This window comes from Lacibacter sediminis (genome assembly GCF_014168535.1).
Taxonomy (GTDB): Bacteria; Bacteroidota; Bacteroidia; order Chitinophagales; family Chitinophagaceae; genus Lacibacter; species Lacibacter sediminis.
Genome location: NZ_CP060007.1, coordinates 4,210,022 through 4,671,394 on the forward strand (window position 1 = coordinate 4,210,022; position 461,373 = coordinate 4,671,394).

The 461,373-nt window shown below is 40.5% G+C and carries 374 protein-coding genes, 3 tRNA genes, 3 pseudogenes and 1 riboswitch (2 of these 381 only partly in view); of the genes and pseudogenes, 180 read left to right on the forward strand and 200 right to left on the reverse strand.

The features are described 5' to 3' along the window. Window positions 1–714, reverse strand: the 5' portion of a protein-coding gene (locus H4075_RS17895) for a DUF1800 domain-containing protein (RefSeq protein ID WP_182802188.1). The gene continues 711 nt to the left of window position 1, outside the view; 714 of the gene's 1,425 nt are visible here — the first part of the coding sequence; its start codon is at window positions 712–714; the stop codon falls past the left edge of the window. 427 nt (window positions 715–1,141) lie between these two features. Here H4075_RS17895 and H4075_RS17900 point away from each other — a divergent pair, with 427 nt between their 5' ends. Beyond that, window positions 1,142–2,128, forward strand: a complete 987-nt coding sequence (locus H4075_RS17900; protein ID WP_182802189.1) for a zinc metalloprotease — start codon at window positions 1,142–1,144, stop codon at window positions 2,126–2,128. 147 nt (window positions 2,129–2,275) lie between these two features. Further along, entirely contained in the window at window positions 2,276–3,250 is a 975-nt protein-coding gene (locus tag H4075_RS17905; protein ID WP_182802190.1) for a zinc metalloprotease, read from the forward strand. Window positions 3,251–3,317: 67 nt separating this feature from the next. Here H4075_RS17905 and serS read toward each other — a convergent pair whose 3' ends face one another. The 3 genes from serS to H4075_RS17920 all read right to left on the reverse strand — a co-directional run bounded on the left by serS (window position 3,318) and on the right by H4075_RS17920 (window position 6,810). Further along, window positions 3,318–4,589 (reverse strand): serine--tRNA ligase, encoded by a 1,272-nt coding sequence (serS, locus tag H4075_RS17910; protein WP_182802191.1) that lies wholly within the window; start codon window positions 4,587–4,589, stop codon window positions 3,318–3,320. Between the two features lie 89 nt (window positions 4,590–4,678). After that, entirely contained in the window at window positions 4,679–5,116 is a 438-nt protein-coding gene (locus H4075_RS17915; RefSeq protein ID WP_182802192.1) for a GNAT family N-acetyltransferase, read from the reverse strand. Window positions 5,117–5,127: 11 nt separating this feature from the next. After that, on the reverse strand, window positions 5,128–6,810 hold the full coding sequence (locus H4075_RS17920; RefSeq protein WP_182802193.1) for an NAD+ synthase: 1,683 nt from the start codon (window positions 6,808–6,810) through the stop codon (window positions 5,128–5,130). A gap of 70 nt (window positions 6,811–6,880) precedes the next feature. On the opposite strand from H4075_RS17920, the gene gldB reads away from it, so the two are divergent. Continuing rightward, the gene (gene gldB, locus H4075_RS17925) at window positions 6,881–7,924 is read left to right on the forward strand and encodes a gliding motility lipoprotein GldB (protein WP_182802194.1); all 1,044 of its coding nucleotides are present in this window, start codon (window positions 6,881–6,883) and stop codon (window positions 7,922–7,924) included. Here the strand turns inward: gldB and H4075_RS17930 are convergent. Beyond that, window positions 7,921–9,003, reverse strand: coding sequence for a fatty acid desaturase family protein (locus tag H4075_RS17930; RefSeq protein WP_182802195.1), 1,083 nt, complete (start codon window positions 9,001–9,003; stop codon window positions 7,921–7,923). The two genes, gldB and H4075_RS17930, sit on opposite strands and share 4 nt — an antisense overlap. Before the next feature lie 113 nt (window positions 9,004–9,116). Then, window positions 9,117–9,503, reverse strand: coding sequence for a Co2+/Mg2+ efflux protein ApaG (gene apaG, locus H4075_RS17935; RefSeq protein WP_182802196.1), 387 nt, complete (start codon window positions 9,501–9,503; stop codon window positions 9,117–9,119). 87 nt (window positions 9,504–9,590) lie between these two features. Between apaG and H4075_RS17940 the strand changes: the two genes are divergently transcribed. Next, window positions 9,591–9,830: a (4Fe-4S)-binding protein gene (locus H4075_RS17940; RefSeq protein ID WP_182802197.1), complete on the forward strand. Its 240-nt coding sequence runs from the start codon at window positions 9,591–9,593 to the stop codon at window positions 9,828–9,830. Window positions 9,831–9,833: 3 nt separating this feature from the next. On the opposite strand, the gene H4075_RS17945 is transcribed toward H4075_RS17940, so the two are convergent. The 4 genes from H4075_RS17945 to H4075_RS17960 form a co-directional block, all read right to left on the reverse strand. Then, window positions 9,834–10,082: a hypothetical protein gene (locus tag H4075_RS17945; protein ID WP_182802198.1), complete on the reverse strand. Its 249-nt coding sequence runs from the start codon at window positions 10,080–10,082 to the stop codon at window positions 9,834–9,836. Window positions 10,083–10,156: 74 nt separating this feature from the next. After that, the gene (locus H4075_RS17950; RefSeq protein WP_182802199.1) at window positions 10,157–10,504 is read right to left on the reverse strand and encodes a translation initiation factor; all 348 of its coding nucleotides are present in this window, start codon (window positions 10,502–10,504) and stop codon (window positions 10,157–10,159) included. A 10-nt stretch (window positions 10,505–10,514) separates the two neighbouring features. Further along, window positions 10,515–11,390: a carboxylating nicotinate-nucleotide diphosphorylase gene (gene nadC, locus H4075_RS17955; RefSeq protein WP_255460227.1), complete on the reverse strand. Its 876-nt coding sequence runs from the start codon at window positions 11,388–11,390 to the stop codon at window positions 10,515–10,517. 78 nt (window positions 11,391–11,468) lie between these two features. Further along, window positions 11,469–11,858, reverse strand: a complete 390-nt coding sequence (locus H4075_RS17960; protein WP_182802200.1) for a DUF4783 domain-containing protein — start codon at window positions 11,856–11,858, stop codon at window positions 11,469–11,471. A 130-nt stretch (window positions 11,859–11,988) separates the two neighbouring features. Here H4075_RS17960 and gpmI point away from each other — a divergent pair, with 130 nt between their 5' ends. From gpmI to uvrC, 8 genes are all read left to right on the forward strand, one after another. Further along, window positions 11,989–13,509, forward strand: a complete 1,521-nt coding sequence (gene gpmI / locus H4075_RS17965; RefSeq protein WP_182802201.1) for a 2,3-bisphosphoglycerate-independent phosphoglycerate mutase — start codon at window positions 11,989–11,991, stop codon at window positions 13,507–13,509. Further along, window positions 13,509–14,006 (forward strand): hypothetical protein, encoded by a 498-nt coding sequence (locus tag H4075_RS17970; protein ID WP_182802202.1) that lies wholly within the window; start codon window positions 13,509–13,511, stop codon window positions 14,004–14,006. Before gpmI ends, H4075_RS17970 begins: the two co-directional genes overlap by 1 nt. Window positions 14,007–14,107: 101 nt before the next feature. Next, window positions 14,108–16,390 (forward strand): TonB-dependent receptor, encoded by a 2,283-nt coding sequence (locus H4075_RS17975; protein ID WP_182802203.1) that lies wholly within the window; start codon window positions 14,108–14,110, stop codon window positions 16,388–16,390. An 11-nt stretch (window positions 16,391–16,401) separates the two neighbouring features. Continuing rightward, window positions 16,402–16,959, forward strand: coding sequence for a PepSY-associated TM helix domain-containing protein (locus H4075_RS17980; RefSeq protein WP_182802204.1), 558 nt, complete (start codon window positions 16,402–16,404; stop codon window positions 16,957–16,959). 104 nt (window positions 16,960–17,063) lie between these two features. Next, complete coding sequence (locus tag H4075_RS17985) at window positions 17,064–17,648, forward strand: RNA polymerase sigma factor (RefSeq protein ID WP_182802205.1); 585 nt, start codon at window positions 17,064–17,066, stop codon at window positions 17,646–17,648. A gap of 30 nt (window positions 17,649–17,678) precedes the next feature. Next, window positions 17,679–19,025 (forward strand): porin family protein, encoded by a 1,347-nt coding sequence (locus H4075_RS17990; RefSeq protein WP_182802206.1) that lies wholly within the window; start codon window positions 17,679–17,681, stop codon window positions 19,023–19,025. Window positions 19,026–19,083: 58 nt separating this feature from the next. After that, complete coding sequence (locus tag H4075_RS17995) at window positions 19,084–19,656, forward strand: hypothetical protein (protein WP_182802207.1); 573 nt, start codon at window positions 19,084–19,086, stop codon at window positions 19,654–19,656. Window positions 19,657–19,658: 2 nt separating this feature from the next. Further along, the gene (gene uvrC / locus H4075_RS18000) at window positions 19,659–21,473 is read left to right on the forward strand and encodes an excinuclease ABC subunit UvrC (protein WP_182802208.1); all 1,815 of its coding nucleotides are present in this window, start codon (window positions 19,659–19,661) and stop codon (window positions 21,471–21,473) included. Window positions 21,474–21,734: 261 nt separating this feature from the next. Here the strand turns inward: uvrC and porN are convergent, their stop codons facing one another. The 8 genes from porN to H4075_RS18040 form a co-directional block, all read right to left on the reverse strand. Next, window positions 21,735–22,808, reverse strand: a complete 1,074-nt coding sequence (gene porN / locus H4075_RS18005; RefSeq protein WP_182802209.1) for a type IX secretion system ring subunit PorN/GldN — start codon at window positions 22,806–22,808, stop codon at window positions 21,735–21,737. A gap of 11 nt (window positions 22,809–22,819) precedes the next feature. Then, entirely contained in the window at window positions 22,820–24,349 is a 1,530-nt protein-coding gene (gene porM, locus H4075_RS18010; protein WP_182802210.1) for a type IX secretion system motor protein PorM/GldM, read from the reverse strand. 61 nt (window positions 24,350–24,410) lie between these two features. After that, window positions 24,411–25,157, reverse strand: a complete 747-nt coding sequence (gene porL, locus H4075_RS18015) for a type IX secretion system motor protein PorL/GldL (RefSeq protein ID WP_182802211.1) — start codon at window positions 25,155–25,157, stop codon at window positions 24,411–24,413. A gap of 111 nt (window positions 25,158–25,268) precedes the next feature. Next, window positions 25,269–26,537: a T9SS ring complex lipoprotein PorK/GldK gene (gene porK, locus H4075_RS18020; RefSeq protein WP_182802212.1), complete on the reverse strand. Its 1,269-nt coding sequence runs from the start codon at window positions 26,535–26,537 to the stop codon at window positions 25,269–25,271. Window positions 26,538–26,700: 163 nt separating this feature from the next. After that, window positions 26,701–28,764: a thioredoxin domain-containing protein gene (locus H4075_RS18025; protein ID WP_182802213.1), complete on the reverse strand. Its 2,064-nt coding sequence runs from the start codon at window positions 28,762–28,764 to the stop codon at window positions 26,701–26,703. A 239-nt stretch (window positions 28,765–29,003) separates the two neighbouring features. Beyond that, window positions 29,004–29,774: a uroporphyrinogen-III synthase gene (locus H4075_RS18030; protein WP_182802214.1), complete on the reverse strand. Its 771-nt coding sequence runs from the start codon at window positions 29,772–29,774 to the stop codon at window positions 29,004–29,006. 56 nt (window positions 29,775–29,830) lie between these two features. Then, window positions 29,831–30,727: a DUF4271 domain-containing protein gene (locus tag H4075_RS18035; protein ID WP_182802215.1), complete on the reverse strand. Its 897-nt coding sequence runs from the start codon at window positions 30,725–30,727 to the stop codon at window positions 29,831–29,833. Window positions 30,728–30,764: 37 nt separating this feature from the next. Next, window positions 30,765–32,570, reverse strand: coding sequence for a ShlB/FhaC/HecB family hemolysin secretion/activation protein (locus H4075_RS18040; protein WP_182802216.1), 1,806 nt, complete (start codon window positions 32,568–32,570; stop codon window positions 30,765–30,767). Between the two features lie 45 nt (window positions 32,571–32,615). Here H4075_RS18040 and hemW point away from each other — a divergent pair, with 45 nt between their 5' ends. After that, a complete protein-coding gene (gene hemW / locus H4075_RS18045) occupies window positions 32,616–33,746 on the forward strand; it encodes a radical SAM family heme chaperone HemW (RefSeq protein WP_182802217.1) in 1,131 nt (376 codons plus the stop codon). 82 nt (window positions 33,747–33,828) lie between these two features. After that, on the forward strand, window positions 33,829–34,551 hold the full coding sequence (locus tag H4075_RS18050) for a DUF6962 family protein (protein WP_182802218.1): 723 nt from the start codon (window positions 33,829–33,831) through the stop codon (window positions 34,549–34,551). A 200-nt stretch (window positions 34,552–34,751) separates the two neighbouring features. Here H4075_RS18050 and H4075_RS18055 read toward each other — a convergent pair whose 3' ends face one another. The 7 genes from H4075_RS18055 to H4075_RS18085 all read right to left on the reverse strand — a co-directional run bounded on the left by H4075_RS18055 (window position 34,752) and on the right by H4075_RS18085 (window position 44,317). Continuing rightward, complete coding sequence (locus H4075_RS18055; protein WP_182802219.1) at window positions 34,752–37,241, reverse strand: prolyl oligopeptidase family serine peptidase; 2,490 nt, start codon at window positions 37,239–37,241, stop codon at window positions 34,752–34,754. Window positions 37,242–37,349: 108 nt separating this feature from the next. After that, window positions 37,350–38,426, reverse strand: coding sequence for an NAD(P)H-dependent glycerol-3-phosphate dehydrogenase (locus tag H4075_RS18060; protein WP_182802220.1), 1,077 nt, complete (start codon window positions 38,424–38,426; stop codon window positions 37,350–37,352). A 75-nt stretch (window positions 38,427–38,501) separates the two neighbouring features. Next, window positions 38,502–39,884, reverse strand: coding sequence for an efflux RND transporter periplasmic adaptor subunit (locus H4075_RS18065; RefSeq protein ID WP_182802221.1), 1,383 nt, complete (start codon window positions 39,882–39,884; stop codon window positions 38,502–38,504). A gap of 39 nt (window positions 39,885–39,923) precedes the next feature. Continuing rightward, window positions 39,924–41,366, reverse strand: coding sequence for a TolC family protein (locus H4075_RS18070; protein WP_182802222.1), 1,443 nt, complete (start codon window positions 41,364–41,366; stop codon window positions 39,924–39,926). Window positions 41,367–41,467: 101 nt separating this feature from the next. After that, window positions 41,468–42,637: a trans-sulfuration enzyme family protein gene (locus H4075_RS18075; RefSeq protein ID WP_182802223.1), complete on the reverse strand. Its 1,170-nt coding sequence runs from the start codon at window positions 42,635–42,637 to the stop codon at window positions 41,468–41,470. Window positions 42,638–42,645: 8 nt separating this feature from the next. Then, window positions 42,646–42,993, reverse strand: coding sequence for a VOC family protein (locus H4075_RS18080; RefSeq protein ID WP_182802224.1), 348 nt, complete (start codon window positions 42,991–42,993; stop codon window positions 42,646–42,648). A gap of 4 nt (window positions 42,994–42,997) precedes the next feature. Beyond that, window positions 42,998–44,317 carry an APC family permease gene (locus H4075_RS18085; protein WP_182802225.1) on the reverse strand — a complete coding sequence of 440 codons (1,320 nt, stop codon included), beginning with the start codon at window positions 44,315–44,317 and terminating at the stop codon, window positions 42,998–43,000. Between the two features lie 96 nt (window positions 44,318–44,413). Between H4075_RS18085 and H4075_RS18090 the strand changes: the two genes are divergently transcribed. Then, window positions 44,414–46,483 (forward strand): TonB-dependent receptor family protein, encoded by a 2,070-nt coding sequence (locus H4075_RS18090; RefSeq protein WP_182802226.1) that lies wholly within the window; start codon window positions 44,414–44,416, stop codon window positions 46,481–46,483. 192 nt (window positions 46,484–46,675) lie between these two features. Here H4075_RS18090 and H4075_RS18095 read toward each other — a convergent pair whose 3' ends face one another. After that, a complete protein-coding gene (locus H4075_RS18095) occupies window positions 46,676–47,131 on the reverse strand; it encodes a 6-pyruvoyl trahydropterin synthase family protein (protein WP_182802227.1) in 456 nt (151 codons plus the stop codon). Window positions 47,132–47,405: 274 nt separating this feature from the next. Here H4075_RS18095 and H4075_RS18100 point away from each other — a divergent pair, with 274 nt between their 5' ends. Then, window positions 47,406–47,966 carry a helix-turn-helix domain-containing protein gene (locus tag H4075_RS18100; RefSeq protein ID WP_182802228.1) on the forward strand — a complete coding sequence of 187 codons (561 nt, stop codon included), beginning with the start codon at window positions 47,406–47,408 and terminating at the stop codon, window positions 47,964–47,966. Window positions 47,967–48,029: 63 nt separating this feature from the next. Here the strand turns inward: H4075_RS18100 and H4075_RS18105 are convergent, their stop codons facing one another. After that, window positions 48,030–48,770, reverse strand: a complete 741-nt coding sequence (locus tag H4075_RS18105; RefSeq protein ID WP_182802229.1) for a DUF6089 family protein — start codon at window positions 48,768–48,770, stop codon at window positions 48,030–48,032. 235 nt (window positions 48,771–49,005) lie between these two features. After that, window positions 49,006–49,279, forward strand: a riboswitch (cobalamin riboswitch). Between the two features lie 101 nt (window positions 49,280–49,380). Here H4075_RS18105 and H4075_RS18110 point away from each other — a divergent pair. The 12 genes from H4075_RS18110 to H4075_RS18165 all read left to right on the forward strand — a co-directional run bounded on the left by H4075_RS18110 (window position 49,381) and on the right by H4075_RS18165 (window position 58,175). Then, complete coding sequence (locus H4075_RS18110) at window positions 49,381–51,231, forward strand: TonB-dependent receptor plug domain-containing protein (protein ID WP_182802230.1); 1,851 nt, start codon at window positions 49,381–49,383, stop codon at window positions 51,229–51,231. Between the two features lie 66 nt (window positions 51,232–51,297). After that, on the forward strand, window positions 51,298–51,888 hold the full coding sequence (locus tag H4075_RS18115; protein ID WP_182802231.1) for a DUF6580 family putative transport protein: 591 nt from the start codon (window positions 51,298–51,300) through the stop codon (window positions 51,886–51,888). 60 nt (window positions 51,889–51,948) lie between these two features. Next, entirely contained in the window at window positions 51,949–52,890 is a 942-nt protein-coding gene (locus H4075_RS18120; protein WP_182802232.1) for an ABC transporter substrate-binding protein, read from the forward strand. Continuing rightward, entirely contained in the window at window positions 52,877–53,101 is a 225-nt protein-coding gene (locus tag H4075_RS18125) for a cysteine-rich CWC family protein (RefSeq protein WP_182802233.1), read from the forward strand. The genes H4075_RS18120 and H4075_RS18125 overlap by 14 nt, the downstream gene beginning before the upstream one ends. Before the next feature lie 127 nt (window positions 53,102–53,228). Next, window positions 53,229–53,483, forward strand: a complete 255-nt coding sequence (locus tag H4075_RS18130) for a DUF5522 domain-containing protein (protein ID WP_182802234.1) — start codon at window positions 53,229–53,231, stop codon at window positions 53,481–53,483. Beyond that, window positions 53,480–53,983, forward strand: a complete 504-nt coding sequence (locus tag H4075_RS18135) for a bifunctional adenosylcobinamide kinase/adenosylcobinamide-phosphate guanylyltransferase (RefSeq protein WP_182802235.1) — start codon at window positions 53,480–53,482, stop codon at window positions 53,981–53,983. The genes H4075_RS18130 and H4075_RS18135 overlap by 4 nt, the downstream gene beginning before the upstream one ends. A gap of 82 nt (window positions 53,984–54,065) precedes the next feature. Beyond that, window positions 54,066–54,791 carry a Dph6-related ATP pyrophosphatase gene (locus H4075_RS18140; RefSeq protein WP_182802236.1) on the forward strand — a complete coding sequence of 242 codons (726 nt, stop codon included), beginning with the start codon at window positions 54,066–54,068 and terminating at the stop codon, window positions 54,789–54,791. After that, the gene (gene cobT / locus H4075_RS18145; RefSeq protein WP_182802237.1) at window positions 54,788–55,807 is read left to right on the forward strand and encodes a nicotinate-nucleotide--dimethylbenzimidazole phosphoribosyltransferase; all 1,020 of its coding nucleotides are present in this window, start codon (window positions 54,788–54,790) and stop codon (window positions 55,805–55,807) included. Before H4075_RS18140 ends, cobT begins: the two co-directional genes overlap by 4 nt. A 111-nt stretch (window positions 55,808–55,918) precedes the next feature. After that, the gene (locus H4075_RS18150) at window positions 55,919–56,692 is read left to right on the forward strand and encodes an adenosylcobinamide-GDP ribazoletransferase (protein ID WP_182802238.1); all 774 of its coding nucleotides are present in this window, start codon (window positions 55,919–55,921) and stop codon (window positions 56,690–56,692) included. A 29-nt stretch (window positions 56,693–56,721) separates the two neighbouring features. Then, on the forward strand, window positions 56,722–57,330 hold the full coding sequence (gene cobC / locus H4075_RS18155; protein ID WP_182802239.1) for an alpha-ribazole phosphatase family protein: 609 nt from the start codon (window positions 56,722–56,724) through the stop codon (window positions 57,328–57,330). Window positions 57,331–57,424: 94 nt separating this feature from the next. Next, a complete protein-coding gene (locus H4075_RS18160; protein WP_182802240.1) occupies window positions 57,425–58,009 on the forward strand; it encodes a MarC family protein in 585 nt (194 codons plus the stop codon). Between the two features lie 94 nt (window positions 58,010–58,103). Continuing rightward, window positions 58,104–58,175: transfer RNA gene (locus H4075_RS18165), tRNA-Arg, on the forward strand. Between the two features lie 57 nt (window positions 58,176–58,232). On the opposite strand, the gene ygiD is transcribed toward H4075_RS18165, so the two are convergent. The 6 genes from ygiD to H4075_RS18195 form a co-directional block, all read right to left on the reverse strand. Beyond that, entirely contained in the window at window positions 58,233–59,114 is an 882-nt protein-coding gene (ygiD, locus tag H4075_RS18170; RefSeq protein ID WP_255460228.1) for a 4,5-DOPA-extradiol-dioxygenase, read from the reverse strand. A gap of 15 nt (window positions 59,115–59,129) precedes the next feature. Continuing rightward, window positions 59,130–59,780 carry an NAD(P)-dependent oxidoreductase gene (locus H4075_RS18175; RefSeq protein ID WP_182802241.1) on the reverse strand — a complete coding sequence of 217 codons (651 nt, stop codon included), beginning with the start codon at window positions 59,778–59,780 and terminating at the stop codon, window positions 59,130–59,132. Window positions 59,781–59,805: 25 nt separating this feature from the next. Further along, window positions 59,806–60,249 carry a DoxX family protein gene (locus H4075_RS18180; protein ID WP_182802242.1) on the reverse strand — a complete coding sequence of 148 codons (444 nt, stop codon included), beginning with the start codon at window positions 60,247–60,249 and terminating at the stop codon, window positions 59,806–59,808. A gap of 30 nt (window positions 60,250–60,279) precedes the next feature. After that, a complete protein-coding gene (locus tag H4075_RS18185; protein WP_182802243.1) occupies window positions 60,280–60,849 on the reverse strand; it encodes a YceI family protein in 570 nt (189 codons plus the stop codon). Between the two features lie 34 nt (window positions 60,850–60,883). Further along, window positions 60,884–61,549: an NADPH-dependent F420 reductase gene (locus H4075_RS18190; RefSeq protein WP_182802244.1), complete on the reverse strand. Its 666-nt coding sequence runs from the start codon at window positions 61,547–61,549 to the stop codon at window positions 60,884–60,886. Between the two features lie 115 nt (window positions 61,550–61,664). Then, window positions 61,665–62,243, reverse strand: coding sequence for a Crp/Fnr family transcriptional regulator (locus H4075_RS18195; protein WP_182802245.1), 579 nt, complete (start codon window positions 62,241–62,243; stop codon window positions 61,665–61,667). 125 nt (window positions 62,244–62,368) lie between these two features. On the opposite strand from H4075_RS18195, the gene H4075_RS18200 reads away from it, so the two are divergent. The 6 genes from H4075_RS18200 (at window position 62,369) to H4075_RS18225 (ending at window position 68,645) form a co-directional block, all read left to right on the forward strand. Further along, window positions 62,369–63,142, forward strand: a complete 774-nt coding sequence (locus H4075_RS18200) for a sulfite exporter TauE/SafE family protein (protein ID WP_182802246.1) — start codon at window positions 62,369–62,371, stop codon at window positions 63,140–63,142. Between the two features lie 311 nt (window positions 63,143–63,453). Beyond that, a complete protein-coding gene (cysC, locus tag H4075_RS18205) occupies window positions 63,454–64,125 on the forward strand; it encodes an adenylyl-sulfate kinase (protein WP_182802247.1) in 672 nt (223 codons plus the stop codon). Between the two features lie 73 nt (window positions 64,126–64,198). Continuing rightward, complete coding sequence (locus H4075_RS18210; protein ID WP_182802248.1) at window positions 64,199–65,047, forward strand: MBL fold metallo-hydrolase; 849 nt, start codon at window positions 64,199–64,201, stop codon at window positions 65,045–65,047. A 297-nt stretch (window positions 65,048–65,344) separates the two neighbouring features. Further along, window positions 65,345–66,340, forward strand: a complete 996-nt coding sequence (locus H4075_RS18215) for a 3-oxoacyl-[acyl-carrier-protein] synthase III C-terminal domain-containing protein (protein WP_182802249.1) — start codon at window positions 65,345–65,347, stop codon at window positions 66,338–66,340. Between the two features lie 61 nt (window positions 66,341–66,401). Next, window positions 66,402–67,481: a sulfotransferase gene (locus H4075_RS18220; protein WP_255460461.1), complete on the forward strand. Its 1,080-nt coding sequence runs from the start codon at window positions 66,402–66,404 to the stop codon at window positions 67,479–67,481. 90 nt (window positions 67,482–67,571) lie between these two features. Then, complete coding sequence (locus H4075_RS18225) at window positions 67,572–68,645, forward strand: sterol desaturase family protein (RefSeq protein WP_182802251.1); 1,074 nt, start codon at window positions 67,572–67,574, stop codon at window positions 68,643–68,645. A 51-nt stretch (window positions 68,646–68,696) separates the two neighbouring features. Here the strand turns inward: H4075_RS18225 and H4075_RS18230 are convergent, their stop codons facing one another. Continuing rightward, window positions 68,697–69,662: a zinc dependent phospholipase C family protein gene (locus H4075_RS18230; RefSeq protein ID WP_182802252.1), complete on the reverse strand. Its 966-nt coding sequence runs from the start codon at window positions 69,660–69,662 to the stop codon at window positions 68,697–68,699. An 8-nt stretch (window positions 69,663–69,670) separates the two neighbouring features. Continuing rightward, window positions 69,671–70,318: a DUF502 domain-containing protein gene (locus H4075_RS18235; protein WP_182802253.1), complete on the reverse strand. Its 648-nt coding sequence runs from the start codon at window positions 70,316–70,318 to the stop codon at window positions 69,671–69,673. A gap of 141 nt (window positions 70,319–70,459) precedes the next feature. Here H4075_RS18235 and H4075_RS18240 point away from each other — a divergent pair, with 141 nt between their 5' ends. From H4075_RS18240 to H4075_RS18270, 7 genes are all read left to right on the forward strand, one after another. Continuing rightward, window positions 70,460–71,089, forward strand: coding sequence for a TetR/AcrR family transcriptional regulator (locus tag H4075_RS18240; protein ID WP_182802254.1), 630 nt, complete (start codon window positions 70,460–70,462; stop codon window positions 71,087–71,089). Between the two features lie 81 nt (window positions 71,090–71,170). After that, window positions 71,171–72,586: a TolC family protein gene (locus H4075_RS18245; protein WP_182802255.1), complete on the forward strand. Its 1,416-nt coding sequence runs from the start codon at window positions 71,171–71,173 to the stop codon at window positions 72,584–72,586. Window positions 72,587–72,615: 29 nt separating this feature from the next. Continuing rightward, complete coding sequence (locus H4075_RS18250; RefSeq protein ID WP_182802256.1) at window positions 72,616–73,782, forward strand: efflux RND transporter periplasmic adaptor subunit; 1,167 nt, start codon at window positions 72,616–72,618, stop codon at window positions 73,780–73,782. Between the two features lie 104 nt (window positions 73,783–73,886). Continuing rightward, window positions 73,887–77,456, forward strand: coding sequence for an efflux RND transporter permease subunit (locus tag H4075_RS18255; protein ID WP_182802257.1), 3,570 nt, complete (start codon window positions 73,887–73,889; stop codon window positions 77,454–77,456). A 130-nt stretch (window positions 77,457–77,586) separates the two neighbouring features. After that, a complete protein-coding gene (locus H4075_RS18260) occupies window positions 77,587–78,381 on the forward strand; it encodes a TIGR00266 family protein (RefSeq protein ID WP_182802258.1) in 795 nt (264 codons plus the stop codon). Between the two features lie 237 nt (window positions 78,382–78,618). After that, window positions 78,619–78,951, forward strand: a complete 333-nt coding sequence (locus H4075_RS18265) for an ArsR/SmtB family transcription factor (RefSeq protein WP_182802259.1) — start codon at window positions 78,619–78,621, stop codon at window positions 78,949–78,951. A 37-nt stretch (window positions 78,952–78,988) separates the two neighbouring features. After that, window positions 78,989–79,825, forward strand: coding sequence for an arsenite methyltransferase (locus H4075_RS18270; RefSeq protein WP_182802260.1), 837 nt, complete (start codon window positions 78,989–78,991; stop codon window positions 79,823–79,825). A 161-nt stretch (window positions 79,826–79,986) separates the two neighbouring features. Here the strand turns inward: H4075_RS18270 and H4075_RS18275 are convergent, their stop codons facing one another. The 3 genes from H4075_RS18275 to H4075_RS18285 all read right to left on the reverse strand — a co-directional run bounded on the left by H4075_RS18275 (window position 79,987) and on the right by H4075_RS18285 (window position 81,945). After that, entirely contained in the window at window positions 79,987–80,757 is a 771-nt protein-coding gene (locus tag H4075_RS18275) for an SDR family oxidoreductase (RefSeq protein ID WP_182802261.1), read from the reverse strand. Window positions 80,758–80,800: 43 nt separating this feature from the next. After that, window positions 80,801–81,244 (reverse strand): nuclear transport factor 2 family protein, encoded by a 444-nt coding sequence (locus tag H4075_RS18280; protein WP_182802262.1) that lies wholly within the window; start codon window positions 81,242–81,244, stop codon window positions 80,801–80,803. Between the two features lie 119 nt (window positions 81,245–81,363). Further along, complete coding sequence (locus tag H4075_RS18285; protein ID WP_182802263.1) at window positions 81,364–81,945, reverse strand: adenylate kinase; 582 nt, start codon at window positions 81,943–81,945, stop codon at window positions 81,364–81,366. A gap of 183 nt (window positions 81,946–82,128) precedes the next feature. Between H4075_RS18285 and msrB the strand changes: the two genes are divergently transcribed. Next, complete coding sequence (msrB, locus tag H4075_RS18290; RefSeq protein WP_182802264.1) at window positions 82,129–82,692, forward strand: peptide-methionine (R)-S-oxide reductase MsrB; 564 nt, start codon at window positions 82,129–82,131, stop codon at window positions 82,690–82,692. 113 nt (window positions 82,693–82,805) lie between these two features. On the opposite strand, the gene H4075_RS18295 is transcribed toward msrB, so the two are convergent. The 5 genes from H4075_RS18295 to H4075_RS18315 form a co-directional block, all read right to left on the reverse strand. Continuing rightward, complete coding sequence (locus H4075_RS18295) at window positions 82,806–83,243, reverse strand: DUF2721 domain-containing protein (protein WP_182802265.1); 438 nt, start codon at window positions 83,241–83,243, stop codon at window positions 82,806–82,808. A gap of 53 nt (window positions 83,244–83,296) precedes the next feature. Further along, window positions 83,297–85,684 (reverse strand): TonB-dependent receptor, encoded by a 2,388-nt coding sequence (locus H4075_RS18300; RefSeq protein ID WP_182802266.1) that lies wholly within the window; start codon window positions 85,682–85,684, stop codon window positions 83,297–83,299. Between the two features lie 67 nt (window positions 85,685–85,751). Then, window positions 85,752–87,332: a DUF1501 domain-containing protein gene (locus H4075_RS18305; protein ID WP_182802267.1), complete on the reverse strand. Its 1,581-nt coding sequence runs from the start codon at window positions 87,330–87,332 to the stop codon at window positions 85,752–85,754. Window positions 87,333–87,349: 17 nt separating this feature from the next. Next, on the reverse strand, window positions 87,350–89,032 hold the full coding sequence (locus H4075_RS18310) for a DUF1800 domain-containing protein (protein WP_182802268.1): 1,683 nt from the start codon (window positions 89,030–89,032) through the stop codon (window positions 87,350–87,352). A gap of 140 nt (window positions 89,033–89,172) precedes the next feature. Further along, window positions 89,173–90,351, reverse strand: a complete 1,179-nt coding sequence (locus tag H4075_RS18315; protein ID WP_182802269.1) for a thiolase family protein — start codon at window positions 90,349–90,351, stop codon at window positions 89,173–89,175. A gap of 134 nt (window positions 90,352–90,485) precedes the next feature. Between H4075_RS18315 and H4075_RS18320 the strand changes: the two genes are divergently transcribed. Together H4075_RS18320 and H4075_RS18325 are read left to right on the forward strand one after the other, a co-directional pair. Beyond that, window positions 90,486–91,592 carry a quinone-dependent dihydroorotate dehydrogenase gene (locus tag H4075_RS18320; protein WP_182802270.1) on the forward strand — a complete coding sequence of 369 codons (1,107 nt, stop codon included), beginning with the start codon at window positions 90,486–90,488 and terminating at the stop codon, window positions 91,590–91,592. Window positions 91,593–91,662: 70 nt separating this feature from the next. Beyond that, window positions 91,663–92,463, forward strand: a complete 801-nt coding sequence (locus tag H4075_RS18325; RefSeq protein ID WP_182802271.1) for a TerC family protein — start codon at window positions 91,663–91,665, stop codon at window positions 92,461–92,463. Window positions 92,464–92,512: 49 nt separating this feature from the next. Here H4075_RS18325 and ruvB read toward each other — a convergent pair whose 3' ends face one another. Then, window positions 92,513–93,544 carry a Holliday junction branch migration DNA helicase RuvB gene (gene ruvB / locus H4075_RS18330; protein WP_182802272.1) on the reverse strand — a complete coding sequence of 344 codons (1,032 nt, stop codon included), beginning with the start codon at window positions 93,542–93,544 and terminating at the stop codon, window positions 92,513–92,515. A gap of 46 nt (window positions 93,545–93,590) precedes the next feature. Here ruvB and H4075_RS18335 point away from each other — a divergent pair, with 46 nt between their 5' ends. Further along, entirely contained in the window at window positions 93,591–94,253 is a 663-nt protein-coding gene (locus H4075_RS18335) for an NADPH-dependent F420 reductase (protein WP_182802273.1), read from the forward strand. A 91-nt stretch (window positions 94,254–94,344) separates the two neighbouring features. On the opposite strand, the gene H4075_RS18340 is transcribed toward H4075_RS18335, so the two are convergent. Next, the gene (locus tag H4075_RS18340) at window positions 94,345–95,040 is read right to left on the reverse strand and encodes a peptidoglycan DD-metalloendopeptidase family protein (protein WP_182802274.1); all 696 of its coding nucleotides are present in this window, start codon (window positions 95,038–95,040) and stop codon (window positions 94,345–94,347) included. 58 nt (window positions 95,041–95,098) lie between these two features. On the opposite strand from H4075_RS18340, the gene H4075_RS18345 reads away from it, so the two are divergent. Then, a complete protein-coding gene (locus H4075_RS18345) occupies window positions 95,099–98,326 on the forward strand; it encodes a S41 family peptidase (RefSeq protein ID WP_182802275.1) in 3,228 nt (1,075 codons plus the stop codon). Window positions 98,327–98,376: 50 nt separating this feature from the next. Here H4075_RS18345 and H4075_RS18350 read toward each other — a convergent pair whose 3' ends face one another. The 3 genes from H4075_RS18350 to H4075_RS18360 all read right to left on the reverse strand — a co-directional run bounded on the left by H4075_RS18350 (window position 98,377) and on the right by H4075_RS18360 (window position 101,449). Further along, the gene (locus H4075_RS18350) at window positions 98,377–99,645 is read right to left on the reverse strand and encodes a phosphatase PAP2 family protein (protein WP_182802276.1); all 1,269 of its coding nucleotides are present in this window, start codon (window positions 99,643–99,645) and stop codon (window positions 98,377–98,379) included. A gap of 180 nt (window positions 99,646–99,825) precedes the next feature. Then, the gene (locus H4075_RS18355; RefSeq protein ID WP_327059381.1) at window positions 99,826–100,659 is read right to left on the reverse strand and encodes a helix-turn-helix domain-containing protein; all 834 of its coding nucleotides are present in this window, start codon (window positions 100,657–100,659) and stop codon (window positions 99,826–99,828) included. Between the two features lie 310 nt (window positions 100,660–100,969). Next, a complete protein-coding gene (locus H4075_RS18360) occupies window positions 100,970–101,449 on the reverse strand; it encodes a hypothetical protein (RefSeq protein ID WP_182802278.1) in 480 nt (159 codons plus the stop codon). A 99-nt stretch (window positions 101,450–101,548) separates the two neighbouring features. Between H4075_RS18360 and H4075_RS18365 the strand changes: the two genes are divergently transcribed. Further along, the gene (locus H4075_RS18365; RefSeq protein WP_182802279.1) at window positions 101,549–102,640 is read left to right on the forward strand and encodes a hypothetical protein; all 1,092 of its coding nucleotides are present in this window, start codon (window positions 101,549–101,551) and stop codon (window positions 102,638–102,640) included. Between the two features lie 187 nt (window positions 102,641–102,827). Here H4075_RS18365 and H4075_RS18370 read toward each other — a convergent pair whose 3' ends face one another. From H4075_RS18370 to H4075_RS18390, 5 genes are all read right to left on the reverse strand, one after another. Then, a complete protein-coding gene (locus H4075_RS18370) occupies window positions 102,828–105,953 on the reverse strand; it encodes a S41 family peptidase (protein ID WP_182802280.1) in 3,126 nt (1,041 codons plus the stop codon). A 121-nt stretch (window positions 105,954–106,074) separates the two neighbouring features. Next, a complete protein-coding gene (locus H4075_RS18375) occupies window positions 106,075–106,497 on the reverse strand; it encodes a hypothetical protein (protein ID WP_182802281.1) in 423 nt (140 codons plus the stop codon). A 41-nt stretch (window positions 106,498–106,538) separates the two neighbouring features. Continuing rightward, window positions 106,539–109,439, reverse strand: a complete 2,901-nt coding sequence (locus tag H4075_RS18380; RefSeq protein WP_182802282.1) for a leucine--tRNA ligase — start codon at window positions 109,437–109,439, stop codon at window positions 106,539–106,541. A gap of 193 nt (window positions 109,440–109,632) precedes the next feature. Beyond that, window positions 109,633–110,310, reverse strand: a complete 678-nt coding sequence (locus H4075_RS18385) for a hypothetical protein (protein WP_182802283.1) — start codon at window positions 110,308–110,310, stop codon at window positions 109,633–109,635. A 48-nt stretch (window positions 110,311–110,358) separates the two neighbouring features. Next, entirely contained in the window at window positions 110,359–110,943 is a 585-nt protein-coding gene (locus tag H4075_RS18390) for a C39 family peptidase (RefSeq protein ID WP_182802284.1), read from the reverse strand. 128 nt (window positions 110,944–111,071) lie between these two features. Between H4075_RS18390 and H4075_RS18395 the strand changes: the two genes are divergently transcribed. The 5 genes from H4075_RS18395 (at window position 111,072) to H4075_RS18415 (ending at window position 115,502) form a co-directional block, all read left to right on the forward strand. Beyond that, window positions 111,072–112,010 carry a cell division protein FtsX gene (locus H4075_RS18395; RefSeq protein ID WP_182802285.1) on the forward strand — a complete coding sequence of 313 codons (939 nt, stop codon included), beginning with the start codon at window positions 111,072–111,074 and terminating at the stop codon, window positions 112,008–112,010. Window positions 112,011–112,114: 104 nt separating this feature from the next. Continuing rightward, window positions 112,115–112,351, forward strand: coding sequence for a DUF3098 domain-containing protein (locus H4075_RS18400; RefSeq protein ID WP_182802286.1), 237 nt, complete (start codon window positions 112,115–112,117; stop codon window positions 112,349–112,351). Window positions 112,352–112,464: 113 nt separating this feature from the next. Beyond that, window positions 112,465–113,286: an undecaprenyl-diphosphate phosphatase gene (locus H4075_RS18405; RefSeq protein ID WP_182802287.1), complete on the forward strand. Its 822-nt coding sequence runs from the start codon at window positions 112,465–112,467 to the stop codon at window positions 113,284–113,286. Between the two features lie 63 nt (window positions 113,287–113,349). After that, window positions 113,350–114,645 (forward strand): MFS transporter, encoded by a 1,296-nt coding sequence (locus H4075_RS18410; RefSeq protein WP_182802288.1) that lies wholly within the window; start codon window positions 113,350–113,352, stop codon window positions 114,643–114,645. Continuing rightward, window positions 114,642–115,502 (forward strand): MBL fold metallo-hydrolase, encoded by an 861-nt coding sequence (locus H4075_RS18415; protein ID WP_182802289.1) that lies wholly within the window; start codon window positions 114,642–114,644, stop codon window positions 115,500–115,502. The genes H4075_RS18410 and H4075_RS18415 overlap by 4 nt, the downstream gene beginning before the upstream one ends. Before the next feature lie 83 nt (window positions 115,503–115,585). On the opposite strand, the gene H4075_RS18420 is transcribed toward H4075_RS18415, so the two are convergent. Continuing rightward, the gene (locus H4075_RS18420) at window positions 115,586–116,395 is read right to left on the reverse strand and encodes a DUF3108 domain-containing protein (RefSeq protein ID WP_182802290.1); all 810 of its coding nucleotides are present in this window, start codon (window positions 116,393–116,395) and stop codon (window positions 115,586–115,588) included. Beyond that, entirely contained in the window at window positions 116,392–117,297 is a 906-nt protein-coding gene (locus H4075_RS18425) for a lysylphosphatidylglycerol synthase domain-containing protein (protein WP_182802291.1), read from the reverse strand. The genes H4075_RS18420 and H4075_RS18425 overlap by 4 nt, the downstream gene beginning before the upstream one ends. Window positions 117,298–117,415: 118 nt before the next feature. Here H4075_RS18425 and ruvC point away from each other — a divergent pair, with 118 nt between their 5' ends. After that, entirely contained in the window at window positions 117,416–117,982 is a 567-nt protein-coding gene (ruvC, locus tag H4075_RS18430; protein WP_182802292.1) for a crossover junction endodeoxyribonuclease RuvC, read from the forward strand. A 104-nt stretch (window positions 117,983–118,086) separates the two neighbouring features. Here ruvC and H4075_RS18435 read toward each other — a convergent pair whose 3' ends face one another. From H4075_RS18435 to greA, 3 genes are all read right to left on the reverse strand, one after another. Beyond that, on the reverse strand, window positions 118,087–118,479 hold the full coding sequence (locus H4075_RS18435; protein ID WP_182802293.1) for a hypothetical protein: 393 nt from the start codon (window positions 118,477–118,479) through the stop codon (window positions 118,087–118,089). Continuing rightward, window positions 118,476–118,880, reverse strand: a complete 405-nt coding sequence (locus tag H4075_RS18440; RefSeq protein ID WP_182802294.1) for an HIT family protein — start codon at window positions 118,878–118,880, stop codon at window positions 118,476–118,478. Before H4075_RS18440 ends, H4075_RS18435 begins: the two co-directional genes overlap by 4 nt. Before the next feature lie 199 nt (window positions 118,881–119,079). Next, window positions 119,080–119,550 carry a transcription elongation factor GreA gene (gene greA, locus H4075_RS18445; protein ID WP_182802295.1) on the reverse strand — a complete coding sequence of 157 codons (471 nt, stop codon included), beginning with the start codon at window positions 119,548–119,550 and terminating at the stop codon, window positions 119,080–119,082. 237 nt (window positions 119,551–119,787) lie between these two features. On the opposite strand from greA, the gene H4075_RS18450 reads away from it, so the two are divergent. After that, window positions 119,788–120,333, forward strand: a complete 546-nt coding sequence (locus H4075_RS18450; RefSeq protein WP_182802296.1) for a DUF2911 domain-containing protein — start codon at window positions 119,788–119,790, stop codon at window positions 120,331–120,333. On the opposite strand, the gene H4075_RS18455 is transcribed toward H4075_RS18450, so the two are convergent. The 4 genes from H4075_RS18455 to H4075_RS18470 form a co-directional block, all read right to left on the reverse strand. Next, window positions 120,334–121,257, reverse strand: a complete 924-nt coding sequence (locus H4075_RS18455; RefSeq protein ID WP_182802297.1) for an NAD(P)-dependent oxidoreductase — start codon at window positions 121,255–121,257, stop codon at window positions 120,334–120,336. It abuts the gene before it with no gap. A 52-nt stretch (window positions 121,258–121,309) separates the two neighbouring features. Next, the gene (gene rsmA / locus H4075_RS18460; RefSeq protein WP_182802298.1) at window positions 121,310–122,065 is read right to left on the reverse strand and encodes a 16S rRNA (adenine(1518)-N(6)/adenine(1519)-N(6))-dimethyltransferase RsmA; all 756 of its coding nucleotides are present in this window, start codon (window positions 122,063–122,065) and stop codon (window positions 121,310–121,312) included. A gap of 57 nt (window positions 122,066–122,122) precedes the next feature. Beyond that, complete coding sequence (locus H4075_RS18465) at window positions 122,123–124,087, reverse strand: T9SS type A sorting domain-containing protein (protein WP_182802299.1); 1,965 nt, start codon at window positions 124,085–124,087, stop codon at window positions 122,123–122,125. 63 nt (window positions 124,088–124,150) lie between these two features. Further along, window positions 124,151–124,561: a hypothetical protein gene (locus H4075_RS18470; RefSeq protein ID WP_182802300.1), complete on the reverse strand. Its 411-nt coding sequence runs from the start codon at window positions 124,559–124,561 to the stop codon at window positions 124,151–124,153. Window positions 124,562–124,791: 230 nt separating this feature from the next. Here H4075_RS18470 and pdxA point away from each other — a divergent pair, with 230 nt between their 5' ends. Continuing rightward, window positions 124,792–125,883 carry a 4-hydroxythreonine-4-phosphate dehydrogenase PdxA gene (pdxA, locus tag H4075_RS18475; protein WP_182802301.1) on the forward strand — a complete coding sequence of 364 codons (1,092 nt, stop codon included), beginning with the start codon at window positions 124,792–124,794 and terminating at the stop codon, window positions 125,881–125,883. Between the two features lie 67 nt (window positions 125,884–125,950). On the opposite strand, the gene H4075_RS18480 is transcribed toward pdxA, so the two are convergent. The 13 genes from H4075_RS18480 to H4075_RS18540 form a co-directional block, all read right to left on the reverse strand. Then, window positions 125,951–126,664: a LolA family protein gene (locus tag H4075_RS18480; RefSeq protein WP_255460229.1), complete on the reverse strand. Its 714-nt coding sequence runs from the start codon at window positions 126,662–126,664 to the stop codon at window positions 125,951–125,953. A 42-nt stretch (window positions 126,665–126,706) separates the two neighbouring features. Continuing rightward, entirely contained in the window at window positions 126,707–127,582 is an 876-nt protein-coding gene (locus H4075_RS18485; protein ID WP_182802302.1) for an ABC transporter permease, read from the reverse strand. Beyond that, window positions 127,560–128,495, reverse strand: a complete 936-nt coding sequence (locus H4075_RS18490; protein WP_182802303.1) for an ABC transporter ATP-binding protein — start codon at window positions 128,493–128,495, stop codon at window positions 127,560–127,562. The genes H4075_RS18485 and H4075_RS18490 overlap by 23 nt, the downstream gene beginning before the upstream one ends. A 56-nt stretch (window positions 128,496–128,551) precedes the next feature. Further along, on the reverse strand, window positions 128,552–128,836 hold the full coding sequence (locus H4075_RS18495) for a winged helix-turn-helix domain-containing protein (protein ID WP_182802304.1): 285 nt from the start codon (window positions 128,834–128,836) through the stop codon (window positions 128,552–128,554). Continuing rightward, window positions 128,829–129,485 carry a hypothetical protein gene (locus tag H4075_RS18500; RefSeq protein ID WP_182802305.1) on the reverse strand — a complete coding sequence of 219 codons (657 nt, stop codon included), beginning with the start codon at window positions 129,483–129,485 and terminating at the stop codon, window positions 128,829–128,831. Before H4075_RS18500 ends, H4075_RS18495 begins: the two co-directional genes overlap by 8 nt. 2 nt (window positions 129,486–129,487) lie before the next feature. After that, window positions 129,488–130,075, reverse strand: a complete 588-nt coding sequence (locus tag H4075_RS18505; protein WP_182802306.1) for a hypothetical protein — start codon at window positions 130,073–130,075, stop codon at window positions 129,488–129,490. 64 nt (window positions 130,076–130,139) lie between these two features. Beyond that, window positions 130,140–130,778, reverse strand: coding sequence for a hypothetical protein (locus H4075_RS18510; protein WP_182802307.1), 639 nt, complete (start codon window positions 130,776–130,778; stop codon window positions 130,140–130,142). A 28-nt stretch (window positions 130,779–130,806) separates the two neighbouring features. Continuing rightward, on the reverse strand, window positions 130,807–131,106 hold the full coding sequence (locus H4075_RS18515) for a 2TM domain-containing protein (RefSeq protein ID WP_182802308.1): 300 nt from the start codon (window positions 131,104–131,106) through the stop codon (window positions 130,807–130,809). Between the two features lie 28 nt (window positions 131,107–131,134). Then, window positions 131,135–133,384 (reverse strand): TonB-dependent receptor, encoded by a 2,250-nt coding sequence (locus H4075_RS18520; protein ID WP_182802309.1) that lies wholly within the window; start codon window positions 133,382–133,384, stop codon window positions 131,135–131,137. A gap of 130 nt (window positions 133,385–133,514) precedes the next feature. Next, window positions 133,515–136,649, reverse strand: a complete 3,135-nt coding sequence (locus H4075_RS18525; protein ID WP_182802310.1) for a T9SS type A sorting domain-containing protein — start codon at window positions 136,647–136,649, stop codon at window positions 133,515–133,517. Window positions 136,650–136,786: 137 nt separating this feature from the next. After that, window positions 136,787–137,266: a YcxB family protein gene (locus H4075_RS18530; protein WP_182802311.1), complete on the reverse strand. Its 480-nt coding sequence runs from the start codon at window positions 137,264–137,266 to the stop codon at window positions 136,787–136,789. A gap of 30 nt (window positions 137,267–137,296) precedes the next feature. Continuing rightward, a complete protein-coding gene (locus H4075_RS18535; protein WP_182802312.1) occupies window positions 137,297–138,655 on the reverse strand; it encodes an alkaline phosphatase D family protein in 1,359 nt (452 codons plus the stop codon). A gap of 576 nt (window positions 138,656–139,231) precedes the next feature. Continuing rightward, the gene (locus tag H4075_RS18540; protein WP_182802313.1) at window positions 139,232–142,603 is read right to left on the reverse strand and encodes a vitamin B12-dependent ribonucleotide reductase; all 3,372 of its coding nucleotides are present in this window, start codon (window positions 142,601–142,603) and stop codon (window positions 139,232–139,234) included. A gap of 421 nt (window positions 142,604–143,024) precedes the next feature. On the opposite strand from H4075_RS18540, the gene H4075_RS18545 reads away from it, so the two are divergent. From H4075_RS18545 to H4075_RS18555, 3 genes are all read left to right on the forward strand, one after another. Continuing rightward, complete coding sequence (locus tag H4075_RS18545; protein WP_182802314.1) at window positions 143,025–143,780, forward strand: phosphoglycerol geranylgeranyltransferase; 756 nt, start codon at window positions 143,025–143,027, stop codon at window positions 143,778–143,780. Window positions 143,781–144,001: 221 nt separating this feature from the next. After that, the gene (locus H4075_RS18550; RefSeq protein WP_182802315.1) at window positions 144,002–145,228 is read left to right on the forward strand and encodes a M48 family metalloprotease; all 1,227 of its coding nucleotides are present in this window, start codon (window positions 144,002–144,004) and stop codon (window positions 145,226–145,228) included. A 15-nt stretch (window positions 145,229–145,243) separates the two neighbouring features. Continuing rightward, window positions 145,244–146,788 carry a DUF6770 family protein gene (locus H4075_RS18555; RefSeq protein WP_182802316.1) on the forward strand — a complete coding sequence of 515 codons (1,545 nt, stop codon included), beginning with the start codon at window positions 145,244–145,246 and terminating at the stop codon, window positions 146,786–146,788. Window positions 146,789–146,860: 72 nt separating this feature from the next. On the opposite strand, the gene H4075_RS18560 is transcribed toward H4075_RS18555, so the two are convergent. From H4075_RS18560 to H4075_RS18570, 3 genes are read right to left on the reverse strand one after another with little or no spacing between them, the layout of a single operon-like run. Continuing rightward, the gene (locus tag H4075_RS18560) at window positions 146,861–148,147 is read right to left on the reverse strand and encodes a M28 family peptidase (RefSeq protein ID WP_182802317.1); all 1,287 of its coding nucleotides are present in this window, start codon (window positions 148,145–148,147) and stop codon (window positions 146,861–146,863) included. A gap of 32 nt (window positions 148,148–148,179) precedes the next feature. Further along, on the reverse strand, window positions 148,180–148,917 hold the full coding sequence (locus tag H4075_RS18565; RefSeq protein ID WP_182802318.1) for a LytR/AlgR family response regulator transcription factor: 738 nt from the start codon (window positions 148,915–148,917) through the stop codon (window positions 148,180–148,182). Window positions 148,918–148,960: 43 nt separating this feature from the next. Then, entirely contained in the window at window positions 148,961–150,016 is a 1,056-nt protein-coding gene (locus tag H4075_RS18570) for a sensor histidine kinase (RefSeq protein WP_182802319.1), read from the reverse strand. 199 nt (window positions 150,017–150,215) lie between these two features. Between H4075_RS18570 and dxs the strand changes: the two genes are divergently transcribed. Beyond that, the gene (dxs, locus tag H4075_RS18575) at window positions 150,216–152,138 is read left to right on the forward strand and encodes a 1-deoxy-D-xylulose-5-phosphate synthase (RefSeq protein ID WP_182802320.1); all 1,923 of its coding nucleotides are present in this window, start codon (window positions 150,216–150,218) and stop codon (window positions 152,136–152,138) included. A 251-nt stretch (window positions 152,139–152,389) separates the two neighbouring features. Continuing rightward, the gene (locus tag H4075_RS18580) at window positions 152,390–152,953 is read left to right on the forward strand and encodes a hypothetical protein (RefSeq protein ID WP_182802321.1); all 564 of its coding nucleotides are present in this window, start codon (window positions 152,390–152,392) and stop codon (window positions 152,951–152,953) included. 124 nt (window positions 152,954–153,077) lie between these two features. On the opposite strand, the gene H4075_RS18585 is transcribed toward H4075_RS18580, so the two are convergent. From H4075_RS18585 to H4075_RS18600, 4 genes are all read right to left on the reverse strand, one after another. Beyond that, the gene (locus H4075_RS18585; RefSeq protein ID WP_182802322.1) at window positions 153,078–153,881 is read right to left on the reverse strand and encodes a segregation and condensation protein A; all 804 of its coding nucleotides are present in this window, start codon (window positions 153,879–153,881) and stop codon (window positions 153,078–153,080) included. 72 nt (window positions 153,882–153,953) lie between these two features. Next, a complete protein-coding gene (locus tag H4075_RS18590; RefSeq protein WP_182802323.1) occupies window positions 153,954–154,889 on the reverse strand; it encodes a DUF3078 domain-containing protein in 936 nt (311 codons plus the stop codon). A 98-nt stretch (window positions 154,890–154,987) separates the two neighbouring features. Continuing rightward, window positions 154,988–155,359 (reverse strand): large-conductance mechanosensitive channel protein MscL, encoded by a 372-nt coding sequence (gene mscL, locus H4075_RS18595; RefSeq protein WP_220494785.1) that lies wholly within the window; start codon window positions 155,357–155,359, stop codon window positions 154,988–154,990. Between the two features lie 89 nt (window positions 155,360–155,448). Then, entirely contained in the window at window positions 155,449–156,195 is a 747-nt protein-coding gene (locus tag H4075_RS18600) for a PPK2 family polyphosphate kinase (RefSeq protein ID WP_182802324.1), read from the reverse strand. A gap of 164 nt (window positions 156,196–156,359) precedes the next feature. On the opposite strand from H4075_RS18600, the gene H4075_RS18605 reads away from it, so the two are divergent. Next, the gene (locus tag H4075_RS18605; protein ID WP_182802325.1) at window positions 156,360–157,226 is read left to right on the forward strand and encodes a DMT family transporter; all 867 of its coding nucleotides are present in this window, start codon (window positions 156,360–156,362) and stop codon (window positions 157,224–157,226) included. A 47-nt stretch (window positions 157,227–157,273) separates the two neighbouring features. Here the strand turns inward: H4075_RS18605 and frr are convergent, their stop codons facing one another. Both frr and H4075_RS18615 read right to left on the reverse strand, forming a co-directional pair. Beyond that, window positions 157,274–157,837, reverse strand: coding sequence for a ribosome recycling factor (gene frr / locus H4075_RS18610; protein ID WP_182802326.1), 564 nt, complete (start codon window positions 157,835–157,837; stop codon window positions 157,274–157,276). Window positions 157,838–157,898: 61 nt separating this feature from the next. Beyond that, window positions 157,899–159,068, reverse strand: coding sequence for an MraY family glycosyltransferase (locus H4075_RS18615; RefSeq protein ID WP_182802327.1), 1,170 nt, complete (start codon window positions 159,066–159,068; stop codon window positions 157,899–157,901). A 192-nt stretch (window positions 159,069–159,260) separates the two neighbouring features. On the opposite strand from H4075_RS18615, the gene H4075_RS18620 reads away from it, so the two are divergent. Then, window positions 159,261–160,100 carry a transketolase gene (locus H4075_RS18620; protein WP_182802328.1) on the forward strand — a complete coding sequence of 280 codons (840 nt, stop codon included), beginning with the start codon at window positions 159,261–159,263 and terminating at the stop codon, window positions 160,098–160,100. Window positions 160,101–160,165: 65 nt separating this feature from the next. Here the strand turns inward: H4075_RS18620 and H4075_RS18625 are convergent, their stop codons facing one another. Continuing rightward, a complete protein-coding gene (locus tag H4075_RS18625) occupies window positions 160,166–161,383 on the reverse strand; it encodes an FtsX-like permease family protein (protein WP_182802329.1) in 1,218 nt (405 codons plus the stop codon). 80 nt (window positions 161,384–161,463) lie between these two features. Continuing rightward, a complete protein-coding gene (gene rbfA / locus H4075_RS18630; RefSeq protein ID WP_182802330.1) occupies window positions 161,464–161,832 on the reverse strand; it encodes a 30S ribosome-binding factor RbfA in 369 nt (122 codons plus the stop codon). Between the two features lie 52 nt (window positions 161,833–161,884). Between rbfA and H4075_RS18635 the strand changes: the two genes are divergently transcribed. Together H4075_RS18635 and H4075_RS18640 are read left to right on the forward strand one after the other, a co-directional pair. Then, window positions 161,885–163,708, forward strand: a complete 1,824-nt coding sequence (locus tag H4075_RS18635) for an ABC transporter ATP-binding protein (RefSeq protein WP_182802331.1) — start codon at window positions 161,885–161,887, stop codon at window positions 163,706–163,708. Between the two features lie 168 nt (window positions 163,709–163,876). Further along, entirely contained in the window at window positions 163,877–164,287 is a 411-nt protein-coding gene (locus H4075_RS18640) for an RNA recognition motif domain-containing protein (protein WP_220494787.1), read from the forward strand. 130 nt (window positions 164,288–164,417) lie between these two features. Here the strand turns inward: H4075_RS18640 and H4075_RS21710 are convergent, their stop codons facing one another. After that, window positions 164,418–164,879, reverse strand: a complete 462-nt coding sequence (locus tag H4075_RS21710; RefSeq protein WP_255460230.1) for a TraR/DksA family transcriptional regulator — start codon at window positions 164,877–164,879, stop codon at window positions 164,418–164,420. Between the two features lie 4 nt (window positions 164,880–164,883). Between H4075_RS21710 and H4075_RS21715 the strand changes: the two genes are divergently transcribed. Next, window positions 164,884–165,345, forward strand: coding sequence for a hypothetical protein (locus H4075_RS21715; protein WP_255460231.1), 462 nt, complete (start codon window positions 164,884–164,886; stop codon window positions 165,343–165,345). Here H4075_RS21715 and ileS read toward each other — a convergent pair. Next, a complete protein-coding gene (gene ileS, locus H4075_RS18650; protein ID WP_182802333.1) occupies window positions 165,274–168,660 on the reverse strand; it encodes an isoleucine--tRNA ligase in 3,387 nt (1,128 codons plus the stop codon). The two genes, H4075_RS21715 and ileS, sit on opposite strands and share 72 nt — an antisense overlap. A 156-nt stretch (window positions 168,661–168,816) precedes the next feature. Here ileS and hemN point away from each other — a divergent pair, with 156 nt between their 5' ends. Further along, window positions 168,817–170,181: an oxygen-independent coproporphyrinogen III oxidase gene (gene hemN, locus H4075_RS18655; protein ID WP_182802334.1), complete on the forward strand. Its 1,365-nt coding sequence runs from the start codon at window positions 168,817–168,819 to the stop codon at window positions 170,179–170,181. A gap of 43 nt (window positions 170,182–170,224) precedes the next feature. On the opposite strand, the gene H4075_RS18660 is transcribed toward hemN, so the two are convergent. The 4 genes from H4075_RS18660 to hemH form a co-directional block, all read right to left on the reverse strand. Further along, window positions 170,225–170,584, reverse strand: a complete 360-nt coding sequence (locus H4075_RS18660; protein WP_182802335.1) for a cytochrome c — start codon at window positions 170,582–170,584, stop codon at window positions 170,225–170,227. A gap of 72 nt (window positions 170,585–170,656) precedes the next feature. Beyond that, window positions 170,657–171,199, reverse strand: coding sequence for a CopD family protein (locus tag H4075_RS18665; RefSeq protein ID WP_182802336.1), 543 nt, complete (start codon window positions 171,197–171,199; stop codon window positions 170,657–170,659). Between the two features lie 31 nt (window positions 171,200–171,230). After that, window positions 171,231–171,587 (reverse strand): four helix bundle protein, encoded by a 357-nt coding sequence (locus H4075_RS18670; protein ID WP_182802337.1) that lies wholly within the window; start codon window positions 171,585–171,587, stop codon window positions 171,231–171,233. A gap of 138 nt (window positions 171,588–171,725) precedes the next feature. Next, complete coding sequence (hemH, locus tag H4075_RS18675) at window positions 171,726–172,778, reverse strand: ferrochelatase (RefSeq protein WP_182802338.1); 1,053 nt, start codon at window positions 172,776–172,778, stop codon at window positions 171,726–171,728. Window positions 172,779–173,028: 250 nt separating this feature from the next. Here hemH and hemA point away from each other — a divergent pair, with 250 nt between their 5' ends. The 7 genes from hemA (at window position 173,029) to hemL (ending at window position 180,388) form a co-directional block, all read left to right on the forward strand. Next, on the forward strand, window positions 173,029–174,264 hold the full coding sequence (gene hemA / locus H4075_RS18680) for a glutamyl-tRNA reductase (protein WP_182802339.1): 1,236 nt from the start codon (window positions 173,029–173,031) through the stop codon (window positions 174,262–174,264). Further along, the gene (gene hemC, locus H4075_RS18685) at window positions 174,236–175,204 is read left to right on the forward strand and encodes a hydroxymethylbilane synthase (RefSeq protein ID WP_255460232.1); all 969 of its coding nucleotides are present in this window, start codon (window positions 174,236–174,238) and stop codon (window positions 175,202–175,204) included. Before hemA ends, hemC begins: the two co-directional genes overlap by 29 nt. After that, window positions 175,179–175,892 carry a uroporphyrinogen-III synthase gene (locus H4075_RS18690; protein WP_182802340.1) on the forward strand — a complete coding sequence of 238 codons (714 nt, stop codon included), beginning with the start codon at window positions 175,179–175,181 and terminating at the stop codon, window positions 175,890–175,892. Before hemC ends, H4075_RS18690 begins: the two co-directional genes overlap by 26 nt. A gap of 77 nt (window positions 175,893–175,969) precedes the next feature. Beyond that, entirely contained in the window at window positions 175,970–177,001 is a 1,032-nt protein-coding gene (gene hemE / locus H4075_RS18695) for a uroporphyrinogen decarboxylase (RefSeq protein WP_182802341.1), read from the forward strand. A 74-nt stretch (window positions 177,002–177,075) separates the two neighbouring features. Beyond that, window positions 177,076–178,041 (forward strand): oxygen-dependent coproporphyrinogen oxidase, encoded by a 966-nt coding sequence (gene hemF / locus H4075_RS18700; RefSeq protein ID WP_182802342.1) that lies wholly within the window; start codon window positions 177,076–177,078, stop codon window positions 178,039–178,041. A gap of 69 nt (window positions 178,042–178,110) precedes the next feature. Beyond that, window positions 178,111–179,088 carry a porphobilinogen synthase gene (gene hemB, locus H4075_RS18705; protein ID WP_182802343.1) on the forward strand — a complete coding sequence of 326 codons (978 nt, stop codon included), beginning with the start codon at window positions 178,111–178,113 and terminating at the stop codon, window positions 179,086–179,088. A 16-nt stretch (window positions 179,089–179,104) separates the two neighbouring features. Continuing rightward, window positions 179,105–180,388: a glutamate-1-semialdehyde 2,1-aminomutase gene (hemL, locus tag H4075_RS18710; protein ID WP_182802344.1), complete on the forward strand. Its 1,284-nt coding sequence runs from the start codon at window positions 179,105–179,107 to the stop codon at window positions 180,386–180,388. Between the two features lie 31 nt (window positions 180,389–180,419). On the opposite strand, the gene H4075_RS18715 is transcribed toward hemL, so the two are convergent. From H4075_RS18715 to H4075_RS18730, 4 genes are all read right to left on the reverse strand, one after another. After that, window positions 180,420–181,736, reverse strand: coding sequence for a PepSY-associated TM helix domain-containing protein (locus H4075_RS18715; RefSeq protein ID WP_182802345.1), 1,317 nt, complete (start codon window positions 181,734–181,736; stop codon window positions 180,420–180,422). 98 nt (window positions 181,737–181,834) lie between these two features. Further along, complete coding sequence (locus tag H4075_RS18720) at window positions 181,835–184,282, reverse strand: TonB-dependent receptor (RefSeq protein WP_182802346.1); 2,448 nt, start codon at window positions 184,280–184,282, stop codon at window positions 181,835–181,837. A 180-nt stretch (window positions 184,283–184,462) separates the two neighbouring features. After that, window positions 184,463–186,715, reverse strand: a complete 2,253-nt coding sequence (locus H4075_RS18725; RefSeq protein ID WP_182802347.1) for a TonB-dependent receptor family protein — start codon at window positions 186,713–186,715, stop codon at window positions 184,463–184,465. 114 nt (window positions 186,716–186,829) lie between these two features. Then, window positions 186,830–187,768, reverse strand: coding sequence for a helix-turn-helix domain-containing protein (locus tag H4075_RS18730; protein ID WP_182802348.1), 939 nt, complete (start codon window positions 187,766–187,768; stop codon window positions 186,830–186,832). A gap of 269 nt (window positions 187,769–188,037) precedes the next feature. On the opposite strand from H4075_RS18730, the gene gyrB reads away from it, so the two are divergent. Both gyrB and H4075_RS18740 read left to right on the forward strand, forming a co-directional pair. Beyond that, on the forward strand, window positions 188,038–190,035 hold the full coding sequence (gene gyrB / locus H4075_RS18735) for a DNA topoisomerase (ATP-hydrolyzing) subunit B (RefSeq protein ID WP_182802349.1): 1,998 nt from the start codon (window positions 188,038–188,040) through the stop codon (window positions 190,033–190,035). Window positions 190,036–190,212: 177 nt separating this feature from the next. Next, on the forward strand, window positions 190,213–190,410 hold the full coding sequence (locus H4075_RS18740) for a hypothetical protein (RefSeq protein WP_182802350.1): 198 nt from the start codon (window positions 190,213–190,215) through the stop codon (window positions 190,408–190,410). A 66-nt stretch (window positions 190,411–190,476) separates the two neighbouring features. Here the strand turns inward: H4075_RS18740 and H4075_RS18745 are convergent, their stop codons facing one another. The 3 genes from H4075_RS18745 to mfd all read right to left on the reverse strand — a co-directional run bounded on the left by H4075_RS18745 (window position 190,477) and on the right by mfd (window position 195,245). Then, window positions 190,477–191,133 (reverse strand): hypothetical protein, encoded by a 657-nt coding sequence (locus tag H4075_RS18745; protein ID WP_182802351.1) that lies wholly within the window; start codon window positions 191,131–191,133, stop codon window positions 190,477–190,479. Window positions 191,134–191,256: 123 nt separating this feature from the next. Beyond that, window positions 191,257–191,622 (reverse strand): DUF4870 domain-containing protein, encoded by a 366-nt coding sequence (locus H4075_RS18750; protein WP_182802352.1) that lies wholly within the window; start codon window positions 191,620–191,622, stop codon window positions 191,257–191,259. Between the two features lie 167 nt (window positions 191,623–191,789). After that, window positions 191,790–195,245 carry a transcription-repair coupling factor gene (mfd, locus tag H4075_RS18755; RefSeq protein ID WP_255460233.1) on the reverse strand — a complete coding sequence of 1,152 codons (3,456 nt, stop codon included), beginning with the start codon at window positions 195,243–195,245 and terminating at the stop codon, window positions 191,790–191,792. 84 nt (window positions 195,246–195,329) lie between these two features. On the opposite strand from mfd, the gene H4075_RS18760 reads away from it, so the two are divergent. Beyond that, window positions 195,330–200,441, forward strand: coding sequence for a S8 family serine peptidase (locus H4075_RS18760; RefSeq protein ID WP_182802353.1), 5,112 nt, complete (start codon window positions 195,330–195,332; stop codon window positions 200,439–200,441). A gap of 74 nt (window positions 200,442–200,515) precedes the next feature. On the opposite strand, the gene H4075_RS18765 is transcribed toward H4075_RS18760, so the two are convergent. The 4 genes from H4075_RS18765 to dtd all read right to left on the reverse strand — a co-directional run bounded on the left by H4075_RS18765 (window position 200,516) and on the right by dtd (window position 203,374). Further along, entirely contained in the window at window positions 200,516–200,866 is a 351-nt protein-coding gene (locus H4075_RS18765; protein ID WP_182802354.1) for a hypothetical protein, read from the reverse strand. A gap of 116 nt (window positions 200,867–200,982) precedes the next feature. Next, on the reverse strand, window positions 200,983–202,440 hold the full coding sequence (locus tag H4075_RS18770) for a glycine--tRNA ligase (protein WP_182802355.1): 1,458 nt from the start codon (window positions 202,438–202,440) through the stop codon (window positions 200,983–200,985). Between the two features lie 106 nt (window positions 202,441–202,546). Then, on the reverse strand, window positions 202,547–202,885 hold the full coding sequence (locus H4075_RS18775; RefSeq protein WP_182802356.1) for a nucleotide pyrophosphohydrolase: 339 nt from the start codon (window positions 202,883–202,885) through the stop codon (window positions 202,547–202,549). Window positions 202,886–202,921: 36 nt separating this feature from the next. Next, on the reverse strand, window positions 202,922–203,374 hold the full coding sequence (gene dtd, locus H4075_RS18780; RefSeq protein WP_182802357.1) for a D-aminoacyl-tRNA deacylase: 453 nt from the start codon (window positions 203,372–203,374) through the stop codon (window positions 202,922–202,924). 79 nt (window positions 203,375–203,453) lie between these two features. Between dtd and arfB the strand changes: the two are divergent. Next, window positions 203,454–203,840, forward strand: a pseudogene (gene arfB, locus H4075_RS18785) (alternative ribosome rescue aminoacyl-tRNA hydrolase ArfB); the annotation flags it as partial. A gap of 3 nt (window positions 203,841–203,843) precedes the next feature. Next, complete coding sequence (locus H4075_RS18790) at window positions 203,844–204,875, forward strand: cytochrome-c peroxidase (RefSeq protein ID WP_182802359.1); 1,032 nt, start codon at window positions 203,844–203,846, stop codon at window positions 204,873–204,875. A 31-nt stretch (window positions 204,876–204,906) separates the two neighbouring features. Here the strand turns inward: H4075_RS18790 and H4075_RS18795 are convergent, their stop codons facing one another. Continuing rightward, window positions 204,907–205,548 carry a hypothetical protein gene (locus H4075_RS18795; protein ID WP_182802360.1) on the reverse strand — a complete coding sequence of 214 codons (642 nt, stop codon included), beginning with the start codon at window positions 205,546–205,548 and terminating at the stop codon, window positions 204,907–204,909. Window positions 205,549–205,752: 204 nt separating this feature from the next. On the opposite strand from H4075_RS18795, the gene H4075_RS18800 reads away from it, so the two are divergent. Continuing rightward, window positions 205,753–207,252, forward strand: coding sequence for an oligosaccharide flippase family protein (locus tag H4075_RS18800; RefSeq protein WP_255460234.1), 1,500 nt, complete (start codon window positions 205,753–205,755; stop codon window positions 207,250–207,252). Between the two features lie 2 nt (window positions 207,253–207,254). Here the strand turns inward: H4075_RS18800 and H4075_RS18805 are convergent, their stop codons facing one another. Beyond that, entirely contained in the window at window positions 207,255–207,893 is a 639-nt protein-coding gene (locus H4075_RS18805) for an MBL fold metallo-hydrolase (protein WP_182802361.1), read from the reverse strand. A 70-nt stretch (window positions 207,894–207,963) separates the two neighbouring features. Between H4075_RS18805 and H4075_RS18810 the strand changes: the two genes are divergently transcribed. After that, window positions 207,964–211,401 carry a hypothetical protein gene (locus tag H4075_RS18810; protein ID WP_182802362.1) on the forward strand — a complete coding sequence of 1,146 codons (3,438 nt, stop codon included), beginning with the start codon at window positions 207,964–207,966 and terminating at the stop codon, window positions 211,399–211,401. 2 nt (window positions 211,402–211,403) lie between these two features. Here H4075_RS18810 and H4075_RS18815 read toward each other — a convergent pair whose 3' ends face one another. Genes H4075_RS18815 through H4075_RS18840 form a run of 6 tightly spaced genes read right to left on the reverse strand, consistent with a single transcriptional unit; the run spans window position 211,404 to window position 215,274 of the window. Further along, window positions 211,404–212,048, reverse strand: a complete 645-nt coding sequence (locus H4075_RS18815; RefSeq protein WP_182802363.1) for a DUF1361 domain-containing protein — start codon at window positions 212,046–212,048, stop codon at window positions 211,404–211,406. A gap of 2 nt (window positions 212,049–212,050) precedes the next feature. Further along, complete coding sequence (locus H4075_RS18820; protein WP_182802364.1) at window positions 212,051–212,395, reverse strand: diacylglycerol kinase family protein; 345 nt, start codon at window positions 212,393–212,395, stop codon at window positions 212,051–212,053. A gap of 8 nt (window positions 212,396–212,403) precedes the next feature. Next, the gene (locus tag H4075_RS18825; RefSeq protein ID WP_182802365.1) at window positions 212,404–212,883 is read right to left on the reverse strand and encodes a Coq4 family protein; all 480 of its coding nucleotides are present in this window, start codon (window positions 212,881–212,883) and stop codon (window positions 212,404–212,406) included. Next, window positions 212,880–214,241: a cell envelope integrity protein CreD gene (gene creD / locus H4075_RS18830; protein ID WP_182802366.1), complete on the reverse strand. Its 1,362-nt coding sequence runs from the start codon at window positions 214,239–214,241 to the stop codon at window positions 212,880–212,882. Before creD ends, H4075_RS18825 begins: the two co-directional genes overlap by 4 nt. A 50-nt stretch (window positions 214,242–214,291) precedes the next feature. Further along, the gene (locus H4075_RS18835) at window positions 214,292–214,594 is read right to left on the reverse strand and encodes a winged helix-turn-helix domain-containing protein (RefSeq protein WP_182802367.1); all 303 of its coding nucleotides are present in this window, start codon (window positions 214,592–214,594) and stop codon (window positions 214,292–214,294) included. Further along, window positions 214,591–215,274, reverse strand: coding sequence for a hypothetical protein (locus H4075_RS18840; RefSeq protein WP_182802368.1), 684 nt, complete (start codon window positions 215,272–215,274; stop codon window positions 214,591–214,593). Before H4075_RS18840 ends, H4075_RS18835 begins: the two co-directional genes overlap by 4 nt. A 168-nt stretch (window positions 215,275–215,442) precedes the next feature. On the opposite strand from H4075_RS18840, the gene H4075_RS18845 reads away from it, so the two are divergent. Continuing rightward, the gene (locus H4075_RS18845; RefSeq protein ID WP_182802369.1) at window positions 215,443–217,941 is read left to right on the forward strand and encodes a DUF5686 and carboxypeptidase-like regulatory domain-containing protein; all 2,499 of its coding nucleotides are present in this window, start codon (window positions 215,443–215,445) and stop codon (window positions 217,939–217,941) included. 34 nt (window positions 217,942–217,975) lie between these two features. Here H4075_RS18845 and H4075_RS18850 read toward each other — a convergent pair whose 3' ends face one another. After that, window positions 217,976–219,229 carry an aspartate aminotransferase family protein gene (locus tag H4075_RS18850; RefSeq protein ID WP_255460235.1) on the reverse strand — a complete coding sequence of 418 codons (1,254 nt, stop codon included), beginning with the start codon at window positions 219,227–219,229 and terminating at the stop codon, window positions 217,976–217,978. A 166-nt stretch (window positions 219,230–219,395) separates the two neighbouring features. Here H4075_RS18850 and H4075_RS18855 point away from each other — a divergent pair, with 166 nt between their 5' ends. Genes H4075_RS18855 through H4075_RS18865 form a run of 3 tightly spaced genes read left to right on the forward strand, consistent with a single transcriptional unit; the run spans window position 219,396 to window position 220,517 of the window. Beyond that, window positions 219,396–219,929, forward strand: a complete 534-nt coding sequence (locus H4075_RS18855; protein WP_182802370.1) for a gamma carbonic anhydrase family protein — start codon at window positions 219,396–219,398, stop codon at window positions 219,927–219,929. A gap of 49 nt (window positions 219,930–219,978) precedes the next feature. Beyond that, complete coding sequence (locus H4075_RS18860; protein ID WP_182802371.1) at window positions 219,979–220,152, forward strand: hypothetical protein; 174 nt, start codon at window positions 219,979–219,981, stop codon at window positions 220,150–220,152. A gap of 50 nt (window positions 220,153–220,202) precedes the next feature. Then, on the forward strand, window positions 220,203–220,517 hold the full coding sequence (locus H4075_RS18865) for a hypothetical protein (protein WP_182802372.1): 315 nt from the start codon (window positions 220,203–220,205) through the stop codon (window positions 220,515–220,517). Window positions 220,518–220,575: 58 nt separating this feature from the next. On the opposite strand, the gene rsgA is transcribed toward H4075_RS18865, so the two are convergent. From rsgA to H4075_RS18890, 5 genes are all read right to left on the reverse strand, one after another. Beyond that, the gene (gene rsgA / locus H4075_RS18870; RefSeq protein ID WP_182802373.1) at window positions 220,576–221,505 is read right to left on the reverse strand and encodes a ribosome small subunit-dependent GTPase A; all 930 of its coding nucleotides are present in this window, start codon (window positions 221,503–221,505) and stop codon (window positions 220,576–220,578) included. A gap of 130 nt (window positions 221,506–221,635) precedes the next feature. Further along, window positions 221,636–222,640: a vWA domain-containing protein gene (locus H4075_RS18875; RefSeq protein WP_182802374.1), complete on the reverse strand. Its 1,005-nt coding sequence runs from the start codon at window positions 222,638–222,640 to the stop codon at window positions 221,636–221,638. Beyond that, window positions 222,633–223,526 carry a hypothetical protein gene (locus H4075_RS18880; RefSeq protein ID WP_182802375.1) on the reverse strand — a complete coding sequence of 298 codons (894 nt, stop codon included), beginning with the start codon at window positions 223,524–223,526 and terminating at the stop codon, window positions 222,633–222,635. Before H4075_RS18880 ends, H4075_RS18875 begins: the two co-directional genes overlap by 8 nt. After that, window positions 223,523–224,395, reverse strand: a complete 873-nt coding sequence (locus H4075_RS18885; RefSeq protein ID WP_255460236.1) for a DUF58 domain-containing protein — start codon at window positions 224,393–224,395, stop codon at window positions 223,523–223,525. The genes H4075_RS18880 and H4075_RS18885 overlap by 4 nt, the downstream gene beginning before the upstream one ends. A 26-nt stretch (window positions 224,396–224,421) precedes the next feature. Continuing rightward, window positions 224,422–225,423 (reverse strand): AAA family ATPase, encoded by a 1,002-nt coding sequence (locus H4075_RS18890; protein WP_182802376.1) that lies wholly within the window; start codon window positions 225,421–225,423, stop codon window positions 224,422–224,424. A 183-nt stretch (window positions 225,424–225,606) separates the two neighbouring features. On the opposite strand from H4075_RS18890, the gene H4075_RS18895 reads away from it, so the two are divergent. The 4 genes from H4075_RS18895 to H4075_RS18910 are packed head-to-tail and all read left to right on the forward strand — an operon-like array spanning window position 225,607 to window position 227,481. Continuing rightward, on the forward strand, window positions 225,607–225,978 hold the full coding sequence (locus tag H4075_RS18895; protein WP_255460237.1) for a hypothetical protein: 372 nt from the start codon (window positions 225,607–225,609) through the stop codon (window positions 225,976–225,978). Beyond that, window positions 225,979–226,641 (forward strand): peptidylprolyl isomerase, encoded by a 663-nt coding sequence (locus tag H4075_RS18900; RefSeq protein WP_182802377.1) that lies wholly within the window; start codon window positions 225,979–225,981, stop codon window positions 226,639–226,641. 46 nt (window positions 226,642–226,687) lie between these two features. Then, a complete protein-coding gene (gene gcvH / locus H4075_RS18905) occupies window positions 226,688–227,065 on the forward strand; it encodes a glycine cleavage system protein GcvH (RefSeq protein WP_182802378.1) in 378 nt (125 codons plus the stop codon). Further along, window positions 227,065–227,481 carry a VanZ family protein gene (locus H4075_RS18910; protein ID WP_182802379.1) on the forward strand — a complete coding sequence of 139 codons (417 nt, stop codon included), beginning with the start codon at window positions 227,065–227,067 and terminating at the stop codon, window positions 227,479–227,481. The genes gcvH and H4075_RS18910 overlap by 1 nt, the downstream gene beginning before the upstream one ends. 382 nt (window positions 227,482–227,863) lie before the next feature. On the opposite strand, the gene H4075_RS18915 is transcribed toward H4075_RS18910, so the two are convergent. The 3 genes and pseudogenes from H4075_RS18915 to prfA form a co-directional block, all read right to left on the reverse strand. Continuing rightward, window positions 227,864–228,451 carry a DUF937 domain-containing protein gene (locus H4075_RS18915; RefSeq protein WP_182802380.1) on the reverse strand — a complete coding sequence of 196 codons (588 nt, stop codon included), beginning with the start codon at window positions 228,449–228,451 and terminating at the stop codon, window positions 227,864–227,866. Between the two features lie 780 nt (window positions 228,452–229,231). Then, a pseudogene (locus H4075_RS21765) lies at window positions 229,232–229,336 on the reverse strand (thrombospondin type 3 repeat-containing protein); the annotation flags it as partial. A gap of 530 nt (window positions 229,337–229,866) precedes the next feature. Next, the gene (gene prfA / locus H4075_RS18925; RefSeq protein ID WP_182802382.1) at window positions 229,867–230,928 is read right to left on the reverse strand and encodes a peptide chain release factor 1; all 1,062 of its coding nucleotides are present in this window, start codon (window positions 230,926–230,928) and stop codon (window positions 229,867–229,869) included. Window positions 230,929–230,998: 70 nt separating this feature from the next. Here prfA and H4075_RS18930 point away from each other — a divergent pair, with 70 nt between their 5' ends. Next, window positions 230,999–232,174, forward strand: coding sequence for an amidohydrolase family protein (locus tag H4075_RS18930; RefSeq protein ID WP_182802383.1), 1,176 nt, complete (start codon window positions 230,999–231,001; stop codon window positions 232,172–232,174). A gap of 93 nt (window positions 232,175–232,267) precedes the next feature. Here the strand turns inward: H4075_RS18930 and recO are convergent, their stop codons facing one another. Beyond that, window positions 232,268–233,017, reverse strand: a complete 750-nt coding sequence (gene recO / locus H4075_RS18935) for a DNA repair protein RecO (RefSeq protein WP_182802384.1) — start codon at window positions 233,015–233,017, stop codon at window positions 232,268–232,270. An 8-nt stretch (window positions 233,018–233,025) separates the two neighbouring features. Further along, window positions 233,026–235,326, reverse strand: a complete 2,301-nt coding sequence (porZ, locus tag H4075_RS18940) for a type IX secretion system anionic LPS delivery protein PorZ (RefSeq protein WP_182802385.1) — start codon at window positions 235,324–235,326, stop codon at window positions 233,026–233,028. Between the two features lie 198 nt (window positions 235,327–235,524). On the opposite strand from porZ, the gene H4075_RS18945 reads away from it, so the two are divergent. From H4075_RS18945 to H4075_RS18965, 5 genes are all read left to right on the forward strand, one after another. Beyond that, window positions 235,525–237,930, forward strand: coding sequence for an efflux RND transporter permease subunit (locus H4075_RS18945; RefSeq protein ID WP_182802386.1), 2,406 nt, complete (start codon window positions 235,525–235,527; stop codon window positions 237,928–237,930). Window positions 237,931–238,117: 187 nt separating this feature from the next. After that, a complete protein-coding gene (locus H4075_RS18950) occupies window positions 238,118–241,114 on the forward strand; it encodes a SusC/RagA family TonB-linked outer membrane protein (RefSeq protein ID WP_182802387.1) in 2,997 nt (998 codons plus the stop codon). A gap of 20 nt (window positions 241,115–241,134) precedes the next feature. Next, window positions 241,135–242,541 carry a RagB/SusD family nutrient uptake outer membrane protein gene (locus tag H4075_RS18955; protein WP_182802388.1) on the forward strand — a complete coding sequence of 469 codons (1,407 nt, stop codon included), beginning with the start codon at window positions 241,135–241,137 and terminating at the stop codon, window positions 242,539–242,541. Between the two features lie 803 nt (window positions 242,542–243,344). Beyond that, on the forward strand, window positions 243,345–246,488 hold the full coding sequence (locus H4075_RS18960; protein ID WP_182802389.1) for a SusC/RagA family TonB-linked outer membrane protein: 3,144 nt from the start codon (window positions 243,345–243,347) through the stop codon (window positions 246,486–246,488). Between the two features lie 20 nt (window positions 246,489–246,508). Next, entirely contained in the window at window positions 246,509–247,960 is a 1,452-nt protein-coding gene (locus H4075_RS18965; protein WP_182802390.1) for a RagB/SusD family nutrient uptake outer membrane protein, read from the forward strand. Between the two features lie 73 nt (window positions 247,961–248,033). Here H4075_RS18965 and H4075_RS18970 read toward each other — a convergent pair whose 3' ends face one another. From H4075_RS18970 to alaS, 4 genes are all read right to left on the reverse strand, one after another. Continuing rightward, on the reverse strand, window positions 248,034–249,164 hold the full coding sequence (locus H4075_RS18970) for a TlpA disulfide reductase family protein (protein ID WP_182802391.1): 1,131 nt from the start codon (window positions 249,162–249,164) through the stop codon (window positions 248,034–248,036). 9 nt (window positions 249,165–249,173) lie between these two features. Next, window positions 249,174–250,625: an Asp-tRNA(Asn)/Glu-tRNA(Gln) amidotransferase subunit GatB gene (gene gatB / locus H4075_RS18975; protein ID WP_182802392.1), complete on the reverse strand. Its 1,452-nt coding sequence runs from the start codon at window positions 250,623–250,625 to the stop codon at window positions 249,174–249,176. 197 nt (window positions 250,626–250,822) lie between these two features. After that, on the reverse strand, window positions 250,823–251,878 hold the full coding sequence (locus tag H4075_RS18980; protein WP_182802393.1) for a PDZ domain-containing protein: 1,056 nt from the start codon (window positions 251,876–251,878) through the stop codon (window positions 250,823–250,825). 174 nt (window positions 251,879–252,052) lie between these two features. Then, window positions 252,053–254,671, reverse strand: a complete 2,619-nt coding sequence (gene alaS, locus H4075_RS18985) for an alanine--tRNA ligase (protein WP_220494789.1) — start codon at window positions 254,669–254,671, stop codon at window positions 252,053–252,055. A 111-nt stretch (window positions 254,672–254,782) separates the two neighbouring features. Between alaS and H4075_RS18990 the strand changes: the two genes are divergently transcribed. The 3 genes from H4075_RS18990 (at window position 254,783) to H4075_RS19000 (ending at window position 256,919) form a co-directional block, all read left to right on the forward strand. Continuing rightward, a complete protein-coding gene (locus tag H4075_RS18990) occupies window positions 254,783–255,754 on the forward strand; it encodes a M23 family metallopeptidase (RefSeq protein WP_182802394.1) in 972 nt (323 codons plus the stop codon). Window positions 255,755–255,953: 199 nt separating this feature from the next. Next, the gene (locus H4075_RS18995; protein WP_182802395.1) at window positions 255,954–256,370 is read left to right on the forward strand and encodes a MerR family transcriptional regulator; all 417 of its coding nucleotides are present in this window, start codon (window positions 255,954–255,956) and stop codon (window positions 256,368–256,370) included. 33 nt (window positions 256,371–256,403) lie between these two features. Then, on the forward strand, window positions 256,404–256,919 hold the full coding sequence (locus H4075_RS19000) for a thioredoxin family protein (RefSeq protein ID WP_182802396.1): 516 nt from the start codon (window positions 256,404–256,406) through the stop codon (window positions 256,917–256,919). A gap of 26 nt (window positions 256,920–256,945) precedes the next feature. On the opposite strand, the gene H4075_RS19005 is transcribed toward H4075_RS19000, so the two are convergent. From H4075_RS19005 to rsfS, 20 genes are all read right to left on the reverse strand, one after another. Then, window positions 256,946–257,506: a GNAT family N-acetyltransferase gene (locus tag H4075_RS19005; protein WP_182802397.1), complete on the reverse strand. Its 561-nt coding sequence runs from the start codon at window positions 257,504–257,506 to the stop codon at window positions 256,946–256,948. Window positions 257,507–257,624: 118 nt separating this feature from the next. Then, on the reverse strand, window positions 257,625–257,795 hold the full coding sequence (locus H4075_RS19010; protein ID WP_182802398.1) for a hypothetical protein: 171 nt from the start codon (window positions 257,793–257,795) through the stop codon (window positions 257,625–257,627). Window positions 257,796–257,989: 194 nt separating this feature from the next. After that, window positions 257,990–258,409, reverse strand: a complete 420-nt coding sequence (locus tag H4075_RS19015; protein ID WP_182802399.1) for a lipocalin family protein — start codon at window positions 258,407–258,409, stop codon at window positions 257,990–257,992. Between the two features lie 19 nt (window positions 258,410–258,428). Then, window positions 258,429–259,340, reverse strand: coding sequence for an alpha/beta fold hydrolase (locus tag H4075_RS19020; protein ID WP_182802400.1), 912 nt, complete (start codon window positions 259,338–259,340; stop codon window positions 258,429–258,431). A gap of 33 nt (window positions 259,341–259,373) precedes the next feature. Next, on the reverse strand, window positions 259,374–259,865 hold the full coding sequence (locus tag H4075_RS19025) for a hypothetical protein (protein WP_182802401.1): 492 nt from the start codon (window positions 259,863–259,865) through the stop codon (window positions 259,374–259,376). A 100-nt stretch (window positions 259,866–259,965) separates the two neighbouring features. Further along, window positions 259,966–261,237 (reverse strand): vanadium-dependent haloperoxidase, encoded by a 1,272-nt coding sequence (locus H4075_RS19030; protein ID WP_182802402.1) that lies wholly within the window; start codon window positions 261,235–261,237, stop codon window positions 259,966–259,968. Window positions 261,238–261,366: 129 nt separating this feature from the next. Next, window positions 261,367–262,167 (reverse strand): PhzF family phenazine biosynthesis protein, encoded by an 801-nt coding sequence (locus H4075_RS19035; RefSeq protein ID WP_182802403.1) that lies wholly within the window; start codon window positions 262,165–262,167, stop codon window positions 261,367–261,369. A 26-nt stretch (window positions 262,168–262,193) separates the two neighbouring features. Then, complete coding sequence (locus H4075_RS19040; protein WP_182802404.1) at window positions 262,194–262,523, reverse strand: DHCW motif cupin fold protein; 330 nt, start codon at window positions 262,521–262,523, stop codon at window positions 262,194–262,196. Window positions 262,524–262,565: 42 nt separating this feature from the next. Continuing rightward, on the reverse strand, window positions 262,566–263,213 hold the full coding sequence (locus tag H4075_RS19045) for a response regulator (RefSeq protein ID WP_182802405.1): 648 nt from the start codon (window positions 263,211–263,213) through the stop codon (window positions 262,566–262,568). Window positions 263,214–263,261: 48 nt separating this feature from the next. Further along, the gene (locus H4075_RS19050; protein WP_182802406.1) at window positions 263,262–266,324 is read right to left on the reverse strand and encodes a sensor histidine kinase; all 3,063 of its coding nucleotides are present in this window, start codon (window positions 266,322–266,324) and stop codon (window positions 263,262–263,264) included. A 107-nt stretch (window positions 266,325–266,431) separates the two neighbouring features. Then, window positions 266,432–267,193, reverse strand: a complete 762-nt coding sequence (locus H4075_RS19055; RefSeq protein ID WP_182802407.1) for a hypothetical protein — start codon at window positions 267,191–267,193, stop codon at window positions 266,432–266,434. A gap of 132 nt (window positions 267,194–267,325) precedes the next feature. Beyond that, entirely contained in the window at window positions 267,326–268,147 is an 822-nt protein-coding gene (locus H4075_RS19060; RefSeq protein ID WP_182802408.1) for a hypothetical protein, read from the reverse strand. Between the two features lie 67 nt (window positions 268,148–268,214). Beyond that, the gene (locus H4075_RS19065) at window positions 268,215–268,658 is read right to left on the reverse strand and encodes a hypothetical protein (protein WP_182802409.1); all 444 of its coding nucleotides are present in this window, start codon (window positions 268,656–268,658) and stop codon (window positions 268,215–268,217) included. A 115-nt stretch (window positions 268,659–268,773) separates the two neighbouring features. Beyond that, window positions 268,774–269,841 (reverse strand): mechanosensitive ion channel family protein, encoded by a 1,068-nt coding sequence (locus tag H4075_RS19070; RefSeq protein ID WP_182802410.1) that lies wholly within the window; start codon window positions 269,839–269,841, stop codon window positions 268,774–268,776. Window positions 269,842–269,875: 34 nt separating this feature from the next. Continuing rightward, on the reverse strand, window positions 269,876–270,676 hold the full coding sequence (locus tag H4075_RS19075) for a hypothetical protein (protein WP_182802411.1): 801 nt from the start codon (window positions 270,674–270,676) through the stop codon (window positions 269,876–269,878). Then, window positions 270,673–271,428 (reverse strand): UDP-2,3-diacylglucosamine diphosphatase, encoded by a 756-nt coding sequence (locus tag H4075_RS19080; protein ID WP_182802412.1) that lies wholly within the window; start codon window positions 271,426–271,428, stop codon window positions 270,673–270,675. The genes H4075_RS19075 and H4075_RS19080 overlap by 4 nt, the downstream gene beginning before the upstream one ends. A 34-nt stretch (window positions 271,429–271,462) precedes the next feature. Beyond that, entirely contained in the window at window positions 271,463–271,888 is a 426-nt protein-coding gene (locus H4075_RS19085; protein ID WP_182802413.1) for a gamma-glutamylcyclotransferase family protein, read from the reverse strand. Between the two features lie 134 nt (window positions 271,889–272,022). Then, window positions 272,023–272,658, reverse strand: coding sequence for a LutC/YkgG family protein (locus tag H4075_RS19090; RefSeq protein WP_182802414.1), 636 nt, complete (start codon window positions 272,656–272,658; stop codon window positions 272,023–272,025). A 5-nt stretch (window positions 272,659–272,663) separates the two neighbouring features. Continuing rightward, complete coding sequence (gene ftsH / locus H4075_RS19095; protein WP_182802415.1) at window positions 272,664–274,712, reverse strand: ATP-dependent zinc metalloprotease FtsH; 2,049 nt, start codon at window positions 274,710–274,712, stop codon at window positions 272,664–272,666. 99 nt (window positions 274,713–274,811) lie between these two features. Then, a complete protein-coding gene (gene rsfS, locus H4075_RS19100) occupies window positions 274,812–275,222 on the reverse strand; it encodes a ribosome silencing factor (protein WP_182802416.1) in 411 nt (136 codons plus the stop codon). A 101-nt stretch (window positions 275,223–275,323) separates the two neighbouring features. On the opposite strand from rsfS, the gene H4075_RS19105 reads away from it, so the two are divergent. Beyond that, window positions 275,324–276,064, forward strand: coding sequence for a biotin--[acetyl-CoA-carboxylase] ligase (locus tag H4075_RS19105; protein ID WP_182802417.1), 741 nt, complete (start codon window positions 275,324–275,326; stop codon window positions 276,062–276,064). Window positions 276,065–276,188: 124 nt separating this feature from the next. Then, window positions 276,189–277,640: an NADP-dependent isocitrate dehydrogenase gene (locus tag H4075_RS19110; protein ID WP_182802418.1), complete on the forward strand. Its 1,452-nt coding sequence runs from the start codon at window positions 276,189–276,191 to the stop codon at window positions 277,638–277,640. A 69-nt stretch (window positions 277,641–277,709) separates the two neighbouring features. Here the strand turns inward: H4075_RS19110 and H4075_RS19115 are convergent, their stop codons facing one another. Beyond that, window positions 277,710–278,090, reverse strand: coding sequence for a hypothetical protein (locus H4075_RS19115; RefSeq protein ID WP_182802419.1), 381 nt, complete (start codon window positions 278,088–278,090; stop codon window positions 277,710–277,712). A 167-nt stretch (window positions 278,091–278,257) separates the two neighbouring features. On the opposite strand from H4075_RS19115, the gene H4075_RS19120 reads away from it, so the two are divergent. Further along, a complete protein-coding gene (locus tag H4075_RS19120) occupies window positions 278,258–279,340 on the forward strand; it encodes an acyltransferase family protein (protein WP_182802420.1) in 1,083 nt (360 codons plus the stop codon). 9 nt (window positions 279,341–279,349) lie between these two features. Here H4075_RS19120 and bcp read toward each other — a convergent pair whose 3' ends face one another. Together bcp and H4075_RS19130 are read right to left on the reverse strand one after the other, a co-directional pair. Continuing rightward, a complete protein-coding gene (gene bcp / locus H4075_RS19125; protein WP_182802421.1) occupies window positions 279,350–279,910 on the reverse strand; it encodes a thioredoxin-dependent thiol peroxidase in 561 nt (186 codons plus the stop codon). 63 nt (window positions 279,911–279,973) lie between these two features. Then, the gene (locus H4075_RS19130) at window positions 279,974–281,680 is read right to left on the reverse strand and encodes a M23 family metallopeptidase (protein ID WP_182802422.1); all 1,707 of its coding nucleotides are present in this window, start codon (window positions 281,678–281,680) and stop codon (window positions 279,974–279,976) included. A gap of 283 nt (window positions 281,681–281,963) precedes the next feature. Here H4075_RS19130 and H4075_RS19135 point away from each other — a divergent pair, with 283 nt between their 5' ends. The 4 genes from H4075_RS19135 to H4075_RS19150 all read left to right on the forward strand — a co-directional run bounded on the left by H4075_RS19135 (window position 281,964) and on the right by H4075_RS19150 (window position 289,667). Next, window positions 281,964–285,164 carry a S41 family peptidase gene (locus H4075_RS19135; protein ID WP_182802423.1) on the forward strand — a complete coding sequence of 1,067 codons (3,201 nt, stop codon included), beginning with the start codon at window positions 281,964–281,966 and terminating at the stop codon, window positions 285,162–285,164. Between the two features lie 118 nt (window positions 285,165–285,282). Beyond that, window positions 285,283–286,683: a hypothetical protein gene (locus H4075_RS19140; RefSeq protein WP_182802424.1), complete on the forward strand. Its 1,401-nt coding sequence runs from the start codon at window positions 285,283–285,285 to the stop codon at window positions 286,681–286,683. 275 nt (window positions 286,684–286,958) lie between these two features. Then, the gene (locus H4075_RS19145) at window positions 286,959–287,879 is read left to right on the forward strand and encodes a phosphate/phosphite/phosphonate ABC transporter substrate-binding protein (RefSeq protein WP_182802425.1); all 921 of its coding nucleotides are present in this window, start codon (window positions 286,959–286,961) and stop codon (window positions 287,877–287,879) included. A 279-nt stretch (window positions 287,880–288,158) separates the two neighbouring features. Continuing rightward, window positions 288,159–289,667 (forward strand): pyridoxal phosphate-dependent decarboxylase family protein, encoded by a 1,509-nt coding sequence (locus H4075_RS19150; protein ID WP_182802426.1) that lies wholly within the window; start codon window positions 288,159–288,161, stop codon window positions 289,665–289,667. A 33-nt stretch (window positions 289,668–289,700) separates the two neighbouring features. Here H4075_RS19150 and H4075_RS19155 read toward each other — a convergent pair whose 3' ends face one another. The 4 genes from H4075_RS19155 to H4075_RS19170 all read right to left on the reverse strand — a co-directional run bounded on the left by H4075_RS19155 (window position 289,701) and on the right by H4075_RS19170 (window position 300,365). Next, complete coding sequence (locus H4075_RS19155) at window positions 289,701–290,957, reverse strand: vWA domain-containing protein (RefSeq protein WP_182802427.1); 1,257 nt, start codon at window positions 290,955–290,957, stop codon at window positions 289,701–289,703. A 154-nt stretch (window positions 290,958–291,111) separates the two neighbouring features. Continuing rightward, window positions 291,112–295,920 carry an Ig-like domain-containing protein gene (locus H4075_RS19160; protein ID WP_182802428.1) on the reverse strand — a complete coding sequence of 1,603 codons (4,809 nt, stop codon included), beginning with the start codon at window positions 295,918–295,920 and terminating at the stop codon, window positions 291,112–291,114. Window positions 295,921–296,629: 709 nt separating this feature from the next. Next, window positions 296,630–298,411: a tetratricopeptide repeat protein gene (locus tag H4075_RS19165; RefSeq protein ID WP_182802429.1), complete on the reverse strand. Its 1,782-nt coding sequence runs from the start codon at window positions 298,409–298,411 to the stop codon at window positions 296,630–296,632. A gap of 169 nt (window positions 298,412–298,580) precedes the next feature. Then, complete coding sequence (locus H4075_RS19170; RefSeq protein ID WP_182802430.1) at window positions 298,581–300,365, reverse strand: hypothetical protein; 1,785 nt, start codon at window positions 300,363–300,365, stop codon at window positions 298,581–298,583. 130 nt (window positions 300,366–300,495) lie between these two features. On the opposite strand from H4075_RS19170, the gene H4075_RS19175 reads away from it, so the two are divergent. Then, window positions 300,496–300,813, forward strand: a complete 318-nt coding sequence (locus tag H4075_RS19175; protein WP_182802431.1) for a heavy metal-binding domain-containing protein — start codon at window positions 300,496–300,498, stop codon at window positions 300,811–300,813. 51 nt (window positions 300,814–300,864) lie between these two features. Here H4075_RS19175 and H4075_RS19180 read toward each other — a convergent pair whose 3' ends face one another. Next, entirely contained in the window at window positions 300,865–302,724 is a 1,860-nt protein-coding gene (locus H4075_RS19180; RefSeq protein ID WP_182802432.1) for a phosphoenolpyruvate carboxykinase (GTP), read from the reverse strand. A 290-nt stretch (window positions 302,725–303,014) separates the two neighbouring features. On the opposite strand from H4075_RS19180, the gene H4075_RS19185 reads away from it, so the two are divergent. From H4075_RS19185 to H4075_RS19205, 5 genes are all read left to right on the forward strand, one after another. After that, entirely contained in the window at window positions 303,015–303,371 is a 357-nt protein-coding gene (locus tag H4075_RS19185) for a hypothetical protein (RefSeq protein ID WP_182802433.1), read from the forward strand. A 133-nt stretch (window positions 303,372–303,504) separates the two neighbouring features. Next, a complete protein-coding gene (locus tag H4075_RS19190; protein WP_220494791.1) occupies window positions 303,505–304,668 on the forward strand; it encodes a sensor histidine kinase in 1,164 nt (387 codons plus the stop codon). Then, window positions 304,661–305,380, forward strand: a complete 720-nt coding sequence (locus H4075_RS19195) for a LytR/AlgR family response regulator transcription factor (RefSeq protein ID WP_182802434.1) — start codon at window positions 304,661–304,663, stop codon at window positions 305,378–305,380. The genes H4075_RS19190 and H4075_RS19195 overlap by 8 nt, the downstream gene beginning before the upstream one ends. A 63-nt stretch (window positions 305,381–305,443) precedes the next feature. Further along, window positions 305,444–306,001: a 1-acyl-sn-glycerol-3-phosphate acyltransferase gene (locus H4075_RS19200; RefSeq protein WP_182802435.1), complete on the forward strand. Its 558-nt coding sequence runs from the start codon at window positions 305,444–305,446 to the stop codon at window positions 305,999–306,001. Between the two features lie 39 nt (window positions 306,002–306,040). Beyond that, window positions 306,041–307,651, forward strand: coding sequence for an amidohydrolase (locus H4075_RS19205; RefSeq protein ID WP_182802436.1), 1,611 nt, complete (start codon window positions 306,041–306,043; stop codon window positions 307,649–307,651). Window positions 307,652–307,684: 33 nt separating this feature from the next. Here the strand turns inward: H4075_RS19205 and H4075_RS19210 are convergent, their stop codons facing one another. The 3 genes from H4075_RS19210 to H4075_RS19220 all read right to left on the reverse strand — a co-directional run bounded on the left by H4075_RS19210 (window position 307,685) and on the right by H4075_RS19220 (window position 312,352). Then, a complete protein-coding gene (locus H4075_RS19210; protein ID WP_182802437.1) occupies window positions 307,685–308,173 on the reverse strand; it encodes an asparaginase domain-containing protein in 489 nt (162 codons plus the stop codon). 110 nt (window positions 308,174–308,283) lie between these two features. Then, window positions 308,284–308,919 (reverse strand): response regulator transcription factor, encoded by a 636-nt coding sequence (locus H4075_RS19215; RefSeq protein WP_182802438.1) that lies wholly within the window; start codon window positions 308,917–308,919, stop codon window positions 308,284–308,286. Window position 308,920: 1 nt separating this feature from the next. Further along, window positions 308,921–312,352: a PAS domain S-box protein gene (locus H4075_RS19220; protein ID WP_182802439.1), complete on the reverse strand. Its 3,432-nt coding sequence runs from the start codon at window positions 312,350–312,352 to the stop codon at window positions 308,921–308,923. Window positions 312,353–312,646: 294 nt separating this feature from the next. On the opposite strand from H4075_RS19220, the gene H4075_RS19225 reads away from it, so the two are divergent. The 3 genes from H4075_RS19225 to H4075_RS19235 all read left to right on the forward strand — a co-directional run bounded on the left by H4075_RS19225 (window position 312,647) and on the right by H4075_RS19235 (window position 317,530). Beyond that, the gene (locus H4075_RS19225) at window positions 312,647–315,691 is read left to right on the forward strand and encodes an amidohydrolase family protein (RefSeq protein WP_182802440.1); all 3,045 of its coding nucleotides are present in this window, start codon (window positions 312,647–312,649) and stop codon (window positions 315,689–315,691) included. 11 nt (window positions 315,692–315,702) lie between these two features. Then, window positions 315,703–317,007: an amidohydrolase family protein gene (locus H4075_RS19230; protein ID WP_182802441.1), complete on the forward strand. Its 1,305-nt coding sequence runs from the start codon at window positions 315,703–315,705 to the stop codon at window positions 317,005–317,007. A gap of 124 nt (window positions 317,008–317,131) precedes the next feature. Next, entirely contained in the window at window positions 317,132–317,530 is a 399-nt protein-coding gene (locus tag H4075_RS19235; protein ID WP_182802442.1) for a hypothetical protein, read from the forward strand. Between the two features lie 3 nt (window positions 317,531–317,533). Here H4075_RS19235 and H4075_RS19240 read toward each other — a convergent pair whose 3' ends face one another. The 13 genes and pseudogenes from H4075_RS19240 to H4075_RS19300 all read right to left on the reverse strand — a co-directional run bounded on the left by H4075_RS19240 (window position 317,534) and on the right by H4075_RS19300 (window position 330,841). Next, window positions 317,534–318,028 carry a SixA phosphatase family protein gene (locus H4075_RS19240; protein WP_182802443.1) on the reverse strand — a complete coding sequence of 165 codons (495 nt, stop codon included), beginning with the start codon at window positions 318,026–318,028 and terminating at the stop codon, window positions 317,534–317,536. 255 nt (window positions 318,029–318,283) lie between these two features. Further along, window positions 318,284–320,131, reverse strand: coding sequence for an amidophosphoribosyltransferase (locus tag H4075_RS19245; RefSeq protein WP_182802444.1), 1,848 nt, complete (start codon window positions 320,129–320,131; stop codon window positions 318,284–318,286). A gap of 284 nt (window positions 320,132–320,415) precedes the next feature. After that, a pseudogene (locus tag H4075_RS21835) lies at window positions 320,416–320,769 on the reverse strand (NADPH-dependent FMN reductase); the annotation flags it as partial. A 3-nt stretch (window positions 320,770–320,772) separates the two neighbouring features. After that, window positions 320,773–321,483, reverse strand: a complete 711-nt coding sequence (locus tag H4075_RS19255; protein WP_182802446.1) for a pirin family protein — start codon at window positions 321,481–321,483, stop codon at window positions 320,773–320,775. Between the two features lie 5 nt (window positions 321,484–321,488). Continuing rightward, window positions 321,489–321,869: an OsmC family protein gene (locus H4075_RS19260; RefSeq protein ID WP_182802447.1), complete on the reverse strand. Its 381-nt coding sequence runs from the start codon at window positions 321,867–321,869 to the stop codon at window positions 321,489–321,491. 5 nt (window positions 321,870–321,874) lie between these two features. Then, the gene (locus H4075_RS19265; RefSeq protein ID WP_182802448.1) at window positions 321,875–322,735 is read right to left on the reverse strand and encodes a pirin family protein; all 861 of its coding nucleotides are present in this window, start codon (window positions 322,733–322,735) and stop codon (window positions 321,875–321,877) included. A 43-nt stretch (window positions 322,736–322,778) separates the two neighbouring features. Beyond that, entirely contained in the window at window positions 322,779–323,300 is a 522-nt protein-coding gene (locus H4075_RS19270; protein WP_182802449.1) for a YceI family protein, read from the reverse strand. Between the two features lie 48 nt (window positions 323,301–323,348). After that, complete coding sequence (locus H4075_RS19275) at window positions 323,349–324,062, reverse strand: pirin family protein (protein ID WP_182802450.1); 714 nt, start codon at window positions 324,060–324,062, stop codon at window positions 323,349–323,351. Between the two features lie 47 nt (window positions 324,063–324,109). Beyond that, a complete protein-coding gene (locus H4075_RS19280; protein WP_182802451.1) occupies window positions 324,110–324,568 on the reverse strand; it encodes a MarR family winged helix-turn-helix transcriptional regulator in 459 nt (152 codons plus the stop codon). 82 nt (window positions 324,569–324,650) lie between these two features. Beyond that, entirely contained in the window at window positions 324,651–326,006 is a 1,356-nt protein-coding gene (locus H4075_RS19285) for a peptidylprolyl isomerase (protein WP_182802452.1), read from the reverse strand. Between the two features lie 87 nt (window positions 326,007–326,093). Next, window positions 326,094–328,985, reverse strand: a complete 2,892-nt coding sequence (gene infB / locus H4075_RS19290) for a translation initiation factor IF-2 (protein WP_182802453.1) — start codon at window positions 328,983–328,985, stop codon at window positions 326,094–326,096. Between the two features lie 85 nt (window positions 328,986–329,070). Continuing rightward, window positions 329,071–330,318: a transcription termination factor NusA gene (gene nusA, locus H4075_RS19295; protein WP_182802454.1), complete on the reverse strand. Its 1,248-nt coding sequence runs from the start codon at window positions 330,316–330,318 to the stop codon at window positions 329,071–329,073. Window positions 330,319–330,367: 49 nt separating this feature from the next. Further along, the gene (locus tag H4075_RS19300) at window positions 330,368–330,841 is read right to left on the reverse strand and encodes an LSm family protein (RefSeq protein WP_182802455.1); all 474 of its coding nucleotides are present in this window, start codon (window positions 330,839–330,841) and stop codon (window positions 330,368–330,370) included. Window positions 330,842–331,016: 175 nt separating this feature from the next. Here H4075_RS19300 and H4075_RS19305 point away from each other — a divergent pair, with 175 nt between their 5' ends. After that, window positions 331,017–331,253, forward strand: a complete 237-nt coding sequence (locus H4075_RS19305) for a hypothetical protein (protein ID WP_182802456.1) — start codon at window positions 331,017–331,019, stop codon at window positions 331,251–331,253. Window positions 331,254–331,341: 88 nt separating this feature from the next. On the opposite strand, the gene H4075_RS19310 is transcribed toward H4075_RS19305, so the two are convergent. Then, complete coding sequence (locus tag H4075_RS19310) at window positions 331,342–331,965, reverse strand: HAD family hydrolase (protein WP_182802457.1); 624 nt, start codon at window positions 331,963–331,965, stop codon at window positions 331,342–331,344. Between the two features lie 136 nt (window positions 331,966–332,101). Here H4075_RS19310 and H4075_RS19315 point away from each other — a divergent pair. The 7 genes from H4075_RS19315 to H4075_RS19345 all read left to right on the forward strand — a co-directional run bounded on the left by H4075_RS19315 (window position 332,102) and on the right by H4075_RS19345 (window position 338,421). Next, window positions 332,102–332,175, forward strand: a tRNA-Ile gene (locus H4075_RS19315). A 149-nt stretch (window positions 332,176–332,324) separates the two neighbouring features. After that, window positions 332,325–333,068, forward strand: a complete 744-nt coding sequence (locus H4075_RS19320) for an outer membrane beta-barrel protein (RefSeq protein ID WP_182802458.1) — start codon at window positions 332,325–332,327, stop codon at window positions 333,066–333,068. 101 nt (window positions 333,069–333,169) lie between these two features. After that, window positions 333,170–334,360, forward strand: coding sequence for a GTPase HflX (hflX, locus tag H4075_RS19325; protein ID WP_182802459.1), 1,191 nt, complete (start codon window positions 333,170–333,172; stop codon window positions 334,358–334,360). Next, a complete protein-coding gene (locus H4075_RS19330; protein ID WP_182802460.1) occupies window positions 334,360–334,722 on the forward strand; it encodes a Rieske (2Fe-2S) protein in 363 nt (120 codons plus the stop codon). Before hflX ends, H4075_RS19330 begins: the two co-directional genes overlap by 1 nt. A gap of 144 nt (window positions 334,723–334,866) precedes the next feature. Continuing rightward, a tRNA-Asn gene (locus tag H4075_RS19335) sits at window positions 334,867–334,940 on the forward strand. A gap of 266 nt (window positions 334,941–335,206) precedes the next feature. Next, complete coding sequence (locus tag H4075_RS19340; RefSeq protein WP_182802461.1) at window positions 335,207–335,698, forward strand: RbsD/FucU domain-containing protein; 492 nt, start codon at window positions 335,207–335,209, stop codon at window positions 335,696–335,698. Window positions 335,699–335,778: 80 nt separating this feature from the next. Then, complete coding sequence (locus H4075_RS19345; RefSeq protein WP_182802462.1) at window positions 335,779–338,421, forward strand: GH116 family glycosyl-hydrolase; 2,643 nt, start codon at window positions 335,779–335,781, stop codon at window positions 338,419–338,421. Window positions 338,422–338,601: 180 nt separating this feature from the next. Here the strand turns inward: H4075_RS19345 and H4075_RS19350 are convergent, their stop codons facing one another. Both H4075_RS19350 and H4075_RS19355 read right to left on the reverse strand, forming a co-directional pair. Next, window positions 338,602–338,808 (reverse strand): helix-turn-helix domain-containing protein, encoded by a 207-nt coding sequence (locus H4075_RS19350; protein WP_182802463.1) that lies wholly within the window; start codon window positions 338,806–338,808, stop codon window positions 338,602–338,604. A 2-nt stretch (window positions 338,809–338,810) separates the two neighbouring features. Continuing rightward, window positions 338,811–339,365, reverse strand: coding sequence for a DUF2975 domain-containing protein (locus tag H4075_RS19355; protein WP_182802464.1), 555 nt, complete (start codon window positions 339,363–339,365; stop codon window positions 338,811–338,813). A gap of 146 nt (window positions 339,366–339,511) precedes the next feature. Between H4075_RS19355 and H4075_RS19360 the strand changes: the two genes are divergently transcribed. Then, window positions 339,512–339,985 (forward strand): DUF192 domain-containing protein, encoded by a 474-nt coding sequence (locus H4075_RS19360; RefSeq protein WP_182802465.1) that lies wholly within the window; start codon window positions 339,512–339,514, stop codon window positions 339,983–339,985. A gap of 28 nt (window positions 339,986–340,013) precedes the next feature. After that, window positions 340,014–340,487: a thermonuclease family protein gene (locus tag H4075_RS19365; protein WP_182802466.1), complete on the forward strand. Its 474-nt coding sequence runs from the start codon at window positions 340,014–340,016 to the stop codon at window positions 340,485–340,487. Window positions 340,488–340,569: 82 nt separating this feature from the next. Here H4075_RS19365 and H4075_RS19370 read toward each other — a convergent pair whose 3' ends face one another. The 8 genes from H4075_RS19370 to H4075_RS19405 all read right to left on the reverse strand — a co-directional run bounded on the left by H4075_RS19370 (window position 340,570) and on the right by H4075_RS19405 (window position 354,847). Beyond that, on the reverse strand, window positions 340,570–341,586 hold the full coding sequence (locus H4075_RS19370; RefSeq protein WP_182802467.1) for a helix-turn-helix transcriptional regulator: 1,017 nt from the start codon (window positions 341,584–341,586) through the stop codon (window positions 340,570–340,572). Window positions 341,587–341,710: 124 nt separating this feature from the next. Then, window positions 341,711–342,874 carry a mannonate dehydratase gene (gene uxuA / locus H4075_RS19375; RefSeq protein WP_327059382.1) on the reverse strand — a complete coding sequence of 388 codons (1,164 nt, stop codon included), beginning with the start codon at window positions 342,872–342,874 and terminating at the stop codon, window positions 341,711–341,713. Window positions 342,875–342,970: 96 nt separating this feature from the next. Beyond that, entirely contained in the window at window positions 342,971–344,386 is a 1,416-nt protein-coding gene (gene xylA / locus H4075_RS19380) for a xylose isomerase (protein WP_255460238.1), read from the reverse strand. Further along, on the reverse strand, window positions 344,353–345,831 hold the full coding sequence (locus tag H4075_RS19385) for a xylulokinase (RefSeq protein ID WP_182802468.1): 1,479 nt from the start codon (window positions 345,829–345,831) through the stop codon (window positions 344,353–344,355). The genes xylA and H4075_RS19385 overlap by 34 nt, the downstream gene beginning before the upstream one ends. Window positions 345,832–345,944: 113 nt before the next feature. Further along, complete coding sequence (locus H4075_RS19390; RefSeq protein ID WP_182802469.1) at window positions 345,945–347,144, reverse strand: glycoside hydrolase; 1,200 nt, start codon at window positions 347,142–347,144, stop codon at window positions 345,945–345,947. A 58-nt stretch (window positions 347,145–347,202) separates the two neighbouring features. Next, window positions 347,203–349,935: a beta-galactosidase GalB gene (gene galB, locus H4075_RS19395; RefSeq protein ID WP_182802470.1), complete on the reverse strand. Its 2,733-nt coding sequence runs from the start codon at window positions 349,933–349,935 to the stop codon at window positions 347,203–347,205. Window positions 349,936–350,065: 130 nt separating this feature from the next. Then, window positions 350,066–351,754 carry a RagB/SusD family nutrient uptake outer membrane protein gene (locus H4075_RS19400; protein ID WP_182802471.1) on the reverse strand — a complete coding sequence of 563 codons (1,689 nt, stop codon included), beginning with the start codon at window positions 351,752–351,754 and terminating at the stop codon, window positions 350,066–350,068. A gap of 18 nt (window positions 351,755–351,772) precedes the next feature. Then, complete coding sequence (locus H4075_RS19405) at window positions 351,773–354,847, reverse strand: SusC/RagA family TonB-linked outer membrane protein (RefSeq protein WP_182802472.1); 3,075 nt, start codon at window positions 354,845–354,847, stop codon at window positions 351,773–351,775. Window positions 354,848–355,497: 650 nt separating this feature from the next. Between H4075_RS19405 and H4075_RS19410 the strand changes: the two genes are divergently transcribed. The 15 genes from H4075_RS19410 to H4075_RS19480 all read left to right on the forward strand — a co-directional run bounded on the left by H4075_RS19410 (window position 355,498) and on the right by H4075_RS19480 (window position 378,143). Continuing rightward, window positions 355,498–356,529, forward strand: coding sequence for a LacI family DNA-binding transcriptional regulator (locus H4075_RS19410; RefSeq protein ID WP_182802473.1), 1,032 nt, complete (start codon window positions 355,498–355,500; stop codon window positions 356,527–356,529). Window positions 356,530–356,557: 28 nt separating this feature from the next. Beyond that, window positions 356,558–357,586 (forward strand): LacI family DNA-binding transcriptional regulator, encoded by a 1,029-nt coding sequence (locus tag H4075_RS19415; protein WP_182802474.1) that lies wholly within the window; start codon window positions 356,558–356,560, stop codon window positions 357,584–357,586. Window positions 357,587–357,605: 19 nt separating this feature from the next. Continuing rightward, window positions 357,606–359,744: an alpha-glucuronidase family glycosyl hydrolase gene (locus H4075_RS19420; protein WP_182802475.1), complete on the forward strand. Its 2,139-nt coding sequence runs from the start codon at window positions 357,606–357,608 to the stop codon at window positions 359,742–359,744. A 27-nt stretch (window positions 359,745–359,771) separates the two neighbouring features. Then, on the forward strand, window positions 359,772–360,518 hold the full coding sequence (locus tag H4075_RS19425) for an SDR family NAD(P)-dependent oxidoreductase (protein ID WP_182802476.1): 747 nt from the start codon (window positions 359,772–359,774) through the stop codon (window positions 360,516–360,518). A 74-nt stretch (window positions 360,519–360,592) separates the two neighbouring features. Further along, window positions 360,593–363,151, forward strand: coding sequence for a glycosyl hydrolase 115 family protein (locus H4075_RS19430; protein WP_182802477.1), 2,559 nt, complete (start codon window positions 360,593–360,595; stop codon window positions 363,149–363,151). A 30-nt stretch (window positions 363,152–363,181) separates the two neighbouring features. Beyond that, on the forward strand, window positions 363,182–364,294 hold the full coding sequence (locus tag H4075_RS19435; protein ID WP_182802478.1) for an endo-1,4-beta-xylanase: 1,113 nt from the start codon (window positions 363,182–363,184) through the stop codon (window positions 364,292–364,294). A gap of 28 nt (window positions 364,295–364,322) precedes the next feature. Next, window positions 364,323–365,759: an MFS transporter gene (locus H4075_RS19440; RefSeq protein ID WP_182802479.1), complete on the forward strand. Its 1,437-nt coding sequence runs from the start codon at window positions 364,323–364,325 to the stop codon at window positions 365,757–365,759. Between the two features lie 53 nt (window positions 365,760–365,812). Continuing rightward, window positions 365,813–366,850: a glycoside hydrolase family 43 protein gene (locus tag H4075_RS19445; protein WP_182802480.1), complete on the forward strand. Its 1,038-nt coding sequence runs from the start codon at window positions 365,813–365,815 to the stop codon at window positions 366,848–366,850. Window positions 366,851–366,863: 13 nt separating this feature from the next. Next, window positions 366,864–368,546, forward strand: coding sequence for a glycoside hydrolase family 43 protein (locus tag H4075_RS19450; protein ID WP_182802481.1), 1,683 nt, complete (start codon window positions 366,864–366,866; stop codon window positions 368,544–368,546). A 56-nt stretch (window positions 368,547–368,602) separates the two neighbouring features. Continuing rightward, window positions 368,603–371,221 (forward strand): glycoside hydrolase family 3 C-terminal domain-containing protein, encoded by a 2,619-nt coding sequence (locus tag H4075_RS19455; RefSeq protein WP_182802482.1) that lies wholly within the window; start codon window positions 368,603–368,605, stop codon window positions 371,219–371,221. An 18-nt stretch (window positions 371,222–371,239) separates the two neighbouring features. Beyond that, window positions 371,240–372,418, forward strand: a complete 1,179-nt coding sequence (locus H4075_RS19460) for a Gfo/Idh/MocA family protein (protein WP_182802483.1) — start codon at window positions 371,240–371,242, stop codon at window positions 372,416–372,418. Between the two features lie 44 nt (window positions 372,419–372,462). Next, window positions 372,463–373,860, forward strand: coding sequence for a Gfo/Idh/MocA family protein (locus tag H4075_RS19465; RefSeq protein WP_182802484.1), 1,398 nt, complete (start codon window positions 372,463–372,465; stop codon window positions 373,858–373,860). A gap of 20 nt (window positions 373,861–373,880) precedes the next feature. After that, window positions 373,881–374,636 (forward strand): cupin domain-containing protein, encoded by a 756-nt coding sequence (locus H4075_RS19470; protein WP_182802485.1) that lies wholly within the window; start codon window positions 373,881–373,883, stop codon window positions 374,634–374,636. A gap of 4 nt (window positions 374,637–374,640) precedes the next feature. Then, complete coding sequence (locus H4075_RS19475) at window positions 374,641–376,578, forward strand: sialate O-acetylesterase (protein ID WP_182802486.1); 1,938 nt, start codon at window positions 374,641–374,643, stop codon at window positions 376,576–376,578. Window positions 376,579–376,592: 14 nt separating this feature from the next. After that, window positions 376,593–378,143, forward strand: a complete 1,551-nt coding sequence (locus H4075_RS19480; RefSeq protein ID WP_182802487.1) for a glucuronyl esterase domain-containing protein — start codon at window positions 376,593–376,595, stop codon at window positions 378,141–378,143. Window positions 378,144–378,169: 26 nt separating this feature from the next. Here the strand turns inward: H4075_RS19480 and H4075_RS19485 are convergent, their stop codons facing one another. The 7 genes from H4075_RS19485 to H4075_RS19515 all read right to left on the reverse strand — a co-directional run bounded on the left by H4075_RS19485 (window position 378,170) and on the right by H4075_RS19515 (window position 386,076). After that, the gene (locus H4075_RS19485) at window positions 378,170–379,297 is read right to left on the reverse strand and encodes a Gfo/Idh/MocA family protein (protein ID WP_182802488.1); all 1,128 of its coding nucleotides are present in this window, start codon (window positions 379,295–379,297) and stop codon (window positions 378,170–378,172) included. Window positions 379,298–379,342: 45 nt separating this feature from the next. Then, entirely contained in the window at window positions 379,343–380,146 is an 804-nt protein-coding gene (locus tag H4075_RS19490; protein ID WP_182802489.1) for a polysaccharide deacetylase family protein, read from the reverse strand. 20 nt (window positions 380,147–380,166) lie between these two features. Next, window positions 380,167–381,447, reverse strand: a complete 1,281-nt coding sequence (locus H4075_RS19495) for a mandelate racemase/muconate lactonizing enzyme family protein (protein ID WP_182802490.1) — start codon at window positions 381,445–381,447, stop codon at window positions 380,167–380,169. Window positions 381,448–381,492: 45 nt separating this feature from the next. Beyond that, window positions 381,493–382,437, reverse strand: coding sequence for an RraA family protein (locus H4075_RS19500; protein ID WP_182802491.1), 945 nt, complete (start codon window positions 382,435–382,437; stop codon window positions 381,493–381,495). 11 nt (window positions 382,438–382,448) lie between these two features. Next, on the reverse strand, window positions 382,449–383,567 hold the full coding sequence (locus H4075_RS19505) for a bile acid:sodium symporter family protein (protein ID WP_182802492.1): 1,119 nt from the start codon (window positions 383,565–383,567) through the stop codon (window positions 382,449–382,451). 92 nt (window positions 383,568–383,659) lie between these two features. Continuing rightward, entirely contained in the window at window positions 383,660–385,177 is a 1,518-nt protein-coding gene (locus tag H4075_RS19510) for a gluconokinase (RefSeq protein ID WP_182802493.1), read from the reverse strand. 11 nt (window positions 385,178–385,188) lie between these two features. Then, a complete protein-coding gene (locus tag H4075_RS19515; protein ID WP_182802494.1) occupies window positions 385,189–386,076 on the reverse strand; it encodes an AraC family transcriptional regulator in 888 nt (295 codons plus the stop codon). Window positions 386,077–386,305: 229 nt separating this feature from the next. On the opposite strand from H4075_RS19515, the gene H4075_RS19520 reads away from it, so the two are divergent. The 9 genes from H4075_RS19520 (at window position 386,306) to H4075_RS19560 (ending at window position 400,030) form a co-directional block, all read left to right on the forward strand. Continuing rightward, window positions 386,306–389,527, forward strand: a complete 3,222-nt coding sequence (locus H4075_RS19520) for a SusC/RagA family TonB-linked outer membrane protein (RefSeq protein ID WP_182802495.1) — start codon at window positions 386,306–386,308, stop codon at window positions 389,525–389,527. 4 nt (window positions 389,528–389,531) lie between these two features. Next, window positions 389,532–391,127, forward strand: a complete 1,596-nt coding sequence (locus H4075_RS19525; protein ID WP_182802496.1) for a SusD/RagB family nutrient-binding outer membrane lipoprotein — start codon at window positions 389,532–389,534, stop codon at window positions 391,125–391,127. A 224-nt stretch (window positions 391,128–391,351) separates the two neighbouring features. Beyond that, entirely contained in the window at window positions 391,352–392,944 is a 1,593-nt protein-coding gene (locus tag H4075_RS19530; protein ID WP_182802497.1) for an aldehyde dehydrogenase (NADP(+)), read from the forward strand. 37 nt (window positions 392,945–392,981) lie between these two features. Next, window positions 392,982–394,700 carry an IlvD/Edd family dehydratase gene (locus tag H4075_RS19535; RefSeq protein ID WP_182802498.1) on the forward strand — a complete coding sequence of 573 codons (1,719 nt, stop codon included), beginning with the start codon at window positions 392,982–392,984 and terminating at the stop codon, window positions 394,698–394,700. A 56-nt stretch (window positions 394,701–394,756) separates the two neighbouring features. Continuing rightward, complete coding sequence (locus H4075_RS19540; RefSeq protein ID WP_220494793.1) at window positions 394,757–395,776, forward strand: SMP-30/gluconolactonase/LRE family protein; 1,020 nt, start codon at window positions 394,757–394,759, stop codon at window positions 395,774–395,776. Between the two features lie 13 nt (window positions 395,777–395,789). Then, a complete protein-coding gene (locus H4075_RS19545; protein WP_220494795.1) occupies window positions 395,790–396,656 on the forward strand; it encodes an alpha/beta hydrolase in 867 nt (288 codons plus the stop codon). Between the two features lie 17 nt (window positions 396,657–396,673). Continuing rightward, window positions 396,674–397,504 carry a fumarylacetoacetate hydrolase family protein gene (locus tag H4075_RS19550; RefSeq protein ID WP_182802499.1) on the forward strand — a complete coding sequence of 277 codons (831 nt, stop codon included), beginning with the start codon at window positions 396,674–396,676 and terminating at the stop codon, window positions 397,502–397,504. Between the two features lie 31 nt (window positions 397,505–397,535). Then, a complete protein-coding gene (locus H4075_RS19555; RefSeq protein WP_220494796.1) occupies window positions 397,536–398,708 on the forward strand; it encodes an endo-1,4-beta-xylanase in 1,173 nt (390 codons plus the stop codon). A gap of 14 nt (window positions 398,709–398,722) precedes the next feature. After that, window positions 398,723–400,030, forward strand: a complete 1,308-nt coding sequence (locus H4075_RS19560) for a gluconate:H+ symporter (RefSeq protein WP_182802500.1) — start codon at window positions 398,723–398,725, stop codon at window positions 400,028–400,030. Between the two features lie 12 nt (window positions 400,031–400,042). On the opposite strand, the gene H4075_RS19565 is transcribed toward H4075_RS19560, so the two are convergent. After that, window positions 400,043–401,194 carry a cysteine desulfurase family protein gene (locus H4075_RS19565; RefSeq protein ID WP_182802501.1) on the reverse strand — a complete coding sequence of 384 codons (1,152 nt, stop codon included), beginning with the start codon at window positions 401,192–401,194 and terminating at the stop codon, window positions 400,043–400,045. A gap of 294 nt (window positions 401,195–401,488) precedes the next feature. On the opposite strand from H4075_RS19565, the gene H4075_RS19570 reads away from it, so the two are divergent. Further along, entirely contained in the window at window positions 401,489–402,256 is a 768-nt protein-coding gene (locus tag H4075_RS19570) for a murein L,D-transpeptidase catalytic domain family protein (protein ID WP_220494798.1), read from the forward strand. A gap of 75 nt (window positions 402,257–402,331) precedes the next feature. Here the strand turns inward: H4075_RS19570 and H4075_RS19575 are convergent, their stop codons facing one another. Both H4075_RS19575 and rpoN read right to left on the reverse strand, forming a co-directional pair. Further along, window positions 402,332–403,012 (reverse strand): hypothetical protein, encoded by a 681-nt coding sequence (locus tag H4075_RS19575; RefSeq protein WP_182802502.1) that lies wholly within the window; start codon window positions 403,010–403,012, stop codon window positions 402,332–402,334. A 2-nt stretch (window positions 403,013–403,014) separates the two neighbouring features. Beyond that, window positions 403,015–404,511: an RNA polymerase factor sigma-54 gene (gene rpoN / locus H4075_RS19580; RefSeq protein WP_182802503.1), complete on the reverse strand. Its 1,497-nt coding sequence runs from the start codon at window positions 404,509–404,511 to the stop codon at window positions 403,015–403,017. A 25-nt stretch (window positions 404,512–404,536) separates the two neighbouring features. Between rpoN and H4075_RS19585 the strand changes: the two genes are divergently transcribed. Further along, on the forward strand, window positions 404,537–404,902 hold the full coding sequence (locus H4075_RS19585) for a hypothetical protein (protein ID WP_182802504.1): 366 nt from the start codon (window positions 404,537–404,539) through the stop codon (window positions 404,900–404,902). A gap of 5 nt (window positions 404,903–404,907) precedes the next feature. Here the strand turns inward: H4075_RS19585 and H4075_RS19590 are convergent, their stop codons facing one another. Further along, window positions 404,908–407,385: a helix-turn-helix domain-containing protein gene (locus H4075_RS19590; RefSeq protein ID WP_182802505.1), complete on the reverse strand. Its 2,478-nt coding sequence runs from the start codon at window positions 407,383–407,385 to the stop codon at window positions 404,908–404,910. Between the two features lie 84 nt (window positions 407,386–407,469). After that, window positions 407,470–407,814 carry a single-stranded DNA-binding protein gene (locus tag H4075_RS19595; RefSeq protein WP_182802506.1) on the reverse strand — a complete coding sequence of 115 codons (345 nt, stop codon included), beginning with the start codon at window positions 407,812–407,814 and terminating at the stop codon, window positions 407,470–407,472. Window positions 407,815–408,024: 210 nt separating this feature from the next. Here H4075_RS19595 and H4075_RS19600 point away from each other — a divergent pair, with 210 nt between their 5' ends. Further along, entirely contained in the window at window positions 408,025–408,402 is a 378-nt protein-coding gene (locus tag H4075_RS19600; RefSeq protein ID WP_182802507.1) for a hypothetical protein, read from the forward strand. A 2-nt stretch (window positions 408,403–408,404) separates the two neighbouring features. Here H4075_RS19600 and H4075_RS19605 read toward each other — a convergent pair whose 3' ends face one another. Beyond that, the gene (locus tag H4075_RS19605) at window positions 408,405–409,436 is read right to left on the reverse strand and encodes a LacI family DNA-binding transcriptional regulator (protein ID WP_182802508.1); all 1,032 of its coding nucleotides are present in this window, start codon (window positions 409,434–409,436) and stop codon (window positions 408,405–408,407) included. Between the two features lie 370 nt (window positions 409,437–409,806). Between H4075_RS19605 and H4075_RS19610 the strand changes: the two genes are divergently transcribed. The 27 genes from H4075_RS19610 to H4075_RS19740 all read left to right on the forward strand — a co-directional run bounded on the left by H4075_RS19610 (window position 409,807) and on the right by H4075_RS19740 (window position 447,759). Continuing rightward, window positions 409,807–413,025 carry a SusC/RagA family TonB-linked outer membrane protein gene (locus tag H4075_RS19610; RefSeq protein ID WP_182802509.1) on the forward strand — a complete coding sequence of 1,073 codons (3,219 nt, stop codon included), beginning with the start codon at window positions 409,807–409,809 and terminating at the stop codon, window positions 413,023–413,025. A 28-nt stretch (window positions 413,026–413,053) separates the two neighbouring features. Continuing rightward, complete coding sequence (locus H4075_RS19615; RefSeq protein ID WP_182802510.1) at window positions 413,054–414,886, forward strand: RagB/SusD family nutrient uptake outer membrane protein; 1,833 nt, start codon at window positions 413,054–413,056, stop codon at window positions 414,884–414,886. Window positions 414,887–414,919: 33 nt separating this feature from the next. Next, window positions 414,920–416,503, forward strand: a complete 1,584-nt coding sequence (locus tag H4075_RS19620) for a DUF5123 domain-containing protein (RefSeq protein WP_182802511.1) — start codon at window positions 414,920–414,922, stop codon at window positions 416,501–416,503. Between the two features lie 147 nt (window positions 416,504–416,650). Continuing rightward, window positions 416,651–418,078 (forward strand): pectate lyase family protein, encoded by a 1,428-nt coding sequence (locus H4075_RS19625; protein WP_220494800.1) that lies wholly within the window; start codon window positions 416,651–416,653, stop codon window positions 418,076–418,078. Between the two features lies 1 nt (window position 418,079). Beyond that, window positions 418,080–418,823, forward strand: a complete 744-nt coding sequence (locus H4075_RS19630; protein WP_182802512.1) for a rhamnogalacturonan acetylesterase — start codon at window positions 418,080–418,082, stop codon at window positions 418,821–418,823. A 10-nt stretch (window positions 418,824–418,833) separates the two neighbouring features. Beyond that, entirely contained in the window at window positions 418,834–424,440 is a 5,607-nt protein-coding gene (locus tag H4075_RS19635; RefSeq protein WP_182802513.1) for a pectinesterase family protein, read from the forward strand. Between the two features lie 4 nt (window positions 424,441–424,444). Continuing rightward, complete coding sequence (locus H4075_RS19640) at window positions 424,445–425,467, forward strand: pectinesterase family protein (protein WP_182802514.1); 1,023 nt, start codon at window positions 424,445–424,447, stop codon at window positions 425,465–425,467. Between the two features lie 2 nt (window positions 425,468–425,469). Further along, the gene (locus H4075_RS19645) at window positions 425,470–426,393 is read left to right on the forward strand and encodes an alpha/beta hydrolase (protein WP_182802515.1); all 924 of its coding nucleotides are present in this window, start codon (window positions 425,470–425,472) and stop codon (window positions 426,391–426,393) included. Window positions 426,394–426,400: 7 nt separating this feature from the next. Beyond that, a complete protein-coding gene (locus H4075_RS19650) occupies window positions 426,401–427,294 on the forward strand; it encodes an alpha/beta hydrolase (protein ID WP_182802516.1) in 894 nt (297 codons plus the stop codon). 71 nt (window positions 427,295–427,365) lie between these two features. Further along, window positions 427,366–428,409 carry a Gfo/Idh/MocA family oxidoreductase gene (locus H4075_RS19655; protein WP_182802517.1) on the forward strand — a complete coding sequence of 348 codons (1,044 nt, stop codon included), beginning with the start codon at window positions 427,366–427,368 and terminating at the stop codon, window positions 428,407–428,409. Next, the gene (locus H4075_RS19660) at window positions 428,406–430,010 is read left to right on the forward strand and encodes a glycoside hydrolase family 43 protein (RefSeq protein ID WP_182802518.1); all 1,605 of its coding nucleotides are present in this window, start codon (window positions 428,406–428,408) and stop codon (window positions 430,008–430,010) included. Before H4075_RS19655 ends, H4075_RS19660 begins: the two co-directional genes overlap by 4 nt. A 42-nt stretch (window positions 430,011–430,052) precedes the next feature. Beyond that, window positions 430,053–431,447 (forward strand): Gfo/Idh/MocA family oxidoreductase, encoded by a 1,395-nt coding sequence (locus tag H4075_RS19665; RefSeq protein WP_182802519.1) that lies wholly within the window; start codon window positions 430,053–430,055, stop codon window positions 431,445–431,447. An 18-nt stretch (window positions 431,448–431,465) separates the two neighbouring features. Further along, window positions 431,466–431,912: a nuclear transport factor 2 family protein gene (locus H4075_RS19670; RefSeq protein WP_182802520.1), complete on the forward strand. Its 447-nt coding sequence runs from the start codon at window positions 431,466–431,468 to the stop codon at window positions 431,910–431,912. A gap of 198 nt (window positions 431,913–432,110) precedes the next feature. After that, entirely contained in the window at window positions 432,111–433,769 is a 1,659-nt protein-coding gene (locus H4075_RS19675; protein ID WP_182802521.1) for a glycoside hydrolase family 28 protein, read from the forward strand. A gap of 39 nt (window positions 433,770–433,808) precedes the next feature. Next, complete coding sequence (locus H4075_RS19680) at window positions 433,809–435,713, forward strand: glycoside hydrolase family 88 protein (RefSeq protein WP_182802522.1); 1,905 nt, start codon at window positions 433,809–433,811, stop codon at window positions 435,711–435,713. Further along, the gene (locus H4075_RS19685; protein WP_182802523.1) at window positions 435,710–436,717 is read left to right on the forward strand and encodes a pectinesterase family protein; all 1,008 of its coding nucleotides are present in this window, start codon (window positions 435,710–435,712) and stop codon (window positions 436,715–436,717) included. The genes H4075_RS19680 and H4075_RS19685 overlap by 4 nt, the downstream gene beginning before the upstream one ends. Before the next feature lie 68 nt (window positions 436,718–436,785). After that, the gene (locus tag H4075_RS19690; protein WP_182802524.1) at window positions 436,786–438,327 is read left to right on the forward strand and encodes a tagaturonate reductase; all 1,542 of its coding nucleotides are present in this window, start codon (window positions 436,786–436,788) and stop codon (window positions 438,325–438,327) included. A 50-nt stretch (window positions 438,328–438,377) separates the two neighbouring features. Beyond that, the gene (uxaC, locus tag H4075_RS19695) at window positions 438,378–439,820 is read left to right on the forward strand and encodes a glucuronate isomerase (protein WP_182802525.1); all 1,443 of its coding nucleotides are present in this window, start codon (window positions 438,378–438,380) and stop codon (window positions 439,818–439,820) included. A 7-nt stretch (window positions 439,821–439,827) separates the two neighbouring features. Further along, window positions 439,828–440,592, forward strand: coding sequence for a 2-dehydro-3-deoxy-D-gluconate 5-dehydrogenase KduD (kduD, locus tag H4075_RS19700; protein ID WP_182802526.1), 765 nt, complete (start codon window positions 439,828–439,830; stop codon window positions 440,590–440,592). 44 nt (window positions 440,593–440,636) lie between these two features. Further along, on the forward strand, window positions 440,637–441,542 hold the full coding sequence (gene kduI / locus H4075_RS19705; RefSeq protein WP_255460240.1) for a 5-dehydro-4-deoxy-D-glucuronate isomerase: 906 nt from the start codon (window positions 440,637–440,639) through the stop codon (window positions 441,540–441,542). Window positions 441,543–441,545: 3 nt separating this feature from the next. Continuing rightward, window positions 441,546–442,592, forward strand: coding sequence for a sugar kinase (locus H4075_RS19710; protein ID WP_182802527.1), 1,047 nt, complete (start codon window positions 441,546–441,548; stop codon window positions 442,590–442,592). A gap of 17 nt (window positions 442,593–442,609) precedes the next feature. Continuing rightward, window positions 442,610–443,635 carry a sugar kinase gene (locus tag H4075_RS19715; RefSeq protein WP_182802528.1) on the forward strand — a complete coding sequence of 342 codons (1,026 nt, stop codon included), beginning with the start codon at window positions 442,610–442,612 and terminating at the stop codon, window positions 443,633–443,635. 70 nt (window positions 443,636–443,705) lie between these two features. Further along, window positions 443,706–444,155, forward strand: coding sequence for a YhcH/YjgK/YiaL family protein (locus H4075_RS19720; protein WP_182802529.1), 450 nt, complete (start codon window positions 443,706–443,708; stop codon window positions 444,153–444,155). A gap of 42 nt (window positions 444,156–444,197) precedes the next feature. Beyond that, entirely contained in the window at window positions 444,198–444,860 is a 663-nt protein-coding gene (locus tag H4075_RS19725; RefSeq protein WP_182802530.1) for a beta/alpha barrel domain-containing protein, read from the forward strand. A 61-nt stretch (window positions 444,861–444,921) separates the two neighbouring features. Beyond that, window positions 444,922–446,502, forward strand: a complete 1,581-nt coding sequence (locus H4075_RS19730; protein WP_182802531.1) for an MFS transporter — start codon at window positions 444,922–444,924, stop codon at window positions 446,500–446,502. Window positions 446,503–446,627: 125 nt separating this feature from the next. Then, entirely contained in the window at window positions 446,628–446,981 is a 354-nt protein-coding gene (locus tag H4075_RS19735) for a hypothetical protein (protein ID WP_182802532.1), read from the forward strand. A gap of 61 nt (window positions 446,982–447,042) precedes the next feature. Further along, on the forward strand, window positions 447,043–447,759 hold the full coding sequence (locus H4075_RS19740) for a GNAT family N-acetyltransferase (protein ID WP_182802533.1): 717 nt from the start codon (window positions 447,043–447,045) through the stop codon (window positions 447,757–447,759). Between the two features lie 55 nt (window positions 447,760–447,814). Here the strand turns inward: H4075_RS19740 and H4075_RS19745 are convergent, their stop codons facing one another. Further along, window positions 447,815–448,390: an ester cyclase gene (locus H4075_RS19745; RefSeq protein ID WP_220494802.1), complete on the reverse strand. Its 576-nt coding sequence runs from the start codon at window positions 448,388–448,390 to the stop codon at window positions 447,815–447,817. Window positions 448,391–448,609: 219 nt separating this feature from the next. On the opposite strand from H4075_RS19745, the gene H4075_RS21720 reads away from it, so the two are divergent. The 3 genes from H4075_RS21720 (at window position 448,610) to H4075_RS19755 (ending at window position 453,140) form a co-directional block, all read left to right on the forward strand. After that, a complete protein-coding gene (locus H4075_RS21720; protein WP_255460241.1) occupies window positions 448,610–448,741 on the forward strand; it encodes a hypothetical protein in 132 nt (43 codons plus the stop codon). A 97-nt stretch (window positions 448,742–448,838) separates the two neighbouring features. Next, complete coding sequence (locus tag H4075_RS19750) at window positions 448,839–450,182, forward strand: SWIM zinc finger family protein (RefSeq protein ID WP_182802534.1); 1,344 nt, start codon at window positions 448,839–448,841, stop codon at window positions 450,180–450,182. A gap of 3 nt (window positions 450,183–450,185) precedes the next feature. After that, a complete protein-coding gene (locus tag H4075_RS19755; RefSeq protein WP_182802535.1) occupies window positions 450,186–453,140 on the forward strand; it encodes a DUF6493 family protein in 2,955 nt (984 codons plus the stop codon). Between the two features lie 106 nt (window positions 453,141–453,246). Here the strand turns inward: H4075_RS19755 and H4075_RS19760 are convergent, their stop codons facing one another. The 5 genes from H4075_RS19760 to H4075_RS19780 all read right to left on the reverse strand — a co-directional run. Further along, window positions 453,247–454,155 carry a metallophosphoesterase family protein gene (locus tag H4075_RS19760; RefSeq protein WP_182802536.1) on the reverse strand — a complete coding sequence of 303 codons (909 nt, stop codon included), beginning with the start codon at window positions 454,153–454,155 and terminating at the stop codon, window positions 453,247–453,249. An 18-nt stretch (window positions 454,156–454,173) separates the two neighbouring features. Beyond that, window positions 454,174–454,980 (reverse strand): 5'-nucleotidase, lipoprotein e(P4) family, encoded by an 807-nt coding sequence (locus H4075_RS19765; protein ID WP_182802537.1) that lies wholly within the window; start codon window positions 454,978–454,980, stop codon window positions 454,174–454,176. A gap of 11 nt (window positions 454,981–454,991) precedes the next feature. Further along, window positions 454,992–456,221: an alkaline phosphatase family protein gene (locus H4075_RS19770; RefSeq protein ID WP_182802538.1), complete on the reverse strand. Its 1,230-nt coding sequence runs from the start codon at window positions 456,219–456,221 to the stop codon at window positions 454,992–454,994. A gap of 120 nt (window positions 456,222–456,341) precedes the next feature. After that, a complete protein-coding gene (locus tag H4075_RS19775) occupies window positions 456,342–458,132 on the reverse strand; it encodes a RagB/SusD family nutrient uptake outer membrane protein (protein WP_182802539.1) in 1,791 nt (596 codons plus the stop codon). 18 nt (window positions 458,133–458,150) lie between these two features. Continuing rightward, window positions 458,151–461,373, reverse strand: the 3' portion of a protein-coding gene (locus tag H4075_RS19780) for a SusC/RagA family TonB-linked outer membrane protein (protein ID WP_182802540.1). Its footprint extends 233 nt past the window's final position; 3,223 of the gene's 3,456 nt are visible here — the last part of the coding sequence; its start codon lies off the right edge, out of view — the gene reads right to left on this strand; the stop codon is at window positions 458,151–458,153.

Below are 461,373 nucleotides of genomic sequence, written 5' to 3' on the forward strand. Positions count from 1 at the left end.
ATTATCACCATCAAAATTACCTGTGCGGCCTAACACTGTTTTTGGGCCATCATCATGCTGGTTAGCTCTGAAAATAAATTCACCATCTAATTTAAACTGCCAGCCTGTAAATGCACGTGCGGCTTCCTTAATATCTTTTTCAGTGTAGTTGCCACGGCCCATGGTAAACAACTCCATCACTTCACGTGCGAAATTTTCGTTGGGTTTTTGTTTTCGGTTCTGTTGATTGTTGAGAAAAGCAAGCATTGCTGCACTGCGGCTGACCTCTTTGAGCAATGTTCCAAAATTGCCTAATGCGTTTGCCCTGATGACACGCAGTAATTCCTGTTGATACAATGAGTTTAAATTACGGCAGGCAAAATGTCCATGCCAGAAGAAAGCTAATTTTTCACGAAGCTGTTGCTCACTGTTCACCATTTCATCCAACCATTCAAGATTGAGGTTACGAATATCTTCTCTTGATTGTTTTTGCATTTGCTGGCGCTGCTCCTGTGTCATTTCTGTACGCCTGATGCCATCAACTCCATTCATCAATCCATCCACAAAATTGTTGGCAACTTTTAAAGGCATTGGTTCTTTACGTGACGCCTTCTCCAACGCTTCGTACAATTTAACCGGAGAGGTTTTGTTGAGATCGTTCCATTGCTCAACAGCAGGACCAAAGCCTGCCCGCCACAATAAATGCTGATTTTTTAACTGAACTGATACGGCCATATATGGTAAAGTATTGCGTTAAGACTTTTTGAATAGCAGATAGTTTAAACGTAAACGATGAAATGCGTAAAATCTTTTAGGCAGATCATGATTGAATGTATAATAACTGGGCGTTACAAAAAAAAAGGCACCATAAAAGATGCCTCTTAAAGAAATGATAGGTGCCTTTGTAATCTGTTTAATTGACCACAATGTTAAAGCATGAAACCTACAAGAATTCTTAAGGAAATGTTTCTTACAATAATTTTAAGAACTCCGTTAATTCGTAGTTCTACGGTCTGTTTCTCAGCTATTTGTCATGTAACACATTTATAGCCCCATTTGCAGCGACGTTTCAAAAATTAATTAACACCCGCTAACAGCTGTAAGCAAAAAAAGAATACATTCACAAGTCATTTTTTTACACTTAAACCTAAACAACAAGTTCATGAAGAGATTATCTGTATTGGCAGCGGCATCGCTGTTGCTTTTTTTTGGATGTAGTAAATCTGTATCTGACAAAGAAAATGTTGAAGAAGAAGTTGAACAGTCAATGACTGAAGGTCGCCGTTGCTACAGTTATGAAGTTTTGCAGGCAAAGCTCAAAGAAGATCCAAGTCTTCAAAAAAGAATGGATGCGATTGAAGCTTATACACAGGATTATATCAATAACCCCGGCAAGTACAGAGTTACTGCTGACGGTACGTTAGAATTGCCTGTACATGTAAATGTCATCTACAGCAATGCAGCTGAAAATATTTCTGATGCACAGATACAATCACAGATCGATGTATTGAACCAGGATTTTGGTGCAACAAACAGCGATTACAATAATGCTTCTCCATATCAATCCGTACGTTCCGGAGATATTAAAGTAAGATTCCTTTGGACTCCATCTAACACAACCAGGAAATCAAGCACAACTACTTCATGGGGTACAAACGATGCTATGAAAAGATCTTCAGCAGGCGGTATTGATCCAACAGGGCTTGGCACAACTTTAAATATCTGGGTTTGTAATCTCAGCAACAGCATTCTTGGGTATGCACAATTTCCTGGCGGTTCTTCTGCCACCGACGGTGTTGTAATTGACAACAACGCATTTGGTAAAGGAAGTTTCCCTTTATATGCAAATTTCAACTTAGGCAGAACGGCTACGCATGAAGTTGGGCATTGGTTTAACCTTCGCCACATCTGGGGCGACAGAAGGTGTGGTGATGATTTTGTAGGTGATACCCCTGCACATGACGGTGCAAATTATGGTTGCCCTGCATCTGGACACACGAGCAAATGTTCAGGTCGTCCTTTAGAAATGACCATGAATTATATGGATTATACTGATGACCGTTGCATGTACATGTTCTCATCAGGGCAAGCAAGCCGCATGAAGGCAACTTATGCCCCAGGTGGCCCGAGAGCAGGTCTTATACCCTAACAGCATTCGTAAATCAACATGAGAAAAGCTGCCCCGTCATTAGACGGGGCTTTTTTATGTATGAAACATATCGTTTTGCTTTTAATCCTCAGTATAAGATTGTAACTTATATGACTCATATCATTTCTTACACCTCAACTAAAACAAATGAAAAAGTTTCGTCTCATACTACTTCTGTCCTTTCTTGTTTTGCTCGGATGTGAGCGGAAAACTGATCAGACAAATCTTGCTGAAGAAAACAAGATAAAAGACCAACACGGAAGATTGTGCAAGACTTATGAAGTTTTTGCCGAACAATTAAAACAAGATCCGTCCTTACAAAAAAGAATGGATGAGATCGAAAACTTCACAGCACGATACATGAACGATCCGGCAGCCTATCGTTTACTGGCCGATGGCACATTGGAATTACCTGTAGTTGTAAACGTTCTTTATAACACAGCAGCACAAAATATTTCCGAACGACAGATCAATTCGCAAATTGATGTGTTGAATGAGGATTTTGCTGCCAGCAACAAGGATCTGAATTCTACTTCAACTTACAACAGTGTAAAATCAGGTGATATTAAAATAAAATTTGTGTTACAACAAATAGTAAGAAAGAGTACACCCATTACTGCTTTCTACACTGATAATGCAATGAAGAATTCGAAGCGTGGCGGTATTGATGCAACAAGTCCGGAAACAACACTAAACATATGGGTATGTAACATGGTGGGTGGTATTCTTGGCTATGCTCAATTTCCCGGTGGCAATAAAGCAACAGATGGTGTAGTAATAACAACCCGTGCATTTGGAAGAGGTCGCAGTTACGATCTGTACACTGATTTTGATCTTGGCAGAACAACTACACATGAGGTAGGCCACTACTTTAACCTGCGGCATATTTGGGGTGATCGTAAATGTGGTAATGATTATGTAGATGACACCCCTTTGCACCCAACTTATAATTTTGGATGTCCGCCTGCCAACAAGATCAGTACTTGTGATGGCAGTATTGAAATGACGATGAATTATATGGATTATACAGATGATGCCTGTATGTATATGTTCACGCAAAAACAAGCGTTGCGTATGCAGGCAACTTATGCTTTGGGCGGACCAAGAGAAACATTAAGATAATCTCTACTAAACGAAAAGACCCTTACATCAACTGCAAGGGTCTTTTCATTTAGAATCAATCTTCTTTTTAGTTCAGTACATCTGCACCAAAATAAGATTGTAATACTTCCGGTATGTTGATTCCATTTTCTGTTTGATTATTTTCCAGCAGTGCAGCCAATATTCTGGGCAAAGCCAATGAACTTCCGTTCAATGAATGAACTAACTGCATTTTACCATTCTCATCTTTAAAACGAACCTTCATGCGGTTGGTTTGGTAGTTTTCAAAGTTGCTGACGCTGCTGCATTCTAACCATTTCTTTTGTGCAGCACTCCAAACTTCAAAATCATAGGTAAGTGCTGAAGTAAAACTCATATCGCCCCCACACAAACGCAGGATGCGGTATTTCAAGCCGAGATTCTGTAACAGCTTCTCAACATGTGCTACCATTTCATCCAGCACTTCATAACTTTTATCGGGATGCACTAATTGAATAATCTCCACTTTATCGAACTGATGTACACGATTCAACCCACGAACATCCGCACCAAAACTTCCCGCTTCTCTACGGAAACAAGGAGTATAAGCAGTCATCTTGATTGGCAAATCATTTTCTTTTACGATCTCATCACGGTAAATATTGGTAACAGGTACTTCTGCAGTGGGGATCATGTAAAAATTATCTTCCTGCATATGATACATCTGTCCTTCTTTATCGGGCAGTTGACCGGTACCGTAAGCAGATGCTTCATTCACCATGTAAGGCGGGATGTATTCGGTATAACCTGCTGCAGTATTATAATCCAAAAAATAACTGATGAGTGCACGTTGCAATTTTGCACCCTTCCCTTTGTAAACAGGAAAACCTCTGCCGGTGATTTTCACACCCAACTCAAAATTGACAATATCGTATTGCTCAATCAACTCCCAATGCGGTTTTGCATTTGCAGGTAATACAGGTTCGTCTCCACTCTCTTTTACATTAACGTTATCTTCAGCTGTTTTACCTAAAGGAACCAATGTTGATGGAAGATTTGGCAAACGCACCAGCAACTCATTCAGCTTTTGTTCAACTGATGCGAGTTCCTCTGCAATTTGTTTGGATGATTCTTTATACTGTGTTACTTCCGTTTTCTTTTGCTCGGCTTCTGCTTTTTGTCCTTTCCCCATGAGCATACCAATTTCCTTGGAAGCTGCATTTACTTTTGCTGCCAGGTCATCGTTCTCCAGCTGCTTTTTACGACGCTGTTCATCTAATGCAATGATTTCATCAACCAGATCAAGACTTGCAAAGTTTTTCACGGCCAGGCGTTCTTTCACCAATTCCCTGTTCTGGCGGATAAATGCCAATTGTAACATAACTCAAAAATTTGCGGCAAAGATAAGACTGAAGTACGAGGTACGAAGTAAGAAGTACTCACCCACCTCCGACAATTTATATCCTGTTGCTACACTTCAGATTTTTTGTAGATATCCGGCTGATGAATTTGCATCCACCGTTCGGGAAAACTAAGCTCCGAAAATCCGAATTGACTATACAAACCATGTGCATCACGGGTCGCAAGCATGAAACGACGAAGCCCCTGCAAATCTTCATGGGCCATAATTTCTTCCATCAGCCATTTGCTCAATCCTTGTCCACGATAAGCTTCATCAATAAACACATCGGCGAGATAGGCAAACGTTGTTTTATCGGTGATCACTCTTGCAAAACCAATTTGCCTGCCTAAATGAAACACACCAAAAGAAATTGAATTATCGATTGATCGTTGAACTGTTTCAAGCGGAATATTTTCTGCCCAATACGACTTCGACAGAAACGCATGAATGAATTCAACGTTGAAAAAACTTGTTTCCGTTGTAATAGCAAAACCTTCCCTTTGCATGCGTATAAATTTTATGAAAGATATTTTCCTACGATCGGCACCCTTCTGCCCACACCAAATGCTTTGGGCGATACACGAATGATGGGACAAAATTGATTGCGTTTGTATTCATTTACATTCACCATTTTCAAAATACGATCTACCAATGCGGCATCATAGCCCATTGCTTTAATTTCTTTTGGCCCTTGACGGCGTTCGATGTATTGATACAATACTTTATCAAGAATCGAATAATCAGGCAATGAATCAGAATCTTTCTGTCCGGGCCTTAACTCCGCACTTGGAGGTTTTGTGATGATATTTGTTGGAATGATTTCTTCATTGCGGTTGATGTACTTCGCAAGTTCATATACCTGCAGTTTATAACAATCGCCCAGCACGCCAATACCGCCGGCCATATCGCCATACAATGTTCCGTAACCTGTTGCCAGTTCACTTTTGTTTGAAGTATTCAATAAGATGTAGCCAAACTTATTGGCAATGGCCATCAATAAATTTCCACGGCTGCGACTTTGAATATTTTCTTCTGCCAATGAAAAAGGCAAATCTTTGAAAATCGGTTTCAACTCTGTTAAGAAGGCATCGTAAATATTTTTGATGGGAACAATATCATAAGGGTTGCCAAGATTTTTACTCAATTGCTCTGCATCGCTTACACTATGATCAGTCGAATACTGTGATGGTAATAAAATCGCTCTTACGTTTTCTTTTCCTAAAGCTCTACATGCAAGCGCCAACGTTACTGCACTGTCAATACCACCGCTGCTCCCAAGAATAGCTTTTGTGAAACCCATCTTCTGAAAATAATCACGTATGCCGAGCACAATGGCATCATGTATTTCAGCCGTGCAAAGGGTTTCATCTAAATGTGCCGGACTAAATTCTTCGTTAGGCAAAGTATCAGCAGCTGCAACAACCGGTTCTGCAAATGTGCCGTCATCGTTCAACTCAAAACCCACCAGTTCTTCATCAAACAAGGATAAATGTTTGATCATGTTTGCATGCTTATCAAACACTAACGAACCGCCGTCGAACACAATTTCTGTTTGGCTGCCTACACAATTGCAATACAGCATTGGCAGCTTGTACTTTTGTACGTTCAGTTTTACAATTGCTTTTCTGTCTTCTACATGTGTGTAATCAAATGGTGAAGCAGAAATATTCAACATTACATCCGGTTGGAACTTCATCAATTCATCCATTGGGCAAATTCGGTACAATGGATTATCACCGAGGTTCCAAATATCTTCACAAACAGTGATCGCTAATTTCTTTCCTTTAAACGCAACAATGTTCCAGTCGTAAGCCGGTTCAAAATAACGGTACTCATCAAACACATCGTAGTTGGGCAAGCAGGTTTTATGAACAACTGCTTTTACTTCTTTTTCGTAAAGGAAATAAGCCGCATTGTGCAGGTCTTTCCCTTCATCACGTTTGTTATGATCGGGTGCACCGATGATCACTGCAATGCTATCGGCATGCTGCCTGATCTTATCAATGGCTTCATTGCACTTATTGAGAAAGTCGTTGAACTCTAAAAAATCTCTTGGCGGATAGCCACACACACTCAGCTCACTGAAGAGAATCAACTCGCCACCCTGTGCTTTTGCCGTTTCGATCGCTTCAATGATTTTTTTCGTATTGCTTTCAAAATTGCCAATATGATAATTTTGCTGTGCTATGAATATCTTCATAGCACAAATTTCACGAATTTCAGCCACAGAACCGCACAACAATCATATGAATATTCCGTTAGTCAACAGCATGAAAAACTTGATTACCCTTTTTCTTATTGTATCACTTGTTGCCTGTAATGATGAAACCAATGCGCCCGATGTTTCGGGTATTAAGGTTGATCTGAAGGTAGAACGATTTGAGCAGGACTTCTTTGCCATCGACAGTAATGCCACCAAGCAAGGTCTCTCGCAATTGCAGCAAAAGTATCCAACGTTTTTACCACTGTTCATTAATCATGTACTGGGACTTGGGCCGGTAGTTGACAGCAACAGTCTCGCATTTGAAGGGAGTAAACGCTTTCTTCATCTCAACAAACCGGTGTATGATGAATCGCAGAAATTATATAAAAATTTCAGCAGCACAGCCGAAGAATTAATCGAGGGCTTTCGGTATGTGAAGCATTGTTTTCCTTCCTATCAAATTCCAACGATCATTACAACTGTTGGACCAATGGATGCATTGGCCCCCATGAGTAACAATGAGCCAAGCCCTAATTACCTGGGAGAAAATTTCCTGGCAATCGGTCTGCAATTTTATTTAGGAAAAGACTATGCTATCTATAATGATCAGGGGTACATCAGCAGTATTGCACCCCAATACCGCAGCCGCCGTTTCAGCAAAGAGTTTATTGCAAGTGATGTATTTACATTAGTGATCGATGATCTTTATCCTGACAGCAGCAACCGCTATCCGCTGATTGAACGTTTTGTAGAAAAAGGAAAACGGTTGTACCTGTTGAATCAATTCCTGCCAAACAGTAACGATACATTGTTGATCGGTTATACAGGAAAGCAACTCGACTGGTGTAAAGACAATGAACGTAGCGTTTACAACTTCTTCATCCAGCAAAATCTGCTGTATGAAATTGATCCTTCACGTGTCCAGAATTTTATTACTGATGGGCCAACAACACAAGGAATGCCTGAACAAAGTCCGGGCAATATCGGCGCCTTTCTGGGATGGGAGATCGTAAAATCTTACATGAAGAAAAACCCTGCAGTTACATTACCACAGTTGATGAAAACATCAAACAAGACAATCTTTAATGAATCGGATTACAAACCGCATTAAGCTGTTTGTGGTGGACGTCCCATCTGTTTCATCATCCGGAAGTGAGAGACAATAGCTGCCCGCATTGTTTTGATTGAATTGTATGGCAGCTTGTATTCTTTACACTTCTGCTCAACTATTTTGCTGATAGCAGGGTAATGAATATGGCTGATACGTGGAAACAGGTGATGCTCTACCTGGTAATTCAAACCACCGGCAAACCATGAAACAATTTTATTACGGGGAGCAAAGTTTGAAGTTGTTTTTATCTGGTGTACTGCCCATTCGTTTTCAATAAGCAGAGCTTCGTTAGGTCCGGCATATTCAAATTCTGTTTCTTCCACCACATGTGCTAACTGGAACACAATCGCCAATACAAAACCAAGCACTATTTCCATTACAAGATAACCAACCAGCCAAGGCACAAAACCAACCACCATAATTGGCAAAGCGATATAGAAAAAAGCGTATAACAATTTACTCACCCAAAAAACAACATGATCATTCACGCTCATTTTCTGCATGGGTGTATTGTTCACTTTCTTTTTGAAGTACTTATCAAAATCAAGATAAGCTGCCCATGCCAACGAAGAAATAGCATAAAGAAATACAACGTAGATGTGTTGATACTTATGTGCAGGTTTCCATATTTGTGATTGACATTGGCGCATCAACGGGCTTCGTGCAATATCATCGTCTACTCCATCTACGTTTGTATACGTGTGATGAATGATGTTATGTTTGAACTTCCAGATGAATGCATTTCCACCTAAGGCATTTATGGTATAGCCCAATAAGCTGTTTACCCATTTTTTACTGCTGTAACTACCATGATTCGCATCATGCATTACATTAAAGCCGATGCTTGCAAACACAATACCCAACACGCCGCATAAAAGCAACGATACCCAAACGGGCATCGATACAGTTAATAACAATATGTAAATGAGTAAAGCTGCAGGAATTAAAACGATTGTTTTAAGATAGAGCTTGAAATTGCCTGTTTTTCGTGTATTTGTTTGCGAAAAATAATTCTCTACCGCTTGCTTGAGATCAGAAAAGAAAACCGAATTTCTGTTGTTGAAAGTAACTTTTGCCATTGAAAAAAGCTGCTTTATAAAACCAAAAATGCAGCACACGAAGATACATCAAAAAAACAAGGAAATATTTTTGTGGAAGGCTCTAATCGGCTTATTCCTGTTAAAGTAAACAGTTAATTGTTCTTAAAAGGCGCAATCATCTCAAACATTGGGATGTTTACCTTGAATTGTTTTTTTGTATGCAGGTTCTCCATACTGTAGTTACCCTCCATTTTACCCATTTCGGTTTTGAGGTTGCAACCACTCACATATTGATATTGATCGCCGGGAAGAATAACCGGCTGTACACCTACCACTCCTTCACCATCAATTTCTTTGTAAGAACCATTGCTGTCGAAGATATTCCAATGACGTTGGGTAAGCTTTACGGGGAAGGTATTGTTGTTTTCAATGGTAATTCGATAGGCAAACATAAATTCAGCAGCAACCGGATCGCTATATTCAGGTTGGTAGTATGTTTCCACACTTACTTTTACGCCTTCTGAAATTTTGAAAACCATATCTTAATTTGCTATAAAAATAATCGAATTTTAGAGAACTGCAGCCATTGACTTGATGAATGGTGCAAAAAACAACCGACATACACGATGCCAAAGTCAACACACAAGTACACGAACAGAGAAGTAACGATTGTTTGGAAACCCGATACCTGCATCCATTCCACTCTTTGCTGGAAAGGGCTAAACGAAGTATTTAATCCGAAAAAAAGGCCATGGATCGAGCCAAATGGAGCAAAAACTGAACAAATTATTGAGCAGGTACGTAAATGCCCAAGCGGTGCATTGAGTTTTTATATGAATGATGCAGAAGATGCCGAAAAGGAATGAATGTTACTTATCGAACCACCAACCCATATTGGTTTTGCTCAATAGCCAGGTAACAGACATCCCTGCAACCAATACAGAAGAAACAACCATTAAAATGATGGCCCGCTTTTTCTTACGGCGGCGGCTGGTTGAGCCTGAGCTATCATAAAAAAGAAAAAAGCTCCAGATCAATGCTCCAAAAGCAAGAAAGAAAAAGAACTTAAAGAGTTCTAGTCTTGCGGTATATGCACCTAAAAGAATGAATGATAACACGGGTTAGATGGTTTAGTTGGCTTATAGTTACTGTGTAAAAATAAATAAATCTCTGCTTGCTTTAGCAGAAAACGTCAGCCAGCCTTTTTTGTTTTACTATAGCCGTTTTTCAGCAGGTATTGCACTATTTTATCACGATGGTCGCCCTGCACAATAATTTCACCATCCTTTACTGATCCACCACTGCCACATTGGTTTTTCAATTGCTTGCCCAGCTTTTCAGCATCTTCATCTGTTCCAACAAAACCATAAACAAGAGTGACTGTTTTGCCCGCCCTGTGTTTTGTTTCCAGTTTAACACGAAGATTTTGTTGTGCCGGTGGCAAAGTTTCCTGAGCCTGTTGTTCCTCGTCTTCGAAACGGAAATTGGGATCAGTGCTAAAAACGAAACCGCTTTTATCGGGTTTAAATTTCTTACTCATGGTTTTTCGTTTACTGTTCAACAACTGCTTTTAAACTCAAATCAAGACTGCGTGCCTGGTGAATGAGAGCACCCACACTCACATAATCAACACCTGTTGCAGCATAAGCTTGAATATTTGAAAGATTTATTCCTCCGCTCGCTTCTGTTTCAATTTGTTCTCCAATTAATTCTACTGCTTCTTTTAACTGTTCTGGTGTAAAGTTATCTAACATTATGCGGTTCACTTTACCTGTTGCCAATACTTTTTTCACATCAGCCAGGTTTCTTGTTTCCACTTCAATTTTCAAACCCGGTTTTACCTGTTGCACATAGTTGTATGCTTTGTCAATTGCAGCTTCAATGCCTCCGCAATAATCAATGTGATTATCCTTCAGCATGATCATATCATACAACGCAAAACGGTGATTATATCCACCACCAATGGCTACTGCTTCTTTTTCGAGCAGGCGAAAGTTAGGTGTTGTTTTACGTGTATCGAGGATGCGTGTTTTGTAACCAATCAACTTATCGGAATATGTTTTTGTGAGGGTTGCAATACCGCTCATACGTTGCATACAGTTCAATACAAGACGTTCGCATTGGAGAATTGTGTGAACAGTTGCTTCCACTTCAAAAGCTGTTTCGCCAAACTCCATCGCATCGCCATCTTTTTTGTAGGGATGAAAAACAATATCCGGTTGCTGAAAACGAAAAACAGCTTCTGCTACTTTCATACCGGCAAGCACACCGGCCTCTTTTATTTTCAATACTGCTTTCCCTTTTACTTCTGGTGAAATGCAACTGAGTGTTGAATGATCTCCTTCACCAATATCTTCTTTTAATGCCGAAGCAATGAGCCGTTGCAACAGTTCATCATAGTTTGCTACCATAACGCAAACGTACATGAAATTTTTGTTCACTGTTATGCACGAAAAAGCCCTCCGCCAATCGGAGGGCTCATCGTACTTATCTTTCCCGTTTGCTTAATTTTTTTGTTCAAACTCCACACCCTGTATCAACTGCTTATCACCTTTTGTACGCATATAAACTGTAGTGCGGTAAGTACCGCCTGCAGTTGTTAAGGTACCAATGATAAAGTTTGAAGAAGGGTTGCTTCCTGAGTGTTGTAATTCGAAATTCTTCACCTTATTCAGGTTAAAGAAATCTTTGATCACAAGCTCAGCTTGCCCTTTACTGAATGCATTGCTTTTGCCGGGCACAGTTACGTCAATTGTATTATCGAAGTACTTCGACATTTTTTCAACGTTGCCGGTTTTCAGGGCTACAACGATATCATCTTTCTGTGTAAACGAAACCGTTAGCACAGCAAGGAGAAAAAGGATGGTTATTTGTAAAAAGTAATATTTTTTCATTTCGTTAGGTTTGATTCATTTATTACGAAAAACATGCCATAAACCCACTTAACAGACGGATAAAGATACTCATCGGTTGCCTGCTTTCGTAATCGAATGATTTTGACCCAAATAAAGTAATTTTGGCCGTATGACAAAGAAAAAAGCAATCCTTGTAATAATGGATGGTTGGGGCCTCGGGCAGGTACCCGCCGCAGATGCAATCCAAAACGCCAATGTGCCGTTTGTGAGTAGTCTTTACAGCCAATATCCCAATACCACCCTTGTTACCTGTGGCGAAGCCGTTGGTTTACCCGATGGACAGATGGGTAACAGCGAAGTAGGTCACCTGAATCTTGGAGCGGGCCGGATCGTTTACCAGGAACTTCAGCGTATTCATGTTGCCGTTCGAAGTGGTGAGTTTGCAGGTAACAAAACCCTCAATGACAGTATTGATTACGCCATCAACAATAAAAAAGCATTACACATAATTGGGTTGGTGAGCGATGGCGGTGTGCATTCGCATACAAGTCACCTGAAAGCCATTACAACGTTATGTAAAGAAAAAGGATTCAGCAATGTATTCGTCCATGCATTTACTGATGGTCGTGATACAGATCCAAAAAGTGGTTTAGCTTATTTAACCGATGTACAAAATCATCTTACGGCAACTACAGGCGTTATCGCTTCTGTTACCGGCCGCTATTATGCCATGGACCGTGACAAACGTTGGGAACGTGTAAAGCTGGCCTATGATGCATTGGTGAACGGTGTTGGTGAAAAAACATCTGATGTGTTGAAAGCGGTTGCAGCATCATATGAAAGCGGTGTAACAGATGAGTTCATGAAACCAATCATTAATGCTGATGCAGCTAACTCTTCTATCAAAGATGGTGATGTGGTAATTTGTTTCAATTTCCGTACAGATCGTTGTCGTGAAATAACACAGGTGTTAACACAAATTGATATGCCTGAGTTTAACATGAAGAAACTCGATCTCCATTATACCACGATGACGGAGTATGATAAAACATACAAGAACGTTCATGTGATATTTGAAACTGATAACCTCAGCAAAACATTGGGTGAAGTATTAGAAGAACATGAACGCACACAGATACGTATTGCCGAAACAGAAAAATATCCGCATGTAAGTTTCTTCTTTAGTGGTGGAAGGGAAAAACCTTTTGAGGGAGAAAAACGAATTATGATTCCCTCGCCAAAAGTAGCAACCTATGATCTGCAACCGGAGATGAGTGCGCTTGAAGTAACGGATGCTATTGTTCCGGAGATTGAAGATGAAACAGCCGATTTTATTTGTCTGAATTATGCCAATGCTGATATGGTTGGGCATACAGGTATTTTTCCTGCAGCAATAAAAGCCGTTGAAACAGTTGATGCTTGTGTGAAGCGTGTGGTTACTGCAGCGTTGAATCACGGCTATACTGTGTTTCTTACAGCCGATCATGGTAATGCTGATTACATGATCAATGAAGATGGTACGCCTAATACAGCACATACACTTAATCCGGTTCCTTTGTTTGTGATCGACCGTTCATGGAAAGGAACCGTGAAAGCCGGGAAATTGGGAGATATTGCACCATCCATTCTTTCAATGATGGGCTTGCCGGTGCCAAAAGAAATGACCGGCGATGTATTGATCGATCAATAATGCAATTCATCAGAACGATAACAGCAATCTGTTTACTCATTGGCTTCAGTTTGCCTATGTTATCGCCTGTTGTGTTACAACTCAAACAACTTCATGTACAACACGAGATGCTGGAGAAACTGGAAAAACAGCAACTCATCAGCATACGTGTGAAAGCAGCTACCGTTCAATGGGTAAAGCCAAAAAAAGAATGTGTGCTTGGAACTGAAATGTTTGATGTAAAGAAGATCGTGGTTGATGGAGATGATCTTGTTCTTACCGGATTGTATGATGCAAAAGAAAAAGAGTTGAAGCGAATGATCCGTCAGCAATCGGAACAGCAATCGAAGCAATCAAAACAAACAGTACAGTTATTCTCCGCCTTAGCACTACCGGTTGAAGCAGCTAACGTTTTTTTATATACTGCCGGAACAGATCTACCCAAAAGCCTGTTCCGGCAATCTTTTTATCACTCTCCTTTCCTGGGGTTTCATACTCCCCCGCCACGATTCATATAAATACCTTTAATCTATAGATTTTGAAAATGAACCTGCAATAAGATGCATCACACAATCTTGTTGTCAGGTAATTGGTATTTATATCTTATCAAACCAAACGAATGAGAAAAATAGTATTTGCTTTCCTGGCAAGTATGGCCGGTTTGTGGGCGCAGGCGCAGGAAACAGTAAAAGATAGTGTATCAAAAGAATTATCGGAAGTGGTGATCAGTGCCAGCAAGTTTCCTGAAAAGAAATTAAATATTGCGCAACGGATTGATGTCATCAGTTCAAAATACATCAGCAGAGTTAATGCACAGAATACCGGTGATCTATTGATCAACACTGGAAATGTTTTTGTACAAAAAAGTCAGCAAGGCGGCAGCAGCCCGGTTATCCGTGGCTTTGAAGCAAGCCGTGTTTTACTTGTTGTAGATGGCGTAAGATTAAACAATCTTATTTATCGAGCAGGACATTTGCAAAACGCTATAACGGTTGATCAGAACATGCTGAGCAGTATGGAAGTATTGTATGGCCCGGCATCAACTATTTATGGCAGTGATGCGTTGGGCGGTGTTGTGCATTTTCGTACCAAAGCACCCGTACTTGCAACTAATGATAAAAAAACAGTATTGAAAGGAAGTGGCTTTGCACGTTACAGTTCTGCTAACAATGAAAAAACAATTCATACAGATATAAATCTTGGCTGGAAAAAATTCGCCTGGTTACAATCTTATACCTACAGCGATTTTGGCGACATGAAGATGGGGAAAAATTATCCTGATGATTATCCCACTTTCGGCAGAAGAGATTCTTTTATGACTCGTATTAATGGAATTGATTCTGTTGTAAAAAATCCTGATCCGCAGGTACAGAAATTTTCCGGTTACAAGCAATGGGATCTGTTGCAGAAGTTGTTGTTTAAACAATCAGACAAGGTATCGCATGCGTTGAATGTGCAATATTCAAACACAAACAATGTTCCCCGTTATGATCGTTTACAGGATAAACGTAACGGCACATTGCGCTATGCTGAATGGTATTATGGGCCACAGGAACGTCTGCTCACCTCTTATGAAGTAAGTATTGGTAAAACAGGTTGGTTCGATAATATTAATCTCAATGTAAACTACCAGGCTATTGAAGAAAGCCGTTACACAAGAGATTATCGTCGTTACGATCGTTTAGATGGAAGAGTGGAAAATGTACAGGTAGCGGGCTTTGTTTTAGATACACGTAAGATTTGGGGCGGTAATGAACTAACGTTGGGTGCAGACGGGCAGTTCAATACACTGAAGTCAACTGCATCAAGAGTAAATATCAATACCGGTGCATCAACTAAACTCGATACAAGATATCCGAACGGAGATAATACACAGTTGAATGCCGGTTTGTTTGCACAGCATGTATTCAAATTCAAAAACAAAAAGTTTGTTTTAAATGATGGTTTACGTGTACAAACAATTCGTCTTCGTTCAACCATTGCTGACAACTCATTTTTTAATCTGCCTTTTACCGAGATCAATCAAAACAATACGACAGTTACAGGTAATATCGGTTTGGTGTATTTGCCGGTAGCCGGTTCTAAGTTGAGTGTAAATGCAGCAAGTGGTTTTCGTGCACCAAATGTTGATGATCTTGCAAAGATTTTCGAATCAGCCACAAGTCCTGCGATCAGGCAATTAGTTGTTCCGAACCCTGACATCAAACCGGAACGTACTTACAATATTGATCTCGGTCTTAGTCAGAATTTCGGAAAGAATATTCGTATTGAAGTAAGTACTTTTTATACCTGGTTCCGTAATGCATTAGTGAAAGCGCCATTCCGTTTAAATGGACAGGACTCTGTGATGTATAACGGTGTATTAAGCCAGGTGCTTGCCAATACAAATGCAAACAAAGCCTACTTGTATGGTTTCTCTGCAGGCTTTTATGCAACTGTTGCAAAGTATCTCACCTTCAGCAGCCAGATCAATTTTACAAGAGGCCGTTTCGAAACGGACGATACAAAAAACTCATCTGTGTATGAGAAACAAAGCAATGGCAGTTATGCATTGGTGAGTAAAAAAGTTTCATCCAAACCACTTGATCATATTCCACCCGTGTTTGGCAAAACAAGTATCAGCTATCAAAGAGATAAGGTGATGGCAGAACTGTTTGCCTTATACAACGGCTGGAAAAAACTTGATCAATACAATGCTGATGGAGAAGACAATGCGCAATACGCAACTGCAGAGGGTATGCCGGGTTGGGTTGCATTTAATCTTCGTACGTCGTACTATTTTAAAGCTGTTACCTTACAGTTTTCAATAGAAAATATCTTCGATCGTAACTATCGAAATTTTGCTTCCGGCTTTTCTGCACCCGGCAGAAATTTCATTGTTGCAGCAAGAGTAGAATTTTAAATCAACAAGATATGTCCCGGAAAATTGTAAAAAGAACAAGGTGGTATAGAAAGATTCATCGTTGGATCGCATCTGGGCTTTTCGTTTTTTTCTTCTTCATTGCTGCAACCGGCCTGTTGCTTGGCTGGAAGAAAAACAGCAATGGTTATCTCTTAGCTGATTCGCAGAAAGGTGTAAGCACTAACCCTAAAGATTGGCTTACGGTCGATTCGCTCCGTTCCATTGCTTTTAAAATCTATGGCGATAGTACTCAGGCTGTAAATAAGCCAACTGTTGAACGTATAGATATCAGGCCATCGAAAGGAATGGTGAAGTTTGTATTCAGCGAAAAATACCTGGCCGTTCAACTTGATTGTTCAACAGGCAAGCTGCTGCATTTCGAACGGAGACGAGCCGATTTCATTGAACATCTTCATGACGGAACCATTCTTGATAATCTATTCAAAACTAACGGCGGAATATTTAAGCTCTCCTACACCACCATCATGGGTGTAAGTCTACTAATCCTTACTATTACCGGGTTCTGGCTTTGGTATAACCCCAAACGGATCAAGCAAAAGAAACAGTAAAAAGCTGTTTTTTATATACTGCTGCTTCCCTGTTTTTTTTGACAGGAAAGCAGCAGTATTTCCAAATAATTTGTCTAAATTGAGGGTTGCAAACCCATCTGTGAATGACTGAGGAAGCACTCTTACAAGCATGTCTGAAAAATCAACCCGCCGCACAGCAGGAATTATACAGTAAGTATAGTCCTAAAATGTTGGCTGTTTGTTACCGTTTTGCCCGTAGCCGGGAAGATGCGGAGGATATGTTGCAGGAAGGCTTTATCAGGGTATTCACACAAATTCATCAGTTTCAAAACAAAGGCTCTTTTGAAGGTTGGATCAGGCGCATTATCGTTCACACGTGCATTAATCACATTAAAAAACACAAAAAGTTTAATGACAGTGTGGATATCAGCCAGGCACACACGTTGCAGGTAAGAGAAGACAGTGTTCCTTCGATCATTCAGGCCAAACAGGTAATTGAGTGCATCCGTATGTTGCCCATTGGTTACCGAACGGTCTTGAACCTGTTTGCGATAGACGGGTACTCGCATCGTGAAATTTCAACGATGCTGGATATTGAAGAAAGCACAAGCCGATCGCAATACACAAGAGCCAAAGCGATGCTGGAACAGATTTTAGTACAGAAAAAAATCATTTTCCGACCGCAGAAACAGGGTGAATGGGTGGCAGCAGCCCATGCTCGGTTTTAGTTATCCGTACAACCAAACCAAAAACTGATTATGGAGCGCTTTATGTACCAGGACGAATCTTTTGAACGAATGCTGAAGGACAAGGCAGACGAGTACCGAATGTACCCGTCGCAACAGTCATGGGAAAACATTCAGAAACGAATTCGCCCTAAAAACAATCTCTTCAATTTCAAATCTATTGGTTTAAGTGCTGCTCTTTTGTTAGGTTTTGCCATTTCAATTTCTGATGAGCAAACAACAAAAGATACCAACTCATCTTTCGTTACAAATTTTATGGATGACCAGGAAGTTCCTGTAACTACTGCACAATCCCAAAAGAATACAGCGAAAGTTATTCCTATTAGTGCGGCCATTCGTGTTAACCGAATTTCGACTGAGTTCCCCGAAACAATTACCACCGAGTCAGTTGAAACTCCTGTCAACGAATCAATTGCTCAACCATTCGAAATAGCTGCTTCAATTGCAACGGAAGAAGAAATGCCTTCCTTACCAAAGGCAACTGTTACAATTGAACCAAGTTCGTTGAAACCATCAGCACCTGCTATTATCAATACGGTTGAAGAAAAAACAATCGATATTGTACCAAACGAATCATCCATTTCTGTTGAACCAGATCCGGGTGAAGCAAATCTAAGTGCCAATTTAGATTTGCCGGTGATTACAGTTCCAAAGCCAAAAAGACAATTACAGTTTTATATAGCATCTTCTGCCAGCTATCGTGTGTTATATAGCGATAACAAACTCACATTTGGTAATCTTTTACAGCAAGATCCTGAAAAAGTAGCGAAGCACAGTCCATCTTTAGGTGTAGAATTTGGAACAGCCGTTCTTCTTCCACTGTCAAAAAACATCAACTTCAGAACCGGTATTCAAATCAACTATACACGTTATAATGTAGAACTTTTCAGATCAAATCCACAGGTTGCTACAGTTATAATGAATAACAATAATGGCGTGATCCAACGGGTAACTTCATTGAGTAGCCAAAACAACAGCGGTCTTTTTAAGAGCGATGAAGTGGCAAATGAAACATACCAGTTGTCAATTCCAATTGGTTTTGAATTCAGACTTGCAGGCAAACGTAAATTGCAATGGAACCTGGCAACCAATATTCAGCCTACCTATTTGCTTTCTGCTTCCGGATACCTGTTAACGAGCAACTTTGAAAAATATATTAAGGCACCTGATCTGTTAAGTAACCTTAACCTGAATACGGCACTTGAAACATTTCTCCGTTGGAATGTAAAAGATATCCAACTCCAGGCAGGCCCACAGTTGCGTTACCAGTTGTTTTCGAATTCTCAGGAAGGATACCCCATCAAAGAACACTTGGTTGATTATGGATTCCGCATCGGTATCGTTAAAACACTCAAATGATTTGAGCTGAAAACCGCTTTCTCATCTTTCCGAATATAGTTTTCGATATTTTTACAGCATGATACGTTTTCTCCTTGCTGCAGTTTCAGTTACTGCCGTGCTTACATTCAACAGCTGTAATAATCAGAAAAAAGAACCAAAAGACTATATTGATGTTTCGTCTTACCTGAAAGGACAATTAAAATATATTGATTCTGTTCCCTTCGCTTTTTTAAAAGTAGTGGTAAAGGAGGACAGCATTTTCACCGATTCACAATTCATCAGCAAAGAACAGGTAAGAGCAATCATACAACCGTTCCTGGTGAAGGAACTGGAGAAAAAGAATTTCGAGAAGAACTTTAAAGAAACTTCATTTGCTGACGCTACTATTGAAACGGTAACGATCACTTACGAAACTGAAGACGATCAGTTACCTGTATCAAGAGTTGATATTTATGTAAATCCTGAAAAGGAAATGATCAGTCAGCTCTATCTGATCCGTCATGAAACCAAAGCTGATTCAGTGATTACGCAGCAACTTCTGTGGAAGCATAATAAAAGCTTTGTATTAATCACTGCCCGTGCAAAGAAAAATGAACCTGAAAATATTGTTACAGAAAAAGTGATCTGGGACGATCGTGCAGACAATTAATCATGACCGAAGTTGAATTAAAAAAAGTACTTCCAGGCATTCCTGCTCAACCCGGCATTTACAAATATTACGATGCGGATAAAAAACTGTTGTATGTAGGCAAAGCAAAACACTTACGTAAACGTGTTTCGTCCTACTTTACAAAAACACTTCAATCATACAAAACACAGGAGCTTGTTCGCCGTATCAATAGCATTGAGTTTACAGTAGTAAATTCTGAGCAGGACGCTTTCTTTCTTGAAAATTCACTTATTAAACAGTTTCAACCTGTTTTCAATATTGATCTGAAAGATGATAAGAGTTATCCTTTTATTGTTATTAAGAACGAAGCTTTCCCTAGAGTGTTTCTTACACGCAGAAAGATAATTGATGGTTCAACTTATCTTGGTCCTTTTACTTCAGTTGCCAAAGTAAGAGACCTGATTGATTTTATACGACAGCATATACCCATCCGTAATTGCAAATTAAATCTCAGCGAAGCAAATATCAGGAAGGGCAAATTCAAAGTATGTCTTGAATATCATTTAGGTAATTGCAAAGGGCCATGTGAAGGATTACAATCAATGGAAGATTACAAGGAAGATCTTGAACAGGTAAAGAATATTCTGAAAGGAAATTTATCGCCTGTTATCCGGCATCTGAAAGAAGAAATGAAACAGTTTGCTGCTGATCTGAATTTTGAAAAAGCAGAGATCAACAGAAAGAAAATTGAACATTTGGAAAATTACCGTGCAACTTCAACAGTAGTTAATCCAAAACTTGGCGATGCTGATGTGATCTCTATTGTTGTGCAGGAAGAAAAAGCATTTCTCAATTACATGATGGTGCAGAATGGAAGTATCATTCAAACAGAAAACCTGCAGCTCGAAAGCAGGCTTGGTGAAAATGAAAAAGAAATACTTGAGTTTGCCGTGAGTTATATCCGCAATAAATTCGAAAGCCTGTCACCTGAACTTATTGTACCTGTTGAAATAGAATTACTGGATGAAGCGTTAAAGATCACTGTACCAAAAGCAGGTGAAAAGAAAAAGTTGCTGGAGCTATCTCAAAAAAACGCAGCCATCTTCTTTGAAGAATACAAACGAAAAAAAGCGTTACAGTTAACAGATAAACGAAAAGAGAATAATCTGAAAGTTGTTGAGCAGTTAAAAGATGATCTTCACTTAACACAATTGCCACTGCATATTGAATGTTTTGATAACTCTAATTTCCAGGGAGCTTACCCTGTTGCAGCAATGGTTTGTTTTAAGAATGGTGAACCAAGTAAACAAGACTACCGTAAGTTTAATATCAAAACTGTACAAGGCATCAACGACTTTGCTTCTATGAAAGAAGTGGTGATGCGCAGGTATAAACGTTTGATCGAAGAAGATAAACCATTGCCACAACTGGTGATCATTGATGGTGGTAAAGGTCAACTCTCCTCTGCAATGGAAAGCATTAAAGAACTGAAGCTTGAACATAAGGTGACAGTGGTAGGTCTTGCTAAAAACGTTGAAGAAATATTTTTCCCGGGTGATAAAGAATCATTGAAGCTTGGTTACAGCAGTGAGTCGTTGCGATTGATACGAACGATCAGGGATGAAGTGCATCGCTTCGGTATTACTTTTCACAGAGCTCAACGTAGCAAAGGTGCATTTAAAACGCAGATGGACGATATTAAAGGCATTGGAGAAGCAACCATTGAAACACTGATGAAAGAGTTTAAATCGGTTAATAATATCCGTAAGGCCTCCCTTAAAGATATTGCAGCAATTGTGGGTGAAAGCAAAGCTGTTTTGGTACAACAGGCATTAAAGCAGGAGGAGAAAGATTAGGGCAAAAAAAATGGGGCCAGGATAGAAATCCAGCCCCGTCTTTAAAATCCAATATCCTATGAAAAACCGTAACGAAGATACAAACAGTTGGTATAAAAGCAATACCTCAAAGCGGGTATTTTTAAAATTTCTCAGTATTTTTTCGGTATTATTAAATGGCCATTTTCAGGCCTAAATCCCTGTCATTCAATTTTTTTATTTCGCTTACCCACATAAAAAAACCGCCTTTAGGGCGGTTTCTTATAAATAGTTTTTAGGCGCTTAGTACGACCACAAATCCTGCTCGTAGTTAAAGATCTTATCCTTGATATTTTCACCTTCCAGTAAACGAAGGATCGGATCCTTGATGAAATCTTTTAAACGACGGTCATATGGATTGTCCATGGTTGTCTTCGTGATATAACTGCTGAACATACGGTTCTCAAACAGCTCTTCCCATGTCATACGTGCACCAAAGTTTTTACCATTGAATGCTTCGAATCTTGAGAGTACACCACGTGCATCCGGATAATAGATCCAGAACAAAGGCGACATATCAATAAATTGACCTGTTGACGTATAAATAGGTTTCACCGGGCAAATTCCAAGAATTCTTACAAACATGCGGGAAGATTCTTTATCGAACACCCACTCCTCTTTTACTCTGAACTGATAGATACTGTCAGGATCAACTTCTTTTGTACGAACCTCGTAACGTTCGATGTTACCTTGTAAATCATAAACAGGAACGGTATCAACACCACCTGAAAATGATTCCATTACAGCCTGGGGCGTTAATGGTGTAGTAAACCGATCATCAAGCGGATCGAAAGCGGTTATTTCTCTGTCTCTGATTGCTTTCAGGATGATTGAAATGAAACGTTGATTACCGTTGTCTTCATCAGCTGAATAACGGAAAGGCAGATTCATTTTTTCACGAGTGTCGATCTCTCTCCAAACACGTTGGCGATAAACCGCATCATCTTCACGAATATTCTCATAAGCCAATGGCTGACGATCTTTGATGAGGTTACGCTCAATAGAAGCATCGTTTCGGAGCGATGGCTTTATTGTATCCAAAGCAGCATTACCTGTTGATTTAACCACCACAATCGGAATATTCGCCTGTGGCTGATTAGTAGGTTGCTGTTGGTTATTATTACCATATGAAGAAGTCTGCTGCGTTGGTTGTTGCTGAGTTGGCGTTGTACCATACCCTGACGAACCATAGCCGGAAGATTGAGCTGGTGGCGTTGTTGTTTTACGTGTTGTTTTCTTCCGCTGTTGCGCAGAAACCACTCCCGAAATCATCAGGGAAGCTAACAACAAACCAACTGTAAGGCTTTTCATTTTCATGATCGTGTCTTTTAATATAGATTAAACGCCATTGTGGGCAAAGTTCTTGTGTTACCGCCTGGTCCAACTGCTTTTATTTCATCAAGTACTACAGTTGTACCGGGTTTGCAACGGTTCATCAGATCCTGTACAGCATCAAATGTGTTGCTGCGGATACCTGGTTTAACACCTGCATCCGGGAAGCCTGCACCTGTTGCATAGAAAGTATAACCGGTAACAGTAAAGCTTACACCTTCGAACACGAAGTTCTCAAGCTCGGCTCTGATACCTCTTTGTGCTTTAAATACATTGGCAGGAATACGTCCGCCTTTACTGGCACCAACCATTGGTGTTGGATCGGGAACTGTTTTCACTCTGAATTCAAAGCTGCTTGGCTTACCATCAGAATTAACAGTAATAACAGCTTTTCCTGGTGTTGTAGGCTTGGCAATATAACGACCGGGGCCAATTTTGCTCAATGAGCCATTGTTGATACCTACCGTTACTTTTTCATCACCTACGTTACCGCCACTAACAGCGAGTTCGTTATCCAAACCGATGTATAATACTTTTACTTTTTCAGCACTTACAAAAGCACCTGTTGCGGTACCCACCGTATAATTGAGGTCAACTTCCTTTTTTGCAGGATTACCATCCTGATCAGTGTAGCTAACAACAACTTTTACCGAACCGCTGGTACTTCCTACCTTATATTTTCTTACCGCCATTCCTTTGTCGTTCAATTCAACGGGTGTTCCTGCAATACTTACAGTAGGAAGCTTGCTCTTACTGAATGCTGCCAGACCTGCAGTGATTTCCATTTCCTGTCCCGGGAAAAGGTAAGTCGTGTTAGAACCTACAATGGGTTCAAACGCATCAAAACGAACTACTACCTGACCCACACGGTTATGGAATTCATTTACAAAACGACTTTCTGTTGTTTTAACGTCGTTTTGAAATTTGCTGAGCATGGTTAATGCCGCAACAGTAGGCGTCATGTGGAAATAAGCTGAAGCCCAGGTTACTTTACCCATTTGACGGGTATTTGACTTAGGAATTTCAGTATTGATCGGCAAATTCTTTTCAAACATTTTAGCTACTTCCGGATCAATAGCCAGCATAGCTTTTTTATACTGCTCTAATTTCGTTCTGAGCTTTTCGCCTTCACCCTGCTTATCCATGATACGGGTAGCGATATCTACGTTATCTTCTTTGAATTTTGATTCAGGATCTTTTGGATCGTACCCTGCTTCAATTTTTAATTTCAGTTTCAGTTGCTCAATATAGTCAGTTACCTCTTTTGTTAACCGAACAGCGGTCTCGGCTTTTGGCATCCAAACTTCTGCTTTGGCTTTCGATTCAGGTGCTGCAAGCTTTATTTTAAACGATTCCATGATCGTTTCTGTAGAACGGTTAACAACTGTATTGGTAGTGGTAAGACTATTGTCAACTACTTTAAATGCATTGATGATCTCTGCTGATACGTTGAGTGCCAACAGTGCTGTTAACACCAGGTACATCAGGTTGATCATCTTCTGCCGGGGCTCTTTAGGTAGTGCCATCTTTTTCGGATTTTGGTTTTAAATCAGGAAATAGTTTTGGTTGCTCTTCTGTTGATTCATATTAACGTCCCTGCATTGCATTGATCATGTTACCATAGATGTTATTCAACGTGCCAAGGTTTCTTGCTAAAGAACCGATTTGCTCTTGTGCTTTCTTAGCATCATCTACACTACCTAACATAGCTTCAGAAGCCTGTGTAAGGTTGCCGTAGAATTTATTCATTGCTTTCAGGTGATTATTGGTATCCTGTAATTCCAATTCATAGATCGTATTTAAAGAACCGAGATTCTTCGTCATAACCTGTACCTGCTCATGGTATGCTTTTGTACCTTCTGCAGCTAGATTGAAAGAAGAAACGGTTGAAGCAGCTTGCTGGTAAGCATCTTTCATACCATCCAATACTTTCGCAGCTTCTTTTGAAGAGGCGCTTAACTGGCCGGTTGAAGAAACTACATCACTTACATCTTTAATACCACCAACAGTGCTGTTGAGCTTTTGGAAATTTTCTCCAAGGCTGCGGAGATTTGCCGGTGTAATATCTGCATCACTCATCATTTTGTCTAATGAAGCGAGTGCAGGCGTTCCTGCCGGAACTGCTGCTTTATGATCATCGTGCATACCATAACCCTGTGAGGCTAAGTAAGCATATACTAAGAAGATACCTGCTTCGGTCAACAGACCTACTGTAAGCATCATATCTGCAAATGAAAGGTGAAGGATCTTGGCCCACGCTCCGAAGATTACAACTGCTGCACCTGCGGAAACGATAATGTTCGTGATTTTTTCGGTTGATTTAGAGACTGCCATAAAAGTTGGTTTTAAAAAAGGTAAATCAATGATGGTTTGTGATCAGCTCAAAAAACTTAGGTTTTTGGACTAAAAGGTAAATATTAGGATTATAAATTTCAATGGTGATGATTAACGTTTGCGCATCATAGGTGGCAGGTTGATCACACAACGGAAACCGATGTATGATTTTGCTGTATCCTGATACTCATAGTTACGGGTACTTGTTTGCAGGAAATAACCTACACTCTGCCAGCTACCACCACGAACCACTTTACGTTTCATACGGGGAGGATCGCTGTCCTTCGCATTGTAACGGATATCCGGGTTCATGTCATGTGCAAAATTGTAAGCTCCTTCATAGTAAAGAGAACCTGTCCACTCTGCCACGTTACCGGCCATGTTGTAAAGACCGAAGTCATTTGGCCAGTAAGCATCAGCACGTACAGTATAGAAACCACCGTCTTCAGGATAGTTACCACGGCCGGGTTTAAAGTTGGCCATTAAACATCCTTTACGGTTGCGGAGATAATAGTTACCCCAAGGGAACATTGATTGTGAACGTCCGCCACGGGCTGCATATTCCCATTCTGCTTCAGATGGCAAGCGGTAGCTTGATTCTGTAGCATATCCTTTCTTATCATTAAAATCATTGAGGTGACGTGTACGCCAGTTACAAAAAGCGTTCGCTTGTTTCCAGGTTGTACCAACTACAGGATAGTTCGCAAAAGCCGGGTGAGCAAAATAACGCTGGCTCATTGGCTCATTATAACTGTAAGAGAAATCACGCACCCATACCAATGTATCGGGATATACTTTAACGGGATTCTTAATAATGAATTTTGAACGGGGTTCATTTGGTTTACGGTAAGCAGCTGCTTTGTAGTCCACATACTCTTCCTGATAAATGAGTTTATCAGGATCGATTTCCATTTTACCGAAAATACGATCATCCGGAGCCATCATCATCTGGCCGAGTTTCTCATATACATTCTTCTCTTTCCAGATACCAGCGGCTTTTTTCCAGTCGATGGAATTGGTTTTAGGATCGATGTAGTTTAACACAGTTGCCGCAATGGAATCCCTAACGTAGAACACAAACTGCTTGTATTCGCTATTAGTAACTTCAGTCGCATCCATCCAGAAACCGCTGATCGATACCTGGCGGTTACGTGCAGTGTACGCATAGTTGATGTCCTCATCACTTGGGCCCATGTGAAAGGTACCTTGAGGAATCATCACCATTCCAAGATGTGTGTTGTTGTTTTGTTTGGCGTTGTAGGATGCACCAACAAGTTGACCGTTGTTTGCTGATTTCGAAGATGACTTCGATTTACCGCAGCTAACAGCTAGTACGGATAAGGCGGCGATTGTTAGGCAACTTAACAGTTGGTTCTTCATTTGTTAAGAATTTAATTTTCTTGATTAAGGTATTGGACAAATTTAAGTGATCCCTTTCAGGATTGACCTTAAAACTCATCGCAATGCTAGTAATTAATTTTTAATTATTCAAAATGTTTTTACAGCTCGTAGTCGATAACGGGGAATCAATATTTTTATTGTTTTACCCAGTGACAGAAGTCAAAACTGCCCGTATTTCCTGTGTTTCAGCGGTTGGTTGGAGGCAGGCATATTCCTTACATAAGTAAAAAAAGGTGATGCCCGGGGGCGAGTCCCTATTTAATAATAGCGGGAAACTACTATTACTTTTTGTGGAAGACTGCATAATTATATTGGGTCTGTACCAGCCTAAAACCTCGTCTCTTTTTGATTCGTGTGCATTTCCAACGATCGCCAGCTCCCTGAATCCATTGATCCGATTCTGCAAAAGACCTGCCCAAACCCCAAAAGAACCGGGGTATCGCACCATTACATCTTGTAAACCGAGCAGCATTTTTGTGCTCCGTTCCGTCCATTCAGGCTTATGGAAAAAGATGCCCAGTTTTTGAAGATTGACCGCCATAACTGCATTACCCGAAGGCGTCGCCCCGTCATAAATTTCTTTTTTCCGGACCACGATGTCCGGTTGATTGGCGGCTGTGAAGAAAAAATAACCGGTTTCTTCCTCACCAAACTGATCAATTGCTGCAGCCATCAACTCCTTTGCTTTGAGCAGATAGTTGGTATCGGAAGTTATTTCCTGCAAATGCAAAAGCGCTTTAATGAGATAAGCATAATCATCCAGAAACGCCGGATGCTTAGCCGTTCCATCTTTGTAAACATGCCACAAACCATCTCTGTGTTCAAATACCTTCAACAGAAACTGCATATTGCTGATGGCTTTTTGCCTGTAGACCTCTTTTCCTGTTGCTGCAAAAGCACTGCTGTAAGCATCGTTCATTAATGCATTCCAACTGAGCAGGATCTTATCATCAAGCAATGGTTTGATCCGTTTTTCTCTTGTTTTTAGAAGAAGAGCAAGACAGGATTTCATCTTCTTTTCAAACGCACTTAATTCCAACCCATTCTCGGCACAAAATGATTCAGCTTTTTGTTTGATACGTGGAATGTTCACATCTTCCCAGTTACCATGCTCTGTTATATCGTAAAATTTAGAGAACAGTGCTGCATCTTCTTTCAAAACATCTTCCACTTCCTGTTTTTTCCAGGTGTAATATTTACCTTCAACGCCTTCACTATCGGCATCTAACGCAGAATAGAATCCGTTTTCAGAAGATGTCATTTCCCGTTCAATGAAGACCAGTGTTTCTTCAATGGCCCTTTTATACTGAGGTTGCTTTGTGAGTTGCCATGCTTCACTAAGAACGATCACCAGTAATGCATTATCATAAAGCATTTTTTCAAAATGGGGAGCCAGCCATTCTGCGTCTGTGCTATACCGTGCAAAGCCACCGCCCACATGATCATAAATACCACCTTCGATCATTTTTTCAAGACTGAGACAGGCTTGCGCCAAGGCTTCTTTATTACCGGTGAAATGATAATACTGCAGCAAGTAACCAATCGTAAATGTTTGAGGAAATTTTGGTGCATTACCAAAACCACCCCAGCTACGATCAGCTGTTTTCATAACAGCATCAAACATTAATTCAGCTTGCTTATTTGGAAACAATTCTTCTGCAGGCAGATCAAACTTCAATACTTTTTGTGTGCCGAATGAATTGGCGTTTTGTAAATGTTGTACGAGTTCTGTTGCCTGTTGTTCTATCTCTTCCCTTTTCTCTTTAAATGCATTGGCAACTCCATACAACACTTCTTTCCACGAACTGCGGTTAAAAGCTTTAATCGGTGGATAATAGGTACCGCCATAAAACGGTTTCAGATCGGGTGTCAGAAAAACATTCAATGGCCAACCACCGCTTCCGGTCATTGCCTGCACGGCATCCATGTAAATATGATCAAGATCGGGACGTTCTTCCCTGTCAATTTTTATATTGATAAAAAGCCGGTTCATGATATCGGCAGTCGTTTCATCTTCAAAACTTTCTCTTTCCATTACATGACACCAATGACAGGATGAATAACCAATACTCACCAACACCGGCTTATCTTCTTCAACAGCCTTTTTCAATGCTTCTTCACCCCATGGAAACCAATCCACCGGATTATGTGCATGCTGCAATAAATAAGGGCTGCTTTCTTTAGTAAGACGATTGGTATGTGCCATAGAAGATTACTGCTGTTGATTCAACCGCAAACCTACTTTGTTTACAACAGAAAAAAGGTAAATGAAATTATTTGGAAATCGTGTTTGCTGTTTCAGATCAACGAAAAGATTATAAACAAGATCATAGCTGTTACAAAATGCGGCGAGTCGGCTTCGCAAGACATCGCCCGAAAACGTTTGGATTGGGGGCTCTGGAAGAAAAACCCTAGTCTGTTTACAACGAAAAAAAGTAAATGAAATTATTTGGAAGCCTGTGCCAGAAACTTATCCAAAGCAGAAACCATACTTGGCGCCTGCGGATCGGGTGCCTTAATCTGCAACTGCAGTCCGGCCTCTTCAACCGCTTTAAACGTATTAGCACCAAAAGCACCAATAAACGTTCCGTTCTGTTTGTACTTGGGTAAATTTTCGATGAGGCTTTTTACACCGCTTGGGGTGAAAAAACAAATGATGTCAAAGTCACCTTCAGTGATCAGGTCCTTTACATCATTGCTGACAGTTTTGTAGAGAATAGGTGTTGCAAACTCGCAGTTATGATTACGAAGCCAGGTCGTGATCTCGTTATCAATATTTTCGCTGCAGGGGTATAAAAACTTTTCGTTGCTTTTGTGTTTGTTCACCACATCAAACAAACTTTTATTGGTACCGTCGGCGCCATAAAATACTTTGCGTTTCCGGTAGAGGATAAACTTCTGGAGATACAATGCCACAGCTTCTGTAATGCAGAAATACTTTGTTTCCTGCGAAACAGATATTCTCATTTCTTCGCAGGTGCGAAAAAAATGATCAATGGCATTGCGGCTGGTGAAAATAACAGCCGAATAAGCGGTGATATCGATCTTTTGTTTTCTGAAATCTTTAGAGGGGATTCCTTCAATACGTATAAAGGGCTGAAACGACAACTGTAAGTTGTATTTCCTGGCAAGCTCGTAGTATGGCGACTTATCGGATTCTGGCCTTGGCTGCGTTATCAGGATGTTTTTGATCGCTTTCTCTTTTTGGGGCTTCATACCGTGTTTTTCCATACGTGGAAAAGGAAAATTTCTGCAAAGGTAAGTACAATTGTTTACAAAAAGCCAAGGATCAACTTATAGATAACCAGCAACGGGGCGATCTCAAAAGCCATGAAAAAAATGAAAAAATGGAACCTGCCAACCTTGATTTCTGCCTGCACAGGGCGGTAGGCCCGCAGAAAGCGGTAAAGGAAAAGTCCTATAATGACAACCAATGAAATAGTAATGGCTATGCCTGCCAGCTCTTTTTCAGCAAAAGCGATCACAAACAGGAAAGGAAGCAATACAATACCCACAATTTTATTGATCAGGAAAACAATAAACGAATAGGTTTCAGCGGCATTCTTCATTCCAAACAACCAGCCGCTTACCTGCAGAAAAACATACTTACCGAGGTACATCAGGGCAATGGCGGCTGTCGTAACAAGCGGTATAAACAGATCGGGTAATTTAACCGATACATCAAAATAACTGATGAGCAGGTACACATAGGTACCGGCCGCCACGGCAAAAAACAAATTGAACAATAACGACTGCAAACCCGATTGCACCAACTGTTCCCTGATCTGGTTCACACGCAACGAAGTGCGGAAGAACACCCTGAACATATCGCTGAAATAACGCAGGTAAGTGATACGAAGCAATCCAAACAACAAGGCAATACCCAAAATATAATAGAACAGCCAATCCCTGCTTTCAACCTGTTTTTCTTTTTCGATCTGGAACTGAGGTTTTGCAAAAAGATTCAACCTGCTTTTTGCAAGAATAGCTTTGTAACAGGAATCAAAGGAAACGAATGGAACTGTCTGCAATTGCTGAACCGTATCTTTTGCAACTACAACCGGTGCAGTTACTGAAACACTGTCAGGCTTCCGTTGCACAACGGAAGTATCCTGTGCTGCAACAGTAAATTGAACCGATAAAAGAAGTAAGAATAAAATGAAACGCATGGGTTGGTTGCAAAAATAATCAAGCGATCATCAACCATCAGAAAAAATTCACATAACCAAAGTGAATTTTACTTTGGCGCAGGTTTAAAGGTGAATCATCTCTTTTACCTGCCGCAAAAGCGATATTGAAAATACCTGCTTTTGTTTCAAAGGCCATACCCAAACCTGAACCAATGAAGTTGTTGCTGGTATTGGCAAACTGGCTGTTGTTACGCACCCATCCCCCATCGGCAAATGCATAGATATAACTGTTGAGCCCGATAAGAATGCGGTATTCGGCTGTTAACACCGCATAAGCTGATGCAAAAATGCTTTCTTCATCAAACCCACGCAACAAACGAAAACCACCTAATTGATACAACTCATTCCGGAAAATGCGGGGGCTTTGAATGAACCCTGCATTGATCGCTGTTTTAAACGCTGCGTTCTTACCTGCTTTTAAATAATTAGCTACGCTTGCACGTAAACGAAACGTATAAGCTCTTGTGCCAACTGAATCGTAAAGCGATTGATAGTTGAAACCCGGATCGTTTGGATTTTTCAACGATGAGATATTGTTATTGGGTCTGATTTTTCGAATACCGGCCGAACCGGTAAACTTCATATCAAATCCTTTGCGTGGATTGAAACGATAATCGGTCGTAAACCATTCGTATTCCAAACCAATGTTTGAAGTTGTTTGATCGATCTGATCGGGCAACCGCTTACTGATACGGATTGCATTTGTATCAACCGTGAGCAAATTAGAAATGGATTGCTGGTAAAATATTTTTCCACTTCTGTTTCCACCAAATGCATACTGCACGCCCAACTGTAAATTGATGTTGAGAAAGCTGCTGTCTTTTTTCAACCCATCAAATGAAACATCTACACCAAAAGGCGAACCGAACAAAAATGGTTGCAGGTAGCCCATTTGCAAACGTGGCGATTGCACCTGTATCTGTTGAAACACGATGGTTAATGCTTCACCCAAACCAAATCCATTCTTCAGGTTAAGATTGAAATCACCAGTCACCAATAATTTATTACCACCCAACTGATCGTTTGAAGGAAGAAAACCAATGATACCATTGATCTGGCTGCTCTTTCTTTCTTTGAGATATAGATTAACGATAGAACCTGTTCCTAAAAAACTCATGTTCCATTTTTGTTCTTCGAGGAGATACGGCAGTTGCAATAAGCGTGGACTGATGTTGAGCAGTTTTTGTTTCTGGTAAATCGAAGCATCCTGTATCTCCAGGTAACGTTGCAGGAAACGGTTACTGATCTTTACATCGCCATACACACGAATGCTGTCGATCTTATACAACGGGCCCTTGTCGATTTTTAATATTGCGGTGATACCTTCCTGTTGCAGAGTGAAACTGTCAAGATAAACGTTTGCAAAAGGATAACCCGTGTTCTCAAGTTTATCAAGCAATCTTGTTTGCAATAATTGTACTGCTGCATAATCGAGTGGCTGCTGTTTGAAATTTTTATCACGATAACCTGCAGCATTCAGCAGGTCCTGCGGCACAGCTGATGTATTGAGTAATGCCCAACGATATGTTTGACCAAGGAATAACAACACTTCAGCTTTTGTTGAATCCATTTGTACAGAATCAACCGAAGCAGTGATATATCCTTTCTTCTGTAACAGTTTCGGCAATTCAAAAATGTATTGGCTGCAGGCGCCCTTATCATCAAATTCTTTTACTAACCCAATAGAGGATGAGACATCAACCGAATCAGCAAAACGATACAGCAATTGATACTTTTTTTGTGCTGATAGAGGCATCACAAAAAAACAGCAACAGGCTGCAAGAAAAATGGCTTTGTAAAATGCTGAACGGATTTGAAGCACGAACGGTTAGTTTTGCAGTTTCGAAATTAAGGTATCAGTTTGAGGATGGCAGGTATTTATATTCATATTCCGTTTTGCAGGCAGGCATGCAATTACTGTAATTTTCATTTCAGTACCAGTCTGCATTACAAGAACGATTTTGTGCAGGCTTTATTGAAAGAGATTGAATTACAGGCAAAAGCCAACTACCTGCAAGGCCAGACGATTGAAACAATTTATTTTGGTGGAGGTACGCCCAGCATTCTGCAGATCGATGAATTGCAGCAGATCATGCAACAACTGCATCAGTATTTTATCATTGACTCATCGGCTGAAATAACATTGGAAGCTAACCCCGATGATGTAACGGATGAAAAGCTGAAAGGCTGGAAACAACTCGGCCTTAACCGCCTCAGTATCGGCATTCAATCGTTGTTTGAAGAAGATCTGCGGTGGATGAACCGTGCACATACCGCCGATGAAGCAAAACAAGTGATCAGCAAAGCAAGAGCCGCAGGCTTCGATAGTTTTACGGTTGACCTGATCTATGGCACGCCCGGTTTAACTGATGAGAAGTGGTTGTATAATTTGAACTGGGTATTGCAGCAAAACATCAATCATCTTTCCTGTTATGCATTAACGGTTGAAGAAAAAACACCACTGGATAAACAGATACGTCAGCATCAAAAACAGGATGTTGACCCGGAACAACAAAGCCGCCAGTTTTTAATACTGATGGATCATCTGCAACAAGCCGGTTTTGAACATTATGAAATTTCCAATTTTGCAAAACCCGGTTATCGTAGTAAACACAACAGCAGTTACTGGAAGGGCGTGCATTATCTGGGTTTAGGCCCATCGGCACATTCATTTAACGGCGTTAGCAGGCAATGGAATATCGCCAACAATCAACTGTATATTCAATCGCTCAACCAGGGGATAGTTTCGTTTGAAAAAGAAGAACTAACGGCTACGCAGCAGCTCAACGAATATATCATGACCAGTTTGCGACTCATGGAGGGTTGCGATCTTAACTATATCAGCCAAAAATTTGGCGGCGACAAATCATCACAGCTGAAAACGGAAGCAGCTCCCTATGCAAGTAAAGGCTTGCTGATGAATACAAACGATCATCTCATTCTTACGAAGGAAGGAAAACTCTTTGCCGACAGCATTGCCTCCGACCTGTTCTTCTAAAAAACGTACTTTATATTTTCAAGGCTTTTTTGTAAATTAGAATGCAAGTGTTTTCGGGTTGCTGCCACCAAAACTACACCTCATGCTGGAGCCTGTTATTGATTTTACAAACATGCCTTACTTGCATTTGTTTGGCATAAAGATCCTGGAGCCGTTTACGGTTCTTACAAACCTCTTTATTGCTGCAGCATGCTTTTATGCTTACCGCAAACTCCAGGTGAAAGGATTAACACAAACCCTTCCTCATCGTTTGATTTCGCTTTTCTTTTTGCTGATGGGTATCTCTACAATTCTTGGTGGTGTAATTGGCCACGCATTTTTATATGAAACAGGTATGTACGGAAAAATTCCCGGATGGTATATCAGCATGGCCGCCGTGGCCGTGTTTGAACGTGCGGCTATTATTCACAGCCGCCCCTTGATGAATAAAAATATCGGACAGTTTTTTTCATGGTTCAATTATGCAGAGATACTTACATTCATGATCCTTTCATTGATCACTCTCCGCTTCACATTTGTGATCATGCATGCCATGTATGGTTTATTAATCGTTGTTTTTTGTTTTGAATTGTATGTGTACAGCAAAACAAAAGACCCGGCATTAAAACATATTTTTTATGCAACAGCCTGGGGGTTTGTTGCCTTGCTTTGCCACGCCTATCAACTAAGCATTCACTATTGGTTTAATTACAACGATGTGAGCCATATGGCCATGATCGCTTCCATTCTGCAGTATTACAAAGCTGCGGTAGGAATGCAGGCAGAAATTAAAAAAGAAGAAATGATTCCCGTAAGATTGGAATAACAGGTTAATGTGAATGAGTTTTTGCACGCCTGTTGCTTACTATATGTTGCACAATGCCGACTGCCAACATCAGCAGAAGTGCCCAGGGACCAAAACCTGTGAAAGAGAAAGGCATTGTTTTTTGTTTGTATAAAGTTACGAATAGACGATCGCTGCTTTGCGCCAATCATCAATTTTAACACTTATCACCACTAATTATCTTACTTCTGCAATACATATTCCACAGGCGAAAGTTTCCATTGATGATCAAAAAAACCTGCCAGCTTAATCGCTTTATCATCCGCTTTCAACATATCACTATTAAAGATCATAAAATCGGGAAAGCCGCTGCCGCCTGCAAAATACTGGTTGGCATAAGCAGCTTTCATTCCAACTACACCCGTTGCAGCCACTACACCTGTAAGTAATTTTGGATCTTTCTGCGGCCAGATGAAATAGGCAGCCAGATCATTCCCGTTCCATTTTACATCACCTGCTTTTACTTCATTATTATTTATCTGAATGGGACAATCGCTGAGTAAACTTTTCCAGGCAGCATTGGTGCTGGCATTGCCATACAGTATAACATTCCGTCCTGCATATAAAGCAGGCGAATATTCTTTATCCGTAATAATATCAACCGCACCATTACCCCGGTAATACCAGGTTTCTGCATCATAAACAGCTTTGTTCATGGTTGCTTCTTTTTCTTCACTAGTACCACCTGTGCCTACAACGAATACCATGTGGTGATTAAACGCTTCTTTAAATGCTCCATAACGTTGCGGATTTTTTTCATCAGCAGTTGGTTTTGTTACCATCACCCATTTGTCCTTTTCTTTTACAACAAAAATTGTATCGTTAGCAGAAAAGGTTTTATACGAAACAGCAGCAGTGCTGTCTAATACAATTTTCACATCGGCTCCTGCACCAAAGTCATTCAAAGCTAATTGCAACAACAACACATTTTCTGTTGAACCGGTAATAGTCTTTGAATTATTATTTCGTTTCAATTGAATACGGCTATACTGCAACGGATGCAGTTGCTGATAAATTGTTGCCCAGCGATAACTTGAAGAAATACCGGGACTGGAAGTTGTAAAGTCAATTGTATTTACTGATGTATCATGTGGTATACTGTGCCATTTAAAGAAACTGAAGATATGCGGCCAATCCACACTCTGGTCGCCAAACCAATGTTCGCCACCGGGATATTCGTAATAATTATAATCGCTGTGAAAATCGGCCAGCACTTTACGCATTTGTCTTGCATAAGTTACAGGCACTACTCTATCTGAATCACCATGAAGAATGTAAACGCCGAGCGGTTTATAATTGAACGCAAGTTTGGGCACATCACTTTGATTGCCCGCACGTAGTAATATTTTTTCTGAAGCACTACGGCTGCTGTCGGGTATTCGTCCATCAGCAGAGCCATAATCTTTTAATGAAGCATAACCTGCTGCCGGAGCAATGGCCGCCCATTTATCAGGATAAGTAGCACCAAGAAACCAGGTACCATGACCGCCCATTGAATGGCCGGTTAAATAAATGTGTTTGGGATCGGGGTGAAATGTTTGTTTTGCAATGGTCAACACTTCCAAGGCATCAAGCCGTCCCCAATCTTCCCAATTAAAACCACGTGGCCTGCGGTTAGTGGCAGCTACTAATGTGCCCCAGTCTTTCGGTTTGTATGCACGTGCCTGCCCTATTGCTTCCACTCCTGCACCATGTACCGAAAGAAATAAAGCAGCATTGTTTTTCCATCCGCCAAGCTGTGGTGTAACAGCATAGTATTGCAAGCTGCCATCGATATTGCTGATGAATGTGTTATTGTAATGACTTCCATTTTCAACAGCTTCAATGGAAATTATTTTTTCATCCACTGCTTTTCCATTTTGCAATAACAAAACCTTGCAATCGTATTTTCCTTTTGCAGCAATACCTGAAGCATCTAATTCAATGATCACTTTCCGTGTGCCACTTGCAGGAATGGAAGCGATTGTAACAGTTGCTTCTTTTCCAGCAAGTGAGGTTTTCAGTTGAAGATTTTTCAAAACAACTGCTGAAGTATTGGCAACAACCAAAGCAGCTTTAACTTTTTTGTTTTGTTGATCTGCAACAACAATTGGCAATGTGAGATCATTGGTTAAAAGCTGTACAGGTTTTACATTCAGAATAAGCTGTGGTAACACATTTGCAGCACGTATATAAAATTCGTTCAATCCTTTTTTCAGCATTACCGGCACATACATATAACCGGAACTATAAGGATCGCCCATATGCGGAGCTCCATTTACATACACTGCACTATTGCCCATAATATTCAGCAGCGCCGGTTGTGCCTTCTTACTATTATAGGTGAGGTATAAATAATCACTCCCTCTGTCGGCCGAGCCGGGATTTAAAAACGGATTGGTTGTACGTTGAAAGTTTCGTCCAAATACACGAAATCGTCCGCTGCTGTCAGCAGTTATTTCACGCCAGGTGATCTTCTCCCCTTTTTCATTCGTCCCAAATTCAGCATTCGCAAAGGGCTTAGCTAATTGACCATTGTACATTTTCCATGCAAGCAGATCAGTATAGATCGCTTCACGTCCGTAACGGCTGCCGCTTGCAACTGCAAGTCCCTGCTTAAAACGAATGGTATCCTGTGCAAAGGTTTCAGTAAAAAAAAGAAAGAATGTAAATGCAATGAGCAGTCGTAACATGTTCATATATTAAAGGATCAAAGTTCAATTAAGTATAATGAATACCTGGTAAAACTGTAAAGAAAAAAGGTTTGCGTACAAAGCACTCTTCAAGACAATAGACACAGTTTAAATCAACACCTGCTCCAACTGTTCAAATGCTTCAGCAGGTTGTACATCTTCCCACAAAATTTTATAGATAGCTGTAGCAATGGGCATATCAGCACCCAGTTCCTTATTGATGAGGTAAAAACATTTGCTGGCATTATAACCTTCGGCCACCATATTCATTTCAAGTTGTGCAGCTTTTACACTAAACCCTTTGCCGATCATATTCCCGAACGTACGGTTACGGCTATACAACGAGTAACAGGTTACCAGCAGATCACCCATGTACACACTTGCAGCATAGTTAGCCGATTTACGCAGTGAAGTTTTCATCAACTGCACTCCCGGAATTGGTTCCTTGTGCACACCCACTTCCATATTGCGGATACCAACTTTGCGCAAGAAGCCCGCCATTTCATCGGCAGCATTAGCAATCAATACACTCAAAAAATTATCACCATACTCAAGCCCGTGTGCAATACCACTGCCCAGTGCATAAATGTTTTTGAGAATGGCTGCAAACTGCACACCATACACATCATCATTGATTACGGTATTGATATAATGATTACGGAATTGATCAGCGATCCACTGTGTTGTCGTTTGATCAAGACCTGTAAACGTGAGATACGATAATTTCTCAGATGCCACTTCTTCTGCATGACAAGGACCCATGATGGTGTAATAATCCTTCGGATCAAAACCAAAATCATTCTTAAGGTAATCGTTGAGCAGAATATTCCGGTTAGGCATAATACCTTTAATTGCAGAAATGATCTGCTTCCCTTCAAAAATATCTTTGGGTAATTTATCCAGTACTTCTTCTGTGTAAGCAGAAGGAATGGCAAGTATCAGGTAATCGGATTGCTCAATTGTTTCAGTTAAGTTTGTCGTTAACGTGAGCAAAGATGTATTGAATGTTGCCGATCGCAGATAGCTTGGATTATGACCGTGCTTTTTTATTTGATCAATAATGTTCTGATTCCGCACACACCAGTTCAGGGGCACGCCGTTTCCATTGAGGATCTTCGCAAGAGCCGTGGCAAAACTGCCACTCCCGATAATTGCAAACTGCTGATTAAGTTCTTCCTGTTTCAAACAATTAGTTTTCAGAACATCTAAAATAAAAGAATCCCGCCATCAGGCGGGATTTTACGATTCTTTTTTTCCGATTTATTTTTCGTCGTACACTTTATCTTTTGGCACCACTGTTACTTTCATGCCGTCTTTTAGTGTTTTGCTGATGGTATTATAGGGTGCACTCACCACTTCATCACCTTCTTTCAATCCACTCATCACTTCAATGTATTCGTTATCCTGAATATTTGTGCGGATGGCTACCTTCTTTACAGTACCGTCTTTCTGCACAATAAACACCACTTCTTCCATTTCATCTGTCATTACAGCATTGTTCGTTGTTACTTCCTGTCCTTGTGCTTTCTTTTTATCTGCTTCTTCTTTTGCCTTTGCTTTCGATCCCTGCTCATTTTTATCACGGGTGGTAACTGCAAGAATCGGTACAGCTAATACATTTACCTGTTTTGTGGTCATAATATCAGCGCTTGCGCTCATACCCGGTCGGAACGGAAGATTTTTTCCTTTTGCCGGATCAATGAGATCTGCATAAGAAGCAGGATCAATACGGATATACACTTTATAATTTGTTACATCGCCTGATGCTGCTGCAGCACCGGTTGCCTGGGCAGAGGTACTGCTGCTTGATATCTGCGTAACCACACCTTTGAATTTGCGATCGTTATAAGCATCCACTTCCACAATGGCACTATCCCCAATTTTTACTTTGGGAACATCATTCTCACCAACATCAACACGCACTTCTATCTTGCTCATATCTGCCACACGCATAATTTCTGTACCAAGACTGAAACTGTTACCGGCCACACGCTCACCTTTTTTTACTGCCAATAAAGAAACAATACCATCCATTGGAGCAAGAACAGTTGTACGGGAAAGATTTTTATTAGCTGCAGTTAAACTTGCCTGCGCACTTTGCACACCTGCTTTACCACTGCGGATGGTTTGCTTAGCTGCATCAAGATCCGCTCTTGCAGTTAAGTATGCGCTTTCTGCCTGTTCAAACTCCTGGCGGGAGATCACTTTTTCATCAAATAATTTTTTCTGACGGTCGTATGCAAGTTTTGCCTGGTTCAATCTTGCTTCAAACGAACGAAGAGATGCTTCAGTATTTCCAACCTGTGCCTGCTGCTGGTTAACGATGGATGCAGCCCGGTCTCTGTCTGAAGTTAACACGTCCGCAAAAACTTTTGCCAGTAATTGACCCTTACGTACACTATCGCCTTCTTCTACATACATCTCCACTACTTCACCACTCACATCAGAGCTTACCTTTCGCTCATCTTCGGGATATACTTTACCACTTGCGTTTACTGTTTCAATAATTGTTCGTTTAATGATCTTTTCAGTAGCCACTTTCGTTGCTTCCTTTTTACCGATCACTTCTTTTTTCTTCAGGATGATAAGGGTTGTTGCTATCACCAAGAGGATACCGATGATCCACCAGATTTTCTTATTCATATTCAGTTGTTATTCCTTTGTTGATTAGATGGTGTTGCTTTATAATTTTATTCCCTGTCCTTTATAGAACTCCAGCACTTTCATGCGAAACACATAATCGTATTGGTTAGAGATCCTTTCAAGTCTTGCACGGAATAAATTACTCTGATTTGTGATCAGGTCAATTGTCCGCAACAGGCCTGCATCATAACGCTTTCTTGAAAGCTCGTACGAATACTCTGCAGTCTGTACACTTTTAACAGATGCCTGGTAACGTTGAAAAGCTGCCAATGCACTATTATAAGCGGTGTAAATATTTTGCTTTAATGATTGATTATCTTTTTCAACCTGTAACTGTTGGTTTTGATAATTCAACTTGCTTCGTTGCCATGCGGTGCGTGCCTGTCCTCCATTAAAAATGGGAACGTTTACACTCAAACCAATTGATTGACGGAAGTTATAATCGAGCTGGCGGCCAAATGTTGCCTTTTGTGAACCCGAAGGAATAAATCTTTCTGTAAATACATTTGGATTTAGAGCACTACCACTTCCCGTATAACCAATAGGGATAACAATAGGAACATTTGCTCCTTTTGGTAATGATTTAAATGCACTGGAGTAAGCAGAATTGAGGTTCCCGAATGCGCCAATACTTGGGTACATATTTCCTCTTGCTGCTTTAACGTATTTTTCAAAAGCTTGTAAACGAAGATTATTTACTTTCTGCAGCGGCATATTTGCTACAGCCAGCAGGTAAACAGATTCAGGCTGCAGATCTGCAAGCTGTTCAACAGGAATACGTTCAACAGGAGGTATATCCAGTTCAAACGGAACTGAAGGATCAAGATTCATAAAGGCTTTCAGCGAAAGCAAATTGCCCTGATAAGTTGTAAACGCTGCAATGTAGGCACTACTGTCTCTTGCCAATTGTGCTTCCAGCTCAGCAGCATTTAACTCCGGTAAGCTTCCTGCATCAACTAATTTGCGGGTATTGATGAGCTGTTCCCTGGTTTGATTGATCTGAACAATTGAAATATTTATCTGCTCCCTTGAAAGTAATGCCTGCAAGTATGCAGCTGCAATATTTAATGAGATGTCATTCGCCAGGCTTGTAACGGCAGTTTCTTGTGCCTTTGCATCCAACTCGTTTCCAAGGATCGTATTCTTTTGGGAGTTGAAATTAAAGAGTGTAACACTGGTAGAAAGACCAAACTGCGAAAATGTTACCTGGTCGGTCGTGAATCCGTTGGTTGCCGGATCGATAGAACGACCAAACTGGAAACCATTACTGTTCTGAAAATTAGCACTGGGCCAACGTTGTAATTTACTCTGGTTTAATGTGAGCTTACTAAGTCTTGCCTGTACATCAGCCTGTTTAACGCTAACGTTATTTGCTATGGCATATTCAACGCAACGGCGAAGATCCCATTTTTCCTGGGCCTGAATTGAGGTTCCGATGCACAGCAATGATGATAAGATTATAACAAAATGTGTTTTTTTCATATACAATTGATGACAATATTATGACGTTTGGGGCACGAATTTATTCTTTTTTGACAAGCGGGAAAGTCCTGACCAGAATACTCCCGGCTAAATTAAACCCTTCATTTTAACCCAGACCGCTCAAATGCCTGATTCAGGTCAGTAATCAGATAGGCTGCTTCTTCCAAACCCACATACAACCGCATCATCTGGTGATCGGGATTGGCGGCATCAAACTCATGATCCTGTAGTCCTGCACACTTGGGCAACAACAGGCTTTCATGTCCGCCCCAGCTTACAGCCATCTGTATATGTTGAAGACTTTCGCAAAATGTTACAATCTGTTGCCGGCTCTCTGCTTTTACATAAAAAGAAAATAAGCCGGGTGCCTCTTTCATTTGCTGTTTGGCCAGTTGATATTGCGGAAAACTCTCATCAAAGGGATAAAGAATGCGCTTTACCGCCGGGTGCGCCTTAACAAAAGCAACAACATCCTGTGTTGTGCGGTTAATGCGTTCGAGCCTTGCAGGTAGGGTTCGCAATCCACGGATGAGTAACCACGCATTGAATGGCTGAATACCGCTGCCGATGTTAAGGTACTCACTGTCGAAGATCTTTTTCATCATGGCATGTGTACCGCTTAATACTCCGCCCAATGTATCACTATGCCCGCCGATATACTTGGTGGCTGTTTGCATAGCCAGGTCAATGCCCATTTCAATGGGCTTTTGATATAATGGCGTGCAATAGCTGTTATCAATTAAGGTGATGATGTTATGCTGTTTGGCATAAGCCGCAATAGCAGAGATATCCTGCATCGCAAAATCCCAACTGTTGGGGCTTTCCAGGTAATAGAAAGTCGTATCAGGTCTTGTTGCATTGAAATAATTGGTTGCGTCTCTTCCATCAACATAGGTTGTAGTGACAGCAAAACGTGGAAGGATCACATCAAACAAACGTTGCACCCATGTGTAGGGCTTGCTCACACTTACAATATGATCGCCGGCTTTTACATTCGCCAGCACCCCGGCAAAGATGGCTGCTGCGCCGTTGTTAAATACCAAACAATCTTCTGCTCCATCCAATGCAGCTAATTTTTTACGCAGAATATCAACTGTTGGGTTCAATCCACGACTGTAGAGATAAGTGCTCATCTCATCTGCAAATGCAGCACGCAACTCATCTACTTTGTTAAACCGAAAATTACTAGTTTGAATGATAGGCGGTGCAATGGCATTGAAATAATGCTCACGGTCTTCGCCCAGTTCGTTGAGAATATAAGAAATGTCCATATTAAAAATTATGCGCCGGTTATAAACCCGATATGATTACCAAAAGGATCTTCTACAATGGCGACTTCAATTGTGCCGCCAACATTGTGTGCTGGATCAATAATAATTGCACCAAGCGATACTGCTTTGTCAACAGCAGCCTGCAGATCATCAACACTCCAATAAGATGTGCTGTGATTGCCTGTTTGCGTTTTGCTCATGTCAGGATCAAGTCCCAACTCAAAGCCATTGATATCAAACCCCACATAAAACGGTTCATCAAAATAAGGTTCTTTACCTGTGAGGGAAATGTACCAGCTTTTTGCAGCAGCAAGATCATTGGTTCGATAAATAACTGTGCGGAGTTTCTGCAGCATGTGATTATTTTTTTCGATGAAAAATAAAATAGATAATGATGAATGTTACTAAAACGCCCAACCCTGTTAACGCAGCCGAAGGATCATCAATCGCAATACTCGTTCCTACAAATAAGTAAGCCGCAATAAAAATGAGTGGCATCAACGGAAACAGTTTCATCTTATAGATTCCTGTTCCATCTAAATGTTTCGTCTTTTTACGGAACCAGAAAATAGTAGCACTGCTCAACACCATTCCGAAACAATCAAGAAAAATGGTGAAGGCCAATATCTTTTCAAACTCCTGTGCAAAGAACAAGATGATGATACAAATGGCAGCAAATACTGTTAATGAGAAAGTGAGCACATTCGTTTTTTCATTTTGCTTTGCAAATATCTTCGGCAGACTACCATCATCACCCATCGCATACATTACCCTTGGGTTACTCATCAGTAATCCATTTACATAAGCCAATACGCCAAGAAATAAAAAGGCGGAGAAGACGGTAGCGCCTGTTGTACCAAATATTTTATCGATCACCACATACGCTATTTCACGTTCGCCTTTCATTTGCTGAAAACCTACGAGATTGTAATAACTCATGTTGACGAGTAAATACAAACCAATGATGATGGCAATACCCATGAAAATACCACGTGGAATATTTTTAGTGGGATTCTGTACTTCGTTCCCAAAGTTGATGGTTTGCTGGTAACCGCCATAGGTAAAGGAGACAGCTATCAAACTCACACCAAGGCTTTTGATCCAATCCATATTGCTGAATGTTGTTACAGCAGTGGTTGTTTCCTGCACTGCATATTTATCAGGAAAGAATAAAGCAGCGATCAGCACCAATATCATCCCGATCTTGATGATCATTAAAATATTCTGCGCCATGGAACTCAACTTCAATCCACGCAGGTTAATAAAATAAAAGACAGCGATGGCCACACAACTCACCAATGCTTTATGTATATCTGTCCATTCGCCCGGAAATAATTTTAACAGATAACCGCTGCCGATCAATGCCACGCCACTTAAACTGGCTGCATTACTCACTAGTATCAAACAGTTAATGGCAAAGGCAATACTGGGATGATAAGCCTGTGCAAACACTTTATAATAACCACCGGTTACCGGAAAACGGCTGCCGATCTCTGCATACGTTAATGCACCACACAAGGCCACCAAGCCACCAATGAGCCAGGCACTAAAATAAACCGAAGGATCAATGGCGTCTTTGGCACTGGTAGCAGCAGTACGGAAAATACCCATACCGATTACCAGGCCCACAACGATCATTGTAAAAGAAAACAGGTTGAGTTTATTGGCTGAAGTCTTCATGCTTTTTCTTCTTGCGATGAAGATAGTTTTTCTTTCAACTCATTCTTTTAAAAAAAACATGAAAGGCAAACCCGGATTGTCTGTAATTTTAGGGCGATGAAGAACCAATCACTAACCCTGCTTGCAACAGTAGTTGCACTTTTCTCCTTTGCACAGTCACAACCCGACTCCACTTCCAAAGAACTAGGTGAGGTAGTTATCACAGCGTTTGAACAGAACCGTAAGCTTATGGATGTTCCGGCAGCTGTAAGTTATGTGGGCCAAAAACAATTGAACCGTTTCAGTAATGCATCGATTGTGCCGGCGTTGAATGCTGCACCCGGTGTGCGTATGGAAGAACGCAGCCCCGGCAGTTACCGTTTAAATATTCGTGGCAGTTCATTACGATCGCCGTTTGGTGTGCGCAATGTAAAAGTGTACCTCAACGATATTCCGTTTACAGAACCGGGCGGCTCTACTTATTTAAACCTGTTGGGTTTTTATAATATCAACTCTGTTGAAATACTGAAAGGACCATCCAGCAGTTTGTATGGTGGCGGCAGCGGTGGTGCTGTGTTGTTGAAAACAAATGGTAACAATCAAGCAGCTGGTGTGGGTATTGATTATACTGCTGGCAGTTTTGGTTTGAGTAATGTAAATGCGGTTGTACGTATTGGAGAAGGCGCCACGCAACAAACCATCAGCTATAATCGACTATACAGTGATGGTTACCGTGACTGGACAAGACTTGACCGCACTGTGTTTAGCTGGGACAGCCGTTTTGCATTGAACGCAAAGCAAAGCATCCGCACTTACGTGATGTATGCTGATCTTTCGTACCAAACACCCGGCGGATTAACTGCTGTGGAGTTTGCTGCAAACCCTAAACAGGCAAGACCAAGAGTTGGTGCTACGCCTTCGAGTGCGCAGGCAAATGCAAGTGTGAACCAGGAAACATTCTTTGCAGGATTGAGTCATGATTTTCAGATCACGGAAACGTTTAAGAATACTACTTCTTTATATGGTGCTTACTCACAGTTTGCCAACCCAACTGTCCGCAACTATGAACGCCGCAGCGAACCACATGCCGGCGGAAGAACAGTATTTGCGTTTACGCCACGTGATGTAATTGGTGAATTAAAATTTGTTGCCGGTGCCGAACTGCAACGAGGCTGGTATAACATTCGTGTATATAAAAATGTAAACGGCACAAGCGACAGTCTGCAAACAGAAGATGAAGTGAATCCATTCTTATGGAATGTATTTGCACAGGCCGATTGGAAATTACCACAAGGCTGGATCATCACTGCAGGTGCTAGCATTAATCAGAATAAAATTGAGATCACAAGGCTGAATAAATTCCCATTGAGTCCGCAACGCAGAAATTATGCTAATGAAATTGCTCCACGACTTTCGGTTTTGAAAAAGATCAAAGAAGAATTGTCGCTGTATGCATCTGTTGCCAAAGGATTCTCTGCTCCCACTTCTGCTGAAGTATTGCCTTCAACTGGTGTGATCTCTACCAATCTTAATGCTGAAGAAGGATGGAATTATGAAGCAGGTATCCGTTTTAATTACAAACGTAAACTGTTTGTAGATGTGAACGGCTTTCTCTTTAACCTCAGCAATACCATTGTGCAACGCAGAGATGCAGGTGGTGCTGATTATTTCGTGAATGCCGGCAGTACAAAACAACGTGGTGTGGAAACCTTTGCACGCTATGCCATTGCAGATAGTGAAACTGATTTTCTTTCAACAGCAAATGTGTGGTTGAGTTATACGTTCAATGATTTTACATATAAAGATTTCAAACAACTCACCAATGATTTCAGCGGCAAACAATTGCCCAGTGTACCAAAACATATTGTTGCTGCAGGTTTTGATGTAACACTCAAGCCGGGTATTTATCTCAACGTTACTTACAACTACAATGAGAAAACGCCTTTAAATGATGCCAATACATTCTTTGGTGGCGATTTTCATTTGCTGGGTGCAAGGCTTGGTTACAAACAACTTTACTTTGGCAAACTGCGTGCAGAAGTATTTGCTGGTGCCGATAATTTGTTTAATGAAGTGTATAGCTTAGGTAATGATATTAATGCAGCAGCCAATCGTTTTTACAATGTAGCACCTGGACGGAATTATTATGCAGGGGTTTCGTTGTTTCAAGGTTGCAAGAAGAAGTAACTTATTCTCATTTATTGAAACAGTATGAAGTTGTAGAGATTTCTCCTTCGTCGAAATGACGAAACTCTGAAATTTCAACAACCTGAGTTTACTCAAACTCTCTACACCGTCATGTCGAGGCACGTGACATCTCTAAACAATCAGAGCGTTACAACTATATCGATAAACCAAGCAACTCACTTTTCATACATCTTACCAAATATCTCCCTGGTAAACTTCCACTTCTTCACGCCAGGTAGCGTAAGAATTTTTTGTTTCGTACAACCGAAGCTCCACCAGTTTCATATCACCGGGCAACTCTTCCTGCACGGCCCGTTTAATAAAGAGCAATAAATTTTCAGCAGTAGGTTCTGCATCCCAGGCAACAAGATTTTCCTGCTCGGTTACTTCGGGGTGTTGAGCAATATAATTTCGTGAGAGCACCAGTTTATGGTCAAACAGATCCACCACTGCCTTTTGTACAATTTGTTTCAGGTCTTTAAAATCGAGCAGAAAACCGGGAGCCGGTAAAAACGCATCTTCGTTTACCAGCGAACCAACCGTTACGTGCAGCTCATATGAATGGCCATGAATATTCTTACACATGCCGTTGTAACCATCAATGGCATGCGCTGTTTCAAAATCAAATATTTTTGTGAGTAATAACATATGTTCTGATTAAGGGCGCAAATTTATCAGGACTTACTGTGATCAACGACTTTATGAACCTGATGTTCATCAGTTTCCCGGCGAATGATCATCATTACATACGCAATTTTCAACCTTTCATTTCTGCCATTTTCAGCAACCTGCTGTTACTCAACTGTTCACCGGAATACAAACTTTGTATCAATGCCAGCTTGTAAAACAATACCTTTAAACGGATAATTGTACAAAACAAACAAGACCTTCCCCGCAAGGCACCAACCAAACCAAATAACGAATGAAGATTTACATAAAAAATATGGCCTGCGAAAGCTGCAAGGTTGTTGTACGGGAAGCATTGGAAGAACTTGATCTGTCGCCCATAAAAGTAGAATTAGGCGAAATTGAAACCAAAGAAGACGTTACAGATGAAGACAAGAAAAAACTCAACAATAAAATTAAAAAGGTTGGTTTGGAATTGCTGGAAAAAAAGCGGGGTGTACTAATTGAAAAGATCCGGAAAGAGATCGTAAATTATGTGTACAAATCAGATGAGAAACCGGATGTTAATTTATCTGAACTACTAAGTAAAAAATTACATTACAGTTATACCTATCTGGCCAACTTTTTCTCAGAGGTGGAGGCCACTACCATCGAACAATATGTGATTGCTTTGAAAATTGAACGCATAAAAGAGCTGATCATTTTTGGAGAAGATACGTTTGCAGAAATAGCCTACAAACTGCATTACAGCAGCGCTGCACATTTATCAACACAGTTTAAAAAAGTAACAGGATTAACACCATCGCATTTTAAAGCATTAAAAGAGAAGAGAAGAATAACCATACAAAATATTTAAAAGGTTGCTCTTTCCGTCATTGAATTCTTTATAATAGTTCTTCTAAAGGAATCTCACTTAATCTTATCGCACAGGTGGACAATCCCAACTGTTCTTCCTGCCGAAACGATAGATCAATCCGACTGTGATGCTGTAATAATGATCCTTACGATCCGGATTAGCAGCACGGCTGAACCCATCTAAATAATCAGTAAACAAAAACCGATACGAGGCTTCGGCATTCAACACCAACGTTGGAGAAATAGAATAACGCATACCTGCACCAACCGGCACTGCAGGCATAAGTCGTGGTGTGCGTGTAGAAAGATCGGTTGATAATTGTGAAAATAATTCAGGTTCGGCTTCAAAATATGCAGCATTGAATGCACTTGCATCTCTGCGGATGCGCACTAAACTTAGCGCAGCTCCGCCAACTACATATGGCGACAATTGTTTTCCTGCATCGGCCCAACCGAGCGGACTCCATACAAATTGCGGCGACAGTTCAACCAACGATGTTCGGAAATTAAAGTTGCGTTGCTGCCTGTAAGCGGGGTTGTTATACTTCGCATCATCACCATGCAATGATGCAACTGACAACTGTAAGCGTAGCGCCATCGTTTTATTGATTAATCTGGAACCATGCAACACAAATCCCGGGCGAATAGTTTTCCATGAACCGAAACGGCTTGGTGCAAGATCGCCCTGGTAAACAAAGGCTCCCACACCGGCACCAACTTCATACTTCGGTTGTTTGATTTGCGCCTGTAACTGTGAACACATACTGAAAATAACAAGAATGCACTTGCTGATAAAACGGATCATACACATTGGTTTAAGTGGTAACTGTCAATGTTTCTGATAAGCACAGTCCGGAAAATTTCGAATAGAGAGAGATCAGCAGGTTAAAGTATTAACGGGTAACAAATACCGTGCGTATATGTCAATTGTTAAATTCATGCGAAGAGAAAGCGCTTTATTTTTATCTGTCTGCTTATTTATTCAGATGCCATGTGAACAATTCAACAGAAACAAATTTGCAACTGCACAACTGCTCCCCTACTTTTGCTCTAGTAGCGGTTTCCGATGTTCATAGTCGGGATTAAAAGGGAAGTCCGGTGCAAATCCGGCGCTATCCCCGTAGCTGTAAGTTCTAATGATGAGTGATCAGTAATGAATGATGAGTAAAGCACCTGTTGCAACTCATCACTCCTCATTCATCACTCATCCTGCTGATTCTACAAACCACTGTTCATGTAAGGTGTTTGCCACATGAACGGGAAGGTGCTCAGCAGCGAACAAGCCAGAAGACCTGCCGATACTATTTCATTAATCATTTGCTTTCGGGTGAAAGGCAGGAGGTGTAACGGCACATCGCTTTTATATTTCTATTTCTTTTTCTGAAAGCAGTCACAACAAACCCTTTTTTCAACACATGAAAAAGAATTTAATTGTAGTGGCTGCCGGATTATTTATCAGCAGTCAGCTAAATGCGCAGGACAGTACAGTAAAATCATTGAACGAAGTAGTGATTACCGCTAACAAGGTAAACCAGAAACTTCTCGAAACAGGAAAAGTAACCACTGTTATCAATCGAAAAACAATTGAACAAAGTGCAGGGAAAGATCTCGCACAACTCTTAACCGAACAGACCGGCATTGTAATTAATGGCGCTACCAGCAACCCCGGTAAAGACAAAAGCATTTTTATGCGTGGGGCAGGTAATGGTTATACTGTTATTTTAATTGACGGTATTCCGGTGAACGATCCTTCTTTCTCCGGTGCTTTTGATCTGCGTTTATTACCACTCGATCAGGTTGAACGGATTGAAATTGTAAAAGGTGCACAATCCACCAATTATGGTTCTGATGCGGTAGCAGGCGTCATCAACATCATTTCCAAACGTGGTGCATCAAAACCTGCACAGTTTTATGGAAATGCTGCAGCAGGTTCGTTCAACACATACAAATTCACTGCAGGTGTGCGTGGTACTGCTGAAAAAATAAATTATAATTTCTCTTACACACACAACGAATCGAAAGGAATTTCAGAAGCCATCGATTCAACCGGCACAAAAGATTTCGATAAAGATGGTTTTCTTAACAACGCCATTAACTTCAGCGTAGATGCACCGGTAACAAAACAGATCCGTGTGCAGCCATTTGCACGTTACAGTTATTTCCAGGGTGGTTATGATAATGGCTCATTTACTGATGCTGCCAACAGCTTTACATCATCGTTGTTTACAGCCGGTTCCGCAGTGGAAGTAAAAACAGAGAAAGCAGGCGGTCGTGCTTATTTCAGTTACGATGAAATGGATCGCACATTCAACAGCGCACAATGGGGGCCGAGTCCTTATAAAGGAACTAACAAGATTGTTGACCTCTTTGCATATTACCAGGTTGCACCAAAAGTAAAACTCTTGGCAGGTGTTGATAACCGTTATCAGAAAAATCTCGATTCAAATGTGAGCATCAACAGTCCTTATTTAAGTGTGTTCCTGCAAAACCTCGGTGGTTTTTACCTTGAAGCAGGTGCCCGTTATAATAAACATTCCAAATACGGTAACAATTTTACCTACAGCATCAACCCATCGTATGTTCTGAATGAAAACACAAAGCTGTTTGTAAACTATGCCACTGCATTTCGTGCACCCGGCATCAGTGCCTTGTATGGAGCATTTGGCGCTAACCCCGATTTGAAACCTGAACATTCACAAACATTCGAAGCAGGTGTACAAACTTCTTTGCTCAACGATAAAGTAACTGTTCGTGCAGTGTACTTCAACCGCCGCAATAAAGATGTGATCATCTACACATCAAAGTATGAGAACTATGACAAGCAGGACGATTATGGTTTTGAATTTGAACCAACCATTCAGATCAACAAACAATTAAAATTAACAGGCTACTATAGTTTCGTTGATGGCGAGGTTACAACCAAAGCTGCGGGTGGTAAAGACACGAGTTATTTTAACCTGTTGCGCCGACCTAAACATTCGTTTGGTGTAACACTTGGATACCAGGTAACACCTTCATTTTTTATAAGCACCAATGCCTATAACTATGGAAAGCGTACTGATAAAGATTTCAATACGTGGCCTGCAACTGATGTAAATCTTGACAGCTATTTCCTTTGGAGCATTCATGCAGAGTACAGCCTTGTAAAAAACAAACTGGTTGTATTTGCTGATGGTAAGAATCTGTTGAATACAAATTATGTGGAAGTGTTGGGTTACAGCACACCCGGCATCAACTTTATGGGAGGAATTCGTTTTAATCTTTAACAATCAGTGATGAGTTATGAGTAATCAGTTGAACACTCATAACTCATCATTCATCAATCATCACATATGTCAACACAAAAGATCAATCCCCGTTTTGCAGTACTGGCGATCATTATGGTTGCAGTCGCAGCACTGCGTATTCCCAATGCAGCTCAGCTTGGGCCTTTAAGTAATTTCACACCCATTGGTGCAATGGGATTATTTGGTGCAGCTTACTTCAGCAAGAACTGGAAAGCATTTGGTTTTCCATTACTCACCTTACTTGCCAGCGATCTTATCATCAATATTTTTGTTTATGATGGACAATATGGTATTATGTATGGCAGTTGGTATTGGGTATATGGTGGTTTTGTGTTGATCGTTTTACTGGGTCGATTACTTCTGAAAAAAGTATCTGTACAATCTGTTGTTCTTAGCGGTATTACCGGCACATTGGTGTACTGGCTTGTTGTTGATTTTGGCGTGTTTCTTTTTGGTTGCACCGATATTACCACCGGCCAAACAATGGATCACAGTTTTTCAAGTTTGATCAAATGCTATGCACAGGGTGCACCTTACATGAAAAACTTTTTGATCGGCACACTGGTGTACAGTGGAATTATGTTTGGTGCCTTTGAATGGATGAAAGCAAAAAGTCCATCACTGCAAATGGCTTAATGATGAGTGCTCCTCATCATTCATGACTCATTACTCATCACTCATTACTGATCACTCATCATGAAAGCCTGCTCCTTTTTACCTGCTGCTACACAAATGATCTACGACATGGGTTTGCAACATTTACTCCATGGCGTTACGTTTGAATGTCCTTCAACTGCACTGTTGGAAAAACAGAAAGTGGTGCGTTGCGTAATGGAAGGAAAAAATTACAGCAGCGAAGAGATCGATAAAATATTTTCAGCAAGTAAGGCACAAGGCAAGAGTTTATATTATGTAGATGAGGATGTACTCCAAAGCATTCAACCTGATGTGATCTTTACTGAGGATGTATGCGAAGTATGCCAGATCGATACAGCCTGCACAGCAGCGGCCGTTGCAAATCTTGAGAAACAACCAAAGCTAATAACCTTAACGCCCCAAACGCTGGATGATGTGTACTATACTGCGGTCACCATTGCATCTACATTGAGTCATGAATCGGCAGCATATCATTATCTCGCAGGTTTGCAAAAAAGAACAATGCATATTCTTGATAAACTCCGTCGACATCAAATGCCCATGAAGCGTGTGATGCTGATGGAATGGATTCAGCCCATTTATAACTGCGGGCATTGGATCCCTTTCCAGGTGGCACAGGCTGGCGGAATTGATATGTTAAGTAATCCTGGTGGTGATAGTATTGTCTGCAGCTGGGAAAAAATTGTGAAATATAATCCTGAGATATTAGTGATCGCTCCCTGTGGTTTTCATATCGATCGAAGTAAGGAAGAACTGCATCTCTTAACTGAAAAAGCGGAATGGCAACAACTGGAAGCAGTAAAAAACAATGCGGTATTCATTTGTGATTTCGATCTGTTCACGCAACCGTCTGCTTCTACATTGGTTGATGGCATCGAATTATTAGCTGCCTTGTTTCATCCTTCTTTGTTTCGTGTACCCAAACACCTGCAAACAAAATTCCTTCACTTCTCAACCAGGCTAGAGCATGTGCAAGCATGAACACAAAAACTGTCCCCGTTGTGGTGAAGGCTTTGAATGCAAAGTAGGCGATGTTACAAATTGCCAATGTTATGGCATTGAGTTAAGTGTGGAAGAAGAAGCATTCATCACAAAACAATATACTGATTGTTTATGCCGCAGCTGCCTGCAGCAATTAAAAAGCAGGTACACTTTATTTGTTGAACAGAAAGACCGATACAGCAACCGTTAAGATGGCAAAAGAAAAAACATGCAGCAGATGTGGTATTATGTTCGGATGCAGTACAGAAGATAACGGTAATAGCTGTTGGTGCAATCGATACCCCCCGCTATTTACACCTGATCCTGTTATCAATTGCATGTGTCCCGAATGCCTGCTCAAAGCAACAAAAGAAAAGATCGATGCTTATGTTGCTGAAATGACCGTTGAAAAAGCATTAAACAATAACATCGCAAAAGATCTGCCTCCGGCAAAAGAATTGATTGAAGGCATCGACTACTATATGGAGAATACAAATTTTGTGTTCACAGCATGGCATCATTTACGACGGGGATATTGCTGCAGAAGTGGATGCAGACATTGCCCGTACGGATTTAAAAAACAAACAGCATGATCATTTTTATAACAGGTGGCGCAAGAAGTGGTAAGAGCAAATATGCACAGGAGTTGGCATTATCACTGAGTAATAGTCCTGTATATGTTGCTACAGCAAAAGTGTGGGATGATGATTTTGAGAAACGTGTCAAGCGTCACCAGGATGATCGTGATGAACGCTGGACCAATATGGAGGAGCAACGCAACGTAAGTGCTTTGCCTATTGTTAACCGTGTTTGCATTATTGATTGTGTAACATTGTGGCTCACCAATTTTTTTGTGGACACAAAAAATGATGTGGACGCATCCCTGTCTTTGCTGAAAAAAGAAATTGATGCTTTGTGTACAAAGCCAGGCACATTTATCATCATCAGCAATGAAATTGGCATGGGCGTTCATGCAGATACTGAGATCGGTCGCAAGTTCACCGATCTGCAAGGTTGGGCCAATCAATACATTGCAGCATATGCCCACACGGCTGTGCTGATGGTAAGCGGAATTGCTGTCAAGATAAAGTAAGTAGTGAGTGGTGAATAGCGAGTAGAAAAACACTCGCCACTTACCACTCACAATTCACTATTCACAACTCACTATTCACCATATGATCCCATCAATTTTTTGTTGGAGCGGCGGAAAAGACAGCAGCTATGCATTGCATAAAGTATTGCAAGAAGGTATATACGATGTAAAGTATCTACTCAGCACGTTCAATGGCAATTACAAACGTTTATCGATGCATGGTTTGCGGGAAGAACTGATTGAATCACAAGCTGCATCTATCGGCATTCCATTATTAAAAGCATATGTGTACGAAGCAAGTAATGCAGAATACGAACAGCAAATGCAAGCGATCTTATTGCAGGCAAAAGCAGAAGGCATCAACCATGTGTCGTATGGCGATCTTTTTTTAGAAGACCTGCGAGCTTATCGTGAAAGCAAGATGAACGAACTTGATATGCATTGTGTATTTCCGATCTGGAAAACCGATACACAGTGGATGATCAATGATTTTGTAGCGAAAGGTTTTCAATCTGTACTTTGCTGCATCAACGATGGTTATTTAGATGAAAGTTGGGTTGGCCGCACAATCGATCAGCAATTCATCAATCAACTTCCATCTACCGTTGATCCTTGCGGAGAGAATGGCGAGTTTCATTCCTTTTGTTTCAATGGCCCCGTCTTTAATTATCCAATACGAATTGTAATCGGCGAAAAAACCTACAAAGCATTAGAGATCAAAACCAGCGATCATCCCACTCCTATTAAAGATGTGGGCACCAAAGGTTTCTGGTTTTGTGATCTTCTTTTACAAACAAACAACGCATGACACTCGAAGAACAACTGCAACATAAGATCAACAACAAAACCAAACCACTTGGCGCATTGGGTATGCTGGAAGAACTGGCATTAAAGATCGGTACAGTTCAAAACAGCTTATCACCCACGATCAATAAACCGCATATTGTTGTATTTGCCGGTGATCATGGAATTGCTGCAACGGGAAAAGTAAATCCTTACCCGCAGGCAGTAACGGCACAAATGGTGTTGAATTTTGTAAACGGCGGCGCTGCTATTAATGTATTTACGAAACAGCACAACATTGGTTTAATCGTTGTTGATGCAGGTGTGAACTTTGATTTTGATGCATCGTTACCAATTGTACATGCAAAGATCAATCATGGCACAGCCGATTACAGCAAGGTCAATGCCATGAACATTGATGAAGTAAATGCAGCAATCGAAAAAGGCCGCAGTATTGTACAAGGTTTGTTTGATGAAGGTTGCAATACCATCGGCTTTGGTGAAATGGGCATAGGCAATACTTCTTCTGCATCACTTATCATGCATCATTTATTAAATCTTCCGTTAAGTGAATGTGTAGGAAGAGGAACAGGTACTACAGCTGAACAACTGCAGCGTAAACTTGATACGTTAGAAGATGTAAGTCGTTTGCATGAACTCAATCATTACGACATCACTCCTCACCAATTGCTTTGTCGTATTGGTGGATTTGAACTTGCCATGATGGTTGGCGCTTATCACAAAGCAGCCGAATTGAATATGATTATTGTAGTAGATGGTTTTATTGCAACGGCAGCGTTACTGGTAGCAAAGCAATACAATCAAACCATCACCGGTCATTGCGTGTTTGCACATTGCTCCGACGAGAATGGTCACCGGAAAATGCTGGAACATCTCAACGCAAAACCAATTTTACAATTAGGTATGCGGCTTGGCGAAGGAACCGGTGCAGCATTAGCAATTCCATTATTACAAAGTGCTGTTCAGTTTCTAAATGAAATGGCTAGTTTTGAAAGTGCCGGTGTGAGTGGTAAAGAATAATTTGTTGCCGGGAATACTGTAAGGCTCGAAGAAATGCAACTACGCATTCATCTTTCCCCTTTCCCGGCGCTTCTTTCATACTGGCAGTTCAATCATTTATCTTGCATCAACATGAGAAAACAAATTGAAATATTCTTCACCGCACTAATGTTTTACACACGGATCCCTTGTCCGAAATGGGTTACGCATGATGCGGAAAATCTTAACAAAGCCACACGTTATTTCCCCTTCATCGGCTGGATCGTTGGCGGCGTTTGTGCGTTGGTATACATGGGTACAGAATTTTTTCTGGGTGCTCCCATTGCTATCTTGTTATCAATGATAGCAGGCGTACTAACCACCGGTGCTTTTCACGAAGATGGATTTGCAGATGTATGTGATGCATTCGGTGGAGGCTGGACCAAACAAAAGATCCTTGACATTATGAAGGATAGCCGGGTTGGCGCTTATGGAGCGATTGGCATGATACTTATACTTCTGCTGAAGTACACATCATTAAGTGCAATCCCCTTCAGCCAGATGTGGATGGTATTATTAGCAGCACATAGTTTCTCCCGTTTATGTGCAGTGTTGATTGTTATCACGAGTCAGTATGTTCGGGAGAATGATGATGCAAAAGCAAAACCATTGGCGAAATCGATTACTGTTTACGAAACAATTCCGGCCGGCGTGTTTGGATTAGCGCCCCTGTTGCTTTTTCAACGTATAGAAATTTTGTATGCATTGATCCTTCCATTACTTGCCACATTTTTTCTCAGGCGATATTTTCATAAATGGATCGGTGGCTATACGGGTGATTGTTTAGGCGCCACACAACAGGTAACGGAAGTTTTGTTTTACCTGGGCCTGGTAGCCTTTTGGAAAATTGAGTTTATACTTTTGTAAATATTTTTACCGCTGAGAAATAATTTTAAATGAGTACAGAAATCTATCTCATACGGCACACAACTCCTTTAGTTGAAAAAGGAACCTGTTACGGACAGGCCGATTTAGATGTAACAGAAAGTTTTTATGATGAAGCCGCATTGATCAGGGAACATTTACCTGCAACCATAAAATCAGTATATGCAAGTCCCTTACAGCGTTGCAGCAAACTGGCGCAACATCTATTTCCTTCTCACAATATTTCGTTTCATGATGATTTAAAAGAAATCCATTGTGGCGAATGGGAACTTCGAAAATGGGATGATATTCCGCAGGAAATAGTAATGCCGTGGATGAATGATTTTGTAAATGTGCGTATACCGGGTGGCGAAAGCTATCTCGATCTGTTTGCACGCACCACAGCAATTTTTCAACGCATTGCAGAAAAAAAAGAAAGTGCCGCCATTGTTTCACATGGTGGTGTATTGCGTAGCATACTCTCCCATCTTACCAATACAGCATTGCTCGATTCATTCAATGTATTTAAGTTACAATATGGCTGTGTTGTAAAATTGTACTTACAGGAAGATCAATTTGCGCATGAAGTGTTGCATAATGTACAAAGTACATCGGAGCAACATAAGCCAAGTTATAAGTAATTCCCTATGACGGTGAGCCACCCTTGACGAAAGCGGGTGACTCACCGCCTGATCGATGCCCAAAAGAAAAGTTATCTTTGCCGAAACAATCACCATGAACTTCGACTTCAGCCTCAGCCAGCTGCTTACCGTTTCGTTTACTCTATTTGCAGTTATAGATATCATCGGATCAATTCCTTTGTTGATTGCAATGAAAGATAAGATGGGTGCCATCCGTGAATTTAAAGCTACACTCATCTCCGGTGCATTGATGATCCTGTTTTTATTTGTGGGCGAATCGTTTTTGCAGATGCTGGGTGTCGATCGTCGTTCATTTGCAGTGGCCGGTTCTATCGTGATCTTTGTGTTGGGATTGGAAATGGTGCTAGGTCATGAGTTCTTTAAAAGTGATAAAAATGCAAAAAGCGGAACGGTGGTTCCTATCGCTTTTCCGATTATTGCCGGAAGCGGTACGCTCACTACAATCATGTCTTTGGGTGCTAACTACTCTGATCTTGTCATACTTGTCGCCATCCTTTTAAACCTGATCTTAGTATTCTTTGTCCTCAAATCATTAAAGTGGATCGAGAAACTTTTAGGTCCGGCAGGTTTACTTGCCGTACGAAAGTTTTTTGGCGTAATATTGCTGGCCATTGCCGTAAAAATATTTGCTGGTAATGCAGGCGGATTGATCAAATAGAAAAATCCAAAACCCAATAAACAAAATCCAAAAGAAAAAGCAGACTTGACTTACTTCCTGTTTTTTGGGCCTTGTATCTTGGATTTTTAGTTCTGGTCCCGTAGTACAATGGATAGTATAAGAGTTTCCGAAGCTCCAGATTCAAGTTCGATTCTTGACGGGACTACAAAAACAAAAGAGTCGCATCACTGCGACTCTTTTTCATTAAACCTTATCATCATCATTAACCTATTTTAACTGATGTCATCGTTAATGATCCGCCAACGGCCTTGTCATTAAAGAATGAAACAACTTCTTTACTGTTTTGTAACCCTAACGTATACAACAATGGTAAGTAATGTTCAGGCGTTGGAATAGCAAGCTGTGCTTCCCTTCCCAACAATGAATAATTGATCAGCCTATCATGTGTTTTATTCCCGATCAAATCCTTGAACGTATTATTCATTTGCACCGCCCAATCATAACCATATTCAGGAGCATCCAATTTGTCCCAAGCCACCATCCGTAAATTATGTACCATGTTGCCGCTGCCAATGATCAGCACGCCTTTCTTACGTAAACTGTATAATTCTTTTGCAAGATCATAATGATACTGTGGCCCTTTGGTATAATCAATACTTAATTGCAATACTGGAATATCTGCTTTTGGATACATGTGGCGGATAATGGTCCATGTACCGTGATCCAATCCCCAATCGTGACTTAACCCAACATCCGCTGAATGAATCAATGATTTTGTTTCCTGTGCTAACGCCGGAGCACCTGGCGCAGGATATTGCACATTGAATAACGCTTTTGGAAAACCACCAAAATCATGAATGGTTTCCGGAAAATCCATTGCCGTAATATGTGTTCCTTTCGTAAACCAATGTGCCGATACCACCAACACTGCTTTCGGTGTTGGAATTTCACCAGCCATCTTTGTCCATCTCCTGCTGAATTCATTGTCTTCAATTCCATTCATAGGAGAGCCATGACCAATAAACAATACCGGCATCAATTGCTCTTCTTCTTTCAACTCATCTGTAAAGCGGTTAAACGCTGCCAAGCCTGTCATACCCACTGCTCCTGTTACTATTGTTGTTATAAATTGTTTCCGTTGCATGAAACGATTGCTTTGTTAGTAAGCAACTGTAAAACGTTCTTGAATATGCTGCTTCTGCTCCACTTCATCCGCAATGGCAATCGCCATATCTTCTACTGAAATAACACTTCGGTTGTTTTCATCAAACACAGGTGCATCATTCCCTTTTCTATAAGTTCCTTTGCGTTCACCTGAAGTGCCCTGATGCATTTCTAAAGCAGGACTCAAAAATGTCCACTTCAAATCTTTCTCTTCTCTGATCACATTTAAATAATCTCTTGCTGCCAATGCACCTGGTTTCCATTCTGCAGGAAACTGTGGAAGATCAACAAACTGTTCGCCTGTTGCCGTATGCAAACTGCCGGCGCCACCAATTACAAATAAATGTTGTACGCCTGCTTTCTTTACAGCTGATTGAATGCGTTTTGATCCTTCAAGAAAATCATTGTATAAATTTGGATTGGTCCATCCTGCATTGTATGAGCTGATCACCGTATCATGTCCTTCCACAGCACTGATCAATTCCTCTTCATTATTCACATCTGCTTTTACTGCAGTTATATTTTCTGCTGAAGGAAGCTTCTCTGTATTACGTGCAATACCAGTTATCTGATGTCCTCTTTGCTTTAATTCTTCTACGATTGCTGAACCAACAAAACCTGTTGCGCCAATTACTGCTATTTTCATATTGTGTGTATTTAGTTTTTGACAACTACCTGTTTGTCCAGGCGAGTGATGATTGCTTCCTGCGTTGTAATAAATAATCAACTGAATATTTACCACTGCCGGTAATAAACAGTATCACATAGAGAATGAGATATTGTATACCAGGTTCTTGTTTTGCAAACGGATCGGCTGAGTGGATATACAGAACTGCAACAAGCATTGTAATGATCAACGGCACTGCTGCCAGCCTTGTTCCAAATCCAAAAAGGATAAGTACAGAACAGATCACTTCTGCAAATACTGTTAATGTCAACGAAAGTTCACCGCTCATACCAAGTACTGCAGGAAATTGAGCGCCGTTACCTGATAAGAGCATGCCCAACTTTGGCAAACCATGCGACAACATTAATACAGCTGCCGTAATGCGTGTGAGGAGGATAGCCAAATCAATTCCTTTTTGGCTGATGTTAATGCTTACTAATTGTTTCATGTCTAGTGTTTAGTTTAGTGTTTAGATCGTTTATTGTGCAAATTCACCATCTGCTTTAATGATCACTTCATCGCTGATCATTGGTGCAGGAAAACCATTACCTAATGCAAAGTCTGAACGCTTAATCGTTCCTGACAGCTGAAAACCTGCTGTTGGTTTCTTGCTCATCGGGTTTTCAATAACGCCTCTGTAAAGTAGATCCAATACAACAGGCTTTGTAATACCTTTTAATGTAAGATCACCACTGAGTTTGTATTTGTTCTTACCAACGCTTTTAATACCTGTGCTTTTGAACGTGAGTTCAGGGTACTTTGCTACATCAAAAAAATCGGGGCTCTTTAAATGATTATCACGCATTTCAATACGTGTATCAATAGACGCCACTTTTGCTGTAAGTGCAAATGATGCATCGCTGAAATCGGGCTTTGAAGACTTAACTTCAACATCAAAATCATTGAACGTGCCCGACACATCTGATACACCTAAGTGTGTAACAGTGAATGCCAGCTGAGAATGTGCTTTGTCATTTTTCCATACTGCAACGGTTGTAAATGCTGTTGCTAAAAAGAATACCGAAAGAATAATTACTACTTTTTTCATTTTGTTTTTTTATTGGTTTATGTTGATTGATTGTTTAATTGTTGTGCAGGATCTTCCACCCGGCCAGCCAGTTGTAATTGTATTTCATGGTAAGCTGTATCAGTAATAACTGCATTGCTTCCAATGTGCGGCTTACCGATAGTTTGCCTGCAATGACGGGATTAAATCCGGTTGTCTTTACCAACTCTGCAGTTGTTTCTAATGCTGCTTCGTTATTACCGGCAATAAATGCATCAGCTTGTTTACCATCAATTACTGTTTGTGCAAAATTTGCAGCATAAGTTGTGTTGAATGCCTTCACCACTTTTGCGTGTGGTAACAAAGCTTGTAATTCTTCTGCTGCACTGGTTCCATGATCGGTCACGAGTGCATCGTATGTTGCATTGAGCGGATTTGCAATACTGATCACAATTTTTTGATTCGCTACCTGGCGGATTGCATCAGCAATTTCTGCCTGCGCTTCATAAGGTGTAGCCAGTATAATAATATCTGCTTCCCAGCTTGCGTGCATAGGACAAGTCATGCCATCAATATCTACTGAAGGATATTCTTTTTGAATCTCTGTCGTTAACGCTTCCACTTTGTCAAGCTCTTTACTGAAGAGCAATAACCTGTCGTTTCCTTTTGCAAGCGACTTCGCAATGGCTGAACCCATGTTACCGGAAGCTCCTATTATTGCGATGGTTCTTTTTGTTTGCATATCAATGAATTTGATAATGCAAAACTACCGTGAGCAAGCACCTAGCTCCAATGACATGTGATAAGAAAAGGCATTGACATATGATAAGATGAATCTTGACATATGTCAAGAGAAATTACCGGGAGGCCATCTGCTTGCGGATGCGACTGAGTGTTTCAGGAGTAATACCTAAATAAGAAGCGATCAAGTGTTGAGGTACACGATTCACAATGGTGGAATATTGTTCAACAAGATGCGTATATTTTTCTTCAGCCGTCAAACCAATGGTGCCTTCGAGCCGTTGCTGCAAGGCCACATATGCATTCTGGTATAAAATGCGGATATAAGTTTCGTACTGGCGTACGTTCTTTAACAGGTTTTCGTGTTGTTCATGATCAAGCAACAACAATTCACAATCTTCCAATGCTTCAATATTGAGTTTTGATTCTTCCCTTGTAAAAAAACTATACAGATCCGAAATCCAAAATCCTTCAAAAGCAAACTGCATTACACGCTGTCCGCCTTTTGCATCGGTGGTGTAAGAATACAAAGCCCCTTTTTCAACAAAAGCCATGCGGTTGCATACATCACCTTCCTGTAAGAGAAATTGCTTGCGGCGCAGCTTCTTCGGTGTAAAATAGGTTTTACACAAATGCAGATCTTCTTCTGAAGAAGGTACTTTATCCTGTATACTTTTTATGAGAAGTTCGAACATGATTACCCGATTGAGCGTTCAAATGTACGGCTTTGTGATGTGAGAAATAAGATAGAGCTATCCTGATTACTATTAATGACGGTTATATTACCTTTATTTACTGCATTGCTCAGTAATCACAACACATGGAAATCGTCATCATTACCATCACTGCATTCCTTGTTGCCATTCTTACATTTTTTTCAGGTTTTGGCTTGGGTACAATCCTTACACCTGTTTTCATGTTATTCTTCCCGGTTGAGCTGGCTATTGCATTAACGGGCATTGTTCATTTTTGTAATAACCTGTTCAAACTTTTCCTCGTTGGGGCAAAAGCAGATAAAGAGGTATTGCTTGGGTTTGGTGTGCCTGCAGTAATTGCTGCATTTATTGGTGCATGGTTATTATTACAGATAACCGATTTGAAGCCATTATTTTCGTACAGTCTTGGCAGTAAAACCATTGATGTGTACCCTGTTAAATTTATTGTTTCTGTTTTGTTACTTACGTTCGCCGTTATTGAGCTGTTGCCTTACTTTAAACATCTTCAATTCAATAAAAATAAATTACCCATCGGCGGTATACTCAGCGGATTCTTTGGCGGACTATCAGGTAACCAGGGAGCATTACGCAGTGCATTTCTAATTAAAGCCGGTCTATCAAAAGAAACATTCATCGGCACTGCAGTTGTTGTATCCACTTTTGTTGATTTTACAAGGCTTTCGGTTTATGCAAGTCGCTTCAGCAAAGTGGGAATAGAAGAAAATATTGTACTGATCATTTGTGCAGTGGCCGGCGGAATTGCAGGATCATACATCGGATTGAAATTGCTGAAGAAAGTAACACTGGAGTTCATCCAGAAATTAGTGGCGATGTTGCTGATCGTATTATCTGTTGCTTTGGGTATGGGTCTTCTTTAAATTAAAAAAAATCTCTGTTGCAGATTTTCGCTGCATCGACTATAACTATCCCTCCAAATTGATCTAGATGTTGAATGGTAATATTTAAGCATCAGAACATTTCCTGACCTGTTTCGAAAAAAAATCAGCCATTATTAACACAAATTGTTGAGTTTATATTCATTAAATTAGAGTAGTCTGTTAGCAATCATTTCACGAGCTATGAATAAAATTGAACAATATTAATAAGAGCAATAACATCAACTGGATTCATTTGTATAAAAGCGTGAAAAACTTATTGACCGATTTCATTCTAATACTTTGGGGATATTATGTCATTCGCTTTGAGCAATATTAAAACAAACAACCGCTCTGAATTTTCGGCAGAGCATTTGGATCAAGTAATTGATCTTGAAGCTATGGCCGAAACGTATATGTCTCATTTCCTGCAGCATATAAGTAAAGTAGAAATTTCAGGTACAGTCAATGACAATATAAAGCCTTGTGTAATTTGGCTGACAGGCCTTAGTGCAGCCGGAAAAACAACTATTTCTGATGATCTGGTAAAGAAATTCAAAGAACGTTCAGTAACAATAATTTCTCTGGATGGGGACGATATCAGACAAGCGATCAAACTCACAGGATTTGATGAACAATCAAGAAAAAAACACAACTTAACTGTTGGCTATATTGCATCGAAATTTGAAAGCATGGGATTTGTTGTTATCGTCTCCTTGATATCTCCGTATGTAAGTATCCGGGAACAGATCAGGCAAATGTGTAACCGGTTTATTGAAGTATATGTATCAACAGGCATAGATGAATGTATAAAAAGAGATCCTAAGGGGCTTTATGCAAAAGCGTTAAATGGCCAATTAAAAGATTTCACAGGTATTTCCTCACCGTATGAACCACCCGTTAATCCTGAAATTGTTATTGATACCACCTTAAAAAGTATAAGCTCCTGTTCAGATAAGATCATTAATTTCTATGAATTAATATAACTGTGTTAACGTTGTTGATATTAGTACAACCCTGAATAAACCGGTAAGCAGAATATGAAAATCTTTTACTAAAATGAACGAGCTGCAACTATATTTAAATTACGCAGGTTACTGTGAAGCGAGTGAACATCACGCTATCAGAAATGGAAGAAAGCAGACTATAAAATTCCATGCACTATTCGGTTTAATACGCCATCCAGCCAAAGGATGGATATTGTTTGACACCGGATATACACAGCGTTTTCATGAAGCCACACGCAATTTTCCTAACCGGATTTATGCTCTTATAACCAAAGTACATATCTCTGAAGAGGATGAAGTAAAACAACAATTAAAGAAGTTCGGGCTAACAACAGACGATATCTCATACGTTATTATAAGTCATTTTCACGCAGACCATATTGGTGGATTAAAAGACTTTACTAAAGCAATTTTTTATTGCTCTGCTGCGGCTTATTCACAAGTGAAACGTATTAGCACAGTATTGGGGTTTACAAAAGGGATTTTAAAACCGTTGCTTCCGGATGATTTTGAAGACCGTCTTCGTATAATCGAAGAATATGCATCGGCAGAAGATGATGAAATATTTGGCCGAAAATATGATCTCTTCAATGATGGCTATTTGATCATTTACCAATTACCAGGGCACGCAGCTGGCCAAATTGGATTACTTCTAAAAACCAACAAACAAACTTATTTCCTTGTGGCAGACGCCTGTTGGCTTAAAGAGTCATACAAGGATTTGATTTTACCGCATCCTTCGGTTCGCTTTTTCTTTCACTCATGGATTGATTATAAACAAAGCTTAAAAAAAATCCATACATACCATCAACAAAATCCTGCAACAATTATCGTTCCCACGCATTGTTCTGTTACCACCCGTGATCTTGTTTCTCAAAAAGCAGACATTACATTACTTTAAATTTATCACAACCTGCATATCGGTAATTAGTGTCTCTTGCCCAAATAACAATGAGCTACGAGCAATTAAAAATTGCATGAAACTTGACTAAATAATTTGAAACTTAGTATGTATTTTACAATAGAAAAGAATATCCTCATCTTTATCATAAACGCATTACTGAACACTTTTACTATAAGCACCTGTTAAACACAAAAAATGAGACGACTTCTTATAAGTAGCTAAGATCAATCTGAATACACGTTAAAAGTCAATGTTAAAGAACTTATTTGTATAACCCAACTTCTGCAGAATAACATGCTAAAAGGAAAACCGGTAAGAATTGTAGGCTTTGGAGAATACCTGCCAAGAAAAGTTCTGTCATCAGAAATTGAAGAACAATTTGGCCTCTATACTGGCTGGTCAGAAAAATATTCCGGAGTTGCAACAAGGCACCATGTTACTTTTGAAACAAATGCATATATGGGCGCCCGTGCTGTTGAGCAGGCATTAGCAAATTGTTCGGTTCCCCTTTCTGAAATTGACTTACTCATATCTGCCGCCGCTACTTATGATTACCCAATACCGAACGAAGCAAGTGTCATTAAGAGCCAATTGAAAGATGGCAATCAGTTTACGTTTCCAACTATTGACATCGACAGTACATGTTTGAGTTTTGTTTCTGCTTTTGAAATTGCGGCTAACCTATTAGACGGAAAGCAATACAAAAAAATTATTATAGTCAGTTCAGAGGTTTCGTCAAAAGGCTTAAATCCTGAAAATTCCGAAACAGTTACGTTATTTGGTGATGCGGCCGTTGCTGTAATTGTTCAATACGACGAAGATGGCAATTCTCTTTTCATTAAAGGTGGGTTGCAAACTTATTCAGAAGGGGTAATGGATGCAATTATTGAAGGCGGAGGAACAAAATATTCATTTAAGGATCATGCTTATAATCAAAAGCTACATTCATTTGCCATGAATGGAAAAAATTTACTTCGCCTCGCAAAAAAATGTATTCCACACTTCATGGATTTTTTCTTCCGGGATTTACCAATAAGCATATTAGACACTGATGCTATTATCCCTCATCAGGCTTCAAAAGCAGGTCTCATGATGTTTAAGTCCTTGTATCCATTCAGAGACAATCAAGTCAAGGATAGTCTTTGTTCGCTCGGAAACTGTATTGCAGCTTCCATTCCTTTAACCTTTTATCGCTCAATCAAAGCAGGAGAAATAAAACGAGGAGATGTCTGTTTGTTAAGCGGCACATCAGCAGGCTTTTCTATTGGCGGGGTTTTAATTAAATACTAAAATGGATTACTCACTTACAATAAAATTGACCTTCAGCTTATTCTCCTTCGATTCAAAGAATATGAGATGGTTTAACACAAAAAGGATCCTTATATCACTAATTCTAGTCCCAATTTTTACAATCTGCTTAATTATTAACCGATTTTTTCTATTACTGGATCATGTTTTCTTCCCGCATTTTATACGTCAGTCAATCAGGAATCCGGTTTTTATAGTAGCAGCTCCCAGAAGCGGAACTACTTACCTGTTTCACACATTGGCAGCCGATAAAAACAACTTCACCACCTTTAAACTGTGGGAAATTATTCTTGCTCCGTCTATTATTCAGAAATACTTTTTTCTGGGTTTACTAAAATGTGACCGTACATTAGGAAGCCCTTTGAAAAAGGTGATCCTTTCAGTAGAAAACAGGTTACTTGATAATTTTAAACACATACATAAAATTGGATTAAGCCTGCCGGAGGAAGATGAAGCTATTTTACTTTGGAATATGTCAACCTTCTATTTAAATTTTTTCTTCCCGGATACAAATTATTTCAACAATTACTTTGCGTTTGATGATAAGATGACAACAGTAAATAAAGAACGAATTATGCGCTATTACAGAAAATGTGTACAGCGTCATAACTTTGTTTTTAACCGTAGAGGAACAAAAAAATTTCTTTCAAAAAATCCTGCTATGATGTCGAAAGTAAAATCATTACACCAGTTTTTTGGTGATGCAACTATTGTTACAATTACACGATGCCCATCAAAGACCATTCCTTCCACAATAGCACTAAATAACAGCATTTATGCATTCTTTACTTCGAAAGCTCCAGGGCATGACATTAATGAGCGAACTAAAAATATCCTGATCAATTGGTATAAAATGGCACATGAAAACATTACAGCCGTTTATTCAAATCAAACAATCAACCTTAGTTTCAATGGTCTTATAAAAAATGAACAGTCGGTTATCAATAACCTTTGCGGTAAGCTGGGAATAGAAGATCGCCTGTTTAGTACGAATCAGGACCCGGAAAAACTAAATCACATCAGCAGAAACAAATACACAGCACTAGGTGACAGCGAACTGCAATTCATATTAGAGAAAATGCCTTTTATTTCTGAATACTGTACAGAAGAAAAAATGTCGTAGTAAATTTCATTAACAGGTAAAACCGGAAGTATGAATATGGTTTATGGTAATATGCTGCTTTTCTTTTTTATAATACTGGAAATTCTGGTCATGAAATTTTCTTCGAAAACAGCAATACCCTGGAAGGAAATTATTGCAAATCTTCAATCAGGCCATATACTTCTTTGGGTAATAAGAGGTCTCTCGCTGTTTGCATATGATTATGCTCTTCAGAATTACAGTTTCGGCATTATTAACCAGCTGCCTGTTGCTGTTCAATGGATAATCGGCTTTATCGCATGGGATTTTTGTTTTTACTGGAGTCATCGTTTTCACCATTCCGTTAAATTTCTGTGGGCTGTGCATGGGGTTCACCATGAGGGGGAGCATTTTAATCTGTCGTTGGGCATTCGTAATTCATGGTATTCATCTATAACATCGTATCCATTTTATGCTGTGATGGCATTTGCAGGTATTCCTCTAGATATTTTTATAACCGTTTCGGGCATACACTTCTTTATCCAGTTTTACAATCATAATCATTTCGTAAAGAAAAGCGGATGGCTTGAATACATTTTAATCACTCCATCGCACCATCGTGTACATCATGGAAAAAATGATTTGTATGTTGATAAAAATTTCGGAGGAACATTTGTTGTATGGGATAAGCTCTTTCGCACATTCCAGGCCGAAAAAAGAGACATTCCTGTTATTTTCGGGGTTAATGATGCTATTAACAGTTCGAATCCTGTTATTACAAATAATCACAGGTTTTTTACTGGTGGTCGATTACTGAAAAAAATGAAACAGAGTGTTTCATCAACCACTTCATTACCCATCTCCATTTCTGCAAGCGCTTCGTTTTTGCTGTTCATTTTCCTTTTATTTTTTATTTGGCAGGAAACATCTTTTGAAGGTTACCAAAAGCCGATGCTCTTTTTATTGATCTTTCTCGGCACTATTGCCAATGGCGTCATTTTAGAAGGAAGAAAATGGGGGGTATTGCTTTGGTGCATTATTAGCCTGCCATTGAATTTTATAGTCATCCTCTTTTTTAAGCAACCTTTTTGGCTATACCTGATTATTTCTGTTTTACTCGCCGCACATGGACTATTCTCGATATATAGTTATTCCAGGCAAATAAAAAAAGCAGCAGGATCATCAGAATTAAAGCAGCTCATTTAAAAACGCAGTAAATCATTTATTAAGTCAGAGGAAAAACTGCAAACCCTGAATTTAGTCATGTTCTCTTCCAACAATCTTTCCATTGCGCCAGTTATTATTCAGCTCCTCAAATTCTTTCAACTCTTCTGCAGTAAATTCTTTGTTGCTGAGTTTTTTCAAATCTGGCTGACCAGCATTTACCCAAGCCGTGTACCAAAAACCTGCAACTGCAAAAATGCTTTGGCGCATGCGGCGCTCCACCATTCCGTTCAACTTATGATTATAAGCCGTAGTAAAAGCTGTTGAATAAGTTCTGATAGTGATACCGTTCCTGTTTTCAAATGAAAATTTCTGATCAGCTGGGAAGCTTTGGGTCAATTCTTTTTCATAACGCAATACTGTATCAGCAGCAGCTGCACTTTCCAACACCCGCTTCCAGATAAACTGTCCGGGATTTTTAATATGCTCGGCTTTATCTATCCAGAAATCAAATTCCTTTTCTGCTAATAATTCAGGCACTCGACTTTCCCAAAAACCATGAATACCATTTTGATTCGTGAATTGTCCATTGTGATTATGCGATGCATGCAACGGCACATGTGCATCCGCAATGTAATGACCGATCTCTGCACTCAACTTTAAAATCTTTGCCTGGTTCTTTTCTTTAAATGCAGCCGTTAACCGCCACAACATGGTTTGCACCCACCATGGCACAATACCATAAGCATTCACAGTATCAGCAGTAAATTTTGTAACAGCACTATCATAGTTATGTGGTAGTTCAGAAAAAGGAAACGAACCGTAATGATCAATATCAATGTAATGACGTGGCCCTTCTTCAGGTATGGCATAACGTCGCTTATCCGGATCAACTGAATGCTCGGTCAAAAAATCAATATGTGTCTTATAAAACCCGATCATATCAGGCGGCAGCAGAAACACCGCCAGGTAATTGATCTTGCGGTGTCCATAAAATCCCCAACAGAAACATTGCTGTGAGATCAGTAGTACAACAACAACGAATAAGGTCTTCTTCATAAACACTATTACTTGAGTGCTTTCTCTTCCTTCAATATTTCTTCATCGATCTCTTCATCCATCTTTGTAACACCACCGCTGATTGCAAACTTCATCGCTTCTGTACCGGTTAAATGTCCTTCCAATGATTTAATCCTGTTGGCAGGTATAAGATATACATTGCCTGCAATGGAATAACTCATGGGCACATACACAGCAACATAATCTTTCAGACCAAAGTCTTCGGTATCTTCTCTTGTAAGAAAACCCACACGCCACACATCGTTATCATCAATATTCGCCAGCACCGGCCGGTTGAATTTTTTCTTCTCGCCAGCAAATGCTTCAAAGAAATCTTTTACAGTTGTATAAATAAATTTGATGCCGGGCACTTTCTCCAGCCAATGATCGAACAAATTAAAGATGCGGCTTTGAATAAAGAAGGTACTCAGGTAGCCTACCAGGCAAATTGCGCCTATGATAATCAGGAAGCCCAACCCGAAATTGCGGACAATTACTTTTCCTTCATCATCTGTAAAAGTAAAAATGGGGATCAGTTCGTCTATACTGGTCACGATCCAAAACAACGCATAGCCAGTTACCACAATTGGTGCTAACACCAGTAAGCCTTGCAAAAAGTATTGGAATAATCGTTTGTAATTAAAGGTTTTAAACATGTTGTTGCATTTGCCTGTTCAAAAATACATCTTTCGATTGCGGTGCCGCAGTATTAATTTTTTGTGACGAATGGAAAAAAAATATGATGGAAACTTTGGCAACGAATAAAGTTTCCATAGTTTTGCCCCCGAATTGTGAATATGGAGACAAAAGAAAGAATACAAAAAAAGGCACATGAGTTGTTCCTGCGATACGGCATCCGTTCTGTTTCAATGGATGACATTGCCGCACAGCTTGGAATGAGCAAAAAAACCATTTACCAGTTTTTTTCTGAGAAAGATGAACTGGTAAATGCAGTAATGGATGATGAAGTGATGCAAACGCAGCACGATTGTGAATTCTGCAAGAAAAATGCAAAGGATGCAGTGGATGAAATATTTCTGACACTGGAGCAGTTGTACGATCAGTTTTCGCAGTTGAACCCAATGGTTTTATATGATGCTGAAAAATTCCACCCCAAAGCGTTTGAAAAATTCAGGAAGATGAAAGAAGTATACCTGATGGAAGTGGTGGCCCACAATATGCGTAGAGGAATTGCAGAGGAGTTATACCGGGCAGATATAAGTGTTGAAATGATGAGTAGGTACAGGGTAGAAACAATGATGGTTCCTTTTGCAATGGCGGCAACAGCTCCCAGTAAATACAACCTGGCCGATGTAACAAGAGAAACCATGGAACATTTTCTGTATGGTCTTGCAACGTTAAAAGGATACAAACTGATCACTAAGTACAAAGAAGAATATCATAAAAAAAGAAACACTAAACCTTAACATCCATACTAACGCCTGAGTGTTGCACAACTGCTTTCACTTTACTGCGTATAGCGGACAATCACTAACTAAAGACAAGCGATGAAAAAAACAACAAGAAACAAGTGGCTCGTGTTTGCACTGCTGCTGCTGGGTTTTCAATCAACAAAAGCGCAAACAGAATATCGACTGAATGTAAAAGAAGCGGTAAGCCTGGCATTAAACAATGTTGCTGACATTAAAAATCTACGCATTGATTCACTGAAACAGGAAGCACAGAACAAAGAGATCGTTGGCTCGGCGTTACCACAGGTAACCGGTAGCGGTCAGGTGGCACATTATCTTACTTTGCCAAAGATCTTATTCCCCAGTGCTGGTAAAACAGATGTGTATACAGTACTAAACCAGGAAGGGGTAAAAGATGGGAGCGGTAATACCATTCAGCGAAAAAATGAATTTACAGTTCAGGAGTTCAGCTTTGTACAGCCATGGAGCATTACTGCAGGTGTAAGTTTGAACCAATTGTTATTTCAACCGGATGTATTTGTTGGTCTTATTGCCCGCAAAACTTCCATTGAATACGCAAAAGAAAACATCAAAGTTCAGGAAGAAAAAACACGTGAGCAGGTACAGAAAGCTTACTACCAGGTTTTGATTGCTGAACAGCAACTGGGTGTATTGCAGCAAAGCCTTCAACGTTTTCAGAAACTGTTGAGCGACCAGGAGCAACTTTTCAAAAACGGCTTTATTGAAAAACTTGATATCGATAAAACAACTGTAAGCTTTAACAACACAAAGTCGAGCGAGACACAATTGAAAAATGTAATTGAGTTAGGCTATGCTGCATTAAAATTCAGCATGGGACTTAACCAAAGCGATAAGATTGTACTTACAGAAACACTCACTACACAAACTGTAAAAGAAAACATCCTTGATGATGGAAGTTTCAATTACAATAATCGCAGTGAAGTTCGTTTATTAAATACCGTACAGAAACTCCAGCAGCTTGATGTAAGACGTCAGAAACTCGGTTATGCACCAACGTTGGCTTTCTTCTACCAGTTTCAGCAGCAGGGGCAGTTGAACAAAAACTTCTCAGCCTTTACCGGTCAAAACTGGTTCTGGTTCAACTCCAATCTTATTGGTTTGAACTTAAGCATCCCCATCTTCGATGGCTTTCAACGTAAGTACAAAATTCACCAGGCACAATACACACTCGACAAAACTGTGAATACAATGGAGAATGTGAAGAGAGCAATTGACCTGGAAAAAACATCTTCACAGATCAATTTGCGTAATGCCATTATCAACATGGATGCTCAACAGAAGAATCTTGAACTGGCTGAACGGGTTTACAATACCACGAAGAAAAAATATGAACAAGGTCTTGGAGACAGTTTCGATGTTTTGATTGCGGATAACGAATTTCAACGTGCTCAAGGCAACTACTTTGATGCGTTGTACAATGCAGTTGTAGCCAGAATCAGTTATTTCAAAGCCATTGGACAATTAAACTAATCATCAACCATTACTATAAACATCAAATTATGAAACGAATTTTTCAATACACCATCATCGCCGGGTTTGCGGTTGTTCTTGTTGCCTGCGGACAGGGAGCAAAAGAAAAGAAAGGATCGCTTGGCGATAAGAAAGCAGAACTGGAAAAACTGAAAACAGAACAGGTTACACTTGCAACAAAGATCCAGACACTGGAACAGGAAATTGCAAAGCTTGATACCGGCGCAGGCAAAAGCGACAAAGCAAAACTGATAGCAGTTACACCTGTAGTAACTGAAGATTTCTCTCACTACATTGACCTGCAGGGAAAAATTGATGCAGATAATATTTCTTACATCGCACCACCAAACGGACAAGGTGGCCTTGTAACTGATCTTTATATTAAAGAAGGTCAGTTTGTAAAGAAAGGACAACTTGTTTTGAAGATGGATGATAAAGTGTTGCGCCAACAAGTAAAAATTCAGGAAACACAATTAGCACTGGCCAAAGATCTTTACCAGCGTCAGAAAAATTTATGGGATCAGAACATTGGCAGCGAAGTGCAATTAATCTCAGCTAAAACAAATGTAGAAGCATTGGAACGCCAGATCGCAACCGCTTATGAGCAAATAAAACTTTTCACTGTGTATTCACCGGCAAGTGGTATTGCAGATGTTGTTTTAGTAAAAGTGGGCGAATTCTTTTCAGGTATGATGGGAGTATCTCCACAGATACGTATTGTAAACAACAGCACGTTAAAAGCAGTGGTAGAAGTTCCAGAAAATTATATGAACCGTGTGCGTGTAGGAAGCCCGGTTATTGTTACTCTGCCTGATATGAACAAAACGTTCAACTCTACAGTAAAGCTTTCATCACAAACCATTAACCCAAATACAAGAACATTTACCATTGAAGCAAATATTCCCGGTGGCGGTGTTCGTCCGAATTCAATTGCTGCAGTACGCATCAAAGATTACGATGCACCAAATGCATTGGTAATTCCTGTTAATCTCATTCAAACTGATGACAAAGGAAAGTATGTGTATGTGGTAGAGAAAGACAGCAAAGGACGCAGTATTGCCGTTAAAAAACCAGTTGTTGTTGGTGAATCGTATGGCGATAAGATCGAGATCAAAGCAGGTTTACAAACAGGTATGCAGTTGATCTCTGAAGGTTACCAAACTGTTTATGACAAACAGGTTGTAACAATTGGATAAAGACATCATCAGTAATAAGTAATGTTTACAAATGATCAATCTTTCGTTTGTTACTATTTATTGCTGATCAACTAAAACAAGTGCTGACTACATAATCTTATTATATGCAATCAAATCTCATAGAAGGGCTCAGCAAAAAGTTCAAGGAGTTTAAACCTACGAGCTGGAGTGTTGATAATCGCACGGCCATCTATATCATCACCATATTAATTACAGCGTATGGGCTTTTCAAGTTCAATACGCTGCCGAAAGAGCAGTTTCCTGATATTGTGGTGCCTACTATTTCAGTAGCCACTATTTATGTAGGTAACTCTCCTGCTGATATTGAGAACCTGGTAACAAGACCAATTGAAAAACAACTGAAAAGCATCAGTGGTGCAAGGGTCATTAAAGTACAATCATCATCACAACAGGATTTTTCGTTGATCGTGGTGGAATTCGATACTGATGTAAAAGTTGATCTCGCAAAACAAAAAGTAAAAGATGCGGTTGACAAAGCAAGAACAGATCTTCCGCAGGATCTTACTGCAGAACCTGATGTGCAGGAATTCGCTTTCAGTGAAATGCCTATCATGTTCGTAAACATCAGTGGCGATTTTGATCCTGTTAAACTGAAACAGTATGCTGATAAAATGCAGGATCGTTTTGAAGAACTAAAAGAAATTACAAGAGCTGATATTGTTGGCGCACCTGAGCGTGAAATACAGGTGAATGTTGATCCGTACCGTATGGCAAGTTCCAGGATCACTTTCAGTGATATTGAAAATGCTATTGCACGTGAGAATAATGATATTACCGGTGGACAGGTAGAGATCGGCACCATGAAACGTACTGTGCGTGTTCGTGGACAATTCAACAGTTCATTTGATATCAACAATATTATTGTGAAAGGTGTAAGCGGTGCTCCCGTTTACCTGAAAGATATTGCTACCATTAAAGACACGGTAAAAGAAAATGAAAGTTTTGCCCGTTTGGATGGTAAGAATGTTATTACACTCAACATTGTAAAACGTAGCGGAGAAAACCTGATCAATGCAGCTGATAATGTAAAGGCTGCTGTAAAAGATATGCAGGATAATGATATACTGCCAAAAGATCTGAAAGTAACCATCACGGGTGATCAGAGTAAGCAAACAAAAACATCATTCAATGAACTGGTAAATACAATTGTGATCGGTTTCATACTTGTATTGCTGATCCTGATGTTCTTTATGGGTGTAACCAATGCGTTCTTCGTGGCATTGAGTGTACCACTGAGTGTGTTTGTTGCCTTCCTCTTTTTACCGTTGGCTGATTACATTGTTGGTACAGGTGTTACGCTCAACTTCATTGTACTTTTTGCATTACTATTTGGCTTGGGTATTATTGTGGATGATGCCATTGTGGTAATTGAAAATACGCACCGTATTTATCATAACGGTAAAGTGCCGATCATACGCAGTGCAAAAGAAGCAGCCGGCGAAGTATTCATTCCTGTATTGGCAGGTACGGCTACAACACTTGCTCCGTTCTTCCCACTCCTGTTCTGGAAAGGGATCATTGGTAAGTTCATGATCTATTTACCAACGATGTTGATCTTAACATTAGCTGCATCGTTGATCGTTGCCTTTATCATGAACCCGGTTTTTGCTGTAAGCTTTATGAAGCCGGAAGGCCGTGCTTATGATGATAAGAAGAGTAACATCTTCCGTAAATGGTATTGGTGGGCATTCATCATCATTGGTATCATCAATCATGTAATAGGTAATCATGGCACAGGTAACTTCCTGTTCTTTATGGCACTGGCAAGTGTGCTTAACCGTTACTTATTGCGTGATGCTATTTACTTCTTCCAGGAAAGAGCATTACCAAGATTAATGAACAGCTATGAAACATTGTTGCGTTGGGTATTGAAAGGATGGAGACCGGTATGGATGCTTGTTTCATTATTCTTACTGTTCCCGATCGCTGTAGCATTGTTGGTTGCACGTGGTAACTCTTCCACATTCTTCCCGAGTGGTGATCCAAATTTCATCTATGTGTATCTGAAGATGCCCGTAGGTAGTGATGTGAAGTATACCGATTCGATCACAAGCCTGCTTGAAAAGAAAGTATATAAGATACTGGAAAAAGAAAAACCGGGTGAAGAAGGCTCCATTGTTGAAAGTATCATTACGAATGTGGCTGTGAGTGCAAACAACCCACGTGATAACAACCGTAGTACACAACCAAACCTTGGCCGTATACAGGTATCGTTTGTGGAGTATGAAAAACGTCATGGCAAATCAACCAAAGTGTACATTGATGAAATACGCAGAACCATCAAAGGCATTCCTGGTGCTGCTATTAGTGTAGAACAGGAAGATGGTGGACCTCCCACTGATCCTCCGGTGAATATTGAAGTGGTAGGTGATAACTTCAACAATATTGCAAAAGTTGCAACAGAGTTATTCAACTACCTCGATACAAACCGTGTTGATGGAATTGACAACCTGCAGATGGATGTTGATTTGAATAATCCTGAAATAACAGTTAGTGTTGATCGTGAAAGAGCTTTGATCGAAGGTGTGAGTACAGCACAGGTTGGTATGGAATTACGTACTGCATTGTTTGGTAAAGAAGTAAGTAAGTTGAAAGATGGTGAAGATGAATACAAGATCCAGCTTCGCTACAGTGAAATGCAACGTAACAATATCATTGACCTGATGAATATGAAGATCACTTTCCGTGATTTCAATACGGGGCAGATCAAACAAGTGCCTATTAATGCCGTTGCTAAATTTGATTACACAAGCACCAGTGGTGGCGTTAAACGGAAAAACCTGAAGCGTACGATTCAGTTGCAATCAAATATTGCTGATCCTACACAGGGAGCTGCTATTAATGCCGCATTGAAAACAAAGATCGACGACTTTAAAAATAAAGTACGCATTCCGGAAGATGTAACCATTCGTCAAAGCGGACAAAGCGAACAGGAAGCAGAAACAAATGCATTCCTTGGCACTGCCCTTGTTATTGCAATTGGTTTGATCTTCCTGATTCTTGTATTACAGTTTAACAGTTTAAGCAAGCCGTTTATTGTAGTAACAGAGATCTTCTTCAGCGTGATTGGTGTTTTACTCGGTTATGCTATCACTGGTAAAACCATTGCTACGATCATGTTAGGTGTTGGTATCATTGGTCTTGCCGGTATTGTGATCAAGAATGGTATCCTCTTAATTGAGTTTACCGATGAGCTACGCCATCGTGGTTATAAAACAAGAGAAGCAGCGATACAAGCCGGTAAGATCAGGATCATTCCGGTATTGCTTACCGCATTGGCAACCATGCTTGGGCTGTTACCGTTGGCTGTTGGATTCAACATCGATTTCGTATCGTTGTTCCAACATCTCGATCCAAAGATCTTCTTAGGTGGTGATAGTGTTGTGTTCTGGGGTCCATTAAGCTGGACGATCATTTACGGATTGATCTTTGCGTTCTTCTTAACGTTGATGATGGTACCAAGTATGTATATCATCTCTGAACGTTTAAGAAGACCAATGGAACGTTTCTATGGCACCAAGTACATTGCGCTGTTTGGTTTCCTCGGTCCTTTCTTCTTCATCTTTGTTGGTATCATGTACCTCGGCAGAGCTATTCAAGGCAGGAAAGTTTGGGTTGGACAGCAACGTAAAACAGTTCCTTCGAAAATTTAAGATAAAAGTCAATTGTCGATTTTGGTTAGTAACCCTCTCCGTTTCCGGAGAGGGTTTTTCTTTTCTGTTTAACAAAATAATTTTTCGCCCCTATTTTTCTTCCCAGTAATTTCACAAAAAAATTATCATCATGGCAACAGCACACGAAATTGACTACCGCATTGTTGGTGAAGAAATGCAGTACGTAGAAATTGAACTCGATCCAAATGAAACAGCTATTGCGGAAGCAGGCAGTTTTATGTTAATGGATGAAGGCATACAAATGGAAACCATTTTTGGCGACGGTAGTGCTAACCAGGGCACGGGTGTATTGGGGAAATTATTTTCAGCCGGTAAACGATTACTAACCGGTGAAAGTTTATTTATGACGGCGTATACAAACATTGGCCAGGGTAAAAAAATGGTGAGCTTTGCATCACCTTATCCGGGAAAAATTATTCCACTTGATCTGATGCGTTTAGGCGGACCTATCGTTTGTCAGAAAGATGCATTCCTCTGCGCTGCAAAAGGAGTAAGCGTCGGTATTGCATTGCAACGTAAACTCGGCACCGGTTTATTTGGCGGTGAAGGTTTTATTATGCAGAAGCTTGAAGGCGATGGCCTGGCATTCGTACATGCAGGTGGTCATGTATTTGAACGTGAACTGAAGCCCGGCGAATTATTAAAGATCGATACCGGTTGTGTTGTTGCCTATACACATCAAATAGATTTTGATATACAATTTGTAGGCGGCATTAAGAATACCATCTTCGGTGGAGAAGGTTTATTCTTTGCTACATTGCGTGGTCCCGGTAAAGTATGGATTCAAACTTTACCCGTTTCAAGATTGGCCAGCCGTATTCTTTCTTATGGAAGAGGTGCTCGTAAAGAAGAAGGAAGCCTGCTTGGTGGTTTAGGCAATTTGCTGGATGGTGATGGTAGATAACAAAGTTCAATTATAATTGTCATCCTGAGGAACGAGGGATCTGATGGGCATTTGTAATAGAGCCAGGCAGATTTCTCCTAACGTCGAAATGACAAAAAACTAAAGCCGGAAAAATTTTTCCGGCTTTTTGTTTGGAAATCTGAAAAGCTTAATCGTATATTTGCGATATAGAATAAACAAGACGAGCAGATCGTCTTTTTGTTTGAACAGATTAATCGTAAAAACACGATAAATAAAATGGCCATACACAAGAAAGAAGAATTCAGCACGAAAGAACAACACCTGGCAGCTTTTGCAAAAGCTATCAGTCACCCGGCCCGTATTGCCATTCTCAGTGTACTGGCAAAACGTAACCAGTGTATTTGTGGTGAGATCGTAGAGATATTACCACTTGCACAAAGCACCGTGAGTCAGCATCTCAAAGAATTAAAGAATGCCGGTCTCATCGATGGCGAAGTCGATGGGCCACGAACTTGTTACTGCATCAACTGGAAAGCCTTTGAAAAATTCAATGCCGATTTTAATTCACTCTTTGAAAAACTAAAAGAGGCGAACGCCAAATGCTGTTAATCATCAACCATATAACCTTTCATTTAAAACAAACAACATGACAACAGAAACACAACTGAAAGAAATTGTAAAACAGAAGTACAGCGAAATTGCTTTACAGGATAAAGAAACCAATCAATCGTCCTGCTGTGGTGCCGGTGGTTGCTCAACAGAAGTGTATAATATCATGAGTGATGATTATACAAATCTCAAGGGATACAATTCTGATGCTGATCTTGGATTAGGTTGTGGTTTGCCAACTCAGTTTGCTAAAATTCGTCCGGGTGATACAGTGATCGATTTGGGAAGCGGTGCAGGTAACGATTGTTTTATTGCAGTGGCAGAAACAGGACCAACAGGGAAAGTAATTGGTATCGACTTTACACCTGCCATGATCGATAAAGCAAGAACCAATGCAGAAAAAAGAGGATTGAATAACGTAGAGTTTCGCCAGGGAGATATTGAACACATGCCTGTAACTGCAAACACAGCAGATGTGGTTGTAAGCAACTGTGTATTGAATTTGGTTCCGAATAAAGACGGTGTATTCAAGGATATTTTTCGTGTGTTGAAAGCCGGTGGCCATTTCAGTATTTCAGATGTGGTGTTGGTTGGAAATCTTCCTGATGCATTACGTAAAGATGCAGAGATGTATGCAGGTTGTGTTTCAGGTGCTATTCAAAAAGAAGTATATCTCGAACTGATCCAGCAAAATGGCTTTGAGCATATTACCGTCCAGAAGGAAAAAGCAATTAGTATTCCCGATGATATTTTGAAAAATTATTTGAATGAACAGGAACTTGCCGATTTCAAACAAGGTAATACCGGTATTTTCTCCATCACTGTATTTGCACAAAAGCCTTCCTGCTGTGCACCCGGCAGCGGCTGTTGTTAATTCTTTTTTCACATATAAACCTTAGCATCATGAACACAAATCAAAATGATCCCGGATGCTGCTCTACTGGCAGCGATTGTTGCGGCGGCATAACAGCCTGTTGTTAACAATAAAAAAGCCCTGCATAGCGGGGCTTTTTATTTATACGTTCGTATTTCAGTTTATAAAGTTGATCTCACTGCACCTCCATCGACCATGATCGTTTGTCCGGTTACAAAACGGCTTTGTTTACTCAACAACCAAACGGCAAGCGATGCAAAATCATCGGCTTCACCTAACACTCCAACAGGAATAAGTTGAATGGCAGTTTGTTTTACGTCGGCAAATGGCAAACCTGTTTGTTCACTTTTCTTATTATACAATCGATCTATCGCTGGAGTATTATGACTACCCGGTCCAAGTATATTCAACGTTACACCGCTCTTTCCAATTTCCTGGCTTAATGTTTTTACTAACCCAACAACCGCTAAACGCAGCGATGTACTTAATACCAAATTTTCAATGGGTTGTTTTACACTGGAGCTTTCAATATAAACGATTCGTCCATATCCTGCTTTTACCATTGCAGGTACAAAGGCTTGCGTCAGTTCAACTTTCCAGCGTAAGAGTTTTTGATAAGCATCATCCCAATCGCTCAGGGTTGTTTCCAATACTGTTTTAGCGGGTGGGCCGCCTGCATTCACCAGCATTCCATGCAGTTGTCGACCGCCAACAATTGCTTTCAATTTTTCGATCACTCCATGCTGTGTAATATCGCCCGTAACAATTTCTGCGTTTGCAATTGATCCATATTGTTCGTTGAGTTTCTCCTTTCCCCTCGCCACTACAATAACTTTCGCCCCTTCATTTAACAATGCAGTTGCAATGGCTTTTCCGAAACCGCTGGTTGCACCACCTACGATAAAGAGTTGATTTGCTAATTCAAGATTCATATAAATAATTTTTTACGGTCTGGCCACTTCGAGTGGCCTGACCTTACTGTACTAATTTATTTGCATGACGGCTTACCAGCAGCCATCCATTCTGCCGTTTTGCATACACTTCTGTATATAGTAAATGAATATCGATCGGCTTTCCTTCCATCACCACACTAAAAGTTCCTTTCCCGTTCACAATCACAAAACCTTTGTACACTCTTGCAGAAGCTTCTTCAACAACAACATTGTTCATTTTAAGTTTACCGCTTTTAATATCAGCAATTACTTCTTTCTTATTCTCGATCCACCCATTTGAATGAACATATTGCAAACGCTCATCCAGAATACTGTTCAATGAATCAAGTTCACCCTTCACCATCCAGCGGAATTTTGCTGCATGAAGTTTCAGCACAAATTTCTCTGTGGCTGATTCTTCTTTTGTTTTTTGTGCAAGAGCAACAGATGAAAAAAAGAGAAAGAAGATAAGTAAGAATTGTTTCATGTAAAATTGTTTGTACAGAACAAATGTAAAGCCGGGAAGGGGTAAAGACGTAAAGAAAAATCAAGTACATAAAAAACCCCGGCATTTTTGTCGGGGTTAAGTTAATATCTCGAAAAGCATTAAGCCTCCATGTGTACTTCAATTTCTTTTTGCAACGATTCAAAAATCTCATCGATCGTTCCTTCACCTTCAATTTCAGCAAGTTTATCAAACTGCTTGTAGTAATCAGCAACAACAGAAGTTTTAGTGCGGTATTCTACAATTCTTGCACGGTTGATCTCTTCGTTTGTATCATCACTGCGGCCGCTGGTTTTACCACGGTTGAGTAAACGCTTCACCAGTTCTTCTTCACTCACCAGCATTGAGATCATCGCATGGATCTGTGTGCCTTTCAGCTTCAGCAATTTATCCAGCGCTTCGGCCTGGGCAACTGTGCGTGGGAAACCATCAAACAAAAATCCTTTTGCTTGTGGATTTGCATCCAATGCGGAGCTGATCATTCCAATCACCACTTCATCCGGAACCAGGTGACCTTTGTCCATCAGCTTTTTGGCTTCCAGGCCAAGGGGTGTTTGGCCGGCAATTTCGCTACGGAGCAAATCCCCGGTACTGAGGTGCTTGAGACCATACTTTGAAATTAATTTCTCTGACTGGGTTCCTTTACCACTGCCCGGAGGGCCAAATAAGATCAAATTAAACATATGCAGAATGTAAGCTTGATGAAGTTGTAAATATAAACAGCATCATTTAAAAATCTGCAATCTGAACCTATTTTGATTGCAAATTGTTTAATACAAGGGTTTGTTAAGATAAAAACTCTGTCATTTAACAGACATCCGTTAGCTATTAACCTTTCGTAACTTTAGCAAACAATAAAAAAGATCATGAAGCAACTATTGATGATGCTTGTTCTGGTACAGCTTACATTTGTTAGCTGTGATGCACAATCAACCCAAACAAAAGAAAAAAAGATTACTATGAGTGAAGCAAAGAAAAACCCGGTTTATTCCAAAAATGATTCTTCAAAAGTGAACCTGAGTGAAGAAGAATGGAAAAAAATACTTCCATCGGATGTTTATTATATCGCTCGGCAAAAAGGAACAGAGCGCCCATGGACCAGTAAGTTTGAAAAATTTGAAGAAGTGGGAACTTATTATTGTGCAGCCTGCGGTAACTCTTTGTTTAAAAGCGATACCAAATTCGATAGTGGTTGCGGTTGGCCCAGCTTTTATGAACCTATCAGCAAAAGCTCGATCATATATACACCGGATAACACACATGGTATGCAACGCACAGAAGTTCAGTGTGGCCGCTGTAAAGCACATTTAGGTCATGTGTTTGAAGATGGTCCGCCACCAACAGGTTTACGTTATTGCATTAACGGTGTGATCCTTGATTTTGAAAAAGCAAAAGAGACCGAGAAGAAATTCAACGAGAAAAAAGGTTAAGTTTTTGATTTTCGATAATTATCAAAAGAAACGAATCATTACTGATTCGTTTCTTTATTATGTGAAGATTGATAACTGATTACACTGATTTACACAGATGCAGGTTCAGTCAATTAATTACTATCACCGTCAATAAACGTTTTGAAAATACTTCGGCGATCCAGTTCCATATCACTCAATTCTAGATCAATGGCTTTTGTGCTGAGGATAATTTCAATCAATGAAAAAATAAGTGATGTAAGTAAACTTAACAGGCTTAATGCAAACACCCATTTTGCAGCTGCATCATACTCACGGAAAATAAGATACATACAAATGATACAAAGCAAAAAACTCAGTACTCCCATCGCCTGCATATTTCTTATAAGGCTGATGCGTGTACGCAGGTTGCTGATCTGCTTATGAAGAAGATTACGGTCTTCTACTTTTATATATTCATCGTGCAGTTTTCGTACCAGTGATGCAATGGCCAAAAAACGATTGGTGTAAGCAAGCATCAGCAAGGTAATTGCCGGAAATAATAATGCGGGTGTGGTAATGGATAGTTCCATGACATGAATTTACGAATTGAAACCATACTCAGCACAATTCACACAACGAAGTATCACTTCCAGTTAAATTCTAATGGAACATTTAGTTTAATACTGAAGTTGCGCCCCATATTATACACACCTGTTTTACCTGTTGCCGGATTTTCACCTGCATATTTCAATCGGTTGAGATGATGCTGATACGCTACATCTGCAAGATTTGATGCCACGAAGTAAATACCGGCTATTGTTTTACCGTTCTTTTGAAACTCGGTACCAAGTCCGGCGTTTAATAATGTGAACGAAGAACTGGCAGTTTCTGTATTGTACGTTGTGAACGCATTCTTCTGTGCAAAATTATGATCAAGCTCCAGTTTGAAATAAGCATTGCGGACAGTCTTTTGCTGCCTGTGAAAAAGTTCAAACCGCAATTCACTTAACACTCTTGCTGCAGGTATGAACGGAATATTCTTGTTGCCTTCTAACCTTTCTGATAACAAGCCACGCACAAATGAAAATGAATTTTCAAAATGCAGCCAGTCTAACGGATGCGGATGAATATCCAGCGAAAGTTCCAATCCATACAATCTTGCATCCTGTTGTACAAAACGGAAAAGATAAAAATCTTCGCCATCAATGGTAATGATTGAATCGTTACCGGCAACAGAAGATTGCTTTTCGAAGAAAATATAGTTCTTGATATTATTATGGAACAATGAAGCCGTGAGTGTCAGATGCTCGCTGTTTAATTCAATACCTGCATCTGCCTGGAAACTTATTTCTGATTTGAGACCATTGTCGCCCACTTCATAACGGTTGGTTCCTTCGTGTGCACCATTGCTGCTTAATTCAGCCATGTTTGGTGCACGGAAACCTCTTGCCACATTAAAACGAAACAATACCGTTTTCGGAAATTCATAAGTGAAGCCTGCACTTGCAGATAAGTTCGAAAAGTTGCGTTCAAATGCATTGAACTTTACATCAGGACCTTCCAGCAATTCTTTTCCGTTAACTGTTCTGTTATCAAAGCGTACACCACCACTGAAATCAAAACCTTTCACTTTCTTTTGTAAGAAAACAAATGCACCTGCATCGTTTAAACTATAATCAGGAATAATTGCTTCAGCACCTTTGTTTGTATTCTGCTGATTCATACCACTCAGGCCAAATGAAACCTTCCAATCATTTATTTGTTTGAGATGATATTGCACATTGTAGTTGATCGTCTTCAGATCAAAATATAATTCCTGCTCAGCAGGATCCTCTGCATTACCATATTCTCTGCGTTGGTTACGTTGCAAACCAACATTCAGATTCAGTTTACCACCACGAATAAATAAACTGTTGTCACTAACAATTTTATCGTGTGTGATATGCTGATAAGGAATTGATGGAACAACAGATCTGAAATCATCATCTGTTGCAACAGCTTCAAATGAACTACCGCCATACTTAATAAAGTTCCCATCGTTATCACGCTCACCTTCCACCAATCCAAGCTTTTGATTGAATGTGCTGAACACAAGATGACTATATCCCCACTTTTTACTCAAACCCAGCATAGCACCAGCATTCCGTTCATTAAATTTTGAATTGAACACATAGCCATCTTCTGCATTTTTATAATCGGCTGCATCTTTAAATGAAGCATAGGTATTAAATAAAAATCCATTCTTATTACCGGCAACATTTCCTGAGAACCCTCGTTGCCTGTTATTGGTTTGATAATTACCAAACAGATTTGCTTTCAACTTCCCTTCTGCCACCGGCACATTGCTGATGAAGTTTACCACACCTGCAATTGCATCTGAGCCATACATCAATGAAGCGGGCCCTTTTAATATCTCTGCTTTCTGCACACTGTATTCATCCACTTCAATACCATGTTCATCGCCCCATTGCTGACCTTCCTGACGCAAACCATCATTGATCACCACAACTCTGTTATAACCCAAACCACGAATCACCGGTTTGCTGATAGCAGGACCGGTACTTGTTTGACTGATACCCGGCTTTTTTGTTAACGCCTCAATGATATTGGTTGAACCTGTCTGTAATAATTCCTGTTTACGCATCACCACAACCGGTGTAGTTACTTTACGTAACGAAGTTGCTGATGACACACCTGTTACCACCACTTCATTATGTTCGGCAACAGTTGGCTTCAATTGAAACACTTCTTCAATATCTGATTTGAATTCGATGTTGAGAATAACGCTGTTGAAACCGCTGTATGATATTTCTACCAGGTGCCAACCTGCCGGAAGGTCTTTAAACTGAAACTTTCCATTTGCATCGGCTGATGTTCCCCTTCGTAGATCGGGAATAAAGATATTAGCCCCTTGCAAACCTAGTTTGTCAATACTGTTTATTACTGAACCGGTAAAATCAACTGTCTTAGTCTGAGCTGAAACTGCAGCAACCAACAGAAAACAAACCGATAGGAATAATAGTTTTTTCATGCTTATTTTTTGAAACGATGTTGCAAATATAAGCGCCTGCGGTTTCGTTCCAAAAAAAATTTCGGGGTTACCGAACCTTTAACATGGGTTTTACCTGCTGTGTCATTCCGTTCTGGAAACGCATATAATAAACTCCGGCAGGTAAAGCATAACCCTCGAAAGTAACCTGGTATTTGCCTGAAGCATACACCCGATCAACCGGGGTTTGTATTACACGGCCAAGTGCATCCATCACCTGCACTAATGTGTGTCCGCCCTTGGTTGTAAAGCTGATGGTGGTAGAAGATGTAAATGGATTCGGGTAGTTTGAAATAAGTGTGATGCCTGCATTGCGGATATCATTCACATCAGTTGTGGTGCTGCAGTTGCCGCTTGCACAAAGACCTAGCTGCTGAAAGTTTTGCAGCATGATCGTTTCGAGTGTTGTACTATCAACACAAAACCAGTTTTGCAAAATGGTAGCATACACACTACGAAAATCAAATTGCATGGGAATATTATCATTCACTGTTGCGGTGGTGGGTATCGTTGGGTTAACACCGGAAATGCCAGGATTTACTTTTGTTCCAAATACAAAGAGTGGTGCTGCAGCGCCATGATCGGTTCCTGTACTGGCGTTAGATTTTATTCTTCGTCCAAATTCTGAAAAGGTCATACCTAATACACGGTCTTCAATACCCATTGCTTGCAGATCATCCTGGAATGCTTTTACCGCATCACTCAATCGCTGCATAAGCGTTGCATGATTACCTGTTGATGTATCGGTATTTGTTTGTGCTGAATGTGTATCGAATCCGCCCATGCTTACCATGTACACTCTTGTTTTCAATCCTCCTTTGATCAGCCGTGCAACAATTTTCAACTGATCGGCCAATGTGTTATTGGTTGGATATGTTCCCTGCGTTGGAACAGCTGCTGCAGCAGCAGAAATTCGAGTTGAGTATTGGTTGGATTGTTTTGCCACCAAACGCACATACTGCAAGGCATCACCGGCACGTGTTGCAGGAGCAGGATCCTGAATGCCATTGATAAGATTATAAAAATTTGTAGCGCTTGAAATACTGATGCCCATGTTTACACTTGGGCCTTGAAATGCAAGTGAAGCAGATGATCCGATTTGTATTCCCAAAGGATCCGGTACTGTTGTGTTAGGATAACCAACAGGATAATTCGGATACTGATCATTGAGATAACGGCCACCCCAGCCCGAAGTTAATTGTTCATCGCTATCAGCTGCACTCATCCAGATATCTGTTGCACGAAAATGAGAAAAGTTAGGATTAGGATAACCAACGGCCTGCACTAAACGCAGTTTACCATTGTTGTACAATGTTTGCAAACCCGTCATGGATGGATGAAGACCAACTGCATTTGTTCCGCTTAGGGATAATACTTTATTTTCTGCAATAGCAATATTTGACCTTGCATTGTAATACTTGCTGTATTGATCTAAAGGAATGACCATGTTCAATCCATCATTACCGCCATTGAGCTGAATAATCACCAATACACGATCTGTTTCAACATAGGTATTAAGCAAGGCGGCCATTACGGGATTATCGCCCAACACACGGATGGAAAAATTATCAACCAGCGAAGGCAATACTGCTGCCGGGATCGTATTCTGTAAAAAGTCTCTTCGTTTCATGTAAACGGGTTTTGATTTTACATCAACTGGTATTCGGCAAGGTTCATACAATACTTAAATAATCCACGTAAACGTGTATTCACAATATTGAAGTTGGTTGTTATGGGTGATCCGATATAAATGTTCCATGCATTGCTCCAGTAATAATCCTGATCTTGTCCCGTCAACAGAAAATCTTTTTTCAACTGATCTTTTGCCTGTTGTGAAATAGGAATACGGAACAGCATTTCAAACAATTCATTGATGAGCATATTAGGGTCAGCCGGATTGCTGAGTGTTTTCGTGAAAGCCACTGCATCAATCACAATCTTTTTCCCATTGCGTGTATAACCATTGCCGATCATGAGATCACTGAATTGATTTCGCTTTGGAAGTGTATCGGTATTGATCCATAATTCATAAAACTGCGGCACCTGGTAATAAGCAGGCCAGCCAGCTACACTTGGGGGATCTCCTAAATTCTGTTGGTAGTTCGCTGCAACTGTCATCACATAATTCCACATACCATATGCATCAGCATATTCAGTAACTGCATTGGGGAACAACACCCCCCATTCTCTGCAAATAGCACCTGCATGTTCCAATGGCGATTTCAACATAGCTCCCTGGTTGAGTACATCAAAGAAATGCTCGCTTTTTAACAGCGCACTTAAAGCAGGTTTTATTTCCCAATTATTGTTACGGAGTATTTGAGCTAATGGTTCAATTACGTTTGCCTCTGCTGCTGCATCAATTTCTGAATACACAAAAAAGCGATAGAGCTTTTTCGCCATGAAGCGTGAAACTTCCATGTTCCTGGCGAAGATCATATTCAGCAGATCATCTAATTCAAGATCACCTGCTGTTGTACCTGTTCTTCCGGTAATAACTGTATTACTAAAAAAAGAAGAGAATGTTTTATTTGTTGAATCGTGGCGTGACGAAGTGAAATACGAAGGGAATGTATTCACATTACTATCTGCCCGCCAACCGGTAAGCACTTTTGCAGCAGCTTTCACATCAGCCTCGGTATAGTTTGGATTATTTTCTTTCCCTAATGTAAACAGTTCCTGCAGCTCTCGTGCATAGTTTTCATCCGGCGCAGTGGCTGTATTCAATCGTCCATTGAGATAGATCAACATGGCAGGATCAAGTGTTATATCACGCACCAGTTGCTTGAAATTCCCCAATGATTTTGTTCTGAGGAGATTGACATGCTTGTATAAAAAATTTGCATTGCCTACATCTACTGTTTCTGTTGCAAAATGATTGTGCCAGAACAGTAACATCTTTTCACGAATGCTTCTGTCTTGCTGAATAATGCAACCCATCCACCATTTTTTAAACGCTGCTCTTCTGCGGCTTTGGATCGTTCCATCATTATTCACGCTGTTCACCCATGTTTCACCGGCAACCACATCATTATCGGGAGTGGTTGCGCCTGTTACACCATCATAATCTTTTACGGGAGGAGCAGGTAAAGGAGCAGTTGGATTTAATAGTTCATCAACCGCCTCATTCATTGTTTTCCCTGCGAAGTAATTAATATCGGCAAGCGTTGCACCAAACATGCAGCGTTTAAGTAAATGCACCACTTCATTTTTGGTCCATTGCCCGTTGTAGGCATTCAGGCCCGAATATGTTCTTGCTGAAGTTTTTGAAATGCTGTGAACAGCAGTTCCCGATCGTTTACCCGCAGTAAGAAATTCCCTGCGATCCATAGTTAATTTGGTTTTGATGTGAGGGATACAAGATCGTTAGACTTATGAATGTACAAAAAGTTTAATGACGGCAGTAAAGAAAGAACCACATGAAAAAGCCCCTTTGCAGGGGCCATCTCATTCGTATTTTTTATCATTTGTTACGTAATATTTTCGATAATTCCGGCAATGCCTTGCCCGCCACCGACACATGCTGTAACAATTCCGTATTTTTTGTTGAGACGTTTCATATCCTGTGTGATCTGGATCGTCAATTTAGCACCTGTACATCCCAAGGGATGACCTAATGCGATTGCGCCACCGTTGATATTTACAATATCCGGATTGAGATCAAGTGTGCGGATAACTGCCAACGCCTGCGATGCAAACGCTTCGTTCAATTCAAACAGGTCGATATCACCCAGATTCATATTTGCCTGCTTCAATACTTTCGGCACTGCTTCAACCGGACCAATCCCCATAACACGTGGGTGCACACCCGCAGACACACAATTCACCAAACGTGCAATTGGTTTTAATCCCAATTGATTCACTAATCGCTCACTCATCACCAATACAAACGCAGCACCATCACTTGTTTGCGATGAGTTGCCGGCTGTAACTGTTCCGTTCACTGCAAATGCAGGTTTCAGTTTTGCCAATGATTCTGTATTTGTATCAGCACGCACGCCTTCATCGGTATCGATCACATAATTTTTTGTTTGCTTTTTCCCCTTTGCATCAAGTGCTACTTCTTCTACATTAATTGGAAGAATTCCTCCTTTGAAAAAACCATTCTCAATGGCAGCTTTTGCTTTCATATGTGAATTGTATGCAAACAGATCCTGGTCTTCACGACTCACGTTGTAATCTTTCGCAACCGCTTCGGCAGTTAAGCCCATGCTTAAATAATAATCGGGTTCATCCTTCGCAATGGAATAAGCAGGCACGGTTTTCCAACCTGCTGTTGGCACCATGCTCATACTTTCAGTTCCACCCGCAATAATACATTCGGCCATACCCATACGAATCTTTGAAGTGGCGATAGCGATTGTTTCCAAACCACTGGCGCAATAACGGTTCACCGTCATACCCGGTGCATGAAAACCAACAGCACGTGCAGCAATAATGCGGCCTACCTGTAACCCCTGCTCAGCTTCAGGCACCGCATTTCCTACAATTACATCATCCACTTGCTTTGGATCAAGTTGCGGCACGCTTGCCAGCAAGCCTTTAATGACATCAATAGCCAGATCATCGGGCCTTGTAAAACGGAATCCGCCACGTTTTGATTTGCCCACTGCTGTGCGGTAACCCGCTACGATATATGCTTCCTGCATAGTAATAATTTTAGGTTCAATCGTTAAATAGTTGTTTATGCAACTTTCTAGTTCAAAGTTAAGGTTTCAAAAGAAATATCAGCAAATGAATGCTGTTAATTTGTGATCCGGTTTTGGGGTTTATCTTCGCAGCCATGTACAAGTTGATTCGCTCGTTTTTCTTTTTGTTTGACGCAGAGAAAGTGCACTATTTCGCCATGAATGCTCTGCGATTCTTCTGTTCAATTGGATTCATCAGAAAACTGTTAGCTGCAAGCTTTCAACCAACAGCAAAAAATCTGGCTGTTGAAAAGTGGGGATTGGAATTTAAGAATCCTGTTGGCCTTGCAGCGGGTTTTGATAAAAATGCAAAGTATCTGCGGGAACTGGAAGTGCTGGGTTTTGGTTTTGTGGAAATTGGAACCGTTACACCCAAACCGCAGGATGGTAATGACAAACCCCGCCTGTTTCGTTTACCAAAAGACAAAGCCATCATCAACCGCATGGGTTTTAATAATGAAGGAGTGGAAGCTGTAAAGAAACGCTTAGTAGAATGGCGAAGGAAGTACGAGGTACGAAGAAAGAAGTACGACGACCACTCACCACTCACCACTCACCACTCACATCTTATCATTGGGGGTAACATCGGCAAAAATAAAGTAACACCGAACGAAGATGCATGGAAAGATTATGAGATCTGTTTTAATGAACTGTTTGATTACGTCGATTATTTTGTGGTGAATGTGAGTAGCCCCAACACACCGGGCTTACGTCAGCTGCAGGAGAAAGATTCGTTGCATAAAATTTTATCACATCTGCAAACGCTGAGAGCCGAACGTTTAAAACTTAAAGCGGAAGAACATATTCAAAAACCAATCCTGCTGAAAATTGCACCCGACTTAACTCAATCGCAGTTAGATGATGTGATCGATCTTGCAAGAGAAATTCAACTCGATGGATTGGTGGCGAGCAATACAACAATTAGTCGTGAAGGACTTTCAACAGATTCTTCCATTGTTGCCGCTATTGGCGCAGGTGGACTTAGTGGTTTGCCGGTGAAGAAACGCAGTACTGAAATTGTACAGTACATTGCACAAAAATTAAAAGGCGAGGTACCTGTTATGGCAAGTGGCGGCATTTTCACTGCAGCGGATGCAAAAGAAAAACTGAATGCTGGTGCAGCATTGGTGCAGGTATGGACCGGTTTTATTTATGAAGGTCCTGCTATTGCAAAGAAAATCTGTAACAACATAAATCAATAAGCAATGGGCAAAAGACAATTGGCAAACTGATTTGCCGATTGCATGTTGCAAATTGACAATTCAAGAAAAAATGGAACATCTTTTTACATCAGAGAGTATTATCAGTTTTATCGTTCTTGTTGTGCTTGAAATAGTGCTTGGAATAGACAATGTAATTTTTGTAAGTATTATTCTCAACCGTTTAAAATCAATCAAGGATCAGAAGCGGGCACGCAGACTGTGGATGATCACCGGTATCCTTTCCCGTAGTTTATTGCTGATGGGATTAGGATGGTTGCTATCACAAAAAGGAAAAGCAGTATTCACAGTTGCAGGAAAAGGATTTGACCTTGCAAGCTTGGTAATGCTCGCCGGAGGTTTGTTCCTTATTTACAAATCGGTTCATGAAATACACCAGAAGCTGGAAGGAGAAGATCCAAACCAGGCTAATAAAAACGCAAAAGGAATTTCCTTTGGTCAGGCCATTGGTCAAATTATTCTGATCGATGCGGTGTTCTCGTTTGACAGCATTATTACTGCAGGTGGTACAGCAAAGCATGTTGAGATCATGATCGCTGCGGTTGTAATTGCGATGACGGTGATGTTTTTATTCAGTCCGAAAATTGCAGGATTTATTCATAAACATCCAACATTGAAAATGCTGGCCCTCTCCTTTCTTGTAATGATCGGGTTGAGTTTAGTAATTGAAGGATGGAATGCAGAAGCAGCACATGAGTTGCACCTCAAGAATTATATTTACTTCGGTATGGCCTTCTCATTTATTGTAGAAATGCTTAATATGGTGATGATGAGCAGGGCTAAAAAGAAACGTGTGGTGGAATTGAATGAGCCAAAACTGGAAGAGAAAATCGAAAGTGACCAGGCACACTAAAGAAAAAATAAATAGTCTAAAAAAAGTCGCTGCAATGCAGCGACTTTTTTTATGTGAACAAGGTGGGATTGATTCCACCATGCGGTTTTTTTCCTAAATGTTCATACGCTTTCATTGTAACTTCTCTTCCTCTTGGAGTTCGTTGTAGAAAACCTTCCTGTATCAGGAATGGTTCATACACTTCTTCCAACGTACCTGACTCTTCACCAACTGCTGTTGCAATCGTGGTAATACCAACAGGTCCGCCTTTGAATTTTTCAATAATGGTCAGGAGAATTTTATTATCCATATCATCCAATCCATACTCATCCACATTCAACGCTTTGAGACCATGTTGCGTTACACCAAGATCAATTACACCATTACCCAACACCATCGCAAAATCACGCATGCGACGTAACAGTCCATTGGCAATTCGTGGTGTGGCACGGCTGCGTCCTGCAATTTCTTTTGATGCATCGCTGGTGATCTTCACATTTAAAATACCTGCTGCACGCAGAATAATTTTTTGCAGCGTTTCTGCATTATAATATTCCAGTCTTGATTTAATAGCAAAACGTGATAACAACGGCGCACTCAATAAACCACTTCTTGTAGTTGCGCCTACCAATGTAAACGGATTGAGATTAAGTTGAATACTTCTTGCATTGGGTCCACTGTCGATCATAATATCAATGCGGTAATCCTCCATCGCCGCATATAAATATTCTTCTACCACAGTACTTAAGCGATGGATCTCATCAATAAACAATACATCATTGGCTTCAAGTCCTGTTAACAACCCAGCAAGATCACCTGGCTTTTCAATAACAGGTCCGCTTGTTTCTTTAATGTTTACACCCAATTCATTTGCCACAATTCGACTTAATGTTGTTTTGCCCAAACCCGGAGGACCATGAAACAATACATGATCCAATGCTTCGCCACGCATCTTCGCAGCTTTGATAAATATCTTGAGATTCTCAATGATCTGTTGCTGACCACTGAAGTCTTCAATATTCGAGGGACGAATATTATTTTCAAATTCTTTTTCCGCAGCACTTAATGCTTCTCTGTCGCTATTTAAATTGGGATTGGCCATTTCTCGTTGTAACTTACTGTAAAACTAAACAATAAAACCAATCGTCATGAAAATAGGAATACTTGGTACCGGTGCTGTTGGCCAAACAATTGGCACAGCATTGATCAACAAAGGTCACGAAGTGTTGTTGGGCAGCCGCACCGCCACAAACCAAAAAGCACTTGCATGGACGGCACAAAACGGAAGTAATGCAAAGAACGGTACGTTTGAAGATGCCGCAGTTTTTGCAGAATTGATTTTTCTTTGTCTCAATGGAACCGGTGCTGTTGATGCATTGCAGCAGGCAGGTAGTCATAATTTTAGTCGCAAAGTGGTGATAGATGTAACCAATCCACTCGACTTTTCGCATGGCATGCCGCCTTCTTTATTACCGGAATACAGCAATAGCTGGTCGCTGGGCGAAGAAATACAAAAACAGTTGGAAGATGCACGAGTGGTAAAGGCGTTGAATACAGTTACAGCAAAGCTGATGGTAAATGCAGCGTTGGTAAACGATGCTAATCACAACCTGTTCATTTGCGGGAATGATATAGATGCAAAAAATAAGGTGAAGCATCTGCTGGCAGAAAACTTCAACTGGAAACCGGAAAACATTCTGGATCTCGGCGATATGAAGTATGCACGTATGACTGAAGGCATTGTTCCTTTCTGGGTAAGCGTTATGCAACAACAGGGAACAGCAATGTTTAATTATTTAGTTGTGAGATGATGAGATAGCATCTGCTGCAACACGATTAAGTTTATATTCTGGTTGTAAACAATAGCTCTGTTAAGACTCATTACTGATCATTCATTACTCATCATAAATACCTATTCATCTGCAAGATCAAATCTGGATCGGGACAATTTTTTAAATAGAAATTTTTATCGCTCATCCTGCATACGCCCGGATAATCTCCTTCATGCAATTCAATATTTTCAATGATCTGGAAATGCAGGTGTGGAGGCCAATGTCCATTTTCATGTGGTTCACCAAAATGTGCAAACTCCTGTTCACGGTTGATGTATTGTCCTTCAACAATAGCAATATCCTTTAAACTTACATGACCCCAGAGTGTATAAAATGCAGCACTTTCCAATTGATGCAGCAGAATAATTGTTGCACCATAATCACCATAACGGTCGTTGAATTTAAAACTGTGCACCATACCACCCAGCGGCGCAAACACAGGTGTTCCGGCTTTACCCCAAATATCAACACCTAAATGCAAACGTCTTGGTTCGCCGCCATCAATATCATCAAATACTTTACTTCTGCTGTAAACAGTTCGATGTTCTGCATAGCCGCCAATACCATATCGGGCACCTGCATTGCTTAACTGTTGATCAACATAGCTGCTGAATTTTGAAACATCCTCGATCACATCTTTGGTCAGTGCTTTATTCGCTTCGGTAAAATCCATTTTCAGCAATCGATCTTTTTCGGGATCAAAAGGAACAACAGGATAATACTGATGCTTGTTCTTTTCGAGAATATTGATAAGTGGCGTGCTCATTCGTTTGTTTCCTCTTTATATTAGTAGCTGCTAAATTACCACTCTAAAACGACAGGTTATGTATAAACTGCTTTTGTCTATTTTATTAACAGTTTCTGTGCAAACCATTTTTGCCCAGGAAAATCCGTTGTGGATGCGTTACCCTGCCATCAGTCCCGATGGAAAAGAAATTGTATTCAGCTATAAAGGCGATCTGTATAAAGTAAGTGCCGATGGCGGTACAGCTTTAGCACTCACCATGCATGAAGCACACGACTATCAACCGGTGTGGAGCCGAGATGGAAAAACGATTGCATTTGCAAGTGACCGTTATGGCAATTTCGATGTGTTTACGATTCCATCAAGCGGTGGTGAAGTAATAAGATTGACTTATAACTCTGCTAATGATTTTCCATTTGATTTCAGCATCGACAACCAATCTGTATTGTTCGGAAGTGCAAGACATACAGTGAATACTAATGTACGTTTCCCAAGAGGTGCTTTGTTTTTGCAATCGTACTTAGCTCCTGTTAAAGGAGGAAGAAGTGTATTGATCTCTGCAACAGGTATGGAACATGCACAATACAACAGCAAAGGCGAAATGATCGTCTACCAGGATCGAAAAGGCACAGAAGATGCCTGGCGTAAACATCATACATCATCACTAACAAGAGATATCTGGTTGTATGATGTTAAAACAAAAAACTATTCCAAGTTGAGTGGTTATGAAGGCGAAGACCGTGAACCCGTTTTCAGCAGTGATGATCAGTATGTGTATTATCTCTCCGAAAAAAATGGCAATCAGAATATTTACAAAGCACCTATCCGTTTAAAAATTGCAGAGAAGCAGATCAGTTCATTTAAAGATCATCCTGTTCGTCATTTAACCAGGTCAAACGACAACACACTTTGCTTCACCTGGAACGGAGAAATTTATACTGTAAAAAATGATGGAGAGCCAAAGAAAGTAAACGTAAATGTTATTGCAGATGCAAAAACAAATGAAGAACGGATTGTTCCGGTGGTTGCTACTAATGGCGATTTTGCTGTTTCACCTAACGGAAAGGAAGTAGCGATTATCTATCGTGGTGAAGTTTTTGTAACAAGTGTGGAAGGCGGCATTACCAAACGTATTACCAACACACCGCAGCAGGAACGTATGGTAGAGTTTGGTGCCGATGGTAAAAGCATTTACTATTCAACCGAACGTAACGGCAGCTGGGATATTTACCGTTCCAGTATTGTTCGCAAAGAAGAACCTTATTTCTATGCATCTACTTTATTAAAAGAAGAAGCAGTGATTGCAACCGATAAAGAAGAATTTCAACCCGATGTTTCTCCCGATGGAAAAGAAATTGCTTATCTCGAAGAACGCAACATCATTAAAATATACAATATCGCATCAAAGACATTTAGGACAATTATTCCTGCCGGGATAAATTTTTCTTATGCAGATGGTGATCAGAGTTATGATTGGAGCCCGGATAGTAAATGGCTGGCAACGGTGAGCAGTAAAGGTCGTTATGGTTCAAGAGAAGTAGTGATCTATAAAGCTGATGGCTCTGATAAAGATGGCACCGATGTTACACAAAGCGGTTTTTTTGATGGCGGACAAACTTACGTGTTGGATGGAAAAGCAATGTTATGGGCAACCGATAAATATGGTAAACGTCCATTGGCTTACCAAGGCGCAAGAGAATCCGACATCTCTATTATGTTTTTTGATAAAGATGGTTATGATCGTTTCCGTTTAAGTAAAGAAGATTATGCTTTGCTGAAAGAACAGGAAGACAAAACAAAGAAAGACTCAGCAACAAGAGTAAAAGATTCGATTACAAAGAAAAACTGGCAGCCCAATTTTGAAAATATTCATGACCGCAAAATTCGTTTAACTGTCAACTCAATGAATATTGGCAGTTATGCATTATCTGCTACAGGCGATAAACTGTGGTACTCTGCCACAACAGAACGTAATACCGATCTCTGGGAAATGAATACCCGTACAAGAGAAACAAAGATCGTTACACGTTTAGGAAATGGTGCAGATTTTATTGCTTCAGCTGATGGCAAAGCCTTGTTTGTGATCAGCGAACAGGGTTTAATGAAGTTTGAAACTGAAACAGGTAAGATCACTCCGATCAGCATCCGTAGTGAAATGGTTTTGAATACCGCAGGTGAGCGGGCTTATATTCTTGAGCATGCATGGCGGCAGGTAAAGAAAAAATTCTATGATCCCAAACTGCATGGTGTTGATTGGGAAATGTATAAAAAAGCATACAGCAGATTCTTACCTTATATCAACAATAATTATGATTTCCAGGAATTGCTGAGTGAAATGCTGGGTGAGTTAAATGCATCACATACAGGAGGAAGATATAATTCACAAAATCCAAATGCAGATCAAACCGCATCGCTTGGTTTGTTTTATGATGAGTTTGTTGGAGGTGATGGTTTAAAAATCACAGAAGTGATCACTGGTGGACCATTAGACATTGCAAACAGCAAAGTAAAAGCAGGAATGATCATTGAAAAAATTGATGGTGATGCTGTAACAGCTGCAAGTGATTGGGCACGCTTATTAAATCGTAAGGCAGGAAGAAATGTATTACTCTCAATATTTGATCCTGCAAAAAACAATCGCTTTGAAGAAAGTTTAAAACCAATTACAGGTGCTGCAGAACAGGGTTTACTTTATACACGTTGGGTAAACATGATGCGGACCATGGTTGATAAACTGAGTGGAGAAAAAGTTGGTTATGTGCATGTACAGGGAATGAACGATGGCAGTTACAGAACCGTGTATGAAGAAGTGCTTGGACGCAACGCCGGTAAAGAAGCATTGATCGTTGATACACGTTTCAACGGTGGTGGCTGGTTACATGAAGACCTGTCGAATTTTCTCAACGGAAAAAATTACATCACGTTTAAACCCTATGGCTTTAGTGCAGAAGGTGGTGAACCGCAGGGCAAATGGTTTAAACCAAGTTGTGTAGTGATGAGCGAAGCCAATTACAGTGATGCACATACCTTCCCCTATGCATACCGTGCAAAAGGAATTGGAAAGTTGATTGGTATGCCGGTACCAGGCACCAGTACATCGGTTTGGTGGGAAACACAAATTGATCCAACACTTGTATTTGGCATACCTATGATCGGAAACTTTGGCGTAAAAGAAAATCGTTTGCTGGAAAACTTTCAGCTGGAACCGGATGTACGTGTTGAACTTCCGTATGATGCGCTCATCAATGGGAAAGATACCCAGATTGAAAAAGCTGTGGAAGAAATGCTGAAAGCGATTAAGAAATAATCAACTGCTTTAAAACAAAAAGGCGATAGTTTAAAAACTATCGCCTTTTTTTATAATTTTTTCAACGGAAGATCGACAAACAACTGCCCCACTTGTCTTCCTTGGTTAATACCTGCATTTACTGAAAACCTGAAATTAATACCACTCACGAGCCTTGATTTACCTACATCCTGAAGAAATCCATCAAGACTTGAATATGTCCATGTACCATATAAAGTATTTTGCGTACTGTCAATAACGGCATATTCAGTACCAAAAGATTCTTCCAATACATGTACTGCTGAAGCTGCTGCACAAGCTGATGTTGAGGGATAAGAAGGATGTTGGAGTGTAGGTATAACTGTTGTCCAGTTGTTGAAACCCATAACGTTTCTTATATAAGTTATAGGGCGCAAAAGAGAATAGGTAAACTTAGCTTTAAATACAGCGGCAATGGCATCAAACATTGAACAAAATGTTTTTGCATAAATCACACTGGCTTCTTCCAGATTTGTATGTTCTTTAGTTATGATTTGAGACGTAAGTTTTGCTATATGAGCAGGTGTATTATAATTTCCTCTGATGTCTCTCCATGCTTGTGACAGCCTTATATCATCAACTGTAAGATTTAAACTTAAATTATAAATTTCATTCGCTGCATTATAAAAGTCTGAAGAAGGTTCAGCAGAATAAACAGGAGGTGCAGGCGGCAATGTTATATTAACCGCATTTGAATAAAACGTTCTCAAGTTTCCCTGACATGCACCTGCTGCAGGAAAAAATCCAGGGAATGTGGGTACCCAGTTACCAAGTCCACCTAAAGGTATATAAGGCGAACAACCGGCCAATGTTCCATTTGCATTTAATGTACCGTCGGTTGTACTCCATGTATAAATAACATCGGCTACATATTTTCCAAACTCAATCGAAAATTGAAGTTGCTCTGCAGATACTTCTTTTAGGAAAGCAGCATTATTAGACGCTTCCATTTGTTGGATGGATGCAAGATCAGCATTGGCGTTATAACTCTTGATGATTCTGCTCGCTGTACTTGCAATAGCAGCATTTGCACAAGCGGGCCAATAGTATTCCTTTTTATTGCTAAACTCAATGCTGTTGCCGGTGATGTACCTGTACATTGATTGATAGGATGGCATTCCCGGAACAACAGACTCATAAAGTGCAATGCCTGAGTAGCTAAGTATCCTCGCAATTTGAGGCGGCGGGAAGGGCGTATTTTTGGATAAATCGGCTAATAATGAAAACCAAGCTGTCGGAATACCGGCATCATATTTTTTGGCAAAGGGTAGTATATTGATCGGATCCAACTTTTTTTGCATAACCATTTTTTCACCTGGTTCAGCAGCGGGGGAAATTTCTTTTTCGCAGCCAGTCACTATCAGCATTATACTCAGTATAGATCCTGATAAAACGTGTTTCATTTTCATAATATTCTTATTTGACTGTAAATATGAAAACTAAACACTACTGCTAAGTGGTAAATAAACGACTTTCTGCGTTTACTCTTTCAATAGACCGAGCGTTCGCTCAAGCGCTTTTGATTCCTGATTGAAAAGTAACGTAGGAGGCACAGATGCAAACTCCTTATAATCTTTTACAAGATGCTGATAGTCGTGATAGCCAGTTGCTATTGCAATAGTAAGCCAGCTATGAAACGGATTCGCAAGCCGCATACAATAAGACTGATGAAAACGGGCTATGCGTGAAAAATGTTTGGGACTTACACCAACATATTTTTCAGATTTCCGTTCAAATTGCCTTTGCGACAAACATGCTTGACTGGCCAGCCAATCAATAGAATGATTTTGATTGTTTGCAGCGATTAATTGAAACACTTCTTCAAAGGGTTCATTTTTGGCACGGATTTTCTTTACGATGGTCAAAAGAAATTCTTCAATAAAACCAATCATCTCTACATAGCTTTGTGCATCAGCAAGTTTATCATTTGTCTCACGACCTTCAACAGGAAAAACAGATTCAAGATCAATATGTTGATTTAACAATTCGCTTCCGGGTATTCCGGTTAAACGATAGATGCCTCCGGGCTTAAATACAACTTGTATCATTAATATTTCCGAAGAAGCACTTAACCTGTTTATGCGACTTGTAAACTGTCCGGTAATTACCGAACGGGGTCTTGCAATTGTTTTATTTTCTCCCAACACTTCTGTGATTTCAGCACCTTTCAAATAAAACACAATACAGTTTTCCGGATGTACAGGGTAGGGTTTAGCATTGATCGCAAGGTGAGAAGGTACAACAAAATGCCTCAGGCGGTATACTGAGACAAACTCATTTAATGATGGTATGGGGCTAACGTTTTTGAATATCATAGCTACTTGCTCAGCCTCTCTTTAATAAAAATTAACCGTTGTTATAAAGATAATTTAAAATGTCAAAGAAAGAAACCCATTACAGGTACCTCTTACATTCATTTTTTATAATGACAATTATTTTAAGGCAAAATAAATTTTATGTTATTGCCTTTACGAAGATTGAAAAAGGTAAAGCAGCTCAAAATGAGCTGAAGGCGCACGCTTAAAGCCTAAAGCTCTTTTCTAACAGGTAACATGAAATGCAAAAAAAATTAAAAAAATAACCCCAAATTATGCTTTGGGGTCTTTGTATTTCGCAGATCAGCAATCAGCAAACAACAAGTTCTTGTTTACTGTAAAAAAACGATTTCACAGGGATGTTAATGGAGTTGATTAGCTCTTCTTCTAACATATTTGCAAACGTTTCAAAATACATGATCACATCTTCCCGCACATTACGTTTCAACCAGCGAAAACCACCAGGCAATCGTTGCAACACGGCTTTGTCTTCCAGATATTCCAGGTTATGAATATCACTCGGCGTTAAACCAATTTCCTGCAGTTTGGTAATGAGTAAGCCTGCCGGTGCATTTGTAGTACCACAATAATCTTCGGCAAGCTCGGTCCACTCACCAATGCCGGTGTGTGCATACGCCAATATTTCTTCCTTACTTAATTTGGTAACTACCTGTGTAAGATTACCGCAATTGCATGCACCATGATTACCCCACGCATACGCAGCTCCGTTACGTAACCTTGCTGCGGTTTCACGCAGCGCTCCAATAAGTTGAATATTTGCCTGTGCCATACGCTAATTTCCAACTAATACAAAAATGCCGCTGCTTTTGTTGAAACATTAACATCGTTAAAAAATATTTACATCAACATTTCGTTTAAGCACTATCGCATGAAGAAACATTACTTCTTTATACTGGCTTTTTCCCTTCTGTTTAGCTTATTCGCACAGGCACAAATGATCACAGGTGTGTGGAAAGGCAAAGTGGGCAGCGGTTTAAAGCCAGCCAAACTTGAATTGAAACTCATTCAGCGTGGCGACAGTTTATTCGGCACATCCTACTACTACGAGAATCCCACTAACTACCGTCGTTATGCGGTGAAAGGCTATTTCAACCAGCAAACAAATGAAGTAGTTTGGTGGGATGATGAGTTGCTGGAAGCAAAAACAGGACGTATTGCCATTACCTCACCCGGCGCAGTACCATTATTGATGGAAGCAGATTTTAATTGTCCCGGTGGCGGAGTAATGATGCTTGATGGAAAAGCTGTGACCAAAGAAGAACAAAGAAACAAAGGCGATCTGCATTTAGATAAAGTGGAACAACCACAGTTTACCGACGAATGGAATTATGTGATCGATAATTATACTGTTGGTGCTAATGATCCTGATTTTATTGATAGTGTGGCAACGATTCATAAAACGGTGAAGCAACCGGAAGTTGTAGTAGTTACACCTCCACCGGTTATTGTAACCGAACAGCCGAAACGTGAAGAGCCAAAGTCTGAGCCAGTAGTTGTACAACCTCAACCAACGATTCCGAAGGAAACACAACCGGTTACGAAATCAGAAAACAAACCACCTGTAAAAGAACCAGCAGTTACTGTTACGAAAGCGCCAACCATTAAAGAGAAATTTGTTGAACGCAAAAAAGTATTGACAACGGAATTGCCTTTGCTCGGTGATACAATTGAAATTCATTTTTATGACAATGCTGAGATCGATGGTGATTCTATTTCACTGTTCATGAATAACCGTTTGGTATTTGAACATGTAAAGCTGAGCGATAAACCATACGTTGTAAAATTTGCAGTGAAAGAATTAACTGAAACAAATGAGCTTGTGATGGTAGCGGAAAACCTTGGTGCTATTCCACCCAACACATCTTACATGATCGCCTATGTAAATGGAGTACGTTACACCGCAAATTTAGAGAGTACAGAAAACAGCAGTGCAATGATACGGTTTGTGAAGAAAGAGTAAGCTAAGGGTTTGGAATGAGGGAAATGAGGATCGTTCGCTTTGCTTACAATATTTACCACAGAGACACTGAGAAAGAAGAATTTTTAAAATGATTTAGCAAAATAAAAGCTGTGCAGTACTGCACAGCTTTTTTATTTTATGACGATTGATGAACCACAGCTCACACTCACCATTCACTACTCACCACTCACCCCTTGATTTGCTTCAATATTTCTTCGATTGCTTTATCCAGTTGCGGATCTTTACCATTGAGTTTGTCTTCAAAACTGTTGATCAGTAAAATATCCGGTTGCACTCCACTCATCTCTAAGTCTTTTCCATCGAGTGAATAACAACCCCAGGCCGGCATACGCACACTACTGCCATCAACCAAACCAATACCACTGGTGAAGATGATCCAGCGATACGTACCATTACCAATGATCTTTCCAAGCTTTAATGCTTTAAACCCTTGCGCTGTCATTTCTGCATCGCTCAACGATTGTTCATTGATGAGTAAAATGATTGGTTTATCTGCCGGTGAAAAGTTCGACTGCGGCGCTAACTTTCCTTCACGATATTTCCATTGCAAATAGGTACGCTGACTTAAAAACTTCAACACCTCATCATGCACATTACCGCCGGTATTATAACGCAGATCAAAGATGAGTGCATCTTTATTGATCAACTCCTGTGTCATGTCGGTAATAAATTGGTCCAGTTCACCCGTGCCCATGTTTTTCATATAACCATAAGCAATTCGTCCTTTACTTTTTTCATCCACACGTTTTTGATTATTATCAATCCACTCATCGTAAAGTGTATTAAACAAACTTGCCTGTGGATGAATTTTCACATTCACCATTTCTGTACCACGTTTGAAAGTAAGTTTCAATTCTCTGTCACGTGAGGGTAAGGTGAAATAAGCATTACGGTCTTTGTTTATATCAACGGTTTCGTCATTCACGTTCACCAATACATCCCCGGGTTTGATATCGATGGATTTGCGATCTGCAGCCGAACGCTTCGCAATATATTTTACTTTGTAAGGCTCATCATTTTCGAAGATGATACCTGTTTCCATGGTGGCACTGTTCAATGCAATATTTTCATCATCACCAAACGTACCAAAACCCTGGTGCGATGAATTTAGTTCACCCAACAAGTCATTCAATAACGTGCGCAGATCAGCACGACTATTGAGATAAGGAAGAAACTGTTTGTAATATTCCTTTGTTTTCTTCCAATCGAGTCCATGGAATTTCTCATCATAATAACCTTCTTCCATGCCGGCCCATGTTTCGTAAAACATCTGGTTGAATTCTTCCTGCAGATTACGACGGAACGTGTAACCAATACTTACAGGATCAAGACGATTGGCATCAAGATTCAGTTTTGCAATAGTTCCGTTTGACAATGCATAAAACTTATCGCTCACTTCAATTGTTTCAAAACCAAAAATATTATCAGTGCCTGCTATCTTCTCTGTCTTGTTTTGTTCAAATGGTTCAATCACTGTTTTCCAGATCGCATTACGACCCTCTCCATGATTACTTACAAACAAAACCGTTGTCTTCTCTCCTTTCTGATACACATTAATTAGATACTGTGCACCAAGTGAAGGGCTGATCTGCTCTAACCTTTCCATCAACAGATCGGTATCAACTGTAATTACTTTACCAGAATCTGCGTTTGGACCTTTCGCATCTTTCTTTTCTTCTTTGAACAGTTCATTATACTTATCTAAACGATAAGGCTCATCTAATTTCTCTAACGCAATACGATACACTTTCGCATTGGCCATACCAAATGGATAAGATGGTTTTAAGCGTTGTGAAACGAAGTAGATATATTTTCCATCACCAGACCATACCGGACTGTTTTCTGTTACACCTGAATTGGTAAGATTGGTTGTTTTATTATTCTTGATGTGATGAATAAAAATATCTTCCTCAAAATTTCTACGTGCCGTGAACAATACATATTCATCGTTGGGTGAAAAACCGGGATCACTGTTTTGAAAAGCCCATAGCTCATCCTTTACAATCGTTTTGCTTTGCAGTGTTTTCAGATCAAGTAAACGCACTTCATCACGGCCGCTGAGATAAACAACCATTGTCCGCTTTTTATTTTGAACAAGACTGCGGTTGTTTCGTTTATCCGTTGTGAGTTGTTTTACTGCACTGCTGCTGTCGGCACGAACAGTAAAGAGATTTGTGTAGCCATCATCAGTTTGTGTAAAGAGCATTGTTTTATTATCACTCATCCATCTTACTTCACGAACACGCTCTGCTGAACCACGGTTGATCTTCTGTACAAATTTTCCATCCACATCACTTACAAATAATTCACCACGTGAGATGAACGCCAGTTTCTTACCGTCGGGCGACACATCAAAGGCCGAAATATTTCCACGCACTTCGTAATCCTTTTCTTTTGGCAATACATGATTACGTACAATGGAAATAGTAAGTTTCTTTTCTTTATCGCTATTTACATCATAGACCCATAATTGGTAGTCTTTTTCAAATACTACTTTGCCTCCATTAGCATTTACTTGTGGTGTTTTAATGGAAGAAGAAAAACGGGTAAGTGCTTTTTTCTTTCCATTATCAAATGTGTAAAGATTGTACTCACCGTTTGCCTCATCAGAAATATAAAATACGGTTCCTGTTTTGTCGATGGTGGCAGCAAAATCTTTTCCTTCCCAGCTTGTGTATTTCTTATGTTGTTTTGTTTTCAAATTATACGATTGTATGTCGGGGTTGAACGGACCTTTGTAACGCTTACGTTGCGATTGACTAATACTTTCCCAGGTATCGTTAAAAAATACCTCACCGCTTGTTGGATGTTCAACAAGGTTATGATCATACTGGAAAAAATTACTCCCAAATACACGTTGTGGGGTGCCACCTGCTGCAGCCACTTTAAAACCAGCCACCTGTCCCATACGTCCACTATTAAAATAAATGCTTTTGCTATCCCAGCTCCAGCTTGTCACATCATCGTTACCGCTGTGGAATGTAATTTGTTTTACATCTCCTCCATTCAATGGCATCACAAACACATCAGCGTTTCCGAATTGTCGCCCGGTAAATGCGACCCACTTGCCATCGGGTGAAATACGTGGCGATGTTTCGTAGCCCTGCATAGCTGTTAGGCGTGTTGCCTGTCCATCGCTGATGTTTGCTTTCCACAGATCGCCTTCAAAGGCAAACACAACTGCCTGCCCATCGGGAGTAAGTGAGGGGTTTGATAAAAAATGCGGTATGCTTTGTGAAAAAGCAATGTTACTGATAAGGAATAAAAAAAGAACCGAATACAGAGACTTCATAACTGATGGTATTTATCTTGAAAAATACAAAACAACAACCATTGAACGGTTCAAAATGAAGAAAGGTTGATGAATGGTGAAAAACCGCTCATCAACCTTCTTTATCAGTGTATCAACTGTATTACTTCTTTGGATCTTCTACCTGGTATTCTTTCAGGTGACGATATAACAAAGTTCCATTTTCAACTTTCACCAAACGATACTCCATGAACGTACTGTCAGCATCATAAAAACCAATGATGCAGGAAAGATCATCAGCGCCTTTCTTTAATTCAGGCTTTGGCATAATGCCCATGTTCGGCAAAGTGAAGATCTTTTCACTACTTGCATCTTTGAATGAAAACTTCACTTCGTAATTAAGCGATTCTTTCTGTTCGAACAATTGTACTTTAAACTTTGCTGTGTCGGCACCGGCAGTATATTCTTTTACTGCTGCAGGATTTACAGTTGCACGCTCTTTTACAAACGGTTCATTGTTGTTGGGGTTCTTTTCGCCACAAGCGGCCAATGCAAAGAGCGCAATAACGACTACTAACTTCTTCATTCTGTTTTGAATTTAAGGGTGATGCGGTGAGTCACCGCAAGTTATATAACTACATTGATCATTTTATTCTTCACGTAGATGATCTTTTTTGGTTGTTTACCATCAAGCCATTTCAACACCACTTCATTATTTAAAATAATTTGTTCCACTTCTGCTTGTGTGATGCTGAGGTCTAAGGTTAACTCTGTTCTTGTTTTACCATTGATCGCAACCGGGTAATCTTTGGTTGATTCAGTAACATACTTCGCTTCAAATTTCGGGAAGCTTGCATCAAGAATAGAACCACTGTTGCCTAAAGCACTCCACAGCTCTTCACTCACATGCGGCGCATAAGGCGTTAATAGAATAAGCAACTGCTCCAGAATTTCCTTCTTATAACATTTCAAATCGCTCAATTCATTTACGGCGATCATGAATGTACTCACACCGGTGTTAAAACTGAAACGTTCTGTATCGTCTTCAATTTTCTTGATGGTCTTGTGTAATACTTTTAACTCAGCATCTGTTGCTTTGTCGTGATTCCACACCTGACCTTTCACTTCATCGTAGAACAATCGCCAGAGTTTTTTGATAAAGCGATGAACACCTTCAATACCTTTTGTATCCCAAGGTTTGCTGATCTCAACAGGGCCGAGGAACATTTCGTACATGCGGAAGGTATCTGCGCCGTATTTGGTTACAAGATCATCCGGATTCACTGTATTGAACTTACTCTTGCTCATTTTTTCAACTTCAGAACCACAGATGTATTTACCATCTTCTAAAATAAATTCTGCATTTGCATATTCGCCGTTACGCCACTTTTTGAAAGCTTCAATATCAAGTTCAAATCCATCCACAATATTTACATCAACATGCAACTTCGAAGTAACTATTGAATTCGAAGCGTTCTGAATTGATTCACTACTTGGGGCTACAGATTTTATATATCTAATTCTTTCGATAACATTATCAACATCTATCTCCATTAGTTTTTTATAAATACCTTCTGAGATAAATACTGGCGCATGATTTGAAGATAAATCGCCACGCAACATTGAAACACTGTCCGGAAAAAGCAATCGATATACAAACCTTGAAGAGCCCTGTATCATCCCCTGATTCACCAATTTCTTAAACGGTTCATCATAACCAATATGCCCAAGATCGTACAAGGCTTTCGTCCACATGCGGCTGTACAATAAATGCCCCACTGCATGTTCTGTTCCGCCAATATAAATATCCACCTGGTTCCAGTAATCACTTACTGCACGGTCGCAAAATGCTTGGTCGTTATGCGGATCCATATAGCGTAAGAAATACCAGGATGATCCTGCATAGCCGGGCATCGTGTTCGTTTCTAATTCTTTCGCCACCCACTCCGGAATATTTGCCAATGGACCTTCACCTTCAGGTCCGGGAGAATAGCTATCAACTTCAGGTAATAACAGCGGCAACTCGGTTTCGTTTAACGGATAAGCAGTACCATTCTTCCATTGAATAGGAAATGGTTCGCCCCAATAACGCTGACGGCTGAACGCTGCATCACGCATTCTGTAATTTACTTTTCGTGTACCAATGCCCAATTCCTCCAGCTTACCAATTACTATTTCAGCAGCTTCACGCATCGGCGTACCATTTAAGAAACCACTGTTTTCAAGCGTTGCATCTTTTGTTGCGTTTGCATCTTCACCGTTGAAATGTTTGCCAATGATATTGGTGATGGGAATATTAAAATGCTGTGCAAATTTGAAATCACGATCATCGCCGCAAGGCACCGCCATAATTGCACCTGTGCCATAACCCGCCAATACATATTCACTTATCCAGATCGGAATTTCTCTTCCATCAAATGGATTCACTGCATAGGCACCGGTAAACACACCGCTGATCTTTTTCTCCGCTTGTCGCTCACGCTCACTGCGGCTTTTTACATAAGCAATGTATTCATCAACAGCTGTTGTTTGCTCAACAGATTTAATTTGATCAACTAAATCCAACTCCGGAGCAATCACCATAAAGTCAACACCAAAGATGGTATCGGGCCTTGTTGTGTATACTCTTAACTTTTGATCATGATTTTTTATTGCAAAATCAATTTCAGCGCCGCTTGATTTCCCAATCCAGTTTGTTTGCATTTCCTTCATGCTTTCGCTAAACTCAATACGCTCCAAACCTTCCAGTAAACGATCGGCATATTCGGTGATACGCAAATACCATTGACGCAATTTCTTTTTCACCACCGGATGTCCACCACGTTCACTCACACCATTCACTACTTCATCATTCGCTAAAACAGTACCCAATGCTTCGCACCAGTTCACTTCGCCATAGCCGCAATAAGCAAGGCGGTATTGCATAAGAATATCCTGCTTTGTCTTTTCATCAAAAGCTTTCCACTGTTCTGCAGTAAATGAAGTAATCGGGAATTGGGAATGAGGAATTTGGTGTGTTGCGTTACCTTCTTTTTCAAAAGCTGCAATCAGCACCTCAATCTTTTCGGCTTTGTTTGTTTTACGGTTGTAAAAACTATTGAAGAGTTGTAAGAAGATCCATTGTGTCCATTTGTAATAACCGGCATCGCAGGTGCGCACTTCACGATCCCAATCGTAACAGAAACCAATATTATCTAACTGTCTGCGGAAATTATTAATGTTCTGATCGGTACTAACGGCCGGGTGTACGCCATGTTCAATCGCATACTGCTCGGCAGGTAAACCAAATGCATCGTAACCCATCGGATGCAATACATTAAATCCTTTCAGGCGTTTGAAACGGGAATAAATATCGCTGGCAATATAACCGAGCGGATGACCCACATGCAACCCTGCACCGCTTGGGTAAGGAAACATGTCCAACACATAAAATTTTGGTTTCTCACTTACGTTCGAAACCTTGTAGGCACTTGTATTGATCCATTGCTGTTGCCATTTCTTCTCAATTTCTCTGAACTTGTATTCCATGCTTATAAAATATCGCTTGACTTTTATTTAATCTTTAAATCTCAAAACATAACTCGTAAACACTCTTGTATACAGCATTTTTTTGGCTGAAACCGAACAGAAGTAAGCTGTTTAGCGGGCCACAAAAGTAATGAAACAGGCCCAAAAGAAAGCCCCTTCCGTGAAGTATGGAAGGGGCCACTATGCAGTTTCTTTATTTTACCAGCCTTTGTTTTTTGAGCTCATCGCCATAAAGCCGCTGAAACTCCTGTGCCGCTTTAGCCAGAACAGGCATCAATTGACTCGCATTAACTCCCTGCCGCAAACTGAATTGACCGCCATAATCTGTGTAAAATATTTCCGCTCCGTCTTTTTTAACTCCAAATACCTTTACCTGCAGGTTGGGAATATCATATACACTGATCTCTGCATCCGGACCAACAACAGTTTTGATGGTATTCAGATCATTGGCAATTGATTTGCCGGCGAGCCCCGCAATACTCCACCCTTTTTCATCTTTATTCAGCTCCACAACGGTAACAACACGATCGCCTGCAACTAATGGGAATATTGTTGCCATCTCTCCTTTCTTGATCCCTTCAAATGAAGATGAGGAATCGGCAGTAAGTAATTTTTCAAAATCAATATTTGATTGTTTTACCGCAGCACCCGGTTTTGCTTCCTGCAATGCCTTTTCATCCACACCAAGCGAAAGCCCCTTGCTTGTTCTGATGATCGATAGCAAATCGCTCTTTGCTTTATCAATCGCTTCGTTTTCTGTTGCATAATATTTTGGTGCGCTCTGGCTCATTCCTTGCTTCTGATCTTTACAACCAATAACTGTTGTGATAATAAGTAAGGTAGCCACTTTTATATAGATACTTGTTCTCATTGTTTGTTTTTTTAATTATGAATGATAACTGATAATCTCAACGGACGATTATGGTTTTGCAATATTGTACCATGTGTTCCAATGTGTAGCGGTACCGGCAGGGTCTGCATATTGTTCATACGTAATCAATCTTTCTTCGCCGGCACATGGTGCCCACGGATCGTTTAATACGAGATAATTGGTTGTTCCAACAGTAATGTAGCCTTTAATGACAAGAACATGCCCTACCACACCGGGAGTTCCGTAAGCATAACCCATTGGTTTTTTGCTGCAGTATATCTGCTTACGCATATCCTCCCAGGAGCGTGCTGTTTGCGTTTCAGAAAAAGTCATGCCTACTTCTGTAAGCATTAACCAGCCGGGACGGTTACAGGAATCTGTTTTAGGGCATGCTGCTCTTCCCTGGTTGTTACAACAATCAGTTCTTCCAAAGCGTTGATTTGCCAGATCGCATTGATTGACACTGATACCAACGTGCTGTGCCAGCATTTGTGTTGTGGCGGCCCAACACCAGTTGTTTGTTTGTTGTGGACGCAGCGTGTTAGCTACCGAACCAATAACTTCGGGTTTACAGCAACTGCTGATAAAGAGAATGAACAGGCCCAATGCCATCAGGTGAGTGTGTTTTTTCATGTTAACATGTTTTAAATGATTAGATGTGTTTGTTAAAACTTATATAACAAACTAATCATATAAAAATAGAAACACTTCACGTCCGTTACAATACCCTGTTCGTAGTATTACTCTTAAATACGCTATTTTTGTCACTGTTTCAAAGTGATAAAACAGTCACAACAGAACTTACATTAAATCAACAAGGCATGGCGCAACAACCGAACAAAGCATCAATGAAACGTTCTAAACCATCATACCTCTACAGTATTATTGGTGTGGCACTGGTGCTCTTCATCCTCGGTGTTTTAGGATGGATCTTCTTAAATTTTCAGAAAGTGGGTACCACCCTGCGTGAAAACATACAGTTTCATGCATGGCTGAGTACGACCAATAAAAAATCGATCGATAGTTTAACCTCATATGTGGCAGCACAGCCTTACGTAAAATCTTCGGCCTACATCAACAAAGAAATGGCGAAGGAAATTTATAATAAAGACGGCAATGAGAGCTGGGATAAGATCCTCGACGAAAATCCTTTGCCCGAAAGTGTTGACTTTTATGCTAAGTCGGACTATGTGCAGAAAGACAGTCTTGATAAAATTACAGCCGACCTGATGACCCGTTTCCCCGGTGTGATCAGCGAGGTACAATACCCCGAAGCCCTGGTAACAACGCTTAACGATAGGGCACAGAAAGTGGGTATTGTTTTACTGATCGTGGCTATTTTGCTGAGCGCCATTGTGATCGTATCGATTGATACCACCATTCGACTGGCCATGTTCAGCAACCGTTTTCTGATTAAAACCATGCAGATGGTGGGCGCTACCCGAGGCTTTATTGCAAAACCCATGAATGTTAGGGCGATTATCAATGGACTCATCAGTTCGGGCATTGCCATTGCAGCCATTTGGGCGGTTATTACCTGGGCTGAAAGCTATATTCCGGATATGAAGGCGCTGCGTGATCCAAAGATCTACCTCATTCTATTCGGTTCCATTATTGCGATTGGTGTGGGCATTTCGCTTTACAGCACGCATCGCAGTGTGATGAAGTATTTACGTATGAAACTAGACGAGTTATATTAAGCCGTTAGCCGATAGTGGTTAGTGGCTAGTAAAAACTACCGGCTAATGACTATCGGCTATCGACTAACAGCTTTTCCTTATATTGCATCCCTCAAAACAAGACTATGAGCCAGAAAAAAATAGCAACCATTTTTACCAAAGAGAATTACAAGTGGATGGCCATTGGTGCTGCCGTGATCATTCTTGGTTTTCTGTTGATGATTGGTGGCAAAAGTGCCGATCCAAATGTGTTTAATAAAGACGAAGTGTACAGCTTCCGTCGTATTACTTTGGCTCCGCTCCTCATCATTGGTGGTTTGATTATTGAGATCTATGCCATCATGAAAAAACCAAAAGACTAAGCAATATAATTTGAAGATGAGCCAATTCAAAAATTTGAAAATTGATTTCGAATTTTTGAATTGGCTTTTTCGTTTTCAATTTAACCTCATTTTCAAATTTTCAAATTAGTTGTGTGAATACAATTGAATCCATCATCATTGCCATTGTGGAAGGTTTAACGGAATATCTTCCTGTTTCTTCCACCGGCCACATGATCCTTGCTGAGCGGCTAATGAATGTACCTGCTGATAATTTCACCAAACTGTTTACTGTTGCAATACAGCTTGGTGCCATCTTAAGTGTTGTTGTGTTGTATTGGAAAAAGTTTTTCGATTTTAAACGCTGGGAGTTTTATGCAAAACTGATTGTTGCAGTAATACCTGCATTGCTGCTTGGTTTTTTATTCAGTGATCAGATAGATGAGCTGCTGGAAAGTCCGTTAACAGTTTCTATTACATTATTGATTGGGGGTATTATTTTGTTGTTCATTGATAATGTGTTTAAGCAACATACCATCAGCGAAGAAAAAGAAATCTCATTTGGCAAAGCATTCATGATTGGTTTGTGGCAATGTGTGGCGATGATACCGGGTGTAAGTCGTAGTGCTGCCAGCATCATCGGTGGTATGCAGCAAAAACTTACACGACCGTTGGCTGCTGAATTCTCTTTCTTTCTTGCAGTGCCAACCATGGCAGCAGCAACAGGCTATTCGTTATTCCTGAAAGACTGGAATGAAAATGGTGTTGATGTAAAGGGTTATGATCTTATTCTTTCTTCAACTCAATACACACAGGCTTTTATTATTGGTAACGTAGTTGCTTTTGTGGTGGCGATGCTGGCCATTAAATTCTTTATCGGCTTTTTACAGAAGCATGGATTCCGTTTGTTTGGCTGGTACCGAATTATTGCGGGCATTATCCTGCTCATCCTGTTTATGACGGGCTACCTGAAATAGCATTTCGTTTAATTATCCTATTTTCATACAGGCAGTCTTTCCTGCCAACCAAAAACCATCTGTATGCAGACTGCTTCAAAAAAAATTGTAAACGGCTGGGCCATGTACGATTGGGCCAACAGTGTTTACAACCTGGTGATCACCACCACTTTCTTTCCTGCTTATTATGCCGCTGTAACAGGCATCAAAAATTTCCCCGACGGTATCAAGTTGTTCGGTAGAAATTTTGTGAATACAGAATTGAAAGATTACGTGTTAGCAACTGGTTTTTTACTGATCGCATTACTATCGCCTATTCTTTCATCTATTGCCGATTACAAAGGGAATAAGAAGAACTTCATGCGTTTCTTCTGCTATTTAGGCGCAATCAGTTGTTCGCTCATGTTCTTCTTTGATAAGAACAATGTGATGCTTGGTTTGGTGTGCTTCATGTTTGCAGGCATTGGCTTTTATGGCTCACAGGTATTTTATAATTCATACCTCCCGGAAATTGCTGCGGAAGAAGATATGGACCGCATCAGCGCAAAAGGATTTACCATGGGCTATATCGGCAGTGTGTTATTGCAGATGGTTGGTTTTGCATTGGTAGTATTTATGAAAGAAGACCCATCACTTCCATTAAAAATCACTTTCCTGCTTGTGGGTGTTTGGTGGGTTGTCTTTGCACAAATTCCTTTCAGCCGTTTACCGAACCGCAGTGATAAAAGCGAACGTAAACTCAAGAAACATGTATTGGTGAATGGGTTTCATGAATTACAACTTGTGTGGAAACAGGTTATCAAAATGCCGGTGCTGAAACGCTTTTTAACAGCTTTCTTTTTTTACAGCATGGGTGTACAAACTGTATTACTCGTTGCCATTGATTTTGGTATTAAGATCCTGAATCTTGAAAATGTAAAATTGATCATCACAGCGGTGTTACTGCAGGTAGTAGCAATTGTTGGCGCACTGCTTATGTCGAGGTTGTCTGGAAAGTTTGGCAACATACGTGTGCTCATCTTTACCGTGTTGCTATGGGTGTGTGCATGTATTGGCGGTTACTATATTCAAACTGAAATGCATTTTTATATTGTGGCCTCGTTTGTTGGATTGGTCATGGGTGGTATCCAGGCATTGAGCCGAGCTACTTATGCCAAGTTGATGCCTCAAACAAAAGACACGGCATCGTTCTTTAGTTTTTATGATGTAACAGAAAAGTTTGCAATTGTCATTGGCCTGTTCTCCTTCGGCATAATTGAAGGCCTCACAAAAGACATGCGTAATTCCATTTTAGTGCTCATCATTTTCTTTGTGCTTGGTCTGCTGTTTCTCTTACATACCTTGTATACACAAAGGAAAGAACAAACAAAGCTGTTATGAAACTCTATTCGATCAATACGGGTAATTTTAAATTAGATGGTGGTGCTATGTTTGGTGTAGTGCCGAAAGTGATGTGGAACAAACTGAATCCTGCTGATGAAAATAATCTCTGCAGCTGGGCCATGCGTTGTTTACTGATAGAAGATGGCAACAGGTTGATCTTAATTGATAATGGCATTGGTGATAAACAGGACGAAAAATTCCTTGGTCATTATTATTTGCATGGTGATGATACGTTAGATAAGTCGTTGGCCAAACATGGTTTCAGTAAAGATGATATCACAGATGTGTTTCTTACGCATCTGCATTTCGATCATTGTGGTGGTTCTATAAAACGTGATGGAGATAAATTAGTGCCTGCGTTTAAGAATGCAACATTCTGGAGCAATGAACAACATTGGGAATGGGCCACAAAACCAAATGACCGAGAGAAAGCTTCCTTTTTAAAAGAAAATATTCTGCCGATTGAAGAAAGCGGGCAGTTGAAATTTATTCTGCCGGGTGAATCGCAGTTTCATCAGTTATCTTCTTCTGAATTTAATGAAAATATGTCGGTGCGTTTTGTAAATGGTCATACCGAAAGTATGATGTTGCCGCAGATCAACTACAACGGCAAGACCATTGTGTACATGGCTGATCTGTTACCTGCTGCCGCACATATTCCTATCCCATATGTAATGGCGTATGATATGTTTCCGCTTACTACGTTGAACGAAAAAAAATCTTTCCTGACAGAAGCTATAGAGAACGATTACATCTTATTCTTTGAACATGATCCAACGATCGAGTGCTGCAGCTTGCAACAAACAGAAAAGGGTGTGCGAATGAAAGAGTCGTTTCGGCTGGATGAGATTTAAGAAAATAGTTTTACGCAAAGAGGCAAAGTTTCAGCAACATCGGATAGCCACTCACAACTATCCACTATCAACTACCGGCTGCACTATCTCGTGCTGATCAACCCGGTCAACTTATGACGTGTGTTTTTGTAGCCCATCATATCCACTTTTATACTGCCAACTGAAATGGGGCTTTCAATACGAACGGGTATACGGTTGGCGTCATCACTCACCCACACCGTCATCTTTTCACCACCTTTAAAAATAGTTCCTTCGATCAGCAGCGGCTTAAACTTGATAGCATTGAACTTGCCATACTTGGTCTTTACTTTTTCTTTACCGAGATAGCGGATGTACAAACCATAGGTCTTATCATCAATAAACATATTGAACGGAATTCTGTCGCCGGGTTTGTATTTGTTGAAATCAATATTGCGGGAATAATAAATAGCACTCAATACATCCTGCACACAATCAGGCGTTTTAAATGTGCCACCTTGCGATGTGGCAGTATTGCCCTGTTGATTAAATGTAACTGTTTCGAATTTCTTGAAATCGCCTTCTAAAATATTACGTACAAACTTGTAAGGTTGCAAAGTAGAAGTATCAATAAAACTTTCATACTTATCCCTCACCTTAAAAAAACCATCAAAGAATGAAGTTGTTTTCCCTTCTCCAATAAGATGATAAACAGGTTTCCCGTTATAGCGTTCAAGATTAATATGGAAATCGGCATTGCCACCGGCTACATAAACACCCGCTAATGTGTAATACACCTGGTAGTTGATGGTCTCTCCATTTTGCCAGGCAAAATTCCGGACGCTGGCGCAAAATTCGTCACTTGTTTCCGGTTGCGTGGAAACAGGTGCAAATGAAAGCAGTACTACTGAAAACAGAATTGCAGTGATCTTCATCGTTCCTTAAATATTTTTATCGTCAATAACAACAAACTACCGATCAACGCCGGTACTACAAGATTCAATAACCAGATACCAGCCGTGCCTGCAAGAACAGCAATACTGTTTGCACTGAACACACTCACAATACTAAGCGCCACAGCTCCACGGATACCCACATCAGCAATAGCGAACCCCGGTACAATTGCCATGATCAAAAAGATCAGTGCCACACTCCAGAAACCCTCCCACCACGGAATATCAACCTGCAGTGCCTGCCATATCAACACATACTGTAACGCAAAAACTACAAAACGTAAAAACGAATAGAATAATATTACAAGATACGTTCTGTTTTGCAAGCCATCCAGCACGTTTGCAAACGATAACTTTTCTTTTAAACCCGGTATCCATTGCAGTGCTTTCGCTAGCATCTGTATTCTGAAAAAAAAGAGTCCTGTTAACCCGATAAAAAATAATACCGACCAAGTCAATACCTGCAGCAATATGCCTGATAAATGTGTACCACCAAGCTGCACATCGTGTAGCCGGGGTTTCAGGATCAGTAAGGCAATAAAGCCGCAAACCAATGTGATCAGTAACTGTCCAACACTTGTTACAAGGGTAAGTGCCACTCCTTTCAATCTGAAATCAGGCTTCAGGTACACTACTCTTCCGCCATATTCACCAATACGATTGGGCGTATTCACCGCCAGCGATAATCCACTCAACACAGATTCAAATGCTTTTTGAAACGATAACGGTTGAAACTTATTCACCAGCAAATACCATTTCCATGTTTCCAGGCCCCAATTAACCGGCATCAATAAAACAGATAACCACAACTTCCAGCTTTCATTACCAATAAAGGCCTGTTTTATCTGCTGCCATGCCCGTGGTAAGTCGGGTTGTTGCTTCACTTGGTTGTATAAGGATATGCTAATCCACACAAAAAGTATAGGGCCCAGAAAGTAATTGATAAAGATTTTGAATTTCCTGTTCAGTTTCTGTTTATTTTGGTCAAAATTAACCTGCTCCTTGCAAAGTTTTTCGAAAATCATTTTAGGCATCGATCCCGGTACTGTTATTATGGGTTATGGTTTGATTGGCGTTCGCCAACAGCAACTGCATTTAATTGAAATGGATGTGCTGAAACTTACCAAACACAAAGACGTGTACATCCGTTTACAACTCATCCACGAAAAAGTGAAAGAGGTGATTGAAACGCATAAGCCTACCGATTTTGCTATTGAAGCTCCTTTTTTTGGCAAAAACGTGCAGAGTATGCTCAAATTGGGAAGAGCGCAAGGTGTAGCCATTGCTACTGCCATGAATGCCGGTTTATCAGTTACCGAATATTCGCCTAAGAAAGTAAAACAAGCTGTAACAGGAAATGGAAATGCCGATAAGGAACAGGTTTGGAAAATGCTTCAGCATTACCTCGACTTTAAAGCCAAACCAAAATATTTTGATGCGACTGATGCATTATCAGTAGCTCTTTGTCATCACTTTCAAACCAATAAACCCTTGTTGAAAACAGCCGGGAAAGTAAAAGGCTGGGAAGATTTTATTAAACAGAATCCGGGAAGAGTAAAAGTCAAATAAGGGATACGGCACATGGAAGAAGGAACAAGGAACAAGACACAAGATTCAAGCATCGTCATCATAAATCAGCCATCATAAATCCTACATCATAAATTCATCAGCACTTAATCTGTCTTCCGCATTTTCTTAAGTGCCAGTAAGAAAATGGCAGCAGGAACATAAGCCAGTAGATAAAGCGGGTTGAAGTGTCCGAACAGAAGATCAACCGCCAGTTTCAGTGTTACCACAATAACAAAACTAATGGGGCCCCATTTTTCCATACTCCATGTGCCACTCAGCGCAACAAAACTGAATACCATCATTAATGCATTTACTGCGGGATACAATGTGTCAATACCACTTTTGTTCAAGGCAGTATTACCGGTATAGGAATATACAATTTCACCAAGCCCCCATGCAAAGAGAATCACACAAAGAATAGTGATCAATTGCGGACGTGGTGCTTTCTTTCCCTTCTTACGTTTATAGCCATACTGATCGTACTGTACCTGGGTCATGCTGATTGCTTATTTAAATGTTGCAGTATTTTTTGTTGAGCAGCTTTCATTTGCTCTTCGGTTAACTTCAGTTTTGGTCTGGTAAAATTGAGATCATCTGCACTGTTGATCGGCACAAGGTGCAAATGCGCATGCGGCACTTCTAATCCAATGGTTGCAATACCTACACGATCGCATTTGAATGAAGCCTCTATTGCTTTGGCAATTGGTTTTGCAAAAAGCAAGAGCTCAGCAAGATCAGCATCGTCCACATCAAAAATCTTATCTACTTCTTTCTTAGGAACAACCAGTGTATGACCTTCAGCCAATGGAAAAATATCAAGAAAAGCATAGAAACGGTCATTCTCTGCAATTTTATACGATGGTATTTCGCCTGCTATAATCTTTGAAAAAATACTCATGCCGCCAACTAATTTTGAACGAAGATAAAAGAAGACACGTTGCAATGATGATCCATATTTCATCCCGATAAAGGTAGTGACAAACAAAGAAGACTTATAGCTTCACGCCCCTCGCTTCTCGACACTCGCCAAAACTTCTACACTTTGCTAATCATTAAACTTCAATACAAACACGCAAAGCTTGCAGCGAGTAGCTTCTTTAAACAAAGATCTCTTCTACTTTAAATTTTACAATACCAGCAGGCACCTGCACCTCGGCCACTTCGCCCACTTCTTTGCCAAGTAATCCTTTACCTATAGGTGATGTAACTGATATTTTACCAGCTTTCAGATCAGCCTCCTGTTCACTTACGATCTGGTAAGTAAGTTTTTTCTTGGTCGCTAAATTGGTGATGGTCACTTTGGTTAATATAGCAACACGACTTGTATCAATGGTACTTTCATCCAACACACGTGCAGTGGCAAGCACACCTTCAAGCTGACTGATCTTTGCCTCCAGCATACCCTGCGCTTCCTTGGCTGCATCATATTCAGCATTCTCTTTCAAATCGCCTTTTTCACGTGCTTCTGCAATTGCTCTTGATGCAGCTGGTCGTTCTACCCCACGCATGTGTTGTAACTCGGCCTGCAATCTTTCCAGTGTTTCTTTAGTAACATATTGAACGCTCATGGTTCCTCCTTGTCTTTACGGTTATACAAAAAAATAACAACGCCTCAATTGAGTTTGAAGCGTTGCATGTTTTGTTAAAGAGCAAAAATAGAACCTTTTTTTGAAACAGGGAACAGTTGTTTGCTTTTAATCAACCCCATGGGAAAGCTTTAACAGCTGGCCGGAGCTAGAATAATAATTTGAAAATCTGTAATGTAGATAAACCTCCTGCTTTCCCTATTTTTGGCAAACTTATTCATGAAAAAAATTGCTGTCATACTCGTATTGTGCTTTGCTGCATTTACCGGTCGTACCCAGGAAAAAAACATCAACTATAACCCAAACGCCAAAAAAGATACTACTAAAAAAAGTATCCGATCAGCAGCTATAGGGAAAATAGGCACGGCCAATGTACGTATCAATTACTATTCACCAGGTGTTCGTGGACGTATTATCTGGGGCGGTGTGGTACCGCTTGATGAAGTTTGGGTAACCGGCGCACATTCAGCCACCAACATTGAGATCAGTAAAGCATTTCGCATTGGTAATAAAACCATTCCTGCAGGTACCTATGCCATTTTCACCATTCCTTCAAAAACAGAATGGATCTTTATAATCAACAAGAATTATAACCAGCACCTTGCTGATGATTATGATGCGAAAGATGATGTCATCCGTTTAAAAGTAAAACCTGTTGCACTTGCACAACCCCTGGAGCGGTTGCAATATTTTGTGGGAAATAATAAGATCAGTATTGGTTGGGATAAAGTGAGAATAGATGTACCGGTAAAAATCGTCAACTGATTACTGCAATCCTAATTTATCGGCCAGCACTTTACTCATTTTATAAAATGCTTCATGTGTGTAACCGGCAATATGCGGCGTTAAGATCACATTAGGTTGTGCAGCCAGCCAATCAAATTGTTGTTGCTCACTTTCAGTATAAGTTTGAAGTTTTTCATTCTCCTGTACATCTAAACCGGCACCTGCGATCAATCCTCTTTTCAATGCATCAGTTATAGCAACGGTGCCATGCACTTTACCACGTGATGTATTTAAAAAAAATGGACGTTGTTTTGCTGCCTCAAAAAAAGCAGTGTCTGCATAATGATAGGTTTCGTTGGTAAGTGGTAAATGTAAACTGATCACATCGCTGTAACGAAGCACCTGTTCAAGAGAAGCTTCTTTTACCTGTTCGCCACCAAACTCGAATTGATATTTATCATGAGCAAGAATGGTTACATCAAATCCACGAAGTTTTTTTGCAAATGCACGGCCCGTATGCCCAAAGCCAATGATACCAACGGTCTTTCCATTTAATTCAACGCCACGATTTTCATCACGCAACCATTGATGTTGCTTTACCTCTTCAAAACTGTGGCTGATCTTATTCATCAGGTTCAGCAACATAGCCAATGTGTGTTCTCCCACCGCATCACAGTTGCCTTCAGGGCTGCTTAATACTTTGATGCCTTTGCTTTCGGCAAAAGGCACATCAATCAATTCCAATCCGCTGCCAAGTCTTCCAATCCAGATCATTTTTTTTGCATGCTCAAGTAAAGCCGCATCAATTTTCACCCGTGTTGAAACCACGAGTCCTGCAACATCTTCTATTTGAAGTGCTAACTCTTCGTATGTGATTGTTGGCGCATAAATTACTTCATACCCTCCCTCCCGCAGTTTTTCCTGCAGGTAATCATGACACTTGGCTGTAATGATAACTTTCACTTTTTTATTCTCTGCTGTTGATTGTAATTTTTTATAATGGCCACCTGCTGATCTATCTCATCCTGAATGTAAGCGCTGCAAAATCATCTACCGAAAGTTGTTCTGCCCGTTTATTGAACAATTCATCTTTCAATTCTTCCGGATCAAACAATCCTTTGACGCCGTTACGTAACATTTTTCTCCGTTGATTGAAGGCAGTCTTAACAAGCAATTTGAACTTCTGTTCACTTTGCATCAAAGGAATTGCTTTGATCGGTTTCAGCTTTATAACACCACTCTTCACTTTTGGCGGAGGATTAAATGCCTGTTCATCCACATCAAACAAATACTCCACATCAAAATAAGCCTGTACCAAAATACTCAATATACCATACGCTTTTGATCCCGGTTTGGATGCAACACGTTGTGCCACTTCTTTCTGAAACATCCCTACCACACAATCCACCTGTTCTTTCCAATCCAATACTTTAAATAAGATCTGAGATGAAATATTGTAAGGGAAGTTACCTACTATCATAAACCGTTCCGTAAAAGGACATTCAGCATCCAAAAAACTTTGATGCAGCAATTTTCCTTTGATCGCCGGAAATGTATGTTCGAGATAAGTGATCTTTTCAGCATCGAGTTCCACAGCTTTAAAATCAAGATCAGGGTATTGCAAAAAATATTTGGTGATGGCACCGGCACCGGGACCTACTTCCACCAAATGCTGCGGATGTTCATCCATAACAGCTTCCACAATTCTTTTTGAAATTGATTCGTCTTTTAGAAAGTGCTGGCCTAAGGATTTTTTGAGCGTGTATTGCACGCTGCAAAAGTAGCAGAAAAAAGCCCCCCGATTTTAACGGGGGGCAGTTGAATTGATTTAATGTGAAACAATGATCCGTTTCCTGAATATTTCATCCCCCACTTTACATTGAATTACATATTGACCAGGACTCCATTTTGCAGGCTCAGTGATCATCCACTCATTTATGCCTACGTTTACCTGCTCTATGCTCCTGTACACAGCCGATCCAACACTGTTTGTAATATTGATCTCAGCTGTTTGATTTCTATCCGATGTAAAGTTTATCCGGAAAAGATTAGTTGCAGGGTTAGGCGACACGACTAATTCAAACCCGTTATTACGGCGAATAAATAATCGTATTGCGTTTGTATAAAATACCTGTCCGCCTGAGCCAACATATTTTAATCGATAAAATACTTCGGTAGATCGGAAGTTAACAAGGTCATCCAGTTCAGAATAAGCACCACCGCTGCGGGGCGAAATTCGGTTGCCTACAGAAGTGTAATCAGTACCATTTGCACTACGTTCTACCTGGAAATAAGCAATCCCTTCTTCACTATCACTGTTCCAACTGATCATACCTGATTTGCCTTGCAGTTTTGCGTTGAAGTTATAAGGTTTACCCGCAAGCACCTCACAGGCGGCGTATTGTGTAATGGTAACAGTATCGGTTGCATAAACGGTTCCGCAACTATCCATTAAGGTTTGGCTTACAATATAAGTACCTGCCATACTTGCGGTAATACGATCGCCTGATGTCGGACCGACAATGTTACCACCGATAGTTGTCCAGTTATATACTGATGTTGTTAATGGATTGGTTACATACACTTCGGCAACACCACTCGGACAAAGAACAGGAAAATCAGTTTCTATCTGAGCACTTGGCGCACGGAAAAAACTGAAAGGCCCTACGAAGTCTTTCAACTCTGCCGTAAATGAAGTAGATGCTCTTGATTTCACTAATATTCTTCTGAATGGTAAGCCACACACATCACCTTCTCTCACCAATGGATCAAGACCAAGTTTGCTAAGGTTTACGGAGAATTCCATAAACTGTCTGGCCGTGTATGTATCAACAACGGTCTGGCTACCCAATACCAGTTTAAATGGGCCTGCCCATGTACTGTTCACACTTTGCAAACCATTATAGAAAGCTCCGGCTGTTTTGGGTGTAATGCCAGCATAGCCATATGTTGCACCTGCACTGGCACCATCAAATGTACCAGCCCAGTTAAAAGCTGTCGGTGTTATGAGTAAGGCATCTTTATGTACCCAAATCCTTGCTTCAACCATACTTAGGTTAGAACTGCTGTACTCGGCCGTTAGAATAATATCCCCTGCGCTTAAAATATTTCCCGATGCATCAAATTTCCAGGAAGTATGACCATCATCAGGTCCATAGCCCTTGAAATTCAAATTGGGTTTATCATAATAAATGTCGGTTTGGTACATTTCAAAATCAAAATAACGGTTACCGGTCGTGTTTTCAATAGACACTCCGCCAAACAGCCAAAGTGAATCGTTTGTTTCTGTACCGTCTCCATCTCTACGTACATGCATGAACATATCAAGAATTTCATTCTTATCAGGCACGCTCTGCGATACAGGTGTTGTCCAAGTATTCGGGTTCATCCCGTTCTTATTACTACCAGATGCAAAGATTGTTGAATCATCGCCGTGATGGTCACGAATGAAAATACCGTCTATCAGTAACATTCCATTTAACACATGAAACTGCGGGTAACGCATGTTACGGAAAAAGGGATAGTTTCTTGTAGCCGGTTGAGAATTGTATGCAGCCAATATTGCTGCAGCACCGGTTGTATCAATTATAAATTCACCTACACCTAATCCAACGATGTTATTCTGGCTAAACCAGTCATCGTTACCAACCTGCAAAAAGCCGTTATAAAAATTGCTTCTCAAATCAGCCTCCACACCAAATCTTGCTTTAATCTGAGCTGTTGTAATCTGGGCAGTTAATGTTTGGTTAGTTAGGGCAAGGACGAGAAACAAACTGAGTAAAAGTTGTTTCATAAGTAACGGATTTAAATGAAACAAGGCTGTATACTGTAACGCTATACAGCCTTGTCAATAATTTTAGCCTCTGCGGCTAACAATGCGGATCATTTCCACAGGTGAATATTCTGTAGAACCATCTGCATAATGAGCTGCAACCCTGTAATACAAATAGCCAGGAAAAGTAGTACAGTCCCTGTATTTGTAAGATGGATTAGCTGAAGAACATTCAACTTCTTCAAGCGTTTCTGCAAAACTGAAGCCTGCATCGAATGAACGTTCAACTGAAAAACGTGTAACAGATCCGGGATTAGTTACTGACCAGTTAAGCGCAACATCATTGGCTATACGATGGATTCGGAAGTATCCAAAACCCTGTGCAGCCACTGGCTTTGCTTTTGCAATAAATGGTTTGCTTGAAACGAGGCAATCATTAGCCTGTGATGTGCTGAAAGACAGCGCAAGCGCTGCAACCATAATAATTGTTTTCATGGGGATTACGATTTTGACACAAATTAGAAACGCCTGCACTCATATCCTAAAAATCAGCCATGAATTTCCACTTAGCACCTCACCTTTTTTTCCCACGAAAACACCGTAAATTCTGCAATTGATTCACGCAGAAAAGTTGCAATGGCTGAAACAGCCTGTTTTTCAAACGCTTAGCAATGGCTTTCTAAAACAAACAATCCACTACATTTGTAAGCAATACAGTTTACTTTATGACGCAACCCGAACAAAAACCAGTTATTGGCTTCAGCTGTGGCGACCTGAACGGAATTGGCATCGAAATTATTATTAAAACCCTGATTGACAGCAGGCTTACAGAGCTATGCACACCGGTTGTCTTTGCATCGAACAAAAGCATCAATTTCTATAAAAAATCCGTGAGCGATGGCAATTTCAATTACCAGGCAGTAAGGGATTTCCAGCGTTTGAGCCCTAAAACAGTGAATGTGTTCAGTTGCTGGGAAGATGAAGTGAGCATTACTCCGGGGCAATTAACAGATGTTGGCGGCAGCTATGCAATTATTTCTCTCACCGAAGCTGTAAAGGCTTTGAAAGAAAAGCAGATCGATGCTTTGGTAACCGCTCCTATCCATAAAAAAAATGTACAGTCGGAAGCTTTCCCATACACCGGTCACACACCTTATTTGAAAGCTGCGTTTGAAGCAAATGATGTGGTGATGTTTATGGTAGCCGAAAATATTAAAGTGGCATTGGTAACAGAACATATTCCTGTGGCTGAAGTTGCCCAGCATATTACAAGAGAAGCCATTGTAAGTAAACTGAAGCTGATGAACCAATCGCTGAAAAAAGATTTTGGCATTGATAAACCAAAGATCGCAGTGCTTGGATTAAATCCACACGCTGGCGATGAAGGGTTGATTGGTAAAGAAGAAGAAGAAATTATTAAACCTGCCATTAAAGAAGCGAAACAAAGCGATGTGTTTTGTTTTGGACCTTACAGTTCGGATGCTTTTTTTGCACGTGGACAGCATGAAAAATTTGATGCAGTTCTTGCCATGTATCACGACCAGGGATTGATCCCTTTTAAATCACTTGCTATTGGTGAAGGTGTAAACTACACTGCTGGTTTGCAGGGCATACGCACTAGTCCCGATCATGGAACTGCATTTGATATTGCAGGAAAAGGTAAAGCTGATGAGTCATCAATAAGAGCAGCATTGTTTATGGCTATTGATATTTTCAGAAGCCGCAACGGTTATGCTGATGCACGCAAAAATCCTCTACGCAAAATGAGTGCGGCTATGCTGGCAAGAGCAGTAGATGAGAAGATTGAGGAAGAATAAAGAATTAAGGGACAAGATTCAAGGTACAAGAAACAAGATAAAGGCAAGGCACAACAGCGTTGCCTTTTTATTTAAGCATTGCATCTGTTACACCTTTGTTGATGACATAAGAACTGTAGCTGATCTCTACTTTTCCTTTTTTATTTTTTGGCAATTCCGGTTTTTTACTGCCATCATCATACTCCAACGTAATACCTTTCGGAAGTTTATAATCTTTTGTATTGAATGAGAAGATCACTTTATCAGGCAGCCCCCACTCAGCATATTTGCCAAACTGCATTTCCATATCATAAGTGCCATTCTCTTTAGTTGTGGTACTTGATTTTCGAATGAGTAAATTCTTTTCATCGATATACATCGTCGTTAACACCACATCACTTGTTTCACTAAGTGGTAAAAGTTTAATAATACGTACTGCTGTACCTGCCACGGTTCCTGGTCCGGCATCGATGGCTGTATAACTATCGGTAAGTAATAACGAACTTACATTCACACTTACGCCGCCTTTTGGTAATAGAGAAACACCTCCATCACGTTTGATAGCGAATCTGTTTGGTTTCTTAAAGTACGATTTGATGTTGGCAATCGGTGCTTTGATGAACACTACATCGGTTTTCATTTTACCTGTAGCAATATAATCATTCACCTTATCCATCTTTGCTTTTACATTGCGGAGAAGTTCATCTGCCGTTTGCGCTTTTATTGATGAGGTAGGTAGCAAGAGAAAGGACGCAAGGACGATCTTACTGAATAACAGCATCAAATAAAATTTACTCTTCATAATCAATACAACATTAAACGTTAAATTTTAACCAGTCTATTATCAACTCAAGACATCTTTCCGGTTGAAAATATAGATAGCCGACCCTGTAAAGATGAAAATATGTAACAAAAGGATGCCTGCACTTCTTAAAACTGCAGGTAAATTTCGAATAGTGCCAGGAATAGACATGCCATCTGCATCCACTTTCATTTCAAAAAATCCTTTCCAACCGATCATATGCGAGGTAAAGAAAAAGTCTTTTACATTCTGAAACATTGGAATATCCAGTGTGGTAAGAATGGTAAATACAATGATCACACTCATGGTTGCAACAATTGGTCCAAGTGAATTCTCAGCAAATATGGAAAAGAAAAATCCAAGTGATGATACCGTGATGAGCGCTATTGCTGCATACCCAAAAGCACAGAGATAACGCCAGAAAATATCATTCCCGTTTAAAATGATGATCTCGTAACTTTTTGCATTCATCAACCCATCTGTTCCGAATATGGCCATGGACAAAAACAAACCGAGTACAGCGATCCAGATTAGCAGGATGATGGCATAGATAGCCGATGCAAGAAATTTACTCATCAGCAGTTTTGTACGGCTCACCGGTTTTGTGATCAGTAAACGAAGCGTTCCCATGTTTGCTTCACCCGCAATCATATCTGCGCTCACCAATGCCACGAGCAGTGGCACATGTATGAGCAATGTTTGTAAAATTACAAAGCAAACAAAATATCCATTTAACGGATTACCGATCACATCAAAATTGTCTTTCACATCTTTCAACACAAAATCCATGTACTTGGCTCCATCAACATAAATGGCCAGTTGTATCAACGACACAATTGCCCACACCGCAATAAACGCAATGTATGTGCGTGGACGTTTGAATACTTTGAACAACTCAATTTTTAAAAGGCTCCACATGTTGATTCGCTGTTGTGATCTTTAAAAAATAGTCTTCCAATGAATGCCTGGCAGTAATACCTAATACACTGATATTATTTTCAACCAACAGTTTTGTCAGCACCGGCACATCTTCTTTACGAAGTTTCAATTCAATACCGCCTATATCCACACCCATCAATTTATCAGCATAATTACTTTGCTTCAGCAATTGTTCGCAACGCACCTGGTCGTTTGTTTCGATATACACCACCGTATCATCCGGATGAAATAATTCTGCAACTGTTCCTTCCACCAATTTCTTTCCTTTGTCAATAATGAGCATGCGGTTAGCGATCTGTTCCACTTCACTTAGCAAGTGCGATGAAACAAGAATGGTTTTGTTCATTTTTTCACGCAGCATTAAAATCAAATTGCGCATATCAGCAATTCCTTGTGGATCTAACCCATTCGTTGGTTCATCTAACATGATCAATTGCGGATCATGCACCAATGCAACAGCAATACCTAAACGTTGTTTCATTCCTTGCGAAAATGTACGCACTTTGCTGTTTGCACGTTGCGCAAGTCCAACCAACTCCAGTTGATCCATGAAATTTGCTTTGCTGAGTTTCACGCCACTCATTTTTGCAAACAGTTGCAATGTTTCGTATGCCGTTAAATATTTGTAGAGATCAGGGCGTTCAATTACCGCACCTGTATTACGCAGAATTTCTTTGCGGTGTTTGTAGAGATCGTAACCGAAAATTTCAATGGAACCACTCGTGGGTGTAATAAGCGTAAGTAACATACGAATTGTGGTTGATTTGCCTGCGCCATTCTGCCCAAGAAAACCGTACACATCGCCTTTCTGTACAGTAAAAGAAAGATCGCTTACCGCTGTTATTTCGCTGAAAACCTTACTGAGTTGAGTGACCTTAATGACTGATTCCATAAATTTACTGCTGTAATAACACAGAAGTAAAGATAAGGTTGGAACGAACGGTAAACTTATTTTGGAAGATATGTTTGCAATGCTTTCACATAGGTTTCGAAAGCGGCAATTCCTGCCGGGGTAATCTTGCAGATCGTTTGCGGGTAATTGTCTTTGAACTGTTTGATCACATCCACGTAACCCGCTTCTTTTAATTTGCTGATCTGCACACTAAGGTTTCCGGCAGTAGAGCCCGTTTTCTCTCTGATAAACGTAAACTCAGCTTCCCTAACGCCAATAAGCAGACTCATAACGGCCAGCCGTAATTGCGAATGTAATATGGGGTCGAGTTCTTTAAACATGTTGTTGTTTTCCCTGCAGGTATTTCTTACGGATGATAATACCGGGTACAAGCCAGGCCAATGCTGCGGATACAGCCATTAATAAAAAATCAAATTTGGTGATGGTGAATGCGCTGATGATGGCACTCACCCAGCAAACAATACCACCAATGGTCATCAGTCTGAACTTTCGTGCAGCTCCTGTTACAATCGTTGGATAACCAAAAACAAACAGCAGGTAGGCAGAACCGTAAGTCCAGAAGTTAGGAATATCTGCTTTGCCGGTGATCTCACGATAATCGGATACGATTGGATTAAATGCATCGGCTGCTACATTATTGATAAAGTTTATCACAAACACACCAATACCAAAACAAAGCCAAACATATCCCATCACATCATCATCCCAACCTTTTGCTTTACGTTCACGACGTTCACGTATAGAAATAAATATTTGCGGAATGATGGCCAGCAATGCCAGTAGCCAGATATCAAAAGGCATCTTCCACCTGAAATGAATGATGCAGAATTGAACAAGGCTGCAGAAGGTGATCACTGCACCCCATAAGATTGGGCCAATACCGGTATCAACAAAATCACTTTTTGCCCGGTTGATCATTTGTTGAATGATCATTAAACTTTCCTGTTCCGTTAACGGTTTTTCCTGCATGATCAATGTTGTTTTTGAAAGCGTGAACGAAGTAAATAGCCGGGAACAATCCATGTGATGATAACAGCTACTGCTAAAAGCAAAAAAGAAAACTGATACGGAATAAATACCGACACCAATGCCAATATCCAGCAACTGATAGCACCAATACGCAATGCTGAAAATTTCAAAATAACCCCGGATAAAAAAGTAGGCATGCCATATAACATCAGGATAAGTGGATTAAACAACTGCGGTTGTCCACTACGTCCAATGATTATACCAACAAGGAAACCCATGATCACAAACACCAGCCAGACAAAACCAATGATTTCATCGGTGTAAGTACGCACCGTTGTACTTTTCTTTACACGGGAGAGATAGATCATCTGGTAAATAACTGTAGGGATGGTGAGCATCCACACATACATGAGATTCTTAAAGTTTCCAAAGAAATAAACAGATATAAAACTTGTTATGCTGCAAACAAGAATTACCCAACCCCACAGTAAATACAAATGACCGTTCTCGTTGAAACGGTTCTGTGCTTTGCTGATCATTGATTCAATGAGCTGCAAGCTGTCTTTAGCTGAGAAATCCTGTTGCTCCATGTATTATTGTTTAAACGTCAAAAATAAGGTAGTCCCGAAGTGTTTACTCCGGGACTAATACACATTATTTACACGCATTGTATGCCTGCTCATTTTGTTGCTTTCCCCAATTTGGGTGCAATGCTGATGCAGGTTTGAATGATTCAAAAAGTTTTGCAGCTTCTTCAAATACCGGTTTTGCTTTTGCACAACCGCCACCAAATTGCTCCGGCGTTCTGCTCACACCCTGCGCTTCCCACATATAAGGACGTGGATTGGTTGGATCAAGTTTTTTTGAAAGCGCTGTGTTTTCCTGGATGATAGCACCATACTGCATGTACCTGCTCATAGGATCAGCACTCATTTTTACTGTAGCGATCATTGCTTTTACCAAAGCGATCTCAGAATTATTTTTTTCAAACTCTTCTGCTTTGTTGATGAATACAGTTGCTTTATCAGCTAACGGATCGAATTGTTTTGGATCGTTTGTCATAAATGCATGCCACACCTGTGCAACTGCTGCATAATAAAACGGAAGCCATTGATTTTTTTCGGCATTGCCAATACGTTCAAATGCATTTACTACATCTAACATTGCGTCGGCGGTTTTTGCTTCGCCCATTGCCTGCATATTTTTTTGCATTGCACCGGTATAACGTTCGCTCTGCGCAATAGCCCCTGTAAAAAGATGAGCAAAGAAAACAGCAAGAAGTACTTGTTTCATTTTATTGTTGTTTAAAGATGAGTAAGGTTTATTGTTTGTTTTTTAGTTTTTCGTATTCACGTTCTACACTATTGCTTTTAGGATAAACATATGCACCAAAGTAATGTGATGCAATACCGATACCCCAGCCAAGCATTGGCCATACCGGCCAGGGAACGCCGCCACCGTAATGCTTTGCTCCATTAATTGACCATAAGATCCAGAAGAATGCATTGATCAGTAAATAAGTGATGAGATGTTGTTTGAACGATGCACGCTTTTGTGCAATCTCCCAAAGTTGTTTGTCTTTTTCTTCATTTGAATCGGGGATTCGTTGAAAGTTACTCATGTGATAAAGTTGAATGATGAATGATGATTTATAAATTATTGTTGATGGCATCATCAGTACGGTCTACACCAAAGCTGATAAATGCACCAATGAAAATAAACATACGTGATGGTGGAACTAACTCTGTTTTACGCTGGCCATTGTATGAATAGTTGTAACCATACACCTGCTTGATATTAAAAACATTGCTTACACTCAACACATACACAGCAAATGCTTTTGCATTCTTTTTACCAATTGAGGGCAGGTAGTTAACTGAAAAACTTACGTTATGATAATCAGGGATACGTCCTTTGTCAGCAAAGAAAGGTTTGCTTGTGTTTTGATCGTATTGAATGTTATAATAAGGACGACCACTTGCATAGTTGTAAGAAAAGTTGAGGTTCGATTTTAACTTGGTTACAAACTTCTTCACCACAAATGATCCGGTATGCTTTGCTGCAAAGTTTGGTGTAATGGCCGTTGGGAAGTTTAAAAAATCACGCTTCGTATTGAGGAATGAATACGAGATCCAGTAATCCAGATTATTTACAGTTTTCTTATCTCTCCAGAATAATTCAAATCCACTTGCATCACCGAAGCCATTGTTGCTGCTGCCAAGTTCACGGCCATTGATGTTTGATGTCTTTATCAGATTATCATACTGCTTATAAAATGCTTCCACACGGAAGGTTGTAAGACTTGTTGTTTTCTGGTATTGGGCAATGTAGTGTGTTGCCTTCATGAATGTAAGCGGTGCAATCGTTGGCTGGTAACGCAACTCAGGGTTCTGATAAAAAATTCCATACGCTAATGAAGCCTGGCTCTCTTTACCCAGCTTATAAGCCAATGATACACGTGGTGCAAGATTTGTTTTATCAAGCAAAGCAGAATACTCAGCTCTTGCACCAAATTTTGCTGCCAGCTTATTGGTTAAATAAACATCCTGCTCAGCAAAAAGAGAATAAACATTCTCGATCAAACGTGTTCTGAATTTTGAACCATTAAACGCAGTAAACAAACTTTTATCATCACTATGATTATACTCAACCCCAAAACGTAATGCATTCAATGCCCTGAATTTCTTTTCCAATACCAAACGCCCATTGGCATAAAAACCTTTGCTGTTTATCTCAAATTGTTTGAACTCAAGACCAGTCAGCACCACATCATTTTTATCTTCGTCCTGCATACCAAAACGGATATCATCTTTATTGGTTGATACAGATACCCCTGCCTGCAGTTTCCATTTATTCTTTAAACTTTCTTTCCACGATAAGTTATGATACATGTTTCCGTTGCTTAAGCCAAAACGATCTTTATAACCCAAAGAATCAAGACTGTTTTGTGTAAAGCCCAAACTGTTGGTGAGATAAAAACCATAATACTTCAATATTCCGTTCTTTGAAGTTTTGATGCGGAAGTTGGCATCAATGTTATGTGAGTTGGGCGCTTTTGAATAATCCTGCTGTTGTTTGATGACTGCAAATGCCGCCGTTAGGTTCGAGTAGTTATAATTCACACCCCATGATGCAGTTTTTTCTTTATTGAGTTTTTGAAATCCTGCTCCAATTCCTAATACAGAAAGATTCAACGTTGCAGAAGACTGTTCAGGAAGATCAATTGATTCTAAAATTAATGCTGATGATAATGCCTGACCATACAATGCACTGTAGCCACCCGTGCTGAAAACGGTTCCTTTAAAAATAAATGGTGAGAACCGGCCACGTTGTGCAATACCGGGAACACTACTAAAGAAAAAATTGTTGACCAATGTTCCATCAATAAATGTTTTTGTTTCGGCAGCTGTACCACCACGCACAAACAATCCTTCACTCTCGCCCACCTGTTGTGCACCGGGTAACGTTTTTAATGCGCCGGTAATATCGGCATTAGCGCTGGCTGTTGTTACAATATCAATGGATGATAATACAGCTGCTACCCGCTTACGATCACTGGCTTCAAATGCACCGGCAGTAATTACTACTGCACTCATTTCAGTTACTTCTTCTTTTAACTGAACAGGTAATTGAAGATCGCCGCCTTTTAATTCAACCGGCAACTCCACAGTTTTAAAGCCGATAGCAGTAATGATGATGACCTGGCTTCCTTTATCGGTGGTCTTAAACCGGAAACGACCAACCGAGTCAGCAGTGGCACCGTCGTAAGAATCTTTAATGGCAATAGATGCGCCGGCTACAGGTTTCTTTTTGTTATCGAGCACGGTGCCACTGATGGTGGTTTGCCCAAAAGCAAGTTGGGCGATGATAAGGCTGATGAGTAAGGTGAATGCTTTCATTTCTTATAAATAGATCACAAACATAGACTAGTTTATTTTATAAACCAAATATTTTAAGCAACATTTTTTAGGGGGTAGCAACAAAAAATGCCCTCACTATCTGAGGGCATTTCCAGTTATTTCTTTTGCTTTACTTCGCTTTTAAGATTAGTTGAGCGCTTTTCAGTTGACCGCTTCTCACTTCCAGGATATAGTTACCTGCTGGCAATTGAGGGAGGTTATTTAACTGAATAGCATTCGTTCCTTTAAACACTGACCTGATAGTATTATATACAATTCGTCCATGTTGATCGAACAAGCGGATATAGGCATCTTCGCTTACCTCAACTGTAGCCTGTATGTTTATTACCTGGTCAAATGGATTAGGTGATGCAATTACTTTGGTGGAACTATTACTATATAACTTGATAACCATACTGTAGCTGGATTTACCATCTTCATCCACCATCTTCAATCGATAATAATTAAAAGCTGCCAAAGGCGATGCATCAACAAATTGATAAGCCGTTTCAGCAACTGAGTTTCCCATTGCTTTTACAGAACCAATGGAAAGAAAATTAATGCCGTCGCCACTTCTCTCAATCAGGTAATGACTTGCATTGATCTCAGTAGCTGTCCGCCAATTCAAATGTGACTGTGCGTTTATTAAACGGCCGTTAAATGAAAGTAACTGAACAGGCAATGTGCCAGAAACTGTAATTGATGCAGTTGCTACAGATAAACAACCTGAACCTGATAATTTATCGGCAACAACTTCAATATTATATACACCCGGTGAAGTGAATGTTTGTGTAGTGATTGTTTCGGCACCGCCATTTCCAAATTCTGATGTTGCATAACTTGATCCACTGACTGCATCTTCAACAACATATAATACTCCTGATTGCGTATTTGAAACAGTATAGGTAACTGTTTGCCCAACGGAGATCGATGATGTTGTTGGACTTATCAATGGTGTTGTTGGAGCAGAACAGGAAACAGTAGTAGTGGAACCACATGCTGTATTTAATGTACTGTTTGTTGCTTGTGCACCAACCGTTAATACACCGCCTGCATACAAGGGGTTAGATGCCAGCACAGTTACTGTCCATGCTGATTGAGCTGTGAGTGCCACCGATCCAATCAATCCTCCATCCTGGTATAAATAAACTGTACCTGTAAACGGACCGGTGATCGATCCTGATACAGATGCATTCCCTTCTGTGTATGATCCGGTGATAGTTGGGCAAACAGTGGTCGCAACTCTTGCTGTTGCAGATGAAGAGTTAGCACTAACAGAACAAGTTCCGTTTTGTGCTGTTGCGTAATAGGTTGCTCCGTTTACCAATGCTGTAACAGTTACAGACCATGTACCATTCGCCTGCACAGTGGTTGTACCAAGCAATGTTGGTGTAGTATTATAAAACCGGATAGTTGTACCTGCTGGTTCAGACGATGTTCCGGTAACAGTTGTTGTACCGCCGGTTAAATTACCTTGGATATCTGTAGTTATAACAGGTGCTGCTGTAAAGCATGATGCGGTAATTGTTGCTGCTGTACTTACACATTGTCCGCTTGCCTGCTGACGAACAGTAATTACATCACCAGTTTGAAATGTTTGATTGGAGAAACTATACGCACTGCCAGAAGCTGTTGTTGATGCAACAATAAATCCGTTCACCAGTAAACGTACTGTTGCACCTGTTACTGCCGTTCCACTGATGGTTGAACCCGGGTAGAGAATTGTTTGCGTAATTGTTGGCGCTGCTGTTTGTGTAAGTGTTAAGCAACTAAACGCAGGTGCTGATTCGCATTTACCTGATTCAATTACGGTAAATGCATAACTGGCCGATGTCATATCATTGGCTCCGCCTGTACAGGCAGCGTTTGGTCCACCGTTATTTGTGCTGTTATATTCCCAAATGGTACCTGAAGGATCGGTTGTTTGATTATAGGTAATTTTAAATGTTGTTGTTGCATCATCTGCCAATAAAATAAGGTTGCCACCCGCTGCAATTGTATATAATTTGATTCTTGCATTAGCAGGCTTTGTTCCCTGTATGCCTTTATTGGTAATACAACTAATGGCCGTTGTTATATTAGTTGAGATATTAGCCGGAGAGCATGATGTTACAGCAACACTATTACTTGTTAAGCACATACTCTCAACAGTTGATTGGGCTTTTGCAGTAATGATGTCTCCACTGGCTACACTTGCAATAATATAAGTCCACGGGCTTCCGCTTGTTGCAGTTGTTGTGCCGGCAAGTACGCCATTTTTGTAAACCGAGATTGTGGCTGTTGAAGGTTTTGTTGCATCAAGTCTTGTCCATGTTCCTGTAATATTTACATTTGATCCCGATGCAATATCTGTATTTACAGCTGGCGCAGCTGTACATGCATCCGAAGGACCAGAGCCGCCTGAGGTGAGATCATTCAATGTAAAGCTCGGCGTATTCTCGCCTAAAAATTCCCAGGCATCTGTTGTGCTGGTAAAATTATCATCATTCAAACCATAAATATCAGAACGTGTTCCCTGAAATGCTGATCCGGGATTTGTATTGGTTGAAATAACCATACGGATTGGTGTTGATGCTGTAATACCTAATGCCGACATGGGTACAAAAAAATCATAGAAATAATCTGCATTACCTGATTCACGACTCAGTGCAACAGAGATCAATTGATTGGTTGCAAGAGAATAAGTGTTGCTTGCAGTTGGGTTTACAATACCATCCACATTATAAATAGCCACACGCCCATTTGTACCTGTTTCGAGTGCCACTTCCAGTTCAAAACCAGGGTTACCATTTCCGCTGTTTGTTGGAGCCACATAATTGGGATCAGCAGCAGAACCCGATGCGCCAAGCTTCAGATCAGTATCAATTAAGATATTATATGCCTTTGCACCGCTAACAATACTGCCAATACGCAAACGGAACAAAAGATTTGTTCCATCATTGTAAATATAGCAGCCGCTGTTATCAACGGTTTTCACAATATCGGAATAACCACCATCAGGTCCTGTAGCAAGGTCACCTGTTGGTTCAATCATAACCGGCTTAATAATCTTATACAATATTTCACTTTGAGTAATATCGCTTGTAGTAAAGCCTGCGGAGGTTGCAGAACTAAAAAAATCCTGGTTTGGATTGAGAACGACCGGACCCGTTGCACCAGCTGGACGAACGATTAATCCGGGAGATTGGGCATAACTTACATAGGCATGAAGCAAAAAAATAAAGGGCAACATCAGCCCTTTAAAATACCGGGATATGGATTTCATTTTAAAGGTTTTACTCAGGTAATGAATATGCGTAAAATTAAGTAGTAGCCTTTAATTGCTATGTAGTAGAATCTATAATCTGAGTATAGAGGGTTTTATTTTACAGTTGTCAATTAAAACAAGGAAAAACAAACAAGTTACTTATGCCCTATTTTTTCACGAAGCAATGTTCTTGCATTGTGAGTTCCTTCTTCTTCCGTAAAAGCATCTTTAGGAATTAAGAAGAATGAACGTTCATCGATATAAAGATGAAAGAAGTTAGGCGTTTCAATAAAGTATTTAAAAGCACTATAGCTCCAGTTCTTACTGCCATTAGGGTTTTCGATATGCATGTAAGTATCAAGGAAAGTAAGGTTAAACGAATCCCTGAATGTTTTTGCACGGCTGTAAACTGTAAATGGCAGGATGAACCAGAACGACACCATTAGTGAAAACCATAAGAACGAACTAAGAAGAAATGCAACGGGCGCTATTTTTTTCCAGAAGAACATACCGGCCGCAAACAGTGCAAACACATTTACCAGTATAATAAGTATGCGTATTTCTTTTTTAGAAATAAAATGATAACGTAATGCCTGGATCACTTTTTTTCGATCGTACCGGAAAGAAATCTTCATACTTGCCTGTTTTATTCGTTCAATTAATTTTTATCGTTGGTATTTCAATTCACTTTCAGTTACACTCCACTGGCCAAGCTTATCACCCTTCACACCAAAAAATTCAACCGTGAGTTTGCGTTGGCCTCTTGCACCGGTGAAATTAAATTTACCATAGTTCTGTTTTTCATCGATTCCAAAAACCCGGTAAGGGTTATTTGCTTCAGCTGCACCAAACTTATGTGTACCTGCCGTTAAAGGCGATACTGTTACATCATACAAAGGATACGCACCCTGTCTATTTACTTTGATCACTTCTGTATGATGACGATCACCACTCATAAACAACACACCGGGAATTTTATTCACTTGCAAAAAACTCATCAGCTCTTCATACTCCGCAGGGCAATCCAGTAATTTATCAAAAGGCGAAACAGGATTTAACACCTGGCTGCCATTTGCAATGATTTTGAATGGAGCACGACTGAACAGCAACGAATTTTTCAGCCATTGCAGTTGTTGCTTACCCCACATTAACTTATCAGGATTTGGTTTCCCATCAATAGAATCTTTCATATTGTCTGCACTTCTCCACCAGCGGTCATCCATCATAAAAATATCTACATCGCCATAACTGATCATCGAGTAGATACCTTCACCATTCATTCCATAGGTTGTGTTTAACCAATAGTTGGTAAATACATCACGTGAAGTTTTCTTCAGAATATAATTTGTACCAATATCATTCGGGCCATAATCATGATCATCCCACATAGCATAATGCGAAGTTGACTTCAGAAAGTTTTGGAGCACAGGAACAGAACGGTCATGACTGGCCCTGTTCCATAAACCCCATTCGTCGTAATAGTCCACGTCACGTGTATACCAGTTATCGCCCATCCAAAGCATAAAAGCAACTTTTTCCTTTGCCATACTTTCAAAAATGGAAGAATCGCCACCATAAGGTTTTCCCGGACGATCAACTGCAGGTTCATTGATGTAAGCGCAGGAACCTGTCAGGAAAGAAAAATCAGGAGCAGGTTTGCGCCATTGCCATAATTCTTTTGTGGTGAATGTGCCAATTGCTTTTGTTGGTTTAGCAATCACTTTCTGATTAATATGGAATTGGTATTCGTAGGTTGTATTCAGCTCCAACCCAACAACATTAAATACAACCGGTGAAAACCAGTCATCACGGTTGGTCTTTTTCTGAATTGATTTATAAGAATTGAGATCGCCTTTTTTCCAGTACTGCAACACAACATCGCTACCGGGTTTTACTTCGATCCACAATTTTGCTGTGCGTAATTCAACGGGACCGAGCATGGGACCACTTACCAATTGTGCATGCGCAGTAATGGAAAGAAAAAGAAATACCAGGAGCAGTGTCCGGCAAAATAAGCTTCTCATAATTGTAAGTATAAGTAATCCCGTTTTCGGGAGCTGCAATGTAAATAAAGTTTACATGCCAAGCCCGTGCATGCGGCTGATTCCTGTTATATGCACATTAATTTTCAATAGATGGAGTGATTGACAGACTAAATGTGTCTTTTCGGAATGAACCAGAAAGGCAAAAAAATACCCCCGTTTTAGCGGGGGTATAAAAAGTTATCTGACACGCATACATTTGCGATAGGATCCATGTGCGGCTTCATAGGGCGTCAGGGATCTGCTGCAGCTACTCAGATAAAAGATACTTAACAGCAATACAGTATAAGCGATTGCTCTTTTCATTGGTACGGATTTAATACATTTTAAAAATAGGTCTTTCGACAACATAACAACGAAAATCGGGCCATTGAATTTTACAAACTAAGTGTATCCCTTAGAAAAAGTTTTAAACCAGAACATCTACTTTGTATTGTTACGTATCCTGTTTCGGCATTTACGCAATTTTTCCCCGTATCAGTAAAAATAAAAACGCTCCGGAGAACCGGAGCGTTTGTTATAGGAACCTCTGTTGAGATTTGTTGTTGAGCGATTGCATTAACTGCAACCCATACTGTTACCACAGTTCAAACATTTGTAACAGGTACCACTCCTGATGGTGATGTGTCCGCAAGTATTACAGGCAGGTGCATCGCTTTGCATACTCTTCGCTGCTGCATTCACTGCATCAAGACCATTATCCATCTTCACAGGATTTGCAGCAACACGTTGTGCCTTCTGCACCTGTGGTGTAGTTGGTACTGATCCGACCACTCTTACATCACTTAGTTCCGGAGTTTTTTTTTCGTATTCCAACCCTGTCGGCACATCATCCCAATCATCCATACCTGTATTGTTGATCTCAGGTTTATCCAATACATGAACAAGATCAGTACGTCCTAAGTATTCATAAGCCAGGCAACGGAATACAAAGTCAACAATTGAAGTGGTTGATTTAATATTCGGATGATCTACCATGCCGCTTGGTTCAAACTTGGTAAACACAAACTTCTCTGCATATTCTTCTAACGGAACACCATATTGTAAACCAACAGAAATAGCAATGGCAAAACTGTTCATCAAACCTTTCAACGTGCTACCTTCTTTTGCCAGATCAACAAAGATTTCTCCTAATGTACCATCACTGTATTCACCTGTACGTAAGAAAATAGCCTGGCCATTGATCTTCGCTTTTTGCGTAAAGCCACGACGTTTAGCAGGTAATGTTCTGCGTTCAACAATGCGTGCAAGTTGACGTTTCAGTTTTGTATCAGGTGAAGCCTGTACACGTTTGTTCAATTCTTCCAGCAGTTCTTCTACTGTAAGCTTGGCCATGTCAACAATATTGCTTTCGGCTATTGCGGCTATTTCTTCTGCTGCAGTTTCAGTTGATTCTTTTTTCTTCTTGTCGCTTCCTTTTGTACTTAACGGTTGCGAAAGTTTAGAACCATCACGATACAATGCACATGCTTTTAAACCGAGCTTCCAGCTTTCATAATAAGCATCAGCAATTTCTTCAACTGTTGCTTCATTTGGCAGGTTGATGGTTTTTGAAATAGCACCACTCAGGAATGGTTGTGCAGCACCCATCATTTTAATATGACCGCTATGATGAATATAACGTTGCCCTTTCTTACCGCATCTGTTTGCACAATCAAATACCGGATAGTGTTCCAGTTTTAAGAATGGAGCACCTTCAACCGTCATTGTACCGCAGATATAATCATTTGCTTCAGCGATCTGTTCATCAGTAAAGCCTAAAGCTTCTAATAAACTCCATTCAAAATCGTTATATTGATCCGGAGTAAAACCAAGACGTTGCAAACATTCTTCGCCCAATGCATATTTGTTGAATACAAATCCAATTTCAAATGCACTTGCAAGTGATGCTTCGATCTTCTTGATCTCTTCAGCAATAAATCCTTTTTCGCTGAGGCTTTGAGGATTTACATGCGGTGCACCATTCAATGAAGCTGATCCTACTGCATATTTTACAATCGCTTCACTTTCTCTTTCAGTATAACCGAGCTTTTTCAAAGCTGCCGGTACAGATTGGTTGATGATCTTGAAATAACCACCACCGCTTAATTTTTTAAATTTCACCAAAGCGAAATCAGGTTCAACGCCGGTTGTATCGCAATCCATCACCAACCCAATTGTTCCTGTTGGAGCAATAACCGTTGTTTGTGCATTACGATAACCATATTTCTCTCCCATTTCTACTGCATCGTCCCAGCTCTTGCAGGCACTTGTGAGTAAATAATCAGGACAGTATTGTGCTTTAATACCTAATGGTTTAATGCTTAATCCTACATATGCTTCTTCAGCATCGTAAGCAGCTGCACGGTGGTTACGCATTACACGCAACATATCTTCTGCGTTCTCTTCGTAACGTGGGAACGCACCGAGGAAGGAAGCCATCTCTGCAGATGTTTTGTAAGAGATGCCCGTCATGATTGCTGTTAATGCACCGGCAATACCACGTGCTTCTTCACTATCGTAAGGAATACCCATTACCATCAGCATTGAACCGAGGTTGGCATAACCCAAACCGAGTGTGCGGTAATCGTATGAAAGTTGTGCAACATCTTTTGAAGGGAACTGTGCCATTAACACAGAAATTTCCAACACTGCTGTCCACAAACGACAAACGTATTCAAACCCTTGTACATCGAAGGTTTGTGTTTCTTCATCAAACAAACGACGAAGATTTACCGAAGCGAGATTACAGGCAGTATTATCAAGGAACATATATTCACTGCAAGGATTGGATGCGTTGATGCGTCCGCCTTTTGGTGATGTATGCCATTCGTTAATTGTTGTATCGTACTGTGTACCCGGATCAGCACAACGCCATGCAGCATAAGCGATCTGGTTCCACACTTCCTGTGAAGGAATTTTTTTCATTGTACGACCATCAGTACGTGCTTTCAATTCCCAATCTTCACCCTTCTCTAATTTCTCAAAGAATTCGTTTGGTATACGTACAGAGTTGTTTGAGTTTTGTCCACTCACTGTGCGGTAAGCTTCACCTTCGTAATCAGATGCATAACCTGCATTGATCAAAGCACCTACTTTCTTTTCTTCTTCAACTTTCCAGTTGATGAAGTCCATGATCTCAGGATGATCTAAATCGAGACAAACCATCTTTGCAGCTCTGCGTGTTGTACCACCACTTTTGATAGCACCTGCAGCACGGTCGCCTATTTTCAGGAAACTCATCAAACCACTTGATGTACCACCGCCGCTGAGTTTCTCACCTTCGCCACGAATAGTAGAAAAGTTTGTACCTACACCGGAACCATATTTAAAAATTCTTGCTTCACGCACCCAGAGATCCATCAAACCACCTTCATTCACCAGATCATCACTCACACTGAGGATGAAGCAGGCATGTGGTTGAGGACGTTCGTATGCAGAAGTTGATTTCTTTAATTCGCCATCGTTCGCATCAACAAAGTAGTGACCTTGTGGCTTTCCTTTGATGCCATAACTTTCATACAAACCCGAATTAAACCATTGCGGACTGTTAGGCACGCACACCTGGTTTAAAATACTATACACTAACTCTTCATAAAATACCTGTGCATCTTGCTCAGTTGCAAAATAGCCGTAACGCTCACCCCACACCCGCCAGCAATTGGCCATACGATGTGCCACCTGCTTAGAAGAAGTTTCACGACCCAATGAACCATCAGGTTGTGGTACACCCGCCTTACGAAAATATTTTTGCGCCAAAATATCTGTTGCGATCTGACTCCAATGACTCGGCACCTCCACATTATTCATCTCAAACACAACTTCTCCGGATGGATTGCGAATCACAGAAGTACGGTAATCATACTCAAACAGGTCGAAGGGAGTAACTCCTTCTTTTGTGAACCGGCGGCTGAACTTCAGCCCCTGATCTTGTTTCTTTTTGCTGGCCATTTTGATCTGTAAGTTTTGTGGGTTAGTTAGTGGTTGGGTTAAGAAATCGTTAAACGATAGACTACGAAAATATTTTTTCAAACGATACACCCAAAGTCATAGATATGCACAGACTGTGGAAATCAGCCGCAAATGCAATACCAACGTGTGTTTGCCTGTGGATACTGAGTTTTCAACCCCCTGTTTTAAAAAATGAGCAAAAAAAACTTGGCTGTTTCCAAATATTTCCCTTTGGCCTGCTGCCATTGCATTTGAGGGCACGAATACCCGAAAATGAAACTAACGCTGGCATCTAAACGCAGAAAAATGTGCTCCTGCTGATATCAGAATTTAACCTAATATCTGCCCTGTGAGATAAAAAGAACTGAATATGAAAAAGATGGACATTTTTTTGCATTTTTGCAGGAATAGGATTCACTGAATGAAGCAACACATCTATAAAGAATTACAGGAGCGAAAACAGAAAGGGCAAAAATCATTTGCTGTTTTAATTGATCCTGATAAAGTTGATCCACCCGCCATTGAACAGTTGGTAAAGCTTTCTGTGGATGCAGGTGTAGATTATTTTCTTGTAGGTGGAAGTTTGGTTATCTCCAATCAACTGGATGAAGTAGTGCAGCAGATAAAAGCTGCCTGCGATATTCCGGTGATACTTTTTCCCGGTAGTCCTTCACAGATCAGTAAATACGCTGATGGGTTGTTATATCTTTCATTGATCTCGGGACGTAATCCTGAATTATTGATCGGTCAGCATGTGATCTCTGCACCGTTTGTGAAACAAAGCGGACTTGAAATTATTTCAACAGCTTATATGGTAGTTGATGGTGGTGCGCCCACAACTGTTTCATATATCAGCAATGCGGCTCCTCTCCCATCTGATAAAAATGAGATTGCTATGTGTACTGCAATGGCCGGTGAAATGCTGGGCATGAAAGTAGTTTACATGGATGCAGGCAGTGGTGCCAAGCGACCTATCAGCGAAAGCATGATCCAGGCAGTAGCACAACAAATTGAAGCTCCTCTCATTATCGGTGGTGGTATTACCGATCCTGAAAAAGCATACCGCAACTGTAAAGCGGGTGCTGATGTAATTGTAATTGGCAATGCTATTGAGAAAAACGCCACACTTATTAAAGAAATGGCCGCAGCTATACATAGTGTGCCTGTAAAAGCATAAAAATCCCTTCATAGGTATTATTTTTACCGGGTATTAAATTCCTTGTTAAGCAGGAACCACAACCCAGTATGCTTTTGAAAACCATTGTCCACACTTTCTTATTGTTATTGTTCTGCTCATTGCTATCAGCACAGCAAAATCCTTTTTATAATTTTCAAACGGATGACACGATTCTGAAAAAGAATTGGGTACAATCCGTTCGCCTTGTAAAAACATCATGGTTGTCGAAAGTTACACCATCGCTAAGAAAGGATTACGAAGAGATCTATAAAACACATTTCGGGCAGATTGAAAAAACAATTAACAGCAAAAGTCCGCTAACTGCAAAAGAACCTCATCAATACCTGCAACAGGTACTTGGTAAGATCATTAAAGCAAATCCTGTTTTAAAAGCTGATGAACTAAGAATATTTTTTACACGTGACTGGTGGCCGAATGCATACAGTATGGGTGATGGATCTATAGCCATTAATGCGGGACTTGTGATACATATGCATAACGAAGCAGAACTCGCATTTGTGTTGTGTCATGAATTAGCTCATTATCACAAATCACACACGCTGCAGTCTGTCGACAACTACGTTACCGTTACCAATAGTTCAGAATTTCAAAAGAAATTAAAAGAACTTTCGAAAAAAGAATATAGTGTAAATGCAGAACTTGAAAAACTCAGTCTCAATTTAATATTCAACAGCAGGCATCATAGCCGTAGTAAAGAAACAGAAGCTGATTTGCAGGCTTTCAGTTTTTTCAAGAATACCGGGTACGATGCAAACGGTATTGTATCGTTACTGCAATTACTTGATACGGTTGATAAAGCCACTGTTTTCACAAAGCTCAATGTGCAAACAATGCTCAACTTTGAAAGCTATCCGTTTAAAAAGAAATGGATACAGGAAGAGTCAGCTATTTTCAGTAAAATAAATACACAGACTACCGAAGAAAAAGCGAAAGAAATAGATTCCTTCAAAACACATCCTGATTGCACTGTTCGTATTGCTGCATTGAAAGACTCAGTTGCTTCCCAATCAGCAGGTAACTCTTTCCTGGTTGATGAAAACTATTTCCAAAAACTGAAAGAAGAACTGATGCTTGAAATGATTGAGCATACGTATCAATCGGGTAATGTAAGCCGCAATATTTATTACAACCTGCTTCTGTTACAACAGCAAAAATATACAAATCTTGCTGCTTATTTAATTGCCAGAGATCTGAATAAACTCTACGAACAACAGAAAAATCACAAAGCAGGTTTATTACTTGATACGGAAAACAAATTCTATTCAGACGATTACAACCAACTTCTCAGATTGCTTAACCGTATACGACTTGATGAGATGGCGCAACTGACACGATCGTTTTGTAACCGCTATTTATCCCCCTTAAAAGAATATCAGCCTGTAGCAGAACAACTAAACATAGCCGAAAAAAACAATAATCAACATTAAAACAAAACCACAGAAATGAAAAAACTAACAGTTTTATTTATGCTTATGAGCTTCTTTGCAAGCACACAAGCACAAAAATTAAGCATCGCAAATATCCAGAAATCAAGTGTTCTCCGCAACTCAGATGCTATTAAAGAAGGCAGTGAAGTTAAAGGCTATTACTTTTTTTACGTAAGTGATAAGATCGATCGTAACACAAACGAGTATACGTTACAGATCATGGACCAGAGCCTTAATAAATTAAAGGAAGTGAAGTTCCAGGATTCAAAAAATGTTATTATTCTCGAATCGTCTTTCAACGGAACCGATCTTGTTTTTTTATTTTATAACTCCGATGACAATATCTTAAGTTATCAGGTTTATGGGGCCGATGGCACAAAGAAATACTACTACACAAAAAGTATTACAAAAAAAGACGAAGCTTTTCTAGCTATATCTTTACATATGAATGATGAAGACAGTAATTTCAAAGGCCTTTATCCTGTTGAAGGAAAAGGGTTCATCTCAAACATGCCAAGCAGGGACAATAAGGATTTTACTTTTCAAATCAGCTATATAGGGAGTGATTCAAAAAAACAGTGGAGTTATGTTCCTGCAATAGATGGCAAAATGTTTTTAGGCGATTACCTGGGCACTTTTAACAACGTGGTTTATATTGAAATGTTGAAATTTTCCGGTATGCTTGATCGCAATCCCGACTCATTTATTCTTGGATTATCACTCGAAAATGGCAAACTACTATTTCAAAAATCCACCAACGAAGGAAAATATAATTTTTTTCCTATCAGCATGTCTGTCTTAAATGATGGCAAAGCTTATGTGTATGGAGAGTATTTTAATAAGGGCGGAAATGTAATGAAAGACAAATCGCAGGGATTTGCGTTTATTGGTATTGATGATAAAGGGAAAACATTAACTGAAAAATATTCCTCTTGGGCTCTTGACCTTGGCAAACAACTTGGCGCAAACGGAAATGGCAAAATTGATAACCTGGGCTATATGTACCTCCACAGTATGGTACAGGCTGATGATGGCAGTATTTATGCTATTGGTGAGGGATATAAAAAAGCAGCAAGTGCACTTGGTATTACTGCTCAGGTATTAAGTGGCGGCAGATCGGGTATGAGTACAGTTAAGCTCAAAGTAACGGATATGGTAATGATCAAGTTTGATAAAGATTTTACAGTAAAAGAAGCGTCCATTTATGAGAAAAATGATAATGATATTCTATTAGGTTCCGGCGATGAATTTGTCAGCACTCAAATGTTAGGAAAACAGTTGAAGTTTTCAAACGCTTTTGACTATGCTTACACACAAGTAAATAAAGACCATAGCTCTTTTTCAATTTGCTACAGCGACTATGAACGTGGTAAAAATTACAAAGGAGCAACGTTCAATTCTATAACATACAGCGATGGCAAACTTACGCAGGATAAGATCCAGACAAAATCAGATGCCACACGATCAATTGTATTACCTGCCCGTCAGGGACAAGTGTTGATCATGGATTATTATAAAAAAGATAAGAAGCTTGATCTGCATTTTGAAAAGCTAAATTAAATTTCAACTATTGATCAGAAAATAAAAAAGGAGCAATGCTCCTTTTTTTATTTATCTCAAAGTTTTCGGATATTATCTCAGTTCTTCCACTTTCACTCTCGTTGGTGAATCTTTTCCCGCTACAATACTTCTAGCGCTTAATGCAATGGACTTAATGATCATGGCCATATTATCCATATCCAGCGTTTCCACTTCATCAGATACTTTGTGATAATTGGGTTCGCTATCCATTTTTGAAGTTGAGATGGTGTGCGCAGGCACGCCTAAACGTGCCAGGGTTGCATTATCGGAACGATAGAATAAATTCTGATCGGTATATGGATCTGGATGAAATGTGAATCCGGTTCCTTCAAGGTTCTTCTGCATAATGGCACCCATATCAGTTTTTTCATAACCGGTGATGTATGCTGAGTTTTTACCCCACTTACTTTCTGTACCGATCATTTCAATGTTAAACATGGCAGCAACTTTTGCAGGATCAAATTGCTTGGAAAAATACTGTGCACCGTAACCACCCGATTCTTCTGCAGTAAATGCAGCAAAGATGATGGTACGTTCATTATTATTTAATGCTTTGTAATACTTCGCCAGCATAATAACAGCAGTTGTTCCTGCCGCATCATCATTGGCACCATTAAAGATCGAATCACCATCAACAGGTTTGCCAATACCGATATGATCATAGTGACCTGAAAAGATCACATATTCATCTTTCTTACTCTTCCCTGGAATTATACCAACTACGTTCGACAGTTTCTGTTCAGTAATTTCATGTTGTGCTTCAATACTGTAAGTTGATGGATCGACGGTAGTCAACACAAAGACAACATTGTTCTTCATTGGGAACATGCCACGTTTAAATCCAGTCAGCCTTCCAAAGTTCTTACTGTAAGAAGTATCAACCAGCACTACATAATTTTTTCCTGAACGGATATATTTCTGCGCTTCAGTAAACAGATTTACACCTGCCGAAAGTTTTACTTTCTCATAACCGGATTTCTCATTGATTGTTAAACTACCACTGGTTGTTATAACAACAACATTCTTTGCATCTACTGCTTGCTGATCAAAGCTGCAGGTTAATCCCTTAAATCGTGGAGTAAGAATTGTAAACTCCTGGCGGTAGGTACCGCTGTTGTTCCATGATTCCAAACCGGCAGCTTTAAATTCTGCAGCAATAAAATCAGCAGCTTTATCGATCTCCGGAGAAAACACACGACGTCCTTTCATTTCATCTGATGCAAGTACTCGTTCAATGCGTTCAACTTCTTTCGCATTGATAATGTTCTCAACTTTCGTTTGTGCAAATAAAAACGTGGCTACTGTAAGCAATAACCACGTTGCAAAAATTTTCTTCATTCGATAAGGTATTACAATAAAAGATTTACGATTTATAAGCTCATCATTTCTTTAAACTTCACGGCTTGTCGGCGACTCACTTCTATTTTATCACCACCATGAATTTCCAATAATAACCCGCCATTGAAATAAGGTTCTACTTTTTCGATCATGCGCAGGTTCACAATATGCTTGCGGTTGGCACGGAAAAATATCTTCTCGTCCAAACGTTCTTCCAATGCATTCAATGATTTTAAAATGAGTGGTTTGTTTGGGCCGAAATAAACCTTTGCATAGTTGCCCACACTTTCAAACAAACGGATATCGCTCAGCTTTACAAACCAGCAACGTTCACCATCTTTTACAAAAACCTGGTCGTTCTCACTCAGCATGCTGCGGTTCACCGATATCGGTTCACCATCAACTGTTGTTTCTTTGTCATCTTCATCCAGCTTATGCAATGCATCAGCAAGACGCTTGGGTTCAATCGGCTTCAACAAATAATCCAATGCGTTCACTTCAAAAGCACGCAATGCATATTCATCATAAGCGGTGGTAAAGATCACTTCGGGTGTGCGGTCAAGTTCGCTCAACAGATCAAATCCAGTTTTACCCGGCATCTGGATATCAAGAAAAATAAGATCAGGATTCAATGCTTCGATCTTCTGTAAACCTTCATCTACATTCGATGCTTCATCGATCACCTCTATATCCGGAAATTCGGTCAATAATTTTTTCAGTTCATTCCTGGCCAAACGTTCATCATCAATAATGATAGCTCTTTTGTTCATGGCTCGTTATTTTATTAGGTACAATTTAATCTATTGTTGTTAATTACAATCCGGCAGGCATACTCACTTTTGCCTCTACTTCATTTCCATTCACATCTGTTATAGAAAATTTAGCTTCTTCTCCAAACATCAGCTTCAACCTGCTTTGTGTGCTGGAGATACCAAATCCATCGGGATTGAAATCGCCATTGAGTTTACCGGTATTCCTGATCACCAGTTCATGATGATCGTTTACAAATTTTGAACTGATCTTAATTACACCTCCGGTAATGTTTTTACTGATACCGTGCTTGATCGCATTCTCCACCAGTGTTTGCAACATCATGGGAGGCACCGGTTGTTCCAGTGTATCCTCATCAATATCAAAATTCACTTTCAAGCGTTCTTCAAAACGCATCTGCTCCAGTGCGAGGTAATCCTTTACAATGCCTAACTCCTTTTCAAACGGCACCGTTTCCATTTTCTCAGCCTGCATACTGCTGCGCAGGATATTGCTCAATTCCGTAATGGCTGTTCTGGCACGGGCGGGATTTTCGTCAACCAATGCACGAATGCCATTCAATGAATTAAAAATAAAATGCGGATTGATGTGTGCCTTGATTGTTTTCAACTCCAGTTCCTTCACCACACTCTGCATTTTTAATGCATCGAGTTGTTGCTTACGAAAGCTTTCTACATAGTGATAAATAAAGTAGATCAGGTTCCATACTAACAATGTTACAAATGCATTAATTGCCGAACCAACTAATAATCTGGTGAAACTGTACACCCTTTGTTCAGGCGTAAATAAACCGAGAATGTTGAAAAGGGAAAGTGAAATGAACGGGTACAGCATGGAGAAGGCCAGGGTAAGTACCAGGAAATACACCACCTGTCGCTCAAATGTTTTATGCAAAAGGTTGGTTTGTATGATCACCCAGCGCATAAAATGGGTAATGATCAACCCTAACGCAGCAATGATGAGCGATCTCAATACAAATGAAGCATTGATCTCCCGGTTATAGGTCCAGGCGAAAAAGAAATTCATGAGCATGTTACCGCCCCAGCCTGCCACCTGGCACCACCAATAAGCTCCCATTTTACTGATTCCTATGCGCATAGTACTTACAAATCTAACCGTTAAGATATGTGTTTCACCCCCTTAAAGGTACAAAGGGCGTATTATTTGGGTAAATGGTTGAATTTAGAATACTCTTTTGTGCGCATTTTCAACTTTTTACAGGAACAGTTGTTAAACAAACCAATCTTGTACGATTGACTGTAAGTTTTTTACCTTTACCAAATTATTTAAGGAAAGTATGGAAATAAAACCCGGTTCCCTGCTCAGTAAAATTGATTCTCCGGCCGATTTGAAAAAACTGCCCATGGATCAATTACCACAGGTTTGTGATGAGTTGCGCCAGTATATTATTGATGTGGTGAGTGTGCATGGTGGTCATTTTGGTGCCAGCCTTGGTGTGGTGGAATTATCAACTGCTCTTCATTATGTTTATAACACACCTTACGATCAGTTGGTGTGGGATGTCGGTCACCAGGCCTATGGTCATAAGATCCTGACAGGCCGCAGGGATAATTTTCATACCAACAGAAAATACCACGGACTTAGCGGTTTCCCAAAACGCAGCGAAAGCGAATATGACACCTTTGGTGTTGGTCACTCCTCCACTTCTATTTCGGCAGCTTTAGGTATGGCCATGGCCGCAAAAATGAAAGGCGAAAACCGTAAATCAATTGCGGTGATTGGTGATGGTGCGATGACGGCGGGCTTAGCTTTTGAAGCAATGAATCATGCAGGTGTAGCTGACAGCGATGTGCTGATTATTTTGAATGATAACTGCATGAGCATCGACCCGAATGTTGGTGCCCTGAAAGAATACCTGACTGACATTACTACTTCTCCTACTTATAATCGTATTAAAGATGATGTGTGGAAGGCGTTGGGCAAATTACCTGTTGGAAAAACCTTTACCCGTGAAATGGCGAGTAAGCTGGAGCATAGCATTAAAGGTTTTGTAAGCAAGAGCAGTAATTTATTTGAAGCATTGCAGCTTCGTTATTTTGGCCCTATTGATGGACATAACATCACGAAACTTGTAGACACATTAAAAGATCTTAAAAATATTCCCGGACCAAAACTGTTGCACATTGTAACGGTGAAAGGAAAAGGTTATGAACTCGCCGAGAAAGATCAAACCAAATGGCATGCCCCTGGGTTATTTGATAAAGTAACCGGCGAAATTCATAAGAAGAAATTTGATACTCCTCAACCTCCCAAATACCAGGATGTGTTTGGACACACTATGGTAGAATTGGCTGAACAGAATGCAAAAATTGTCGGTATTACTCCGGCAATGCCAAGCGGTTCATCCCTCAAATTCATGATGGACAAAATGCCGCACCGTGCATTTGATGTGGGTATTTGCGAACAACATGCTGTTACACTCAGCGCCGGCATGGCTACACAGGGCATGAAAGTGTTTTGTAATATCTACTCTTCATTTATGCAACGTGCCTATGACATGGTGGTGCATGATGTAGCTATTCAAAAACTGCCTGTTGTATTTTGTTTGGATCGTGCAGGTTTGGTTGGTGAAGATGGGCCAACACATCATGGTTGTTATGATATTGCTTACATGCGTTGTGTGCCCAACATGATCGTTGCTGCACCCATGAATGAAGCAGAGTTGCGTAACATGATGTACACAGCTCAACTTGATTCACATAAACTGCCAATTTCAATCCGTTATCCCAGAGGCGAAGGTATAATGCCTGAGTGGCGTAACGAAATGAAAGAAATTGAAATTGGTAAAGGCCGTAAGTTGAAAGATGGAGAAGGCATTGCCATTCTCTCTTTTGGTCATCCCGGTAACTTTGCAGCAAGTGCCATTCGTGAATTAAAGAACGATGGTATTAATCCTGCGCATTACGATATGCGTTTTGCAAAACCGATCGATGAAGAACTGTTACATGAAGTATTTGCAAAATTCAATAAAGTTGTAACGATCGAAGACGGAACCGTTGTTGGTGGTTTTGGCAGTGCTGTACTTGAATTTATGGCCGCCAACAACTATAGAGCTGAAGTAAAGATCATGGGTATTCCTGATACATTGGTTGAACACGGCACACCAAAACAGTTGTATGAAGAAATTGGTATTGATGCCAATGGAATTGCAAAAACAGTGAGAGAGATGATGGATGTAAGAGTGACGGTGAAAGCGTAATTGAATTCGTTTATATAAAGAAAATCCCATTGTTCAGCAATGGGATTTTCTGTGCCGGGGCTGCCGGGAAGAAACAGCAACAAAACGACCTTATAGTTCTAGCACTTTTTTTGTTGAAGATTACTGCGGCTTTAAAACCAGTTGGCTTAACAAGCCGAACTACGATAACATAATCGGTGAAAAACTAATCGGTAAACAGCATCCGCAATTTTCCTGTACCTTATTTTTATGATGTACATTTCTTACATCATATGAAATCATTCATTATTCTTTTTCTTTTCTCTCTTATAAGCACCATTGCCAAAGCAGATGTATTTGCAGGTGGCTTTATCATTTTATCAAATGGTGATACGGTGTTGTGTCAAATTAAAATCGCTGGTAAAAAAAAGGTGACCAATTATTCCACGCTGGTGGTACAGAGCTTTTCGGGTGAAGAAAAAATCTATAAAGCAAAGGATAAGGAAGTGCTTGAATATGGCTACCAGTATTTAGGCAGTAATTTTATTTACAGATTTGTAGAGGTGAGCAAAAATTTTGAAAGTGGTTTTTTCCGTTTGATTAATAACGGAAAAAAGTACAAACTGTATGTAAATTATCTCTCAGATACGAATAACGGCGTAACTGTCACCTTACCGCATTATGCCATTTTTAAACCCAATGGTGACTACAAAGACTTAACGACTCATGTGCTGGGAAACTGGAAAAAGAATTTACGAATCATTTTAAGCGACAATCCCGAAGCACTTCAAGAATTAGAAACAATTTCCCGCAAAGAGATCGAAGCATTTGTAAAAAAACTGAACCGGCAGGAATGACAGACTTTATAGGTCTTCATAATTAAACGTTTGTTTCAAAATCACATCTGTCAGACGGGGGCGTGCTTCAAATAAAAAAGCCTAATCAATTATGATGAGGCTCGTACATTTCGCTTTATAAAATTCAACTTCCTTCTTCGGGATTTGTTGGATATACAAATGAATCTTCCGCATCTTCTTCCCTGTTCTCGTTCCACTCCACTATAAAATTATTTTTTCCTTCGCCAACCAGCAAAGTCATATAACGTTGTTGTGAAAGTTCAAGCAGTGAAAGAAATAAGAAAATGGCATGAATGCGGTTCTCCACCACATCAAACAACTTTTCAAACGGCATGTTCTTTTCTTTCTTCACCATATCGAGCATATACTCTCGGCTGCCTTCCATGGTGTAGTTGTACTGCACAACAGTATGTACCGGTTTATTAAAACGTTCGTGGTGCTTCTTCATAACCCGTTCAAACGTCTTCATCAGTTTAAACATGGTGATGGTTTGTATCTCTGTGCCTTCGCCCGTTTCTTCACCAATGCTTGAAAGTTCCTTAGCAATGTTGCCACGCTTCACCATGAGCATACGCATCGCTTCCATCTCGGCCATTTGCACACTTGCTTCTTTGAAACGTTTGTATTCAAGAATTTTATCGATCAGTTCCTGTCGTGGGTCAATTTCATTTCCCTGCTCATCCACTTCTTTGCGGGGCAACAGCATTTTTGCTTTGATGCGCATGAGCGTTGAAATGAAAAGGATAAACTCACTGCTTAGTTCAATATTCAACTTTTCGGTTTGATGAATAAAGTCCATGAAATCCTTAATGATACGGGTGATGGGGATGTTATAAATATCCAGCTCATCACGTTCAATAAAAAACAACAGGAGATCAAAAGGACCTTCGAACTGCGGAAGTTTTATCTGGTATGATTCTGTTTGCAAAGTATTTCTGTTTTAACGAACAAGTCCTGTACGATCTGTACAGGACTTGCAAATGTAGGGAACTAAACCTTATTAAAAATTGGCTGTAAACCCAATACCCATGAGGGATTTAAGCTGCGTGCCGAGTAATCCGCCCGTTTCCACATTTTTGGTATCGTGGTCGTAAATCAGATCAAAGTTGTAACTGATACCAATGAATTTATTCACCTTGAAACCCAATGTGTTGGTCCAGAATACGTCAATGTTCTGTGGGTTATTCTTATAGTTACTGAACAGATCGAGACGGCTTGCCAGGCTGATGTTTTTTGCAAGATCTTTTTTGAGATTGGCCGTTAAAAACGCACCGATCTCGTTAATGGCCATTTTAGTGGTATCAGTAAAATTGAACAGACGGCGGATATCTTTATTGGCTTCGTTCACAATTACCCAGCGTGAGGTAACCGGCGAAAGAAATACATCGAAGGTTGCGTTTGGTTTATACAGAATACCTGGTGACACCAGCAGGTAAGCCGGTGCAAAAAACGCTGAGTTCTTTTGCTTTGGATCAACTGTGTAATTGTAACCGGTAGTCATTTGTGTGCGTAGGTTCACTAACGCCGATAAGTACCATTTACTTTTTGCTGTATCGCCCAATTGATAACCATAACGTGAAAGCAGATCGAAACGGTCATCATTTTTTCTTGTGCCGATACTTGTTGCATTTACAATACCGTATTGCACATTGAGTGTGTTATCCCACACATTCTTGTATCGCTTGTAATAAGCAAAGGTGTTGGCCAGTGCATTGATGGAGAAAGAAAATTTCTCAGCACCAGCAGCCCAGTTACGGCTTGCTCCCTGGCTGAGATTGAGATTGAAAACACCACCCTTTGTCCAACCTTCTTTTTGTTCAGGTTCTTTCTTAATGGTTTTGTTTGATTCGTCTTTTAAACGTTTTACTTCCTTGTCTTGCGCAACTGTTGTTATGGAATAGAGCATAACTACAGAAAAAAATATCTGTTTTATCATAAGTGTTCTGTTTAGATTTTTCATCTGCAAAGATGAAGCCATCCCTTAAAAAAAACTGCAGCAGAAACCTTTTCTGCTGCAGCCATCAGTATATCAATTTATTTTTTTAATGCATCTCTTATTTCACGGAGTAGCACGATATCTTCAGGTGTTGCAGCAGGCGGTGCAGGTGGTTCTGCCTTTTTCATTTTATTGATAGCTTTAATTACCAGGAAAAGAAAGAATGCGATAATGATGAATTTTACTGCAGCTGAGATCGCCATTCCATACTTTAATTCTGCTTCACCTACTTTGATGGAAAGTGTATCGAAATTAACGCCGCCCGTAATAATGCCCACAATTGGCATAAGAATGTGATCTACTACAGCGCCAACAATAGCACCAAATGCGCCTCCAATAATAACACCAACGGCGAGATCTACCACATTACCTTTCATTGCAAAATCTTTAAATTCTTTCAGCATTCCCATAATATTGATTTTTGTGTGATGAATAAAATAACGAAGATTTCTGTGGAGGGTATTACAAATCTGTAAAAAATATTCCCGATTTCAAAACTTTATTTTTTCAAACCCGGGTATTGCATCTTCAGTTTCTTAAGTGTGTCATAAACCTTTGACGCAATGAGATATTCTTTATACCAGTTCTGATCACTTGGAATAATATGCCAGGGTACTTTGTTGCAGGTATTAAAACATTCGTCATAATAGCCCATATATTTCTTCCAGAGCTTAGCTTCTGCAAAATCATTTTCGTTGTACTTCCACATTTTGCGTGGATCATGTGTACGTTCCTGTAAACGTTCCTGTTGTTCTTTAGGCGAAATATGCAGGTAAAATTTCAATATCTGTGTATTGTTATGTTGTGTAAGCAATTCTTCCATATCATTAATTGCTTTCATCCGCTTTTGTGCAGTAGCATCATCGCACCAGCCGTGCACACGTGTGATCAAAACATCTTCGTAATGACTGCGGTTAAAAATTTTGATCATTCCTTTTGCAGGAGCAGCTTCATGTATACGCCACAAAAAATCATGACTCAATTCTTCAGCCGTTGGTGCTTTGAATGATTTTACAGAAACACCCATTGGATTCAACGAACCAAACACATCACGGATTGCACCATCTTTGCCACTTGCATCCATGCCTTGTATCACCACAAGCAATGCATTTTTTGCTTCAGCAATTAAGAGATTCTGCAATTCATCTAACTCAACTAATATCTTTTCTGTTTTGGCTTTTGTTTTTTCTTTATCAATGTTGCGGGGTGCCTTTGTGCTGATGGAGGCGAGTTTCACTTTAGCCATAAGAATCGTTTTTACGAATATAAACTTTGTTTGGAATGGGTGAGTCACCCGCATATGATATTGCAGCTTCTTTTATGATCGAAAGGGTGGCTCACCCGCTATTGCCCATTCATCAAACCTAATTGGCCGAATGATTCTTTTTCCCGAACCTTTGCATCTCCTTTATGCATCCAAAACTTTTTAACTGGCTTCTGTTTCTTATTCTATGCCTCGTGTGGGGCAGTTCATTTATCCTCATGAAAGAAGGATTGAAACAACTATCTGCTTACGAAGTAGCGGCAATGCGTATGTTCAGTGGTGGTGTTGTATTACTTCCTTTTGCCATTGGAAGTTTCAAACGCATGCAACGAAAAGATCTTGGGTTATTAGTGGTATCGGGCCTGCTCGGGAGTTTTATACCTGCCATTCTTTTTTGTGTGGCCGAAACAAAAATCGATAGTGCGCTGGCAGGCATGTTGAATGCATTAACACCTTTGTTTGTAATTACCATTGGTGCTTTGTTGTTTAAATCAGCTGTTCCCTGGAAAAAACTATTGGGTGTACTGATCGGTTTTGGTGGAATGCTGTTGCTTTTTTTGGCACAGAAAGCAGACAGTGCCAACAGTGATGTGTTTCTTGCATCACTCATTGTAGTTGCAACACTTTCTTATGGCTTGAATGTAAATCTCATCAACAGGTATCTAAAACATGTTGGCTCGCTTGATATTGCAGCTATTGCATTTGTTTCATTGATTATTCCGGCAACAACGGTTTTATTACTGGCCGGATTTGCTAAACACGACTTTACAGATGTTGCAGTGATAAGAGCAGTGGGCGCTTCTGTAGTGTTGGGCGTTTTCGGAACAGCCATTGCATCGATCCTTTTTTATATGCTCATGAAAAGAGCAGGTCCATTATTTTCAACCATGGTTACCTATGGTATTCCGTTCGTGGCAATTGGCTGGGGATTATTGGCAGGCGAAACAATTGGTCAACTGGAGATCGTTGGATTGCTGATCATTCTTTCAGGTGTTTATCTCACTAACCGGTAATAAAAAAGGGATGCACTTGCACCCCTTTACTTAAATTCTTCGTTCGGTTAAACCGACATGATCTCTTTGTCTTTTGCTTCCAGATGTTTATCGATCTGTAAACTGTATTTATCTGTCAACACCTGCACATCTTTCTCCGCATCTTTGGCGGCATCTTCACTTAATCCATCTTTTTGCAATTTCTTGATCTGCTCAATTGCATCACGACGGATATTACGCACAGCTACTTTTGTATGCTCACCTTCTGCATTCACACGTTTTACTAATTCCTTCCGACGTTCTTCGGTTAATGGTGGTAAAAATAAACGGATGATATTACCATCGTTCTGTGGCGCAAGACCAATATTTGAGTTGATGATTGCACGCTCAATGGGCTGCAACATATTTTTTTCCCAAGGCTGAATGGTAAGTGTACGGGCATCGGTTACACTGAGATTGCCGATCTGGTTAATGGGTGTAGGTGTACCATAATAATCAACTACGATCCCATCAAGCATATTTGGATTTGCCCTGCCTGCACGGATCTTTACCAATTCTACTTCAAGGTGCTGAATGGCTTTATTCATGTGCTCTTCAGCATCGTCCATGATTAACGAAAGCTCTTCTGACATACTATTAAAAATTATTGAGCTGCAAACCTACTGAATTGTTATTTATCGCTGCAGCAGAAAATTAAGACTGTTTGTGTTTGGCAACTTCTGCTTTTTCGGGAATAACCGTTGTACCACCTGCAAGAGGAATAACTTTTGTTTCGCCATTCAGTGCTTCTTTTGGTGCTGTGGCAGCATCGTTTGTAAACAGTTTGCGACGGTTATTGCGGTTTGAATAAATAAGCAGACTGATAACGGAGAACCCTACACTGATCAAACCAAGTAAGAGAAACGTAATGTTCAGCTCTCTTGCAAGAACGGTTGCCCCTGCAATGACGATGTTAAATGAAACGGCTAAAAAAGTCACCATTTTATGACTGAAGCCCTTCGCCAGTAAAAGATGATGAACATGGTTTCGGTCGGGGCTGAACGGTGAACGACGGGATAAAATACGATAGGCAAAAATGCGAAGCGTATCAAATAACGGAACAAATAAGATGGCAAAGCCAATAGCCGGAGCCGCAGGTAAGTAAACTTTGGCTGTGGGCAATGTTGCTACCTGTATAAACTTGATCACCAAAATGGAGTTCACAATTCCCAACAAAAGGGAACCTGTATCGCCCATGAAAATTTTAGCCGGAGAAATATTAAAGATGAGGAATGCACCTAAGCTGCCCGCCATGGCAAAGGCCATCATGGCATAAAATGGCTGATCGGCCAGCACAAAATAGATACCAAAGCAGATGGATGTAAACATGCCCAACGATCCTGCAAGTCCATCTACCCCATCAATCAAGTTAAAAGAATTGGTTATTACGATGATCGTGAGATAAGTAAATGCAAGGCTCAGGATAAAAGGCATTTTTTCAAAACCCATAAAACCAAACATCCCGTCAATGAGGATATTGCCTTTGTACACGATAATGAATGCTGCCAATAACTGACCGAGGAATTTTTTGAGAGGGGTCAACACCACAATATCGTCTTTCAATCCCAGGAAAAAGATCACCAGGAATGCTGCCCCGAAATACTGTACTTCTACCAAACCGGCAGGCACAGCAATTAAAAAACCAAGTATAAAGCCGGCGAAAATACCAATACCGCCAAGTGAAGGAACAGGCGTAGCATGCACTTTACGGTCGTCATCGGGCACATCAAAAAGATGCTTCGCTTCTGCCACCCTGATAATAATTGGGATAGCCGAATACGTAATTAAAAAGGAAATAACCGATCCTATGAGAAGGTGATCCATGCAGTTGACTAATTCAAGTGTGTTGCAAATCTATACTTTCTGAGCCGAAAGAGGAAGTGATAGCTATAAAATTAAATGCATTCATTGTTTCCGTCTTTTGTCCACAGAAGGGCGTTTGACTTGAATTTGCATGAAAAGTTTAGCCGGTTGCAAACATTTTTCTATTAGCTTTGCCCGCAATTCAAAAAAACTATGCCAGAACTGAAAGAAATTGCGACGCAACTCCGCAGAGACATTGTAAGAATGGTACATGCTTGCCAAAGCGGTCACCCGGGTGGCTCATTAGGCTGTACCGAATACATGACAGCCCTCTATTTTAAAGTGATGAAACACAACCCCGCCTTTACTATGGATGCTCCGGGTGAGGATTTGTTTTTTCTTTCAAACGGCCATATTTCGCCCATTTTTTATGCGACACTGGCACGTAGTGGCTACTTCCCCGCTGCTGAGCTGGCAACTTTCCGGAAACTGAACAGTCGTTTGCAAGGACACCCAACTACCCATGAGCATTTGCCTGGAGTACGTATTGCTTCCGGTTCACTCGGACAGGGTTTAAGTGTTGCTATCGGTGCGGCTTACACGAAAAAATTGAATAAAGAAAATACAGTTGTTTATTCTTTACATGGTGATGGTGAATTGCAGGAAGGCCAGAACTGGGAAGCGATCATGTTTGCTGCCCACAACAAAATGGACAACTTGATTGCTACTGTTGACTGGAATGGTCAGCAAATCGACGGACCAACGAAAAAAGTGTTGAGCCTCGGCGATCTGAAAGGAAAATTTGAGGCATTTGGTTGGGAAACACTGATCATTGAAGATGGTAATGATATGGACCAGATGGTTGCCGGTTTGGAAAAAGCAAAAACCTTTGTTGGTAAAGGAAAGCCTATCGTGAATTTGATGAAAACAGAAATGGGCAAAGGCATCGATTTTATGGAAGGCAGCCACGAATGGCATGGTATTGCTCCTAACGATGACCAATTGGCAAAAGCACTTGCTCAATTAGGTGAAACAAGCTTAGGCGATTATTAATTTTTCAAGAATAATATTTGATGAAAGCAGATGGTGAAAATCATCTGCTTTTTTTTATGGATGTATTACTGCGCCCGTAACGAAACCTTCTGCCTTGCTGCTTTCACAGAAGGAACCCAGGAGGCTAGCAAGCCAATTACAATCACTGTTGTGATAACAAGGAGTATATCGGTAAGTAAAATCTTTACCGGGTAATAATCGATCACAAATGAACCTGTTAATGGAATCAGTTTAAATTTAACCTGCAGGTACGAAAAGATCAATGCCAGTATAATTCCAATGATGCTTCCTGTTAGTGCAAGCAACACACCTTCCGTTAAAAAAATCTTCTGGATAAATTTTCTGCTGCCGCCCATTGCCTGGAGAATCTGTATGTCTTGTTCTTTCTCCAGCACCAGCATGGTTAATGCGCCGATCATATTAAAAGCAGCGATCACTAATATCAACGAGAGAATTCCATAGATGGCCCATTTCTCCAATTGCATAACGGCAAAGAGTGAACGATTTTGCTGATACCTGTTCTCTACCAAATACCCTTTGCCAAGCAATTTTTGTAACCCTGCAATGGTTTGTTTTTCATCTTTTACATTGGCTAATTTAATTTCTGCAGAACTGTATTCATTTGGTTTCAAGCCAAGCATTTCTTTGAGTATATCGATATTCGTAATGACATACTTATTATCAAAATCCTGTTGAATGGAAAACGAACCTGTGGGTTGTAAGTTAACCGTGCTGATGGCTTCCAATGGATTGGAAGATGTGACACCACGTTTTGGCAAATAGGCCGTAACAGGATTTATTGCACGATCACTCATCAGGTTCAGAGCATTTTCAATACCAACACCTAACACCAAGGCTGGTGTTTCAACACTACCTGTTTCAAATTGACCGTTGGTAACCATGGATGATACTCCACTTGCTTTATTATAATTTTCATCAACACCTTTGATCACAGCATTGGTACGGTAATCACCGTTTTGCAAATGCACATTTTCTTCCACCACCATACTCACTGCAGTAACGTTCGTCAACACACGAATTTTTGCAAGTGTGGCATCATCAAGCAACATGATCTTTTGCTGCTCTGCTGTAATGCGTACATCAGGATAAAACGAAGAATATAATGTTTTCACCAACCCTTCAAAGCCATTAAAGATACTCAGCACTACCACCAATGCGGCAGTACCAACAGCCATAGCCGTCACCGTTACCCATGCAATAATATTGATGGCATTGGTTGATTTCTTTGATTTGAAATAGCGCCAGGCGAAAAGAAAATTCAATGAATAATTGTTGTGAATGGTGAATGGTCAATTGTGAATAGTCAATATCGACTCTACTAACGACTATCTACTACCGGCTATTACTCTTCTCCTTTCTTCTCTTCTTCAATCTTCTTAAAGAGTTCTTCCATCTTAAACACCTGGTCGAGCGTATCATCGAGGAAGTATTTGATCTCTGGTATACGGCGCAGTTGGCTCCTCACTTTTGCTGCCAACTCACGTTTTATTTCATGGGCCTTTTCTTCTATCTTTTTCAGCACGGCTTCATTATCCTTTGCCTGGAACACACTCAGGTAAATACGGGCTTCCAGCAGATCAGGTGTTATTTTCACCGATGAGATGGATACTAATCCTCCATCGATCATACCTAACCCCATCTTCCTGAAGATACCCGTCATTTCTTCATGAATTACTCCTGCTACCTGTTTCTGTCTTTTTCCTTCTAACATATCTTCAACGTTTAAAACGCTGTAAAAGTAGTTACTTTGCGGCGTTTAACGCATGAAACAGTTTCAACGCATTTTCAAATACCTGCGGGATTATAAAGGAAAGATTGTTCTTTATTTTTTATGTATCCTGCTCTCCATTGTGTTTTCAATGGTATCGCTGGCAATGCTGGCGCCCTTCCTGAAACTTTTGTTTAATCAGGAAGATCTGGTAACAACAAGACCCGAATCTCTTCTTTCAGCATCTGATCTGCTCAATTTCCTGATGTACCAGATCAGTAAACTGATCCTTGAAAACGGAGCGGAGGCAGCTCTTGCTTTTATCTGCCTGATCATTATTTCAGCCATCTTATTGAAGAACGTATTTCTTTATCTCTCCTATCGCATTCTTGCACCTATGCGTAATGGTGTGCTAACCCGTTTGCGTGGCGACTTGTACGATAAAGTTTTGAAATTACCAATTGGCTATTTTACAGAACAACGCAAAGGCGATCTTATTTCACGTATGAGTAACGATGCCAATGAAGTGGAATGGAGTGTAATGATGGCGCTGGAAGTATTGATCAAAGAGCCACTGAACATCCTTTTCTATTTAATCGGGATGATAATTCTTAGCCCACAGTTATCATTATTTCTTTTGGTGTTCTTACCGATAATGGCATTGATCATTGGTCGTGTGAGCCGTTCATTGAAAAAACAATCAACTGAAGCCGGCGAGAAAAACGGATTAGTGATTTCCATACTTGATGAAACACTTGGAGGCATTCGTGTGATCAAAGCATTTACTGCAGAGAAATTATTGGGCAATCGTTTTCATAAAGTAAACGAAGAGTTCAATCATCTTCGTAATAAAATTCATTTCAGGAAAGATATGGCTTCGCCTTTATCAGAAGTATTAGGCGTGCTTGTATTAAGTGCCGTGTTATGGTTTGGTGGACGGTTGGTATTGGCGGGTGATGCAGGAGCGCTTACGTCAGAAGGATTTATTACCTACATTCTTTTCTTTACGCAGATAATCAATCCATCAAAATCACTTTCAACCGCTTACTATAATACCAAACGTGGCAGTGCTGCCATTGAGCGTATTGAAGAAGTGATCAATGCACCTTTGGTAGTTGAAGAATCAGCAAACCCTGTTACTATTTCTTCGTTTGAAAAAAGTATTGAGTTTAAAAATGTATCGTTTGCTTATAACGATGTAACTGTTCTTACTAATATCAATCTCAAATTAGAGAAAGGAAAAACAATTGCATTGGTTGGTTCTAGCGGTTCAGGTAAATCAACATTGGCTGACCTTGTGCCGAGATTTCATGATGTAACAAGTGGTGAAATTTTGGTTGATGGTGTGAATATTAAAAACTATTCACTCAACAGTCTTCGTCAACTCATGGGTATTGTAACACAGGAACCTATTTTGTTTAATGACAGTATTGCAAACAATATTGCACTCAGTAAAGCAGAAGCAAGCAAAGAAGAAATTGAATCTGCTGCAACCATTGCAAATGCACATGCCTTTATTGCTAAAAAAGAAAATGGGTATGATGAAAATATTGGTGATCGTGGAAGTAAACTCAGCGGTGGTGAACGCCAACGTGTAACTATTGCACGTGCCGTATTAAAAAATCCGCCGATCCTTATTTTGGATGAAGCCACTTCTTCTCTCGATACAGAAAGTGAACGCCTGGTGCAGGATGCTATTAATCATTTGATGCAGGACCGTACCAGTTTGGTGATCGCTCACCGGCTATCAACTGTTCGGCATGCCGATGAAATTCTGGTATTGCAGAAAGGAGAAATTGTGGAACGGGGCACACACGATCAATTGGTTGACTTAAACGGGTTTTACCGCAAGCTGGTAGACCTGCAGGAGGTGCGTTAAGTTTTTGTTTTGGCCCATTCGCTTTTCTCAATAATTCCCCTATCTTTATAGAGTTAATGTGAATTCAGTCCATGCTTTCTGAGGTTCCAGGTGCTTTTCCTTCGATCAGTTTCCCCGGTTTCAGTTGCTAATCCTGGTTCATGATTTTTGTTTTTTAATTTTTTTCTTGTGAACATTTACGTAGGAAACCTGGCCTGGTCCATGACGAACGAAGACCTCGCTGCTCTGTTTGAGCAATTTGGCGCTGTAACATCTGCCAAAATTTTAACCGACAAATTCTCTGGCCGTAGCAAGGGTTTTGCATTTGTAGAAATGGAAAATGCAGAAGAAGCCCAGGCTGCAATCAGCCAACTGAACGACACTGACGTTCAGGGACGCAAAATTGTAGTGAACGAAGCACAGCCGAAGAAAGACGACGGTGGCTTTAAAAAGCGCAGCTTTGGCGGCGGTGGAGGCGGTGGCTTCCGCGGCGGTAGTGGCGGCGGCGGCTACAAAGGTGGCGGCGGCGGCGGCTACAAAGGTGGCGGCGGTGGCGGCTACAAAGGTGGCGGCGGCGGCGGTTATAACAGAGATTATTAATCAGCTCTATTCGTCAAAATACTTGAAATCCCTTCATTGCGAAGGGATTTTTTATTGCATGTAAGTATGCCGCACATAAAAAATCCTCCCATTTACAGGAGGATTTCTATTTCAAGTAGTTTGAAAATTCTTATTCGCCGGCAGGTTGAGGACCTTTCACAATACCCATCTTTGCTTCAATGCTCAACGTAGCATGTGGCACGGCACGTAAACGGGCCTTATCGATCAATTTACCGGTTACACGGCAAATACCGTAGGTTTTGTTTTCGATACGCATCAGCGCTTTCTCCAGGTGATCGATGTAAGTGATCTGGCGGCTGGCCATCTGGCTCAGTTGCTCACGCTCCATGCTAACACTACCATCTTCCATGGTCATGTAACGACCATCATCACCATCGCCACCCTGATCATCCTTACGGGTGATCAATCCCTGCAAATAGTTCAATTCTTTTTTAGCAGCTTCATGTTTACGCTGAATGAGTTCTTTGAACTCCACGAGGTCTGCATCACTGTAGCGGACCATTGGTCCCTGAGGTTTCTCTTCCACTGATTTATCTAATACTGATTTTGTAAAATCGGGTTGATATTTCACCGAGGTGTTTACCGATGTTTTAATTGGCTTCACTTCTTTTGGTGGGGCCGGCTTTTTTGCTTCTTTTTTCAAATCTTGGATTGCTTGTTTAACGGTTGGTTTAATAGCACTTACTGGTTTTGCAACCGGCTCAGGCTTCTTTACTTCCGGCTTTACTGCTTTTGCTGGAGCAGGTTTTGCAACCGGTTTGGCCACTGGCTTAGGAGCAGGTTTTGCCGCTACCTTCTTCGGAGCTGGCTTCGCTGCCGGCTTAGGGGCCGCTTTTTTTGCTACAGGCTTCGCAACCGCTTTTTTAGGAGCTGGCTTTTTAGCAGCTGGCTTTGCTGTTTTTTTGGCGACCGGTTTCACCGCCTTTTTGGGAGCAGGTTTTGCTGCTTTCTTTTTAATTGCCATTCTATCCTCCTTTTTTGAGTACTTGAACTTTTATTGGAATATCGTTAACCTCAACTTCGATGCCATTGGATAAATGCGGTACAAATTCAAGGTTATCTGCCAAAATTTCGGCGCAAATATAGGATTTAAATTGAGTGATAGAAGGCTGCAGGCTCTCATTCTCTAAAACCTGTACAGCTATTCTGTCAGTCAGCTCAAAACCACTCTCTTTGCGGATTTTCTGGATCCTGTTCACCAGTTCCCGTGCATTGCCTTCATTTAGCAATTCGGGGGAAATGGTTACATCCAATGCCACGGTAACTGCTCCCTTGTTCGTCACCATCCAGCCGGGCACGTCCTCGCTTAGAATTTCTACATCTGTCAAATATAAAGGAACAGTTTCATTCTCTATCAACAGATTATAAACAGTTTCACGCTCAAATTGGCTGATGTCTTCCTGGGTGAATTGGGCGAGGGCTGCCGATACCGCTTTCATCTTCGCTCCCATCTTTTTGCCGAGGGCAATAAAGTTGGGCTTGATCTTCTTTTTGATGAAGGTATTGTCGGCCGTGAGGTACTCAATCTCTTTCACATTTACCTCGCTCATGATGATATCTTCCACTTTGCTGAACTGTTCTTTCATACCGTTGCTCAGCACCGGAATCAATATTTTTTGCAAAGGTTGACGAACCTTGATATTCACTTTTTTACGGAGCGACAGCACCAGTGAAGAGGCATCCTGTGCCAGTTGCATACGTTCTTCCAAAGCTGCATCGATCAAAGCCTCATCTGCAACAGGGAAATCAACATGATGGATCGATGCTGTTGCAAATCGTCCGCTCACTTTGTTCAGTTCAGTGAAAATCGCATCGCTGAAGAATGGAGAAACCGGCGCCATTAAACGAAGAACAGTTTCCAAACATTCATAAAGCGTTTGATATGCACTGATCTTATCCTGCTCGTACTCGCCTTTCCAGAAACGGCGACGGCACAAACGCACATACCAGTTACTCAAATGCTCATCTACAAATTCTTCAATTAAACGACCAGCTTGCGTTGGTTCATAATCATCCATTGCTTCGTTCACTTTTTTGATGAGTGTGTGAAGCGATGATAAGATCCACTGATCAATTTCAGGTCGTTCTTTTACTGGAATGGCAGCTTCTTTAAAAGCAAAACCATCCACATTTGCATACAGTGCGAAGAACTGGTAAGTGTTATAAAGTGTACCAAAGAATTTGCGTTGCACTTCTTTGATGCCTTCAATATCAAATTTTAAATTATCCCATGGCGATGCATTGGTGATGAGGTACCAGCGTGTAGCATCGGCACCAAATTTTTCAATGGTTTCAAATGGATTCACCACGTTACCGAGGCGCTTACTCATTTTGTTACCATTCTTATCCAACACCAAACCATTACTTACTACCGTTTTGTAAGCAACACTATCATATACCAATGATGCGATTGCATGCAGTGTATAAAACCAACCACGTGTTTGATCTACACCTTCTGCAATAAAACTTGCAGGATACAGATCTTCAAACTTGTTGACGCCTGCAGGAAGTTTGAATGGATACTTATCGCCATTCTTAACTTTCTCATGATCCAATCCCCACTGCGCATAAGGCATGGCACCGCTGTCGAACCAAACATCAATTAAGTCCGGTACACGTTTCATGGGTTTGCCAGTTGGGCTGATGAGCACGATCTCATCCACATAAGGTTTATGCAGATCGATATCGTTGCCCAAGTATTTCGCATTATTGGTGCCGAGTGTTGCGTCTGCTTTTGCTGCGTTTTCTCTCAACTCATCAACAGTACCGATACAAATTTCTTCTTCACCATCTTCTGTTTTCCAGATGGGCAATGCTGTACCCCAGAAACGTGAACGACTGAGATTCCAGTCTACCATGTTCTCTAACCAGTTACCAAAACGACCTTCGCCTGTTGACTTTGGTTTCCAGTTGATGGTTTTATTCAACTCAACCATTTTATCCTTGATGGCTGTGGTTTTAATAAACCATGCATCCAGCGGATAATAAAGAATAGGTTTATCTGTTCTCCAGCAATGCGGATAACTGTGCTCGTATTTCTCAACTTTAAAGGCTCTGTTCTCTTTTTTCAGTTTTACGCAGATGTCAACATTCACATCCACATAATTTGCATCGTCTTTGTAATTCTTTACATAACGGTTGCTGAATTCACCTAATCCATCAAGAAACTTTCCTTCACGATCAACCATGGTTAAAATACCAATGTTGAATTTCTTTCCTACACGATAATCGTCTGCACCAAATGCAGGTGCGGTATGAACAATACCAGTACCATCTTCTGTTGTAACAAAATCACCGATCAATACACGGAACGGATCTGCATCCGGTGTAATGCGTTTTACTTCTTCAATGCTGTTTGCTTCGTATGGTAAGAGTTGCTCGTAATGCAAACCTTCCAACTGCGAACCTTTGAATGAGGCGATGATCTTCCATGGCAATATTTTCTGTTCTCCATTGTATCCTTCAAAATCACCATTCTCTCCTTCTCCTTTCAAATATTTATGAACGAGATCTTTCGCTAATACAATGTTCACCGGTAAGTGTGTGTACGGATTGAAGGTTTGTACCAACACATATTCAATGTTTGGTCCAACAGTCAAGCCGAGGTTACTTGGCAAAGTCCATGGTGTGGTTGTCCATGCCATAAAGAATACTTCGGCACCATGCACAGCATCGTGAAGGAACTTACTTTTTTCATCCTGTGTTGCACGAAACATCACTGTTGCGCTGGTATCTTTTACATCTTTGTACGTGCCGGGTTGGTTCAGTTCATGTGAACTTAAACCTGTACCTGCTGCGGGAGAGTATGGTTGAATACTTACGCTTTCGTACAGCAATCCTTTTTTGTACAACTGCTGCAATAACCACCACAATGTTTCAATGTAACTGTTTTCGAAAGTGATGTAAGGATCATTCAGATCAACCCAATAACCCATCTTCTTCGTGATCTCATCCCACTTGTCTTTATAACGCAATACCGCTTCACGGCATTTCTTGTTGTATTCTTCAACAGTGATCTTTACACCAATATCTTCTTTGGTAATACCCAATTCTTTCTCCACACCTAACTCGATCGGCAGACCATGGGTATCCCATCCACCCTTGCGGTTTACTTTGAAGCCTTTCATGGTTTTGTAGCGACACACCAAATCCTTCAGCGTACGGGAAATTACATGGTGAATGCCGGGCATTCCATTAGCGCTGGGCGGACCTTCGTAAAACACAAAGGGAACCGCTGCGTTCCTTACTTCAATGCTTTTTTCAAACGCCTGTTCAGCATCCCATTTGGCCAATATCTCCTGCTCGATGGAGGGTAAATTCAGCTGCGAAAATTCTCTGTATTTAACGCTCATAAGTCAATCCCTGTCTTATTTTTAAAGTTGCCAAAGGTACGGAAGTTCGGGGGTGATTGAACACCCAAATCAGGGGTTTTCAGAAACTGACAGCAATCATCTGCCGCTTGTTTTTTTGTCAGGGCGAAGGGCTGATCGATTTAGCAATTTTGCCCCATGCAACAAGAGACTATAAGGAGCCTGACCAGGAAATACAACCGCCCGGTTCCCCGCTATACAAGTTACCCGACCGTTCCGGTTTGGAAAGAGGGCATTGATGTGGATGAATGGAAACATCTCCTGGCACAGCAATTTGAAATGCACAACAGCCGCAACGGCATCAGTCTGTATATTCATCTGCCTTTCTGCGAATCGTTATGTACTTACTGTGGCTGCAACAAAAAGATCACGACTAATCACAGTGTGGAAGAAGAATACCTGGCCATGATTGAGCAGGAGTTTGAATTATATCTTCAGCTCTTTCATCAAAAGCCTGTTATTCGTGAACTGCATTTGGGTGGAGGCACACCTACATTCTTCTCACCTGAAAACCTGGGGCGACTGATAAACTTTATTACCAGCCGTTCCATTGTTCATCCGGATCATGAATTCAGCATTGAAGGTCATCCCAACAATACAACGTTTGCACATCTTGAAACTTTGTACAATCTTGGTTTCCGTCGCATCAGTTATGGTGTGCAGGATAATGACCCGGAAGTGCAGCGCATCATCAACCGGATTCAACCGTTAGAAAATGTGGAACGTGCGACAACCGATGCACGAAAACTTGGCTTTGCCTCTGTGAATTATGATCTCATTTATGGCCTACCAAAGCAAACTTTACAAAGCATTACAAAAACCATTGAAGAAGTAATTACACTTCGTCCTGATCGTATTGCGTTTTACAGTTATGCGCATGTTCCATGGACGAGCAGAGGGCAGCGCTTGTTTGATGAAAATGATTTGCCTTCACCGGAAGATAAACTGCAGTTGTACCTGAAAGGAAAAGAATTGCTTACAGCGGCGGGTTATGTAGATATAGGCATGGATCATTTTTCATTAACAACCGATGATCTTTATACAGCCTGGAAAACGGCCAAGCTTCACCGCAATTTTATGGGTTACACCACACAACATACTTCGATGTTGTTGGGATTAGGTGTATCGAGCATCAGTGATATTGGCGGCGGCTTTGCACAAAATAAAAAATCGATCCACGAATATTACGAAGCCATTCAGCAGAAAGAATTGCCCGTATTCAAAGGTTATTTTCTGAATGATGAGGACAAGGCATTCCGCAATTATATTCTCAGCATCAGTTGCAGAGATTATGCTGTGTTCAGAAGAGAAGATAAGCGACTGATTGAAAAATATGTGTTACCGCAGCTGCAACAACCACTTGATGATGGACTGATCAATATGAATGATGATGGATTGGTTGTAACAGAAACAGGCCGACAGTTCATCCGTAATATCTGCAGTGCATTTGATCTTTACCTGCAACGGGAAATGATTACGCCGATGTTCAGTAAAGCGATTTGATGATGATTGATAATAAAAAACCCGTTAAACGGGGTTTGCATTTTTATTTCACTTCTTCTGCTACCCACTTTTTAAATACAGCAATTTCCTCAGCTGAAAGCTTGGATTTTTTGAACGGCATAAATCCTTTTTCGCCAGGGTTTAATTCAATGCGACGAACGATATCTGCTGATACGGCTTTTACACTATCGTAATTATCGAACGGCTTTTTCTTTCCGCCTTCTGCAGGTAAATGACAGGGCGAACATTTTGCAGCGATCAACGGCTTTACGCTGCTTTCGTACATCGCCACATGAGCCGCTTGTTTTTTGCTTGCCAATGCCGCAGCCGATTTACGGGAACAGGAGAAAATGATAAGTGCAAATGATAAGCACAGTGAGGTCAGTAAAATAAATTTCTTCATTGATGGTTGTTTGGCTTAAAACTAATGAAATTCTTTTCACAGTCGCCAACCACTTGTCAACTAAACCCGCATTTATTTACGCAGCAGCTTGTATATTTTTATCGCACTCATTAACAACACAACAAACGATAGTAAACCAAGCACACCCCACAACGCACTAAGGTTTTGTTTCACCACAACAAGCATTACAACAGCTACTAAAAAAATAGTTGCTACTTCGTTCCAGATGCGTAGTTGTTGTGACGTATAGTTGAATATTCCTGCTGCTTGTTGTTTGAAAATCTTGTGCAGGGAGAAATGATAGAGATATAAAAAGAGAACAAAGATGAGTTTGATGAGCATCCATCTTCCTGCGGGCTCAAATACAATTTTCGAATACCCGCTTGCAAACAAAACCCAAATGCCAAAAATCAACGTGAGTATAGCAGATGGCCATGTGATGCCATACCAAAGCCGTTTCATCATAATACCAAACTGTTCTTGTAATACTTTTCGACTGGTTTCGTCTTTTGTATTTGCTTCCACATTGTAAATAAAAAGCCGGGGCATGTAGAATAAACCTGCAAACCAGGTAACGATGAAGATGATATGGATGGCCTTAACGTATAAATACATTTGATGAGTGATGAGTAATGAATGATGAGTGCTACCGCTGGTGAATCATTGCTGACAATTGCTTAAAAGTACTTAGTAAATGTGTTCCCAAAATTGAAAGGTTCTCAGCAGAAATGTACTCCAGTTCAATTGCAATGTCTAATGCAGTATCAATTTCTATGACCGAGCCCCTTGCTATTTCAAAATATCGCTTTCGCTCTGCCTCTGATTTTCTGGAACAACCTTCGGCAATATTCAAATGAACTGAAAGTGCTGCTCTTCTAATTTGCTGTGTCATAGCAAATCTTTCATCTGGAGGAAAAGAGCGAGTTACTTTGTAACATTCGAGTGTAAATGATTTTGATGCAGCAAATACATCTGTTTTAGTGTGCGCAAGTTGAAGGAACATAGAAAGTGTTTTTTAAGTTCACTTTAAAATAGCAAACCCTTCCCATTTATCAAACTTCCAACTCTTCATTTCTTCTTTCCAATCCGCCCGACGAGGGCGTCAGACGGAGGCCTCTCATCACTCATCATTCATCACTCATTACAAAACCATCTCCCTCTCCCCCTTCGCCACTCCTTCTACATACGTTGCAATTGCCTCTACCCACAACGGGTGTACATTCATACAAGGGATCATGGTATATGTTTCACCGCCTGCTTCTTCAAAGGTTTCTTTTCCACGCTCGGCAATTTCTTCCAATGTTTCTAAGCAATCACTTACAAATGCCGGACAAAGGATCAACAATTTTTTAATGCCCTCTTTTGGCATATCTCGCAAACGATAATCGGTGTAAGGTGTTAACCATTGTTCACCTGCTAATCTTGACTGAAACGACAAACTGTATTTCTCTTTGGTCAACCCCAGTTTTGCTGCAATCAATTCTGTTGTTACAAAACATTGATGACGGTAACAGGTTGCATGAGCTGCTGAATCAACATTACAACAATCGCCTGTTTTTAAACAATGACTCTTTGTAGGATCTGATTTCTTTAAATGACTTTCAGGAATACCGTGATAACTAAACAGGATATGATCATACTCTTGCTCCAGGTAAGGGCGGATATTTTCAGCCATCGCAGTGATATAATGCTCTTCATTATAATATGGCTTAATAAAACTCAGCTTAAATGAGTACTTATTCTTTGCATGAATTTCTTTGGCACTTTCCACCGCAGTTTCATAACTACTCATGGCATAATGAGGATATAACGGCACGGCTATCACTTCATCCAGATCAGGATTCTGTTCAAGCAAACGATCCAATGCATACTTAACAGTAGGATTCCCATAACGCATCGCTATTTCAACCGGCATATCCACCTCTTTATCCAATGCATCCCGCAGTTGTTTTGTGAGAACAATCAATGGAGAGCCTTCTTTTGTCCAGATAGTGCTGTAAGCTTCGGCCGATTTTGGTGCACGGAATCGTGTAATAATTCCCTTCACCAATAACAAACGCAACAGGTAAGGATAATCGATCACACGCTCATCCATCAAAAATTCATTCAAATAACGGCGAACATCTTTTACTCCGGTTGAATCAGGTGAACCAAGATTCATTAACAGAATTCCTTTGCGGGTTGCTTTTTCCATGTGCATTTTTACTGGTTTGCAAAAGTAACGGCATTACAAAACAAAAGTTCATTTTCCAAAGAAATCTGTATCAAATGTGTTTTTTTAAAGATGAACTGTAGTGATTTTATTACAAGAATTTTCCTGTTGACAAACAGCTGTTATCATGATAAAAATCAATGAGTAATATGACATTGCAATGACAGATTTTTTAGGTTCATAGGGCAGTCTGCAACTACATTTGCGCTGTAGAATTTCGAACGATTAACTCATGCACAGAACAGGCGCAAAAGACATATCAAAATTTTTTATTGCGGGTATCAACTACCGCAAAACAGATGCATTGATCAGGGGTCAGTTTGCCGTTAATCCGGAACAATACAAAACCATCCTTGAACTTGCTCCAGATTTTGCCGTGCATGAATTCTTTTTGATCTCCACCTGCAACCGTACAGAGATCTATGGATTTGCTGATGAAGCTGATCAACTCATTCGTCTGCTTTGCACACAAACCGAAGGAACGGTTGAGCAATTCAGACAACTTTCTTACATCAAACAAGGACAGGAAGCCATTAACCATCTCTTTACTGTAGGTGGCGGATTGGATTCCCAGATCTTAGGCGATTATGAAATTGTTGGTCAGATCAAACAAGCAGCAAAGCTTGCCAAACAACATGATCGTATTGATGCATTTACCGAGCGTTTGGTGAACTGCATGTTGCAATCATCAAAAGCCATCAAGAACAATACAGCGTTGAGCGATGGTACTGTTTCTGTTTCGTTTGCAGCAGTGCAATACATTCGCAAGCACATTAAAGGAATCAAAAGCAAAAAGATATTGTTGCTGGGTACCGGCAAGTTTGGTCGCAACACCTGCAAAAACTTAGTGGATTATCTCGGTACAAAAAATATTACGCTCATCAACCGTACGGAAGAGAAAGCAACTACACTGGCTGAAGAATTAGGTTTGCACTCAGCTCCTTTAGAAGAGTTGCAACAACATATCACTACTGCAGATATTATTCTGGTAGCAACCAATGCTACTGAGCCTACCATTCTAACATCGCACCTGGAAGGATTGAATCATAAACTCATTATTGATCTTTCCATTCCTTATAATGTTGAGCAGTCAGCCAAAGAATTAGCCAACATTACGCTTGTAAATGTGGATGAATTATCGAAGCTGAAAGATGAAACGTTGACCAAACGTGAAGCCGAGGTGCCCAAAGCAAAAGCCATCATTGCCGAACATATTGCAGAGTTTATCGACTGGTACCAGATGCGCAAACATGTGCCGGTATTAAAAGCGGTAAAAACAAAGCTGAAAGAAATACATACTTCCCCATTATACATAACTTTGCAACCGCATCATACAGCCTGCAATAAGACCGATGAAAAAATTCAGCGGGTGATCAATGGCATGGCGTCAAAAATGAAGGAGCAAAACCAACGTGGCTGCTATTACATTGAAGCCATCAATGAGTTTATTGCTACGGGCACAGATTAAAATGGGACAAACAATCCGCATTGGAACAAGGGAAAGTCAATTAGCAGTATGGCAGGCAACAACGGTAAAAGAATTGCTCGCCCAACATGGCTTTACTTCCGAATTAGTTTACATTAAAAGTGAAGGTGATATTGATTTAAAAACACCCTTGTATGAAATGGGGGTGCAAGGCATTTTTACAAGAAGCCTTGATCTTGCTTTACTAAACAATACAATTGATATAGCGGTACACTCCATGAAAGATGTGCCTACACAATTACCGAAAGGAATTATACAAGCTGCGGTGTTACCAAGAGGACCGGTGAACGATCTGTTGGTGTGGAAGGGTGAATGGTCAATGGTGAATGGTGAATGGTCAATACCGGGAAAAGCAGAACTACAAATAGCGACCAGCAGTATCAGAAGGAAAGCACAATGGTTAAATAAATTTCCTTCGTCTAAAATTCATAACCTGCGTGGTAATGTAAATACACGTTTACGTAAGTTGAAAGAAGAGAATTGGGATGCAGCCATTTTTGCTGCTGCGGGATTGGAACGCATCAATCTTCGTCCTGAAAATTCAATTGAACTGGATTGGATGCTACCTGCACCTGCACAGGGAGCCATCATGGTTGTTTGCAGGGAAGAAGATAGTTATGCGTTGGAAACATGTGTACATTTTAATGATGCTGATACCGACTTCTGCACAAAGATCGAACGTGATTTTTTGCGTGCTTTAATGGGTGGATGTTCTACACCAATCAGTGCATATGCAGAAATGAAAGATGATGAAGTTCATTTTAAAGGAAATATTTTATCACTCGATGGAAAGCAGAAAGCAGAATTTGAAATTACAATGCCAGTGTGGGAAGCAACAGACATGGGTTTCTATGCAGCAGAACAAATTTTGAATCACGGTGGACAAGCCATCGCAGATGAAATTCAACATGCAGGAAAATAATATTCAAATACTATCTACACGACCATTGAGTAAATCATTGGTGCAAGAAGCAAAAGCTGCCGGTATTGCGATTGATGAGTTGTCATTTATTGATACCGAACCGATACAGGACATCACTACACAACAGGAAATTGAACAGGCGTATCTGCAATCGTCCACTGTTGTATTCACGAGTATGAATGCAGTTGATGCTGTTGTTGCATGGCAGGATGGACAACAGCCTGATTGGGTGATCTATTGCATGGGCAATACCACCAAACAAAAACTGAAAGAAAATTTCGGCGATCATAGTGTAGTGGGTACAGCCAATAATGCTGCAGAACTTGCAGAGCGTATTACAGAAGAAAGTGATGCCGATGAAGTGATCTTTTTTTGCGGTGAACAACGCAGGGATGAATTGCCGGCTATTCTCCGTAGCAAAGGAATAGAAGTACAGGAGATCATTGTATACGAAACCATTCACACGCCGCACAAGATCAGTAAGACATATCAAGCCATTTTATTTTACAGTCCCAGTGCTGTAAGCAGTTTTTTCAGCAACAATAAAGTACCTGCGCAAACAATTTTGTTTGCCATTGGTAATACTACAGCAAAAACGATTCAACAATATTGTAATAATACCATCATCATCGGCAAATCACCCGGCAAAGAAGAACTGGTAAGGCTGGCGATGGAATATTTTTCTTGAGTAATGAGTGATGAATAATGAGTGGCGCCGCTGCTTAACAACTCATCACTGATCACTCATCATTCATACAAATAATTATGACTCAACTAAAGAACGACTTATTATTAAAAGCACTCAGAGGAGAAACGGTAGAGCGTCCGCCGGTGTGGATGATGCGCCAGGCAGGAAGATATTTACCAGATTATATTAAACTGCGTGAGAAATATGATTTCTTCACCCGTTGTCAAACTCCCGAGCTTGCAACTGAAATTACTTTGCAACCGGTTGATCAGGTTGGTGTAGATGCAGCGATCATCTTCAGTGATATCTTGGTGATTCCTCAAGCAATGGGTGTTGAAGTATTGATGGAAGAAGGCAAAGGACCATCACTGCCCAAAACAATTGCTACGCAAAAAGATATTGATGCATTGATCACAACAGGTGCAGAAGAAAGTTTGAAGTATGTGTATGATGCTTTGAGTTTAACTAAGAAAGAATTGAATGGTCGTGTGCCCTTGATTGGTTTTGCTGGTGCACCATGGACCATCCTTTGTTATATGGTGGAAGGCAAAGGAAGTAAGACATGGGATAAAGCGAAACAGTTTGCATATACACAACCTGCAAGGGCACATCAACTTTTGCAGAAGATCACTGATATTACCATTGTATATTTAAAGAACCAGGTGAAAGCAGGTGCTGATACTGTGCAGGTGTTTGACAGCTGGGCAGGTTCTTTATCACCAGCCGATTTTAAATTATATGCACAGCCTTATTTATTCCAGATCGCTGAAGCGTTGAAAGATGATGCGCCTGTGATCTTATTTCCGAAAGGAACATGGCATGCGTTGAAAGAGATCAGTGAAAGTGCAGCAAGTGGCGTGGGTATCGATTGGTGCATTACACCACAAATGGCAAGAGAGTTTACGCAGAACAAGATCACCATACAGGGTAACTTTGATCCGGCAAAATTGCTGGCACCAATTCCTGAGATCAGGAAAGCTGTGAAAGAAATGATCGATGCATTTGGAACTCAGCGATACATTGCTAATTTGGGTCATGGAATTACACCCAATGTACCGGTTGATCATGCAAGAGCATTTGTTGATGCAGTGAAGGAATATAAATTGTGAATGGTCAATGGTCAATGGTGAATATCTGAATGTAAGACTCCATTGACAATTCACCATTCACCACTCACAATTATATGGACGTTAAAGAAACCTGGATATCATTCATTCATGATTTGCAAAACAGAATCTGTTCTGCCTTGGAAGAAGTGGATGGGAAAGCAACTTTTTTTGAAGATGCATGGGAACGCCCCGAAGGTGGCGGTGGTAAAACACGTGTGATTGCCAATGGCAATGTGTTAGAGAAAGGTGGTGTGAATACTTCGATTGTGTTTGGCGATGTAACAGATGCAATGAAAACACAACTCAAGATCAACGGAGCAAAATGGTTTGCCTGTGGATTGAGTTTGGTGATTCATCCGCTAAATCCATTTGTACCAACTGTACATTGCAATTACCGCATGTTTGAGTTGTATAATGAAAACGATGAAGTTATTGATCGTTGGTTTGGCGGCGGTACAGATCTAACTCCTTATTATTTATTTGAAGAAGATGCAAAACATTTTCATCAGACTTACAAAAATGCATGCGATGCTTCTGATCCTTCCTTCTACCCTAAGTTCAAGAAAGAGTGCGATAATTATTTTGTGAACTGGCATCGCAACGCAGAACGCAGAGGTATTGGTGGTATTTTTTATGATTACCAAAGAGCGACTGAACAACAAGATGTAACTTTCTGGATTGAGCTTGCAAAGAAATGCGGCAATGCATTTATGGATGCTTACATTCCCATTGTTGAAAAAAGAAAAGGCACAGCTTATACAGCAGACAATAAACACTGGCAGGAAATACGTCGGGGGAGATATGTTGAGTTCAACTTAGTGCATGACCGTGGCACCTTGTTCGGTTTAAAAACCAACGGACGTATTGAAAGTATTTTGATGAGCTTACCTCCTACCGTTCGCTTTGAATATAATTATCAACCTGCGTTCGGAACTGAAGAATACAAATTGCAGGAAGCATGTTTACACCCAAGAGATTGGTTAAATGAAATAAGTGAGGAAGAAAAAATTGCTTGGGCAAAGCGATCGAACTCTTGTTAACGGTACTAACCCCGACAGCGGTGGCAAACCCTGTCGGCGGTTGTTTAGAATCTAACTAAAAGAAATTGTATGTTCTTACAAAGAAGAAACAGAATTACCCGTCAATCAGAAGCGATCAGAAGTTTAGTGAGTGAAACAAAACTCTCACCTAACGACTTTATTGTTCCACTTTTTATTGATGAAGGAACAAATATCAAAACTGAAATCGCTTCAATGCCCGGCTACTACCGTAACAGTTTAGATGTTACCGTAAATGAAGTGAAAGAACTTTGGAGCATGGGTTTAAAAAGTGTGTTGCTCTTTGTAAAATCAAAAGACGAATTAAAAGATAACACCGGTAAAGAAGCCTGGAATAAAGACGGACTGATGCAACGCAGCATCAAAGCCATTAAAGATGCTGTACCGGAAATGTATGTGATGACGGATGTGGCGCTTGATCCTTATTCTTCATACGGACATGATGGCATTGTGAAAGATGGGCAGATCGTTAATGACGAAACAGTAGAAGCATTGGTGAAGATGAGTATCTCTCATGCAGAAGCAGGTGCAGACATGGTTGCTCCAAGTGACATGATGGATGGACGCATCGGCGCTATCCGCAAAGGACTGGAAGAAAATAATTTCATCAATACTGGCATCATGAGCTACAGTGCAAAATATGCATCCTGTTTTTATGGTCCGTTTCGTGATGCATTAGACAGCGCACCCGGTTTTGGTGATAAGAAAACCTACCAGATGGATTACTCAAATCGCATTGAAGCCATCAAAGAAACAATGATGGATGTGGAAGAAGGAGCTGATATCGTCATGGTGAAACCAGCGTTGAGTTATTTAGATATCATTCGTGAAGTAAAGAATGCAGTAAATGTTCCAGTAAGCGCTTATAACATCAGCGGCGAATATGCCATGATCAAAGCAGCAGCAGAAAAAGGATGGATCAATGAAGACAAAGCGATCATGGAAGTACTCACTTCAATCAAGCGTGCAGGCGCTGATTTAATCGCAACTTATTTTGCAAAAGATTTTATAAGAATTACAGGCCAGTAAGGCTAAACATAAAAAGATGTACAAAAAAAGCAAAGAACTATTCGAACGGGCACAGAAAAGTATTCCGGGTGGCGTTAACTCCCCGGTACGTGCATTTAAAAGCGTAGGCGGCACACCTCTCTTCATGCAAAAAGCAAAAGGTGCTTACATGTATGATGCAGATGGTAATCAATACATCGATTACATTGCTTCTTGGGGACCAATGATTTTGGGTCATGCGCATGAACCCATTGTAAAAGCCATCCAGGAAAAAGCATTGGATTCAACTTCCTTTGGCGCACCAACCGAATTGGAAATTGAAATGGCTGAACTCATTCTCAGCATGGCACCGAATGTTGATATGATCCGTATGGTAAGCAGCGGTACAGAAGCATGCATGAGTGCAGTGCGTTTGGCAAGAGGTTATACAGGAAGAAACAAGATCATCAAGTTCGAGGGACATTATCACGGTCATGCAGATTCGTTTTTAGTGAAAGCAGGAAGTGGTGTTGCAACGTTTAATATTCAAACCGTCCCCGGAGTTACTGCAGGTGTTGCGAATGATACGCTGACTGCAGCTTACAATGATCTAGACGCTGTAAAAAAATTAGCAGCAGAACATAAAGGAGAGATTGCAGCCATCATTGTAGAACCTGTTGCAGGCAACATGGGTTGCATTTTACCAAAGGCAGGTTTTCATGAAGGCTTGCGCAAGTTGTGTGATGAAGAAGGAATCGTCTTCATCTTCGATGAAGTTATGACGGGCTTTCGTTTGGCACCCGGTGGTGCACAGGAACTTCTCGGCATCAAAGCTGATCTTGTTACTTATGGAAAAGTAATTGGCGGCGGCATGCCTGTTGGTGCATTTGGCGGTAAGAAAGAAATTATGCAGCACATTGCACCGCTTGGTAATGTTTACCAGGCCGGAACATTAAGCGGCAATCCGATTGCGATGATTGCGGGCTTTACACTACTGACTGAATTAAAGAACAACCCATCTATTTATAAAGAACTCGAAGAAAAAACAATCTACTTACGTGATGGGTTGAACGAAGTATTGAAAGCATGGGGACAACCTTATGTGATCAATCAACTGGGTTCGATGATCAGCATTCATTTCAGTGATCATGCTGTTGTTGATTTTGCAAGCGCCGCATCAGCAAATAATGAGTTGTTCAAAAAATATTTTCATGCCATGTTGAAGCGTGGAGTTTATTTACCTCCTTCTGCATTTGAAAGCTGGTTTCTCAACAACGCATTAACGTATGAAGATCTGGACAAAACAATCCAGGCAACAAAAGAAAGTTTAGAAGAACTATAAATAAAAAGGGGCTGAATTCAGCCCCTTTTTATTACGCAACTTTTTCATCACCCCTTAATGAAACGACAGGCTCTTCTTTATTTGTTTTCTTTTTCTTCTTCATCTTGTTCAGCCAGATCATCGTTCCTGTAATCGGTAAACTGGTTGCAATCAAACAAGCAAGGAAATAAAGGATCTTGGTAAACGTACCATATACATTCCCAACATGAATCGCTTTGATAGATCCTGCAACACGTTCATTAAATGGTTTCTTCTTAAAAATATCCAGCTTCACTACTTTACCGCTCTTTGGATCCATAGTGATCCTATCACCTGCAGCAGGCGCAAAGAAACCAAGCTTTGTTTTGCTGATCATTGTTTTTGCATCTGCATCAGCAGGCAGCGTGATCACATAATTTCCTTTATACGCTAATAATTTATCTGCTTCACGTATATAATCTGCAATCGATAATTGAGCACTAGCCAACGCAGTTGTATCTGCTCCAGCTTCTTTCTTTCGTTCGGCTTCCTTCCGTTCGCCTCTTGCCTGTCCTTCTCTTCCTTCACCTCCGGGTTTTTCTTTTGGCGTCTCTTTTGGTTTATAAGTACCCAATGTTTTTTGTAACCCTGTTCTGTACCATTCAAACGACCATTGCGGACCGGTTAATCCCATCAGCAATAAAAAGATCAATGAGTAAAACGCAAGACTGTTATGCAAATCATGATTCACACGTTTCCATCCTGCATTCCATTTTATTTTTAATCCTTGTCGCCAGTGTTTTACTTTTTGCGGGAACCAGATGATCAAACCTGTGATACATCCCAACGTAAAAATGATCGTTGCCCAACCGGTGATCATACTACCCAGCTTTCTGTTTTCTAAGCCATCGATGATCGGCTCCTTCACTTTATCCAGCAACAACCAACGATGCAAACTGAACATCGTTCCCATAAATTCTTTTGTACCATTTTTTTCTTTCGAGTTGCCGACAATTGCACCTTTGTATGGATTCACCATGTAAGTTGTTCCGCCTCTTGCTGTGCTGTCTTCTTTCTTCTTTACATTGAATTGATACGTACGATTCAATTCGGCAGGAATGGTTACACTTGCAATCGTGCCGCCCGTTTCCTGTTTTACTTTTTCCACTAATGAATCAATGGGTATTCGTTCCTGTCCTGCAACGGGTTGCACTTTATACAAATGCGGCGCAGCTTTTTCGGTGAGTTCAGTATTGAATACATATACCGTTCCGCTGAAACAAACAGCAATTACAATCAATGCACTGCTGAGTCCCAGCCAGAGATGGATATCATTGAAGAACTTTCTTATTCGCTGCCATTTGGTTTTTTCTATAATTGCTTTGGCCATTTTATCTCGATTATCTTCTTTTACGATTGTTAACTATGTGAAAAAGGAATCTCATTGCTGCGATTCCCTTTTTGACGTTATTTAGTTATTTTCCTTGCTTAAAATTTATAGGCAACCGTTGCCACAAACTGGCGTGGGGCAATCGGGTTGATGCTATAATTTTCATGCACATAATAATTAAGAGCGTTTGTAAGGTTTGAAACTTTGGCAAGTAAAGAAAAACGTTTGATAGTGTAACCGGCAGTTACATCAACGGTTGTAAATCCTTCTACCGGAATCAATCTTGAATAGTTTTGCGCCTGACCAATAGTATTATTCCATCCACCAAAACGATCTCCCACATAAAATACTGATGTACCAAATTTCAACCCATTCAATTTGCCTTTACTGATCGTATAAAATGCGCTTGCATTTGCTGTGTGTGCAGGTGTGCTTACCAGGCGATCGCCTTCTACATAACTGCCCACTTTATCAGGTGTTTTGGTATAACGCATATCGTTAAAGCTGTACCCGGCCATTACTGAAAAACCTTTCATCGGGTTAGCTGTAACATCAAGCTCAATACCATTGCTCGTTGTTTGTCCTGTGAGTTCTTTCAGGTTACTGTTATTATTTGGGTTTCCGTTCTGATCGAACTGTGCTGTTTGTGCAAGATTATTGTTTACGATTTTATAAGCCGTAACATTCACCGTTAATTTTCCTTTCAACAGAATGTTTTTTATACCTAGTTCATATTGATCAATAATTGAAGGAGGCAAAACATTGTTGTAAATATCTAATCCGGTATTCACAGAAAATGAATTAGAGTAGCTGACAAAGAATGATACATTGGGTTTCATACGATACACTAATCCAATACGTGGCGAAAATGCTTTATCAGCCTTAATCTTTCCTTTTGCTATTGAATCTTTCGCTAAGTAAGTTGTTGTTGCCGGAGATGATTCCTGTAAAGACCAACGAATACCTGCCAGTAATTTTATCTTTTCAGTAATGCTGATGAGATCCTGCACATAAGCGCCTACTCTGTTCACAGGCGTTTGAACAAATGTTACTCTTGTTGCAACAGGAATATCAGTACGACGAACAAATTTGTTTGGATCAAGAATATTAATGCTGTCATAGATCTTTCCCTGTATATCGTAATTGTAGGTTTCGGTGAGATAATTATCGGCATCAACTCCAGCCAGCAATGTATGTTCAACTGTTCCGGTTTTGAATTTACCATTGAGGTTGACCTGGCCTGTAAAATATTTTTCCCTTGTATCAACACGACCTAATGGACGACCCCAATCTCCATTTACTTTTGCCTGGATACGTTCGACTGAATAATAATCACGATCAAATTGCTGGTAAGAAACAACAGTTCCTAACTGCCAGTTATTATTGAATGCATGTCTTACTGTTGCAGAAGTTGTTGCCTGCTGGGTAATATTATATTGCCAATTGGTACCCATAAAACGTGAGCGAGGCACATCGGGAATAACCGTATTACCCAATGAGCCTATTCCGAAGTCAGGAGTAAAATCATGTTTCAGATAATCACCTTCGATGATTAATTCAGTTTTGCTGCTAAGTTTAAAAAGTAAAGATGGATTTACATAGTAACGTGTTGATGACACCTGGTCACGGTAGCTGTTTGCAGATTCAAACGTTCCGTTTACACGGTATGCAATATGTTTGTTGATGGGGGCATAAATATCAAACACTGGTTTCCAGAGATTAAAGCTACCTGCACGCAAGCTTACTTCGCCACCAAACATAAATTTAGGTTTCTTGGTTACCATGTTCAACACACCTCCCGGTGCAACATTACCATAAAGAATAGCTGCACTGCCTTTTAATATCTCAACACTTTCAAGCGAGCTCACCTCAGGCATTGCAGCACTGTTTACTCTTGAACCATTCTTAAACATATTAGTTGATGAAAACCCATAACCTCTTGCAAAAAAACTTTCCTGTGTGCTGGCCCTTGTTGTGCCGAGATACACACCGTTCACATTTCTCACCACATCACTCAGGCGTTGCGCCTGTTGATCTTTGATCACCACTTCACTAACAGTAGCAATCGCTTGCGGCAGATCCATTGGTTTAATTAAAGACTTGCCAAACACCGTTGCCTTATCGTTTACTCCTCTGAAGTAAGCGATCACAATTTCATTCAGCTCTTTTGCATTTTCAATTAAAACAAAATTGGTAGTAAGCACCTCGTTTTCGCTCACTTTTATTTTCTTTTCAATTGTCTGAAGTCCTGTAAATGATGCAACAATTGTATACTCACCTACCGGTACATTACTGATCCTGAACGAACCATCTTCGAGACTGACAGCTCCTTTATTGATCTCTTTTAAAAATATGCTTACATGTTCTGCAGCCTTACCATCAACAGTAGTTACAACACCTTTAATACTTTGTTGCGCTGGCACCGGATTTGCGTTAACATTCTGTTGGGATGTTGCTGAGCTGCCATTAAAACCTTGTTGCGCAAATATGGTTGATGTGAGAAGTGTAAAAAGAATAATTAGTTTGGTCCTTGATTTCCGTTCCATTGATCTTATATATTATGTTTTTTATAAGATGCAAATTTGGTTCAAGCCAACTCAAATCATTTACAGAATGAGGAAAACAGTTTACGCAATACGAAAACAAAGAGCTACTAAAAGTTTTTTCATACTGAAATAAAAAAAACTTCATCTTTTGAGTGAAGTTTTTTCATGATTAGTTTCGATTTAGAATTTCGCTCCTACGCTAATAAAGAACGTTCTACCGTCAGCAGGTAATGCACCCGGACCCGGATAACCACCTGCACGACGTGTGAAATATTTTTCATTCGTGAGATTATTAATGCCTGCTTTAATATTTAGATTTTTATTGAAACGATAAGACGCAGTTAAATCGGTAACAGTATATGCCGGTATTATTCCGTTTTGTGCATTTGCTGATGGCGCAACGGTATTGTTTGCATCTGCAAACGCATCACTCACATAACTTACCTGTGTAGTGAAAGAAAATCCTTTGAACGAATAAGTTAAACCACTTCTAACAATATGCTCTGGTGCGTTTTCCACTTTCTTATTCTGCAGATTGCTTTCAACCAACTGATTGTTATTATTCTTTGTTATCACCTTAAAGTTACCATAACGTGCATCTGTGTAACCATAAGAAACAAACAGGTTAATATCTCCCCATGTTGATTTATCAGTAATTGCTTTTACCGGGCTGAACTCTACCAAGGCTTCAATGCCTTTGCTTGTGCTGTTACCAACATTGGTACGATAGTTATAAAAACTTCCATCCGTGCGTTGCTGCACAATGGTACCAATACGATTATTGTATTGCAGGTAAAATGCACTTACATCAAAAAAGAGATATGAACCAAAACGTCCACGATAGCCTAAATCAGCATTATATCCCTTCGCATCTTTGATATCCTGGTCCACAACATCGGTTGTGGGCGGTGCTGTTAAATCTGCAAATTGCACGGGGCGGTAAGCTTGTGTGATATTTGCATAGAGTTCGCTCATTGATGTAACATGATATTCTGCACCTACGCCTGCCAGAACAAATCCACGGCTGCGTTTTTGATTCTGTAATAACACTTCATTTCCTCCGCTGAAACCATTGCGTCCACTTGCTTGTCCGGTAATATATTCGTAACGTAAACCTGGAATAACGATCAACTTTTCAGATAGTCTGAAAATATTTTCTGCATGCAAAGCTGCATTGATCGTATTGAAGTCAATATCTCTTGTCCAGATACCATCGCTCACGGTCATGTCATAATCTGTTCCTGTACTTCCTTTTCCGTCAGCTGCATAACGCAATGTTGTGCCTTTGTATAAACGCCCGCCCAATGAAAATGAGTTATTCATTTTTCCAAGCTTGTAAGCACCAAGGTAACGTACTTCCAAACCATAGTTCCTGTAATCATCTTCATTCAGGTTACGTGTGTTGTATTGATTGGTGGTTTTGTTGATGGTATCTTTTACAGTAATGCCTGCTGATGGCATAAAACCCACACTGTTCCTGTCGCCATGTACCGCAAATAACTTTACATTCAGGCGTGATGTTTCACTAAATTTATAATTGCTGATGAGTGCGGCTGTTGTCCAGCTAACATCAAACCAGTTTCGGCTTCTGAAACTTTGTTTGATGTCTTGTTTCAATTGAGCATCTGTTAATCCACCGGGTTGCTGGCTACGCATATTACTGCGCATCAACTCTGCAGTCACTGAAAATTTATCCGTAAAACGATAAGTGAATGTTCCAAAACCGGAGTTATTATAGTAGCGGCTGTTCTGCCTGTATCCATCTGCGTTACGATGGTCAAAGAAACCATAGTAATGATATTTTTTTGTTTCGCCACCTACAGCATTATAGCTATTAAACAAACCGTTGCTGCCAATGGTTTGTTGTGTTTCAAATTCAAACGGCTTATTAATTTCACTTCCGTTTCTAAGAATGTAATTCACCATTCCTCCAAACTGCGGTCCGTATTGCAGCGAACCATGTCCTCTGATGATTTCAATCCGTTGTACTGCCTGTAACTGCGGATTATAGTATGCTTCCGGATAACCATAAGGATCGGCAGCTATATCATAACCATTTTGTCTTGTGTTGAATTCCCAACTACGGTTAGGGCTCAATCCTCTTGCCGCAATACCGATCTGTATACCGCTGCCATCGCTTTCCCAAATTTGAATACCGGGAATTTTGGCTACCACTTGCCGCATGGTATTGGTAACAACATTTCCCTGCACATTATCGACTACAATTAATGAGTTCTTCTTACCAGCATTGATATTTACACCAACAATTTCCGGTAAAAAATGTACATCAGCACGGCTGTTACGGCCAACTACTGTTATATCGGCCAGGTATTTTGTATGGAGACGACTGCTGTCTGTTTTTGTTGAATCCTGTTGAGCTGTTGTTTGTAAAGCTATTATTGCCAGGCAAATTGTGATAATGGTTCTTTTCATGTTCATTCCCAAGTTTAATCGGGGGCAAAGGTGCATTACAACCATTCAAATCATTTACAGAATAAGGAAAACTGTTTACGCAATACGGAAAGCCTCAGAGAAAATGAACAGGTATTAGTTTGTTCTGAACAACAATTCACATGGCTTCAGCCCCGTGTGCTTTTTAAACGCAGTAGAAAAGTGTGAGATGGAGGAATAACCGAGTAATGCACTTACCTCGGTAACGCTTAACCCTTTTTCGTATAAAAGATATTTAGCGTGTTCCATTCGCTGGCTCTGGTAGAATTCGAAGATGGTAGTTCCGAACATTTCTTTGAACCCTTTTTTCAAATAACATTCGTTGGTTCCTACTTTACGGCTCAATTCTTTAATGGTGATGGGCTCGCCAATACGTTGCAATAAAATTTCCCTTGCCTGCAGAATGGTATCTTTTGCATTATCCGTTGCAAGAAAACGGCAAACAAAACTGTCTTCAGCTTTCTGATCAGTTAAACATTCTAATCCATACAACAGCAATGTTTGCAACTGGCTGTTTACATAAATATTCTCCAGTGCATTACTGTAATTATGCTGTAACAGGTTTTCCAATACCGTTCTGATACGGCTGCAAAGATTAACCGTTGTGATGAAAGATTGTTTTTCTTTAAACGCAAGCACCCGCTCACTTTTTGTTGTAATGGTTTTCCCTTTTACAAACGGAGTAAGATAAGAAGGAGAAAAACGAAACATGAATACATCGATTGTTGGCTCTGCAGTACAATCGGCCGATGTTTTTTTACAAACCCCGTTTGCGCAGGTTTTGCTGTTACAATATTTATTTCCATTGATGCAGAAACGCAGCTCAATATTCCGCTCCTTTGATTGCTGAGATTGCGAATTATACACCAGCACCGCCGTGTCTTCAGGAGTAACATGTGGCAGCAATTTGTAGCGATAAATACCATACTGCACCGAGCCGGGAATTTGCTTTTCCTGCTCATATACCAGATCCAGCTCATGTGTTAAGAGCGGGTTTCGGTTGGCGAGTGTGAGTAATTCGTTTAATTGCTGCATTGGGATGGCAAAGATAGGTCATAAAGCAGGGCTATTATCATGGGCTATTGACAGAGTTTTGTCATGTTTTTGGATGGAAAAAGAAGTAGTCTGCCGCTCCTGTTTTCAAGAATTCCACAAACTGTTTCAAACCCTTCATTTTCAGCAGAAAAATTGTGGATTTCTTGCTGTAAAATCGGCTTTAAAAATCGCTTCAACCGCTGCCTTTTCCGTACATTTGTCCGAATATATTTTCACCACTCCCAATCAGATTTTTTGAGAATCATTATATGAGCACAGAGTTAACAGACTTACAGGAAAAAGCCATCAGTGCAGCAGCACAAAATGCAGGTTATGGCGCCGACAGTATCCAGGTTTTAGAAGGTTTAGAAGCGGTTCGTAAGCGTCCCGCCATGTACATTGGCGATATCAGTGAAAAAGGTTTGCATCACCTCGTGTATGAAGTGGTCGACAACTCGATCGATGAAGCCCTTGCAGGTTATTGTAAAAACATTACAGTCAACATTCATGAAGATAACAGCATCAGTGTGCAGGATGATGGTCGTGGTATTCCTACTGCCATGCATACAAAAGAAAAACGTTCTGCACTTGAAGTTGTAATGACTGTGTTGCATGCCGGTGGTAAGTTCGATAAAGGTTCTTACAAAGTATCAGGTGGTTTGCATGGTGTGGGTGTAAGTTGCGTAAACGCATTGTCATCTAAACTGCAGGTAACCGTTCAGCGTGAAGGAAAAATATTTGAGCAGGAATATCGCATTGGTGTTCCTCAGTATCCTGTTCGTGAAGCAGGTGTAAGCGATATTACGGGTACAAGGGTTCATTTCTGGCCCGATACGACCATCTTCACCGCATCTGTTTATAAAAAAGAAATTCTTGAAGCACGTTTACGTGAATTATCGTTTTTGAATAAAGGCATCCGCATTATCCTCAACGATCTTCGTGAAGTGGATGAGAACGGTGCAACTTACAGTAACACATTCTTCAGCGAAGGTGGTATCACTGAATTTGTAGAATTGATTGAGAAGAATGGCAAACGCAGTCCACTGTTACCTCAAGTGATCTACATGGATGGTCATGACCCTGAGAGTAATGTAGCAGTAGAAGTTGCCATGGTGTATAATGACTCGTACAGTGAACATATCTTTTCATATGTAAACAACATCAACACCATTGAAGGAGGTACACACGTAACCGGTTTCCGCAGATCAATTACGAGGGTGTTTACATCATACGGAAAAAAAGAAGGCTTGTTTGAAAAAGCAAAAGTAGATGTTGAAGGAGATGATTTCCGTGAAGGTTTAACTGCTATCATTTCAGTAAAGGTTCCTGAACCACAGTTTGAAGGTCAAACAAAAACCAAGCTCGGCAACAGTGAAGTAAGTGGTATTGTGGAAACATCTGTAAGCCGCACACTGGAAGCTTATCTCGAAGAAAATCCAAGAGAAGCAAAGAACATCGTTCAAAAAATTATCCTTGCGGCACAGGCAAGAGCAGCAGCTAAGAAAGCACGTGAACTGGTGCAACGTAAAACCGTATTAAGCGGTGGCGGTTTGCCGGGTAAACTGGCTGATTGTTCTGATCGTGATCCTGAACGTTGCGAATTATATTTAGTCGAAGGTGATTCGGCAGGTGGTACTGCCAAGCAAGGCCGTGACCGTAGTTTCCAGGCCATTCTTCCTTTACGTGGTAAGATATTGAACGTAGAGAAAGCAATGGAGCATAAGATCTACGATAACGAAGAGATCCGGAATATGTTTACAGCTCTTGGTGTAAAGATGGGTACTCCTGAAGATCCAAAAGCGTTAGACATCAGCAAGCTTCGTTATCACAAGATCATCATCATGACCGATGCCGATGTGGATGGTAGTCATATCGCCACATTGATCCTTACTTTTTTCTTCCGTTATATGACGGCGATTGTTGAGCAGGGTTATCTCTATCTCGCACAGCCACCGTTATACCAGGTGAAGAAAGGAAAGGAAATGGCTTACGCATGGAATGAAGAAGAACGCAAAGCGTACGTTGCACAATTTGGTGCAGGTAAAGAAGACAGTGTGGGCGTACAACGATACAAAGGTTTGGGTGAAATGAATGCCGACCAGTTATGGGAAACAACCATGAACCCGGGCACACGTGCGCTGAAGATGGTTACGATTGAAAGTGCAGCGGAGGCCGACAGGGTATTCAGCATGCTTATGGGCGATGAAGTTGCTCCAAGAAGGGAGTTTATTGAAAGCCACGCCAAGTACGCAAACCTTGACATTTAAGGCGGAATTTTATACAAATCATACGAGCGGCCCGTCAATCCGGGTCGCTTTTTTATTGATTTTCAATGCATAGCGGCTGTGGAAAGCATTTTAAGTCCTTTTTTAGCGAAAATCTGTACTTTAGCCCGAACCGAGTGACGGTAATTATTAACTAACCCCCTCATAAAAAATTAAATTATGGAATTAACAGCGTATAACGTAAAGACAAAAGAAAAGAACGTTCCTATCCAGAATGCAGTAGTTGAGCGTACAGCTAAAGGTGGATACATTGCTAAAGGTGATGATGGAAAAGGTAACAAACTTACTGCCTTATTAGGCGAAGCAAAAGCTCTGGCTGCAATTGCTGCAGGCACTGCAAAAAAAGGCTGGGATTAATCTTATTCTACCCATAAAAAAAGTCGTTCCGCTAACGTGGAACGACTTTTTTATTGACAGGATTCTTTATAAAGGAAATCTTCTTGCAATAGCTCTTGTTACATTTTGAATGGATTGCTGAAATGGATAGTTCCAATCTGTCTGGTTGGTAAATCGTGTGCTCCACACGGTATAACCTTCTTTCACAAGAGCACTACTCACAAACATATCACTTGTACGGGCCATTCCCGTTGGCACACCAATACCCGGAACAGTACGGTTAAGAATACCACCTACCACATCAACACCCATTGCCACTTCATTACTGAGAATATGGTTCTGCGTTACCTTGGTTGATACCACTGCGTCAACACCCAGTATTTTCGAAAGCTCTGCAGGATCCATTTGCCAGGATGCAGAATCAGTAATGCCTTTTTCCTCCAATAGTTTTTTAGTACGCTCCGAGCTTTGAAATTGAACCTGCGAGTAGCGACGCAAACGTGTATCAACATACTGCACCAGGTCGATGTACAAAGCACGGTTTAGAAACGTGCTGTTTCTTTCAATCATCTCATTTACCTGTTCAGGCGTTAATTTCTTTGGAATGTTTCCGGTTACTTCTAACTGAGCAGGAAGAATAGCAATGGTACGGATGTTATATTGCTGCACCCTTTCCATCATTCGTTTTCTTGCGCAGGAGTTGATCAGTAATGAGAGAGAAATCAAGAGTAGAACTTGTTTCATAAGCTCGGTTTTAATTGAATAATACAATGTGTCATAGATATTGGAACAATTGCAGTACCAAAATTAATAAAGGCTTTCGTTTATGAAAGCCTTTATCAATGAATTAACTTAAAAAAAGTAAAACTACTTGATGAAACGGATGGTGAATGGATAACGGTACAACACATCATCAGCCGCTTTTACGGCCGCAATGATGTAAATAATAAGCGAACCTATACCAATAGCAATCAAAAAGAAAATACCTATGATTATAAATATCAGTGGTATGCAGATGATGCAATAGATAACCACGCTGATTCCGAAATTCAATGCTTCTTTGGCATGCTCACCTACATAACGTGATTCATTCCTTTTTACAAGATATATGATTAAAGGAGCGAGGATGGAAAAGAAGATGGATAGTACATGTGTGAGAATAGCGATAGATCGTTCATCGCTGCTTACCTGTGCGTACCTGATCTCACTCGAATTTGCAAAGTTTTGTTCCATGAATGAAGGTTTAATGCTTTAAAAATGATCGGTTAAAGACGGAAGAAACAGCAACTTTGTACAATTAAAAATAAGAAGAAATTGGGTGGATTTAGAAAAACTACCCATTTATTCAGTTGGAAGTTTTCCGGCTTGATAAAAATGGAAAAATCTGTCGATGAGAAAGCTTATGCAGTAACCGGCTTTTCCACCACGGCGGCATGCATACGGGTTAACAGGCGAAGTAGTGCTTCCATGCCTTCCATATCACGAACAACCAACAGGAACAGTTTGCCGGTTTGTTTCAGTTGTGCTTTGTTGAGTGAAGTTTGCACAAACTGCATGATACCCTGAAATACCGATGATTCAAAATAAGGCGAATCAGGATTATTGATGAAGTAGCAACGAAGTGTTTGTTCTTTCAGTGTCATTTTTTCGAAGCCAAGTTCAACCGCCAGCTTACGGCAACGCACAGTTGTAAACAGATCCTCTACCTGCGATGGGATGGGGCCAAAACGATCGATGAGCTCTTTATGGAATTCGATCAAATCATCTTCGGTTTCACAGTTATCCAATCTTGTATACAAACTCAAACGTTCTGCAATACTTTCTACGTATGCATCCGGAATCAAAATCTCAAGATCGGTATCAATTACACAATCCTTCACATAGTTTTCCTGTTGCTGAATTTCTTCTTTAAAGAGTTCACGGAACTTCGTGCGTTTCAATTCACGGATAGCTTCGTCCAACACCTTCTGATACATTTCAAAACCGATCTCGGCCATGAAACCACTTTGTTCACCACCGAGCATATTACCTGCACCACGTATATCAAGATCACGCATGGCAATCTGGAAACCGCTTCCCAACTCACTATGCTGTTCTAATGTTTGCAAACGTTTTCTCGAATCGTTTGGCAGTGTACTCATAGGAGGAGCAAGCAAATAACAAAATGCTTTTTTGTTGCTTCGGCCTACACGTCCACGCAACTGGTGCAGATCACTTAAACCAAACTGGTGTGCATTGTTGATCATGATGGTGTTCACATTGGGAATATCAACACCGCTTTCAACAATGTTCGTGCAAACCAACACATCATATTTTTTGCCGATAAAATCGAAGATGCGCTCTTCAAGATCGTGACCTTCCATTTGTCCGTGTGCAAAACCAATGCTGAGGTCAGGACACAAACGTTGAATAATGGCAGCCATTTCAGCCAACCCTGCAATTCGATTGTGAATGAAAAAGACCTGTCCGCCACGCTCCGTTTCAAAATAGATCGCATCACGGATAAAATCTTCCTGGAACACCTGCACTTCGGTCTGTATGGGCTGACGGTTGGGAGGCGGCGTATTCATGATGCTGAGATCCCTTGCCCCCATTAAACTAAACTGCAACGTACGTGGAATAGGTGTTGCAGTTAGTGTAAGTGAATCCACATTCGTCTTCAACGTTTTGATCTTCTCCTTATGCCCCACACCGAACTTTTGTTCTTCATCCACAACCAGCAAACCAAGATCTTTAAACTTTACATCCTTGGCCAATAACGCATGTGTGCCAACAATGATGTCTACTTTTCCTTCCTGTAATTTCTGATAGGTTTCCTTTTTCTCTTTTGCCGATTTGAAACGGTTCACATAATCAACTGTTACAGGAAAATCTTTCAAACGTTCCTGGAATGTTTTATAATGCTGATAGGCGAGAATGGTTGTGGGCACCATGATAGCAGCCTGCTTTCCATCACATACCGTTTTAAATGCAGCACGAACGGCAATCTCTGTTTTACCAAAGCCCACATCTCCACACACCAGACGATCCATGGGTGATGGTGCTTCCATATCTTTTTTTACATCGGCTGTTGCTTTACTTTGATCTGGCGTATCTTCATACATAAATGAAGCCTCCAGTTCTGTTTGCAGATAACTATCCGGCGTATGTTGAAATCCTTGTTGTGCTTTACGTTGTGCATACAATTGAATAAGATCAAAAGCAATCTCTTTTACTTTCGTTTTCGTCTTTTCTTTTAACCGCTGCCATGCATCGCTGCCCAGTTTATTGATCTTCGGCACACTTCCCTCCTTGCCTGTGTACTTCGAGATTTTGTGCAGTGAGTTGATATTGACATAAAGGATATCACTGTCTTTATAGATCAAACGCACTGCCTCCTGCATTACACCATTCACTTCGATTTTCTGCAAACCACTGTATGTTCCAACGCCGTGATCGATATGCGTTACATAATCACCGGGCTGTAATTCTTTTAATGCACGAATGGTAAGTGCCTTGCTCTTGTTATATGCCTGTTTGACTTTGTACTTATGATAACGCTGGAAAATTTCGTGATCGGTATAGCAGATCACTTTCAAATCTTCATCTATAAATCCTTCATGAATAGCTAATGCAATTGGCGTGAAAGGAATCTCTGCTTTCAAATCAGCAAAGATGCTGTGAAGTCGTTCAAGCTGTTTTGGATTTTCTGCGAAGATGAATGTTTCAAATTTTTTCGTACCCCAACTTTTCAAATCACTTATTAATAATTCAAACTGCCGATTAAATGCCGGCTGATGTTTGGTATGATATTCAATTTCAAATCTGTTCTTCTCTTCAACTGTATTCAACAAGTGTGGTTCGTAACCAAACTCAATGGTATGATGTTGTTTGATCTGCTCTTCAACAATTGCTGCAGTGATGAAATCCTGTTCGTTGAGATCAATTTTTTCCAAACGCTCATCTTCATCACGCTCCTGTTTGGAAACCGGCAATTTCAAGAACTGCTCCATGTCTTCTTCCATAGTGAGCAGTCGCTCCTTCATCACATCAAAATCCTTCACCCATACAATCGTATTCTCCGGTAAAAATTCAAACAGCGAAACTTTCTCGCCACTTTCAAATTGTGTTTCCACATTCGGAATAATACTTACCTGCGCCAATCGTCGTTCACTCAACTGCGTTTCCGGATCGAAGATGCGGATGCTGTCTACATCATTCCCAAACAATTCCAAACGATAGGGCTTTTCATTGCCGAACGAATAAATATCGAGGATACCACCACGTACTGCAAACTGCCCGGGCTGATACACAAAATCGGTTCGTTCAAAACCAAGATCAACCAAAAAGCCCATCATATTATCAACGTCTAACGTGTCGTTGGTTTTGATGAGCAGCATATTGCCTTGCAGTTTCTTTGGCAACACTACTTTTTCAAACAACGCATCGGGGTAAGTAACAATTGCTCCAACCCGCTGACCGGTAGGCATTGAAAATTTCGTCAATGCTTCCGTACGCAACATCACATGCGAGGAATTGAGTAACCGAAAATTCTTTGGATGCTTGAATGAGGATGGGAAATAAAACAGGTTGAGTTCGTTGGTGATACTTTCCAGCGAATTGTGGAAGTAAGCAGCTTCTTCCGAGTCGTTTACGATAAACACATGGTTGAATTGCTCAAGCGAAGAATGATTGAAAACCGAAGCTGCCACAAACTGTGATGAGCTTCCCAAAAGGTTTTTTAGATAGATCCGTTGAGTTTGGGAAAAAGAAAGCCTGTCCGCCAGTTGAAAAAGGCGGGGATCATCATTAAATTTTTTCTGCAACAACTCAAAATTCACAGGCGGCAAAGATACGGTTGGAAGAAGTATTTTCATGCATGTCTGATTGTTCGGAAGGCTTTCTTTTTCGGGAAAGAATGCCTATTTTTGAACCGAATCCAAATCTGTAAAACCTACTTCATGAATTACCGCCATCCGTATGTACAGCCATACTCTTGTTCATTCAGGCAATTACTCCATTTTACTTACCTGTTCAGAAACATGAAAAAAGCCTTTCTGCTAACTGTTTTACTGTGCAGCATCAACTCATTAATTGCACAAAAGAAAATCACCACACTCCGCTTAAAAGCAGGTGATGTAGCCATTCAGGGAAATATGGAGGCAGAAACAATCACAAAGGAATTCAGAAAAGGTCGTTTTGGAGAATGGACATACATTGTACTTGCCTTTGAAAAACCTGTTACAAATACTCAGCAACTTGCATTAAAGGGAATGGGAATTGAATTGTTATCCTACTTACCTGATAATAGCTACCAGGTGAGAATGAAAAGAATGCCCATGTTTTCGCAGCTTTTTGGCACGGGCGTACGGGCAATGATCAACATGCCCGGTTCGGCTAAGCTTGGCCGTGAGTTGAATACGCTGTTGCCGTTGCAGCAACCTCAAACAATATTGTTAATTAATCTTCAATTGCAACAGGGAATAAAATGGAATGAAGTAAAAGAAACACTTGCAGGCTATGAAGTTGTACTCACAAAATCAGATTTCCTTAACCAAGGACTTGCACAGGTGAACATTCCTGCAAAAAATATTACGGCTGTCAGCAACCTACCTTTTGTATCGTTCATGAATGCATCTTTTCTGCAACCGACTCCGCTTAACCAGCGTGAAAGAGGATTATTTGGGTTAACGAATCTTACAAATTCAGAAGTTGCAGGAAGAAATCTGAGCGGACTTGGAACCACAGTAGGTATTGGAGATAATGCAGATCCGGCACATCTAGATAATACAAAAAATGTATTGAACAGAAATCCTTCTTTCATAACAAACAATCATGGACGCATGGTAACAGGTGTTGTTGGTGGCGATGGGCTTATTGAGGAAAGATATAAAGGTGTTGCACCCAGTAGCTTATTGATCGTTGACCTGTATGATTATATACTTACAAAATCTGCAACCTATTTTACTGATTTTGGAATGACAGTTACCAACAATTCTTATTTCACTGGTTTGGCTGGTTGTCCCGGGAACAGTGATTACAATGAATTGAGTGTTTATGTTGATCAACAGATCTATAACAATCCCTTTCTCCAACATATTTTTTCGGCTGGCAACGACGGCGGCCGTACCTGTTCCGGATACCCGATTTCATTCGCAACCATAAAAAGCGGTTACCAGGTTGGTAAGAATGTTCTAGACGTAGCCGATTATCACGTTGGAACTGATGCATTAAATCTCAGTTCAAGCAAAGGACCTGTTGAAGATGGGCGCTTAAAACCAGAAATAACCGCCAGTGGCGTGAGCGTATTTTCAACAAATGCTAACAACACTTATAACCAGGGCTTTGGTACAAGTTTTTCATCTCCATTTGTCGCGGGCGTTTGGGCATTGCTTACCGAACGTTACAAAAAACTGCATGCTAATGCTCTTCCAAAATCTGCTTTATTAAAAGCTGTGCTTTGTAACTCAGCAGATGACAGAGGTAATGCCGGACCAGATTATGGTTATGGGTTTGGGCTTGTGAATTCACGCAGAGCAGTTGAAGTGTTAGAAAATAACCGATACTTCACCGGTACTCTTTCAACTGCCGGCACTTCATCGCAGATCATTGCTGTTCCTGCAAATACCAGGCAGGTAAAAGTATTACTGTACTGGCACGATAAAGAAGCTTCGCCTCTTGCATCAACTGCATTGGTCAACGATCTTGATCTGTCTGTTATTGATGGTGTAACCACTTACCTTCCGTGGATACTTAATCCATCACCTGCAACTGTAAACAATCCAGCAGTGAGAGGAGTTGATCGTATCAATAATATTGAGCAGGTTACAATTGACAATCCCGGTGCAAACATCAGCATTAACGTCAGTGGTTTTAATGTGCCGAATGGTCCGCAGGAATATTTTGTAGTGTATGAATTTTTGAAAGATGAAATTGTTCTTGAACATCCCTATGGCGGAGAACGATTTGTTCCTGGAGTTGAAGAGATCATTAAATGGAATGCAAAAGATAACAGCACAAATGCTTTTACAATTGAAGTATCAGTTGATGATGGTGCTACCTGGAGTATAGTTGATGCAAATGTTCCGGCCGATCAACATCGTTACAGATGGTTTGGCGTTCCCAATACCCCAACAAACAAAGGAAAGGTAAGAGTTTCAAGAAATGGTGGAGGCGCATCCGCTACATCCCCCGGTAACTTCACTATACTAGCTCAGCCGGTGATTACTGCTACTGTGCCATGCGAAGGTTATGTCAATCTATCATGGCCTGCTGTTAGTGGCGCAACAGATTACGAAGTACTGCAGTTAAATGATGGCGCATTCAGTACACTTGGCATAACAACTGCTTCCACTTATCGTGTGAGCGGACTTGATAAAACACAACTCTATTGGTTTACTGTTCGTGCAAGAATAGCCGATTCATTGGGTTTGCGTGCAGTTGCAAGAAGCATCACACCTACGCTTGCTACCGCTTGCACTGCTGCTGAATTTGACAATGACCTCAAAATAGATTCATTACTTTCTCCTGTTCATGGCAGAGAAAATACGAGTATTGGTTTATCGGCAACACAACCAATTACTGTGCGTATTAAAAATCTTGACGATGTTGCAACAAGCAGCACTTATACTGTTTCTTACCAGATCAATGGTGGCGCTGTTGTAACAGAATCTTCATCTGTTTCTATTGCTGCTAATGCAACTGTGAATTATACGTTTGCGGCAACAGCAAACTTATCTGCTCCAGGCATTTACAATATTAAAGTAACGGTAAAGCAAACCGGCGATGCACAAACTGCCAATGACGAATTCACTTATGTCGTGAAGCATATTGCCAACCCGGCAGTGATTCTGCCTTTTGCAGAAACGTTTGAATCAACTGGCAGCGATGAATACAAAACCAATTTCTTTGGATTAACCAATGCAGATCGATTTGATTATTTAAATACTTCCAATGGCAGGTTACGCACATTTGTTAATTCGGGGGTTGCAGTGAACGGAAGTAAAGCTATTACGCTTGATGCGGTAAATTATAATGGTGTATTAGCAGGAAACAGTGTTACAGGCACTATTAATCTCAGCAGTTACACAGCAACACAAGGTTTACGTTTTGATTTCAACTTTAAAAATCACGGACAGTTAAAACAACCGGGTACTGGTGTGTGGATGCGTGGCAGCGATACCCAACCCTGGGTTCTCATGTATAATCTCTCTAACAATCAAGGCAACCCCGGTGAAGTAAAACGTGTAAGTATTAACATCAACGAACTTGGACAAACAGTTAGTTCAAGTTTCCAGGTTCGATTCGATCAGATAAGCAGTACATCAGCCAACAATGCAACGTATGATATTAATGGATATGATCAGGATGATGGATTTACTTTTGATGATATCCGTATTGTGCAGGCAAGTAATGATGTGTTGCTTACACAATTGGTAGCGCCTGATACATTTAATTGCACTCCGGGAAATGCAAACATTACGATCAAAGTAAAAAACACAACAGCTACTACTTTCACAAATGTTCCGGTTTATTACCGTATCAACAATGGAACGGCTGTAGAAGGATCAATACCTTCTTTAGCTGGTAATACAGAACTTGATTATACATTTTCAACGCAAGCCGATCTTTCTGCATTCAAAGCTTATGAAATTGATACATGGGTTCAGTTCAGCGGGGATGATTATCCTGTCAATGATAGTATTAATAATCGCTTTGTTTACAGCAGCCCTGTGATCAGTTCATTCCCTTATCTCGAACGTTTTGATAATTCCAATGGAAACTGGTTTACTGATACACTCAGTTACAGCAGCTGGCGTTGGGGCATGCCTTCTAAAACATTAATGAAGCGTTCAGCCAGCGAAGGAAAAGGTTGGTTCACAACACTCAATAACAGCTATAAACAAAATGAGAATTCGTATCTCTATTCACCCTGTTTCAATTTAAGCAGTTTAACACAGCCGGTGTTAAGCTTCAGTCATATTACGCAGCAAGAAGATAATTGCAATTGTGACTATCACACATTAGAATACAGTACGGACAATGGCAACACCTGGCAACGATTGACTGCAACAAACGGCACCAACTGGTTTGACTCATCCTCTAATCAATCCTGGAAAAAAAGTATTCAGCGTTGGCATGTTTCAAGTACAGAAGTGCCGAATACTTCCAATATCCGCTTCCGTATTTTCCTTTCAAGTGATGAAGCAGCACAATATGAAGGCATTGGTATTGATGACATTCACATTTTTGAAAAAGCAACTATTTATACAGGTGCTGATGTATTAAATATCAATCAAACAGTAAGTGGAAATAACTGGGTGCATTTTAACAGCGGTGGAACAAGAATAGCATCCATCCATCCAATGGGTCAAAATCTTGGCAGCACTGAGGTAAGCGCATACATTAATGCGGGACCTGTTCGCACCATGAATAATCAGTATTACCTTGATCGTAACCTGGTGATCCGTTCAACTATAGCACCAACAGATAGTGTGCTTATACGATTCTATTTTGCAGAACAGGAAGCAAAAGCATTGATCGATGCAACCGGCTGCCCTCTTTGTATCAAACTTACTGATGCATACCTGGCGGCAGTTACAAAATATAACGGTAGCGCTTCTTTTGAAAATGGAGTATTGAATGATGGAGCCGATGGTACATTCCAATTTATTGATTCCGGGAAAGTAGATGTAGTACCATTCAACAATGGTTATTATGCTGAGTTTAAAGTGAAGAGTTTCTCTGAATTCTGGATCAATGCAGTTGACATGGGACTTACTCAAACAGTAACCGATGTGAATGATATAACCAATGCCGGCATCTTTATTAAAAATGTTTACACCGATGATGCCGGGGGGTTGTTCATTAATGCAGGTAATAAAACACAGATCCGTGAAATGAATATCCGTATTGTAAACGCCATGGGCCAGGAAGTCATGAGCAAACAAACCTCTTATTCAGATACAAGGCTCAACATCAACAACCTTTCAAGTGGCATCTATTTTGTTGAGATAAGAGACAGAAAAGGTAAAGAACAGTTCGTGAAAAAGATTGTGAGAACTTCAAACTAAATAATGCAGGAGGTCTGCAAAAAGAAAGTCCCCCGTTAGTACGGGGGACTTTCTTTTGTATGTTGTTGCAAGTTTTAACCGATTTTTCCGAGAGGTATTTTTCTTACTTTTTCATCTTCTTCCTCATCGATGTGTGAAACAGGATAAGGAATTTTTGCTTTTTCCAATGTTTCAGCTAATTGTTTATTGGTTTTTGCAAAGTGAAGTATTTCCTTGTGCGCCGCCAACATCTCATCTTCCAGTTCCAGTATCCTCTTTTCTTTCGACATCACTTGCTTTTTACCGATCCTGATTCCAATAAAGCCAACAACAAGCATAATTGCTGCGAAGAGAATTACATGGATTTCAAGGGTCGATTGTGTTATGCCGAATATTCCACCTAATGTGAAACCGAAGATTTCAAGGGTTAATTGAGTAAGGTTCATTTGTTCCTTTGTTTTGTTCTCAACTTCATCGTCAGGAAACGATTTTATTGATTTGGGTATACAATTAAATTATGTATAAGTTGTTTATCGACGGCAAATTAGTTCACTTTCGCCAACTATGCAACTGTATTGAGGATAAATTGTTTAACGGCTGATAAAGGGATGCGTTCCTGCTGCAATGTATCCCTGTTCCGGATGGTTACGGTATTGTCTTCTTTTGTCTGATGATCGACCGTTACACAAAAAGGCGTTCCAATGGCATCCTGTCTGCGATAACGCTTGCCGATGGTATCCTTTTCCTCGTAAAAACAGTGGAAATGAGGACGACACTCGTCCATCAGTTGTCCCGCAATCTCCGGCAGACCATCTTTTTTGGTTAGTGGGAAAACCGCCAGCTTAATGGGGGCAATTTTCACGGGCAAACGCAGAACAGTCCTGGTTTCCGTCTTTCCTTCTTCGGCAGTAGGTACTTCTTCCTCGTGGTAAGAATTGCTCAAAACGGTCAGGAACAAACGATCCAGCCCAACCGACGTCTCCACGACATACGGGATATAGTTACCAAAAGGTTTCCCCTCAGCATTCAGATCGTTATCGAAATACTGCATTTTCTTTTTGCTGAATTCCTGGTGGCGGCGCAGATCGTAGTCGGTACGGGAGTGGATTCCCTCCAGCTCCTTCCAGCCAAACGGGAATTCAAATTCAATATCAACAGCAGCGTTGGCGTAGTGTGCCAACTTAATATGATCGTGAAAGCGGAGTTTTTCAGCAGGAAGCCCCAAATCTTTATGCCACTGTAATCGGGTTTCTTTCCATTTTGCATACCAATCGAGTTCGGTGCCGGGACGAACGAAGAACTGCATTTCCATTTGCTCAAACTCCCGCATGCGGAAAATGAATTGGCGTGCAACGATCTCGTTACGGAAAGCCTTACCAGTTTGGGCAATACCAAACGGAATTTTCATCCTTCCGCTTTTTTGCACATTCAGGAAGTTTACGAATATACCTTGCGCCGTTTCCGGACGCAGGTACACAATATTATCTTCGGGATTATCGCTTGATACCGCTCCAAACTCGGTAGAGAACATGAGGTTGAACTGGCGCACATCGGTCCAGTTAGCTGTACCACTTACCGAACATTTGATCTTGTTTTCTTCAATTAATTGTTTGATCCCCACAAAATCATCTGCTGCTAACAACTGTTCCATTTTGGCGATCAATGCAGCACTTTCAGCATCAGAAAGTGTTTCTGCATGTGCTTCAATAAGATGATCGACACGGTAACGCTTTTTGCTGTCTTTGTTATCGATCATGGGATCGCTGAAATTATCAACGTGACCACTGGCTTTCCAGGTGGTGGGGTGCATAAAGATAGCCGCATCAATACCAACAATATTATCGTGTAGCTGGGTCATGCTTTTCCACCAGAAATCACGGATGTTCTTTTTCAATTGTGCACCTAACTGACCATAATCGTACACTGCACTTAAGCCATCATAAATTTCAGATGACTGGAAAATATAACCATACTCTTTTGAGTGGGAGATAATGTTTGCAAAAAGCTTCTCGTTCGCCATGTTCGCTGTTTTTGAAGGTGTGCAAAGATAAGTGTTTGAAGGCGCAAGACGAAAGGAACAGGAAACAAGAAAGAAAATCGAACATCTACATTCCAAAGCACAAGAGTTATTTCAACTTTTCATTCTCCTGATGCCGGTTCGCATCACGGATATTTTTCTTTTCAAAATTCTTCTGCAGTGCTTCGGTTAAATCAACACCGGTTTGATTGGCGAGACAAATTAACACCCACAGTACATCCGCCATTTCATCACTGATCTCTTTGCCCTTGTCAGTTTCTTTAAATGATTGTTCACCATACTTGCGCACCATCAACCTCGACAACTCTCCTACTTCTTCCATCAAAATACCCAGATTGGTAAGCTCATTAAAATAACGAACACCAACGGTTTTGATCCATTGGTCAACATCAGCTTGCGCTTGTTTAATTGTAATGTCTGCACTCATGTCATTTTCAAATTTTCAAATTAAACAATTCTCAATTTATTCTTTGTTCTTCGAATCGATCACAATTGTTACCGGTCCATCGTTCAACAATTCCACTTTCATATCAGCACCAAAAATGCCGGTCTGTACTTTTTTGCCGAGATCGGTTTCCAGTTGAGCGATCATTTTTTCATATATCGGTATAGCAAAATCAGGTTTACTGGCTTTAATGTAGGAAGGGCGGTTACCTTTCTTGGTTGATGCATGTAAGGTAAACTGGCTAACCAAAAGAATATCTCCATCAACATCTTTCACACTCAAATTCATCACGCCATTTTCATCATCAAAAACACGCAGGTTCACAATTTTGCTGCTGAGCCATTCAATATCTTCTGACGTATCAGCATCTTCAACACCCATCAATACCAACAATCCTTTCTGAATAGAACCTGTTATGTTTCCATCAACTTTAACAGAGGCAAAAGCCGTTCGTTGCAGTACCGCTCTCATATTTCGTTCAATTGGTTGTAAATTCGATCACCGAAAATACAACGCTTCGGTTTGATGCATGATAAAAGATGTGAGTAATGAAATTCAGTTCCAAACGGCACGCAGTGGTGGTGCCGGCGGACAAAATGTAAACAAGGTGGAAACCATGGTGATGGGCTATTGGCATATTGCATCGTCTGCACTTGTAACTGATCAGCAAAAAACATTATTGCTGGAAAAACTCAGCAACCGTATTAATAAGGAAGGAACGCTCATTGTGAAAAGCCAGGTGCACCGCAGTCAGCAGGCAAACAAACAGGAAGTGATCGAAAAGATCAATCAACTTATCTCCATTGCACTTACACCCAAGAAAGCAAGAATTGCCAGCAAGCCTTCAAAAGCTTCAAAAGAACGGCGTATTGAAGCGAAGAAAAAGATAAGTGAGCATAAACAAAGCCGGCAGAAAATCCGATTATCTGATTACTGATACATGCAAACACACAAAAGCATCCTGTTTATTATCTTTTCCATTGTACTTGTTACTTGGATGATAGAAGGCTGCCGTAAAAACAACCTGGAACTAACGGCTTACCCTGTGCAAATACCTGCTCATTTTCCTGCAACAGATTATTATCAACGCAACCCCATCAGTAAAGAAGGTTTTGAATTAGGCCGACGTTTGTTTTACGACAATCGGTTTTCAGTTGATGGAAGTATTTCCTGCGGTTCCTGTCACCAACAGGTGGCGGCATTTGGCACTTATGATCATGATCTGAGCCATGGCGTAAATGGCTCACACGGCATACGTAATGCTATGAGTTTATTCAATCTTGCCTGGCGAACTTCGTATGGCTGGGATGGGAAATATACATCGCTTGATGCGGTATATGCAGCACATATCAATAGCCCGATTGAATTTGGTGAAACCATTGGCAGCATCATTAATAAATTAAAAACCGACAGCCGTTATCAGCAGGAGTTTAAAAAGGTATACGGCTCAAGTTATATCAGCGAGCCACGCATCTTCAATGCATTAACACAATTTGTGAGTGCATTCATCAGCAGTGCAACAAAATATGATTCGGTAAAACAAAACCTCAAGACGTTTACTGCAAGTGAACAGGCAGGTTATACTGTGTTTCTCAATAAGTGTAACAGTTGCCATGCAGAGCCGCTGTTCACAGATTTTTCTTACCGCAACATTGGATTACCGCTAAATACGTTCAATGATAAAGGAAGAATAACGATCACAGGCAATAAAGCAGATTCATTAAAATTTCGTGTGCCATCGTTGCGGAATTTGTTTAAGAGTTATCCTTTTCTGCACGATGGCAGGTTTATTGGTTTTGAACAGATCTTTGATCATTACCAATCGGGTGTGCAACAAAGTGCAACTCTTGATCCATTACTTACAAACGGCATTCCACTTTCAGCTGCTGAACGAACCGCATTGGTTGATTTCTTCCGCACATTAACCGATAACAATTTTACATCTAACAGCAACTTTGCTGCCCCTCAATAAAAAAGCCCCCGATACATCGGGGGCTTTTGCTTTATGCTGATTTGCGTCTTGCTCTTAATACATCCAACGCTTTTTTCTGATTCTCTACTTCACTTTTTTGTTTTTCGATATTCTTTTTGTTTTCTTCAATATCGTCCTGCAGTTTCTTCAGTCGCTTTTCAAGGCTGCCACTTTCATCTTCGTAGTCCCTTAGCTTCTTTTCGTTCGACTTCACTTTATCTTCCTGGCTTTTGATCTCTACTTCCAAAGCTTGCGCTTCAGCTAAAGGAATAAATCCAAGACAATATTGTTTGATCTTGGCAATAAACACAGCGTCATCTGTGCCCTTTACATAGTTTTCGTAACCACGTGAAACAATAAAATATACATTGCTCTCATCCTTTTCCTTACGGCTCTTACGTTCTACTTTTAATAAAATATCAAATGTTTCATCACTGATCTCAGGAATACGTACAGCTTTGTAAGTGTACACATCTTTACTTTCTTTAGCACTATAGCCCATTTGGCTGAATTTTTGCCGTATGGCATCTTCTGTTATTGAAGCAGAATATGGCACTTCCGTGATCATGGCCGGGATCTTTTTCTTTTGCCACTCAAGTTCACCATAAGCTTGCGCACCTGCATACATCGTAACCAATAAACAGGCAAGTAAAGTGTAGATTTGTTTTTTCATCTGTTTCGTTTTTATTAGTAATTATTTGTCAGATGTTATTCGCCATTAAAATTATCTTCGTTTAGGGTATAAATTACTCAATAATTTTTATGGCTCATTTGATAACATTCAGTTTTGTGGTACTAAGATAAAAAACAACCCTAATGTGTTGCATTAACATCGAAATATGTTTACCTATTTTTGAAGAATCTTAATTTCGTTTCCTTGAGCAGCGTTAAAAAATTAGCCGGACAAACAATTTGGTATGGATTCAGCAGCATTTTCGGAAGATTTCTGAACTATCTTCTTACACCTTTGCTTGCCACTATTTTTGCTTCTGCCGATTATGGTAAGATCACTACACTGTTCGCCATTGCGGCATTTCTGAATATCTTATTCACTTATGGTCTTGAAACAGCTTATTTCCGCTTTGCGTCGAAAGAACCGGAAAGCAAAGTGTATAACACTGCTGTTACATCCATTTTTATTACAACAGCCATCCTCACTATTTTGTTCCTGTTCTTCAGCAAAGCCATTGCCGGCTTTCTTGAAATACCCAAACAACCGGAGTATGTGCGGTGGGTGATGTGGATCGTAGCTCTTGATACATTGGCTGTGCTTCCGTTTTCGAAACTCCGGTTTGAAGGCCGACCGAGAAAGTTTGCTGGTATTAAGATCCTGAACATTCTCATTAATGTTGGGCTTGTACTTTTCTTTTTGGTTGTTTGTAAGAATGCTGAAAAAGGAACTTTCTTTTCAGTATTGTACAGTCCAAAAATTGGATTAGGCTATGTAATACTTGCTAACCTTGCAGCAAGTGCAGTTACGTTGGTTCTGCTTTCAAAGGAATTATTCAGTTTCCGTTTTACAATTGATAAAACTTTCTGGAAAGAACTGATGACCTATAGCTGGCCCTTGATCATTGTGGGTTTAGGTGGTATGGTGAATGAACTCATTGATCGATTTATGATCCTGAAGCTCTATCCCGGTTCAACAGAAGAAGCCTACTCTCAAAGCGGTATTTATGGCGCCAACTATAAACTGGCGGTTTTGATCGTGTTATTCATACAGGCATTTCGCTTAGGAGCAGAACCTTTCTTTTTCAAACAATCAACGCAGGAAAATGCACAACGCACTTATGCAAGAGTGATGAAGTTTTTTGTGATCGCCTGTTGTTTTTGCTTTTTAGGTGTGGTGTTATTTTTAGATATCTGGAAATATTTTATGGGCCGCAGCCACCCCGAATACTGGACAGGTTTGGCAGTAGTACCTATCCTGATGTTGGCAAAACTGTTTCTTGGTGTGTATTACAATTTATCGGTGTGGTATAAACTTACCAACCAGAATTTGGTTGGTGCATGGATCACGTTAGGTGGTGCAGCCATTACTGTGATCATTAATTTCTTGTTGATTCCTGTAATTGGCTATATGGCTTGTGCCATTGCCACCATTTGCTGTTATGGTTTCATGATGATTGTTTCCTACAGGTTAGGACAAAAATATTATCCCGTTCCTTATCCTTGGAAAAAACTCACCGCTTATGTAGTGATTTGTGTTTTACTGTTTGGGTTACATGAACTAGCAACTTATTTTATTGAATCAATGTGGTTCAGTCATTTATTTGGACTGGCTTTGATACTGGCGTTTGGATTATTCATTTTACGGATCGAACGCAAAGAATTACAAAAGCTGCCCTTCGTTGGAAAATTCATTTCTGCCACCTAAGTTCAAACCAAGAAAGGATTGTTTCTCTTTTCATAACCAATTGTTGTAGCCGGGCCATGGCCGCTGTACACCATTGTTTCATCGGGCAATACAAAAAGTTTTGTCCGGATGCTGTTGATGAGTGTATCATAATCACCACCCGGCAAATCGGTACGGCCGATACTTTGTCTGAACAATACATCGCCGCCAATCACAAAATGCTGCGCCTCGCAATAAAAACAAACATGGCCAGGCGCATGTCCCGGGGTGAACAACACCGTTAGTTTATCATCGCCCATTTCTATTTCATCGCCTTCGTTCAACCAATGCAACGGACCGTTGTAATTATCAAACGGCAGGTTCCACATTAAACCACTGGCAGGGGCAAAGTCTAATACCTGCTTTTCGTTGGCATGCAAGTGCAGTTCCAAACCAAAAGTTTCGTAGATCCATTTGTTGCCAAATACATGGTCGAGATGACAGTGTGTGTTAAGCAACTGTATGGGTTGTAATTCCGTTTGTTCAAGAAAAGAAGCCAGTTCATCACGTTCTTCTTCAAAATAACAGCCGGGGTCGATAATGAAGGCCTTCTTTTGTTCGTTATAGAGAATATATGTGTTCTCCTGAACGGGGCTGAATGTAAAAGCTTTAACAGTGAACATGGATTGATTTTTGTACTTTTAAATGTCGGTTTTCCCAAACCTGATTCTCTAAATGATATAACACGAAAATATGCGAATTCAAGTGAACGGTTTTCTTCGTCTTACGGCAACAGTATCATTCATCTTTCTTTTATTCCTGAACCATGCTTCTGCGCAGGTAAACATGGTGGAGTTCGGGAAAAACCGGGTTCAGCACACCAAATTCAAATGGAGTTTTTACCAAAGCCCCAATTTCAACGTTCATTACAACATTAATGGATTGGAGCTGGCGAAGTTTGCCACGCAGGTAGCCGAAGAAGAACTTCCCACGCTTGAAGATTTTATTGAATTCGGTATTCAACGCAGGATGAACATTGTTCTCTACAACAACTTCAATGACTATAAACAATCGAATATTGGTATTGGTCTCGATATTCCTAATGCCGGCGGTTTAACCAAACTGGTGAATAATAAAATGGTGGTGTATTACAATGGCGATCATAACGACCTCCGCCGCCAGATACGTGAAGGCATAGCCAAAGTGTTGGTAGAAAGTATGCTGTTTGGAGATGATCTCGGTGAGTTTGCACAAAACCAGGCGTTGCTCGATCTTCCAAAATGGATGACCGATGGTTACATTTCTTATGCGGCTGAAAACTGGAGCACCAAACTCGATAACGAATTAAAAAGTGCCATGATTGGTGCTGATTATAAAAGTTTTTATCATTTCGCTTACGAGCAACCACGTTTGGCTGGTCATGCCTTCTGGTATTATATCGAAGAAAAATACCGTCGTGAGAACGTAACATATTTGCTTTATTTGAGCCGTATTTACAAAAACGTAAACAGGGCTACACAAACCGTTGCCAAGAAAAAGCTGAAAGATGTATTGAAAGATTTCATGCTATACAACCGTGATAAATATTTTAAAGACATCCGTGCAAGAAGAAATGTACCAAGCGGACGATTAACTGTTCCAAAAGAAATTGGCAAGAACGATTATTTCCGCTTCCAGGCAAATCCGAATCCAAAAAGTTTTACTTACGCAGTTGTTGAATACCGCAAAGGACAAACAAGAGTGATTCTGAATGAGAATTTCATTTCAGAAAAAGTATTGTGGAAGAGCGGTGTTCGTAACCTTGAAGAAAAACCAAATCCAAATTATCCATTGCTGGCATGGGATCCAAAAGGAACACGCATTGCTATGATCGTTTGGGAAAAAGGAAAAGTATTGTTGAATGTGTACGATGCATTCCGCCGTATTAAAACAGTGAAGAATGTTGAACTTCCGTTTGAGCAGGTGAATGATATGCAATACATGCTCGATCCAAATACATTGGTGATGAGTGCGGTGAAAGGCGGGCAAAGTGATGTGTTCGTTTATAAGATCGACAAACAAACTGCAGAACAGGTAACCAATGATGTGTATGATGATCTTGACGCAAGCTTTGTGGCTTTCCCTAACAAAACAGGTATCATCTTCTCAAGTAACCGTCCTTCACCAAACGCTCCTACAGGTGATACCGTATTACCAAAAGAACGTTACAACGTTTTCCTCATTGATAACTGGAACAAATCAGAATTCAAACAAATATCGCAGCTCAGCAATATCAAGTATGGTAATGCCCGCTTCCCAACACAATACAACATGAATCACTTCACGTTCATTAGTGATGAAAATGGTATTGGTAACCGTTGGGCAGGCTTCTTCAGCACTACGGCTGCCGGTTTAGATACCGTCTTCCAGGTGGGTGATGAAATATTACGTAATCCCGAACCAAAAGAACTTGATTCAACACTGAAAGCATGGAACAAACAGGAACCTGATTCAATATTTACATTCCGTGTAACGGATGACAGCTCCTATACTTTCCCAATGAGTAATTACCAAAGCAGTGTATTGGAAACACGCATTGCCGGTGATAACGGGCAGGTAACAGAAGTAAACCGTCAAGGTGAATTTAAATTCCTGTATAAATTAAAGGTGGATGAAAATACCTTGCGTAAACGTAATGTAAATGCAAGACCAACCGAGTACATCAAACGGATGACAAGGCTCGATAAGATCGCTGGCGAAAACACACAGAACAGAACCGATATTGTTGACAGTACTACTTCTCAAAAACCTGCAACAGATTTCTTTGAAACAGAATTCAAGAACGATTCTATTCAGCCTGGCGAAAAACTGATGGGTGCAAAAAAACAAAGCCAGGAAGAAGTGTTGGCCCGTATGCGCCTGTTCCCTTATACCAAGAAATATTTTGTTGATAACGTTACTACCAATTTTGCATCGAACGGTGCTCTTCTTATCAATCGTTTTCAACCATACTCAGGTGCCAGTGGCCCTGTAAATCTTGGTAACGGCAATCCATTGAATGCTATGACAAGAGTAGGTGCAATGGAGTTTTTAGAAGATTATAAATTCAGCGGTGCTTTCCGTGTCAACTATGGTTTACAGGATAATGAGGTTTTCATGCGGTTCGATAACCTTAAACGTCGTATCGATTGGGGGTTATCTTATTATCGTGCAGCTGCTACTAACGTTACACTGCAAACTTCAGGAGGAATATTTCCTGTAAAGACATTCAACAGTATTTACCAGGTGAATGTTGCATATCCATTGAATGAAGTGCAACGGATTCAGGTTATTGGTGGTATACGCAGAGATGTGTTTGTTGTTAAAAGTGATGATGCGGTACCGGGCTCATTAGCTGAACCTGATTATGATGAAAATTTTGCAATGGGAAGAGTTGAGTTTGTACATGACAATACGATCAATCCTGTTACAAATATCTGGCATGGCTTCCGTGCAAAAGGCTGGGTTGAAATGTTTAACCGTTTAGGTGGAAATTATTCTGAACGCCCTGGTGATCTAACATTTAATTTCGGATTTGATGCAAGGCATTACCTGCGCATCTATCGCAACTTTATCTGGGCTGTTCGTGGTGCTGCAGATGTATCGTGGGGTGATAACAAATTTATCTATTACCTCGGTGGTACGGATGGCTGGTTAATGTTTGGCCCGAATCAAGTTACAAGAAACGGGGTAACCAAAGAACGTTACTTCAATACAGCAAATAAGCCTGCCCAGGATCAGAGTTATGTATATGAATCATTAGCTGTAAACCTGCGTGGATTCACACAAAATGCAGCGAACGGAAACAATGCACTTGTGATAAACAGTGAACTTCGTTTGCCTGTGTTTACAACCTTCTTTAATAAACCGATCAACAATGCTTTCCTCCGCAATTTCCAATTAACTCAGTTTATTGATCTTGGTACTGCATGGAATGGACGTTATGATAAGATCGGCAGACCTGAAGTAACTTATACTGATGTTTCAAATCCCAACAGCCCTGTATCTGTTACAATTAAAGCGCCTGGTATTGGTCCTTTCCTTGGCAGTTATGGTTTTGGTGCAAGAAGTACGTTGCTTGGTTACTTCATCCGGTACGATGCAGGTTGGCAAATGAATGGTTTCTTTAAAGGAAAACCAATCATGCATGTATCACTCGGTCTTGATTTTTAAACTTAGTTTTTGTTTGATAAAAATGCCTGCTCACTGAAATGAGCAGGCATTTTTTTGAGTGTTTCATAGATCAGCAAAAGCACAACTGCAAAAAGAATTGTTACCGCCCACACACGTGGATGTGATGCCGGTGAAATAACCTTCGACAAAATTCCCTGCGCCAGATCAAGTGGCTGCGTTATCAAGTGCCAACTGTTATAACGATCATACCTGCCGAGATAAATACCAAAGCCGCAAAGCACAAAAAAACTTAAGATCATTGGCCTCACCTGCACAACTGAAAAACGTTTCAACAGCAGTTGCTCAATATTCCGCAATGAATATAATCCCATGAGTAAACCGTTCCAGGCTGCCATAAACAACAACACAAGATCATAATACAACGGAACCCCTGCCCTTTCCTGCAAATGAAAAAGATCGGTGATGAGATAAGGTGAATTGGGGAAGAACAATAACCACAAACTGAACAGCAATACATTCCTCATTGAAAATTTAGAATCCCTGATCATGCTGCTGAACAGTAAGGGTAACCATGCAAGGAAAAGATTCCATGGAATGAAGAGAAAAAGAAAACTTCCGGTGTACCACACACGAAACACATAAAGTAAAAACGAGAAACCAACCGAGCAGATCAAGATGTTTTTCATACTCAAAAAAGTAAAATGAGTTTAGGAAGAAAAATAATGAGCGCCACTACTAGGCTGCCCAATGCTGTTACCAATACCGCAGCGGCAGCGATGTCTTTTATTTGTTTAATGGCGGGATGTTGTTCTGCTGTTACATGATTGCATAATTTTTCAATGGCTGTATTGATCAGTTCCATCGCAATCACAGAACAAATACATAATACGATCATTCCCCACTCTGCTGCAGCTATCTTGAAATAAAAACCGGCTACTGTAACAAGAAGTGCAGCAACAACATGTATCCGCATATTGAACTCACTCCCGAAAGCATTAGCCAATCCTCTGAACGCATAATAGAATGATCGCATAATTAATTTTATTTAGCTAATGAATACTGATACCGTACTTCAGCAAGCGGCTGTTGCATAATGGCAAACCAATCAAGTGACGAAAGATCACTTGCTTCTTTCCCCCGCTGGTAAGCGTTGCGGAACGATGAATAGTACTCGGGCATTGTGACCAACCCATAGATCACTGTTGCCAACACCGGAAAAGAAACTCTTCCATTTGCCAACATAAAAAACTGCAGGCTCACCTCGCCTTCGTCGGTAAAAGGATAATCAAGTACAACGTGTTTTATATCATGTCGCTCATAATATGGAAGCAATCGAATACTATGCGCATTAAGCAGTTGCCACAATTCATTGCCCACTGTTTCAAACGGCAATGCACTGAGTTGCTCCATACTGTAAGGGAATTTCTTTTTCCTTCTTACAATCTTTAAGACAGGTAACGCAACTGTATGCGTAAGTAACACAAGTATATTGCTGCGAAGTTTTTTTAATAACTGTATCATAACGCTGATGAATTGTCGTTGATCGTTTCGTTTGCTGTTTCTTTCTTCCCTTCACCATACCAATCGATCTTACGTGAGTAATACATCACAATCGCAAGCAGGATGAATAAACCAATACTTCCAAACAGTAACGCTCCATCCTGTAACTGAATAAGAATATAAATAAAGCCGTACAACGATGAGAGAAATACCAGCAACGCAATTGCGATAGCTGCTTGTTTAAAGATGCTGTAAGTGTAAGATGTGATGAGACCAATAGTTGCAACTGAAGCGATCAGGTAAGCAATATTAAAACCTGTGTATTCGGAAAGAGACAACAGCAAAGTATAAAAAATACAAAGCGCCAATCCAACCAATACATATTGTAACGGATGTACACTTCTCTTTTTCAATGTTTCAATAAAAAAGTAAAGGAAAAACGTAAGTGCTATAAAAAGCAACGCATACTTTACTGTACGCAATGTTTTGCTGTACGAATCAACACCTTGTAATAATTCTACACCAAACGCAAACCCATCAATATTCTGTTTTCCTTCCTTCCACAGCTGCGGAATATCACGGGTGAAATGAAGAATATTCCAACTGGCTGTAAATCCTTTGTCAGTAACCGTATGTTGAGTTGGTAAAAATTTACCGTCAAACGAAGGATCAGGCCAGGTTGATCTTAATTTTACATTGGTTTGTTTACCAAGTGGTGTAAAGTAAAGACGCTCGGAACCTTTCAATTTCAATTTGAGTTCATACGACTGTGCTGAATCTTTTAATGCCATAGCATTTTTCAATAAACTGCTCACACCTGAACCTGCAATATCTGTTGGCGGAAAACCGGGATCCATTTCTGATGATACAGCATTCCAGTTCAATGATAACGCTTCTGCAATCCCTCTGTTATCGGATATGCCCAAACAAAGCCGCACTTCATTCCACAAAACATCTGAAGGATCAATACCCACCTGCGAAAGTTCTATCGGAAGAAATTTCCCACTGATCGTTAAGTCCGATTTATAAAGAATGATCTTGAAAATACTTCTGCTGCGTTCTTCGGGAATCAATTCGCCATTGATGTTTTCTGATTCAGGGAGGTAATGCATCATTCGCTTTATCATCATCACTTTGCCTTTATCATCCACAAACTTTTCCTGGTAGGGGATCATTAAAAAAGGACCGCTCACCGTTTGTGCCGATGCCCATTTAGAACTCACCTCAGCGATCACTTCACGTTGCCTGTCTTGCCGCTCCCGCACCAACTCCATTATAAAAGCAGTTGGTATCAATAATACCAGAATAAGAAAGCCAACAAGAATGGATTTAATAAAGATGCCATACCGTTGCCAGAAAGAGGCTTGTTGTGTGTCCATTGTATTTATTTTAAAAGCACTTTGAATTTCAAAGTTTATGTATAAAAAAATTACTTCCCCATTTGTTTGATCATTTGCTCCAGGGCGTCAAGGTGTAATCTGAATGCTTTTTCACCTGCTTTTGTAACTGCATAAGTTGTGTTTGTCTTGCGTCCCACAAATCCTTTGTTCACTTTTACATACCCGTTTTCTTCCAGTGCCTTCAGGTGGGATGCAAGATTTCCATCAGTTACATTGATCAGTTCTTTCAGTTCATTAAAACTTACCTGTGCATTTACCATCAATGCACTCATTACGCCTAACCTTACCCGGCTGTCGAACACCTTTTGTAACTGTTCTATCGGATTCTTCATACTTTCTTCTCCATTTGCATGGGCTGTCGTTCATATTTATTCCACATCACTATTCCATATATAATGTGTAACAGTCCAAAACCTGCGGCCCAAAAATAAAGTCCATAGCCCGGAAACCAACAATTAATTACTCCCAATGAAGTGATCACATAACCAAGAAAACGGATTTCTCCAAATGTATACTTTGCACCATTAATAAGCGCTATGCCATAAAAGATCAAACAACCAGGAGCAATTAAACCATAAACTCCAGCTTCGATCAGTTTCAAAAGAAATAAACCACCTGCTACCAATGGCACTGCAATATTCCAGATCATTCTTTTTGCTGTTGATCCCCAAACAGGTACACCTTGTCGTTTACTTCTGATATAGGTAAAGAATACAGCCAGCACAATTGCCGAAAGCAACGTGAACAATGCAATATAAAATAACCGGCTGCCCATGAATGAATACAACATACCAACTCCATCATTGGTATAGCCATCTGCTATCAATCCGCCTTTTCGTACTCCTGCACCACCCGATTTTTCGATCACATCATAAGCAAACCAGGCACCAGTTAATGCACACAAACCTGCAGCAATACCACTTAAGCCACTAAGACTGATAAAGCGACTGCTGCGGTCCATCATATTACGGATGTCCTGGATAGTTTCAAGCGTTTGATTCTGGCTATTCATAAAAGCACTTTGAATTGCAAAGTAAATGATTTTTCATCTATTCTTCAAACTATCCTTTGCTCTTTTTAACAGAAAGTTTTAGAAAACAATTGGCTATCGTAAAAACCCTGACAGGATGAGCGACTTGGATTCACTATTTTTATCGTTCCAAACAATCGCATTAACCGGATGAAGTATATCGTTTCTCTTGTGCTGAGTATCGTTTGCATCTTAACCATGACGGCGCAAACAAAAGTTGTTTCCGGTATCATTAAAGATTCGCACTCTGATGAGCCTATTCCCTTCGCATCTGTGCAGTTGAAAAATACAACAATTGGTAAGCTGAGTGATTCGGCAGGTTTATTTTCATTAAACCTCACTTCAATTTCAGCAACCGATTCCCTGCTCATTAGTTATGTTGGTTATAACAGCATGACCATTGCTTTACCTGCTACATCAAAAGACAGCATTTTCTTAACGATTCAACTTGAACGTGGCAGTGCAGGAAAAGAAGTGGTGGTGAAATCGAAATACGGAAGAGGGTGGATCCTTTGGCGAAAAGTGGTGCGCCAAAAACCTGTGAACGACCGTTACCGTTTCGAAAACTTTGGTTACGAATTATACAACAAGCTCGAACTTGATATTAACCGTTTCAATAAAGATAAGTTTAAGAATATTGGTCCGCTCAAGCCTTTTGGTTTTATACTTGATCAAACAGTTGACAGTACCAGTGAAGACAAGCCTTTTCTGCCGATCTTTCTCACAGAAACGATTTCGAATTACTATTATCAGAAATCACCCCTAAGAAGAAGAGAAGAGATCAAAGCCAGTCGAACATCGGGTGTAGATAATGAAAGTGTACAGAAATTATTGGGCGGTATGGATCAGAACATCAACGTGTACAATAACTACATACCGATTTTTGATAAACGTTTCATCAGTCCCATCAGCGATAATGGTGATGCATTTTATAGTTATCGTGTGCCGGATACACAATATGTAGCAGGTAAACGCTTCTTTCATCTGGTGTTTACACCAAAGCGAAAAGGAGAAAATACATTTGAAGGCGATTGCTGGATACATGACACAACATTTGCTGTGCAGAAAATGAACCTCCGTTTATCAAAAGAAGCAAATGTGAATTATGTAGAAAAACTGAGTATTGTGCAGGAGTACAAATTCGTGAACGATTCAATTTGGTTTTTGCTGAAGGATAAATTTATTATTGATGTGGCACCAATTGGCAAACAGAAGTTTGGTGTAACGGGACGGAAAACGACTACCTATAAAAATGTGCTCATCAATTCGGGTATAGTGTGGGAGCAGTTGCAGAAGAATAAAAAGCTGGAAGAAACAATACTACTTGCAGGATCAACACAACAACCGGAAACTTATTGGAAGGAGTCACGGCACGAAGAGCTTGCAAAAAATGAAAAGGCTATTTACAGCATGATCGATACGTTGCAGAAGATGCCGCTCTTTAAACGATATAGTGAGATTGCAACATTTCTTGCAACTGGTTACAAAGCATTCGGAAGTTTTGAATATGGCCCTTGGTTCAATGTTATGAGTTCAAATGTGGTGGAAGGTTTCCGCACAAGGTTGGATCTGGGAACCAGTACCAACTTCAGCAAAACGTGGTGGTTGCGTGGATATCTTGCTTATGGATTTACTGATAAGAAGTTCAAGGGACGGGCAGAGATCACACATCTTTTCAAGCGTGATCCACGTGTTCGCATGTATCTGTCATACACAAATGATTATGATAACGGACAACGCTATTATGATGAAGTGGGAACCGATAACGTATTTACTTTAGCCGCACGTAAATCGCAAGTGCCTATTAAATTCCTTCGTGTGGAACAACAACGCATTGAATTCTCGAAAGAAACACATGCCGGTTTTACATTTGAAGTTTCTGCTACACGTAAAAAATTCAATCCGATTCGTTCGTTACCCAGTAAATCAATTTACCCAGATGGGGTTGGTGAGGCCTTGAATAATTCAGAGGTCGGTTTTCGTATCCGCTATGCCTATCTGGAACGTTTCCTCGAAGGAACATTTTTAAGATCCAGTTTGGGTAGTCCCTATCCAATTGCTGAAATTAAATATGCAAGAGGATTTCCCGGTTTCTTGAAAAGCAATTATCAATACCATCGTTTAACAGCATCAGTACACGATTATTTCAAGATTGCTAACCTTGGTGAGCTTTACTACAATGTGTACGGTGGTAAAATTTATGGTACACTTCCGTTTCCGTTATTAGAAATCCATCCCGGTAATGAGATTTTCTATTACAACAAATATGCGTTCAACCTAATGAACAGGTTCGAATACCTGAGTGATGAATATGCAGGTGTAAACGTTGAACATAATATTGGCAATGGCATGTTCCGTTTGCTTGGACCAACACGTAAACTGAAGCTTCGCCAGTTCTGGACCGCAAAAGTTTTATGGGGAAGTTTGAGTGATGCCAACCGGAATTTTAACCAGGTGGGCGCAGTGTTTGATCGTGGTCACCAGTTTCAATCGCTTAATGGAAAAACCTACATGGAAGTAGGCACTGGTGTTGATAATATTTTCCGTGTGTTGAGGTTTGATTTTATCTGGCGTTTATCTCCACAACCATTGCCGCAGGAGCGCTATAAACGATTTGGCATTTTTGGAAGTTTCAGGTTGCAGTTTTAATTGTTACCACAAAGACACGAAGCACAAAGAAAAACTACAGTTCGTTCAAACAATCAATAATCATTTTACAAGCTTTTGTAATTTCGTCTTCAGTGATAGTAAGTGGAGGCGCAATCCTCAAACAATTAGAGGCAAATAAAAACCAATCGGTCAACACGCCTTTTTCAATACAGGCATCAATTACTTTTTTGTTTGTTTCAAAACTATCAAACACAACAGCCATCATCAAACCTCTTGAACGCACGGCTTCAATTTTTGGATGATGCAGCAACGTGCGGAAAAGAATTTCTTTTTCAGCAACGCCTTTCACTAACTCTTCTTCCAGCAATACATTCATGGCGGCCATACCTGCTGCACAGCAAACCGGGTGACCACCAAACGTAGTAATATGCCCCAGCACAGGGTTCTCTGTAAACTTCCACATTAATTCATGACTGGCAACAAATGCACCCAATGGCATTCCACCTCCTAATGCTTTCCCTAATAATAAAATATCGGGCACTACATCAAATTGTTCAAAAGCCCACATTGAACCATTTCGGCCAAAGCCACATTGTATTTCATCTAATATCAACAAGGTACCTGTTTCGGTACAACGCTTTCGCAAAGCAGTGATCCATTCTTTCAACGGTGCATTTATACCTGCTTCAGCTTGTACGGTTTCAGCAATTACGCAAGCTGTATTACTTCCTATCAACTCCAATGCTTCAAACGAATTATAATCTGCATGATGCACTCCCGGCAATAAAGGACGAAATGAATTCCGCCAGTATTCATCGCCCATAACACTTAATGCACCTTGCGTACTACCATGATAACTGTTATTAAATGCTACGATCTCTGTTCTGCCTGTCACACGTTTGACCAGCTTCATCGCTCCTTCTGTTGCTTCAGTTCCGGAATTGGTGAAGAAAACTGAGTTAAGCGATGCAGGTAAATGATCTGTCAGCAGCTTTGCATACTGCACCTGTGGACTTTCAATAAACTCCCCATAAACCAACAAATGCATGTACTGATCAACCTGCTGTTTGATGGCCTCCACCACTTTGGGGTGGCGATGCCCCACATTACAAACGCTGATGCCTGCAATGAGATCGATGTATTCTTTTCCCCCGGCATCCCACAAACGACTTCCCTCGGCCTTTATAATTTCCAGTGCCAGCGGTGCGGGTGAAGTTTGTGCGACATGTTTTAAAAATAGTTCCCGTTGATTCATATTGTGTTGTGCTGCAAATGTCGGTAAATAGTTGGTTGGCCTCAAATTGATGGTTTTATAAACCGGCATCATTGCTACTGCGTTATCTCCGTATTCAAGTTGAGTAAACCGGGAATAATATGGCCTTTATGGGCAGAAGAGGTTAAAAAACGGATAATTACTTTAAAAAACAGAGCAAACATTATGTACCCTCAGAAAACATTACGAAATTTACAGACGAACTAAAACCACATTCCGTATGCCCGTAATTCTTCCCGTAGAAGGCGTTTTTCCACAATTTGGCGACGATTGCTTTATTGCTCCTAATGCTACCATCGTAGGCGATGTAGTAATGGGTAATGAATGCAGTGTATGGTTCAATGCGGTTGTTCGTGGAGATGTAAACAGCATCAGGCTGGGCAACAAGGTGAACGTACAGGACGGAGCTGTGTTACATGCTACGTACCAAAAGACGAAAACCATTGTTGGAAATAATGTAAGCATCGGGCATAATGCACTTGTTCATGGTTGCACGGTACATGATAATGTGTTGATCGGGATGGGGGCTATTGTAATGGATAATGCCATTATCAACAGCAATTCCATTATTGCGGCAGGTGCTGTAGTGTTGGAAGGAACGGTAGTGGAAGCCGGAAGTATTTATGCAGGTGTTCCTGCTAAAAAAGTAAAAGACATCAGCCAGGAACTGATACATGGTGAGATCAACCGGATCGCTAATAATTATATCAAGTATTCCGGGTGGTTTAAAGATGCCTTAACAGAAAATAACTGATTACGGTACGAACATTGTCAGTATCCAAATGTTAAACAAGAATAATTATATGAAACAGATCACCAAAGCAGCGCTTGTCGTATTATTACTGTCTTTTATGACAAGTTGCAATGTGTTTAAACGAACACCCAAAGAAGGATGTCCAACTAATGGCAAGAATGTTGGGGCCGAGAAGTTACTGAGCGGTGAAAAGGTGAAAAAAGCGAAACGATTTAACAGCTAAATAATATAAAGAGAACTAACCCCATTTATAACACCATAAATATTACCGCTATGAATCCAACATTACGCAACCATGTAGGATATAACGAGGCCGTCCTCGACGATGATGCCAGTTATGAAAAATTTCATCGCTGGGCGGATGTTATTGCCGATAAGTTAAAGATCTCCTTTACCAAGAAGCTTGATGATTTTGAAGCGCTGTATTGGGATTTCATTTACAAAGGCACTGCCCTTACACTCAGTTTCAACATTTTCAATGGTATTTCTGTTTTTCCATCACTGGAAGAAAAGAGTGAGCATTTTGAAAATGCGGCTATTGCAGAGTTGGTTGATGCGTTGAAGGATGCTGATCCGGGTGAAGCTTAAATCATAGGTTAACCCATATTGAAGTAACTATTAAGAAGCAGAGAAGATGAAATGCGGCTTAGTAGTTTTTTTTTGTCTCAATAGTTGCCAATATTCCACAATAGCTGATATAACGCAGGGGGTGAATTTCCTCTTTTGCCACTGCTGCTTTTACTGCACAGCCGGGTTCTTCCAAATGAAGACAGTTGTTGAATTGACAATCGTTGATGAGTACCCGCATTTCAGGAAAATAATGTGAAAGCTCCTGCCTGCTGATATCCACCAAACCAAATTCCTTTACACCGGGTGTGTCAATGATCTTGCCACCAAATGGCAGATCAAACATTTCTGCGAAGGTGGTAGTGTGCATCCCTTTTCCACTCCAGCCGCTTACTTCCTCGGTACGTAACAATAGATCAGGCATCAATGCATTGATGAATGTTGATTTACCTACACCAGAATGTCCGCTTAACAAGGTTACTTTATCTTTCAATGCGGTTTTGATATCATCAATTCCCAAACCGGTTTCCATGGAAGCAAGTATAACCTTATAGCCAACTGTTTCGTACATCTGTTTCCAGTCTTCAAACTGCGCCTGTTCTTTTTTCTTATAAACATCTGCTTTATTAAATACGATCACACTTGGAATATGATAGGCTTCCGATGCAATGAGAAACCGATCAATAAATCCCTGTGATGTTCGTGGCTCCTTTAATGTTGCGAACAACAAACTTTGATCGAGATTAGAAGCAATGATATGGTGATGGTGTTTGTTAGCCGGACTTTGCCGGTTGATGTAGTTTCGGCGATCTGCAATAGCGGTGATCATAACCGTTTGTTCCAGATCATTTTCCATTTCAACCTCTACTTCATCGCCCACAGAAATTGGATTGGTGGAAGTGAAGCCATCAATTTTGAATTTCCCTTTGATACGTGCCTGTACGATCTTTCCTTCTTCTGTTTTGGCAACATACCAACTACCTGTCGATTTATAAATGAGGGCTTTCATGCAATGCAAAGAAAAGTGATTATTTGCCACTAAGACGCAAAGTCGCTAAGAAACACGAAGGATAAATGTTGTTTGTGAAGGATAGAATATGTTCTTGTAAAGCTCCTGTATTCCGTGCCTCCGCGGCATATCAAGGAAACTTCCGCAGCACTTTATAACGCAACCATGCTTCAATTAATAACAGCACAACAACTGCAATTGCAAATGGATAGAATTCTTCTTTGTACCGGGAGAATGTACTTGTTTCAATTTTCGATTTCTCTAACTTATCAATATCTGCGTAAATCTGGCTGAGACTTTCGTTATCCTTTGCACGGAAGTAACTGCCCCCTGTTTCATTGGCAATTTCACGAAGCAGTTTTTCATCAATATTTACTTTTTCCATGGTCCGTACAACACCGCCAGTTGTCTGCTGTGGTAAAGCTGCAAAGCCTTCCGTACCCATACCAATGGTGTACACTTTCACCTGGTATGCTTTGGCAATTTCTTTGGCGGTACTTGGGGGAATCAATCCGCCGTTATTCTCACCATCGGTTAACAAAATCACCACTTTACTTTTCGACTCACTTGTTTTTAATCGCTCCACACTTGTAGACAACCCTGATCCGATAGCCGTACCATCCTGCAAAATTCCGCTCCGTACCGCATAGATCTGACTTTTGAGTGCAGCATAATCAGTAGTTGGCGGACATTGTGTAAATGATTCGCCAGAGAAAATTACCAACCCAATACGATCTGTTTTTCTTGCATCAACAAAATCAGATGCTACCTTTTTCATTGCTTCCAACCTGTTTGGACTGAAATCTTCTGCCAGCATACTACCACTTACATCCATGCAAAGAATAATATCGATGCCCTCACCTTCTACACGTTCTTCACTGCTTCTTGTTTGCGGACGGGCAATAGCAACAATGAGCAATGCAAGTGAAAATAAACGAAGAACAAAAGGCAAATGACGTAGTACATTTTTTGAGCTTCCTGTTTTGCGATATATCCCTAATGATGAAACTGTAACTGATGAAGAGGATTTTTTATGACTGATGATATACCAAACGATCAACAGCGGCAACAATAAAAGTAACCACAACAGGTAAGGATATGCAAATACAATATGTTGATACCACTCGTTAAGCATCTGGTTTCAATTCTTTTTCTGATTGTTTGATGGTTGTTTCCATGCGTTCAATTGTTTGCAGGCATTCATCTTTTGGTGCAGCGAACTTTGCAAACTTTACAGCGTCGCCTAAGCGAAGTGTCTGTATGATGTTGATAAGCGTTTCATTCAATACATAAGGTTTCAACTGCATCGCAAGTTCATCCGTTGTTAAACTTGTAAATGGCTGCTGAAGTTTGCGTTCGTAATAACGCTTCACAGCAAGCGACAGATCTGATAAATTTTTCTTCTGTATAAGTTGTGTTTCCCATTCTTCGCCTTTCAATCTTTTTGTTGTGATGAGGAAATCTTCCAGTGGCGTATTTGCCGATTCTTCAATCACAGTACTGATCTTTTTCTTCTTCCATCTTCTGAATAAAATCATCAACCAGATCAACGCAAGAACAGCAGCCGCCGCCACCGCATAACCGATCCATGCTTCACCGGCATTTACATCAATGATGGGTTTTACATCGTTCAGCAACTGGTTACCTGTTGTATCGTATTCGATCAATATCTCCTTCAGAGGAAACGTCACCAGTTGCTCTTTTCCATTTACGTTTGAAGGGATAACAGCTGTTACGTTTTCAACAGCCCATAATCCACTGTCAAAACTGGTTACTGTAATCTCACGTTTCAGCAGATCGGTTGTATCAAATGCTACATATTCGAAATGAGGAATACTGTCAGGGAATTTCCAATGCACTTCTGCATTACGACTGATGGCTTTTAACTCAAACCTGAGCTTTACAGGTTCGCCAATAAATATCTTTTCTTTTGATGCTGTTACAACAGGAGTTACCTGGGCTATCACAGATAGACCCATCATCAAAAAATATACTATAATTAAAAATTCCCGTCTGATCATCTGCTCCTGTTAATGAAAAATTTCTGTAACACTTTTACATAGTCATCGCCTGCCCGCATGTGTAACAGATCTGCTCCCGAACGACGGAAGACATCTTTCACATGATCGTTATGCTTGTGAAAATCTTTTTCGTATTCAAACCGCACCAATGAACTTGATGTGTCGATCCAACGTTGCTCACCTGTTTCTGCATCAGCTACTTGTAATAATCCTGCATCGGGCAAACGCATATCAAGCTGATCGTAAATTTTAATACCGATCACATCATGTTTCTTGCAGGCAACACGCAACGCATCTTCATACCCCTTTCCTAAAAAATCACTGATGAGAAAGCAAATACTTTTTCTACGGCACACATTATTAAACATGCGGAATGCATCAATATAATTTGTTTGCTTTGATGCCGCATCATTACTCAGCATTTCACGTACAATATAAAGTGTATGTTGTTTTGCTTTTTTGGGTGCAATGAAACGTTGCACTTTATCACCAAACAAAATAGCGCCCACTTTATCATTGTTGTTTACTGCCGAAAAAGCAAGCACGGCTGCTAACTCCGTTACAAGATCTTTTTTTCGTTGAAGATGTGTACCAAAACTGATGCTTGCACTGTTATCAATTAAAAGGAATACACTTTGCTCACGTTCTTCTTCAAATACTTTACTATACGGATGTGCATAGCGTGCACTAACGTTCCAGTCAATAAAACGAATATCATCACCAGGCTGGTATTCACGTACTTCTTTATAACTCATCCCCTGTCCCTTAAACGCCGAATGATATTCACCAGTGAACATGTGATTGGTGAGCCGCTTGCTTTTGATTTCAAGTGCACGTACCTTCTTTAATATTTCTTCAGTAGTTAACAAAACCGTTATGGGTTATGGGTTAAGAGTTACGGTACTTTCACCGCATTCATTATCTGGCTGATGATCTCTTCTACTGAAATATTTTCTGCTTCTGCTTCGTAGGTTAAACCGATACGATGGCGCAACACATCAGCAGCAATGGTACGTACATCTTCAGGCAACACATATCCACGTTTGTTGAGGAATGCAACTGACTTAGATGCAAGAGCCATATTAATAGAAGCTCTTGGTGAACCACCGTAAGCGATCAATGGTTTCAGGCTGCTTAAACCAACCTGATCAGGCTTGCGTGTTGCAAATACGATGTCAAGAATATAATTCTCAATTTTTTCATCCATGTAAATGGTGCGTGCAAGATCACGTGCTTCAGTTACTTCACGAATTGATACGACAGGGTTGATAACCGGCGAAGCGATCTGTTGGGTGTTCTGTCGAATGATCAATTGTTCTTGTTCTTTTGTTGGATAATTAACCACCACCTTCAACATAAAACGATCTTGCTGTGCTTCAGGTAACGGATAAGTTCCTTCCTGTTCCAACGGGTTTTGTGTTGCCAGCACAAGGAAAGGTTCTTCCAGTTTGTATGTATGTTCACCAATTGTTACTTGGCGTTCCTGCATCGCTTCTAGCAAAGCACTCTGCACTTTTGCAGGGGCACGGTTAATTTCATCGGCCAACACAAAATTGGCGAAGATGGGGCCACGACGCACAAAGAATTCATTCTTCTGCTGGTTATAGATCATAGTGCCAATTACATCGGCTGGTAACATATCGGGTGTAAACTGGATACGGCTGAATTTTGCGTTGATGGCCTGGGAAAGGGTTTTAATTGCCAACGTTTTTGCAAGACCAGGCACACCTTCCAATAAAATGTGGCCATTACCCAACAGGCCAATCAATAAACGATCGACCATATATTGTTGTCCTACCAATACTTTTCCAACTTCTGCACGTAGCCGGTCGAGAAAACCTCCGGCATATTCAATTCTTTCATTCAGGACCTTGATGTCTTCTGCGGTTTTTAACATGTAATCTCGGTTTAGGTTGTGAAAATACAATGCCGTTTGCTTAAGCGAAAATCATTTTATAAACGGCTGCATCTTAAAATCATTTCCCAACACGCAAAAAGAAGGCCGAATTCTAAAAAAATGAGAGGGAATAGATGGCATGCTAAACAAAGCGTGTTTCTACTTGCAGTGATTACAACAACAATGCACGAACTACTATCTTTGCGCCCTATGGATGCAGCGAATGATCTCTTTGTAAGGTGGATGAACCTTGAACAGAAAATGGTGGAACGTTTTGGAAAAAAACCCGACCTGGAAGCAATTTTGTTCCTGATCGGCGTACAGGAGTTTGGTGAACTAAAAGAAAAATATACCAAGGAGCAAAAGCAGGACCTGATGCACGTGGCTGTTTGTTCCCTCCTGTCGCAAAGCGGATATTTTGAGTTTGATGACTACGATAAAGATGGATGGCCACATTTCAGGCAACTGAAAGCCATGCCCAGCATGGATATGCGTGAGCAGGAGAATTTTATCAAGGATCATGTACTACTCTACTTTGAACAAAAAGGATTCTAAATGAGACTATTTGTTTTATTGATTTGTTTTCTTCTTTTAGTTGCGGATGCGGGTGCCCGTAACCGTAAGGTGAAAATTATTACAACCAAAGGAACCATTGTTGTTCAGTTGAGTGATAAAACGCCCAAACACCGTAACAACTTCATCAAACTTGTAAAGCAGCGTTATTATGACGGCATCCTGTTTCATCGTGTTATCAAAGAATTTATGATCCAGGCTGGTGATGATTCTACAAAGCAATCCATTCCCGGCAAACGTTATGGTAGTGGAGGATTGAAAAATAAAATACCTGCTGAATTTGATACGTCCCTGTTTCATAAACGAGGAGTACTTGCTGCAGCACGTGATAATAATCCTGAAAAAGCCAGCAGTGGCAGTCATTTTTATCTTGTGCAGGGAAAAATTCATACCGACAGTTCATTAAACGACATAGAAGAAAAAAGATTAGGCGGACGAAAACTTCCGCTGAACCACCGGGAAGTTTATAAACAAATTGGTGGCAGCCCGCATCTCGACCAGAACTATACTGTGTTTGGTGAAGTAGTGAAAGGTATTGAGGTTGTGGATACGATTGCACAGGCAGAGCGTGATCAATTCGACAGGCCAAAGGAAGATATCCGCATTATTAAAATGAAACTGAAGAAGAAATTTTTATTTTTCTGATTGCAGGAAAACAATCAATTTAGCAGCGTTTAAAAACAACTACATCATGAATTTTCCAGAGAATCTCCGCTACACAAAAGACCACGAATGGATCAGCTTAGAAGGCAATGTTGCAACAATTGGTATTACTGATTTTGCACAGCGTGAATTAGGCGATATTGTTTATGTTGACATCAATACTGTCGGAAAAACACTAAACGCTGAAGAAGTTTTTGGTACAGTGGAAGCTGTAAAAACCGTAAGTGATTTGTTTTTACCAATCGCCGGTACTATTGCTGAAGTTAACAGCGCTTTGAATGATAAACCAGAAGCTGTAAACAACGATCCGTATGGTGAAGGTTGGATGGTAAAGGTTACAGTAACCAATCCTGCAGATATTGAGGCTTTGATGGATGCTGCTGCATATGGTGCACTGGTTGCATAATGAAACAACAACTCCGGAAATATCTTTATACAAAATGGCCGGCCATTATTTGGTCGGTCATTATTTTTTTATTGCTGGTGATGCCACCCATTAACATCGACCAAGAAAAACCAATTACGTTTTCCGGGCTTGATAAGGCCATTCATTTTCTTCTGTTTGGAATAATGCTGTGGTTGTGGGGTTACTACCAAAAAACAGTTTCTTCAGCAAGAAAAAATCCTGTTCTTCAATTATTCTTCATCACCATCGTTGTGATCGCATATGGTATTGCAATGGAATATGTGCAGGATTGGGTAGGTCGTGATTTTGATGTGTGGGATATGGTAGCCGATGCTGCAGGTGCAATAACTGCTTTCTTCATACTGTTAGTACAAAAAGAAGACCCCGGTGGAAACCGGGGTCGAAACCAAAACTAACTGCTTATGAGAAAAATTTAAATTCAGATTTGTTACACAAAGTTCGGTCAATCACTCAATCCAAACTGTCAGCTACTTGTTAATATTTCCTGAAACGTTTTGTTTTTAAAACGGGTCCCGGTAGAAACCGGGACCGTTAACCAAAACTAACTGCTTATGAGAAAATTGACTGCTTTAAAGATCTTGTACATTTAAGACGCTAACTGCATTCCAAAGTTTGCTTTCCATCTGTTAAAAAATCCTAAAAGGATTTATCAGCGTCTCAATGCTATATCCCATATTCCGAAAACCATGCCAATTGGTTAAATGAAAGATTTATTAACGAATTGAACAGACAAATCGCCCTGTTCAAATAGAGTAGAAATCATTCATTAAAAGTGCGTTATCGGGCAAACAGTCCTTTTACCAGGTCCATCATTCCTCCACCAGCTCCCTGTTGCTGCTGTTGGGCTGCTCCGCCTTTTACCATATTAATAATGTCGTTCATATCGGTATCACCATCTCCATCCCTGTCCAATCCTCCTTGGGTAACACGGCTTAACATGCCCTGAAGATCGAGGCTGCTTGTTTTTCCGCCTGTCAGTGAATTGAAAATGCCTTGCAGATCGAAACTGTTATCGCCGGGATCATTTGTTTTTGAAATAAACTTCTGCAAAACACTAGGCAACAAGCTGTTCACAATACCGCCCGCCTGCCCCTGATTCAGATTAAATTTCTCCATCAACGATTGAACTGCATTGCCAGAAAGCTGATTGGCCAGGGGGTTGCTCTGTAAATCGCCACCTCTACCGCCCAATAAGCTGAGTACGTCATTAAACTGTCCGCCTGCCAATGCCTGTTGCAACCCTCCGGAAATATTACTTGTTACTTCTGCTATTGCTTCATCGTTTCTTTCATTGGGAATATCTGGGTTTTGAATGATTGACGAGCCTGCCTGTTCTTTTACAAGGTTGAAAAGTTGTTCTAACATAGTTATTTGCTTTAGTAGATAAGAGTATCAAATTACATGAAAAGAAAATTGAATGCAAGCAATCTATGTAATTTTTTTCTTATGTTTAGTTCCACTTAGAAAACAAAAGACCCGGATACTCTCCGGGTCTTTATTTATAGTAATTAAGTTAGCTGGTTAACGAACTTTATTTGCAATAAGCTTCGCATCATCCTGCATGGTGTTGCAACCGGAGTAAGCAGTGCCTACCCACCATTTACCTACCGGCTGGTAATAAGAAACACCCATGATTGGTGCTTCACCATTACCACCGGGATTGTAATCAGCAACGAAATTGCAGTTGTCATCATACTTTGTCTGGTGATTTAAACCCAGTGTATGCCCAGCTTCATGCGAAGCAGCTTCCCAATTATATTTCTGGTTATAGCCAAGTGCTTTTGAGAATACAAAAGCAGGAATATCCATGCCCCAACTAATGGTATTTAAATAAGCAACGCCACCGGCACCGCCATACCATGAATTGTTTTCTGTAATGATCACACGTTGGCGTTTTGCAGCACTCGCTGCAAAGTAAACCGTTGAGTCAGTTGTTACAACAATCGTAGGAAAAACAGAATAATCATTCTTTACTTCGGTTAGAATATTTGCAATCTCTGTACTTGAAAAGCCAGATGGTGTGCATTCAATTGTTCTGCCACCGTTCCAATATGGAGTTGTTACGGTTTGGCCATCAAAATCAAGAAAAATAACCCATGATGAAGTTGAAACGGGTGTTGTTGGATTTGTAGTGATGCTGTTGTTATCACAAGCATCGCCAGTACCATCGTTGTCAGCATCAAGCTGATCAGGATTGTAGGTTGAAGGGCAGTTATCTGACGCATCAGCAATTCCATCTCTATCCCTGTCTCTGCCTTTGGCAGTTACATTTGTTTCAGAGAGATCACCTCTTCTTACGTTGTTGTAATTCCCTTTCAGAAAATCACAGGTTTCAATTTTTTTTGATGCTGATTGCTGGTTGAGTAACTCAGTTGTTTCAGTTTGAACGCTGTCTTCTTTTTGACAAGCTGCTGCAGAGAATAGCAGCAAAGAATAGAAAAGTACCCTTTTCATAGAGATTTGGATTTTATTGGATTTTAAAAAATTGGTTGTTTTCTCAGCAGGCAAGCTTCTCTTCCCTGCTTCGTAAGTTTATATTAAGTTTTATTGATTCAGAAAACATAATGCCAAAACTGAAAGTTTATTTCATTTCAGGCCATAATAGTGAGGATTATGACTTCTTCAGCTATGCCGCTTGTTTGTTGGCTTCAAAAGTAACATCATCCCTACCTCTCTTTCTCCAAAGAGCATGTAAAGAAACCTATTCTTTTTCACCCGAATTATCGAGCAAAGAAGGATTCGTCTGTAGTTTGAAATTGATACCCCAATAGGGTTTACTATTACTGCAGCGTTAGTTTTTCCGCATTTTCAGCAAACTGAAGTGCATCAATGAGCTCTTCAATTTCGCCATTAAGTACAGCATCCAGGTTATAAAGTGTAAGCCCGATTCGGTGATCGGTTACACGTCCCTGCGGATAATTATAGGTCCTGATCTTGGCGCTTCTGTCACCCGTACTCACCAAACTCTTACGCTGACGGGCAATTTCTTCTTCATGTTTACGCACCTGCTCTTCATACAAACGTGTGCGCATCATTTGCATCGCTTTTTCACGGTTGGCCAACTGTGTACGTTCTGTTTGACAAATCACCACTGTACCGGTTGGAATATGCGTAAGCATTACTTTGGTTTCTACTTTGTTTACGTTCTGTCCACCGGCACCACCACTTCGTGATGTTTCCATTTTCACATCACTTTCCCGTAATTCAAAATCAATTTCCTCTGCCTCCGGCATCACCGCTACGGTAGCAGCACTTGTGTGAACACGGCCGCTAGTTTCAGTAGCTGGTACACGTTGTACACGGTGTACTCCACTCTCGAATTTCAACGTGCCATATACTTCATCACCCGTAACTTCTAATTGTACTTCTTTATATCCACCAACTGTTCCTTCGCTTTCGCTGAGAATCGTTGTTTTCCAACCACGGCGTTCGCAATATTTAGTATACATCCTCAACAGATCACCTGCAAATAAACTGGCTTCATCACCACCTGTGCCTGCACGAACTTCAAGAATGGCGTTCTTATCGTCTTGCGGATCTTTTGGAATTAGTAATTGTCGTATGTGCTTTTCCAGTTCATCTTTTTTTTCTTCCAGCATGGGCAATTCTTCTTTTGCCATTTCACGCAACTCTTCATCACTACCATTCAATGCCTCTTTATAGCTCTGCAAATCGGACAGAACCGAAAGATATTCTTTACGTGATTGCACCAGCTTTTCCAGGCTACGGTACTCCTTGCTCAACGCCGAAAATTGTTTGTTGTTGGCAACAACTTCAGGATTGGTCAATGCCACACCAACTTCATCAAACCTTGCCTGGATAGCTTCTAATTTATCTAACATAAATAACTGTGTTCCTGAAAGGGAATTGTTTAGTCTTAAATTTGAGCGGCAAATTTAAATGAATTAACGCATGCGCTACAGGAAATTAAGAGCAGACAGGTTGTTTGATGGATACAGGTTCAGAAACGATGATGATGTATTGGTTACAGATGAAGAAGGCGTTGTACTTGATATCGTAGCTTTTGCTGATGCCGGTGCTGATGTTGAACAATTGAAAGGGATTCTTTCGCCAGGGTTGATCAACTGCCACTGCCACTTGGAATTAAGTCATTTAAAAAATGTGATTCCACCACATACCGGTTTGATCGATTTCTTGTGTTCTGTAGTAACAAAGCGTGGTTTTGAAGCTGATATCGTTGCAGCTGCTATTGCAGAAGCCGAAAAAGAAATGTTTAAAAACGGAACAGTTGCCGTGGGAGATATTGGCAATACGGCCGATACAGCATTTACAAAAAGCAAAAGCAAGATCCGCTGGCAGAATTTTGTGGAAGTATTGGGTTTTTATGATGCGAAAGCTGAAGAAAACATCAATAATTATCAGGTAATAGCAAACGAGTTGAATACGGTACTTCGTACTTCCAACTTCGTACATCGTACTTCTCTTGTTCCGCATGCGCCATACAGTGTATCTGCAAAAACATTTCAGTTGATCAATGAAGCAACGGCCGGACAGATCATTTCAATTCACAACCAGGAAAATCCCGAAGAAGACGAATTGTATATAACGGGTGGTGGAGATTTTTTAAAACTTTTTCGTGTATTTGGTATTGATGCTTCACCTTTTCCTGTAACAGGAAAAAGCAGTATCAGTTCTTATTTACCTTTTTTCAATAATGGCCAAACAATTTTCCTGGTGCATAATACATTCATGCCCGAAGAAGATATTGTTTGGGCAAATGAATATGCAACGACCCAAGGATTAAAACTTGTGTACTGTTTATGCCCAAATGCAAACTTATATATAGAAAATCAAGTGCCACCTGTTTCATTATTTCAACAGCACAATTGTGAATTAGTGTTGGGTACTGACAGCTACAGCAGCAACTGGCAGTTAAGTATTGCAAAAGAGATACAAGCCTTACTGCAGCATACAGCTGTATCAACTGAACAGGCTTTGCAGATGGCAACAATCAATGGTGCGAAAGCTTTACAATGGGATAATGAATTAGGAAGTTTTGAAAAGGGGAAACAACCAGGTGTTGTTTTATTTGCAGAAGACTTCAGCAGTTCTGAAAGAATAGTATGATAACCTATCCCTTTTTCGTCAATCTCGACTACGCTCGATTGACTTACACCATCTCCTTCGACTACGCTCAGGACTACAACTCATCACTCATCATCACGGCTCCATGATCTGCTGTAATACCGGCAATGTTTTCATCTTCGAAAAATCGGGCATATGAAACATGTAATACACTTCTATTGCTTCAAGCAACTGACGGCGTTGCAGATAATTCATGGGGATTTCGGTTAACTCATTTGGCTGCATAGCTTTTAATAATTCGTTGATGAGTTTTGCAGATTCGCCTTCAATATAATAAACGTGTTGCGGATAATGCTCGGTAAAACTTCCTTCCTGCAGATCAAAAATGTTATATCGTTCTGCATCTTCGGTGTTCATCTGAAAACCGAAAAAATTGGTAAGGTGCAATGAAAAGTATAAAGGAAAATTAGCTGCAACAGCAGGCGAAGCCTTGTCTAACTGCATCAATGCTTCTTCAACAAAGTAAAAAAGATCAGGATTGTTCTCAGGTTGCTTTACACATTTCTGCAGCAACTCCATCATATACAGCAGCACACTGTTTTTAATTACATCAGCAAATAACTCTGTGTACAAATAACTCCAGCGAAATTCTTTGATGCGTTGCAGATTTTTAAGATCATGGTGATAAACGATGAGTTCAAGTATTGCGCCTGGTTGAAAGTAATTTGCTTTCGCAGTAACTTTTTTTGAACTGGCTCTCACCCCCTGTACAATGTAACTTTGTAATCCATACAACTCCGTATAGGCCGATACAATTAAACTTGTTTCGCCATATTTTACTGAACGTAAAATAACTGCCTTTGTTTTATGGAGTACATTGCTCAACGTTCACGTTATTTTATAAATACAATCTTACCCACTTGTTTTTCTGCACCAAATTCATCCTTTGCCAATACCATGTATACGCCGCTTGATACCCGTTGATTTCTGTAATCTTTTCCGTTCCAAATCGCCTGTCCGCCTAATGATCTTGTTTGATAAACCAATCGTCCATTCAACTCTACAATTTTCACAATAGAATTTTCCGGTAACCCACGAATACCAATGTTACCATTGTAGCTAGGGGGTACAGGACTTGGAAACACAATTACTTTATCAGGGTTTTCATTTGCTTTTGTTGCTCCTCCACGATAACTGCAAATACCATTGAAGGTGGAGAAATATACTTCACCAGTTTTTGGATCGATTGCAATACGAATGATTGCATTACTCAAAAGGGGACTATTTTCCGCAGTAAAACGTTCCAACACTTTTTCTCCATCAGCACTTATTAGCCAAACACCGTTCCGTGTGCCAACCCATTTACGATTGGCAGCATCAACAGCTATTGCCCGCACATCTTCATTCTCGAATAGAAATCCTGCAAAATTATCCTGTTGTACAACGGGCTGAAAAGCTTCACATCCATTCGTTGTAAATACATCGCCGGGGCATTGAATAATAGCAATTCCTTTATCTGTACCCAACCAGATAAAACCATCTTTGTCTTTCACCATACAATTGACTGCATTGCTCGGCAAGTTGCCGCTGCCCCTTCCTGTTTGAAACCATTTCCAACGATCATCACCTGCATTATCAATGGACGTTCCATGATTATAAACGAACAATCCATTTCCCTGCGGCACCTGTATCCATTTCTGATCAGCATCATCAATCAATACTGCCCCAACCATATTGTCCTGTATTAAAAACGGCACACGAAATGCACGCCAGTTTCCATCTGCTTTCTTCACCAAAAAATTATTTGAGCCAGCGAAATTGCTGATCCATAAATTATTGGCAGCATCAAATGCCATACCTCCCACACGATAATTATTCGGATCGCCTATGGCCACATTCAACGACGAATTCTGTTTGTAGATCTTGTATTGTGTGGCTGATTTGAATTCAAGCAAACCTCCACCAAACGATCCTGCATAAATTGTTTCATCACGAGGATCAACAGCAATAGTTATAACATCAAAGACTGTATCCATAAAAGATAAATTCGTTCGATTATAATCTTTCCATTCATTACCATCGAACGTAAAAAAACCAGTACCATTGAATTGATAGTTCCATGCGTCATTAATACTTCCACCTGCTACATACAATTTGTTGTTGAAGAAAAACATTTCGCCATCGAGCGGACCATAAGGTGAATTAACAGCATAACGTTCAAACAAATTTCCTTCGGCTTTCACCAGCCCTTTTTCAAAATCGGCGATCCATATTTCTCCACCACTCTTAACTGCATGGAATGGATAACGCAGCTCATTATTGTTTTGAATAGTTGCATTGATAACTCCGTTTGAAGTAATCGACAAAACTCTTCGTTCATTCCATCCAAATCGCTCTTCGCTTATAAGAATAACAGCATCACTTACATTCACCGATTCCCATCGCCAACTATCATTGTAAACAGCTTGCCAATTGCCGGCATTGCTTACATAAATCGTATTGAAATACTGAACAACAATTGTGGAGTTGATGTTGAACACTTGCTGAACCGCACCTCCAGGTAACCCGTTTGTTCCGCTTACAGTTGTCCAGTTACGATAATCATTCAGGTTTGCGGCATTCTGATTTGCAACTTTTAATCCCTCTTCTGTTGCAGCATAAAAGCGTGTTGCATCAGCCGCAAAACCATTCACTTTTACATTTGATCCGTTATTACCAATAATGAATGTGTTGCTGATCTCGTACTTCTGCAAGTCAACTACAATTACACCAAGACCTGTGCTGAGGTAAGCTTTGTTGTTACGAAAACTGATGTTATAAATTGTTTTATCACCTGTTACTGTACTGCGGAATATGTCGGGTATATTGATGACATCATTGCGGTACAGGACATCAAGATTGCTGTTGTTATATGCAATTACTAATTTTTCTCCTGCAGCATCATAGTTGAGTGTTCGCACACCTACGTCATTCAATCCGGCTACTTTACTTATCCTGGTGATCTCTCCGTCTTCCCTGCCAATACTGTAAGCGCCGAAATTTGTTGCTACATACACTTTATCATCGGCCAACGCCACCCTTTTGCCCGAGCGATAGTCCATATGCTCACGCCATTGACCGATTGGTGCAAGTTGTGCCTTTAGGTTTGCAGCAACCAACTGTAAAATGTAAAAAAGGATAACCAAACGCTTCATGAGCTTTCAAATTTAACGGCTTTTTGCCTAGGCTCAAGCCGAGGGTTGTTTAAACAGCTCAATTTGCGGCTTAGCAACGGTCTGCTTTGTTGGAGAAGCCTTGTCTGCAGCGAATACGAGGTAAATTTTATGCGTTTGTTCAGGCAGAATGGCGTTTCTTTGCGCTGCTTTACTTCAATAAAAACGTATCAGAATAGCATGTGGTATAAACTGGGTAAATGGGTGTTGCGCAACAGGCTTCCTTTAATTATTACTGTTCTTCTTTCAACGGCTGTCATGACTTTTTTTGCATCGAAAGTGCAGCGTAGTTATGATTTTGCAAAGGCTATTCCGCTTGATCATCCAAAATACCTCGAGTACGAAGCATTTAAGCAGAAGTTTGGTGAAGACGGAAGTTTGCTGGTAGTTGGCTTTCAAAAGAACGATCTGTTCCAGCTCGGTTTCTTTCAATCGTTCACTTCTTTGCAGAAAGAAATGAAGAAAGTAACAGGTGTAGAAGATGTGTTAAGCATCAGCGCTGCTGTTAACCTTGTGAAAGATTCTGCAACAGAAAAATTGAAGACCACACTTATTTTCCCTGATACAATTCAAACACAGGAGCAATTAGACAGCTCAAAACAAATACTCTTCAATCTTCCGTTTTATAAAGGCTTGTTTTATAATCCCGACAGCAATGTGTACATGATCGCTGTGCGGCTCAATAAAGAAGTGTTGAATTCTAAGAAAAGAAATGCTTCCGTTGATGGTATTGTAAAACTGGTAACTGCATTTGAAGAAAAGCAAAAGGTCACGATGCATTTGAGTGGTTTGCCACATGTGCGTACAGTAATGAGTACACGTATTGCAGAAGAGATGCAATTTTTTCTGTTAGGTTCTGTATTACTATCGGCTCTTATCCTACTGATATTTTTCCGTTCATTCAGTGCAATGTGGCTGAGCATGGCTGTTGTGGTGATTGGTGTTATCTGGAGCCTTGCAACAATTGTGTTCTTTGGCTATAAGATCACCATTTTAAATGCATTGATCCCACCATTGATGGTGGTGATCGGTATACCCAACTGTATTTATTTCCTCAACAAGTTTCATACGGAATATAAAAAGACGGGAGATAAACATCAGTCGCTGGTGAACATGATCGGACGCATGGGTATTGTTACTCTCTTCTGTAACATTGCTGCAGCTATTGGTTTCGCCGTGTTTGCATTAACCAAAAGCCAGATCCTGCGTGAGTTTGGTATTGTTGCCGGTATCAACATCATGGTGTTGTTTGTGATCTCCTTTACACTCATTCCAATTGTGTTGAGTTATTTACCTGCGCCAAAGCAACGTCACGTTCGCTATTTGGAAAATGAACGCCTTAATCGCTGGTTGATGCGCATCGAGAACTGGGTATTCAATCATCCAAAATATATTTATACTGCAACGGCTGTTTTAATTATTGTATCTGTACTTGGAGTAATGCGATTGAAGAGTGTTGGTTATATTGTTGATGACCTTCCGCAAAATGATAAGTTATATGTTGATCTAAAATTCTTTGAAAAACATTTCTCCGGTGTAATGCCATTGGAAATTGTAGTTGATACAAAACGTAAACAAGGTGTAACCCGCAGTATCAAAAGCCTTACAAATATTGATTCGTTGGTGTACTACCTGCAAAGCCGTCCTGAGATCGGAAAAGCATTGGCAGTAACAGAAGGTTTGAAATTTGCACGCCAGGCTTATTACGACAGCGACAGTAATATGTACACGGTGCCGAATGAATTCGATCTTGCTTTTCTTGCACCTTACTTACGAATGAAGGGCGACAGCAGCAATAAGAATAACAATTTTGTAAAGCTGGTGGCCAATTTCATGGATAGTACACAGCAAAAAGCACGCATTAGTGTAAACATGGCAGATGTAGGCAGCGACAGCTTGCCGAAAATTCTTGCAGCCGTTCAACAAAAAGCGGAAGAGTTGTTTAACGGAGACAGTCTTACATATGCATTAATGATAAACAAAGGCGAAGTAAAACCAGCAGATATTGATTCATCAAAACTCAAACGTACAGCCGATATTCAACTCACAGGAACAAGTATCATTTTTGTTGAAGGCAGCCGCTTTATCATTAATGGATTGAAAGAAAGTATTTTCTGGGCATTTTTGTTGATTGCAATTTGCATGCTGTATCTCTTCCGTTCTTTCCGTATACTTATCTGCTCACTCATTCCTAATATTGTTCCATTGGTGATCACAGCCGGGGTGATGGGCTGGGTTGGCATTCCGCTGAAACCAAGTACTGTATTGGTTTTCAGCGTTGCGTTAGGTATCGCCATTGATGTAACGATACGCTTTTTAATAAATTACAAACAGGAACTGCCACTTCATAAACATGATGTTCAGGAAACAGTAAAACAAACCATTCGCCAAACGGGTATCAGTATTATTTATACCTCGTTGGTGTTGGTTGCGGGGTTTATCATTTTCTGTTTTTCCGGTTTTGGTGGTACGAAGGCATTGGGTTGGCTCACTTCACTTACATTATTAGTTGCTATGATCACTAACCTTGTTCTTCTACCGGTTTTGTTGATCACTACAAGTAAAAAAAGGACATACCGTTCATAAAAAAAGCACAGTAAAAAGCAGCATCAGTCTAATTTTTCTGTCTTCCTTTAACAAATCTTAACATTAGCTGTTATATTTGGCATCCTTACGTAAAAAAGGCTCCTGACCTCTTTGGTCGGTGAAACTAACTGACTAATAACACCCCACAGTTTTGGAAATAATTTTAATTAATAAACCTAAATCGAGTATGAGAAAACTTGTAAGCATGACGATTGTGCTCATGATGTGCGCACTGCACTTATTTGCACAAGAAAAAACTGTTACGGGAAAAGTAACAGACGAAAAAGACGGAACACCTTTATCTGGTGTTTCGGTTACGGTTAAAGGGACCACAATCGGAACTACAACTGGCGTAGACGGAAATTTTAGATTAAGTATCCCCTCAAGCGCAAGAACATTAGTATTTTCTTTTGTGAACTATGCTTCAGTTGAGATGAATGTAACAAACAGAAGCAGCTTTACTGTTTCTTTATCATCAACCGATAAAGATTTACAGGAAGTAGTAGTAGTTGCCTATGGAACAAAAAAGAAAAGTGACCTTACAGGATCTGTTGCCACAGTAAAGGCCGCAGACATTGAAAACAAACCATTCAGCTCTGTAGACAAAATTCTTCAGGGCGGTGTGCCTGGTTTGCAATCTGTTGCCGCTTCTGGCCAACCAGGTGCTGCTCAGAACATTCTCATTCGTGGTGCTAGTTCCATTACAGCCAGCACTGCTCCACTTTGGATTATTGATGGGATTCCTATCAACAGTGGCGATGCATCACGTTTGCAAACAACTGCCAACCTGTTAAGTACATTAAACCCAAATGATATTGAGACGATTACAGTGTTAAAAGATGCTGCATCTCAGTCAATTTATGGTAGTCGTGCTGCAAATGGAGTTATCCTCGTTACAACAAAAAAGGGTAAAGCTGGTAAAACTGTATTTCGTTTTGATACGGAATATGGTGTAAACTCTGTTGCTTATGAGAATGACCGTTATCGCCCTCTAAATTCATCTGAATACTTTGCTATTACAACAGAAGGTTTAGTAAATGCAGGTGCAAGCCAGGCAACCATAAACAGTACGTTAGCGGGCTTGGGATTTGGTAATGGCAATGATTTTAACTGGAAAAAGGGTATTACAAACGAAAATGCCGCTCAACAACAATACAATCTTAGTATTCAAGGTGGTAACGAGCGTACGACCTTCTTTCTTTCAGGTGGTCATTTCATCCAAGAAGGAACTACCGTCAACTCTAAATTTAAGCGTACGACCGGCAACTTTAAGTTAACACATAAAGCAACTGAAAAATTAACAGTTATTGCTAACTTAAATGGTGGTTTTGTAAACCAACGTGCTCCTTTGGCGGGAGGTGCTTTTGGTAATCCGGTGCTTTCATCTTTCTTCCTGTTACCTTCAAGAAGCGCATACAATCCAGATGGTACATGGAACTACAACCTTGGTGGTTTACATAACACTATTGCGCTAACAGAACTCGACAAGCGTTTCCTGAGAGAAATAAGTATGAGAGGTGGTTTAAGTGCGGAATATAAAATCCTCAAGAACCTCCGCTTCAAAACAAGCTATGGCGGCGATCTGAACTTCCTCGAAGAAGATCAATATAACAATCCGTTCCATGGTGATGGTTTAGCATCAAATGGTCGTGCATTTTCTTATTACACCCGCTATTATAACTGGGTTTGGACAAATACACTTGATTTTGATCAAAACATTACACGCAATGGCGATTTGTCATTAAATGCCCAAATAGGTTACGAGAGTCAGAAGTCTAGCGGCTATTTCTCTTCTCTGCAATCACAGGATTATCCTCCAACATTGTTGTTAACTTATCCTGCAGCAGGTGCAAGACCAACTACTGCAAGTGCTACTATTTCTGATTATTCATTCAATTCACAATTCACTTCTGTATCATTAAACTACCAAGATCGTTTTGTTGTATCAGGTAGCTTAAGAAGAGATGGCTCTTCACGTTTTGGTGCAAAAAACAAATTTGGTGTTTTCTACTCCGTAGGTGGTACATGGAATGTGGACAAAGAAGCATTTATGCAGAATGTTGAGTTCGTAAATCAGTTAAAACTCCGTGCATCTTATGGTGTTAATGGTAATGCCGGTATTGGCAACTACGACTGGTTACCTTTGTACGGTTACGGTGCTAACTACAACCAGCAGCCTGGTAGCTTTCCGTCTAATGTAGGTGACTCGAGCTTAACATGGGAATTGAATAAACCATTTAACGTTGGTATTGATTTCAGCATCTTAAAGAACCGTGTAAGTATTAGCGTTGATTACTACACACGTAAATCAGAAGATCTGTTGCTAAATGTACCATTATCACGTACAACAGGTTTCTCTTCTGCTACAAGAAACATTGGTGAAATGGAGAATAAAGGTGTGGAAGTTGATATTAAAACAATCCCTGTATTAACGAAAGATTTCACTTGGAACCTTGATTTGAATTTTGCACACAACCAGAATAGAATCACAAGTTTACCTGGTGGTCAGGACATTGCTGATGGTAATTTCATAATTCGCCAAGGTGTTGCATACAGAACATTTTTCCTGCGTGAATACGCCGGCGTAGATCCTGCAAATGGAGATCCGCTTTGGTACACAGATGCTACTCGTAAAACAACAACTAATGTATACCCCGGTGCTGGTGCACGCATTTTACAAGGGAATGCATTACCTAAATTCTTTGGTGGTTTAACCAATACATTCACTTATAAAAACTTCTCACTGGATGTACAGTTGTACTACAACTTTGGCAACTTTGTTTATGACACATGGGGAAGCTATTATGTAGGTGCAGGTTTTGGTGCAACCTTCAATAAGGTTTCAAGAGTATTAAATCGTTGGCAAAAACCTGGAGACGTTACAGACATACCTAAATATATTTATAATGGAAATAAAAATTTCCAAGGTGGCTCTTCATTCTATCTGAATAGCGGCGATTTCGTTCGTGTTCGTAATCTTCAGTTAGCTTATACGCTACCGAAAACTGTTGTATCAAAAATTAAATTGACAGGAGCACAGTTTTATTTCAGAGGTACCAATCTGTTTACTTGGGTTAAAGACAAAAACTTGCCTTTCGATCCAGAACAAGGTACCGGCAGCGCAACCAACCTGCAGGTGTTTATTCCTAAAACAATTACTGCGGGCTTAAATATTACTTTCTAAAATTTAATATTCGATTTATTATGATACGATCAATAAAAAATAAACTGTTTTTGCTTCTTGTAGCTGCTGTTGCATTTACATCATGCAAAAAATCGTTTCTGGAACTTAATCCCCCAACCTCATTAACGCCAGGACAGGCATTAGCAACTGAAGCAGATTTGCAGGTTGCCTTAAGAGGTGCTTATGCTGGATTGCGTGGTGTGGATTATTTTGGACGCTCAGTGCCAATTCTCGGCGATATCATGGCTGATAATACTTATCAACATGCTGTAAACACTAACCGTTACACACTGTTTAACACCTACTCATTTGTTGTTACAGATGGTAATGCGTTAGGATTATGGACAAGTGCTTACTCTGTAATTCTACGTGCGAATAATATTATTAATTCGCCAGTAGCAAGCAACGCTAATGTCAGCCAATACAAAGGTGAAGCATATGCACTGAGAGCGCTTTCATACTTTACATTGGTTCGCTATTTTAGCAAGCCTTTTACCGAAGCCCCCGATAGCTACGGTGTACCGTTAGTTACTACTTATAATCCTGATGACAAACCAGGTCGTGCAACTGTTGCTCAGGTTTATGCTTTGATTCTTAGTGATCTTACTCAGGCTTATACTTTAATGACCAAATACACTAACTCTTCGCAGTTCAGCAAATATGCTGCGAAAGGTTTGGAAGCAAAGGTTCATATGACAATGGGTACTAAGGCTTCTGCTTTAGCTGCGGCATTAGATGTAATTAATAATGGTGGTTTTGGTTCTTTAACGGCTGCAAATCATGCTGCTTATTGGACCAGCCCGGCAATTAGGACAGACAAGCTGGAAACTTTGTTTGAAGTTTCTTCAGACGCAGTAGGCAACCTTTCGTTCGATGCCCTTTCATATCTCTACAGCCAGGCAGGAAATTATGGCGACTTAGTTGTAGCTGACGATTTGTATGCTTTGTTTGGTGCGGCTGATGTACGTAAAGCATTGTACCCTGTTGTGCCACGCCCTGCTGCTGGTGCTGCCATTCCTACGGTAAACAAGTATCCCGCCATTACAGGTGATTTAAGTGAAACAAAAGTATTACGCTTAAGTGAAATGTATTTAATTGCTGCAGAAGCATCGTTACCTGCCAGCGAAGCAAATGCATTAACTTATGTAAACTATGTTACAAGCCGTCGTGGAGCTGATGCGATCGCATCAACCGGTAATCAATTGTTTGAAGATATTATTACTGAAAGAAGAAAAGAGCTTGCTTTTGAAGGTGACCGTTATATGGATTTACAGCGTTTAAAACGTACTGTTTCCCGTAGTACAAACTACCCGGCTGCAGCAAGAACTATCGACTTCACAAATTTCAGAAGGATTTTGCCAATTCCACAATCGGAAACTGATGCAAATCCAACAATTAAAGCACAACAAAATTCAGGATATAACTAATAATTTCTCCTGTTACAAAAAAACCTCTCCAATGGAGAGGTTTTTTTGTAACCACTAATTATTTCTTACCGCAACACCTTTTCCACGTACTTCTCCAAATCACTTCCTCTTAAATTCTGCAATAATTTTTCCTGTTGGATCAATTAATACGTTGTAAGGAATACTATTGAAACATATAAACCAACTGCTTCACTATCCCAGAATTTCAATCGCTGATATGTATTCAGGTAAGGCCGTCTTTTTAATGGCTTCTAACCAGCATCCTTAGTTTTACTAACGACACACCAAGAATCGTAAAGTTTTTATTCTTGTATTTATGAATAAGCTATTACAAGATTGGATTTTCCTCCACGAAAATGGCCGCACCAGTTTGCTCAAAAATCAACCAATCCATATCTGTCTTTTAAGCTGCTTAATAAAAAATCATTTCCATTTACATCAGGCATGGCCATATCCGTAGCCATGGTGCCGATAGCTGGTTTAATGTGACACAGGTGCTGTAACTAAACATTTAATAATATTAGTTTACGAGGCTGCCTGGCAAAATTTATTGAAAAAATATTCGCTTATGATTATTTCAATACTCCCGGGTCAGGCACCCCACCATTTTATCGTATGCAGCATTGTTCAAGAAATATTGTCTATTTCTTTGGCAAGATGTAATCGTACAGCTTATATTTGAAATTCGTCATTAATAAGGACCGGTTAACATTTTTCGCCTCAACAAACCTTATCATCTCCAGCGCTATCCGTAAACGCCTGTCCAGTTAGGAAATTCTTTTTATTCATAAACCTAAATTAGCATGAGAAAATTTGCAATCATGATGTCCCTGTTGCTGTGCTCATACCACATCTTCGGGCAAGACAAAGCAGTTACCGGAAAGGTAACAGACGACAAAGACGGAACTCCACTTGCCGGGGTATCTGTTACAGTAAAAGGTACCACAATTGGTACTTCAACAGGAGCCGACGGATCTTTCCGTTTAAGTGTTCCATCTTCAGCAAGAGTATTGGTATTTACGTATGTTAACTTCGCTTCGCAGGAAGTTAGCATTGGCAACAGAAGCGAATTTTCTATTAAACTAGTTTCTGAAGAAAAAGCGTTATCAGAAGTTGTTGTTGTTGGTTACGGTACTGTAAGGAAAAAAGACCTCACAGGTAGCGTGTCAACCATTGGCGGCGACAAAGTAAGAGATTTACCTGTTCAAAGTTTTGACCAGGCTCTTTCCGGCCGTGCAGCGGGTGTAAGTATCACTATTCCAAATGGTGTTGTAAACAACCCTCCGGTAATACGTATACGAGGGGTGAACTCTATCAGTTTAAGTTCTTTCCCATTGGTTGTAGTTGACGGAATTGCTTCATTCTCCGGCGACGTTGGTAATGGAAACGCTGCCAATAATCCATTGGGCGACATCAATCCCAATGATATTGAAAGTATTGATGTATTGAAAGATGCGGCGGCGGCGGCAATCTATGGATCAAGGGCTTCTGCAGGTGTATTGATCATAACCACTAAAAAAGGTAAGCAAGGGCGTGCCCGTGTTAACTACGATGCATGGGTAGGTTTTACTAAACCATTCAATCTCATCCCTGTTTTAAATGGTCGTGAATATGAAACTATTAAGAATGAAGGCTTGACTAACGCCGGAACCCCGCCAAACGGAACTACAAGAGGATTCTATCCATACATTGGACCTGATGGCAACCCTGTTGATACCAAATGGTATGATATTATTTACAGAACAGGTACCTCACAAAATCATAATATTAGTGTTTCAGGAGCAAATGATAAAACCACTTATTATTTCTCGGCTGGTTACACAAAACAGGAAGGTATGATCATTCAAAATGATTTTACCCGTTTGAATGCAACGATGAATCTTGATCATAAAGTGAATAATCGTATTACGTTTGGAGGCAAATTTCAGTATGCCAATTCAAAAAATACTGGCGTTAACTCCGGTTCTACACCGGGTGGAGCATTTGCTACCTCTGGTATTGCCCGTTTAGGCTTTAATCTGATGCCGAACGTTCCGGTATATCTGAATAATGGCGCTTATAATATCAACACGGTTAGTAACACAATTGGCCAGGGTGCCAACCTCACTGCCCTGCAGTTTACCAATCCCCAGGTGTTGCTTGATTTAAATACGTTTGAATCTGTAAGTGATCGTGTCATTTCAAATATATATGCTAATGTTAAAATCATTAATGGCTTAAGCTTCCGCACTACGTTTGGTATAGATAATTTGAATGTTGTAAATAAATCGTTTCAGAATGCGTTGCATGGCGATGGCGTAGCAAATGGCGGTTCGGCATTCAATAATCTTCAAACATTCAGGAGATGGAACTGGACCAATGTACTCAATTACATGGAAAGCTTTGGCAACCACAACATCACTGCGTTGGTTGGTAACGAGCAACAATCAACAAAATCTGATGGTTGGGGTGCAAACCGTCAAGGAGTTACAGATCCATTTTATAACGAATTCCAAGGTGGATTCAATACTATTGTACCATTCGGAAACTTCCTTAGCGAAAACTATCTCGTTTCTTTCTTTGGAAGGGTGAACTATGATTACAATAAAAAATATCTTCTTTCGGTAAATGGACGTCGTGATGGTTATTCTGCTTTTTCTCCTGAGAACAAATATGGTAATTTTTGGGGTGCATCTGCTGGTTGGGTTCTTAGCGAAGAAGAATTCTTTGCAAATTCCGGTTTGTCAAAGATCTTCAGCAATCTTAAGTTGAGAGGAAGTTATGGTGTGGTTGGTAATAACCAAGGTATCAATGACTTTGCATTCTGGAGCTTTTATAACAATGGCTTATATGGTTCAAATCCAGCTCTAGCCTTTGCTCAAGCTGGAAATGAAAACCTAAAGTGGGAAACAAGTAAGAAGACAGATATCGGTTTAGAATTAGGTTTCCTCAACAACAGAATCAATGTTGAAGCAACTTATTATATCAACAATGTCGATAACCTTATCCTTGCAGAACCTCAAGCTCCTTCAAGAGGCATTCCCGGCAACTCTATTTTGCAAAACATAGGAAGCATGAGTAACAAGGGTGTTGAAATAACAATTGGTGCGAATGTTATTCAAAAGAAAGGATTCAGTTGGAACACAAACTTTAACATCACTACTCTTAAGAATGAAGTAACGGCTCTCGCTGCCGGCAATGCTGACATTCAACCTGCAACATCCGGCCTGGAACGCCCAAGCATGATTCGTGTAGGTGAGTCAATTGGTAGTTTTTATGCTGTGCGCACAGGCGGAGTAAATCCTGCTAATGGTCAGCGTATTTTCTATTACCGTGATGGTACTGCTGTTCAATACAATCATGCTGCCCCTGTAGCTTCACGTTGGACATTAGTGTCAACTGGCGCAGTTGCACCACGTGTTGCAGATCAGGCAAATGATGGCATTATCGTTGGTCCTGCCCTTCCAAAATGGAGTGGCGGTTGGGATAACACATTCCGTTATAATGGCTTCGATTTAAATATGCTGTTCTTCTTTTCTGGTGGTAACTATGTTTACAATGGTACAAAAGCAGGTTTAAGAGATATGCGTAGCTGGAACAATTCGAAAGAAGCTTTAACCCGCTGGACCAAAGCTGGCGATGTAACCAATATTCCTCGTATTGTATTTGGTGATAACATTTCAAATGGCTCTGGTGTAGTAATGACTGAAAACATAGAAAAAGGAGACTTCCTTAAACTCCGTACGATAACACTAGGTTATTCAGTGCCAAAAACAATTGCTGACAAAGTTGGCATTAATAGCTTCCGTGTTTATGCGCAAGTACTGAACGCCTTTACATTAACGAAATATACAGGTTATGATCCTGAAATTTCTTCCAATGGTAATGGTAACGGTAATCCAAGTGTAGATCGTAACTCAGTGCCTCAAGCAAGAAGTTTTAATATCGGTGTTAATGTAGGGTTTTAATCAACTTAAAAAAGAAGAATATGAAATTAAGAATAATGTCTTTTCTGGTCCTGATTGCAATTGTAACAAGTTGCAACAAACAGAAACTGGAACCAATACCTCAAACAGTAATTCCAGATATTCTGGGGTTTGCTGATTCCTCAAAAGCTGTGCAACAGGTATTTGGTTTATACTCTGGTTTAAAATCTGGCCAAATGTATGCTGGTCGTTACCAAGTTTATCAAGATGTAAGAGGGGAGGAGTTTATCAACAGAACCAACAACGCAGTAACAGCATGGCTAACATGGCAGTTTAATCTAACTGCGAGTGCCAATGAAGTGCAAGGATTCTGGGCATCTGTTTATAACACGATCAACAGATGTAATATTGTTATTAATGAAGTACCGGGAGCACCTTTAAGTGCGTCATTGAAAAGCTCACTTATTGCAGAAGCCAAGGTTGTAAGAGCAACTTGTTACTTTATGTTGATGCAGCTCTATGCAAGACCCTATACGGATGGAAATGGAAGTAAGTTAGGCGTAATTCTAAAGCTTGCTCCTGAAAAACAGCCGGGTGAAAATAATCAGACACGTGCAACAGCTGCGGAAATCTATACACAGATTTTAAAAGATTTAAATGAAGCAGAACCTGATTTACCATCAACCTATGGTAATGCAACCGCAAATACAACACGTGCACACAAGAACACAGCAATTGCATTAAAAACACGTGTATATCTAAACATGGGTAACTGGGCAAGTGTAATAACCGAGGGAAATAAGCTTGTTCCAAATGCAGCTCCCTGGGTTGCGCCTTCCGGCGTAGCAAACAGCTTACAAGCGAATGTTGCTACAGTTTATACAAATTATACCAACTCTGAAATGATTCTTTCTATGCCATTTACGGCTTTGGATGTTCCAGGTACACAAAATGGATTAGGATGGTATTATAATCCTGGTCCGAACGGTGGTGGTGAGTTTGCATTGAATACAACCGCTCCTGGAATAGCAGCGAATACAAGCTGGAGAGATGAAACCTTGGACGCAAGAAGAGCTCTCCATATCGTTTCTGGTGGCCAAAGGTGGTTACGGAAATTCCCGAATCCAAACAATGCTGCCGACTGGAGCCCAGTGATACGCTATGCAGAAGTAATGCTAAATTTAGCGGAAGGTTTGGCCAGAAATGAGGCAGGAACTGCTGTAAATGCCCGAGCATTGACAATACTGAATGCAATACGTAAACGTTCAGATCCAACTATTCTTGATTTTACTCCGGCAACCAAGGATGAACTGGTAGCCTTAATTTTAACTGAAAGAAGGATCGAACTTCTCGGTGAAGGCTTCAGAACTTCTGATATAGCACGCACCGGTAGTCCATTCCCAGCAAAAGGTACAGTAGGTTCAGTTGCTGCTTCTGCTGATCAGTATATTTGGCCAATTTCAATTGCTGAATTATTGGTAAATAAAACCTGTCAGCAAAACCCAGGTTATTAATACTTTAATGAGAACAGCGATAATAAAAAAACCTCTCCGCTTGGAGAGGTTTTTTTATTTAAATACTTTCATTTTACCGCAACACTTCCTCCAACTTCCTTTCCAAATCACCTCCCCTCAAATTATCTGCAATAATTTTCCCTGTGGGATCAAGCAACACGTTGTAAGGAATACCATTGAAGCCATACAAGCCAACTGCTTCGCTATCCCAGAATTTCAGATCGCTGATATGCGTCCAGGTGAGGCCGTCTTTTTTAATAGCTTCTAACCAGGCATCTTTTGTTTTATCTAACGATACACCAAGAATCGTAAAGTTTTTATTCTTGTATTTATTATAAGCTGCAACAACATTCGGATTTTCTCCACGACAAGGACCGCACCAGCTTGCCCAAAAATCAACCAACACATACTTACCTTTTAAACTGCTCAACGAAAAATTATTTCCATTCACATCAGGCATTGTAATATCGGGTGCCATTGTACCAATGGCTGGTGTATTTTGTTTTGGTGCCTGCGGTGCAGAAGCTACACTTTCACGGTATTGTTTTACTACTGTTTGAATACCGGTATGTTTAGGAAAACGTTTCAACAGGTTGTTATACATCGCTTCATTTTCTGTTGCATCTGTTCCGGTATTGATGGAGGTAGCAAACATACTTACCATCGGACTTTTATCTTCCATCGCTACTTTCTTCACATATGTTTTGAAAGATGTAACCATGTTTGTCATTGCCATTTGCTGCAAGTTACGAAGACTATCCCCCTGAATCACATTCTGCAATTCGTATTGCATGTTGCCCAGCTTTTGTTGTGTAGCTGAAAGTGAATCAACAAACTCACGTAAGCGTTCGCTTGCAGGAGAACCTTTGTAACTCAACTTGCGGATATCATTCCAATCACCGGCAATAGTAATATCAGATTTATCATTGATGACAAAAAACAAAGGGCCGTTTTCAATTTGCGGAAAACGCAACTGCAATAATGATTCTTCAGCAGCTTTTCCTTTCAATGAAAATTTACCGGCATTCAATGTAATACTATCCAATACTTGGGGAGGCATATTATCGAATGATATCTGTTCAAGGTAAACAACTGTAGCTGGTGCATTCTTCACCTCACCAGTTACGGTAAAATTTTTACTTCCGTTGTTTTCACATGCTGCAGCCGAAAAGGCAATAGCAGCAACGATCCATAATTTATTCATGTGCATTATTTAGTTCGCTAATTTTTCTGTTACTAATTGATTCAGCAGTTTCGGATCGGCCTTACCTTTTGATTTTTTCATCACCTCACCCACAAACAAACCGATCAATCCTTTCTTTCCTTTTTTATATTCCGTTACCTTCTCCGGCATGTTGCTCAATACTTCATCGATCAACTGCTGCAAAGCATCTTCATTACGTTCCTGAATTAAATTCAACTGTTGTGCCAGTTCCAACGCAGTTGTTCCATTTGCTTGCAACATAGCAGGGAATAATTTCTGTGCCGCCATTGTATAACTCACCTTTCCTTCTTCCACCAATTGAATGATCGATACAAGTTGTGCAGGTTTTATAGAAAGACTGTTGATCTCTTTTCCCGCTTCATTCAATACTGATTTCACAGGACCGAGCAACCAGTTCGCTATTTGTTTGTAGGATGTTGAATCTACAGCAGCCGCTTCAAAATAATCAGCCAGCTCTTTATCATCACTCAACAATGCTGCATCATATTCAGGCAATGCATATTGCTGAATGAAACGTTGTTTCTTTTGCTCGCCCAACTCAGGCAATGCCGCTTTAATTTCATTGATAAATTCATCCGTAATTACAAACGGCGGCAAATCAGGATCGGCCATGTAACGGTAATCATCTGCATCTTCTTTTGTGCGGATCGCAAACGTTGTTTCCGTATCAGGATTAAAACCTCTTGTTTGCTGAACAATTGTTTCTCCTTTTTCTTTCATCTCGATCATCCGCATCACCTCATGATCAATTGCCTTTTTCAGAAAGCGGATCGAGTTGAGATTTTTGATCTCCACTTTTGTTCCAAGCTTCTTCTCGCCTTTCAAACGGATAGAAATATTTGCATCGCAACGCAAACTTCCTTCTTCCATATTACCATCACACACATTTAATGTGCGAACGAGCTTACGTACTTCTGTTACATAAGCCGCAGCTTCATCGCCACTATGCAGATCCGGTTCTGTTACAATTTCAATTAATGGCACACCTGCACGGTTATAATCAACAACAGAATAATTTTCTTCCTGGTCGTGCATGCTCTTGCCCGCATCTTCTTCCATGTGAATGCGGTTGAGCTGAATGTTCCTTTCTCCATCAACTGTTTTGATCTTTACAAATCCACCAATACAAACAGGTGTGGTATGTTGCGACAGTTGATAACCTTTCGGCAGATCGGGATAGAAATAATGCTTACGTGCAAAATAGTTTTTACGTTCAATTTCACAATTGCAGGCAAGACCCATACGAACTGCCAGTTCAATGGCTTCCTTGTTTAACTTGGGTAATGTGCCGGGATGAGCCAGTGTAATGGGACTGATGTGTGTATTTGGTTCAGAACCAAAACCCGCACTATCGCCACAAAACAATTTGCTTTTTGTGAGCAATTGTGCATGCACTTCCAGTCCGATGACTGCTTCGTATTTCTCTGAATAATTTGCCATAAAGATTAGAAAAGCGATATTTCGACTTCGCTCAATACCTTTTACAAATCCTTCGACTCTTCGACAAGCTCGGAGCTGAGGACTTGCTCAAGGTTGGCAAAAATACCCGTTTTACCCCGAAGCATCTGTGAGTAAGCTCACAAAAAAGTCCCCCGGTTGACCGGGGGACGAACTAAATCAGAATATTTATCGAAAACTTACAGGTCTGCTTTGTTGAGTTTCTTAGGGATCTTTACTTCCACGGTCACAGGTTTACCTCCACGTAAAACTTTTACGGTCCAGAGGTTTTGCTCGTTGTTTGTGCGCAATGCTTCACGTGCCTCAGCTACATTTTTCACAGCTTTGCCGTTTACTTCAGTGATCACATCATCTTTTTGTAAACCGCTTTTTGCTGACGGCGAATCTGCCTCTACTTCCAATACTTTCACACCATTTCCTTCTTCAGTATCCTGGATAGTAGCGCCAAATTTGGGACGACCGCTTCCTTGATAGATTCTGATCTGATCTTGTAAACCATGCAGACGTGGTTGCAGGTGTTCGAAGTTGAACTGGCCTTCACCAAATCCCGGCATTTCGGGCATATGGAAATTAAAGTTCTGCATGCCCTGAGGACCTTTACTTTCGCCTAATTTCACTTTTGTTTTCTTCTCTTTTCCATCACGCAAGTAACTGATCTCAACTTCATCGTTTGGTTTTTTGGCGTGAACAGCTTCACTTAGATCAGAAGGAGAATCAATTTTCTTATCACCCACTTTAGTAATGATATCGCCTTTTTGTAAACCGGCTTTTTCAGCAGGAGTTTCTTTCTGTACTTCTTCCACCAATGCACCTTTGTCGTGGTCTTCTGTTACCACACCAAGGAAAGCACCACTCTTCCAGTTCATTTTAAATTCCCTCATGAAATTATCACTATTGAACTGATCCCAGTTACCATCATGATTGAATCGATAAGCACCACGTGGCGCCGTTATACGCACTTTGGGTGAGCGGAATACAAACTCATCGTCACCATCAAAACGATGGATAATGATATCCTTATCGCCTTTTTCAACCGGTTTGCCATTAACAGTGACTTTATCGCCTTCGATGACGATGGTAGTCTTTTCGGTTTTATCACCCTTCTTACGAATGATGATCTGTTCTTTTTTTTCTTCTTTTTCCCTTTTTTCTTTTTTATCCTGAGCCGATGCAGAAAGGGTAAGCAACTGGGTAACGGCTACAAATGCTAAAGCATACACTGAAATACGTTTCATACTAATAAGGTTTTTTTATTGTTGACAGGGCTAATGTACGAACATTTTCTTATTTACGAATTATTTCGGAGTTTTTCTGATTTTTTAACATTTTAGCCTGAAAAACAAAACCAGCATAGTTGATTGCTATGCTGGTTCCAGCTATTTGTAAGACGCTCTTGCGACCCTCAGCTACTATAATAATCCTTTTACTTTTTCAATCACCTGTTGCAGGTTGCTGGCATCTTGACCACCGGCAGTTGCCAGGTTTTTTTGTCCACCGCCACCACCTTTGATCAATGGAGCAATATGTTCTTTAATGATCTTTCCTGCATCAAGATTTTTTGCAGCTGCAACTGTATCACTTATACCAAGAGCAACAAATGGTTTACCGTCGATGTTCGCACAAAGCACAGCCACATAATCGTTGAGATTTGTTTTGAGATCGAAACAGATCTTCTTCAATGCATCTGCATTACTTACTTCAATAATATCTCCGATGAACGTAACATTGTTGATGATCTCATCTTTCTGCAAAAGTTCATTACGCAACACAACGAGTTGACGTGCTTCAAGTTTTTCCAGTTTCTTTTTCAGTTCACTGTTTTCTGTCTGCAGATTTTCAATTGACTTGCTGAGCTCTTTTGGATTTTTTAATAAACCACGAATTGCACGAATCGACTCAAATTCTGAATTTACATATTGTTCCGCTGCAAAACCTGTAAACGCTTCCACACGACGAACACCTGCAGCAACTGCAGCTTCGGATGTTATTTTGAAGAATCCCAATTCACCTGTTGAACCAACATGCGTACCACCGCATAATTCTATTGAATAGTTTTCATCCATAATGACCACACGCACTATATCAGCATATTTTTCACCGAACAAAGCCATTGCACCTAATGCAATTGCATCATCCTTTGGCATTTCTTTTATTACAACCGGAATGTTTGCTCTTATTTTTTCATTTACCAATGCTTCCACTTTTGCAATTTCTTCATCGGTCATTTTTGCAAAGTGTGAAAAATCGAAACGCAGGTATTCCTCATTTACCAAACTACCTTTCTGAGCAACATGTGTGCCCAATACTTTACGCAAAGCAGCATGCATTAAGTGAGTGGCTGAGTGATGTACTGCGATTTTTTTTCTACGCTCGGCATTCACTTTTGCAGATACAACAGCCGACATGTTTATCGGTAACTGATCAATGAAATGAATGATAAGATCGTTTTCTTTCTTTGTATCAGTTACGATTGCTACTTCACCATCAAAACTCAACTCACCCGTATCACCCACCTGTCCGCCACTTTCTGCATAGAAAGGTGTTTTATCTAAAACGATCTGAAAAGATGCCTTCCCTTTGATGTTCACCTTCCGGTATTTCACCACTTTGCTGTTTGCTTCTGTTGTTGTATAACCAACAAACTCGACTGAATTGTTTGGTACAACTTCAAACCAGTCTTCCGTATCAATAGTTGTTGCAGCACGACTGCGTTCTTTCTGTTGCTGCATTTCCTTATCAAAGCCTGCTTCATCTACCGACAATGATTGTTCGGATGCGATCAATCTTGTCAGATCAATGGGGAAACCAAACGTATCAAACAATTCAAACGCCGCTTTACCATCGATCAGTTTTCCTTTCGTAACGTTAATAATATCATCGATCCTTTTTAATCCTTTATCGAGCGTACGTAAAAATGCATCCTCTTCTTCCTTCACTACTTTCTGCACAAAACTTTCCTGTGCTTTTAATTCAGGGAATACTTTTTCGAACTGTGCAGCCAATGTCGGTAAGAGTTGATGTAACAAAGGTTGTTTATAACCGAGATAAGAATAATAGTAACGAACTGCCCTTCTTAAAATCCTGCGGATAACATAACCTGCACCGGTATTGCTTGGTAATTGACCATCGGCAATAGTGAAACAAATAGCACGGATATGATCTGCTAACACACGAAAAGCAACGCTTTCCTTATCATCGCCTGCAGTATATTTTTTACCAACGATCTTTTCTACTTCAGCAATAGTACCGGTGAAAATATCTGTGTCGTAATTGCTTTGTTTGTTTTGTAATACACGGGTTAAACGTTCAAAACCCATTCCTGTATCCACATGTTTGGCAGGTAATGGCTCAAGTGAACCATCTTTCAGGCGATTGAATTGAATGAATACATTGTTCCATATCTCGATCACTTGCGGATGATCATTATTCACCAATGTTTTTCCATCAACGAGTTTGCGTTCTTCATCGTTTCTGCAATCCACATGTATTTCAGTACAAGGGCCACATGGACCCGTATCACCCATCTCCCAGAAATTATCTTTCTTATTCCCTAACAGAATTCTGTCTTCAGCAATCACTTTCTTCCATTCATTCCATGCTTCTTCATCTTTCGGAATATTTTCTTTTTCATCACCTTCAAACACGGTTACGTATAAACGATCTTTCGGAATGCCATACACATCGGCCAACAGTTCCCAACTCCATGCAATGGCTTCTTTCTTGAAATAATCGCCAAAGCTCCAGTTGCCCAGCATTTCAAACATGGTGTGGTGATAGGTATCAACACCTACTTCTTCGAGATCGTTATGCTTACCGCTAACACGCAAACATTTTTGTGTATCGGCCACACGGGTGTGCTCAGGTTTCCTGTTGCCGAGGAAATAATCCTTGAACTGGTTCATCCCTGCGTTGGTGAACAGTAAAGTAGGATCATTCTTCACTACTATCGGTGCCGAGGGAACGATCTGGTGCTTTTTTGAAGCAAAAAAATCTAAATATTTCTGTCTTATTTCAGCGGCAGTCATCATATTCATCCCGTGTTTGGATTGATTTTTGAGGAGTGATACACCTATATTTGTAAAACCCCTTTTTAATGGATAGCAAAGGTAAGCCAAACCTATGACCACCTGATTGCTTATATGAAGAAAGTAAAGTATTTCTACAATACAAATACGCTCCGGTATGAGAAACTGGTGACGCCCCTGCGGGTAAAACTGCTGCGGGTGTTTAGTTTTTTGGCGGCTGTTACGGTGGCGGGCTTTCTTTTTATGCAGATCTCCTATCGCTATTTCCCATCGGCCAACGAGCAACGGTTACGGAATGAGAATAACCGCATAAAGGATAATTACAGCATCTTGAGTGGAGAGATCAAGCGGATGAACCAGGAACTCCGTGAAATTGAAAAACGGGATAACCAGGTGTATCGTTCCATTTTTGAAGCAAGTCCTATTCCTGACAGCGCAAGAGCCAAGATGATGGAAAAACAGGCAGAAGATCGCTTGATTGCAAGCCTTAGTGAAGATGAACTCAACACAACCATTCTTCAGCAGATCAATACCCTTCGCAACAGGATCTATGCACAAAATATTTCGTTCAATGCAATTGACGGGATGATCAAAAACAAAGAAGCATTATTGGCTGCAACACCCGCAATTCAACCGGTGAGCAACAAAGAATTATCGAGACTAGCTTCGGGCTTTGGTTATCGTATCGATCCTGTTTATAAAACAACAAAATTTCATGCTGGTCTCGACTTTGCCGCACCGCAAGGCACACCTATTTATGCAACGGCCGATGGTATTGTAACGCTTGCCGGTAATACAGCCAATGGTTATGGTAACCATGTTGTGATCAACCATGGTTATGGCTATGAAACATTGTATGGTCACATGGTGCGTGTGAAAGCAAGAAGAGGACAAAAGATTCGCCGTGGTGAAGTAATTGGCTGGGTGGGTAGTACCGGGAAAAGTACTGGCCCTCATTTGCATTACGAAGTACATAAAAATGGCCGTGATCTCGATCCTATCTATTTCTTTTATAATGATCTCACGCCTGAACAATTTGATCGTATGCTCAAGATAGCGGCAACGGGTAATCAGAGCTTCGATTAAACACAGCCGATAGCGGGTAGTGGATAGTTGGTAGTTGGTAATGTTGTAAGCATTAACTATCGGCTAACAACTAATGACTATCGGCTTCTCTCTGATTCCTTACTTTTGCTGAAACAACTTACATCTGGCAACACCTGCGCAAATAGCATTTGAATTTGATGAACCGCCAAAGTCGGCTCCACGACGTGGACGCAAACCATTGAACAAACCTCCTAAGCCCAAGCAAAAGCGTGGTCGTAAGAGTTTGAAAGATATGGGCGATGAAGCAGAGTTTGTTGAACTGCCATCAGATGAAGTGCTGGGCAAAAAATTATATTACAGTATTGGTGAAGTATGTGATCTGTTTCACATCAACCCTTCTTCGATCCGTTATTGGGAAACTGAATTCAGTTTCCTGAAGCCACGTAAGAATAAAAAAGGAGATCGGTTTTATAATGCAACCGAAATAAAAAAGATCCATCTTATCTATTACCTGCTTCGTTTTAAAAAATACAGCATTGAAGCAGCTAAAGATTATTTAAAGCAACATAAGGATGACACTGATGTGCGCTTTGAATTGGTGAAAAGCTTACAACAGATCAAACAATTTTTGCTGGCACTCAAAGCCGACCTTTAAAATAATTCGTGCAACGAAAACAATTAGTAACAAATGAAAATCTTAGCAGCAGTCGTACTTCTTTTTTTATCAATCAACAGTTTTTCACAGGTACAATATGAAGTTTCAAAAGATTCGCAAAACGGACAGAAGACGCTCAAAGGCATTTTAAGCCGTGAGTTATTGCTGAACGATGCTGAATTTGCATGGATGAAAAACGACATCAGCTGGTATAAACCAAATGCTGATTGTGTTACAAATCTTACTGCAGTAAAAGACACCATTCAACTGATGGTGTTTGTTGGAACATGGTGTGAAGATTCACAGATCGTATTTCCACAGTTATTGAAAATGCTCGACCAGGTTGGGTTTAACATGAAGCGGTTAACTGTGATTGGTATTGACCGCCAAAAAACAACATTGGGTTCACTTACGCAGGCATTAGGTGTTACCAAAGCACCAACAATTATGGTATTAAAAGGCGGTAAAGAAATTGGTCGTGTGGAAGAATTTGGCAAATACGGCATCTACGATAAAGAACTTGCTGAAGTATTGGTGAAAGCAAAATAATATTCACGTTTTTAAAATGAATGCAATCAGGTAACACTGGTTGCATTTGTTGTTTTATGCAACAGCCATTTTTCTTTTTCTAACAGGTACTCGAAATTCAGCTTTTCCGGTTCGCCATGATAAGCAACAGAAAGTTCTTTCTCCTTCACTGCACCAATGCGGCCAATGGCAATTTGTGACCGGATGTTATTTGCGCCAATGTGAAAAAGAATTTTATCGACGTATTGAAATGCATGATCGATCATTAATGCTTTCATCGCCGGGTTATAAGCTTTGCCCCAAAACTTACGTGCAATAAATGTATAACCGATGAGTAATGAATTTTCCGCTTCGTTATAATCATAAAAACGGGAGCTGCCTGCCACTTCACCAGTGAGTTTATCAATGAGCAGCAAAGCTCCTTTTGATTCCATAGCTCCTTCAAAATAGGTTTGAAATACTTCCCGCTTGTAACGGTCTTTGTTGGGATGCTGCTCCCAGATCAATGGGTCAGACGCTACGGAATACAGTCGCTCAAAGTCATTCGGCTGCAACGGCTGCAGGCGGATGAATTCATTTTCCAGAACAGGTTGTAAGTTGATACTCATAATTTATCTGATCCTTAAAATTACTGTTTGCATTGTTATTTAAAAAGAAATTCCCTGCCGGTAAAAGACAGGGATTTCAAGGTGTAAGGTTAGCCCGTTTTAATAATCCAAAATCAACCTATGCATGTAATAAAAAGAAATTCTCTACGTGTGCATCATACATACTTTGTTGCTTTATGTGCCGGGCTGGGTTTTGCTGTTGCTTTCCTGCACTGGCCACGATCAATAGCAACATGGCCGATACAAGCAACAAAAAAATAAATCCATCATATTTATAAAACCGTTTCATCGTATGCACTGTTAAAATCCAGTTGCGGAAGTTTGATGCTGATCAATAATACGACCGGCACAAACAACAACAGGAACAAGGTTATTTTTCCAATTAACTTCATCACATTTATTTGATAAGATTTACAAAGCTCAAACTATTACTGCAGTTGCACAATCACCAAAACCGGTTAGAGTACTCAACAAGTCTATAACTCATCGTCTGTATGTCAACAGGAATTTGCTGGTAAGCCATGGCAAATCAGGTTGAAGGATCATTTCCGTTTCATTCAACTTCAGCACAAACATTTTTTGATGACTGATAGTGAGAACAGAATCACCAGAAAGACTCCAGCTGAAATTACTATCACCCGGAATATCACATGCTTTTGCATTATCAGAAAAAGTCCCGTTGCCTGAAGGATGAAAAAGGTAACTGTTATCGCTCTCGCAATCCTTTATCTGATTTTCACCAGCTTCGACAATACCATTGGTATTATCGTCAAATCCAACTGCATTTAATATCCATGCTTTCTTTGTAAGCAACTTGAAACTGTTATTCTCTTCTACCGGTTTAGCTGTTTGCTTTTTACAACTTGCGGCAACAATGACCAGTATCATAAAAAGTAATCGCATAATACTACAGTTTAAAAAGTTATTTCCTGATGCTGTTTACAAACTCAGTAATATCTGCTGCAAACTTTAGCGGCTCCTCCCAATGAATAGCATGTCCAGTACCCTTGTAAGTAATGTATTTTGCATGGCTGATATTTTTCTTCAGCAATTCTTGCCCGCCACTATGAAAAAAAGCATCAGCATCACCCCACAAAATGAGAACAGGTGTTTTGATATTCTTCAATTCTGCAACGTAGTCAACATCAACCAATCCTTTAAATGCAGCCTTGAATGCTATTACCGGCATTTTCATACTTTCATCAACCAGTAAATTGAAATATGCACTATCAATGGGTTTATTTAATGTTGCTTTTTGAAAGTCGACCATAAATGAACGTTCGACCGCAGTCTGCATTTTCTCAACTTCACTATAAAATTCAGGCATCCCGGGATTTCTTTTAATTGCAGGATCGGATGCAACAATAACAACTCCTTTCAACAGTTGCGGATAATCCAACGCAAACTGCTGCGCAATAATTCCACTCATAGAATGACCAACAATAAAGGCAGATCCCAATTTCTTTTGTTGAATAAATGCGGCGATATCGGCTGCAAAATCTTTTGGATGATAACCGCTTACCGGCTTTGACGAATTACCATGCCCCCGGTGTGTAACAGAAAATGCGTGCATTGATTCAGGTAATAATGGCAATATCTTTTCAAACGAATGCCATGAATCGCTAATGCCATGCAGAAAAATAACAGGAGCACCTTTTGTATTTCCCTTTTCTACATATTCCAGCTTAACACCTGTTGAGAGTTGAATGTATTGTTCCTTCAGCACAACGTCCGTTAATTGTGCCTGATTAAATGTATTTGTTGTTTTAGCTGATTGTGCTTTCAATACAACTGAAGCGACACCCATCAGCAGAAAAAAAAATAAATGCTTCATACATATTCTGTTTAATGATTTTAAATAAATGACTTAGTTTAACACAGGGCTCTTCCTCAACTTCGATCCGGTCATTAAGTAATGATTGATGGCTTCTTCCCAATAATTCATATTGGCATTAAAGGCAGTTACTGCATCCTCTTCAATCCACTTATTTGCATCTTCATTCAATGCGGTGTATTCATACTTGATATCAGCAGTTGTTGTTCCATCGGCATTATCAGTTAATTCTATATCAATAGCAACAACCATTTCACCGGGTGTTACCCGCACAAAAGCAAGCTGGAAAAGTTCTGAATCATATTTTGTGATGTACCATGTGGTTCTGTTGTCGCCACTTGCCGGAGTGATAAACACACATCCTTTCTCAGCAAGACCGGAAACAGAAAAGATCATTTCGTAGGTCCAGCCATCGATCCAATCTGCTTCACGAACCGGACAAAGCAATGGAAACACCTCTGCAGCTGTGCCTCTATTAAGCTGTTTGCGACGAAGACCAACACTTTTTGACGTGAACGTTTGCATAAACGATAGTTTAAATTTTTCAAAAATGAATTCATCAGCATTCAGATGAATAACAACAGTGTGCAACGTTTCGATTTCATCACACACTGTGGTTGAAGAGCTATTGTTTTGGTAACAGGTAATGATCTGTTAACCAGTTACCGATCTTTGTACCCATCTCCTGTCCTGCATTACATGAAAAACGAAAGTGAATGCCTGCCATCACTCTTGATGATGCATTTTCATTAGCAGCCTGGCTGAAACTTGTAAAGCTTCTTGTGCTTCCCTGTGGTACTGCTGTAAAAGAAGTCATGGTAAAAGGCGTGTTATCACCAAGCAACTTTGCTAAGACAGCCGCACCTGCATTTCCTAATGCGCTGTGTGTTGATGGATAATCCTGGATAGGTGGCGTTACTTCAGATGGCTCCCATGTAAGATCTGCAGGTGTAGCATCGTTACCATCACTGGCTGCTGCACGGATTGCAGTGTATGGACGCCAGAAATTATAATGAAGTTTTGAGTCCCAGCCTGCAATGTATGCATCAGCCAACGCCATATCCACCAAAGCAAACAAACGTGCTGCTTCAAACAGGTTGAGTTTTTTATTGGTAGCTGCTACTCGTGCAACACGATTCCAGCCTGCTTCAGAAAACTCATACCAGAATTTTGAATAAGCTGTTTCATCAGCTGTACGTGTAGTGCTGTTCAGCTTACCACGTTCTTTCACTTCAATAAAACTACCGGTATACAACTGACTTGTTAATGCAGGAGGTGCAACAGAACGGAATTGATTCTTCGTTTGTAAACCAAACGGTTTTACATTTTCCCAAAAAGGTGCAAAAATAAAATTGAAGGGAGGAACAACATTATAAACACCCGGTACTTCTGATGGTTGGATCAAACCAACAGGATCTGCTCCTGCACCATCTGTTGCTCTTAAGGCAAGAATGGCTTGTGCCGCCTGTTTTCCTAATGCAATTCCTTTTTCTTTTGCTTCAGGATTTTTTATTTTTTCAAGATCCACATTCAATGCAGAATCAAGATAATCTTTCTTTGCAGGAATTTCATTTAACAACACAGCATGCGCTGCAGAAACAGCTGCTGCAATAACATCCGCTTTTTTATCAATACCTGTGAAAGCATAGGTTTGATAAACAGGATATACCGCATTAATAGCATCATGCATCGCAAGATGCATCATTACATTAATTCTTGAAGCCATTAACGAGTGTTGATAAACCGGACCATCAAAAGCTTTGAAGGCAATTTCATTCCATTGAAGTACTACTGTGTTCGGTAATTTTTCGACTGTATTCCCAGGATTACTATTACGGGAACAGGCACTGATCATAGAAGCTGTAACAGTTAACAGCAACAACATTTTCTTCATCATTATAATAAGGTTTAATTGTGAACCGCAAAGATGAAGAAGTAACAAAGGGAAGACAATAACCGAACGGAGTAAAACCAATCACCAAAAGTGGTGAATCATAAAATAACCATGTGGTAGTGTGATGAAAGATTATTGTGCTTGTTCAGCATGGCTTAGTGATGTCCTTCCTCCAATCCATACAAAGCCATCACCTGCTTCAACAATTATTTCTCCACCTTCAACTGAAGCCTGACAAGCATAGAGTTTTGTTTTATTAAACCGCTTTGACCAATAGCCAGCAAGCACCGAATGCACTGAACCTGTAACAGGATCTTCATCAATTCCGATCCACGGACAAAACGAACGAAGCATATAATCAAAACGGTCATCATCAGAAACGGATGTGAGCACCACCTCTTTGATAGTGTCGCTACTGTTCATCAATTGCTGATAGAGCGGCTTCACTGATCGCAACTCAGCTGCACTGCCCAATTCAATAAACAATGTTTCCAATTCAGCACAAAAACTCGCAGTTGCTATTTCTTTAACCTGCAAGCTTTCCAATAATTGTGTCGACACATTAACAGGAGAGAGTGAATAAGCAGGATACTTCATCAGTATCGCTTCTTCCTGTTGTCTTGCATTGATCTTTATTTGCTCAACAGTAATAAAGCTGATGTCATCTTTTCCAAGTAAATCAAATAACACTTTAGCAGCAGCTAATGTTGCATGGCCGCAGGCAGGTATTTGTTTTGCAGCAGTAAAATATCGAATTGAAAAAAGAACGCTTTGCCTTGTTACAATATCTACAAAAGCCGTAACGGGTACATTAAATTGTTTCGCAAGTTTCAGGCATTGTTCGTTTTCGCAAGGTTCTTCAACAAGACAAACAACTGTAGGATTACCCTTACAGTTTGTGCCGGTAAACGTATCGATGAAAAAGGTTTGCATTATTGAAATGAATCAGTGTTGGTATGCTAATCAACAATAAATAACTCGCATCCTGTTTTTGTTGATGAGCGATGTGCCTCACAATCATCACCAACAATATACATCGTGTCTTTTGTGAGCGAAAATACACTGCCATCTTCCAGTGTCGTTTCCATTTCTCCACTTACACAATAAAGAACATGGCCTTTTTTACACCAATGATCAGCAGTGTAGCCTGGAGAGTAAAACACTTTACGGATTCGTATGTCATTCATCATCACGACTTGCCAGTGAGCCATACCTGAATCGCCTTTGTGTTCTTCAACAGGAATAGTAGCCCAGTCAATGGTTTGAAAATTAAAAGGAGAAAGTTTCATGCGTGAAATGCTGATTGTTGCTGTGAAAGATGAACAACAAATTTACACAATTCGCTCCTTCATCGCTTTACTCACCACTTCGGTTAACGATGCAACGTGTAACTTTTCGTAGATCTTTTTTACATGGCTCCGTACAGTTTCATAGCTGATGGAAAGTTTATCAGCGATCATTTTATAACTGAGTCCATCAACAATACAGCTCAACACTTCTTTTTCCCGTGGAGTGAGATTATAATCCGGCACTTCTTCCGGTTTAAAGAGCTGCGGTATCTGTTGCATCCGGTTAAACACCTTGCGTGCAATTGAAGGACTCATCGGCGAACCGCCATACTGCAGTTCGTTGATGGATTCAACAAGCTTCGTGTTTAAAAAATTCTTTAGCAGATAACCTGATGCACCTGCACAAATCGAATCAAACACACGGTCATCATCTTCAAATACCGTTTGCATCAATATCAATACTTGTGGAAATTCTTTTTTGATTGTGCGTACTGCTTCAATGCCCGTCATACCCGGCATCTCAATATCCATCAGTACAATATCTGGTTTGCACTCACGAATATCTTCTATACAATCCAATACATTACTGAAAGAGCCTGCAACTTCAAACTCAGGAACTGTTTGCAACAACATGGTAATGCTGTCACGAATGTTTTTATTGTCGTCAAAAATGGCTATTCTCAGGCTCATAATAAGAATTAAAGATCGTAAAGAATTTGGCATCTGCCTATCACCGAATCAGGGGATAGGAAAACGAAGTTTGATGGTTGTTCCTCCGCCCGGTACACTTTCAATATGCATGGTTCCTTTCATTTCTTTAGCCCGCATTTCCATATTCCGTAAACCGTTACCGGATAACGACTGCGAAGCTTTTGCTTTCATTGTGGCAGGGTCAAATCCAACTCCATCATCTTTCACCAGCATTTCCAGGTGATGATGAGTTGCGCTGATCTTTACCTCCAGATTTTTGCACTGTGCATACTTCAACACATTATTTACTGCTTCTTTAAAAATGAGGTAAAAGTTTTTACGCTTGGTCATCTCAAGGTTCAGAAGTTGTACCGCAGGATCGTAAGTAAACGACAGCTTGATTTCTTTTGATGCCAGCAACGGCTTTGCATACGACTGCATGCGCTGTAACATCACATCCATATGATCATTACGTGGATTGATGGCCCACACAATATCATTCATTTCTGAGATCATCTCACTGGATGTTTCACTGATCTTTTCCAGCGTATCCTGCAGTTGCTGTTCTTTCTGCTGTTGTTTGTAAATTTTTGCCACTTGACTATAAACGGAAATACTACTGAGTGTTGAGCCAACATTGTCGTGCAGATCCTGCGCAATTTTATTACGAATTGCCTGCAACTTCACTAATTCATTGATGCGGTAACGATACACTGCATACGCAATACCTGCTGCAAAGAATGCACACAATACAAAAAACCACCAGCGCTTCCAGAATGGCGGAATGATCGTTATCTGCATTGATGCCATTTCTTTACTCCACACACCGGGCTTGTTTGTTGCACGCACCCGAAATGTATAATCCCCTCCTTCAAGATTGGAAAAGCTTACTTTATTTTCTGTATTAAGATCGATCCATTTTTTATCAAACCCTTCCAGCATGTACTGGTAATGGACTGGTGAACCCGAGGAAAAATCAGGTGCCGAAAATTCAATGGTAATATAGTTTTGATTGTGCTGAAGTGAAATACTTTTTTCATTCAGTAAATGACTGTGCGATTCATTGAAGATGCGGAAATCAGTAAGATAAACCATCGGTTGTTGCTGGTTGATCTTGATCTGCTGTGGCTGAAAAGAAATAAAATAACCATTACCCGCTGCATATAATTTTCCATCTGCATCTTTATAAATACGTCCCTGTACACCACCTGATTTTTCAATATCAGGCAATTGAAAACTGCTGTATGATTTTGTGAGCGGATCGTACTTATGCAGATTACCATTGCCAATCATCCATACATTCCCGGCACGATCGACCTGCAAACCTTCGAGCAAATTATTTCCCTCTGCAATATGTGTGGCCGTTTCATTCTTCACGTGGAAATAATGTAATCCTCCACCAAACGTACTCAACCATAAATTACCATTCCCATCTTCTGCAATATCATACACATTGTTGTTGCTTAATCCGTTTGATTTTGAAGGATCGTTTATGAAAAAATTCAGTTTGGGCGCTGAGTTTTTTGTCCACTTACCTAATCCATGTTTTGTTGTTGCCATCCAGATGGCGCCGGCTTTTGTTTTACAGATCGAACGGATAAGATTGTCTTTAATGTTGAAGCGTTGAATAATTTTCTTTGTTGAATCGAGACGGGAGACCCATTTCATATCCACAAGATCGTAGTAAGTAAGAAAGTGGCCGTATGGTGACACAAGTAAAACCGGGTGATCATCAATCGTATCTTCTACAACTGATGTCACATTCGACTTAATGATCTGGTTCATTACACCATCTTTTTCTGTATTTGGTAATAATGAAATTGAAACTGTTTTGGGATCGAAACGAAACAGTGAATAATTAGTACCGAGGTAGTGATTGCCCTCTCGGTCTTTAAAGAATCGGCTCACACCAATTGGCGTGCCTTTATATTGTAATGGTCGATGTTCAAAATCAGCACGGCCGTTGCGTTGAATATACAAACCTTCAGAAGTGCCGATCCAGAGATCTTTGCTTTCATCTTTATAAAAATCGTGGATCACTACATCTTTACCGAAAGGGCGTGGTAAAAACGTTTGCTTAAATTGTTGCTGCAATGGATTACTCACACTTACGCCTTTGTTTGTGCCAAGCCAAACAACACCTGCCGGATCAATATAAATGCAATTGATACGGTTCGCTGCAACTGTTCCTTCTTTTGATGGATCATGTGGGAAGTGTTGAAACTTCTGTTGCTGGGGATCATAAATATACAAACCATTGTAGCGGCCGCCGATCCAGACATTCCCTTGTTTATCTTCTGCAAAACTCAATGCCTCTTCATTGATTACATTGGCAGGAATTGTTTGCTCCTGCTTTGTAACAGTATTGAGTTTATAAATTAGTTTGTCCCATGATCCGATCCAGATATTCTTATTCCTGTCGCTGAATAAACTTGTAACGGTTGCATGCGGAAGCTTTGCATAGAGATTACCATAACGCTCATCCATTTCGTAGCGTAATGTTTGCGGATGTATTTTTAACAAACCGCCACCTTGCCGGCCCACCCATATCTTACCATCAGAACACATGGAAAGTGCAAGCGCTGTATTGGTGCCAACACGTGCAGGAACAGTGAAGCGTTCTGTTTTTTTATCGAACCTTACTACATACGACCCACTTGTTGCAAGCCAAAGAATGCCCTGATTGTCTTCCAGTAATTTGTTGATGATATTTACAGGTATCGAAGAACTGTCGCCGGGAGTATGACGATACTGTTTGAATTGTTGCGCAGGAGGAAGATGTTGATCATATTTTGTTAATCCACCGTCAGCAGTTGCGATCCAGATAATACCTTCTTTATCTTCCAACAGATCAGTGATGATATTACCGGAGATGGTTGCTTTATTGCCGGGATCGTTTCTGAAAACGGTGAACTTATTTCCATCAAAACGATTCAATCCATCATCCGTACCCATCCACATAAACCCACGCTGATCACGAAGAATGCAATTGACTTTGTTGTGCGATAAACCATTCTGCACCGTTATCCTTGTAAAATAATAAGCCTGTTGTTGTGCCGACACAACAATGCAACTGAATAGAAAACAGATAACAGTTAGTATTTTTTGCATAGCAGGTTTACATGTTAAAGTTAATTCATGCATATCTCAATCAAAAGCCTCTTATAAAAAAGCCGACACCACCAGGTGCCGGCCCATCAAAACCAAACCACTGTACATTATTGAAGTGAGACCGGCTCACTGTAAATAAGATCGTCCAGTACGATAAGATCATGCGTTCCGCCCTGTGAAATATCTTTTGTATTGCCCGTGAGCATTCCGTTATGCCCGATCCTGACAGATGTAATTTTTGTTTGCTTGAAATAAACGCCGAGGAAAGAAAACTTACTTCCACTCTTTTGTGCAGGTACATAAAATTTGCCCTTGCTCACAGCACCGCTGAAAAATTCAATAAAGGTTGATTGCTCTGTATCTACATCGGCAAACACAGCGCCGAATCCTTGAACAGATGCGGGTTGATGTTGACCTGCTACTTCAAATTCAATACCCCACAATGATGATTCCGTATTTGCAAAAACTTTATCGCCGCTGAAAGCAGCAAACTCTGTTGCTGATGCTGCATTAACTTCAGAAAAATTACTTGCACTCACCATAAAGCTTCCTTCATCTGTATAGCCCAATCCTCTCTGCCGGGAAACGATTGCCTGGTCGCCAACAGGATTAAAAAAGTCAAGCGGAAGCTTCCGCCCCATCAATTCAATTGGGATGCCATCCCAGTTTATTTCTCTTCGTCCACCCGTTACACCGGTTGTTGTGTTCAACACCGGGCCAACAAGATTTCTGAACGTGTTTATTGTTGTTTCAATATTGCCTGATGCACGCAACACCACTGCATCAGTTTGTGTTTCTTTATTTTTTTTGCAGCTTGCACTAATGATCAATAGAAGAGTTGCAGCAACAACTTGCTTAATTTGTTTCATTTTGAGATAAGGTTTGAATTGCAAAATTCCGATTGACAGGTATGCAAAACAATCCCCTAATGTGGTGACAAAAAATCCCCTCCTGAAGGAGGGGACCACGTAAAACCAACTCTAGAAACTACTGCTAAATATTTAGTCTATTGCTTTGGGTTCATCGTAAATAAAATCATCCATCACTACCACATCATACATTCCGCCCGCACTGATATCTTTATCACCTAACGGAACTTCGCCTGCTTTGATCACCACTTTTGCAATCTTCACACCCGGAATACGCACTCCAAGAAATGAAAATTTTCCTTTTCCTGTTTGCGGATGTGCCATAAACACACCAAGGCTTTCATAGTTGTCATCAAATAATTCTATTGTTGTTGAACTGCCTTTTTCGATATCAGAAAACACAACACCAAAACTTTCAACGTATGCTGTTGTGTTTGTACCTGGAACTTTGAACTGCACCTCTGTGAAATTAGAATAAGCCGGCATGAATGTTCTTGAAGGACTGAACGTTGCAAACTCATCTGCATAACTCGGATCAATATCTGCGAAATTATTATTGCTGATGCGAAAGCCGGAGAAATTAAGAAAAGTGATGCCACGTTTTCTTCCGTTTGGTAATGCAGGATCAATTTGCGCAAAGAAGTTACCCGGGAATAGATTGTTATTGGTAAACTCTGCAGGCACTCCGTCCCAGTTTACTTCTCGTCTTCCACCAACTGCACCGGGTGCTGTATTTAACCCACCACCGATGGCAGCACGAAATTGATCTAAGCCTATTGTAATATCTGCAGCGGTACCAAACGCCTTGAATATTTCCGGCTTATTAGTTGCCTTTGCAGCAAATTCAAAGCTGTTGCTTTTATTTGCAACAACAAGACTATCATATTTTTCACATGCTGCGAAGCTGAACGAAAGAACAGACGCAGCAAGAAGAGTTTGTTTGAAATGTTTCATGATTGTTTAATTATAGTTTGAGAATAAAGGGTAATGAGAACAGTACTACCACATTTACTGTAAGAAATTACTTTTTACTTTTTTGCATAATAAGGAGTTCGCCGTTCATGTCTACTTTCAACTTACGGGATATCTGCCCATCGTTAATGAGAAAACCATAGATAATTCCACCGCCCGATGGATTGTATTCATATGCCTGGTAAATGATGCTGCCGGGGAACCGTTGTTCAATCTGCCGAACAATTCCCACAGGTGTGTTTTTCGCATTAAAGTACTGCCCGACACCTAGATAGTTATTGTCTTCATCAAAGAAGGCATGCATTTCAGTATCGCCTTTTTTAAAGCTGGCAATATAAATATCATTCTTCTTTGTCCAGGCTGCCTTTGTGTCTTCACCAAAGTGGCGTACAAAAGTTGATTTGATTTCGTTGGTAACATTCTCGCCGTTACCTGCGTTTAGCTGTACAGCAAATAACAAAGCTGCTATTGCTGCCAAAAAAAACCGTTTCATAATGCTTTTCATTTTTTTGATGATAATTGTTTAACGCTGCAAAGATGAATCAATGCAAGCGCCGGTACAATCGCCGATCATGTGAAAAACATCACTAAAAGTGGGGAGAGAAAAATTAAGGTTGATTGCCTGCAAGCTCAATACCAAGTCCTTCCATCATCCGAAGAATATTAAGATTGATCGTTTGTTTTATTTCCTGGAAAAGTGCAAACTCAATGGTTTGTGTAAAATAATCTACATGAATAATAATTGATTTGGAACCAAGTTCATTCAACACAACGGTACTGGTTTCAATTTGTTCCTGTTGTTGCAATAGCATTTCGATCTTCGCAATAAGATCGTTGATTTGCCTGGCAGTTGTTCTTATATTCAGCTCCAAACGGATTTCGGCTTTGCGTTGTGTACGTAACGTAAGATTATCAAGAATGCTATCCACCATTTTCTTATTGGGCATCGTTAAGAAGGTTTTCTGTTCTGTTCTGATGCGGGTACTTCGTAAGCCGATCTTTTCAACAGTACCTGTAACACCTTCTACTTTCACCAGGTCGCCCAACGTAAATGGTTTATCAAAAAAGATGATGAAGGATGCAATTAAATTTTCAAGACTTTCTCTTGTTGCCAATGCAACAGCTGCTGTAACAATACTAAGCCCGGTAATAAGACTGGAAATATCGAAATTGAAAACAAACTTCGAGAACATGATGATGCCGATAATGATCGCTACTACTTTAAAAAAATCCCGGAAGAACACTACCAGTTGATTGTCGCTCTGGTCAGGTGTTTGATCGGCTTTTGCTTTAAACACCAGTGCAATAAAATCAATGAACCTGCGCAGCAATCGAATGAAGAAAACGACCAGTATTGCTTTGCCGGTTGCTTCAATAATTTCTTTTGAAGTGATCTTGTACAACTCAACATCAAGTACTGATGGAAAGTTGAGTTTATGAAAGGAGAAAATTACCACCATCCACACTACAAACCATTCCATGGGGATCAGCACCAATGCAATAAACTGATCACGGGATACATATTTTTTGGCTCCGGGAAAAAAACCATACAGCAGCCCACATAAGAATTTTGATACAATTCCTTTCAGCAAATACATCGCCAGCAGAATACCAGCGATCCATAAATAACTGATGAGGGGATTATCAAATACAAGTGTTTGCAAAAATTCAGGCATATGCAAAAATAATGTTCAGCAGATTTACTTGCGGTTAAAATGTGTAATGCAGAACGGTACCGTTCTGTAACAGGTAAAAATGGCCGGGCCTGATCACCGCTTTTTCCCTAACCTGTAAAAAAGCAGGCAGGGTAAATTTCTTTTCCGTTAATGTACCGGTTGTATAAGCCAGCAACTGCTGTCCTTCTATACCAACAATCGTTTTACCAAATATGGCAAGGTCAGTAAGTCCTTTGTAAGATATCTTGTTTTTAAAGGAGCCGTAAATATCAAATACATAAATTCCTTTTTCAGGATCGTAGAGATACACAAATCCATCCTGGTCGAAGATATGCGTGGGGTTGGGCACTTCATCGAAGATGATACGGAAATCAACCGTTTCACTCAGCAGCTTTCCATCTTCACCTATTTTTTTCAGTTTGCTTACTTGTTCATCATATACCCAGATATTGTTATCATAACTCTGCGCAATTGCTTTTGCCTGGAAGATATCCTGCTTGCGCAGGTCAATGGTGTTCACACTGTTTAAAAACCGATCGAGCACAACAACTGTTGCAAAGCTTTTATAATACAGCAATACTTTCAATGGATTGGTCGCATCAATGGAATAAAGTTTCCCATATCTGCGCACATCATTAAACACACCTATTGAATCGCCATTCGCATTCAGTTTTTTGAGCTGGTTATTTTTTGAAAGCAGGTAATAATTGCCGAGATTATCAATACTAAAATCTATATAGTCGCCTTCCACCGTTTTTACTTCTGTAAACACAGCATTTTGCGCAACACAGATGTTTGCAAACAGAAAACATGTTATGGAAAGGATCAGTTTCATTTATAGTAGATCAGTTCTAATTGTTCACCATCAAACGATGCATAACTGAAATAACGTATCCAGTCGCCAAGGTTTATGTAACGGCTTTCATCAGTCAGACGAAAATCAATGGGCAGGTGTCTATGCCCAAACACAAAAAAATCAAACTTTTTTTGCTGCAGTACTTCTTTACAGTAAACGATCAGCCATTCATTGTCTTCCCCCAGGAATTTTTCTTCGGTTGCGCCTGTTTGTGCACGACTTCTCCGGCTGAGATAATTGGCCAGTCCAACACCAACGTACGGTGGTAATATCCCGAACAACCATTTGCAAACCGGATTGCGAAATACTTTCTTCAGCATTTTATATCCATGATCACCGGGGCCTAACCCATCGCCATGACCTATGAAGAATGTTTTACCTGCATACTCAAATTCTTTTGGTTCATGATACACCGGGATGTTCAATTCCTTCTGTAAATAATCGTTCATCCACATATCATGATTGCCAACAAAGAAATGAATCGGTATTCCTGCATCAGTTATCTCAGCCAGTTTTCCCAGCAAACGCACATAACCTTTGGGAACCACTGTGCGATATTCATACCAGAAATCAAACATATCGCCCACAATAAAAATAACTGCAGCATTGTGCTTGATCTCATCTAAAAACTGAACGATCTTTTTTTCACGAACAAGACTCTGTTCATAGTTGGGTGCCCCCAAATGAAAATCGGAAAGAAAATATATTTTTTTACCGGGAGGAAGTTGCATCAAACAAATATAAAGAAGCTGCGGAACACCACTACTATTTTGCTTTTTGTCGCATGTACTCCAAAACATCCCCACTTTCAATAACAGGCTTATCTGTTACATCGCACTTATACCAATAGATCCAGGCGTTAAACTCGCCATTATCAGTATATACTGTTGTGAGTGCACGTTCGTATAGCTGCACTTCACCTTCTTCGGGATGCACTCCTTCATAATCATCTAACTGGCTGATGGCCCAATCAAATTCATCGGGGGAATTAGCTTCGTATAATTCGCCAATGATAAAGTGATCATCTGTTGTTGGTAAGGCGGCTGGATATTCAACCAGATCGTACAACTTGCCTTTTACTTTTCCATCGGCAAGATGCTTAAAATAAGGAGCAATATATTGAAAGGCAGGGCCATGAAAACCTCTGCGTAAACTTCCGTAAACAAATATTAATTGTATGGCATTATTCATGCCTTAAAGATACAATGAAGAAGGAACAAGATTCAAGAAAACAAGGCACAGGAAGGAAAATACAATGCCCAAAAAACAAGTTACAAGAAATCAAAACCCAAATTCTAAAACACCAATACCCAATTCCCTAAAAATCATCCTTCAATCAAAAACACAAATACTTCTTTGGGGCCATGCACACCCACCACCAATGTTTTTTCAATGTCGGCTGTGCGGCTGGGGCCTGTTGCAAAGCTTATAAATGATGGCAACTGCCCATTATACTTTTCACGCAGCGCAAGTAATGCATCTTTCAGATCATACACTAACTGGCTTGTATAGGCGATGCAAACATGAACAGGGGCATATACACTTGTTGTACGTCCGCTTTCATTGGCTGTACTCAACACCATTGTTCCTGTACGACTCACCAGTAATTCGCAGGTGGTTAAACTCACATCCGAATCAGCAAGGTTGTTATGAAAGTTGATCGCTAATTTTTGCTGCCTAAAGATGTCGATCAGCTTTTTTTCCCTGCACACTACTTTATCCCATTTGCGTGTGGCAGCTAATTGCAGGAGTTGATCAGCCATATCCTGTTCATCGGCACAGAAGGTAAACCTGCCTTGCAGTTTTGTAAACTCCTGCGCAAACTGCACAGCCATATCATCAACCGGCGGTTGAAATACGCTGCTGTTTCCTTCACTATGGGGAAAAGGAACAGGCACCGGATGACTCAGTGCCTGTCTTATTTTTTTAAGAATATTTTCCTTTGCGGGAGAAATGCTCATACTGATTACAAAGTTTCTTTCAAGTCACGACCTTCTTTGTCAACGTTTGCTGCATGCATCACCGGAACATTATCTTCATCTAACAATTTCTTATGTTCAAACGGGCGCTTGCCGATCAACGCTTCCACATCACTCTGGAACAACACTTCTTTTTCCAATAATGCCTTCGCCAGTTTTTCTACATCACCTTTCTTTTCAGTAAGCAATGCTTTGGTGCGCATGTAAGCAGAATCAATGAGCAAACGAACTTCGTTATCAATCATCTCTGCTGTTTTCTCGCTATAAGGCTTTGTGAATGTTTGCTCCTGGTTCGGATCATAATAGCTGATGTTACCCAGCTTATCATTCATACCATAAACGGTGATCATTGAATAAGCAATACGTGTGATCTGTTGCAGATCATTACTTGCACCCGTTGAAATTTTTCCAAAGAAAATATCTTCACTTGCACGGCCACCAAGTGTCATACAGATCTGATCGTTCAGTTGTTCGATGTTATAGAGATACTGTTCTTTTGGTGTGTATTGTGCGTAACCCAATGCTGCTGTACCTCTTGGAACAATGGTTACTTTTAATAACGGATAGGCATGCTCTAAATACCAGCCGCAGATTGCGTGGCCTGCTTCGTGGTAAGCAATGATCTCTTTCTCTTCGGGACTGATGAGTTTGTTCTTCTTTTCCAAACCACCAATTACACGATCAATTGCATCCTGGAAATCGCTCATATCAACTGCAGCTTTCCCTTTACGTGCAGCGATCAATGCCGCTTCGTTACATACATTGGCAATATCTGCACCGGCAAAGCCAGGTGTTTGTTCTGCCAGTTTATGAATATCGAGTGTTTCAGAAATTTTAATTGGTTTCAGATGCACTTTAAAGATCTGCTCACGACCTTTTACATCAGGACGATCAATAGAAATTTGTCGATCGAAACGACCCGGACGTAACAACGCCGGATCCAAAACATCGGGACGGTTTGTTGCCGCAAGGATGATGATACCGGTATCGCCACCAAATCCATCCATTTCCACCAACAACTGGTTCAATGTATTTTCACGCTCATCATTACTTACAATAGCATTTCTTCCACGTGCACGACCGATGGCATCGATCTCATCAATAAAGATGATACACGGTGCTTTTTCTCTCGCCTGCTTAAACAAATCACGCACACGACTTGCACCCACACCTACAAACATTTCCACGAAATCGGAACCGCTGATGCTGAAGAAAGGAACCTGTGCTTCACCGGCCATTGCTTTTGCCAGCAATGTTTTACCCGTACCGGGAGGACCTACCAGCAATGCACCTTTTGGAATTTTACCACCAAGTGCTGTATATTTTTTAGGTTGTTTCAGGAAATCAACGATCTCCATCACTTCCACTTTTGCTTCATCTAAACCAGCCACATCCTGGAAGGTAACATTCACTCTTGTTCCTTTTTCAAACAACTGAGCTTTTGATTTTCCAATGTTGAAAATACCGCCACCTCCAGGACCAGCTCCGCCACCACTGTTCATCTTCCGCATGAGTAAAACCCACAGGCCGATCAAAACGAGAATAGGTAAGAGTAAGCTAATGAGTGGGCTCAGCCAGTTTTCATCAGTACTGTAACTGGCAATAGGTTTACCGGTAACAGCTGTATTGGTTGTAATGATCTGCTGGATACGTTTATCGAATTCTTTATGATCTGCAACCGTGAACTCAAAGTTGAGCGGTTTGGTTTTATCGATCTTCACCTTTGCTTCCCTTGCCGTCACGATCTTTAAGATAGCCGGATCGTTCGCAGCTTCTGTTTTGAGTGTAACTCTTACAACATCCTTATTTCTCACAATGGTGTATTTTTCAACATAGCCTTTCATAAGCATGCTGTCTTCAAATACAACCTGTGAAGTGGGGATCGCATCGGGTGTAATTCCACGGTAGAGGTTAAAGCCGATCAAAACGGCAGCGATTAACGCATAGAGCCAGTAAATATTAAAACGAAACGGTTTACGGCCATCTTTCTTATCACCGCCGCTGCTGTCTGGATTATTTCCTTGATTCAAACTCATCTTGTTGTTTTTTTCCCTTCGTCCGGGATTTCAGATAGTATTACAAATAAGTAGCTAAAAGTTTCAGGTGGTAACTGTTAATATTTTGCTGATGTAGTGTTATTCATGATCAGCAGCAGCAGCATCGCTCCACATTTCCTCAAGCCGGTAAAATTTTCTTGTTTCGGGATGAAAAATATGCACCACCACATTTACATAATCCACCAGTACCCATTGCAACGCACTCATCCCTTCATGACGGTAAGGCCCTTCGCCACATTCTTCTTTCACCAGGTATTCAACATGGTCGGCAATGGCTTTTACCTGTGTGGTGCTGCCTGCTTCGCAGATGATGAAAAAATCAGAAACGGCTTCCGGTATCTTCCGCAAATCGAGGCTGATGACGTTTTCACCCTTTTTTTCCTGGATGGCCCGAATGATCGTTTTAAATAATTTGCTGTTTCGGTTAATGCGTGCCGTAGTGCTTTTAGAATCCTTGCTCCGGTTATTTAAGAGAGATAAAGTACTCAATCGCTTGGTGGTTTAATGAATAAATCTGTTTTTTGCTAACGACGTTTCATCGCAGCTTTTTACTTTTTAATTTGTCCAAAATTAGTCAATCTTCGGTAACCATGCTTCCTAAAAAATCAGATAACTTATGGATTGAGCTTCCTTCAGTGGACAGCACCAACAACTATGCCATGGGGCTGATACATGAAGGACTGGCACAGCATGGTTTAACCATACGCACCGCCCACCAAACCAAAGGAAAAGGCCAACGGGGAAAGGTGTGGGAAACCGAGCCTGGCGCCAACTTGAGCTTCTCCATTATTGTGAAACCGGGACTGCTTCTTTCCCAAAGTTTTCAATTACTGGCCGCTACCGCCTTGGCGGTGAGAGATGAATTAGAGAAAGTTTTGGGCGATGAAACAAAAATTAAATGGCCCAATGACCTCTACTGGCGTGACAGAAAGACAGGGGGAATCCTCATTGAAAACGTTGTTCGTGGCAGGCAATGGCAATGGGCAGTGATCGGTATCGGTATCAACGTCAATCAAACCAAATTCAAAGGCCTTAAGAACCCGGTTTCGTTAAAACAGGTTACAGGCAAAGAAACTGATGTGTTGGAGCTGGCGCATGCTATACAAAAAACTGTTTTGATCAACTGCGATAACCTGCAACAGCAAGGGTTTAACAGGATTTTCGAAAGCTATAACCTTCAGCTCTATAAACTGCAGCAGTCCGTTCGGTTAAAAAAAGGAACCCGCATCATCTCAACAAAAGTAAACGGAGTAAATAAATCGGGTCAGTTAGTTACAGGAAATGATGTGGAAGAGTGTTTTGATTTTGGTGAAGTAGAATGGCTGCTTTGAGATTTATTGTTTTTTTTTAAGACTTCGTTTTTTTCTAAGCCCTAACGGATGTTACCTTTGCGACTCCCGATGGCTATCGGGCCAAAAAATATAATCACCTGAACTAAACATAAATAATCAATACATGAAAATTGCTGTAGCTAAAGGCGATGGAATAGGTCCGGAAATTATGGAAGCAGTATTATCCATTTTTAACGCCAACAAAGTTCCGTTGGAATATGAGTTTGTAGATATGGGTAAATGGGTGTTTGATAAAGGTTTCAACAACGGTATGACGCCTGAAGCCAAACAAACCATTGAAGCGTTGGGGCTTTTGTTTAAAGGGCCGATGGAAACGCCCAAAGGCAAAGGTGTAAAGAGTATTAATGTTACTGCACGTAAAACATGGAATACCTACGCCAACAAACGTGATTTCCAAACACTGCATGGTGTTGATACGGTGTTCAGCAAAGCCGGTATTCCAATCGACATTACAGTAGTTCGTGAAAATATTGAAGATACTTATGGCGGTATTGAACACATGCTTACACATGATGTGGCATTGAGCCGTCGTTTTATTACCCGCCCCGGCAGTATGCAGGTGATCCGCTATGCGTTTGAAATGGCAAGGCAGAAAAATGCAAAACGCATTACCTGTGGTCATAAAGCAAATATCATGAAGATCACGGATGGTTTGTTCCTTGAATGTTTTCATGAAGTAGCGAAAGAATATCCTGAGCTGAAAGCCGATGATATTATTGTGGATGACCTTTGTATGAAATTGGTTACACGCCCCGATCTGTTTGATGTGGTGGTATTGACCAATCTGCAAGGCGATATTGTAAGTGATCTGTGTGCAGGATTAGTTGGCGGATTAGGTTTTGCACCAAGTGCAAATATTGGAGATCATATTTCCATTTTTGAAGCAGTGCATGGTACAGCTCCGGATATTGCAGGAAAAAATATTGCAAACCCAACAGCTTTATTGTTGAGTGGTTTGGCTATGCTTCGTCATCTTGGTTTAACAGAAAATGCAGGTTTGATTGAAAACGCATTACTGTACACATTAGAGAATGGTGTTCATACCGGTGATTTTGGCGATAAATCTATTCCTGCTGTAAACACCACGCAATTTGCTGAAGCCATCATCAACAATTTTGGTAAGAAACCTCAAAGTGGCGGACGGGAAATTATTCCAAACAAACCAGGCACGCCTACTCCATTGAAATTGGAATACAACTCTATGATGGTGTCGCATGAAGGTGAAGCAGAAACCATTGTTGGTGTTGATCTGTTTATTGAAAGTGATGAACAACCAACTGCTATTGCTGAAAAATGTCAGCGACATGCAGGTGTAAAGTTTAAGTTAGTAAGTATCAGCAACCGAGGTACACAGGTGTGGCCAACAGGTTCTGTTTACACCAACTTAGTAAATCAATACAATGTGCGCTTTGAAAGTATTGAAGACTATCCATTGAATCAGCAAGACGTGATTGGATTGTATGTAAGCATGAGTGGCAATTTCAAGATCTGTTCATTTGAATTACTGAATATGTGGGGCGATAAGAAAGCATATAGTTTGGCACAGGGGCAGTAAGCTGTTTCAAAATAAAAAGGAAGAGCCGCAAATTGTGCGGCTCTTCCTTTTTACAAACCCGGTGATTATTTAATTATTTGCCGCACCGGCATCGATCCAGCAAATGATCGAATTCTTTTGAGCAGCGGTTAATGTACCGCTCTTAGGCATGGAGCCACTTAAAACGGCAGCACGTATCTGTGTTTTTACTTGATTGATCTCAGCATAGGTATTTAATGCAAAAGGAACCGTAGCTGAAGGAGCATTGTGGCAACCACTTACGGTACAACTCGCCTGAATAATCGGCAATACATTTGCAGAAAATTGTATAGCGGCACTTGTACAGTTAGGCGTATAGGTAGTACCCCCGCCTCCATTACCACCACCACCATTGTCCGTACCACCTGATTTTTTACACGAAGAAACAAAGCATACCGCTATCAGCATTGTGCAACTAACAAGCCATTTCATAAAGAATAATTTTAAAAGTTATAACACCTGTTTCTCAAGTAACGTGAGATTGAATTAATTGGTTGCCTCGGGCATAATTTTAAGGTTAATGAATAATTGATATGAGCAATTATTCATTATGTTGCAAGCCTTATACAGATCATAAGCGCCCATAGGCAATCAACGAGATGAATAAACCAGAAACAAACGCAGAACTAAAACCAGGCAGGCAACATTTTTTAATTCTCGATGGGTTAAGAGGTATTGCAGCACTGGCTGTTGTTGTGTTTCATTTTATGGAATGGATCTTTGCTGATTTCAGTAAAAACTTTATTGCACATGGATTTCTTGCAGTTGATTTCTTTTTCTGTTTATCCGGATTTGTCATTGCTTACGCATACGATAACCGTATTGAAACATTAGGCATTAAAACATTTTTCAAACTTCGGTTTATTCGTCTGCATCCATTGGTGTGGCTGGGTTCAGTATTAGGGTTGCTTGGTTTTTTTCTTGATCCGTTTGCCAATGAAGCAGCAGCATATAGCAGCGGTATGATCGCATTGGTTTTTCTCAGTTCAATATTCCTCGTTCCCTTCCCTGTAATGGCAGATCGTGGGTTTAACCTCTTTAGTTTTAATGCACCTGCCTGGTCGTTGTTTTGGGAGTATATTGCCAATATTCTATATGCACTCATTCTACGGAAGCTCAACCGAACTGTTTTACTCCTATTAACTATAGCCGCAGCAGCAGGTATTTGTATGATCTTATTTCGTACAGGAAATTTGTTGGGCGGATGGTCAAAAGATAATTTCTGGGATGGTGCTGTTAGAGTAGCTTATTCGTTTTTGGCCGGCATGCTTGTCTATCGTTCGAACTGGGTCATTAAGAATAAACTTGGCTTTACAGGCTTAACTGTTTTATTAGTTCTTGCTTTTCTCATGCCGTTTGGCAGATGGAACTGGCTTACCGAATCATTTGCTGTGATCATTTATTTTCCCTTGATCGTTTCGTTGGGAGCCGGTGCAATGTTATCGGAAAGAGTAAAGAGCATCTGCACATTTTCCGGAGCTATCTCTTATCCACTATACATGACGCACTATGCCTTCATCTGGATATTCGGTCACTACTTTCTTGCAAACAAACCCGGCACAACTGAATTAACAATTGTAGTTATCTGCGGTACAATATTGTCTGTTACTACCGGCTACTTGGTGATGAAATTTTATGACACGCCTGTAAGAAAGTATCTGCACAGGCGCAGGAACAAATAGCTTTCGTGCTTATCTCACTGCCTCTTGTAATGTATCCAGTATTTGCTGTGTGTGTATTTTAGTCAACACACGTGTAACAACAGCAGTGATGATTCCTTTTTCGTTGATGACAAAAGTTGTACGCACCAATCCATCGTATATTTTACCCATGAATTGTTTTTTGCCCCATACATCGTAGGCATTGATCACTGTATGATCTACGTCGGCAATTAAACGGAAAGGGAGATTGTTTTTTGTTTCAAAACGTTTATGTTTCTCAACAGTATCTTCACTAACCCCAATAATTTCGAAACCCAATTTTTTCAGTTCTGAAAAATTATCTCGCAGGTTGCAGGCCTGCACAGTGCAGCTTGCTGTAAGATCTTGTGGATAGAAATAGAGTATTACTTTTTTGCCTTTATAATCAGATGAAGATATTTTCTTACCGTCCTGGTCAACACCTTTAAACGCAGGAGCTTTATCACCAACCTTTAACTTTGTAACATAATTCTTAAACGGTTCTTTCTTTGCAGCTTTGGCCTGTGCCTTTACTGCTGCCTTCTTAATCACTGCTTTCTTCTTTGTTGCCATTCTCTTTTTTTTGATAGAAACATTCGTACCACTGATTTGTTCAATTAACGAATGATCATCTGATTATTTTCTTGTAAACCTGATCACACGCTCTGTAACATTACCTGCTTCATCTTCCACTCTTAGTTTCAATTCATGTTCACCGGGCGGACAATGTTCATCAACCTTGTAACGATACACAGGGCCAAGTCCGCTAAACATCAACCACTCACCATCAAGTTCTGCACGAAAACTGTAAATAGCTTTCTTGTTATCCGCAACTGTGCAGGTTATGTTTGCTCCTGCAGCAATTGCACCGCCATCAACAACACCTGCAATAGCTATTGTTGGTGGTACTTCATCCACTTCCAGCCAAAACTCACCAAAATCACGTGACTTTGCTTCGTACCAGCCTTTTACAAATGCAGCACGTTCCACCACCATTTTCCCTCTGCTGTTATGAATCATGATCACACGATTGCGTGCACTTCCTGCAATTTCTTTGGTTGGTTTAATACGAAACATCATGGAATCATGCGCAGGTATCAACGGTGAATGCATCACATGAATATTGGAATAAGCTGTTGCACTTGTTTTGTAATTGTACACAAAACGAAAAGCATCATAAAAACTTTTCTCCGTGCTCACCATCTGCACATCAGCCTGTTCAAAAATATTGATCTGGTTGGGAAGCATATACCTGCTGTCTTTCTGAATATTAGCAGATGACGATGTTGTTGCCGTACGTTTTAAATTGAAACGAACTGTTGATGCATTATTGTTTGCATCTTTCACAACGATCTTCACCTGGTGTGTTGCAGTATCATCCAGGTGAATGAGCCCATCATTTTGTTTGAAATAAATTGGTAACCTGTCGCCGGGCAACGGAGACAAATGCTGATAATAAGAACCGCCATTTGCTTTAATACGGTAATCGATATGGGCATTCAGGTAGCGTGTTTGCAAATAATCAATGCCATCAATCTGAAATCCACTGACAGGTTCTTCATCAACATATACTGCCGCTTCGAAAATGCCATTCGAATTCGGTACACCGGTTATACGATCAGTTGCAACAATGGCAAATGAAACAACATCACTGTTTACAGTAATGGTTCCGCCGGCCACACTGTATCCACCTGCTGCACGTGTCAACATCATTGTTCGGGGTGTTTGCTCGTAGGTGCTTTTTGTGCGATCGTACACAGCAAGTTTAGTTATATCAGGAGGCGTTACATCGTATACACGATGAAAGAGTAATGCATTTAAACAGGCATCATCATCCGTACGACGTATTTCATAATGCACATGCGGTCCTGCCGACGCACCCGTGTTGCCACTGTACGCAAGAAACTGTCCTTTCTTAACCGGGAACTGATTTTCTTCAAACTCCACATCGCCCTTCCAGCTTTGTTTTGCATATTGCCCTTCTTTCATTGCCTGCAACACCTGTGTCGGGAATGTGTTCATGTGACAATACAAAGTTGTATAACCATTCGGATGACTCACATAAATGGCATTACCAAAACCATTCGGATCAACTTTTACTTTTGAGATCCATCCATCTGCAGGTGCATAGACCTGTAGGTTTTCACGACGAAGTGTAAACAGATCCAACCCCATGTGAAAATGGTTGGGACGCATTTCACCAAAATTTGCATTCAGTTTTAAGGCAATATCCAATGGATAACGAAAATAATTGGTTGGATAATTTTGCGGGGGAAACAGTTGAGCAGATGCTGCATGAAAAACAAAGAATGAAAAACAGAAACTGAAAAAGTGTTTGACCATGCGGCAAAAATAAGAAAGATGAAAGATTGACCACAGATGAATATGTTAAGACACTGTGGAATACATGCAAGCCCACAGATGAACACAAATGAACACAGAAAATCCCATCTGTATTGCCACGAATCTTCACGAATGAAATTTAAATAGATGCCAGTTATTCATTATCCGGCAAATCCTATTAATCTCAAAAATCATGGTTCAGACAATTGACCTAGCCATCCATCAAATTCTTTTCAAACAGTTCCTTTTCCCTTTATCTTTAAAGCTCCACAACAATTCAAGTATGAAGAAAATTATTCTGTTTGCGCTGATCGCTTTTGGCTTCAGCTTTCATTCATTTGCCCAATCGCCAACATGGCTTCGTTACCCCTCCATTTCACCTGATGGTAAAACGATTGTGTTTACTTACAAAGGTGATCTGTACAAAGTTGCGTCAGCCGGTGGCTCAGCTACTCCTTTAACCCTGCACGAGGCACACGACTTTATGCCCGTTTGGAGTAAGGATAGTAAAAGTATAGCGTTTGCAAGCGACCGTTATGGTAATTTTGATGTATTTGTTATTCCGGTTGAAGGTGGCGAAGCAAAACGTCTCACTTATCATTCATCTGCAGAATATCCGTACAGTTTTACCAACGACAATAAAGCTGTTGTGTTTGGTGGCACAAGAATGGACCTTCAAACAAACCGCCAATTCCCATCTGGATATATGACCGAGTTGTACAGTGTTGCTGTTAACGGTGGCCGTGTATCGCAACTGTTTACTACACCCGCCGAAGATGTAAAGTTTAGTAAAGATGGAAGCAAACTTATTTATCAAAATAAAGTAGGTGGTGAAAACATCTGGCGCAAGCATCATACATCTGCAGTAACAAGAGATATTGTGCTGTATGATTTCAAAACCAATACACACAAACAGATCACATCTTTCAATGGTGAAGACAGAAGCCCGGTGTTTACAACCGATGAAAGTGGTTTTTATTATTTGAGTGAAGAAAGCGGATCGTACAACATTCATAAGATGAATTTGAGCGGTGGGAAATCAGAAAAACTTACTTCGTATAAAAAACATCCGGTACGTTTCCTTACAAGCAGTAACGATGGACTGTTGAGTTATGGATACGATGGTGAAATTTATACTATGAAACCCGGCGCATCTGCACAAAAAGTAAATATTACGATTCTGTCTGATGCACGTAACAATAAAGAACAGGTTTACCGTGTAAGTACAGGAAGTGGTATGAGTCTTTCACCAAACGGAAAAGAAATTGCTTTCTTATACCGTGGTGAAGTATTTGTAACCAGCGTTGACGGCGGTATCACAAAACGTATTACCAACACACCGGAAGCTGAAAACAGTGTGAATTTTTCGCCCGATGGAAAAAGCATTCTTTATTGCAGCGAGCGTGATGGCAAGTGGAGTGTTTATGAAACCAGAATGGAACGCAAAGAAGAACCTTATTTCTATGCATCTACCATTTTGATAGAAACAGCGGTGCTAGAAAATAAAAATACCAATACACAACCGGTGTACTCACCTGATGGAAAAGAAATCGCTTACATTGAAAACAGGAATCAACTCCGTATTTACAACATAGCATCAAAACAAAGTCGTACGCTTTTAAATGGCGATTATCTTTTTGCATGGACAGAAAATGATCAATACTTCCAATGGAGCCCAGACAGTAAATGGCTGTTGTTTGATTATGCCATGCCAGGCAGTGCTGTTGGCGAAGTAGGCTTAGTAAGTTTAGACGGTAAAAAAATTGTGAACCTTACTGAAAGTGGTTTTAATGATTCACGCCCCAAGTGGATCAATGGTGGCAAAGCCATGCTGTGGTTCAGTAACCGTGATGGTTTGCGTGGCGCAGCAATGAGTGGTGGTGCGCAAAGCGATGCATATGCACTGTTCTTTACACAGGATGCGTTTGATCGTTTCAAACTGAGCAAAGAAGATGCGGCTCTGTTAAAAGAAACAGAAGAAACAAAAGCAAAAGCTGATACAACAAAAAAGAAAGCACCTGCAAAAGATTCTGTAGTGATCGATTGGGATGGTCTTACACAACGTAAAACAAAACTCACGATTCATTCTTCATCAATGGGTGATGCATTGATCAGCAAAGATGGTGAAACGTTGTACTACCTGGCACGTTTTGAACGTGGCATGAATTTATGGACCACCAATCTCCGCACAAGAGAAACAAAAATGTTAGTTCCGCTCAACGCAGGTTTCGCAAATATGGTGTGGGATAAAGAACAGAAAAATATTTTTCTGAATACAGATGGTGGCTTTGCGAAAATTGATCCGAACAGTGGCAAACAAGATCGTATCAGCATCAATGGCGAAATGATTGTTGATGGATTGAAAGAACGTCAATATCAATTCGATCATGTGTGGCGCAGAACAAAAAATACATTCTACACACAATCGTTCCATGGCATTGATTGGGATAGTTACAAACCCGATTATGAAAAACATTTGCCTGGCATTGGCAACAATTATGAAATGAGTGAATTACTGAGTGAATTGTTAGGTGAGCTAAATGTAAGCCATAGCGGTGCTGCATACGGCGGTGCCGGTAATCCAAATGCTGATGCAACTTCTGCGCTTGGTATTTTTTATGATGTGAATTTCAAAGGCAACGGTATTAAAATACTTGAAGTGATCAAAGACGGTCCGCTGGATAAAGCAGGCATGAATGTAAAAGCGGGAACCATCATTGAATCAATTGATGGAGAAATGATCTCCCCTGATAAAGACATTGCACAATACCTCAACCGCAAAGCGGGCAAGAATACATTGGTTGTGTTAGTCGAAGGATCAACAAAACGTGAACTCATCGTTAAACCAATTTCGATTGGTGAAGAGAGCCGTCTGTTGTATGCACGTTGGGTAAAACGCAATGCTGATGAAGTTGACAAGATGAGTAATGGCACATTAGGCTATGTACACATTCCGGGCATGAACGATGGCGCTTTCAGAACCACGTATGAAGAGATCATGGGTAAGCATTTCCAGAAAAAAGGAATTGTAGTTGATACACGTAATAACGGTGGTGGTGATCTTGTTGCAGACTTAGCAATGTTCTTAAGCGGCAAAAAGTTTATGGACTATGCAACTGATACACGCAGCAATGGTTTTGAACCAAACTTCCGCTGGACCAAGCCAAGTATTTCATTGGCGAATGAAGGCAACTACAGTGATGGACATTGTTATGCTTACATGGTGAAGGAAGTTGGTATTGGCAAACTGGTTGGTATGCCCGTGCCGGGCACTTGTAGTTTTGCTGCATGGGAAAGTTTGATGGATACAGGTATCCGTTGGGGTGCACCAACTGTTGGCTGTAAAGACAGCAACGGAAAATATCTGGAGAATGCACAAACAGAACCCGATATTAAAGTGAAACCAGAAAATGAAAAAGTGAGTATGGGTAATGATCAGCAGTTGGAAACAGCTGTGAAGGAATTGATGAAAGAAACGAAATAAGATCTTACTTTATATCCCTAGCTCATAATCCCCTGTTTGTTAAAATTACCAGACAGGGGATTATCTTTTACACATTTTTGCATCGATTTAAATTCTATCGACATTTAAAATTTGAAGGATGAATCCAAAGCGTCTAATTCTACTATCATATTTGGTGACTATCTGTATCTCAACTGCATATTCGCAAAATACCAATATGCCGGGTTATGATGTGATTGCTACCCACTTTTTCTATACATATGAGTTGCCGGTCTCATTCCCTGGTAATGTTTTTGAGTTTCACAAAAAAAAAGATGGTTGGTATCTAGCAGAAGTAGAAAACAATAGCAAGCAGAGACTAAAGTATGAACTACTTTGGAACAAGAAAACAAACGGTTTTAACAAGCTTTCATATAAAATCAGTATAGATACATCTAATTCAAAAGCTAATTTTTTAGAAAATAAAGCATCGACTGGAATTGGTGATTTTGAATTATATGCATTTGAGCGAATTTCATATTATGGGTACAGTGGCTGGGACTGGGATGTGATTCAAATGGGAAAAACTGAACAAACATTTTCAGAATTTGAATTGGAAAGCCTTGCAAGAGCTTACTCCAACTATGCAACCGGATTTCTTTATGATCAATATGGCTATCATTTTGAAAACGGAGATACAGCAAGAAAAAAAATCAGTACAGCAACACCCATTTCATCTTATCGTATTTCCAAATTTCATGAATACATAAAAAAATCGATTGACTATTATCGATTACTCGCCGAAAAAAATCCTGACTATCAAACCAGAGTAGGAAAAGTCTCACTTAAACTATCGGGAGAAAGTATGTTTGCATGGTCAACACTCAAAATGATTGGGTCTGAAAATAAAGCCACTGAGTTTATAAAAACAGGGCTTTACAATGATAGTATTTTGCATATTGCCGAATTACTCCTTAATGATGCACCTCAAAATTCAATTCTATTCACATCTGGTGACAATCAAACTTATTCATTATGGTATATGCAGGAAACCAAAGGCCTTCGTAAAGATGTTAAGGTTATTGACATTAACCTCCTAGGCCTTAACAGGTACATTTCATTCTTAAAGAAACATGAGAAAATTAGATTTTCAATTCCAGATTCCATTTTGCATAACAAGACATTTAGTGTATTATATAAACACCCAAATATAAATTCATCCAACAGTATTGACATTGACAGTTTAACTAAACAGATTATTACTAATGTTGGTCCGATTTCTGAAATTAGCAGTTATTCTATGTCTTCAGATTCAATCAGGTATTTTACAAATCAGAAAATTTATTTCAACCCGCTTATTCCCTTAAACTCAGAAATTACAACAATATCTGAGGTTAAATTAATATACTTAGGAGATTATCTTTATGGTTCTGATTTATTATTAATTGACTTGATCAACATGAACAGGGCTGACAAAAAAATACTAATCACATTTCAATATGAGTTATTAAGTTCTTTACTAACCCCTGAAAAAGGTTTATTTCTATTTAGCGAAAATTAATAAAAAATAATAGCTCATGGCCTATTGAAGAAAATCTGACAAATGAAGCCAAATGGTGCCATTACGTAAATATGATGGCTTTGCTATTGCTGAAATATAAGATCGACCGATGAAGAAAACAACTCTGAATGAAAATACAATTGCTATCAGCAGTCAATAAATTTCCATTCCAAACCTGCTGCCAACGCCGGTGAATCACATCACATGTTTATGGGATATGAAACTATTGCAGCAGGTGTACTTTTGCATTTGTTTCAAACAATAATTGTGGCAATATGACATTTTCTCACTACAAAAAATATTGGTTCATTTTTCTGTCCGTAATGATAGTACTTGCTGCGGAAGCACAACCATTGGTAATTGCAACCTACCAATACGCCGATAATAACCGTATTGCAAATATTCAACCGTTGGCCGATCACATTGCTGCAAAAACAGGACAACCAGTTGAGGTGAAAAGCTATAAAACCGTTCACTTGTTAATTGAAGCGATTCAAAAGAATGAAATTGATATTGCCCTTATCAACAGTTTTGGCTATTTTATGCTGGAAGCTTCGTCAACTGCATATCCCATGAAACCTTATGCAGTACTACGTGTAAAAGAAAATGCAAAAGACAATTATAAAACTGCAATTATCATCGCTGATCGATTTGCTGCCGACACCTTGCGTGATATAAAAAAGATTGCAGCATCGCTCCGACTAATGCTGGTGAGCCCCGGTTCAACATCGGGCAATCTTGTTCCAAGGTTAGCGTTCAATTCAGTTGGTTTAAAAAATCCGGAAACAGATTTTAAACAGGTGAGCTATGGAAAAAATCACAAAGCTGCAATCGACTCCGTAATACTTGGCAAGGCAGATATTGCTACGGTGGGCAGTACCGAATATTTCAGTCTGTTGAAGGATAGCAGCCGGGCCAAACAAATCAAACTGCTTTGGCTGTCGCCGGAAATTCCATTAGGGCCACTACTCATCAACAACCGTGTTGCAGCTCCACTCCGTGATTCGATCGTTGCATTATTACTGGAGCTGCACAAGAATAATACCGCTGCACTTGAGGCTGTAAAAAAAGGTTGGAGTGAAGCGGCACAAACCGATCAATTCATTCGTTTGCCGAAGGATTATTATAAACCTTTTCGTAAACAATCAGGCGATAAAAAAACGATGGCAAAGATTATCAAGCAGTTCGTGAATTAAGAAACTGTTGAACCAACATCCAGTATTTGCTTTTCATTATTATCTCCGTTTCTAAGCCGGTTCCATACAATGTTTCATCATCTTGCTGCTGAACGAAGTAAATGTGTCTGATATATTGAAGAACATATCACAGCTGCGTTAAGTATCAACACCACACTTGTGTGGCATACAAAAATGAAGTAACTTAATTGTCCGTTAGCAATCACCGATGATGAAAATGCTAATGTCTGACCAAACCGATCTTCAACTAACTTCTTTTACGCATTTAAAAACTTGTACATGCCAACTAACCGTAATGCAGCCATTGAAATGAATAAAGAAGATTTCAGACAAATGGGCTACAAATTAATTGACAGCATTGCTGAATTCATTAACGGCATTGAACAAAAGCCGGTTACTACAGGCGAAACACCGGAACAGATTCAAAATATCTTAGGCACTTCATCTTTACCTGAACATGGAACAAGTGGTGCTGCCTTGTTAGAAAGAGCAACGGAGTTGATGATGAATCATTCATTACTCAATGGTCATCCAAAATTTATGGGGTATATCACTTCGTCTGCTGCGCCTATTGGGGCATTGGCTGATCTGCTTGCAGCAACAGTTAATCCGAATGTGGGTGCAAATATTTTAAGCCCCATGGCAACAGCTATTGAAAAGCAAACAGTGAGATGGTTAGCTGAGTTCATTGGTGTTTCTCCCTCTTATGGTGGCGTGTTGGTGAGTGGTGGCAACATGGCCAACTTCACTGCTTTTCTTGCAGCAAGAACTGCCAAAGCACCAAAGAACTTAAAAGCAGATGGTCTTGCAAAAGCCGGAGCCGAACTGGTTTTGTATTGTCCGAAAACAACACATACATGGATCGAAAAAGCAGCAGTGTTATTTGGTCATGGTATGAATGCAATCCGCTGGATCGCTACTGATGAAAACAATAAAATGAATAACGATCTGCTGATTGAAACAATAGAAGCTGATCTGCAAAACGGGAAGAAGCCGTTCCTCGTTGTTGGCACTGCAGGCGATGTGAGCACCGGTGTTGTGGATGATCTGAAAGGCATTGCCGCCATTTGCAAAAAATATGATCTCTGGTTTCATATTGACGGAGCGTATGGTATTCCTGCAGCCGTTATTCCCGAACAAAAAGAATTATTTGCAGGTATTGAAGATGCAGATTCCATTGCGCTTGATCCGCATAAATGGTTATACAGTCCGTTGGAAGCAGGTTGCACATTGGTGAAAGATCCCAATCATTTGATCGACACGTACAGTTCGCATCCGGTGTATTATAATTTCGGCAATAACGATGAACCGCTTATGCAAAACTTTTACGAATACGGTTTGCAAAATTCACGTGGTTTCCGGGCATTAAAAGTATGGATCATGTTACAGCAGGTAGGCCGTAGTGGTTACATCAAAATGATCGATGAAGATATTCAACTCTCGAAATTATTTTTTGAATTAGCTGACAAACATCCGGAACTGGAAGCCGTTACACAAAACCTGAGTATCACGACGCTGCGTTATGTTCCATTGAATTTCGAAAACTACAGTGCAGCAACTGAAACTTATTTAAACAAGCTGAATGAAGCATTGCTGAACGATCTGCAACAAGGCGGCGAAGTATTTCTGTCCAATGCTGTTATCGGCAATAAATATTGCCTGCGTGGTTGTATCGTTAACTTCAGAACATCAGAGAAAGACATTGAAGAGATCATTGAGATCGTTGTAAAAGAAGGAAGAAAAATTCAAACAAAAATGAAGAATGAAGAACCAAGCATGCAGCTTTAAGCCGTTCTTCATTCTTCCTGATTCTTCCATTTTTTACTGAACATTCATCTTAAATCGCTTCACCTGTTCTTTGATGATGCGTTCAACTTCTGTTTCAAGTGTAACAACTGTTGTTGCATCCTTTGTTTTTTGATCGTTGATAAAATTCTGTCGCTGCTGATTGAGTGAAATGATTTTTGTTTGAATAGCTGCCCGTTCTTTCTTCTTTTCACTCACAATTACTTTCAGTTGAGCAGTAGTTTTATTCTGTAAACTGTCGGGCAATGTTTTCTTATCGATCTTTTCAATTTCTGCTTCATTATCAGCAGCACGATCTACCAGGTCCCAGCCAGCATTATTATAAACTTTAGAATTACTTTTTGTTTCAGCTCGTTTAATAGCTGCCTTTTTACTCATTGCCGAATTAGCTACATCCATCTTCTCCTGCTTGCTGTAAAACTCCTGGCCCCTTGCACCGTAGGTAATATACGTACTGTTTAATTTTTCATTGAGTTTAAAGATCTCATCGTCATAAGGTGTAGCAATGTCTTCGATCTTATGATCCTGGTTAATATTGCTGAAGCTGCCGTTACCACATTCGCCCACAAGGTTCCAGTATTCACGAATGCCTTGCTGACGGTCGCCGCAATAAATCGTGTTCACGATCACCCCTTTACTTTTTGCTTCCGTACATGCCTGTGAGAAACTTACACTTCCTTGACGAAAGCTTTCATTCCCTGCTATAAAAACTACTTTGTATGAATTTGGATTTGGATCCCATTTCAATTGCTGAACAGATTTGAAAATCACATGGCCACAAAATTCATCGCCACCATCGGTGGTTAATGCAAAGAGGTTTTCTGAAAGTGAATCAAGATCAGTAATAAAATTATTGATCTGTTTGATATAGCCATTACGTTCATCGTTACGTGGACTGCCGTATTCGTATAATGCAATTTCAATTTTTGGATTCGCCTTATTATCACAATGCACACGGCCGAGTGTATTCACCATTGTCCAGAGTTGTGCTTTGGCCTGATCGATGAGTCCATCCATACTGTTACTTACATCGAGCAGAATAGCGACTTGTATTTTTTGATCAGTTGCTGGCTTAGGAAGAGTCTCTTTCTCTTTCTCTTTTTCTGTTGGCGGTGTTTGTGTTTGCAGTGGAGGTGTTTGTTTAGTTGATGATTTCGTTTGTGCTTGTGTGATTACCTGTTTTCGTTTTTTAGGTTCTTTAAATGCTGACACGGTAAAAATAGCTGCGAGTATAACTACAGCAGCCAGTAATGGTTTACGATAAGATTGCATAGCGTTGATTTTTTAGTTGGATGCGGGAGCTTGTGAAAATGCACAAGCGAAAAAAAATGTTTGCATTGTTTTAACAGTGAGAACGTTTCTTTTCTTCAAAATAAAAAAGGCCGCCCGTAGAAACAGGCGGCCTCACTTTACTTAACCAATAAAATTATCGACGTATCAATTTTACTGCTTTGCTGTTGTTCCCTTGTTGTACCATAATGAAGTACATACCGGGGATATACTTGTCACCAAATCGAATGGTGGTACCGGACATTACATTTTCTTTCTGCTCTACCACACGGCCCAGCTCATCCATTACACGTACCAAAATGCGATCGGTTGTGTTACTGCTCTTCACGGTTAAGGTGAAGTAACTGTCGCTTGGGTTTGGTGCGGTGATGACTTCGAAAGTTGGTACTGCTGTAATCACAGGCTCCTCTTCGTTTCGGGTTTTACCCGTGCCGCCGATTACAATTGTACTGCCACTGTTTACCACAGTTACCGGATCGGCTGCATCAGAAGCACCTGACTGATTATCGAAGTACACTTCGTTGGTATTCTTGTTAAAAATCTTCAGACGGATTTTGTCTTTACCAGTGCCGTCCAATGCGCCATCAATTACGGTCATAATAAAATTGATTCCGCTCTGACCATTTGTGATTTTACCTGTTCCTCTCAGCTGTGCTTTTGCATTTGATACCGACAGGTATTCAAAATTGAGTGCATTAAATTCAAAATCGCCATTCTTAAACTCAAGCTGCGTTTCGCCTTTCGGGTTAGTAGCTGTTTTGAAATAATTATTCTGGAAGCCATAGCTTACTTTTCCGGCCGTTGTATTGAAGCTACCGCCACCAAATGTATAGCCACCATTTGGATCGTAGATCACTACAATAGCATCGATATCTCCGTTTGTATTAGCGTAGCTGACATTGCCATTATGGTCGATGATTTCCATCTTTAATTTGTACACACCGGCTGTACTGAATTTGTAACTGCCGGTAACTGTTCCGCTTTTCAAACCACTCGGTTCGGCTGTTACTCTGCCGGCCACGGTGCTGTTATCAATTACCCAGCGGGCCGTGTGTTTGTTGCCGGGTACATCCCAGAATGTACCTGCAAAGCTGACGGTGCTGCCGATTTTATATGAAGCGCCACTTTGTGGTGCGGTGATGTTGTGGGCAACGATCACTTGAGTTTTTGATGTTGCTTTATTTCCAGATGCATCTGTACACTCAACGAAAATATCGTAGATTCTTCCGTTGCCTGCACCTGATCTTTCTGCACGCAGCTCAACAGTGTTACTACCTGTAATTAACCAATCATTCGGAAGATCACCATCGCCTGTTCCGACTTCGGGTTCGTTACTTATTACACCGATGATCTTACAATCTGGCTTGCCACAATTATCTGTACTTTCTGTGGTAAGAGTTACCGTCTTCATTTTATGGTTGGGAGGCCATAAGGATGACGGGCTTGCCGTAACACTTATAATGGTTGGGAGTTCATTGTCTGAGACGGTTATAGAGAATGTGCTTCTACTGATACCACAATCATTTTCAGCAACCAGCAGTACGTCAGTTGTGCCAACGTTAAAGAATGAGCCACTGCCGGTGCCTGATCCCGATCCATTGGTAGCGCCTGAAAACTGATAGGTTACTACCGGTGCCGGGTAGCCTGTAACGGTACTGTTGTAATTAACAGTAGCTCCGCATTTGCCGACTGTATTCGTTTGTGTGATATTTCCAGGTACGGCAATGAATGCTGCTGTTTTCACTGTTAGCGCTACCGAAGCACAGCTGGTGGTATTACAAATACCACTATATCTAACATAATAGGTTGTATTGACAGTGGGTGAAACAGTAATGCTGTTACCCGTTCCAATAACCGTGCTTCCGCATGAACCGGCAAACCATTGTGCTGTAGCACCAGTACCTGCAAAGCCACCGGCTAACGTTAAGGTAGTGCTTTCACCTGTACAAATAACGAGATCACCTGTTATAGCAGTTGGCGCTACAGACAAAGTATTTACTGTTACTGTTCGCATAGCACACTCGGTGGTATTGCAATCGCCTTTGTACCGTGCATAATAAGTAGTCGTAGAAGCAGGCGATACTGTAATAGCAAATCTTCCTACTTCTATAGGCGTGCCGTCGCATGAACCAGCGAACCATTCTATTTCTGCACCAGTTCCCCTTATTCCATCGTAGGCCGTTAATGTAGTGCTTTGGCCATTGCAAATCGTGTTCGTACCTGCAATCTTTGGAGCTGTAGATAAAGTTTTTACGTTAACTCCTACCGATGCACAGGCAGTGGTATTGCAGGTGCCGCTATATCTTACAAAATAGGTTGTATTGACAGTGGGTGAAACGGTAATGCTGTTACCCGTTCCAATAACCGTGCTCCCGCATGAGCCGGCAAACCATTGTGCTGTAGCACCAGTACCCGCTATTCCACCCGAAATCGTCAGAGTAGTACTTTGACCGTTGCAAATCGTTGTGGTGCCGGTAATACCTGTGGGTGCCGTTGATAACGTGTTTACCGTTACTGCTACCGATGCACAGGCGGTGGTATTGCAGGTGCCGCTATATCTTACAAAATAGGTTGTATTGACAGTGGGTGAAACGGTAATGCTGTTACCCGTTCCAATAAGCGTGCTTCCGCATGAACCTGCAAACCATTGTGCTGTAGCACCAGTTCCCGCTGTTCCACCCGAAAGTGTCAGCGTAGTACTTTGACCGCTGCAAATCGTGATTGTGCCGGTTATACTTGTGGGCGGTGTAGATAAGGTATTTATCGTGACATTGACCATTTGCGCAGGTCTGCATTCAGTATTTGCCGGCACAGGCGATAACACTGCGTAGATGAACCCGTTGCCAGATGGTAGCGCAGATGTGGAAGTAGTTGCCACTGTGCCATTGTCTGTCAGACTACCATTTACCAAAGACGCTATCACTGTGCCACCTGTATAGGGATCAGTCGTTTGTTCATTAAAGTATTTAAATGTAATACCATAAGTAGTACCCATACCCGTTAAGCCCGAAGCGGTGAGCGTTACATTAGCGCCTTGGCAGGATGCAGGTGTGGGGCTTGTAGTGATTGTAGAAATGGAAGGACATGGTTGAACCTGTGGCTGTAGTTCATACGCTCCCATATCAATTATACCTGCTTTGCGTGGATTGCCAGCCAAATCGAGTAGTTCACTATACAATAAATCGTTGCCTGCATTAACAGCTGGTGATATTTGCTGAACCTGGAAGTTTCCATTAGCCGGATCAATGAATAACGGGTCTACCGAAAGGTTACCCTCACTAGTGTTGTCATAATTTAGATGACCTCCTTGTATAATACTGTATTTAACGTATGAATCAGTTGAAAAAGGAGCATCACTTCCCCAAAAAATACTGTTTTGAATGGCGGGCCTTACATAAAACCCTTGTGTAGTGATTATGCTGCCTTCATTGAAAAAAGTGCAATTGGTGATTCCTGTGTATCCACTGGACAGGCCTGCATAAACGCATATTGCTGCACCCGCCTCAGCTATATTATTATAAAACAAGCAATTAATAACTTCTGCGGTCACATCAACACGTTCATTTCCTTCAAGATAATAGTAAGAGCCCCCAATAGCAAGGGCACCACCGATCTTAGCAATATTCTCAGTAAAAATGCAGTTAACCACTTTGCCCGAACCACCATGAATGCCCGCACCGAGTTCTTCGTAAAAGAAATGGCCAAGTGCATTTCCACCCTTAATTGTAAAGCCATCAATTGTTATGGGTGCGTTTCGTGCATTTGATCCATCAACTACGTGGTAACTATTATTGGCCTGTGAAGCAATACCACCATTATCATTTTGGTCAATATCACCACTAAGCACTGTTTTATTGAGCGTTAAGTTCCGTTGATCAATGGATGTTTCTATACCAGAAAACCCACCATAAATTGAAACGCCTTCCTTTAATGAGAATGTCGCATTCCGATCATTATTGATTGCTCCCACCCCTTCATCAGGATAATAAGTACCTTTTGCAATCCAAATTTGCCTTGTACAGCCGTTAACATTCGCCAAAGCATCCTGCAAAGTTTTAAAAGCAGTAGCCCAGGAATTACCGTCTTGAATAAAACCTGTAACATTTTTGCTTACATACATTACCGTTTTGTTTGAAGCATCGTTATCATTACAATCGCCAGGTTGTTGTGTTGTTTTCAAACGATAACCTATGCCAGGAGAAGAACAGGTCGTAACAGGTTGTCCTACATAAAGAGCGTCGTTATCAGCATCTAATACCCAAGTATTAATCGCTACATACCGATTTTGGTCGTCACAATCATCTTTATTTGTTACATACCCGCCCAGCGTAGCAGTACAGCTTTGCTGTGTACTATTTGGATCACCAAAACCATCTTCATCAAAATCTCTGTAAAAGGTACCTGGCTTGTTGATATCTGGATCATTGTCATTACAATCCGTATTATTTCTTACATACTTTTCCGGTATGCTACAATCGGTTTTTGAAATTGAAGGATTCCCAAATCCATCCCCATCGTCATCTAAATAATAAATTAAAAAAACGATATTATCATCAATTGTGCTGTTACAATCATTGTCTTTACCATCGCACAATTCTGGTGCACCCGGGTAAATGGTTTTATCACTATCATTACAATCTGTATTATTTGCGCTATACCCTGCAGGCAAAGTACCACTAACACCTAAAAACGTAATATTTGGATTCCCAAATCCATCCCCATCGGCATCTCTGAAGTAGGTTACACACGGACAAGGTTGGTTGTTTTGTACAATTACGCCGCAGGGGCAAACAGTAAAAACTGGCCCTATCTGAGCATATGTTTTATGAAAAATTGTTAGTAATAAAAATACAGCCAACAGTTTTAAAAAACTTGATTTTCGGTTATTATGTCTATTCTGTTGATAGAAAATATCCCACCAATAATGATTGCTTACTTTGTACATACATTGAGGTTTGGTAATTAAGAAAAAGTTTGGGTCGGTTTACGCAGGGTATCGGCAGCTGTCAGTTGATCTTATCAGGCAGGGATTCTATTCTTTTTTCGAAAATGAAATACACGAGGAGGATGAGGAGCAGGACGGCGATGATCAAGAGAATCAATGTCCAATCCTTTTTTCTCATAGATGCAGTTTCAAATGAAAAAATTTTGATGTTGTAAGGTAGGCGGCACAGAAGGGTGGATACAAGTAATTGAGGCGACAAAGGGCTGACATGTAGCTGTACAAAATACTGACAGGGTACCGGACAACGACCGGACAACGAACTGAAGCGCCTTTATTTTTAAGGATTTTGGGCGAGAGAAATGGATTGTATGTATTTTCTAAAAAAGGAAACCTATGAGCCGTTGCAACAGTTGTAAAAAAAGAAAACCCATTAGAAAACGGGTTTTGATACTTGATCTAATCAACATGAGGAAAAAGTAAGATGCAGGTTAGAACGGCCTTGAAACGATTGTTGAACCGTTTACCTGTTTTCAACAAAGATGGCTCTACACGTGGGTTTTGGATAAACCGCTATGTAGCTATTTCGATGAATGAACAGTCAGGAATATGAAAATAGTACAGGCATGCTTACAGCTGCAATTTTGAGGCAGGACAAAAACCGGACAATTGAGAAAATGCTGCATTCAGGCTATGCCGCACCGTGAGTTTGTTAAATGCCTGCAATGTATTCGTCAAGGTTTATGTCGGAGCTGAGTTGAAGGCGCTGCCGCAAACGTTGCCTTGTTTTATGGACACTGTCGACAGATATGCCCAGCATGGCAGCCATTTGTTTGCTTGTAAGCTGCATGCGTGTAAGAGCAGCCATCCGTTGCTCTGCCACTGTTATATCGGCTGAGATCTCTTTGAGTTGTTGAAAGAAGGTTGGATAAATTTTTTCAAAGAGTGATTTAAATTTCAACCAATCGTCTTCGGTTAATATGGTTTGCCGGCTGAGTTCGGACATCAGGACTTGCTGCTCCGATGATTCCCCTTTGTTTTTTGCCTGTTCTTCCAGTTTTTCAATGAGGCTGGTTTTTTCCACAATGTTTTCGGTAAACATTTTGAGTTGCTCACGTGCCGATGCAATTTCCTGTTGCATCCGTTGCTTTTCCTGCTCCATCCGCTCCACCTGCAACTTTGCTTTCAGTCGCTGTCTTGTAATTACCAGGAAGCCAACCATGCCCAGCAAAATAATAGCAGCAATCAAGACATTACGTTGAAATACCTGCTTCTCTCTCTCGCTTTGCAGTGACTGAATATGGTACCTGCTTTTTTCATCGTTGGCTCTTGCCTTTGAAACGGCAATTCCACTTATGGCAATTACCCGTTCCAATGAATCATTCAACGCACTGTACTTTGTATTGTAGTAAAAAGCACTGTCGTAATTGCCCAATGCTTTAAATACATCCACAGCTGCAACGTAAGTGTTTCGCAAATAAAACATTTCGGGAGCTTGCTCTAACAAACGAAATGCTTCTCTTACGTACTGCAAGGCAGCCTTCGTATTTCCTAACCGAACCTGTGTGCGTGCAGCCCACTGCAGGGAGTTGGCTGCATTATCAAAAAGTTTTTCTGCTTTACTAAACTTATGATCCGTTTGAAATAAGACGAGTGCCGTATCGTATTTTTTTTGCTCAAAAAAAATCTGCCCCATGTTACCCCCGATGATTCCCTTCCATATATCGAGGTTTAATGCTGTTGCCGCTTTCAGCGATGCTTTGTACCAGTAGAAAGCTGAATCGTATTGTTGCCTGCGATGGTAACCAAGGGCAGCCGTGTTACTGGAGAACATCATTCGTACAGTATCACCCGGTTGTTTAAGTTTTTCAAAAAGCTTAAATGCTTTGATACTGTTTTTTACACATTCTTCATACTCCCTGATTTTATACAAGATTTCTCCAACAACCAGGTAGTTGTGCGGGCTGTTTGCAATGCCGAGCTTCTCATTGAGTTCGAGTCCGTTCAGGGTGTAGGTTACTGCCAGTGCCAGCTCTTTCAACGAATGGTAAACCTGGCCGCAAATAAGACTTGCCTGTGCGATCAACCTGTCATCCCCCGACAGGTAAGCTTCGTTCATTGTTTTTTCATAAAGCGAAAGAACTCTTGATTGCACTACCTCGCTGGCCCGGTATTCCGCCATTGAATTAATTTCTGGTTTTACATCTTCGTGAAGAAACACAGCAGCCTTTATTGCGTAAAAACGTGCCCGCAACTGATGGTTGTCTGCTTTTGATTCCAGCTCTTGAAGGATGTTTTCTGATTGTCCGCTTTTTGCAATCTCCGCTACTAAATCATATTTGTAGAAAATAGCGTTTTTAACGTACCCATTTAGTGTGTCGATTATGTCGACTTCTTTAAGTACAGGCGTTTGTGCCTGCGTCGGGCACACGATAAAAGAAAACAGCAGCCATGTAATGAATATCCGGAGCAATTGGGTTTTGGAACGATTCATAAACATGGCTAATATAGAAAAATAATACCAACGCTGTACGATGTGTGTAAGACGAAGATTGTCAACTAAAAAAACCGCTGACAGTAACAGGCACGTTGTTTTTTAGACTCAGAATGGTTAGTACCGAAACAACGAAAAGCCATTTTGCACTAAGAAAGGTTGCAGTCTGTTACATGCCTGCAATGTATTCGTCAAGATTTATGTCGGAGCTGAGTTGAAGGCGCTGACGCAACCGTTGTCTTGTTTTGTGTACACTATCAACCGAAATACCCAGCATGGCCGCCATCTGTTTGCTGGTTAGTTGCAGGCGGGTAAGGGCAGCCATCCGTTTTTCGGCCACCGTTATATCGGCTGAATTTTCTTTGAGTTGCTGAAAGAAGGTTGGATAAATTTTTTCGAACAATGATTTGAACTTTAGCCAATCCTCTTCGGTTAATATTGTTTGCTGACTGAGTTCGGACATGAGGATTTGGTGTTCCGATGAATCCCCTTTGTTTTTTGCCTGTTCTTCCAGTTTTTCAATGAGGCTGGTTTTTTCCACAATGTTTTCGGTAAACATTTTAAGTTGCTCACGTGCCGATGCAATTTCCTGTTGCATGCGTTGCTTATCCTGTTGCATCCGCTCCACCTGCAACTTTGCTTTCAGTCGCTGTCTAGTAATGACCAGGAAAGCCACAAATCCCAACAGTAGAATTGCCGCAATTAATATGTTACGATGAAATACCTGTTTCTCTTTCTCCTTTTGCAGTGATTGGATATGGTACCTGCTTTTTTCATCGTTGGCTCTTGCTTTGGAAACAGCAAGACCGCTTAAGGCAATCACACGTTCCAATGAATCATTTAACGCACTGTATTTTGTGTTGTAATAAAAAGCACTATCGTAATTGCCCATTGCTTTGAAAACATCTACCGCCGCCTGATATGTGTTGCGTAAGTAAAACATTTCAGGGGTTTGCCTTAACAGGCCAAACGCTTCCCGCAGGTACTGCATGGCAGCCGATTTATTTCCCAGGCGAACCTGAGTGCGTGCAGCCCATTGCAGGGAATTGGCTGCGTTGTCGTAGAGCTTTCCCTCGGTACTGAATTTATGATCTGCCAGAAATAAAACAAGTGCCGTGTCGTATTGTCTTTGCTCGTAATAAATCTGCCCCATGTTACCTCCGATGATGCCTTTCCATATATCGAGCTTTAATGCAGTTGCCATTTTGAGCGATGTCTGGTACCAGAAAAAAGCTGAATCGTATTGCTGCTGCCGATGGTAACCGAGAGCAGCCGTGTTACTTGAGAACATCATCAATACAGTGTCACCAGGTCGTTTATGTGCTTCAAACAACTTAAAAGCTTTGATACTGTTTCTTACACATTCACCATACTCCCTTATTTTATAAAAGATTTCGCCCACTACCATGTAATTGTCCGGGCTGTTTTCGATGCCGAGCTTCTCATTCAGCTCCAGCCCGTTCACGGTGTAGGTTACGGCCAACTCCAGTTCTTTCATTATGGAGCAGGAACTTCCGTAAAAAATACTTGCCACCGCAATCAAACGATCATCGCCTGAGAGGTACGCTTCGTTCATTACTTTTTTCCATAATTCAAGAATGGCCGATTTTGTTGCAGCACTCACCCGGTCTTCTTCGCCTAGTTTATTATTGGTTGGATCTACATCTTGATGATAAAGGACGGCGGCTTTCAGTCCATAGACCCGTGCACGCAACTCATGGTTATCCGCTTTTGCTTCCAGCTCACGAAAAATCGTTTCCGACTGTTTGCTTTTTGCAATCGGCTCTACCAGTGCATAGTCATACAAAATGGCTTTATTGGGATGTTCTGTTAATGATTTGATTATTTCATTTACAGCGGGAACCGGCGTTTGCGCCTCAACCCGGCAGTTGAAAAAAGTAAACAGAAGCAATGCAATGCAGATAGCGTGTAGTCTGGTTTTGGGATGATTCATAAGCGGTGCCAATATAGAAAAATAATGCTAACGCTGTATGATATGTGTAAGCTGTCAGTAGGCCAAGGCGAAATTCCTGAATCAGATACCACGACAGCACAAACTGCTTTGTACCTTTAAACAAAAAACTATGTTACTCACAACAACACCCACGATCGAAGGCAAACCGATTCAGCAATACATTGGTATTGTTACAGCCGAAGCAATTATTGGTGCTAATATTTTTAAAGATCTCTTTGCGGGCATCCGTGATATTGTGGGTGGGCGAAGTGGTACGTATGAACGTGTAATTGAAGAGGCACGACAAAATGCATTGGTTGAACTGCAGCAAAAAGCACAGCAGTTAGGTGCTGATGCAGTAGTGGGCATTGATCTTGACTTTGAAACCGTAGGCAGTGGCGGCAGTATGCTGATGGTTGTAGCAACAGGCACTGCAGTAAAGCTCTAAACCTGTTTCATGAAAAATAAAGAGCCGCTCAGTCAGAGCGGCTCTTTTGTATTAATGTCTTTCGGGTGCCAGCACTTCATTGGGTGAGCGCCATAATGCACTCAACAATAACTGACGCATGAATAAAAATTCTTTCGGAAGACGATCATATAATTTTTCGAACAACTCTTCATGGCCTAATAATTCCTGCTTCCATAATTCAGCGTCGATGTGTTGTAATTCATGGAACTGTTCACGTGCAAATTTATCAGTGCCCAGCCCATCCCATGTAAGATCACGGTAACGTGGCCTCCATCCTATCGGGCATTCAACTGCACTTGCTCCGCCTTTACAACGTTCAACGATCCATTTCAGCACACGCATATTTTCACCAAAACCCGGCCACATAAATTCGCCTTTATCATTTTTGCGGAACCAGTTCACACCAAAAATGCGTGGTGCATTTGGTAAGTCACGGCCAAACTGTAACCAATGGTTAAAGTAATCGCCCATGTGATAACCAAGGAAGGGCAACATCGCAAACGGATCTCTTCTTACTTTGCCCAATTCGCCAAATGCAGCAGCAGTCATTTCACTACCCATGGTTGCAGCGAGATAAACACCAAAGTTCCAGTTGAATGATTGATAAACTAATGGCACAGCTGTAGTTCTTCTTCCACCAAATACAAATGCTGATACATGAACACCATTTGGATTGTTCCACTCAGGATCAATGGCAGGATTTTGAAAAGCCGGAGCTGTGAATCTTGCATTAGGATGCGCAGCAGGTTTCCCGCTGTTTTTATCATAAGGGTTTCCGTGCCAGTCAATCATTCCATCAGGTACTTCTTTTGTCATTCCTTCCCACCATATATCAGCATCGGGTGTAACTGCTACGTTGGTGAAGATTGTGTTGGCCCTGATACTGGCCATGGCATTGGGATTTGTTTTTTCGTTGGTACCGGGTGCTACGCCAAAATAACCTGCTTCGGGGTTGATGGCATATAATTTTCCATCATACCCTTTATGAATCCACGCAATATCATCGCCCACTGTTGTAATCTTCCAGCCGTCCATTTCTTTTGGCGGAATCATCATGGCAAAATTTGTTTTACCACATGCACTTGGGAAAGCAGCAGCCACATATGTTTTTTCTTTCTGTGGATTTTCTACGCCCAACAGTAACATATGTTCGGCCAGCCATCCCTGGTCACGGCCAAGCACAGACGCAATACGTAACGCAAAACATTTTTTGCCCAATAACGCATTACCTCCATAACCACTACCGTAGGAAATCACCAAACGTTCTTCAGGAAAATGAGAAATATATTTTACTGTTGGGTTGCAGGGCCATTTCACATCGGTCTGTCCTTCCTGTAACGGAGCACCCAATGTGTGTAAACATTTTACCCATTCGCCGTTAATGTGTTTTAATACATCATCGCCCATACGTGTCATGATACGCATGTTTACAACAACATATTCACTATCGGTGATCTGCACACCGTAACGGGAGAACTTAGAACCAACAGGTCCCATGCAGAATGGAATAACATACATGGTGCGGCCATGCATACTTCCTTTTGTAAGGTCTTCAAGGATATGTTTCATTTCTGAAGGTTCCATCCAGTTGTTGGTTGGACCGGCGTCCTGTTTACGTGTACTGCAGATGAATGTTCGGTCTTCTACACGTGCTACATCACTTGGATCACTGAAACATGCAAAGCTGCCAGGACGTTTTTCGGGATTCAGGCGGATGAAGGTTCCTTTATCAACCAGCTGCTGACAAAGCTGATCATATTCTTCCTGCGATCCGTTGCACCACAGTACTTCGGCCGGTTCAAAATGCTCTTGCATTTTTTTTACCCATTCTTTTAATTCTGTTTTGTTAGGAGCAATCATTTTTTTGCGGGGTTTTGATGCGACAAACATAATATTCGATTTAGATACCGCAAGTAAAAAATATTAAGGTTGAGAAAATATGACTGATGTAAGTGTGCTGTCCAATCTGTATCATTCAGCAGGAAATACCCATAAGAGCTAACCTGCACTAAACAGGTGCTTTTTTAGACGAATCAACCATACAAGCCGCCAACTGCTTTTGTCGATCGAATAATGAAGTCTGAAACCAAATCATTACTGCTTGTCTATTTCAGGTTTTTTTGCCTTTGTACAGATATAATTTTACTGTATCATCTTTTTAATCATTAAACCATATTAATATGCCTAACAATTTAAAAAATTACATTCCTGCTGTCTTGTTTATTTGTGTAAGTACTGCAACTTCAGCTCAGGAAGTAACCGTTAGCAGCCGTACACCCCGTTTTGTATCAGAAAAGGGATACTGGGTGATCAGGAGTAATGTAAAACAACCCAAAGAAGCGGTTGTATATTTTTACAACCTGCAGCATGAATTAGTGTATGAAGAAGAAGTGAAAAATGCAAGACTCAACATCAATCGCATAAAGGTAAAAATGCGTTTGAAAAAAGCACTTGAGCAAGCTATCGCAGTACACGAGCGAGAGGGAACTACTTCAAAAGATGACAAAATCTTAGCGTCTGTTTTCAGGAAAAAATAACCAGTCAGGTAAAGGCGTCTTCACGGCGCCCTTTTTCATCAACATTGAAAACCGTTTGTCGACGAAAAAACATTGTTTGTCGATGAGTGCACATAATGCTTCGGATTGACTGCCGAGCTGTGTAACTTTAAGTATGATGATTGAAAAATATCCCTTCATTTTTTCTGACGAACGTCGCTACCGGCTTTCAAGACACATCAGCTTCTGGGCATTCTGGTGGATATTCCAGGGATTTCTCTACTCATTTGTTGCCGTGCGCAGCGGCTATTCTTACCAGTTACGTTTACTCTCATCAACAGTTGAATCGCTTATCTATTTGGTGCCGCATATTTTCCTGTCGTATTCTCTCGTATATTTTGTCATCCCGAAGTATTTACTCAAACAAAAATATCTTGCTACTGTTGCGTGGGTCGTGGTGCTTTTTCTTGTTACGTCGGCAATGGCCGCTTTCCTTTCACTGACGATTATTGAATGGGTGCGTGAACAAATTATGGGGTCTGATTATATCAGTAATATCAGAAGAAGTGGTATTGGTCTTTCGATCTATTTAGGATTATTAGCCGGTTTACGTGGAGGTATTACCATCGGCGGTATTGCAGCTGCCATTAAGCTCATGAAACACTGGTATGTAAAAGAACAACGCAACCTGATTCTGCAAAAAGAAAATATGGAAGCACAGTTAGAGGTTTTGAAGGCACAGATACATCCACATTTTTTATTCAATACACTCAATAATATTTATTCGCATACCCGCAACAGTTCGCCTGTTGCTTCCAAAATGCTGATGGAACTATCGGATATGCTACGTTACATTTTATATGAAGGCAACCGTAGGCAGGTAGCATTAAGTAAAGAACTGAAAATGATTACCGATTATATCGAGCTCGAAAAACTCCGCTATGGTAATAAACTCGAAGTAACGATTGATCTGCCAACGAATTCCAACAGGTATTCTATTGCACCACTATTATTATTACCATTTGTAGAAAACTGTTTTAAACATGGCGCAAGTCATATGCTTGAACATCCATGGGTAAGTTTACACATCAGCATCAACGATCATATTCTTCATATGAAGCTGTTGAATGGAAAAATGCAAACTGATAAAACGCATTCAACGGGTATTGGTTTGAAAAATGTGCAGGAACGACTTCGGTTACTCTACCCCGGTAAACACGAATTACAGATCATGAATGAACCGGATGTATTTATTATTAACCTTAAAGCAGAACTACAGGTGTTATCTCCTGCAACTGTAGCTGTTTTACCGGAAGAAAGCACTGTTTTACATGCATGAACAAGCGACCATACGATGCCTTGTTGTTGATGATGAACCGCCTGCACGGGAAATCATCAAACAATATATTACCGATACACCTATGCTGCAATTATGTGGTGAATGTGGCAATGCTATCCAGGCCATCGGTTTTTTACAACAACATGAAATTGATCTTATTTTTCTTGACATACGGATGCCTCAATTATCAGGCACCGACTTTTTAAAAACTTTATCACATCCTCCAAAAGTAATTTTCACTACTGCTCATCCGGAATATGCGTTAGAAGGTTATGAGTTAGATGCGATGGATTACTTATTAAAACCCATTCGCTTTGACCGGTTTTTGAAAGCAGTAAACAAAGCCTATCAACAGACTGCCCTTCGTAACTCACAGGAACGGCCAACAGTTGAACCGGAAAAGAAAGATGCATTTGTATATTTCCGTGCAGACAGAAAAATGATGAAAGTAATGCTCTCCGATATTCTTTACATAGAAAGTATGAAAGATTATGTGAAAGTGGTAACAGGTAACGAAACCATCATCACCAAACAATCCATCAGTTCAGTGGAAGCGATGTTACCTGAGCAAAAGTTTATACGTACACATCGTTCGTTTATTGTATCGGCAGCCGCCATTCACTCGTTTACCAGCGAACTCATCAATGTTGGCAAAACAGAAATCCCCATTGGCAAACTATATCGTCAGCAGGTACTCAAAACATTGGCCTGATGTTTTACGAAGTTTTTGTCACTTCCAATTTTCAGCCTACCTTTTATCACTAAATCGCATTGTATGGTTGGATGGATCACTTCGCTTTGGTGGAAACTCAATGGCTGGAAAATAAACGGAACATTTCCAGATCATATACCTAAGATGGTCATAGCAGTTGGTCCCCATACCAGTGCATGGGATGTTGTAGTTGGCTTGGCGGCACGGTATGTTACACCTATTCACAAAGCCTACTTTCTTGGTAAGAAAGAATTATTTGATGGTGCATTCGGCTGGTTTTTTCGTGCACTAGGCGGTACACCGGTTGATCGTTCTTCATCTAAAGGAATGGTATCGCAGGTGGCTGATAAATTTAAACAGTATGATATGTTCAGGATTGCAATGAGTCCGGAGGGAACAAGAAAGAAAGTTGAAAAACTGCGTACGGGATTTTATTATATTGCTAAAGAAGCAAATGTTCCCATTCTTTTAGTGGGGTTTGATTTTAAAAATAAGCAAGTGATTTATGGTCCGATCGTTCATCCTTCAAACGATGAAGCGCTAGACTTTAAACAGATCACCGCTTTCTTTGCGCCAATAGAGGGAAAACATAAAGATGCAGGCATGGCACATCTTGGATAGCATTCATTAATATACTTCATCATACCAAAACCAATCAGCATGAGAACAATATTTGCCGGCTTTCTATCGCTTTTATTTACTTCAACATTAACAGCGCAAACCAAACCTGTTCCTTCATCCAAAACAGAAGCATGGAAAAAAGAAGTGATCGCATCTGTTGACAGTAAAGCAAAAGATGCACAGGTTATGGTGGATATGGTATTCAGCTTTGCTGAGCTTGGATTTCATGAAACAGAAACAAGTGCTTATCTCACAAAAATTTTAGAGCAGAATGGTTTTACCATTGAACGTGGCGTTTCAGGCATGCCCACTGCATGGATCGCAAAATGGGGAAACGGCAAACCGTTTATTGCATTAGGTAGTGATGTTGACTGTATTCCCAAAGCTTCGCAAAAACCGGGTGTGGCATATAAAAGTCCGATTGTGGAAGATGCACCGGGACATGGCGAAGGACATAACTCAGGTTTACCATTGGTGATTCTTTCAGCTATTGAAGTAAAGAAAATTATGGAGCGTGAAAAATTACCGGGCACATTAATGATTTGGCCCGGCATTGCGGAAGAATTGGTTGGAAGCAAAGCCTGGTATATCCGTGATGGATTATTTAAAAATGTGGACGCCTGCATCTTTACACATGTAGGAAATAATTTAGGAGTGAGTTGGGGCGATGCAGGTAATAACGGTTTAGTATCAGTTGAGTTTTTGTTTGAAGGAAGCTCTGCACATTCTGCCGGTGCGCCATGGCGTGGTAAGAGTGCATTGGATGCTGTGGAGTTGATGAATATTGGCTGGAACTACAAGCGTGAGCATTTGAAACCAACGCAACGTTCGCACTATGTAGTTACTGACGGTGGCGATCAGCCGAATGTTGTTCCATCAAAAGCAGCAGTATGGTATTACTTCCGTGAACGAACTTATGAAGATATTAAAGCCATGTATGATGATGGCATCCGCATTGCAAATGGTGCGGCCATGATGACGAATACAACTGTTAAGCATCGTTTACTCGGCACCGCATGGCCCGGTCATTTCAACAAATCAATTGCTGAAGCGATGTATAAAAATATTAAAACAGTCGGGTTGCCTGTATGGAGTAATGATGATCAGGCATTGGCAAGAGCTGTACAAAAATTAGTGAATGCACCAAAGAAAGATCAACGTGGAAACACAATTGACGGACTGGCTACAAAACTTGATACATTAAACGGTCCTGTACAATTCTCATGGGGAGCAGGCAGCGATGATATTGCTGATATTGCATGGAATGTGCCTACTGTTGTATTACGTTATCCTTCTAACATTCCCGGCACACCTGGCCATAACTGGGCCGATGGTATTGCTATGGCAACTCCTATTGCACACAAAGGTGTAGTGAGTGGAAGTAAAGTACTTGCATCAACCTTAATTGATATGCTCACCAATCCAAAGATCATTGCTGATGCATGGGATTATCACAACAATGTGCAAACGAAGGATGTGAAGTATATTCCGTTTGTTGAGAAAAATACCCCTCCTGCAACTTTTCTCAATACAAAGATCATGGAACAATTCAGACCTCAGTTGAAGAAATATTATTATGATCCTTCCAAATACAATACCTATTTAGAACAATTGGGTATCACTTATCCTACATTGGAGAAAAAAGAGTAAACGGAGTTTAGCTAAATTTGTGTTGGTGAAAAGTTATTTCACTTCTTCAAACATTCCTGTTTGCTTGTTCTTGCGTACATTATCCGAATGAAAGTAACGGCCGTTCATAGCAACATAAACGCCGTGTGGTAATGTTTGTGCAAAAGCCAATGCACTGCCAAGGTTAAAGAGGCCGTCGCTACTACCAAACTTAATGGGAATCATGGCACCCGTAAGTACGATCGTTTTATCGGTAATTTTTTGTGCAAGAATTTTTGCTGTATCGCTCATGGTATCGGTACCGTGTGTGATCACTATTTTGTCTTCATCGCATTGAATACATTGATGAACGATAAGTTCACGGTCCTCGGCAGTCATTTCAAGACTATCGATCATCATGAGTGTTCGTATCTCAACAGGCACATGCGAACGGCCCATCTCCAACAGATCATGCATATGTGTGTCTTTGAAATAAAGCTGACCGGTAATTTCATTGTATTCTTTGTCGAATGTACCTCCGGTAATAAAAATGCGAACTGCCATGACAAGTTGTTTAATGGTGGGAATATCTGCAAAGAAAAAGAAACTATGCTTGCATTGCAATAAAAAAAGGGGCGCCTATAGCGCCCCAGAGTCATAATCAGTAGCAATCATCAGATTACTAAACCTGAAGAGTTAATATAGTTCACCAACGCTGCACTGTTTTTCAAGTTTAATTTCTTAAGGATATTGTGGCGGTGTACTTCCACTGTTTTGAGTGAAATGTTCAACTCACCTGAAATCTCTTTTGAAGACATACCCTGTTTGATGTATTTAATTACATCCAGTTCACGGGTTGAAAGCGTGTTTGCACCTGTGCTTTCTTCTTCAAAGATTTGCTCACTTAAAATTGTTTTTACTTCGGCGCAGATATAACGCTTGCCTTCATGCACGGCTGCAATAGCATCAAACATTTCCTGCTGCGGAGAGTTTTTAGTTACATAACCCATTGCACCAAGCTTCAACAATTTTTTTACGTAAGCGGGTTGAGAGTGCATGGATACACCAATAATTTTTGTTGAAGGTGAGAACTTACGGATCTGTTCCGTTGCTTCAATACCATTCATGGGCGCCATGTTAATATCTAACAAAGCAATTTTCGGACGTAATTTCTGAGCCATTTCAATAGCTTCCTCACCATTACTGCACTGTGCAATTACAGTAAAGCGTGGATCACTATTCAAAATAAAACTCCAGGTTTCACGGATCAACTTGTGATCGTCGGCAATTAAAACTGTAATCTTTTCCATTTCATGTAGTTTTTAAAATATTAATAGGAATTTGAATAACTAATTTGCAACCATGTCCGGGATTTGTAAGGATCTCCACTGATCCTTCCTGTAACTCAGCACGGCTTTTTATATTCATGAGGCCCTGGCCCCTTTTTACTGTTTGCAAGTCGAACCCACTACCATCATCCGCAATAAAGAGATAAACCTTGTTGTCTTCCTGGAACATTTCCACCATCACGTTCTTTGCTTCTGCATGACGAACAATGTTGTTCAGTTGCTCCTGTAAAATGCGGTAGATGGTTAGTTTGATTGTATTGTCGATCCGCTCTTCAATGGTATTGGTTGCAAAAAAACGAATGTCGAAACTGCCCAACGCACGGAAGCTTTCTATTAAATCGTTTACTGAAGCTATTAAACCAAGATCATTGATGCTTGAAGGAACCAATGAACGTGAAAGGTTTCTTACTTCGGTGATAATGGTATTGATATGCTTCGTTCCACGATCGATCAATTCAGTTGGATCGGCTTGTTTCAACTTCATCATCTCTAAATACAACTTTGTTGTAGTTAACAGCTGGCCAATATTATCATGCAACTCCTTGCCTATCTCTGCTCTTTCTTTTTCCTGAGCAAAAACTGCTGCCTGGGCTATCTGAAACTGACGGCTGCGTTCTTTCAGCATCAATTCTTTTTCGAGTTTTTTACGCTCTGTTATATCACGCATGGCACCAACAATACGCACCGGCTTCCCTTTGTTGTTAAAGATCATGTAACCTTTGTCGAGCACATTGGCATACGATCCATCTTTACGACGAAAACGATACTCGCATTCCCAATGCGGTGTTGTATGTTGTTGCAGAAACGAATTAAAACTATCGATCACCATTATCCGTTCATCATAATGAATATTGCTTTCCCAGAAATCCAATCCCTGATCGGCATCTTCAAAACCATGACCAAACAGTATGCGATAACCTTCACTCCAGGTCATATTATTTTGTTCAAGATCAAGATCCCAAATAGCTTCATTGGTTGCTTTTGTTACCAACTCATAGCGCTCATTACTGATCTTGAGTTTTTCTGCAAATTCTCTTTGCTCTGTAACGTCCTGCATGGTACCAACCAGCCTGATCGGCAGTTGGTCTTTGTCTGTGATCAGATAACCTTTGTCTGCTACAAATGCATAGGTACCATCACTTTTTTGAAAACGATATTCACAATGCCATAGGCGTGTGTATGTCTGGCTTAAGAATGCATGTAATTCACGCATCACACGTTCCTTATCTTCCGGATGCAGTTTCGATTCCCAGAAATGAAGGTTTGAATGTTCATTATCTGTATCGTAGCCAAACAACACTTTATAACTGTTACTGCGAATAATAGTTTTTGTAAGCAGATCATAATCCCAGATGGCTTCGTTTGCTGCGTTCTTGATAAACTCGTAACGTTCATTACTGATCTTAAGAGCTTCTGCTGCTTCCTTTTGTGCAGTAATGTCACGGTGCGATGCTATGATGATTCCTTCGCTCAACAATGGTGTGGCAGTCCATGCAATCCATTTTGTTTGGCCCGTTTTTGTAACAATTCGGTTTTCAAAATAAGGGATCACAACACCGCAGCTTAACTCATTTAATTTTTCAAGCACAGCCGGTTTATCATAATCATGCACATAGCTCAGTGGATGAATTTCAGTTGCTTCTTCTGCCGTGTAACCACTAAAGGCTTCAAAGGCAGGGTTTACACGTTTATATCGGCCATCAATACCCGCAATTGTAAGAATATCTCTGCTGATGAGAAAAAACTGATCAAGCATCAAATTGTTCTTACGCTTGGTTATTTCGGCACCAAACAATTTGCTTTGTATGCTGATGAGATTTATATCATTGCGGTTAATTTTCTTCTGCTGCCTGTTTAAGAAGAATAAACAACAAACAAGATTGCTTTCACTCATGACAGGCACTGCCAATGCTGATTGAAAACCAACCCTGATAGCAGCATCCTTCCGTTTAAATTCAAATTCACTTGCTGCAATGTCCTCGATCCAAAAAGGCTTCTTTGAAATGGTTATATCGTTTGAAGCATAATCACTCAACAGGTAAACATGGTCACCCGTTGTTTTAGAAAAAGCGACTAAGTCAGGATCTGTGGCGTCAAAATCAGACACCTGATTGTGCAGGTAAACAGCATCGAAGCCGGGTACCCATATTTCTGCAAGCTCCCAACCTGTAAACGACCTTAACTTATTTAAAGCAAGTTTCAGATTTTCATTTAATGGATTGGGTTGGATAAGGATCTCCGAAATATCAAAGCCCAATTCATTTTCACGGTTGGTGCGGTACGATTCTGTGATATCACTGATCTGTAACAGATACCCGTTCAAATTTGAATGAACGATCTCATGTCGGGCAATTGTTACCAGTAATATTTCTCCGCTTTTTGTGCGGTGTTCAACTGGTTGACCACTTTTATAAAGGTCATACAAATGCTCGCATTTAACCGGTTTATCAAAGATCTTACATAAGCTGATCGCCAAAAATTCCTCTTTTGTGTAACCATAACGCTCAACCGCAAATTGGTTTATATCAAGTATTGTTTTATGATCATTACTGATCACAAACAGAGGAAGGGGTAAATGATCAAAAAAAGATTTATACCTGTTCTCACTTTCCCTCAGCGTTTCTTCCCATTGTTTTCGCAATGAAATATCATTGAGGTTAATGAGCATGGCACCAATATGCGGATTATGAAAGAGGCTTTTCCCTTTTGCTTCTGTCCATAACCAACTGCCATCTTTTTTACGGAAACGAATGTCGACAGAACGGTTCTGATCAGGTTGTTCAAACTCCTGTTTAAATGTGTTTATGGCGAGTTCAAGATCATCCGGATGCACGTAAGAAAACCCATTCTCTCCAATCAGTTCGGCCGGCTCGTAACCCATTACTTTTGTTACGTTCGGTGAGCAATAAATTACATTATTCTGTTCGTCTGTAAGAAAAAACACATCAACACTGTTAGATAACAACTGCTCAAGCATTCTTTCTTTACTGGTTACTTCACTCGTAACAGAAACATGCTCATTACCATCAGCAACTTGTACCATATCAAGGCCAATACATTGTATATAATAATCTTCTGCATTATTGCCTTCAATGCAGGAAAGCTCCCATCTTGTTGAAATATAGCTGCCCTTTGATTCTGATTTTCGCAAATCAACAGGAACTATTTTTCCGGGTTCTTTCGAACAAGCCTTTATAGCTGCTGTATAAGCAACATGATCATCCGGATGAATAGTTTCATACGAATGAATGGTCGTAATTTTCTCTTCGTTCAATCCAAACCGGCTGAAAAAGTGAGGATTTCCTCCAGCATAATACCCATCAGGCTTCACCAGCACATAGTAAAGTTGCTGGCTAAGTTCGAAGGATTCGGGTATAAGGGCGATACTATTCATTAATATTGGATGCGTAACAAAAGTAATTTAAAACACTTATGGCATTTGTAGTACAAAATGTATTTAGAAAGCGGTAAACTTTAAACTAACTGTACTAATTACACTACAAGCGCTAATAGTATATTCAAGTAAAAATTAATATAAAAATCCTTTCTGTTGAAATAATGTTTTGCCCGTTGGTGCAAAACATTTGGTGGCACAGAAAAAGCTATGTTTCCATTCATCCAATCTTATAACCTCAATTTGTATTTTCCCTTACCTTAAGCCCTTCAATTAAAATAAATCAACTACAGCATGAGAAGATCAGTCCTTTTCGCCTGGCTGTTACTGTTTACCACAGTAGCCAGGGCACAGGAAACGTTTCCTGTAAATGGCGTAGCCGACCCCCGCAGCGGCCTTTATGCATTTACCAATGCAACCATAGTAAAAGATGCAGCCACTACCATCAGCAATGCCACTTTAGTGATCAAAGACGGACGTATTGTGTCCGTTGGCACTAATGTAAGCGTACCTGCCGATGCCGTGGTGATCGATTGTAAAGGGAAATACATTTACCCTTCCTTTATTGATGCCTATGCCGATTATGGTATGCCAACTCCTCAGCGTACGCAAGGCGGGTTCAACTTTAATGCACCAGCTCAAATCACTTCTAACCAAAAAGGAGCTTATGGCTGGAACCAAGCCATCCGCACCGATGTGCAGGGTGTACGCATTTTCACCGGCGATAATGTAAAAGGAAAAGCTTTACGTGATAATGGCTTTGGCTCTGTACTTGCACACCAACGTGATGGTATTGCCAGAGGCACAGGTGTTTTTGTATCCTTAGCTGATGCGAAAGACAACAAAGCGATCCTGAAAGAAAAAGCTTCTGCTCATTATTCTTTCAGTAAGGGAACATCTACTCAATCTTATCCCGCTTCGATCATGGGTTCTATTTCCTTGTTGCGTCAAACTTATTTAGATGCACAGTGGTATAAGAATAACCCATTAGCTGAAGGTGTGAACCTTTCGCTGCGTTTTTGGAATGAACATCAGAACCTGCCGCAGATATTTGAAGCCAATGATAAATGGGCCGTTGTTCGTGCCGATAAAATTGGTGATGAGTTTGGCGTGCAGTATATCATAAAAGCCGGTGGTAACGAATACCAACGCATTAATGAAATGGCTGGCACAAAAGCAACATTCATTCTGCCACTTAATTATCCCACTGCAATGGATATTGAAGATCCACATGATGCACGTTTTGTTTCGTTGAGTGATATGAAGCATTGGGAAATGGCTCCGGCAAATGCAGCAATGTTTGAAAAAGCAGGTATCAACTTTTGCTTAACTACATCTGATCTGCGTGATGCACGCCAGTTCTTAACCAATCTTCGCAAAGCAATGGAATATGGTTTAAGCGAAGCCAAAGCATTAGAAGCGCTAACAAAAATTCCTGCAAACATTTTAGGTGTGTATGATATGGTGGGTAGTATTGATGCCGGTAAAGTTGCCAACTTCCTGATTACATCAGGCCCTATCTTCTCCGAAAAAACAGTGATCTATCAAAACTGGGTGCAAGGTGAAAAATATGCAGTGAAAGAAGAAATGTGGAATGAGATAAAAGGCATCTACAATTTAACCGTTAACACACCTGGTGGAGCAAAGAATTATACGCTTGATGTTAAGAACAGCAGCACTGCAACAGTTATTGGAAAAGATACACTAACCGGCCGTTTTACGTTTGATGGCAAACAGGTGAAACTGAATTTCCCTGAAGCAAAAGGCAGCCGCAACAATATCCGTTTAAGTGGTATTGCAAACGATAATCTCTGGAGCGGTGTTGGTGATGATGCTAATGGCAACCGATTTACCTGGACAGCTGCTTACAGCAAAGAAACAGTTACAAAAGCTGATACAACCCGACCAAAAATGGCACCTAAACTTGGTGCTGTTCCCTACCCGTTCAATGGTTATGGTTTTACAGAAATGCCAAAGCAGGAAACCATTTTGATCAAGAACGCAACTGTATGGACCAACGAGAAAGAAGGTGTTTTACAAAACGCAGATGTATTGATCAAAGGAGGAAAAATTACAGCGGTAGGTAAAAATCTCAGCGATGCAGGTGCGAAAGTAATTGATGGAACAGGCAAACATGTTACTGCAGGTATCATTGATGAACACTCGCATATTGCAGCAGCTTCAATTAATGAAGGTGGACAAAGTGTAACATCGGAAGTGCGTATTACTGACAACCTTAATCCTGAAGATATCAATATCTATCGCCAGTTGAGTGGTGGTGTTACATCATCACATATTCTGCATGGTTCGGCTAATACCATTGGCGGACAAACACAACTCATTAAACTCCGTTGGGGTGCAAATGATGAAGGTTTGAAATTCCAGAACTGGCCAGGCTTTATCAAGTTTGCATTGGGTGAAAACGTAAAACGTTCAGGCTCGCAACAAAACAATCGTTTCCCCGATTCACGTATGGGTGTAAGCCAGGTGTTGATCGATGCGTTTACACGTGCAAAAGATTACGAAGCAGGCTGGAAGAAGTATGATGAAGAGAAGAAGAAAAACGCTAAAGCGGTTGCGCCACGTCGTGATCTTGAATTGGATGCATTGGTTGAGATCATGAACAAAAAACGCTTTATCACTTGTCACTCTTATGTGCAAAGTGAGATCACGGATATGATCCGTGTAGCTGATCGTTTTGGTTTTACACTCAACACCTTTACACATATTCTTGAAGGTTTTAAAGTAGCAGATAAAATGAAAGAACACGGAGCTGCTGCATCTACCTTCAGCGATTGGTGGAACTATAAAATGGAAGTGCTCGATGCTATTCCACAGAATGCTACCATCATGCAAAAAGTGGGTGTAAATGTTGCCATTAATTCTGATGATGCAGAAATGGCCCGTCACTTAAATCATGAAGCAGCAAAGAGTGTAAAGTATGGCGGCATGAGTGAAGAAGATGCCTTGAAGATGGTTACACTTAATCCTGCCAAGATGTTGCATGTTGATGACAAGGTTGGCAGCATTAAAGTTGGTAAAGATGCTGACGTTGTTGTATGGAGCGATCATCCGCTGAGCATTTATGCAAAAGCTGAAAAAACAATTGTAGATGGTATTGTTTATTATGATCGTGAAAAAGACAAACAACTACGTTTGGATATTGCCAAAGAACGTGCAAGACTGATGGCGAAAATGATCGGCGAAAAAAGAATGGGTGGACCAACAGTTCCATTCAGCCCAAGCATGGAAATCATGCACACTTGCACTGATCATTATCACAATCATGGTTTACTGGTAATTGATGCAGACGATGTTGATCAAAACAGCAACCAATAAAATTTACGACAATGAAGAAATTAATATTCAGTATACAACTTTTGTTCGTAAGCATTCTTGCAGTTGCGCAGGAAACAGTTTACCCCGCAAAAGCACAATCAGAAACGATCACCCTTACAAATGCTACTATTCATGTGGGTAACGGAACGGTGATCACAAATGGATCGATCACATTTGAGAATGGGAAGATCAAAGCTGTTGGTCAATCTGTAACCGCAGCCGGTAAAGTGATTGATGCGAAAGGCAAGCATATTTACCCGGGTCTTATTTTGTCTGCGTCACAATTAGGTTTAGCAGAAATAAGCAGTGTAAGAGCAACCATTGACCATACAGAACTTGGTTTATACAACTCAAATATCCGTTCAATTGTTGCTTACAATACCGATTCAAAAGTGATCGCTACACTTCGCAGCAACGGTATTTTATTTGCGAATGTTGTACCACAAGGCGGCACCATCAGCGGCACTTCATCTGTTGTGCAGTTAGATGCGTGGAATTGGGAGGACGCTACTTACAAAGCCGATGGACAAATGCACATGAACATGCCAAATTTGTTACCACGCCCAAGTCGTTTTGCTGCATTTCTTGGTCAAACAGAACAAAGAAGCACTGCTGACCAGGTGAAAGAAGCGCTGGGTCGCATAGAAGAGATCAAAGGATTTTTCCGTGAAGCAAAAGCATATCACAAAGAACCAACACATGCAAAAACCAATTTAAAGTTTGAAGCAACCAAAGCTTTGTTTGAAAAAAAGCAAAAGTTGTTTGTGCATTGTGATATCGTGAAAGAAATGCTGGTGGCAATTGATTTTGCAAAAGAGTTTGGGTTTGATGTAGTGATCGTTGGTGGAAGCGAAAGCTGGCAAATTGCAGACTTGCTGAAGCAGAACAATATTGCAGTGATCCTTGCTGAGCGTCATGCATTACCTACCTCACCTGATGATGATGTTGATCTTCCTTACAAATCAGCCACCTATTTGCAGGATGCGGGTGTGCTCTTTGCCATCAACGATACAGATGGTTCAACACGTGGTCGTAACCTGCCTTTCAATGCAGGCACTGCTGCCGGTTATGGTATTACGAAAGAGCAGGCATTAAGTTCTATTACACTAAATGCAGCCAAAATTCTGGGTATCGACAAGATTACCGGCTCGCTTGAAGTGGGCAAAGATGCCAATATTGTGGTGAGTGAAGGTGATATTCTGGATATGAGATCAAGCATTATTACCCATGCGTTTATCCAGGGCCGTCAGGTAAGCCTTGATGACAAGCACAAACAGCTGAATGAGCGTTATAAATACAAATACGGCATCAAATAACCCGTTTTCCTGATCTTGATAAAAAAAGGTTGCCGTAAATCGGCAACCTTTTTTCTTTCGTAAGTATAAACACTTAGAAAACGTTTATATCTTCACAATACCAAAACAACTAACCACACCCACTATGAAGAAGCTTTTATTTTGTTTGTTCCTCTTAACGGCAGTTTTCTCTTGCCGTAAGCCACAGGACACTCCGGCCCTGCAAAACATTCTTACACAGGGAACCTGGCGTATCTCCTTATTAAGAAACAATGGCAACAACATTACCTATCTCTATACAGGCTGGCAGTTTACGTTCAATGCTGATAAAACAATGCAGGTAACTGATGGTGTAACTACCTATAACGGCACATGGACTGAAAATCCTCAGGGCGATACATTTGAACTGGATATTTCTTCTACTGAGCTTGAACTTGAATATATCAGCAAACTTTGGCACAATGAATTATTGAACCCCAAACAAGTACTGTTCCATAACGACAGGAATAATCCTACACAGGAATTACAGTTTACAAAACTGTAGCGATCAGAGTTGCTGTTTTGGATAATCAAAAAACCAGAACTCTTTCTTTGCTTTTGCAAAATCTTTCCAGTTATCAATATCTGCCTTCACTGCAAAAACAGAACAGGTAGGCATATTATCAACGCTGGTATTCGTGAGCGTGTTGGCAAATTCTGTAATGCCATCGTTATGCGAGAAGATAGCAGCTGATGAAATTGAAGCAGGTATACCTGTTATAGTTTGCATCAACACATCAGGTGCTGCAAGGTAGAGTTGCGATTGAAGCTGCATAATTGTTTCATCAACCTTAAACGTTTGCATGAAAAGAGAGCAGGTTTGTTTTGCCCGTACTGCAGGGCTGCTGATGAATGCATCAATCTTTATTTTTCGCTCAAGGAGGCGTTGCGCCATCATAGGTGCATCTTTCAAGCCTCTTGCATTTAATGGCCGGTCAAAATCGTTTTGCGTGGGATTGTCCCAACTGCTTTTTGCGTGGCGTATGAGTAAGAGCGATTTCATGAGTTCACTTATATTTTATTTTAGACACATCGTTTAACCATAAAAATTATCATCATTGCCGGACTAAGTTCCTACGATAATTCTTATGGGTAATTCATGTTATTGAAAATAAGCAATCGCTGCCAATAAAAAAACCATCCGAATAATCAGATGGCTCTCTTACAAAGTATTTTCCCGGTTTGATTTAAGATTTTAAAGACGGGTATAAAATAAACAACAAAAATTCAGCCAAAGAGTTGTTTCATCTGCTCTTTTTTAATAGCCACGTACATTCTTTCCATCAAGATAATTGAGCAACGCTTTGTTACATACCCTGTTACCTCCCGGCGTTGGATAATTACCTGTAAAATACCAATCGCCTGTGTTGGTAGGACAACTTGCATGCAGATCCTCAATGTTCTGATAGATCACCTGTACAGGAGTTGTAAATCCGGCTGGTGTGATGAGTTGTGCAATTTTATCGCTGATCTCTTCTGTTGTAAATGGTTTATATAACCGGCGAACCACATTCTCCGTATGCAATTGATTATTGCGTTGCATTTCCTTAATGGTGGTATGAGCTTCATCAATAACATCCGTCATTCCTTTCTCTTTCAGTAACTCAATCGCTGCACGGAAAGCTACAAAATCGCCGAGCTTACTCATGTCAATACCATAACAATCAGGATAGCGAATTTGCGGTGCACTTGATACAACGATGATCTTCTTTGGACCAAGACGACCCAACATACGTACAATACTTTCTTTCAACGTTGTACCACGTACGATTGAGTCATCGATCACCACCAATGTATCAACACCTTTCTGTACAGTACCATACGTAATATCATACACATGTTGCACCATTTCATTACGGCTGCTGTCTTCTGTAATAAACGTACGCAGCTTCACATCTTTGATCGCAATTTTTTCCTGCCTGATCTTACGTGTGATCATTTCATTCAGCTTCTCTTCATCAAAATCTTTACCCCAACTCATGATACGCTGCACTTTGATCTGGTTGAGATATTCTTCCATCCCTTTCACCAAACCATAAAAAGCGACTTCAGCAGTATTGGGTATATAAGAGAAAATGGTATTCTTCAAATCATAATCAATATGCTCAAGAATACGCTTGCTGAGTTTATGACCAAGTGTGATACGTTCACGATAAATCTTTTCATCACTGCCTCGGCTGAAATAGATACGCTCAAATGAACAAGCCCTGCGTTCTTTCGGTTCGAGTATCTGTTCAATATGGTATTGCCCGTTCGGCTCAACGATCAACGCTTGCCCCGGCATTAATTCCAGCACTTCATTTTCACCAACATTAAATGTTGTACGGATTGCTGCACGCTCACTAGCTGCAACAATCACTTCGTTATCTACATAATAATAAGCAGGACGAATACCATGGGCATCACGCATCACAAAACTTGCACCATTACCTGTCATTGCACCAATGGTATAACCACCATCAAACAACGGTGTTGCTTTTTTCAACACATTGCATAAAGATGGATTGTTAGGATTGAGTTCATCTTCTTTTACCAGAAAATGATGCACTACTTCCATCATTGCCGCCAGATCACTTTGTTTTTGAAACTCACCCGGATCAATATTCACTAAGCCGAAAAGCTCATCTGTATTTACCAGGTTAAAATTTCCTGCAAGTGCAAGGTTGCGGGCAGGGTTTGTATTGCGTTTGATGAATGGATGGCAAAACTCTACATTGTTTTTACCCTGTGTACCGTAACGTAAGTGGCCCAACATCAACTCACCAAGAAACGGAAGGTGACCCTTCATTAGCCCGGCGTGTTGCTTAATATCGGGTTGATATTTTTCCAATTCAGCTATCTCCTGACCCACTTTAAAAAACAGATCAGCTATGGGCTGATTGGCACTGCTACGTAACCGATGGAGAAAAGGATAACCCGGTTCTACATCCAATTTAACAGCAGCAATACCGGCACCATCCTGTCCACGGTTGTGTTGTTTTTCCATGAGCAGGTACAGCTTATTAAGGCCATACAGCACCGAGCCATATTGTTTCTGGTAATGAGAGAAGGGTTTGCGTAAACGAATGAAGGCCAAGCCGCATTCGTGTTTTATTTCGTCGCTCATGATAGTTGTGAGAAGTCGACCTCGGTTCCCCCTTGGCCGATGAAGGCGCAAAGGTAAGAATCAATGCCAACATTACTGCATTAATTAAGCACTGATTCGGGATGAAGGCTTTCAGCCAACCATAAAAACTCCCGAACAAATACATCCACATTTTTCTGATAAGCTTCATCGAGCAGGTTTCCGTCTTCGTCGAATTTCTTATCTACTCCCCCAACTACCAACATATGCGGACTGGCAATGCCAAATAAAGCATTGATCAGCAACTGCATTTGCTGCGTTGCCCGGATACCGCCCATTACTCCGGGGCTGGCTGTAACAATACCAAATGCTTTATGGCTTTGTTTTGGGTAATGATCCAGCACATTTTTCATGGCTGGCGTATAGCTGCCATTATATTCAGGAGTAACGAGTATGAATGCATGTGCATCGAACATTCGTTTGCTTAATGGCTTAAACTCTTCCGGTGTTGCATCAACCGATACAAATACGTTCTGGAGCAACGGCAGATCCCATTCTTTTACATCAATGATGTTGACAGTATGCGCTGTTTTTTCATTGAGCAGTTTTTTAAGAAACAAAGCAACACGATGTGTTACACTATTTTCTCTCGGACTGCCTGATATTATTTCGATGTTCATTTATTAATGATTGATTGGTGATTCAATAATGATCAACTCTGTTTCTTTTATAAATTTAAGGCTCAGCTGGTCGGTTTCCCAAAACCCGGCTGCATCCCTTTTGACAATGTTGATACCGTTTACTTCGGCTTCGCCTTCCATCAGAAATACAAAAATACCTTTATTAACAGGATTGAACTGATAAGTAACCGACTTCTCTGCTTCAAACCAACCGAGACTGAGTTTCGCATTCTGATTGATCCAGCAATGCTGTTGTCCTTCCTCATTGCTCACCACGGTTACCAATTTATTCTTTCGTTTATCTTTTGGAAAATGCCTTCGCTGATAACGGGGATTGATATTCTGCAGTTTGGGTTCAATCCATATCTGCAGAAAATTTACTTCATCGCTTCCCACGTTGTATTCTTCATGTCGCAATCCGCTGCCCGCACTCATGATCTGCACCCAGTCTTTTTCCACTATATCGGCATAACCCATACTATCCTTGTGATTCATCTTTCCGTTCAGCATGATGCTGATGATCTCCATATTCTGATGAGGATGTATTCCAAAGCCTTTACCTGCTTCTACAAAATCATCATTGAACACTTTCAACAAACCAAATCCGTTTTTTGATGGATTATAGTACGATGAAAATGAAAAAGTGAAATTGCTTTTCAACCAGCCAATATCTTTCACTCCTCTTTCCGAACCTTTGAATAAAATGTGTTGCATGTATCTTAGTTGATCTGTACGTTTAATTCTGATGCTGCTCCCAATGTTTTTGATACAGGACAGTTTTTTGCTACCTGTATCAGTCGCTGCATTTGCTCATCTGAAAGTTGATGTTCAAATTTCAATTGCCGGGTGATGATTGTTTTACCTTCTTCACGCTTCAACGAAACTGATAGATCAATTGCTCCTACATTCCATTGCTTATGATCGGTATACATCCGCAGGGTAACCAATGTGCAACTGCCCAATGCTGATTCTAACAACTCATCAGGTGTTGGTGCAGTATCCATTCCGCCCTTTTCAACCGGCTCATCAGCATAAAACTGATGACGGCCATTGCTATGCGTTACTTTATACTTTTCTGCGCCAATGCTTGAGTTGATCATATTGTTTAATTAAGATGCCCAAATTTACCGGCATTATAATCATCGATCGCCTGCATAATTTCCTGTTGTGTGTTCATTACAAAAGGACCATACGCTGCAACGGGCTCCGTAATTGGTTCACCACTTAAGAGTAACAAGTGCGTTTCGTTGTTTGTTTGAATGTGTATCTTTTCCCCACTATTATCAAATACCAGCATTTCACCTTCACGTGCTACTTTATCATCATTGATGAGCACTGTTCCTTTCAAGACCAATAAAGTTGTATGGTCCCCATCAACCACATTCAGATCGAACGAAGCATCTGCTTTTGCATGTGCATCAAAAATATTAATGCGGGTGAATGTAGTAGCTGGTCCTTTCACACCGTTCATTTCACCGGCGATAATCCTGATCTTGCCTTTGTCATCTGCTAATTGTATCTCGGGAATATTGTTCGAACGGATATCCTGGTAAGCGGGTGGAGTTGATTTATCTTTTGCAGGCAAATTCACCCACAGTTGGGCACCATGCAATAGGCCACCTTTTTTACTGAATTCTTCTTCATGAAATTCTTTGTGCAAGATTCCTGCGCCGGCCGTCATCCATTGCACATCACCTGCGAACAATTTGCCTTTACCGCCACTGCTGTCTTCATGTGCCAAAGCACCATCCCATAAAATACTTACAGTTTCAAAACCTTTATGCGGATGTACATCTACACCACGAGGATATTCAGTTGGCAAGTAAGTTGTCGGTTCAATATAGTCAAGCATCAGGAAAGGGCTCATGTCTTTCCACATTGCCGACGAAATAAATGTTCTCACCTTAAAACCATCTCCTACCATATGCGGCGGAGCCGCTTTCCTGATATACTTGATCTGTTTCATTTTTTACGATTGCTTTACAAAAACAGGGTTCCACCCGTTTTCATTATTGTTTTACAAACTGAACATGGAACTGAAGTTTCACCTCATCACTTACTACAACACCACCTGCTTCAGTTACTGCATCCCAACCTAATCCGAATTCTTTACGTTTGATTTTTCCTTCTGCTTCAAAACCTACTTTTGTTTGTCCCCATGGGTCAACCACTACACCATTGAAATCTGCTTTCAGTTCAACTGGTTTGGTTACATCACGGATAGTAAGGTCTCCTTTCAATACCAGTCCGTCATCTTTTTTACTAACTGATGTAGAAACAAACTTTAACTCAGGATATTTTTCTGCAGCAAAGAAGTCATCACTCTTCAGGTGTGTATCTCTTTGTTCGCTGCGTGTATCAACACTATTGATATCTGCAGTAAATGTTACTACTGCATCACTGAAATCTTCTGCATCAGCAGATAATGTTGCATCAAAGCTTTTGAATTGTCCTGTTACAGTTGTGATCATCAGGTGTTTTACCTTGAAGATAATGTCGCTGTGCGATGCGTCAATTTTGTACGTTGCCATTTTGTTTGTGTTTAGATTTTTGTTTTTATAAATTGTTGACTTAGACTTTTAGTTGAGCATGGGTACTTCCATCAGCAATAATCTTGCATCAGAATCTGCAGTAATATTGAGTGTATCTGTTTCGCTGATACCAAGACCATCACGCCTGTTGAGCGCTTCGCCATTGATGGTAACATCGCCTTCCAGTACAAAAGCATAAACACCACTGTTTGTTCCTTTGAGTTTATGTTCTTTTGTAATGCCTTTATCAAGGTTCCCAAGGCTGAACCATGCATCCTGGTGAATCCATACACCTTCATCATCTGCATTTGGGCTCAGCACCTGCAGCAAATCATTTTTCATTTTACTTTCATCCAATGTGATCTGTCCGTAACGGGGCTGCACATTTTTCTTATTTGGGAAAACCCATATCTGCAAGAACTTTACTTCTTTATCCTTGTTGGCATTCATTTCACTATGAGCAATACCTGTGCCTGCACTCATCACCTGGATATCGCCTTGCTTAATGATGGCTTCATTACCCATACTGTCTTTATGTTTCAAATCACCACTCAACGGAATTGAAATAATTTCCATGTTATCGTGTGGGTGTGTACCAAAGCCCATGCCTGCTGCTACTGAATCATCATTCAGTACACGCAATGCACCGAAATGTATCCGCTCAGGGTTATAATACCCTGCAAAGCTGAAACTGTGGTAACTATTGAGCCAGCCGTGATTTGCGTGGCCTCTTGTTGCTGCTTTATGTAAGACTGCTTTCATAACTATTCCTTTATTACATGTACATACATGCATTTGTTTAAAAAAAATCAACTTTCTTTTGCCCTGATCTGCTCCAGCAAATCGTTCAACTGTGCCGCTGAAGCATCATTCATTTGAATCATTTCTTCAAACAGGCTGTTGATTCGCTGTGTACTCAATTCCAGAATATTCAACCCGGCTCCTGTGAGCGACATCACCGTATGACGTTTATCGTTCAAATCAGTTGTCCGCTTCACCAGCTTCTTCAGCACCAGGCGATCAATGATCCTTGGTACATTTGAGCTTTTTTCGATCATCCGGCCTGCAATGTCTTTCACACACATATCATCAGGCGACTTGCCTTTTAAAATCCGGAGCACATTGTATTGTTCATGTGTTAAGCCAAAATTTTTCAACTCCCTGCTCATCAATGTCTTTAACCACCAGGCAGTATACAGGATATTGAGGCCTGCCTTGTGGGTTTCGTCTTTAAAATTCACACTTTGTATGGCTTGTTCTAATTTCACTATGCAAATGTATGTACATACATGCAATTTTCAAAACAAAAAGGCAATCGATTTTATTCAATTGCCTTTTTTCACAATTTCTTTAGTTTTTTACGGTATTACCGAGGATGGCTTTGATGGGTGCACAATCCTTGTATTCATCTTCGATCTGCACATAAAATGTATTCGAATTCTTGATGAACCACTTTTGCAGTTCTTTTTCTTTCTTTTCTTCTAATGCACGGCCTGCAATTTTGCTGTAATCATTTTCGATGTTCTCTCTGTGCGGAGCTGTGCGGCTTACGAGGTAAATCAAACGAACACCTTTCTTTCCCTGTGGATCAGTGAAAGCTGTTGGTTGCGCAAATTCACCTGGTTTTAATTTTTCCAGCAAAGGAACCATTTCTTTATCCAGGTCATCAATGTAAATAATTGATGTGCCGTCTTTACCACGCATCATACCGGCAGTAAACTTTGAATTTTCTTCATCAGAATACTTGGCAACTGCTTCACCAAACTTCATGGTTCCGGCAATGAGTTTAGAACGTACAGTGTCAAGCTTATTGATGGCATCTTTAATATCCGGTTCATTAATGCGTGGTATTTTCAGGATATGTCTTACAGTTACTTCTTCACCATTTTTTGATAAACATTGAATGATGTGATAACCGAATTTCGATTTAATAACTCTTGATACCTGTCCTTCTTTTAAACTCATAGCCGTATTAAAGAAAGTTGGGTCCCACTGATTATCGTTTCTGTTCAATACATACAAGCCTGCATTTTCTTTTGCAGCAGGATCTTCACTGTATTGTGATGCAAGGAATTCCATTTTCTTTGATCCACTTTCAACCTGGCGCTTGAATTCTTTTAACTCTTCCTGTGCATACTCTTCCATTTCACGACCGGCTTTTGGATAGACAACGATCTCTCCTATTTCCAATTCTGTTTCGTAAAATGCCAGACTGTCTTTCGGTATCTTATTAAAGAACGCTCTAACTTCTGTTGGTGTGATCTTTACATTTTCAACGATCTTGCCACGCATTGCAGTAGCCAGCTTACTTTCTTTGATCGGTTCACGCATTTCTTCACGGAACTGGTAAATAGTTTTACCGGTGATCTGTTCGATCACTTCTTTTGAGCCGTATTGCTGAATAAAATAACGGATACGATTATCAACATCTGCCTCTATCTCTTCATCGCTCACAGGAAGAGAATCTTTCTCAGCCTGGATAGCCAGCATTTTATTAATGATGAGCTGTTGCATCAAATAACAAGATGCATCAGGAGGCAGATCATAATCCTTACTCTTCGCATCGTTGATCTGGTTGTCGATATCCGACTTCAGCATGATGCGATCCCCAACAACACCAATGATCTTATCGGCAACAATTTTCTTTGTTTGTGCCTGCACAAACACAACAGCCAATAAAGAAATTACAGTAAATATTTTTTTCATTCTTAAGAGATGAGCGTCAAAAGTAATAGAGATGGCCGTCTTTCGAGCACGGCCATCTTTGTTTTAACAGTTTCTATGCTTTGCAGCTTATAAAGTACGTTTCACTTCTTCTTCTTCAAAGGCAACAATGGTATCGCCTACGTTCAGATCTGCGAAATTCTTGATCGTTAAACCACATTCCATATTCGATGCAACTTCTTTTGCATCGTCTTTGAAACGTTTCAAGCTACCCAGTTCAGCGAAACCACCTTCTGTACGTGGGTATACCAATACACCATCACGGAACAAACGGATCTTCGCATCACGCTTCATTTTTCCATCGAGCACATAACAACCGGCAACAGTTGCTTTATCGAACTTGTACACTTCACGTATTTCAACTGTAGCAACTTCTTTCTCTGTGATCTTCGGTTCCAACAAGCCTTCCATCGCACTCTTCACTTCTTCAATGGCATTATAGATGATGGAGTAGTTCTTGATCTCCACGCCTTCCTGCTCAGCGAGGCGTGATGCCTGCAATGAAGGACGAACGTTAAAGCCGATCAGGATCGCATCAGATGCGCTTGCCAATGTAACATCGGCCTCAGATATCTGACCAACTGCCTTATGAACTACGTTCACGGCAATTTCTTCAGTTGAAAGCTTCTGCAACGAATCGGTTAAGGCTTCTACCGAACCATCCACGTCACCTTTGATGATGAGGTTGAGTTCTTTAAAGTTACCAAGTGCCAAACGACGACCGATCTCATCGAGTGTGATATGTTTCTTGGTTCTGATACCTTGCTCACGGAGGATCTGTGCACGACGGCCGGCAATTTCTTTTGCTTCAGCTTCATCTTCATACACCTTGAATTTCTCACCCGCTTGCGGTGCACCATTCAAACCAAGTATCTGAACAGGTGTTGATGGACCTGCTTTATCAATACGCTGGTTACGCTCGTTGAACATGGCTTTGATACGTCCGTAGTACTGACCAGATACGATCAGATCACCTTGTTTAAGTGTTCCGTTCTGTACAAGGATTGTAGCAACATATCCACGGCCTTTATCCAACGATGCTTCAATGATTGAACCTGTTCCTTCACGCTCAGGATTTGCTTTCAGTTCAAGCAATTCAGCTTCCAGCAATATTTTTTCGAGGAGCTTATCTACGTTCAATCCTTTCTTGGCAGAGAGTTCCTGGCTTTGGAATTTACCACCCCACTCTTCAACAAGAATGTTCATTTGAGATAACTGCTCGTATATTTTTTGCGGATTTGCTCCGTCTTTATCGATCTTGTTTACTGCAAAGATCATTGGCACACCAGCTGCCTGCGCATGGCTGATGGCTTCTTTTGTTTGCGGCATCACTGCATCGTCCGCAGCTACAACTATCACGGCAACATCCGTAACCTTGGCACCACGGGCACGCATAGCCGTAAACGCTTCGTGACCGGGTGTATCGAGGAAGGTGATCTTTTTACCTGCTGCATTGGTTACTTCATAAGCGCCAATGTGCTGGGTAATACCTCCGGCCTCGCCAGATACTACGTTTGCATTACGGATATAATCGAGCAATGATGTTTTACCATGATCAACGTGACCCATAATGGTAACGATTGGTGCACGTGGCTGCAGGCTGTCAACATCATCATCCTCTTCTTCCTCCTCCATTTCTGCCTGCTTCTCCATATCAATGAACTCTACTTCAAAGCCGAATTCACCTGCCACCAATTCAATCAATTCAGCATCAAGACGTTGGTTGATTGAAACCATCATACCCAAACTGAAACATTTTGCCACAACATCAGTTGCTGATACATCCATCAAGCTTGCCAATTCAGCAGCACTGATGAATTCTGTTACCTGCAGCTTGTTGTCTTCGCCACCCTCCGGCATGTTATCAGCCATTTCATCACGCTTGAGTTTGCGGTATTTAGCTTTTAAGCTCTTACCACGACCACCCTGGCCTGAAAGTTTGGCTTGTGTTTCACGGAGTTTTTCCTGGATCTCTTTTGCATCGATCACTTTGTCTTCACGACGGGTGATTGCAGGACGGCTACCGGCTCTTTGTGGAGGTCCGATTCTTGATCCGCCTTCTCTGCGCTGACCACCGCCTTGTTGCTGACCGCCCCTATTTTGGAAGCCGCCACCTTGCTGGCCACCCTGGCCTTGTTGCTGACCACCACCTTGCGGAGGTTGACTGCCTTTCTTATCAATAGGGATACGTTTGCGCTTACGCTTTTCTTTATCCTTATCGGTTATAACAGGCTTAGGTCTTGTATCTGAATTAACAGGAAGTTCAATTTTGCCGAGGATCTTAGGTCCTTCCAGTTTGTCGGCTTTAATGTTTTCAATTACCACTTCTTCATCTTCTTCCGCTACTGGTTCTTCGGTAACTGCTACTGCTACAGGTGCCACCACTTCTTCTTTTACTTCAGGAACCACAACTTCTTCCTTGGGTTCTTCTTTCTTTTTCTTTTCGATCTTCTTAGGTCGTGTAGAAGAATCAATTTTATCAAGATCGATCTTGGTAATGATCTTTGGACCTTCCACTTCCGGCGCTTCCACCTTTGTTACTTCGGGCTCAGGTTGTGGTTGTACGATCTCTTCCACTTTTGGCACTTCTGCCACCACTACCACGGGTGGTTGTTCTACCACTACCGGCGCCTCAACCGGTTTTACTTCTTCCACCTTTGGCTCTTCTTTTACAACCTTTTTTACTTCCTTCCTGATCGAAATGTCCTCTTCTTCTTTTTTCTTCTTCAAATCAGACATACCACCCTTGGGAATTTCGATCTGATCACTTTTTGCTTTCGCCAGTTTATCAGATGAGAATTCTGCCTGCAACGCACGGTACATACCTTCCGTAAGCTTTGCAGTGGGCTTAAGATCGTCTTTATTGAAGCCTTTGTTGGCCAAAAAATCAATAAGGGTGTCCTTGCCGATATTGAATTCCTTGGCAGCGGCCATTAAACGTGGTGTATTACTTTCTGACATAATGAACTTCCCTTGCCATACCTCAGTACGAGGGAATATCTTGTTTAATTGTTTATATAAATCTTATCTAAATAACTTTTTACAGTTACTCTTTTTCAAACTCTTCTTTCAATACACGACGTACATCTTCAATGGTTTCTTTCTCCAGATCTGTACGACGTTCTAATTCTTCTGCTGTTAATTCCAATACACTGCGTGCCGTATCGCAACCAATGCGTTTCAACTCATCAATCACCCAACCTTCGATCTCATCTGTAAATTCATCCAGATCGATATCAAATTCATTTACTTCTTCTTCTGTATCACGATAAACATCAATTTCAAAGCCAGTTAATTCACAGGCGAGTTTAATGTTTACACCACGCTTACCAATTGCCAATGAAACCTGGTCGGGTTTCAGGTAAACTTCAGCATGTTTTCTATCCTGATCAATGTCCATGCTTGTGATCTTGGCAGGTGTTAATGAACGTTGGATAAGCAGATTGATGTTCGCTGTGTAATTGATCACATCAATATTTTCATTCTTCAGTTCACGAACGATACCATGGATACGGCTACCTTTCATCCCTACGCAGGCACCCACCGGATCGATACGATCATCGAAGCTTTCAACTGCAACTTTCGCTCTTTCTCCCGGTTCACGCACAATTTTTCTGATAACGATCAAACCATCAAAGATCTCCGGCACTTCAATTTCGAGCAATTTAGCAAGGAACAACGGACTTGTTCTCGACAAAATAATCACAGGTGCATTATTTTTCAGCTCCACCTTCTTAATCACAGCACGGATGTTCTCGCCTTTCTTGAAATAATCCTGTGGAATCTGCTCACTCTTTGGCAACAATAATTCATTTCCTTCTTCATCGAGCAACAATACTTCCTTCTTCCAAACCTGGTAAACTTCTGCACTCAGAATTTCACCAATACGGTCAGAATATTTTTTTACCAATACGTTCTTCTTAAGATCACCGATACGGCTTGCCAGTGTTTGCTTTGCAGCAAGTATAGCACGGCGGCCGAAATCATGAATATCTACATCTTCATATAACTCTTCGCCCACTTCATAATCAGGTTCCAGCTTCACAGCATCTGTATAGGCAATCTGCGCCAACGGATCTTCTACCTGTCCATCTTCCACAATGGTACGACGACGCATGATCTCAAGATCACCCTTCTCCGTATTTACGATCACATCGAAGTTATCGTCACTGCCATATTTCTTACGAAGCAATGTTTTAAACACATCTTCCAGCACTTTCATCATCGTGGGACGGTCGATATTTTCCGCATCCTTAAACTCCTGGAAACTCTCAATAAGATTGATACTTGCCATAACACTTTTTTTTAAATAGTCCGGTTGTTTTCACTGTCAGCAACCGTAATCAGTTAAATACAATTTGAATTTTAGTTGATTTAATATCTGCATAAACCAGGTTGTGTTGTATCACTTCCTGTTTTTTACCTTTTCCCTTTGTTTCTTCCAGCGTTACTTCCAGTTCACCTGCTGATAGTAATTTGCCCTCAAGTTTGCGGCCATCTTTCATGATCACTTCCACCTGCCGGCCAATATTTTTGGTGTACTGACGGTTGAGTTTCAGTGGTTCTTCCAAACCCGGAGAGGAAACTTCCAGTGCGAAATCACCTTCGTTGAAAAGTGTTGTTTCTTCTATTCGTTTGTACAAAGCCCGGTTATACTGGATGCAGCGGCTGATGGGTAAACCTGCATCGGCATCAACAAACACCTGTATATTATTGCCCGGTTTCAGTTTTACGTCTACCAGGAAACAATCAGGATCATTGCTGATCACTTCTTCCATCATTTGCCTGATGCTTTCTGTCTTTTGTTCTAAGTTCATGTAAGGAAAATAAAGAAGGGAACGTTTTCCGTTCCCTTCCACTGTTTCTTTTATCCGACCGCAAATGTAAGAGAATACAGGGTAATGGAAAAATTTTTTTCAGCCTGTATTCAACGGTAAGCTTTAGGGGAATCTTCACACAAAGGGAAGCGGTTTAATTTATCTTTGCAGCATCATGTTACTACGTTATTTACTCTACGGACTCCTGATCTATTTTGTGTTCCGTTTTATTTTCAGATTTGTTATTCCTGTAACAAGGGCTGCACGAACTATGAAAAGCAAGATGAATGAATTTCAAACACGTATGCAGGAACAACAACAGCAACAGGCTGCTGCACAACGCCCTCAACCTGTAAAGGAACCGCTCACTCCTAAAGAAGGTGATTATATTGAGTTTGAAGAAGTAAAATAAGAAGGCACAATATCCAAGGGACAAGGCACAAGAGAGAAGAACCAATGCACAAAATCCAAGGAACAAGTGGTAAATCTAAAATCAGAAATCATACATCCTGCATCAGACCAAGTTCCTCCACTTTCATTCCGGCTTTCAAATGCACTGTTTGTAACCCCAGTTGTTGAGCTGCTTCAATATTATTGATACTATCGTCGATAAATATTGTTTCAGTTGCATTCAACCCATGCTTCTCCAATACATATTCAAAGGCTGAGGAATTGGGTTTGCGATGACCGATACGGTGCGAATAATAAGCCGCATCAAACAAATCATCAAACACCTGCCCAGGCCTCCAAGCCTCGTACCTGCGTTGAAATTCCTGCAAATGAATTTCATTGGTGTTACTAAGTAAATACAAATCATACTTCTCTCTCAGCTGAGGTAATACGGCCACACTTTCAGGTCTGAAATCGAGCAGTAATGCATTCCACGCATCCTTGATCTGTACATTGGTTAACGATAAACCGGTTGCTGCACGCAGATCATCATAAAATAATTGATCATCCATTCCTGTTTCCAATCTCCTGAACAGATCGTTGCTATGAAACTGGTTGAAAAAGTCAGAGAAGTTGGTAACACCCAATTTAGCAAAGGCTTTTTCGCTCAACTTAAAATCGATATCGAGCAATACACCACCAAGGTCGAATATGATCGCTTTTGTTTGTTGCATACTGCAAAGAAACAAGACTGTTTCAAATGATGATTCAGGTTCAGAATTTCTTTCTTTTGAAGGGCAAAAAATATCTCTTGAAATTATAGCAGCACGATACATCGATTTTTCTATCTTTGCCCCCGCCCAAAAGGCCGGATCCTTAGCTCAGTCGGTTAGAGCATCTGACTCATAATCAGAGGGTCGTAGGTTCAAATCCTACAGGATCCACGAATAATAAATGCCGGTAAGGCAGAAAGACGGGAAATGAGTTGAACTTAAAGATTACTTCTCGCCTTTCCGTCTTCCCGGCTTTATCATAAAAATGGCTTTAACCTTTGCTTAACCGATAAGCAGATACTTTTGCCTCTTTACAAATTATGAAGAAACTAATACTGTTTACGTTCCTCCTTGCTGCAGGTTTTTCATTAACCGCCCAGGAAACAGAAAAAAAGAAAAAGAAAGACTGGTCGAAAGTAAATCTTGGCAACCGTCCGAAAGATCATCTCATTTTTCAAATAGGTTATCTCACCTGGTTGCAAAAACCCGACAGCATTGCTACAAAAGGTTTGGCCAGAACAGTGAATGCATATTTCTCATTCGACTTTCCATTTAAGACCGATCCCCGTTTCAGTGTTGGTTTAGGTGCAGGTGTTGGCGCCGATAATATGTATTTCGATAAAAATGCAGGCCGCAACCTCAACATCATCAACAGTAACTCTTTCCAGTTTGCTCCCCACCAGGGAAAAGACACTTTGAATAAATACAAATCAATGAAACTGGCAACCGTGTATTTAGAAGCACCGGTTGAACTACGTTTTATGGTTGATCCAACACAACCCAACAAGAGTTTAAAATTTGCACTTGGTGTAAAAGTGGGTACGTTGATCAGTGCCAACGATAAAACAAGATTTACGTCGGATGCAAACGGTAATGTTGCTTATGTATTAAAAGAAAAAGACAAAAAGCATTTTAATACATTGCGTTTAGCTGCCACAGCAAGAATCGGCATGGGCAACTTCGCCATCTTTGGTCAGTACCAGTTGAATGATTTTATTAAAGAAGGACAAGGTCCTAACCAGATCAGACCCGTAACGTTTGGTCTTACATTAACCGGGTTATAATTCTTTACAGATAGAAATTTGAAAGCGTGGCGGACTCCGTCACGCTTTTTTCTTTGCCCTCAGGCAAGTTCAATTACCTTTGTTCTTGAATTTTTTATAAAGTGATTGAACGTAAACAGGAAATACAACAGGAAGAGCGGGCCATTATTGTGGGCGTAGTGCAAAAAGGACAAACAGAATTACAGGTGCAGGAGTACATGGATGAATTGGCATTTCTTGCCGAAACGGCCGGTGCTGTAACCATCAAACGGTTTATGCAGAAACTGCCCCGTCCTGATAGCAAAACATTTGTGGGAAAAGGAAAGCTGGAAGAGATCAAAAATTATGTGCAGGGGCATGATATTACCCTTGTAATTTTTGATGATGAACTCACTGGTGCCCAGATCATGAACATCGAAAAGGAAGTTGGTATTTACACCATCGACCGAAGTGATCTTATCCTCGATATTTTTGCCCGCCGTGCAAAAACTGCACAAGCCAAAACACAAGTAGAGCTGGCACAATATCAATACATTTTACCAAGATTGAAAGGCATGTGGAAACACCTTGAACGGCAAGGTGGTGGTGTGGGCACAAGAGGTCCGGGTGAAACGGAGATTGAAACCGATCGTCGTATTGTAAAAGATAAGATCTCCTTACTCCGAAAGCGTCTGGCTGAAATTGATAAGCAAGCCTTCACACAACGTAAGGATCGTGGTGAATTTATTCGTGTTGCTTTGGTAGGTTATACCAATGTCGGAAAGAGCACACTCATGAATATTCTCAGCAAAAGGGATGTATTTGCAGAAAATAAATTGTTTGCAACGCTTGATACCACTACCAGTAAAGTGGTATTCGAAAACACGCCTTTTTTATTGAGTGATACGGTAGGGTTCATCCGGAAATTACCACATCATTTAGTGGAGAGTTTTAAAAGTACACTTGATGAAGTGCGTGAAAGTGATGTGTTGCTGCACGTGGTAGATATTTCGCATCTGCAATACGAAGACCAGATCAATGTGGTAAACAAAACGCTCCAGGATTTGAAATGCCATGATAAACCTGTCATTACCATTTTCAACAAAATGGATCTGTATGAAGAAAAGCATTTCGATGAATGGCTGGGCGATGATATTAAAGAAACCATCCTGAAGGAATTAAAAGAACGCTGGGAAAACGATACACAGGGTAACTGTGTCTTCATTTCGGCAACAGAAAAAAGAAACATTGCTGAATTAAGAGATCGGATATTAGAACAGGTTCGCACAAATTACAAGATCCGTTATCCTTACAAAACTGAATTTCTGTATTGATGGCGGGGGAAAAGAAATACAACTGGATAAAAATCGGGGAATCCATCAACGATTTTTTTTGGCAGGAAAATGGTCTTTGTGAAGTAACTGTAAAAGGTAAAACCATCTGCATTGCCAAACATGGGGAACAGGTATTGGCTTGTACGCATAAATGTCCACATGCCGGCGGCCACCTCGCTGATGGTTATGTAGATCCGTTGGGAAATATTGTTTGTCCCCTCCACCGTTACAAGTTCAGTTTGCAGAACGGTCGCAATACAAGTGGCGAAGGATACTATCTCAAGACCTATCCCATTGAAACAAGAACTGATGGAATTTATATCGGTTTGGAAGAGAGTTCGTTCTTCGGCTTTTTTAAATAAAAAAAGTTATGCAGAAATAGATAGCAAAAAAGCAAAATCCCCTATTTTTGCAACCCCAATGGTGAAAATACAATAACCAAAATCCAAAGCATCAAAGCGTGGACATTGGATCTTGGAATTTGAACTCTTGGATTTTAAACAGATTCCTCCCTAGCTCAGTTGGTTAGAGCATCTGACTGTTAATCAGAGGGTCGCTGGTTCAAGTCCAGCGGGGGGAGCAAAAAACTCAAGCAGTTGTGAATTATTTCACAGCTGCTTTTTTTTTGTGCATATGGGGAACATACAAATCAAATGGGGGGTAATAGTGTGTCAAAACCCTGAAGCGGAAAACGTAAACGACCTATTACTTGTAAATTCAGCTGAAACGCGGAACTTAATCGAGGGAAAATAACAAGAAGAAATTATGAGTAACAGAGTAACACTTTTTATACTGTTGAGTGCATTACTATCCTGTTCGACGCCAGATCACGAACAACAAAAAAATATGGTAAAGTCAGAAGTAAAGGATTGGAAATCCGAGGTGGAGAGCACATTAAATCTGTATGGTCATAGAAATTGGATCGTTATTGCAGACGGCGCTTACCCGCAACAAAGCAATCCGGCCATTAAAACAATAAAGATTGATGCCAACCAGCTGGAAGCAGTTGAGTTTGTTTTGCAGTTAATTGAAAAAGCCAAACATGTAGATGCCAACATTATCATCGATAAAGAAATGGCATTTGTTCCTGAAAAGGACGCTAAGGGTATCGAAGCCTATCGAACTAAACTGAATAAACTATTTCAAGGTAAGCCTGTTAAAAGCATGTTGCATGAACAGATCATTCAGGAACTGGATGTATCTGCAAAACTGTTCAACGTGCTGATCATTAAAACGGATCTGGCAATACCTTATACATCCGTTTTCTTTCAGTTGGAATGTGGTTATTGGAATGCAGAAGCCGAAAAAAACTTACGAGCAAAATTAATTTCGAAGTAAAAAACCAAATGCCCCAACATATTTAGACAGTGTTAAACACGAAAAACTAATTTGACTTACGTACTAAATAACTGTAGAAAATGAGAAAGAGAATTTACCTGCACCCAATCCAAAACCTGATCATCATTTTATTACTTATAACAGTTGTTTTACCAGATTCTGTAAAAGCCCAACACGAACTGCTAAGTGAAGGCATACCGGTTTTGAAAAAATATGATAAGGAGCATCTTTACCGTATTGCCATGCCAATCGGTGGTATTGGTACCGGAACAGTATCATTTGGGGGAAGCGGAGAGTTCAGAGACTGGGAGATCATGAATGTTCCCGCCAAAAATTACAGTACTGTAACCACCGGTAACGACGCCCCTTTTTTTTCTATTTATACAAAGAAGAAAGATGAAACCCCAAAGTCGAAGGCTCTTTTAGGCCCGATACATTTTGCGGATTATCAACATTACGAAGGTCGTTCGGTAAATCATCATGGATTGCCCCGGTTCAGAAATGCTTCATTTGCATCTACCTATCCGTTTGGTATGGTAAGCTTATCCGACAGCACAATGCCGGTTAAAGTTAAACTGCTTGCCTACAATCCTTTTATACCGGGCAATGCAGATGCCTCGGGAATTCCTGTTGCCATCATAAAATATGAAGTGGAAAACATCAGCAATGAAACCATTGACATATCCATTTCAGGAAACATCAGAAATTTTATTGGGAAAGACGGCAGTGAATATACATCAGACTGGAAAGGAGATTATATTCCAACAGGTGCAAAAGAAAACAAAAATGCATATCGCTCCGGTAAAAATTTTTCGGGCATTTATATGTATTCAGATGGCGTTGATAAAGCATCTCCTGCATGGGGAACAATGGCACTTACTGCCCCGCTTGAAGAAAATGGAAAAGTTACCTACAGAACAAGCTCTGCACAAAATGAATGGGGAAATGCGTTGCTTGACTTTTGGGATGATTTCGCTGCAGATGGAATGCTGACTGAAAAAACGAAACTGATTGATCCTGACCCAATGGCTTCACTTGCTGTTTTAAAAACACTCAAGGCCGGAGAGAAAAAAACATTCACCTTTTATTTAACATGGCATTTTCCTAACCGGTTTGCGTGGTCAAAATCAAACGTTGGAAACTACTATGCAACACAATATGCAGACGCCTGGAATGTTATTGAAAAAGAAATTGACCGGTTGCCAACCTTAACACAGAAAACAGTTGATTTTGTAAATGCTTTTATGAGCAGCAGTTATCCTGATGTAATTAAAGAAGCTGCTCTATTCAATTTAAGCACCCTGCGTTCACAAACTGTATTTCGCACTACAGATGGAAAAATGTTTGGATGGGAAGGCGTGATGGATAGATTTGGTTCCTGCAAAGGTTCGTGTACACACGTTTGGAATTACGAACAAGCCACACCTTATCTGTTTAATAGTTTAGCCAAAACAATGCGTGAGGTTGAATTTGGTTATGCTATGAGAGAAACCGGGCATATGGGATTTAGAACCAATCTTCCATTAGTAGAATCCGGTTCCGGAATTAATGTAGCAGCTGCAGATGGGCAAATGGGAACCATTATGAAATTTTACAGAGAATGGCAGCTTTCCGGTGATAAAGACTTTTTAATTAAACATTGGCCAAAAATTAAAACAGCCTTGTCGTATGTATGGATCGAAAACGGATGGGATGGAAATCAGGATGGAGTGATGGAAGGCGTTCAGCACAATACAATGGATGTTGAATATTTTGGTCCTAATCCGCAAATGCAACTCTGGTATCTCGGAGCATTAAGAGCAGGTGAAGAAATGGCGATGTATATGAAAGATGCTGCGTTTGCAAAAAAATGCAGAGTGCTGTTTCAAAGTGGTTCTAAGTGGACTGATGAGAATCTATTTAATGGTGAATACTATATTCAAAAAATCCAAACACCTATAAGTAAAGCTTCTATCCCGAAAGGACAAATGGCAGGAATGGGTAGCAAGCAAATTGATAATCCCGATTATCAGCTGGCGTCAGGCTGTTTGGTTGATCAGTTGGTAGGGCAATACATGGCTCATGTGTTGGGGCTGGGTTACCTGGTAAAGGAAGAAAATATAAAGACCACTTTGCAGAGCATCTTGAAATACAATAAGAGGGAAACGATGTACGAGCACTTCAACAATATGCGCTCTTATGCTATGGGAAATGAAAAGGCATTACTAATGGCCAGTTGGCCAAAAGGTGGTCGCCCTGCAATTCCTTTCCCCTACTGGTCTGAGGTAATGACAGGATTTGAATATACTGCGGCTATTGGCATGTTGTACGAAGGCATGCAACAGGAAGGCATTGATGTTATTAACAACATTCGTGACCGCTACGATGGCCAAAAAAGAAATCCGTTTGATGAAGCAGAATGCGGCCATCACTATGCAAGAGCAATGGCTTCATGGGCAGCAATCATTCAACAGAGCGGTTTTGGTTTTTCGGCTGTTGACAAATCCATAACGTTCACCAATAAAGAGGGTAATTATTTTTGGTCGAACGGGAGTGCGTGGGGTATGTGTACGATTGTAAAAACGGGCAAAGGTTACCAGGCAAATCTTTCTGTGAACTATGGAAGCATCGAATTGAAAAAGATTACACTTGGAAAAGAGCTGGTTAAAGAACTCAAATCTCCTGTCATCATAAAAGAAAATCAAAACGTAACGTTTGAATTGCCAACAGGGCCACGGAATTGATGCCGGGCTTCAGGTATTCATTGACAATAGAAATGTGCAATTTCAGTAAGCGATATGTTCATGTAATTCATGATCGATTTTCGCTGTAAGTCATAGCTACATCTTTCATCAACCGGGTGAGTAAAAGCCTCGCAGAAAATGCGGGGCTTTTTTTAGTTGCAGAGTGTCAAATACTATAACCTACTCTTGTTTATATTCCAATATATCTCCCGGCTGGCAATCCAATACTTTACAGATAGCTTCCAATGTGCTGAAACGAATGGCTTTCGCTTTCCCTGTTTTAAGGATCGATAAGTTGGCCAGCGTTAATCCTACTTTATCTGAAAGTTCATTTAAACTCATTTTCCGTTTGGCCATCATCACATCAAGATTTACAATTATTGCCATCGTTATACGGTTAAATCATTTTCAGATTGAAGTTCGATGCCTCTTTTAAAAATTTGTGCAATCACAAAAAGCACCACACTCATAAACACCCAAACATCGGCGCCTGCAATACGAAGTTGATGAACACTGGGCATGGTTACTCCTTTGCTTACCAGCCAATCAGTATAGTTGGTTCCCCAAACCGAAAAGAAGCTGATGCCTAATGATAAATATCCTATAATTAAAATGAAGCGTCGTAGTTCCATGTTGAAGGGCTTTGATAAGTCTAACTTTTTGTCGTACAAAAACTTTACGATCACGTAAAACATGATTGCCCTTAATATGGCTACAATATTGATGAGCGCAAGTTCAGTTATGAAATGACTTTTACTGAATTGGTAAAGGCTTAATAAATTCAGGTGATTCCAAAAAAACTCAGCACCCTTAGGTTTCACAGCAAGTGTATAAAAAGCGTTGAATAAGAAACCACCGGCTTCAATGCAAACACCAATAAAAATAATCCATGCTATTACGTTTAAAACAGCAAGTATGTGTTGTGTGGTAATTTTAATTTCCATACAAAGTAGTTTAGTTGAAATGCAAAAATAAATAAATATTTATTGAAAAACAATAAATATTTATAAAATATCGGCAAAATTGTTTGCCTGCATTCCGCCACCACTAAATTTCTCCTTTCTTGTTCACTCCGTAAATAGGCTGCAAAGTGAGTTCGTTCTTTTACAGTATTAAAGAACAGATCATGCAACAGCTTTCATTTCCATTCAGCAACAAATGTTATTTCAGTATTTGTGAAGGTCGCCAGCATTATTCTCCTGTTGAGGCAGAAGAAGCAGTAACCTCTGCTGAAATTTATCAATCGCTCAACTACCGCAGCCAATACCAATTCCGTAAACCGTTGGTGCTGCATTTCCCCGGAGTGGATCAGCAAAGTGCTGTATGGTTCGGTTATAGTTTTGATGTGGAGGTGATCTTGGTTGATGCAACAGGCACCATCAGCAAAACATTCACCATGCCAAAGCGAAAAGAAGGCGATGCATTGTTTGTGCAGTTTTTTATTGATTGTGCATATGCTATCGTTGTTCCTGTAGGGTTTTGCAAAAAATGGAACATTCGTGAACAACAACATACAGTAAAACTTACTTCTTTTGCATTTCTGCAAAAACAAAAGGTCAGTTAAGTCGTTAAGAAGCTGAATGAATAATTATATGCTCCGTCTTGTTTTGCTTTCTTTTTTGCTGTTACCGTTGCTGGCCTTTGCACCTAAACCTGTTTACATATTAAAAGGAAAAGCTGTTCGCATTATTGATGGTGATACGTTTGATCTTTTAGTTGGAACAATAAATCATCGTGTTCGATTGGCGGGTATTGATGCACCTGAAAAGAAGCAGGAGTTTTCCGACGCATCAAAACAATTACTCGGGCAGTTGTGTAACGGCCAGGTATTAACGGTTGTGGTAACAGATACAGATCGTAACAAGCGAAAGATCGCTGAAGTGTACACGCAACAAAAACTTTGGATCAATAAAGAGTTAGTCGTAAAAGGTATGGCGTGGCATTTCACAAAATATTCATCCAATAAAGAATTAGCAAACGCAGAGTTACAAGCAAGAAAGCAAAAGCTCGGTTTGTGGAGTGTAGTTAACCCGGTTGCACCCTGGGATTGGCGGAAGAAGAAATAGACCGCTGATGACACTGATAAGACTGATGAAAACACATGATTAAATTTCTTCTCTGCATTCTCAACTCCTCTGTGTGTAGAAACTAATAATACCCCATCGCTTTCCGCAACTCTTCTTTCATGCGTTTCTTGAGTGTTGCTGGTTTAATCACTTTCATTTCATTACAGATACCCAGCAATTGGTGAATGAATTCTTCCGTTACGGTTACTTCCAGTTCAACTGTTAATTTATCAGTTGCTTCTTTAATGATCTGTTGTGTATGATGCATGGGACTTACCTGCAGCATACGTGAAGCAGGTCCATACACTTCCAGCACCACTTTTTCTTTCGGCTTAGGACCTTCCATAATACCCGTTGAATATTTAAAGAAATCATCGGGGTTAAAATCACGACGATACTTAAATGCTTTCACTCCTTTATCTAAACTGGTTATGCGATCAAGCGCATAAGTGGTGAAGTTATTATGCTTGTTCGTCCAGCCAATGAGATACCATTTATTACGCACCTCTTTCAATAAGTACGGTTCCAGTTCATGCGTGCGTGTTTCGTTCTTATAAATATTGAAGTAAGTAAACGTAATAGGTAAGCGGTTAACAATTGCTTCATACAAGGGTTTGATCCAATCCTTCCCCTTTTGTGTTACCGGTTTTTCAAACTGCACATATTGATTAATAGATGGATCTTCGAGATTTGCCGAAAGCGATAAACGTGTGTTGATCTTTTCAATCGCTTCTTTCAGGTTTTCAAACAAGGGCACATCTGCAAATAAACTTAGTGTATGTGCGGCACTGCGTAACGCTTCACTCTCCTCTTCATTCAACGACATACCATCGATACTATACTCTGCATCTTCATAAAAATAACCTTTGTGTAAACGATCATATTTAATGGGAGCAAAATAACCAAGCCCTGCATCCTCACGCATGGCCACAATATCTTTTTCAATGGTTGATACTGAAATATCATCAGCCATATCGCCATACAATTCTTCCATACATCGCTGACGGATGTATTCTTTTGTGGGATATTTATGTTGCCGGTTACGCAAACAACGATCGATGATGCGATAACGGATAGCGGCACTTTTATTTACGGGCATACAAGAGCTCTTCTTTCACCGAAAATAGGAAGGTTTTATTTGATGGATAGATATAGAAGAAAAAGGGCCGACAGAAAGGTTTCAATTCCTTCTATCAGCCCGCTATTATTTGATCTGAATAAAATTAGATCGCTTTATCCAACGCATACTCCACCCCTCTTAATTCTGCCAAACCTTTCAGGCGACCAATAGCAGAATAGCCGGGATAAGTTTTCTTTTTCAGATCATCCAGCATCTGGTGTCCATGATCTGGACGCATGGGAATCGAAATATTTCTTCTACGTTGCAGTAATACAATTTCTTTGATCACATCATACATTTCTGTATCGCCAGCCAAATGATCAGCTTCATAAAAATTCCCTTCTTCATCACGCTTGGTATTACGCAAATGAAGAAAATGAATATGATCACCAAAACGCTTCAGCATGGCAGGAATATTATTATCTTTTCTTGCACCGAATGAACCGGTGCAGAAACACAATCCATTTGCAGGTGATGGAACTGCAGCAAGCAGATCAGCGGCATCCTGTTCTGTACTCATGATACGTGGCAATCCCAGCACGGAGTATGGAGGATCATCAGGATGGATCGCCATCTTTAATCCACATTCTTCTGCAACAGGAACAACCTGCTCTAAAAAATAAAACAAATGCTCTTTGAGTTTTGCAACATCAATACCTTCGTATTTCTTCAATTCTGTTAATACCTGTTCAGGAGTAAATGCATCATCACTGCCCGGCAGGCCCAACATCATATTGCTGAAGAGTTTTGTACATCGCTCCTCAGTCATGTTACCAAAACGTTCATTGGCTCTTGCAATTTCTTCTTCCTTATAACCAGCTATCGCATCAGGACGCTGCAATAAGAACAAATCAAAAATTACATAATCAAGCCGGTTAAAATAAAGTGCGGTACTGCCATCAACCATTGGATACGCAATGTCAGTGCGCAACCAATCAAGCACCGGCATAAAATTATAGGTCACCACCTTTAAACCACAAGCCGCTACATTTCGCAAACTCACTTTATAATTTTCGATATGATACATGTAATTACCCGACTGACGCTTGATATCATCGCTCACCGGCAAACTTTCAATCACCGTCCAAGTCATTCCTGCATCTTCGATCATTTGTTTACGCAACAATATTTCATCGGTTGTCCATATATCGCCAACAGGCACATGATGAAGTGCGGTAACAACACCGGCACAACCCGCTTGTCTGATATCAGCTAAACTTACCGGATCATTAGGCCCGTACCAGCGCATGGTTTGATGCATTAACATAATTCATTCGTTTGTGCAAATGTACTTTGCGGAAATAAAAATGCTTACAATAAAAATTTTACTTCTTATTGTAAGCAAGTTCCAGGCCATTTATGATCAAATAAACCGGTTCACAATATTCTCAAGGTATTCCTGCTTGCCGCTTTTTACTGCAGGCTCCCCGTTTTCAATTGCATAAGCACGGAGATCTTCCAATGAAAGTTTACCCTCTTCGAATTCTTTTCCCTTACTGCTATCGAAAGAAGCATAACGATCGGTTCTGATTTTTTTGTAATCAGATTTCTGCATAATATTATCAGCAATAATGAGCGCACGTGCAAACGTATCCATACCGCCAATATGTGCATGAAACAGATCTTCCGCATCGGTACTGTTTCTGCGGATCTTTGCATCGAAGTTGATACCACCACCAGCAAGACCACCTGCTTCTACAACAACCAGCATTGCTTCTGCTAATTCATTGATATTATTCGGAAACTGATCGGTATCCCAGCCATTCTGGTAATCGCCACGGTTTGCATCCATTGAACCAAGCATACCTGCATCAGCTGCAACCTGTAATTCATGCTGGAATGTGTGACCAGCCAGTGTTGCATGGTTTACTTCAATATTAATTTTGAAATCATTCAACAGATCATACTGACGTAAGAAGCCGATCACTGTTTCACAATCGTAATCGTATTGATGCTTGCTCGGCTCACAAGGTTTTGGTTCGATAAAGAAGGTTCCTTTAAAGCCATTCTTACGTGCATAATCTTTGGCTGTATGAAGGAAACGTGCAAGATGTTCTTTCTCTCTTTGCATGTTGGTGTTGAGCAAACTCATGTACCCTTCTCTTCCACCCCAGAACACATAGTTCTCGCCACCTAATGCAATTGTTGCATCCAACGCTGCTTTCACTTGTGCTGCACCGTGAGTGAGTACATGAAAATCAGGATTGGTAGCAGCACCATTCATGTAACGGCGATTGGAAAATAGGTTGGCTGTACCCCATAAAAGTTTTACACCACTTGCTGCCTGCTTCTCGCCGAGGTATTGTGTTAACGCCTGAAGTCTGCGATCATTTTCATGGATGTCGTTGGTATAGTCCACCACATCCACATCATGAAAACAATAATAAGGCAGATTCAATTTCGTGATGAATTCAAACGCAGCATCTGCTTTATCTTTTGCACGCTCTACTGCATCTGTTTTTTTGTCCCATGGGAAAATATGCGTGGGTTCACCAAACGGATCGGCACCACTGCCTACAAAGCTGTGCCAGTAAGCACATGCGAACCGTAACCACGCTTTCATACTTTTACCTGCTACGATCCTGTTTTCATCGTACCATCGAAATGCTAATGGGTTATCGGTTCCTGTTCCTTCAAATTTTATTTGAGGAATACCTTTGAAAAATTCGGTTTGTCCTGTTACTACTGTCATTGGTTGTTTATTTGCCTGCTGTTGTGCAGCAGCGTTATCGATTGGTTGTTTTATTAACTCAGTTGTTTTTGCAGCAATGTATTCCATTCTTCGTATAAAGAATTATACTGCTGTACTGTACTGTCAGGTTCAATCACTGCTAATGGCGCTGCGTTGCTGAATGCTTCTTTTGGATGTTTGTAGATACCTGCGCCAATCCCTGCACCCAATGCTGCGCCAACACTGCCATCGCAGTTGTGTAGCTCTACCGGAATATTTAATGTATTCACAAATGCTCTGGTAAACACATCACTTAAAAACATATTGGCTCTGCCTGCACGAATAATGGATGGATTCATTTTGTTCTCACGCATTATATCCAGTCCATACCGAAACGCAAATGCAATACCTTCCTGTGAAGCTCGAAAAAGATGTGCATTTGTGTGAATGTTGAAGTCGAGCTGCTGCACATGTGCGCCGGCAATTTTATTTTCAAGCATCCGTTCTGCACCGTTACCAAACGGGAGTACAAACAATCCGTTGCTGCCAATGGAAACCGTTGCTGCTGCTTCATTCATTTGTTGGTATGATTGATTGCCCGTTGTATTTTTTACCCAACGATTTAAGATACCTGTACCGTTGATGCAAAGCAACACACCAATTCTTTTTTGTGCGGCAGTATGGTTTACGTGTGCGAAGCTGTTGATACGTGATTGCGGATCGAAGGTCAATTCATCACTCACTCCATAGATCACGCCACTAGTACCTGCTGTTGCTGCTACTTCGCCTGCTTCGAGTACGTTTAATGATAATGCATTGTTTGGCTGATCACCTGCTTTGTAGGTGACAGGTATGCCGGTCTTTAATCCGAGTGTTGATGCGTTTGCTGATGAAAGCTGTCCGTGTTCTGTAAACACATCTCTGATTTCCGGGATCACTGATTTGCTGAAACCATAATGGCTGAACACATCTTCCGAAAGTTCATTGTTTACAAAATCCCAGAATACACCTTCCGATAAGGCAGAGATACTTGTTGTTGCAGATCCGGTTAATTGCAAAGCAATATAATCGCCCGGCAACATGATTTTATCGATCTGTTCATACAGAGCAGGTTCGTTTTGCTTTACCCAGGCGAGTTTACTTGCAGTAAAATTTCCTGGCGAGTTCAATAAATGCTGCAATGAATTGGATGGACCAATTGCATCAAATGCCTGATTGCCGATCTCTACTGCCCGACTATCACACCAGATAATACTGTCACGTAGTACATTGTTATTCTTGTCAAGGACTACCAATCCATGCATCTGGTAAGAAATACCAATCGCCGAAATAGCTGTTGGATCATATTTCTTTGTAGCGTTTGCTTTTAAAATTGCCTGCTGGGTATGTTCCCACCACATGGAAGGAGATTGTTCTGCCCAGCCTGGTTGTTTTGAAATGATCTCTGTTTCAGTTTCGGGCCACGATACAGAAACAATGCGTTGTTGCGATAGTGCATCAACCACCGAAACTTTAATAGACGAAGTACCAATATCAATTCCTAATAGCAACATATTCAAAAGTACATTTTTCAATTTTTAAAATAGGGGGGAATGAAGATACACTCCCCCGTTGTTGATTATGACCCTTAACAAACTAACATGAGTAATTTTATTTTATTCAAAAATTATTGTTCCACAAACGTTACGATACTGCCGGCTGGTAATGTATATTCCAAAACATTATTCTCCAATGTAAGTGCGGCACCTTGCTCTACGTTTTTCGATGAAGTGGTCACATACGGGATTACTGATGTAACCGCAGCACTCTGAAAATTGATTTTCTGCTTCACATTATAAACACCCCAATTGATAGCCACTATCACTTTTTTTGTTCCATTCCTGTATGCAGAAATCAGTACATCATTTCTTGTGTTAGCGGAAGTACCTAAACGTATTGCTCCTTGCTTTATAAATCTTGCAAAATGTGAGACAATATATCCCCGCTTCGTAACAATGCCATCCTGTCCGATGAGACCATAAAAACGTTTGCCATACCACCAGATGTAAGCATTGAAATTTGCCTTGGTAAAACAGTCATGTATTTCAATTGCTGTATTTAAGTTAGCGGTATATGTTGTGAGTGTATCTAAATGTTCTGTCATCCATACTTCTTTGCCTTTTGCTGTGGCCAATGCATTTTCAATAATGCCGCCGCCGTAAAGATGCGTACCCAAAATATCTAAGTTTGCAGCAGCGGCGTCGTCGGACAATATTGTATTTACATAGGTTTGATTATTATTTACTAATTCAGGCGCTATTAAACGGGTAGCCGTTATCGCAGCACCGTGATTTTTTAAAAAATCTCTCATTTCAATTGCCGTCCATACACAACCTTCATAGCTCGGTTCCCAATCGGGTTCATTTTGAACAGACACTCCATACAAAGGAGCACCATTATTTGCCATGTATACCGCAAAATCATTCAGGTATTTTGCATATGCGGCTGCACTATCCGGAAGCAGTTTTCCTTTAATTAAACTGTTATTCGTTTTCATATTGGCAGGCGGACTCCAGGGGCTTGCAAAAACTTTTGCACCACGTTGGATAGCCATCTTTGCATAATTCAATTCTATTGCTCTCCATGCATCATCAGTTGCTATTCTTATTCTCAACGTATTTAAACCTACCTGACCATTAGCAGAACCAAAAAGCCGGTCAAATTCTTCAGAAGTTAATGCTGAAGTATTTGGTGGAGCAAAAACAGTAGCACACCCAAAACCCTGAATTACCTGCTTGTTATCATTGCCGGAAATGTTAATACTCGCTTCTACTGTTGCCGCATTATTAGCGTTGTTTTTATTCTTTTCTTTTTTACATGAAAACATGCTCAGAAATAAAATCAACGATAAAACTATTTTGTACATGCTCATTAACTATAAAAATTTATTTACTGTTTATTTGAATAACAGTTGGCTTAAGTCCCTGCGAGGATGCTTTTATCTTAATAATACCATGCTTGCCTTTTACTGAGCGAACGATCACCAGAGCTAATCCGAAATAAGCTTTCCTCTCCTTTGATGCAAACGAAACAAGATCAGCAGGATCACCATTATCTGTTGCCACAATTTCTCCCGGTCCTTCAATGCTAAAACTGATCTTGTTATTTGTATCTGCTACAAACAATCCATTTTTATCCTGCAGTTTCACCGTGATAAATGAAAGATCATCACCATCAGCAATAATTGTATTTCGATCGGCAGTTAATTTTAACTGAGAAGCAGTGCCGGTTGTCTGCATCGTTTCTTCTGCCCATTTCTTACCGCCTTTATATGCAATGGCTTTTAACACGCCAGGTTCATACTTCACCTCATCCCAACGCAACCTGTATTCAAAGGCTACTTTTTTCTTTCTGCCAAGTGAACGACCATTTAAGAAAAGCTCCACTTCATCAGCAGAAGTAAAAATGTGTACAGGTGTTATATGACCTATACGATCCGGCCAATTCCAATGCGGCAGAATATGTACCATTGGAAGATTTGGACGCCAACGGGATTGATATAAATAGAAACGATCTTTCTTAAATCCTGCCAGATCAATAATGCCGCAATAAGAACTACGTGCAGAATAATAAGGAGTAGGCTCACCTAAATAATCCCAACCACTCCAAACAAATTCGCCGGCAACAAAGGGATGCTTGTCCTGCGATGCAAATACTTTATCAGGCGATGCACCAAACTGTGCAGTATAAAGTTCGTATGCGCTTACATATTTATTTACAGGATCACCACCTGTACTATCGCTCACCGGGGCACTGTTACCTTTTGTTACAGGAAAAATATAAGAGCCTCTTGTACTAAGTGCCGATGCCGTTTCACTGCTGACAATTAATTTTTCGGGAAACTTTTGATGAAAAGCCGGATATAATGGCGATGTTCTGATTCCTCTCAAATGTGCATAGGCCGGAGCGTCACGAATACCTTCACCTTGATAATTTAAACTGATGATATCCATCACTGCAGCAAAAGGCATATCGGGCTTTGCATAGTTCATGGATGCTGTTGCAGGTCTTGTTGGATCTTCCTCTTTTACAATGTCATATAATTTCTTTGATACAATTGCACCGGTATCACCTGTATATTGTTCACCTACTTCATTGCCATAACTCCATGCAATAATGGAAGGATGATTACGATCTCTTCTTATAAATGATCTTGTGTCAGCTTCATACCAATCTTTAAAGATCAAATGAAAATCAAGCGGTGTTTTCTTGCGCTCCCAACTATCGAATATTTCATCGATCACCAGAAATCCCATGCGATCAGTTAATTCAAGTAATTCAGGTGCTGGTGGATTATGTGCAAGGCGAATTGCATTACAACCTAACTCACGCAAAATTTCCAACTGGCGTTCTGCGGCACGTGTATTAAACGCTGCACCTAATGCGCCGAGATCGTGGTGTTGATTAACTCCCTGAATACGCACCGGCTTTCCATTCACCAATAACCCTTTTACGGGATCGAATGTGAGGGAACGTATGCCGAATTGCGTTTCATATTCGTCAACCAGCTTTCCGTTTGCATACAAACGTGTAACAGCTACATACAAATTTGGTTTTTGTGCAGGACGAGGCCCCCACAATAATGGATTTTTAATACTGATACTTTTTTCAACTTTATTGACTGTTCCTGCTTTCACAGAAACAGTTGATGGAGATGAGACTGCAATTTTGTATCCTTTCCTATTCAACTTCGCATCAAACAAAAACAGTTCTGTTACAACCTGTATGTTTTGATTGCCTGTCGATTTATTTTCAATCTGCACAGTAACATCAATTGTTGCGGCTGACGCAGATATATTTTTCGTAGTAATAAACGTTCCCCAATGTGCTACATGCACGGGGTTTACTTTTGTAAGCCAAACATTCCGGTAAATACCTCCGCCAGGATACCACCTTGCAGAGTTGGTAGGATTATCTAACCGAATGGCAATTTGATTTTCTCCTCCCGGGTTAACATAGGGAGTAAGATCTAAACGAAACGAATTATAACCGTAAGGCCATCCGCCAACAAGATTACCGTTACACCAAACACTGGCATAAGACATCGCACCATCAATATCGAGGTAAATAGTTTTGTCTTTATCAGAAGCAGTTATATTCAATTTCTTCCTGTACCAACCAATACCTTGTACAGGCAAGCGTCCCATACCGCCGCCAACTATTGCATTTGCTTCAGTATAAAAAGGGCCATCAATTGCCCAATCGTGTGGAAGATCTATTTTCTCCCACTCACTGTCATTAAAATTTGTTTGTGTAAACGCAACATCTGCACCCGGATTTCCCGTTGGACGTCGATGATGTTTTGAAATGTCTTTAATAAATTCATTTGCAGAAGGCAGTATCCACTTTTTTAATACAGTATCAGCAGATGAAACTGTAACACCTTCTGTTGGTTTTGTATCTGCAACTACATTGTCATTTCTATCTGTAACATCGGGACGAACATCGTAAGACAATCCTTTTGTTCCTGAAGGATCTCCTTTCAAAAAATACCAACTTTGATTTATTGAAATTCTCTGCCTGCTGCTTTGCGATACAACGCTAAAAGGCACCAAGCCCACACAAATAATCAGTGCTCCTGCTAAAAGTATATTTACAAATAGACTTTTGTAATTCATTCTTAATCGCCGAATTAATTTGTGTCTTTGTTACTAAATATTCTAAAATATGTTTTGTTTAAGAATTATGAAAAGGAGAAATAAGGTCATCTCTCCTTTTCATAATTTTATTCAAAAACTATTGTTGCTTCTAGTTGGGGTAACCCGGATTTTGTGCTAACACAGCGCCAGTATTTCTTTCAATTTCTCCAAAAGGTATTGCCCAAAGATTAAAATGGGGTTGCATGTTTACTCCATAGAATGGATTATGCTTCCTCACTCTATCATATAGTTTACCTAAACGCATAAGTGTGAGCATACGCTTTTCTTCAATTCCTAATTCTCTCATTCTCTCATCCAGAACATAATCAATTGTAGCATTCGCAGCTGTTATTGGAGAAGCATTCGCCCTGCTTCGTACAACATTAATATCAACTGCCGCTGCTGCAGTATTTCCTAAACCAATGTATGCTTCTGCTCTTAATAAATAAGTCTCAGCAAGACGGAACATATATTGATCTGCATATGTACCGCCAGCTGATGCCTTCAGTTCAAATTTCAACGTAGGATCAGAAGAACCCGGGTTCACATATAAACCTGCAGGGTGATCACCAATAGTGGTTGCTTTCGCCTGGTATGGATAAAACACCCTTGAAGGATATGTTACGCCGGCACCAGCTGGTGGATTTTGAGTAGAAACTGTTTGTCCGAATAATGGACTGGAAGGATTTGTAACAGGTATTACTCTGATGAAATTATGATTGGCATTTCTAATGTCATTATTGAAATCACTTGCCCATACTGTATCAGCAAAGTACCGTGAAGGTTGCATAAAGCCCACACCACGGCCACCTGAATAATCGCTAACAGGCCAACGAAATTGAGAAACTCCATTTACACGAAAATCTCTGAACAGTGGTACGTGCACCCTTTCCATTTGGAACGAGCCAGCCATAGCAGTGGAAACGGCTCCACCACCCGGCACGTCTGTTTCAAACTGAATTACCCAAAGACCTTCTCTGTTGTTTGCACTCTTCCTGTTTTGATTTTTTGCCTGGAAAAGGTCCCAGTAAACATCACCAGGATTAACTGATGAACGTGCACCAAATCTGCTGGTCATTAAATCTGTTGCTGGATCGTTAATTACTACTGTTGCTGCATCAACTGCATTTTGGAATTGGCCTGCTGCTAGATAAACTTCAGACAACAGATGTTGTGCTACTAAATTTGAAACTTCACCATCCTTTACAACGGAAATACCGGGAAGATTAGCGGCTGCAAATTTCAAATCTTCAATTACAAACGCCAACACCTCCTGTTTAGTTGCCCTTGTAAAATCGGTTTTCTCTGAAACAATTTCTTCTTTAATAAGTGGCACTCCTCCCCAGAGATAGGCAAGAGTGCGGTACCCAAATGCTCTAAAGAATTTTCCCTTTGCTTCAAATGCTACTTTATCAGTTGCTGAAAGAGATGAAGCTGGAATACGGCTGATGATCGTGTTGGCCTCTGCTACAATTTTCCAGATCTGCGACCAATGGTTATTTGGAAGTGTTCCGTTTGGCCCAAACTCAGTAGCAAGTTGAGGATTTGTACCCACTGTTACTTCTACTACCAGATCGGTTCTGTATAAGTATTGCATGGGCTGCCAATCGCTACGGGAATAAAATTCATCACGAACATTTCTATACAGATTATTGATTGAAGCCTGAAAATCATTAGCTGTCTGAAAGGCATTCGTAGTGCTTAGAAATGAAAGCGGCTTTTCGTCCAGAAAGGACTTCTTACATGACGAAGCTGTCATTATAAGAATTAGTAATGTTAATCGAATTAAAGTCTTCATTATAGTAATATTTTTTTATTAGAAAACGATGTTTATACCAAACGTAAACGTTCTTAATACAGGTCGGCCACCAATAAGAAGACCCTGTGCTTGCTGCACACCGTTAGCATCGGCCGCTTCGGTTTCAGGATCCCATCCTTCCCACTTTGTCCATGTGTGAAGGTTTCTGCCACTTAAATAGGCACTCAATGTTTGAATTGGTAACTTCTTGACGAATTTTGAAAAGTTATAAGAAAGTGTAACGTCTTGCAATCTGATGAAACTTCTGTCTTGCCAGTAATTGGGCTCAAATTTTGCACGTGTGCCGGAAACATTTCTCGGATACTTTCCTGTAGGATTTGTTGGAGACCAATAATTAATTCCTTGCAGATCATTAATACGAATTGTGTTGTCTTCACGGAAATAAGATGGATTGTTGTTTCCTAAGTACCCATCTTTACCCCCTTGAACCGAGTTGATGAACACGAATAGTGAAAGACCTTTATAATTAAACGTATTCCCTACACTAAAACGATACGCTGGTTCTCTTCTTCCAAGAACAATCCTGTCAAGTGCCTGAGTGATATCGTTATCTTTATTCTGGTCTACAATCCTTAGCGAACCAACAGGAAATCCTGGCAACCTGGTATCGGTTAATTGATAAATGCCGTCTAATTGATAATCGTAAATTGTTCCAATAGCTCTGCCAATGAATAAACCACTTGACACGAGATCATCTTCAATACCATCCCCATTTGCATCAATACCTCTAATGGTTACAATCTTGTTGACATTGATTGAAAAATTAAGATTTGCATCCCATGTGAAATCCTTGGCTCTAACAATACCATAATTGATCGCTGCTTCAAAACCTGTGTTGTTGATTTGTCCAACATTGGTTCTGATACTGCCGAAGCCAGTTACATTAGGAATGTTGATGCTATATAATAAATCAGTAGTTTTGTTTTGATAAAATTCGAGAGAACCATTTAGGCGATTTTGTTTAAACAACGAGAAATCAACACCAATATTTAAACCGGCAGTACGTTCCCACTCAAGGTTATCGTTACCCAGAGATGAAACCTGCTGGCCAAATGCTGTAGTACCACCATCTCCATAGATATATGAAGTATTGGTTTCAACCCGAGCAATTGATGTGTACTGTGCTGTTTGGTTTCCGTTTATTCCGTAACCGGCTCTGAGTTTAAGTGAATTAACGATCTCGCTTTTCTTCAGGAAATTTTCTTCTGAAATAACCCAGCCGAGTGCAATTACCGGGAACACACCATACTTGAAATTTTTGGAGAATCCAGAAAAACCGTCTCTACGGACTGTGGCAGTAAGCAAGTATCTATCATTAAACTTATAGTTAACCCTTGCCATTTGATAATTCAACGCTTCTGCATTTGCGTTCGATTCAGTAAACCGATTGGTACCAAGCGACAGATTGTTGTAACTAAGGTTCAATCTTGTGAAACCTTCGGCTCTTGAATTGGTACTGTTGAATTGCCTTTCGATGGCGCCATACAATAAAGTGGCAGTTACATCGTGCTTGCCAAAGGTATTGCTATAGGTAAGGATATTATCAAAAGTATAATCGTAGTAATTCTGGTAATTCTTGAATGCCTGTCCTGTTTGACCTGCAGCATAAATGCTTGCAAAAAAACGTTTTGATTCACGGTAGTTATTACCAAAGTTCATGCGGTAATTAAGTCCTTTCAGGAAGGGGAAACTTATATCTGTATAAACATTAGCGAAATAGTAATTATTTCTTTCTACATCATCCACATAATAAGTAGTGAATGGACTTGGTTCCAGTGTTCTTGTTGGGAACGGAATAAGAGTGCCTGTACTATCGTAGGGTCTTAACAATGGCGGCATACGTTGAATGCTTCCAAAAGAGGGTTCTGCTCCATCTTGGTTTACAAACGAACCAGATGAAATAACCCCAACTTTCCACCAGCTTAGTGGTTTTGTCTCAAGGTTAACACGGATTGTTTTGCGTTTGAATTTATCGTTAATGATATATCCTTTCTGATCAACGAGAGCACCAGAGAGAAAATAAGTAAACCTATCTGATCCACCAGAGATGCTCAGGTTGGTTTCGTAGATCGAACCATTGTTGGTTGCTTCATCAAACCAATCGTAATCATGTGGTTGCAATCCTGCAGCAGGCGTACCTAATACCGGATCGATCCAATCCTGAAGTCTAAAGCTTGGATTAGGCTGCGTGAACCCTGGACCTGTGTAAGCTTTTTCATAAAAATTTTGTGTCATGAAATTGATGAATCCCGCTCTATCGTAAGGTCTCAAATCTCCAATAGTTGGTTGTTGAACAGTATAAGAAGTAGAGAAAGAAAGCCTTGGCTTATCACTCTTACGTCCTTTTTTTGATGTGATAAGAAGAACACCATTTGCTGCCTGCGCACCATATACAGCGGTTGAACTTGCATCTTTCAATACATCAATTGTTGCAATATCATCCGGGTTAATGGATGAAAGTGACCCGGTATATTGAATACCATCAAGTATGATCAAAACATTTTGGTTACCACTTAATGTGACCCTACCACGAATTGAAATTGGAGGAGTACCGCCGGAAGAAGTTGATAATCCAACATTCAATCCAGGCACAGTACCTTGTAGCAATTGACCAACGTTGGTCATTGGCAAATCTCTGCGTGCTTCAAGGTTTACACTTGCAACAGCACCCGTTACATCAATTTTGCGTTGTGTGCCATAACCTATTACAACTACCTCGCTTAGTGATTTATCGCTTAAAGAAAGCTGCACTGTCAATTCACTTCCGTTTCTAACTGCAACTTCTCTTTCACTGTAACCAACTGCAGAAACTACAATTGTAGCTCCTGTTGGAACGCTAATGCTAAAAACACCCGCATTGTCTGATACGGTGCCATTATTTGTTCCTTTTTGAATAATTGATGCTCCTTCTATAGGTGATCCGGTTTCCGTTAATACTTTACCCTTAACCGTTAATGTTTGCCCTACGGCGGTTTTACTTAACATTAGTTGCATCAGGAACAACAGTGCAACTGATGTAATTTTTGCCACCCGGCTCATCCTGAATGGCAAATTGTTTTTTTTGTTTGGCATAGTCAATTCTAGTTTTAGTTTTGAAACAGTTTTATGATAGTCAAAAAGAGAAACACATTGTTACGATCCTCTGCCAATCAAGTTGGTGAGAGATGGATCGAATAAGAATTTTGTAAAAACATTGATAAGCAGCATTGCTGTTTATCAGAATTTATTTTGTGATAAATGATCTCTAAAAAAGAAGAAACATTAAACGCAGACGGAGAATTATTTCTGTACAGCCACGAAGATGAATGACCATCCTTATTAAGAGTATAATCTCTTATTGTAACCGGCAAAGCAATCAGCGATCTCATTTCAGCAGTTATCTTTTTATATGGTCCTGCACTACGTCAGGTTTAAGGCAAATATTTATTGCAATCGGTTGCATATTAAGAGCAAAAAAATAGCACTTTGTTCTCGGAACCTCCGTTATCAAATGCTATAATCATAAGTTATGTTATCACTACTTTCATAAAAGCAGCAACAGACATAACTTCTGTAATCATTTGCTGTAAACAATTACAGAGAATGATACTGATCTTTTGTATGCAATTAATGTAATCTGAAAGCTAATGTAGGAAATATTTTTAAAAATGCAACCGATTGCATTATTTTTTTAAAAAATTTTCTACCTTAGACCGATAAACGATGTTTGTCATTCTCTTCTTATGCAGAAAGATGTAACCATTTACGACCTGGCGAGGGAGCTTAATTTATCGCCTGCTACAATCAGCAGGGGGCTAAAGAAAAGCAATGTCCTAAATAAGGATACCGTAAACCGGATACTTGATAAAGCAGAAGAGATGGGTTATCGTCACAACAATTTTGCAAGTAACCTTCGCAATAAAAGAACCCAAACCATCGGCATCATCGTTCCCCGCTTGAACAGTTATTTTATGACTTCGGTATTGGCAGGTATTGAGGATATTGCCAGCAAAGAAGGTTATAATATTATCATCAGTCAGTCATTGGAAAAGAAAGAACTGGAAAAAAGTAATGTCCATACCATGTTTAATAAACGGGTGGATGGCTTACTGATATCACTGGCCTATGATACAAAAGACATTGATCATCTTCAACCTTTCTTTGATAAACAGATTCCGGTTGTATTTTTCGACCGGGCCTTCCCAACTGAACATAGCACCTGCGTTGTTATTAATAACCATGAAGCGGCATATAAAGCAGTAAAACATCTTATTGAACAGGGATGCAAACGGATCATGCATCTTGCTGGTAATCAATTAAGAGATGTTTATACCGATCGCCTGAACGGCTACAAGCAGGCACTCGAAGAAAACAACATTGCATTTGATGACCAATTGGTGCATATCTGCAAGCTTGGAGAGCAGGATGGCATTGAAGCAGCCGATGCAATCCTTTCAATGCAGCCTGAAGAAAGACCTGATGCTGTGTTTTGTGCAAATGACATAAGTGCAGTGTATTGCATGAGTCGTCTTAAAGAGAATGGAATTAAAATACCGGAAGACATTGCTTTTGCCGGTTTCAACAACGATGCTGTAAGCCGGGTAGTTGAACCAAAGCTCACAACAATTGATTATCCCGGATATAATATTGGCGAGGCAGCAGCTTCAGGATTAATTAATATTCTGAAAGGTGATATTACTATGATAAAAACAACAAAGCTTGTTTTGCAAGCTTCACTGTTGGTGAGAGATTCTTCAAAACGGCAAAAAAAATAAACAGACGATTCAACTACAAATCAGAACCATGAAGGAGAAAAAGGAAGTAACGATTTATGATATTGCACAGGTGCTTGAACTTTCCACTGCTACTGTCAGTCGTGGCCTTAAGGATCACCCTGCCATCAGCAAAAATACCCGTAAGAAAATTCAAGATGCGGCGAAAGAAATGGGTTACCGTCATAATAATTTTGCAAGCAATCTCCGTAATCAAAAGACGAACACCATTGGTATCATTGTACACGAATTGAACAGTAACTTCATTACTTCTGTACTGGCCGGCATTGAAAAGATCAGTACAGAAGCGGGTTACGATCTCATCATTACCCACTCATCTGAAAGTTTTAAAAAGGAATCGGCCAACGTACTAAACTTATTTCACAAACGTGTAGATGGCATTATCGCTTCCCTTTCTTTTGATACCAAAGGACTTGATCACTTTCAACCGTTCTTCGATAAAAATATTCCTGTTATCTTTTTTGATCGTGTTGAAGAGAATTCAGATAATGCCAAAGTGGTGATCGACAACTATAAAAATGGTTACCAGGCCACACAGCATTTAATTGAACAGGGAAGTAAACGCATCGTGATTGTAACCGCCAATCTTAACCGTAACGTTTATGCTCAACGTTTTAAGGGATACAAAGATGCATTGTTCGATAATAATATTGCCTTTGACGAGAACCTTGTGCTCATTAAAGATTTGAGTGAAAAATGTGGCCGTGAAGCTGCTTTGCAGATCCTTGAAATGAAGCCAATGCCGGATGCCGCCTTTATTACCAATGATTTTTCTGCAGCCGTTTGCATGCAAACATTGAAAGAACATGGTGTACGCATACCCGAGGATATTGCCATTGTTGGGTTTAACAACGATGCTATCAGCAAAATTATTGAACCACAGTTGACCACTATTAACTACCCAGGTATTGATATTGGCGAAATTGCTGCACGTAATTTAATTGCACACCTGAAAGGTGATATCAAGATCACTCAAACGAACACCATCATTGTAAAATCAGAATTAATTATCCGCAAATCATCCTTACGAAAAGGATAATGCTGTAACGATTACCAACATGAAGAGATTAAACGTATTGCTGCTGTTATTGCTTTGTTGTTCGATTGTGCGGGCAGAGAATGGTTATGATCTGTGGTTACGTTATGTACCCATCAAAAACAAAAGTCTTCTTCTTGAATACAAAAAACAAATTGTATCACCTGTTGTATTAGGCACATCAGCTACTGCTGCTATTGCACGGAAAGAATTATCAGTTGCATTATTAGGTTTAACAGGCAGCAGTTATTTAATAAACAGCAACATCAATACATCAAGTGTTTTCATAGCAGGTACTGTAAAATCATCTGCTGTTTTATCTGCACTTGTTACCAAAGAAGAGTTAAATCGCATTGGTAATGAAGGCTTCATCATCAAAGCAAAACCCGGCAAAACATTCATTACCGGTAATACGGATCTAGCAGTACTCTACGGTATTTTTCATTATTTGCGATTATTACAAACCAATCAAAAGGTCATCAATCTCAATGTTATTTCAATTCCGAAATTGAAATTACGGATGCTCAATCATTGGGATAATCTCAACCGCACTGTTGAGCGTGGTTATGCAGGGTTTTCTATTTGGGATTGGCATCGCCTTCCTACGTTTATTGATCAACGCTATATTGATTATGCAAGAGCGAATGCGTCTATCGGTATTAATGCAGTTGCGTTAACAAACGTAAATGCAAATTCCATCATTCTTACGCCTGCCTATCTCGAAAAAGTAAAAAAACTGGCCGATGTATTTCGTCCATACGGTATCAAAGTATTTTTAACTGCACGCTTCAGTTCGCCAATTGAACTTGGAAGATTAAAGACTGCCGATCCATTGGATGCTATTGTACAACAATGGTGGACTGCAAAAGCAAATGAGATCTATTCGCTCATCCCCGACTTTGGTGGTTTTTTAGTAAAAGCAAACAGCGAAGGACAACCCGGTCCGCAGGATTATAAACGCACACATGCTGATGGTGCAAACATGTTAGCCAACGCAGTAGCTCCACATAAAGGAATTGTCATCTGGCGTGCATTTGTATACGCAGCAGAAAACCCTGTTGATCGACACATGCAGGCGAACGATGATTTTGTTCCGCTCGATGGAAAATTCAACAGCAATGTAATGGTGCAGGTAAAAAATGGTGCTATTGATTTTATGCCCCGTGAACCGTTTCATCCGTTGTTTGGTGCAATGCCCAAAACACCTTTAATGATGGAGTTCCAGGTAACACAGGAATATTTAGGACAGGCAACAAATTGGGTTTTTCTTGCTCCTCTTTTTAAAGAAGTATTGGACAGCGACACCTATGCAAAAGGAAAAGGCAGTACAGTTGCGAAAGTGATTGACGGCAGTTTAGATGATCACACACTCACTGGCATGACAGGTGTTGCAAACATCGGCAACGATATTAATTGGACAGGGCATCCAATGGCGCAGGCAAATTGGTATGCATTGGGACGACTGGCATGGGATTACAATATTACCAGCGATACCATTGCAGATGAGTGGCTGCGTATGACTTTTTCCAATGATGCTGCGTTTGTAAAATCAACGAAGCAGATCATGTTGCGCACCAGAGAAATTATGGTTGATTATATGAACCCGATTGGGTTGCATCATATCATGGCAACAGGTCATCATTATGGTCCCGGTCCATGGGTAAGCAATCTCAATCGCCCTGAATGGAATCCAGTGTATTATCATAAAGCAGATAGTGTCGGCATTGGTTTTAATCGTACAGCCAGTGGCAGTAATGCAATTGGTCAATATCATCCTGAAGCAAGGAAGCAATGGGAAAATATTTCAACCTGCAATGAAAAATATTTGCTGTGGTTTCATCATGCTTCATGGAACCATAAAATGAAAAGCGGGCGAAGCGTATGGAACGAACTTGTTTACAGATACTATACAGGTGCTGACAGTGTAAAATGGATGAAACAGGAATGGCTGAAACAACAATCAAAAATTGACGCACAACGATTCAACGATGTAAGCATGTTACTCGATACACAACTGGAGGAAGCGAAGTGGTGGCGCAATGCCTGCCTGCTGTATTTCCAGACTTTTTCTAAACAACCAATTCCTTCGAATTACGAACAGCCTGATAAAACATTGGACTATTATAAAAGTTTACGTTTCCCGTTTGCGCCGGGCAATTAACTTGCAGGCCAAACTAATATTTGCATTATGAGTAACAAACAAAAGTTAGCAATAGTAACAGGCGGAGGCTCGGGACTGGGTCTTGCAATAGCAAAAGCGTTTACGGAAAACAATATCAAAACGATCATTGTCGGTCGTGATGAAGAAAAGTTGAAAACGGCAAAAGCAGAATTAGGTGAGAATGGATTTTACAAAGTGTGCGATCTGAGCGATCTCTCAACCATTCCTGCATTGATTGAAAATATTACTACTGAGTCTGGACCAATCGACATTCTTGTAAACAATGCAGGTATTAATCAAAAGAAAGTATTTGAAGAAGTAACAGATGAAGAATTTCAACGCATCCTTACAACGAATGTAACAGCAGTGTTCAGCATAAGTCGTGAAGTGGTGAAAGATATGCTGAAGCGTAAAAGCGGATGTATCATCAATATCAGTTCAATGGCCGCACAATATGGATTACCGAAAGTAATTGCCTATAGCGCAAGTAAAACAGCGATCGATGGAATGACGAGAGCAATGGCTGTTGAACTTAGTCCGAATGGTATTCGTGTAAATGCAATTGCACCAGGATTTATTTATAGTGCAATGACGGAAAAGGCATTGAACAGCGATCCTGAAAGGAAAGCAAAAGTATTTAACCGCACACCAATGGGCCACATGGGACAACCGGAAGATATTGGTGCTGCAGCTTTATACTTGGCAAGCGATGCTGCCAAATATGTAACAGGTGTTGTGCTGCCGGTTGATGGCGGTAACAGCATCGGTTTCTAAAATGACGAACGATTGATCTCAACCTGTTCTGCATTGACTGTAGTGCAGAACAGGTTTTATATAGAAAAACAGATATGAAAAAAACGATCTTGCTTGTCGTACTTATTGGTGCATGCATAATGGGTACCAACGCACAACTGCTTGCAGAAAAAGCGGGTGCCACCTCGTATGCTTTATCAGGTGCAACTATTCTTGTTGATAAGAATGATTATACAGTTATAAACAAAGCTGCACTTTTTTTTGCAAGCGATATGCAATCGGTTACATTGAAACAATTGCCCATCAGTAATACCATTGCCAATACCTCCCGTACCGCTATCATCATTGGTTCTGTTGACAAATCCTCGTTTATTAAACAACTCATCCAACAAAAGAAATTAAACGTTTCAGATATAAAAGGCAAATGGGAAGCCTATAAAATTCTTACTGTAAAAAATCCAGTGAAAGGTATTGATCAGGCGCTTGTAATTGTCGGCAGCGACAGAAGAGCAACGGCATTCGCTGTATTTGAATTGAGTAAACAAATTGGTGTATCGCCTTGGTATTGGTGGGCCGATGTACCTGTTCAAACAAAAAAAGAAATCTTCATTAATACGAACCCTGCTATCACTGATGCACCAAAGGTAAAATACCGTGGCATCTTTATTAACGATGAAGCACCTGCACTCAGCAATTGGAGCAAAGAAAAATTCGGTGGCTTCAATTCGAAATTTTATGCAAAGGTGTTTGAGTTAATGCTTCGTTTAAAATCCAACTATATCTGGCCTGCCATGTGGGGCAATGCTTTTTATGATGATGATTCGCTGAACATAAAAGTTGCAGATGAATATGGTATCGTCATCGGCACATCACATCATGAACCGCTCATGCGTGCACACGATGAATGGCGACGTTACGGCAAAAAGCAAAAATGGAATTATGACAGTACAGAATCCGGACTGAAAGAATTCTGGCGTGGCGGAATGCAGCGTGCATGGAACGAAAAAATTGTAAGCGTTGGTATGCGTGGCGATGGTGATGAACCAATGAGCCGTGAAACAGCTACTTCCCTACTCGAACGCATTGTAAAAGATCAACGTGAAATTATTAAGAATGTAACCGGCAAACCTGCTGAACAAACGCCGCAACTCTGGGCATTGTACAAAGAGGTACAGGACTACTATGATAAAGGCATGCGTGTGCCTGATGATGTTACATTGTTATTATGTGATGATAACTGGGGCAATCTCCGCAAGCTGCCAAAGCCAAATGAAAAGCCTCGCAAAGGTGGTTATGGTATTTATTATCATTTCGATTATGTTGGTGGTCCACGTAATTACAAATGGCTTAATACAAATCCGCTGCCACGCATCTGGGAACAGATGCATCTGGCATACGAACATAATGTAAAAGATATCTGGATCGTGAATGTGGGCGATATCAAACCAATGGAACTTCCCATTTCATTCTTTTTAGATTATGCATGGGATCCAACAAAGATTGATGCTGCAGATATTCAAGGATACACAGAAAAATGGGCTGCTCAACAATTCGGAACAAAACATGCAACCGCTATTGCCGAACTGCTTGCGAAATATGCTAAGTACAATGGCAGAAGAAAACCGGAACTGCTCGACGACAGAACCTATAGTCTTTTCTATGGTGAGTGGGAACAAGTAGTAAATGATTACAATGACCTGCTGACAAAAGCAGAAGACATCAACAATGATTTAACTGCTCAACAGAAAGACGCATTTTATCAATTGGTGCTTCACCCGATTAAAGCGTGTGCGAACCTCAACGAAATGTATTACAATGTTGCAATGAACAAAACAGCATTTAAAGAAAAGTATGCATCAACAGTTGAATATGCCGACAGGGCAAAAGAACTCTATAAAAAAGATTCACTCATTACAATAGAATACCACAAACTCAATGGCGGCAAGTGGAATCACATGATGAGTCAAACGCATATTGGTTATACATATTGGCAACAACCCCCGTTCAACAAAATGCCAGCTGTGCAATATCTTCCCGAAGGCACCACATTTAAAGATGAGATTATTTCAATAGGCAGAATACCGCAAGCAGAATATCCAGCAACTGCAAAGCCTAATAGCTTTATGGAACGATTTGCTGTTGTTTCGATTGAAGCAGCCCATTTCACCAAAGCAAACAACAGCAAGACAATTTCCTGGAAGCTGTTACCCGATCATGGCAGAACAGGTGATGCGGTTACAACAGTTCCTGTAACAGCACCTGAACAAAAACCATCAGCATCAACACCGTTTCTGGAATTTGAAATTTATACGTATAGCAAAGACAGTTTTACAATTCATGCATACTTCTCTCCATCATTGAATTTCCATAATACAGAGAACGGTTTGCAATATGCCATTTCTGTTGATGATGAAGCCCCGCAAATTATCAGCCTCAACAAAGAAGATAAAAACAGCATTAGCGGTATCTGGAATAAATGGGTGGGCGAAAGTATTATCATCAAAACAAGTAAACATAAGATCAACACACCCGGTAAGCATGTGATCAAATACTGGATGGTGAACAGTGGTGTGGTATTACAAAAAATGGTGGCTGATTTTGGTGACATGAAACCAAGTTATCTCGGCCCACCTGAAACAAGAATCAACAAATAATATTTATACATCTTGCCTAAATCAAAAAACATGAAAAAGTTCATTTCGAAATTCGCTGTTGCTGCGGCCATACTGGCTTGCTTTGCGTACTGTACAAGCACAAGCAGAATGGGTGCTGCCGGTAATTCACTGAAAGAAGCATATAAAAAAGATTTTCTTATCGGTACTGCATTGAACACACAACAGATCGAAGAAAAAGATCCCAAAGCAAATGCATTGATCGTACAACAGTTCAATGCTATTACGCCGGAAAATATTATGAAGGCGGAGATCATTCATCCTGAATGGGACAGATATAATTTTGACCTGGCCGATAAAATTGTTGCGTACGGCGCAAAGAACAACATGAAAGTGAATGGCCATACACTCATCTGGCATAGTCAGTTACCACAGTTTGCAAGAAGAATAAAAGATGTTGACTCATTCAAAACATTTTTCATCAATCATATCAATACTGTTGCAGGCCGTTACAGTGGAAAAATCTTTTCATGGGATGTGGTGAATGAAGCATTGAATGAAGATGGTACCATGCGCAAATCGATCTTCCTCGATAAAATGGGAGATGGCTTTGTTACAGAAGCATTTCGTCTTGCAGAAAAAGCTTCACCCGGTACCGAACTTTATTACAACGATTATAATAACGAACAACCTAAAAAACGTGAAGGCTGTATTGCATTGGTGAAAAAAGTACAGGCTGCGGGTGTGCGCATTGATGGTGTAGGCATTCAGGGACATTGGCATATTGGCCGTGTACCGTTAAAAGATATTGAAGAAAGTATCCTTGCATATCATGCATTGGGATTGAAAGTGATGATCACAGAGCTGGATATTGAAATGCTGCCACGTAATTTTCAAGGAGCAGATGTTAACCAACGCCAGGCTTCCAATCCTGAATTGAATCCTTATGCAAATGGAATCCCCGACAGCTTACTGCAAAAACAGGCAACCGATTATGCCAACCTGTTCAAACTGTTTTTAAAACACAAGGATAAAATTACACGTGTAACTTTTTGGGGTGTTGATGACGGACAAAGCTGGCTCAACGGATGGCCTGTGCGTGGCAGAACGAACTATCCACTTTTATTCGATCGTGCATTTCAACCAAAGCCTGCCTATCATGCAGTAATGGCATTAAAAAAATAATTCATTGTCCGGTCAATAAATCATACACATGGAATCATCATCACAAAAATTATCGGTAAAGGAAAAGGTAGGATACAGTTTAGGCGATCTTGCTGCCAATCTCGTGTTTCAAACACTTGTAACCTACTTGGCCTATTTCTATACAGATATCTATGGCCTCGATACCAACCACGCATCGGCATTAATGTTAATCGTGGGCTTGGTCGCTGCTTTTGCTTTCAACCCAATCATTGGTGCTATTGCAGATAGGACTGTTTCCAAGTGGGGCAAGTTTCGTCCGTGGATTTTATTTACCGCTGTTCCCTTGGGTGTAATTGCATTGCTTGCATTCAGCACTCCAGATTTTTCTTACAAAGGAAAAGTGATTTATGCAGTTGTTACCTACACGCTGTTATTGTTGTTATATGCAGCAAACAATCTTCCTTACTCTGCTTTAAGTGGTGTGATTACCGGCGACATGAAAGAACGCAACAGCATGTCGGCCTATCGTTTTGTAGCGGTAATGTTTGCACAGTTTTTTGTGCAGGTATTTATGCTGCCCATTATTGTTGCTGCAGGTGGTGGTGATAAAGCAGTTGGTATTGAAAAAGTAATGACCTGGTTAGCCATTATTGGAACAGTAATGTTACTAATCACCTTCTTTACAACAAGGGAACGTATTGTACCAAAGCCGGAACAGAAATCTAGTTTAAAAGAAGACCTGGCAGACTTGTTTAAAAACAGGCCTTGGGTAATTATGTTGGTGTTGACCATCCTTGTGTTTATTACGCTTGCAATGAAAGGCGGTTCCTATGTTTACTATTTTAAGAATTATGTAGATAAAGAAAGGTTAACCGAATTTATTACTCCTATCCTAAACGGGTTTTCGAATGTTGGTATCAACTTTTTTGGTGAAGATCCTGTGTCAGCAGGTTTTGGTTTGTTTAATGCCGGCGGAATTATTTTCATGATTGTTGGCATTGGTTTTTCCAAACGTCTTGCAGATAAATATGGCAAACGGGATGTGTTTGGAGTAGCCCTGGTTATTTCAACGCTGTTTATCTTTCTATTTTATTTCTTTTCGGCAACCTCAGTTGAGCTGATGTTTGGTTCACAAATTTTGCATGGCTTTTTCTATGGCATCACGATTCCATTATTATGGGCCATGATCGCTGATGTGGCCGATTACAGCGAATGGAAGAATAACAGACGTGCAACTGCGATCATTTTCTCAGCCATGATGGTTGGATTGAAAACAGGATTAAGTGTTGGTAATGCTTTATTGACATGGATATTAGGTCTCTTCAACTATGCTGCCAATAGTGAAACCGCACAAACAGCAACCGCAATAGAGGGTACAAAATTGTTAGTGAGTGTATTCCCTTCTATTCCCTTTTTACTAGGAGCCGGCTTGTTGTTCTTCTATGAGATCAACAAGAAAATGGAAACACAAATTGAAAACGATTTGAAAATACGACGAGCTTAAATTTTTAACTACGCCCGTCAGGCGTTCTCGTCGGACGGAACAAAAAACAAGTTATGCCGGAAGACAGCATTGATCATATCGACTTTGATGAATTAAACAGCAAAGCAATTTCGCAACCGTTGGTGAAACATATTTACACAGCCGATCCATCGGCGCATGTGTTCAACGGAAAAATTTATATCTATCCATCGCATGATGTGGATGCAGGTGATGCGTTTGATGATCTCGGCAGTCATTTCGCTATGGAAGATTACCATATCCTTTCGATGGATTCGCCAACGAGTGAAACTGTTGATAATGGACTTGCATTACATGTAAATGATGTACCGTGGGCAGCAAAACAAATGTGGGCACCCGATGCTGCAGAGAAAGATGGTAAGTATTATTTATTCTTTCCTGCAAAAGATCATGACGGTATTTTCAGAATTGGTGTAGCGGTAAGTGATTCACCTGTTGGTCCATTTACAGCACAACCGGAAGCAATCAAAAACAGTTTCTCCATTGACCCGGCTGTATTCAAAGATGATGATGGAAGTTATTATATGTACTTCGGTGGTATCTGGGGAGGACAATTGCAACGTTGGCGCACAGGAAAGTTTAATGCTGATCAACCGGAAAGCCCGGTTGCATTTTTACCGGAAGCAAATGAACCTGCATTGTGTCCAAAGATGGCAAAGCTCACAGATGATTTATTAGAGTTTGCCGAAGATGTAAAAGATATTTTGATAACTGATGAAAACGGTCAACCGCTTTTACAAGGCGATACCGACCGGCGTTTCTTTGAAGCAAGCTGGATGCATAAATATAACGGCAAATATTATTTCTCCTATTCAACAGGCGATACACATTACCTGTGTTATGCAATTGGCGATAATCCTTATGGTCCGTTCAAATATGCAGGAAGAATTTTAGAACCTGTTGTAGGCTGGACATCACATCATTCGATCTGTGCATTTGAAAACAAATGGTATTTGTTTTATCACGACAGCAGTTTAAGTAAAGGTGTTACGCATTTACGCAGTGTGAAAGTAACCGAGCTTATTCATGATGAGAATGGCTTTATGAAAACGATCAAACCTTACAACGATTAAACGACAACATAGAATGAGGAAAATTCTTTCAGCAGCATTATTCAGTTTTGTATTCTTAATTACGAATGCACAAACTTTTAATAACCCGATACTCGCAGGGTTTTATCCTGATCCAAGTATCTGCCGTGTCGGGAATGATTATTATGTAACCAATTCCACCTTTGCTTATTTTCCCGGCCTTCCAATCTTTCACAGCACCGACCTGGTGAATTGGAAACAAATTGGCAATGCAATGGACAGAGAAGAACAATTAGATCAAACGAATGCAGGTGTATCAAGAGGTTTATTTGCTCCAACTATCCGTTATCATAAAGGAACATTCTATATTCTTTGTACACTCATTGATAAAAAAGGAAATTTCATCATCACAGCAAAAGATCCGAAAGGTCCGTGGAGTAATCCCATCTGGTTGCCGCAGGTACGTGGCATTGATCCATCAATTGATTTTGTAGATGATAAAGCCTATGTTGTTTACAACAACGATGCACCGGATAACAAACCGTTATACAACGGTCACCGCACCATCCGTATGTATGAATTTGATATTGATGCGATGAAAGTAGTAGGCGAAGAAATTCTATTGGTGAATGGTGGAACAGATCTTTCTAAAAAACCGATCTGGATCGAAGCGCCGCATATTTTCAAAAAAGATGATTGGTATTATTTGATTTGTGCAGAAGGTGGAACAGGATACAATCATACAGAAGTTGTGTTCAGAAGTAAATCCGTAAAAGGGCCATATGTTTCGTATGAGAAGAATCCCATTCTTACACAAAAGCATTTGGATAAGAAACGACCCAATCCTATTACAACAACAGGTCATGCAGATTTTGTAGAAACACCTGATGGAAAATGGTATGCTGTGTTTCTTGCCTGTCGTCCTTACGATGATGATTTTTATACAACCGGTCGTGAAACATTTTTATTACCTGTTGAATGGAAAGATGGATGGCCGCATATACTCGAAGGCGATGCAACAGTGCCTTACAGCTTACCTGTTCCTCAGCCGGCCATCACCAAAAAAGTAAACAATCCGTTTGGTGGCAATGTAACATTCAGAGATGATTTCAAGACAGATAAATTTGATTCCCGTTATCTCTTCTTACGCAATCCTGAAAAAGATGTGTACAGCTTAACAGCAAAAAAAGGATCGCTGCAATTAGCATTACGTCCGCAAACTGCTACTGAAAGAAAAAGTCCTTCCTTTCTCGGTTACCGTCAAAATAACCTGAAAGGATATGCTGCTACCTGCCTCAATTTCACAGCTGCATCAGAAAAAGAAAAAGCAGGTATGCTCATTTTCCAGAGTGAAAATTTCTACTACCTCCTGTGCAAGTCAGTTGAAAATGGTGCACCTGTTGTTCAATTGTTCAAATCGCCTGCAAGAGGAAAAACAGAACCGGAGTTATTGGCATCGCAAAAATTAAGTTCATCGAAAGAATTGTTTTTGAAAATAGAAGCAAGGGCTGATACGTATGCCTTCTTTTTTGCAGAAAAGAAAAACCATTGGAAACTGCTGAAAGAAGGTGTTGATGGTTCGTTCCTTACAACAAAGGTGGCGGAAGGATTTGTAGGAAGCCTGTTTGCATTATACGGCACGTCCAATGGTGCAGCCACATCATCAGTGGCGTTGTACGATTGGTTTGAGTACAAAGGAAACGATGATGCTTTAAAAAGTAAGCAGTTACATTATTAAAGATGTAATAGGCTTTCATATTTTGTTCAATTAAACCAGGATCAAATCATATTACAATGAAATCATTTCTTGCCATTCTTACAATTGTGTTTTGCTTATCAGCAACTGCACAGGATTACAAATCATTCCCGATGTGGAATACAAAACTCTCCATCGAACAACGGGTGAATGATGTGGTGAGCCGTTTAACACTGGAAGAAAAAGTAGCACAGATGCTCAATGCAACTCCTGCTATTCCACGTTTGGGTATCCCCGCTTACGATTGGTGGAATGAAGTATTGCATGGTGTGGCAAGAACACCTTTCAAAACAACGGTATTTCCGCAGGCGATTGGTATGGCAGCAACCTGGGATACCAATTCATTGCATCGCATGGCCGATTATTCCGCATTGGAAGGTAGAGCTATTTACAGCAAGGCTGTTGAACAGGGACGAACTGCCGAACGTTATCTCGGTCTTACTTACTGGACACCCAACATCAATATCTTTCGTGACCCACGTTGGGGTCGTGGACAGGAAACCTATGGTGAAGATCCATTTTTAACGGCTATGCTTGGACGCTCTTTTGTACGTGGCCTGCAAGGTGAAGATCCCAAGTATCTCAAAGCAGCAGCTTGTGCAAAACACTATGCAGTGCACAGCGGACCTGAACCTTCACGTCACTCCGATAATTTTAATCCTACTGCTTATGATCTGTGGGATACTTATCTGCCTGCATTTAAAGAATTGATCGTTGATGCAAATGTGGCGGGTGTAATGTGTGCGTACAATGCGGTTGATAAACAACCTTGCTGCGGTAATGATCAATTGATGAATGATATTCTCCGCAAACAATGGAAGTTCAACGGTTATGTAACGAGTGATTGCTGGGCAGTAGATGATTTTTATAAGTATCACAAAACACATAAGGATGCAACAACATCAGCCGTAGATGCAGTGATCCATGGAACAGATCTGGAGTGCGGTGTTACAGTTTATAAAACATTGGTGGATGCTGTAAAAACAGGTTTGATCACTGAATCACAACTTGATATTTCATTGAAACGTTTGTTTACGATCCGTTACCGTTTGGGCATGTTCGATCCCGTATCAATGGTGAAGTATGCACAAACTCCTTCTTCTGTATTGGAGAGTGCTCCACATCAGGCACATGCATTAAAAATGGCGCAACAATCGATCGTGCTGTTGAAGAATGAAAAAAATACATTACCTCTCAGCAAAAAAATAAAGAAGATCGTGGTGCTGGGTCCGAATGCTGATAACAGTATTGCAGTTCTCGGAAACTACAATGGTACACCTTCAGAAATTATAACGATACTGAAAGGAATACAAAACAAGGTTGGCAATTCTGTTGAAGTGGTTTATGAAAAGGCGATCAATTTCACCAATGATACGTCTTTGGTATATGCCGATGTGAGTGATCAGTATTTGTATGAAGGCAAAAAAGGATTCAAAGCAGAATACTTTTCAAATAAAGAATTGCAGGGCCAACCTGCTGTTGTACAAACAGAAGCAGGTGTTGATCATTTCTGGCAGGAAGGACAGCAAGTATTGGGCAACATCCGTGCAAATAATTTTTCTGCACGTTATACAACCAACTTCACTGCGTCAGCTGATGGATCTATTCTGTTTGAAGTGGAAGCAGATGATGGTTATAAACTTTCGGTTGATGATAAAGAAGTATTGAATGCATGGACAAGAAACCGTTGGGGTGCAAGAACCTATAAACTAAACACAGTAAAAGGTAAGACCTACAAATTGGTTCTTGAATATTGGCAGGGTGAAGGAAAGGCCAATGTAAAATTGAAAGCAGGCAACTTACAACAACTGAATTATGCTGACCTACTCAAAAAAGTGAGTGATGCTGATGCAATTATTTACGCAGGTGGCATCTCTCCACAATTGGAAGGAGAAGAAATGCGTGTTGATTATCCCGGCTTTAATGGCGGCGATCGTACAACCATTGCGTTGCCAACTGTACAAACTGAATTGATGAAAAAGCTACATGCAACGGGAAAACCTGTTGTATTTGTTATGCTCACAGGTAGTGCCATTGCTACGCCATGGGAAAGCGAAAACATTCCTGCGATTGTGAATGCATGGTATGGCGGACAAAGTGCAGGTACTGCTGTTGCAGATGTTTTGTTTGGCGACTATAATCCTGCTGGTCGTTTGCCTGTTACATTTTATAAGAGCGATAGTGATCTGCCTGGCTTCAGTGACTATTCGATGGAAGGAAGAACCTATCGTTATTTTAAAGGCGAAGCATTGTATCCCTTTGGTCATGGTTTGAGTTATTCAACATTTGCATATAGTGGTTTGCAATTCCCAAAAACTATTGCAGCAAACAAACCTGTTACTGTTACAGTAACGGTGAAAAATACAGGAAAGCGTGATGGAGATGAAGTAGTGCAGTTGTACGTATCGCATCAACAAACAAAAAGCAAAGCACCTCTTCGTGCATTGAAAGGTTTTAAACGCATTGCGTTGAAAGCAGGTGAAAGTAAAACCATCAGCTTTAAACTTACTCCTGAAGAATTAGCATTGGTGAATGAAACAACCGGTAAGTATTATCAACCGAAAGGAAAAGTACAGATCAGCGTTGGCGGTGGGCAACCGGGTGTAAAAAATAAAACAACCAGTAATGTAGTAAGCTCACAGCTCCTTATTCAATAACATGATTAAATAAGCATTATGAACTCCAACAAACCAAATAGAAGGAAATTTTTGCAAGATGCAACAAAAGCTTCCGGGTTAATGCTGTTTGCGCCAATGGCCGGTAAGTTTAAATCTATTCAATCAACAGAAAAGAAAAAGGATATCGTTATCGCACCGGGCAAAATAAAATTTGCAGTCATCAGTATCAATCATCCCCATATTTATGGAATGACGGATGCAATAAAAAGAGGTGGAGGAGAATTAGTGGCTGTATATGCAAAGGAAGCTGATCTGCTTGCTGCTTTTTCAAAAGCATACCCTGAAGCGAAACTTGCAAAAAATGAAAACGAAATTTTAGAAGATAATTCCATTCAGTTAGTGTTAAGCTCAGGCATACCGGATGAAAGAGCTCCTCTCGGTATTCGTGTTATGAAACATGGCAAGGATTACTTAACCGATAAACCCGGCATTATTACGTTACAACAATTGGTTGAAGTAAAGAAAGTGCAGAAAGAAACAAAACGGATCTACTCGATCATGTACAGTGAAAGGCTTGAGAACAAAGGCACAGAAAAAGCGAGCCAATTAGTAAAAGCAGGTGCAATAGGCAACGTAATACAAACAATAAATTTAGCTCCGCACAGGATCAGCAATAAGTATGGTACCTCGGGATTAGCTGTAAGACCAGATTGGTTTTGGGACAAAAAACGCTACGGTGGAATTTTAACTGACATCGGTTCACATCAATTTGATCAGTACTTACATTTTACGAATACAACAGAAGCAACTGTGTTGATGTCGCAGGTAGGTAATGTGCATTTTCCTGAAGCTCCATTATTCGAAGATTTTGGTGACGTGATGTTAAGTGGAAATGGTGGCGTGGGCTATATACGTGTAGATTGGTTTACGCCTAACGGACTTGATAGCTGGGGTGATGGAAGATTAACAATACTCGGTACTGACGGGTATATTGAAGTGAGAAAGAACATCGACATTGTTTCTGCCAACAAGGGCGGCAATCATTTATACCTCGTCAATCAAAAAGAAACAGTGCATATGGATTGCAATAATGAAACACTTCCATTTGGACCAGCGTTTGTTGATGATGTTGTGAACAGAACAGAAACTGCTATGAGCCAGGCGCATTGCTTTTTAGCAACGGAACTTGCCTTAATAGCACAGAAACAGGCAAAGCCGTTGAAACTGAAAAAATAATTTCCTGCTTTTACCATAACGATGCTTCACTAAAACAGATTGCCATGCAAAAAGAAAAAAAAACAGGTATCGGAAGAAGAAAATTTCTAAACGATACCATTAAAGCAACAGCAGGCACAGCCGTTGCACTGAGTTTCCCATCCATCGTACCGGCAAGTGTATTTGGGAAAAATGCACCAAGCAATCGTATTAATGTTGCAGCCATCGGTACAGGACGTATCTCCCGTGGACATGATATGCCGGGGGTTTGGAAACATGAATATGCGCAGATCATGGCGGTTTGTGATGTTGATCTGAAACGTGCAAACGAGGGCAAGCAATTAGTAAATGAATTTTATACAAAGAGAGATAACAAACCCTATGATGGTGTAAAACTTTACACAGATTTCCGTGAGCTTTTATTGAATAAAGATATTGATGCAGTATTGATCAGTACACCCGATCATACACATGCCATGATTGGTGTAGCTGCAGCACGTGCAGGTAAACATATTTATATGCAGAAGCCTGCATCGTTAACCATTGCAGAAGGAAGGATTATCAGCAATGTGGTACAGAATAGTGGTGTGAAATTTCAAATAGGAAGTCAACAACGAAGCAGTGATCAATTCCGTTATGCAGCAGAGCTTGTTCGCAATGGGCGGATCGGTGTATTGAAAACAGTGTATGTTGGGTTACCCGGCGATCCTCCCGGTGGTAAAAAAGAAGAAATGCCGCTTCCTGCAAATTTCAATTACGACATGTGGCTTGCATCAACACCTGAAGTGTATTATACTGAAGACAGAGTTCATCCGCAGAATGATTATGGACGCCCCGGTTGGTTACGCTGCGAACAGTTTGGAGCAGGTATGATCACAGGTTGGGGTGCGCATCATATCGACAGTGCACATTGGGGCATGGGTATGGAAGCAAGTGGCCCTGTAGAAATATGGGCTCAACATGTTGAGTTTGCAAAAGATGGTTTGTGGGATGTGCACGGCATTTTTAAAACGGGCGCAAAATATGCGAACGGTGTTACAATGATGGTGAGTAATGAATTTCCCAACGGAATAAAATTTGAAGGAACGAAAGGATGGATCTTTGTTTCAAGAGGTGATTACCAGGCAACATCCAGCGATCCCAATGCAGGAACTGTGCAGGCGAAAAAAATTGATGCAAGTGATCCCAAACTACTCACATCTGTAATTGGTGAAAATGAATTTCATTTCACTGTCAGCAAAGATCACCATGGCAATTGGCTGGAAGCAATACGTGATAACAAGAACACAATTGCTCCTGTTGAAGAAGCACATCGTGCATGTTCTGCCTGTTTGCTGCATCACATCGCCATGAAATTGAAACGGAAATTGTATTGGGATCCTGTAAAAGAACAATTCAAAAACGATGCAGAAGCAAACAGCATGTTATCCCGCCCGCAACGTAAAGGTTATGAAGTAAAATAAAATTTAAACAACTGCTTTTCATGAAACGATTACTTGCCCTCTTCTTCTTTCTTCCTTCGTTGGTATTTGCGCAGAACGATTCTGTATTGTCAGGTGCATACAGCTGGAAACAACCTGTTGTGCAAAAAGGAAAAATCAGTTCTGTTGTTTTACTGGAAGGCAAAGTGCATGACTTTGAATGGATGCAGTTTGCAGCAAACAGTATTGCAGGCAACACAACAATAAAGCAGGCTGTTTCTGCTAACCAAGAGCAGTTATTGATCGTAAGATCTGGTGCTGTAACAATTCATTTTGGCGACTCTTCCTTTCTATTAACAGCGAATAGCATAGCTGTCTTAATGCCAGGAGAAAAATACAGTTTATCAAATGCATCAACAACAACAACAGATTTCTTTACCATGAACTACCGCAGCAAAAAAACTGCTGATGCACAACGTGGCGGAACTTCCTTTGTGAAAATATGGGAAAGCATTCCTTTTAAAGGCAATAATATTGGAGGAGGTCGTCGTGATTTTTTTGAAAAACCTACTGTTATGCAGAAACGTTTTGAAATGCACGTAACCACTTTAAAAGAAGGTTTGAAAAGTCATGAACCTCATACGCATCGTGCAGAAGAAATTATCCTGGTCATTGAAGGTGAAACGGAGATGCAGATGGGGAATAACATAATAAAAACAACTGCCGGAGGATTTTATTATGCAGGCAGCAAGGTATTACACGGCATCAAAAACATCGGTACAAAATCAAGTACCTATTTCGCCATTCAATTTGAATAACAAAATGAACTACTTCTTATCGTTATTACGGATCGTTCCAATCTTTTTGTTTGGGGCAAACGCAGCAAACGCACAGGTAAAACTTCCGCAAATTGTAAGAGACAGCATGATACTGCAAAGAGATATTCCGGTAAACATCTGGGGATGGAGCGCTGTGAATGAAAAAGTAAGTGTAAAGTTCAATGGCAAAACATACAAGACAAAAGGCAATGCTGAAGGAAAGTGGATTATAAAACTACCTGCAACCAAAGGAGGCGGTCCTTACAGCATTGATATTACTGCAAGCAACAAAATCAGCATCAAAGAAATTCTGTTTGGCGATGTTTGGTTTTGCAGCGGTCAATCCAACATGGTACATCAACTCAATATTCATGATGTAACCTATGCAAAAGAAATTGCCGAAGCAAATGATCCGCAGATCCGTCAATTCTGGGTACCAACACTAACCAGTTTACAAGGCCCGCAGCAAAATTTGCCAAGCGGTTACTGGAAAGCAGCAGTAGGTGAAGACATTCGCCCCTTCTCCGCAGTTGCTTATTTTTTTGCCAAACATTTATACGAAAAATACAAAGTGCCTATTGGCATTATCAATGCAAGCGTTGGAGGCACACCTATTGAAGCTTGGACAAGTGAAGAAGGATTGAAAGATTTTGCAGCATTGCAAACCACTATTACAAAAAATAAAGACACAGCCTATCTCAACAGTTTAAATCGCAGACCATCAAATACGCCACGCATTGCTCCTCCTATTGATGCAGGTTTAAGCGGAACAACAAAATGGTTTGATGTTAACTATGTTCCTAAGGGTTGGCGCAACATCAACATTCCAGGTTTTTGGGAAGATCAGGGTGTGAAAGATCTCAACGGTGTGGTATGGTACAGAAAAGAAATTGATATTCCTGCATCAATGGTTGGTAAAGCTGCGAAAGTTTTTCTTGGTCGCATTGTAGATGCAGATGAATTATACATCAATGCTGTGCGTGTTGGTAACACAACATATCAATATCCTCAACGCAGATACACGGTTCCTGCAAATGTTTTAAAAGCAGGTAAAAATGTTTTTGTTATTCGTGTAACTAACAATTCTGGTAAAGGTGGTTTTGTAACTGACAAACCTTATTGTATTTTCTCAGGAACGGATACAGTTGATCTCAAGGGAACATGGCAGTATAAAGTTGGTTTAGTGAATCGTCCGTTTGCAGGCGGAGGTTTTGGCGGCGGCATCAATGCACAAAATCAACCGGCTGCATTGTACAATGCAATGGTTGCGCCTGAAATAAATTATACCATCAAAGGATTTTGTTGGTACCAGGGTGAAAGCAATGCAGGAAGGCCACAGGAATACGGCGCTTTGCAAACTGCACAAATTCGTGACTGGCGCAACAAATGGAACCAAGGTGAACTGCCTTTTCTGTATGTGCAACTGCCGGGATTTATGGATTATAATTATCTGCCTTCTGAAAGTGGTTGGGCTGTTTTACGTCAGCAACAATTAAATGCACTTGCAGTACCGAACACTGCTATGGCAGTTGCGATTGATCTTGGTGAGTGGAATGATATTCACCCCGATAATAAAAAAGATGTTGGCATTCGTTTGGCATTGGCGGCACGAAAACTTGCTTACAAAGAGGAATTGGTTTATTCCGGTCCACTTTATCAATCTGCAAAAATTGATGGAAGTAAAATCATTCTTTCATTTCAACATACCGGCAGCGGTTTAATTACAAACGACGGAGAAGAGTTGAGTGAGTTCGCTATTGCAGGAGCCGATAAAAAGTTCGTATGGGCGAAAGCAAAAATTGAAGGCGATAAAATAATTGTATGGAGTGATGAAGTAAAAGAGCCGCTATATGTGCGTTATGCGTGGGCCGATAATCCGGTTCAACCAAACTTGTATAACAAAGAGGGACTGCCCGCATCGCCTTTTACAACTGAGAAATAAAATATCATATGAACATGAAACAACTTGCTTTGATTTTCATAACTGCTTTTGTCAGCAACTCGATCGCTATGGCACAGGTTTCGGTGATTGACAGCAGCAAATATCCAAAGCTCACTGTGTTTACGGTGCAGCAAGATCAGGCGAATATGATGCAGCAACTGGGAATAATAAAATTACGTCCCGGTAAAAGTGGTAATGACAAAGATCCCAACCACGCAAACTACGATGAGGCATTGGCGAATCCTTGTCCGCAGTTGCCTGATGTGCTTACACTAAAGAATGGAAAGAGAGTTACAACGGCTGATATTTGGTGGAAGCAACGCCGGCCTGAATTGATTGAAGATTTTGAACGTGAAGTGTATGGCCGTGTTCCCAAGAATGTTCCGAAAGTAACTTGGACAGTAAAGGTGCTCGACCGGGAAGTGGTGAATCGTATTCCAGTTATTGCAAAGGAAATAATCGGGCATGTAGATAACAGCGCCTATCCATTGATCAATGTTGATATGAAAATGGTGCTTGTTGTTCCCGCAAATGTAAAAGGCCCTGTTCCGGTGTTGATCATGTTTGGTCGTCCTGTATTACCTGCGCCTGCACAACCATCGCCTGATGATTTGGAAAAAATAAATGCCGCTTACAAAGAAATGATGATCAAGTCTGATCCATCAATGAAAGAAATCTTTGAAAAGTATCCGGCGTATCAACCCATCACCCGTCTCCCCGCTCCTAACTTTTTTGCACCAGCGAAAGCAGATGAAGAATTAACGCCACAAGAAAGATTGTTAGCCGCTGGCTGGGGTTATGTTACCATCGATCCTGCAACAATACAACCGGATAATGGAGCAGGTCTAACAAGAGGCATTATCGGTTTAACCAATATGGGACAGCCACGCAAACCCGATCAATGGGGTGCATTGCGTGCATGGGGTTGGGGCGCAAGTCGTGCATTGGATTATTTAGAAACAGAACCTCTGGTGAATGCAAAGCAAGTTGGCATCGAAGGTGTATCTCGTTATGGTAAAGCTGCATTGGTAACAATGGCATTCGATCAACGCTTTGCAGTTGGTTTAATTGGTTCATCAGGAAAAGGTGGTGCAACATTACATCGTCGTGTGTTTGGTGAGTCAGTTGAAAACTTAACCGGCGGTGGTGGCTATCATTGGATGGCAGGTAACTATTTAAAATACGGAACAGAAGAATCAGGCTTTGGTAAAAAAACAGGTTGTGATTTACCGGTTGATTCGCATGAACTGATTTCCTTGTGTGCACCACGATTGACATTTATCAGCTATGGCATTCCCGAAAAAGGTGATGCGAATTGGCTTGATCAGAAAGGAAGTTACCAGGCAACTATTGCTGCCGGTACAGTCTTCAAATTACTCGGCGCAAAAGATCTTGGTGTGAGCAACGATCATTTAACAGAAAAAATGCCACCGATGCTCACCGATATGTTGAATGGACATTTGGCATGGCGACAACATGATGGTGGACATACCGATGCGCCGAATTTTAAATTCTTTATACCATGGGCAAGCAAATGGTTGAATTATGAAAAGAAAACACCATAACAACTAACTATAAGAAAACTGTGTTGTTATTGAATTTTTATTTTCTTTCCGGTTGTCATTGCTTCATAGACAGCTGTGATTACTTGAACATCTCTTCGTCCCATTTCGCCCGGAACAATAGATAGTTGATTTTTCATCATTGACAGGGCAATGCCATCCATTTGTTTTGCCTGCTGATTAATGTTTGTAATATTCATCGGGCCTTCAGATGTTTTTCCTCTCAATCCTCCGTAGTTATAAGCTGGCGATAATTCAAACATTCCCTTCTCCGCTTCTGCTCTTAAAAAGTTCATAGAGCTTCCATAGCTTGCTTCACCTTCTGCAATTAAACCATTGGGCATTTCAAATTGCCATTTAAGTGACTGTTCCACTTCTTTGAATTTATCTGCTATTGTTTTAGGGCCTTCCTGTGCTGTAACTGCAATTGGTACCATACCTGTTGTGTAACAAATACCCTGTACACAATAAATACCCAAATCCTGCATGGGACCACCGCCAGCTAAATCTTTTTTCAATCGCCACTGCGTAGGATCACCAATTGTAAAACCAAATCCTGCGGTCATTTTTTTGATATCACCATAAACCTTTGTTGTACCCAACCGCATCATTTCTAGATTGTGCGGTTCAAACTGAAGCCTATAACCAATAGCTAATTGCTTACCGGCCTTCTTTGATGCAGCAATCATTTTATCACAATCAGCCACAGTAATTGCCATTGGCTTTTCACAGATCACATGTTTGCCTGCCGCAAAACCACGTACGGTATATTCTGCATGCATACTGTTCGGAAGAACGACGTAGATAATATCAATATCCGGATTGTCTTTTATGGAATCATAATTGTCGTAGTTGTAAATATTCTTGTCCGGAATATTATATTTCTCTTTCCACACAGGAATTTTCGAAGGCGTTCCGGTAACGATACCTGCGAGATAACAATGTTCAGTTTGCTGCAATGCAGGTGCTAATTGTCCGCCTGCATAACCACCGAGACCCACTAAGGCGATGCCTAGTTTTCCTTCTTTCTTCTGTTGCACGGAACGTTGTTTTGATTGTTGTTCATTACATGAATTGTTGGCAGAAAGTAATGGAAGACTCAAACCTGCCAAGCCGATCTGTTGTAAAAACTTCCTTCGTGAATGTTGCTGACTCATACGAATTGATTTTATGGTGATGTTTTATTGTACTCCCTCAGTTCATCAATGTTTGTTTCCATTCCGCAATTGATTGATATGTTCTGCTAGATCCAACATTGGTGCCACATAAATATCTTTTTCTTTCTGTTTGATATAGCGAAGTATTTTCCTGTGATTCTCTATCGATACATCAAGCCCGTTACCGCCACCAACACCATGAAACAAAATTACCAGCAACGAATTGGTTTGTATCGCCTTGTCAACCCACGCTTTCATTTCTTCAAAGCTGTTGTTGTTGACCATATAGCAATCCACATTGTACAGATCAACTTCATTGATCTTGTGCATTTCATTTCGCACAGCCCTTGCAGCTACAAAATCTTTTTTCATACCATTGATGAAAGACGAGTCAGCGATCTTCATATCACCACATGTGTAAGCGAATGTGCGTTTTGTTTTTCCATCAATTGATTGCAGGAAAAGATTCGTCATGCGCATTTCGTTTTCCATTCGCTTTACTGAATAGTTGGTCATATCGTTTTCCTTGCTCACCCATTCACGGCCAGACATATTACCAATGCAGGGATGAAACAACGTATGATTGCCAAGTTCATGACCTTTTACAGGAAGTTTCTTCCAATCCTTCAATCTTGTTTGCATCGATTGTGAAAACGCAGTTATATAGAATGTTGCTTTTAATCCCAACGAATCTAATATTGGTGCAGCATTATCTAAATGCTGATCAATGGCATCGTCGTAAGTAAGAACAACTGCACATTTCTTCCCCTTCCATACATTATTGGTTTGTGCATACACACAAGTAAACAAACTGAGAACGTAAAAGACTGCAACAATTACTTTCTTCATTACTTAACAATTATTTGTTGTTATTCAAAAAACGGAACACCAGGCACTGCATATTTTTTCATGGCAGTTTCATTGATATCCACTCCTATACCTGGTTTCTCTGACAAAGTAATATAACTATCTTTCACCCACTCGCCATCATATGTTACAATTTCTTTGAACATAGGATTTGTATGGAAATACGACTGCCATTCCAATATTAAAAAGTTTGGAACCGATGCGCATACATGTGCCGATGCCATTGCGCCAAGGAACGATGCAACCATGTGTGGAGCAAACGGTGTGTAATACAAATTAGCAAGGTTAGCAATACGCTGTCCCTCACCAAGGCCACCGGCTTTTTGCAGATCGGGCATTACAATGTCAACTGCTCCTATTTCAAGCATTCTTCTGAAACCGTAAGCCAGGTAATGATTCTCTCCCGCACAAATAGGTGTGCTGGTGCTTTCAGTTATTAATTTATACGCTTCCACATTCTCAGCAGGTATGGGTTCTTCCAGCCACATTAAATTCAACGGCTCCAATCGTTTTGCAACTGCCTGTGCTGTTACTGCGTCATAACGGCCATGCATATCCACACATATATCAATGTTAGGACCTACTGCTTCTCTGGAAGCTGCAATTTGATCATACATACGCTGCAGTTCCATAGGGCTTGCCGTCCAGTTATATGCATCATATTTATTTGGATCATTTGCCTGGTCAAGATCAAACTTAATGGCATTAAATCCCATCTTCTTTGAATTCAATGCTGCGTCTGCAAAATCTTTTGCTGTTGGTAAATTACGTTGATACAAAGCCGTATCGCAGTACACTCTTATTTTATCACGGAATTTTCCGCCGAGTAATTGATACACGGGAATGTTCAATGCTTTGCCCGCAAGATCCCATAACGCAGTTTCAATGGCTGATAAAACAGCAATATACATACCTGCCTGCGCTCCCTGGAAAAAACCACCCTTGCGAATATCTTCAAACAGGCGATGTACATTCAACGGACTTTTTCCTCTTAACCTCATTCCGAAATTTTTCACAAGGTGGTAAGTGCCGGGCACAGCATCAACTCCTTCTCCCACTCCATAGATATCTTGGTTGGTGTAAATTTTTACAAACAAACTTCCACGGATATAACCACATTTGATGTCTGTAATTTTAAGATCAGCTGGCGCTGATGGTTTTGGTGTGCGCTCAACGGCCTCTTGGTAGCCTTCTCCAAAAACTTGCATTGAAGCAAGTGGCATAAGGGCTGATGCAAGTGCGGCTTTTGATAAAAAAGACCGTCGGGAATTATTTTTATTCATTGTTTAAAATTTATGGAGTGGAAGAATAGTTTTGCGTGAACTGTATTACCAGGTTCTGTCTTTCAGGTATTGCTGAATAAATTCTTTTGACACTGGCAATTCGCTGATATGATCATTCAGCCATTTTGAAAAATCCTTTTCAATTTCATCACTCCATCTTGCATCAATTTGTCCGGCTGTATATTTTCCTTCACGCAAACGTTGATGACCAAACATATCTCTTAAGCGTACAATCTCCGAAGTGGTAACAACTCTTTCAGCAAGGTGCGGAGGAATAAAAACTACAACTCCAAGTTTACCAAGTACAACATCACCCGGCATCACTGTAACTCTTCGAATACGTGTAGGATGATTAATGCCAACAATCATTGTTGTTAAATCGCCGGGAGGATTATGAAACGACGGATCGTAACTGGTATAATAAGAAGTAAACCCGGGAATATCTTTTAATCCTTCTACATCACGCAAGGCTCCGTCATAAACAATTCCGTTTCCTGTTTTTGCATAAATAGCATTGCCCACATTGTCACCAATGGTGGGACCATTTTTTTGTGCACCAAATTGATCGGCCACATACACATCACCTTTTACAAGTATGTCAACAGCCCATGTATTTTGTCCACGCTTGCCTGCTTTTTTTCCAACTGAATCAATCGCTTTCCAAACATCAGGTCGTCCGGGCATAAACGTTGCCGTAACAGCACGGCCAACCAATACACTGTCGGGATGAATCATCTGCCAGCCTTCTGCAATTTGATATGCATAGCCTGCGTTTTTCATTACCGCCCATGCTTCTTCAACACTTACATTTTTCATGCGTTGTAAAAGTTGATCGGGAACCTTTGGTCGTCCGTCAGGGAAACGTTCACCTGTCCAAAGTGGTGTTAATGAAATCAAATGTTCTTTACTGATTTGTACTTGCTGTGCTTGCAATGGTTGAAGAAATACAAGTAGCAACAACACAAGCAATCCGTTTTTAATTTTTGTCATAGCGATTATTTTTATTTAGTAATGTGGCTCATTTCTTTTTCATTTGCTTTATCAACCGGCGGACGGTTATGCCACCAGCTTGCCAATGCAGAACCGGTGATGTTCATCAATGGGCCAAACACAGCAGCAGCTAATCCAATGGTTGCAATTTTTCCAAGTTCTTTTGCAATGCCCGATGCAAGTCCGGCATTTTGCATTCCCACTTCAATAGCAATGGTGCGGCAATCTTTTTCATTCATTCTGAATAAACGGCCGCTCCAATAACCCAACACATATCCAAAAATGTTGTGAACGAATGCAATTCCAATTAAGAGTAATCCTACTTTGAGCAAATTGTCTCTTCCGGAGGCAACAATAACTGTAACAATGCAGGTGATGGCAAACATGGAAATGAAAGGCATGGCATCATCCAGCCATTTCATTTTTCCTTTTAATAATTTATTGAACAGCAACCCTGCACCAATGGGAATGATAATCATCTTAAAAATATCCCACATCATTTTCAACACATCAATCTCAATTAAAGCGCCTGCAAATAATTTCATCAGCAGCGGTGTAACAAATGGCGCAAGCAGTGTTGTGATAGATGTAATAGTGATCGACAATGCGAGATTTGCTTTTGATAAGTAGGCCATAACGTTTGAAGCCAATCCGCTTGGTGAACAGCCGATAAGAATAATGCCTGCTGCTATTTCGGGAGGAAAGTTGCTTGCGTTTGATAATGTAAACCCCAGCAAGGGCATAATTACAAACTGACTCGCCACACCGATCACAACACCTTTCGGTGATTTAACAACCGCAGCAAAATCGTTTAAACTCATAGAAGAACCCATTCCAAACATCAGTAACTGAATAAACGGAATGATTGTGCTGCTTAACGAAAAACTACCCCAGGTAGTAAAATATTCCGGATGCCACATAGCAACTACAACACATGCAAAAATGATAGCAGTGAACGAAAGGCCTTTTAATAAAAAGATGCTTCTGAAAATAAACGCAAGACTAATAAAAAATAATGCCAAAGACCAGCCAGATAAGTTGATATAACCTGTTAGCCAGAGTACGATTGATCCTAATGCGAACAATACGGCAAGTGCAGAAAAAACAATTGGTTTTGGTTTACGCTCCATGATTCATTTATTCTTTTAGTAGTTGATACGAACTTTTCAACTGACTTGCATCTCTTACGTTCAGGCAGAGATCTACGTATGTTGATCAATCATTACTGATGCTGTAACGCAGCAATATCAGCAAACTCACTTGCGAGCTTGGTACTTAACCGTTCGAATATTTTAAAGTATTTCAGATACATTTTATTGTTCTGCTTGTCTGGCGTAGCAAGGTCGGGCAGCACAACAGTTTTTGCCGCTTCATCAAGCGATTTGTAAATACCCATTTCGGTTGCGCTTAATAAGTACGATCCATAACTTACGCTTTGATAGTTCTGTCGTAAGCGAACAGGTTTGTTATAAATGTCGGCCACCATTTGTGTAAAGAAGGGCAACGTGCCAAAACTTCCATTGATTGAAAGACTGTTGATTGTTCTGTGTTCTTCCAGCGTTTTTCCAATACTGTAAATTTCATAAAGAATGCCTTCAATAGCAGATCTTACAAAGTGCGATTTTTCATGTTTAATATTTATTCCAAAGAAAACACCTCTTGCATTGGGGTTCCATATGGGTGCACGTTCTCCGAGCAAATAAGGAAGGAAGATTAATCCGTCTGAACCTGCCGGTACTTTTGATGCATCGTTGATCAACTCAAGCATTGTATGCTCCAGATCAAATGGATTTTTAAAATCACCAAACTGACGGGTGAACCATTCGAAGATGACACCGCCATTATTGGTGGGGCCACCTGATATATATTTATTTTCTGTAAGCAGGTAATTGAAGAAGCGCTGCTTGTCATCCTGCATCACTTTATCACTTACTACTCTTACTGCACCACTATCTTCAACGGTAATGGTTGCCACACCTTCGCCATTTACACCATCGCCCAGAACAGCCATACAACCATCGCTTGAACCAACAAGAATTTTTGTATCGGCCGATAATCCTAATGATGCCTGGTATGCTTTATTTAATTTTCCAACTTTTGTATCTACCGGTACTAAGTCCGGTAACATCGCAGCAGTAATGCCTGCAAACTTGAGTGATTCCGGCTCCCATTTTATTTTATGAATGTTGAGCAATCCTGTTGCCGACGCAATACTGTAATCAATTACATACTCTCCGGTAAGTTGTTGCAGAATGTATGCTTTCAGCGATAAGAATTTACTGACCTGTTTGAATTTTTCTTTTTCATTGTTTTTGATCCATGCAATTTTTGTTAGCGGCGACATTGGATGCAGTGGCGTGCCGGTAGCACTATAGATCTTTTTGCCAAGTGTTGAGTTTTTAAGTTTGGCTGCTTCTTTGTTAGCTCTGTTATCAGCCCAAGTAATGGCTTTGCCCATTGGGTTGCCCCGCTTATCTACTGCCAGTACACTATGCATCGATGAGCTGAAACAAATGCACAATACTTTGTATTTTTTTGGATGTAGTACTTCATTCAACAGGTTTTTCAGTACATACAGCATAGTAATAAATATCTGATCGGGATCCTGTTCACTGTAATCCGGCTCACTGTGAAAAGTGGGACAGTATCCTTTCAACGAGCCAATGATATTTCCATTAAGATCAAATGCGTAAACTCTTACTGCATTGGTGCCGAGTTCTATAGTGATGATACATTCCATTTGATTATAAATTAGTTTGTTCCAATATGATTTTTTCTGAATTCGCTGGGCGTATAGCCGGTTAGCTTTTTAAACGTGGTTGAAAAATGTTGTGATGAATAAAAGCCTGTATCAAGAGCAATGTCCGTGAGGCTGATGTTCGGTATCTTCAATAACTTGATCGCTTCGGAAATACGGATATTGATCAGATAGTTAAGCGGAGAAAAACCGGAATAACTTTTTACTTTCTCATTGAAGAGTGTTGTACCCAACCCTACCAATGCTGCCATTTCTTCTACCGTCCATTGGTGAGAAAGATTCTGACGAAGTTCCTGTTCAAGTTTCATAAAGGTTTTTGGAAAGTCACGCCCCGGGTTCGACATTCTTGTAAACTGCCGGCTTACCTGTATAAAAATTTCATCGATCAAATGATTGACCCTTGCCTGAAAACCTATTTCCTGTTTAAACAATTCAGTTTGTATGCCTTTCAGAATAACACCGGCATCTGTAAATTTTTGAAGTATTGGGGTGTGGTCCGATTGCAGTATTTTATTGATCGCATAGCTCTCTGTATCGGATAAACTGCTCCACGCGGGGTTTTCAAGTTCACCTTTTTCATTTTTGCCAACCTGTAAATGTATCCATGAAAAACAACCGATCTCCAGTACATTACTTTCATTTCCAAACTCAGTACCGGGCAATATCAAGGCAACATCACCGGGAAAAAGTGTATATGATCGGTCATTAATACACCATTCAAATTTTCCTTCCTGTATATAATACAACTTTAAACAACGATCAATTTCACATGGAAAGCCATTGAGACGTATTGCAGGATTTTTGATTACGCCTATTTCAATAATATGCGGAAACAATCGCAACTCTGAGGCAGTATTATGGCAAAGCACAAATTGATTCATATATAAACCAGAGCAAGCTTTAGGAAATCATCGTTCCGCAATTGTTGTTATAAGTAACAGCGTGTATAAAGAAAATCAATTTATCTCAACTGCATTTGCAAAATTCAACGAAGTTTTTTATTGGAAGTTTTTGCTTCACCATGTAGATACTTTAGCATAAGTTCTTGTAATGTGGGTCAATATGCCAATTCCCACAAGTCACTCATCACATAACCAAAACGATTGCATTATGAAGGTAAAATTTCAAGCCGTAACCAATACGGGTTTGATCCGGCTTCTGGTTTCATTCTTCCTCTTAACAATTCTTACAGCAGCAAATGCGCAAACAGTTACCGGCACTGTGCTGGATGAGGAAAACAATCCCGTGAACGGAGCAACGGTTGCAGTAAAAGGTACAAACAAAGCAACTGTTACAAACGCCAGCGGTAATTTCAGTATTGCTGCTGCAGGTACAGATGTACTGGTGTTTAGCTCTATCGGGTTTTTAAAATTGGAAGTTCCCGTCAACGGCAGAGCTACTGTTTCTGTTACGCTGGCCAAGAGCGAAACAAGCATGGAAGAAGTAGTAGTGATAGCGCTGGGCGAAAAACGTGCTGCAAAAAAGCTGGGTTATTCCACAACCTCTGTTAATGCAGACGAACTTGTAAGACAGCGAACAACCAACATAGGTGAATCGCTTGTAGGTAAGGTTGCCGGTTTAAATATAACCCCTCCCGCTGCAGGTGCAGGTGCCAGTAACCAAATTCGCTTGCGTGGACAGGTTGGTTTTGCCGGAGCAAACAATGCTCCCTTGTTAGTTATTAATGGTTTGCCTATGGATCAGGGCGTACGAAATGCCGAAGGTGCCGGTCAGCAACGTGACCGTGGCGATAACCTGGCAAACATTAATCCTGATGACATTGAAAGCATGACGGTGTTGAAAGGAGCTGCTGCCGCCGCACTGTATGGTTCAAGAGCTGCAGCCGGTGCCATCATCATTACAACAAAGTCTGGTTCAAAAAACCAGGGTATAGGTGTTGATTTTACATCGAGTTATACATCATCGCAGGCCTTAAACTTCATGGACGAAATTGTACAAACTGAATATGGCCAGGGACAGGGAGGTAACAAGTTTACAACTGCTGCACAAATACAGGGTAATGGTCAATGGGGATGGGGCGCCAAATTAGATGGACAGCCAACTATGAATTTTGATGGACAAATGCGTCCATACTCTGCATATCCTCACCAGCTTTTCGATTTCCTGCAAACCGGAACAAACCTCACCAATACGCTTGGCTTATCTGGTGGCGGCACCAACGGAAGTTTCAGATCTTCTATTTCAACCACGAGTGCAAAAGGTATTGTGCCCAGTAATGAATACAAAAGAAGAATTTTCAACATGGGCGTTAATCAAACAATTGCAAAAAAACTCAAGCTACAGTTGAATGTAAACTATACAGATGAGGATTATATTAATCCGCCGCAGATCGGCACACAGGGCGATGGTGCTGTAAACTTCTTTACACGTATGCCCGTTTCTGTTCCACTGGACGCTTATCGTACCAGTGCAAAAGATCCTGCAACGGGAGCAGAATGGAGAACAAACGGTTTCCAGGGTACGATTAACAATCCCTATTTCGCATTACAAAATGGTCAAAAATATAAGGAAGACAGAAACCGTTTTCTTGGAACTGCCACTTTACGCTACGACATTAATGATTGGCTGTATGCACAAGGCCGGTTTAACTACGACCGTGGCGATAATTTTGCTGAATGGTTTACACTAAACGGTACAGGCGCCAACACTGTAATTGCGACCACTACCCCTACTGTTACTTACAGAGGCGGTTATAATTTAAACCAAACTACTACAACCGATATTAATGCCGACTTTCTTGTTGGTACCAGCAACCAGTTTGGAAAATTTTCGGTTGATGCGGCCTTTGGTGGAAACACTTTAAGATCGGAATGGAAAAATATGGTTCAAACAGCTACAAACTTTACTGTTCCTAATCTTTATTCTTACAGGAATGGTACAGTAAAAGGCGCAGGCGATGGATTTAACTACAGCCAGCAACGTGTTAACTCGCTGTATGGATGGGTTGAATTAGGATACAATGGATTGTTGTTCATCAATGGTACTGCCAGAAACGATTGGTTTTCGATCCTCAATCCTGAGAACAACAGTAAATTTTATTCATCTGTGTCAGGTAGTTTTGTTTTCTCACAATTATTGAAGAATGTTAACTGGCTTTCTTTCGGTAAGTTAAGAGCTTCATGGGCGCAGGTAGGCAGTGTGGCATCAGTAAATCCTTATGATGGTGTGTTAACCTACGGGCTTGGTGCAAACCTGTTCAACGGTCAAACGCTGGCAAGCATTAATGGCGCAAGTGCACCTAATCCATTATTGCAACCGTTTACAGTAACCGAAAAAGAAATTGGTCTTGAATTAAGATTATTTCAAAACAGGTTATTGATGGATGTTGCAGCATTTGAAAAAATAACTACTGACCAGATCATAGATGTAAATCTTTCCAGCACATCCGGATATAATACGTCAAAACAAAACAGAGCTTCATTAAAGAACAGCGGTTTTGAAACGTTGGTTGAATACAAAGCCATTCAGCAAAAAGATTTCAGTTGGACCACTTCATGGAACAATGCATACCTCAATACAAAAGTGTTAAACGTTGGTAACCCAAGTGGCACCATTCTCCTGCTTTATTTCAACGGAACCGGTAATGAGTTTCTTGGAGAGATCAGGTATACCGAAGGTTTAGGCATGAACCAATTGTACACAAGAACATTCAGAAGAAATGCAAATGGCGACATTCTTGTTGGTAACGATGGTCGTCCTCTTCCATCAAATACAAATCCAAAAGGTATTACTGGTGGTTTTAACCCGGTAGGCAGTGCCATTCCAAAATTCACCGGTGGATGGAACAACTCGTTCACATACAAGAACCTGAGCCTGGGCATTAATATCGATTATAAATTCGGCGGAACAGTTTTAACTGCAACACTGTTGAACATGACACGACAAGGTCATAGCAAATTGTCTTTAATTGGTCGTGAAGGTGGTTATGTATTCCCTGGTGTAAATGTAAACACTGGTCAGCCTAACACCGTTTCAATCTCTGTTGCAGGTAACGGATTGCAGAATTATTGGACCGGTTACAGAAATGACCAGATTGGTGATCCATTTACATTCAAATCTGATTTCGTAAAACTCAGGAACATTTCTTTAGCTTATAATTTCACGAGTCTTATAAGTAAAGTGAACCTCTTGAAATTCGTAAAAGGATTATCACTATCTGCTTCCTGCCGTAATGTGGCAATACTTTACAAAGATTTGCCTGGTCTTGATCCTGAAGCGATTCAGTCATCAGGTGATATCAGAGCAGGTTATGAGAACTCTTCATTACCAACAACACGTAATTACAATCTTACTTTAAATGTTAAATTCTAACAACATGCTTAAACTATTTAAACGACTGATCCTTGTTATTTGCAGCGGCTGTTTACTTACAGCATGTGATAAGGATTTTGAAAAGATAAATACCAATCCCTATGCTGTAACTAATATTGACCCTGCTCTATTGTTTGCCGGTGCTCAGCGTACACATATCGGTACATGGAATGCAGAACACATCGTTGTACAGCATTTTGTGGTTCCTTATAACACGGGTGCCAACCAGGGTTTTAGTTTTAATGTGGATATTGACGGTAACAGCAACCCTAAATGGGATCAATCTTATTCAGGTGGTTCAAACGGTAATGCACCACCTGTAAAAAATCTTACCCAGGCATTGAATATTTTGGGTGCAAACACACCCCGTGTTAACTTAAGAAGCATGATCCGTATCTGGAAGGCGCAGGTTTTTATGGGCCTTGTTGATGACTATGGTGATGTTCCCTACTCAGAGGCCGGTAAGGCAGTTTCCGATGCGTTGTTTTTTCCAAAATATGATGATGACGGAGCCATATATGAGGATCTGTACAAAGAGTTGAAAGAATCAATCGCTGCATTAAGCACCAGTGGTGAATATATCTCTGCTGATCTTTTCTATGGTGCAAATGCACAGCCATCAACCAAAACTACCAATGCATCAGACCAAGCCACGAAATGGAAAAAATTAGGTAATTCATTGTTATTACGACTGGGAATGCGGTATAGTAAACTTGATCCAACAAAAGCTGCGAACATTGTAGCAGAAGCATTTGCCGGTGGCGTGATGACATCAAACGCAGATAATGCATTTGTAAAAAATGATGGAACAGCTTTTTCGCAACCTGACAATGCAGCATTACGTAACTTCTCTCAATTCAACTATGCAGCAGAGCCGTTTGTAAATCAATTGAAGGTAACCAACGATCCAAGAGGTAAGTTCCTGATTGCACAATATCCGGACCCCGGTGCTATTGCGAACAATCTTTCACCTGATATGGTTTTAGCAAATCAATATGGCGTACCAATTGGAGTTACCAGTGATCAAATATTAGCTGCAGGAAGTCCGTATAGAGGTGCCAGGGGATCAGGACTTAATTATTCGCAGTTCAATGTAAATATCGTTGCTGCTCCGGGTGTTCCAGAGTTCTGGGTTACCTATGCGCAAACATCGTTATTGTTGGCAGAAGCAGCTAAGCGAGGTTGGATACCGGGTGGTGATGCGCAAGCCAAGATCTATTACGATAATGCGATTGCAGCTGATATGGCATCGTATTCTCTTTACACCGGCACTACTCCTATTTCAGGAGCAGATGTTACTGCCTATCTAAATGATCCGAATGTAGCTTATAATTCTGCCGATGCATTGAGGTTGATCAACACACAATACTGGATCGTTAATATCAGAAACGGAACAGAAGCATTTGCAAATTTCAGAAGAAGTGGGTTTCCTGCTTTAACACCCAATCCTGTTGCAGGTGCTCTTGGTACTGTGGGTTTTGCAAGGAGGCTTTCATATCCTGATCTTGAAGCATCTTCCAATACGGCGAACTATAACGCCGGTGCTGCGGCTATTGGTGGAGATAAATTATCATCCAGAGTATTTTGGGATAAGTTATAACATTGAACAGGTGTAGTGAAGCGTTCATTTGATGATTGAGTCAATAGTCGACACTTTTTAAACTGCGATCAAAAAGAGTTGAAAAAATTAAGACTGAAATAATTTATTGCAAACAGATAAAGTAACATCAAACTTGCATAGCAATTTATCGTTAGAAATAGACCTTTTGTATCTACAAAGGGTCTTTTCCATACAGCGTAATTATAATGAGTGAAATTTTGAATATGATAAAAGAGAAACAGATCATTGGGTATCAGTTTTCGGATGAAGGAAGTGAAACATTTTTTTCCTACAATCCGGCAACGTCATTGAATAATGAGTATGCTTTTTCAAAAGCTGCTTCTGCTGAAGTTGATAAAGCTGTTGAAAAAGCAGCAGCAGCTTTTCAGCAATACTATAAGAAAAGTGGCGAAGAGAAAGCTGTTTTTCTGGAAACGATTGCAGCAGAAATCATCAATGCTGGCGATACATTGATTACTGTTTGCAGCAGCGAAACCGGTTTGCCTCAGGCACGCATAGAAGGTGAAAGAGGAAGAACGGTGAATCAACTAAAAATGTTTGCTGCTTTGCTGAGAGAAGGTTCATGGGTTGATGCACGAATTGAAACAGCAATACCTGATCGCATTCCTTTACCTAAACCAGATATACGCTATATGCACATTGCTATTGGAACGGTGGTTGTTTTTGGTGCAAGCAATTTCCCATTAGCATTTTCAGTTGCAGGTGGCGATACTGCATCTGCATTGGCAGCAGGTTGTCCCGTTATTGTAAAGGCACATAGCGCTCACCCTGCTACATCTGCAATTGTTGGCAAAGCCATACAAACTGCAGCACGCAAAACCAATATGCCCGATGGTGTTTTTTCGTTGCTCTATGGCGATGGCACTACAACAGGCATACAGTTAGTAAAACATCCACATGTAAAAGCAGTTGGCTTCACCGGTTCGTATAGAGCAGGCAAAGCATTGTATGATGCTGCTGTAAGCCGGCCTGAACCAATACCTGTTTACGCAGAAATGGGAAGCAGTAACCCTGTTTTTATTTTGCCCAACGCAATGAAAGAAAAAGGAGCAGCTATTGCAGCAGCCTATTCCGGATCTGTAACAATGGGTGTTGGACAGTTTTGTACGAACCCGGGTATTTTATTTTATCATGCCAATGAAGATGATTCTTTCAAAAACAATTTGAAGACAGAGTTTGAAAAAACAAATGCCGGTGTTATGCTCACTCCTTTAATGTTCAAATCATACAAAGAAGCGGTGAAGCAGCATTTGCAAGTGAATGGTGTGGAGCAGTTGGCTGTTGGTGCTATCACAACAAACAACAACGGAAATAATATTGCAACACCGGTACTTTTCTCAACAAACAGCGAAACTTTTAAGAACAGTCCTTCTTTAAGCGAAGAAATTTTTGGACCGGCAAGCATTACTGTTACTACTGCCGGTAAAAATGAAATGCTGGAGATCGCTACAAAACTTTCGGGCCATTTAACTGCAACGATTCACGGAACAGAAGATGAGTTGGATGATTATAAAGAACTCATCAATATTCTTGAACAAAAAGTTGGACGGCTTGTAATAAACGGATTCCCTACGGGTGTAGAAGTATGCAGCGCAATGGTACATGGTGGGCCATTTCCATCAACTACCGATAGTAAGTCTACATCAGTTGGTACAGCAGCGATCTATCGTTTCACGAGACCGGTTTGCTATCAGAATATGCCTGATTCATTACTGCCCCTAGAATTAAAGAATAAAAATACATTGATGATTTGGCGGTTGATTAATGGAGAAAGGACAAATAAAGATTTAAATTAGCCCTCGAGGCAACCATGAAAATTATAAATCAAGGAAGATGAGTACACATTTAAGAAGTCACGATTGGTTTGGTAAAAAAAATAAAGACGGGATCATTTACCGCAGCTGGATGAAAAACCAGGGAATGCCTACCGATATGTTTGATGGCCGGCCGGTGATCGGTATTTGCAATACGTTCAGTGAACTCACACCTTGCAATGCACATTTTCGGGATCATGCAGAAGCTGTAAAACGTGGTGTGTTGGAAGCAGGCGGATTTCCGTTGGAGTTTCCAATCATGAGTTTGGGCGAAACATTGTTGAAACCAACAGCCATGTTATTTCGCAATCTGGCTGCCATGGATGCAGAAGAAAGTATTCGAGGCAATCCGATCGATGGCGTAGTGTTATTAACGGGTTGTGATAAAACAACACCATCAACAGTGATGGGCGCAGCGAGTGTGGGATTACCAACCATTGTTGTCCCAGGTGGACCAATGCTGAATGGACGTTATAAAGGACAAACCATCGGCAGTGGTACACATGTGTGGAAGTTTGATGAAGACATGAAGACGGGTAAAATGAGTCAGGAAGAAGTTGAATATGCAGAGAGTTGCATGAGCCGTAGTATTGGTCATTGTATGACCATGGGTACTGCAAGCACGATGGCGGTAATGGTTGAATCGTTAGGGTTAACATTGAGCGGTGCGTCAGCAATACCTGCAGCTGACAGCAGAAAAAAAGTAATGGCACAATTGAGTGGACGACGAATTGTGGAAATGGTGAAAGAAAATTTAACGATCGATAAAATATTAACGAGAGAAGCATTTGAAAACTCGATTAAGGTAAATGCTGCGGTTGGTGGTTCATCAAATTTTATTATTCATCTCACAGCTATTGCAGGAAGAATTGGTGTTGAATTAAACCTGGAAGATTTCGATACACTTGGCAGCAAGATTCCTTTGCTGTTAAACCTGATGCCTTCAGGATCTTACTTGATGGAAGATTTTTATTATGCAGGCGGGTTGCCGGTTATCTTAAATGAATTGAAAAAGGAACTGCATCAAAATGTGATCACTGTTACAGGAAAAAATCATCACGAAAACATCGCTGGAAATACAGAGTGTTACAACGAAGATGTCATTGCAAAATATGAAGCGCCTATAAAACCGGAAGCAGGTTGTGTTGTGGTAAAAGGGAACCTCGCAACAAACGGTGCGGTCATTAAACCATCAGCAGCTACGCCTGCATTAATGAAACATACCGGTCGTGCAGTGGTATTTGAAAGTATTGAAGATTACAATGCACGCATTGATGATCCGGAATTGGATATTGATGAAACCTGTGTAATGGTATTGAAATATGTTGGTCCTGTCGGTTACCCGGGCATGCCCGAAGTTGGCAACATGGCCTTGCCGAAAAAAATATTAGAGAAAGGAATTAAAGATATGGTGCGCATTAGCGATGGCCGCATGAGTGGCACTGCTTATGGCACTGCGGTATTGCATGTATCACCTGAAAGTGCAATTGGAGGTGCATTGGCATTGGTACAGAATGGCGATATGATTGAACTTGATGTCGAAAAAAGATTATTGCAATTGCATGTAAGCGATGAAGAGTTGGCCATACGAAAAGAAGCATGGCTGGCACCAAAACCTGCAGCTACCCGTGGTTATGTAAGTATGTATATTAAACATGTGATGGGCGCTGACAAAGGTGCTGATCTTGATTTTTTACAGGGCAGTTCGGGGAGTGTGGTAACGAGAGATTCGCATTGATAATAGAAACACAGATGACGCTGATGCTAATGATAAAAACGGATTATTAAAAAAATATGAAGCTATATAAATCAATATTCACTATTGCAGTAATTGTCATGCTTTCGTGCAGTAATGAAGAGAAACAAACTATGAGTGAATATAAGACAACGGGAACAGTTGAACGAATCGACTCTGCACTTGATTCAATTATTGATCCAGATGCAGTTGCTGAGATCATTGCCGAAGGTTTTAAATGGAGCGAAGGAACGTTATGGATCGAAAAAGAAAACATGTTGTTGTTCTCTGATGTGCCAAACAATATAGTTTACAAATGGACAGAAGCAAATGGAAAAGAAGTGTATCTCACTCCATCCGGTTATACCGACACTGTGAAGCGTAAGGGTGAAACCGGAAGTAACGGTTTGTTGTTAGACGCAAATGGGAATCTTGTTTTATGTCAGCATGGTAACAGACAAATGGCAAGAATGGATGCACCACTTAATCAACCCGCTGCGAAATTTATTACACTTGCAGACAAATATCAAGGCAAACGTTTGAGCAGTCCGAACGATGCAGTGTATAACAAAGCTGGTGAATTATTCTTTACTGATCCACCTTATGGATTGGAATCACAAAATGATAAAGATCCCAAAAAAGAAATTCCATTCAACGGTGTATATAAAGTAAAAACAAATGGTGAAATCATTTTATTAGTCGATAGTATTCCACGTCCTAATGGCATTGCTTTTCTTCCTGGTGAAAAGCAAATCATCATTGCCAGCTCCGATTGGAAAAATCCAAATTGGCTTATCTATGATGTGAAAGGCGATACATTAACCAATGGCCGGTTATTCTATAACAATATAGCAGCAGCCAAAGGACAGCCCGGTTCACCAGATGGATTGAAAGTAGATAGTAAAGGAAATGTATTTGCTACAGGTCCCGGTGGTATCTGGATATTCAACAAAGAAGGAAAAGTATTGGGCAAATTAAAACTCGATCAACCAACTTCAAACTGTGCATTAAGTCCCGATGAAAAAACATTGTACATCAGCAATAATATGCAGGTGTTGCGTTTTAAAATGAGAAAATAAATTGTACGCCATCGTGAAGAAATTTTTAGTCCTCATTTTCTTAACTACATCCATTGCATGTGCAGCACAGGATTCACTTTATAAACTTGGGCCTGATTCACAACGAAAAGATGGCGTACCAAAAGGAAGCGTTACAAAACATGAATGGCAAAGCAAGCTTTATAATAATTTTCGTGAATATTACATTTATGTGCCTGCACAATACGATGCTTCGAAACCGGCAGCATTAATGGTTTTTCAGGACGGACATAGTTATGTAAATGATTCAGGTGATTTTCGTGTTCCGATTGTTTATGACAATTTAATTCAGCAAAAGAAATTGCCTGTTACGATTTGTTTGTTTGTAAACCCTGGGCATAATACAAAAGACTATCCGCAAAACAGGTATGCATCAAGAAACCGTGCAGATGAATATGATGTACTGGATGATCGTTATGCAACGATGCTGATGGATGAACTTATTCCTGAACTGAAAAAGAAATATAATATCAGCAACGATCCAAAGATGCATGGCATTGGTGGTTTATCAAGCGGCGCAATCTGTGCATTTACAGCTGCATGGGAACATCCGGAATACTTCAGCAAAGTATTGAGTCATATCGGGAGCTATACAAATATCCGTGGAGGAAATAATTATCCATCGATCATCCGTAAACATAAAAAGAAGGACATTAAGATCTTTATGCAGGATGGCACCAATGATCTCGATAATGAACATGGCAACTGGTGGCTGGCTAATCTGGAAATGGAATCGGCATTAAAGTTCAAAGGCTACGAATTTAAGTTTGAAAAAGGATCAGGCACACATAGCGGAAAACATGGCGGGAGTATATTGCCTGCATCATTGATCTGGCTATGGAGCGATGTCACAAATAAATAAACAGATAATCATATAACATGAAATTATTCAAGACCAAAGCAGGCGTTGTTATTGAACAGGCCGATCAGTTTTTTTTAGTTGCAGATACAAGTTGGAATGAGTTTATTAATAATGACAACGTATTTGAAAACGCAAAAGCACTTACTTCTACATTAGCTGCTGGTGATAAAACATTAATTAACGAAGTGCTGCCTCCAATGGGAAGCGAGCAGGAATTGTGGGCCTGTGGTGTAACTTACTATCGCAGTATGGTTGGCCGACAGGAAGAAAGCAAAGCAGCAGGTGGTGCCGATTTTTACAGTAAGGTATATGAAGCCGAACGACCTGAATGTTTTTTTAAAAGTTCATTTCACCGTGTAGTAGGTCATAAAGATTTTGTACGCATTCGCAAAGACAGTACATGGGATGTACCGGAACCTGAGTTAACATTAGTAGTTACATCATCCGGTAAGATCATTGGTTATACAGTGGGTAACGATATGAGCAGCCGTAGTATTGAAGGCGAAAATCCTTTGTACCTGCCACAGGCAAAAACATATGATGGCTGTGCAGCAGTTGGTCCATGTGTTTATATCACAAATGAACACCTCTCGCCCGAAACAACGATTCATCTTTCTATAAAAAGAAATGCTGCCGTAGTATTTGAAGGAACGATCGCTATCAGCCAAATGAAACGCACGCCACAGGAACTGGTTTCGTTTATTTATCGTGAAAGCAGTTTTCCCCATGGCTGTTTAATCATGACAGGTACAGGCATTGTACCGGGCAGTGATTTCACCTTGCAAAGCGCCGATGAAATAAAAATTTCCATTGAGGGTATTGGTGACTTAGTGAATACTGTTAAGTAAACAGTCTACGATCATTTAAAAACAACTTCAATTGAAAAAGCTAAAATATTTTTTGTTTGCTTTACCTGTTACGCTCATCAGTTTCGCCTATATGAAAAAAGTGAATCATGGCCCTGCTGCCGATAAAACATTAAAAGATATTTATAAAGATGCATTCTTAATAGGTACTGCTGTTACACCACAAATCACATCAGGTGCCGACAAAGCTTCGCAGGATATCGTTATAAAACACTTCAATACCATTACTGTTGAAAATGTAATGAAAGCTGCATTGATCAATCCGGAGCCAGGTGTTTTTAATTTCAAACCTGCCGATGATTTTGTTGCTTTTGGAGAAAACCATAAAATGTTCATCATAGGCCACACATTAGTTTGGCATAACCAATGCCCGGCATGGTTTTTCACAAATGCAAATGGAAAACCAAATACAAAAGAAGAACAGATCGAACGACTGCGAAGTCATATTCAAACTGTTGCCGGAAGGTATGCAGGGCGTGTGCATGCATGGGATGTAGTGAATGAAGTGATGGGTGAAGATGGAAATTACCGGCCAACAACATGGGTGAATGCGTTTGGCAACGGAGATACCTTAGTAAAGTACGCATTTAAATTTGCTGCACAATATGCACCCAATACAGAATTGTATTATAACGATTTTAATGCATGGCGACCTGCAAAGAGAGATGGCATTGTACGTTTGGTAAAGATGTTACAAAAAGAAGGCATTCGTATTGATGGTGTTGGCATGCAAGGTCATTGGGGTTTGAATTATCCTAAAACAAAATATATTGAAGAGGCAATTGATGCATATGCAGCTTGTAATGTAAAGGTGATGATCACAGAACTGGATGTTGATGTGCTTCCGTTAACAAAAGAAGGACAGATCATTGGCCAGGGCATGGCTGATAAACAATTTCAACTGGAAGAGTTCAAAACTTTCTTAGACCCTTATCAAAAAGGATTACCCGATAGTATAGAAAATTTATTGACCAACCGCTATAAAGAACTCTTCGGTATCTTTTATAAACGAAAAGATAAAATTGACCGGGTTACGTTGTGGGGTGTACACGATGGCATGAATTGGAAAAACGATTATCCTGTACCGGGGCGAACAAATTATCCATTGCTATGGACGAGACAACGACAACCTAAGCCGGCTTTACAAGCCGTAATGGCTGTTCCGGAAAATTATCGGGTTAAATAACGATCTTACCATTCATGCAGCTACTCATTATACTATTCGCCATTATTCTACAGGTGTTCTTAACTGTAAAAAAGATCAACCCTTTTTTATCATTATTAATCGTTGCTATTACCGCCGGATTATTATTAGGTATGCCGCCGGGTCAACTGGTGAAATCAATTGAGAAAGGAGTTGGCAGTACATTAGGTGGGTTGGCATTAATTCTTTGCCTTGGTGCCGTACTCGGAAAGATATTAGAAGCTAGTGGTGCTGCAGAAAAGATCGCTACTACATTGATCAGAAAATTTGGAGAGAAGAATATACAATGGGCAGTATTGCTTACCGGTTTTTTGATTGGTATTCCACTTTATTACAATGCAGGGTTTGTGATTCTTGTGCCACTTGTGTTTATGCTGGCGAGAAAAACCGGGTTACCGTTGTTGTACATCGCTATTCCAATGGCTGCGGCACTAAGTACAACACATTGTTTTCTGCCGCCGCATCCCGGGCCTGTTGTGTTGGTGAATGCGTTTCATGCTGATATGGGTAAAGTGTTGGTCTATGGTATCATCATTGCTATACCTGCGGTAATTGTTGCAGGTCCTTTGTTAGGGAGAGTTGTGAAAGGAATTACTTCATCACAAACGAATTTATTCTCCCCTGTTGATACGGAGTTGAAAGAACTACCGGCTGCATTGCCAAGTTTTTTAATTGCATTACTTCCTGTTTTATTGATCTCACTTGCCGTGATCGCACAAAATTTTCTGGCAGATGGATTTGTAAAAACGACTTTCCTGTTCATTGGCGAATCAACCATTGCTTTATTGATAGCAGTGCTTTTAGCTTTCTACTTCTTTGGTATTCGTAAGAATATTCCAATGGATAAATTAATGAAATGGTTAGGTGATGGGATTTCAGGTATAGCTATGATCTTACTCATTATTACTGCAGGAGGTGTATTTAAACAGGTATTGCAGGATAGTGGCACCGGCGATTATATTGCATCATTCAGCAGCAAATGGCAAATGCCTCCGTTGATCTTTGCATGGGTCATTACAGCATTGTTACGTGTAACCATCGGTTCAGCAACTGTTGCAGGCATTACGGCTGCGGGGATTGTTGCTCCGTTAGTAACAACCGGTGTTGCTTCACCTGAATTAATGGTGTTGGCGGTTGGCAGTGGCAGTGTGTTTGGTTCGCATATCAACGATTCAGGTTTCTGGATGTATAAAGAATTCTTTCAACTTTCTCTTAAACAAACCTTTTTATCGTGGACGGTGATGGAGACTCTTATTTCTATTTTGGGATTGATAGGAGTTCTGCTATTAAACTATTTTATTTAATGATTCAAATGTTCAAATCGTTTGCAAGCCTTCTACTACCTGCCTGATCTTCTTCAATACTTCAATAATTTCTTCTTCAGTTGTAAAGCGGCCCAAACTAAACCGTATAGAACCAATCGCCACTTCATCTTTCAAACCCATTGCTTTTAATACATGCGATGGTTCTGCCGACGCTGAAGTACATGCAGATCCTGATGATACCGCTACATGTTTACTAAGCTGGCCAATGAGTTGCGCAGCACCATTGAAATCAAATGAAACATTTGCAACATGCGGAAGTAAAAAGTTTTTGTCGCCATTAAGCCTGGTACACCCAAGCTCCAACAACCCATTCAGCAATTGATCACGCAGTTGCTCAATTCGTAAGCGATCAGTTTGCATATCCAACAAACAAATGTCACATGCTTTGCCAAGCCCAACAATACCGGGCACATTCAATGTGCCGCTTCGCAACCCTTTTTCATGACCACCGCCATACTGAAGCGGACTTAATTTTACTCTTGGATTTTTCCTGCGCACATACAAAGCACCCACTCCTTTCGGACCATAAAATTTATGTGCCGATAAGGCCAACAGATCAATATCATCTTTCAACACATCAACCGGAATTTTTCCAACTGCCTGTGTGGCATCGCTGAAAAACAGCACGCCGGTTTTTTTTGCAATGGCTGTCATTTCTTTTATCGGAAACAAAACACCCGTTTCGTTATTGGCATACATCGCTGCAATCAGTATCGTATCAGCTTGTATGTTTTTTTCAAGCAGAGGCAGATCGGGCAATCCATTTGCATCAACAGGAAGATAGGTTACTGTTGCGCCCTGTTTTTCTAAATAAGCACAAGTATCCAACACGGCTTTGTGTTCCGTTTGGTAGGTAATAATATGTTTGCCCTTCGATTGATAGGTTTCATAAACACCCCGCAATGCAAGATTAACAGCTTCGGTCGCTCCGGAAGTGAAGATCAGTTCTGAGGGGTCAGACCCTATCAGCTTTGCAACTCTCTCCCGACCTATCGTAACAGCTTCTTCCGCCACCCACCCATACGCATGCGTTCGGCTGGCTGCATTTCCAAATCGGCTGGTAAAATAGGGCAACATTTCTTCCATCACCCTTGTGTCACAGGGAGTTGTGGCATTATAATCGAGATAGATGGGGTATTGCATACTTCTAAGACCTGCAAATTAGAACATAAATAGAACCATTCGCATGGTCGTTCGGCTCTTGCAGGCACATTCTTGCCGAATTCAAACCCTTTTTTAACATCCTTACTAAAAGCATCGGCCTACCTTTGCATTGCTCTCACTAACCAACAGGCTATACTACAAAACACTTAGTTCCAGAACAACTCTGCTGCCTGAGATACTATTTTTCACATTAAATCGTTACCGGCTATGAGTTTGGTGAAAGCGAAACTTTTATTATTTTTAAAAATCCAACATCCGTTAAACCAATTAACTATGAAACTATTTCGTACCAACCTGCTGTATATTGCTATTACAGCATTCATCATATTACAAATACCAATTGCTATTGCCGGTAACAGCCCCGATGCCGGAACACTCACACATTATATAAATGAAGTGGAGGAAGCCGCAAAGGTTGAACTGAATGCAGAAGAAATGATCGCTGCAAAGGCCGACAGCATTTACGATACACTTCATCTTTTACAGGCAGGTTTGCAGGAAGAAGCATTTGAACTGGCATATGAAGGCTATTATAAACTTTTGGAACAAGGCAAAATGTCGAAAAAGGATGTGTTAACCATTGCCGATTTCTCGAAACCATCTTCTGAAGAGCGTTTGTTTGTGATTGATATGGAAAAAGGAAAGATCCTCTTTCAAACATTGGTTGCACATGGCCGAAAGAGCGGGCTAATTTATGCAACTGAATTTTCTAACAAACCTGAATCAAATAAGAGCAGCCTTGGTTTTTATCTCACCATGCAACCTTATTACGGTGGAAAAGGATATGCATTGAGGTTACAGGGTTTAGAAAAAGGAATTAATGATAATGCATTTGAACGGGCTATTGTTTTGCATGGTTCAGACTATGTAACAAGTCAGTTTGCTAACAGCAATGGTTATTTAGGTCGCAGCCTTGGTTGCCCTGCTGTACCAACAAAACAAACAAAGGCTATCATTAACAGTATTAAAAACGGAAGTCTTTTATTTATCTATCATCCAACAGAAGAATACAAAACAAAATCAACGATACTGAACAGTTAATTCTGTTCCATCTTTTTAACCAATTGAGATTCGAGTTCCTGATGATGAAAAGCCCTGGCATTCCTGCCGGGGTTTTTAATGTACGATCATCCATGCAACAAGCTGAATGACGATGCCGGTAATAAGACCGGTATAAATTTCAAAAGATTTATGATCACTTACGACCAAACGGCTGCTGCATGTAACACCGGCAACAAGCACAGCTGCCAATAATGAAAAGACATCATCTAATTTATTGGCAAAAAGCAATAACACAAAGAATGCAACCATGCCACCAACACCCATGGCATGCATACTCACCTTCATGTAATTATTAATGATGAGTGAAGCACAGGAAGCAACAAATGCACTTAACAAAAATGCACGCAACTCTGTTGGGTCGCCTAATTGTTTGGATACATAATATGTCCAGAAGAAAAAAGTAATGCAGGCAACGTATGGAATAATGCGGTCTTTCTGTGTTGGCAATTGAATGGACTGAATAAAGCCAAGACCTTTCAACAGTAACACAGTTACGATCGGTAAAAAAATACTTGTACCAAAAACCCGCAAAAAATAAATGATCCTTGTTTCAGGATCAACACCAAGAAACACATGATTGTTTTGGTATAAAAGATACAGCACCACCCAGCCAATAATAAAAAGCGGGTGAAATAAATACGAAAAGATCAATGCAGGAATTCTAAATGCAGCCGGATATTTTTCAGGAGTTGTATCCAGGCTTCCTTCTTCATTAATCACCAAATGTTCCGTCATACTCATAATTGTTTACGTAACCTGGCCACAGGTATATTCAACTGTTCCCTGTATTTTGCCACGGTTCTGCGTGCAATATTATAGCCTTTTTCCTGAAGGAGTTCAGTTAAACGTTCATCGCTCAATGGTTTTCGTTTTTCTTCAGCATCTACCATATCAAAGAGTATCTTTTTCACTTCACGGGTAGATACTTCTTCACCGCTCTCTGTACTTAGCGATTCACTAAAGAAGAATTTCAATCGATACGTGCCGAATTCTGTTTGCACAAACTTACTGTTGGCTACACGGCTCACCGTTGAAATATCCAATCCGGTTTTTTCGGCAATGTCTTTCAGGATCATTGGTCGCAGGTTGGTTTCATCCCCTGTAAGGAAAAACTCTTCCTGGTGGCGCATGATGGAAGTCATGGTATGCAGCAATGTGTTTTGCCTTTGCTTTATAGCATCAATAAACCATTTTGCTGCATCAATTTTTTGTTTAATGAAAAGAACTGCTTCTTTTTGACGTTTATCTCTTTTGCTGCCCTTATCATATTCCTTCAGCATGTCACGGTAACCTTCGCTGATTCGCAGATCAGGTGCATTACGGGAGTTTAATGTGAGCTCAAGTTTACCCCCGTTATTCAGTATAAAGAAATCGGGAACAATGTATGTCTCTGCTTTATTTACTGATCCAACATTACCGCCTGGCTTGGGGTTTAGTTTAACGATCTGCTGAATGATTGCTCTTAATTGCTCATCATCCAAAGTAAGACTGCGTTGAATTTTTTCGTAATGCTTTTTTGTAAACTCATCAAAATACTTCTCCAGTATTGTAATAGCCTGCTCTATATCCTTGGATGTATTTGTTTTTTGTTTGTGCCGCAACTGAATGAGCAAACATTCCTGAAGATCTCTTGCACAAATACCAGGTGGGTCGAAATGCTGAATGATCTCAATTACTTCTTCTACATCTGCTTCCGAAGCATCAATATTTTGTCTGAATGCAAGGTCGTTTACAATAGCACTGTTTTCCCTGCGCAGGTAACCATCATCGTCAATACTACCAACAACCTGCTCAGCTATTACCTTCCGCTTATCATCCAGTTTCAACATACCTAACTGCTGAAGCAGGAGTTCATAAAAACTTGTCTCCAGTTTTACCGGTGTGGTTTTATGCTCTTCCTGTTCACCATAATTATCATCCCGCATACGGTAATCAGCAATATCATCATCGCCTTCATTTACATATTCATGAATATCGATATTATCGTATTCGTCTTCGCCCCCATCCAGATCATATTCCTCCTCATCAGATGTATCAAATTCATCTTTCACTTCACCGGTATCCTGGTCATCATTTTCTTCGTTCGATTGTTCCAATGCGGGGTTCTCTTCCAGCTCCTCTTTAATCCGTTCTTCCAGATTAGCCGTAGGTACCTGCAGCAACTTCATTAATTGAATTTGCTGGGGCGATAACTTTTGCAGTAATTTTTGATGTAGTCCCTGACTCAGTGCCATTTTCTCAATACATTTATACTTTACAATGCAATTGCAAGCCGCTAAAATATTAAAAAAACAGACAGGAATGAGAAATTGGAACAATTTTTGCGGAATGCTGACAATCCTGCTTTTGATCACAGCCTCAACAAAAGCCCAACAAGCTGATTCTGTGAAAGTTAAAAAAGAGACGGCCCAAATAATTCATTCTCCCATTTTTAACAAATACAACCTTCTCCAGCCATTGCCGGTCAATTCTTCAAAAAAAATTTCTACAAATCTTGGTAATCCTTTCGCCCATTGGGGATTTATGTGCATTGGCGAATACAAGCTGGAACAAAAGACGGGCATCCCTTTAAAAGTTCGCCTTGGTTCGCTTGATTACGTAAATAAACTGGAAGGGAAACAGTAAGATCGTTACTGCACAATATTCTCTTTCATAAACTGCAAATGATTTTGCACTGCACGCACATCTGCAAAACTATACGCATCGCCCAGGGCAATTTTATGAGCTGTGTTTGACTCTTCAGGAAACAATTCGATCCTGTTTAAAATGGTTTGGAGTTTTTCGACAGTTAATAACTGCTCCACTTTTACTGTACCGGCTTTGATGAGATCAACTAAATGACCTTCGATTGTGCCCTCTGTCAATTTACGAGTTGCTGCTATTTCTTTAATTGTTTTCCCTTCGTTAAACAAATGAAGCGTTACAGATTTTGTGTCCTCTTTTGGTTCGGTTGATTTTTCTTTACGCTCACGCTTTGGGCTATCTTTCTTTGCTTCGATATTTGTTTCAAGACCGTGTTCTTCGCAATAGCCCATCACCATTTCTATTATTTCATCACCATACTTATCGGCTTTGGCCTTGCCAAATCCTGAAAGTAATTGAAGATGCGTTTTTGAGAAAGGCAGATAAGTGCAGATCTCCTGCAAGCTGTTACTGTTAGCCAACAAATAAATAGGCATATTCTGTTCATCGCAAATACGGTCACGCCATGTCTTTAACCGGAAATACAAATCAGGATGATTGATGCCGACAACAGTTTGCTTTTTATTGGCAGCATAACTGGTAATATTTACACGAGGTGTAACAAGATTAAGTTTGTGCCTCAAATGATCAGTGATTGAGAACGGTTGTAATCCAGATTTCAAAAAATAGATCTCGGTGTGCAATGCCGTAAACAAAGTATTCAATTGTTCATTTACTTCGTCTGCAGCTGTTTTATGTTCGGTAATGAGTGGGTGCTGCTTTAACTGTTGTTGCAATTCTTCAAAACGTGGAATAAAATAATTCACGGCATCTTTTACACGCTGCTGCAACTGGCTGTTTGTTTCAACAACCGGTTGTTCTTTAAGCAATTGATTGATCTGGAGTAAAAACTTTCTCGCCACAGATTGTTCCTGTTGAAATTGAAATTGCATGTTACCGATCCATTCTTCTGCTCCCTCATTCAATTCAAATTTATGTTTGCTTGCAACCTGCATCAACAGTTTTAACGCCAATGCTGTTTGTTGAAATGTAAATAATTCTTCCAGTAATTGTTGTGAGAAGGCTTTTCGTGCTTCTTCAAATCGTTGGGGCAAAGAACCTTTTGGCGACAATGCTTTTTGCCCATCAACTACCTGCTGATTACTGAAGATCACATTGGGTTGAATTTTTGACAACAACACAATTCCTTCTAAACTGGTGCAACGGCTTAATGCAACGTAAACCTGTCCACTGGTGAATGAAAGACCGGCATCGATCATTACTTTTTCAAATGTTAAGCCCTGACTTTTATGAATAGTAATGGCCCAAGCCAATCGCAATGGATATTGTTCGAATGTTCCCAACACATCCTGTTCAAGTTTTCCATCGGTGCGATTAAGTGTGTAACGTGAATGATCCCATGTTTCCTTTTGTACACGGATGTTTTCATTGCCACATCTTACAATCACTTCTTCATCACTTAATGAATGCACCACACCGATCTTTCCATTGAAGAAACGTTTGCTTAGAGTGTCATTTTTCAGAAACATCACCTGTGCACCTTCTCTCAACACCAACTCTGCATCGGCCGGATAACTATTCTCCGGGAACTCGCCATCAATTGCTGCTTTGTAAGTATAAGGTGGTGCTGTTAACCGTTGCAATTGCTGACGGTTAATTAATTCTGCCTGGTTATTGTGAGATGTGAGTGTAATGAATGTTTCATCACGATCGGGTTGAAAGCCGGGTTGATAACGTTCATTCAATATTTCCAGATCATCCGCATCAAGCTGATTGTTACGCACCTTGTTCAGCAAGCGAACAAACTGTTCTTCTTTTTGTCGGTAGATCGTTGTGAGTTCGATCAGCAAAGGCATTTGTTCCTGTATGGCTTTACTGTCGAAAAAGAAAGTAGAATTATAATATTCCTGCAACACAGCCCATTCATGATTTTGTGCAACGGGCGGCAACTGAAACAAGTCACCGATTAACAATAGTTGCACGCCACCAAACGGAAGTTCATATTGGTAGCGAACACTTCTTAAAATTGTATCGATAGCATCCATTACATCGCAACGCACCATACTCACTTCATCAATAATAAGCACTTCCATTTTGCGAAGCAACTGTAAACGTTGTTTGTTATAACGAATCTTCGAAAGCAATTCCTGCTTACCTGCATTGGTTGGCAGCAAAGGATGCAAAGGCAATTGAAACAAACTGTGTAACGTAACACCTCCTGCATTGATCGCAGCCACACCTGTGGGTGCAGCAACAATAGTATTCTTCGCAGTATGTTCTTTCAGATATTTAAGGAAAGTTGTTTTGCCTGTTCCGGCCTTACCGGTAAGGAACACGCTTTCCTGCGTTTCGGTAACAAACCGATACGCTAATTCAAACCTTTCGTTGCGTTCCACAGATTGCATAAATGATAAATTAATAGATAAGACGCTGGTAATCGATTGCCGTGCCGCCAAAGTTAATGATCAAACATAACTTCAATCTTTCAATCAATTCATGTCTTTTCCACCGAGCATTAAAATTTCACTTACCTGCACTTCAGTGATGTATTTCTTATTTCCGTCTTTATCGTTATAACTGCGGTTGATGAGTTTACCCTCAATCATCACCTCCTTTCCTTTCGACAAATACTTTTCAGCGATCTCGGCTACCTTACCCCAGGCCACAAGTGTGTGCCATTGTGTTTCGGTGATCTTTTCGCCTTTAGCATTGCGATAGCTTTCACTGGTGGCAACGTTAAAGCGTGCCATTTTCTTTCCGCTTTCCAATGTTCTTACTTCAGGTGCATTACCGAGGTTACCGATCAATTGCACTTTGTTTTTTAATGCGTACATAAGTTTGAAATTTGCCGCCCGTAGTTTGTACAGGCGAGGTTTAAAAATTTGTTATCTCAATCAGCGGTACTAGCTTTCCCGTTGACAACACAAAGATGCCCTGCTGCAAAAACGATAGTCGGTTGTTAACCGTTTCTTCCCGAAGCTAAACGTGTAAAAACGTTTGCACACGGATAAATTCGTTGTATCTTATCCGCCAAAAGCATTGCTATGACTGCATCTGACAATAAAACCTGTCTCGCCTGCGGCAAAACACTAAAAGGGAGAGTTGATAAGAAATTCTGTGATGATTACTGCCGTAATAATTACAATAACCAGCAAAAAGCAAAAGGAAGTCACAGCAGTTTTGTACGCAACATCAACAATACTTTATTAAAGAACAGGAAGATATTGGAAAGCCTTTTGCCTGATGCTGAGGAAACCGCCAAAGCCAATAAAGACAAACTGCAAAGGCTGGGTTTTCACTTTAAATACATCACACATCTCTACACAACAAAAACAGGCAAGACCTATTTCTATTGTTACGATTACGGTTACCTGCCGTTGGAACATGATTGGTTCCTGATCGTAAAAAAGAAAGAAGAATAAGATTATGATTTAATGGCCGACCCTCTGATCAATAACTCAGGCGTAAGTACCCGTTTTTCAAAATCCTTTACCGGCCGTTTACTTTCTACCAACTGTAACAAAAGTTCCGTAGCAGCTCTTCCCATTTCTTCTGCCGGCTGACGAATCACTGTCAACGGCGGATCAACCAACTCAGCAATATCAGAATTTGAAAATCCGATCAATGCCATGTCTTTTGGAATATCCAATCCACGGCGTTTGAGTGTCTTCACACAGCCGGTTGTTAATTTATCACTGGTAGTAATTACTGCATCGGGCTTTTGTTTCAACGTAAGCAGCTTGTTCATGGCTTCTTCCACTTCCGAAAAAACCATACCTCCGTAAAAACAATGTTGCACATATTCTTTGCTGTAGGAAATGTTATGCGCTTTCAATGCATCATGGTAACCGGCCAAACGTTCTGCTGTAATCGATAAAAACTCAGAACCTGCCAATGCAGCAATACGTTTAAACCCTTGCTTGATAAAATGCTCAGTAGCATCATAAGCACCACGGTAATTATCAACAATTACTTTATGCGTATCAATATCGTCATGAATGCGATCGAACAGCACAATCGGCATGCCACGTGCATGCAATGCTTTGATATGCGTAAGATCAGTTGTTTCAGTTGATAAAGAAATGATCACCCCATCAACTGAACGTGATGCAAGGAACTGGAGATCGATCACTTCACGTTCGTATGACTCCCGACTTTGCGAAACAATAACATTATAACCTCTGTCATATGCGATCGATTCAATTCCATTGATCACCTGTGAGAAAAACGTATTGGCAATTTCACACACCACCACACCAATGGAGCGGCTACGCTTTTCTTTCAAACTTAAGGCAATGGGATTGGGCCGGTAATTGAGTTTCTCTGCGCATTCCAAAACCAGTTGTTTGGTTTCGGCACTGATCTCATGACTGTCACGCAAGGCCCTCGATACAGTTGATGTGGAAAGGCCCAATGCTTTAGCAATATCTTTTATCGTTACAGCTTCAAACTTCATATAATCAATCTTACGGTTAAAGATAGTTTATTCACGCCTGAAATGATGGACCACTTCCGGCCTGGATACATAACCTGTTGCAAATCATTTTTTTGATAAAACAGACAGGGCAGGATAGTTGTTTAAAAAATGGCATCGTTCTCGGGAACGATTGCGTAAATAAAAGGTTTTAAACCCTTCAGTAATCCTCAAAATGTGCCTAGACTTGTTACGACAACAGAACGGAATTGCTTGCTAAAACATAAGTCGCCAGACCGTCTCTAATTCAACAGCCATTTAGTTAACGATTCAAAAAATCAGTTTCTTTTAAACCCACTTTTTATCGTGGTTGTGTGACCCGGTAAAAAATCAATTCTAAACAAAGCGTAGTATGAAACAATCTTTACTCCTGCTTTTGCTTTTGACATGCGGCACTTTGCTATTTGCCCAAAACCGCCAAATCAAAGGAAAAGTTATGGATGACGCCGGTGCACCGCTTCAAGGTGTTAACGTGTTATTAAGCGGATCACAAAAAGGAGTGCAAACTGATGCAGCCGGAAGTTTTACGATTGAGGTGCAGGGATCAGGTGCAGTATCACTTGTGATCAGTTACAGCGGTTATAAATCGCAAACTGTAAGAGTTGATGGCAAATCCGAAGTGTCGATTAGTCTTGAAAAAGATGTAAGTACTTTGGAAGATGTAGTGGTGATTGGTTATGGATCTATTAAACGTAAAGATCTTACCGGTACAGTTTCTTCCATCGGTGCAACTGAGCTTTCAAAGATTCCTGTTGCAAGTGCAGCTGAAGCCATCACTGGCCGTTTGCCAGGTGTACAGGTAACAACTGTTGATGGCGCACCGGGTGCAGAAATTGTCATTCGTATACGTGGCGGCGGCTCTGTAACACAGGATAATTCTCCTTTATACATTGTAGATGGTTTTCCTGTAAACAGCATCAACGACATTGCGCCTGCAGACATTGCGAGTATCGACATCTTAAAAGATGCAGCCACGTCAGCCATTTATGGTGCAAGAGGTGCCAATGGTGTTGTGATCATCACCACCAAATCGGCAAAAGCAGGTAAAACAACTGTTTCGTTTAATTCTTTCGGTAGTGCCCGCACATTGCCCCGTCAGCTCGACGTGCTTTCACCTTACGAATTTGTATTGGCGAATTATGAGTATGCAAGATTGCGTAGTCAAAGTGAAGTAGACAATTTCAGCAAATACTTTGGTGTGTATGAAGATCTGGAACTATATAAATATCAGAAAGGAACAAACTGGCAAAAAGAATTGTTTGGGAAACCGGTTTACTCTCAGCAACATAATATTAGCATTACAGGTGGTACTTCTAAAACAAAATTCAGTTTAAGTGGAACGAATAATACAGACCAGGGTTTGATGAAGGGATCAGGTTACATGCGTAACTATCTCAACTTTAAATTAAACCATGAGCTTGCAAAAACATTAAAGCTGGATTATTCAACACGTTTCATACATACAGTTATTGATGGGGCAGGTTCTTCCGGTTCATCAAGTATTCGTATTGGCGATGCTATCACTACCCGTCCTGTAAACGGTCTTGCTGATTTTATTCAACTTGACAATACAGGTACTGATGATGATTATGAACAATTCCTGAAAAGTCTTGTCAGTCCAACAAAACTTCTTGAACAGGACTACCGCAAACGTTTAGCTCATACGTTAAATATGAACGTTGCCGGAACATGGACTGTGATCCCTAGTCTTACCTACCGTTCTGAATTTGGTATGGACCTCACTTTCGGTCAGCAGAAACGTTACTATGGTCCTTTAACCAGTACGTCACGAAACGAAGGTGGTAATCTTCCACTGGGAGAGATCACTAATTCAAATGGACGTAGTTTCCGCTGGGCCAACACGCTCACTTACAAAATGGAATTTGGTAAGCATGACTTTACAATTCTTGGTGGACAAGAGATCAATATCCTGAACAAAGGATTTTCAGAATACAACCGTGCGAAACTCTTTGTTGAAAACACAACACCAGAGCGCATGTTTGCAAACATGACACTTGGTACGCAGGACAGACATACGACTACTGTTCAGGCAGGTCAAAAAATTGCTTCATTCTTTGGACGGATAAACTACCAATATGATTCACGTTACCTGCTTACGCTTACCATTCGTTCTGATGCATCTACCAAGTTTGCGCCCGGCAGACAGTGGGGTTACTTTCCTGCAGCATCTTTTGCATGGCGAGTATCACAAGAAGATTTCATGAGCAATGTGAAGTTTGTGGACGATTTGAAATTCCGTATCAGTTACGGTGCTGTCGGAAACGATCGTATTGCTGATAATATCTGGAGAGTATTGTTTGCTCCATCAGACAACAGAACAATTGGTTTTGCTGATGTAGCCAACCCCTACTATACGTATGCAACAAGATCGTTGCCCAATCCTTTTGTACAGTGGGAAACAAATATTACACGAAATGTAGGTCTTGATTTCGCTATGTTCAAACAACGTTTATCAGGTACATTGGATGTTTACTGGAACAGTGCAAAAAATCTGTTAGTTGAAACAGACATTCCGCCAACAACAGGTTTTACGGTGCAGCAACAAAATATTGGTCAAACTTCTAACAAGGGTATTGAACTTGGTTTAACAGGCACCATTATCCAAAAGAAAAACTTTACGCTGAGTGCAACATTCAACATTGGTTTAAACAGATCAAAAATTGATAATCTGGGCGGCCCACTTGAAAAATCATTGCAGTCGAATTGGGGCAGTACCGATCTCCGATCACAGGACGATTACCGTGTGTATGTTGGACAAACAATTGGCTTGATGTATGGCTATGTAACAGATGGCATGTACACTGTAGATGATTTTGCTTCCTATAATCCAATCACAAGAACATATGCTTTAAAACCAGGAGTAACCAACATCCAAACATTCCTTGGCGGTATTGGTTTGCGCCCCGGCGTAATGAAATTGAAAGACCTGAATAATGATGGAATTATTACAGCAGCCGATCGTAGAGTTATTGGCAGTGCATTGCCAAAATATTCTGGTGGTTTCGGACTGAATGCAGTTGTGAAAGATTTCGACATCAGTGCATTTTTCAATTATGTGGTAGGAAACGATGTGTATAATACCGGAAAGATTTCCTTCAACCAGTTTTACCGCACTACCTATGGTAACATGTTGAATACAGTTAATTCAAGCAACCGTTTTAAATACATTGATGCCGCAGGAAATCTTGTTACTGATCTTACAGAGTTAGGCAAGATGAATGCAAACGCTACAATATGGTCACCATTCTCATTCGGAAATGCTACACCGGTATTTCATTCATGGGCTGTTGAAGATGGTTCGTTCCTGCGTTTGAATAACCTTACTGTTGGTTATTCATTACCCAAACGTATCATTTCAACCATGCGTATGTCTAAGCTGCGTGTATATGCTACTGTATATAATGCATTCCTATGGACAAAATATTCTGGTTTCGATCCTGAAGTGAGCACTACAAGAAGTGATGGCTATTCACAATTAACACCTGGTGTTGATTATTCAAGCTATCCCAAGAGCCGCAACTTTACTGTAGGTATAAACGTAACATTCTAAAGGTTTCATTCATTCAAAAGCATTTGCTATGAAAAAAATATATTTTGTTTTATTTGTTCTTGTGACTGCAGTATCACTGCAATCGTGCAAGAAATTTTTAGTAGCCGACTCCCCATCGCTTACAGATCTTGAGTATGTATTCAACAGCGAAGCCGATGCTAAAAAAGCTGTGAACGCCGTGTATGCATTGTTTAACCAGGATGCATATACTTCAAGGCTTTCAAATAACTTTTCAGGTAATACTGATATTGAGTGCGGTGGTGTTTCGGGTTCACCTGACGGTGCACGTCGTGATATCTGGTCATTTGAAGCTACCCCGGCAAATGGGGATCTCTTAACAGTTTGGAACAATGGTTACAATGCCATCAACCGTGCTAATGAATGTGAAAAGGGTTTGATGGAAGTTTCATTGGCAAAAGACCCCAATAACAAAGTGTACAATAATCTTTTGGGCGAAGCAAAAACGCTTCGTGCATTATGGTATTATTGGATCATGAATCATTGGGGTGATGTTCCGTTTAAAACCACACCATCACGTGCAGGTGATAATTTTTACCTGGAAAGAACAGGAAGAGATACGATCCTCACATTTCTCATTAACGATCTTATTGCGATTGAACCAAAAATGTCATGGGCCGAAGAACTCGATTTTGGCATTGAACGCATCAACCGTGAGTTTGTGATCGGTTTCATTGCACGTTTATCATTAATGCGTGGTGGTTACTGGCTCTATCCTGACAAGACGATGAAGCGTAAAGATGACTACCTCAAGTATTACGAAATAGCAAATACTTATACAAAGAAGCTGATGGATCTGAAACCCCGTGCACTTCCTGATTATGCTACCGTATTTACAAACGTAAATAAATACATAAAACCCCTTAACAGCGATGTATTGTATGAGGTAGCATTCCATCCTGGCTTTGGCGACGTGGGTTGGAATCATGGTGTTAGAGTAGATGCCGGTACACATCCTTATGGTTCAGGATCAAACTACTTATCATTACCTCTTACGTATTATCATTCCTTCGATACAACAGATAAACGTTTACCTGTTACCTGTTACCTGGTATATTTCGATAAAGATCTTGTACAGCAACCTTCTGGCGCAACTTCTATTGCCCCCGGAAAATGGAACAGGTTATTGGTACCAACGCCGTTAGGACCATCCACTGCAAAAGGTACAGGTATCAACTGGCCACTTATGCGTTATGCAGATATCTTATTAATGTTTGCTGAAAGTGAAAACGAGATCAATGGACCAACCGCTGCTGCACAGGAAGCATTACGAAAAGTTCGCAAGCGTGCATTCCCCGAATCATTATGGGCAGATAAAGTAGAAACATACATTTCTACCGTAGCAGGAAGCAAGCAATCATTTTTTGATGCAATTGTGAATGAACGTGCGTGGGAGTTTGGTGGTGAATGCTTACGCAAGTATGATCTTGCACGTTGGAACCTCTATGGTAAAAAAGTAGCTGAATCAAGAAATACACTGAAACAAATGGGGATTGATGGTAATGCAGGAACAGGCACGTATGCAAACTTACCCGACATCATGTATTACAAACGCAACTCAGATAACAGCATTTCCTGGTACAATAAGTATCGCAAAGCAACTGTAATACCACCATTAAAAGATGTGCCTTCAGTTGGCAGTAACCCTGATGGTTATTTGCAGGTTAACTGGACAAAAACAATGTACATACCATCTACCAATACAGCAGGAAATTTTGTACTATGGACATGGCGTGGTTACACTGATGATACAGGGCTTACCCCGCTACGGTATATTTTACCGCTGCACAGCGGTGTTATTACAAGCAGCCTCGGTACGTTAAAAAATCAATACGGGTATTAATAAAACTGATTGGCCATTATTAAAACATTAGCAATGAAGAAATTATTTTTTATATCGCTTGCAACAATATTGGTACTGGTTGCCTGTAAAAAAGAAGATGACCTGGGAGAAGCGCCACGTTTGTTTCGCCCTGTTATCAAAGAAGCTTTAGAATCAAATGGCAACTGGATCAAAACTTCCTGGCAGGCTGTAGCAGGTTCTGCATCATATACCGCAGAAATAAGTACTGATAGTTTTAAAACAGTTGCAGCAACGGTGAAGACAGATACCAATGTTCACCTGTTTGAAAATCTGTACTGGGAAAAATTATACCAGGTAAGAGTGAAAGCAAATGCTGCTGACACATCGAAGAGTTCAAAATTTGCAAGCCTTGGTGAAATTAAAACGGCACGCTTTCCCACTATCTTAAATATTCCTGCTGACAACGAGAAGAACGACAATTCCGTAAAAGTAAGCTGGACAAACAGCGGCGCTGTAGTAACAGAAGTGAAAATTTTATTGGCGGCCGATAGTTCTGTGGTAAAGACAGCAACATTAAACGCTACCGATGTTACAAATGCCTATAAACTTGTATCGGGACTGAATGCGTCTACTGCTTATATTATTTTTCTATATAGTGGCACAGCAGTCCGTGGGTGGGCTAACTTTACAACAAAACCTGCGTTGGTGGGTGCCTTAATTGATTTACGTAACATAACCGGAGTTGCCAGTGTGTTAGCCGATACAATTCCTGATGTTGCATCTGGCAGTATCATTTTATTAAAACGTGGTGAAACGTATAATATCAGCAGCGGCATCAGCCTCAACAAAACACTCACGTTCATGGCAGGTGACGATCTATTGAACCCGGCCAAACCAATTATCTACATGCCGGCAAACTTCAATATCGTTTCAGGAAGTGTAATTGATTCACTCGTGTTTAACGATGTTATTTTACGTGGCAGTGACTATGCTTCAAAATATGTATTCAATATCAACGTAGCCTGCAGCATTGGCAAAATACGTTTTGAAAACTGTGTGGCCGAAATTTTCAGAGGTGTGGTACGCACACAAAGTCAGCCAGCCATCATCGGTGCATTTGAAGTAAACAATTGTATTGTTGATAGCATTGCAGGTTATGGTTTGTTAACGGTTGATGTAGCTACAAGCAAAGCCGATATAATTAAGGTTACCAACAGTACATTCTATAAAATGGAAAAAGTTATTACAAGTCGTAACAACTCAACTTCGGTACTTGTTGAAAATTGCACATTTAATGAATCGCCACTGGGAGGCGGAGGTGCCTACTATATTGACTACAGTACAGCCGGAACTAACAATGTTACCAATGGCATTACTGTAAACAATTGCATTTTCGGGATCGGTAAATACAATTCTGCAAGTGCTACGCCATACACAGTGCGTGACGCACGTGCAAACGCAGCTACAATCATCAACACAAGTAATAACTATCGAACTGCAGATCATTTATCGGCTGGCAATGATTTCCCAAGTATTAACACGCATACAAAAAGCGCTGTTCAATTGTGGCAAAACCCGGTTGCTGGTGATTTTAAAATTATCGACGGTACGTTTCCGGGGAAAAATAACACAGGTGATCCTCGTTGGAGGCCTTGATAACGGCTAAAAAAAACAAACCCTGCAACCCGTAAAACGGTTGTGGGGTTTTCCCAAAATCTGTTGTTAACGAAAATGCTGCCGCAGTATCTATGATGCTGCATTAGAAGTTTATTGCTGATTAATTCAACAGAAAGAAAAAAATTAATGAATACAAAACAGGTTTCAATTGCGCTTGCTGCTTTATTGCAGTTCACGTTGAATGCATGCGCTCAAACAAAACAGGTAACCAATAACAATACATCAGCAGCTATTGCTTTTCCCGGTGCTGAAGGGTTTGGTAAATACACAACCGGTGGTCGTGGTGGCAACGTGTTGATCGTAACAAATCTTAACGATGATGGTCCGGGTAGTTTTCGTGATGCTGTTGAAGCAAAAGGCAAACGCATTATTGTATTTGCGGTTTCAGGCACGATTCATCTTGAAAAGAAATTATTGATCAAAGGCGATGTAACCGTTGCAGGTCAAACTGCACCGGGTGATGGCATTTGCTTCGCAGATCAACCGGTTGGTTTAAGTGGCGACAATATAATCATCCGTTATATCCGTGTACGCATGGGTGATAAATACCAGCGACAAAAAGGAATGGTGGATGGTAGTGGTGGCGATGATGCGTTTGGTGCATCGGGCCGCAAGCATATCATCATCGATCATTGTTCATTCAGCTGGAGTACTGATGAAGTATTTTCTGTTTACAAAGGCGACAGCACTACGTTGCAATGGAACATCATTACCGAACCGCTCAACTACTCTTATCATTTTGAAACAGGCGATAAAGATTGGGAACATCATGGTTATGGTGGTATCTGGGGCGGACAGCATTTATCAGCCCATCATAATTTGTTTGCGCATTGCGTAAGTCGTAACCCACGATTCAATGGTGCACGTCTAGGTGCTGATGCAGAATTTGTCGATTTCAGAAACAACCTCATCTATAACTGGCAACACAACAATGTGTACGGTGGTGAAGGTGGGACATACAATATGGTAAACAATTATTACCGATACGGTCCCGAAACAAATAAGAATGTTCGTTTCCGTATTGTCAATCCTTCAAAACTCGACAACCAACCTTATGGACAGTTTTATGTTGATGGTAATTATGTTGATGGTGCTCCTGATGTAACAAAGAATAATATTGCAGGTGTACATCCGGATCCAAAAGGAACAGAGGAAGAAAAGAAAACAGTGATCAAAACTGTTGCCTTCCCAACAGATGCCATTACTGTGCAAACTGCACAAGACGCTTACAAAGTGATCTTAAAACAAGTTGGTGCTTCCTTCCAAAGAGATACAATGGATGCACGCATCATCAACAATGTAATAGACAGAACCGGAAAAATTATTGATGTACAGGGCGGCTATCCGCATCATTCGCCTTTTGAACTAACAACCAATGCATGGCCCGTTTTGAAATCCTTACCTGCTCCTGTTGATACAGACAAAGATGGTATGCCCGATGAATGGGAAAAGAAGAATGGATTAAACGCCAAGGATGCAGCAGATGCTAGTACTAACAAACTGCACCAACACTACACTAATATTGAAGTGTACATCAACAGTTTAATTAAGTGAGATGAAGAAATTTGTTTTGTTATTCGCATTACCGCTGTTTGCATTAATACTTCCGCCAAAAAAGAAGATCAAAGTATTTATTGCCGGCGATTCTACTGCAAGCATTAAAGATGTAAAAGCTTATCCTGAAAATGGTTGGGGAATGCCCTTTGTGTATTTCTGGGATTCAACCGTAACTATCGTGAACAAAGCAAAGAACGGCAGAAGCACTTCTTCGTTTCAAACAGAAGGTTTGTGGAAACAGATTTTGGATGAAGCAAGCGAAGGCGATTATGTGTTCATCCAGTTTGGACATAACGATGAAGTACCTACCAAGAAAACAGCTACTACTCCTGAGCAATTCAAAAGCAACCTCAAAAAATTTGTAACTGAAACAAGAGAGAAGAAAGCTATTCCGGTATTACTTACTTCTATGGCTAGAAGAAAATTCGACAGTACCGGCAAGATCGTTGGTACACACGATGAATACATGAAAATAACAAGAGCTGTTGCAACAGAAGAAAAAGTTGTACTGCTGGATATGGATGTGCTTACACAGCAACTCTATCAACAGTTCGGCCCTGAAAACTCTGCTCTGTTGTTCATGCAGTTAAAACCGGGCGAACATCCCAATCATCCAAAAGGAAAAGATGATAACACACACTTCAATGAATTCGGTGCACGCTTGGTTGCGCAACTCGTGTTAAAAGAAATACGAACTCAACTTCCAGAACTCGCCACCCGAATTGTTAACGCTAAAGAATAATTGCTCGTCAATGAAACTGCTTATGAACCTTTGCTTGCCAAAACAAATTATTTCTTTTCTCGCTCTGCTGCTTTGTACCTCTGTTATAAATGCACAGCAGATCGCTTTCCCCGGTGCGGAAGGTGCCGGTCGTTTTACTTCGGGTGGAAGAGGAACGGTAAGTGTTCCTACAACCGTGTTTGAAGTAACGCATCTGAACGATGATAACAGCGTAGGCAGCTTGCGTTATGCGTTAACACAAACAGCAACACATCGTACCATTGTCTTCCGTGTTTCAGGTACCATTCATCTTACATCTAAACTTAACATCCGTGCAAACACAACCATTGCGGGACAAACAGCTCCGGGCGATGGTATTTGTCTGGCCGATTTTCCGGTAGTGATCAGTGGTGATAATGTGATCTTACGTTATGTACGTTGCCGCATGGGCGATAAAAATCAGTTGAAAACTTCGCCTGCTAATTGCGGCGTGCCTGTTCCTCCTTTTACTGCAGCCTGTATGCCTTTAGATGGAAGTGGTGGCGATGATGCATTGGGAAATCTCGGCAATAAAAATATCATCATCGATCATTGCAGTGTAAGCTGGAGCAGCGATGAAGCATTGACTGTTTATCGTGGCGATAGTGTAACCCTGCAGTGGAATATTATTTCTGAACCATTGAACTACTCGTATCACTTTGAAACAGGTGATACTGATTTTGAAAATCATGGTTATGGTGGTATCTGGGGTTCGTTGCATGGCAGCTTTCATCACAACCTCATTGCACATTGCCGAAACAGAAATCCACGTTTTGCAGGTAACAGTACTTATCCAGCAGGATCAATTGAAAGCGCAGACTTTCGGAACAACGTTATTTATAATTGGGGCATCAATACAATTTACGGCGGAGATGGCGGACAATACAATCTTGTAAACAATTATTACAAGTATGGTCCTAATACAAGCAGTGGTGTACGTTACCGGATTGTAGGTGTTGACAGTACCGCCGAGTTTGGTTATGCAAAATATTTTATCTCGGGCAACTATGTAGATGGTTCAACCACCAATACCAACAGCAACTGGTTAGGTGCAAGTATGAACACCGGTGTTGCAGCCGATACGGTTAAATCAAAATCATCAACTCCTTTTTTATCTGCTTATAACCTAACTACAACACATACCGCACAGGAAGCATACGATCTGGTATTGCAATATGCGGGTGCAAGTTTAAGGCGTGATACACTGGATGAACGTGTTGCCAATGATGTACGCAACCGTACAGGAAGAATCATTGATGTGCAGGGTGGGTACCCGCATGCAACACCGTATGCAAATACAGTGAATGCATGGCCAACGCTGAGTTCAAGTACTGCACCAACCGATACCGATCATGATGGTATGCCCGATGTATGGGAAACTGCCAATGGATTAAATATAAACGATGCAAGTGACCGTGGCATTTTTGCTGCCAATGGTTATACCAACTTAGAAAATTATCTCAACTCTATTATTACTGCACAGCAGAATACAACACCCACCATTTACAGTTCATCATCGCTTACTTCATTTACGCAAACGGTCGGTACTCCTTCTGCATCGCAGTCGTTTACTGTATCGGCATTAAATCTTACTGCAGATCTTACCATTACTGCACCTGCATCGTACGAAGTTTCATTAAACAATACAACATGGAGTACTTCAGTTGCATTGACGCCTAACAGTGGCAGCATTACTTCAACAACAGTTTATGTTCGTTTAAATGCAATAACAGCCGGTGCGTTTGCAGGAAATGTTGTGGGTACAAGTACAGGTGCAACCAATATGTCGATAGCAGTAACGGGCAATGCGTCGCAGAATTTACAGGATGCTGCGATTGGTTTCTTTCCCAATCTTGATGGCGGATATGAAAACCAAACAGTCGGTTCTTATTCAACTGTAACGGCACATACTTCCACAACTAATTGGGAAGTATCGGCTGCATGGGAGATCAAAGCAGCAGATGCACGTACAGGAAACAAGCTCATGTTTTACAAACAGGCAAGCTCCAGTGTAAAATATATGTTCTCGCCGGTGTTGACCAATCCTGCTCTCACGCAGAATACAGATTATGTGATTCAGTTCTGGTATAAACCTGCAGGAACATTAACAGCATCAACCGTATTAACCGGATCTGCAACAGTTGTAGGTGCAACAGGTGGAACAGGTACTTCGTTAACGGCAACTGCTGTAACGTTAGATGGATCCACTCCGCTAGACTGGCAGTTGTTCACAGGAACATTAAAAACGGCAACCACAACCCCTACCAGTACATATTTCGGGATGAAAATTTCAAACCCGCAGTCGCCTTATTTTTATATTGATGATTATGTAGCTTATCCCGGCACTGCAGTTGATAATACTGCGCCCGATGCAGTAACCAATCTTGCGGCAGCAGGTTCTGCCAATGCAATTGCGTTAACATGGTCAGCACCCGCAACAGGTATTGATAACGGAGGCTATCTGGTTGTGAGAAGTACCGTAAGTACTGCACCAACCTTAAATACAAAAGGTGTGTACGCAGCCGGTAATACCATAGGTGCAGATTATACTGTTTTATATACAGGAACAGTTACATCGTTTAACGATGGTACAGTTACAACCGGTTCAACTTATTATTACCATGTATTCACTGCAGATAAAGCATTTAACTATTCCCCGGTTGCAACAATATCCGGTACAGCAACTGCATCTGCATCACCCACTATTCTTGCAACTGCAAGCTTTAGCAATTTCACACAAACAATCGGTACGCCTTCTGCTGTACAGAAAGCAACAGTAAGTGGTACAAATCTTACAGGTGATGTTACTGTTACTGCTCCAACAAACTATGAAGTTTCATTAAACGGAACAACATTTACAAGCAGTGTTGTTCTTTCTCCAACATCAGGTACAATTACATCAACAGAAGTTTCTGTGCGTTTGAATGCAACAACTGCAGGAACCTACAATGGCACTATTTCTGTTGCATGCGGTGCTGCTACAACAAAAACTTTAGCAGTAAACGGTATTGCATCAAACCCAATTGTTGCACCTGCGTATGATGTATTAGTTGCAAAAGATGGTTCGGGTAATTATACCTCAGTACAGGCAGCTATCACAGCAGCACCAACAGGACGTACTTCGCCATGGAGAATTTTTATTAAGAAAGGAAAGTATGTGGAAACAGTTGTCATTCCATCAAACAAACCATTCATGCAATTGATTGGTGAAAACATGGCGGAAACAATTATTTCGTACGATAACTATTCGGGCAAAGCAAATCCTGCAGGTGGTACATATGGTACTTCAACATGCGGTACCATGATCATTAATGCAGCTGATGTAATGCTGATGAATCTTTCAGTTGAAAATGCAACAGGCTATGGTATCAATGCCAATGCACTTGTTCCTGCACCGGGCGATGGTCCGCAGGCGGTTGCTGTGTACACTACATCCGACAGAGTTGTGTTTTACAACTGCCGTATGAACAGCGGACAGGATACCTACTATGGCGGTAACAACAGAGGCACACGTGTGTACATGAAGAACAGTTATATTGATGGCAATACCGATTTTATTTTCGGATCATCTACCATCATCTTCGATACCTGTGTGATCTATCCACGTACAAGATTGGATAATACAACCGGTGGTTATGTAACTGCTGCGAACACAAAACTTGAATCAGGTTATGGCTATGTATTTCGTGATTGTAAGATCACAAAGAACCGTGGCATTACTTTATACACATTGGGCCGCCCTTGGCAGAATGATGCGAGTACCGCAGATATTGCCAAGTCGTACAACAAAACGGTTTTCCTGAACTCGTTTATGGGTTCTTCTATTAAACCCGAAGGATGGAGCACATGGGATGGCGGCACAAATACATCCTTCATTACATATGCCGAATACAATACCAAAAACTATAATGGTACATTAAAAGATGTGAGTGGTCGTATAAGCTGGAGTAAACAATTAACAGCGGGTGAAGCAGCGAAGTATTATAATAACGATACGGTGTTTGTAAACGCCAACACACCTGCGATGGCAACATGGAATCCGTACAGTACATGGCCGGAGTTGAACAACACATTTACTCCCGAATTATCTGCATCAAATCTGCTTGCACGCAAACCCAATGCAACCTCAACAACGGTGAATGTTACCTGGAATATTACATGGCCAATGTCGGGCATCAAATGCGAACTGTACAGAAGTTCTGATAAACAAAACTTCAGTTTAATTGATACACAAACCAGCAGCGAAGACTCTGCATGTAATTTTATTTATGCGGATGTTGCACCTGCTGCCGGTGCAAGTTACTATTACATTGTACGTTTATCGAAAGCAGGTTTTAACAACACAACTTCCGATACAGCGTATGTATCAAGTAAACCATTGATTACCGTAACAGCTGCACTATCTGATTTTTTACAGGGAATCGGAACACCATCTACCACGCAAACCTATTTGGTTTCGGGTTTAAATATCATCGACAGTATTAAAATTCTTCCGCCGGTTAATTATGAAGTATCTGCTGATGGTGGAACAACCTGGTACAACAATGCAAAGCCACTGGGCTTAAAACCTGTGACCGGTACTGTTGCCAATACAACTGTAACACTGCGTTTGAACGGAAACTCTGTTGGTACGTATAACGATAAAATCATCCACAGTGCAACAATGGCTGATACTGTAAAGACAGCAGTGAGAGGAACGATACAATCGCAGGCTGTACAGATTTCTGCTGTGTTGCAACACTGGCCGTTTACACAAAACAATCAGGACAGTGCCGCTATCCGTTCGGCGGGTGTTGTTGCAAGTGCACCAACGTTCAGCAAGTTTGCAGTATCAGATGGCGTAACAGTAGCAGGCCTGTTGCCTTACTCATTAACACGTGGACAAGTGTTTGCTGCAACAGCAGATGGTTACTGGACAACAGCATCGGGCGGACCCGGTGGTAATCTCAACCGCACCAATTACGAACAGTTTACTGTTACCGCAGCAGCGGGCTATACTACACGTATAGACAGTTTGATGTTCAATAATGCATTTTACGGATCGAGCAGTAATATTAAGATTGCTGTTGTGTATTCACGAAGTGGATTTGCAACTGACTCAACAGAAGTAATCGGTTATGAATTTGCAACAGCGAAGGCGTTGACGCAGGATAATAACGGTCCTTCTGCAGTATATCGCTTTCCATTGAATGGATCAACAGGCATAACATTAACAGAAGGACAAACACTCAGTATTCGTATCTACTACAGCTGCGGCAGCACCAGCCCAGGTAGGTATTTACAATTGAAAGACGTAATCGTAAAAGGTATTCCAACGCAGAATGTGCCAACATCTGTAATTGATAATATTACTGCAAGAGGTTTTTCAATATACCCTAACCCCGCAGCAAATACAATTTACATTAAACATCCACGAAGCGGAACAAATACATCAATTGCATTGTATTCTCTGATCGGCGTTAAAATTGTCGAATGGAAAGCAACTGCTAACACTACACTTACGTCAGTAGATGTGCAGGCCTTGCCACAAGGTCAATACCTCATTCATTATAATTCAGGCAAAGAGAACGTTGTTTTAAAATGCATCGTAGTACATTAGAATTATGAAAAAGGTTGTCGGCTATATTGTATTGATCATTATTTGCGGATTACAGTCCTTTGCACAAACCGCCAACCCGCAACAGTACAAGTATGTATTCACAGTTGCTAAAGATGGCAGTGGCGAATTCAAATACATACAGGATGCCATTGATGCGATGCGTGTATATCCGTTAGCATCCATTACACTTTATATTAAGAACGGAGTGTATAACGAAAAGATTGAACTGCCAGCTCCTAACACAGATGTAACCTTCATTGGTGAAAGCGTTGAAAAGACCATCATTACATTCAACGATTATTCAGGAAGAGGAAAGCATACAACGTTCACCTCTTATACAGCGAAAATTTCCGGCAATCGCTTCTATGCAGAGAATATCACATTTGCAAACAGCGCCGGTCCGGTAGGACAAGCATTAGCATTATATGTTGATGCTGATAAAGCCATCTTTAAAAACTGCAAGTTCCTCGGCAACCAGGATACCATTTTTGCTGCAGGTGAAAACTCCCGGCAGCTATTTCTTGATTGTTATATTGAAGGAACTACTGATTTCATCTTCGGCCCTTCAACAGCCGTATTTCAAAACTGTACCATCCGCTCCAAAACAAATTCTTATATCACGGCAGCAAGTACCACAGCCGGTAAAAAATTTGGCTATGTATTTCTCGATTGCAAGATCATTGCCGATTCCGGTGTAACGAAAACATTACTTGGCCGGCCATGGCGTGCACATGCAAAAACAGTCTTCATCCGTTGCGAAATGCCGAAACAGATTGCACCGGAAGGCTGGAGCAACTGGAACAACCCCGCCAATGAGCAAACTGTTTTATACGCAGAATATAAATGCACAGGCGAAGGTGCAGTAACAGCAAAACGTGTTGCATGGAGCAAACAACTCAGCGATAAAGAAGCAAAAGAATATACACTCGACAATATTTTATCGAATAACAGTCTGGTAAAAGATGAAAGCAGTTGGTTTATGCAATCACGCAGCAAAGCATTTCAATGGCCGGCGAGTAAACAATAAACATGAAGAATAATTTTTTACTTCTATTCTTTATTCTTCTTTCTGTGTTTGTAAAAGCACAGGAGTTTGTACCATTATGGCCCGCAGGAAAAAAGCCCAACAACAACGGTAAAAAAATAACCGATAGTTTATTCAACGAACGCATCTGGCAAGTAGCAACACCGGGTATTTATTGCTTTGTTGTACCGAAAGCAGAGAACAACGGCACAGCTGTGTTGATTGTTCCAGGCGGTGGATATGAACGACTTTCACATTTATACAGCGGATTCAATTTAGCGAAGTGGTATAACAGCATTGGCGTAAATGCATTTGTGCTTATTCATCGTTTGCCACATCAACAGGATCTCATCAATAAACAACTTGTACCGGTGCAGGATGCACAACGGGCTATTCGTGTCATAAGAGCAAATGCTGTGCAGTGGAATATCAAAACAGACAAAGTAGGTATCATGGGTATCAGTGCAGGTGGACATGTAGCAACTACACTCGGCACACATGTAAAAGATGAAGCTGTAGCAAATGATACATTAGACAGGTATAGCTATCGTCCTGATTTTATGGTATTGCTTTCGCCTGTTGTAACTATGGGCAAATATGCACATGGCGGCAGCAAAAAGAATTTTCTTGGAGCCGATACCACAAAAGGAAACATCGAATATTATTCAAGTGAATTGCAGGTGACCTCCTTCACGCCTCCGGCATTTTTAGTGCATGCACAAAACGACAGTACGGTAAAAGTGCAAAACAGTTTGTTATTCTACCAGTCGTTAGTTGAAAAAAAGATCAATGCGAGCCTGCATATATTCCCGCAGGGCGCCCATGGCATCCGGCTGGATGAAAATCCGGGGTCAACTGAACAATGGCTGCCTTTATTAGAAGCGTGGTTAAAAGAAATGAGTTTTATCTTGCCTGTTCCTTTTAAATAATAACAGTATGAAATTAGTTTTATTGATAAGTTCGTTTATGGTTGCAACAGCACTTTACGCTCAACAGGAAATGCCATTGTATGATGGCACAGTTCCAAATTCAAAACCCGGTCGCACTAAAGAAACTGCGGTATCAAAAGATAACGTGCTGCGCATTTCAAAAGTGAGTGTGCCGACACTTACAATTTATAAACCGGCAAATGCAAATGGTATGTCGGTGATCATTTGTCCCGGTGGTGGATATGGTATTCTTGCATTCGATAAAGAAGGTACACGTGTGGCAGAAGAAATGAATAAATGGGGCATCACCGCTTTTGTATTGAAATACCGTTTGCCTGATGATACAACAAATATCGATCGTAGTCTTGCTCCATTGCAGGATGCGCAACAAGCCGTTCGCTTGGTGCGTAGCAAAGCAGCTGAATGGGGATTGAAGAAAGATAAGATCGGCATCATGGGTTTTTCTGCAGGCGGACATTTAGCATCAACTGCTGCAACACATTTCAGAAGCAAAGCAGATGCAACAACTAAAGACACCACTTCTGTTCGCCCTGATTTTGCAATACTCATTTATCCTGTTATCAGTTTCGATAGTACCATTACACATAAAGGATCAAGAAATAATTTAGTGGGCGCAACTGCATCGGCAGACCAGATAAAACTTTATTCAAACGAATTGCAGGTAACAGCAAAAACTCCTCCCTCCTTTTTAGTGCATGCGGCAGACGATGGAGCAGTACCTGTTGAAAACAGCATCCGTTATTACCAGGCTTGTGTAAAATACAAAGTGCCTGCTGAAATGCATCTTTACCCAAAAGGCGGACATGGTTTTGGCATGTTCAATAAAACAACAACCGATAACTGGATGGAGCGTTTGAAAAACTGGTTAACGTCGTTATAATAGTTGCGGGTTTCAAGTTTCTGGTTTCAGGTAACCGGTAACTTGCAACCTGTAACCAGAAACAAAAATTTATGAAACCGATCAATACAGGAATATGTTCATTTGGTATGAGTGGTTGGGTATTTCACGCCCCTTTCATCAGTACACATCACGGTTTTCATTTTTATGCTGTGTGGGAACGAACCAAGAATCTTGCACAGGAAAAATATCCTGCTGTTAAAACATACCGTACACTTGAAGAAATGCTGGCTGATGAAAATGTGGAATTGGTTGTTGTCAATACGCCTAACATCACCCATTACGATTATGTAAAAAAAGCGTTGCTTGCGGGCAAACATGTCATCAGCGAAAAACCATTTACAGTAGAAGTAGCAGAAGCTGAAGAACTGATTGCATTAGCTGGAGAAAAAAATCTGAAACTCTCTGTTTTTCAAAACAGAAGATACGATAGTGATTATAAAACCATCAAATCAGTACTTGATCAAAAGTTGTTAGGCAATATTGTAGAAGCAGAATTTCATTTTGATCGGTATAAAGAAGAGATCAGTCCGAAAGCGCATAAAGAAGTAGCGATGAAAGGAACAGGCGCTTTGTACGATCTGGGTTCACATCTTATCGACCAGGCATTGCAATTGTTTGGAATGCCAACGGCTGTGTTTGCAGATATAGCTATTATGCGGCCTGTATCACAAGTAGATGATTATTTTGAAGTCCTGTTGTACTATCCTTCATCAAGAGTACGCATCAAAGGAAGTTACCAGGTGCGTGAAGCATTGCCCGGTTATGTGTTACATGGAAGCAAAGGTTCCTTCATCAAACCAAAAACAGATATGCAGGAAACACAACTGCAATCGCACATGTTACCTACGGATGATGCTTATGGCATTGAACCCGAGACAGAAAAAGGATTGTTGCATACAGAAGTAGATGGAAAAATTATCAATGAAAAAATCCCTTCTTTAACTGGAAACTATACAGCTTATTACGAAGGTATTTACCAGGCCATCCGCAACAATGCGCCATTGCCTGTAACTGCTGCTGAAGGAACGGATGTGATTAGAATCATTGAAGCAGCTTTTAAAAGCAACGAAGAAAAAAGAGTGATTGAATTATGAAAAGTGTTTTAACGATAGGCTTTGTTTTGTTTTACTTAACTGTATCAGCGCAAACAATTTCAAAAGCATGGGTATCAGATAATGGCAATGGCACATTTAAAAACCCTGTTGTAAATGCTGATTACAGTGATCCGGATGCTATTCGTGTAGGCGATGATTTCTATATGGTATCATCATCGTTTAATCATATTCCCGGTTTGCCTATTCTTCATTCAAAAGATTTAGTAAACTGGAAACTGATCGGTCATGCATTAAAACGTCAGCCACCATTCGATCATTTTTCTTCTGTGCAACATGGCGGCGGTGTGTGGGCACCATCAATCCGTTATTACAACAATGAATTTTATATCTACTATCCTGATCCAGATTTTGGGATTTATCTCACAAAAGCAAAAAACATTAATGGCCCATGGACTGAACCTGTTCTTGTAGAAGCGGGAAAAGGTTTGATTGATCCTTGTCCGTTATGGGATACTGACGGCAAAGTTTATCTCGTGCATGCGTATGCAGGAAGTCGTGCAGGTTTTAAATCCATCATCGTCGTAAAAGAACTCAATAAAGAAGCCACAAAAGTGATTAGTGATCCGGTGCTTGTGTTCGATGGTCACGCAACTGATCCAACACTCGAAGGACCGAAGTTTTATAAACGCAATGGTTTCTATTACATTTTTGCACCGGCCGGTGGCGTAAGTACGGGTTGGCAATTGGTGCTTCGTTCAAAAAATATTTATGGACCTTATGAACGTAAAGTGGTGATGGATCAGGGAGCATCAACAGTGAACGGTCCGCACCAGGGCGCATGGATCAACACGCAAACAGGCGAAGATTGGTTTCTGCATTTTCAGGATAAAGATGCATACGGAAGAGTGGTGCATTTACAACCGATGAGTTGGAAAAATGATTGGCCGGTGATTGGTGTTGATAAAGATGGTGATGCCAAAGGCGAACCGGTGATGGTTTATAAAAAGCCGAATGTTGGTAAAACATATCCTGTTGCAACAGTTGCCGACAGTGATGAATTCAATTCATCCAAACTCGGTTTGCAATGGCAATGGCAGGCAAACCCTCAACAAGGTTGGGCATTTCCAACAACGGAAGGCGTATTGCGGATGTTCTCAGCCATTTTGCCCGACAGTATAAAATCACCGTGGGATTATCCAAACCTGCTGGCGCAAAAATTCCCGGCCGAAGAATTTACGGCCACTGCTAAATTTTCATTTCAGCCACGCCACGAAAAAGAACGTTTTGCCTTGATGGTGCACGGAGCAAGCTATGCGTATATCGCAATAGAAAAAAGAGCGGATGGCAACTACATCAGCTTTGTAAAATGCGTGGATGCAGACCGTAAAGGAAAAGAAACAGTACAGGACGGTGAAAAACTGCAGAGTAAGGATATTTATTTCCGTGTGCAGGTAAGCAAAACAGCAAGTTGCACTTTCAGTTACAGCGAAGATGGGAAAACCTTCAAAACCATTGGTGATGCATTAACTGCAAAGCCCGGAAGATGGGTTGGAGCGAAAGTTGGTTTCTTCTTCAACCGCAGTAACAAAACTAACGATGCAGGCGTGGTGGATATCGATTGGTTCAGGATTGAACAATAGGATTGCAACGATCATTTATTCGAACAATATAAAAATTGCCATATGGAAAGAAGATCATTCGTAAAGTTTACAGCAGCAGCAGGTGCATCCTTAATGCTGCATCCATTTACTTCAATTGCTGCCGGCTCAGCCACTAAATTAAAACTCGCTCTTGTTGGTACCGGTGTTCGTGGTACTGGTTTGTGGGGCAAACAAATCGTAAGTGAATTTAAAGATGCCTGCGAGTTTGTTGGTTTGAGTGATATCAATCCGGGACGTTTGGCTTATGCAAAAGAATTTATGGGTGTTAGTTGTCCAACTTTTGTGAATGTGGATGAAATGCTGAAACAGATCAAAGCCGATTACATCATAGTTACAACGGTTGATGCTACACACGATGAAATAATTGTGAAAGCCTTGAATGCAGGCTTCAATGTAATTACTGAAAAACCAATGACAACCGACGAAGACAAGTGTCGGAAAATATTAGAGGCTGAAAAAAAATCAGGCAAGAAAGTAATCGTGGCCTTTAACTATCGTCACAGCGTTCATGCTATGCAGCTGAAAGAACTGCTGGCAGCAAATCGTGTTGGCAAGATCACATCTGTTGATTTTAACTGGTACCTCAACGTACATCATGGTGCTGATTATTTCCGCCGCTGGCATGGCCGTATGAACAAAGGTGGGTCCTTGTGGGTGCACAAAGCAACGCATCACTTCGATTTATTGAATTGGTGGCTGAATAGCGAACCAGTTGAAGTAAGTGCATATGGTTCATTGGATCATTACGGAAAGAATAATGAGTTCCGTGGTACCAAATGCCGTGGTTGCGAACACAAACCCAAGTGTAAATTCTATTGGGACATCACTGCGAATAAACACAACGTAAATTTATATGTCAATAATGAACAGCATGATGGTTATATCCGTGATGGTTGTGTGTGGAGTAACGATATTGATATTTATGATAAAATGAGTGCGCAAATTATTTATGCAAATGGTGTTACAGTAAATTATTCACTTACTACCTATTCACCATATGAAGGATGGCAGATTGCATTCAACGGCATGAAAGGAAGAATTGAAACATGGGAAGATATTCCTTACCTGCAAAAAACAAAAATGGATGAGTCAAAGCGACATGCCATTGAAATGAGTAATGCCGATGATGCGATTGCAGGCGAAGCAAATGAAATTCTCGCCTGGGATAATTTCGGTAAAGACTTCGAAGTATACACAACTGCGAAGATCCGTGGCGGACATGGTGGCGGCGATATTCGTATGCAGCGCCGTATGTTCACCAATACAAACGATAATCCGCATCATGTAATGGCAGGAACAAGAGAAGGCGCCATGAGTATTCTTATTGGTATTGCAGCCCGAAAAAGTATTCAGCTCAAGCGCCCGGTGAAGATTAGTGAACTTACCGATCTTGTGCCTATGGCAAACAGATTTTAATAAAACTTAAAAGATCAAATGATGGCTTTCAACTTCAGAAAATATTCCCTGCTTCTCATTTTCAGTATTGCAATAACATTAGTTGCTGCACAATCCAAAAAAGAAACGAAGGTTAGTGAAGCTGTTGAAAAACTAAAACTAGCGATGGTTAGTGGCGAAAGAGCTGCACTGGAATCAATTGCTGCTGATCAACTCAGTTATGGACATTCAGGTGGACTGGTTGAAACAAAAGCACAGTTTGTAGAGAAGATCGCCAGCGGTCAATCTGATTTTGTAACCATCGAATTAAAAAACCAAACCATTGCAATAAGTGGCAACACAGCCATTGTTCGTCATGAACTGCATGCAACAACCAATGACAACAACAAACCAGGTGAAGTACATCTGAAGATTATGCTGGTTTGGCAAAAACAAAGCAAAGAATGGAAATTATTAGCCAGGCAGGCAGTTAAAATCACCCCATAAAACAGACAAACGTACCCCTTTGCCAGTTATTGAACCTGTAATTTTATCTGGCTGATTTTGAATCATTTTTACGCAACAATTCCCGATAACGATTGCGTAAATAAACAGCCTCGTTTGCTTGACCATGCTGCCAGTTAAAGGTAAAATTGTACTCTGGAAGCGGCGTCATTTCTATCTATTCAACGATTCAAAGCTGTCATGAAAAAAATTATCGTATTACTTTCTTTTATTTCTACCGGTGCACTTGTAGTTGCGCAAACAACGCCAGCCGGTTTCAATGGTAAATTACCTGTTATCGTCGCTCCTAAATTCAAAAAAGATACAACTAGCATTGTAAAGTTTGGTGCAGTGCCCGATGGTAATACGCTTAATACAAAGGCCATCAATAATGCGATCGATGCATGTAACAAAAAAGGTGGTGGTGTTGTACTGGTTCCTGCTGGTTTATGGTTAACAGGACCAATTGTTTTGAAGAGTAATGTGAATTTGCATTTGGCAACAGGATCTACTTTATTGTTTACAGCAGATAAATCACAATATCCATTAGTGAAAGCAAACTGGGAAGGTTTACCACAGATGCGTAACCAATCTCCTATTTCTGCAACCGGTGTAACAAACATTGCTATTACCGGTAAAGGAATTGTTGATGGCAATGGTGATGGATGGCGCTCAGTAAAGAGCGATAAGCTTACTGCAGGTCAATGGAAAAAATTAGTTGAATCAGGTGGTGTGGTGAGTGATGATAAAAAAACATGGTATCCTTCTGAAGCTTTTATGAAAGCAAGCAGAGGACCAGCGAACCCTGGTGAGATCAAACCTGAACGTGATGCAGCTTACTTCGCAGGCATCAAAGATTTTCTTCGTCCCAACATGGTGCTGATCACTGAATGTAAATACATTTTACTCGAAGGTGTAACCTTTCAAAACTCAGCAGCCTGGTGCTTGCATCCGTTGATGAGTGAACACTTAACCGTTCGCAACATCTTTGTAAAAAATCCATGGTATGCACAGAATGGTGATGGTATTGATGTAGAAAGCTGCAGCAATGTGCTTATCGAAAACTCTGTATTTGATGTGGGCGATGATGCATTGTGTATGAAGAGTGGTCGTGATGCAGAAGGGCGCAAGCGTGCAATGCCAACGCAGAATGTGATCATTCGTGGTTGTACCGTGTATGCATCGCATGGTGGTTTTGTAATTGGCAGTGAAATGAGTGGCGGTGCAAGAAACATGTACATCAGTAATTGCACATTCATTGGTACAGATATTGGTCTTCGTTTCAAAACAACGAGAGGTCGTGGAGGTGTCGTAGAAAATATTTTCATCAAGGATATTTACATGAAAGATATTCCTGCTGAAGCCATTTTGTTTGATATGTACTACATGGCAAAAGATCCTGTTCCACTCTTAGGTGAAAAAAGAGAATTGCCTAAAGTAGAAGTAAAGCCAGTTGATGAAACAACACCGGTGTTTAGAAATTTCCATATCAGCAATGTGTATTGCAATGGTGCTGCTAAAGGCATTTTCGTTCGTGGTCTTCCCGAAATGCATATAAAAGATATTGTGCTGGAGAATATGGTACTGCAGGCCGATAAAGGAATTGATGTGCAGGAAGCGAGCGGTATTACGTTCAAAAACATTCAGATCATTTCTGCCGATACAAACCCGGTAGTTGATATTCTCAACAGCGATAATATTTCGTTTGACAAGATCACATACAAAGACGGTAGTGAAGTATTGTTTCGTGTAAGTGGCGACCGTGTAAAGAATATCAGCATAAAAAATACAAACGCAGCAAACGCAAAACAGAAGTTACTCACTGAGTTTGGCGCAGATGTAAAAGAAATTAAGTGGTAAAATCGAACAACGTATAAACGACGCATATAAAAAAGGAACATGAAGAAGCTCATCATAATAGCATTGCTTGCTCTCGGATTACAGTCAACCGCTCAAACAAAGTACAGCGAGAAAGTTGCTGCCACAGTCGATAAGATCTGGCCCGATAGTTTACCTATTGGTAGTCGCACCAAATGGAGTTACGACATGGGCGTAGTGTTGAAAGGTCTTGAAAGTTTGTGGATGCGTACAGGAAATGTAGCTTACTATAATTCCATCAAAAACCGCATGGATTATTTTGTACAGAACGACGGAACGATCAAAGGATATGAAGCAGAAGAATATAATATCGACCACGTAAACAATGGCAAGCTGGTGCTGATGTTGTATCGCATTACCGGTGCAGACAAGTATAAAAAAGCAGCCATGCATCTCCGTGATCAGCTGCGTACACATCCACGCACAAACGAAGGTGGTTTCTGGCACAAGAAAATTTATACCAACCAGATGTGGTTGGATGGTTTGTATATGGGTGCTCCGTTCTACGCAGAGTATGCCATGCTATTTCACGAAGACACAGCCTTTAATGATATTGCCAACCAGTTTATCTGGATGGAAAAGCATGCACGTGATCCCAAAACAGGATTGCTTTATCATGCATGGGATGAAAGCAAACAACAGCAATGGGCCAATAAAACAACCGGCACTTCACCACACTTCTGGGCAAGGGCAATGGGTTGGTATGCAGATGCACTGGTTGATGCATTGGATTATTTCCCGGCTACTCATCCAAAACGTAAAGACCTCATTGCAATATTGAACCGTTTGGTAAATGCTATTGAAAAACAACAGGACCCAACAACTGGTTTGTGGTACGATGTAATGAATTACAATGGTCCCGGTAAAGAGAAAAACTATTTTGAAGCTTCAGCTTCCTCTCAATTTGTATATGCAGTTGCAAAAGGTGTTCGTAAAGGTTATCTACCTCCTACAAAACTTACGATTGCAAAGAAAGGTTACGATGGAATTGTAAAACGTTTCATCAAAGAAGAAAACGGTCAAACCAATTTGCATGGCACAGTGAAAGTATCTGGACTTGGAGGTAAGCCTTACCGTGATGGCAGCTTTACTTATTACATGAGCGAAGATGTAATTGTGAACGATGCAAAAGGTGTTGGTGCATTTTTATTAGCAGCAGGTGAAATGGAGCAGTTGCCCACACAATCAATTGGCAAAGGCAAAACCGTTTTGCTTGATCGCTGGTTCAACAGTGAGAAAAAGAAAGATGCAGGTGATGAAATGAGCTACTGGCATTACACATGGGAAGAAAGAAGTCATGGTGGCTATTATACACTGGGAACAATTTTCGAACGCTATGGAGCTAATCTTAAATCATTAGATGTTACGCCAACAGCAAGCAATCTCAGCAAAGCATCAGTTTATGTAATGGTTGATCCTGATCATATCCGTGATAATCCAAAACCAAATTATGTTACAGCAACTGATGTAACGACTATCAGAAATTGGGTAAATGCAGGTGGTGTGTTGGTGATCATGGCCAACGATAGTAACAACTGTGATCTACCACACTTAAACCTGTTGGCAAACAAGTTTGGCATCAACTTCACCAATAACAGTTTAAACATGGTGAAGAACGATACTTATTCGCAAGGTGAAGTTTTACCGGGCGTAAACAATCCTGTTTTCAAAACAACAAAAAAGATGTTCCTGAAAGAACTCAGCGAATTGACCGTGAAAGCACCTGCAAAGGCATTGGTCACAAAAGACAATGCAGTGATCATTGCTGTTGCAAAATATGGTAAAGGCACTGTGTTTGCTGTAGGTGACCCATGGGTGTACAATGAATATATCGATAACCGGAAACTGTTACCTGCAGATTTCGAAAATTATAAAGCAGCAGAAGACCTCGTAAAGTGGTTACTCCAGCAGGCAGTTAAGAAATGAAAAAACGCCTGACGATAGTATTGAGTTGTGCATTGATTTTTTTACTGATGAGTATTTCAGCAACCAGTCAACAGAAACTAATTGTTGCACAGGATGGAAGTGGAAATTATAAAACAGTACAAGAAGCGATCAATAGTTTAAGCGATTCATCAGCGGTTACAAGATCGATCTATATTAAGAAAGGGATCTACAAGGAAAAGATCTTCATCAAAAAAAATAATCTCGTACTCGAAGGCGAAGACAGAACAACAACTGTTATAACAGCTGCCATTGCAAGAGATGAGTGGCGTTGCGATCATATAGATGATTGGGGCGTTGCCACCATGAATGTTGGCGCCAATGATATTACATTGAAAAACCTCACCGTTACAAACAGCTATGGGTTTGATTTTTTACAAGACAGAGTTGTTGCCTGTGCAGCTGATACGGTGAACAAAAAGAAAACGATCACAAAGGGTAGTCACCAGATGGCACTGCGAACCATGGGCTGCACAAGGTTAAAAGCCATCAACTGTTATTTCCGTGCATATGCAGGTGATACAGTCAGTCCATGGGAAGTAGAAAATGGTCTTTGGTATTTTAAAGATTGTGTGATGGAAGGAGGAGTTGATTTTTATTGTCCACGTGGTTGGGCATTTGCAGAGAACTGTGAGTTTATTGCCAACACAGGTTCTGCTGCAATATGGCATGATGGTTCAAGACATCAAGATTCAAAAACCGTTTTGCTCAATTGCAGGTTTAAAGGTTATGATGGATTTCTGTTGGGTCGCTATCATCGTGATGCACAGTTTTATCTCATCAATTGTTTGTTTGCAGATAACATGAAAGATGCGCCCATCTATCGTGTGGTAACAACCAATAACATGCAGTGGGGCGAACGGATCTACTATTACAATTGTCACCGGAAAGCAGGCGATTATGCATGGTTCAATAATAATATCAGTAAGGAATTGGTTGAAAAGATCAATGCACAATGGGTGTTTGGTGATCGATGGAAGTTATAAACTAGGAATGACGATGCTCGTAAAAATAAATGATCATCGTTGTTCTGTTACATATTAAAGAGAGTAAGATGCAATTATCAAGAGAAACGTTATCGAAATTAAACGGCGCAGTACAATCTGTTCCCACTGATGCATTGTTTGCATTACCTGAAAAAGTACTTCAGTTTGGTACAGGTGTGTTGTTGCGTGGATTGCCTGATTATTTTATCGACAAGGCAAATAAGAAAGGCATATTCAATGGCCGTGTTGTAATAGTAAAATCAACCGATAGTGGTGGCACCGATGCGTATGAAGTGCAGGATGGTTTATACACCCATTGCATCAGCGGCATCCGTCAGCAAAAAATTACGGAAGAGTATATCATCAACTCATCCATCAGTCGTGTACTTTCTGCAAAATCACAATGGCAGCAAATATTGGATTGTGCTTCCAATCCTGAAATGGAGATCATCATTTCCAATACAACTGAGGTTGGAATTGTATTGGTAGAAGAAGATAAGATCACGAACAATCCACCGGTATCGTTCCCCGGTAAACTGCTTGCCTTTCTGCATGAACGTTATAAAGCGTTCAATGGTGACGTAACGAAGGGAATGGTGATCGTACCGACAGAACTCATCACTGACAATGGAACAAAACTCCAGGCGATTGTGATGGAACTGGCCCATCTCAACAATGCAGATTATGCATTTATTGATTGGCTGGAGAATGCAAATACATTTTGTAATTCTTTAGTTGATCGTATTGTTCCCGGCAAACTTCCTGTTGCACAACAAAAAGCAACGGAAGCAAAACTTGGTTTCACAGACGAACTAATGATCATGAGTGAACCTTACAGCTTGTGGGCCATTGAAACATCCAACCCAAAAGTAAAAGAGGTGTTGAGTTTTGCAAAGGCAGACGAAGGAGTTGTCATCACTAATGATATTAATAAACAGCGGGAACTGAAGCTGCGTTTGCTCAATGGTACACACACTTTCTCTTGCGGCATTGCTTTCCTTTCAGGCTTTGAAACAGTGAAGGAAGCAATGGAAAACAAAACAATGGGTTTATATGTGTATGATCTGATGCATCACGAGATAGCACCATGTGTGAGTAATGAAAAAATTTCGGTGCTGGAAGCACGTGAATTTTCAGGTAACGTTCTCGACCGTTTCCGCAACCCGTTTATCGATCATAAATGGATCAGCATTACACTAAATTATTCGCACAAAATGCGCATGCGTAACATACCTTTACTGCTCAAACATTTTGAACAGGATCTGTATGTTCCGGGTTCGATGGCATTGGGTTTTGCAGCATACATTTTATTTATGAAGTGTGAGCACAGCGAGAGCGGTACCTACTATGGTGAAGCTAACGGTGTGGTTTACCCGATACAGGATGAACACGCAGGTTATTTCCATCAGCTATGGAAGAATAACAAGCCCGCAGATGTGGTGAAGAAGGCTTTAGCGAATGAACAGATTCTCGGTCACGATCTTTCAGAATTACCCGGTTTTGCATTTGCAGTGAGTTCTTATATGAATGCGATGATGGAAGAAGGCGTGTTGAACACTGTAAAAAATTACCAGTTAAACCGGGATAAAGTTGAAAGTAACGAAGCCTGATGTTTATTAGAAGATAAGCAAGCAATACAGATATCGACAAAACGGATCACATGAAAAAATTTCTAGACAGTAACTTTTTACTGCAAAGCAAAACAGCCGAGCAACTCTACCACGAGTTTGCAAAGCAAATGCCCATCATTGATTATCACAATCACCTGCCTCCGGAGCAGGTAGCGAATAATATCAACTTCGGTAATCTCACGCAGGTGTGGTTGTATGGCGATCATTATAAATGGAGGGCCATGCGTACCAATGGTGTGAATGAAAAGTTCATCACCGGTAATGCCAGCGATTGGGAAAAATTTGAACAATGGTCGGCTACGGTTCCATATACCTTACGCAATCCTTTGTATCATTGGACGCACCTGGAATTGCAACGCTATTTCAACATTCATGAAGTACTGAATGCCGACAGCGCCAATCGAATTTATGATGATGCTACTGCACAATTGCAGCACGCATCACACAGCGTGCAGGGTTTATTGCAACAGATGAATGTAAAACTCATCTGCACAACGGATGATCCGGTTGATGATCTGAAATATCATCAGCAACTTCGTCAGCAAGGCAGCTTCACAAAAATGAATCCTGCTTTCCGTCCTGATAAGGCCATGAATGTGGATGATACCATCGGCTTCAATAACTATCTCACCCAATTGGAAAAAGCGGCTGACACTTCCATCAGCACCTTCAACGATTATTTAGCGGCATTGAAAAAGCGTCATGATTATTTTGCAGCGAATGGTTGTGCAGTATCAGATCATGGTTTGGAAGAGATCTATGCAGAAGATTATACACAGACAGAGATCGTAGGCATTTTTGCACAAGTGCGTAGTGGTGGCAACTTAACATTTGAAGAAAAGAAGAAGTTCAAAAGTGCGATGTTGGTGATCTTTGCAGAATGGGATCATGAAAAAGGATGGGTACAACAATTCCACCTTGGTGCATTGCGTAACAACAACAGCCGCATGTTGCAACAGTTGGGTCCAGATACAGGTTGGGACAGCATTGGTGATTTCTCCCAGGCAAGAGCTTTGTCAAAATTCTTGAACCGGTTAGACAGTAATGATAAACTGGCGAAGACCATCATCTATAACCTGAACCCTGCCGATAATGAATTGTTCGCAACCATGATCGGTAATTTCAATGATGGTTCCGTTGCAGGTAAAGTACAATGGGGCAGCGGTTGGTGGTTCCTCGATCAGAAAGATGGCATGACCAAACAGATCAACGCACTCAGCAATATGGGCTTACTCAGTCGTTTTGTTGGTATGTTAACTGACAGCAGAAGTTTCCTTTCATTCCCTCGTCATGAATATTTCCGTCGCATACTTTGCAACATGTATGGTGAAGAAGTGGAGAATGGTGAATTGCCGAATGATATTGCATTGATCGGAAAAACCATCCAGGATATCTGTTACAACAACGCAAAACAATATTTCAACCTGCAGCATCTCGATGCAGCAGAAACAGTCACATCAAAAAACATATAATCGAATCATGCAAACTTTGGATCTCTTTAACCTTTCAGGTAAAACAGCATTAGTAACCGGTTGCGATACCGGTCTTGGTATGGGAATGGCAACAGCACTAGCTGAAGCAGGTGCAGATATTATTGGCGCTTCTATTGTGGAAGATTATTCTGCGGTGAAAGCTGCTGTTGAAGCAACAGGCCGCAAGTTCACCTATCACCGTGTTGATATCGGTAACCGTGAAGCGCTTTATGCATTCATCAATAAAGTAAAAGAAGAAAATAAAAAGATTGATATTCTTGTTAACAACGCAGGTATCATTATGCGTAAACCTGCTGCTGAACATCCTGATGAATATTGGGATAAAGTAGTTGACATCAACCTCAACGCACAATTCATTTTGGGTCGTGAGTTTGGTAAACACATGATCGATAACGGTGGCGGTAAGATCATTTTCACCTGTTCATTGTTAAGTTTCCAGGGTGGTATCAATGTACCCGGTTATACTGCAACTAAATCAGCTGTTGCCGGTTTGGTGCGTGCATTCGGTAATGAGTGGGGAAGCAAAGGTGTTTGTGTAAATGGTATTGCACCGGGTTATATCGCAACAAATAATACACAGGCGTTGCGTGAAGATGCAGACAGAAGTCAATCGATCTTAAGTCGTATTCCTGTTGGTCGTTGGGGTGTGCCTGAAGATTTCAAAGGACCGGTTACATTCCTTGCTTCATCAGCATCAGATTATGTAAATGGTACGGTGTTGTTTGTTGATGGTGGATGGATGGCGAGATAAGTTTTAGGTGATAAGTATTAAGTAATAAGTTTTAAGCATATACAATGGCAACAAAAAAGGCAAAAGCTCCGGCTCTGCAATTAAAAGATTATAAGAGCAACACGTACATGGATGGCGATATGGAAGTGCGTTTTGCAGTTGGACCGGAAGAAACAAAAGGATTCGATACACAACAGCTCATCGATAATTTTTTGGTGAAAGATCTGTTGGTAGCTGATAAACTGAAATTGGTTTATATGCATTACGATCGTGTAATTGTTGGCGGTGCAGTTCCTGTAGCAAAAACATTAACACTTCCGAATCATCCTGAATTAAGAGCTGAGTATTTTTTGGAAAGAAGAGAACTCGGTATCATTAATGTGGGCGGTAAAGGAACTGTAACTGCAGATGGTAAAAAGTTTGAACTGGATAAACTCTCCTGTTTGTATCTCGGCAAGGGAACACAAAAAGTAAGTTTTGCTTCAGCATCAAAAAAGAATCCTGCTGTATTTTATTTATTATCATCACCAGCGCATGCAACTTATCCAAACGCCATGTTCACCAAAGAACAGGCATCACCGGTTGAGTTGGGTGCAGTTGAAACTGCGAATAAACGTACTGTTTATAAATACATTCATCTTGATGGTTTAAAAAGCTGTCAGTTGGTGATGGGTTTAACGGTTCTTGCGCCGGGCAGTGTTTGGAATTCTATTCCGCCACATACACATACACGCCGTATGGAAGTGTATTTGTATTTCGATTTACCGGAAGGACAACGTTTATTCCACTTCATGGGTAACCCAATGGAAACAAGACATATGGTAATGACCAATAACGAAGCGGTGATCTCTCCACCCTGGAGTACACACTTTGGTTGCGGCACTACCAACTATGGTTTCATTTGGGGAATGGCCGGTGAAAATTTAGTTTATACTGATATGGACCCGGCTCCGGTTCCAACGCTGAAATAGTTTATGAGTAAAGTGCTTTGCTTTGGGGAATTGTTGCTTCGTCTTCCACCTGCGAATGGTGGTGAATGGTTACATACAAACCAGTTGCCTGTGTTTGTTGGTGGTGCCGAACTCAACGTAGCAACAGCACTTGCTACCTGGCAAATACCTGTGAAATATTGCACAGCCTTACCCGATAATATCATCACACATGATATCATCGCTTTCCTCCAAACAAAAAATATCGACACCTCTCCTATCATTCTTTCCGGCGAACGCATTGGATTGTATTATCTGAAAGAAGGCGCCGATATGAAGAGTGAAGAGAATGTGTTCGATCGGAAATATTCATCCTTCTCTACGCTTAATACCGGAGTAGTTAATTGGGATGAGATATTAAAAGATGTTGAATGGTTTCACTTCAGTGCCATTGCTCCTGCGGTGAGTGAAAAAGCTGCTGCACTTTGTTTAGAAGCATTGAAAGCTGCATCGCAACGTAACATCACGATTTCTGTTGACTTGAATTATCGTTCACTGTTATGGAAGTATGGCAAACAGCCTTGGGAAATAATGCCAAGTCTTGTAAAGTATTGTGATGTAATTATGGGCAACATCTGGGCAGCACAAACATTGCTTGGTGTTTCTGTTGATAACAATCTTTTACAACCACGAAGCAAAGAAGTGTTTTTACAACATGCTACTTACACAGCTAAACAATTGTTTGACCGTTTTGCAAACTGTAAGTGGGTTGCCAATACATTTCGCTTTGATGCAGACGCTGGCAACATCAGTTACTATGCTGCACTCAATACAAAAGAAGAACAGGCTGTAAGCCCTGTGTTTGCAACTGATGCCATTGTTGATAAAGTTGGCAGTGGCGATTGCTTTATGGCAGGATTGATCTATGGATTAAAATCACAACGTGCATTGCGGGATGTGATCGGTTTTGCTGCAGCTGCTGCTTTTGCCAAGCTGCATGAAAAAGGCGATTCAACAAAAAATACAGTAGAAACTATTCAACAGGTAAAAGCAAAATTTGAAACAATCAAACAACAATCATTTATTTCCTAGCATTTAAAACAACTGATATGTCGAAAAAAGTAGTAACACTCGGAGAGATTATGTTGCGTTTGTCAACTCCCGATTTTAAACGTTTTGTACAGGCTGATACATTTGATATCACTTATGGTGGTGGCGAAGCAAACGTATCTGCTGCACTATGTAACTATGGTTTGAATGGAACATTTGTATCCAAAGTGCCAAACAATCCAATCGGTCAATCGGCCATTAATCATTTACGTCGTTATGGTGTAGATACGCAGTTTGTTGCAAGAGGTGGAGACCGTTTAGGTATTTACTTCCTCGAAACAGGTGCATCAATGCGTGCATCGCAAGTAGTATATGATCGTGCAGGTGCATCTATTGCAGATGTGGATGCAAGTGAGTTTGACTGGGATAAAATTTTTGATGGTGCTGACTGGTTCCATACAACCGGTATCACTCCTGCATTGAGCGATAAAGCTGCTGCGTTGACGTTAGCTGCTTTAAAAGCTGCAAAAGCAAAAGGCATCACCACTTCTATCGATCTTAACTTCCGTAAAAAATTATGGACGAAAGAAAAAGCCCGTGAAGTAATGACTGGTCTTTGCGAATTTGTTGATGTTTGTATCGGTAACGAAGAAGATGCTGATTTATGCCTTGGCTTTAAAGCAAAAGATACAGACGTTACAAAAGGCGAATTGAACCTTGATGGTTTCAAAGATGTATTTCAACAAATGAAAGCGAAGTTTGGTTTCAAATTCATCGCTTCTTCATTACGTGAAAGCCACAGTGCTTCTGATAATGGCTGGAGTGCATTGGTATATGATGGCGCAGATTACTATCACACAAAACAATATAGTGTACGCATCGTTGACCGTGTTGGTAGTGGTGATTCATTTGCCAGTGGTTTGATCTACGGTTTAGTAACCGGCATGCCAATGGGCGAAGCAGCTGAGTTTGGTGTGGCTGCAAGTGCATTGAAACATACGATCCCTGGTGACTTGAACCATGCAACATTAGGAGAAGTAAAAGACCTGATGAAAGGTGATGGCAGCGGAAGGGTGCAACGATAATCAGTAATGAGTGATGAATGATGAGTAACTCATCATTCATCACTCATCATTCATTTTATAAATTACGACGATGATCATAGATACAATAAAGAATGCGCCCAAATACTTTTCAGCACATCCGTTGTTTGCAAAAGCATTTGAGTACATCCAGCAAACCGACCTCGGCAATGCTGCCGATGGCAAGAGTGATATTGCAGAAGGTTTAAAAGCCATCATCAGCAATGCACCCGGTAAAACAAAAGAAACCAGCCTGCAGAAGTTTGAATGTCATAACAAGAATATCGACATTCAGCTTTGCATCAGAGGTATTGAAACCATTGGCTGGAAACCAAGAGAAAAATGCACCTCACCAAAAGGCGAGTACAACGATGAAAAGGATGTATTGTTTTTCGACGATGCTCCTGATACTTATTTCCAATTAACCGATGGGCAGTTTGCGATCTTCTATCCAGAAGATGTGCATGCACCAATGATCGGTGAAGGGGAAATAAAAAAGTTAGTAATCAAAGTAAAAATCTAATGACTGGTCCTGGCATTTATGCCGGGAACTAAAAAAATCAAAATGAGCAAAACACAACAGATATCAGACGCCATTGTACAACAGGGTATTCTTCCTTTGTATTTTAATCCAAGCGAAGAAGTAAGTCTTGATGTATTGAAAGCAATTTATAAGGCAGGTATCAAAGCAGTGGAATACACCAACCGTGGTGATGCTGCATTGGCAAACTTCACCAAAATGGTGCAGCTGCGTAATGCAGAAATGCCCGGTTTGTTACTGGGTGTTGGTACCATTAAGAACATGCAACACGCAACAGACTATATGGCAGCAGGTGCCGACTTTTTAGTAAGTCCCGGCTTTGTTCCTGATGTAGCAGCCTATTGCGTAGCAAATGATATTTTCTATGCACCGGGTTGTATGACACCGAGTGAAATTATTGCAGCAGAAAATGCAGGCATCAAATTCATCAAGTTATTCCCGGGAAATATGTTGGGCACAGAGTTTTTAACTACTATTAAGGATATCTTCCCTAAATTGTTGTTTATGCCAACAGGTGGCGTGGATACAACCAAAGAAAGTATTGAGAGCTGGTATAAAGCAGGTGTTTGTGCAGTGGGTATGGGCAGTAAACTCATCAGCAAAAAATTAATGGAAGCAAAAGATTATGCGGCCATGGAAGAAGCAACGAAACAAGTGCTGGAAATCATCGCATCAGTAAAAAAATAATAACCACTTCCCGTTTCAGAACAGATCAAAATGTTTAAAAACGGCGGATAAAACAACGAACATGCAGCAAGCCATAGGTAAATACAGGTGGACGATTTGTGCCCTACTCTTTTTTGCAACAACCATCAACTATCTTGACAGGCAGGTGTTGAGTTTGCTTCAACCTACCCTGGAAGGGGAATACGGGTGGACCAATACCGATTATGCAAACATCACCATCGTGTTTCAATTGGTGTATGCTATCTCTATGCTTTTTGCAGGAAAGGTGATTGACAGATTGGGTACAAAGAAAGGATTCATCTGGGCAATTGTTGTATGGTCGATTGGTGCTATGATCCATGCTGCAGCAATTCCAATTGGTACAGGCTTGAGTAAGATCATTGCTGCATTAGGTATGTCGATCGGTTCTGTTTCTGTATTAGGTTTTATGTTAGCCAGGGCAGTACTTGCCATTGGTGAAGCTGGAAACTTTCCCGCTGCTATTAAAGCCACTGCCGAATATTTCCCCAAGAAAGAACGTTCACTTGCAACGGGTATTTTTAACTCGGGTGCCAATATTGGTGCCATCGTTGCTGCTCCTGTTGTGAACTTTTTATTGAGTGTTTGGCATTGGCAAGGTGCTTTTATTGTAGTGGGTGGTGTTGGTTTCTTATGGATGGGTTTATGGATCTGGTTCTATGATAAGCCTGAAGAACAAAAAAGATTATCAGCTGCGGAATTCAACTATATACACAGTGGTGAAGATGAAGTAGCAGGTCCCCAAAACGAAAAGCAAAGAGAAAAAGTATCATGGGGTAAGTTGCTTGGTTATAAACAAACATGGGCATTTGCGTTTGGTAAGTTTATGACCGATGGTGTATGGTGGTTTTTTCTCTTCTGGCTTCCGGCATTTTTGAAAGCACAATACGGCATGACGAAAGCTGATATTAATATTCCCATCATGACCTTGTACAGCATGACCATGATCGGCAGTATTGGCGGAGGCTGGCTTCCCATGTATTTTATCAGGAAAGGTTACCTGCCTTATGATGGCCGTATGAAAGCCATGTTACTGATTGCACTGGTGCCGTTGGTTGTATTGCTTGCACAACCCTTCGGGCATATCAGTTTCTGGGTTCCGGTATTGTTGATTGGTATCGGTGCATCAGCACACCAGGCATGGAGTGCAAACATTTTTACTACGGTAAGTGATATGTTCCCGAAAAAAGCCATTGGTTCTGTTGTAGGCATTGGTGGTATGGCAGGCGGTTTTGGTGGTGTTATACTTTCCAAACTGGGTGGTTTTTTATTCGATAAGTATAAGTCGTTTGGTATTGCTGAAGCATGGGTAAAAGCAAAAGCAAATGGTTTGGGTAACTATGTTGACCAGATCCTCAATTTGAAACTTGTGACCAAATATGGCGATGCCATTAATCTTAATAGCTCAGAACTGGGCGGGTTACCTGCTGAAGTAACTACTCAACTCAAGACTATAGATGCTGCTGCATTTGACCAGATCGTGCAATTACAAAAACCCCTGGTGCAGGCGCAGATGACGACGTCGTACACGATCATGTTTACAATTTGTGCGTTAGCTTATTTGGTAGCATGGGGAGTGATGAAAACATTAGTGCCGAAGTATAAAGTGATTAACGATCTGTAAAACAAAAACGATATTTCAACTAAAGTTGCCAGCCTTTTGAAGGCTGGCAACTTTTTTTATGGAAGATTCACTTCGCAAATAGACTGCAAACTACCCTCCTAGTTTCGTAATCTAAATTATAACGCATGATCCTTATTGCACAGCTTACCGCCCGGCAACCCGAAATTAAACTGCTTATTCATGGAGCTTATGTGAACTGCAGTATTCTCAGTAAACAGCTCAATACAAAAGATCCAAATCAACCACCGCTGAATATCGGCTGGCGCATCATCGATCGATCACAAACAGCTGCTTCACCTGATTGTCTTGTATTGGCAAATCATGCTGAACATGCGGAGATGTATCAATTACAACCTATGTCTGAAGTGATGAATCATTCGCCGCATAATCTCAAGGAATTTTGTGTGAACACCGGCGATTACCAGTTAGCAGGTTATGAACAGGTAACCATGATGTTGGAAATTGATACGGCTCTTTAACAGACATACAAATTGAAGCATTGCTTGCTGTATCTTTCCTGTTAAACAGTTTTTTATTTACATGATCTACTACCAGCATTTTTATCCGGATGTAGTAAGCCCCGAATTGCTTGATGCCTATCTCAGCAAAGGCTGGTACCGTATTCATCAAATGCTGATCACCACCGATCTTATTGCAAAAGAAGAGGAGTTCTTTGCTGTTTTCTGGCTTCGTTACCGTTTAGCAGATTATCAGCACAGCAGGAAAAGTAAGAAGCTGTTGCGTGCATGCGAACAATTCAGCAGCAGCATTGAACCTCTGCAATTCACCGATGAACTTGAAGAGTTGTTTACACAATACCGTGAGCAGCTTGATTTTGACATGAGTGATTCAGCAAGGGCCTATTTACTGGGTGAGAAAACTGAAAATGTGTTCCCTTCACAATTGCTCATGATCCGTGACAACGGAAAATTAATAGCAGCCGGTTGTTATGATGAAGCAGCAACATCACTCACAGGTATTTTAAGTATTTACGATCCTGCTTATAAGAAATACAGTTTGGGAAAAGTATTGCTGTTGCTTAAACTGGAAGAAGCCATGCGTTTACAAAAAACATGGTTCTATCCGGGTTATATCAGTCTGCATACGGCCAAGTTTGATTACAAATTATTTCCTGACCTTGAAGCTACAGAAGTTTATAACCGTTTAACCGATGCATGGCAACCATATGTTCAAATAAATTTACAGGAGCTGTATGATGCGATGCTGATGGAATTCTTGAAGGAACAGAGGGGATAATAATTCCATTGGCAGGAATTTCGATAGTAGGGTTCACACCACTTTCCTAGTATCCTTATTTACCGGAAGCTAGCACAGCATTTTTTTTCAATTGCTCATCCATCCCCTGCCGATCACTTTGTATCCAGTATTCAACAATTTTTTCTTTCTCTACACGATAAACGGCGCTGGTGAATTCGATGAGCGGTAAACCTGTAGGTTCATAATTATCAATTGCCGACTGATGGATTCCCTTCTGTATCCAGCGGGCATACACTTTATCGTCCTCAGCCAGCAATTCAGTAATCTCAAATTCAAATCGTCCAAACAGTGTAAGGAACTCTCTTACGTGAGCGGTATAGTTTGCAGGCGTGCGACGGACAGTGACCGGATTTTCAGAATTAATTTGGTGCGCCAGAACAGTATCGGCCATATACGCACCGGCTTTTTCAGGGTACAATCCTGAACGTACCTGGCTTAAAAAGTCTTTGACGATTTCTTTTGGTGACTTGACAGATGAAACAGTACCGGCAAGTTCTGCAGAAACAGGTGCAGGTAAATCAGTCGGTGCTGTTGCAGAAGCAGGATGTTGAGCCATAGATAAACGAGGGGTTATCATAACAATAATTAAAACGGTGATTAACGTTCGCATCGATATTTTTTTTGTTCAACAGAAAGCTAAATGAGTTTGGCTTTGGGAAGCAGCTGTAAACGCTCACCGAAAGCATCTTCAACCTATTCTTTGCGGATGCAATTTACCTGTGCCTTGCAATCACGCTGTTGCACAATAGCCGGTAAGATGTATATTATCTGGAGCCGGTTTTAACATCTGACATATACCTGCCTGCACAACAAAACGTTTGGTTACAGATTGTTTGCTGCCATCGATGCAACAGAAGTGTATAACCGTTTAACGGATGAATGGCAGCCCTGTGTGAGCACGGATCTGCAGGAGTTGTATGATGCGATGCTGATGAAATTTTTGAAAGAGCAGAGGGGGTAATTGGCCTTTATTAAAACCGAAGCTCGTAAAATGAGTTACGGGAAAAATAAATTTTCTAATTACAAGCTTGTAATTACTTTTAAGCTGAATCAATTCTATGTCTGATACCATTACCTATAAATATCATTCTCCTTCGCAGCTTGTAAAAAATGCGGATAATGATGAACTGTTCCTCGCAAAATTTAGTGAGCTCCAGAAAAAAGAAGCACCCTGCTTTTTCTGGGGACATTTGGCCGATCCCTATATAACTGCAAGGTGCTTGATTACGCTTTCAAATGTTGTACAGTCAAGCTTTAATCTTTCGCCGTTTGAAATTGCTAAATTGAAAGACCCGATCGTTACAGCGGGAAATGAAACCATCCGTTTTGAAGGCTTCTCTCACTGTGCAGGTGTTTATGCAAGGGTGGATATTTTACCTGGCGGGTATGAAGGAGAGTTTCCTGATAACGGTACAACCAATGTTGATTTTAATCAACCGATGATTTCAGCATTAAGTAAGATTGCCAGGTCAGAACGTGTTTTGTTAGCTGTAGGCAAGAAAGAAGTAAGTATTGAAAAAGGAAATGAAAAGATTGTTGAGCGTAAAGTGCCACTACCCGAAAAGTGGATCAAAGGATTAACTACCGTGCAATTGTATATGTCTGAATCAGAGCAACAGCTGAGGCTCACAAAAATGCAGGCTTTACAATTGTTTCAAACAATTCCAACAGGAAAACCCAAAGCCGATTACTTTCTGGTAATGAGAGGTAATAAGCCAACTTTCTCTCCCATTCAATCTCAAAACGCCATTTGTGTAGGTGGTGTTCAACGTTTAAAACTGATAGAACCATTACTGGCATTTGCAGATGAACTCAGAATATTTCCGCATACATCAATGCAGGCAACAACCTGGCAACTATATTTCGGAAGACTTCGGTTTAGTTTGTCTATTTCAAGAGATACATGGCGTGGATTTTCCGGTGAAGGTGCTGGATTGGAGTCGCTCATTGAAGACATGCCGGATAATTTAATTGAAGCAATGGATGGTTACAGCTACGCAAATCAGGTTTTCAATCCGGCTTTGCTCGCTGTTAACGAAGGACTATCATTTTCTAAAATAGATAACCTTGCGGGCCGGCTATCTGCTATGGGTATGTTGGGTTACGATCTCGACGACCGGCAATTCTATTACAGACGATTGCCTTTTAAATTAAAACGTATTCTGAGTCTTAATCCAAGAATGAAAGATGCAGAAAAACTATTGGCCGATAATAAGGTCGTCATTATCTCAAAAAAAGACAATCGTATAGAAGCAAACGTACTAGGTAGCGGCGTTCAGCACTTAGTGCTTCTTGAAGCCGACAAAGCACGTTGTACCTGTACATGGTTCAGCAGGCATCAGGGCGAAAGAGGCCCCTGCAAACATGTACTGGCTGTAAAAAAAATGCTCACCTATTCTTAAGTTATGCTCCAACAGTTTAAAGAAATTCTGGCAAAATCAAAATCCGATGTGCTTATACCTTTTCTACAGCACTTATCCAATGAAGACAAACGCAACATCGCAGCAGGGCTAAAAGCAATCAGCAAAGAATATCTTGATTATTACGAAGACAAAACAATTACCGGTTCTTATAATTACAAACAAAAAGCCAACGAAAAGCAAAGAGATATTTTGCTTATCACTGCTTTCGTATGTTATAATAAAAAGGAGTTTACTAAAACAGGCTATCCTTCTGCCATTCTCGACGAAAAATATCTTACACAAATACTCGGCTGGTACTGCCCCGATTGGTTCAGCGAATTCGTAAACGATCTTGCAAAATTGGATTTTGTTGCCTATACCTTAAACTACCGGCTTGTGATGAACCTTTCAACGAAGGGTTTACTACAGCCATCAAAAGAACTCGTTGCTAAAATATTACCCCAGTTTATTTTCAATAGGGATAGCAACAGGGCAATTTACCAGCCAGAGAATGTATTAATATACCCCGAAACATTAGCAACACACATTTGGTATCTATTTGAAGTTGAATCAGGCATACATTATTCCGACCGATGGCTGCATTATGGTTCCGATGTTACAAAAACTGAAACAGGCTGGGTACCCCTTTTAAAAACATATTGTAATGAAGGTCGTATAGAAAGAAAACGATTGCTGCAAGAAACGATATATGCTACCAACAGAAATTTTAATAAACAGCTATCAGGATGGTTTTGCGAATTATTATTTGCATTAGAGCCATTGCCCGAAGAAGTTCTTGAATTGCAAGCGCCATTCATGACAGTACTCAGCTCACCACATAGTAAAGCGGTAAACACTTCTTTACAGTTCTTCAAAAAAATTGTTGTACACAAAGATTTTGACAATCGTTCATTTATTGACAACACTCCGGTGCTGCTAGCTTCCGATACAAGGAATGTGCTTATAAACACGATCGCATTACTCGAAAAAATTATAAAAAAGGAAAAGGAATTACAGGAGCAGGTTTGTGAATCATTGCTTCATGTTTTTATTCGTAACGATGAAGATATTCAACGCAGAGCAGCCAAAATTATTAAAACTTGCAGTGCACAGTTGGCTACTTCATACTATTCACAGTTGGCATCTTATAAAGGTAGCATGCTGCAGTCAGCCGTATCAGTACTGCATGAAATTCCTGCCTTTCACGAACAGTCAGTTAACGATACAATAGAAACGGCAATCGAAAATCAATACAACTATACAGAAGAGGTAAAAGCATCTGTTACTGTTGTTGAAACAATAGATGATCTTGTGTTTTTTGCAAGCCAGGCTTTCGATAACCATGAGCCTTGGCATATCGATATGCTTCCCGCTTCTCTTCTGCAAATGAACAGGCTGCTTAACGGGTCAAATATCAACAAACTGGAACCGGCACTGCAACGTGCTTTAAAAACGGTCGGTAACTCTTATTCTCCATTACAGGGAAATCTCGATCAAATACTCGCTACATTTTTTATTGATGTTTGTATTTATTATACTCGTAAATATCCGGGTGAAACTAAAATACTTCAACAGCTGTTTGAAAAATTTGACCAGAAAGATGGCAATGAAATCAAAAGATGGACTGCCATCGATCCTAAAACCTCTTACCTGGAAAGCTGGGAAAATTATTTCAAAGACCCATTCTACAAACCACACAAATTGCTTTTACTGCTGGCATTGCAAAAGATAAAATCCAACGATTCTTTGCCCTTGCTCAGCACCATAACACATGCACCCTGTCACATCGAACCGCTTACGCTGGTCAATAAACTGGTACTGTATCAGCAGGCCGGTAAATATCCCGATTCCATCGATTTCCAGGTTGCCATCTCCCGCTGCAATTTAGCAAACACAACAGCAGCCATCGAAGCGGCCGAAGCAAAACTGCAGGGCGAGCTCAAACACATCGCATTATTTTTATTCGGAAAAGAAAAAGAACCACAACCCCCTTTCAACAGTCAGGTAGTTTGGATGTGCAGCTCATTAGCTTTGGCAAACAAACTTACATACCCGGCATTTTCTTCGTTCGCCTATTACAAATACCCGTTTGCAATTTTTACGGGTCAGTTCCCTTGGCAATCAGTTCAGGAAGAGTATAAAAATCAGCGATACGATTATCAAAAACAGAAAAGCGTAGAGTATATCGACAGTCGCAAGCTGTTGAAAATACACATCGAGAAAAAAACACAAAAAGCAGCAACGGGTTTGTCAAAATTTGTATCCTCCATTTTTGGTCAAACAAAACAGGCTGCCGAAGAAGAACCTTTACTCTTCGATTTTTTCAAGATCAGGTCACAATGGCTTTCGATTGAAAACGATATCCAACGCATTCTTTATCTCATACCCAATAATACTGAACCCTTTCTTGCCGAGCTGATAAATCATTGTTTATCGCACCCTACCTTCTTTAGCGAAACAGATAAGCGGATTGTAGCAAACAGCATTCGTTGTGTCTATGAATTATGGGGGCGCTTTAACGAAACAGGTTACCTCTTTCTCGGCACCTGCATGCTCGCTTCCGATAAAACAGTTCTGAACATTGCCGGCGAAACCTGGATCAAAGCCGTAGCTAAAAATGAAATAAATAATCAGCTTTTAGGTTCTATTATCGGCAAACATGAACGCATTGAATTTGCACCGCTCAAACGTTTCACAGATCTTGTTGATCAGCAGTTAACAGGTATTTCTAACCAACACAACAGAAGTTTAATACAGCTAATCGAATACATACTTACCGAACTGCCTGACGAAGGAATAAAGAATTTAAAGCGCCTTCTGCAAATCTATCACGAACTACTACTCAAAGAAGCTGCTACAGTTACCCACCCAATTGTTATAGAAAAAATGAGCTGCTGGCATAAAATCGCAAGCCTCAAAAAACTAACAGAAAGTATTCAGAATATTTCAGCCATTTAGGTTCAAACGTTCCAACTTGTAGCAAATTCATTATGAAATGCTTGCTGTTCTCCCGAAAAAAAAGAACAGTAATGCTTATCTTTCCCTTTAAAAAAAGTTCAGTGTATCAATAGCGGTGAGGAATATATTGATTGCTTACACTCCCATCATCAAACAAATCAATAATTGCATAGCCCGGAGGCGTTTGCTTATAGTAACCTTTCCCTGCTGATTCCTTATCGCCTTCGCCCCACCAGAATCCACTCATCGATCCATTGCAATAAAACTGTACATTGTTATAAACTGCACAATCTTCCAAATGAATGTGCCCGCTTAAACAACATATTTTCTTATCAAGATGCTTGTAAAAAAGTTCGGTGATATAGGGTGAATCTGTATGATTACCTCCTACCACATGTGTGCAAACAGCAAGAATAGGATAATGACTCATACACATAACGGGTGTATTGGGTGAAAGACCGGCAAGATCTTTTTCCAGCCACTTCCGTTGTTCATCATCTAATGAACCTGCATTTTTATTATTGCTGTCGAGGATAATAAAATGCCAGCCTTTTTTGTCAAAACTGTAGTAACGTCCCGGAATGCCCAGCTGTTTTACAACATAATCTTTCCCATGCATTGCATCTTCTTTATTAGGTGCAGCCCACCACATATCATGATTGCCAAGACAACTATGTATTTCAAAATCGGAAATTGCCTGCGATGTTTGCATCCAGATATCCCACAGCTCATTCACACGCTCACGTTTAATGTCACTGTAATCAGCAGCAAATATTGTATCACCTCCATTCAGGAAAAAATCAACCTTATGCTTTTTTATTTCTTCCAGACATTGCACAAAACGGGCAGGCGCATTTTCTTCGGGGCGTATATGTACATCAGTTATATGTGCTATACGCAAAACCCTTTTCCTTTTAACCACATTTTCTTCTGCATGTAAAACAGAACTTGTTCCGCCTAATGCAACAGCACCTGCACTTAAACCGATCTGTTTTAATAATTCCCGTCTATCCATTTGTTTGTTGTTTTATTCTCAATATTTTTTTAATGACTTCAGAATGATCTTTTCTTTTTCAGCAGCAGGCAGATCGTATTGGAACCTATAAATGGCACCATCCCAATCGCCATACATAGCATTAGGCAGCACAATAAATTTACTTCCAAACAAAGAGGCGTTATTCTCTGTGTTGTTGTTACGTTCTTCCAATGGTTTTTTATCAAAGACCTCACTGAAGTCGCTGAGATTATCTCCAAGCAGCAATAAAATTTCATAATGATCAGCTACCTGTTTTCTCCTTGTTTCCTTTCCGGATGTTGTGGTTTTCATTGTTAAATGATCATCGGTTGCATCAGGGAAATTCCATCGCTGCAAATCTTTTAACGTAGCAGCCCTTTCTTTTTCGAGCCGGTTAGTAATATAAAAAACAGCAACACCTTTACTTTTTGCATATGACAAAAAAGAACGAGCACCGGGAACTGTATCGCAGTCAACCTTATTTGTCCATTCAATCCACGATGAATCGCTGTATTCAGCATTCTGTATTGCCTGGTGCACCTGGTAAGGACTGTTATCCAAAACGGTTTCATCAATATCTGTTACAATAGCAACCGGTTTATTGTATTGTCTTTGTAATAAAAAATCCAACCTCATTTGTGCAAGGTTATAAGCCTGGTAGCACAAGGCTTTGTATTCGCCTGCTTTTTGTTGCCATGCTGCTGCCCAGGCCGGGCCCTGTAAAACAACAGGTGCTTCATGGTTAACAATTGCAATTTTATTTTGAACCTTGCAGGCAGATAGAAGAATAATCAAAAAAGTAAATACAGTTGAACGTTTAAACATGTACATCGGTTTCATGGAATAAGTATCCAGCGGTTTAAAAAATTATGAGGCGCTTCAATGACGAGTTTATAAAATGCAGAAGGCTTCTCTTTTACATTGATGATTGTCTTTCCTTTTTGAGTGGGAACAGTTTGCATCAATTCATATTGATCTTTACCGCCTGTTTTATAATGATTGGAGGTTGAAAGCCAAACTTTTAGTTTCCCTTTGTTGGCAACTCCTTTCCAGTTAAGCAGTATTGTTCCGTTCTCATAACGTACATCCATTTCAGTTACCGATAAATTGCCTGTCAATGAAATGCCATCAATTTCCATTAGCTGTTCTTTTGGAATGGAGATATCCATGAAAGAAGCAATAGAAGGCATGATATCAACGATTGCTGCTTTGCCACTTTTAAAATAACCGTTAAGCCCTTTGGCATTTGTAACGATCCATGTGGTACGTTCCCGCTCTGATTGACCACCATGTCCTTTTCCCGTTGCTGCATCACGACCATGATCGGTTGTAATATAGATCTGCCAGTCTTCATTAAAATGTTTCATACGATATTGAACTGCCTGCCATACTCGGCCAACTTGTTTATCCATTAGTTCAACAGCATCATAAAACTGTTTACTGTCGCCATAGCGATGACCCATATCATCTGTATATTCCAAATACACCCATGAAAGATCGGGGCTTTCGTTTTGTATACAGTCAGCTGCTTTTCCGGCTACTGCCTCATCGATCCGGTTCATGTACTTTTTTTCTCTGTCGTGCGGATAAGTCACTGTATCCAATTCAAGTCCATCAAAATGATAATCGACTTTTAATTGTTGTGTAGCAGGCAATCCATCTCCTGCAAGTTTTGTTCTGTTATCGAGCCAGCTGGAGAATACAGCTATTTTCTTTTGTGGCGATTGCGTTTTCAGCAAACGGAAAATAGTAGGATAATTATAATTCGGTGCTGCAATATCATTGTCCCATACATTGTGTTTATTCACCCAGGTACCAGTAAGTAAACTGTTGTAACCAACTGCAGAGATAGTTGGTGTTTGCGAATACCCACCTTTCTCTCCACCAACATGTATTCGGCTGTAACCACCAACTTTCGCAATACTGTCGAGCATGGGAGTGTTTATTTTTTCTAGTACATCAGCAGGGATGCCATCAACAATAATAAACACCGCTTTCTTTTTCTTTTGAGCAAATACAATTGTGCTGATGCAAACTGCAAGCAGAAGAATGCAAATTCTTTTCATATAGTATAATAATAATTCCAATTTTCAAGGTAATTAAGAACTGATCAAAGGTTTAGAAACAGGGAAGCAATAAGAATAAGGCTTCCGTATATTCCATAACTAACTGCTCAGTTTACCGACTTACTCCCAGCCAAAAAGCTGTGGACCAAGATTTGGATTTAAAGTCATTTGATTAAAAGGAATTGGCCTGTAGTAATATTTCGGATCAATAAATTGCCGAACCTTATTATCTGTAATCGTTACACCCCCACTGTTCCCGTTTTTAAGGTACACTGTTGCACTTTCACCAAAGCTTCCTGCTTTATAATAAACCAGTTTAATTCCTAATGAATTTGTTTCAGCAGTAATAGCAGGAGGAACTGATGCAGATTTATCAACGAGAATAATATCTTCAATGCCATCACCTGTGAGATCATATTTACCAAGTCCCGGAAAATAGATCCCTACCGGAATTTTCTCCAGCTCTTTACCTGCATGCCATCTCATGAGATCATCAAACCGATAACCTTCTGCTGCAAACTCCACTCTTTTTTCACGACGTATTTCCAGGATCACTCCTTTATTCGCTCCTGTTACATCAGGATATTTTGCTGACAGTAAAGGATCTGCATTTCCGTTGGCCCAACTTAAGTTAAGTGCTGTTGTAATACCTGCTCTTGTTCTTAAAAGATTAACCGTCTTGTCAAGATCAGCTTGAGTAATGGTTCCTAATTCAGCCATCGATTCAGCATAGGTTAACAACACTTCTGCGTAGCGATAGCTGGGAAAATCGACGTTGTTGATCACTTTTGCATCGGTTGAGTTGATATAACCTTTCAACTGATGATAACCGGTAAAGTTCCTGTTCAAACGCAACACATATGGAAGTGTATTAGGAGCAAGAATAATTCCCGGAGGCATCAACGCCTGGGAAAGACGAGGGTCCCTGTTTTGAAATTCCTGTACATAACTGAAGGTTGCATAGCCGGGCTGATCAGTAAACCTGCTGCCATCTTTCATTAAATAAGTTTGCACAAGATCACGTGATGGTGATTGTTCATAATTATTGATCACACCATTATTGCCTCCACTTCTTCCCAAATCCTGGTCATAGATATTTGACAGTATTACTTCTTTGTTTCCAGCAAGACTTGCACTTGTAAACAAAGCAGCATAGTCGCTATGTAATTGAAACTTGCCTGATACGATAATTTCATTAGCAACCTGCGCTGCTTTTTGCAGAAAACCAGTTGCTGTGCTTTGGAGATTTAATTCCGGATGATACCTGCGGTAAGTGCCTTCGTATAAAGCAATGCGTGCATAGACCAGTTTTACAACCCACTTACCCGGCGTGCCTGTTGGAACAGATTCTCTTACATGCGTAGAAGCAAATTCAAGATCGGCCATTACACTATCCATAATAAGTGCACGTGGATCACGATGTTTATATAGTTCAACAGTGTCACTTGGATTGAGTGCTTTCGAATACCAGGGCACATCAGAAAACCGTTTCACCATGCCCATATAAAATTCTGCCCTGTAATACCTGGCTAATCCTGCGTAATGATCTTTCACTTCCTGCGCAACAGCAGCACGGCTGTAATTCTGAAGAAAGTAATTAATATTCCGCAAGCGTCCCCAACTCCAACCGCCTGTAATCGTCTGTGAAGTGGGAGCACCCGTCATGATCGATTTTATTTCCACTGCAGCAGTGGTTGCTTTATCATCCGTATTTTGATCGCTTACATAATTGTCTCTACCCGGTAATGAAAGCAATCCGTTAATGTATAAAGACAGATCTTCTTCCGATTTAAAAAACAGATCTGGTGGAATAGAAGTCTGCGGATAGCGGTCCATAAAGTTTTTCTTACATGCTGTGGCCGCTATCATTACCACGCAACAGAGCAATATATAAAGGTTACTTTTTTTCATTTTCAGAATTTTAACTACTTAGAAATCGAGATTAAGACCCACTGCATATTTGCGTTGGAAAGGATAAGCCCAACCATAACCATCGGCCACAGCTTCCGGATCAAAATATTTTTTGATCTCAGAAAACTCAAACAGGTTTTCTCCTGTAACAAATACCCGCAGGCGATTGATCTTATATCGTTTTGTGAGCGAAGCAGGTAAGGTGTAACCTGCAGTAAGGTTTTTTAACCGTATGTAAGCAGCATTCAACAAATACTTTGTTTGCGCAATATCCAAACCTGAACCATAATTATTATCGGCTAACCATGACTGTAATACCGGGAAATATGAATTTGTATTTGCATCGGCAAGCCCTGCTGCTATATAAGATTTAGAGTGCCTGTCTCTATCTGTTCCTGTTTCAGAACTTCCCCTGTAATAATTCAGATTCCATGGATAGATGCCTGCATATGGTTGTTGGTAAGGCCCCCAAAACAAATAGTGATGCGGATAAAAATCTTTTTTACCTACACCTTGTATGAACAAAGAAAGATCAAAGCCATTCCAATCCATATCGAGATTAAGACCAAAACGGAAACGTGTACTGTTATCACCAATTATTTTTAAATCGCCGGGGTTGGTTTGTGTATTCCCGAGTGTGATCTTATTATCCTTATTCTGATCGATATATTTTGGCCATCCTTCTACAATACTCAATGCGCCCCAGGGAACAATTGCCGATTGATTGAGATTGTTGATCTCGGCTTGTGTTTTGAAATAGCCATCGTTCTGTAAGCCCCATATCTCACCAATGTATTGGCCTTTGCGCCAGTTGTTCAACAGTAAAAGATCATTCTTATACTTGGTGATCTTTGTGCGTGAATCAGAAAGAATAAATTTTGCGCCAAAACTAAATGGCTTAGAAGCAATCGTGAAGTTATCACGGTAAGCTGCTGTTAATTCAAATCCTTTGGTTGCAAGATCAGCAACGTTTTGTGTTGGTGCACTTGTTCCTAAAACACCCGGCAATTCGGAAACAGGTCCTAACATGCCAATTGTTTGCCGGATATAATAATCAAAACCAAGCAGTATCTTATTATCTACTAACCCGATATCTGTACCTACGTTAAAGGTTCTCACTTTTTCCCATGTGTAAGTATCAGGATCTACACGTAATAAAGGAGCACCCGATACGATCGTTGGAAAAACGCCATTGATCAAATAAGATGATCTTGTTGTTGGCAAGGTTTGGATATAACCAAAATCGCTCACACTCTGATTACCGAGATCGCCGTATGAAGCACGGAATTTAATTGTAGGCAAATACTTTGTGAGTGATTGCAGTATTGGTTCATCGCTCGCTATCCACGCAACTGAAACAGAAGGGAAAAAACCATAACGGCGTTCTTTCGGAAAACGGGATGAACCATCTTTCCGGCCATTTGCTTCAATAATATACCGATCCTTAAACGTATAATTAATACGGCCAAAAGCACTGCGTAAGGCATAGGTTGTATAATCTGCTGCAATATTTGCTGTGCCGGTAGTTAGTGCTATATAAGGAAGCGAAGACGAAACCAACACATCTCTTGAAGCCTGTTCATACGACCAGATATATTCTTCCTGGTTAAGCCCGGCAAGCAATCTGAATTCATGATTGGCTGCTATGCGCTTTGTATAATTTGCATAGAGATCAAATACATCGTGCTTTACATTTCCATTACGGATCGTAACAGAACCACTACCTCCTTCTTCTCTTATATCATCGGGCCCATAACCAATCTTATACTTTTGATAATCTGTATTGTATTTCCAGAGTTCTCTTTTGAAACTTGCACTTGCTGTAACCTGCAGGTCGTTGTTTAAGAAACTGGCAGTGCCTTTAAAAATATTCTGAAAACCAAAACGATCCTGTTCATAACGTCCGCCATTCGTGAGTTTAGCACCCAATCTTCCTGCGCCTGTATTAGCCCATGTACCATCAGGATTTTTTGCTACATCTGTTGGTTGCAGATAATAAAGATCAGTGATGTTATAGCTGGGTGAAGAAGAAGTTGTTTGATAAATATTCAGGTTGTTATCAATCTTTAATCCTTTAACAGGTGTAAAATTTAAACGTGCCCTTAATCCATAACGTCTCCAATCATCCCTGGCTAATTTGTTCAAACCATTTTCTTTGGTGAAATCTGAAGAAACCAAATAGCTGAACGGTTTTCCTTTTGATATCTCAGAGCCGCCGCTGAATGAAAGACTGTGGTTTTGTGAAAGACTTGTTTTATTAAAGAAATAGTCGTTCCAGTTATTGTTACCCATGTACATCCATCTGTTTGGATTGTTGGGATCGACACGGGTATCTTCTACTCCCGGATTATCTGAACGGTCTTTCGCCCATTGATAATGATAGTCGGAATAGTTTACATAATCCCAAGGTGTGTTATCAGTAGATGTTTCTAATACTCTTGAATAGATATAAGGATCGGTCACCATGTCGGGCATTACAGTACGACGTGACCATGAAAAATAATTATTATAACTGATGCGTTGCTTTCCACCACTTGCTCCTTGCTTGGTTGTAATTAACACAACTCCAAACGAAGCACGTGCCCCATAGATAGCTGCAGATGCTGCATCACGAAGCACTGTAATTGATGCAATGTCGGAAGGATTTAGACGAAGAATATCATCAGTAGCCGATGCAATACCATCGATCACAATCAGGGGAGCAGCACCGCCTCCTGTAAGTGTTGTGATACCACGTACATTAATAGCAGGTGTAGTGCCGGGTCTTCCACCGGAATAAGTAATGTTAAGACCGGGGCTAAGTCCTTGTAATCCCTGAAACACATTGGCGATGGGTCTTTTTGCTAACTCCTTTCCCGAAATCTGATCAACCGCACCGGTAACATTTACTTTCTTTTGCATACCATACCCCACCACTACCACTTCATTCATTGTTTTCTCCACAGCTTCCATTGTAATGAAAAGGGATGTTCTTCCATCTACTGCAATTTCCTGTGTTGTATAACCAATAAATGAAAAAAGGAGCACTGCATTTTCCGGTACTTTTAATTCAAACTCTCCTTTCGCATTTGTTGTTGTTCCGATGCTTGAATTTTTTAATTGCACACTTACAGCAGCGAGCGGCTCCCCCATACCATTCAATACTTTGCCGGAAACAGTTACATCTTTGTTTTCGGAGCCAACGGGAGCAATCACTACGAGGTTGTTCCCCATCATCCTGTAACCGAGATTGGTATTGTTG

What these genes read in the sequence shown, in the direction of transcription:
- H4075_RS17995 (WP_182802207.1), top strand. Translation starts at nt 19,084, where the DNA reads ATGATACGTTTTCTCCTTGCTGCAGTTTCAGTTACTGCCGTGCTTACA.
- H4075_RS19655 (WP_182802517.1), top strand. Translation starts at nt 427,366, where the DNA reads ATGAAACCGATCAATACAGGAATATGTTCATTTGGTATGAGTGGTTGG.
- H4075_RS19140 (WP_182802424.1), top strand. Translation starts at nt 285,283, where the DNA reads ATGAATCCAAAGCGTCTAATTCTACTATCATATTTGGTGACTATCTGT.
- H4075_RS19585 (WP_182802504.1), top strand. Translation starts at nt 404,537, where the DNA reads ATGCAATTGCAAGCCGCTAAAATATTAAAAAAACAGACAGGAATGAGA.
- H4075_RS18125 (WP_182802233.1), top strand. Translation starts at nt 52,877, where the DNA reads ATGTGCAAGCATGAACACAAAAACTGTCCCCGTTGTGGTGAAGGCTTT.
- H4075_RS18465 (WP_182802299.1), bottom strand. Translation starts at nt 124,087, where the DNA reads ATGAAACAACTTTTACTCAGTTTGTTTCTCGTCCTTGCCCTAACTAAC.
- H4075_RS18275 (WP_182802261.1), bottom strand. Translation starts at nt 80,757, where the DNA reads ATGAATCTTGAATTAGCAAATCAACTCTTTATCGTAGGTGGTGCAACC.
- H4075_RS19495 (WP_182802490.1), bottom strand. Translation starts at nt 381,447, where the DNA reads ATGAATAAAAATAATTCCCGACGGTCTTTTTTATCAAAAGCCGCACTT.
- H4075_RS19525 (WP_182802496.1), top strand. Translation starts at nt 389,532, where the DNA reads ATGCTTAAACTATTTAAACGACTGATCCTTGTTATTTGCAGCGGCTGT.
- hemC (WP_255460232.1), top strand. Translation starts at nt 174,236, where the DNA reads ATGAGTTTATTGCTACGGGCACAGATTAAAATGGGACAAACAATCCGC.
- H4075_RS18140 (WP_182802236.1), top strand. Translation starts at nt 54,066, where the DNA reads ATGATCCCATCAATTTTTTGTTGGAGCGGCGGAAAAGACAGCAGCTAT.
- H4075_RS19105 (WP_182802417.1), top strand. Translation starts at nt 275,324, where the DNA reads ATGCTTCCTAAAAAATCAGATAACTTATGGATTGAGCTTCCTTCAGTG.
- gyrB (WP_182802349.1), top strand. Translation starts at nt 188,038, where the DNA reads ATGAGCACAGAGTTAACAGACTTACAGGAAAAAGCCATCAGTGCAGCA.
- H4075_RS18320 (WP_182802270.1), top strand. Translation starts at nt 90,486, where the DNA reads ATGTACAAGTTGATTCGCTCGTTTTTCTTTTTGTTTGACGCAGAGAAA.
- H4075_RS18500 (WP_182802305.1), bottom strand. Translation starts at nt 129,485, where the DNA reads ATGCAGGAAAAACCGTTAACGGAACAGGAAAGTTTAATGATCATTCAA.
- H4075_RS19130 (WP_182802422.1), bottom strand. Translation starts at nt 281,680, where the DNA reads ATGGTCAAACACTTTTTCAGTTTCTGTTTTTCATTCTTTGTTTTTCAT.
- H4075_RS18820 (WP_182802364.1), bottom strand. Translation starts at nt 212,395, where the DNA reads ATGCGATCATTCTATTATGCGTTCAGAGGATTGGCTAATGCTTTCGGG.
- H4075_RS19150 (WP_182802426.1), top strand. Translation starts at nt 288,159, where the DNA reads ATGCCAACTAACCGTAATGCAGCCATTGAAATGAATAAAGAAGATTTC.
- H4075_RS19690 (WP_182802524.1), top strand. Translation starts at nt 436,786, where the DNA reads ATGCAATTATCAAGAGAAACGTTATCGAAATTAAACGGCGCAGTACAA.
- H4075_RS19385 (WP_182802468.1), bottom strand. Translation starts at nt 345,831, where the DNA reads ATGTTGCTATTAGGAATTGATATTGGTACTTCGTCTATTAAAGTTTCG.
- H4075_RS18175 (WP_182802241.1), bottom strand. Translation starts at nt 59,780, where the DNA reads ATGAAAATAGCAGTAATTGGCGCAACAGGTTTTGTTGGTTCAGCAATC.
- mfd (WP_255460233.1), bottom strand. Translation starts at nt 195,245, where the DNA reads ATGAAAATACTTCTTCCAACCGTATCTTTGCCGCCTGTGAATTTTGAG.
- H4075_RS18960 (WP_182802389.1), top strand. Translation starts at nt 243,345, where the DNA reads ATGAGAAAATTTGCAATCATGATGTCCCTGTTGCTGTGCTCATACCAC.
- H4075_RS18035 (WP_182802215.1), bottom strand. Translation starts at nt 30,727, where the DNA reads ATGCGTTTCATTTTATTCTTACTTCTTTTATCGGTTCAATTTACTGTT.
- H4075_RS19560 (WP_182802500.1), top strand. Translation starts at nt 398,723, where the DNA reads ATGCAGCTACTCATTATACTATTCGCCATTATTCTACAGGTGTTCTTA.
- H4075_RS17970 (WP_182802202.1), top strand. Translation starts at nt 13,509, where the DNA reads ATGCAATTCATCAGAACGATAACAGCAATCTGTTTACTCATTGGCTTC.
- H4075_RS18670 (WP_182802337.1), bottom strand. Translation starts at nt 171,587, where the DNA reads ATGTTCCTTCAACTTGCGCACACTAAAACAGATGTATTTGCTGCATCA.
- H4075_RS19030 (WP_182802402.1), bottom strand. Translation starts at nt 261,237, where the DNA reads ATGATGAAGAAAATGTTGTTGCTGTTAACTGTTACAGCTTCTATGATC.
- H4075_RS19050 (WP_182802406.1), bottom strand. Translation starts at nt 266,324, where the DNA reads ATGCAAAAAATACTAACTGTTATCTGTTTTCTATTCAGTTGCATTGTT.
- gatB (WP_182802392.1), bottom strand. Translation starts at nt 250,625, where the DNA reads ATGGCAAATTATTCAGAGAAATACGAAGCAGTCATCGGACTGGAAGTG.
- H4075_RS19480 (WP_182802487.1), top strand. Translation starts at nt 376,593, where the DNA reads ATGAAACAACTTGCTTTGATTTTCATAACTGCTTTTGTCAGCAACTCG.
- H4075_RS19225 (WP_182802440.1), top strand. Translation starts at nt 312,647, where the DNA reads ATGAGAAGATCAGTCCTTTTCGCCTGGCTGTTACTGTTTACCACAGTA.
- H4075_RS19680 (WP_182802522.1), top strand. Translation starts at nt 433,809, where the DNA reads ATGAAGAAGCTCATCATAATAGCATTGCTTGCTCTCGGATTACAGTCA.
- dtd (WP_182802357.1), bottom strand. Translation starts at nt 203,374, where the DNA reads ATGAGAGCGGTACTGCAACGAACGGCTTTTGCCTCTGTTAAAGTTGAT.
- H4075_RS19170 (WP_182802430.1), bottom strand. Translation starts at nt 300,365, where the DNA reads ATGAATCATCCCAAAACCAGACTACACGCTATCTGCATTGCATTGCTT.
- H4075_RS18835 (WP_182802367.1), bottom strand. Translation starts at nt 214,594, where the DNA reads ATGAAGAATCCGATAGAACAGTTACAAAAGGTGTTCGACAGCCGGGTA.
- H4075_RS18450 (WP_182802296.1), top strand. Translation starts at nt 119,788, where the DNA reads ATGAAAAAAATTGCTGTCATACTCGTATTGTGCTTTGCTGCATTTACC.
- H4075_RS18560 (WP_182802317.1), bottom strand. Translation starts at nt 148,147, where the DNA reads ATGAAGAAAATTTTTGCAACGTGGTTATTGCTTACAGTAGCCACGTTT.
- H4075_RS18050 (WP_182802218.1), top strand. Translation starts at nt 33,829, where the DNA reads ATGCTGGAGCCTGTTATTGATTTTACAAACATGCCTTACTTGCATTTG.
- porK (WP_182802212.1), bottom strand. Translation starts at nt 26,537, where the DNA reads ATGAAGAACCAACTGTTAAGTTGCCTAACAATCGCCGCCTTATCCGTA.
- H4075_RS18765 (WP_182802354.1), bottom strand. Translation starts at nt 200,866, where the DNA reads ATGAACCTTACTCAATTAACCCTTGAAATCTTCGGTTTCACATTAGGT.
- H4075_RS18100 (WP_182802228.1), top strand. Translation starts at nt 47,406, where the DNA reads ATGAAGATTTACATAAAAAATATGGCCTGCGAAAGCTGCAAGGTTGTT.
- porN (WP_182802209.1), bottom strand. Translation starts at nt 22,808, where the DNA reads ATGAAAATGAAAAGCCTTACAGTTGGTTTGTTGTTAGCTTCCCTGATG.
- H4075_RS19440 (WP_182802479.1), top strand. Translation starts at nt 364,323, where the DNA reads ATGGAATCATCATCACAAAAATTATCGGTAAAGGAAAAGGTAGGATAC.
- H4075_RS19435 (WP_182802478.1), top strand. Translation starts at nt 363,182, where the DNA reads ATGAAAAAGTTCATTTCGAAATTCGCTGTTGCTGCGGCCATACTGGCT.
- H4075_RS19000 (WP_182802396.1), top strand. Translation starts at nt 256,404, where the DNA reads ATGAAAATCTTAGCAGCAGTCGTACTTCTTTTTTTATCAATCAACAGT.
- H4075_RS18590 (WP_182802323.1), bottom strand. Translation starts at nt 154,889, where the DNA reads ATGATAAAACAGATATTTTTTTCTGTAGTTATGCTCTATTCCATAACA.
- H4075_RS18420 (WP_182802290.1), bottom strand. Translation starts at nt 116,395, where the DNA reads ATGAAGATCACTGCAATTCTGTTTTCAGTAGTACTGCTTTCATTTGCA.
- H4075_RS19600 (WP_182802507.1), top strand. Translation starts at nt 408,025, where the DNA reads ATGACTGCATCTGACAATAAAACCTGTCTCGCCTGCGGCAAAACACTA.
- H4075_RS18370 (WP_182802280.1), bottom strand. Translation starts at nt 105,953, where the DNA reads ATGAAGTCTCTGTATTCGGTTCTTTTTTTATTCCTTATCAGTAACATT.
- H4075_RS19715 (WP_182802528.1), top strand. Translation starts at nt 442,610, where the DNA reads ATGTCGAAAAAAGTAGTAACACTCGGAGAGATTATGTTGCGTTTGTCA.
- H4075_RS18085 (WP_182802225.1), bottom strand. Translation starts at nt 44,317, where the DNA reads ATGAAGACTTCAGCCAATAAACTCAACCTGTTTTCTTTTACAATGATC.
- H4075_RS18855 (WP_182802370.1), top strand. Translation starts at nt 219,396, where the DNA reads ATGCCCGTAATTCTTCCCGTAGAAGGCGTTTTTCCACAATTTGGCGAC.
- H4075_RS19025 (WP_182802401.1), bottom strand. Translation starts at nt 259,865, where the DNA reads ATGCAAACGTTCACGTCAAAAAGTGTTGGTCTTCGTCGCAAACAGCTT.
- H4075_RS19470 (WP_182802485.1), top strand. Translation starts at nt 373,881, where the DNA reads ATGAAACGATTACTTGCCCTCTTCTTCTTTCTTCCTTCGTTGGTATTT.
- H4075_RS18075 (WP_182802223.1), bottom strand. Translation starts at nt 42,637, where the DNA reads ATGGACATTTCTTATATTCTCAACGAACTGGGCGAAGACCGTGAGCAT.
- ygiD (WP_255460228.1), bottom strand. Translation starts at nt 59,114, where the DNA reads ATGCAACGGAAACAATTTATAACAACAATAGTAACAGGAGCAGTGGGT.
- H4075_RS19365 (WP_182802466.1), top strand. Translation starts at nt 340,014, where the DNA reads ATGCTCCGTCTTGTTTTGCTTTCTTTTTTGCTGTTACCGTTGCTGGCC.
- H4075_RS19120 (WP_182802420.1), top strand. Translation starts at nt 278,258, where the DNA reads ATGAATAAACCAGAAACAAACGCAGAACTAAAACCAGGCAGGCAACAT.
- H4075_RS18400 (WP_182802286.1), top strand. Translation starts at nt 112,115, where the DNA reads ATGAGCCAGAAAAAAATAGCAACCATTTTTACCAAAGAGAATTACAAG.
- H4075_RS18410 (WP_182802288.1), top strand. Translation starts at nt 113,350, where the DNA reads ATGCAGACTGCTTCAAAAAAAATTGTAAACGGCTGGGCCATGTACGAT.
- H4075_RS19675 (WP_182802521.1), top strand. Translation starts at nt 432,111, where the DNA reads ATGAAAAAAATTATCGTATTACTTTCTTTTATTTCTACCGGTGCACTT.
- H4075_RS18435 (WP_182802293.1), bottom strand. Translation starts at nt 118,479, where the DNA reads ATGACCCAGGTACAGTACGATCAGTATGGCTATAAACGTAAGAAGGGA.
- H4075_RS18910 (WP_182802379.1), top strand. Translation starts at nt 227,065, where the DNA reads ATGAAACAACAACTCCGGAAATATCTTTATACAAAATGGCCGGCCATT.
- hemF (WP_182802342.1), top strand. Translation starts at nt 177,076, where the DNA reads ATGGACGTTAAAGAAACCTGGATATCATTCATTCATGATTTGCAAAAC.
- H4075_RS18225 (WP_182802251.1), top strand. Translation starts at nt 67,572, where the DNA reads ATGAAATTTTCTTCGAAAACAGCAATACCCTGGAAGGAAATTATTGCA.
- H4075_RS18150 (WP_182802238.1), top strand. Translation starts at nt 55,919, where the DNA reads ATGAGAAAACAAATTGAAATATTCTTCACCGCACTAATGTTTTACACA.
- ileS (WP_182802333.1), bottom strand. Translation starts at nt 168,660, where the DNA reads ATGAGCGTTAAATACAGAGAATTTTCGCAGCTGAATTTACCCTCCATC.
- H4075_RS18065 (WP_182802221.1), bottom strand. Translation starts at nt 39,884, where the DNA reads ATGAATAAGAAAATCTGGTGGATCATCGGTATCCTCTTGGTGATAGCA.
- H4075_RS19180 (WP_182802432.1), bottom strand. Translation starts at nt 302,724, where the DNA reads ATGTTTGTCGCATCAAAACCCCGCAAAAAAATGATTGCTCCTAACAAA.
- H4075_RS18505 (WP_182802306.1), bottom strand. Translation starts at nt 130,075, where the DNA reads ATGGAGCAACAGGATTTCTCAGCTAAAGACAGCTTGCAGCTCATTGAA.
- H4075_RS19745 (WP_220494802.1), bottom strand. Translation starts at nt 448,390, where the DNA reads ATGCGAACGTTAATCACCGTTTTAATTATTGTTATGATAACCCCTCGT.
- H4075_RS18915 (WP_182802380.1), bottom strand. Translation starts at nt 228,451, where the DNA reads ATGTTAGAACAACTTTTCAACCTTGTAAAAGAACAGGCAGGCTCGTCA.
- H4075_RS19425 (WP_182802476.1), top strand. Translation starts at nt 359,772, where the DNA reads ATGAGTAACAAACAAAAGTTAGCAATAGTAACAGGCGGAGGCTCGGGA.
- kduD (WP_182802526.1), top strand. Translation starts at nt 439,828, where the DNA reads ATGCAAACTTTGGATCTCTTTAACCTTTCAGGTAAAACAGCATTAGTA.
- H4075_RS18620 (WP_182802328.1), top strand. Translation starts at nt 159,261, where the DNA reads ATGCCAGAACTGAAAGAAATTGCGACGCAACTCCGCAGAGACATTGTA.
- cobT (WP_182802237.1), top strand. Translation starts at nt 54,788, where the DNA reads ATGACACTCGAAGAACAACTGCAACATAAGATCAACAACAAAACCAAA.
- H4075_RS18340 (WP_182802274.1), bottom strand. Translation starts at nt 95,040, where the DNA reads ATGAGCACGCCACTTATCAATATTCTCGAAAAGAACAAGCATCAGTAT.
- H4075_RS18190 (WP_182802244.1), bottom strand. Translation starts at nt 61,549, where the DNA reads ATGCAAACAAAAAGAACCATCGCAATAATAGGAGCTTCCGGTAACATG.
- H4075_RS19540 (WP_220494793.1), top strand. Translation starts at nt 394,757, where the DNA reads ATGAAGCTATATAAATCAATATTCACTATTGCAGTAATTGTCATGCTT.
- H4075_RS18570 (WP_182802319.1), bottom strand. Translation starts at nt 150,016, where the DNA reads ATGCGCATAGGAATCAGTAAAATGGGAGCTTATTGGTGGTGCCAGGTG.
- H4075_RS19570 (WP_220494798.1), top strand. Translation starts at nt 401,489, where the DNA reads ATGAAACTATTTCGTACCAACCTGCTGTATATTGCTATTACAGCATTC.
- H4075_RS18760 (WP_182802353.1), top strand. Translation starts at nt 195,330, where the DNA reads ATGAATTACCGCCATCCGTATGTACAGCCATACTCTTGTTCATTCAGG.
- H4075_RS18840 (WP_182802368.1), bottom strand. Translation starts at nt 215,274, where the DNA reads ATGAATAGCCAGAATCAAACGCTTGAAACTATCCAGGACATCCGTAAT.
- H4075_RS19410 (WP_182802473.1), top strand. Translation starts at nt 355,498, where the DNA reads ATGCAGAAAGATGTAACCATTTACGACCTGGCGAGGGAGCTTAATTTA.
- H4075_RS19735 (WP_182802532.1), top strand. Translation starts at nt 446,628, where the DNA reads ATGATCCTTATTGCACAGCTTACCGCCCGGCAACCCGAAATTAAACTG.
- H4075_RS18745 (WP_182802351.1), bottom strand. Translation starts at nt 191,133, where the DNA reads ATGAAACAAGTTCTACTCTTGATTTCTCTCTCATTACTGATCAACTCC.
- H4075_RS17975 (WP_182802203.1), top strand. Translation starts at nt 14,108, where the DNA reads ATGAGAAAAATAGTATTTGCTTTCCTGGCAAGTATGGCCGGTTTGTGG.
- H4075_RS18740 (WP_182802350.1), top strand. Translation starts at nt 190,213, where the DNA reads ATGGAATTAACAGCGTATAACGTAAAGACAAAAGAAAAGAACGTTCCT.
- H4075_RS18115 (WP_182802231.1), top strand. Translation starts at nt 51,298, where the DNA reads ATGTCAACACAAAAGATCAATCCCCGTTTTGCAGTACTGGCGATCATT.
- H4075_RS18990 (WP_182802394.1), top strand. Translation starts at nt 254,783, where the DNA reads ATGAAGAAAGTAAAGTATTTCTACAATACAAATACGCTCCGGTATGAG.
- H4075_RS18950 (WP_182802387.1), top strand. Translation starts at nt 238,118, where the DNA reads ATGAGAAAACTTGTAAGCATGACGATTGTGCTCATGATGTGCGCACTG.
- mscL (WP_220494785.1), bottom strand. Translation starts at nt 155,359, where the DNA reads ATGGGAATGCTGAAAGAATTTAAAGATTTTGCAATGAAAGGTAATGTG.
- H4075_RS18090 (WP_182802226.1), top strand. Translation starts at nt 44,414, where the DNA reads ATGAAGAACCAATCACTAACCCTGCTTGCAACAGTAGTTGCACTTTTC.
- H4075_RS19630 (WP_182802512.1), top strand. Translation starts at nt 418,080, where the DNA reads ATGAAGAAATTTGTTTTGTTATTCGCATTACCGCTGTTTGCATTAATA.
- H4075_RS19305 (WP_182802456.1), top strand. Translation starts at nt 331,017, where the DNA reads ATGTTACTACGTTATTTACTCTACGGACTCCTGATCTATTTTGTGTTC.
- xylA (WP_255460238.1), bottom strand. Translation starts at nt 344,386, where the DNA reads ATGGAATACATTGCTGCAAAAACAACTGAGTTAATAAAACAACCAATC.
- H4075_RS19155 (WP_182802427.1), bottom strand. Translation starts at nt 290,957, where the DNA reads ATGCAATCTTATCGTAAACCATTACTGGCTGCTGTAGTTATACTCGCA.
- H4075_RS19235 (WP_182802442.1), top strand. Translation starts at nt 317,132, where the DNA reads ATGAAGAAGCTTTTATTTTGTTTGTTCCTCTTAACGGCAGTTTTCTCT.
- H4075_RS18345 (WP_182802275.1), top strand. Translation starts at nt 95,099, where the DNA reads ATGTATAAACTGCTTTTGTCTATTTTATTAACAGTTTCTGTGCAAACC.
- H4075_RS18280 (WP_182802262.1), bottom strand. Translation starts at nt 81,244, where the DNA reads ATGAAACAATTCTTACTTATCTTCTTTCTCTTTTTTTCATCTGTTGCT.
- hemB (WP_182802343.1), top strand. Translation starts at nt 178,111, where the DNA reads ATGTTCTTACAAAGAAGAAACAGAATTACCCGTCAATCAGAAGCGATC.
- H4075_RS18750 (WP_182802352.1), bottom strand. Translation starts at nt 191,622, where the DNA reads ATGGAACAAAACTTTGCAAATTCGAGTGAGATCAGGTACGCACAGGTA.
- H4075_RS18130 (WP_182802234.1), top strand. Translation starts at nt 53,229, where the DNA reads ATGTGTCCCGAATGCCTGCTCAAAGCAACAAAAGAAAAGATCGATGCT.
- H4075_RS19755 (WP_182802535.1), top strand. Translation starts at nt 450,186, where the DNA reads ATGCTCCAACAGTTTAAAGAAATTCTGGCAAAATCAAAATCCGATGTG.
- galB (WP_182802470.1), bottom strand. Translation starts at nt 349,935, where the DNA reads ATGAATTACAAAAGTCTATTTGTAAATATACTTTTAGCAGGAGCACTG.
- H4075_RS18200 (WP_182802246.1), top strand. Translation starts at nt 62,369, where the DNA reads ATGGAAATCGTCATCATTACCATCACTGCATTCCTTGTTGCCATTCTT.
- H4075_RS19615 (WP_182802510.1), top strand. Translation starts at nt 413,054, where the DNA reads ATGAAAAAAATATATTTTGTTTTATTTGTTCTTGTGACTGCAGTATCA.
- H4075_RS18965 (WP_182802390.1), top strand. Translation starts at nt 246,509, where the DNA reads ATGAAATTAAGAATAATGTCTTTTCTGGTCCTGATTGCAATTGTAACA.
- H4075_RS18690 (WP_182802340.1), top strand. Translation starts at nt 175,179, where the DNA reads ATGAAATTCAACATGCAGGAAAATAATATTCAAATACTATCTACACGA.
- H4075_RS19595 (WP_182802506.1), bottom strand. Translation starts at nt 407,814, where the DNA reads ATGTACGCATTAAAAAACAAAGTGCAATTGATCGGTAACCTCGGTAAT.
- H4075_RS18025 (WP_182802213.1), bottom strand. Translation starts at nt 28,764, where the DNA reads ATGGCACATACCAATCGTCTTACTAAAGAAAGCAGCCCTTATTTATTG.
- H4075_RS19475 (WP_182802486.1), top strand. Translation starts at nt 374,641, where the DNA reads ATGAACTACTTCTTATCGTTATTACGGATCGTTCCAATCTTTTTGTTT.
- dxs (WP_182802320.1), top strand. Translation starts at nt 150,216, where the DNA reads ATGGAAATAAAACCCGGTTCCCTGCTCAGTAAAATTGATTCTCCGGCC.
- H4075_RS18515 (WP_182802308.1), bottom strand. Translation starts at nt 131,106, where the DNA reads ATGAGTAACTTTCAACGAATCCCCGATTCAAATGAAGAAAAAGACAAA.
- H4075_RS17905 (WP_182802190.1), top strand. Translation starts at nt 2,276, where the DNA reads ATGAAAAAGTTTCGTCTCATACTACTTCTGTCCTTTCTTGTTTTGCTC.
- H4075_RS19710 (WP_182802527.1), top strand. Translation starts at nt 441,546, where the DNA reads ATGAGTAAAGTGCTTTGCTTTGGGGAATTGTTGCTTCGTCTTCCACCT.
- H4075_RS18440 (WP_182802294.1), bottom strand. Translation starts at nt 118,880, where the DNA reads ATGAGTATTTTTTCAAAGATTATAGCAGGCGAAATACCATCGTATAAA.
- H4075_RS18865 (WP_182802372.1), top strand. Translation starts at nt 220,203, where the DNA reads ATGAATCCAACATTACGCAACCATGTAGGATATAACGAGGCCGTCCTC.
- H4075_RS18185 (WP_182802243.1), bottom strand. Translation starts at nt 60,849, where the DNA reads ATGAAAAAAGTAGTAATTATTCTTTCGGTATTCTTTTTAGCAACAGCA.
- H4075_RS19720 (WP_182802529.1), top strand. Translation starts at nt 443,706, where the DNA reads ATGATCATAGATACAATAAAGAATGCGCCCAAATACTTTTCAGCACAT.
- H4075_RS19660 (WP_182802518.1), top strand. Translation starts at nt 428,406, where the DNA reads ATGAAAAGTGTTTTAACGATAGGCTTTGTTTTGTTTTACTTAACTGTA.
- H4075_RS18360 (WP_182802278.1), bottom strand. Translation starts at nt 101,449, where the DNA reads ATGGCACAGGCAAATATTCAACTTATTGGAGCGCTGCGTGAAACCGCA.
- H4075_RS18495 (WP_182802304.1), bottom strand. Translation starts at nt 128,836, where the DNA reads ATGTTTAAAGAACTCGACCCCATATTACATTCGCAATTACGGCTGGCC.
- H4075_RS18385 (WP_182802283.1), bottom strand. Translation starts at nt 110,310, where the DNA reads ATGAGAACAAGTATCTATATAAAAGTGGCTACCTTACTTATTATCACA.
- porL (WP_182802211.1), bottom strand. Translation starts at nt 25,157, where the DNA reads ATGGCAGTCTCTAAATCAACCGAAAAAATCACGAACATTATCGTTTCC.
- H4075_RS18850 (WP_255460235.1), bottom strand. Translation starts at nt 219,229, where the DNA reads ATGATGCCGGTTTATAAAACCATCAATTTGAGGCCAACCAACTATTTA.
- H4075_RS18845 (WP_182802369.1), top strand. Translation starts at nt 215,443, where the DNA reads ATGAAGTATATCGTTTCTCTTGTGCTGAGTATCGTTTGCATCTTAACC.
- H4075_RS19465 (WP_182802484.1), top strand. Translation starts at nt 372,463, where the DNA reads ATGCAAAAAGAAAAAAAAACAGGTATCGGAAGAAGAAAATTTCTAAAC.
- H4075_RS17980 (WP_182802204.1), top strand. Translation starts at nt 16,402, where the DNA reads ATGTCCCGGAAAATTGTAAAAAGAACAAGGTGGTATAGAAAGATTCAT.
- H4075_RS18810 (WP_182802362.1), top strand. Translation starts at nt 207,964, where the DNA reads ATGCGAATTCAAGTGAACGGTTTTCTTCGTCTTACGGCAACAGTATCA.
- H4075_RS18180 (WP_182802242.1), bottom strand. Translation starts at nt 60,249, where the DNA reads ATGAAACAATTAGTAAGCATTAACATCAGCCAAAAAGGAATTGATTTG.
- H4075_RS17930 (WP_182802195.1), bottom strand. Translation starts at nt 9,003, where the DNA reads ATGGCAAAAGTTACTTTCAACAACAGAAATTCGGTTTTCTTTTCTGAT.
- H4075_RS19370 (WP_182802467.1), bottom strand. Translation starts at nt 341,586, where the DNA reads ATGCCCGTAAATAAAAGTGCCGCTATCCGTTATCGCATCATCGATCGT.
- gcvH (WP_182802378.1), top strand. Translation starts at nt 226,688, where the DNA reads ATGAATTTTCCAGAGAATCTCCGCTACACAAAAGACCACGAATGGATC.
- H4075_RS19635 (WP_182802513.1), top strand. Translation starts at nt 418,834, where the DNA reads ATGAAACTGCTTATGAACCTTTGCTTGCCAAAACAAATTATTTCTTTT.
- H4075_RS18365 (WP_182802279.1), top strand. Translation starts at nt 101,549, where the DNA reads ATGAAGAAACATTACTTCTTTATACTGGCTTTTTCCCTTCTGTTTAGC.
- H4075_RS19240 (WP_182802443.1), bottom strand. Translation starts at nt 318,028, where the DNA reads ATGAAATCGCTCTTACTCATACGCCACGCAAAAAGCAGTTGGGACAAT.
- H4075_RS19340 (WP_182802461.1), top strand. Translation starts at nt 335,207, where the DNA reads ATGGTAAAGTCAGAAGTAAAGGATTGGAAATCCGAGGTGGAGAGCACA.
- frr (WP_182802326.1), bottom strand. Translation starts at nt 157,837, where the DNA reads ATGTCAGAAGAGCTTTCGTTAATCATGGACGATGCTGAAGAGCACATG.
- H4075_RS18300 (WP_182802266.1), bottom strand. Translation starts at nt 85,684, where the DNA reads ATGAAAAAACTATTATTCCTATCGGTTTGTTTTCTGTTGGTTGCTGCA.
- cobC (WP_182802239.1), top strand. Translation starts at nt 56,722, where the DNA reads ATGAGTACAGAAATCTATCTCATACGGCACACAACTCCTTTAGTTGAA.
- H4075_RS19665 (WP_182802519.1), top strand. Translation starts at nt 430,053, where the DNA reads ATGGAAAGAAGATCATTCGTAAAGTTTACAGCAGCAGCAGGTGCATCC.
- H4075_RS17940 (WP_182802197.1), top strand. Translation starts at nt 9,591, where the DNA reads ATGCCAAAGTCAACACACAAGTACACGAACAGAGAAGTAACGATTGTT.
- H4075_RS19185 (WP_182802433.1), top strand. Translation starts at nt 303,015, where the DNA reads ATGCCTAACAATTTAAAAAATTACATTCCTGCTGTCTTGTTTATTTGT.
- H4075_RS19060 (WP_182802408.1), bottom strand. Translation starts at nt 268,147, where the DNA reads ATGAAACATTTCAAACAAACTCTTCTTGCTGCGTCTGTTCTTTCGTTC.
- H4075_RS19505 (WP_182802492.1), bottom strand. Translation starts at nt 383,567, where the DNA reads ATGGAGCGTAAACCAAAACCAATTGTTTTTTCTGCACTTGCCGTATTG.
- H4075_RS19135 (WP_182802423.1), top strand. Translation starts at nt 281,964, where the DNA reads ATGAAGAAAATTATTCTGTTTGCGCTGATCGCTTTTGGCTTCAGCTTT.
- H4075_RS18375 (WP_182802281.1), bottom strand. Translation starts at nt 106,497, where the DNA reads ATGAAGAAGTTAGTAGTCGTTATTGCGCTCTTTGCATTGGCCGCTTGT.
- H4075_RS18725 (WP_182802347.1), bottom strand. Translation starts at nt 186,715, where the DNA reads ATGAAAAGAACCATTATCACAATTTGCCTGGCAATAATAGCTTTACAA.
- H4075_RS18555 (WP_182802316.1), top strand. Translation starts at nt 145,244, where the DNA reads ATGAAAAAACTAACAGTTTTATTTATGCTTATGAGCTTCTTTGCAAGC.
- H4075_RS17920 (WP_182802193.1), bottom strand. Translation starts at nt 6,810, where the DNA reads ATGAAGATATTCATAGCACAGCAAAATTATCATATTGGCAATTTTGAA.
- H4075_RS17950 (WP_182802199.1), bottom strand. Translation starts at nt 10,504, where the DNA reads ATGAGTAAGAAATTTAAACCCGATAAAAGCGGTTTCGTTTTTAGCACT.
- H4075_RS19010 (WP_182802398.1), bottom strand. Translation starts at nt 257,795, where the DNA reads ATGAAACGGTTTTATAAATATGATGGATTTATTTTTTTGTTGCTTGTA.
- H4075_RS19285 (WP_182802452.1), bottom strand. Translation starts at nt 326,006, where the DNA reads ATGAAAAAAATATTTACTGTAATTTCTTTATTGGCTGTTGTGTTTGTG.
- H4075_RS18315 (WP_182802269.1), bottom strand. Translation starts at nt 90,351, where the DNA reads ATGCAGGAAGCATATATCGTAGCGGGTTACCGCACAGCAGTGGGCAAA.
- H4075_RS19460 (WP_182802483.1), top strand. Translation starts at nt 371,240, where the DNA reads ATGAACTCCAACAAACCAAATAGAAGGAAATTTTTGCAAGATGCAACA.
- H4075_RS19775 (WP_182802539.1), bottom strand. Translation starts at nt 458,132, where the DNA reads ATGAAAAAAAGTAACCTTTATATATTGCTCTGTTGCGTGGTAATGATA.
- H4075_RS18220 (WP_255460461.1), top strand. Translation starts at nt 66,402, where the DNA reads ATGAGATGGTTTAACACAAAAAGGATCCTTATATCACTAATTCTAGTC.
- H4075_RS18730 (WP_182802348.1), bottom strand. Translation starts at nt 187,768, where the DNA reads ATGCAGCAATTAAACGAATTACTCACACTCGCCAACCGAAACCCGCTC.
- H4075_RS18030 (WP_182802214.1), bottom strand. Translation starts at nt 29,774, where the DNA reads ATGAAGCCCCAAAAAGAGAAAGCGATCAAAAACATCCTGATAACGCAG.
- H4075_RS18605 (WP_182802325.1), top strand. Translation starts at nt 156,360, where the DNA reads ATGCATCCAAAACTTTTTAACTGGCTTCTGTTTCTTATTCTATGCCTC.
- H4075_RS18540 (WP_182802313.1), bottom strand. Translation starts at nt 142,603, where the DNA reads ATGGCCAGCAAAAAGAAACAAGATCAGGGGCTGAAGTTCAGCCGCCGG.
- H4075_RS18415 (WP_182802289.1), top strand. Translation starts at nt 114,642, where the DNA reads ATGAAACTCTATTCGATCAATACGGGTAATTTTAAATTAGATGGTGGT.
- uxuA (WP_327059382.1), bottom strand. Translation starts at nt 342,874, where the DNA reads ATGTTAATGCATCAAACCATGCGCTGGTACGGGCCTAATGATCCGGTA.
- H4075_RS19195 (WP_182802434.1), top strand. Translation starts at nt 304,661, where the DNA reads ATGCATGAACAAGCGACCATACGATGCCTTGTTGTTGATGATGAACCG.
- H4075_RS18335 (WP_182802273.1), top strand. Translation starts at nt 93,591, where the DNA reads ATGAAAATAGGAATACTTGGTACCGGTGCTGTTGGCCAAACAATTGGC.
- H4075_RS18535 (WP_182802312.1), bottom strand. Translation starts at nt 138,655, where the DNA reads ATGAGAAGCTTATTTTGCCGGACACTGCTCCTGGTATTTCTTTTTCTT.
- H4075_RS19765 (WP_182802537.1), bottom strand. Translation starts at nt 454,980, where the DNA reads ATGTTTAAACGTTCAACTGTATTTACTTTTTTGATTATTCTTCTATCT.
- H4075_RS18080 (WP_182802224.1), bottom strand. Translation starts at nt 42,993, where the DNA reads ATGCTGCAGAAACTCCGCACAGTTATTTATCGAACCAATGATCTTGCT.
- serS (WP_182802191.1), bottom strand. Translation starts at nt 4,589, where the DNA reads ATGTTACAATTGGCATTTATCCGCCAGAACAGGGAATTGGTGAAAGAA.
- H4075_RS19200 (WP_182802435.1), top strand. Translation starts at nt 305,444, where the DNA reads ATGGTTGGATGGATCACTTCGCTTTGGTGGAAACTCAATGGCTGGAAA.
- H4075_RS19190 (WP_220494791.1), top strand. Translation starts at nt 303,505, where the DNA reads ATGATGATTGAAAAATATCCCTTCATTTTTTCTGACGAACGTCGCTAC.
- H4075_RS19300 (WP_182802455.1), bottom strand. Translation starts at nt 330,841, where the DNA reads ATGAACTTAGAACAAAAGACAGAAAGCATCAGGCAAATGATGGAAGAA.
- H4075_RS18215 (WP_182802249.1), top strand. Translation starts at nt 65,345, where the DNA reads ATGCTAAAAGGAAAACCGGTAAGAATTGTAGGCTTTGGAGAATACCTG.
- H4075_RS19620 (WP_182802511.1), top strand. Translation starts at nt 414,920, where the DNA reads ATGAAGAAATTATTTTTTATATCGCTTGCAACAATATTGGTACTGGTT.
- H4075_RS18770 (WP_182802355.1), bottom strand. Translation starts at nt 202,440, where the DNA reads ATGGCGAACGAGAAGCTTTTTGCAAACATTATCTCCCACTCAAAAGAG.
- H4075_RS18490 (WP_182802303.1), bottom strand. Translation starts at nt 128,495, where the DNA reads ATGGAATCAGTCATTAAGGTCACTCAACTCAGTAAGGTTTTCAGCGAA.
- H4075_RS19355 (WP_182802464.1), bottom strand. Translation starts at nt 339,365, where the DNA reads ATGGAAATTAAAATTACCACACAACACATACTTGCTGTTTTAAACGTA.
- H4075_RS18665 (WP_182802336.1), bottom strand. Translation starts at nt 171,199, where the DNA reads ATGTATTTATACGTTAAGGCCATCCATATCATCTTCATCGTTACCTGG.
- H4075_RS18255 (WP_182802257.1), top strand. Translation starts at nt 73,887, where the DNA reads ATGCAATCAAATCTCATAGAAGGGCTCAGCAAAAAGTTCAAGGAGTTT.
- H4075_RS19090 (WP_182802414.1), bottom strand. Translation starts at nt 272,658, where the DNA reads ATGAGCATTTCTCCCGCAAAGGAAAATATTCTTAAAAAAATAAGACAG.
- H4075_RS18055 (WP_182802219.1), bottom strand. Translation starts at nt 37,241, where the DNA reads ATGTTACGACTGCTCATTGCATTTACATTCTTTCTTTTTTTTACTGAA.
- H4075_RS18485 (WP_182802302.1), bottom strand. Translation starts at nt 127,582, where the DNA reads ATGTGGAGCCTTTTAAAAATTGAGTTGTTCAAAGTATTCAAACGTCCA.
- H4075_RS18195 (WP_182802245.1), bottom strand. Translation starts at nt 62,243, where the DNA reads ATGTTCGAACTTCTCATAAAAAGTATACAGGATAAAGTACCTTCTTCA.
- H4075_RS18530 (WP_182802311.1), bottom strand. Translation starts at nt 137,266, where the DNA reads ATGAAGATTTCTTTCCGGTACGATCGAAAAAAAGTGATCCAGGCATTA.
- H4075_RS19345 (WP_182802462.1), top strand. Translation starts at nt 335,779, where the DNA reads ATGAGAAAGAGAATTTACCTGCACCCAATCCAAAACCTGATCATCATT.
- H4075_RS18825 (WP_182802365.1), bottom strand. Translation starts at nt 212,883, where the DNA reads ATGATACAGTTATTAAAAAAACTTCGCAGCAATATACTTGTGTTACTT.
- H4075_RS18260 (WP_182802258.1), top strand. Translation starts at nt 77,587, where the DNA reads ATGGCAACAGCACACGAAATTGACTACCGCATTGTTGGTGAAGAAATG.
- H4075_RS19015 (WP_182802399.1), bottom strand. Translation starts at nt 258,409, where the DNA reads ATGCGATTACTTTTTATGATACTGGTCATTGTTGCCGCAAGTTGTAAA.
- H4075_RS18945 (WP_182802386.1), top strand. Translation starts at nt 235,525, where the DNA reads ATGTGGTATAAACTGGGTAAATGGGTGTTGCGCAACAGGCTTCCTTTA.
- H4075_RS19080 (WP_182802412.1), bottom strand. Translation starts at nt 271,428, where the DNA reads ATGCAACTTCCTCCCGGTAAAAAAATATATTTTCTTTCCGATTTTCAT.
- H4075_RS19605 (WP_182802508.1), bottom strand. Translation starts at nt 409,436, where the DNA reads ATGAAGTTTGAAGCTGTAACGATAAAAGATATTGCTAAAGCATTGGGC.
- H4075_RS18545 (WP_182802314.1), top strand. Translation starts at nt 143,025, where the DNA reads ATGAAGCAACACATCTATAAAGAATTACAGGAGCGAAAACAGAAAGGG.
- H4075_RS19490 (WP_182802489.1), bottom strand. Translation starts at nt 380,146, where the DNA reads ATGAAGAAAGTAATTGTTGCAGTCTTTTACGTTCTCAGTTTGTTTACT.
- uxaC (WP_182802525.1), top strand. Translation starts at nt 438,378, where the DNA reads ATGAAAAAATTTCTAGACAGTAACTTTTTACTGCAAAGCAAAACAGCC.
- H4075_RS18095 (WP_182802227.1), bottom strand. Translation starts at nt 47,131, where the DNA reads ATGTTATTACTCACAAAAATATTTGATTTTGAAACAGCGCATGCCATT.
- H4075_RS18470 (WP_182802300.1), bottom strand. Translation starts at nt 124,561, where the DNA reads ATGAAAACAATTATTATGGTTGCAGCGCTTGCGCTGTCTTTCAGCACA.
- H4075_RS18350 (WP_182802276.1), bottom strand. Translation starts at nt 99,645, where the DNA reads ATGCAAAAAAAGTTGGATCCGATCAATATACTACCCTTTGCCAAAAAA.
- msrB (WP_182802264.1), top strand. Translation starts at nt 82,129, where the DNA reads ATGAAGCAACTATTGATGATGCTTGTTCTGGTACAGCTTACATTTGTT.
- apaG (WP_182802196.1), bottom strand. Translation starts at nt 9,503, where the DNA reads ATGGTTTTCAAAATTTCAGAAGGCGTAAAAGTAAGTGTGGAAACATAC.
- H4075_RS19035 (WP_182802403.1), bottom strand. Translation starts at nt 262,167, where the DNA reads ATGCAAACCTTTTTCATCGATACGTTTACCGGCACAAACTGTAAGGGT.
- H4075_RS19760 (WP_182802536.1), bottom strand. Translation starts at nt 454,155, where the DNA reads ATGGATAGACGGGAATTATTAAAACAGATCGGTTTAAGTGCAGGTGCT.
- H4075_RS19175 (WP_182802431.1), top strand. Translation starts at nt 300,496, where the DNA reads ATGTTACTCACAACAACACCCACGATCGAAGGCAAACCGATTCAGCAA.
- H4075_RS18805 (WP_182802361.1), bottom strand. Translation starts at nt 207,893, where the DNA reads ATGTTCACTGTTAAAGCTTTTACATTCAGCCCCGTTCAGGAGAACACA.
- H4075_RS19500 (WP_182802491.1), bottom strand. Translation starts at nt 382,437, where the DNA reads ATGACAAAAATTAAAAACGGATTGCTTGTGTTGTTGCTACTTGTATTT.
- greA (WP_182802295.1), bottom strand. Translation starts at nt 119,550, where the DNA reads ATGAGCGTTCAATATGTTACTAAAGAAACACTGGAAAGATTGCAGGCC.
- H4075_RS17900 (WP_182802189.1), top strand. Translation starts at nt 1,142, where the DNA reads ATGAAGAGATTATCTGTATTGGCAGCGGCATCGCTGTTGCTTTTTTTT.
- H4075_RS19400 (WP_182802471.1), bottom strand. Translation starts at nt 351,754, where the DNA reads ATGAAGACTTTAATTCGATTAACATTACTAATTCTTATAATGACAGCT.
- H4075_RS19725 (WP_182802530.1), top strand. Translation starts at nt 444,198, where the DNA reads ATGAGCAAAACACAACAGATATCAGACGCCATTGTACAACAGGGTATT.
- H4075_RS19445 (WP_182802480.1), top strand. Translation starts at nt 365,813, where the DNA reads ATGCCGGAAGACAGCATTGATCATATCGACTTTGATGAATTAAACAGC.
- H4075_RS19165 (WP_182802429.1), bottom strand. Translation starts at nt 298,411, where the DNA reads ATGAATCGTTCCAAAACCCAATTGCTCCGGATATTCATTACATGGCTG.
- H4075_RS19740 (WP_182802533.1), top strand. Translation starts at nt 447,043, where the DNA reads ATGATCTACTACCAGCATTTTTATCCGGATGTAGTAAGCCCCGAATTG.
- H4075_RS18580 (WP_182802321.1), top strand. Translation starts at nt 152,390, where the DNA reads ATGAAATCATTCATTATTCTTTTTCTTTTCTCTCTTATAAGCACCATT.
- H4075_RS18285 (WP_182802263.1), bottom strand. Translation starts at nt 81,945, where the DNA reads ATGTTTAATTTGATCTTATTTGGCCCTCCGGGCAGTGGTAAAGGAACC.
- H4075_RS19530 (WP_182802497.1), top strand. Translation starts at nt 391,352, where the DNA reads ATGATAAAAGAGAAACAGATCATTGGGTATCAGTTTTCGGATGAAGGA.
- H4075_RS19415 (WP_182802474.1), top strand. Translation starts at nt 356,558, where the DNA reads ATGAAGGAGAAAAAGGAAGTAACGATTTATGATATTGCACAGGTGCTT.
- infB (WP_182802453.1), bottom strand. Translation starts at nt 328,985, where the DNA reads ATGTCAGAAAGTAATACACCACGTTTAATGGCCGCTGCCAAGGAATTC.
- H4075_RS19040 (WP_182802404.1), bottom strand. Translation starts at nt 262,523, where the DNA reads ATGAAACTTTCTCCTTTTAATTTTCAAACCATTGACTGGGCTACTATT.
- H4075_RS19330 (WP_182802460.1), top strand. Translation starts at nt 334,360, where the DNA reads ATGGCGGGGGAAAAGAAATACAACTGGATAAAAATCGGGGAATCCATC.
- H4075_RS18980 (WP_182802393.1), bottom strand. Translation starts at nt 251,878, where the DNA reads ATGAAACGTATTTCAGTGTATGCTTTAGCATTTGTAGCCGTTACCCAG.
- H4075_RS18875 (WP_182802374.1), bottom strand. Translation starts at nt 222,640, where the DNA reads ATGCTTAACGAGTGGTATCAACATATTGTATTTGCATATCCTTACCTG.
- H4075_RS19565 (WP_182802501.1), bottom strand. Translation starts at nt 401,194, where the DNA reads ATGCAATACCCCATCTATCTCGATTATAATGCCACAACTCCCTGTGAC.
- H4075_RS18635 (WP_182802331.1), top strand. Translation starts at nt 161,885, where the DNA reads ATGAAACAGTTTCAACGCATTTTCAAATACCTGCGGGATTATAAAGGA.
- H4075_RS19430 (WP_182802477.1), top strand. Translation starts at nt 360,593, where the DNA reads ATGAAAAAAACGATCTTGCTTGTCGTACTTATTGGTGCATGCATAATG.
- H4075_RS18525 (WP_182802310.1), bottom strand. Translation starts at nt 136,649, where the DNA reads ATGAAATCCATATCCCGGTATTTTAAAGGGCTGATGTTGCCCTTTATT.
- H4075_RS19085 (WP_182802413.1), bottom strand. Translation starts at nt 271,888, where the DNA reads ATGAATAATGCCATACAATTAATATTTGTTTACGGAAGTTTACGCAGA.
- H4075_RS19670 (WP_182802520.1), top strand. Translation starts at nt 431,466, where the DNA reads ATGATGGCTTTCAACTTCAGAAAATATTCCCTGCTTCTCATTTTCAGT.
- H4075_RS18880 (WP_182802375.1), bottom strand. Translation starts at nt 223,526, where the DNA reads ATGATCAGACGGGAATTTTTAATTATAGTATATTTTTTGATGATGGGT.
- H4075_RS19110 (WP_182802418.1), top strand. Translation starts at nt 276,189, where the DNA reads ATGAAAATTGCTGTAGCTAAAGGCGATGGAATAGGTCCGGAAATTATG.
- H4075_RS18600 (WP_182802324.1), bottom strand. Translation starts at nt 156,195, where the DNA reads ATGGCTAAAGTGAAACTCGCCTCCATCAGCACAAAGGCACCCCGCAAC.
- alaS (WP_220494789.1), bottom strand. Translation starts at nt 254,671, where the DNA reads ATGATGACTGCCGCTGAAATAAGACAGAAATATTTAGATTTTTTTGCT.
- H4075_RS19245 (WP_182802444.1), bottom strand. Translation starts at nt 320,131, where the DNA reads ATGAGCGACGAAATAAAACACGAATGCGGCTTGGCCTTCATTCGTTTA.
- H4075_RS19450 (WP_182802481.1), top strand. Translation starts at nt 366,864, where the DNA reads ATGAGGAAAATTCTTTCAGCAGCATTATTCAGTTTTGTATTCTTAATT.
- H4075_RS19055 (WP_182802407.1), bottom strand. Translation starts at nt 267,193, where the DNA reads ATGAAACAAATTAAGCAAGTTGTTGCTGCAACTCTTCTATTGATCATT.
- H4075_RS19230 (WP_182802441.1), top strand. Translation starts at nt 315,703, where the DNA reads ATGAAGAAATTAATATTCAGTATACAACTTTTGTTCGTAAGCATTCTT.
- H4075_RS17985 (WP_182802205.1), top strand. Translation starts at nt 17,064, where the DNA reads ATGACTGAGGAAGCACTCTTACAAGCATGTCTGAAAAATCAACCCGCC.
- nusA (WP_182802454.1), bottom strand. Translation starts at nt 330,318, where the DNA reads ATGGCAAGTATCAATCTTATTGAGAGTTTCCAGGAGTTTAAGGATGCG.
- H4075_RS17990 (WP_182802206.1), top strand. Translation starts at nt 17,679, where the DNA reads ATGGAGCGCTTTATGTACCAGGACGAATCTTTTGAACGAATGCTGAAG.
- hemE (WP_182802341.1), top strand. Translation starts at nt 175,970, where the DNA reads ATGACTCAACTAAAGAACGACTTATTATTAAAAGCACTCAGAGGAGAA.
- H4075_RS18120 (WP_182802232.1), top strand. Translation starts at nt 51,949, where the DNA reads ATGAAAGCCTGCTCCTTTTTACCTGCTGCTACACAAATGATCTACGAC.
- H4075_RS19005 (WP_182802397.1), bottom strand. Translation starts at nt 257,506, where the DNA reads ATGAGTATCAACTTACAACCTGTTCTGGAAAATGAATTCATCCGCCTG.
- H4075_RS19275 (WP_182802450.1), bottom strand. Translation starts at nt 324,062, where the DNA reads ATGAAAGCAGTCTTACATAAAGCAGCAACAAGAGGCCACGCAAATCAC.
- H4075_RS18070 (WP_182802222.1), bottom strand. Translation starts at nt 41,366, where the DNA reads ATGAAAAAAACACATTTTGTTATAATCTTATCATCATTGCTGTGCATC.
- H4075_RS18715 (WP_182802345.1), bottom strand. Translation starts at nt 181,736, where the DNA reads ATGGCCAAAGCAATTATAGAAAAAACCAAATGGCAGCGAATAAGAAAG.
- H4075_RS19730 (WP_182802531.1), top strand. Translation starts at nt 444,922, where the DNA reads ATGCAGCAAGCCATAGGTAAATACAGGTGGACGATTTGTGCCCTACTC.
- uvrC (WP_182802208.1), top strand. Translation starts at nt 19,659, where the DNA reads ATGACCGAAGTTGAATTAAAAAAAGTACTTCCAGGCATTCCTGCTCAA.
- H4075_RS18245 (WP_182802255.1), top strand. Translation starts at nt 71,171, where the DNA reads ATGAAAAAAACAACAAGAAACAAGTGGCTCGTGTTTGCACTGCTGCTG.
- H4075_RS18310 (WP_182802268.1), bottom strand. Translation starts at nt 89,032, where the DNA reads ATGGATCGCAGGGAATTTCTTACTGCGGGTAAACGATCGGGAACTGCT.
- H4075_RS18135 (WP_182802235.1), top strand. Translation starts at nt 53,480, where the DNA reads ATGATCATTTTTATAACAGGTGGCGCAAGAAGTGGTAAGAGCAAATAT.
- bcp (WP_182802421.1), bottom strand. Translation starts at nt 279,910, where the DNA reads ATGGCAACAAAGAAGAAAGCAGTGATTAAGAAGGCAGCAGTAAAGGCA.
- H4075_RS19750 (WP_182802534.1), top strand. Translation starts at nt 448,839, where the DNA reads ATGTCTGATACCATTACCTATAAATATCATTCTCCTTCGCAGCTTGTA.
- H4075_RS19270 (WP_182802449.1), bottom strand. Translation starts at nt 323,300, where the DNA reads ATGGCAACGTACAAAATTGACGCATCGCACAGCGACATTATCTTCAAG.
- rpoN (WP_182802503.1), bottom strand. Translation starts at nt 404,511, where the DNA reads ATGGCACTGAGTCAGGGACTACATCAAAAATTACTGCAAAAGTTATCG.
- H4075_RS19640 (WP_182802514.1), top strand. Translation starts at nt 424,445, where the DNA reads ATGAAAAAGGTTGTCGGCTATATTGTATTGATCATTATTTGCGGATTA.
- H4075_RS18380 (WP_182802282.1), bottom strand. Translation starts at nt 109,439, where the DNA reads ATGGAATACAAGTTCAGAGAAATTGAGAAGAAATGGCAACAGCAATGG.
- H4075_RS19390 (WP_182802469.1), bottom strand. Translation starts at nt 347,144, where the DNA reads ATGTTTTCATGTAAAAAAGAAAAGAATAAAAACAACGCTAATAATGCG.
- H4075_RS18390 (WP_182802284.1), bottom strand. Translation starts at nt 110,943, where the DNA reads ATGAAAAAACACACTCACCTGATGGCATTGGGCCTGTTCATTCTCTTT.
- pdxA (WP_182802301.1), top strand. Translation starts at nt 124,792, where the DNA reads ATGACGCAACCCGAACAAAAACCAGTTATTGGCTTCAGCTGTGGCGAC.
- H4075_RS19575 (WP_182802502.1), bottom strand. Translation starts at nt 403,012, where the DNA reads ATGACGGAACATTTGGTGATTAATGAAGAAGGAAGCCTGGATACAACT.
- H4075_RS19210 (WP_182802437.1), bottom strand. Translation starts at nt 308,173, where the DNA reads ATGGCAGTTCGCATTTTTATTACCGGAGGTACATTCGACAAAGAATAC.
- H4075_RS19535 (WP_182802498.1), top strand. Translation starts at nt 392,982, where the DNA reads ATGAGTACACATTTAAGAAGTCACGATTGGTTTGGTAAAAAAAATAAA.
- rsgA (WP_182802373.1), bottom strand. Translation starts at nt 221,505, where the DNA reads ATGAAAGCCCTCATTTATAAATCGACAGGTAGTTGGTATGTTGCCAAA.
- creD (WP_182802366.1), bottom strand. Translation starts at nt 214,241, where the DNA reads ATGGACACACAACAAGCCTCTTTCTGGCAACGGTATGGCATCTTTATT.
- H4075_RS19205 (WP_182802436.1), top strand. Translation starts at nt 306,041, where the DNA reads ATGAGAACAATATTTGCCGGCTTTCTATCGCTTTTATTTACTTCAACA.
- H4075_RS19265 (WP_182802448.1), bottom strand. Translation starts at nt 322,735, where the DNA reads ATGAAACAGATCAAGTATATCAGGAAAGCGGCTCCGCCGCATATGGTA.
- gldB (WP_182802194.1), top strand. Translation starts at nt 6,881, where the DNA reads ATGAAAAACTTGATTACCCTTTTTCTTATTGTATCACTTGTTGCCTGT.
- H4075_RS18615 (WP_182802327.1), bottom strand. Translation starts at nt 159,068, where the DNA reads ATGGATCACCTTCTCATAGGATCGGTTATTTCCTTTTTAATTACGTAT.
- H4075_RS19320 (WP_182802458.1), top strand. Translation starts at nt 332,325, where the DNA reads ATGAAGAAACTAATACTGTTTACGTTCCTCCTTGCTGCAGGTTTTTCA.
- H4075_RS18890 (WP_182802376.1), bottom strand. Translation starts at nt 225,423, where the DNA reads ATGTTAAAAACCGCAGAAGACATCAAGGTCCTGAATGAAAGAATTGAA.
- H4075_RS18210 (WP_182802248.1), top strand. Translation starts at nt 64,199, where the DNA reads ATGAACGAGCTGCAACTATATTTAAATTACGCAGGTTACTGTGAAGCG.
- H4075_RS19610 (WP_182802509.1), top strand. Translation starts at nt 409,807, where the DNA reads ATGAAACAATCTTTACTCCTGCTTTTGCTTTTGACATGCGGCACTTTG.
- cysC (WP_182802247.1), top strand. Translation starts at nt 63,454, where the DNA reads ATGTCATTCGCTTTGAGCAATATTAAAACAAACAACCGCTCTGAATTT.
- H4075_RS18795 (WP_182802360.1), bottom strand. Translation starts at nt 205,548, where the DNA reads ATGAAAAAACAAATCTACACTTTACTTGCCTGTTTATTGGTTACGATG.
- H4075_RS19350 (WP_182802463.1), bottom strand. Translation starts at nt 338,808, where the DNA reads ATGGCAATAATTGTAAATCTTGATGTGATGATGGCCAAACGGAAAATG.
- H4075_RS19255 (WP_182802446.1), bottom strand. Translation starts at nt 321,483, where the DNA reads ATGCAACACATTTTATTCAAAGGTTCGGAAAGAGGAGTGAAAGATATT.
- H4075_RS19020 (WP_182802400.1), bottom strand. Translation starts at nt 259,340, where the DNA reads ATGAAGCATTTATTTTTTTTTCTGCTGATGGGTGTCGCTTCAGTTGTA.
- prfA (WP_182802382.1), bottom strand. Translation starts at nt 230,928, where the DNA reads ATGTTAGATAAATTAGAAGCTATCCAGGCAAGGTTTGATGAAGTTGGT.
- H4075_RS18295 (WP_182802265.1), bottom strand. Translation starts at nt 83,243, where the DNA reads ATGGAACTATCCATTACCACACCCGCATTATTATTTCCGGCAATTACC.
- H4075_RS18565 (WP_182802318.1), bottom strand. Translation starts at nt 148,917, where the DNA reads ATGAACAAAAGAGCTATCATTATTGATGATGAACGTTTGGCCAGGAAT.
- H4075_RS17915 (WP_182802192.1), bottom strand. Translation starts at nt 5,116, where the DNA reads ATGCAAAGGGAAGGTTTTGCTATTACAACGGAAACAAGTTTTTTCAAC.
- H4075_RS18240 (WP_182802254.1), top strand. Translation starts at nt 70,460, where the DNA reads ATGGAGACAAAAGAAAGAATACAAAAAAAGGCACATGAGTTGTTCCTG.
- H4075_RS19115 (WP_182802419.1), bottom strand. Translation starts at nt 278,090, where the DNA reads ATGAAATGGCTTGTTAGTTGCACAATGCTGATAGCGGTATGCTTTGTT.
- hemN (WP_182802334.1), top strand. Translation starts at nt 168,817, where the DNA reads ATGCAACAAGAGACTATAAGGAGCCTGACCAGGAAATACAACCGCCCG.
- H4075_RS18970 (WP_182802391.1), bottom strand. Translation starts at nt 249,164, where the DNA reads ATGAATAAATTATGGATCGTTGCTGCTATTGCCTTTTCGGCTGCAGCA.
- H4075_RS18160 (WP_182802240.1), top strand. Translation starts at nt 57,425, where the DNA reads ATGAACTTCGACTTCAGCCTCAGCCAGCTGCTTACCGTTTCGTTTACT.
- H4075_RS19070 (WP_182802410.1), bottom strand. Translation starts at nt 269,841, where the DNA reads ATGCCTGAATTTTTGCAAACACTTGTATTTGATAATCCCCTCATCAGT.
- H4075_RS18520 (WP_182802309.1), bottom strand. Translation starts at nt 133,384, where the DNA reads ATGAAAGCATTCACCTTACTCATCAGCCTTATCATCGCCCAACTTGCT.
- H4075_RS19145 (WP_182802425.1), top strand. Translation starts at nt 286,959, where the DNA reads ATGACATTTTCTCACTACAAAAAATATTGGTTCATTTTTCTGTCCGTA.
- hemL (WP_182802344.1), top strand. Translation starts at nt 179,105, where the DNA reads ATGTACAAAAAAAGCAAAGAACTATTCGAACGGGCACAGAAAAGTATT.
- H4075_RS18230 (WP_182802252.1), bottom strand. Translation starts at nt 69,662, where the DNA reads ATGAAGAAGACCTTATTCGTTGTTGTTGTACTACTGATCTCACAGCAA.
- porM (WP_182802210.1), bottom strand. Translation starts at nt 24,349, where the DNA reads ATGGCACTACCTAAAGAGCCCCGGCAGAAGATGATCAACCTGATGTAC.
- nadC (WP_255460227.1), bottom strand. Translation starts at nt 11,390, where the DNA reads ATGTACGTTTGCGTTATGGTAGCAAACTATGATGAACTGTTGCAACGG.
- H4075_RS18480 (WP_255460229.1), bottom strand. Translation starts at nt 126,664, where the DNA reads ATGAAGAGTAAATTTTATTTGATGCTGTTATTCAGTAAGATCGTCCTT.
- H4075_RS19260 (WP_182802447.1), bottom strand. Translation starts at nt 321,869, where the DNA reads ATGATCAACTCAAGCATTGGCGCAGAAAAGTATAAAGTAACGCATAGC.
- H4075_RS19645 (WP_182802515.1), top strand. Translation starts at nt 425,470, where the DNA reads ATGAAGAATAATTTTTTACTTCTATTCTTTATTCTTCTTTCTGTGTTT.
- hemW (WP_182802217.1), top strand. Translation starts at nt 32,616, where the DNA reads ATGGCAGGTATTTATATTCATATTCCGTTTTGCAGGCAGGCATGCAAT.
- H4075_RS19685 (WP_182802523.1), top strand. Translation starts at nt 435,710, where the DNA reads ATGAAAAAACGCCTGACGATAGTATTGAGTTGTGCATTGATTTTTTTA.
- H4075_RS19310 (WP_182802457.1), bottom strand. Translation starts at nt 331,965, where the DNA reads ATGCAACAAACAAAAGCGATCATATTCGACCTTGGTGGTGTATTGCTC.
- H4075_RS19220 (WP_182802439.1), bottom strand. Translation starts at nt 312,352, where the DNA reads ATGAATAGTATCGCCCTTATACCCGAATCCTTCGAACTTAGCCAGCAA.
- H4075_RS18250 (WP_182802256.1), top strand. Translation starts at nt 72,616, where the DNA reads ATGAAACGAATTTTTCAATACACCATCATCGCCGGGTTTGCGGTTGTT.
- H4075_RS19215 (WP_182802438.1), bottom strand. Translation starts at nt 308,919, where the DNA reads ATGGAAAAGATTACAGTTTTAATTGCCGACGATCACAAGTTGATCCGT.
- H4075_RS18110 (WP_182802230.1), top strand. Translation starts at nt 49,381, where the DNA reads ATGAAAAAGAATTTAATTGTAGTGGCTGCCGGATTATTTATCAGCAGT.
- H4075_RS18510 (WP_182802307.1), bottom strand. Translation starts at nt 130,778, where the DNA reads ATGAAACAAGTACTTCTTGCTGTTTTCTTTGCTCATCTTTTTACAGGG.
- H4075_RS18265 (WP_182802259.1), top strand. Translation starts at nt 78,619, where the DNA reads ATGGCCATACACAAGAAAGAAGAATTCAGCACGAAAGAACAACACCTG.
- H4075_RS18355 (WP_327059381.1), bottom strand. Translation starts at nt 100,659, where the DNA reads ATGATATTCAAAAACGTTAGCCCCATACCATCATTAAATGAGTTTGTC.
- H4075_RS19045 (WP_182802405.1), bottom strand. Translation starts at nt 263,213, where the DNA reads ATGAGCCTGAGAATAGCCATTTTTGACGACAATAAAAACATTCGTGAC.
- gpmI (WP_182802201.1), top strand. Translation starts at nt 11,989, where the DNA reads ATGACAAAGAAAAAAGCAATCCTTGTAATAATGGATGGTTGGGGCCTC.
- H4075_RS19625 (WP_220494800.1), top strand. Translation starts at nt 416,651, where the DNA reads ATGAATACAAAACAGGTTTCAATTGCGCTTGCTGCTTTATTGCAGTTC.
- H4075_RS18955 (WP_182802388.1), top strand. Translation starts at nt 241,135, where the DNA reads ATGATACGATCAATAAAAAATAAACTGTTTTTGCTTCTTGTAGCTGCT.
- H4075_RS18790 (WP_182802359.1), top strand. Translation starts at nt 203,844, where the DNA reads ATGCAAACACACAAAAGCATCCTGTTTATTATCTTTTCCATTGTACTT.
- H4075_RS19550 (WP_182802499.1), top strand. Translation starts at nt 396,674, where the DNA reads ATGAAATTATTCAAGACCAAAGCAGGCGTTGTTATTGAACAGGCCGAT.
- H4075_RS19065 (WP_182802409.1), bottom strand. Translation starts at nt 268,658, where the DNA reads ATGAAACGGTTTTTTTTGGCAGCAATAGCAGCTTTGTTATTTGCTGTA.
- H4075_RS19590 (WP_182802505.1), bottom strand. Translation starts at nt 407,385, where the DNA reads ATGCAATCTGTGGAACGCAACGAAAGGTTTGAATTAGCGTATCGGTTT.
- ftsH (WP_182802415.1), bottom strand. Translation starts at nt 274,712, where the DNA reads ATGAGTTTGAATCAAGGAAATAATCCAGACAGCAGCGGCGGTGATAAG.
- H4075_RS19515 (WP_182802494.1), bottom strand. Translation starts at nt 386,076, where the DNA reads ATGAATCAATTTGTGCTTTGCCATAATACTGCCTCAGAGTTGCGATTG.
- H4075_RS18895 (WP_255460237.1), top strand. Translation starts at nt 225,607, where the DNA reads ATGCACGAACTACTATCTTTGCGCCCTATGGATGCAGCGAATGATCTC.
- H4075_RS18815 (WP_182802363.1), bottom strand. Translation starts at nt 212,048, where the DNA reads ATGAAAAACATCTTGATCTGCTCGGTTGGTTTCTCGTTTTTACTTTAT.
- H4075_RS19455 (WP_182802482.1), top strand. Translation starts at nt 368,603, where the DNA reads ATGAAATCATTTCTTGCCATTCTTACAATTGTGTTTTGCTTATCAGCA.
- H4075_RS19405 (WP_182802472.1), bottom strand. Translation starts at nt 354,847, where the DNA reads ATGCCAAACAAAAAAAACAATTTGCCATTCAGGATGAGCCGGGTGGCA.
- hemA (WP_182802339.1), top strand. Translation starts at nt 173,029, where the DNA reads ATGCACAGAACAGGCGCAAAAGACATATCAAAATTTTTTATTGCGGGT.
- H4075_RS19770 (WP_182802538.1), bottom strand. Translation starts at nt 456,221, where the DNA reads ATGAAAAGAATTTGCATTCTTCTGCTTGCAGTTTGCATCAGCACAATT.
- hemH (WP_182802338.1), bottom strand. Translation starts at nt 172,778, where the DNA reads ATGGAAAAAGCAACCCGCAAAGGAATTCTGTTAATGAATCTTGGTTCA.
- H4075_RS18305 (WP_182802267.1), bottom strand. Translation starts at nt 87,332, where the DNA reads ATGAAACGAAGAGACTTTTTACAGAATACGATCCCGGCAGCAGTATTG.
- rbfA (WP_182802330.1), bottom strand. Translation starts at nt 161,832, where the DNA reads ATGTTAGAAGGAAAAAGACAGAAACAGGTAGCAGGAGTAATTCATGAA.
- H4075_RS18720 (WP_182802346.1), bottom strand. Translation starts at nt 184,282, where the DNA reads ATGGAACGGAAATCAAGGACCAAACTAATTATTCTTTTTACACTTCTC.
- H4075_RS19075 (WP_182802411.1), bottom strand. Translation starts at nt 270,676, where the DNA reads ATGAAACTGATCCTTTCCATAACATGTTTTCTGTTTGCAAACATCTGT.
- H4075_RS19510 (WP_182802493.1), bottom strand. Translation starts at nt 385,177, where the DNA reads ATGGAATGTATCATCACTATAGAACTCGGCACCAATGCAGTAAGAGTT.
- H4075_RS18860 (WP_182802371.1), top strand. Translation starts at nt 219,979, where the DNA reads ATGAAACAGATCACCAAAGCAGCGCTTGTCGTATTATTACTGTCTTTT.
- H4075_RS19160 (WP_182802428.1), bottom strand. Translation starts at nt 295,920, where the DNA reads ATGTACAAAGTAAGCAATCATTATTGGTGGGATATTTTCTATCAACAG.
- H4075_RS18235 (WP_182802253.1), bottom strand. Translation starts at nt 70,318, where the DNA reads ATGTTTAAAACCTTTAATTACAAACGATTATTCCAATACTTTTTGCAA.
- H4075_RS18660 (WP_182802335.1), bottom strand. Translation starts at nt 170,584, where the DNA reads ATGAAGAAATTTATTTTACTGACCTCACTGTGCTTATCATTTGCACTT.
- H4075_RS19485 (WP_182802488.1), bottom strand. Translation starts at nt 379,297, where the DNA reads ATGAGTCAGCAACATTCACGAAGGAAGTTTTTACAACAGATCGGCTTG.
- ruvB (WP_182802272.1), bottom strand. Translation starts at nt 93,544, where the DNA reads ATGGCCAATCCCAATTTAAATAGCGACAGAGAAGCATTAAGTGCTGCG.
- H4075_RS19650 (WP_182802516.1), top strand. Translation starts at nt 426,401, where the DNA reads ATGAAATTAGTTTTATTGATAAGTTCGTTTATGGTTGCAACAGCACTT.
- H4075_RS18270 (WP_182802260.1), top strand. Translation starts at nt 78,989, where the DNA reads ATGACAACAGAAACACAACTGAAAGAAATTGTAAAACAGAAGTACAGC.
- porZ (WP_182802385.1), bottom strand. Translation starts at nt 235,326, where the DNA reads ATGAAGCGTTTGGTTATCCTTTTTTACATTTTACAGTTGGTTGCTGCA.
- H4075_RS19520 (WP_182802495.1), top strand. Translation starts at nt 386,306, where the DNA reads ATGAAGGTAAAATTTCAAGCCGTAACCAATACGGGTTTGATCCGGCTT.
- H4075_RS18775 (WP_182802356.1), bottom strand. Translation starts at nt 202,885, where the DNA reads ATGAGTGCAGACATTACAATTAAACAAGCGCAAGCTGATGTTGACCAA.
- H4075_RS18325 (WP_182802271.1), top strand. Translation starts at nt 91,663, where the DNA reads ATGGAACATCTTTTTACATCAGAGAGTATTATCAGTTTTATCGTTCTT.
- H4075_RS19420 (WP_182802475.1), top strand. Translation starts at nt 357,606, where the DNA reads ATGAAGAGATTAAACGTATTGCTGCTGTTATTGCTTTGTTGTTCGATT.
- H4075_RS18900 (WP_182802377.1), top strand. Translation starts at nt 225,979, where the DNA reads ATGAGACTATTTGTTTTATTGATTTGTTTTCTTCTTTTAGTTGCGGAT.
- H4075_RS18105 (WP_182802229.1), bottom strand. Translation starts at nt 48,770, where the DNA reads ATGATCCGTTTTATCAGCAAGTGCATTCTTGTTATTTTCAGTATGTGT.
- H4075_RS18930 (WP_182802383.1), top strand. Translation starts at nt 230,999, where the DNA reads ATGCGCTACAGGAAATTAAGAGCAGACAGGTTGTTTGATGGATACAGG.
- H4075_RS17960 (WP_182802200.1), bottom strand. Translation starts at nt 11,858, where the DNA reads ATGAAAAAATATTACTTTTTACAAATAACCATCCTTTTTCTCCTTGCT.
- kduI (WP_255460240.1), top strand. Translation starts at nt 440,637, where the DNA reads ATGGCAACAAAAAAGGCAAAAGCTCCGGCTCTGCAATTAAAAGATTAT.